378 protein-coding genes, 1 other RNA gene, 3 pseudogenes and 1 CRISPR repeat array (1 of these 383 only partly in view) are annotated in these 411856 nt (G+C 71.1%); of the genes and pseudogenes, 152 read left to right on the top strand and 230 right to left on the bottom strand.

Annotated features, from left to right (window positions below; translation table 11 throughout):
- On the top strand, nucleotides 1-350 hold a 350-nt coding region (locus ACH34R_RS07045), incomplete at its 5' end, for a transposase (protein ID WP_397560448.1).
- Nucleotides 351-462: 112 nt separating this feature from the next.
- On the opposite strand, the gene ACH34R_RS07040 is transcribed toward ACH34R_RS07045, so the two are convergent.
- Together ACH34R_RS07040 and ACH34R_RS07035 are read right to left on the bottom strand one after the other, a co-directional pair.
- Nucleotides 463-1083 (bottom strand): class I SAM-dependent methyltransferase, encoded by a 621-nt coding sequence (locus tag ACH34R_RS07040; protein WP_397560447.1) that lies wholly within the window; start codon nucleotides 1081-1083, stop codon nucleotides 463-465.
- Between the two features lie 255 nt (nucleotides 1084-1338).
- Nucleotides 1339-1827: a glycine-rich domain-containing protein gene (locus ACH34R_RS07035; RefSeq protein ID WP_397560446.1), complete on the bottom strand. Its 489-nt coding sequence runs from the start codon at nucleotides 1825-1827 to the stop codon at nucleotides 1339-1341.
- A 136-nt stretch (nucleotides 1828-1963) separates the two neighbouring features.
- On the opposite strand from ACH34R_RS07035, the gene ACH34R_RS07030 reads away from it, so the two are divergent.
- The gene (locus tag ACH34R_RS07030; protein WP_397560445.1) at nucleotides 1964-3310 is read left to right on the top strand and encodes a hypothetical protein; all 1347 of its coding nucleotides are present in this window, start codon (nucleotides 1964-1966) and stop codon (nucleotides 3308-3310) included.
- Between the two features lie 84 nt (nucleotides 3311-3394).
- Here the strand turns inward: ACH34R_RS07030 and ACH34R_RS07025 are convergent, their stop codons facing one another.
- The 3 genes from ACH34R_RS07025 to ACH34R_RS07015 form a co-directional block, all read right to left on the bottom strand.
- A complete protein-coding gene (locus ACH34R_RS07025) occupies nucleotides 3395-4396 on the bottom strand; it encodes a hypothetical protein (protein ID WP_397560444.1) in 1002 nt (333 codons plus the stop codon).
- Nucleotides 4396-5559, bottom strand: a complete 1164-nt coding sequence (locus tag ACH34R_RS07020) for a hypothetical protein (protein WP_397560443.1) — start codon at nucleotides 5557-5559, stop codon at nucleotides 4396-4398. Before ACH34R_RS07020 ends, ACH34R_RS07025 begins: the two co-directional genes overlap by 1 nt.
- Before the next feature lie 423 nt (nucleotides 5560-5982).
- Nucleotides 5983-6345, bottom strand: a complete 363-nt coding sequence (locus ACH34R_RS07015) for a hypothetical protein (RefSeq protein ID WP_397560442.1) — start codon at nucleotides 6343-6345, stop codon at nucleotides 5983-5985.
- Nucleotides 6346-6483: 138 nt separating this feature from the next.
- Here ACH34R_RS07015 and ACH34R_RS07010 point away from each other — a divergent pair, with 138 nt between their 5' ends.
- The gene (locus tag ACH34R_RS07010; RefSeq protein WP_397560441.1) at nucleotides 6484-6813 is read left to right on the top strand and encodes a hypothetical protein; all 330 of its coding nucleotides are present in this window, start codon (nucleotides 6484-6486) and stop codon (nucleotides 6811-6813) included.
- A gap of 24 nt (nucleotides 6814-6837) precedes the next feature.
- Here the strand turns inward: ACH34R_RS07010 and ACH34R_RS07005 are convergent, their stop codons facing one another.
- Together ACH34R_RS07005 and ssrA are read right to left on the bottom strand one after the other, a co-directional pair.
- A complete protein-coding gene (locus ACH34R_RS07005; RefSeq protein WP_397560440.1) occupies nucleotides 6838-7806 on the bottom strand; it encodes a tyrosine-type recombinase/integrase in 969 nt (322 codons plus the stop codon).
- A gap of 93 nt (nucleotides 7807-7899) precedes the next feature.
- Nucleotides 7900-8289, bottom strand: a transfer-messenger RNA (tmRNA) gene (gene ssrA / locus ACH34R_RS07000).
- A 110-nt stretch (nucleotides 8290-8399) separates the two neighbouring features.
- Here ssrA and ACH34R_RS06995 point away from each other — a divergent pair.
- Nucleotides 8400-8915, top strand: coding sequence for an NUDIX hydrolase (locus ACH34R_RS06995; protein WP_397560439.1), 516 nt, complete (start codon nucleotides 8400-8402; stop codon nucleotides 8913-8915).
- 237 nt (nucleotides 8916-9152) lie between these two features.
- On the opposite strand, the gene ACH34R_RS06990 is transcribed toward ACH34R_RS06995, so the two are convergent.
- Genes ACH34R_RS06990 through ftsE form a run of 4 tightly spaced genes read right to left on the bottom strand, consistent with a single transcriptional unit; the run spans nucleotide 9153 to nucleotide 13159 of the window.
- Nucleotides 9153-11030 (bottom strand): penicillin-binding transpeptidase domain-containing protein, encoded by a 1878-nt coding sequence (locus tag ACH34R_RS06990; RefSeq protein WP_397560438.1) that lies wholly within the window; start codon nucleotides 11028-11030, stop codon nucleotides 9153-9155.
- Nucleotides 11031-11032: 2 nt separating this feature from the next.
- Nucleotides 11033-11500, bottom strand: coding sequence for an SsrA-binding protein SmpB (gene smpB / locus ACH34R_RS06985; protein WP_111167032.1), 468 nt, complete (start codon nucleotides 11498-11500; stop codon nucleotides 11033-11035).
- 23 nt (nucleotides 11501-11523) lie between these two features.
- Nucleotides 11524-12429 carry a permease-like cell division protein FtsX gene (ftsX, locus tag ACH34R_RS06980; protein ID WP_397560437.1) on the bottom strand — a complete coding sequence of 302 codons (906 nt, stop codon included), beginning with the start codon at nucleotides 12427-12429 and terminating at the stop codon, nucleotides 11524-11526.
- Nucleotides 12430-12469: 40 nt separating this feature from the next.
- The gene (gene ftsE / locus ACH34R_RS06975) at nucleotides 12470-13159 is read right to left on the bottom strand and encodes a cell division ATP-binding protein FtsE (protein WP_111167030.1); all 690 of its coding nucleotides are present in this window, start codon (nucleotides 13157-13159) and stop codon (nucleotides 12470-12472) included.
- 223 nt (nucleotides 13160-13382) lie between these two features.
- Here ftsE and ACH34R_RS06970 point away from each other — a divergent pair, with 223 nt between their 5' ends.
- The gene (locus ACH34R_RS06970; protein WP_111167029.1) at nucleotides 13383-13574 is read left to right on the top strand and encodes a hypothetical protein; all 192 of its coding nucleotides are present in this window, start codon (nucleotides 13383-13385) and stop codon (nucleotides 13572-13574) included.
- 25 nt (nucleotides 13575-13599) lie between these two features.
- Here the strand turns inward: ACH34R_RS06970 and prfB are convergent, their stop codons facing one another.
- Nucleotides 13600-14718 (bottom strand): peptide chain release factor 2, encoded by a 1119-nt coding sequence (gene prfB / locus ACH34R_RS06965; RefSeq protein ID WP_397560436.1) that lies wholly within the window; start codon nucleotides 14716-14718, stop codon nucleotides 13600-13602.
- Nucleotides 14719-14807: 89 nt separating this feature from the next.
- Here prfB and ACH34R_RS06960 point away from each other — a divergent pair, with 89 nt between their 5' ends.
- Nucleotides 14808-15887 (top strand): hypothetical protein, encoded by a 1080-nt coding sequence (locus ACH34R_RS06960; RefSeq protein WP_397560435.1) that lies wholly within the window; start codon nucleotides 14808-14810, stop codon nucleotides 15885-15887.
- 9 nt (nucleotides 15888-15896) lie between these two features.
- Here ACH34R_RS06960 and ACH34R_RS06955 read toward each other — a convergent pair whose 3' ends face one another.
- From ACH34R_RS06955 to ACH34R_RS06915, 9 genes are all read right to left on the bottom strand, one after another.
- Nucleotides 15897-20777, bottom strand: coding sequence for an NAD-glutamate dehydrogenase (locus tag ACH34R_RS06955; protein ID WP_397560434.1), 4881 nt, complete (start codon nucleotides 20775-20777; stop codon nucleotides 15897-15899).
- Nucleotides 20778-20821: 44 nt separating this feature from the next.
- Complete coding sequence (locus ACH34R_RS06950; RefSeq protein ID WP_397560433.1) at nucleotides 20822-21637, bottom strand: tryptophan 2,3-dioxygenase; 816 nt, start codon at nucleotides 21635-21637, stop codon at nucleotides 20822-20824.
- Between the two features lie 91 nt (nucleotides 21638-21728).
- Nucleotides 21729-21986 (bottom strand): hypothetical protein, encoded by a 258-nt coding sequence (locus ACH34R_RS06945; protein ID WP_111167024.1) that lies wholly within the window; start codon nucleotides 21984-21986, stop codon nucleotides 21729-21731.
- A complete protein-coding gene (locus ACH34R_RS06940) occupies nucleotides 21980-22447 on the bottom strand; it encodes a hypothetical protein (protein WP_397560432.1) in 468 nt (155 codons plus the stop codon). The genes ACH34R_RS06945 and ACH34R_RS06940 overlap by 7 nt, the downstream gene beginning before the upstream one ends.
- Before the next feature lie 108 nt (nucleotides 22448-22555).
- Nucleotides 22556-23188: a hypothetical protein gene (locus tag ACH34R_RS06935; protein WP_397560431.1), complete on the bottom strand. Its 633-nt coding sequence runs from the start codon at nucleotides 23186-23188 to the stop codon at nucleotides 22556-22558.
- A 6-nt stretch (nucleotides 23189-23194) separates the two neighbouring features.
- A complete protein-coding gene (locus tag ACH34R_RS06930; RefSeq protein WP_146607359.1) occupies nucleotides 23195-23422 on the bottom strand; it encodes a hypothetical protein in 228 nt (75 codons plus the stop codon).
- Between the two features lie 45 nt (nucleotides 23423-23467).
- Nucleotides 23468-25402, bottom strand: a complete 1935-nt coding sequence (locus ACH34R_RS06925; RefSeq protein ID WP_397560430.1) for an acetoacetate--CoA ligase — start codon at nucleotides 25400-25402, stop codon at nucleotides 23468-23470.
- A 50-nt stretch (nucleotides 25403-25452) separates the two neighbouring features.
- The gene (locus ACH34R_RS06920; protein WP_397560429.1) at nucleotides 25453-26325 is read right to left on the bottom strand and encodes a serine hydrolase; all 873 of its coding nucleotides are present in this window, start codon (nucleotides 26323-26325) and stop codon (nucleotides 25453-25455) included.
- The gene (locus ACH34R_RS06915) at nucleotides 26322-27245 is read right to left on the bottom strand and encodes a LysR family transcriptional regulator (protein WP_397560428.1); all 924 of its coding nucleotides are present in this window, start codon (nucleotides 27243-27245) and stop codon (nucleotides 26322-26324) included. Before ACH34R_RS06915 ends, ACH34R_RS06920 begins: the two co-directional genes overlap by 4 nt.
- Nucleotides 27246-27354: 109 nt before the next feature.
- Between ACH34R_RS06915 and ACH34R_RS06910 the strand changes: the two genes are divergently transcribed.
- Nucleotides 27355-28905 carry a penicillin-binding transpeptidase domain-containing protein gene (locus ACH34R_RS06910; protein WP_397560427.1) on the top strand — a complete coding sequence of 517 codons (1551 nt, stop codon included), beginning with the start codon at nucleotides 27355-27357 and terminating at the stop codon, nucleotides 28903-28905.
- Between the two features lie 77 nt (nucleotides 28906-28982).
- On the opposite strand, the gene ACH34R_RS06905 is transcribed toward ACH34R_RS06910, so the two are convergent.
- From ACH34R_RS06905 to ACH34R_RS06855, 11 genes are all read right to left on the bottom strand, one after another.
- Nucleotides 28983-29738 carry an HAD family hydrolase gene (locus ACH34R_RS06905; RefSeq protein ID WP_397560426.1) on the bottom strand — a complete coding sequence of 252 codons (756 nt, stop codon included), beginning with the start codon at nucleotides 29736-29738 and terminating at the stop codon, nucleotides 28983-28985.
- Nucleotides 29739-29831: 93 nt separating this feature from the next.
- Nucleotides 29832-30482, bottom strand: coding sequence for an HAD family hydrolase (locus ACH34R_RS06900; RefSeq protein ID WP_397560425.1), 651 nt, complete (start codon nucleotides 30480-30482; stop codon nucleotides 29832-29834).
- A 12-nt stretch (nucleotides 30483-30494) separates the two neighbouring features.
- A complete protein-coding gene (locus ACH34R_RS06895; RefSeq protein ID WP_111167015.1) occupies nucleotides 30495-31001 on the bottom strand; it encodes a DUF6912 family protein in 507 nt (168 codons plus the stop codon).
- Between the two features lie 148 nt (nucleotides 31002-31149).
- Nucleotides 31150-31806 carry an HAD family hydrolase gene (locus ACH34R_RS06890; RefSeq protein ID WP_397560424.1) on the bottom strand — a complete coding sequence of 219 codons (657 nt, stop codon included), beginning with the start codon at nucleotides 31804-31806 and terminating at the stop codon, nucleotides 31150-31152.
- 72 nt (nucleotides 31807-31878) lie between these two features.
- Nucleotides 31879-33213: a glycoside hydrolase family 3 protein gene (locus ACH34R_RS06885; protein ID WP_397560423.1), complete on the bottom strand. Its 1335-nt coding sequence runs from the start codon at nucleotides 33211-33213 to the stop codon at nucleotides 31879-31881.
- 29 nt (nucleotides 33214-33242) lie between these two features.
- Nucleotides 33243-34934 (bottom strand): phosphoenolpyruvate--protein phosphotransferase, encoded by a 1692-nt coding sequence (gene ptsP, locus ACH34R_RS06880; protein ID WP_397560422.1) that lies wholly within the window; start codon nucleotides 34932-34934, stop codon nucleotides 33243-33245.
- A gap of 5 nt (nucleotides 34935-34939) precedes the next feature.
- Nucleotides 34940-35197, bottom strand: a complete 258-nt coding sequence (locus ACH34R_RS06875) for an HPr family phosphocarrier protein (RefSeq protein WP_111171518.1) — start codon at nucleotides 35195-35197, stop codon at nucleotides 34940-34942.
- A 33-nt stretch (nucleotides 35198-35230) separates the two neighbouring features.
- Entirely contained in the window at nucleotides 35231-35875 is a 645-nt protein-coding gene (locus tag ACH34R_RS06870; protein WP_111171515.1) for an HAD family phosphatase, read from the bottom strand.
- 118 nt (nucleotides 35876-35993) lie between these two features.
- Nucleotides 35994-36443, bottom strand: a complete 450-nt coding sequence (locus ACH34R_RS06865) for a PTS glucose transporter subunit IIA (protein WP_397560421.1) — start codon at nucleotides 36441-36443, stop codon at nucleotides 35994-35996.
- 36 nt (nucleotides 36444-36479) lie between these two features.
- Nucleotides 36480-36728, bottom strand: a complete 249-nt coding sequence (locus tag ACH34R_RS06860; protein ID WP_111171517.1) for a glucose PTS transporter subunit EIIB — start codon at nucleotides 36726-36728, stop codon at nucleotides 36480-36482.
- 76 nt (nucleotides 36729-36804) lie between these two features.
- Nucleotides 36805-37839 (bottom strand): SIS domain-containing protein, encoded by a 1035-nt coding sequence (locus ACH34R_RS06855; RefSeq protein ID WP_397560420.1) that lies wholly within the window; start codon nucleotides 37837-37839, stop codon nucleotides 36805-36807.
- 146 nt (nucleotides 37840-37985) lie between these two features.
- Between ACH34R_RS06855 and ACH34R_RS06850 the strand changes: the two genes are divergently transcribed.
- The 3 genes from ACH34R_RS06850 to ACH34R_RS06840 all read left to right on the top strand — a co-directional run bounded on the left by ACH34R_RS06850 (nucleotide 37986) and on the right by ACH34R_RS06840 (nucleotide 40505).
- Nucleotides 37986-38726, top strand: a complete 741-nt coding sequence (locus tag ACH34R_RS06850) for a GntR family transcriptional regulator (protein WP_111171512.1) — start codon at nucleotides 37986-37988, stop codon at nucleotides 38724-38726.
- Nucleotides 38727-38762: 36 nt separating this feature from the next.
- Nucleotides 38763-40145, top strand: a complete 1383-nt coding sequence (locus ACH34R_RS06845) for a PTS transporter subunit EIIC (protein ID WP_397560419.1) — start codon at nucleotides 38763-38765, stop codon at nucleotides 40143-40145.
- Nucleotides 40146-40238: 93 nt separating this feature from the next.
- Complete coding sequence (locus ACH34R_RS06840; protein ID WP_397560418.1) at nucleotides 40239-40505, top strand: hypothetical protein; 267 nt, start codon at nucleotides 40239-40241, stop codon at nucleotides 40503-40505.
- A 14-nt stretch (nucleotides 40506-40519) separates the two neighbouring features.
- Here the strand turns inward: ACH34R_RS06840 and ACH34R_RS06835 are convergent, their stop codons facing one another.
- Nucleotides 40520-41779 (bottom strand): MFS transporter, encoded by a 1260-nt coding sequence (locus ACH34R_RS06835; protein ID WP_397560417.1) that lies wholly within the window; start codon nucleotides 41777-41779, stop codon nucleotides 40520-40522.
- A 2-nt stretch (nucleotides 41780-41781) separates the two neighbouring features.
- Entirely contained in the window at nucleotides 41782-42411 is a 630-nt protein-coding gene (locus ACH34R_RS06830) for a TetR/AcrR family transcriptional regulator (protein WP_397560416.1), read from the bottom strand.
- 115 nt (nucleotides 42412-42526) lie between these two features.
- On the opposite strand from ACH34R_RS06830, the gene ACH34R_RS06825 reads away from it, so the two are divergent.
- Both ACH34R_RS06825 and ACH34R_RS06820 read left to right on the top strand, forming a co-directional pair.
- Nucleotides 42527-44602: an alpha-N-acetylglucosaminidase gene (locus ACH34R_RS06825; RefSeq protein ID WP_397560415.1), complete on the top strand. Its 2076-nt coding sequence runs from the start codon at nucleotides 42527-42529 to the stop codon at nucleotides 44600-44602.
- A gap of 182 nt (nucleotides 44603-44784) precedes the next feature.
- On the top strand, nucleotides 44785-46455 hold the full coding sequence (locus ACH34R_RS06820; RefSeq protein WP_397560414.1) for a DUF2079 domain-containing protein: 1671 nt from the start codon (nucleotides 44785-44787) through the stop codon (nucleotides 46453-46455).
- Here the strand turns inward: ACH34R_RS06820 and ACH34R_RS06815 are convergent.
- The 4 genes from ACH34R_RS06815 to ahcY all read right to left on the bottom strand — a co-directional run bounded on the left by ACH34R_RS06815 (nucleotide 46426) and on the right by ahcY (nucleotide 52216).
- Nucleotides 46426-47109, bottom strand: coding sequence for a hypothetical protein (locus ACH34R_RS06815; RefSeq protein WP_397560413.1), 684 nt, complete (start codon nucleotides 47107-47109; stop codon nucleotides 46426-46428). The two genes, ACH34R_RS06820 and ACH34R_RS06815, sit on opposite strands and share 30 nt — an antisense overlap.
- Before the next feature lie 55 nt (nucleotides 47110-47164).
- The gene (locus ACH34R_RS06810; protein WP_397560412.1) at nucleotides 47165-48373 is read right to left on the bottom strand and encodes a helix-turn-helix domain-containing protein; all 1209 of its coding nucleotides are present in this window, start codon (nucleotides 48371-48373) and stop codon (nucleotides 47165-47167) included.
- A gap of 1151 nt (nucleotides 48374-49524) precedes the next feature.
- Nucleotides 49525-50763 carry an adenosylhomocysteinase gene (locus ACH34R_RS06805; RefSeq protein WP_397560411.1) on the bottom strand — a complete coding sequence of 413 codons (1239 nt, stop codon included), beginning with the start codon at nucleotides 50761-50763 and terminating at the stop codon, nucleotides 49525-49527.
- Between the two features lie 22 nt (nucleotides 50764-50785).
- Nucleotides 50786-52216 (bottom strand): adenosylhomocysteinase, encoded by a 1431-nt coding sequence (gene ahcY / locus ACH34R_RS06800; protein ID WP_397560410.1) that lies wholly within the window; start codon nucleotides 52214-52216, stop codon nucleotides 50786-50788.
- A 98-nt stretch (nucleotides 52217-52314) separates the two neighbouring features.
- On the opposite strand from ahcY, the gene ACH34R_RS06795 reads away from it, so the two are divergent.
- The 3 genes from ACH34R_RS06795 to ACH34R_RS06785 are packed head-to-tail and all read left to right on the top strand — an operon-like array spanning nucleotide 52315 to nucleotide 54604.
- Nucleotides 52315-52674 carry a MerR family transcriptional regulator gene (locus tag ACH34R_RS06795; protein WP_397560409.1) on the top strand — a complete coding sequence of 120 codons (360 nt, stop codon included), beginning with the start codon at nucleotides 52315-52317 and terminating at the stop codon, nucleotides 52672-52674.
- 35 nt (nucleotides 52675-52709) lie between these two features.
- The gene (locus ACH34R_RS06790) at nucleotides 52710-53936 is read left to right on the top strand and encodes a sensor histidine kinase (RefSeq protein WP_397560408.1); all 1227 of its coding nucleotides are present in this window, start codon (nucleotides 52710-52712) and stop codon (nucleotides 53934-53936) included.
- Nucleotides 53933-54604, top strand: coding sequence for a response regulator (locus ACH34R_RS06785; RefSeq protein ID WP_397560407.1), 672 nt, complete (start codon nucleotides 53933-53935; stop codon nucleotides 54602-54604). Before ACH34R_RS06790 ends, ACH34R_RS06785 begins: the two co-directional genes overlap by 4 nt.
- A 119-nt stretch (nucleotides 54605-54723) precedes the next feature.
- On the opposite strand, the gene ACH34R_RS06780 is transcribed toward ACH34R_RS06785, so the two are convergent.
- Genes ACH34R_RS06780 through ACH34R_RS06760 form a run of 5 tightly spaced genes read right to left on the bottom strand, consistent with a single transcriptional unit; the run spans nucleotide 54724 to nucleotide 58820 of the window.
- On the bottom strand, nucleotides 54724-55680 hold the full coding sequence (locus ACH34R_RS06780; RefSeq protein ID WP_397560406.1) for a cation diffusion facilitator family transporter: 957 nt from the start codon (nucleotides 55678-55680) through the stop codon (nucleotides 54724-54726).
- A 56-nt stretch (nucleotides 55681-55736) separates the two neighbouring features.
- Nucleotides 55737-56864, bottom strand: a complete 1128-nt coding sequence (locus ACH34R_RS06775; RefSeq protein WP_397560405.1) for an SIS domain-containing protein — start codon at nucleotides 56862-56864, stop codon at nucleotides 55737-55739.
- The gene (locus tag ACH34R_RS06770; protein ID WP_199537296.1) at nucleotides 56861-57040 is read right to left on the bottom strand and encodes a Trm112 family protein; all 180 of its coding nucleotides are present in this window, start codon (nucleotides 57038-57040) and stop codon (nucleotides 56861-56863) included. Before ACH34R_RS06770 ends, ACH34R_RS06775 begins: the two co-directional genes overlap by 4 nt.
- Entirely contained in the window at nucleotides 57037-58395 is a 1359-nt protein-coding gene (locus ACH34R_RS06765; protein WP_397560404.1) for a phosphomannomutase/phosphoglucomutase, read from the bottom strand. Before ACH34R_RS06765 ends, ACH34R_RS06770 begins: the two co-directional genes overlap by 4 nt.
- A gap of 56 nt (nucleotides 58396-58451) precedes the next feature.
- Nucleotides 58452-58820, bottom strand: a complete 369-nt coding sequence (locus ACH34R_RS06760) for a DUF3499 domain-containing protein (protein ID WP_111170612.1) — start codon at nucleotides 58818-58820, stop codon at nucleotides 58452-58454.
- Nucleotides 58821-59085: 265 nt separating this feature from the next.
- Here ACH34R_RS06760 and ACH34R_RS06755 point away from each other — a divergent pair, with 265 nt between their 5' ends.
- Complete coding sequence (locus ACH34R_RS06755) at nucleotides 59086-59481, top strand: metallopeptidase family protein (RefSeq protein WP_111170613.1); 396 nt, start codon at nucleotides 59086-59088, stop codon at nucleotides 59479-59481.
- A gap of 17 nt (nucleotides 59482-59498) precedes the next feature.
- Here ACH34R_RS06755 and ACH34R_RS06750 read toward each other — a convergent pair whose 3' ends face one another.
- The 4 genes from ACH34R_RS06750 to ACH34R_RS06735 all read right to left on the bottom strand — a co-directional run bounded on the left by ACH34R_RS06750 (nucleotide 59499) and on the right by ACH34R_RS06735 (nucleotide 66485).
- Nucleotides 59499-60926, bottom strand: a complete 1428-nt coding sequence (locus ACH34R_RS06750) for a DUF5719 family protein (protein ID WP_397560403.1) — start codon at nucleotides 60924-60926, stop codon at nucleotides 59499-59501.
- Nucleotides 60923-64060: a glycosyltransferase gene (locus ACH34R_RS06745; protein ID WP_397560402.1), complete on the bottom strand. Its 3138-nt coding sequence runs from the start codon at nucleotides 64058-64060 to the stop codon at nucleotides 60923-60925. The genes ACH34R_RS06750 and ACH34R_RS06745 overlap by 4 nt, the downstream gene beginning before the upstream one ends.
- A 206-nt stretch (nucleotides 64061-64266) precedes the next feature.
- Nucleotides 64267-64524 carry a WhiB family transcriptional regulator gene (locus ACH34R_RS06740; protein ID WP_111170288.1) on the bottom strand — a complete coding sequence of 86 codons (258 nt, stop codon included), beginning with the start codon at nucleotides 64522-64524 and terminating at the stop codon, nucleotides 64267-64269.
- A gap of 317 nt (nucleotides 64525-64841) precedes the next feature.
- Nucleotides 64842-66485, bottom strand: coding sequence for a hypothetical protein (locus ACH34R_RS06735; RefSeq protein WP_397560401.1), 1644 nt, complete (start codon nucleotides 66483-66485; stop codon nucleotides 64842-64844).
- A gap of 227 nt (nucleotides 66486-66712) precedes the next feature.
- Here ACH34R_RS06735 and cofD point away from each other — a divergent pair, with 227 nt between their 5' ends.
- Nucleotides 66713-67648: a 2-phospho-L-lactate transferase gene (cofD, locus tag ACH34R_RS06730; RefSeq protein ID WP_397560400.1), complete on the top strand. Its 936-nt coding sequence runs from the start codon at nucleotides 66713-66715 to the stop codon at nucleotides 67646-67648.
- Nucleotides 67645-68922 (top strand): coenzyme F420-0:L-glutamate ligase, encoded by a 1278-nt coding sequence (locus ACH34R_RS06725; RefSeq protein WP_397560399.1) that lies wholly within the window; start codon nucleotides 67645-67647, stop codon nucleotides 68920-68922. The genes cofD and ACH34R_RS06725 overlap by 4 nt, the downstream gene beginning before the upstream one ends.
- Here the strand turns inward: ACH34R_RS06725 and ACH34R_RS06720 are convergent.
- Nucleotides 68919-71528 carry a bifunctional FO biosynthesis protein CofGH gene (locus ACH34R_RS06720; protein ID WP_397560398.1) on the bottom strand — a complete coding sequence of 870 codons (2610 nt, stop codon included), beginning with the start codon at nucleotides 71526-71528 and terminating at the stop codon, nucleotides 68919-68921. The genes ACH34R_RS06725 and ACH34R_RS06720 overlap by 4 nt on opposite strands.
- A gap of 52 nt (nucleotides 71529-71580) precedes the next feature.
- Nucleotides 71581-72483 carry a DNA-3-methyladenine glycosylase family protein gene (locus ACH34R_RS06715; protein ID WP_397560397.1) on the bottom strand — a complete coding sequence of 301 codons (903 nt, stop codon included), beginning with the start codon at nucleotides 72481-72483 and terminating at the stop codon, nucleotides 71581-71583.
- A gap of 211 nt (nucleotides 72484-72694) precedes the next feature.
- On the opposite strand from ACH34R_RS06715, the gene ACH34R_RS06710 reads away from it, so the two are divergent.
- Complete coding sequence (locus tag ACH34R_RS06710; RefSeq protein WP_397560396.1) at nucleotides 72695-73078, top strand: hypothetical protein; 384 nt, start codon at nucleotides 72695-72697, stop codon at nucleotides 73076-73078.
- A gap of 84 nt (nucleotides 73079-73162) precedes the next feature.
- Here the strand turns inward: ACH34R_RS06710 and ACH34R_RS06705 are convergent, their stop codons facing one another.
- The 3 genes from ACH34R_RS06705 to ACH34R_RS06695 all read right to left on the bottom strand — a co-directional run bounded on the left by ACH34R_RS06705 (nucleotide 73163) and on the right by ACH34R_RS06695 (nucleotide 75095).
- A complete protein-coding gene (locus tag ACH34R_RS06705; protein ID WP_397560395.1) occupies nucleotides 73163-73918 on the bottom strand; it encodes an aminoglycoside adenylyltransferase domain-containing protein in 756 nt (251 codons plus the stop codon).
- Between the two features lie 140 nt (nucleotides 73919-74058).
- Nucleotides 74059-74280 (bottom strand): DUF397 domain-containing protein, encoded by a 222-nt coding sequence (locus ACH34R_RS06700; RefSeq protein ID WP_397560394.1) that lies wholly within the window; start codon nucleotides 74278-74280, stop codon nucleotides 74059-74061.
- Complete coding sequence (locus tag ACH34R_RS06695; RefSeq protein WP_397560393.1) at nucleotides 74262-75095, bottom strand: helix-turn-helix domain-containing protein; 834 nt, start codon at nucleotides 75093-75095, stop codon at nucleotides 74262-74264. Before ACH34R_RS06695 ends, ACH34R_RS06700 begins: the two co-directional genes overlap by 19 nt.
- A 336-nt stretch (nucleotides 75096-75431) precedes the next feature.
- On the opposite strand from ACH34R_RS06695, the gene ACH34R_RS06690 reads away from it, so the two are divergent.
- From ACH34R_RS06690 to ACH34R_RS06675, 4 genes are all read left to right on the top strand, one after another.
- Nucleotides 75432-76340 (top strand): RCC1 domain-containing protein, encoded by a 909-nt coding sequence (locus ACH34R_RS06690; protein WP_397560392.1) that lies wholly within the window; start codon nucleotides 75432-75434, stop codon nucleotides 76338-76340.
- Nucleotides 76341-76877: 537 nt separating this feature from the next.
- Nucleotides 76878-78053: an alpha/beta hydrolase family protein gene (locus ACH34R_RS06685; RefSeq protein ID WP_397560391.1), complete on the top strand. Its 1176-nt coding sequence runs from the start codon at nucleotides 76878-76880 to the stop codon at nucleotides 78051-78053.
- A 232-nt stretch (nucleotides 78054-78285) separates the two neighbouring features.
- Nucleotides 78286-78849 (top strand): RNA polymerase sigma factor, encoded by a 564-nt coding sequence (locus tag ACH34R_RS06680; protein WP_397560390.1) that lies wholly within the window; start codon nucleotides 78286-78288, stop codon nucleotides 78847-78849.
- Nucleotides 78849-79793, top strand: coding sequence for a CU044_5270 family protein (locus ACH34R_RS06675; protein ID WP_397560389.1), 945 nt, complete (start codon nucleotides 78849-78851; stop codon nucleotides 79791-79793). The genes ACH34R_RS06680 and ACH34R_RS06675 overlap by 1 nt, the downstream gene beginning before the upstream one ends.
- A gap of 6 nt (nucleotides 79794-79799) precedes the next feature.
- On the opposite strand, the gene ACH34R_RS06670 is transcribed toward ACH34R_RS06675, so the two are convergent.
- The 11 genes from ACH34R_RS06670 to ACH34R_RS06620 all read right to left on the bottom strand — a co-directional run bounded on the left by ACH34R_RS06670 (nucleotide 79800) and on the right by ACH34R_RS06620 (nucleotide 91070).
- Nucleotides 79800-80912 (bottom strand): sugar phosphate nucleotidyltransferase, encoded by a 1113-nt coding sequence (locus ACH34R_RS06670; RefSeq protein WP_397560475.1) that lies wholly within the window; start codon nucleotides 80910-80912, stop codon nucleotides 79800-79802.
- A gap of 27 nt (nucleotides 80913-80939) precedes the next feature.
- Entirely contained in the window at nucleotides 80940-82061 is a 1122-nt protein-coding gene (locus ACH34R_RS06665) for a glycosyltransferase family 4 protein (RefSeq protein WP_397560388.1), read from the bottom strand.
- A 91-nt stretch (nucleotides 82062-82152) separates the two neighbouring features.
- Complete coding sequence (locus ACH34R_RS06660; RefSeq protein ID WP_397560387.1) at nucleotides 82153-83112, bottom strand: lysylphosphatidylglycerol synthase domain-containing protein; 960 nt, start codon at nucleotides 83110-83112, stop codon at nucleotides 82153-82155.
- Nucleotides 83109-83951: a methyltransferase domain-containing protein gene (locus ACH34R_RS06655; RefSeq protein WP_397560386.1), complete on the bottom strand. Its 843-nt coding sequence runs from the start codon at nucleotides 83949-83951 to the stop codon at nucleotides 83109-83111. Before ACH34R_RS06655 ends, ACH34R_RS06660 begins: the two co-directional genes overlap by 4 nt.
- A 36-nt stretch (nucleotides 83952-83987) precedes the next feature.
- On the bottom strand, nucleotides 83988-85052 hold the full coding sequence (locus ACH34R_RS06650) for a glycosyltransferase family 4 protein (RefSeq protein ID WP_397560385.1): 1065 nt from the start codon (nucleotides 85050-85052) through the stop codon (nucleotides 83988-83990).
- A gap of 15 nt (nucleotides 85053-85067) precedes the next feature.
- Nucleotides 85068-86012: a glycosyltransferase family 2 protein gene (locus ACH34R_RS06645; protein ID WP_397560384.1), complete on the bottom strand. Its 945-nt coding sequence runs from the start codon at nucleotides 86010-86012 to the stop codon at nucleotides 85068-85070.
- A gap of 63 nt (nucleotides 86013-86075) precedes the next feature.
- Nucleotides 86076-86906, bottom strand: coding sequence for a permease-like cell division protein FtsX (locus tag ACH34R_RS06640; RefSeq protein ID WP_397560383.1), 831 nt, complete (start codon nucleotides 86904-86906; stop codon nucleotides 86076-86078).
- Nucleotides 86903-87856 (bottom strand): permease-like cell division protein FtsX, encoded by a 954-nt coding sequence (locus tag ACH34R_RS06635; RefSeq protein WP_397560382.1) that lies wholly within the window; start codon nucleotides 87854-87856, stop codon nucleotides 86903-86905. Before ACH34R_RS06635 ends, ACH34R_RS06640 begins: the two co-directional genes overlap by 4 nt.
- 55 nt (nucleotides 87857-87911) lie before the next feature.
- Nucleotides 87912-88337, bottom strand: coding sequence for a PIN domain-containing protein (locus tag ACH34R_RS06630; protein ID WP_397560381.1), 426 nt, complete (start codon nucleotides 88335-88337; stop codon nucleotides 87912-87914).
- Complete coding sequence (locus ACH34R_RS06625; protein ID WP_397560380.1) at nucleotides 88334-88609, bottom strand: hypothetical protein; 276 nt, start codon at nucleotides 88607-88609, stop codon at nucleotides 88334-88336. Before ACH34R_RS06625 ends, ACH34R_RS06630 begins: the two co-directional genes overlap by 4 nt.
- 55 nt (nucleotides 88610-88664) lie before the next feature.
- Nucleotides 88665-91070, bottom strand: coding sequence for a hypothetical protein (locus ACH34R_RS06620; protein ID WP_397560379.1), 2406 nt, complete (start codon nucleotides 91068-91070; stop codon nucleotides 88665-88667).
- 72 nt (nucleotides 91071-91142) lie between these two features.
- Between ACH34R_RS06620 and ACH34R_RS06615 the strand changes: the two genes are divergently transcribed.
- The 5 genes from ACH34R_RS06615 (at nucleotide 91143) to ACH34R_RS06595 (ending at nucleotide 99060) form a co-directional block, all read left to right on the top strand.
- Nucleotides 91143-92636, top strand: coding sequence for a hypothetical protein (locus ACH34R_RS06615; protein WP_397560378.1), 1494 nt, complete (start codon nucleotides 91143-91145; stop codon nucleotides 92634-92636).
- Between the two features lie 267 nt (nucleotides 92637-92903).
- Nucleotides 92904-95030, top strand: a complete 2127-nt coding sequence (locus ACH34R_RS06610; protein WP_397560377.1) for an LCP family protein — start codon at nucleotides 92904-92906, stop codon at nucleotides 95028-95030.
- A 306-nt stretch (nucleotides 95031-95336) separates the two neighbouring features.
- Nucleotides 95337-97076 carry an acyltransferase family protein gene (locus ACH34R_RS06605; RefSeq protein ID WP_397560376.1) on the top strand — a complete coding sequence of 580 codons (1740 nt, stop codon included), beginning with the start codon at nucleotides 95337-95339 and terminating at the stop codon, nucleotides 97074-97076.
- 73 nt (nucleotides 97077-97149) lie between these two features.
- Nucleotides 97150-98280 carry a glycosyltransferase gene (locus tag ACH34R_RS06600; RefSeq protein ID WP_397560375.1) on the top strand — a complete coding sequence of 377 codons (1131 nt, stop codon included), beginning with the start codon at nucleotides 97150-97152 and terminating at the stop codon, nucleotides 98278-98280.
- A 42-nt stretch (nucleotides 98281-98322) separates the two neighbouring features.
- The gene (locus ACH34R_RS06595) at nucleotides 98323-99060 is read left to right on the top strand and encodes an acetoacetate decarboxylase family protein (RefSeq protein WP_397560374.1); all 738 of its coding nucleotides are present in this window, start codon (nucleotides 98323-98325) and stop codon (nucleotides 99058-99060) included.
- Between the two features lie 6 nt (nucleotides 99061-99066).
- Here the strand turns inward: ACH34R_RS06595 and ACH34R_RS06590 are convergent, their stop codons facing one another.
- From ACH34R_RS06590 to ACH34R_RS06565, 6 genes are all read right to left on the bottom strand, one after another.
- A complete protein-coding gene (locus ACH34R_RS06590) occupies nucleotides 99067-99942 on the bottom strand; it encodes a glycosyltransferase (RefSeq protein ID WP_397560373.1) in 876 nt (291 codons plus the stop codon).
- A gap of 220 nt (nucleotides 99943-100162) precedes the next feature.
- Complete coding sequence (locus ACH34R_RS06585; protein ID WP_397560372.1) at nucleotides 100163-100930, bottom strand: CDP-alcohol phosphatidyltransferase family protein; 768 nt, start codon at nucleotides 100928-100930, stop codon at nucleotides 100163-100165.
- Entirely contained in the window at nucleotides 100908-101948 is a 1041-nt protein-coding gene (locus ACH34R_RS06580; protein WP_397560474.1) for an iron-containing alcohol dehydrogenase family protein, read from the bottom strand. Before ACH34R_RS06580 ends, ACH34R_RS06585 begins: the two co-directional genes overlap by 23 nt.
- A gap of 5 nt (nucleotides 101949-101953) precedes the next feature.
- Nucleotides 101954-102688 (bottom strand): sugar phosphate nucleotidyltransferase, encoded by a 735-nt coding sequence (locus tag ACH34R_RS06575; RefSeq protein WP_397560371.1) that lies wholly within the window; start codon nucleotides 102686-102688, stop codon nucleotides 101954-101956.
- A 129-nt stretch (nucleotides 102689-102817) separates the two neighbouring features.
- A complete protein-coding gene (locus tag ACH34R_RS06570) occupies nucleotides 102818-103441 on the bottom strand; it encodes a DUF5941 domain-containing protein (RefSeq protein WP_397560370.1) in 624 nt (207 codons plus the stop codon).
- 22 nt (nucleotides 103442-103463) lie between these two features.
- Nucleotides 103464-104975 carry a CDP-alcohol phosphatidyltransferase family protein gene (locus ACH34R_RS06565; protein WP_397560369.1) on the bottom strand — a complete coding sequence of 504 codons (1512 nt, stop codon included), beginning with the start codon at nucleotides 104973-104975 and terminating at the stop codon, nucleotides 103464-103466.
- Between the two features lie 202 nt (nucleotides 104976-105177).
- Between ACH34R_RS06565 and ACH34R_RS06560 the strand changes: the two genes are divergently transcribed.
- Entirely contained in the window at nucleotides 105178-106416 is a 1239-nt protein-coding gene (locus tag ACH34R_RS06560) for a 2-C-methyl-D-erythritol 4-phosphate cytidylyltransferase (protein WP_397560368.1), read from the top strand.
- Nucleotide 106417: 1 nt separating this feature from the next.
- Here ACH34R_RS06560 and ACH34R_RS06555 read toward each other — a convergent pair whose 3' ends face one another.
- Nucleotides 106418-107470: a glycosyltransferase family 2 protein gene (locus tag ACH34R_RS06555; protein WP_397560367.1), complete on the bottom strand. Its 1053-nt coding sequence runs from the start codon at nucleotides 107468-107470 to the stop codon at nucleotides 106418-106420.
- Nucleotides 107471-107559: 89 nt separating this feature from the next.
- Here ACH34R_RS06555 and ACH34R_RS06550 point away from each other — a divergent pair, with 89 nt between their 5' ends.
- Nucleotides 107560-109104 carry an LCP family protein gene (locus tag ACH34R_RS06550; protein ID WP_397560366.1) on the top strand — a complete coding sequence of 515 codons (1545 nt, stop codon included), beginning with the start codon at nucleotides 107560-107562 and terminating at the stop codon, nucleotides 109102-109104.
- Between the two features lie 275 nt (nucleotides 109105-109379).
- Here ACH34R_RS06550 and ACH34R_RS06545 read toward each other — a convergent pair whose 3' ends face one another.
- Genes ACH34R_RS06545 through ACH34R_RS06530 form a run of 4 tightly spaced genes read right to left on the bottom strand, consistent with a single transcriptional unit; the run spans nucleotide 109380 to nucleotide 114704 of the window.
- Nucleotides 109380-112460, bottom strand: coding sequence for an ATP-binding protein (locus tag ACH34R_RS06545; RefSeq protein WP_397560365.1), 3081 nt, complete (start codon nucleotides 112458-112460; stop codon nucleotides 109380-109382).
- Nucleotides 112457-113104 (bottom strand): hypothetical protein, encoded by a 648-nt coding sequence (locus ACH34R_RS06540; protein ID WP_397560364.1) that lies wholly within the window; start codon nucleotides 113102-113104, stop codon nucleotides 112457-112459. The genes ACH34R_RS06545 and ACH34R_RS06540 overlap by 4 nt, the downstream gene beginning before the upstream one ends.
- A gap of 2 nt (nucleotides 113105-113106) precedes the next feature.
- Nucleotides 113107-114210: a hypothetical protein gene (locus ACH34R_RS06535; protein WP_397560363.1), complete on the bottom strand. Its 1104-nt coding sequence runs from the start codon at nucleotides 114208-114210 to the stop codon at nucleotides 113107-113109.
- Nucleotides 114207-114704 (bottom strand): DUF4365 domain-containing protein, encoded by a 498-nt coding sequence (locus tag ACH34R_RS06530; protein WP_397560362.1) that lies wholly within the window; start codon nucleotides 114702-114704, stop codon nucleotides 114207-114209. Before ACH34R_RS06530 ends, ACH34R_RS06535 begins: the two co-directional genes overlap by 4 nt.
- Nucleotides 114705-114808: 104 nt before the next feature.
- On the opposite strand from ACH34R_RS06530, the gene ACH34R_RS06525 reads away from it, so the two are divergent.
- Nucleotides 114809-115369, top strand: a complete 561-nt coding sequence (locus ACH34R_RS06525) for a DUF6461 domain-containing protein (protein WP_397560361.1) — start codon at nucleotides 114809-114811, stop codon at nucleotides 115367-115369.
- 9 nt (nucleotides 115370-115378) lie between these two features.
- Here the strand turns inward: ACH34R_RS06525 and ACH34R_RS06520 are convergent, their stop codons facing one another.
- Nucleotides 115379-116029 (bottom strand): DUF4268 domain-containing protein, encoded by a 651-nt coding sequence (locus ACH34R_RS06520; RefSeq protein WP_397560360.1) that lies wholly within the window; start codon nucleotides 116027-116029, stop codon nucleotides 115379-115381.
- A 674-nt stretch (nucleotides 116030-116703) separates the two neighbouring features.
- Complete coding sequence (locus ACH34R_RS06515) at nucleotides 116704-117804, bottom strand: hypothetical protein (protein ID WP_397560359.1); 1101 nt, start codon at nucleotides 117802-117804, stop codon at nucleotides 116704-116706.
- A 625-nt stretch (nucleotides 117805-118429) separates the two neighbouring features.
- Here ACH34R_RS06515 and ACH34R_RS06510 point away from each other — a divergent pair.
- On the top strand, nucleotides 118430-118621 hold the full coding sequence (locus ACH34R_RS06510; protein WP_397560358.1) for a hypothetical protein: 192 nt from the start codon (nucleotides 118430-118432) through the stop codon (nucleotides 118619-118621).
- A 73-nt stretch (nucleotides 118622-118694) separates the two neighbouring features.
- On the opposite strand, the gene ACH34R_RS06505 is transcribed toward ACH34R_RS06510, so the two are convergent.
- Nucleotides 118695-119858: an acyl-CoA dehydrogenase family protein gene (locus tag ACH34R_RS06505; protein WP_397560357.1), complete on the bottom strand. Its 1164-nt coding sequence runs from the start codon at nucleotides 119856-119858 to the stop codon at nucleotides 118695-118697.
- Nucleotides 119859-120016: 158 nt separating this feature from the next.
- On the opposite strand from ACH34R_RS06505, the gene ACH34R_RS06500 reads away from it, so the two are divergent.
- Nucleotides 120017-121363, top strand: coding sequence for a UDP-glucose dehydrogenase family protein (locus ACH34R_RS06500; protein ID WP_397560356.1), 1347 nt, complete (start codon nucleotides 120017-120019; stop codon nucleotides 121361-121363).
- Here ACH34R_RS06500 and purE read toward each other — a convergent pair.
- From purE to ACH34R_RS06480, 4 genes are read right to left on the bottom strand one after another with little or no spacing between them, the layout of a single operon-like run.
- Complete coding sequence (gene purE / locus ACH34R_RS06495; protein ID WP_397560473.1) at nucleotides 121339-121824, bottom strand: 5-(carboxyamino)imidazole ribonucleotide mutase; 486 nt, start codon at nucleotides 121822-121824, stop codon at nucleotides 121339-121341. The two genes, ACH34R_RS06500 and purE, sit on opposite strands and share 25 nt — an antisense overlap.
- 20 nt (nucleotides 121825-121844) lie before the next feature.
- The gene (locus ACH34R_RS06490; RefSeq protein WP_397560355.1) at nucleotides 121845-122987 is read right to left on the bottom strand and encodes a 5-(carboxyamino)imidazole ribonucleotide synthase; all 1143 of its coding nucleotides are present in this window, start codon (nucleotides 122985-122987) and stop codon (nucleotides 121845-121847) included.
- A 36-nt stretch (nucleotides 122988-123023) separates the two neighbouring features.
- On the bottom strand, nucleotides 123024-124634 hold the full coding sequence (locus ACH34R_RS06485) for a DUF6297 family protein (RefSeq protein ID WP_397560354.1): 1611 nt from the start codon (nucleotides 124632-124634) through the stop codon (nucleotides 123024-123026).
- Entirely contained in the window at nucleotides 124631-125284 is a 654-nt protein-coding gene (locus ACH34R_RS06480; protein ID WP_397560353.1) for an ATP-binding cassette domain-containing protein, read from the bottom strand. The genes ACH34R_RS06485 and ACH34R_RS06480 overlap by 4 nt, the downstream gene beginning before the upstream one ends.
- Before the next feature lie 239 nt (nucleotides 125285-125523).
- On the opposite strand from ACH34R_RS06480, the gene ACH34R_RS06475 reads away from it, so the two are divergent.
- Nucleotides 125524-125985 (top strand): GtrA family protein, encoded by a 462-nt coding sequence (locus tag ACH34R_RS06475; protein ID WP_397560352.1) that lies wholly within the window; start codon nucleotides 125524-125526, stop codon nucleotides 125983-125985.
- Between the two features lie 2 nt (nucleotides 125986-125987).
- Here ACH34R_RS06475 and ACH34R_RS06470 read toward each other — a convergent pair whose 3' ends face one another.
- The 3 genes from ACH34R_RS06470 to ACH34R_RS06460 all read right to left on the bottom strand — a co-directional run bounded on the left by ACH34R_RS06470 (nucleotide 125988) and on the right by ACH34R_RS06460 (nucleotide 129409).
- A complete protein-coding gene (locus ACH34R_RS06470) occupies nucleotides 125988-127307 on the bottom strand; it encodes an ATP-binding protein (RefSeq protein WP_397560351.1) in 1320 nt (439 codons plus the stop codon).
- 3 nt (nucleotides 127308-127310) lie between these two features.
- Nucleotides 127311-127979 (bottom strand): response regulator transcription factor, encoded by a 669-nt coding sequence (locus ACH34R_RS06465; protein ID WP_012888073.1) that lies wholly within the window; start codon nucleotides 127977-127979, stop codon nucleotides 127311-127313.
- A gap of 683 nt (nucleotides 127980-128662) precedes the next feature.
- Nucleotides 128663-129409 carry a GNAT family N-acetyltransferase gene (locus ACH34R_RS06460; RefSeq protein WP_397560350.1) on the bottom strand — a complete coding sequence of 249 codons (747 nt, stop codon included), beginning with the start codon at nucleotides 129407-129409 and terminating at the stop codon, nucleotides 128663-128665.
- An 88-nt stretch (nucleotides 129410-129497) separates the two neighbouring features.
- Here ACH34R_RS06460 and ACH34R_RS06455 point away from each other — a divergent pair, with 88 nt between their 5' ends.
- Complete coding sequence (locus tag ACH34R_RS06455) at nucleotides 129498-129932, top strand: Clp protease N-terminal domain-containing protein (RefSeq protein WP_397560349.1); 435 nt, start codon at nucleotides 129498-129500, stop codon at nucleotides 129930-129932.
- 32 nt (nucleotides 129933-129964) lie between these two features.
- Here ACH34R_RS06455 and bfr read toward each other — a convergent pair whose 3' ends face one another.
- From bfr to ACH34R_RS06425, 6 genes are all read right to left on the bottom strand, one after another.
- Complete coding sequence (bfr, locus tag ACH34R_RS06450; protein WP_397560348.1) at nucleotides 129965-130453, bottom strand: bacterioferritin; 489 nt, start codon at nucleotides 130451-130453, stop codon at nucleotides 129965-129967.
- 16 nt (nucleotides 130454-130469) lie between these two features.
- Nucleotides 130470-130649, bottom strand: coding sequence for a bacterioferritin-associated ferredoxin (locus ACH34R_RS06445; protein ID WP_111167446.1), 180 nt, complete (start codon nucleotides 130647-130649; stop codon nucleotides 130470-130472).
- A 103-nt stretch (nucleotides 130650-130752) separates the two neighbouring features.
- Nucleotides 130753-131355, bottom strand: coding sequence for an MBL fold metallo-hydrolase (locus ACH34R_RS06440; RefSeq protein ID WP_397560347.1), 603 nt, complete (start codon nucleotides 131353-131355; stop codon nucleotides 130753-130755).
- A complete protein-coding gene (locus tag ACH34R_RS06435; RefSeq protein ID WP_397560346.1) occupies nucleotides 131352-132437 on the bottom strand; it encodes an S-(hydroxymethyl)mycothiol dehydrogenase in 1086 nt (361 codons plus the stop codon). The genes ACH34R_RS06440 and ACH34R_RS06435 overlap by 4 nt, the downstream gene beginning before the upstream one ends.
- Before the next feature lie 73 nt (nucleotides 132438-132510).
- The gene (locus tag ACH34R_RS06430) at nucleotides 132511-133023 is read right to left on the bottom strand and encodes a PH domain-containing protein (protein WP_397560345.1); all 513 of its coding nucleotides are present in this window, start codon (nucleotides 133021-133023) and stop codon (nucleotides 132511-132513) included.
- A 55-nt stretch (nucleotides 133024-133078) separates the two neighbouring features.
- A complete protein-coding gene (locus tag ACH34R_RS06425) occupies nucleotides 133079-133912 on the bottom strand; it encodes a biotin--[acetyl-CoA-carboxylase] ligase (RefSeq protein WP_397560344.1) in 834 nt (277 codons plus the stop codon).
- A gap of 37 nt (nucleotides 133913-133949) precedes the next feature.
- Between ACH34R_RS06425 and ACH34R_RS06420 the strand changes: the two genes are divergently transcribed.
- Entirely contained in the window at nucleotides 133950-136166 is a 2217-nt protein-coding gene (locus ACH34R_RS06420) for an FdhF/YdeP family oxidoreductase (RefSeq protein WP_397560343.1), read from the top strand.
- Nucleotides 136163-137005, top strand: coding sequence for a formate dehydrogenase accessory sulfurtransferase FdhD (gene fdhD, locus ACH34R_RS06415; RefSeq protein WP_397560342.1), 843 nt, complete (start codon nucleotides 136163-136165; stop codon nucleotides 137003-137005). The genes ACH34R_RS06420 and fdhD overlap by 4 nt, the downstream gene beginning before the upstream one ends.
- A gap of 14 nt (nucleotides 137006-137019) precedes the next feature.
- Here the strand turns inward: fdhD and ACH34R_RS06410 are convergent, their stop codons facing one another.
- The 3 genes from ACH34R_RS06410 to ACH34R_RS06400 form a co-directional block, all read right to left on the bottom strand.
- Nucleotides 137020-139656 carry a phosphoenolpyruvate carboxylase gene (locus ACH34R_RS06410; RefSeq protein ID WP_397560341.1) on the bottom strand — a complete coding sequence of 879 codons (2637 nt, stop codon included), beginning with the start codon at nucleotides 139654-139656 and terminating at the stop codon, nucleotides 137020-137022.
- Nucleotides 139657-139725: 69 nt separating this feature from the next.
- Nucleotides 139726-141351 carry a hypothetical protein gene (locus ACH34R_RS06405; protein ID WP_397560340.1) on the bottom strand — a complete coding sequence of 542 codons (1626 nt, stop codon included), beginning with the start codon at nucleotides 141349-141351 and terminating at the stop codon, nucleotides 139726-139728.
- Nucleotides 141327-142097 (bottom strand): ABC transporter ATP-binding protein, encoded by a 771-nt coding sequence (locus ACH34R_RS06400; protein ID WP_397560339.1) that lies wholly within the window; start codon nucleotides 142095-142097, stop codon nucleotides 141327-141329. Before ACH34R_RS06400 ends, ACH34R_RS06405 begins: the two co-directional genes overlap by 25 nt.
- Nucleotides 142098-142252: 155 nt before the next feature.
- On the opposite strand from ACH34R_RS06400, the gene ACH34R_RS06395 reads away from it, so the two are divergent.
- The 6 genes from ACH34R_RS06395 to ACH34R_RS06370 all read left to right on the top strand — a co-directional run bounded on the left by ACH34R_RS06395 (nucleotide 142253) and on the right by ACH34R_RS06370 (nucleotide 144835).
- The gene (locus tag ACH34R_RS06395; RefSeq protein ID WP_397560338.1) at nucleotides 142253-142597 is read left to right on the top strand and encodes a DUF6247 family protein; all 345 of its coding nucleotides are present in this window, start codon (nucleotides 142253-142255) and stop codon (nucleotides 142595-142597) included.
- An 18-nt stretch (nucleotides 142598-142615) separates the two neighbouring features.
- Nucleotides 142616-142864 (top strand): hypothetical protein, encoded by a 249-nt coding sequence (locus tag ACH34R_RS06390; protein WP_397560337.1) that lies wholly within the window; start codon nucleotides 142616-142618, stop codon nucleotides 142862-142864.
- Between the two features lie 217 nt (nucleotides 142865-143081).
- Nucleotides 143082-143225 carry a hypothetical protein gene (locus ACH34R_RS06385; protein WP_397560336.1) on the top strand — a complete coding sequence of 48 codons (144 nt, stop codon included), beginning with the start codon at nucleotides 143082-143084 and terminating at the stop codon, nucleotides 143223-143225.
- 246 nt (nucleotides 143226-143471) lie between these two features.
- The gene (locus ACH34R_RS06380) at nucleotides 143472-143765 is read left to right on the top strand and encodes a hypothetical protein (RefSeq protein ID WP_397560335.1); all 294 of its coding nucleotides are present in this window, start codon (nucleotides 143472-143474) and stop codon (nucleotides 143763-143765) included.
- 3 nt (nucleotides 143766-143768) lie between these two features.
- Nucleotides 143769-144116 (top strand): DUF1036 domain-containing protein, encoded by a 348-nt coding sequence (locus ACH34R_RS06375; protein ID WP_397560334.1) that lies wholly within the window; start codon nucleotides 143769-143771, stop codon nucleotides 144114-144116.
- A gap of 215 nt (nucleotides 144117-144331) precedes the next feature.
- A complete protein-coding gene (locus ACH34R_RS06370; protein WP_397560333.1) occupies nucleotides 144332-144835 on the top strand; it encodes an RICIN domain-containing protein in 504 nt (167 codons plus the stop codon).
- A 112-nt stretch (nucleotides 144836-144947) separates the two neighbouring features.
- Here the strand turns inward: ACH34R_RS06370 and ACH34R_RS06365 are convergent, their stop codons facing one another.
- The 3 genes from ACH34R_RS06365 to ACH34R_RS06355 form a co-directional block, all read right to left on the bottom strand.
- On the bottom strand, nucleotides 144948-145178 hold the full coding sequence (locus ACH34R_RS06365) for a DUF397 domain-containing protein (protein WP_397560332.1): 231 nt from the start codon (nucleotides 145176-145178) through the stop codon (nucleotides 144948-144950).
- Nucleotides 145179-145283: 105 nt separating this feature from the next.
- The gene (locus tag ACH34R_RS06360; protein WP_397560331.1) at nucleotides 145284-145514 is read right to left on the bottom strand and encodes a DUF397 domain-containing protein; all 231 of its coding nucleotides are present in this window, start codon (nucleotides 145512-145514) and stop codon (nucleotides 145284-145286) included.
- Nucleotides 145496-146347 carry a Scr1 family TA system antitoxin-like transcriptional regulator gene (locus tag ACH34R_RS06355; protein WP_397560330.1) on the bottom strand — a complete coding sequence of 284 codons (852 nt, stop codon included), beginning with the start codon at nucleotides 146345-146347 and terminating at the stop codon, nucleotides 145496-145498. The genes ACH34R_RS06360 and ACH34R_RS06355 overlap by 19 nt, the downstream gene beginning before the upstream one ends.
- 224 nt (nucleotides 146348-146571) lie before the next feature.
- Here ACH34R_RS06355 and ACH34R_RS06350 point away from each other — a divergent pair, with 224 nt between their 5' ends.
- From ACH34R_RS06350 to ACH34R_RS06335, 4 genes are all read left to right on the top strand, one after another.
- On the top strand, nucleotides 146572-147051 hold the full coding sequence (locus tag ACH34R_RS06350; protein WP_397560329.1) for an ATP-binding protein: 480 nt from the start codon (nucleotides 146572-146574) through the stop codon (nucleotides 147049-147051).
- 250 nt (nucleotides 147052-147301) lie between these two features.
- Nucleotides 147302-147436, top strand: a complete 135-nt coding sequence (locus ACH34R_RS06345; RefSeq protein WP_397560328.1) for a hypothetical protein — start codon at nucleotides 147302-147304, stop codon at nucleotides 147434-147436.
- Between the two features lie 137 nt (nucleotides 147437-147573).
- Nucleotides 147574-147954 (top strand): hypothetical protein, encoded by a 381-nt coding sequence (locus ACH34R_RS06340; RefSeq protein WP_397560327.1) that lies wholly within the window; start codon nucleotides 147574-147576, stop codon nucleotides 147952-147954.
- Nucleotides 147955-148081: 127 nt separating this feature from the next.
- Nucleotides 148082-150499, top strand: a complete 2418-nt coding sequence (locus ACH34R_RS06335) for an NACHT domain-containing protein (RefSeq protein WP_397560326.1) — start codon at nucleotides 148082-148084, stop codon at nucleotides 150497-150499.
- Here ACH34R_RS06335 and ACH34R_RS06330 read toward each other — a convergent pair.
- A complete protein-coding gene (locus tag ACH34R_RS06330) occupies nucleotides 150459-151085 on the bottom strand; it encodes a TetR/AcrR family transcriptional regulator (RefSeq protein ID WP_397560325.1) in 627 nt (208 codons plus the stop codon). The two genes, ACH34R_RS06335 and ACH34R_RS06330, sit on opposite strands and share 41 nt — an antisense overlap.
- An 86-nt stretch (nucleotides 151086-151171) precedes the next feature.
- Between ACH34R_RS06330 and ACH34R_RS06325 the strand changes: the two genes are divergently transcribed.
- The 7 genes from ACH34R_RS06325 to ACH34R_RS06295 all read left to right on the top strand — a co-directional run bounded on the left by ACH34R_RS06325 (nucleotide 151172) and on the right by ACH34R_RS06295 (nucleotide 157831).
- Nucleotides 151172-152155 (top strand): SDR family NAD(P)-dependent oxidoreductase, encoded by a 984-nt coding sequence (locus ACH34R_RS06325; RefSeq protein ID WP_397560324.1) that lies wholly within the window; start codon nucleotides 151172-151174, stop codon nucleotides 152153-152155.
- 193 nt (nucleotides 152156-152348) lie between these two features.
- A complete protein-coding gene (locus ACH34R_RS06320) occupies nucleotides 152349-152771 on the top strand; it encodes a PPOX class F420-dependent oxidoreductase (RefSeq protein ID WP_397560323.1) in 423 nt (140 codons plus the stop codon).
- A 174-nt stretch (nucleotides 152772-152945) separates the two neighbouring features.
- A complete protein-coding gene (locus ACH34R_RS06315; RefSeq protein ID WP_397560322.1) occupies nucleotides 152946-154538 on the top strand; it encodes an acyl-CoA carboxylase subunit beta in 1593 nt (530 codons plus the stop codon).
- A gap of 42 nt (nucleotides 154539-154580) precedes the next feature.
- Nucleotides 154581-154787, top strand: coding sequence for an acyl-CoA carboxylase subunit epsilon (locus tag ACH34R_RS06310; RefSeq protein WP_397560321.1), 207 nt, complete (start codon nucleotides 154581-154583; stop codon nucleotides 154785-154787).
- A gap of 108 nt (nucleotides 154788-154895) precedes the next feature.
- On the top strand, nucleotides 154896-155840 hold the full coding sequence (locus ACH34R_RS06305) for an NYN domain-containing protein (protein ID WP_111169155.1): 945 nt from the start codon (nucleotides 154896-154898) through the stop codon (nucleotides 155838-155840).
- 84 nt (nucleotides 155841-155924) lie between these two features.
- On the top strand, nucleotides 155925-157334 hold the full coding sequence (locus tag ACH34R_RS06300) for a DNA-3-methyladenine glycosylase 2 family protein (RefSeq protein WP_397560320.1): 1410 nt from the start codon (nucleotides 155925-155927) through the stop codon (nucleotides 157332-157334).
- Nucleotides 157331-157831, top strand: coding sequence for a methylated-DNA--[protein]-cysteine S-methyltransferase (locus ACH34R_RS06295; protein WP_397560319.1), 501 nt, complete (start codon nucleotides 157331-157333; stop codon nucleotides 157829-157831). Before ACH34R_RS06300 ends, ACH34R_RS06295 begins: the two co-directional genes overlap by 4 nt.
- 46 nt (nucleotides 157832-157877) lie before the next feature.
- Here the strand turns inward: ACH34R_RS06295 and ACH34R_RS06290 are convergent, their stop codons facing one another.
- The 12 genes from ACH34R_RS06290 to ACH34R_RS06235 form a co-directional block, all read right to left on the bottom strand.
- The gene (locus ACH34R_RS06290; protein ID WP_397560318.1) at nucleotides 157878-158834 is read right to left on the bottom strand and encodes a hypothetical protein; all 957 of its coding nucleotides are present in this window, start codon (nucleotides 158832-158834) and stop codon (nucleotides 157878-157880) included.
- Entirely contained in the window at nucleotides 158831-159472 is a 642-nt protein-coding gene (locus ACH34R_RS06285; RefSeq protein ID WP_397560317.1) for a hypothetical protein, read from the bottom strand. The genes ACH34R_RS06290 and ACH34R_RS06285 overlap by 4 nt, the downstream gene beginning before the upstream one ends.
- A 98-nt stretch (nucleotides 159473-159570) precedes the next feature.
- Complete coding sequence (locus ACH34R_RS06280) at nucleotides 159571-162465, bottom strand: BTAD domain-containing putative transcriptional regulator (RefSeq protein ID WP_397560316.1); 2895 nt, start codon at nucleotides 162463-162465, stop codon at nucleotides 159571-159573.
- A 69-nt stretch (nucleotides 162466-162534) separates the two neighbouring features.
- Nucleotides 162535-163035 (bottom strand): flp pilus-assembly TadE/G-like family protein, encoded by a 501-nt coding sequence (locus tag ACH34R_RS06275; protein ID WP_397560315.1) that lies wholly within the window; start codon nucleotides 163033-163035, stop codon nucleotides 162535-162537.
- On the bottom strand, nucleotides 163032-163454 hold the full coding sequence (locus tag ACH34R_RS06270; protein WP_397560314.1) for a TadE/TadG family type IV pilus assembly protein: 423 nt from the start codon (nucleotides 163452-163454) through the stop codon (nucleotides 163032-163034). Before ACH34R_RS06270 ends, ACH34R_RS06275 begins: the two co-directional genes overlap by 4 nt.
- Nucleotides 163451-163894 carry a TadE family protein gene (locus tag ACH34R_RS06265; protein WP_397560313.1) on the bottom strand — a complete coding sequence of 148 codons (444 nt, stop codon included), beginning with the start codon at nucleotides 163892-163894 and terminating at the stop codon, nucleotides 163451-163453. The genes ACH34R_RS06270 and ACH34R_RS06265 overlap by 4 nt, the downstream gene beginning before the upstream one ends.
- A complete protein-coding gene (locus tag ACH34R_RS06260; protein ID WP_397560312.1) occupies nucleotides 163891-164130 on the bottom strand; it encodes a hypothetical protein in 240 nt (79 codons plus the stop codon). The genes ACH34R_RS06265 and ACH34R_RS06260 overlap by 4 nt, the downstream gene beginning before the upstream one ends.
- A gap of 3 nt (nucleotides 164131-164133) precedes the next feature.
- Complete coding sequence (locus ACH34R_RS06255) at nucleotides 164134-165060, bottom strand: type II secretion system F family protein (RefSeq protein WP_397560311.1); 927 nt, start codon at nucleotides 165058-165060, stop codon at nucleotides 164134-164136.
- Nucleotides 165053-166042: a type II secretion system F family protein gene (locus ACH34R_RS06250; RefSeq protein ID WP_397560310.1), complete on the bottom strand. Its 990-nt coding sequence runs from the start codon at nucleotides 166040-166042 to the stop codon at nucleotides 165053-165055. The genes ACH34R_RS06255 and ACH34R_RS06250 overlap by 8 nt, the downstream gene beginning before the upstream one ends.
- Nucleotides 166039-167340 carry a CpaF family protein gene (locus tag ACH34R_RS06245; protein WP_111169146.1) on the bottom strand — a complete coding sequence of 434 codons (1302 nt, stop codon included), beginning with the start codon at nucleotides 167338-167340 and terminating at the stop codon, nucleotides 166039-166041. Before ACH34R_RS06245 ends, ACH34R_RS06250 begins: the two co-directional genes overlap by 4 nt.
- Nucleotides 167341-167775: 435 nt before the next feature.
- Entirely contained in the window at nucleotides 167776-168543 is a 768-nt protein-coding gene (locus ACH34R_RS06240; RefSeq protein WP_397560309.1) for a hypothetical protein, read from the bottom strand.
- Nucleotide 168544: 1 nt separating this feature from the next.
- Nucleotides 168545-169237 carry a hypothetical protein gene (locus ACH34R_RS06235; protein ID WP_397560308.1) on the bottom strand — a complete coding sequence of 231 codons (693 nt, stop codon included), beginning with the start codon at nucleotides 169235-169237 and terminating at the stop codon, nucleotides 168545-168547.
- 385 nt (nucleotides 169238-169622) lie between these two features.
- Here ACH34R_RS06235 and ACH34R_RS06230 point away from each other — a divergent pair, with 385 nt between their 5' ends.
- Nucleotides 169623-174266, top strand: coding sequence for an FtsK/SpoIIIE domain-containing protein (locus ACH34R_RS06230; RefSeq protein ID WP_397560307.1), 4644 nt, complete (start codon nucleotides 169623-169625; stop codon nucleotides 174264-174266).
- A 65-nt stretch (nucleotides 174267-174331) separates the two neighbouring features.
- On the opposite strand, the gene ACH34R_RS06225 is transcribed toward ACH34R_RS06230, so the two are convergent.
- Nucleotides 174332-174604 carry a WXG100 family type VII secretion target gene (locus ACH34R_RS06225; RefSeq protein ID WP_111169377.1) on the bottom strand — a complete coding sequence of 91 codons (273 nt, stop codon included), beginning with the start codon at nucleotides 174602-174604 and terminating at the stop codon, nucleotides 174332-174334.
- A gap of 273 nt (nucleotides 174605-174877) precedes the next feature.
- On the opposite strand from ACH34R_RS06225, the gene ACH34R_RS06220 reads away from it, so the two are divergent.
- Both ACH34R_RS06220 and ACH34R_RS06215 read left to right on the top strand, forming a co-directional pair.
- Nucleotides 174878-176635 (top strand): acetyl/propionyl/methylcrotonyl-CoA carboxylase subunit alpha, encoded by a 1758-nt coding sequence (locus tag ACH34R_RS06220; protein ID WP_397560306.1) that lies wholly within the window; start codon nucleotides 174878-174880, stop codon nucleotides 176633-176635.
- A gap of 105 nt (nucleotides 176636-176740) precedes the next feature.
- Entirely contained in the window at nucleotides 176741-178105 is a 1365-nt protein-coding gene (locus ACH34R_RS06215; protein ID WP_397560472.1) for a hypothetical protein, read from the top strand.
- Between the two features lie 82 nt (nucleotides 178106-178187).
- Here the strand turns inward: ACH34R_RS06215 and ACH34R_RS06210 are convergent, their stop codons facing one another.
- Nucleotides 178188-179582, bottom strand: a complete 1395-nt coding sequence (locus ACH34R_RS06210) for an NAD(P)H-quinone dehydrogenase (RefSeq protein ID WP_397560305.1) — start codon at nucleotides 179580-179582, stop codon at nucleotides 178188-178190.
- A 116-nt stretch (nucleotides 179583-179698) separates the two neighbouring features.
- On the opposite strand from ACH34R_RS06210, the gene ACH34R_RS06205 reads away from it, so the two are divergent.
- From ACH34R_RS06205 to ACH34R_RS06195, 3 genes are all read left to right on the top strand, one after another.
- Complete coding sequence (locus ACH34R_RS06205) at nucleotides 179699-180151, top strand: gamma-glutamylcyclotransferase (protein WP_397560304.1); 453 nt, start codon at nucleotides 179699-179701, stop codon at nucleotides 180149-180151.
- Between the two features lie 254 nt (nucleotides 180152-180405).
- The gene (locus ACH34R_RS06200; RefSeq protein ID WP_397560303.1) at nucleotides 180406-181218 is read left to right on the top strand and encodes a purine-nucleoside phosphorylase; all 813 of its coding nucleotides are present in this window, start codon (nucleotides 180406-180408) and stop codon (nucleotides 181216-181218) included.
- Between the two features lie 39 nt (nucleotides 181219-181257).
- On the top strand, nucleotides 181258-182895 hold the full coding sequence (locus ACH34R_RS06195) for a phospho-sugar mutase (protein WP_397560302.1): 1638 nt from the start codon (nucleotides 181258-181260) through the stop codon (nucleotides 182893-182895).
- A gap of 106 nt (nucleotides 182896-183001) precedes the next feature.
- On the opposite strand, the gene ACH34R_RS06190 is transcribed toward ACH34R_RS06195, so the two are convergent.
- Nucleotides 183002-183670, bottom strand: a complete 669-nt coding sequence (locus tag ACH34R_RS06190; RefSeq protein ID WP_397560301.1) for a TetR/AcrR family transcriptional regulator — start codon at nucleotides 183668-183670, stop codon at nucleotides 183002-183004.
- A 98-nt stretch (nucleotides 183671-183768) separates the two neighbouring features.
- On the opposite strand from ACH34R_RS06190, the gene ACH34R_RS06185 reads away from it, so the two are divergent.
- Complete coding sequence (locus ACH34R_RS06185; RefSeq protein ID WP_397560300.1) at nucleotides 183769-185022, top strand: FAD-dependent oxidoreductase; 1254 nt, start codon at nucleotides 183769-183771, stop codon at nucleotides 185020-185022.
- Nucleotides 185015-185389 carry a DUF4267 domain-containing protein gene (locus ACH34R_RS06180; RefSeq protein ID WP_397560299.1) on the top strand — a complete coding sequence of 125 codons (375 nt, stop codon included), beginning with the start codon at nucleotides 185015-185017 and terminating at the stop codon, nucleotides 185387-185389. Before ACH34R_RS06185 ends, ACH34R_RS06180 begins: the two co-directional genes overlap by 8 nt.
- A gap of 65 nt (nucleotides 185390-185454) precedes the next feature.
- Here the strand turns inward: ACH34R_RS06180 and ACH34R_RS06175 are convergent, their stop codons facing one another.
- The 3 genes from ACH34R_RS06175 to ACH34R_RS06165 all read right to left on the bottom strand — a co-directional run bounded on the left by ACH34R_RS06175 (nucleotide 185455) and on the right by ACH34R_RS06165 (nucleotide 188654).
- Entirely contained in the window at nucleotides 185455-186741 is a 1287-nt protein-coding gene (locus ACH34R_RS06175; RefSeq protein ID WP_397560298.1) for an FAD-dependent oxidoreductase, read from the bottom strand.
- A gap of 183 nt (nucleotides 186742-186924) precedes the next feature.
- Nucleotides 186925-187572 carry a PH domain-containing protein gene (locus tag ACH34R_RS06170; protein WP_397560297.1) on the bottom strand — a complete coding sequence of 216 codons (648 nt, stop codon included), beginning with the start codon at nucleotides 187570-187572 and terminating at the stop codon, nucleotides 186925-186927.
- A complete protein-coding gene (locus ACH34R_RS06165) occupies nucleotides 187569-188654 on the bottom strand; it encodes an adenosine deaminase (protein ID WP_397560296.1) in 1086 nt (361 codons plus the stop codon). The genes ACH34R_RS06170 and ACH34R_RS06165 overlap by 4 nt, the downstream gene beginning before the upstream one ends.
- 158 nt (nucleotides 188655-188812) lie before the next feature.
- On the opposite strand from ACH34R_RS06165, the pseudogene ACH34R_RS06160 reads away from it, so the two are divergent.
- Nucleotides 188813-190047 (top strand): annotated as a pseudogene (locus ACH34R_RS06160) (RNA-guided endonuclease InsQ/TnpB family protein).
- 20 nt (nucleotides 190048-190067) lie between these two features.
- Here the strand turns inward: ACH34R_RS06160 and ACH34R_RS06155 are convergent.
- Both ACH34R_RS06155 and ACH34R_RS06150 read right to left on the bottom strand, forming a co-directional pair.
- Nucleotides 190068-190472 carry a hypothetical protein gene (locus ACH34R_RS06155; RefSeq protein WP_397560295.1) on the bottom strand — a complete coding sequence of 135 codons (405 nt, stop codon included), beginning with the start codon at nucleotides 190470-190472 and terminating at the stop codon, nucleotides 190068-190070.
- A 332-nt stretch (nucleotides 190473-190804) separates the two neighbouring features.
- A complete protein-coding gene (locus tag ACH34R_RS06150; RefSeq protein WP_397560294.1) occupies nucleotides 190805-192241 on the bottom strand; it encodes an MFS transporter in 1437 nt (478 codons plus the stop codon).
- Nucleotides 192242-192327: 86 nt separating this feature from the next.
- On the opposite strand from ACH34R_RS06150, the gene ACH34R_RS06145 reads away from it, so the two are divergent.
- Entirely contained in the window at nucleotides 192328-192720 is a 393-nt protein-coding gene (locus tag ACH34R_RS06145; protein ID WP_397560293.1) for a MarR family winged helix-turn-helix transcriptional regulator, read from the top strand.
- A gap of 170 nt (nucleotides 192721-192890) precedes the next feature.
- Here the strand turns inward: ACH34R_RS06145 and ACH34R_RS06140 are convergent, their stop codons facing one another.
- On the bottom strand, nucleotides 192891-193859 hold the full coding sequence (locus ACH34R_RS06140) for a zinc-binding dehydrogenase (RefSeq protein ID WP_397560292.1): 969 nt from the start codon (nucleotides 193857-193859) through the stop codon (nucleotides 192891-192893).
- Between the two features lie 117 nt (nucleotides 193860-193976).
- Between ACH34R_RS06140 and ACH34R_RS06135 the strand changes: the two genes are divergently transcribed.
- Entirely contained in the window at nucleotides 193977-194153 is a 177-nt protein-coding gene (locus ACH34R_RS06135) for a hypothetical protein (RefSeq protein WP_397560291.1), read from the top strand.
- 170 nt (nucleotides 194154-194323) lie between these two features.
- Here the strand turns inward: ACH34R_RS06135 and ACH34R_RS06130 are convergent, their stop codons facing one another.
- A complete protein-coding gene (locus ACH34R_RS06130; protein WP_397560290.1) occupies nucleotides 194324-194908 on the bottom strand; it encodes a helix-turn-helix domain-containing protein in 585 nt (194 codons plus the stop codon).
- 88 nt (nucleotides 194909-194996) lie between these two features.
- On the opposite strand from ACH34R_RS06130, the gene ACH34R_RS06125 reads away from it, so the two are divergent.
- From ACH34R_RS06125 to ACH34R_RS06115, 3 genes and pseudogenes are all read left to right on the top strand, one after another.
- Nucleotides 194997-195623: an SAM-dependent methyltransferase gene (locus ACH34R_RS06125; protein WP_397560289.1), complete on the top strand. Its 627-nt coding sequence runs from the start codon at nucleotides 194997-194999 to the stop codon at nucleotides 195621-195623.
- 114 nt (nucleotides 195624-195737) lie between these two features.
- Nucleotides 195738-196238, top strand: a complete 501-nt coding sequence (locus ACH34R_RS06120) for a DinB family protein (protein WP_397560288.1) — start codon at nucleotides 195738-195740, stop codon at nucleotides 196236-196238.
- Nucleotides 196145-196510: pseudogene (locus ACH34R_RS06115) on the top strand (recombinase family protein); the annotation flags it as partial. The gene ACH34R_RS06120 and the pseudogene ACH34R_RS06115, both read left to right, overlap by 94 nt.
- Before the next feature lie 66 nt (nucleotides 196511-196576).
- On the opposite strand, the gene ACH34R_RS06110 reads toward ACH34R_RS06115, so the two are convergent.
- From ACH34R_RS06110 to ACH34R_RS06100, 3 genes are all read right to left on the bottom strand, one after another.
- Nucleotides 196577-197449 (bottom strand): NmrA/HSCARG family protein, encoded by an 873-nt coding sequence (locus tag ACH34R_RS06110; protein WP_397560287.1) that lies wholly within the window; start codon nucleotides 197447-197449, stop codon nucleotides 196577-196579.
- Between the two features lie 237 nt (nucleotides 197450-197686).
- Nucleotides 197687-198103 carry an ATP-binding protein gene (locus tag ACH34R_RS06105; protein WP_397560286.1) on the bottom strand — a complete coding sequence of 139 codons (417 nt, stop codon included), beginning with the start codon at nucleotides 198101-198103 and terminating at the stop codon, nucleotides 197687-197689.
- Nucleotides 198100-198384: a hypothetical protein gene (locus ACH34R_RS06100; protein ID WP_397560285.1), complete on the bottom strand. Its 285-nt coding sequence runs from the start codon at nucleotides 198382-198384 to the stop codon at nucleotides 198100-198102. The genes ACH34R_RS06105 and ACH34R_RS06100 overlap by 4 nt, the downstream gene beginning before the upstream one ends.
- 193 nt (nucleotides 198385-198577) lie before the next feature.
- On the opposite strand from ACH34R_RS06100, the gene ACH34R_RS06095 reads away from it, so the two are divergent.
- Together ACH34R_RS06095 and ACH34R_RS06090 are read left to right on the top strand one after the other, a co-directional pair.
- Nucleotides 198578-199426, top strand: a complete 849-nt coding sequence (locus ACH34R_RS06095) for a helix-turn-helix transcriptional regulator (RefSeq protein WP_397560284.1) — start codon at nucleotides 198578-198580, stop codon at nucleotides 199424-199426.
- Nucleotides 199427-199440: 14 nt separating this feature from the next.
- Nucleotides 199441-199650, top strand: coding sequence for a DUF397 domain-containing protein (locus ACH34R_RS06090; RefSeq protein ID WP_397560283.1), 210 nt, complete (start codon nucleotides 199441-199443; stop codon nucleotides 199648-199650).
- Nucleotides 199651-199936: 286 nt separating this feature from the next.
- On the opposite strand, the pseudogene ACH34R_RS06085 reads toward ACH34R_RS06090, so the two are convergent.
- A pseudogene (locus ACH34R_RS06085) lies at nucleotides 199937-200065 on the bottom strand (MerR family DNA-binding transcriptional regulator); the annotation flags it as partial.
- 227 nt (nucleotides 200066-200292) lie between these two features.
- Between ACH34R_RS06085 and ACH34R_RS06080 the strand changes: the two are divergent.
- On the top strand, nucleotides 200293-201027 hold the full coding sequence (locus ACH34R_RS06080; protein ID WP_397560282.1) for a dienelactone hydrolase family protein: 735 nt from the start codon (nucleotides 200293-200295) through the stop codon (nucleotides 201025-201027).
- A 912-nt stretch (nucleotides 201028-201939) separates the two neighbouring features.
- On the opposite strand, the gene ACH34R_RS06075 is transcribed toward ACH34R_RS06080, so the two are convergent.
- The 6 genes from ACH34R_RS06075 to ACH34R_RS06050 form a co-directional block, all read right to left on the bottom strand.
- A complete protein-coding gene (locus tag ACH34R_RS06075) occupies nucleotides 201940-203289 on the bottom strand; it encodes a thymidine phosphorylase (RefSeq protein WP_397560281.1) in 1350 nt (449 codons plus the stop codon).
- A 1-nt stretch (nucleotide 203290) separates the two neighbouring features.
- A complete protein-coding gene (locus ACH34R_RS06070; RefSeq protein ID WP_397560471.1) occupies nucleotides 203291-203686 on the bottom strand; it encodes a cytidine deaminase in 396 nt (131 codons plus the stop codon).
- Nucleotides 203687-203694: 8 nt separating this feature from the next.
- On the bottom strand, nucleotides 203695-204996 hold the full coding sequence (locus tag ACH34R_RS06065) for an ABC transporter permease (protein ID WP_397560280.1): 1302 nt from the start codon (nucleotides 204994-204996) through the stop codon (nucleotides 203695-203697).
- Nucleotides 204993-206132, bottom strand: coding sequence for an ABC transporter permease (locus tag ACH34R_RS06060; protein ID WP_397560279.1), 1140 nt, complete (start codon nucleotides 206130-206132; stop codon nucleotides 204993-204995). Before ACH34R_RS06060 ends, ACH34R_RS06065 begins: the two co-directional genes overlap by 4 nt.
- On the bottom strand, nucleotides 206129-207685 hold the full coding sequence (locus ACH34R_RS06055; RefSeq protein ID WP_397560470.1) for an ABC transporter ATP-binding protein: 1557 nt from the start codon (nucleotides 207683-207685) through the stop codon (nucleotides 206129-206131). The genes ACH34R_RS06060 and ACH34R_RS06055 overlap by 4 nt, the downstream gene beginning before the upstream one ends.
- A gap of 136 nt (nucleotides 207686-207821) precedes the next feature.
- A complete protein-coding gene (locus ACH34R_RS06050; RefSeq protein ID WP_397560278.1) occupies nucleotides 207822-208892 on the bottom strand; it encodes a BMP family protein in 1071 nt (356 codons plus the stop codon).
- Between the two features lie 254 nt (nucleotides 208893-209146).
- Between ACH34R_RS06050 and ACH34R_RS06045 the strand changes: the two genes are divergently transcribed.
- Nucleotides 209147-211012, top strand: a complete 1866-nt coding sequence (locus ACH34R_RS06045; protein WP_397560277.1) for a Xaa-Pro dipeptidyl-peptidase — start codon at nucleotides 209147-209149, stop codon at nucleotides 211010-211012.
- Between the two features lie 9 nt (nucleotides 211013-211021).
- On the opposite strand, the gene ACH34R_RS06040 is transcribed toward ACH34R_RS06045, so the two are convergent.
- On the bottom strand, nucleotides 211022-212260 hold the full coding sequence (locus ACH34R_RS06040; protein WP_397560276.1) for an amidohydrolase: 1239 nt from the start codon (nucleotides 212258-212260) through the stop codon (nucleotides 211022-211024).
- Between the two features lie 442 nt (nucleotides 212261-212702).
- On the opposite strand from ACH34R_RS06040, the gene ACH34R_RS06035 reads away from it, so the two are divergent.
- Nucleotides 212703-214064, top strand: a complete 1362-nt coding sequence (locus ACH34R_RS06035; protein ID WP_397560275.1) for a peptide ligase PGM1-related protein — start codon at nucleotides 212703-212705, stop codon at nucleotides 214062-214064.
- Here ACH34R_RS06035 and ACH34R_RS06030 read toward each other — a convergent pair.
- Nucleotides 214033-214272, bottom strand: a complete 240-nt coding sequence (locus tag ACH34R_RS06030) for an SCO4848 family membrane protein (protein ID WP_233507927.1) — start codon at nucleotides 214270-214272, stop codon at nucleotides 214033-214035. The genes ACH34R_RS06035 and ACH34R_RS06030 overlap by 32 nt on opposite strands.
- A gap of 60 nt (nucleotides 214273-214332) precedes the next feature.
- On the opposite strand from ACH34R_RS06030, the gene ACH34R_RS06025 reads away from it, so the two are divergent.
- Nucleotides 214333-215553, top strand: coding sequence for a D-alanyl-D-alanine carboxypeptidase family protein (locus ACH34R_RS06025; RefSeq protein WP_397560274.1), 1221 nt, complete (start codon nucleotides 214333-214335; stop codon nucleotides 215551-215553).
- A 15-nt stretch (nucleotides 215554-215568) separates the two neighbouring features.
- On the opposite strand, the gene ACH34R_RS06020 is transcribed toward ACH34R_RS06025, so the two are convergent.
- From ACH34R_RS06020 to ACH34R_RS06010, 3 genes are all read right to left on the bottom strand, one after another.
- The gene (locus ACH34R_RS06020; RefSeq protein ID WP_397560273.1) at nucleotides 215569-216507 is read right to left on the bottom strand and encodes a YihY/virulence factor BrkB family protein; all 939 of its coding nucleotides are present in this window, start codon (nucleotides 216505-216507) and stop codon (nucleotides 215569-215571) included.
- 76 nt (nucleotides 216508-216583) lie between these two features.
- Nucleotides 216584-217588 carry a tryptophan--tRNA ligase gene (gene trpS, locus ACH34R_RS06015; RefSeq protein ID WP_397560272.1) on the bottom strand — a complete coding sequence of 335 codons (1005 nt, stop codon included), beginning with the start codon at nucleotides 217586-217588 and terminating at the stop codon, nucleotides 216584-216586.
- A gap of 14 nt (nucleotides 217589-217602) precedes the next feature.
- Nucleotides 217603-218964: a hemolysin family protein gene (locus ACH34R_RS06010; RefSeq protein ID WP_397560271.1), complete on the bottom strand. Its 1362-nt coding sequence runs from the start codon at nucleotides 218962-218964 to the stop codon at nucleotides 217603-217605.
- Between the two features lie 156 nt (nucleotides 218965-219120).
- On the opposite strand from ACH34R_RS06010, the gene galE reads away from it, so the two are divergent.
- Complete coding sequence (gene galE, locus ACH34R_RS06005; protein WP_397560270.1) at nucleotides 219121-220089, top strand: UDP-glucose 4-epimerase GalE; 969 nt, start codon at nucleotides 219121-219123, stop codon at nucleotides 220087-220089.
- Nucleotides 220090-220099: 10 nt separating this feature from the next.
- Here the strand turns inward: galE and ACH34R_RS06000 are convergent, their stop codons facing one another.
- The 6 genes from ACH34R_RS06000 to ACH34R_RS05975 all read right to left on the bottom strand — a co-directional run bounded on the left by ACH34R_RS06000 (nucleotide 220100) and on the right by ACH34R_RS05975 (nucleotide 227583).
- Nucleotides 220100-221083: a hypothetical protein gene (locus ACH34R_RS06000; RefSeq protein WP_397560269.1), complete on the bottom strand. Its 984-nt coding sequence runs from the start codon at nucleotides 221081-221083 to the stop codon at nucleotides 220100-220102.
- A 346-nt stretch (nucleotides 221084-221429) separates the two neighbouring features.
- Nucleotides 221430-222416: a malate dehydrogenase gene (locus ACH34R_RS05995; RefSeq protein ID WP_397560268.1), complete on the bottom strand. Its 987-nt coding sequence runs from the start codon at nucleotides 222414-222416 to the stop codon at nucleotides 221430-221432.
- 66 nt (nucleotides 222417-222482) lie between these two features.
- Nucleotides 222483-224615 (bottom strand): protein kinase, encoded by a 2133-nt coding sequence (locus tag ACH34R_RS05990; protein ID WP_397560267.1) that lies wholly within the window; start codon nucleotides 224613-224615, stop codon nucleotides 222483-222485.
- 184 nt (nucleotides 224616-224799) lie between these two features.
- Nucleotides 224800-226017, bottom strand: a complete 1218-nt coding sequence (locus ACH34R_RS05985) for an NADP-dependent isocitrate dehydrogenase (protein WP_397560266.1) — start codon at nucleotides 226015-226017, stop codon at nucleotides 224800-224802.
- 106 nt (nucleotides 226018-226123) lie between these two features.
- On the bottom strand, nucleotides 226124-226414 hold the full coding sequence (locus ACH34R_RS05980) for a DUF3017 domain-containing protein (protein ID WP_158558314.1): 291 nt from the start codon (nucleotides 226412-226414) through the stop codon (nucleotides 226124-226126).
- Nucleotides 226411-227583, bottom strand: a complete 1173-nt coding sequence (locus tag ACH34R_RS05975) for a citrate/2-methylcitrate synthase (protein ID WP_397560265.1) — start codon at nucleotides 227581-227583, stop codon at nucleotides 226411-226413. The genes ACH34R_RS05980 and ACH34R_RS05975 overlap by 4 nt, the downstream gene beginning before the upstream one ends.
- Nucleotides 227584-227765: 182 nt before the next feature.
- On the opposite strand from ACH34R_RS05975, the gene ACH34R_RS05970 reads away from it, so the two are divergent.
- Entirely contained in the window at nucleotides 227766-228434 is a 669-nt protein-coding gene (locus ACH34R_RS05970) for an FHA domain-containing protein (protein WP_397560264.1), read from the top strand.
- 322 nt (nucleotides 228435-228756) lie between these two features.
- Nucleotides 228757-229087: direct repeats of the CRISPR family, unit length 28 nt; unit sequence GGACCATCCCCGCGCGTGCGGGGAGCAT.
- A gap of 142 nt (nucleotides 229088-229229) precedes the next feature.
- Here the strand turns inward: ACH34R_RS05970 and ACH34R_RS05965 are convergent.
- From ACH34R_RS05965 to purN, 5 genes are all read right to left on the bottom strand, one after another.
- Complete coding sequence (locus tag ACH34R_RS05965; RefSeq protein WP_397560263.1) at nucleotides 229230-230081, bottom strand: bifunctional methylenetetrahydrofolate dehydrogenase/methenyltetrahydrofolate cyclohydrolase; 852 nt, start codon at nucleotides 230079-230081, stop codon at nucleotides 229230-229232.
- Nucleotides 230082-230103: 22 nt separating this feature from the next.
- A complete protein-coding gene (locus ACH34R_RS05960; RefSeq protein ID WP_111169236.1) occupies nucleotides 230104-230289 on the bottom strand; it encodes a hypothetical protein in 186 nt (61 codons plus the stop codon).
- A gap of 94 nt (nucleotides 230290-230383) precedes the next feature.
- A complete protein-coding gene (locus ACH34R_RS05955) occupies nucleotides 230384-231055 on the bottom strand; it encodes a Uma2 family endonuclease (protein ID WP_397560262.1) in 672 nt (223 codons plus the stop codon).
- A gap of 224 nt (nucleotides 231056-231279) precedes the next feature.
- Complete coding sequence (gene purH / locus ACH34R_RS05950) at nucleotides 231280-232830, bottom strand: bifunctional phosphoribosylaminoimidazolecarboxamide formyltransferase/IMP cyclohydrolase (RefSeq protein ID WP_397560261.1); 1551 nt, start codon at nucleotides 232828-232830, stop codon at nucleotides 231280-231282.
- 39 nt (nucleotides 232831-232869) lie between these two features.
- A complete protein-coding gene (purN, locus tag ACH34R_RS05945; RefSeq protein WP_397560260.1) occupies nucleotides 232870-233484 on the bottom strand; it encodes a phosphoribosylglycinamide formyltransferase in 615 nt (204 codons plus the stop codon).
- 97 nt (nucleotides 233485-233581) lie between these two features.
- On the opposite strand from purN, the gene ACH34R_RS05940 reads away from it, so the two are divergent.
- A complete protein-coding gene (locus tag ACH34R_RS05940; RefSeq protein WP_397560259.1) occupies nucleotides 233582-234004 on the top strand; it encodes a hypothetical protein in 423 nt (140 codons plus the stop codon).
- 21 nt (nucleotides 234005-234025) lie between these two features.
- Here the strand turns inward: ACH34R_RS05940 and ACH34R_RS05935 are convergent, their stop codons facing one another.
- The 4 genes from ACH34R_RS05935 to ACH34R_RS05920 form a co-directional block, all read right to left on the bottom strand.
- Nucleotides 234026-235669 carry a DUF6350 family protein gene (locus tag ACH34R_RS05935; protein WP_397560258.1) on the bottom strand — a complete coding sequence of 548 codons (1644 nt, stop codon included), beginning with the start codon at nucleotides 235667-235669 and terminating at the stop codon, nucleotides 234026-234028.
- A 143-nt stretch (nucleotides 235670-235812) separates the two neighbouring features.
- On the bottom strand, nucleotides 235813-236691 hold the full coding sequence (sucD, locus tag ACH34R_RS05930) for a succinate--CoA ligase subunit alpha (protein ID WP_397560257.1): 879 nt from the start codon (nucleotides 236689-236691) through the stop codon (nucleotides 235813-235815).
- Between the two features lie 2 nt (nucleotides 236692-236693).
- Nucleotides 236694-237875 (bottom strand): ADP-forming succinate--CoA ligase subunit beta, encoded by a 1182-nt coding sequence (gene sucC / locus ACH34R_RS05925; protein ID WP_397560256.1) that lies wholly within the window; start codon nucleotides 237873-237875, stop codon nucleotides 236694-236696.
- A 217-nt stretch (nucleotides 237876-238092) separates the two neighbouring features.
- Nucleotides 238093-238500: a cobalamin B12-binding domain-containing protein gene (locus ACH34R_RS05920; protein WP_397560255.1), complete on the bottom strand. Its 408-nt coding sequence runs from the start codon at nucleotides 238498-238500 to the stop codon at nucleotides 238093-238095.
- A 283-nt stretch (nucleotides 238501-238783) separates the two neighbouring features.
- Here ACH34R_RS05920 and ACH34R_RS05915 point away from each other — a divergent pair, with 283 nt between their 5' ends.
- Nucleotides 238784-239728, top strand: a complete 945-nt coding sequence (locus ACH34R_RS05915) for a hypothetical protein (RefSeq protein ID WP_397560254.1) — start codon at nucleotides 238784-238786, stop codon at nucleotides 239726-239728.
- A 193-nt stretch (nucleotides 239729-239921) separates the two neighbouring features.
- Nucleotides 239922-240836 (top strand): hypothetical protein, encoded by a 915-nt coding sequence (locus ACH34R_RS05910; RefSeq protein ID WP_397560253.1) that lies wholly within the window; start codon nucleotides 239922-239924, stop codon nucleotides 240834-240836.
- 63 nt (nucleotides 240837-240899) lie between these two features.
- Here the strand turns inward: ACH34R_RS05910 and pcrA are convergent, their stop codons facing one another.
- The gene (gene pcrA / locus ACH34R_RS05905; protein ID WP_397560469.1) at nucleotides 240900-243158 is read right to left on the bottom strand and encodes a DNA helicase PcrA; all 2259 of its coding nucleotides are present in this window, start codon (nucleotides 243156-243158) and stop codon (nucleotides 240900-240902) included.
- Between the two features lie 153 nt (nucleotides 243159-243311).
- On the opposite strand from pcrA, the gene ACH34R_RS05900 reads away from it, so the two are divergent.
- Nucleotides 243312-244031, top strand: a complete 720-nt coding sequence (locus ACH34R_RS05900) for a PIG-L deacetylase family protein (protein WP_397560252.1) — start codon at nucleotides 243312-243314, stop codon at nucleotides 244029-244031.
- On the opposite strand, the gene ACH34R_RS05895 is transcribed toward ACH34R_RS05900, so the two are convergent.
- The 6 genes from ACH34R_RS05895 to ACH34R_RS05870 all read right to left on the bottom strand — a co-directional run bounded on the left by ACH34R_RS05895 (nucleotide 243995) and on the right by ACH34R_RS05870 (nucleotide 248156).
- Entirely contained in the window at nucleotides 243995-244240 is a 246-nt protein-coding gene (locus ACH34R_RS05895) for a type II toxin-antitoxin system VapB family antitoxin (RefSeq protein ID WP_397560251.1), read from the bottom strand. The genes ACH34R_RS05900 and ACH34R_RS05895 overlap by 37 nt on opposite strands.
- A 131-nt stretch (nucleotides 244241-244371) precedes the next feature.
- The gene (locus ACH34R_RS05890; RefSeq protein ID WP_397560250.1) at nucleotides 244372-245154 is read right to left on the bottom strand and encodes a CPBP family intramembrane glutamic endopeptidase; all 783 of its coding nucleotides are present in this window, start codon (nucleotides 245152-245154) and stop codon (nucleotides 244372-244374) included.
- Between the two features lie 35 nt (nucleotides 245155-245189).
- On the bottom strand, nucleotides 245190-245453 hold the full coding sequence (locus ACH34R_RS05885) for a WhiB family transcriptional regulator (protein ID WP_397560249.1): 264 nt from the start codon (nucleotides 245451-245453) through the stop codon (nucleotides 245190-245192).
- Between the two features lie 118 nt (nucleotides 245454-245571).
- Nucleotides 245572-246270 (bottom strand): neutral zinc metallopeptidase, encoded by a 699-nt coding sequence (locus tag ACH34R_RS05880; protein WP_397560248.1) that lies wholly within the window; start codon nucleotides 246268-246270, stop codon nucleotides 245572-245574.
- A 27-nt stretch (nucleotides 246271-246297) separates the two neighbouring features.
- Nucleotides 246298-246933: a response regulator transcription factor gene (locus ACH34R_RS05875; RefSeq protein ID WP_199537286.1), complete on the bottom strand. Its 636-nt coding sequence runs from the start codon at nucleotides 246931-246933 to the stop codon at nucleotides 246298-246300.
- Nucleotides 246930-248156 carry a PspC domain-containing protein gene (locus ACH34R_RS05870; RefSeq protein WP_397560247.1) on the bottom strand — a complete coding sequence of 409 codons (1227 nt, stop codon included), beginning with the start codon at nucleotides 248154-248156 and terminating at the stop codon, nucleotides 246930-246932. The genes ACH34R_RS05875 and ACH34R_RS05870 overlap by 4 nt, the downstream gene beginning before the upstream one ends.
- 189 nt (nucleotides 248157-248345) lie before the next feature.
- Between ACH34R_RS05870 and ACH34R_RS05865 the strand changes: the two genes are divergently transcribed.
- From ACH34R_RS05865 to ACH34R_RS05830, 8 genes are all read left to right on the top strand, one after another.
- The gene (locus ACH34R_RS05865) at nucleotides 248346-250010 is read left to right on the top strand and encodes a PspC domain-containing protein (protein WP_397560246.1); all 1665 of its coding nucleotides are present in this window, start codon (nucleotides 248346-248348) and stop codon (nucleotides 250008-250010) included.
- Nucleotides 250000-250230, top strand: coding sequence for a hypothetical protein (locus ACH34R_RS05860; RefSeq protein ID WP_111170527.1), 231 nt, complete (start codon nucleotides 250000-250002; stop codon nucleotides 250228-250230). Before ACH34R_RS05865 ends, ACH34R_RS05860 begins: the two co-directional genes overlap by 11 nt.
- Nucleotides 250231-250345: 115 nt before the next feature.
- Nucleotides 250346-250852, top strand: coding sequence for a (2Fe-2S)-binding protein (locus ACH34R_RS05855; protein WP_397560245.1), 507 nt, complete (start codon nucleotides 250346-250348; stop codon nucleotides 250850-250852).
- Nucleotides 250849-253215, top strand: a complete 2367-nt coding sequence (locus ACH34R_RS05850) for a xanthine dehydrogenase family protein molybdopterin-binding subunit (RefSeq protein WP_397560244.1) — start codon at nucleotides 250849-250851, stop codon at nucleotides 253213-253215. Before ACH34R_RS05855 ends, ACH34R_RS05850 begins: the two co-directional genes overlap by 4 nt.
- On the top strand, nucleotides 253212-254075 hold the full coding sequence (locus ACH34R_RS05845; RefSeq protein ID WP_397560243.1) for an FAD binding domain-containing protein: 864 nt from the start codon (nucleotides 253212-253214) through the stop codon (nucleotides 254073-254075). Before ACH34R_RS05850 ends, ACH34R_RS05845 begins: the two co-directional genes overlap by 4 nt.
- Nucleotides 254076-254106: 31 nt before the next feature.
- Entirely contained in the window at nucleotides 254107-254769 is a 663-nt protein-coding gene (locus ACH34R_RS05840) for an SRPBCC family protein (RefSeq protein ID WP_397560242.1), read from the top strand.
- Nucleotides 254770-254871: 102 nt separating this feature from the next.
- On the top strand, nucleotides 254872-256176 hold the full coding sequence (locus ACH34R_RS05835) for a PTS transporter subunit EIIC (protein ID WP_397560241.1): 1305 nt from the start codon (nucleotides 254872-254874) through the stop codon (nucleotides 256174-256176).
- A 217-nt stretch (nucleotides 256177-256393) separates the two neighbouring features.
- Nucleotides 256394-256879, top strand: a complete 486-nt coding sequence (locus ACH34R_RS05830; RefSeq protein WP_397560240.1) for an Rv3235 family protein — start codon at nucleotides 256394-256396, stop codon at nucleotides 256877-256879.
- Nucleotides 256880-256950: 71 nt separating this feature from the next.
- Here ACH34R_RS05830 and secA read toward each other — a convergent pair whose 3' ends face one another.
- Nucleotides 256951-259764: a preprotein translocase subunit SecA gene (gene secA / locus ACH34R_RS05825; protein WP_397560239.1), complete on the bottom strand. Its 2814-nt coding sequence runs from the start codon at nucleotides 259762-259764 to the stop codon at nucleotides 256951-256953.
- A 454-nt stretch (nucleotides 259765-260218) separates the two neighbouring features.
- Here secA and ACH34R_RS05820 point away from each other — a divergent pair, with 454 nt between their 5' ends.
- Nucleotides 260219-260548: an HGxxPAAW family protein gene (locus tag ACH34R_RS05820; protein ID WP_397560238.1), complete on the top strand. Its 330-nt coding sequence runs from the start codon at nucleotides 260219-260221 to the stop codon at nucleotides 260546-260548.
- Between the two features lie 474 nt (nucleotides 260549-261022).
- The gene (locus tag ACH34R_RS05815; protein ID WP_397560237.1) at nucleotides 261023-262222 is read left to right on the top strand and encodes a winged helix-turn-helix domain-containing protein; all 1200 of its coding nucleotides are present in this window, start codon (nucleotides 261023-261025) and stop codon (nucleotides 262220-262222) included.
- Between the two features lie 85 nt (nucleotides 262223-262307).
- Here the strand turns inward: ACH34R_RS05815 and ACH34R_RS05810 are convergent, their stop codons facing one another.
- Nucleotides 262308-262919: a TetR/AcrR family transcriptional regulator gene (locus tag ACH34R_RS05810; protein ID WP_397560236.1), complete on the bottom strand. Its 612-nt coding sequence runs from the start codon at nucleotides 262917-262919 to the stop codon at nucleotides 262308-262310.
- A 96-nt stretch (nucleotides 262920-263015) separates the two neighbouring features.
- Between ACH34R_RS05810 and ACH34R_RS05805 the strand changes: the two genes are divergently transcribed.
- A complete protein-coding gene (locus ACH34R_RS05805; protein WP_397560235.1) occupies nucleotides 263016-264530 on the top strand; it encodes a carboxylesterase/lipase family protein in 1515 nt (504 codons plus the stop codon).
- A gap of 114 nt (nucleotides 264531-264644) precedes the next feature.
- Here the strand turns inward: ACH34R_RS05805 and ACH34R_RS05800 are convergent, their stop codons facing one another.
- The 6 genes from ACH34R_RS05800 to mtrA all read right to left on the bottom strand — a co-directional run bounded on the left by ACH34R_RS05800 (nucleotide 264645) and on the right by mtrA (nucleotide 272098).
- Nucleotides 264645-265301 carry a response regulator gene (locus tag ACH34R_RS05800; protein ID WP_397560468.1) on the bottom strand — a complete coding sequence of 219 codons (657 nt, stop codon included), beginning with the start codon at nucleotides 265299-265301 and terminating at the stop codon, nucleotides 264645-264647.
- Between the two features lie 249 nt (nucleotides 265302-265550).
- Nucleotides 265551-266243, bottom strand: coding sequence for a ribosome hibernation-promoting factor, HPF/YfiA family (gene hpf / locus ACH34R_RS05795; protein ID WP_397560234.1), 693 nt, complete (start codon nucleotides 266241-266243; stop codon nucleotides 265551-265553).
- A gap of 631 nt (nucleotides 266244-266874) precedes the next feature.
- On the bottom strand, nucleotides 266875-267723 hold the full coding sequence (locus ACH34R_RS05790; RefSeq protein WP_397560233.1) for a ComF family protein: 849 nt from the start codon (nucleotides 267721-267723) through the stop codon (nucleotides 266875-266877).
- Nucleotides 267724-267853: 130 nt separating this feature from the next.
- Nucleotides 267854-269641, bottom strand: a complete 1788-nt coding sequence (locus tag ACH34R_RS05785) for an LpqB family beta-propeller domain-containing protein (RefSeq protein ID WP_397560232.1) — start codon at nucleotides 269639-269641, stop codon at nucleotides 267854-267856.
- Nucleotides 269638-271371: an MtrAB system histidine kinase MtrB gene (gene mtrB, locus ACH34R_RS05780; protein WP_397560231.1), complete on the bottom strand. Its 1734-nt coding sequence runs from the start codon at nucleotides 271369-271371 to the stop codon at nucleotides 269638-269640. Before mtrB ends, ACH34R_RS05785 begins: the two co-directional genes overlap by 4 nt.
- 49 nt (nucleotides 271372-271420) lie before the next feature.
- Nucleotides 271421-272098, bottom strand: coding sequence for an MtrAB system response regulator MtrA (mtrA, locus tag ACH34R_RS05775; protein WP_030509347.1), 678 nt, complete (start codon nucleotides 272096-272098; stop codon nucleotides 271421-271423).
- Between the two features lie 461 nt (nucleotides 272099-272559).
- Between mtrA and ACH34R_RS05770 the strand changes: the two genes are divergently transcribed.
- From ACH34R_RS05770 to ACH34R_RS05750, 5 genes are read left to right on the top strand one after another with little or no spacing between them, the layout of a single operon-like run.
- Nucleotides 272560-273666: a glycerophosphoryl diester phosphodiesterase membrane domain-containing protein gene (locus tag ACH34R_RS05770; RefSeq protein WP_397560230.1), complete on the top strand. Its 1107-nt coding sequence runs from the start codon at nucleotides 272560-272562 to the stop codon at nucleotides 273664-273666.
- Nucleotides 273663-274316, top strand: coding sequence for a DUF4129 domain-containing protein (locus ACH34R_RS05765; RefSeq protein ID WP_397560229.1), 654 nt, complete (start codon nucleotides 273663-273665; stop codon nucleotides 274314-274316). The genes ACH34R_RS05770 and ACH34R_RS05765 overlap by 4 nt, the downstream gene beginning before the upstream one ends.
- Nucleotides 274313-275512, top strand: coding sequence for a DUF4350 domain-containing protein (locus tag ACH34R_RS05760; RefSeq protein ID WP_397560228.1), 1200 nt, complete (start codon nucleotides 274313-274315; stop codon nucleotides 275510-275512). The genes ACH34R_RS05765 and ACH34R_RS05760 overlap by 4 nt, the downstream gene beginning before the upstream one ends.
- Nucleotides 275509-276474 carry an AAA family ATPase gene (locus ACH34R_RS05755; RefSeq protein WP_397560227.1) on the top strand — a complete coding sequence of 322 codons (966 nt, stop codon included), beginning with the start codon at nucleotides 275509-275511 and terminating at the stop codon, nucleotides 276472-276474. Before ACH34R_RS05760 ends, ACH34R_RS05755 begins: the two co-directional genes overlap by 4 nt.
- A 25-nt stretch (nucleotides 276475-276499) precedes the next feature.
- Nucleotides 276500-277867, top strand: coding sequence for a DUF58 domain-containing protein (locus tag ACH34R_RS05750; RefSeq protein WP_397560226.1), 1368 nt, complete (start codon nucleotides 276500-276502; stop codon nucleotides 277865-277867).
- 196 nt (nucleotides 277868-278063) lie between these two features.
- Here ACH34R_RS05750 and ACH34R_RS05745 read toward each other — a convergent pair whose 3' ends face one another.
- Complete coding sequence (locus ACH34R_RS05745; RefSeq protein ID WP_397560225.1) at nucleotides 278064-279056, bottom strand: stage II sporulation protein M; 993 nt, start codon at nucleotides 279054-279056, stop codon at nucleotides 278064-278066.
- 211 nt (nucleotides 279057-279267) lie between these two features.
- On the opposite strand from ACH34R_RS05745, the gene ACH34R_RS05740 reads away from it, so the two are divergent.
- Nucleotides 279268-280398: an RDD family protein gene (locus ACH34R_RS05740; RefSeq protein WP_397560224.1), complete on the top strand. Its 1131-nt coding sequence runs from the start codon at nucleotides 279268-279270 to the stop codon at nucleotides 280396-280398.
- Between the two features lie 981 nt (nucleotides 280399-281379).
- Here the strand turns inward: ACH34R_RS05740 and ACH34R_RS05735 are convergent.
- Nucleotides 281380-282783, bottom strand: coding sequence for an LVIVD repeat-containing protein (locus tag ACH34R_RS05735; protein ID WP_397560223.1), 1404 nt, complete (start codon nucleotides 282781-282783; stop codon nucleotides 281380-281382).
- Between the two features lie 232 nt (nucleotides 282784-283015).
- On the opposite strand from ACH34R_RS05735, the gene ACH34R_RS05730 reads away from it, so the two are divergent.
- The 4 genes from ACH34R_RS05730 to ACH34R_RS05715 all read left to right on the top strand — a co-directional run bounded on the left by ACH34R_RS05730 (nucleotide 283016) and on the right by ACH34R_RS05715 (nucleotide 286024).
- A complete protein-coding gene (locus ACH34R_RS05730) occupies nucleotides 283016-283681 on the top strand; it encodes a DUF305 domain-containing protein (RefSeq protein ID WP_397560222.1) in 666 nt (221 codons plus the stop codon).
- 279 nt (nucleotides 283682-283960) lie between these two features.
- Nucleotides 283961-284743 (top strand): hypothetical protein, encoded by a 783-nt coding sequence (locus tag ACH34R_RS05725; RefSeq protein ID WP_397560221.1) that lies wholly within the window; start codon nucleotides 283961-283963, stop codon nucleotides 284741-284743.
- A gap of 222 nt (nucleotides 284744-284965) precedes the next feature.
- Nucleotides 284966-285430 carry an SRPBCC domain-containing protein gene (locus ACH34R_RS05720; protein WP_397560220.1) on the top strand — a complete coding sequence of 155 codons (465 nt, stop codon included), beginning with the start codon at nucleotides 284966-284968 and terminating at the stop codon, nucleotides 285428-285430.
- 36 nt (nucleotides 285431-285466) lie between these two features.
- Entirely contained in the window at nucleotides 285467-286024 is a 558-nt protein-coding gene (locus ACH34R_RS05715; protein ID WP_397560219.1) for a dihydrofolate reductase family protein, read from the top strand.
- Here ACH34R_RS05715 and ACH34R_RS05710 read toward each other — a convergent pair.
- Nucleotides 286000-286314: a hypothetical protein gene (locus ACH34R_RS05710; RefSeq protein ID WP_397560218.1), complete on the bottom strand. Its 315-nt coding sequence runs from the start codon at nucleotides 286312-286314 to the stop codon at nucleotides 286000-286002. The two genes, ACH34R_RS05715 and ACH34R_RS05710, sit on opposite strands and share 25 nt — an antisense overlap.
- Nucleotides 286315-286516: 202 nt before the next feature.
- A complete protein-coding gene (locus ACH34R_RS05705) occupies nucleotides 286517-286807 on the bottom strand; it encodes a hypothetical protein (RefSeq protein WP_397560217.1) in 291 nt (96 codons plus the stop codon).
- 224 nt (nucleotides 286808-287031) lie between these two features.
- On the opposite strand from ACH34R_RS05705, the gene ACH34R_RS05700 reads away from it, so the two are divergent.
- The 7 genes from ACH34R_RS05700 to ACH34R_RS05670 all read left to right on the top strand — a co-directional run bounded on the left by ACH34R_RS05700 (nucleotide 287032) and on the right by ACH34R_RS05670 (nucleotide 297809).
- Entirely contained in the window at nucleotides 287032-288240 is a 1209-nt protein-coding gene (locus ACH34R_RS05700; RefSeq protein WP_397560216.1) for a multiprotein-bridging factor 1 family protein, read from the top strand.
- A gap of 221 nt (nucleotides 288241-288461) precedes the next feature.
- The gene (locus tag ACH34R_RS05695) at nucleotides 288462-289862 is read left to right on the top strand and encodes a hypothetical protein (protein WP_397560215.1); all 1401 of its coding nucleotides are present in this window, start codon (nucleotides 288462-288464) and stop codon (nucleotides 289860-289862) included.
- Nucleotides 289863-289880: 18 nt separating this feature from the next.
- A complete protein-coding gene (locus tag ACH34R_RS05690; protein ID WP_397560214.1) occupies nucleotides 289881-290360 on the top strand; it encodes a hypothetical protein in 480 nt (159 codons plus the stop codon).
- Nucleotides 290361-291101: 741 nt separating this feature from the next.
- Nucleotides 291102-291707 (top strand): TetR/AcrR family transcriptional regulator, encoded by a 606-nt coding sequence (locus ACH34R_RS05685; protein WP_397560467.1) that lies wholly within the window; start codon nucleotides 291102-291104, stop codon nucleotides 291705-291707.
- Nucleotides 291704-292549, top strand: coding sequence for an NAD(P)H-binding protein (locus ACH34R_RS05680; protein WP_397560213.1), 846 nt, complete (start codon nucleotides 291704-291706; stop codon nucleotides 292547-292549). Before ACH34R_RS05685 ends, ACH34R_RS05680 begins: the two co-directional genes overlap by 4 nt.
- A gap of 1430 nt (nucleotides 292550-293979) precedes the next feature.
- Nucleotides 293980-296724: a CDP-glycerol glycerophosphotransferase family protein gene (locus ACH34R_RS05675; RefSeq protein WP_397560212.1), complete on the top strand. Its 2745-nt coding sequence runs from the start codon at nucleotides 293980-293982 to the stop codon at nucleotides 296722-296724.
- Nucleotides 296721-297809, top strand: coding sequence for a glycosyltransferase (locus ACH34R_RS05670; protein WP_397560211.1), 1089 nt, complete (start codon nucleotides 296721-296723; stop codon nucleotides 297807-297809). Before ACH34R_RS05675 ends, ACH34R_RS05670 begins: the two co-directional genes overlap by 4 nt.
- Before the next feature lie 58 nt (nucleotides 297810-297867).
- On the opposite strand, the gene ACH34R_RS05665 is transcribed toward ACH34R_RS05670, so the two are convergent.
- From ACH34R_RS05665 to ACH34R_RS05655, 3 genes are read right to left on the bottom strand one after another with little or no spacing between them, the layout of a single operon-like run.
- Nucleotides 297868-298929: a sulfotransferase family protein gene (locus tag ACH34R_RS05665; RefSeq protein WP_397560210.1), complete on the bottom strand. Its 1062-nt coding sequence runs from the start codon at nucleotides 298927-298929 to the stop codon at nucleotides 297868-297870.
- Nucleotides 298930-298973: 44 nt separating this feature from the next.
- Nucleotides 298974-299921 carry a CDP-alcohol phosphatidyltransferase family protein gene (locus ACH34R_RS05660; RefSeq protein ID WP_397560209.1) on the bottom strand — a complete coding sequence of 316 codons (948 nt, stop codon included), beginning with the start codon at nucleotides 299919-299921 and terminating at the stop codon, nucleotides 298974-298976.
- Between the two features lie 41 nt (nucleotides 299922-299962).
- Complete coding sequence (locus ACH34R_RS05655; protein WP_397560208.1) at nucleotides 299963-301516, bottom strand: glycosyltransferase family 2 protein; 1554 nt, start codon at nucleotides 301514-301516, stop codon at nucleotides 299963-299965.
- Nucleotides 301517-301658: 142 nt separating this feature from the next.
- Here ACH34R_RS05655 and ACH34R_RS05650 point away from each other — a divergent pair, with 142 nt between their 5' ends.
- Complete coding sequence (locus ACH34R_RS05650) at nucleotides 301659-302156, top strand: GNAT family N-acetyltransferase (protein ID WP_397560207.1); 498 nt, start codon at nucleotides 301659-301661, stop codon at nucleotides 302154-302156.
- Entirely contained in the window at nucleotides 302153-303193 is a 1041-nt protein-coding gene (pseI, locus tag ACH34R_RS05645) for a pseudaminic acid synthase (protein ID WP_397560206.1), read from the top strand. The genes ACH34R_RS05650 and pseI overlap by 4 nt, the downstream gene beginning before the upstream one ends.
- Before the next feature lie 73 nt (nucleotides 303194-303266).
- Here the strand turns inward: pseI and ACH34R_RS05640 are convergent, their stop codons facing one another.
- Nucleotides 303267-304229, bottom strand: a complete 963-nt coding sequence (locus tag ACH34R_RS05640; RefSeq protein ID WP_397560205.1) for a PseG/SpsG family protein — start codon at nucleotides 304227-304229, stop codon at nucleotides 303267-303269.
- Nucleotides 304226-304957 (bottom strand): cytidylyltransferase domain-containing protein, encoded by a 732-nt coding sequence (locus ACH34R_RS05635; RefSeq protein ID WP_397560204.1) that lies wholly within the window; start codon nucleotides 304955-304957, stop codon nucleotides 304226-304228. Before ACH34R_RS05635 ends, ACH34R_RS05640 begins: the two co-directional genes overlap by 4 nt.
- A gap of 139 nt (nucleotides 304958-305096) precedes the next feature.
- On the opposite strand from ACH34R_RS05635, the gene pseB reads away from it, so the two are divergent.
- Both pseB and ACH34R_RS05625 read left to right on the top strand, forming a co-directional pair.
- Nucleotides 305097-306080 (top strand): UDP-N-acetylglucosamine 4,6-dehydratase (inverting), encoded by a 984-nt coding sequence (gene pseB, locus ACH34R_RS05630; protein ID WP_397560203.1) that lies wholly within the window; start codon nucleotides 305097-305099, stop codon nucleotides 306078-306080.
- Entirely contained in the window at nucleotides 306080-307204 is a 1125-nt protein-coding gene (locus tag ACH34R_RS05625; RefSeq protein ID WP_397560466.1) for an aminotransferase class I/II-fold pyridoxal phosphate-dependent enzyme, read from the top strand. The genes pseB and ACH34R_RS05625 overlap by 1 nt, the downstream gene beginning before the upstream one ends.
- Here ACH34R_RS05625 and ACH34R_RS05620 read toward each other — a convergent pair.
- The 4 genes from ACH34R_RS05620 to ACH34R_RS05605 are packed head-to-tail and all read right to left on the bottom strand — an operon-like array spanning nucleotide 307196 to nucleotide 312745.
- Nucleotides 307196-308074 (bottom strand): class I SAM-dependent methyltransferase, encoded by an 879-nt coding sequence (locus ACH34R_RS05620; protein ID WP_397560202.1) that lies wholly within the window; start codon nucleotides 308072-308074, stop codon nucleotides 307196-307198. The genes ACH34R_RS05625 and ACH34R_RS05620 overlap by 9 nt on opposite strands.
- Nucleotides 308071-310011, bottom strand: coding sequence for a glycosyltransferase family 2 protein (locus ACH34R_RS05615; RefSeq protein WP_397560201.1), 1941 nt, complete (start codon nucleotides 310009-310011; stop codon nucleotides 308071-308073). Before ACH34R_RS05615 ends, ACH34R_RS05620 begins: the two co-directional genes overlap by 4 nt.
- A 14-nt stretch (nucleotides 310012-310025) precedes the next feature.
- A complete protein-coding gene (locus ACH34R_RS05610) occupies nucleotides 310026-311864 on the bottom strand; it encodes a hypothetical protein (RefSeq protein WP_397560200.1) in 1839 nt (612 codons plus the stop codon).
- Nucleotides 311861-312745 carry a hypothetical protein gene (locus ACH34R_RS05605; protein WP_397560199.1) on the bottom strand — a complete coding sequence of 295 codons (885 nt, stop codon included), beginning with the start codon at nucleotides 312743-312745 and terminating at the stop codon, nucleotides 311861-311863. The genes ACH34R_RS05610 and ACH34R_RS05605 overlap by 4 nt, the downstream gene beginning before the upstream one ends.
- A gap of 247 nt (nucleotides 312746-312992) precedes the next feature.
- Between ACH34R_RS05605 and ACH34R_RS05600 the strand changes: the two genes are divergently transcribed.
- From ACH34R_RS05600 to ACH34R_RS05580, 5 genes are read left to right on the top strand one after another with little or no spacing between them, the layout of a single operon-like run.
- Nucleotides 312993-313241, top strand: a complete 249-nt coding sequence (locus tag ACH34R_RS05600) for an acyl carrier protein (protein ID WP_397560465.1) — start codon at nucleotides 312993-312995, stop codon at nucleotides 313239-313241.
- The gene (locus ACH34R_RS05595) at nucleotides 313216-313983 is read left to right on the top strand and encodes an SDR family NAD(P)-dependent oxidoreductase (protein ID WP_397560198.1); all 768 of its coding nucleotides are present in this window, start codon (nucleotides 313216-313218) and stop codon (nucleotides 313981-313983) included. The genes ACH34R_RS05600 and ACH34R_RS05595 overlap by 26 nt, the downstream gene beginning before the upstream one ends.
- On the top strand, nucleotides 313980-315347 hold the full coding sequence (locus ACH34R_RS05590; RefSeq protein ID WP_397560196.1) for an AMP-binding protein: 1368 nt from the start codon (nucleotides 313980-313982) through the stop codon (nucleotides 315345-315347). The genes ACH34R_RS05595 and ACH34R_RS05590 overlap by 4 nt, the downstream gene beginning before the upstream one ends.
- Complete coding sequence (locus tag ACH34R_RS05585) at nucleotides 315344-316396, top strand: acyl-protein synthetase (protein WP_397560195.1); 1053 nt, start codon at nucleotides 315344-315346, stop codon at nucleotides 316394-316396. The genes ACH34R_RS05590 and ACH34R_RS05585 overlap by 4 nt, the downstream gene beginning before the upstream one ends.
- The gene (locus ACH34R_RS05580; RefSeq protein ID WP_397560194.1) at nucleotides 316393-317619 is read left to right on the top strand and encodes an acyl-CoA reductase; all 1227 of its coding nucleotides are present in this window, start codon (nucleotides 316393-316395) and stop codon (nucleotides 317617-317619) included. Before ACH34R_RS05585 ends, ACH34R_RS05580 begins: the two co-directional genes overlap by 4 nt.
- Here ACH34R_RS05580 and ACH34R_RS05575 read toward each other — a convergent pair.
- Both ACH34R_RS05575 and ACH34R_RS05570 read right to left on the bottom strand, forming a co-directional pair.
- On the bottom strand, nucleotides 317609-318874 hold the full coding sequence (locus ACH34R_RS05575) for a glycosyltransferase (RefSeq protein ID WP_397560193.1): 1266 nt from the start codon (nucleotides 318872-318874) through the stop codon (nucleotides 317609-317611). The two genes, ACH34R_RS05580 and ACH34R_RS05575, sit on opposite strands and share 11 nt — an antisense overlap.
- A 108-nt stretch (nucleotides 318875-318982) precedes the next feature.
- On the bottom strand, nucleotides 318983-321250 hold the full coding sequence (locus ACH34R_RS05570; RefSeq protein ID WP_397560192.1) for a hypothetical protein: 2268 nt from the start codon (nucleotides 321248-321250) through the stop codon (nucleotides 318983-318985).
- A 205-nt stretch (nucleotides 321251-321455) separates the two neighbouring features.
- On the opposite strand from ACH34R_RS05570, the gene ACH34R_RS05565 reads away from it, so the two are divergent.
- The gene (locus tag ACH34R_RS05565; RefSeq protein ID WP_397560191.1) at nucleotides 321456-322208 is read left to right on the top strand and encodes a polysaccharide deacetylase family protein; all 753 of its coding nucleotides are present in this window, start codon (nucleotides 321456-321458) and stop codon (nucleotides 322206-322208) included.
- Nucleotides 322209-322338: 130 nt separating this feature from the next.
- Nucleotides 322339-323148 carry a polysaccharide deacetylase family protein gene (locus tag ACH34R_RS05560; protein ID WP_397560190.1) on the top strand — a complete coding sequence of 270 codons (810 nt, stop codon included), beginning with the start codon at nucleotides 322339-322341 and terminating at the stop codon, nucleotides 323146-323148.
- 1 nt (nucleotide 323149) lies between these two features.
- On the opposite strand, the gene guaA is transcribed toward ACH34R_RS05560, so the two are convergent.
- Nucleotides 323150-324715 carry a glutamine-hydrolyzing GMP synthase gene (gene guaA / locus ACH34R_RS05555; protein WP_397560189.1) on the bottom strand — a complete coding sequence of 522 codons (1566 nt, stop codon included), beginning with the start codon at nucleotides 324713-324715 and terminating at the stop codon, nucleotides 323150-323152.
- 196 nt (nucleotides 324716-324911) lie between these two features.
- On the opposite strand from guaA, the gene ACH34R_RS05550 reads away from it, so the two are divergent.
- Complete coding sequence (locus ACH34R_RS05550; RefSeq protein WP_397560464.1) at nucleotides 324912-325652, top strand: SDR family NAD(P)-dependent oxidoreductase; 741 nt, start codon at nucleotides 324912-324914, stop codon at nucleotides 325650-325652.
- An 11-nt stretch (nucleotides 325653-325663) separates the two neighbouring features.
- Here ACH34R_RS05550 and ACH34R_RS05545 read toward each other — a convergent pair whose 3' ends face one another.
- Complete coding sequence (locus ACH34R_RS05545) at nucleotides 325664-326461, bottom strand: SAM-dependent methyltransferase (protein WP_397560188.1); 798 nt, start codon at nucleotides 326459-326461, stop codon at nucleotides 325664-325666.
- Nucleotides 326462-326691: 230 nt separating this feature from the next.
- Between ACH34R_RS05545 and ACH34R_RS05540 the strand changes: the two genes are divergently transcribed.
- The gene (locus tag ACH34R_RS05540; protein WP_397560187.1) at nucleotides 326692-327555 is read left to right on the top strand and encodes a maleylpyruvate isomerase N-terminal domain-containing protein; all 864 of its coding nucleotides are present in this window, start codon (nucleotides 326692-326694) and stop codon (nucleotides 327553-327555) included.
- 10 nt (nucleotides 327556-327565) lie between these two features.
- Here ACH34R_RS05540 and ACH34R_RS05535 read toward each other — a convergent pair whose 3' ends face one another.
- The 4 genes from ACH34R_RS05535 to ACH34R_RS05520 form a co-directional block, all read right to left on the bottom strand.
- Nucleotides 327566-327934, bottom strand: coding sequence for a VOC family protein (locus ACH34R_RS05535; RefSeq protein WP_397560185.1), 369 nt, complete (start codon nucleotides 327932-327934; stop codon nucleotides 327566-327568).
- Between the two features lie 74 nt (nucleotides 327935-328008).
- Nucleotides 328009-329562 carry a DUF885 family protein gene (locus ACH34R_RS05530; protein ID WP_397560184.1) on the bottom strand — a complete coding sequence of 518 codons (1554 nt, stop codon included), beginning with the start codon at nucleotides 329560-329562 and terminating at the stop codon, nucleotides 328009-328011.
- Nucleotides 329563-329594: 32 nt separating this feature from the next.
- A complete protein-coding gene (locus ACH34R_RS05525) occupies nucleotides 329595-330980 on the bottom strand; it encodes a pyridoxal phosphate-dependent decarboxylase family protein (RefSeq protein WP_397560183.1) in 1386 nt (461 codons plus the stop codon).
- A gap of 10 nt (nucleotides 330981-330990) precedes the next feature.
- A complete protein-coding gene (locus ACH34R_RS05520) occupies nucleotides 330991-331464 on the bottom strand; it encodes an NUDIX domain-containing protein (protein WP_397560182.1) in 474 nt (157 codons plus the stop codon).
- Between the two features lie 63 nt (nucleotides 331465-331527).
- Between ACH34R_RS05520 and ACH34R_RS05515 the strand changes: the two genes are divergently transcribed.
- The 3 genes from ACH34R_RS05515 (at nucleotide 331528) to ACH34R_RS05505 (ending at nucleotide 338103) form a co-directional block, all read left to right on the top strand.
- Nucleotides 331528-333648: a beta-propeller domain-containing protein gene (locus tag ACH34R_RS05515; RefSeq protein ID WP_397560181.1), complete on the top strand. Its 2121-nt coding sequence runs from the start codon at nucleotides 331528-331530 to the stop codon at nucleotides 333646-333648.
- Nucleotides 333649-333762: 114 nt separating this feature from the next.
- Entirely contained in the window at nucleotides 333763-336687 is a 2925-nt protein-coding gene (locus ACH34R_RS05510) for a M36 family metallopeptidase (protein WP_397560180.1), read from the top strand.
- Between the two features lie 132 nt (nucleotides 336688-336819).
- A complete protein-coding gene (locus tag ACH34R_RS05505) occupies nucleotides 336820-338103 on the top strand; it encodes a S8 family serine peptidase (RefSeq protein ID WP_397560179.1) in 1284 nt (427 codons plus the stop codon).
- Between the two features lie 4 nt (nucleotides 338104-338107).
- On the opposite strand, the gene ACH34R_RS05500 is transcribed toward ACH34R_RS05505, so the two are convergent.
- Together ACH34R_RS05500 and ACH34R_RS05495 are read right to left on the bottom strand one after the other, a co-directional pair.
- Nucleotides 338108-339847, bottom strand: coding sequence for a glycerol-3-phosphate dehydrogenase/oxidase (locus tag ACH34R_RS05500; RefSeq protein WP_397560178.1), 1740 nt, complete (start codon nucleotides 339845-339847; stop codon nucleotides 338108-338110).
- A gap of 113 nt (nucleotides 339848-339960) precedes the next feature.
- A complete protein-coding gene (locus tag ACH34R_RS05495; RefSeq protein WP_397560177.1) occupies nucleotides 339961-340743 on the bottom strand; it encodes a DeoR/GlpR family DNA-binding transcription regulator in 783 nt (260 codons plus the stop codon).
- A 129-nt stretch (nucleotides 340744-340872) separates the two neighbouring features.
- Between ACH34R_RS05495 and ACH34R_RS05490 the strand changes: the two genes are divergently transcribed.
- From ACH34R_RS05490 to ACH34R_RS05475, 4 genes are read left to right on the top strand one after another with little or no spacing between them, the layout of a single operon-like run.
- Nucleotides 340873-341769, top strand: coding sequence for an SIS domain-containing protein (locus tag ACH34R_RS05490; protein WP_397560176.1), 897 nt, complete (start codon nucleotides 340873-340875; stop codon nucleotides 341767-341769).
- Nucleotides 341766-342911: an N-acetylglucosamine-6-phosphate deacetylase gene (nagA, locus tag ACH34R_RS05485; RefSeq protein WP_397560174.1), complete on the top strand. Its 1146-nt coding sequence runs from the start codon at nucleotides 341766-341768 to the stop codon at nucleotides 342909-342911. The genes ACH34R_RS05490 and nagA overlap by 4 nt, the downstream gene beginning before the upstream one ends.
- Nucleotides 342908-343831, top strand: coding sequence for a 1-phosphofructokinase family hexose kinase (locus ACH34R_RS05480; RefSeq protein WP_397560173.1), 924 nt, complete (start codon nucleotides 342908-342910; stop codon nucleotides 343829-343831). The genes nagA and ACH34R_RS05480 overlap by 4 nt, the downstream gene beginning before the upstream one ends.
- Before the next feature lie 4 nt (nucleotides 343832-343835).
- Nucleotides 343836-344660, top strand: coding sequence for a class II fructose-bisphosphate aldolase (locus tag ACH34R_RS05475; protein WP_397560172.1), 825 nt, complete (start codon nucleotides 343836-343838; stop codon nucleotides 344658-344660).
- Nucleotides 344661-344789: 129 nt separating this feature from the next.
- On the opposite strand, the gene ACH34R_RS05470 is transcribed toward ACH34R_RS05475, so the two are convergent.
- Nucleotides 344790-345572 carry a nuclease-related domain-containing protein gene (locus tag ACH34R_RS05470; RefSeq protein ID WP_397560171.1) on the bottom strand — a complete coding sequence of 261 codons (783 nt, stop codon included), beginning with the start codon at nucleotides 345570-345572 and terminating at the stop codon, nucleotides 344790-344792.
- 456 nt (nucleotides 345573-346028) lie between these two features.
- Nucleotides 346029-346508, bottom strand: coding sequence for an ATP-binding protein (locus tag ACH34R_RS05465; protein ID WP_397560170.1), 480 nt, complete (start codon nucleotides 346506-346508; stop codon nucleotides 346029-346031).
- 158 nt (nucleotides 346509-346666) lie between these two features.
- On the opposite strand from ACH34R_RS05465, the gene ACH34R_RS05460 reads away from it, so the two are divergent.
- The 4 genes from ACH34R_RS05460 (at nucleotide 346667) to ACH34R_RS05445 (ending at nucleotide 348755) form a co-directional block, all read left to right on the top strand.
- Complete coding sequence (locus ACH34R_RS05460; protein WP_397560169.1) at nucleotides 346667-347485, top strand: Scr1 family TA system antitoxin-like transcriptional regulator; 819 nt, start codon at nucleotides 346667-346669, stop codon at nucleotides 347483-347485.
- The gene (locus tag ACH34R_RS05455; RefSeq protein WP_397560168.1) at nucleotides 347470-347682 is read left to right on the top strand and encodes a DUF397 domain-containing protein; all 213 of its coding nucleotides are present in this window, start codon (nucleotides 347470-347472) and stop codon (nucleotides 347680-347682) included. The genes ACH34R_RS05460 and ACH34R_RS05455 overlap by 16 nt, the downstream gene beginning before the upstream one ends.
- Nucleotides 347683-347698: 16 nt before the next feature.
- Entirely contained in the window at nucleotides 347699-347944 is a 246-nt protein-coding gene (locus tag ACH34R_RS05450; protein WP_397560167.1) for a DUF397 domain-containing protein, read from the top strand.
- 283 nt (nucleotides 347945-348227) lie between these two features.
- On the top strand, nucleotides 348228-348755 hold the full coding sequence (locus ACH34R_RS05445; protein ID WP_397560463.1) for a GNAT family N-acetyltransferase: 528 nt from the start codon (nucleotides 348228-348230) through the stop codon (nucleotides 348753-348755).
- Here ACH34R_RS05445 and ACH34R_RS05440 read toward each other — a convergent pair.
- Together ACH34R_RS05440 and ACH34R_RS05435 are read right to left on the bottom strand one after the other, a co-directional pair.
- The gene (locus tag ACH34R_RS05440) at nucleotides 348752-350326 is read right to left on the bottom strand and encodes an asparagine synthase (protein WP_397560166.1); all 1575 of its coding nucleotides are present in this window, start codon (nucleotides 350324-350326) and stop codon (nucleotides 348752-348754) included. The two genes, ACH34R_RS05445 and ACH34R_RS05440, sit on opposite strands and share 4 nt — an antisense overlap.
- A 93-nt stretch (nucleotides 350327-350419) precedes the next feature.
- Nucleotides 350420-350620, bottom strand: coding sequence for a hypothetical protein (locus ACH34R_RS05435; protein ID WP_113984090.1), 201 nt, complete (start codon nucleotides 350618-350620; stop codon nucleotides 350420-350422).
- Between the two features lie 174 nt (nucleotides 350621-350794).
- Here ACH34R_RS05435 and ACH34R_RS05430 point away from each other — a divergent pair, with 174 nt between their 5' ends.
- Nucleotides 350795-352021: a helix-turn-helix domain-containing protein gene (locus ACH34R_RS05430; RefSeq protein ID WP_397560165.1), complete on the top strand. Its 1227-nt coding sequence runs from the start codon at nucleotides 350795-350797 to the stop codon at nucleotides 352019-352021.
- 95 nt (nucleotides 352022-352116) lie between these two features.
- On the opposite strand, the gene ACH34R_RS05425 is transcribed toward ACH34R_RS05430, so the two are convergent.
- The 5 genes from ACH34R_RS05425 to guaB form a co-directional block, all read right to left on the bottom strand.
- Complete coding sequence (locus tag ACH34R_RS05425; protein WP_397560164.1) at nucleotides 352117-352563, bottom strand: hypothetical protein; 447 nt, start codon at nucleotides 352561-352563, stop codon at nucleotides 352117-352119.
- A gap of 310 nt (nucleotides 352564-352873) precedes the next feature.
- The gene (locus ACH34R_RS05420; RefSeq protein ID WP_397560163.1) at nucleotides 352874-353296 is read right to left on the bottom strand and encodes a hypothetical protein; all 423 of its coding nucleotides are present in this window, start codon (nucleotides 353294-353296) and stop codon (nucleotides 352874-352876) included.
- A 107-nt stretch (nucleotides 353297-353403) separates the two neighbouring features.
- Nucleotides 353404-358953: a LamG-like jellyroll fold domain-containing protein gene (locus ACH34R_RS05415; RefSeq protein ID WP_397560162.1), complete on the bottom strand. Its 5550-nt coding sequence runs from the start codon at nucleotides 358951-358953 to the stop codon at nucleotides 353404-353406.
- A 719-nt stretch (nucleotides 358954-359672) separates the two neighbouring features.
- Entirely contained in the window at nucleotides 359673-360776 is a 1104-nt protein-coding gene (locus ACH34R_RS05410; protein ID WP_397560462.1) for a GuaB3 family IMP dehydrogenase-related protein, read from the bottom strand.
- Nucleotides 360777-360811: 35 nt separating this feature from the next.
- Nucleotides 360812-362290 (bottom strand): IMP dehydrogenase, encoded by a 1479-nt coding sequence (guaB, locus tag ACH34R_RS05405; protein ID WP_397560161.1) that lies wholly within the window; start codon nucleotides 362288-362290, stop codon nucleotides 360812-360814.
- 587 nt (nucleotides 362291-362877) lie between these two features.
- Between guaB and ACH34R_RS05400 the strand changes: the two genes are divergently transcribed.
- Both ACH34R_RS05400 and ACH34R_RS05395 read left to right on the top strand, forming a co-directional pair.
- Nucleotides 362878-363900 (top strand): LuxR C-terminal-related transcriptional regulator, encoded by a 1023-nt coding sequence (locus tag ACH34R_RS05400; RefSeq protein WP_397560160.1) that lies wholly within the window; start codon nucleotides 362878-362880, stop codon nucleotides 363898-363900.
- A gap of 133 nt (nucleotides 363901-364033) precedes the next feature.
- Entirely contained in the window at nucleotides 364034-364408 is a 375-nt protein-coding gene (locus tag ACH34R_RS05395) for a DUF5319 domain-containing protein (protein WP_111165262.1), read from the top strand.
- Here ACH34R_RS05395 and ACH34R_RS05390 read toward each other — a convergent pair.
- The 9 genes from ACH34R_RS05390 to ACH34R_RS05350 all read right to left on the bottom strand — a co-directional run bounded on the left by ACH34R_RS05390 (nucleotide 364369) and on the right by ACH34R_RS05350 (nucleotide 372608).
- A complete protein-coding gene (locus ACH34R_RS05390) occupies nucleotides 364369-364578 on the bottom strand; it encodes a hypothetical protein (protein ID WP_397560159.1) in 210 nt (69 codons plus the stop codon). The genes ACH34R_RS05395 and ACH34R_RS05390 overlap by 40 nt on opposite strands.
- On the bottom strand, nucleotides 364575-365201 hold the full coding sequence (locus tag ACH34R_RS05385; protein WP_111165298.1) for a sigma-70 family RNA polymerase sigma factor: 627 nt from the start codon (nucleotides 365199-365201) through the stop codon (nucleotides 364575-364577). The genes ACH34R_RS05390 and ACH34R_RS05385 overlap by 4 nt, the downstream gene beginning before the upstream one ends.
- 370 nt (nucleotides 365202-365571) lie before the next feature.
- Nucleotides 365572-367197: a chaperonin GroEL gene (groL, locus tag ACH34R_RS05380; protein ID WP_397560158.1), complete on the bottom strand. Its 1626-nt coding sequence runs from the start codon at nucleotides 367195-367197 to the stop codon at nucleotides 365572-365574.
- Between the two features lie 117 nt (nucleotides 367198-367314).
- Nucleotides 367315-367629 (bottom strand): co-chaperone GroES, encoded by a 315-nt coding sequence (gene groES, locus ACH34R_RS05375; RefSeq protein ID WP_082776538.1) that lies wholly within the window; start codon nucleotides 367627-367629, stop codon nucleotides 367315-367317.
- Nucleotides 367630-368014: 385 nt separating this feature from the next.
- Nucleotides 368015-368266, bottom strand: a complete 252-nt coding sequence (locus tag ACH34R_RS05370) for a hypothetical protein (RefSeq protein WP_111165265.1) — start codon at nucleotides 368264-368266, stop codon at nucleotides 368015-368017.
- A gap of 547 nt (nucleotides 368267-368813) precedes the next feature.
- Nucleotides 368814-369059, bottom strand: a complete 246-nt coding sequence (locus ACH34R_RS05365) for a hypothetical protein (protein WP_397560157.1) — start codon at nucleotides 369057-369059, stop codon at nucleotides 368814-368816.
- 854 nt (nucleotides 369060-369913) lie between these two features.
- Nucleotides 369914-370171 carry a hypothetical protein gene (locus ACH34R_RS05360; protein ID WP_111165267.1) on the bottom strand — a complete coding sequence of 86 codons (258 nt, stop codon included), beginning with the start codon at nucleotides 370169-370171 and terminating at the stop codon, nucleotides 369914-369916.
- Between the two features lie 653 nt (nucleotides 370172-370824).
- A complete protein-coding gene (locus ACH34R_RS05355) occupies nucleotides 370825-371064 on the bottom strand; it encodes a hypothetical protein (RefSeq protein WP_397560155.1) in 240 nt (79 codons plus the stop codon).
- A gap of 875 nt (nucleotides 371065-371939) precedes the next feature.
- Entirely contained in the window at nucleotides 371940-372608 is a 669-nt protein-coding gene (locus ACH34R_RS05350; protein ID WP_397560153.1) for a hypothetical protein, read from the bottom strand.
- A gap of 309 nt (nucleotides 372609-372917) precedes the next feature.
- Here ACH34R_RS05350 and ACH34R_RS05345 point away from each other — a divergent pair, with 309 nt between their 5' ends.
- Together ACH34R_RS05345 and ACH34R_RS05340 are read left to right on the top strand one after the other, a co-directional pair.
- Entirely contained in the window at nucleotides 372918-374165 is a 1248-nt protein-coding gene (locus ACH34R_RS05345) for an SAM-dependent methyltransferase (RefSeq protein WP_397560152.1), read from the top strand.
- A 208-nt stretch (nucleotides 374166-374373) separates the two neighbouring features.
- Entirely contained in the window at nucleotides 374374-375822 is a 1449-nt protein-coding gene (locus tag ACH34R_RS05340; protein ID WP_397560151.1) for a hypothetical protein, read from the top strand.
- A 17-nt stretch (nucleotides 375823-375839) separates the two neighbouring features.
- On the opposite strand, the gene tsaD is transcribed toward ACH34R_RS05340, so the two are convergent.
- The 11 genes from tsaD to ACH34R_RS05285 form a co-directional block, all read right to left on the bottom strand.
- Nucleotides 375840-376871: a tRNA (adenosine(37)-N6)-threonylcarbamoyltransferase complex transferase subunit TsaD gene (tsaD, locus tag ACH34R_RS05335; protein ID WP_397560149.1), complete on the bottom strand. Its 1032-nt coding sequence runs from the start codon at nucleotides 376869-376871 to the stop codon at nucleotides 375840-375842.
- Nucleotides 376864-377328 carry a ribosomal protein S18-alanine N-acetyltransferase gene (gene rimI / locus ACH34R_RS05330; protein WP_397560148.1) on the bottom strand — a complete coding sequence of 155 codons (465 nt, stop codon included), beginning with the start codon at nucleotides 377326-377328 and terminating at the stop codon, nucleotides 376864-376866. Before rimI ends, tsaD begins: the two co-directional genes overlap by 8 nt.
- Entirely contained in the window at nucleotides 377325-377975 is a 651-nt protein-coding gene (tsaB, locus tag ACH34R_RS05325) for a tRNA (adenosine(37)-N6)-threonylcarbamoyltransferase complex dimerization subunit type 1 TsaB (protein ID WP_397560146.1), read from the bottom strand. Before tsaB ends, rimI begins: the two co-directional genes overlap by 4 nt.
- A 60-nt stretch (nucleotides 377976-378035) precedes the next feature.
- The gene (locus tag ACH34R_RS05320; RefSeq protein ID WP_397560145.1) at nucleotides 378036-378995 is read right to left on the bottom strand and encodes a hypothetical protein; all 960 of its coding nucleotides are present in this window, start codon (nucleotides 378993-378995) and stop codon (nucleotides 378036-378038) included.
- A 55-nt stretch (nucleotides 378996-379050) separates the two neighbouring features.
- The gene (locus ACH34R_RS05315; RefSeq protein WP_397560144.1) at nucleotides 379051-379602 is read right to left on the bottom strand and encodes a class F sortase; all 552 of its coding nucleotides are present in this window, start codon (nucleotides 379600-379602) and stop codon (nucleotides 379051-379053) included.
- Nucleotides 379603-379632: 30 nt separating this feature from the next.
- Nucleotides 379633-380283, bottom strand: a complete 651-nt coding sequence (locus ACH34R_RS05310; RefSeq protein ID WP_397560143.1) for a hypothetical protein — start codon at nucleotides 380281-380283, stop codon at nucleotides 379633-379635.
- Between the two features lie 712 nt (nucleotides 380284-380995).
- Nucleotides 380996-381460, bottom strand: coding sequence for a tRNA (adenosine(37)-N6)-threonylcarbamoyltransferase complex ATPase subunit type 1 TsaE (gene tsaE, locus ACH34R_RS05305; RefSeq protein WP_397560142.1), 465 nt, complete (start codon nucleotides 381458-381460; stop codon nucleotides 380996-380998).
- 5 nt (nucleotides 381461-381465) lie between these two features.
- Nucleotides 381466-382515 (bottom strand): alpha/beta fold hydrolase, encoded by a 1050-nt coding sequence (locus tag ACH34R_RS05300; protein WP_397560141.1) that lies wholly within the window; start codon nucleotides 382513-382515, stop codon nucleotides 381466-381468.
- A 790-nt stretch (nucleotides 382516-383305) separates the two neighbouring features.
- Nucleotides 383306-384424, bottom strand: coding sequence for an alanine racemase (gene alr / locus ACH34R_RS05295; RefSeq protein WP_397560140.1), 1119 nt, complete (start codon nucleotides 384422-384424; stop codon nucleotides 383306-383308).
- Between the two features lie 64 nt (nucleotides 384425-384488).
- Entirely contained in the window at nucleotides 384489-385952 is a 1464-nt protein-coding gene (locus ACH34R_RS05290) for an NAD(P)H-hydrate dehydratase (protein WP_397560139.1), read from the bottom strand.
- A gap of 15 nt (nucleotides 385953-385967) precedes the next feature.
- Complete coding sequence (locus ACH34R_RS05285) at nucleotides 385968-386318, bottom strand: holo-ACP synthase (protein ID WP_397560138.1); 351 nt, start codon at nucleotides 386316-386318, stop codon at nucleotides 385968-385970.
- Nucleotides 386319-386380: 62 nt separating this feature from the next.
- Between ACH34R_RS05285 and coaA the strand changes: the two genes are divergently transcribed.
- The 10 genes from coaA to ACH34R_RS05235 all read left to right on the top strand — a co-directional run bounded on the left by coaA (nucleotide 386381) and on the right by ACH34R_RS05235 (nucleotide 395200).
- Complete coding sequence (gene coaA / locus ACH34R_RS05280; RefSeq protein WP_397560137.1) at nucleotides 386381-387322, top strand: type I pantothenate kinase; 942 nt, start codon at nucleotides 386381-386383, stop codon at nucleotides 387320-387322.
- A gap of 55 nt (nucleotides 387323-387377) precedes the next feature.
- The gene (locus ACH34R_RS05275) at nucleotides 387378-388343 is read left to right on the top strand and encodes a DUF389 domain-containing protein (RefSeq protein ID WP_397560461.1); all 966 of its coding nucleotides are present in this window, start codon (nucleotides 387378-387380) and stop codon (nucleotides 388341-388343) included.
- 60 nt (nucleotides 388344-388403) lie between these two features.
- Nucleotides 388404-389408 (top strand): ABC transporter ATP-binding protein, encoded by a 1005-nt coding sequence (locus tag ACH34R_RS05270; protein ID WP_397560135.1) that lies wholly within the window; start codon nucleotides 388404-388406, stop codon nucleotides 389406-389408.
- Nucleotides 389405-390301: an ABC transporter permease gene (locus ACH34R_RS05265; protein WP_397560134.1), complete on the top strand. Its 897-nt coding sequence runs from the start codon at nucleotides 389405-389407 to the stop codon at nucleotides 390299-390301. Before ACH34R_RS05270 ends, ACH34R_RS05265 begins: the two co-directional genes overlap by 4 nt.
- Entirely contained in the window at nucleotides 390298-391269 is a 972-nt protein-coding gene (locus ACH34R_RS05260; RefSeq protein WP_397560133.1) for an ABC transporter ATP-binding protein, read from the top strand. Before ACH34R_RS05265 ends, ACH34R_RS05260 begins: the two co-directional genes overlap by 4 nt.
- A gap of 174 nt (nucleotides 391270-391443) precedes the next feature.
- A complete protein-coding gene (locus tag ACH34R_RS05255; RefSeq protein ID WP_397560132.1) occupies nucleotides 391444-392160 on the top strand; it encodes an ABC transporter permease subunit in 717 nt (238 codons plus the stop codon).
- A gap of 13 nt (nucleotides 392161-392173) precedes the next feature.
- The gene (locus tag ACH34R_RS05250; protein WP_397560131.1) at nucleotides 392174-392407 is read left to right on the top strand and encodes a hypothetical protein; all 234 of its coding nucleotides are present in this window, start codon (nucleotides 392174-392176) and stop codon (nucleotides 392405-392407) included.
- A gap of 187 nt (nucleotides 392408-392594) precedes the next feature.
- Entirely contained in the window at nucleotides 392595-393062 is a 468-nt protein-coding gene (locus tag ACH34R_RS05245; RefSeq protein ID WP_397560129.1) for a DUF5994 family protein, read from the top strand.
- Nucleotides 393063-393149: 87 nt separating this feature from the next.
- A complete protein-coding gene (locus ACH34R_RS05240; protein ID WP_397560127.1) occupies nucleotides 393150-393476 on the top strand; it encodes an STAS domain-containing protein in 327 nt (108 codons plus the stop codon).
- A gap of 197 nt (nucleotides 393477-393673) precedes the next feature.
- A complete protein-coding gene (locus ACH34R_RS05235; protein ID WP_397560126.1) occupies nucleotides 393674-395200 on the top strand; it encodes an alpha/beta hydrolase in 1527 nt (508 codons plus the stop codon).
- Here ACH34R_RS05235 and ACH34R_RS05230 read toward each other — a convergent pair.
- Both ACH34R_RS05230 and ACH34R_RS05225 read right to left on the bottom strand, forming a co-directional pair.
- Entirely contained in the window at nucleotides 395182-395388 is a 207-nt protein-coding gene (locus ACH34R_RS05230) for a heavy-metal-associated domain-containing protein (protein WP_397560125.1), read from the bottom strand. The two genes, ACH34R_RS05235 and ACH34R_RS05230, sit on opposite strands and share 19 nt — an antisense overlap.
- Nucleotides 395385-395819, bottom strand: coding sequence for a nuclear transport factor 2 family protein (locus ACH34R_RS05225; protein WP_397560124.1), 435 nt, complete (start codon nucleotides 395817-395819; stop codon nucleotides 395385-395387). Before ACH34R_RS05225 ends, ACH34R_RS05230 begins: the two co-directional genes overlap by 4 nt.
- A gap of 69 nt (nucleotides 395820-395888) precedes the next feature.
- Between ACH34R_RS05225 and ACH34R_RS05220 the strand changes: the two genes are divergently transcribed.
- Nucleotides 395889-396470, top strand: a complete 582-nt coding sequence (locus tag ACH34R_RS05220) for a TetR/AcrR family transcriptional regulator (RefSeq protein ID WP_397560123.1) — start codon at nucleotides 395889-395891, stop codon at nucleotides 396468-396470.
- 63 nt (nucleotides 396471-396533) lie between these two features.
- Here ACH34R_RS05220 and glmM read toward each other — a convergent pair whose 3' ends face one another.
- The 3 genes from glmM to rplM all read right to left on the bottom strand — a co-directional run bounded on the left by glmM (nucleotide 396534) and on the right by rplM (nucleotide 398938).
- On the bottom strand, nucleotides 396534-397859 hold the full coding sequence (gene glmM, locus ACH34R_RS05215; RefSeq protein ID WP_397560460.1) for a phosphoglucosamine mutase: 1326 nt from the start codon (nucleotides 397857-397859) through the stop codon (nucleotides 396534-396536).
- Nucleotides 397860-397927: 68 nt separating this feature from the next.
- Nucleotides 397928-398449, bottom strand: a complete 522-nt coding sequence (rpsI, locus tag ACH34R_RS05210; protein WP_397560122.1) for a 30S ribosomal protein S9 — start codon at nucleotides 398447-398449, stop codon at nucleotides 397928-397930.
- A 45-nt stretch (nucleotides 398450-398494) separates the two neighbouring features.
- Complete coding sequence (gene rplM / locus ACH34R_RS05205) at nucleotides 398495-398938, bottom strand: 50S ribosomal protein L13 (RefSeq protein ID WP_111165294.1); 444 nt, start codon at nucleotides 398936-398938, stop codon at nucleotides 398495-398497.
- A gap of 458 nt (nucleotides 398939-399396) precedes the next feature.
- On the opposite strand from rplM, the gene ACH34R_RS05200 reads away from it, so the two are divergent.
- Nucleotides 399397-400164, top strand: coding sequence for a CAP domain-containing protein (locus ACH34R_RS05200; protein ID WP_397560120.1), 768 nt, complete (start codon nucleotides 399397-399399; stop codon nucleotides 400162-400164).
- Between the two features lie 35 nt (nucleotides 400165-400199).
- Complete coding sequence (locus ACH34R_RS05195; RefSeq protein WP_397560118.1) at nucleotides 400200-402383, top strand: hypothetical protein; 2184 nt, start codon at nucleotides 400200-400202, stop codon at nucleotides 402381-402383.
- Between the two features lie 251 nt (nucleotides 402384-402634).
- Here ACH34R_RS05195 and ACH34R_RS05190 read toward each other — a convergent pair whose 3' ends face one another.
- Entirely contained in the window at nucleotides 402635-402958 is a 324-nt protein-coding gene (locus ACH34R_RS05190) for a hypothetical protein (RefSeq protein WP_397560117.1), read from the bottom strand.
- A 2071-nt stretch (nucleotides 402959-405029) separates the two neighbouring features.
- On the opposite strand from ACH34R_RS05190, the gene ACH34R_RS05185 reads away from it, so the two are divergent.
- The gene (locus tag ACH34R_RS05185; protein WP_397560115.1) at nucleotides 405030-405731 is read left to right on the top strand and encodes a hypothetical protein; all 702 of its coding nucleotides are present in this window, start codon (nucleotides 405030-405032) and stop codon (nucleotides 405729-405731) included.
- On the opposite strand, the gene ACH34R_RS05180 is transcribed toward ACH34R_RS05185, so the two are convergent.
- Nucleotides 405721-406233 (bottom strand): MarR family transcriptional regulator, encoded by a 513-nt coding sequence (locus tag ACH34R_RS05180; protein WP_397560114.1) that lies wholly within the window; start codon nucleotides 406231-406233, stop codon nucleotides 405721-405723. The two genes, ACH34R_RS05185 and ACH34R_RS05180, sit on opposite strands and share 11 nt — an antisense overlap.
- A 36-nt stretch (nucleotides 406234-406269) precedes the next feature.
- Between ACH34R_RS05180 and pip the strand changes: the two genes are divergently transcribed.
- Nucleotides 406270-407250 carry a prolyl aminopeptidase gene (gene pip, locus ACH34R_RS05175; RefSeq protein ID WP_397560113.1) on the top strand — a complete coding sequence of 327 codons (981 nt, stop codon included), beginning with the start codon at nucleotides 406270-406272 and terminating at the stop codon, nucleotides 407248-407250.
- Here the strand turns inward: pip and truA are convergent.
- The 7 genes from truA to rpmJ all read right to left on the bottom strand — a co-directional run.
- Entirely contained in the window at nucleotides 407247-408119 is an 873-nt protein-coding gene (gene truA, locus ACH34R_RS05170) for a tRNA pseudouridine(38-40) synthase TruA (protein WP_397560112.1), read from the bottom strand. The genes pip and truA overlap by 4 nt on opposite strands.
- Nucleotides 408120-408214: 95 nt before the next feature.
- A complete protein-coding gene (gene rplQ / locus ACH34R_RS05165; RefSeq protein WP_111166681.1) occupies nucleotides 408215-408751 on the bottom strand; it encodes a 50S ribosomal protein L17 in 537 nt (178 codons plus the stop codon).
- A gap of 146 nt (nucleotides 408752-408897) precedes the next feature.
- Complete coding sequence (locus ACH34R_RS05160; RefSeq protein ID WP_111166680.1) at nucleotides 408898-409914, bottom strand: DNA-directed RNA polymerase subunit alpha; 1017 nt, start codon at nucleotides 409912-409914, stop codon at nucleotides 408898-408900.
- Nucleotides 409915-410041: 127 nt separating this feature from the next.
- On the bottom strand, nucleotides 410042-410668 hold the full coding sequence (gene rpsD, locus ACH34R_RS05155) for a 30S ribosomal protein S4 (protein ID WP_397560111.1): 627 nt from the start codon (nucleotides 410666-410668) through the stop codon (nucleotides 410042-410044).
- Nucleotides 410669-410694: 26 nt separating this feature from the next.
- The gene (rpsK, locus tag ACH34R_RS05150) at nucleotides 410695-411099 is read right to left on the bottom strand and encodes a 30S ribosomal protein S11 (protein ID WP_012887860.1); all 405 of its coding nucleotides are present in this window, start codon (nucleotides 411097-411099) and stop codon (nucleotides 410695-410697) included.
- Nucleotides 411100-411144: 45 nt separating this feature from the next.
- Nucleotides 411145-411525, bottom strand: coding sequence for a 30S ribosomal protein S13 (gene rpsM, locus ACH34R_RS05145; protein ID WP_397560110.1), 381 nt, complete (start codon nucleotides 411523-411525; stop codon nucleotides 411145-411147).
- A 224-nt stretch (nucleotides 411526-411749) separates the two neighbouring features.
- Nucleotides 411750-411856, bottom strand: partial view of a 50S ribosomal protein L36 gene (rpmJ, locus tag ACH34R_RS05140; RefSeq protein WP_003956441.1) — the 3' portion only. Its footprint extends 7 nt past the window's final position; 107 of the gene's 114 nt are visible here — the last part of the coding sequence; its start codon lies beyond the right edge, outside the window; the stop codon is at nucleotides 411750-411752.

Below are 411856 nucleotides of genomic sequence, written 5' to 3'. Positions count from 1 at the left end.
CTGGGACAGCGAGGCGGCCCGCCACGCCCGCGTCGCCGACGCACTCACCGACCACATTTCCCGCCTCGAGCGCTGAACTGCGACCTCCTCCACCGCCTTGCCCAAAAGGCCAGGGCCGGTTAAAGGAACGGCTGAACAAGGAGATCCGCCGCCGCACCGACGTGGTCGGCATCTTCCCCGATCGGGCGGCGATCATCCGCCTCGTGGGCGCAGTGCCGGCCGAGCAGACCGATGAGTGGGTGGAAGGGCGTCGTTACATGGGTCTGGACGTGCCGGCCAAAGCCCGGCTCCGGGTGATCGACGGCGACACGCCCGCTCACGACCCGCTGCCGCGAACCCTTACCGCTTAACCTGGCGGGCAGGATCACGCGCAGGCTGTTTCATACACCACCTCCGTGGACGTGACCGCGACCTGCTCCCGGAGGCGGACATGGGGCACGGCGATGAGTGATCAAGGAGCGGTCAATTCCGCGCCGCTCTCTGGCCAGTCACGAACAGCGTCCCCACGTAGTCGGGCTCCGGCGCGGGCTCGATCCAGGCCCGCACCGCCTCAAACCCCGCGTCCTGAAGTATCCGCGCCCACACGTGCGGCTCGTACGCCCATCGGTACACCCATACCCGGCGGCCGGTGAACCCCGCCCCGTACATGCCCTGCACACCATAGCTGCCTGGTACGGCCTCGGCGTGGGAGAACACCAGCCTCCCGCCCGGCGCGAGGCGGCGCAGGACCAGCGGCAGCCACTCCGCCGGGTCAGTGAACCACAGCCCGCCGAAGATCGAGTAGATCGCGTCCCAGCGGCGGTCTGTGTCCGCGAGGTAGGGCAGCACGTGACCTTCCTCGAACTGCGCCCCGGGCAGGTGTCCCCATCGTTGCCGCGCTGAGGCGACCTGGAGCGGCGAAAGGTCCACACCGGTCGCCTCGACGCCTTTGGTGGCCAGTGCGGCAACCGCGTTGCCACGGCCGAACCCGAGTTCGAGGGCGGTGGCGGGGTCGCCGAGTAGTTCGTCGCCGGGGCCGTGCTCGGGGTACTGCGTCCATCCGAAGGCGTCTTTCAGGGCGTCCTGCGGCGGCTGTGGGCGCATGCCGGAGGCGTAGTGGTCCCAGTAGGTGACGCCATCGGTGATGAGGGGCCTATCGGGCTTGCGGGGTGTTTCGGGAGCGGTGGGGCTGTCGGGCATGGCGGGCCTTGGGGGACGCGATGGACGGGACGCGCGTCACCGTATCGGCCCGGCGGGAGTGATCGCCGGGAAAGCCGAGAAACCGGCGGGAATCCTACGCCGGCAGCCGAAGGGCCGGGCACCCGCAGGTGCCCGGCCCGGCCTGGCTGGGTGGAGGGGCTAGTGGCATTCCGTGCCCGGCGCGCACGGCGTGCATTTGGCGAAGTCCGCCTGCCACAGCGGCCAGTCCACCTCGAACCCGTTGGCGGCGATCACGTGGGCGGTCCGCTCGACCGACCCGTCATATTTGAACTCGATCTCGGGGATGTGCTCCAGGAACCGGCCGCCGAAGTGCCGGCGGCAGAACTCGCGGTAGTTGCGGGTGTCGAGGATGAAGCCGTGGACGCCCCGGTCCACGAGCGGGCCGCATCCGATCTCCAGGTGCCGGCCGTGCTTTTCCATCGCGGTGATCAGGTAGGCGATGGCCTGCCCGAACACCCGGTTGGCCATGATGGTGTCCCAGGGGTGGTCGCGGACCAGGAGGGCGATCTGCCGTTCCCACACCTCGGGCGGGACGAAGGAACGCGGGTCGCGCGGGGCCTGGTCCTGTGGGCGCTCGGCGGCGGGGACGGCCAGGGCGACGGCGGGGGCAGGGGTTGTGGTGGTCATCGATTCCTCCGATTCCGGGGGGCGGGTGCCCGCGGGGAGCGAGCATCCAATCACTTGCTGTTGTATTGACGGTGCGCCCAGCGCGGCGCACCGTCGAGGGGTCAGCGATGTGAACCGATGTGAAAGTGCGTGTGTGATGCCGCCTGCACGGACGCGTCCCATCGCCAACCGGGCCCTGGCCCAGGCCATCAAAGACGCCGGTTGGACCCACGCGACCACCGCGGCGCGGATCAACGCCGCCGCCGCCGAGCACGGCAGCCCCCTGTACTACGACCGTTCAGCGGTCGGCCACTGGCTGACCGGCACCACTCCCATGCCTGAAGCCGTCACGGCTGCCGTGACGGCGTTCCGGCGCGGCCTGGGCCGCCCTGATCTGACCGCCGCCGACTTGGGATGGCAACAGGTGAGCCAAGCCGGTGCGGGGGACAATCCCTGGGATGGCGACCCGGTCGCCCGGCTGGCCACCCTCGGGGAGGACGATGTGCTCAACCGCCGCAGCCTGCTGTCCGCAGTCGCGTTCACCACCGCCGGGCTCGTTCCGCCCGGCCGGCCCCGGCCCGCCGCCCCGCCCACCGGCGGCCGACGCGGCGGTGCCGGCGACGTGGACCGCCTGCGCGCCACCACCGCGGTCTTCGCCGATCTCGATGACCGGTACGGCGGTGGCCACGCCCGCGCGGCGGTCGCCGCCTACCTGAGCCGGGAGGTGGCGCCGCTGCTGCACGGCACCACCGGCCCCGCCCGCACGCCGCTGTTCCGCGCGGCGGGCGAGCTGACCTACCTGGCCGCCTACATGGCCATGGACGCCGGAGCACCCGATCTGGCCATCCGCTACTACATCGCCACCATCCGCCTGGCCGACGAGGTCGGCGACCGGGCGCTGCGCGCCACCGGGCTGCGCAGCATGGCCGTCCTGGCGGCCGAGTCGGGCCGCCACGCTGAGGCGATGGACTGTGCCGAGGCCGCCGCCTCCGCCCTCGGCAGCCACGGCCCGGCACGCACGCGCGCCTGGGTGACCGGCATGCGCGCCGAAGCCCACGCCGGGATCGGCGGCCGGTGGGACGCCCTGGACCTGCTCCGCCGCGCCGAAACGCTGGTGGAGCGGGCGGACTCGCCACCAGAGGCGATGTGGACCGGCGCCTACCGCCGCGAATCGCTCCAGCACCAGACCGGGCTCACCTTGACCGCCCTGGGCGATCACTCCACCGCGGCCGGGCACTACGCCGCCTCCATGGACTCGCGCCGCCCCATCGAGCAGCGCACGCGGGCCCTCATCGGGCTACGCGCCGCCCACGCCCACCTGTTGTCCGGGCAGATCGAACAGGCCGCCGCCACGGTGCTCACCCTGGGCCCGGGGCTACGGTCGATCGTCTCCGCACGGGTACAGGCCGAGCTACGCCGGGTACGGGCCGGATGGCAGCCCTACCGGGGCAATGCGCAGATCGCTGACGCCGACCGGCAGATCACCGAACACGTTCTAAGCTGATGGTGTGCATGAGGTTCCTGACCGTCCCCTTGCCCGCCGCCGCGGCGGCGGGTTGATCCGGAGTGGCAGGGCACCCAACAGGGATCAGACGGGTGTCAATTGCAGGAACGATCCGGCGAGCATGCGCATCCACCCCGAGGTGGCCCGCCACACCACGTCGTCCACGTACAGGACGCTTCCTGCGGCGTGACCTGCCGCGGTCTCCATACCGATCTGTACGTACATTTCGGCCGTGCCGGGCGGGGCTGTGCCGGTCACCTGGTGCTGGACCCAGGTTGCGGCGGGGACCGGCCGTTCGTCGCGGAGGTCGCTGATCTTTTGTCCGTCGTCGTCGTACCAGGAGATCGCCGCCGACCCTTTGGGGTGGCCGGTCGGGGCGTACAGCCACGCCGAGAGGGTCCAGTCGATGCCGGGGCCGGTGGGCCACCAGTCGTACATGATGGCCCGGTCGCCGGCGTGGGCGGTGAGTTTCCCGGACTGGTCGCCGCCGTGGGCCACGTCGGTGGATGCCGGGTCCAGGTCCGCTCCGTCGAGGGCGTAGCCGGTGTCGCCGTCCTCGAAGTCGTCGCTCTGGTTCAGGCCGGCCAGGCCGGCTTCCACGGTGATGGTGCCGGGGGCGGTGATCAGTACCAGGCCGTCGGCGGCGGCGCTTCTGTGTGGGGAGCGGATGGTATCGGCGAGGTCGTCCAGCCAGTGGTAGCCGTTGAGGCCGATGTGCCACGGGCCGTCTTCTTGTGTGCCGAACGCGGCGAAGGAGCCGAACGCGGCCGGGGGGCCGTCGAGGCGCAGGTTGGTCGAGCCGCCCAGGTTCGCGGTGATGTCCGCCGACAGGGTGAGGCGGTACAGGCCGGGCTGGGCCGGCGTGTCGAGGCCGGGGACGGGGCGCCACCATCCGGTGTCGGTGTGCAGGTGGTCTTGGGGCAGGACGGTGCGGGTGGCCGGGGAGATCCGTGTCTCGTGCCCGGCGGGGGTCTGATGACGGAGGGTGTCGTCGGGCCCGGGGTAGAGGGCGATGTGCCCGGCGGGAGGCGGGGCGGGGCTGATGGTGGGCTGGGCGAGGTGGAGCGGGGTGAGGTGGCGGGTCATCAGGCGGTCACCTTGATGCGGAGGGTGTCGGCGGCCACGGAGATGTCGGCGCGGACGGCGACCGTGTTGACGTCGATGGTCTTGGCGTCCAGGCGGACGAATTCGCCGGTGGCGAGGCCGCGGAAGACGGGGTCGTTCACGTCGAGGGTGCCCAGGTTGTGGGTGATGTTGGTCCACACACCAGCGGTGAGAGCGGGCAGGTTCCCGGTATAGGGGCTGGGGAGGCCGAGCGCGGTCCGGGCGGCGGCCGGGGTGGTGGCGCCGGTGCCGCCCTTGGCGATGGGGACGAGACCGACGGTGATGTTGTCGGGGTTGACGATGATGGAGGCGTCGGCGGCGGCCACGTCGAGGTTCGCACCGTTTTGGACCAGGCCCGCGCCGGGTCCGGCGCTGCCGCCGCCTCCGGCGAACTGGGCCCAGGTGATAGGGGTGGTGCCGGGGGTGATCGCTGCGTCGCTGCTGATCGCCCACCCCGTGTCTGCGAGGGTGGAGCCTTCGGATATGAACACGAACGTGTTCGGTGCCAGCGTGTCGGCGGTGCGGGCCCACGCCCCCGCTGCGGCGGTGTAGAGCCCGTTCTGCACCGGGTTGGTCTGCGCCTTGACCAGGACGCGGTCCCCCGTCGTCACCGTCACGCCGTCGATGGTTTGCAGGCCGGACAGGGTGATGGTCCCGGTCGTCGCGGCCCGCACGGCGGGTTTGACGGAGATGCCGGCGGCGGCTTGGACGTCGGCCAGGCGCGCGGCGTCGGCGGGGTTGGCCGGGGCGGCGAGGCCGGTGAGTCTGTACCCGGCCATGGCGACATCCCCGCCGGGGGCGGCGAGCTGGTCGAGCCGGTTTGCGCGGACCTGCGCGGTGAAGTCGCTGATGGTGGAGGCGGGCTGCTGCCCGGTGTGGTTGGTGCGGGCGAGCGGGTTCGTGGCCAGCTTGCTCAGGGCGATGTTCGCTCCCGGGGCGATCTTGGCATCGGTGATCGCCCCATCGGTGACGTCGTCCAGCGCCATCCAGGTGCCGCCCGTGGTGCGCCAGGAGGCTTTGCCGGTCGCGGGGCTGGCCCACAGCTCGAAGGGCACGGGTGCGGTGGGCTCGCTGCTGGAGGTGGGCAGCACGACCCCGACGCCTGGGATCTGGTTGTACTTGTGCTGGCTGTACCAGTTCGGCATGACGGGGCCTTTCAGGTGAGGCGGAGGGTGCCCGACATGGGCACCGCCCAGGTGACGCGCACGGTCGCGGGGTGGGGAACGACAGGTCGCCGTCGATGACGTCGCCGCCAGGGGTGAAGCAGGTGACGTTCGGCTGCCGGGTGAGGGGGTGGGTGGTCTCCCAGACGGTGGCGGGGGCGGCGAACACGATGTCGTGCTGGTAGGTGCCGCCTTCCGGGCCGGGTGGTCCCTGCTCGCCGCGTTCCCCGCGCGGGCCCGGCTCCCCGGGTTCGCCAGGTTCGCCGGGCGGACCTTGCACGCCGGGTACGGCGACGGCGATCTCCACCACGGGCCCGGCCTGCTCGACCAGAAGGTGGACGTCGCCGTCCTGCCGCATCTGGAGGTCGATGCCGCCTTCGGTTGTCACTTCGACGTCGGGCGGGGTCACCGGGTCACCTCGGGATCGACGCGCACCGTGCCCTGCAAGAGCCTGCGGGGCCTTCCGCCGGCGTCGAGGAGTTCGAGGTCCCAGACGCCGGTGCGCCACGTCCAGGCGGCGGAGTCCTCGCCGGGGATGAACAGCCGGGCGTGCCCCGCCGCCGGGTCGGTGATGGCCAGACCGCCGCCCAGGTCGTACAGCAACCCGGCATCCGCGCCGCGGTGCGGGCGGATTTGCGCGCGCAGCGAGCAGCCGGTCAGGTCTACCGGGACGGCGGGGGCGTCGGGGGCGGGTTTGTGGGTGAGCGTGAGCCGCGTCTCGTAGTCGGTGCCCTGCTCGATGATCAGGTCGAAGGGTGCTGCGGCCATGCCGGGGAGGGTGGCATCCGTCGGGGTTTACGTCCGCGCCCCTCGCCTTTGCCGGGCGTCGGTGGGTCGTGCCGTACCGGCCGCCGGTGTGGCGCCTGGAATCGGCCCGGATTTCCGTTCTGGTAAGGAGTGTTACCCATGGCCGAGTTCAATGTGCCGGACCGTGTCGTTGAGGCGGTGGTGGCGTTCCTGGACGCGGGCGCGGAACTGTCGCGGCTGTCGGCAGCACAGCCCCGGCCTACAGAGGTCGCGGCCGGTACGGCGGTGTTGACCGATGAGCAGCGCGCCCAGTGGCAAGCGGCGTTCGCCGAGGAGCGGCGACTCGGCGAGGTGGTGCGGGAGGACCCGTGGTGGGCGGAGGTCGAGCCGGGGCGGCGGATAGCCGCCGAGGTCCACGTCCGTAACCTCGCCAAGGCAGCGCAGTCGCAGCGCGACGGGCAAGCACCCAGCGCCGGTAACAGCGTGTGACCTTGGTCTCCGATGCGCCTGGGTTTATGACTTCGCCGAGTGACGGGCCGGCAACACGATCGTGCGGAACGCGTGCGGGCTCTTGCCCTCCAGGGTTTCGATGTAGAGCTTCCGGTTCTCGTCCTCACGGACCACCTGGTTCACCGTCACGGTGCCCGCCGTGAAGTCGATGTCGCAGACCCGCAGCGCGGTCAGCTCGCCCCAGCGCAGGCCGGTGGCCAGCAGCATGAGGGCAATGTCGCCGGCGGCCTGGTCCACCTCGTAGGCGCACTCGATCCACACGGCGATCTCCTTGCCGAAGACCGGCTTGTCGGCGGTGACCGTCTTGCCCTTACGTTCGGGCAGGACGACATCACGGCACGGGTTGTGCCCGATGTACCGCTTGTTCACCGCGTACTCGAAGACGGGGGCGATGACCGTGCCGTGAACGTTCATGATCGTTTTCGCCGAGTACGGCCGCTGCGTCTTCTTGCCGTACGTCTTGGACTGCATGTAGGTGACCCAGCCCTGGATCGCCTCATCGGTGAAGTCATCGACCGGCACCCGCTCCAGGGGGCCCAAAAGCAGCCCGCTGGGCAATACGACGACGGCGGGGTAGACGTGCGCGGCGAGGTCACGGCGGTACTCGGCCAGGGTCCGGCGCTCGGCGTTGATCCGCTTGCCCAGGTACTCCTCGGCCACGTCCCGGAAGACCCTCACGTCGGTGGGCTTCGGAACCACGCCCAGCACTTCGGCGAACGCCGGGTTCCTGTACGGGTCTCGGTGCCCGTTGGCCAGCAGGGCCCCACGGAACACCTTCGCGGTCTCAAGGTCGTCGAAGGCGTAGGAGCGCGGAGGGCCCGTCCGCCTGCCGCCCACTCTCCAGTGGACGTAGTAGGAGTACGTGCCGTCCTTCTTTCTTTCGGTACTCGATGCCTTCAGCGCGTCGAGGAGCCAAGAACCACAAGTCCCTTCGCCCAGGGGGCGGGTTCCGTGAAGGTAGAAGATGACCATGGCTAGCGTCCTGCTTCAGCATGCCCGTGCACCCTCGGTGCACCCTCATGCAAAAACCGCCCCCGACCCGGGCGGGTCGGAGGCGGTTCGTAGATGTGGAGGTGGCGGGAATTGAACCCGCGTCCTTCAACCCCAAAACAGGGCTTCTCCGGGCGCAGCCTGTTACAGAGTTTCTCGGCCCCGGCGATCACACAGGCGTGTCGCCGACGGGCTCAGCCACTGTAAGATTTCCCGCGCGACCCCCGTGGCCGGGGTCGGCGGTTGAGCCTCCTAGCGATGCCGGACTCGGGTCGGAGGCGATCCCGGAGCCGGCAGAGGTCACTCGCTGCTTAGGCGGCGAGGCCCAGGCTGGCCTGGGAAACCTCAGCGTGCTTCTTATTGGCACTTGTTGTTTGCGGTCACAGGATTAACGAGGTTATGTCCGCAGTCCTCGGCCCGCTTCCCACTGCTTTGCAAGATCGAAGTCGAAACCACATCACCCCCATGTGCTGTTGTCAAGCTGTCGGTGTCCGTCGGGGCCCACCGAGTGTTCTGACGATACCCTCTACAACACCCTTCATGCCAACATGATTCCCGATCGTCCAGGGGCCGCCGTGATCGAGCTTCCGCAGGACTATCCGATCGTCGAACGCGACGCCGTACGCCTGGTGGTGCGCGACTCCCTGGAGCGGGTTCTGCTGTTCCACACGCGTGAGCCGGCACACCCTGAGTTGGGGACATGGTGGGAGCTTCCCGGGGGCGGCATGGACCCTGGGGAGACGTTCGTGCAGACCGCGGTGCGGGAGCTGCGGGAGGAGACCGGGATCGCCGTGACGGCGGCGCAGGTGGGGCCGCCGACCTGGCGGCGGCGGGCGTCGTTCCGGCATCGGGACAAGCGGCACGTGCAGAACGAGGTCGTGATGCAGGTGCGGCTCGCCGTACCGGGCCCGGACGTGGACGAGGCCGAACGCCTGGACTACGAGCTGGAGGACTACTTCGGCTTCCGCTGGTGGACCGTCGCCGACGTCGTGGCGAGCCGGGAGGCGTTCTATCCCGGCAGGCTGCCCGCCCTGCTGCCCGGCTTCCTGGCCGGGGAGGAGATCGACGAGCCCTTCGAACTCTGGTCGTAAGGCAGGTCGTGAGCCGGTCGTGAGGCGCGAAGCCCCGGGAGCGCGGCACGCACGCACGCGCTCCCGGGGCCGACCGGCAGGGTCGCGCCGGTCCGGACGGCAAGGCTTCCCCCGAGATGAAGCCTTGTCCTATCACAGCGACCGAGCCCGCAACCCCCCAAGCGGTGCTCAGTCACCTAGTAAGACGCGAAGGGGGCGGTCCATGGTTGCTCCGGGTGCTTCCCTTTTTTCATAGCGTCACGCGGTACTGTGCGCGCCGTGGAAGAAGGCGCCCGCGATGGCGGCCGGATCGTTGCCCTCGGCGAGCACCGCGACGGCCACGTCGTCCTGGTAGCCGATGAACCACGACCGGCTGCCCGTGGTGAACGAGCTGATGCCGTGTACCTGCGGCCCGTTGGCGTTGGCCGTGGCCGCGGTGCCGGAGGTGACCCCGGCGCGCATGAGGCCCCTGAGCACCTCGGTGCGGGCGGGGTCGAGCTTGATCGGGTTCGGCTGGCGGACCGGCGGCGTCTCGGCGGCCGGGTCGGGGGTGGCCGGCTGCTTGACCAGGACCGGCGGGTGCCAGGTGCCGTTCTTGATCGCTCCCGCGATCAGCGCCATGGACAGCGGGCTGACCTTGATGTTCTGGCCGACGATGGCCCTGGCCCTGGCGGCGCTGCTGGTGAGCCTGGGCAGCGAGCCGGAGAAGGACTTCAGCGGCAGTTGCCAGTCGCTGCCGATGCCGAAGCTGCGGGCGCTGGCGGTCAGAGTGCCGGCGTCCACCCGGCGGCCGAGCGCGGCCAGCGCGGTGACGCAGGCGTTGGCCAGGCTGCCCTTGAAGGTGGGCGTGCTCCCGGCGGAAGCGCCGGCCTGCTGGAACCGCGCGCCGCCCACCGAGCGTTCCGGCGGGCAGGGCAGCCGCTGCTTGGCGGTGACCCCGGACTGGAGCAGCGCGTCGGCGGCCACGATGGAGAACACGCTGCCCGCGGCGAACTTCCCGCCCAGCGCGTCCTTCTCCTGGTGGAACTGCTGGGTGGCGACCGCCAGGACCTCGCCGGTGGACCCCTTGACCGCCACCAGCGCGGCCTTGTTCGCACTGGCCACGGCCACCTCGGCGGACCCCTGGAGGCGGGCGTCGATGGTGGTCTGGACCGGGGCGTTGGACCGGCCCTCCCACTTGGCCAGCTCGGAGACCTCCTTGCCGGTCTTCAGGTCAAGGGTGATCACCCGGATCGCGGTCGCGCCGGTGAGCTGGTCCTGGTACGCCTTCTGCAACCCGCTCAGGCCCACCGAGTCGCCCGCCCGCTGCGGGCCGCCGAGCTGCTGCTCGGTCTCCGGGGTGATCGCGCTCACCCGGCCGACGATCTGGGTGGGCGCGCCCGGGTCCACCGGCTGCTTCTGCGGGCGGATGGTGATGCCCTGGATGGCCGTGAGGCGCGACTGCAACTCGGCGTACTTGCGGCGGCCGAAGGTGACCAGCGGCGCCAGCTCGTTCGGCGGGGCGGAGTGGATCCGGCTGAGCAGCCGGTCCTGGGCGAAGCCGGTGACCTCCGCCAGTTCCTCGCACAGCCGCTCTGGGTCCTTCAGGTTGGCCGGGGTGACCCCGGCGACGTAGAGGACGGCGTCGCGTTGCAGCGCGTCGCCGTTGCGGTCGAGCACCGGCTGGCGGCTGTCGGAGATCGGCGGCACCGCGAACCGCTGCCCCTCCTTGAGCTGCGGGTGCAGCACGCTCGGCGACCAGCGGACCTTCCAGACGCCGTCCACCAGGTGCAGCGGCAGCTTGCCGTGGTACACCCACAGCGGGTTGTTCTCCCCCAGGTCGATCTCGGCGCGGAAACCGGCCTGCGAGGCGTCGCCGGACCGCGACACGCCGGTGAGGTGGAACCGCAGGGACGCGGCGTCGAGTTGCAGCCGTACGTCCTCAAGGGCCTTGGCCACATGCGCCGGGTCGCCGTCGGTGCGGCGCGCGGCCATCGGGTAGTCGCCGGACTGCCAGCCGACCAGGAAGTCGCGCACCGCGTCGTGCGCCGAGGGCTCCTCGAAACAGCCGGACAGCAGCGGCGCCGAGGCGGCCAGCGCGAGGGCCGCGGCGACGGTCCTCCTGAGCGGGGTCCGGAAGGGTAGGGCAGATGCCACGGTCACCGGTACCTGTGCCGCGTCTCGCGGGCCATCTCCCGCTTCGCCTGCTTCTCGGCGAGCGCGTGCCGCTTGTCCCAGTCCTTCTTGCCGCGGGCGAGCCCCAGCTCCACCTTGGCCTTCCCGTCCTTGAAGTAGAGCTCCAGCGGGACGACCGTCAGCCCGCCCTCCTTGGTCTTGCCGGCGAGCTTGTCGATCTCCTTGCGGTGCAGCAGCAGCTTGCGCGTACGGCGAGCCGCGTGGTTGGTCCATGTCCCCTGTGAGTATTCGGGGATGTGCACGTTGATCAGCCACATCTCGCCGTCCTTGACGGTGGCGTACCCCTCCGAAAGCGATGCCCGGCCGGCCCGGAGGGACTTGACCTCCGTGCCCCGCAGCACCATGCCCGCCTCGAAGGTGTCTTCGATGTGGTAGTCGTGGCGGGCGCGTTTGTTTCTGGCGATCGTCTTGCGCCCGGTCTCGTGTGGCATGCCTTCGAGCCTACCGGCCGGCCTCAGACCCGGAGGTAACGGCGGAGCGTGACGAACGAGGCCATCACACAGATGATCACGCCGATGGCCATCGTCAGCATGATCACCCAGGCGACGTCGTTCCAGCCCAGCGCGCTGCTGCCGAGGTACTGGCCGACGCTCTCGAACAGGAAGACCTTGGACATGATCAACAGGGTGGCCGCGACCACCCCGCCGACCAGACCGGCGATCATGCCCTCCATCACGAACGGGAGCTGGATGTAGAGGTTGGAGGCCCCGACCAGGCGCATGATGCCGGTCTCCCTGCGGCGGTTGTAGGCCGACAGCCGCACGGTGTTGCCGATCAGCAGGATCGCCGCGAAGACCAGGATGAACGCGACCGCGAGCGCCGACCAGCGCAGCCGTTCCAGCAGGGAGAACCAGATCTCCAGGATCTTCTTCTGGTCGACGACGTTGGAGACGCCCGGCGCGCCCTTGATCCGCTCCATGACGGCGGTGTAGCTCTCCGGGTTCTTCACCTTGACCCGGAAGGACTCCGGCATGTCCTCGACCTTGACGGCGGCGACGAGCACGCTGTCGGCGCCGTACTGCTCCTTGAAGTTCTGGTAGGCCTTGGCCGCGTCCTCGTAGTAGACCTGCTGGACCTCGGGCATGGCCTGGATCTGCTGGCGCAGCGTCTCACGCTCCTGCTCGGTGACGCCGCCGGTGTTCTTGCACGCCTCGAACGGTGAGTCCTTCGAGCAGAGGAAGGCCGAGATCTCCACCTTGTCGGCCCAGAAGTCCTTCATGTTGGAGACCTGGGCGTTGATCATCAGTCCGACGCCCAGCAGCGCCATGCCGATGGCCACCGTGACGATGACCGCGACGGTCATCGTGAGGTTGCGGCGAAGGCCGATCCACACCTCGGAGAAGATGAAATTCGCCCGCATGCTCTTCCTGTAACTCCTGGTCCGGTCTTAAGGATGCTGATCAGTACGCCTGGCCGTACACTCCGCGCGACTGGTCTCGGACGATCTTGCCGTCCTCCAGCTCTACCACGCGCTTGCGCATGGAGTCGACGATCGCCGCGTCGTGTGTGGCCATGACGACCGTGGTGCCGGTCCTGTTGATCCGGTCGAGCACCTTCATGATGCCGATGCTCGTCGCCGGGTCGATGTTGCCGGTGGGCTCGTCGGCGAGGAGGATCATGGGGCGGTTGACGAACGCGCGGGCCATCGCGACCCGCTGCTGCTCACCGCCGGACAGTTCGTCGGGCATCCGGTGGGCCTTGCCCTCCAGGCCGACCAGCTCGACGACCTCGGGAACGACCTTTCTGATGAAGCGCCGGGGCTTGCCGATCACCTCCAGGGCGAACGCGACGTTCTCGTACACGTTCTTGTTGGGGAGCAGCCGGAAGTCCTGGAAGACGCAGCCGATACGGCGGCGCAGGTGCGGGACCTTGAAGTTGGACAGGCGGGCGAGGTCCTTGCCGGCGACATGGATCGCCCCGGCGTTGGGCCGCTCCTCCTTCAGCACGAGACGGAGGAAAGTCGACTTGCCTGACCCCGAGGGCCCGACGAGGAACACGAACTCCCCCTTGTCCACGTCCACACTGATGTGGTCGAGGGCCGGGCGGTTCTGGTTCGCGTAGACCTTGGTGACGTTATCGAAATGGATCACGGGCGCATCACGGCATGTCAGTCTAGGGGTTTGGGACGGTCGCGGGGGTGGTAGTGGCCACATCCCGCCGTTCGCCGGCCGGGGGGCGTAGATCTTTACCCTTGATCGACGTTCCGGTTGGCCAGAGCACAGTCTAGGGGGAACACTGGCATGGAAGGTCCATAACGGAAACAAAACGATTGCGCGTATAGCATCGGTAGGGCAATGAGGAGGGGAGCAGACCATGAGCTGCGATCATCTGATCTGCGCGAGGTGCGCCGGGCCGGTCGCCGAAGGCCGCTGTCCGCAGTGCCGGGCGATCAGGGACGACCTGCACGGACGCGGCCCCGGCGGCATCCCGCCGGCGCTCATCGTGGCCGCGCTGATCGCCCTGCTGATCTTCTCCCTGGGGCTGCGCGAGCTGGTGCTCGGCTAGCCGTACCGAAGCGCGCGCCCGGGGCTCACTCGCCCCTGCCGGACTCCTGACGGCGCATCCAGCGGATCTCCGCCTCGATGAACGAGTCGAGGTCGCCGTCCAGGACCGAGCTCGGGTTGCCGGCCTCCACCCCGGTGCGGAGGTCCTTCACCATCTGGTAGGGGTGCAGGACGTAGCTGCGGATCTGGGTGCCCCACGAGGTGGTGGACTCGCCGCGCAGCTCGGCCATCTTCGCGGCCTCCTCCTGCCGCTTGCGCTCCAGCAGCTTGGCCGACAGCACCGCCATCGCGGTGGCCTTGTTCTGGAGCTGGGAGCGCTCGTTCTGGCAGGAGACCACGATGCCGGTGGGCAGGTGGGTGAGCCGGACCGCGGAGTCGGTCGTGTTGACGCCCTGGCCGCCGGGCCCCGACGAACGGTAGACGTCGATCCGGAGGTCTTCTTCGTTGATCTCGATGCGGTCGGTCTGCTCGACCACGGGGACCACGTCGACGCCCGCGAAGGAGGTCTGCCGCCTGCCCTGGTTGTCGAAGGGGCTGATCCGCACCAGGCGGTGGGTGCCGTGCTCGCCGCGCAGCGTGCCGTACGCGTAGGGGGCCTTGATCGCGAACGTGGCGGACTTGATGCCCGCCTCCTCCGCGTATGAGGTGTCGTAGACCTCGGTCGAGTAGCCCTTCGCCTCGGCCCATCTGGTATACATCCGCAGCAACATCTCCGCCCAGTCGGCGGCGTCGACCCCGCCCGCCTGGGAGTTGATCGTCACCAGGGCCTGGCGCGAGTCGTACTCGCCGGACAGGAGCGTGCGGACCTCCAGGGCGCTGACCTCGGTGCGCAGCGCCGCCAGCTCCCGGTCGGCCTCCTGGCGGGTGTCCGGATCGTCTTCGGACTCGGCCAGCTCGTAGAGCACGGCGACGTCGTCGAGCCGGGCGGCGAGACCTTCGACCCGGTTGTACTCGGACTGTATGTGCGAGAGCCTGCTGGTGACCTGCTGGGCCGCCTCCGGGTCGTTCCACAGGTCGGGCGCGGCAGCCTGCTCGCCGAGCTCCTCGATCTGCCTGCGCATGCCGTCGAGGTCGAGCACGTCTTTGATGCCCTTCATGGTGCCGACGAGCTCGTTGATCTCTTCTGACGGATCGATTACTGCCACGGTTGTTAAGCGTACGCGACCGTGAGCCCCTGTCAGGCAACGAGCAGGCCGTAACATGGGCAGGCGGTGGGCTAAGGGGGAGGCGATCGGTGCGAGCGAACGGGCGGCGTCGGGTGCTCGTGGCCACGCTGATGCTGCTGCCGGTCGTGCTGGCGGCGTGTTCGGCCGGCGGGAGGAAGGCCGGCGAGTCGTCCCCCGTGGCGGCGACCACCCCGGCGGCCACGCCCGGTGGCACGGCCACGGCGAGCACGGTGACCGCCCCGATGGTCAAGCAGGAGGAGGCCCGCCGGGTGGTGACGCGCCTGCTCGCCACCGACGACGTGCTGCGGGCGGGCGGCGAGCTGCGGATGGCGCTGGAGATCGTCCGCGACGGCCAGGCCGCGCTGACCACCGCGGCCTACCGGGCCAACGACATGGAGCCGCCCCGCTACGGCTGGGGCGACCCGGTCCTGTACGTGCCGCGCCTGGACCGCGCCCCGTACTGGTTCACCGCGGTGGTCGAACGGCGCGACGGCCCGGCCGGGCGGGAGCGCGGCGAGAGGCGGGCAGGCGGCTCCCGTTCGGCGGTGCTGACGTTCATGAAGGAGAACGACGAGTCGCGCTGGCAGCTCAGCTTCGCCACGCTGCTCTACCCCGGCGCCGAGCCGCCGGAGGTCGCCCTCGACGCCGAGGGCTACGCCACGGCCCTGTCCACCCGTGACGAGAGCGTGGAGATCAGCCCGCAACTGATGGCCCCGCTGCACGCCACGGTGGCCGAGGAGGGCTCTCAGGGCTTCTCCGCGGCGCTGATCGCGCCGGGCGAGCACACCACGGGCTACTCCGCGGAGATCGCCGAGCGCAAGCAGCAGGCCAGGCACGACGGGCTCAACTTCGACTCGATCTTCGGCGCGACCAAGTCGCCGGTGTTCGGGCTGCGCACCCGCGACGGCGGCGGGTTCGTCCAGTACGCGATGACCCGCACCACCACGCTGAGCGCCAAGCTGCCCAGCGCGCCGTGGATCGCGATCCCGCAGGACGCGCGCTGGGCCGCCGAACAGCCGGCGATGGCCAAGGAGATGCGGATCATCGAGACCCACCAGTACGCCGCCGAGGTGCCCGCCAAGGGCGCCCGCAAGCCGGCCGAGGTGATCGCCTTCGACGGGGCGATCACCAGGGTCTCCGGCAAGTAGGGCGCCCTCTCACGCCTCGCTGTGCGGCAGGCTGCTGGTGGCCACCAGCGTCCTGATGGCGCGCAGCGCGACCGAGAGCGTGGCGAGGTCGAAGGTGTCGCTCTCCCAGATCTCCGACAGCGTCTGCCGCGAGCGGGCCACCGCCGCGGAGTTGGCCTCCGACCAGTTGGCCAGGCGTTCCTCGGGAGACAGTCCCGGCTTGCTGTGGGTGAGCACGTCGCGGGTGAGCGAGGCGTGCGCGGCGTACAGGTCGTCGCGCAGCGCCGCCCTGGCCATGGAGTTCCAGCGGTTGTCGCGGGGCAGCGCGATCACGCGTTCGCGCAGCCTGGCCAGTTGCAGCCGCTCGGCGAGGTCGAAGTAGACCTCGGCCACCTCGCTCACCGGGCGGCCGATGAGCGAGGCCACCTCCACCAGGTCGAACGTGGAGTAGGCGGGCACCATGGCGGCGGTACGCTCGGCCAGCTCGTACGGCACGCCGCGGCTGACGAAGCCGTCCCGGCGTTCCTCGAACGCGGCGAGGTCGGGGCCGCACAGCAGCTTCGGCAGGTGGGGAATGAGGCCGTTCATCTCCTTCGCGAAGAAGTTCACCGTGGACGCCAGGTCGAGCGGCGGCCTGCGGTTGCCGAGCAGCCAGCGGGTGCCCCGCTCGGTGAGCTTGCGGGCCTCCAGCAGCATGGCGATCTGCGTGCCGGTGTCCACCTTGTCCAGCGACTCCACCGCGCGCCAGAAGGTCGGCATGTCGAAGACCTCGCGGGTCACCAGGTAGGCGCGGGCGATGTCGGAGACCGAGGCGCCGATCTCCTCGCCGAACCGGAACACGAACGTCGTGCCGCTGGAGTTGACCAGGTCGTTGACCACGCGGGTGGTGATGATCTCCCGGCGCAGCGGATGGGAGTCCATCTGGGCGCGCAGCCGCTCGCGCAGCTCGGAGGGGAAGTAGGACACCAGCCAGGACGCCAGGTAGGGATCATCGGGCAGATCGGAGGCCAGCAGCGCGGCGTCGGTGCCGAGCTTGGTGTAGGCCAGCAGCACCGAGAACTCCGGCGCGGTCAGCCCCAGCCCCGCCTGGCGGCGCTCGGCCAGCGCCTTGTCCGAGGGCAGGAACTCCAGGTTGCGGTCCACCCGGCCTTCGCGTTCCATCCTGCGCAGGTAGCGGGCGTGGATGTGCAGCATGGCCGGGGCCTGGGCGCGGGAGGCGGCCAGCACGACGTTCTGGGCGTAGTTGTCGCGCAGCACCAGGCTCGCGACCTCGTCGGTCATGTCGAGGAAGAGCTGGTTGCGCTGCTTGTCGGTCAGCTCGCCGTCGCGGACCACCCGGTCCAGCAGGATCTTGATGTTCACCTCGTGGTCGGAGGTGTCCACTCCGGCCGAGTTGTCGATGAAGTCGGTGTTGATCAGCCCGCCGTTCCTGGCGAACTCGATCCGGGCGAGCTGGGTCAGCCCCAGGTTGCCGCCCTCGCCGACGACCTTGCAGCGCAGGTCGGCGGCGTTGACCCGGAGCCCGTCGTTGGCCTTGTCGCCCACGTCGGCGTTGCTCTCGCCGCTCGCCTTGACGTAGGTGCCGATGCCGCCGTTCCACAGCAGGTCGATCGGCGCGGTCAGGATCGCGCTGATCAGCTCGTTGGGCGGCATCGCCATGACGTCGCCGGCGATGCCGAGCGCCGCGCGCACCTGCGGGGTGATCGGAATGGACTTCGCGGTACGCGGCCACACGCCGCCGCCCGTGGAGATGAGCGACTTGTCGTAGTCGTCCCAGGAGCTGCGCGGCAGCGCGAACAGGCGGGCGCGCTCGGCGTGGGACCTGGCCGCGTCGGGGTCGGGGTCCAGGAAGACGTGCCGGTGGTCGAACGCGGCCACCAGGCGGATGTGCTGGGACAGCAGCATCCCGTTGCCGAACACGTCGCCCGACATGTCGCCGATCCCGGCCACGGTGAAGTCGGTGGTCTGCACGTCCACGCCGATGGACCTGAAGTGGTACTTCACCGACTCCCACGCGCCCCGCGCGGTGATGCCCATGGCCTTGTGGTCGTAGCCGATGGACCCGCCGGAGGCGAACGCGTCGCCGAGCCAGAAGCCGTACTCCTTGGCGACCGCGTTGGCGATGTCGGAGAAGGTCGCGGTGCCCTTGTCGGCGGCGACCACCAGGTAGGTGTCCTCGCCGTCGTGCCGCACGACGTCCGGCGGCGGGGCGACCTCGTTGTTCACCAGGTTGTCGGTGAGGTCGAGCAGGCCGGAGATGAACATCCGGTAGCAGGCGATGCCCTCGGCCAGCACGTCCTCGCGGGCGCCGGAGGCGGGCGGGCGCTTGACCACGAACCCGCCCTTGGAGCCGGTGGGCACGATCACGGTGTTCTTCACCATCTGTGCCTTGACCAGGCCGAGGATCTCGGTGCGGAAGTCCTCCATCCGGTCCGACCAGCGCAGGCCGCCCCTGGCGACCTTGCCGAACCGCAGGTGGACGCCCTCCACGCGCGGCGAGTAGACGAAGATCTCGTACTTGGGCCGGGGCGGCGGCAGCACGCTGATCGCCTGCGGGTCGAACTTCAGCGCCAGGTACGGCTTGCGCAGCCCCTCCGCGTCCCGCTGGAAGTGGTTGGTCCGCAGGGTCGCCTGGATCATCTCCAGGAAGGCCCGCAGGATGCGGTCCTCGTCCAGGGAGGCCACGTCGTCCAGCGCGCCCAGGATCTCCTCGCGCAGCGCCTCGCTGACCTCCTCGCGCACCTCGGGGGCCCGCCTGGGGTCCAGCCGCGCCTCGAAGAACAGCACCAGCAGGCGGGCCAGCCGTACGTTGCCGACCAGCACCGACTGCATGTACTGGAGGCTGAACGTGGAGCCCGCCTGGCGCAGGTACTTCGCGTAGGCCCGCAGGATCATGACCTGCTCCCAGGTCAGCCCCGCCTGGAGCACCAGGGCGTTGAAGCCGTCGGCCTCCACCTCGCCCGTCCACAGCGCGGTGAACGCGTTCTGGAACAGGTCCTTGAACGCCTCCGGGGCGACCTCGGGCGAGGCGGCGCAGCGCAGCCCGAAGTCGTAGATCCAGGCGTCCCTGGTGGAGGGGTCGCCGTCCCGGTCCACCTCGTAGGGACGCTCGTCCACGACCTCCACGCCGAGCCGCGACAGCAGCGGCAGCGCGTGGGACAGTGAGATGGGCTGGTCGAGTTTGTAGACCTTCAGGCGGCGCTCGCCCTCGGCCGCGTCGTAGGGCTCGTAGAGGTTGATCTCGATGTCGTGGTCGCCCTCGGCCAGCCTTTCCAGGCGGCGCAGGTCGGCCACCGCCATCCGGGGCGGGAAGTCGGCCTTGTACGCCTCGGGGAACGCGGCCTGGTAGCGCTTGATGAGGGCCGGGGCCTCCTGCTCCGGGCACAGCTCGGTGACCGCGTCGGCCAGGTCGTCCTCCCAGGTGCGGGTGGTGGCGGCCAGCCGGGCCTCCAGTTCCTCGGCGTCCACGCCGGCCCCGGTCTCCGGCAGCGGCCTGCCCCGCTCGCCGCGGACCACCACGTGCAGCCGCGCCAGCGCCGACTCGCCGATCATCACGCTGTAGTCGATCGAGCTGCCGCCGAGCGCGGTGAGCAACAGCTCCTGCATGCGGGTGCGGACCTTGGTGGTGTAGCGGTCGCGCGGCAAGTAGATCAGGCAGGAGATGTAGCGGCCGTAGTCGTCGCGGCGCAGGAACAGCCGGACCTGCTTGCGCTCGCGCAGCCGCAGCACGCCGAGCGCCATCGGCGCCAGATCGTCAACCGAGATCTGGAACAGCTCGGCCCTGGGGAAGGTCTCCAGGGTCTCGATGAGGTCCTTGCCGTCGTGGCTGTCGGGGGCGAAGCCCGTCTCCTGGATCACCGCGGCCAGCTTGCGGCGCAGCACCGGGATGCGGGAGATCGACTCGTTGTAGGCCACGTGGGTGAACAGCCCGAGGAAGCGCCGCTCCCCCACCACCTCGCCGTCCGGCGAGAACAGCTTGACGCCCACGTAGTCGAGGTAGGCGTTCCGGTGAACGGTGGCGCGGGTGTTGGCCTTGGTGATGATGAGGATCTGCTTCTCGCGGGCCTTGGCGCGTAGTTCGGCGGGCATCGCGGCGAAGCTGTCGGAGCCCGCCTTGTCCATGCGCAGGATGCCGAGCCCGGTGCCCGGTACGGCGTGCAGGGCGTCGCCGTCGCCCTCCTGGGCCAGCCGGTACTCCCGGTACCCGAGGAAGGTGAAGTGCCCGTCGGCGAGCCAGTGCAGCAGGTCCAGGCTGTCCTCGACCTCGGCCGGCGGCAGCGGCGGTGGCGACACCGAAAGGTCTTCGGCGGTCCGCACGGCCAGCGCCCGCATCTTCGGGAAGTCCTCGACGGCGTAGCGCACGTCGGCGAGCACCCGCTGAAGGTCGGCTTCGAGCTGCTTGAGCACCGCCTGGTCGGGCTGCCGGTCGATCTCGATGTGCATCCACGACTCGGCGAGCCGCTGCCCGGTGACATCGTCGTCGCCGTGGTCGAGCAACTTGCCGGTCATGTCGCGCCGCACGTCGATCTGGGGGTGTACCACCAGATGGACGCCGATCTCCTGCCGGTCGAGCTCCATCGTCACCGAGTCGACCAGGAACGGCATGTCGTCGGTGACCACCTCCACGACCGAATGGCCCGGCTCCCAGCCGTTCTCCTCGAGCGTGGGGGTGTAGGCGCGCACCAGGGCCCGGCCCTGCGGGCGGTGCCCGGCGAGCCTGCGGTGCGCCATCGCGGGGCCGTAGACGTCCACCGGGTCGCGGTCGAGCAGATCCTCGGGCGCGACGTGCCGGTAGTAGGTGCGGAGGACGTCGACGGCCTCCGCCACGCTCACATTATCGCCACCGGCCCGATGCGCGCAGGTCTCGGCCGCGGCTTTGAGCAGATCGTCCTTGGCCTCATCGAGCGACATGTCGCTGTCTCACTCCTTTGTGAGGGTGGTCACTTCGTCAGGATTCACAGCCACGAGCGAAGTTCCCACAAGAGAGGGAAGTAGTGCAGCAGGGTCCGCCCTCTCAGGTACGGTGCCCCTGTCGAGCCGCCCGTACCGGACTTCGTGCCGATCTGGCGCTCCACCATCTGCACGTGGCGCATCCGCCAGTGCGCGGCGGTCTCGTCATGGGTCAGCAGATCCTCCGCCAGCCGCCACAGATCGTCGTGCGATCCCCGGTCACGGGCCACGGTGAGCAGAGACTCCATGATCTCGTCGTCGGAGATCGGGAGCCCTCGCCGGGAGAGCGCGGTCAGGTAAGCATCCCATAGTGTGGGCTCGGAAAGGCGCCGCCGCAGCCGGGCGACCTCCACGTCGCTCGCCCCGCGAAACCTCTCCAGGTAGGCCGCGTCCTTGGCCCCGGATAGAAACTCCAGCTCCCGGAACTGCACCGACTGAAACCCGCTCGCGGGCGCCAGCAGGGCGCGAAATTCCAGGAAGTCCTGCGGGGTCATGGTCTCCAGGACCTCGACCTGCTCCACCAGCACGCGTTCGATCGTGTGGACCCGCCTGAACTTGTGGCCGGCCAGCCACAGCTCACCCCTGGCCATGGCGTCCCTGGCCTGCTCCAGCTCGTGCAGCAGCAGTTTGAACCACAGCTCGTACACCTGGTGAACGGTGATGAACAGGAGTTCGTCGGGGGCGGAGGATTGCGGCACCTGCTGCGCGAGCAGTTCGGGCAGCCGGAGGTAGGCGCCGTACGACAGGCGCGCGCCCTCCTCACCGAAGCTACGGGGCGGTACGGCTTTCGCCGGCCCTTCCCCGTCCGGGACGGCACTCACCTGACACCCCCCATTCCGCCCGGTCGTCATTGACCGGGAGACACACCCAATGCATCGCCGTATCCGATATCACCTGAAAAGCCACCGTACGTCAACGCGGCACCCGTCCCCCGCCCGGCCGTACTCCGAGGGCGACCACGACCCGTCGTTCGGTGGCCCCGGCGCGCAACCGCACCGCGTGCGGCGTGCCGGGGTCGAGCAGCAGGTCGAACCCGTCGGGCAGCAGGTCCAGCAGGTCCTGGCCGCGGGCGCTGAACCAGCCGGTCCGGCCGGCCGCGAACCGTACCAGCGCGTCTCTGGCGGCGAACCCGACCAGCGCGGGAAGCGAGCTGAAGACCGGGATCACCATCCCGCCGTCGATGCGCCTGGCGATGAATCCGGGCGCCTCGGCGGCCTCGCAGAAGATGTCGGACCCGCAGAAGACGTCGTGCAGCCTGCGGGCGTCGAGCGTGCCGCCCGCGTAGCGCCCGGCCGCCTCGGCCAGGTCGCCGTCCCCGGTGGCCGCCGGAGACGCCGCCGTGCTTTTGGGGCCCGCGGGTCGCTCGTCCCCTCACCTCCGAACTGCTCCCGGAAGCGCACCATGATCCGCTCGGCCTCTTCCTGGGAGATCTCGATGAGGTCGCCCGCCACGTCGCCGCGCTCCCAGGCGCGGATCTTGCCGGTGGGGTGCCACTTGAGGTCGCGGTGGATGGCCTCGTCCACCGCCACGCCGTTCTGCCGGACCCGCCGCCGGGCGAGCCCCGCCGGGCCGTCCCGGTCGCCCGGGCCGAGAAGGAGCACCATCGCGTAGTACTGGACCCGCTCAGCCATCTGCCCCACTGATCCTCGTCGGAATCACGATCGCCCCACGCCCTCGCCGGCGCCGGAACCGCGTCGCACACCTCATCGTCATTGTCCCGCCTCCCTGGGCGGACGCCTTCATCCGGGGCCGCCTTCCGACGGAAGGCCGGACGGCCGGGCCCCGGGATCGGCTTCGTCGTGCCCGGCCGCGGCGGCCATCAGGGCCTCGGGCGCGAGCCGCCCGACGGCGCGGCCGGGGGCGGCGGCCCAGGTCGCCCAGTCGGGCGCGTCGTGGGCGAACCCGACGGGCTGCCGCACGCCGTAGACCAGCCCTTCGGCCGTATCCCCGGACTCGCGCCGCCAGCCGTCCGGGTCGGCCAGCCGGCGCGCCGGGGCGAACTTCCACAGCGTGCCGGCCAGGCCGGACACGCTCGCGGCGGCCTGCCCGGGGTCGTCGGGGGATCCGGTCGGCACCGGGGGGCCGGGGGCGAACACCTCGGAGTTGACGAACACCTGCTCGCCCTCGCGGAACCGCTGCGGGTCGTGCTCCACCAGGCGTTCGAGCAGCAACAGGCGGCGGTTGACATCGGTGACCTGCCGCCCCGCCCACGACCCCAGGCGGCGGACCGTCTCGGCGTGCGCGGCGGGAAGGCCCGCCGCCCGCAGCAGGCCCCACAGCTCGGCCCCCGCCGACGACAGCGAGGACTCCGCCCTGCGCAACTCCTCCATCAGCGCCCGCACCCCGGCGGGGACCATTCCCTCAAGCTCCACCGGCGGCTACTTCGGAGTCCGAGCCAGCAGGGCGCGCAGCTCATCGACCGCCCCGTCGCACGCGCCGAGCAGGGCGGCCCGCGAGGCCGCCAGTTCGTCGCCGAACCGGTCGCCCGCCGCGCCCGTCCAGACCTGCCGGGACATCAGGCCCAGCGCGCGGTCCAGATCACCGCGCACCTGGGCCGTCAGTTCCTCGGCCCGGCGCAGTGCCCGCTCCACCTGCTCGCGAGTCATGGGCACATTGCATCGCGACACGAGTGAGAGAACAAGTGCTTTGGGTCATTCGGGAATGAAGTGGGAGAGCACTTCGGGATTGGCCATGGCGTCCGGATTCGCGGCCTGCTCGACCGGGGTGCCGAGCAGGATCTTGCGTACCGGGACCTCCAGCTTCTTGCCGGACAGGGTGCGCGGGATGCCGGGGACCTGGTGGATCGCGTCGGGGACGTGGCGCGGCGAAAGCTCGGTGCGCAGCGCCGTGCGCAGCCGGGACACCAGGTCGTCGGTGAGCGCCTCGCCCGGGGCCATGGTGACGTAGAGCAGCAGGCGGCCCTCCTGGCCGAGCCGGCCGGTGTCGATGACCAGGCTGTCGGCGATCTCGGTGAAGCGCTCGACGACCCGGTAGAACTCGCTGGTGCCCATCCGCACGCCGCCCCGGTTGAGGGTGGAGTCGGAACGGCCGTAGATCACGCATCCGCCGTCGGGAAGGATCTTCAGCCAGTCGCCGTGCCGCCACACGCCCGGGTACTCGGCGAAGTAGCTGTCCCGGTAGCGCTCGCCGGACGGGTCGTTCCAGAACATCACCGGCATGGACGGCATGGGCGCGGTCAGCACGAGTTCGCCCACCTCGCCGACCACCGGGGCGCCCTCGGGGTCGAAGGACTCGATGCGGGCCCCCAGGCAGCGGCAGGGGATGACGCCCGCGCGTACCGGGAGCAGCGGGACCGCGCCGACGAAGCCGGTGCACACGTCGGTGCCACCCGCGAACGACCCGAGCGGGATGTCCGGCCTGACGTGGGTGTAGACCCAGGCGAAGCCCTCGGGCGGCAGCGGCGAGCCGGTGGAGCCGATGCCGCGCAGCCGGGAAAGGCCGGTGGGCCGCAGCTCGGCCTTGAGCGAGGCCATGATGTACGGCGCGCCGGTGCCGAAGTAGGTCACGCCCTCCTCGGCCACGATGTTCCACAGCGCGGCGGTGTCCGGCTGGGTGGCGCTGCCGTCGTACAGGACCAGGGTGGCGCCGACCAGCAGCCCGCCGGCCAGGTAGTTCCACATCATCCAGCCGGTGGTGGTGTACCAGAAGAAGACGTCGTCCTCGCCGAGGTCCTGGTGGAAGGAGAGGGTCTTGAGGTGTTCCAGCACGATCCCGCCGTGGCCGTGCACGATCGGCTTGGGCAGGCCGGTGGTGCCGCTGGAGTAGAGCACCCACAGCGGGTGGCCGAACCCGACCGGCTCATAGGCCATCGGCGCGGCCTCCGCGCGGAGGTCGGCCCACTCGGTGTCGCCGTCGGCCGCGGCCGAGCCGAGGGCGCGGATCCACACGGTGGCCCGCAGGCCGGGCAGTTTGCCCGCGATGTCGCGTACGGCCTGCGTCCGGTCGTACTCCTTGCCGTTGTAGCGGTAGCCGTCCACGACGATGAGGACCTTGGGGTCGATCTGCGCGAACCGGTCGGTCACGCTCGGCACCCCGAAGTCGGGCGAGCAGGAGGACCACACGGCCCCCAGCGACGCCGTGGCCAGCAGGGCGATCAGCGCCTCCGGGACGTTGGGCAGGTAGCCGGCGACCCGGTCGCCGGGGCCGACGCCCAGCCGTACCAGGCCCGCCCGGACGCGTGCGACCTCGTCACGGAGTTGGGCGTAGGTCAGCGTGGTCCGCGTGCCGCGCTCGTCGCGGGCGATGATCGCGAGCCGGTCCGGTGCGGTGTCCGCGCGGCGCAGCGCGTTGGCCGCGTAGTTGAGGGTCGCGCCGGGGAACCACTCGGCCTTCGGCATCGCCCCGCCGAGCACCGGCCCTTCGCCACGCTCGCCGACCACGCCGAAGTAGTCCCAGATCGACGACCAGAACCCCGCCAGGTCGTCCACCGACCACTGCCACAGCTCCTGATATCCGGCCTCGCCGCGGCCCAGCCACTCCGCATAGCGGGTGATCCGGGCATTCGTCACGACTTCGGCGGTCGGCTCCCAGAGCAGCGCGCCTTCCTCAACAGCATCCGCAACCATGGCACACATCTTGTCGCCGTGTGCGCGGAAAGTCACCACCGGCCTCCCCGTTAGCCGGCGTGAGTCCGCAGGTGGTCGATGGCCATCCGGGCGGCGGTGCCGATGACGGCGTCCGCGCGGGGCTGGTTGAGGGCGGTCGCGTGCGAGCGGGTGAAGACCGCGACGGCGTACCGGCCGCCGTCGGGATACTCGACCACGCCGGCCTCCGCGCGCAGGGTGGGCAGCGTGCCGGTCTTGCCGCTCACCGACACGTCGTCATAGGGGAAGCCCGAGGACAGCCGGTGCGGCCAGACCTGGAGGCCGAGCAGCCGGCGCACGAAGGCGCACGACTCGGCGCTCGCCGCCTCGTCCCGCCACACCATGCCGAGCAGCCGGGTCAGCTCGGCGGGGGTGCTGCGGTTGGTGCTCGCCGGGTCCAGCACCCGCAGCCCGGCGATGACGGCCGGGTCGGTGACCGGCCACTCGCCGCCGTCCGTGTCCAGCAGGGCGGCCATCTCCCGGCAGTCGTGCAGGACGCGGGTGGCGGTCAGGCCGAGGTCGTCCAGCATGGCGTTGACGGCGTCGATGCCCACCCGCGACAGCAGCACGTCGGCGGCGGTGTTGTCGCTCACCGCGATCATCAGGTAACACAGGTCGCGGAGCGAGGCGGTGACGTCGTCGAGCATCGCGGAGATGCCGGTGGGCCCGAAGACGCGGTCGGCGGCCGGTACGGCGACCCGCTCGGCGGGGTCCAGCAGCCCGGCGTCGGCCTGCCGTACGAAGGCGACCAGCAGCGGCAGCTTGAAGACCGAGGCGGTCGGCACCGCCGCGTGCGCGCCGAAACCGACCTGCGCGCCGGTGTCGATGTCGGCGGCGTGCAGCCAGCCGGTGACCCCGGCCGCGCGCAGCAGCCCGCCGGGGTCGAACGCGTCGGCGGCCGTCATGCCAGGAACCCCGTCGCCGGGCGCTGCCTGGGCCGCCGCCGGGGGGCCGCGCCCTCCTCGGTCATCCCGGCGTTCTCCTTCAGGATGCGTTCCGCGATCGTCGCGAACTCCGCCGCCGAGGGCGTCGAGTCGCGCCACGCGGTCGAGACCCGCCAGGCCAGCGGCGACCCCAGCAGCGGACGCCAGCGAACCCCCGGGACGTCCGCCCGCGGCCCGAAGGCCACCGCCGAACCGGCCAGCACCAGCCCGAGCGACATCCCGTGGTGGACGGCGGGCGGATCGAACCCGTGCCTGCGGCACTCGGCGACGGTCTCGGCGTGCAGGCCGGGTTCGCCCTCCCTGGGGAAGAGCACCAGGTCACGACCGGCGAGATCGGCCAGATGGACGGTGGACCCGGCGGTCAGCGGGTCGTCGGCGGGCAGCAGTACGCCGGGCGTCTGCACCAGCATCGCCCCGAACCGCAGGCCCTGGGCCGTGATCGGGTGCCGCACGATGCCGAAGTCGAGCAGCCCCCCGGTGAGCGCGGCCACCTGGTCGGCCGTCCACATCTCGGCGGGCGCGGGCCGCAGCCCGGGATCTCGCTCGCGCAGGCTCTCCACCAGCGCCGCGATCACCGCCGCCCCGAGGTCCGGCGGCACGCCCACCTTCAGCGCGCCGCCGATGCCGTGCCTGGCCAGCTCCATCAGCCGGTCGGCCCGGGCGACGATCTCCCTGGCCTCGCCGAGCAGCATCCGGCCGGCGTCGGTGAGCCGCACCTGCCGGGCCGAGCGGTCGAACAGCCGCACGCCGAGCTCCTCCTCCAGCCGTTTGATCCGCTGGCTGAGCGGCGGCTGGGCCATACCGAGCCGGATGGCGGCGTTGCCGAAGTGCAACTCCTCGGCCAGCACGGTGAAGTAGCGCAGGTGCCGGACAAGGTCCATGAACGGCGATGATATCCAAACAACTATGTGATCCTGATAGATAGCCGTATTGGACATGACGGCGACTCTCTGGTGTTCTCGAACGGCACACGAACATCGGGGGTCACACATGCGGAATCGGCTGCTGATCGGCGGGATCGCGGTCCTTGTCGCGGCGCTGGCGTCGGGCGGCGCGCTGTGGGCGCTGCGCACCCAGGGCTCGCCGGAGGAGACCGCCGCGGCCTACCTCGCCGCCTGGGCGCGAAAGGACTACGCGGCGATGCGGCGGCTGACCGTCGGCCCGCCGGCCGACTTCGAGCGCAGGCACACCGCCCTCGCCCGCGGCCTGGACCTCACGTCCGCGACGTTCCGGCCCGGGGAGGCCGAGGCCGGCGAGGACGCCACGAAGGTGGCCTTCCGCGCCGACCTGCGCGGCACGGTGAACTGGTCCTATGACGGGGCGCTGCGGCTCGTGGAGCACGAGCGGGCCTGGCGGGTGGCCTGGACGCCCACCGCGATTCACCCGGGCCTGGCCCCCGGCCGCACGATCAAGGCGGTCACCGTCAAGCCGGAGTTCGCCCCGATCACGGCGGCGGGCGGGGAGCGCATCGACGGACCGGACGCTCCCGGCTCGGTGCAGCAGCTCGTCGAAGGGCTGCGGGAGACCTACCGGGGGCGGCTGATCGGGTCGGCCGCGGGCAAGGTCGTGTTGCAGGAGAAGGGCAAGACGGTCCGCACCCTGGCCGAGACCGGGACGCGGGCGGGCGAGCCGCTGGCCACGACCATCGACCTCAAGGTCCACCGGGCGGGCGCGAAGGCCCTGGAGAAGGTGGGCAAGCCGGTCGCTCTGGTGGCGCTGCGGGCCTCCACCGGCGAGCTGCTGGCCGCGGTCAACAAGCCGGGCGGGTTCAACCGGGCGCTGCTCGGCAAGTATCCGCCGGGGTCCACGTTCAAGGTGGTGACCGCCTCGGCGCTGGTCGCGGACGGCATCCGGCCGGACCAGACGGTGCAGTGCCCGGCCGAGCGGAACATCGGCGGGTTCCCCTTCCACAACGCGCAGTTCCACGACTACGGGAGCCTGTCGTTCCGGGACGCCTTCGCCCACTCGTGCAACACCACGTTCGGCGAGATGAGCGTGCGGCGGCTTGCCGGCGGGCGGCTGGGCGAGGTGGCGGCCGGGTTCGGGTTCGGCGCGCCGATCACGCCGGGGGTGCCCGCCGTACGGGCGGAGTATCCCGCGCCCAGGGACGACACCGACCTGGCCTCGGCCTCGATGGGGCAGGGCCGGGTGCTGGCCAGCCCGCTGAACATGGCGGCGGTGGCCGCCGCCATCGCCGACGGCACCTGGCGTCCGCCCCGGCTGGTCGCCGCCGAGCTGGTGCCGCCCGGCGGGTCGAAGCCGCGCAAGGTGGAGCCCGAGGTGGTGAGCGCGCTGCGGTCGCTGATGCCCGCGGTGGTCAGCGAGGGCACCGCGAACAAGGTGTCCTTCCCTGCGGGCTCGGCGGGCAAGACGGGCACCGCGGAGTACGGCTCGGGCAAGGAGCCGCCGGCCCACTCGTGGTTCATCGGTTACCGCGGCGACCTGGCGTTCGCGGTGATCGTCGAGGGCGGCGGCTCCGGCCCGGCCGTCGCCGCCCCGGTCGCCGCCCGCTTTCTGTCCGCCCTCCCCGCCGACGGCTGACCCGCCCCATCGGCCACCCGGCCGGGGCCGATGACGTCGGCTGCCCGGCGGCCGGGCCGCGCTCCGCCGGGCCGCGGTCAGCCGGCCAGGCGGCCGGTGGGGTCGCCGGTGAGGCGGGCGACGGCCGCGACGACCTCTGAGGGGTTGGCGAGGTCGGGCAGCACCAGGTCGGCGCCGGCGGCGCGAAGTTCGGCGTCGGTGGACCGGCCGGAGGCCACCGCGATCATCGCGGCCCCGCCGATCCTGGCCGCCTGCACATCGCGCGTGGAGTCGCCGATCAGCACGGTGCTGGACTGGTCGAAGACGCGGCCGTACTTGGCCTTGGCCCGGCTCTGCGCGACCTGGAGCAGGGTGGCCTTGGGGTAGACCTCTTCGCCGTACCCGCCCACCTCGAAGTCGATGTGCCGGGACAGGCCGAAGGCGGCGAGCTTGTGCACCGCGTTGCCCTTGATCGTGCCGGTGAGCACGGACTGGACGACCCCGCGCAGCCTGGCCACCCCGGCCAGGGCGTCGGCGGCCCCGGGCATCATCCGGCCCTGCGTCGCCAGCCGGTCGCGGCGGGCGGCGAAGCCGGTGCCCAGCGCCTCGATGAAGCGGGGCAGGTGGTCGTCCTGGGCGTCCACGCCGTTGATCGCCAGCGTCTCGAAGATGATCTCGGAGTCCGGCCGGCCGAGCGCGGGCGCGAGCTTCACCAGCGGACGCCCGGTCACCTGCCGGAACGCCTCCGCGTAGGCGTCGCGGGCGACGATGGTGACATCGACCAGCGTCAGGTCGATGTTCCACAGAACGAGGCGGTTAATCGGGGCCTCCGGAGGGCTCGGGGGGTGTCGCACGATGCGCCGCGCGAGATCGCGGACGACCCCCCAAGAGTACGGCCGGCCCGGTGGCCCGGTCGCCCCGCCCGCCCGATCGGGTCTCGGCGAGGCTCAGGCGTGGCCGAGCGCCTCGGCGAGGGTGTCCACCACGGGCACGCCCAGCGTCTCCAGCTCGGTGCGCAGCGACATCCCGCCGGTGTAGAGCACCGCCCTGGCCCCGACGTGCTGGGCGGCGTGCGCGTCGTCGAGGCTGTCGCCGATCACCAGCACCTCCGCCGGGTCCACGTCCAGGGCCGCGAGGTGCGCGACCATGTGCTCGGCCTTGTGCCCGCCGGCCGCCGCGCGCAGCCCGTCGATCCGGCGGAAGTGCGGGTCGATGCCGAACTCGGCGACCTTGGGCACCAGCCGTTCGTGCGTCCACATCGACAGCAGCGACTGCGATCCGCCCGCCCGCTCCCACTCGGTCAGGCTGGTGCGGCAGTCGCCGGCGAGCCCGCAGTCGAGCATCAGCCGGTGGTAGTGCTCGTGGAAGGCGGTGTCGAGCAGCGCCCATTCGCCGTCGCGCAGCGACCTGCCGAGCATCCGCTCGTAAAGCAGCCAGATCGGCCGCGTGTAGACCTCGCGGAAGCCGTCGGCGGTCAGCGCGGGCAGGCCGTACGGCCGGAAGACCTCGTTGGTCGCCCCGACGACCGCCTCGATGTCATGGAAGAGTGTGCCGTTCCAATCCCACACGATGTGCGTGGCCGATTTGTCATGCTTCATAGAGCGGCCATTTTATCGGAGCAGGTCGTCGATCTCCTGGGTTGCGTACCACAGCAGCTCGTGGGCCTCGGCGCCGTCCACGGTGAACCGGGCGTCATCGTCGCCCTGGTCGGCCGCGGGCAGCGCGGCGACGGCCGCGTCCACGTCGAGCACCGCGGTCAGGTCGTCCACGTGGACCGCGGCCATGGCGGCGAGCGGCACGGGCTCGCCCAGCCGGACCCGGCCGCGGTCTTCGAGCCCGGCGCACGGCCGGACGTCGGCGTCCTCGACCTCGGCGGCGATCACCACGCGGCGGGCGGCCACGGCGATGCCGTCGGCGCGGTCGGCGGCCAGCATCCGCAGCGAGGCGCGGGCCGCCTCGGTCAGGGCGACGTACTCCAGCTCCTCGGTGTCGCCGGAGACGTACCACTCGACCAGCGACGGCGTGACCGCGAAGCCGGTGAGCGGGGCGGGGCCGAGCTCTCCGGCGGCGGCCACCCGGGCCAGCGCGGGGAGAGTGCTCGGCAGGTAGACGCGCATGGGTTCCTCGATCGTGACGGGATCACGCCGGACCCCGGTGGTTACGCAGGGCGGCGCCGAAGGGCGCCGGTCATTGCAAGAGTGTGCCAGCCCCGGCCGCGCGGTGCGCGCACAACCGCCCGAACGCGCGGCGCGGGCCCGGCCCGGCTCACCCCAGGGGCGTCCGCAGCAGGGTCTCCAGGCGGCCGATGGTCTCGACGGGGTCGCGGTGGTGGATGCCGGTGATGCCCAGCTCCCGCGCGGCCACGATGTTGGCCTCGATGTCGTCCACGAACACGCACTCCCCGGCGGCCAGGCCCACCTGCCCGAGCGCGTGCTCGAAGATGCCCGGCTCGGGCTTGCGCATGCCCACCTCGCCGGAGATCACCACGGCGTCGAACAGCAGGTCCCAGCCCTCGCGCGGGTAGTAGTCGCCCCAGGAGTTGGACAGCAGGCAGGTGCGCAGCCCCGCGGCGCGGGCGGCGGTCAGCATGGCGTACATCGGCTCGACCGGGCGGAAGCCGAGGAACATGCGGGCCAGCAGGCCGTCGGCGAGCGGCGGCACGCCGTCCAGGGTGACCAGGCGGGCGGCCAGGTCGCGTTCGAAGTCGGCGGGGTCGATCTCGCCGCGCTCCAGGGCGTGGACGATGTTGCGGGCGCGGTCCGTACCACCCGGCTCGTCCTCGTAGGCGTGCAGGATCAGCTCGCGCATCACGTCCTGGTAGTGGGAGGCGTCGATCCGGTCGGCGACGATCCATTCGCCGATGGCGTCGGGCAGGCCCGTGGTGAGCACCCCGCCCCAGTCGACCAGCACACCCTTGTACATTCCGCCTCCTGTCTCGCCGTCCCCCAAGGGTATGCAAAAGATGGCGAAAGCGGCGATTCAGCCCCCCGCGTGCTACGCGATGCGCTGGGCCACCCTGCGGTGCCCGGCCGAGCCGATGACCCGCTCGGCCTCGGCCGCGTCGGCCCGCGGCGCGCTCTCCAGGATCCCGCGCGCGGCCTTGAGCGTCAGCAGCCGGCGTACCGACTCATCCAGCCGCTCCCGCGAGATCCGCCCGGACTTCACCGCCTTGACCACGGCCGCGTGCGCCTCGGGCAGGTCGGGCGGCATCAGCAGCAGGTCGGCCCCCGCCAGCACGGCGCGGACCGCCACCTCCCCGTCGCCGTACTTCTTGCGCACCCCCGCCATGTCCAGCGCGTCGGTGGAGACCACCCCGTCGAAGCCGAGCCGTTCGCGCAGCAGCCCGGTGAGGATCTTCGGTGACAGCGTGGAGGGGTCGCCCGAGGAGTCCAGCTCGGGCATCACCACGTGCGCGCTCATCACCGCGTCCACGCCCGCCTTGATGGCGGCCTCGAACGGCGGCGCGTCCAGCTTGGCCCACTGGCTCTTGGTGTGCTTGATCACCGGAAGGCCGCTGTGGCTGTCGACGTTGGTGTCGCCGTGCCCGGGGAAGTGCTTGGCGGTCGAGGCCACCCCGGCGTCGTGGAAGCCCCGCACCGCGGCGGCGACCATGCGGGACACCTTCCGTGGGTCATCGCCGTAGGCGCGCGGGCCGATGACCGGGTTGCGCGGGTTGATGTTGACGTCGGCGACCGGGGCGAAGTCGAGGTTGATGCCGAGCGCGCGCAGCTCCGTGCCGGTGACCTCGGCGGCCTGCCTGGCCAGGCTGGTGTCACCGGTCTTTCCGATGACCGCGGCGGCGGGCAGCTTGGTGACCAGCGGGGCGAGCCGGGACACCGTGCCGTTCTCCTGGTCGGCGGCCACCAGCAGCGGGATCTGCGGCGACGCCTGCTGCATGCCGTTGGTCAGGCCGACGATCTGCGCGACGCTCTTGACGTTGCCCGCCCAGGGGAAGACGATCACGCCGCCGGGGCGGTACTTCTTGATCGCCTTGGCCGGGGTGGCCACGCCGTACCTGCTCTGGTTCTCGCCGGAGGAGGCGTCGGCCGAGGCCCCGTACAGCACCGGCATGAAGAGCTGCCCGACCTTGTCGGAAAGGCTCATCCCGGCCAGCGTGCGGTCCACCGCCGAGGCGGTGCCGGTCGGGGCGGGCTCTGATGCCGGCGGCGAGGACGTGGAGGGCGCGGGGGCGGGCGGTTCGGCCGGTGCGGACGTCCGCCCGCCCGCCGAACCGCCCGCCGTACCGCAGGCCGTACCGCAGGCCGTGGCCAGCACCCCGGCCAGCAGTACCGCACCGAACCGGCTCGTCCTACGCGTGAATCGGACCATGCCTCCAACGCTAACGCGTGCCCCGCCGATCACATGGCCAGGCTCGCGAGACCGGGGAGCTGCGTGCGGGCCGCCGCCCTGGCCTCGTCGGCCGAACCGGCCGCCCGCGCCGCCTGCGCGGCCAGGCCGCACTGGTCGGTGGTGTGCCGGGCGAGCGCCGCGCGCACGGCCGGCAGCGACGCCGCCCCCATCGACAGCGAGGTGACCCCCAGCCCCACCAGAACGCAGGCCAGCAGCGGATCGGCGGCGGCCTCGCCGCACACGCCGCACCCCTTGCCCGCCGACACCGCCGCCGTGGCCGCGATGTGGATCAGGTCCAGCAGCGCCGGCTGCCAGGGATCTTGCAACGCTCCAAGGGAGCCGAGCTGGCGGTCCGCGGCGAAGGCGTACTGGGCCAGGTCGTTGGTGCCGATGGAGAAGAAGTCCACGGCGGGGGCGAGGTCGGCGGCGCGCAGCGCGGCCGATGGCACCTCGATCATGATCCCGGCCTCCGGCAGGCCCGCCGTACGGCACGCCTTGGCGAACCAGTCGGCCTCCTCACGGGTGGCCACCATGGGCGCCATCACCGCGAGCCGGGCCGAGCCGTCGCCCGCGGCCCTGGCCAGCGCGCGAAGCTGCGTCTCCATCACCTGCCGGTGGGCGCGGAACATGCGCAGCCCGCGCTCGCCGAGCGCCGGGTTGGGCTCCTCGCCGGGCGGCGGCAGGAACGCGAGCGGCTTGTCCGCGCCCGCGTCGAGAGTGCGGACGATCACCCGGCCGCCGGGGAAGGCGTCCAGGACCTCGCGGTAGGCGGCGTACTGCTCCTCCTCGCCGGGAGCCTGCGCCCGGTCCAGGAACAGGAACTCCGTGCGGTAGAGCCCCACGCCCTCCGCCCCGGCGGCGAGCGCCGCGGGCAGGTCGGCGGGGCCGCCGATGTTGGCCAGCAGCGGCACCGGACGCCCGTCGGCGGTCATCCCGGGGCCGGTGGCCGCGGCCAGTACCGCCTGCCGGGCCTCGTCGGCCTTGCGCGCGACGTCCACCTCGTCGGCCGGCGGGTCGGCGCGCACGATGCCGGTCGCGCCGTCCACGAGCACCGGGGTGCCGGCCTTGATGCCGGTCGCGCCCGGGCAGGCCACCACGGCGGGCACGCCGAGCGCGCGGGCCAGGATCGCGGTGTGGCTGGTCGGGCCGCCCTCCTCGGTCACGAACGCGGCCACCACCTCGCGCGAGAGCAGCGCGGTGTCGGCGGGCGCGAGGTCGCGGGCGACCAGGACGAACGGCTCGCCGCCACCCTCGGGCACGCCGGGCATCGGCTGCCCGGTGAGCACGGCGATCGCCCGGTCGCGCACGTCGTCGAGATCGGCGGCGCGTTCGGCCAGGTAGCCCCCGGCCGCGGCCAGCGCGTCGCGGTAGCCGCCGAAGGCGTCGTACACCGCGCGGGCGCCCGCGGTGCCCTGGCCGATCGCGGTGTCCACGACCTCGGCCAGCGCCGGGTCGCGGGCCATCATGGCCTGCGCCGACAGCACGGCCTGGGCCTCGCCGCCCGCCGTCTCGCCGCGCGCCTCAAGGTCGGCGGCGACCTGTTCGAGCGCGTTGTGGACTCGGGTCCGTTCGGTTTCGGCGTCTCCGTCGTGCCGTGCGCCGACCGGCGGTTCGGGGACCTCCACCACCAGCAGGTGGACCGGGCCGAAGCCGATGCCGGGGCTGACGCCCGTGCCGGACAGCGCCGTCGTGCCGTCCATCGGCGTCAGGGCGCGGCGGCGATGGCGACCAGGGTGTCCAGCACCTCGTCGGCCCCCTCGCCGTCGGCCTTGATCACGATGGTCTCGCCCTGGCGCACGTCCAGGGCCAGCACCGACAGGATGCTCTTGGCGTTCACCGGCTGGCCGCCGAGCTTGCCCACGGTGACGTCAAGGTTCGCCTTGGCCGCCGTCTGCACGAACGTCGCGGCGGGCCGGGCGTGCAGCCCGACCTCCGCCATGACGGTGACCCTGCGTTCTGCCACGTTCTCCACTCCTTCGGATTGATCTTTCATTGCTCAGCCGTCCGGGCCCGCGCCGGGCGGCCAGGTGACGGCGGTGAGGTCGGTGACGATGAGGTCGGCGCCGGTCAGTTCCTCGTGGGGGTGGGTGGTCGCCACGGCCACGCAGGTCATGCCCGCCGCCTTGGCGGCGGCGACCCCGGCCGCGGAGTCCTCGAAGGCGACGCACTCGGCGGGGTGGGCGTCGAGCAGGCGGGCCCCTTGCAGGTAGCCCGAAGGGTCGGGCTTGCCGACCTCGACGTCCTCGGCGGCGACGATGGCGTGTACGTGGTCGCGTACGCCGACCTCGCGCAGCCGCTTCTCCGCCCACCAGCGCATCGCCGAGGTGACCACGGCGATCGGCGAGCCGTGCTCGGCGACCGCGCCGACCAGCTCGGCGGCCCCGGGCACCGGCACGATCTCCGGCAGTCCGGCGTGGTCCTCGTAGGAGAACAGTTCGCCGATGAGGTCATCGACGCTGCGGCCGGGGAACAGCGCGGGCATCTCGCCCAGCACGTCGCGCAGCCGCCGGCCCATGAAGGCGCGCAGCAGGGCCTTGTCGTAGGCGACCCGGTTGTTGACGAACAGCAGCTCGTAGAGGGCCAGGCTGCGCACCTCCGTGTTGATCAGGGTGCCGTCGAGGTCGAAGAGCGCGGCCTTCATACTCGCCTTCCGTGCTCGTCCTGAGTGCTCGTCCTGAGTGCTCGTCCTGTGCTCGCTGTCACGCGGGCCCTGCCCGCCGGTGCCCGTCTGAGGCCCATGTCAGGGGCTCACGCCCCTGTCAGGCCCAGTCGAACAGGGCGTCGCCCGCCTCGATCGTGCCATGGGCCAGCGGCACCACCGCGCCCGCCGGGGCGTCCAGCGCGACCACCGGGCAGACCGGCGAACGCCCGCCGGCCTCGACCGCCGCCGGATCCCACGCCACCACGGGCTCCCCCGCCCTGATCCGGGCCCCCTCGGTGGCCAGCACCGAAAAACCCGCCCCCCGGAGCTGTACGGTGTCGATGCCCAGATGCACCAGCACCCCTCTGCCGTCGTCGCCGACGATGACGAAGGCGTGCGGGTGCAACTTCATGATCTTGCCGTCGATGGGCGCGACCGAGACGAGCGGGGCACGCGGCGGGTCGATCGCCAGGCCCGGACCGACCATGCCCGCCGAGAAAACCGGGTCGGGCACGGTCGAGAGCGGGGCGGCCGAGCCCGCCACCGGAGCGCGAACGGTGGTGCTCATGCGACCCCTCGCCCTTCGTCAGCCGAGCCCGCGAGGTCACTCGATGGTGTCCTCGATGACTTCCTCGATGTCGCTGGCTATCGTGTCGGCCTCCGGCCCTACGACGACCTGGACGATCTTGCCCGCCGTCATGACACCGTGGGCCCCGGCGGCGCGCAACGCCGCCGTGTCCACCTTCGAGGCGTCCCGGACCTCCGTGCGCAGTCGAGTGATGCACGGCTCGATCTCGATGATGTTCTCCGCACCACCGAGACCGGCGATGATCGCCTCGGCGTCTGCCGCCATGGCATCCTCCTCGTTGTCCGTGACCAGGCTAAACGAAGTGACCCGGCGGAAAGCGCGCAGCACGGCCAGGGGGTCGTCAGTCGGTTTGCGTGACCTTCTTCAGACCGCGTGGCGCGTCAGGGTCGAAGCCAAGCCTGCGGGCCAGCGCCTCGGTGAGCAACTGGCCGGGGACGATCAGCCCGAGCGGGGCCACCCACTCCGGCAGGTCCGGGCCGTTCAGCGCGGCGGTGGAGGCCCGCGCCAGGCCGTCGCCGCCGCCGATGCCGTACGCCGCCGCGCCCGCGCCGGTGACCCGCTCGGCCAGGGCCACGGTGCCCGCCAGCGTCGGCCCCTCGCCGGCCGCGACCAGGATGGCCGGGGTGTCCTCGTCCACCACGGCGATCGGGCCGTGCAGCAGGTCGGCGTAGGACAGGCCCATGGCATGCAGGTAGCACGCCTCCTTGAGCTTCAGCGCGGTCTCCAGGGCGGTGGAGAACGCGAGGCCGCGCCCCGACACCACCACGCCGGGCTTGCCCGCGAGGCCCGCCACGACGGACTCCAGGTCGCCCGGGTCGTCGATCAGCTTGGCCACGGCGTCGGGCACACGGTCGAGGTCGGCGGCGTCCACGTCGGCCCCCAGGCCGAGGGCCAGCACCGCGATCGCGGCCAGTTGCGTGGTGTAGGTCTTGGTGGCCGGGACGGCCTTCTCCTCGCCGGCCTCGGTGCACAGCGCCAGGTCCGCGGCCTCGGCGAGCGGACTCTGCGGCCCGCCGTTGGTGATCGCGACGGTCTTGGCCCCGCAGTCCTTGGCCCAGGCCAGGGTCTCGACGATCTCCTCGGTGCGGCCCGACTGGGACAGCCCGACCGCGAGCACGCCGTCCAGGTCGACCTTGCGCTTGTAGGTCGTGGCGATGGAGGGCGCGGCGAGCGTGGCCAGCCGCCCGGTGCGGGCCTCGGTGAGGTACCGGCCGTACACCGCGGCGTTGTCGGAGGTGCCACGGGCGATGAAGAGGGTCTGCCGAGTGCCTTCGGCCACCCGCTCCACCGCGCCGACCATCGGGAGCAGCGCGTCGAGGGTGGCCCGCAACGCCGCCGGCTGCTCGCCGATCTCCCTGCGCATAAAGGTCGTCATCTTCCGCCCAGTCTCCTTGAGATCGGCCTGTTATGGATCCGTCGCCGGACGATGCGTTGACACCCAAATCCAGCATGTGGTCTAGTCCGGACTAGACCAGTACGAACCATAACTCATGCCACCCGCATCGATCGAGGGGAGGCTTCGTGGCGGAGATCGACCCGGACAGCCCGGTGCCGAAGTACTTCCAGCTTCGCGAAATCCTCCTGGACCTGATCGAGAGCGACGAGCTGCCCATCGGCGCGGCCATCCCCTCCGAGCGGGAGCTGTGCCAGCGGTTCGGCCTGTCCCGGATGACGGTACGGCAGGCGGTCGATCACCTCGTCTCCGAGGGCCGGTTGCACCGGGTCGCGGGCAAGGGCACCTTCGTGGCCCGCCCGAAGATCGAGATGGCGATCCGGCTCACCTCCTTCAGCGACGACATGCGCGCCCGCGGCCTGGAGCCCGGATCTCGCGACCTCGACCGGCGGATCGTGCGCGCGAGCGCCCACCTGGCCCGGGAACTGGGCATCCAGCCCGGCGACGAGGTCCACTTCATCGAGCGCCTGCGGCTGGCCGACGGCGAGCCGCTGAGCATCGACCGCTCGCACATCCCGGTCGCCCTGGCCCCCGACCTCTCCGCCCACGACCTCGCCAACCGCTCGCTCTACAGCCTGCTCGAATCCCGCTACGGCCTCATCCTGGACGGCGGCGAGCTGACCATCGACGGCGGCATCGCCGATCCCGGCGACGCCGACCTGCTGAAGCTCCCCCGGGGCGGCGCCGTGCTGCTCCTCCAGCGTCGTTCCTTCGCCGGCGGCGTCTGCGCCGAACTCGGGGTCTCGACCTACCGCGCCGACCGCTACCAGCTCCGCACCGTGCTGGAAATCCCGCAGCGGCGCAGCTGACTCTCCTCCCCAACCGACCCCCAGGAGGAACCCCCGATGAGCTCCACTTCGGACGCGGGCCTCCCCGCCTCGTCCGCGCCACAGTCGGCGCTCATGGGCGCCCTGTCCCGGATCGGCCGCTCGCTGATGCTGCCCATCGCGGCGCTGCCCGCCGCCGCGATCCTGATGCGGCTGGGCCAGGACGACCTGCTCGGCCGCACGGACAACGCGACGATGGACCGGATCGCCGTGATCATCCGCGGCGCGGGCGAATCGCTGTTCGACGCGCTGCCGCTGCTCTTCGCGGTCGGGGTCGCGGTCGGCTTCGCGCGCCGGGCGGACGGCTCGACCGCGCTGGCCGCCGTGATCGGGTACCTGGTGTTCGACCGGATCACCAAGCTGATGTTCTTCGAGTCCGACCTGCGGCCCCAGGTGTCACAGCGGGTGATGGGCGCGGACAACACCTCCGTGGACATGATCAACCTGGCCTCGGCCAACCCCACGCGCGTGCTCGGCGGCATACTGATGGGTGTGGTGACCGCGCTGCTGTGGCAGCGGTTCTACCGGACCAAGCTCCCCGCCTGGCTGGCGTTCTTCGGCGGGCGCAGGTTCGTCCCGATCCTGACCTCGCTGGCCGGGCTGGTGTTCGGGGTCGTCTTCGGCCTGATCTGGCCGCCGATCGGCGACGCGATCAGCTCCTTCGGCGACTGGCTGGCCACCAACTCGACGGTCGGGGCGGGCCTGTACGGGCTGTTCAACCGGTTCCTGATCCCGCTCGGGCTGCACCACTTCCTCAACTCGATCGTGTGGTACGTGGTCCCGGAGTGCACGGCCGGGGTCGAGGGCACCGTCGCCAACGCGGCGGGCGACCAGTACTGCTACTTCGCCGGGCACGTCGGCTCCGGGGAGTTCATGGCCGGGTTCTTCCCGGTGATGATGTTCGGCCTGCCGGCCGCCGCGCTGGCCATCTGGCGGGCCGCGCCGCCGCACCGCCGCGGGACGGTGGGCAGCATCATGATCTCCGCCGCGCTGATCTCCTTCGTGACCGGGATCACCGAGCCCATCGAGTTCGCGTTCATCTTCGTCGCGCCCGCGCTGTTCATCGCGCACGCCGTACTGACCGGCGTGTCGATGGCGCTGACCGCGGCGATGGACGGCTGGCTCGGTTTCGGCTTCTCCGCCGGGCTGATCGACGCGCTGCTCAACGCCTCCAAGTCGAACACGAACAACTTCTGGCTGATCATGGGCCTAGGGGTGATCTACGGCATCGGGTACTACTTGATCTTCAGCTTCCTGATCAGGAAGCTGAACATCATGACCCCCGGCCGCGAGCCGGACTCCGACCTTGACGCGGGCGAGACCGCCGCCCCCGGCGGCAAATCGGCGGCCCTGCCCACGTGCCCCTCCCCCCGAGGGGTCCCTCGAAGACCTTCCCCCTAAAGCGGTCCCGGACGCTCCCCCTCCCCCACCTCCATGGGCGTCCGGGACCGCACCCCCTCGCCGGTATTCGCGCGAGCTGCCAGTCTGGACGTCATGGCAGAGGAGCAGATTCCGCAGATCGGCCCGTGTTACGCGTGCGGACGCGCGTTCCGCTTCGATCCCGGGGAGGTCGTCATGTTCGCGGTCGATCCGCAGACCGGCCTGCCGCCGGGCTTCTCCGCGCTGGGCACGCGGCGCGAGCCCAGCGCGGAGGAGGTGACCAGGGCGGTCGAGAAGCCGGTCTGTCCCGACTGTGTTCAGCGGGCCGAACGCTACGCGGCCGAGACGGAGGCCCCGCCCTCGTGGCCGACCTGGCCCTGATGCCCGAGCGTGGCTCAGCGGACCGACCGGATCGGCACCACCAGTAGCGATCCGGCCAGCGCCAGCAGGCCGCCGACGGCGTACAGGGCCGGGTAGCCGCCGAGGCCGCTCACCACGAAGGCGGCGGCGAAGGGCGCGACGACCTGCGGCGCGTTGAGCGCGATGTGGAAGACGCCGAGGTCGCGCCCGGCGCCGTCGGCGGCCGGCAGTACCAGCGTGACCAGCGCCTGGTCCACCGACAGGTAGGTGCCGAAGCCGATGCCGCTGAGGACGGCCGAGGCCAGTTGCGCGTCCCAGGTCGGGGAGACCAGCGGCAGCACGGTCGCGACGGTGATCAGCAGCGAGGACAGCAGCACGAACAGCTTGCGGCGGTCCAGCCGGTCGGCCAGCGGCCCCATGATCAGCATGCCCACGACCAGGCAGCCGGTGGTGAGGGTGGTGCTGGTGGCGGTCGCGGCGGCCGGTGCGAGCCCGGCGGGCAGCCGGATGTAGTCGGTCAGCGCGTACAGGCTGAACGAGCTGGCCGTGAAGTACCCCAGGAACATCACCGCGCGGGCGGCGAAGGCCCAGGCGTAGTCGCGGGTGCGCAGGCTGGCCAGGGCTCCCGCGATCTCCGCTCTGATCGAGCCGCCGGACCGCGCGGCCGGGGCGGGCGTACCGGCGTCCGTGCTCTCCCTGGCGACCAGGGCCATCACCAGCGAACCCACCAGGAACACGGCGCCCAGCAGGCAGTAGGCCAGGAAGATCGAGCCGGACAGCGCCGCGCCGAGCCAGACTCCGATGCCGCCGCCGATCGGGATGCCGAGGCCGTTCAGGGTGGAGGCCAGCCCGAGGCGGCGCGCGGGCACCCGGTCGGCGACCACGGCGAGCACGATGTTGAGGCCGATGTTGACCGTGCCCTGGACCAGGAACCACCCGATCAGCAGCCCGGTGACCGTGGAGACCGAGCCGAGCAGCACCAGCGACGCGGCGGCGGTGATCCCACCGGCCAGGAACCACGGCGAGCGGCGTCCCCAGCGGCCCCTGGTGCGGTCCGACCAGGCGCCGACGATCGGCGGCACGCAGACGGAGGCGATCGCGCTGATCCCGGTCACCAGGCCGAACGCGCCCAGCTTGCCCGCGGGGTCGGCCGCCGCGACCTGGGTGGGCAGCAGGATCGAGACGGATGCGGTGATGGCGATGTACCCGACGGTGTTGAAGGCGAGCATCGCGCCGAGGAGCAGGGGAAGCCGGCCGGTGCGCGAAACCGCGGACCGGCTGAGCGAGGAGGTCATGCTTATTCCTTCTTGCGGGGTGGATCTGTGCGGGGCGGCAGGTCGAGACCGCCGGCCAGCTTGGTGAAGGTGCGGTCGAGGAGATCCAGGCAGGCCGGGATGTCGCCGAAAGAGCCCGCGGCCCACTCCTGCAGGGCGACGCGCATGGCGGCGAAGGCGACCGAGGCGAGCACCCGGGCCTCCAGGCCGATGCCGATCGAGGATCGGTCCGCCAGGTGGCGGGCCAGCCGTTCCTCGCGCAGCGCGAACCTGCGCATGTTCTCGCCCATGAGTGCCGGGTTGTCGTGCATCAGGGCCTGAACCCTGAACCGGCGTTGGAGTTCGGCCTCGTCGAGTTCGGGGTCGGTGAAGTAGTCGCGGGCCGCGCGGTGCAGCGCGGTGAGGGCGGACTCATGGTCCGGACGGGAGTCCAGCAGCGCCAGCCAGTCGTCCATCACCTGTTCCTCGTGGGCCAGGACGACGTCCTCCTTGGTGGCGAAGTAGCGGTTGAACGTCTTGCGCGACACCACGACCTCGTCGGCGATCTGCTGGACGGTCGTGGCGGCGAAGCCCTGCTCCTCGAACAGGCGCAGGGCCACATCGATGAGGGCGCGCCGGGTGTTGGCCTTCTTGCGCTCACGTAGTCCCGTCATGGCGGCACTGTAGGCGAAAGTGTCTCAATGGGACAAGTGTCTTGGATGTGAAGCTTTGAGCTGCTATTAGTTGTCCCGTTGGGACACTTTTGTCAGGCTTTCAGGAGGATCGACTATGAGCGCCGCCCCATGGACCGGTGCCGCGCGGGACGTCATCGGCAGACTCGCCGGGCCGCTCGCCGGCGAGCTGGACGTCCGCGCGCTCCCCAGTGACGACGGCCGTGACCGCTACGAAGTGCTGGCGGACAGCGGCCGGACCGTACTGGCCGGCACCGGGCCCGTCGCCGTGGCGAGCGCCTTCACCCGCTACCTGCGTGACGTCGCGCACGGCCAGGTCTCCCGCTGGGGCGTCCTGCTCCCCGCCGCCGCGCCGCTCCCGGCCCGGCACATCCGGGCCGCCACGCCGTACGACCACCGGGTCGCCTACAACCTGACCGTGGGCGGCTACACCACGCCCTTCTACCGGTGGCCGGAGTGGGAGCGCGAGCTGGACCTGCTGGCCGCCTCCGGGGTGAACGCCGCGCACCTGACGCTCGGCCAGGAGCTGGTCTGGCTGGAGGCGTTCCAGGAGTTCGGCTACGCCGAGCGGGAACTGCTGGAGTGGATCGTGCCGCCGTCCCACCAGGCGTGGCAGTGGCTGAACAACATCCACAGCTTCGGCGGCGGCACCACGCGCGGCCTGGCCGAACGGCGGGCCGAGCTGGCCGTGCGGGTCCTCGGCCGGATGCGTGAACTGGGCATCCGGCCCATCCTGCCCGGCTTTTCCGGCACGGTCCCGGACGGCTTCGCCGAGCGCAACCCCGGCGCGCGCACCGTCCCGCAGGGCAAGTGGTTCATGGACGTCGCCGGCCCGCAACGGCCCGACTGGCTCGACACCTCCACGCCCGCCTACGCCCGCGTCGCCGAGGCGTTCTACCGGCACCAGCGCGAACGTTTCGGCCACCACAACGCCTGGGCGGTGGACCTGCTGCACGAGGGCGGCATCCTGGGCGGCGCCTCGCTGACCGACGCCGCGACCGGCATCGAACGCGCGCTGCGCGCGGCCGACCCCGATTACCTGTGGGTCATCCAGGCGTGGACCGGCAACCCGCGCGCCGAGATGATGGCCGCCATCGACCGCTCCCGCGCGCTGGTCATCGACCTGACGGGCACGGTGTGGCGGAAGACGTCGGGCTTTTGGGGCACGCCGTGGGCGTACGGCATCCTGCCCAACTACGGGGGACGGCACGGCCTGTACGGCTCCCTGCCCGACATCGCCGCCGCCCCGGCCGGTTTCGCCGCGGAGTCTTCCGTGGCGGCCCCCGTCGGGCTGTCCAACATGGCCGAGGGGGTGGACACCAACCCCGTGGTCTGGGACCTGTTCGCCGACCTGACCTGGACCGACGAGCCCATCGACCTGGACACCTGGCTGCCCCGCTGGGTGTGGTCCCGGTACGGCCAGGTCGATCCCGACGCCCTCGCCGCCTGGCGTACGCTGCGCGAGTCGGCGTACGCGAACTGGGGCCCGCCCCTGGAGACGCAGATCGACGACATGCCCGACGTCGCCGGCGAGCTGGACGTCTACGCGGCCACCGACAGCGTGCTCGCCGCCACCCCCTCCCTCTCCCCCGACCAGGCGTCGGTCGTCGGCCCACGCCGCCTGCACTACGACCCCGCCGACGTGGAGACCGCCTGGCGGCGCCTGCTCGCCGCCGCCCCCCGCCTGCGCCACGCCGACACCTACCGCTACGACGTGGTGGACATCACCCGCCAGGTGCTCAACGACCGCGCCCGCGCCCTGGCCCCCCTACTGTCCGACCCCGCCGCCCAGCGCCGCTTCCTGCACCTGCTGGACCTCCAGGAACGCCTCCTCGCCACCCGCCCGGAGTTCCTGCTCGGCCGCTGGCTGCGCGACGCCAGAAGCTGGGGCGCCGACGAGGCCGAGTCCCGCCAACTGGAACGCGCCGCCAAACGCCTGGTCACCGTCTGGGGCGACGCCGACTCTGCCATCCTCACCGGGTACGCCAACCGCGACTGGGCGGGCCTGATGGGCGGCTACTACAAGGAACGCTGGACCGCCTTCTTCGCCAATGGCGACGCGGAGTGGAACACCCACGGCCAGGAATGGTCCGACCGCCCCGAAACCTTCCCCACCGACCCCACCGGCGACCCCATCGAAGTAGCCCTCGCCATCCTCACCGAAATCCCCTGACCCCGCTTTTGTGTTCGTAGGGCGTCCCCGCCGGCGCGCCGCTGATAATCTCCGGGCGGACATGGCCGGCCAGAACTCTGGCCGGCCTTCCCCTGCGTGAAATCAACAACTACGGACCTGAAAGCGAACCCTTGCATTTACGTGTGACAAGCGCATGCTCCCGACTGCGCCACGGCCCGGTGGTGGTCGCGATCGTCCTCGCCGGAGCGGTCATCAACTGTGTGCTGGGACTGGCCGACCTGTATGGATTCCGGTCGGGGATATACGACCTGGTGATCTTCGATCAGGGTGTTCGCGGATATGCGAACCTCACCGGGCCGCTCTCGGACGTCAAGGGCAACTGGGAGACCCCCGGCGTGCCCTTCTCCTTACTGGGCGACCATTTCTCTCCCATATTGGCACTGGTCGCGCCGCTGTACCTGCTCCATGACGGCCCCGAGACGCTGATCGTCGCGCAGGCGGTGCTGTTCGCCCTGGCGGTCGTGCCGCTCTGGACCTTCACCCGCCGGGCTCTGGGGGTGTCCGCCGCCTACTTCTTCGGCATCGCCTACGTCATATCGTGGCCGATCGCCGAGGCGGTGATATTCGACTTCCATGAGTACGCGTTCGTGCCACTGCTGACCGCACTCGTCTTCGAACGCATCCAAGCCGGCAAGGTCGCGCACGCCCTGATATCGTCGGGCGCGCTGCTGGCGGTCAAAGAGGACATCGGGATCCTCGTGGCCGGTCTGGGCGTCGGGTTCGTTCTCACGCGAGAGCATCGCAAGCCCGGGCTCGCGCTGTTATGCGGTGGTCTCTTACAGACGTACCTCGCCACCCAGGTCGTGATCCCGGCATTCGGCGGCGGCGCCGGGCGCTATTGGTACTACTCGGCTTTGGGTGACACCCTGTCAGAAGCGGTGATCCGTATTCTGAGCCATCCGGGCGATGCATTACACGTTTTGGTGACCCCCGGCACCAAAGTATGGACGGTGCTGTTACTGATCGGCCCGCTGTTATGCCTCTCCCTCTTCTCCCCGTACGTCCTCGCTTCCATCTCGGTTCTGGCGCTTCGGATGCTGGCCACCGACCAGGGCGCGGCCGGCTGGTGGGGCACCGGCTTTCACTACAATTCCGCCGTCGTCATGGCGCTCGTGTGCGCCGCCGTGGACGGCCTCGCCCGGCTTCGTCGCCGCGTCCGGCACCCGATCTTCCGATTATCCGGCCGCTACGCACCCCAAGCACTAATGGTCGCGATGATGGCGACAGTACCGTTCTTCCCGTTCGCGAACCTCTTCTCCCCCGCCTGGTACCGAACCCCGGCCCGCGCCCCGGCCGCCGAAGCAGCGATGGCCGCGATCCCGGACGGCGTCCTCGTGGAGGCCGCCAATACGCTGGGCCCGCACATTTCACCAAGAACACGCGTCGTGGCCTGGGCCGCCAAAACGGCCGCGCGGCCCCAGCGCGCCCCTTGGGTCCTCGCGGATCTCATCGCGAAACAACCGCATTTCCCATCGATCGACGCTCAGGCCACAGATGTCGCCGACCTCGTCGTGCGCGGTTACCGCAAAGTGTTCTCCTCTGACGGCTACGTCGTCCTCTGCGCCCCAGTGGCATGTGCCGATCCCGGCCCCCGTAGATCGCCCCTCCGCTCCGGGCCTCCGACCGAAACCAGCGGTAAGCCGCCATCTTGCAACCTCCGACACGGCAAATGGCCCCCGCGCCTGCGCCCAACGGCCCGCGCTCCCGCGCGGCAAGGGCCTCGCTCCGCTCGGACGCCTTCCCTAGGCCGGGCCGACGATCCCGTCGGCTCATGTCCGAAGCCTGATCACGCAACAGAGCAGCTAAGGCGCGATCGGTCTCATACCGTGTAGTTCGACCACCTGCGCGACGGCCAGCGCGTACCGGTGGTACCGGAAGTCGTCCCAGGCCACGAAGAGGTTGTGCCCGGCAGGCTCCGGCCCGCGCGCCACACCGGGGCGGTACAGATCCGCCAGCACCCCGGCCGGTCTGACCGTGGTCACGGTGTAAAGGGCGAAGTCCCGGCGCAGCATGGGGCATTCCGCCACGACCTTGGGGATGCAACTCCAGCAGGTCGGGGGTGCGTTGGTACGCCCGGTGTCCGGACCGGTGCGTTCGAACACGGTCGAGGTCAACGCCCACGGAACCAGCCCGCTCTCCGGATCTGTCGCCGGAACACCGCAGACCTGGCAGAGCAGTCTGTCCATCGATCGCCACTGCCGCCGCGTGTTGAGCTTGCGCATCTGCGCGGGACCGCGCCGGTCCGGCCGGTCCCGGAGATCACGGGTCCGGGCGCGGAGAATGCCGCCCACGCTGCCCAGCCGTCCCGCGTACGGGTCCACCCAGTCGTTGGGGCGAGGCGACAGGTAGGACAACCGCATCCGGCCCGCGTACGGTACGAACCCGATAGGGTCGGTCACCAACTCGCCTGCGTAGGCGATCGTGTACGGGACGGTCATATGGCCGCTCATCGGATGGGCGGTGCCACCCCGGCCTGGAATGCTCATGTCACCGAACGCTAGGATCCTGTGACGCTCAGTTGTTTCCTCGCGGAAACCGGCTTCAGATCAGGCCCATCCGCCAGGCCAGGCCGCGCAGGTCACTCCCACCGCTACGGCCCAGCATGTCGGCCACCAGCTCTTTGATGAGCGGATCGTTGTGCACCCGTATCGGGGAAAGCCGCTCGGCCTTTCGCAGTTCGCGGACGGCGTCGGCGTCTCGGTCGAGCATCGCGTGCGCGCGGGCCTTCTCCATGAGCAGGACCGCCCTGCGGGTGTGGGACGATAGGGCGCGCGAGTCGACCTTGTCGGCGTACTTGAGAGCCTCCCCCGGACGCCCGGCCTCCACTGCCAGCGAAGTTCGCCACACCCCCACGTTGGCCACGCCGAACATCTCGAAGGCGTCCGGCGCATCCCCCAAGGGCTCGGCGAGTCGCGCGGCCTCACCGGCCTGATCGGCGGCACCATCGTGGTCGCCCTGGATCTGCCGCGCGAGGGCGGCGCTGAGCCTGAGCATGCCGTGCACCTGGTGTGCGAAGCGATCGTCGCCTATGTGCGGCTCCACCTCGTCAGCGATCCGGGGCGTGATCATCAGCGGCCTCGGCTTGTTCGCCGAACCGCGCGCATGCGCGCGTCCGAACGCCGCGGCACCACGCCAGACGGGATCTCCCAGCAGCTCGGCCGCCTGCTGAGCGCGCTCTCCGCTGATGTAGGCCAGATTCACCTCGCCCAGGTGCCGGAACATGATCGCCGCACCGGACCCGCAGGCCAGGATCAGCAGCTTCAGCGCTTTACTTCTCGCCGGCTCGGGACTGGTCGCGGTGTGCACGTACAACTCGCCGATCAGGTCGGGCAGCAGTCGCGTCATCGTGCCGTACTCGACTCGCCGCAGGGCCGTATCCACCTCCTGGAGGACCGTCCGCAGCACCTCGACGGACCGCGCCGGAACGTCGGGCGGGTCGCCAGGCCCGGCGTCCATCAGAACGCGTTGGAGGCGCGCGAGATTGTAGTTGGGGTGGTTGGGGTGGTTGGGGCGGATCTCCGGCGCCGGTTGGCCGAGCAGGTAGTCGGCGGACACCTCCAGAGCTTCGGCGAGCGCCGCGATGTCCGTGCGCTTGTCGAGCCGCATCCTGCCGTTCTCGATCTTGCTGAGCCAGCTCTTGGACCGCCCGACGAGCCCGGCGAGCGCTTCCAGCGAAATGCCTCGGGCACGACGGGCGGTACGAATGTTCTCACCGATCCGCCGCACGCCATCATCAACAGGACTGGACATGGCCCTACCTCGGGGGAGTTCCATTCAGCACTGCCCACCGTACGCCCGGCATGTGGACTGGCAGGTGGCCCTTCCTATATCTCACGAGATTCATCTATGTGCTGATTGCGAGTTGTGCGGCCTCGTGCTGCAAAGACTCTGGCATCAAAAATCATCCATGAAGGGCCCGCCGGTTTACGAGCCGCGCGGGCCGTAACCTGCGGGGGTGGATTCCGAATACCGTAGCCCCTCCACCGTGCACGGGACAGAAGAGCGACGGCGGCTCCCACTCACGTCTACCGAGCCGCCCGCCGTACGGCAAGCCCTCCTCCCCCGCGCCCGCGCCGTAGCCCGCACCCCCTGAGGGCGCGGGTTTCGCAAGCGTCGTACCACCTTGCCGCACCCAGCACGGCCGCCGATGCCTCCCCCAAAAGCCACCGCCCAGAGGCCGACAGCCCACCCCCGCGCCTGCGCCCAACGGCCCGCGCTCCCGCGCGGCAAGGGCCTCGCTCCGCTCGGACGCCTTCCTTAGGCCAGGCTTCGCCCAGCGCTAGCGCCTCTCGCCCGACGCTTCCCCAGACTTCCTTCTGAGACACCTGCTACGACCGGACCGGGCTGTGGCGCGCGGCCCTCACGCGGCGCTGGGTCGCCAGGGATTCCTCAGTATGCGTAAGTAGAAGGCGCCCTTGTGCTGCGCCGTGCGCCACGGGGGGACTTCGGCATTGGGAATCCGCCCCACTGCGGACGCTCGACCGGACCGCCGCGTGGCGCGCGGTTTTCTCACAGGGCTGGACAACCTCCGTAGGCGTAAGTAAAAAACGCCGCTGCCCTGCCCCCGCGCGGTCGAGCGATATCGACATTCGGAATCCATCCTTCGCAGGATGTTCGTCCGGATCCGCCATATTGTGCGTGCCGCCTCACGGCCTGGACTTGCCGAGCTCTCAGCCCGACGCGCCCCGGGGCGAGGCCATAGATGGCATCGGTCTGGTGAGCGAAGCAAGTGTCTCAGGAGGAAGGTTGGGAACGTGTCCAGCGGGGGCGCTAGCGCCGGGCGAAGCCCGGCTTGGGGAAGGCGTCCGAGCGGAGCGAGGCCCTTGCCGCGCGGGAGCGCGGCTTGAGGCGACGCGCGGGAGCGCGGGCCATTGGGCGTTGGGGCGTAGGCCACTGGGGGGTTAGGAGCCGGTGCGCCAGGAGTGGAGGTAGGTTTCCTGGTCGGGGGTGAGGGTGTCGACCTCGATGCCGGCCGCCGCGAGCTTCAGCCGGGCGACCTCGGTGTCGATCTCCGGCGGCACGTCGTACACCCCCGGCACCAGCCGGACGCGTTCGCGCGCCAGCCAGGTCACCGCGAGCGCCTGGGCCGCGAAGGACATGTCCATGACCGCCGCCGGATGTCCCTCGGCGGCCGTCAGGTTGACCAGGCGGCCCTCCGCGAGCAGCAGCAGGCGGCGGCCGTCGGCCAGCACGTACTCGTCCGTGTTGGGCCGCACCCCCGGATGGACCGCCTCGGCCAGGTCCTCCAAGGCGCGTACGTCGATCTCGATGTCGAAATGCCCCGCGTTGGCGAGGATCGCGCCGTCCTTCATGGTCGCGAGGTGCTCGGCGCGGATCACGTCCCGGTTGCCGGTGACGGTGATGAACACGTCGCCGCGCTCGGCGGCCACCGCCATCGGCTGGACCTCGTACCCCTGCAAGGTCGCGTCCAGCCCCTTGACCGGGTCGATCTCGGTGACGATCACCCGCGCGCCGAGCCCCCGGGCACGTTCGGCGACGCCCCGGCCGCAGTACCCGAACCCGGCCACGACCACCGTCTTGCCCGCCAGCAGCGTGTTGGTGGCGCGCATGATCCCGTCGAGGGTGGACTGGCCGGTGCCGTACCGGTTGTCGAACATCCGCTTGGTGCGGGTGTCGTTGACCGCGACCACCGGGAAGCGCAGGGCCTCCTCGGCGGCCATCTGGCGAAGCCTGATGATGCCGGTGGTGGTCTCCTCGCAGCCGCCGGTGACCCCGGGCAGCAGTTCGAGGCGTTCGGTGTGCAGAGTGTTGACCAGGTCGCAGCCGTCGTCCAGGACGATCTCCGGGGCGATGTCCAGCGCCTGGCTGATGTGCCGGTAGTAGGTCTCGCGATCGACTCCGGCCCGCGCGTACACGGCGACGCCGTACTCCGCCAGCGCCGCCGCCACGTCGTCCTGGGTGGAGAGCGGGTTGGACGCGGCCAGGGCGATCTGCGCCCCGCCCGCCCGCAACGCCCCCATCAGCACCGCGGTCTCAGCGGTCACGTGCAGGCAGGCGGCGATCCGCATGCCGTCGAGCGGGCGCTCGGCGGCGAAGCGTTCGCCGACCGCCCGCAGTACCGGCATGGCGCGGGCGGCCCACTCGATCCGCCGCTCGCCGGCCTCCCCGGAGATCTCCACTGCGCACCGACCGCCGGATGACTCAGTAGCGGTAGTGGTCGGACTTGTAGGGGCCTTCGACGTCGACCCCGATGTACTCCGCCTGCGCCTTGGTGAGCGTGGTCAGCTTGACCCCGAGGGCGTCGAGGTGCAGCCGGGCGACCTTCTCGTCGAGGTGCTTGGGCAGGGTGTAGACGCCCAGCGGGTAGGCGTCGGTCTTGGTGAACAGCTCGATCTGGGCGATCACCTGGTTGGTGAAGGAGTTGGACATCACGAACGAGGGGTGGCCGGTGGCGCAGCCCAGGTTCATCAGGCGGCCTTCGGCCAGCACGATGACGGAGTGCCCGTCGGCGAAGATCCACTCGTCGACCTGCGGCTTGATGTTGTTGCGCTTGATGCCGGGCAGCTTGGCCAGGCCCGCCATGTCGATCTCGTTGTCGAAGTGGCCGATGTTGGACACGATGGCCTGGTGCTTCATCGCGGCCATGTGCTCGGCCGTGATGATGTTGAAGTTGCCGGTGGCGCTGACGAAGATGTCGGCCTGGCCGACGATCTCCTCCAGAGTGGTGACCTGGTAGCCGTCCATCGCGGCCTGGAGGGCGCAGATCGGGTCGATCTCGGTGATGACCACCCGCGCGCCCTGGCCGCGCAGCGCCTCGGCGCAGCCCTTGCCGACGTCGCCGTAGCCGCAGACGACCGCGACCTTGCCGCCGATCAGCACGTCGGTGGCGCGGTTCAGGCCGTCGATCACGGAGTGGCGGCAGCCGTACTTGTTGTCGAACTTCGACTTGGTCACCGAGTCGTTGACGTTGATCGCCGGGAAGAGCAGCGTGCCGTTCTTGTGCATCTCGTACAGGCGGTGCACGCCGGTGGTGGTCTCCTCGGTCACGCCCTTGATCGCCTCGGCGGTGGCGGTCCACTTGCCGGGGCTCGTCTCGATGGACCGGCGGAGAGTGTCCAGGATGATCTTCCACTCTTCGGGGTCGTCGGCGTCGGCGGTCGGGACCGCGCCCGCCTTCTCGTACTCCGCGCCCTTGTGGACGAGCAGCGTGGCGTCACCGCCGTCGTCGAGGATCATGTTGGGGCCCGCGCCGTCCGGCCAGCTCAGCGCCTGCTCGGTACACCACCAGTACTCCTCCAGCGTCTCGCCCTTCCAGGCGAACACCGGCACGCCCTTGGGGTCGTCGACGGTGCCGTCCGGCCCGACGACCGTGGCCGCGGCGGCGTGGTCCTGGGTGGAGAAGATGTTGCAGCTCACCCAGCGGACGTCGGCGCCGAGCTCGACCAGGGTCTCGATGAGCACGGCGGTCTGGATCGTCATGTGCAGCGATCCCATGATCCGCGCGCCGCGCAGCGGCTTGCTGCCCGCGTATTCACGGCGGACGGCCATGAGGCCGGGCATCTCGTGCTCGGCGAGGTGGATCTCCTTGCGCCCGAAGGCGGCAAGCGACAGGTCGGCCACCTTGAAGTCCATGTCATTCCCCTCTGGCTGATGTCGTCGTCAGCGAGTTTATGGGCCCGGTACGCCCCAGCGCACGCCGGGAGGGCCAATCCTGACATAGGATTGTCAGAATGCGGATCACGGAGGCCGCCAAGCGGCTCGGCATGTCGCCCCGGATGCTGCGCTACCGGGAGGCGCTGGGGCTGTTGCCCCCGGTCCGCGGGCACGGCGCGCACCGCCGGTTCGGGGAGGAGGAGCTGGCCGCCGTCGCGCACGCGATCGAGCTGGAGCGGCGTTTCGACGCCTCACCGGCCGAGCTGGCGTTCGCATTGCGGGTGCTCACCGAGCCGGGCGTCGCGCACGCCGTACGCGAGCTGGGCCTGCGCATCGGCCGCATCCAGGCCCCGCGCCGCGCGCTGGACTTCGAGAAGGAGAAGGCGCTGCGCCTGCTGCGCGGCCGGCCCGGGGTTGATCATCGCTCGAAAGAGTGACGACAGGCCGGGGCGGTACGGCCACAATTCCTGACATGTCGCTCACCACCAAGCTCGACAGCGCTGAGCGAACGCTGTCGGACATCGATTTCGGAAGGCTGGTCCGGTCTCCGCTGCTCGACGTGGCCATCGGCCTCACGCTGACCGTGTGGGCACTCGTTCCCACCTCCATGCCCCCGGTCTGGTACGGCGTGGAAGGCCCTTGGGGGCTGAGCATGCCGGGCATGCTGACGCTGGGCGGGCTGGTGCTCGCCACCGCACCGCAGATGGTGCGGCGGCGGTCCCGTGTTCTGGTCCTCGTCTTGACCTTCGTGGGCGCGTGCATCCTCCTGGTGGGCGAGCCGCCGCACAATCACACGCTGATGCCGATCGCACTCTCCGGGGCCCTTTCGGGCTACACGCTGTTCGGGATGCTGCCCCGCTCCCTGCGCTGGACGGGCACGATCAGCGTCATCGTGGCCGCGCTGGCGGTGTCCGCCTACGTCGGGGGCAGCACCGGCAGCATGTTCACGAGCTTCGCGGTGTCCGTCGCCGCCGTGGCGGTCCTGGCCGAGCTGCGCGGCAGCCGCAGTGAGCTCAACCTGTTCCGCGTCGACCGGCTGGACCAGGTCAGAGAACGCGCAGCCATGGCCGAGCGGGCCAGGATCGCCAGGGAGATGCACGACGTCGTGGCCCACTCCGTGTCGATGATCGCGGTACGCGCCGAGACCGCGCCCTTCACGCTCGCCGAGGAGGGCGACGAGCTGGGCGAGGCGACCAAGCGGGAATTCGCCGACATCGCCGGCAACGCCCGCGACGCGCTCGCCGAGATGCGCAGGCTGGTCGGCGTACTGCGGGCGGACATCCCGGACGCGGCGGAGACCGCGCCGCAACCCGGGCTCGCCCAACTGCCCGAGCTGATCGAGCAGCACCCCGGTGACGTGGACCTGGACGTGGTGGGCGAGGAGCGCCCGCTGCCCCAGGCGGTGGACGTCAGCGCCTTCCGCATCGTGCAGGAGGCACTGAACAACGCCCGCGTCCACGCCCCCGGCGCGCGGGTCTCGATCGAACTGGCGTACCGTCCCACCCTGCTGGCCATACGCGTCGCCGACAACGGTCCGGGAGACGCGGGTGGGGACAAGGACGGTGCGGAGGAGAGTGAGGGCGCGGGTCATGGCCTGATCGGCATGCGCGAGCGGGCGCTCGCGCTGAGCGGGTGGTTCACCGCCGGTCCCGGCCCACACGGCGGCTTCCTCGTCCAGGCCGGACTGCCAACCGAATGACCGCGCCCTCCTCCCCGATGTCCGTGCTGATCGCCGATGACCAGCCGGTGGTGCTGCGCGGCTTCGCGGCGGTGATCGCCGCCCAGCCGGACCTCACCGTCGCCGGTACCGCCGCGGACGGTGTCCAGGCCGTACACCTGGCCGAGCGGACCCGCCCCGACGTCGCCCTGCTGGACATCCGGATGCCCAGGATGAACGGCATCGAGGCGGCCCGACGGATCATCGGGGCGCACGACACCAAGGTCATCATGATCACGACCTTCGATCTCGACGACTACGTCTACGACGCGCTCTCCGCGGGGGCGAGCGGGTTCCTGCTGAAGGACGTGCGGTCGGGCGACCTGGCCGAGTCGGTGCGGATCGTGGCCAGGGGCGAGGCGCTGCTGGCCCCGAAGGTCACCCGGCGGCTGATCGCGACGTTCGCCGCGCGGCGGCCCGCCGTACCGGAGACACCGGGGCTGACGCCGCGCGAGGGTGAGGTGCTGCGGATGATCGCCAGGGGCCTGTCGAACGCCGAGATCGCCGCCGAACTGGTGGTCTCCGAGCACACGGTGAAGACGCACGTGGCCCGCCTGCTCGCCAAGCTGGGCCTGCGCGACCGCACCCAGGCGGTCATCCACGCCTACGAAACGGGCCTGGTCACCCCACACTGCGCGCCAGAGCGGTAGCGGCGAGGCCGCCCCCACCGGGCGCGCCAGAGCGGTGGCGACAGGGTCACCCCGCACCGCGTGTCAGAGCGGTGGCGACAGGGTCACCCCGCGCCGCGCGCCAGAGCGGTGGCGACGGATCACCCCGCGCCGGGCGCCGGGGCGGTGGTGGCCGGGTCGGCGCGCTCGGACTGGTAGAGGTCGGGCTCCAGGTAGATCACCCGGGCGATCGGCACGGCGGCGCGGACCCTCTGCTCGGCCGCGTCGATGCCGCGGGCGACCTCGGCGGCCGTGTCGTCGTGGTCGATCGCGATCTTGGCGGCGACCAGCAGCTCCTCCGGGCCGATGTGCAGGGTGCGCAGGTGGATGACCCGGGACACCTCGGGGCCGCCGGTGAGCGCGGCGACGATCTGGTCCTCGGTCTCCTCGCCCGCGCCCTCGCCGATCAGCAGCGACTTGGTCTCCACGGCCAGGATGACCGCGATGACCGCGAGCAGCACGCCGATCGCGATGGTGCCGACGCCGTCCCAGACGCCGTTCCCGGTGATCACGGCCATGGCCACGCCCAGCAGGGCGAGGATGAGGCCGACCAGCGCGCCGAGGTCTTCCAGCACGATCACCGGCAGCTCGGGGGCCTTGGACCTGCGGATGAACTGCACCCACGACTGCCCGTTGCGGACCTGGTTGGCCTCCCTGATCGCGGTGCGGAAGGAGAACGTCTCGGCGATGATCGCGAAGATCAGCACCCCGAACGCAACGACCGGCGTCTTCACCGGATGCGGATCACTGATCTTGTGCACGCCCTCGTAGATGGAGAACACCGCGCCGACCGTGAACAGCACCACGGCCACCACGAACGCGTAGAAGTAGCGTTCGCGGCCGTAGCCGAAGGGGTGCTTGGGGGTGCGGGCCCGCTGCGCGCGCTTGCCGCCGACCAGCAGCAGCACCTGGTTGCCGGAGTCGGCGACCGAGTGGATCGACTCGGCCAGCATCGAGGAGGACGACGTGAAGAGATAGGCCACGAACTTGGCCACGGCAATGGACAGATTGGCGATCAACGCCGCGACGATCGCCTTGGTACCGCCACTCGCGCTCACGTGTCGTCTCCACTCTCGATCAACCGGCCGGGGTACCCGGGAACAGCATCTGGATCCTATTCGGAAAGCCGCATCTCCAGCTCGCCGACCACGGGGACCGGAGACGGATCGATACCGTACCCCAAAGCCAGATAAACGCTCCCATAATCCAACAAACCGACCAGCGTTGCGATCCGCTCCAGCGGATGCCCGCCCTCGGCCTGGAGTTCGGTGACCGGAACGCCGCGGTCCCGGGCCAGCCGCAGGCACAGCTCGCGGCGGCGCGCCACGCTCGGGTGCTCGTCGGTGTCGCGCAGCACCACCAGCCGCAGCGTGCGGGCGCCCTCGTCGGCGAAGATGTCGCGGGCGGCCAGCGGGCCGTCCAGCGCGCCCGCCTGGTCGTGGCAGACGTCGGGGATCTCCCCGTGCAGGGCTGGGTAGGCCGCGTCCTGGCCGAGCCGCGCGGCCAGCCGGTGCGCGGCCACGGCGGTGAGCGGCGAGGAGCCCCAGACCATCGGAACCGTCTCGGCCAGCTCCATGGCCAGGCTCTTGCCGGGATTGATGAACGACTCGCTGGCAGGGCGACACCGGTGCGCGGTCTCCTCCAGCCGCCCGGCCACCGTCTCAAGCAACGCGTCGTCGGCGCTGGTCAGCCTGATGGCCGCGGCGGCGCAGATCAGCGGCACCAGCATCGCCCACAACCCGGCCCGCGCCGGACCGGCCGCCTCCACCGGCACGAACGGCGCGCCCGCCTGCCTGGCCACGGCCTGCAACGGCGACTCCGCGCGCCCGACCGCGAGCAGCCGGCACCCCCGGCGGACCGCCTCGCGGGCCAGCGCCAGCGTCTCCTCGGTGTCGCCGGAGAAGGACACCGCGATGACCAGGTCGGCGGTGCCCACCCAGCCGGGCAGCCGGAAGGAGCGGACGGTGACGAACGGCACGGGCGCGCCCGGCCCGCACACGGCGGACAGCAGGTCGCCCGCGAGCGCCGCGGTCCCCACCCCGGCCACCACCACGGCACGCGGCCTGCCGTCGGCGGCCAGCCCGCCGTCGATGCCCGCGCCGGCCACGGCCCTCCCGGCGATGCGCACCTGCGCCGCGGCGGAGGCGAGCACGGGCAGCATGCCGCCTGGGTCCGCCTCGACCAGATATCCCTGATCGTCGAGCCTGTCCGCGTCCCAGCGCAGGTCAGGCGGCGAGGTCACGGTTTGCGGGCCTCGTCGACGAGCAGCACGGGGATGTCATCGCGGACCGGATAGACCAGTCCGCACGCGCTGGAGGTGCAGGTCAGCTCCTCGGCCTCGGAGTCGGCCCGGAGCGGCGACCTGCACGCGGGACAGGCCAGGATCTCCAGCAACCAGTCGTCGATCTTCACAGCTATCTCCTCACGAGGGCCAGGACCTCTTCCCTGACCTCCGCCATCTTTCGCTCGTCGGCCGCCTCGGCGTTCAGCCGGAGCAGCGGCTCGGTGTTGGACGGGCGGAGGTTGAACCACCAGCCGTCGCCGGTCACGGTCAGGCCGTCCAGCTCGTCGAAAGTCACTCCCTCCCGGCCGTCGAAGGCGGACCTGACCCGCTCGACGGCCGCGCGCTGGTCGGCGACGGTGCTGTTGATCTCCCCTGACGCCACGTGGCGGGCATAGCGCGCCACCACCTGGGACAGCGGCCGGTCCTGCGCCCCCAGGGCGGCCAGCACGTGCAGCGCGGCCAGCATCCCGGAGTCGGCGTACCAGAAGTCGCGGAAGTAGTAGTGGGCCGAGTGCTCGCCGCCGAAGATCGCTCCGGTGCGGGCCATCTCGGCCTTGATGAACGAGTGACCGACCCGGGTGCGGACCGGTACGCCGCCGTGTTCACGGACGATCTCCGGCACCGCCGCCGAGGTGATCAGGTTGTGAATGATCTTGGAGCCGGGGTGTTTGGCCAGCTCACGGGCGGCGACCAGCGCGGTCACGGTGGACGGCGAGACCGACTCCCCCAACTCGTCGACCACCCAGCAGCGGTCGGCGTCGCCGTCGTAGGCCAGGCCGATGTCGGCCCCGTGCTCGACCACGGCCTTGCGCAGGTCGAGCAGGTTGGCCGGCTCGATCGGGTTGGCCTCGTGGTTGGGGAAGGAGCCGTCCAGCTCGAAGTACAGCCGGGTCAGCTTGACCGGCAGCCCGTCGAACACCGCCGGGACCGTGTGCCCGGCCATGCCGTTGCCCGCGTCGACCACCACCGAAAGCTGGCGCATCGCCGACAGGTCGACGAGCGTGCGCAGGTGGCCCGCGTAGCCGGGCAGGAGGTCCTTGACCACGACCTCGCCGGTGACCGGGCCGGGCCGCGGGCCGCCGTCGGCGATCAGCTCGGCGGCGCGGTCGCGGATCTCGGTCAGGCCGGTGTTCTCGCTGATCGGCACGGCGCCGGGGCCGCACAGCTTCATGCCGTTGTAGCGGGCGGGGTTGTGGCTGGCGGTGAACATCACCCCCGGCCTGCCGAGGCTGCCGCTGGCGTAGTAGAGCAGGTCGGTGGAGGCCAGGCCGATGTCGAGCACCCCCGCCCCGCGCGCGGTCGCGCCCCTGGCGAACGCCGCCGCCAGCGGCTCGGAGGACGCGCGCATGTCGCGCCCCACGACGATGGAAGCCGCCCCGGTCACCTCCGCGAAGGCGGCCCCCACGGCCTCCGCGATCTCCGTGTCCAGCTCGTCCGGGACCACGCCGCGAACGTCATAAGCCTTGAAGATCCTGGCGAGGTCGCCCACTCCCAGCTCCGCCCTGGTGATCGATTGTCCGTCTGACCGAGAACGCTTCGAGCCTACTAGCGGTCGCGCTGCGGTCGCGCGGATCGGAGCACCCGGAGATGACCGCGCCTGCCGACCTCGATCCCCTGGCCCACCGGCTCTCCGCTGCCGGACTTGGCCGGCTTGGCCGCCTCGCGCACCGCGTTGGCGAGCGCTTCCAGATCATCGCTGCTCGGCCGCGCCGCCTCGCTGGGCAGGCGCACGACCTCCCATCCGCGGGGGGCGGTCAGCCGCTCGGCGTGTTCGGCGCACAGGTCATAGCAGTGCGGCTCGGCGTACGTCGCCAGCGGGCCGAGCACGGCGGTCGAGTCGGCGTAAACGTACGTGAGCGTGAAGACGGCAGGCTGACTGCAGGCGGTGCGCGAACAGCGGCGGACGGGGCTCACGGAGGGACCGTATCCGGTAAGAGTCCCAGGCGCCACTATCCAGGCGGCTCTTAACGAGCGTGTCGCCACAATTCGGACAGGTGTCATGGCTTTCACCGTCTTGCGTGCTATCCGGCCCCTCCAGACGCCCAAGCCCGGGGCGAACGGGCCTGCCGATGCGGGCGGCAGCACCTAAGCTTGCGCTGTGAGCTCCGCAACAGGGGGCACGCCCGGAGGGGCGCCCCGGCCGCGCGGCCCGCGCAGGCGTGACCGCCACGGCCGTGGCATGCGCGGTCCGATCGCGCCCCCGCACGTGCCGATCGCCAGGTCCAGGAGCGAGCGCTTCGACGACTTCGTGCTCGACGCCGTGGACCGGCTCAAGCCGCGCTGGGCCAGGCAACTGGCGTCGGTGGAGTTCTCCGTGGAGGAGGTCCCCCCGGCGAGCGAGCTGGGCGACGGTCCGGGGCGGGTGGTCGGCGAGCCGATCCCGTTCGGGCGGGCCGAGCCCGCGGCGGGGTCCGGCCCGGCCGCCGTCGTGGTCTACCGCAGACCGCTGGAGGCGCGGGCGCGCGACCGTGACACGCTGGGCGCGCTGGTCCACGACGCGGTGGTAGAGCAGGTCGCCAACCTGCTCGGGCTGTCCCCCGAGACCGTCGATCCCGGCTACGACGACCGGCACTGATCACCCAAAAGAACGGGTCAGGGCAGTACGGCGACGGCGGAGTCCACCACCGGCGGCACGAGCGCCCAGGCGCGGCCCAGGGCGAGCGGCTGGACGGTGATCAGCGGGCCGTCGCCGGTGCGCTCCTCAAGCGCCCGCCCGCCGTACACCGGGCCGGAGCCGGGCAGCGGGGTGACCGTCAGCGCGTACTCCCCGCGCACCTTCGGGAGCTTGACCTGCGCGGTCCGCTGGGCCGGCACGGCCGCGTCCACGGGCGGCGGGGCCTGCCCGCGCGCCGGTACGACCTGGACGCGCACCTTGGCGGCCCCCTCCGGCGCGGTGAGCAGCAGCCGGGTGCTCCGGCCCCCGCTGCCGCCGTTCTCGGCGACCGTGCTGCCCAGGCCGATCGGCGGGCCGCCCGCGCTGAACGCCACGTCGGGGCCGCTGCCGGTACCGGTCACCACCACTCCGGCCACCACCGGGACCTCCGCGCTCAGCACGAGGGCCGCCGCCCCCGCCGCGATGCCGCTGGACACGTCGAGCGTGGCGACCGACCCGGCGGGCACCTCGACGGTCTCGCGGCCCTTGAGCGCGTAGAAGCCGTCCTCGGTGACGGCCTTGACCTGGACCACCGCGTCGGCCTCGCCGGGCGCGGCCACGTACAGTTCGCGCTTGCCGCCGCCGCCCGGAATGCCGGGCACCACGACCCTGGTCGCGGGCGGCGCGGCGGCCGGGAGCCAGTCCACGCCACCTCCCTTCCGCCCGTCGCCGAGGCGTACGTGGACCGCGGCGGCCACCCGGCCGGTGCTCGTGCGCACCTCCACGGCCATCACCAGCGGCGTGGGGGCCAGTTCCGCAAGCGAGATCGCCTGCTGCTCGCCCGGCCCCACCACGACCCCGTGGTCGCCGATCAGCGGGCCCTCCCCCGCGTAGATCCGCACCTGCGCGGCGGCCGGGGCGGAGTCGGCGTTGGTCAGGTGCAGCGTGACGTCGGCGGCGGCGGCCGGGCCGGGGCCGACGAACCACGCGCGCGAGGACGGTTCGACGCACCGCACGCCCGACAGGCCACGGTCGCCGCCCGCGGTGGCCATCGTCGTCTGCGCCGCCTCCAGCCCGGCCGCGAGCGGGCCCGCGCCGGTCACCACTACTGGTCCGGACCGGTCCGCGGCCTTCTTCCGCCACAGCGCGCCCGGCTTCCCGATCACACCGGGCTTGCCCTTCCCGCCGAGTTCGGCCACGGTGACCACCCCGCCCGGTCCGGCCTGGGCGGGGGTCACGACGCTGACCGTGGCGCGGGCGGGGCCGGGGCACACGGCGGTCACCGACTGGACGGCGACCTTGGCGCGCGGCGGCGGGCCCGGGCGGGCGGGTTCGGGGCGGGTGGCGCCCGCCACGCCGTACATGGCCAGGAGCGCGACCACGACCAGTGCCAGGAGCCCGAAGCGGTTTTCGATCAGGACCTTCATCTTCCCGCCATCTCCTTGCGCCGGGAGCGGCGCGGGCGGGCCTGGCCCGCGGCCTGGTCGCCGTAGTCGGGCACGATCTCCTCGGCGCGCCTGCCCGGCGAGGCGAGCACCAGCGCGGCCACGACCAGCACGGCCTGCGCCCACAGCCAGACGCGGTGCAGCGGGTCCTCGTGGGCGATCCGGATCGTGGCGGGCGCCTTGAGGGCCTGCCCGAGCGTGAAGCCCTGCGCCCAGCCGTCCACGGTGGCGGGCGTGACCTGCGCCCCGGTGGCCCGCCGGCCGTCCGCCACCGGCTCGGCCAGCACCAGCGTACGTCCGGCGCCGCCCGCCGGGACCGTCACCGCGAGCCCTCCCCCGGGTTGTGTGACGGCCGGGACGGGCGTCCGCCCGCCTCCCGGGCCGGTGATCCAGGCCAGGGCGGGCGGCGTGGTCAGCCGCCACACGCCGACGGTGTCGGACAGGCTCAGCCGGCCGAGCGCGGGCTGGGAGTCCAGGGCCCCGGCGACCTCCGGATCGACGCGTCCGCCCTCGGGGGCGCGGACCACGACGAACCGCACGCCGTACGTGGCCAGGACGCCCGCGTCCGTGCCGCCCCGCCCGGCCGCCAGCCCCGCCGCGGCGGTGGCCAGCCGCGCCTTGGCCGGGCCGGGCACGGGCAGGTCGGCCTCGCCGACAAGGGGCCCGCGCGAGCGCAGCACGGTGTAGGTGAGGCCGCCCGCGGCGCTGCCGCGCAGTACCAGCGTGCGTTCGCCCGGCGTGCCGCCTGCCACGGCGAGCGGCGCGACCGGCGCGTCGCCGCGCAGCGGCCCGGTCAGGCCCGTGGCCACCCAGTGGCCGGCGCAGATCAGCGGGGCGGAGCAGGCGACGGCCGCCAGCGCGTACGCCAGCGCCCGGCGAATCCCGCCCGCCGCCCGGAACTCCGCCAGCCGGTGCGCGGTGAGCGCGGCCACGACCAGCATGCCGGTGGCCGCGAACGCCAGCGGCACCCCCGGCCAGGCCGCCGCGGGCGGGCCGCCCGCCGCCGGGGCCACCGTCGCCCGGCTCACCAGGATCGCCGCCAGCACGCCGTACAGCGCCACGCCCCAGCCCACCGCGACGGCCATCCGCTGCCGCCGCATCAGCAGCGCGGCCAGCGCGGCGGCGAGCAGCCCGGCCACCGCCCACAGCGGCGGCATGCCGGGACCACCCGGGCTGAGGGTGAGCAGCGCCTCGGCGGGCAGGGCCGGATCGGTCAGTTCGGGCCGGTGCAGCCCGGCCTCCAGCAGGATCTGCCCCGGATCAGCGGCGAACCGTCCCAGCCACGGGAACAGCAGGACCAGCGGCACGCCGAGCGCGATGCCCACCGAGACCGCCACCCCGCGCCTGGCCGCGCCGAACGCGGTCGCGCCGAGCAGGCCGATGACCGCGGTCAGCGGGTAGACGAGCGGGACGAAGGCCGTGCCGATCGCCAGCAGCAGCCCGAGCCCCCAGGCGGCCCGGCGCGACCTGCGGCCCTCCCCCGCCAGCAGTACGGTCGCCAGCGACGCGTAGGCGGGCAGCAGGACCAGCACCACGGCGGTGCCCAGCCGTCCGGCCGCGACCGCCCCGGTGGCCACCGGCAGCAGCGCGTACGCCGCCGCCAGCCACACCCGCCCGCCGGTGCTCGGAATGATCGAGCGGGTCGCCAGGTAGGCCGACACCCCCGCCAGGGGCACGCAGCCGAGCAGCAACACCGACACCGCGAGCCAGATCTTGCCGAACGCGAGCGTGGCCAGGGCCGCCACCACCGCCACGTACGGCGGGGCCCACGCGTCCGTGCCCAGGCCGCCGGAATGGAAGCTCTCGGTGTAGAGCCGCCACAGGTCCGAGGCGCCCCCGCTCACCGGGACGAGCGCCCCGCCGCCGAGCCCGGACCCGCCGATCAGCCGCCACTCGGCGGCCACGGTGACCGCGAGCAGCCCGAGGAACAGCAGCACCCCGGGGTTGCCGAAGGTCCGCTGCATCAGCCCGGCGTCGGTGAGCAGCAGTTCCTCCTCGGGGGGCCGATCGTCGGCGGCGTGGTGGCGGCCGGCCGACTCCACCGGCCCGGAGCCGGACAGATAGCCCTGGACCATGTCCGCGAACCGCCGGAACACCGCCCCCGGCGGCGTCAGCAGTTGCTTGACCTGCGGGTAGTGCCGCCTGCGGCCGTAGGCGCGGGCGCGCCTGGCCTTGGCCAGCCGGATCGGGTGCCCGAGCACCCCGCCGAGCGCGCGGACCTCGTCCAGCGCGCTGCCCGGCTGTTTGGCCAGCACCAGCAGGACGGTCCGGAAGATCGAGCCGAGGACGTTGCGCGGCAGCGTCCACAGCAGCGCGCGGAACGGCACGTTGGCCAGCACCACGAACAGCGCGTTGCGCCGGTCCAGGCGGCGCGGGTGGTGGTCGCTCACGGTGATCCGCCTGCGCCTGCGGGCGGCGGCCTCGGCGTGCCAGGCGACCGCGGGGGTGACGTTGAGCACCCGGTATCCGGCGTTGCGGGCGCGCCAGCACAGGTCAAGGTCGTCACGGAACAGCGGCAGGGCGGGGTCGAGGCCGCCAAGGTCGTCCCAGACGTCGCGGCGGATCAGCATTCCGGCCGTGGAGACGGACAGCACGTCGTGGACGCCCTCGTGCTGGCCCTGGTCGTACTCCCTGGCCTCCAGGCCGGTGTCCCTGCGCCCGGTGCGGTCCACCGTGACGCCGACCTCCAGCAGCAGCTTGCGGTCCAGCCAGTCGCGCAGCTTGGGGCCGAGTACGGCGGCGCGCGGGTCCTGGGCGGCGGCCCAGAGCAGCGCCTCAAGTGCCCGGGCGTCGGGGGCGCAGTCGTCGTGCAGGAGCCAGATCCACTCCTGTACCTCGGCGCCCTGGGACGCGGGGAGGCGGTCAAGGACCTCCTCCACCGCGTCACCGAAGCCGGTGGAGCGGGGCAGCGTGAGCACGCCGCCCTCGCCGAGGCGCGCGGCGAGCAGCCGCCCGCAGCCGTCGCGGCTGCCGTTGTCGACGCCCACGACGCGGTCGGGCGGTCTGCTCTGACCGAGCACCGCGGTCAGGGTGTCATCGAGCCACCGGGCGCCGTCATGGGCGACCACGATCGCGGTGACGGTGACCAGGGTCACAGAAGTTCCGATCGCGGACATATGTCCTGTTTTGTCGGGACAAATACCGATTACGCCGATGATCGACGCCCGACAAAGATACGGCACGACCGGCTCGCGCGCGCGAGGTCCGCCGAACGCGTCTACGCCCGGACGACCCCACGATGGCCACACCCTGAAGGACGCACCCTCACGAAGAGGACATCCTCATGAAGGCGGCACTCCGATCACCGCCTCGCGCGAGGCGGTCAGCCCGCTTCGCGTTTGATGCGACGCCGCTCCCGCTCCGACAATCCACCCCAGATGCCGAACCGCTCATCATGCTCAAGTGCATATTCCAGACACTCGGCACGAACCTCACACGCGCGGCAAACCTTCTTGGCTTCCCTCGTCGAGCCGCCCTTTTCCGGAAAGAACGCCTCGGGGTCGGTCTGCGCGCACAGGGCGCGCTCCTGCCAGCCAAGATCTTCAGCGCTGAGCGCCTGTGCATCGACCAGGTCGGCCACTGCACACCTCCCTGCCGCCCGCCCGCAATGGAGCCCCCCTAGTGAACGCCCTCCGTCATACCCACCCGGTGGAGGGCGTAACTACACGTCTGTAATTACACTCATGTGCCCGGTGTGACGTCAAGCCGCATACCGGTATCCGGGGAAAGACCCGCTCTCCCCGGTTCACAGACGTGATGCTCTTCATCGCGGCGAACGCTACCCCCGTGGCAGGTTCGCGTGCCTTGTTCAGCGCACTCGCCGGTCGGAAACGTACCAGGACATGTTCTGGCCGTGACCCGGGCTCACCTTCTCTCTGTCCGCCGATTGCCGGGTCATTACGCGCGGGGTTCACCGGGGGTGTATATGGCAGTCGGATCGATCGGCTCGCCGGCCGCCTGCTGCTGGCCCGGCTGGCCGGGCTGCCCTTGCTGCGGCTGCGGGTCGCGATAGGCGTTCGGGTCGAAGCGCATGGTCGATTCCCCGGGGGCCTCCTGGCCCCAGCCCTGCTGCTGCCCGTCGTACTGCGGCGCGGCCGGCGTGCCCTGCGGGTGCCCGAGCGGGGTGCCGTACGCGCCCTCGGCCGGGTAGTTCCCCTCGGGCTGGGTGCCGGTCTGACCCGGCTGCTGGTACGCCTGGCCGCCCTGGTAGCCCTGGTTCTGATAGCCCTGGTTCTGGTAGTTGTGCGCCTGCTGGTACGCCTGGGCGAGCTGCTGGGCGCGCGGGTCGGCCGGGTTCGGCTCGTCGTAGCGGTTGTCGGCCCGCTGGCCGTACTCCTGGCCGGAGTAGGCGGCCTGGGGCTGCTGCCCGGCGTTCGGGTCGTAGCCGGAGGAGGCGTAGCCGCCGGTGTTGCCCGGGTAGCCCTCGTAGGAGGGGGTGGCGGGCTGCGCCTGGTAGCCCTCGTAGGACTGGCCCTGGTCGGCGGAGTAGTCCGGGGCGTACTGCTGGCCGTACGCGCCCTGGCCGCCCTGCGCCTGCTGGTAGCCCTGCTGGTCGCCGAAGGCGCTCTGCGGCGGCTCGGCCGGGTAGGAGGGCGCCGCGCCGGGCTGGGAGTAGGCGTCCTGGCCGTAGCCCTGCTGCTGGCCGTAGCCGGAGTACTGGTTGTAGGAGGCGTCCTGGCCGCCGTCGGGCGGCGGCAGGGCGGGCAGCGCGGAGGAGGCCGGGGCGTAGCCCTGCTGCGCGCCCGCGCCCGGGTCGGGCTGCTGGTACTGCCCGGACTGCGGCGCGGCCGGCTGGTAGGTCGGCGCGGCCTGCGGCGGCGCGGGCTCCTGCTGCGGCGGCGGCTGCGGGGCCTGGTGGGCGGGCTGCTGGGGAGCCTGCTCGTACTGCTGCCCGTAGGACTGCTGGGCGTACTGCTGCTGGGCGTAGTCCGGCTGCTGGCCGTACTCGGGCTGCTGGCCGTACATCGGCTGCTGCTGCGGCTGGTGCTGGGGTTGCTGCGGCTGCTGGGGAGCCTGCTGCTGAGCGTAGTCCGGCTGCTGGCCGTACATGGGCTGCGGCCCCCCGTACGGCGGGACCTGCCCGCCCTGCTGCCCCGGGTAGCCGGGGAAGCCCTGCGGCTGCTTGGGAGCGCGCGGCGTCGCCGGGAACGCCTGCGGGATCAGATAGAGCAGCGCGATGGCGACCATCGCGAGACCGGCCAGCCCGGTCAGCAGGTTCTCCACTATCGCGGCCCCGGAGGCGATGCCGCGGATCAGCGCGATCACGCCGAACAGCGCGGCGACGGCCAGCGCCCCGGTCGCGCTGATCGTGATGGCCTTGGCCATGGGGCTCGGCTCGCCGACCTTGGTCGTCAGCACCACCGCGCCGACCAGCAGGGCGACGTTGACGGGCGAGACCAGACCGCTCAGGTTCGCATAGGAGAGCAGCCCGAGATTCGGGGCCAGCAGGCTCAGCACACTGAGCAGGATGCTGACGGCCGCCACGGCGAACATGATCCACGCGGCCGGGTCACGGAGCCGGCTCGCCTCGATTCTGATCACAACTTGCCCCCATCAAGGTCCATATGGCACAGCGAAGTTTTGCACAAGGGCGACATTCGTGTCGGAAGACCCAGCAACCTCATCCAACCCAATAAGCGTTCCTACGGTTGCCATTCCACGAAATTTCGTGGTACTCAGCCGGGTTACGGACGCGCCGAAGCCCTGCCCCCGGCCCAGGCGGACCCCCATCGGCACTGGTGGACGGCGCGTGGTGGAAGACTGGCCGGATGCGCATAGTCTCCCTCGCCGGCGGGATCGGCGGCGCGCGCTTCCTGCGTGGTCTCAAGGCCGCGGCCCCGGAGGCGCGAATCACCGTGATCGGCAACACAGGTGATGACATCACCCTGTTCGGCCTGCGGGTCTGCCCCGACCTCGACACCGTCATGTACACCCTCGGCGGCGGCATCGACGAGGACCAGGGCTGGGGCCGGGCCAAGGAGTCGCACGCCGTCAAGGAGGAGCTGGCCGCGTACGGCGTGGAGCCGCAGTGGTTCGGGCTCGGCGACCGCGACTTCGCCACCCACATCGTCCGCACCCAGATGCTCGCCGCCGGATACCCGCTGTCGGCGGTCACCGAGGCGCTGTGCGCCCGCTGGCGGCCCGGTGTGCGCCTGCTGCCGATGAGCGACGAGCGCGCCGAGACCCACGTGGTGATCGAAGACGACCAGGGCAGGCGGGCGATCCACTTCCAGGAGTGGTGGGTGCGGCTGCGGGCGTCGGTACCGGCGCTTTCGTTCGCGCTGGTCGGCGTGGAGAAGGCCCGTCCGGCCCCCGGCGTGCTGGACGCGATCGAGGAGGCCGACCTGGTCATCCTGCCGCCGTCCAACCCGGTGGTCAGCATCGGCACCATCCTTCAGGTCCCCGGCATCCGTGAGGCGGTGTCGGCCAAGACCGTCGTCGGGGTCTCCCCCATCATCGGCGGCGCGCCGGTGCGCGGCATGGCCGACGCCTGCCTGACCGCGATCGGTGTCCGGACCAGCGCGCAGGCCGTGCTCGAACTCTACGGCGCGGGCCTGATCGACGGCTGGCTGGTCGCCGAACAGGACTCGGACGTACGGCTCGACGGCGTCCGGGTGCGGGCCCGGCCGCTGATCATGCACGACGTGGCCGCCGCCGCCGACATCGCGCGGGCGGCCGTGGCGCTGGGCGGGGAGCTGGCATGATCACCATCACCGGGGTCCCCGGCATGCCCGAGGTCCGGCCCGGCGACGACATCGCCGAACTCCTGGACCGCTGCGCGGGCGACCTGCGCGACGGCGACATCGTCGTGATCACCTCCAAGATCGTGAGCAAGGCGGAGGGCCGGGTGCTGGCCGCGCCGGACCGCGCGGCGGCCATCGCCCGCGAGACCGAGCGGGTCGTCGCCCGGCGCGGCGACACGGTGATCAGCCAGACCCGCAGCGGCCTGGTGATGGCCGCCGCCGGGGTGGACGCCTCCAACACCGAGCCGGGCACCGTGCTGCTGCTGCCCGAAGACCCCGACGCCTCCGCCCGGGCGATCCGCGCCGGGCTGCGCGCGCGCCGCGGCGTACGGCCGGGCGTGATCGTCTCCGACACCTTCGGGCGGCCCTGGCGCAAGGGCCTGACCGACGTGGCGATCGGCGCTGCCGGGGTGCGCGTCCTCGACGACCTGCGCGGCGAGACCGACTCCTTCGGCAACCCGCTGGCCGTGACCATCACCGCGATGGCCGACGAACTGGCCGCGGCGGGCGAACTGGTCAAGGGCAAGATCACCGGGGTGCCCGTGGCGGTGATCAGGGGGCTGGGTTCGCTGGTCACCGAAGACGACGGCGCGGGCGCGGCCGAGCTGATCCGTCCCGCCGACGAGGACATGTTCCGGTACGGCTCGCGCGACGTGCTCTTCGCCCGCCGTACGATCAGGGAGTTCTCCGCCGAGCCCGTGGACGGCGAGGCGGTGCGCAGGGCCGTGGCCGCCGGGATCGCCGCGCCCGCCCCGCACCACACCACGCCGTGGCGGTTCGTGCTGGTGGAGCGGGCCGAGACGCGGCTCAGGCTGGTCGACGCGATGCGCGAGGCGTGGATCGCCGACCTGCGTTCCGACGGCTTTTCCGAGCAGTCCGTGGCCAAGCGGATCAAGCGCGGCGACGTGCTGCGCGACGCGCCCTACCTGATCGTGCCGTGCCTGGTCATGGACGGCTCGCACACCTACCGCGACGACCGGCGCAACGCGGCCGAGCGGGAGATGTTCGTGGTCGCCACCGGGGCGGGCGTCCAGAACCTGCTGGTCCAGCTCGCGGTGGAAGGACTGGGCTCGGCCTGGGTGTCCTCCACGATGTTCTGCCGGCCGGTCGTACGCGAGGTGCTCGACCTGCCGCCGTCCTGGGACCCGATGGGCACGGTCGCCGTCGGCCACGCCGCCGCGCCCCCCAGGGACCGCCCGCCGAGGGACGCGGCCGACTTCATCGAGGTCCGTTAGGCGCCTTCGGCCGTGCCGATCAGCGGCAGGGTCCGCCGCACGCTCTGGCAGACCCCGTCGCTGGCCGCCGCGGCGGCGCGGCGCTCGGCGTCCGGCTCGCCGTACCCGGTCAGGCGCTGCCGCAGCGGGCGGCCGGTCGGGGCGACCATGGCGGCGATCTCGCTGATCGTCTTGTAGGAGCCGTTCTCCGAGCCGGCCATCCGGCTGATCGTCTCCTCCATCAGCGTGCCGCCCAGGTCGTTGACCCCGCCCTGGAGTACCGACCGGCACAGGTCGTCGCGCAGCTTGACCCATGAGCACTGGATGTTGCCGATCGCCCCGTGCAGCATGATCCGGGCCAGCGCGTGCACCGCGCGGTTCTCCCGCGCGGTCGGCCCGGGGCGGGCCACCCCCGCCAGGTAGATCGGCGCGCTGTGATGCACGAACGGCAGCAGCACGAACTCGCTGAACCCGCCCGTCTCCTCCTGGATCTGCCGGATCAGCCGGATGTGCCGCACCCAGTGGGCATGTGTGTCCACATGTCCGTACATCATGGTGGAGGTGGTCGGGATGCCGACCCGGTGCGCGGTGGTGATGACCTCCACCCACTCGCGGGCGGGCAGCTTGCCCTTGGTCAGCACCCAGCGCACGTCGTCGTCCAGGATCTCCGCCGCCGTGCCCGGCAGCGAGTCCACCCCGGCCTCGCGGGCGGCGTGCAGCCACTCCTCGATCGACAGGTTCGTACGCCCGGCGCCGTTGATCACCTCCATCGGCGAGAACGCGTGGACGTGGATGCCGGGCACCCGCTCCTTGACCGCCCGCGCGATGTCGAAGTACGCGGTGCCGGGCAGGTCGGGGTGGATGCCGCCCTGCATGCACACCTCGGTGGCGCCGGCGAGCCACGCCTCGTGCGCCCGGTCGGCGACCTGGTCGAGGGAGAGCGTGTAGGCGTCGGCGTCGGTACGGCGCTGGGCGAACGCGCAGAACCGGCAGCCGGTGTAGCAGACGTTGGTGAAGTTGATGTTCCGGTTGACCACGTAGGTCACGTCGTCGCCGACGGCCTCGCGGCGCAGGCCGTCGGCGATCCGGCACAGTTCGTCGAGGGCGGCGTCGTCGGCCCCCGCGCCGGATGGGTCGCCGGCCAGGCCGAGCAGCGTCAGGGCCTCGTCGTCGGTGAGCCCGGCGGGGTCGGACTCGGCGCGGCGCAGCGCCTGCCGCACGTCACCGCTCACCGCGCTCTCGCCGCGCACGGCGGCGGCGCGTTCGCGCAGCGCGTCCCAGTCGCCGTAGACGTGGTCGAAGTCGTCGCGGCGGTCGGCGGAGCGGCCTTCGGTGTCCACGGCCACATGCAGGTCGGTACGGCCTGCGGCGGCGTGCCCGCCGTCCGGCTCCTGCCAGGGGCGGCCCACCACGACGGCGTCCTCCCTGGCCAGCCCGGTCTCCGGATCGGCGAGCGCGGCCACATGCCCGGCCACCCGCGGGTCCAGCCAGGGCTCGCCCGCGAGCACGTACTCGGGGTAGACGGTCAGCCGCTCGCGCATGGTGAAACCGGCGCCCGCCGTGCGTTCGGTGAGGACGTCGATCTGCGGCCACGGGTGCTCGGGGCTGACATGGTCGGGGGTGACCGGCGAGACGCCGCCCCAGTCGTCGATGCCCGCCCTGATCATCAGCTCGTACTCGGAGCCGATCAGATTGGGCGGCGCCTGGATGCGCGCCCGCGGCCCGAGCACCAGCCGCGCCACCGCGATGGTCGCGGCCAGTTCCTCAAGATCGGCGTCCGGCATGCCGCGCATCGCGGTGTCCGGCTTGGCACGGAAGTTCTGGACGATGACCTCCTGGACACCGCCGTACTCGCGGGCCACCCGCCGGATCGCGAAGATCGACTCCGCCCGGTCGGTCACCGCCTCGCCGATCCCGATCAGGATGCCGGTCGTGAACGGCACGTTGGTCCGGCCCGCGTCCTCCAGCACCCGCAGCCGTACGGCGGGGTCCTTGTCCGGCGAACCGTAGTGCGCCTGCCCCTTCTCCTCGAACAGCCTGCGTGAGGTCGTCTCCAGCATCATGCCCATCGAGGCCGCGACCGGCTTGAGCCGCTGGAAGTCCTGCCAGGTCAGCACGCCCGGGTTGAGGTGGGGCAGCAGGCCGGTCTCCTCCAGGACCCTGATCGCCATGGCCCGGACGTAGGACAGCGTGTCGTCGTAGCCGTGCGCGTCCAGCCACTCGCGGGCCTGGTGCCAGCGGTCCTCCGGGCGGTCGCCCAGGGTGAACAGGGCCTCCTTGCAGCCCAGCGCGGCGCCCTGCCGGGCGATCTCGAGTACCTCGTCCGGGCCGAGGAACTCGCTCGGCAGTTTGTGCGGCGCGGTGGCGAACGTGCAGTAGCCGCAGCGGTCGCGGCACAGGCGGGTCAGTGGGATGAAGACGTTGCGGCTGTAGGTGATCACTCCGGGGCGGCCCGCGTGGGCGAGCCCCGCGTCGCGGACCCTTCCCGCGTGGGCCAGCAGGGTGGACAGGTGCTCCCCTCGCGCGCCGAGCAGCACCGTGGCCTCGGTGACGTCCAGGGTCTTGCCGTCACGGGCGCGGGCAAGGGCGCGTCGCATCGCGGAATCCGCGGGCGCGGGATCAGTCATACCCGGCACACTACGACCCGGCCTTCACGTGATCACTAGAGCCCCTGGGATCTCAGAACGAGCGGTAGTCGCGGGCGGACATCCGGGGACCGCGGGCGGGCGGGCGTACGCCGCTCAGCTCCACCAGCCGGGCCGCCCGGTGCCGGTGGCCGCGGAAGGGGGCGAGCAGTTCGAGCATCCCGGCGTCGTCGGTCTTCGCGCCGGTCAGCGCCCAGCCGACCAGTGAGCACAGGTGGTAGTCGCCCACCGACAGGGCATCGGGGTCGCCGTGGGCGCGCTGGCGGATCTCGGCGGAGGTCCACACGCCGACGCCGGGCAGCGCGCGCAGCAGCCGGTCGGCGTCCTGGCTGGTCGCCGCCGCCTCCAGCTTGGCGGCGTGCCGGGCGGCGTTGACGATCGTGCGGGCGCGCACGGCCTCCGCCCCGGCGCGGTGCCAGTCCCAGCTCGGGACCGTCCGCCACACCTCGGGCGGCGGGAACACCCGCATCTCCTCGGGCGCGGGGCCGGGCGCGGGCTCGCCGTACTTACGCAGCAGCCACCGCCACGCCCGGAACGCCTCCCGGCCCACGACCTTCTGTTCCAGTACGGCGGGCACCAGCGCCTCGAACACCCGGCCGCTGCGCCCGATCCGAAACCCCGGATGCCGCCGCGCGGTCTCCCTGAGCACGCCCTCGGGGGCCTCGAACCCGGTGGCGTCGTCGTGCGCGCCAAGCAGCGCGGGCAGCATCTCCAGCGCCCAACCGGCCCCGTCACCCCAGGCGGAAGCCAGTACGGCACCCTCGGCCGGCCGCACCGCGACGCGCAGCGTGACCGGACCATCGGGGGTCCGCGACGTCCGCCACACCGCCCCATCGGCCCCACGCCGCCACGCCGGATCGCCGCTCCCCCGCCGGTGCACCGCCAACGCGAGCGTCACATCCACCGGCCCCTCCGGCCGCCACACCCGCTCCTTCACCTGGCCAGTCTGCCCCTCTTTCGCCGTAACCCAGTACGGCACCGGCCCGGCCGGCCACACCGCGGCACTCCCGTGGCTTATGTGGCAAATGCGCTATTTGTCTTGATCGTAACCCGCGATCTATGTAGAGGACATGCATCTAACGCATGATCGTTACATGGCCAAGAGAAGATTGTTCTGTAAGCGAAAGTCCGTTCGGGGAAAGGTAAGCATGAAGCTCTTGTTCAAGACGATGCTGGCCGGGATCGGCGTGGCGGCGGCAACCCTGGCCATCGCGCAGCCCGCCTCCGCCGCCTCGTTCAGTTGGGGCGTCGGCGACGGCATCATCACCTACGACGACGGTGCCGACCGCATCTGCGCCCAGGCGTACAACAGCGAGGGCCAGCGCTGGGTCGAGGTCAAGCTGACCCCGGTCAACGGCGGCGGCCCCTCCTACACCTGGCGGGACAACAACAACGCCTACGGCCACCCGGGCAGCACCTGCCGGAGCCTCGCCACCGCGTACGAGGACACCCTCTACCGCGCCACGGTCCGGACCTACTGGGGCGAGCGGGGCACCACCGTGAGCCGCGGTAGCCGCAACTTCAACAGCTAACGCGTTCCCCGATTCACCGGTTTCCCCGCACACCGCCCGGCGGCGTGCGGGGAACCGCTGCGTTCCGGGCCGTGACCAGGGTCCTCATGGCATGGCCGATGCCCGGGTGAGGCGGGACATGACCTGGTCGACGAAGCGTTGGACGGCGGCCGGGTCCAGGTCGGCGGCGGGCAGGCATCGCTGACGGTCCAGGGCGGTCTGGATCAACTCCCGGTCCGGAACGGAGGTACGGCCGAGCGCCCATAGGCCGCCGTCCAGCTTGGACACGAGGACGCGGTCCACCGTGAATCGCCAGGCCCGGCAGGCGTTGAGCACGGCGTACTCCCCCAGCGCATGCTCGGTGCCCCAGCGCAGTTCGTGCGCCAGCTGGGCCAGGACCAGATCGTCGGCGACCGGCCCGAACACCTCGGACGCCGGGCGTCCAGGGCCGAAAAGGCGGCCCGCCTGGCGGCAGACGGCGAAGCCCAGTACCAGGTCCGGGTCCCCCTCGTGTCCGTGCCCGTCGACGACCTTGGAGTCGTCCGGTGCCGTGGTCACATGCAACTCGAACGCCAGGCATGCCGTGGGGTTCCGGGCCACCGGGAGAGTGACGATGCTGAGTTCCAGCCCATGCGCGGGGCATGGCAGCCGCTCATCTCTCAGCGCCTCAGCGGCGGCAGACCGCTCCGCCGCCGTCATCGATCCCTCGCTGACGACCAGGATGTCCACATCGCTGCGCCGCGCGTCGAACCCACCGAGCACCGCCGAACCATGCAGGTAGACGCCAACCAACCGGCCTCCCAGCCCCGCCGCCATCGCGGAAGCGACCTGACCGGCGTAGCGCTCCAGCATCACGTCCATGATCAGCACTATAGGTTCCCGAGGCCGACCCGTCCGAGCCGCAGCACCGAGGCTGCGGTAGCCGATCAGAACACCGACTCGGGTTTCGAGGCCGCAAGGCCTGCCCGGCCGTTATCGCGAGAGTCGACCACAGAGAGGGGTCAGTGGAATGCGCCGGCCTTGATCTCCTCCAGGAACGCTCGCCAGTCATTGCGCGAGAAGGCCAGCACCGCCCCCGCTGGATCTTTACTGTCTCTCACCCCAACGAGCCCAGGAACACCATCAGCCACTTCAACGCAGTTACCGCCGGTATTGCCACTTCGAGTGCTCTTCCTCCAGATGCTGCCGGAAAAGGTTGCCCTCATCAACTCATGCTGGTCCATTCGTCCAGAGCTTCCTTTATCAGCCTCAGTGAGTCGGCTGGCCGGTATGCATCGGTTCGTATTCTGTCATATTTCGCCAAAATCGCCGATACCGCTTCCGGGTCCGCACTGACTTCGCCCACACCGGCCGACTCCACGGACACCGTGGTCGGCCCGCCTTCGAGTTCCGCGATGACAAAACTCGACAGCAGGCCATCCGAGCACCACGTGTCGTAGGGCACGAGTTGAATCGTGATGTTACGGCGCTGGGCCAGCTCCAAAAGGTGTGTGAGCTGCTCCGCCATCACGACCGGCCCTCCGATCGGCCGCCGGAAAACCCACTCATCCAAGATCACCGATAGTGTCGGCGGATTCGGCCGGTTCAGAATCTCCTGCCGTCGCATTCGCGCCGCAGTCAATTGCTCGACCTCTTCCTCTGGAGCCAGCCGTCCCCGGAACAGTGCCTTGGCATAGTCGGCCGTTTGCAGGAGGCCAGGGATCAACAGCGGGTCCCAGGTACGCAGAACCACGGCAACGGGCTCGATCTCCTCTGCCCAGCGGGCATACCAGTGCGGTCCGCCGATCGGGCGGTGTATCCGGTCGGCCAGACGCTCGAAGAAGTGTGTGTCGGTCAGACCGAAAAGCCGGTCCATCGCCTCGGCGAAGTCGAGCTGGGGCACCCTGATCGCACGTTCTATCCCGGAGATGAGACTGCCGGAACAGCCGTAGGACCGGGCCACCCGCGTCTGCGTGAGCCCGGCCTTCTTCCTCAGACGACGAAGCTCGCGTCCGAAAATCTGCGCGGGGGTCTCCGTGACCCCGACCTGCTGCGCCATGCCCCCTCCTCCGGTTTCGCCCACTCATTGCACACAGTTATCACACGAATACACCGAGAGACCTTCTGTTCTGGAACCCGGATTCAATGACTGTCAACAAGCGTCGCCAAGCGCGTACCAACGCCGTCCACATGGACCAGGGCAACGGGCTCCAGCACGACCGCAGGCGGGGACGCGAGGCAGGCGGCGATCGGTGACCGGATGAGGCCGCCGACTCCGAGGAGGGTGGGGGACATCGGATCTTTTTGTCGGACCCGGGTGCTTGGATGGAGATCAACAACCCCGAAACAAGGGAGGAAGATGGCTATTCGCCACAGTGGCAGGCGACTACTCACGGTGACGATCGCCGTGGGGCTCGCGCTGGTCGCTACCATCGCGCAGGGTGCGGCCGGGGCGGCGGAGACGTCCGTGGCCGGGCAGGTGATCGCGTGGGGCAGTGACTACGACGGGCAGTCCTCGCCGCCGGACTCGGTCTCGTCCGGCGTGACGCAGGTGTCGGCCGGGCTGGCGCACGGGCTCGCGCTCAAGGACGGCGTGCCGATCGCGTGGGGCAACCCGGGCGATGACCGCACGTTCGTGCCGATCGACCTGCGCAGGGGCGGCGTCACGGCGATTTCGGCAGGTTACAAGCACAATCTGGCGATCAAGAATGGCAAGGTGTGGTCCTGGGGCCGGTTCACGCAGCCCGGCGGCACGCTGGCTCCGCCCGTCGAGACCCAGGCCGGCGTGGACGCGGTCTCGGCCGGATACCTGCACAGCCTGGCACTGAAGGACGGCAAGGTCATCGCGTGGGGCTTCGGCTCGCACGGGGAGACCGACGTTCCGGCCGAGGCGCTGTCCGGCGTGGACGCGATCGCCGCCGGAATGTACTTCAGCGTCGCGCTCAAGGACGGGGAGGTCATCTGCTGGGGGCCGAACCACTTCGGAGAGTGCACGATCCCCGCGGAGGCCAGGTCCGGAGTCACGGCGATCGCCGCCGGTTCGACGTTCACGCTGGCGATCAAAAACGGCAGAGTCATCGGATGGGGTAACAACAACTACCACCAGCTCGACATGCCCATCGAGGTGGACGACCACGTCGTCGCGATCGGCGCCGGCTCGCAGCACAGCCTGGCGCTGAAGGACGACGGGCAAGTGGTGGCGTGGTGGTACAACGCGCAGGGACAGAGCACCGTGCCGTCGGTGGCGACCACGGGTGTGAAGGCCATCTCGGCGGGTGGCTACTTCAACCTCGCCATCAAGTGATCCTTTAGCCGTCGAACCGTGGGGAGCCGGTACGGCCGACCGGCTCCCCACAGCCGTCCCCTCGGGGCCCTTCGGCGGCCCCCATCTGGCCGGCTCTCCACGGCAGCCCTCCCAAGGTCCCGGTAGGCCCCATCGAGCCGAGATCCGAGTTCGACCGAGCCGATCGCCCGACAGATCCACTGGTACGCGGCGCGCCGGAGAAGGAGCGGCGGAGTTCCCGGTCGTACTCGCACCGCGCCCGGACCACCACCTTCCGGGACGTCGGCGACCGTGGCAGGGTTGCAGCCCGACGCTTCGGACGAGGGGGCTCGAACTGAGCGGGTCGCGCACGTAGAGGAGGTCCGAGCAAGGCCGGTCGGCCTTCTTGGGTCGGCCCGTGTGCCCATGAGGTGGCGTCGGCCGCCGCCGCGGTCTCATGCTGCGACTTTGGAAGGACGTGTGCCACTGGAGTCGCAGGTGCGTGCCGACCTGAGTCGCAGGGGAAAGCCGCACGTTGGAACGATGTGCGGCTCCGGCCGGGTCGGAAGCATGGACGTCATGACAATGAAGATCAGCCCGGTGGGCGGCGCGGCCGTGGGCCTGCTCGCCCTGCTCGCCGTCCTGCCGCCCGCGTCGTCAGCGGCGGCCTCCGCCCCGGCCGCCGCGCCCGCGACGAGCGTCGCCTCGACCTCCACGACGGCCCCCACTACCCCCCTGGCGCTGCCGCGGCCGAGCGGGGCTCAGCCGGTGGGCGCTGTCACGTTCCACCTTGTGGACCGGAGCCGTCCCGACCCGTGGGTGCCGGCGGAGAAGGCCAGGCAGCTCATGGTCTCCGTGTGGTACCCGGCGAAGAAGGGCGGCGGTGGGCGCGCCGCCCCGTACATGACCGGCCCGGAGGCGCAGGCGTTCCTGGAGGGCAGGAAGATCACCGACGTGCCCAAGGAGATGCTCAGCGAGGCCAGGACGCACGCGGTGGCCGGTGCCCGCCCGGCCGGGCGCAAGGGCACGCTGCCGCTGGTCGTGCTCTCCCCCGGCTTCACCCTCTCCCGCGCGTCGCTCACCAGCCTGGCCGAGGAACTGTCCAGCCACGGCTACGTGGTGGCCGGCATCGATCACGTTCACGAGTCGCACGGCACGAGCCTGCCCGGCGGGCGGCTGGCCGGCTGCGTGGCCTGCGTGGAGCAGGAGGCGGACATACGGAAGTTCGGGGACAAGGCGGTAAGGGGGCGGCAGGCCGACGTGTCGTTCGTGCTCGACCGGCTGCTCGGGCGGCGGCCCGTGTGGAAGGGGGCGCGGCTGATCGACCGCTCGCGCATCGGCATGGCCGGGCATTCGCTCGGCGGCGCAGGCGCGTCCTGGACGATGCTGCGGGACAAGCGGGTGCGGGCCGGGATCAACATGGACGGCGCCTTCCATGTGCCCGTGCCGGAGGCGGGGCTGAAGCGGCCGTTCATGCTGATGGGCGCGGGCGAGGTACACGAGCCCGGCGGCCGGGACACCACCTGGGCCCGCGACTACGCCCGGATGACGGGATGGAAGCGCTGGATCACGGTGGAGGGCGGCGACCACGGCTCCTTCACCGATTACCCGCTGGTCACCAAGGGGTCGCCGCGGGAGGTGGAGATCACGCGCGCATACGTGACGGCGTTCATGGACCGGCACCTGCGCGGCGCGGACCGGCCGGTGCTGGACGGGCCTTCCACGACCTTCCCCGAGGTCAAGTTCTGGAAGTGACGCCCGAGTCGAACACGCCGGGCCGAGGTCGTCGGCGGTGACGATCTCGGCCTCGCCCTCGCGGACCTGTACACGCAAGATCGCAGGCGTGCAGCCGGGCACCGGGGCGGCGTCCTTCTCGCCGAGGCGGGCGTGCGGGTCTGGTACCACCGCCGCCGAAGCCCGGCCGTGAACTCGGTGGCCGCCTGCGGGAGACATCGTGATGAACGACCGATCTCACTAAGGAGGGCCGTTGACCATTGAGACGGCCGAGCTCGACGACGCCGAGCTGATTCGGCGGTCCGAGGGTGACCCCGAGCAGTTCGCCGCGCTGTTCGACCGGTACGCGCGACAGATCCACCGGTACGCGGCGCGCCGGATCGGCACGCAGGCCGCCGATGACATCGTGGCCGAGACCTTCCTCACCGCCTTCCGCAGGCGCGGTACCTATGACCGTTCCGTGCCGATGGCCCGTCCCTGGCTGTACGGCATCGCCACCACGCTCGTCGCCCGGCACCGCCGGCAGGAGGAGCGGATGCTGCGGGCGTTCGCCCGCACCGGCGTCGATCCGCTGCCCGAGGCCGAGGCCGACGCGGTGCTGGACCGGGTGGCCGCGCTGGACAGGGAACGCGAGCTGGCGGGGGCGCTCGCGGCGCTCTCTCGCGGCGACCGGGACGTGCTGTTGCTGGTCGCCTGGGAGGACTTCAGCTACGAGGAGGTCGCGCAGGCGCTGGGGATCCCGCTCGGAACCGTGCGGTCGCGCCTGCATCGGGCCAGGAAGAAGGCCAGGGCAACGCTGGGGGAAGAGGAGCTGTGATGAGCACGATCAAGGAATTCCGCGGCGGCACCCCGCCGATGACCGAGCGGGCCGAGATCGCGGCCAGGCAGCGGCTGCTGGCCGCGGCGCGGGGCGAGGTCCCCGAGCCGGTCCGGCCCCGGCGGCGGTCGCACGGCGTACGGCTCGGGCTGCGGCTGGCGATCGCGGGCGCCCTGGCCGTCGCCATCGGGGCGGGTGCGATGCTGGCCCGCGACCAGTCGGGCATGTCTCCGGTGGCGAGCGTCAGAGACCTGGGCGAACGGGCCGCCCAGGCCGCCTACGACGACAAAGGGATGACGCCGAACCCTGGCCAGTGGCTCTACATCAAGGAGCTCCAGGCTCCCTCCAACGAAAAATTCGGTGTGGAGCCGTCCAAGCGGACCACCTGGGAGCAGTGGACCAGCGTGGACGGCGAGCAGGTGGCCTGGTACCACACCGGTGGCAAGCTGCTGATCCAGGGCAACCACCCCGGCCTCGGCGACAACGACCTGGCCGAGCCGCCGGTGACGCCGGAGGGCGTGCTCGGCAGGATCCGGGCCGTCCTGGAGAAGGAGAAGCTCTCCTCGGACGACCCCCTGCCCTCCCTGGACGAACGGCTCTTCCAGGCCGTCTACCAGCTCATGGGCACCCAGGCGCTGTCCCCAGAGGTGCGGGCGGCGCTGTTCCGCGCGCTGCCCACCATCCCCGGGGTCACCTATACCCAGGAGGTCCAGGACGCCGACGGCAGGAAGGGCGTGGCGTTCAGCTACACCGGCGACTGGACACGATATGACCTCATCCTCGACCCGGTGGACTTCCGGTTCCTCGGCACCTACGGCGTGACCGTCAAGGACCACACCATGGAGTACACCAACGAGCCGCCCCTCTTCGTCAAGGCGGGCACGCCGCTCACCCTGACGGCCCGGCTGGAGGCCAAGGTGGTGGACCGTCCCGGTCAGCGCTAGCCGCGGCTAGACGTCGCTGGAGAACCGGACCGCGCACGCGGGCAGGTGCACCCCCGGCCACAGCCGGGCGCCTGCCCGCAGTTCGTTGCCCGGACCGACCACGGCCTCGTCGCCCACCACGGAGTCGCGCACCACCGCGCCGGACTCGATCCGCGCGCCCGCGCCCACCACCGAGTCGGACACCACCGCGCCCGCGCCGATCACCGCCCCCGCGCCGATGACGCTGCCGCTCACCTGCGCCCCGGACTCCACGACCGCCCCTTCGCCGACCACCGTGCCGCCACCGACCTTGGCGCCGGCCGGGATCAGCGCGCCCGGCAGGGCCAGCACCTCCCCGGGCGGGCCGGGCAGCGCGGGCGAGGGCAGCCTGCCGAGGACCAGGTCACGGGAGCCCTGCACGAACGCGGCGGGCGTGCCGACGTCGAGCCAGTAGGTCCGGTCGGCGTAACCGAGGACCTGCTGGCCCGCCTCGATCAGCCCGGGGAAGGTCTCCCGCTCCACCGAGACGACCTCCCCCGCCGGGATGGTGTCGATCACCGAGCGGGTGAACACGTAACAGCCGGCGTTGATCCGGTTGGTCACCGGGTTGGGGGTCTTCTCCAGAAATGCAGTGACCCGCCCTGATTCGTCGGTCGGCACGCAGCCGAACCTGGACGGGTCGTCCACCTCGGTGAGGTGCAGGGTCACCGCCGCGCCCGCGGTCACGTGCCGCTCCACCTGCGCGCCGATGTCGTGGCCGGACAGGATGTCGCCGTTGAGGATCAGCACGGGCGCGCCGGGCGGGCAGGTCAGCGCCTCGGCGGCGTTGCGGATCGCGCCGCCGGTGCCGAGCGGGGTGTCCTCGGTCATGTACGCCAGCTCCAGCCCGAAGGCGGAGCCGTCGCCGAACGCCTCGGCGAACATCGAGGCCCGGTAGGAGGTGGCGAAGACGATCCTGCGCACGCCGTACGCGCGGGCCCGGGCGAGCTGGTGCGCCAGGAAGGGGACACCGGCCGTGGGCAGCAACGGCTTGGGCACTCCCAAAGTCAGCGGCCGCAGCCGGGTGCCCCTGCCACCGACGAGCAGAATGGCTTCGAGATCACCGCGACCTTCCAGGTCAGCGCGGCGGGGGGAGGAAATCTCCGTCACCCCCGCGAGCGTAGTGCACTATTCGACCGCGCGCTGATAACACGTGAGATGTGCTTCGGCCGAAGCCTCCCAGGTGAACTCCCTGGCCCGGTCGAGGCCCGCCGACGCCAGCCGTTCGCGCCGCAGCGGCGAGCCGAGCAGGTCGGAAAGGGCCTGGGCGATGCTGTCGATGTCGGGCTCGGTGTAGGCGACGGCGTCGCCGCCGACCTCGGGCAGCGACGTGCGGTGGGTGGTCAGCACGGGCGCGCCGCAGGCCATCGCCTCAAGGACGGGCAGCCCGAACCCCTCGCCCCGGGACGGGAACGCCACCGCGAGCGCGCCGCCGAGGAACCCCGGCAGGTCGGCGAACGGCAGGTAACCCGGCCGGACCACGCGGACCGTCGCCGACACCTCGGCGACCGCCGCCTCGACGCCCTCGTCACGGATGCCCCCGGCGATCGCCAGCGCCGGCGGCTCGGCGAACCCGCCGACCGCGCGCGCGAAGCCGCGGATCAGGTTGGGGACGTTCTTGCGCGGTTCGAGCGGGCCCAGGAACGCCACATACGGCTGGCCGTGCAGGCCGAGCCGGTCGGCGACCCGCTTGATCTCCTGCTCGGCGGGCCGGTAGAAGATGCCGTGATCGACCCCGTGGTAGGCCACGTCGATCCGGGTCGGGTCGGCGGACAGCACCCGGACCAGCTCGTCTCTGGTGGCCTTGGAGGGCACCACCACGCGGGTCGCGTGGCGCACCGAGCTGCGCGTGGCCGAGCGGAAGAACGCGGCCTTGACCGCGCCGTGCTGCTCGGGGTCGGTGAACCAGGTGACGTCGTGGACGGTCACCACGGTCGGCATGCCCGACCGTAGCGGGATCGAGTAGTAGGGCGCGTGGATCACCTGCGCGCCGACCTGCTGGGCGAGCACCGGCACACTGGTCTGCTCCCAGTTGAGCCGGGCGGCCCGGTTGGTGATGGACGGCGGCCCTGAAAGCACGCGCGCGGACGGCGCGAGCCGCTGGTAGCGCTCGGCGTCGGCGCGCTGGCAGGCCACCGCGAAATCGGCGCCGGCATGGTCGAGGGCGGCGACGAGCCCATCGACGTACCTGCTCAGAGCACCGCGATCGGCCGGAACCGCTGCCGCGTCGAGGAGCACTCGAAGGGACAAGACTGATCGCTCCCCTCCATGGTCACGCGGGACCGTGCGTCCCCCTCTCCAGACAACTCTATTGCCAGCCTCCCCGAAAACGTGCGGTAAATCACAGGGCATTTCGGGGCGCCTTGTCACTCTGTGGCCCGGCCTCAGGTACGGCCGCCGACCGCGCCGCCAGCGCGGCCGTGCCCGCGCACAGCAGATCGCCCGCCACCAGCACGATCCGGGAGGTCAGGGCCACCGCGATGGCGGGCCCCTGGGGGAGTACCGGGGACAGCACGGCCACCATCGCCAGCTCGCGCACTCCGGCCCCGGCGGGCACCACGAACGTCATGATGCCGAGACACCATGACAGCGCGAACGCGCCCGTCGCGAACACCACCAGACGCGCCCCCGACACGCCGGTCGCGCCCGACTGGCCGAGGATCACGGCGAGGTGCAGGCCGTACGCGGCCCAGCCGGCCAGCGACCAGCCGAGCGCGCCGAGCATGCCGCGCCGGGTGAGCGCGCGTTCCAGCGGCTCGCGGCGCAGCAGCCGCAGCCCGAGGCCGATGACCGCGTTGATCACCCGCGGTTCCAGCAGTACGGCCAGCACCGGGACGAGCAGCAGCGCCCAGGCGTAGGGGCCGATCGCCGCGGGCCCGGCGGTGAGCAGGGTCACGGCGGCGACCAGCAGGCCGCCGGCCATCTGGATCGGCATGGTCAGGAAGAACGCGGCGGCGCTGCGCGAGCGCGGGACGCCGAGGTCGCGGCCCATCTCCATCTGCGCGAGCACCGGCCACAACGAGCCGGGGATGTACTTGCCGAGCTGGCCGACGAAGAAGACCTTGGCCGCCTGGCGTACCGGGAGCGGCGAACCCAGGTCGGCCAGCAGCGCCCGCCAGGTCAGCATCCCGCCGCCCAGCGCGGCGATCACCGCGACCACCGACAGCAGCACCGACGTCCACGACAGCCGGGAGAACCCGGTGACCACCGAGTCCCATTCGCGGGCCACCGCCCACGTGCCGAAGCCCAGCGCGACGGCCAGGAAGCCGATCCGCACCGCGCCCTTGACGGTGATCCTCAAAGGGGACGCACCCGGTCGGGCGGCTGGGGCAGCGGCATTCCGGCCGGGCGCAGGTCGCCGATGGTCGCCACCCACAGGTAGGTCGGTACCAGCGGCAGCAACGCGCGCAGCGCCGCGCGCGGCATGCCGCCGAGCACCGCGCGCACCACCTTGCCGGCCACGCCGGGGAACAGCTCGCCGCCCGCGAACCGCTCGGGCGTGGCGAGCACCGGGAAGGTGTAGTCGTGCACCCGGAAGCCCCTGACCATCTTGCGCAGGCCCCTGCGGGTGCGGAAGCGCTCGTAGTAGCTGTCCGCGCGACCGCTCGCGCGGACGTAGCGGTCGGCGAGGGCGGGCGGCAGGTAGGACAGGAAGGGCAGCTTGTAGTGCGGCTCGATGATGCCGAGGCGGTTGCCCAGCCCGAGGTAGAGCACGCCGGTCGGCGCGAGCACCCGGCGCATCTCGGCCATGATCGCGTCAGGGTCCACGACGTGCTCGTAGATGTGGTTGAAGACCAGCACATCGATCGAGCCGTCGGGGAACGGCAGGGCGGTGCCGTCGGCGCACACGAACTCCACCCGCTCGCCGAACCGCGTGGCGGCCTTGCGCAGCCCCGGCACGTCGATGTCCAGGCCGAAGGTGCGGGCCGCCCCGGCGGCGGCCAGCTCGTCGGCGATGAACCCGGCCGAGCAGCCGACGTCGGCCACGGTCAGCCCGGCCAGCGGGGCGTCGCCGGTGCGTCCCAGGAAGTGCGCGAGCACGGCGATGATCTTGGCGGCCTTCCTGCGCCGCTTCGCCTCGTCGAGCATCGCGGCCTGGAACTCGGAGTATTCGAGCTGCGCCTGACGTTGGCTTCCCACGCCGCACAACAGTACCGGGGCCGGGTGGTCCTTGGGTCAGCCGTTGAGCAGGCGGTCGCCGTAGGCGGTCCAGAACGGCTCGGGATCGACGGACTTGACGCCCGCGCGCAGCCGTTCGGGCTCGCCGGGCTCGTAGAAGCGTTCGATCGCCGCGCGCAGCGCCGGTACCGACCCCGGTTCGACCAGCAGGCCGTCCACGCCGTCGGTGACGTTGTCGGCCAGCGCCCCGACCCGGGTGGCGATCACCGGGACGCCGTGCTCGTGGCCCAGCCAGACGTTCTGGCTGGCGGTGGCGTTGCGGTAGGGGAGCACCAGCGCGTCGGCGCGGGCGAACAGGCCCGGGACGTCGTCGGCGGCGACGTAGCCGGGCCGCAGTTCCACGCGGTCGCCGATGCCCAGTTCGCCGATCAGCGCGCGGGTGTCGTCCAGGCCGCCCCAGAACTCGCCCGCCACGGTCAGCGAGATCCCGTCGGGGAGCGCGCGCAGCAGCAGGTCCAGCCCCTTGTAGGGCCGGACGATCCCGAAGAACAGCAGCCTGCGCCGCACCTCGCCGCCCGCCGCGGCCGTCCCGGCGGCGGGCAGGTGCGGCGGCAGCGCGGCCACCACGACCGGCGCGGCGGCGAGCCCGCGGGCCAGCCCGGCCTGCTGCTCGGAGTGGACGAGCACCCGGTCGACCCGTTTGAGCAGGGCCTTCATCAGCGGCGTGTCGTACGGCTTGCGCTCGTGCGGCAGCACGTTGTGGCAGAGCGCCGCCACGCGGGTGCGGCGGCCGACGCCGGCCAGAATGCCCAGGTAGGCGGGCACCTGCACGGGGCTCAGCACGGTCAGCACCACCAGGTCGGCGCCGCGCAGCCGCCGCCCGCAGCGCACCCAGCCGTCCGGCCGCCGCCAGTCCAGCGCGCGCAGCGCGTTGGGGAACGGCGTGCCCTCGGGCGTGTCGATCGTCTGCCGCCCGGGGTAGAGGAACGACGGGTACTGTGCGCGCCAGGACTCGATCACCACGTCGTGGCCCCGGGCGGCGAGCCGGTGGGCGAGTTCGGTGGTGTGCTGGGCCCCGCCCCCCTTGTAGGGATATGTCGGGCCGACGATGGCGATCCGCATCGGCTGGTCGTTCCTCTAGTCGTTCCTGGAGCGGACGATCAGGTCGGCCAGCAGCGCCACCGAGCCGATCAGCATGCCGGACAGGAACGTCACGACCGCGTTGCTGGTCAGGTAGAAGCCGTAGTGCAGCACGTCGTAGACGCCCTTGCCGAACCCGATCATGGTCAGCCCCAGCGCGGGGGGCATCAGGACCTTCAGCGGGTTGAAGTACATGACCATCCGCAGCACCTGAAGGATGTAGCGGTAGGCGTCGGACACGAAGCCGAACTTCGACTTGCCCGCCCGCTTGCTGTACTCGATCGGCATGTAGTAGACGCCGTGCTGGTTGGACAGGAAGGCCAGCGTGATCGTGGTGACACAGGAGAAGCCGGGCGGCAGCAACCGCAGGTACGGCCTGGACACCGACTTGCGAAACGCGCGCAGGCCGGAGTTGAGGTCGGGGATCTTCTGGCCCGCCAGCCGTTCGGCCACCTTGCGGATGAACCACTTGGCCGGCACCCGCAGCAGCTTGTGCGAGCCCTCCTCGCTGGTCCGCGCGCCGACGACCTGGTCGATCGCGGCGTCCTTGTGCAGCACGTCGATCAGTTCGGGGATGCGCTCGTTGGGATAGGACATGTCGGCGTCGGTCCACACGACGATCTCGCCGCGCGCCTCCTGTGTGCCGATCCGGCGTACCGTGCCCGAGCCGCCGTTGCGGTGGAAGGCGCGCACCCGCATGTGCGGAAACCTCGGCGCGGCCTCCCTGAGCCTGTTCAGCGTCTCGTCGGTGGAGCAGTCGTCCACCGCGACCAGCTCATAGGTGTACTCGCTGTGGTCCATCGCCTTGCAGATGCGCTCGACCTCGGCCACGACGTGGTCCTGCTCGTTGTAACAGGGCAGGACGATCGTGACGTACGGCGGAGTGTCCGCCTGCTTCTCTTCCACGGTTGATCCGGTCTCCGGCGCTTCGGGCGGGCTCATGACGGGCGAGAATACCTTTCCCCACAGGGGCTCGGATGCACATCCGCCCTTTTCCGGCCCGCCCTAACGCGTGACGGCCGTCACCCGGCGCACTCCCGGGAGACGGCCCACCGCGCGCTCGACGGCCCCGGCGGCGGCCTTGTCCTCCAGTTTGACGTAGAAACCGACGGACCTGGACTCGTCGTCCCGGTGCCGGCGCGAGTAGACCATCGCGTGCTCCTCCACCTTGCGGGAATGGTCCGCGTCGCTGAAGTAGACCTCCCCGACTCCCGAGGTCTCGAAAAGCCGCTGGGCGATCCGGTCCTTCTCCTGGTCGGTGACCTCCTGGCGGCCGGCGCAGGGATCCTTGGGGTCCAGCGGCGGGGTCTTCGGGCACATCAGCACCGCGAGGTCGGCCTTGCCCAGCCAGAAGCCGGGCCGCTCGACGTACGCGGCGGCGACCCCTGGCAGGCGTTCGGCCTCCTCGACGAACGCCAGGGGGTGGACCTGCGGCCGAAGCCCACCCCGGAAGGACTCCCCCATGTCGGCCACCTCGACCGTGGCGAGGAACTCCGCGTTCGTCACCCGCTGCGCGAACTCCCGGTACTCCTCCTGCTTCGACCAGTAGCGCACCGCGGTCACCCCGGGCATGGCCCGCAGCCTGGCCTCGATGGCCCGGCGCTGCTCCCGCGTGGGCGGCGGGCACATCGGCCCGCACAGCTCGACCCGGAACTCCCCGGCGGCCGGCCACGGCCCGTCCGGCGGCGGCACCGGCACCCGCCGCGCCACCTGCACTCCCCAGGCCGCCACCCCGGCCACCAGCAGCGCGGCCAGCCCGCCCAGCACCCGGCGGCCCCACACTCGGCCGCGCCCCGGCTCGGGCCCGAACTCCACTTCCTCCGCGGTCGACGTCACACGCCCGAATATCCCCCACTTCGCGGGCCCGCGGCAAAGGAGACCCGGTCGGCCACCCGGAAGACCAGTGACACACCGGGCAGATCGGTGACGGCTCGGCGGATCGCGGGTACGGCCAGGGTGTCATCGATCTTGATCCAGAAACCGGCGGCCCCGCCATTGCCCTTCCCCGGCGGGGCGATGGCGGACTGAAAGTCATCGTCGCCATCCAGGTGCGCCCGGACCTTCCTGGAGTGCTTCTCGTCGGCGAAGTAGAGCGCGCGGATGCCGTCGATCGCGGCGAGCCGGGCCGCGACGGCGTCCCGCTCCTCGCGGGTCACGCCGCCACGGCCCTCGCACGGGTCCTTCGGCCGGTCCCCCACCGTCCGGTAGTCGTTCATCAGGTGGTCCTCCATCCGCTCCTCCGGCGGCTGGCAGAGCAGTACGGCCACGTCCGCCTTGCCCTTCCAGAACCATGTCCTGTTGACGCGGGCCATCGCGACACCCGGCAGGCGGCCGACCTCTCCCGTGAACGCCTGTGCCCGCTCACTCGTCCGAAGCCTCCCGCGGTACGACTCCTGCATGTCGTCCGCCTTCAGATAGTGGAGGGGCAGCCCGAGGAGGCCGGCGCCCTCCCGCGCCATCCTGTCGTAGGCGTCCTGCCGTGACTCGAACTCGACGGTCTCCACCTGCGGCATGGCTCGCAGCCTGGCCTCGATGGCCGCCCGCTGCTCCCGCGTCGGAGCCGGGCACTGCCCGCTGCAGAGCATCACCGTGTACTCCCCGGTCATCGGCCACGGCCCCTCCGGCGGCGGCAACGGCCCGGCCGGCCGCACCAGCAGGCGAACCCCGCCCACCACCAGCCCCAAGAGCACCACCGCGGCGACCACCCAAATGACCTTGCCCCGCCACGCCGCACCGGGCTCCCCGTCGAAGGACAACACCTCGGAATTTCCAGACTCCGACGTCATATGCCCAAATATGACGGATTCGCGGTCCTACAGGGCGGCGATCCGGAAAGTACGCTCACACCTCGATCAACGCCGGCCGGATCACCGGGTCGGCCGCATCGGTCAATGCGACGAGATCATCATGATCGGAAGTGAGGATCGCGGCCGCAGCCATGATCGCCACAACCACGACGGTCGCATCGACCACATCCACCGGGGCCGTTCGCCGCCGGGCGGCCACCCTTCCGCAGAGCACCCCGGCTTCCTTGCCGATTCGCTCGGTCATATCGGCGATCTCACAGCCGAACAACAGCCGTGCCAGCGACGCCTGCCGGGCCGAGCCACGCCACACCTGTGCGAGCACGGGCACCGGCACGATGATCCGGCGCTTCTCGTCGAGCGCCTGCCGATGCAACCGCCACATCCGCGGCCGGTTCGCCTCGGCGGCGATCAGTGCGCCCGCATCGTAAACGAGCGCCGCGCGCGGCGCGCTCGCCCTCATCCGATCAGCCGCGCGTCATCCGCTCCGCCGAACATCCGCGCGTCAGCGTCGGCGAGCACCGCCGCCGCCTGCGACAACTCCCCGGCGGCGATCACACCGTGCTCGGCCTCCCACTCGGCCACCGCCGCGAGCCCCGCTTCGATCCGCGCGGAATTCGCCGCGGCACGTGTCATCCACGCCGACACCGTCAGCCCGGCCCGTTCCGCCGCCGCCACAACGGCATCCGCGACCTCCTCGGGCAAGGACACCGACAGCTTACGCACCGCCATCATCACGAGGACGATGTTACCACCAGTGGATGCCTGTAGTAGGAAGGCGGTAGGAATCTTATCGAGGAACGGCCATCCAGACGTCGATGGACAGGGACCAGGTGGTGTCCGGGGGGGAGGTGAGGCTGCGTTCGTCCTGGCGGGCACGGAGGTGGAAGGCGTGGCGGGGGGTCGGGGCGTAGGGGGTGAGCTGGGCCTGGGCGGCGGCGAGCAGGACCGGGCGACGGCCTGCCTGGCGGATGCGGGTCATCAGGCGCTTGACGTCGGCGGCCTGGGCCACCTCCTTGTCGATGGTGGGGAGCATGCGGACACGGGCCGCAGGCACGCCGCACAGGCCACGGACGACCTGGGCGAAGCGGTCGCCGGTGACCCGCTCCACGAGCAGCACCGACGCGTCGGGGGGGATGGCCGCGCACAGACCGGCGACGGCGGCGGCCTCGCCGCGCTCGACCGGCGTGAAGGCGGTGCCGCCGGACACGAAGGCGGGCGGTACCAGGACCAGCACGACCCCTGCCGTGGCCAGGACGCGCCGCACCCGCGGGCCGTACCCCCTCCTGCGGGCCTGGGCGAGCACCCAGCGCAGGCCCCACACGCCGAGCAGCACCATGCCGGGCACGACCACGGGGACCAGGCGGCGGGAGGCGAAGGGATGGTCGGGCGTGATGGCCGGCAACAACAACGTGGTGAACGTCGTCCACCCGATGATCGCCAACGCCACCCCCCACCCCAGCCCACCGCCCCCGGCCACCCGGCCCGCGCCTCCGGCGCGACCAGCCCCAACGGCCCCATGTACCCCGGCCTCTGCCCGAGACTTCTGATCACCCGCACCGGCCCCGATGATCGCGCCATCGGCCCCGTTGACCGGGACGGCAGCCCTCGTGATCGCCTCGGCCCCGTCGGCCCTGCTGGTCCCGGTGATCGCGTCATCGGCCTCGGCGGCTCCATGCGGCCCGACTCCGGGCGCCTGATCAGGCTCATGGGCCCCGGCGATGCCGGCGTTGGGGGTCGGCACAGGGGCCTCCATGGTCCCGGCCGACCTGCCGGCTCTGGAACTAACGGACGTGGTGAGGCGTCTGGCCAGGATGGCGGCGGCGAGGGTGGCGAGGAGGACCACCGGGAGGCCGACGTACCAGGTCACCCAGGTGAGGCTGTGCTCGTAGTAGAGGCGGGTGCCGTCGGGCGGCAGGCCGTTGCCGCGTTGGATCGCCTCGATGAAATCCCTGGTCCGGCGGTCATACTCGTTGTCGGGGACGCGTCGCACGGTCTGGAACCATGGGCGGGCCGCGAGGATCAGCATGGCCGCGACGATCAGCGCCGCCACGACGTCGGGCAGGCGGGACGGCAGGCGCAGCGCGGCAAGTCGCGGGGCGAGCGCCGTGCCCAGCGCGGCCACCACCAGCACGGCCGCGCAGATCAGCAGCAACGGGACCAGCGAACCTCGCAAATAGTCGAGGTAGGGCATCGACAGCCGCCACGCGGCGGTGAAACCGGCCCCGGCCCCCAGCACCAGGCCGCCCAGCAGCCAGACGCCGAGCCCGCCCGGCCCCTCACCTCCGCGGGCCCGCCCGGCGCGCCCGAGCGCGATCAGCAGCCCGGCGAAGGCGAGAACGGGCAGGATGTCGCGCAGTCCGTCGATGCGGACCAGCGTGGCCAGCCCGAACACCACCCCGGCCAGCCCCGCCACCACCCGCCGCCCGCCCTTGGCGACCCGGGAAGGAGTGGTGGCGTCGACGAACAGGATCAGGCCGCCGAAGATCATGATCAGGGAGGGGATCTCGCTGAACGTGGTGCGGGAGGTGTAGAGGATGGGCAGGCTGATCGCGAAGGCCAGGGCGGCGAGAGGGGCCCAGCGGCCACCGATCAGGCGGGCGGCGGCCCCCGCCACGGTGAGGGCGGCGAGTGACCCCAGGACGGCCGGGGTGAGCAGCAGGCCGGTCACGCCCCCGGCCCAGTGGCCGATCGCGTAGATCAGCGACGGCCCCGCCACGAACTGCGGGACGACCGCGCCCTCGAAGTCGTAGAACCCGACGCTGTCGAAGAGCAGCGCCGGGTCACGCCCGCCGAACGCCGCGTCCTGGTAGGGGATCGGCAGCGAACCGTGCTCGGCGACCCAGGCCGCGCTCAGCGCGTAGGTGGCCGGGTCGCGCCGCACGATGAGCTGCTCGGCGTGCAGCAGCGCGTTGAACACGCCCGACCCGATCGCGACGGCGAAGACCGCCACGACGTGCCAGGCGCGCCCCTCGATCGGGGCGGACACTCGCCGCCCTCCCGCCCAACAGGCGAGGACCGCCAGCGGCACGCCCGTGAGCAGGGCGAACACGGGCGTGAAGCGGCCCAAGAGCAGCAGCGGCAGAGCCGCCGTGAGCCAGCCGGCCAGCGCGAGGGCGGGCACGGCGGAGCCCACGGCGAGCACCCGGCCCGCTCGTGGCCACCGTGCGAGGTCGAAACCGGTACCTTTCAACACTGAGCGCGAGCCTAACGGGGGATCGCCGCCGAGTCGGCGCATCCGGCCTCGCCTGTGGACAACGGAGGTGGCGTGACCCGGCCACGGCTGTGGATGACCGCGAACCGATGGTTCGCCGGCGTGCTCGCCCTTGGCGTCCTGCTGCGCGTCCTCGCCATGCTGGGCTTCCAGCCCGCCCTGTGGTTCCCCGACACCTACACCTACGTCGTCACCGCCATGCGGCCCAGCCCCGACCTGGTACGCCCGGCCGGCTACTCCTTCTTCCTGCTCCTGCTCCGGCCGTTCCACTCCTTCGGGCTGGTCGTCTTCGTCCAGCACGCGCTCGGCGTGACCATCGGCGTCCTGGTGCACACGGTCGCGCGGCGGCTGCGGGCCCCCCGCTGGGCGGCCACTCTCGCCGCCGCGCCGGTGCTCCTGGACGCCTACCAGATCGAGCTTGAGCACCTGCTGGTCTCCGACACGCTGTTCGCGTTCCTGGTGCTGTCGGCGGTGTGCCTGGGGATCTCGCGGGCGCCCCGGCGGCGTACGGCGTGCGCGATCGGGCTCTTGGTCGCCGCCGCCACGCTGACCAGGTCCGTCGGGCTGCCGCTGATCATCGTGATCGGGGCGTGGCTGCTGCTCCGCCCGGCCGACCTGGAGGCCGGGGAGGCGGGCGAGGATCGGCGGCGCGGCGCGCGGGGGCGGGCCGTACGGGCCGGGGTGATGGCGGCGGCGGCCCTGATCCCGATCTTCGTCTATGGCGGCTGGTTCTACGCGAGCCACCAGCGGGCCGGGCTGGTCGGGGCGAACGGCGTGTTCCTCTACGCCCGCACGATGTCGTTCGCGGACTGCTCGGTGATGCGCCCGCCGCCGGACTTGGCGCAGCTCTGCGACCCGCTGCCGCCGTCCATGCGCCCGCCGTCGCAGGAGTACATCTGGTCCGTCGGCTCCCCGCTCGTGCGACGGCCCGGCATCACGTTCTCGGCCGAAAACGACTCGCTGGCCGGGCGGTTCGCGCTGCTGGCGATCAGGAGCCAGCCGCTTGCGTACGTCGGATCGGTGGTGTCGGAGCTGACCCGGACGTTCGCGTGGGACCGGCCGGTCTATCCGGACGCCGAGGTGTACGCGTACTACGAGTTCCCGGAACGGCCCCCACCGCCGCCCGGCCGCTATCCCGCGCGGGTCGGGGCCGAGGCCGCCAAGGTCTATGAGGAGGGCGAGATCGGCACGCGGATCGTCGAGCCGTTCGCCGGGATGCTGCGGGCCTACCAGGACGTCGTCCACCTGCCGGGGATCGGGCTGCTGGCGGTGCTGCTGATCCCGCCGGGCGCGGTCCTGGCCAGGCTCGTACGGCGGGCCCGGCGGCTCGGCACGGTCAGGGGCGCGATCTCCGGCTTCCCGCCGCGTTCGTGGAAACGCGCGGTATGGACCCTTCCATGGACGGTCGCGTGGGTGCTACTGGTCACCCCTGCGGCGGTGGCGGAGTTCGACTACCGGTACGTGCTGCCCGCCGTACCATTGGCCACGCTGGCGGCGGTGATCTGCGTACGCCGGGAAGACACGCAGGCAGATACCCTATCGCAGTAGGTATCCCCAAACATTCCACGAAATGTCCGAATCTGAGTATGCTGAGCAACCAGATCACCACGGCGAAGCCGGAAATGGTCATGGACCGATTCGCTCGATCATGACCTCCGGCACCGGATGATTGACCTACCCTTTTTCGCGACGAGCAGGTGAACCCGGGGTGCTCGCGGCTGCGAGCCTCGCACGACCAGGGAAGGGGACCTTGAGCGAGCGAGCGATCAGGCGGCCCGTCATGTGGCCGCCGAAGGCGCCGGCGAAGGAGGCCCCGTGACCGAGCATCGGGTCGATCCTCAGGAACCGGGTGGCCGCCGCGCCGCGCGCCGCGCCGCCCGTGGCACCCCCGCGGGCGAGCCGCCGGACGACCCGGCGGGCTACCAGCGCCGCCGCCACGCGGGCCAGGCGGACCCGCCGGACCCCGACCGCACCGCTCCCCGCCGCCGCAGAGACGAACGGCCGCTCGCCTTCGACCGCCGCGCGGGCCAGGACCACGGACACGGGCGCGGGGGCCACACCCCCGCGGGCCCCGGCCGCGCCGGATACCCCGAGCAGGGGCGCGCCGGTCGTTCTGGATTCACCGACCCTGGCACCGAGCATGACGCGTACGCCGAACGGGGCCGTACCGGGGCGCCCGGCCCGCGGCGCGGCAGGTCCGCCTACGCCGATCCCGGCCCCGAGCAGACGGGCTACGAGCAGACCGGTTACGCCGAGCAGGGCGGCAGGCGCTCCCGCCGGGCCGCGCTCGCCGACCAGGCAGAACACCCCGAACGCGGCCGTGGGCGCACCGGCCACCCGGAGCAGGGGCACGACAGGTCCGCGCGAGGCGAGCCGCCGAACGACGACGACGGGGGCACCGGCCGCCGGCGCAAGGACGGCGACGGCGGCGGGGGCAAGATGCGCCTGCTGGCCTGGGGCAGCATCGCCCTGACCGGCCTGATGGTGGCCGGCACGCTCACCGGCTACACGCTCTACCGGTCGCTGTCCAACGGCATCGAGACCGAGGACTTCAACTCCAAGCTCGGCGACAAGCGCCCGCCCAACAGCACGGGCGCGCTCAACGTCCTGCTCGTCGGTTCCGACACCCGCGAAGGCGACAACCTCAAGTACGGCAAGTACATGCTCAACGCGGGCAAGCGCACCGACACCATGATCCTCATGCACATCTCCCCCGACCGGGACAAGGCCACTCTGATCAGCTTCCCGCGCGACTCGGTGGTGCAGATCCCGTCCTGCCCTGGGGGCAACGGCTCGGCGACGCTCCCGCCCAGGGTCGAGATGATCAACGCCGCCTACAACGAGGGCGGCATCACCTGCACGATCAGGACCCTCGAATCGCTGACCGGCGTCCGCATCGACCACTTCGTCGAGATCGACTTCACCGGCTTCAAGAACATCGTCGACGCCCTCGGCGGCATCCGGGTGTGCCTGAAGCAGCCGGTCAACGACCGCAAGGCGAAGCTGGAGCTGAAGGCCGGCTGGCACAACCTGAAGGGCGAGGCGGCCCTCGGCTACGTACGGCTGCGCGGCTACGGCGACGGCAGCGACATTCAGCGGATCAAGCGCCAGCAGGTCTTCCTGTCCCAGGTGGTCAAGAAGGCCACCAGCAGCGACCTGATCACCGACCCCGGCCAGTTGTGGGCCTTCATCAAGGCCGCGACGAAGTCCGTCAAGATGAACCCCGAACTGGCCAACAACCCGGACACGCTGGTCCAGATCGCGCAGAGCGCCCGGAAGCTCACGTCGAACGGCGTGCAGTTCATCACCGTGCCCTGGGGGCCGCACCCCGACGACGACAACCGCGTCATCTGGAAGCAGCCCGCCGCCGACAAACTGTTCGCCGCCATCAAGAGCGACATCGAGGTCAAGCCGGCGCCCAAGCCCACCCCCACGCCCGGCGAGAAGAGCACCGCTCCCGCCAAGCCGGTGATCAAGCCGGCGCAGATCAAGGTCCAGGTGCTGAACGGCACCACGGTGCCGGGCAGGGCCAAGGAGGTCGCCGACGCGCTGACCGCCCAGGGCTTCAAGGTCGTCGAGGTCGGCAACGCCAGGGCGGGTGGCGTGGACGTGCCCAAGACCCAGGTCCTGTACGGCAGGAAGGCCGCGAACGGCGCCGACTACGCCTCGCCGATCGCCGCCAAGCTGCTCTCCAAGGTCTCGCCGCAGGCCGGGAAGATCAAGCCGGTACAGGTGGAGCCGTACACCGCCACGGCCGCGACCCCCGGACCCGGTTCCACGGCGACCGCCTCCCCGGCCACGGGCGCGGGCGCCGGTGAGGGCGGGGCGCCGGTCGTCCAGCTCATCGTGGGCGCCGACTGGGAGGGCGTGAAGGCCCCCATCAAGATTCCGGATGACCTGAAGGGCAGCGTCGTCAACGCCAAGACCGACCCGTGCCAGTGAACCCAGCGGGTCGGCGGACCGCGTGATCGGGCGGATTCGTAACGATTCCCTGGGTTCCCGCAGGGGATTCGGCGGCAACCGCTACATATGATCAAGGAGCCCGTTAGGGTGGTCGGGTCGGTGAGGCGAGCACCGATGTCCTCGCCCAGCGCCTTGACGGCGTGCCCGACTGCTCACTGACTCCGACAGATAGCAGAGCTTTTCCCTGTGAGTGACACCCGATCCACCTTCCAGGTCCCGGGCTTGCGGAGCCACGACGCGGAGGGCGCCCGCTCCGGCGGTTCCCCTGATCAAAACGATCGTCATGTGCCACGCCACGAGGAGTCCGGCTCGGACGGAGGACCCGGGCACGATCACGAGCCGCCTTATCGGGCCCCCGAAACCGGTGCCGCCCACGGTGCGGAGACCGTACGGGAGGCCGCGGGCACACCGGCGCCGCGCCGCCCGCTGGACGGCGAACCCGCCCGCCGCAGCCCCTATCCGCCCGCCGCCGGGCCCAGCGACTGGTTCACGCCGCCCGGCGCGCCCGCGGCGGCCCCACAGCCCGCCCCGGGCCCGCCGGAGGCCCGTCAGGACGCGCCGAGCCTCAACGGCCATCACCGCCAGAACCTGACGAGCCGCCCGGACGGCTTCTCACAAGACCCGCGTCACCGGGAGGAGCCCCCCGGGCTCCGGCTCGACGACACGGCCCCGCACGGCTTCCCGCCGATCCCGGCCGCCGACGCGCACCCGCACGACTCCCCCGCGATCCCGGCGACCGGCGTCCGCCCGCACGGTTCCCCCGCCATCCCGGCCGCCGACGTCCGCCCGCACGACTTCCCCGCGATCGACCCGGCCCGCGAGCATGGCTTCCTCTCCCCCACCAGGGAGGCGGCCACCCCGCCCCACGCTGCGGTCCAGCGGCCCGACGCCCCGCGACCAGGCGACGTACCCGGCAAAGCGGCCCCTCCGGCCTCCGGAAAGCGGGCGAGCGCCCCGAAGCCCGCCCCGAAGCCCGCCGCACGCCCCGGCAAGCAGCGTGAGCCGTACCTGGACAACGTCAAGTTCCTGCTGATCACGCTGGTGGTGATGGGTCACGCACTGGTGCCCACACTGGACGCCGGGTCGGCGCGCTCGGCGTACCTGTTCATCTACACCTTCCACATGCCGCTGTTCGTGCTGATCAGCGGCTACCTCAGCCGGAACTTCTGGAACTCCAACGCCAAGACCAACAAGCTGGTCGACACCTTCCTGATCCCGTACCTGATCGTGGAGGTCGGCTACGCCGCGCTGCGTTCCGCGTTCGGCGCCAAGTGGAGCCTGACGATCATCGATCCGGCCTGGCTGAACTGGTACCTGCTGGCCCTGCTCCTGTGGCGGCTGTCCACCCCCGTGTGGCGGCGGATGAAACAGCCGCTGCTGGTCGCCGTGGCCATCTACCTGTTGTCCGGCTTCTCGGAGATATCCGGCGACTTCAGCTTCGACCGCTTCTTCGGCCTGCTCCCCTTCTTCGTGCTCGGCCTGATGGTCAAGCCCGAGCACTTCGAGCTGCTGAACCGGCCGTGGGTCAAGATCATCGCAGCGGTCACGCTCGCCTCCGCCGCCGCGGTGGCGATCATCATCGCCCCGCGCGTCAAGCTGGCCCCGATCTACTTCAAGGACAGCTACAGCGACCTCAACCTCTCCTGGTGGATGGGCCTCGGCCTGCGTGCGGCCCTGCTGGTGGCGGCGCTGGCGATGTCGTTCGCCGTGCTGGCGCTGGTGCCGCGCCGCCAGACGTGGTTCACCGATCTCGGCACCCGCACGCTGTACGCGTACCTGCTGCACGGCGTCCCGGTCATGATCGCCAAGGAGATGGGCTGGCTGAGCCTGCCCTGGCTGTACGGCCCGCTGGGGGCGATCGCGATCATGGCGTGCTGTTTCACGCTGGCGATCGTGTTGTGCCTGCCCGGGACGCGCACCCTGTTCAAGTGGATCATCGAACCCCGCCTGACCTGGCTGTATCGCCGCCCCAGCAAGCCGGCCACCGGCTCCAGGGGACAGAAGGTACAACGCGGAAAGTCCTGAAGTTAAACGGTCGTTTCACCGGCATTTACGCAACACATCCGAGCATGACGGGCTGGCGGCGCAGCATCGAAGCATGCGCGTATGCGTCGCGACCGTCGTCCACCACCCCGAGGACGCACGGATTCTGCACCGGCAGATCCGTGCGCTTCTCGATGCGGGGCACGAGGTGACCTATATCGCGCCTTTCACCCACTGCAACGTCACACCGAGGCCCGAAGTACGCGCGGTCGACGTGCCGAGGGCCGTGGGGCGCAGAAGATACCGGGCGATCAGGGCGGCAAGGCGGGCGCTGCGGCGGGCCGCCAAAGACTCCGACGTGATCGTCGTACACGACATCGAGCTGCTGTTCGCGCTGCCCAGGGGGCGGCGCCGCCCGCCGTGCGTCTGGGACGTGCACGAGGACACGGCGGGGGCGCTGGTGGCCAAGCAGTACCTGCCCGAGGTGCTGTGCCGGGTGCTGCCGCCGCTGATCCGGCGGATCGAGGCGAACGCCGAGCGCCGGATGCGCCTGATCCTCGCCGAGGACTCCTACCAGGCCAGGTTCGACCGCCTGCACCCGGTGGTCAGGAACACCACGTTCGTGCCGGAGACCGCCCCGCCGCCGCCCGGCGACGACCGGGTCGTCTACGTCGGCCACCTGTCGGCGGCCAGGGGCGCGCTGGAACTGGTCGAGCTGGCCCGCAGGCTGGCCGAGCACGGTGTCCGGATGGACCTGGTGGGCGCGGCCGACCCGGGCGTGCGCCCGGTGCTGCGCGACGCGCAGCACGAGGGCCTGCTGGACTGGTTCGGCTATGTCCCGAACCGGCACGCGCTGCGGATGGCCGAGGGGGCGCTCGCGGGGCTGTCGCTGCTGCACGACGTGCCCAACTACCGGCAGTCGCTGCCGACGAAGGTGGTCGAGTACATGGCGCGCGGCATCCCGGTGATCACGACGCCGCTGCCGCTGTCGGCCTCGCTGGTGGGCCGGATCGACTGCGGCGTGATCGTACCGTTCGGCGACGTGGACGCCATGGTGCACGCCGTACTCCGGCTGCGCGAGGACCCCGAACGGCGGGCGGCCATGGGCGCGCGCGGGTACGCCGAGGCGCTGCACCACCACAACTGGCCCGAGCACGCCGCCGAGTTCGTCGCGCTGCTGGAGGAGTGGGCGTTGGCCGCCAAGATCGCCTCCGCTCCGCCGCCCGGCAAGGCCGTCACGGTCTAGGCGGTGCGTGACGCGGGCATCGGCTGTTGGTCTACTGGAACCATGGCACACCACTTGATCCAGGGACGACTGGTCACCATGCCGGTGCGCGTCCGGGAGGCGACGGCCTGCGTGGCGACCTACCTGGTCCGCGCCGACGCCGCCCGCGCGGTGATCGCCTACTCGGGGCTGGACATCACCGAGGTGGTCCCCGGCAGGGCCGCCTGCACGCTGACGTTCGTCCAGTACACCGATTCCGACCTGGGGTCCTACGGCGAGTTCGGGGTGTCCTTCCTGGTGCGCCCGCCGGGGGCGGCCCGTGTCCGGGGCGGCGGGGCGCTGGCCGGCCTGTCCGACGTACGGCGGGTGGGCACCGGCGCGTTCGTCCACTGGCTCCCGGTGGACCAGGCGTTCACCATGGAGGCCGGGCGCGGCATCTGGGGGTTCCCCAAGGAACTTGCGGACATCGACCTGCGGCTCGACTCGCCGTACAAGCGCTGCGTGCTGCGCAGAGACGGCCGCCTGGTGCTCGACCTGCTGGTCAAACCGGGCATGCCGGTGCCGGTCAGGCGGACCGCCGCGCCCTTCGACGCCTACACCGACCTCGGCGGCGTCATTCGCCGTACCCCGTGGTCGATGTCGCCGCGCGGGGTGCGGGCCCGGCCGGGGGGCGCGCTGATCCGGCTGGGCAACCATCCGATCGCCAAGGAGCTGAGCGAGCTGGGGCTGCCCAAGCACGCGCTGATGACCGCGACCGTCGCCAGGATGTCGATGACGATCGGCGAGGCCGTGCGGGCGTGAGGGGCGCTACACGATGGGCGGGCGGCCGAGGCGGAGCATCCGCCAGGCCGTACGCCAGGCCATCGGACGGCGCTCCCCGGCCGGCTCGCGCAGCCCCTCGGAGAAGCCCTTGAACCACGCCCGCAGCGCCATCCCCGACCGCTCGCGGACCAGCGTGAGCACGACCCAGTCGAGCAGGTAGAGGGCGGCCAGCGGCCAGGGCAGGTTACGCCGGGCCAGCCAGACCCGGTTACGGGCGTTGAGCCGGTAGAAGTCGGCGTGCCGGGTGGGCGGCACCTGCGGGTGGTACATGACCGTCTCGGCGTCGTACTCGATGCGGTAGCCCTCGCCGAGCAGCCGCCAGGCCAGGTCGGTCTCCTCGTGCGCGTAGAAGAACCGCTCCGGCAGGCCGCCGACCTGGAGGAACGCCGAGCGCCTGATGGCGCACGCGCCGCCCAGGAAGGTGGTCACCGGGGAGGACCGCTCGGGGTCGCCCGCGCGCAGCCGGGGCACGTGGCGGCGCTGGCCGTTGCCGCCCTCCGGGTCCATCACCCTGAAGGAGATCACCGCGAGGTCGGGCTCGGTGGCGAAGCGCTCGCGCACGTGCGCGGCGACCTTCTGGTTGGCGTACCAGCCGTCGTCGTCGAGGAAGAGCACCACGTCGCCGGAGCTCTCCTCGACCCCGCGGTTGCGCCCCGCGGGGATGCCGGTGTTGCGCGGCAGCCGGACGTTCTTGATCGAGGAACCGGGGGGCGGCTCGGCGCGCAGCTCGGGCACGTCCGCCCCGTTGCCGACGATCACCACCTCGACGTCGCCGTCGGCCTGGCCGAGCGCGGACTCCACCGCCCGGTCAAGCTCGGCGATCCGGTTGCCCATGGTGAGGATGACGCACGAAATCTTCAATGCGTCATCGCCTTGACGCGTTGATCGGCCGTGCGCTGCATACTTCCATGATCACCGAGTCTGCCGTGTCGGGCAATTCCGTCCGAACGCTCCATTCCAGATTTACTGCGAAATAAGCGTATCGGAACCGCTAGCAAACCCCCACCGAACAGTGAGTGTCTTCCACATACGACGTACCGCGCCGCCGGTCGGTTCCCCGTCGGCGCGATCACGCTAACGATCATGCCAGCCGCCGCGAGGCCAGGATGCTGACCAGGTGCAGCACGAGCTGGAGCACCGCCACCACCGCGCAGGCCACGACCAGCACCCGGGTGGCCGCGCCGCCGCCGGCCAGCGCGTCCCAGGCCGCGGCGATCACCACCAGGATGGACAGCTCGACCGCCTGCACGATGCGGTGGAAGCGCAGCGCCGCCGCGACCTTGCGGGCCATGCCGAGCCGCCGCGAGGCGAAGTGCTCGGCCGACGCCTCGGTCGCGGCCACCAGCCCGGACCTGGCCCGGGCCACGTCCACCAGGTCGGTCTCCGCCTTGATCAGGATGGCGCCCAGCGCCGCGGCGAACCCCAGCACGGTGTACCAGTCGGGGACCGTCACGGACGCGCGAAAGCCCAGCCCGATCAGCAGCGCGGCCTCGGCGAAGTAGTGGCCCACCCGGTCGAGGTAGACGCCGGTGATCGAGGTGCGGCCGGTCCAGCGGGCCAGCTCGCCGTCCGAGCAGTCCAGCAGCAGGTAGACCTGGACCAGCACGGCCGCGCCCACCGCCGCCCAAAGGCCGGGCAGCGCGAGCACGACCCCGGCCAGCAGCCCGCACAGGATCATCAGGCCGGTCGCCTGGTTGGGCGTGATCGGCGTCTTGGCCAGCGCCCAGGTGACGTAGACCGACAGCTTGCGCATGTAGAGCAGGCCGGCCCAGTGTTCGCCGCTGCGGCGGTCCATCGTGCCGGCCGGCTGCGCGACCGCGCGGATCTCAGCGACCGACGGCCCGGACATACGCTCCCACCCGCTCCCGCACCTCGGTGTCCGACAGGCGAAGGTGCTCCAAGATCGTGTACCGGCCCGGACGCGTCGCCGGGGCGAGCACCACCGCCTCGGTGAACTGCTCTTCGGTGAGCCCGACGTCGCCCGGTGTCACGGGCAGCTCGTGCCTGCGCAGGCAGCCGACCACCTGGGCCAGCCGCTGCGTGTCGTCGCGCAGGAAGAAGCAGAAGGCGGCGCCGATACCGGCCAACTCGCCGTGATTGGAGGTCCCGGGGTAGAGCTGATCCACGGCATGAAGGATCTCATGGTCGCCGCCGCTGGCGGGACGAGATGACCCTGCGATGACCATCGACATGCCGGAGAGGATCAACGATTCGGCCAGAACAGTCAAAAAGGCGTCGGATTCGATCGAGTCGGTCCTGCCGATCACGGCCTCGGCCGCGGTACGGGACACCGAGCAGGCCAGCCCGTCGATCGGCTCGCCCCGCTCGGCCGCGGCGAGCTGCCAGTCCTCGATCGCGGACAGGTTGCTCACCACGTCGCCGATCCCGGCGCGGACCAGCGAGGGCGGGGCGTCGTGGACGAAGTCGAGATCGACCATGATCGCCAGTGGCATCGGGACGCCGAAGGAGCCCTTGCCGCCCTCGTGCGTCAGGGACGCCGTGGGCGAGCAGATGCCGTCGTGGGACAGGTTGGTGGCCACCGCGACCATCGGGATGCCGGCCAGCGACGCGGCGTACTTCGTCGCGTCGATGGTCCGGCCGCCGCCGATGCCCACGACCGCCTCGAAGGCGCCCTTGCGCAGGTCGGCCCCGAGCGAGACGGCGGCGTCGACCGAGCCGTCCGGCACCCGGAACAGCTCCGCCTCGCCCAGCGTGGACGCGATCATCGTGGCGATCTTGTCGCCCTGCCCGGCCCCGACCGCCACGGCCACCCGCCCGGAGGTCGCCACCCGGCTGTCGGTGAGCAGCGAACCCAGCTCGGCGATGGCCCCCCTGCGGACCTGCATGGTCAGCGGCGCGGGGAGCATCCTGGCTAGTATCGGCATGCGATCTCCCGGGCCTTGGCCAGGTCGTCGTGGTTGTCGACCTCGACCCAATCGACCTTGCCGATCGGTGCCACCGCGATCCGCTCGCCGCGCGCGACCATCTCGGCGTAGCCGTCTTCGTAGTAGAGCTGCGGGTCGCGCTCGAAGGTGGCGCGCAGCGCGTCGGCCAGCCGGTCGGCGGCCCCGGGGCGGATGAGCGTGGCCCCGATGTACTCACCGTACGCGGCGGCCGGGTCCATCAGCTTGGTGATCTCCCGCAGGTCGCCCTCGGGCGACAGCGTGACCTTCATCTCCTCCTCGGCGAGCGTCTTGACGTCGTCCACCGCGAGCAGAAGGTCGGTCGTGGCGGGCGCGCCGAGCAGGGTCTCCTCGACCGAGACCGGGTGGACGGTGTCACCGTTGACCAGCAGCGCCCCCTGGGCGAAGTGCTCTCGGGCGCACCACAGCGAGTAGGCGTTGTTCCACTCCTCGGCCTTGTCGTTGTGGACCAGCGTCAGCCGTACGCCGTGGCGGCGCTCCAAGTCGGCCTTGCGCTCGTGTACGGCCTGTGCGGCGTACCCGACCACCACCACGACCTCGCGCAGATCGACCGCGGCGAGGTTGCGCAACGCGATGTCCAAGATCGTGGTGTCTCCGTCGACCGGCACGAGGGCCTTGGGCAACGTGTCGGTGTACGGCCGCAGACGACGTCCGGCCCCGGCGGCCAGCACCATTCCCAGCAACGTGCAACTCCTCATCCGCGCGTCACATTCGTAGGCCCAAAGGTTAGTTGCCTTCCGGCCCTGATCGTGTAATCCCCCGTTAGCCGGGCCCTCGAATCGTGTTAACGCGCCGATGCCGGCTCTGCCGCGTCAGTCCTGTGCGCCGAGGTCGGCGGCCTCCAGCCCGGAGCGCGGGGCGGCGAGCCAGCAGGTCACGCTCTCCCACAGGAAGAGGCACCACAGGTAGAGCCCGAGCAGCACGAACAGGAGCGTCACCCGGCCGGCGAGCCCGCCGAGCGCGACCAAGAGCATCCGCCCGTCCCAGCCGAGCCCTGCCGTGGCGAGCCAGGACGGCGGATAGACGCGCTGACGCACGCGGTAGACGACATCGTAGTGGTGAAAGGCCATCGCTCCGATCAAGGCGAAGATCAGCGCGGGCGGCACGTCCCTGGCGAACCCCACCGAGGCGACGAAGACGTACTCGGTCAGCCGCAGGGTGGGCGGCACCAGCCAGTCCAGGCGGCCGTCGTGCAGGTGCGAACTGCCCGGCCCGGCCAGCAGCAGCGCGACCGCGGGGGCGAACACCGCCAGGCCGTCGGAACCGGCCACGCCGACCACCAGCAGCACCGCCGTCACGAACGCGCCGGCCAGCGCGGGCGGCAGCGGCGGCAACTGCCCGGCCACCAGCAGGCCCATCCCGCGCGACAGCGAGCCGTCGTCGCGGTAGGCGACCAGCGTGCTCGGCGGCACGGGGGTCATGTTCACGGAGATCACCGGCCCGTCCTTTCCCGCCCCGTCACGAAACCGACCTGGCGACGCGCCCGGTCACGGTGTAGAGCATGGCGAGGCCGCCCCAGCCCAGCAGGGCCAGGAAGGTCACCCGGGCGTCGAACAGGCCCGCGGTGACCGCGATCAGCGCCATCCGCTCCCCGATCGGCAGCACCACGATCTTGCGCAGCCAGCGGACGGCCCCCTGGTCGAAGCGCCGGGACAGGCGCACCAGCGGGCTGCGCCGGTCGGATGGCGGCGGGGGCTGCGGCGGCACGTCGCCGGGGTCGGCCAGCGAGCGCGGCCGTTCCGGCTGGGCACGGCCCGCCTCGGCCGCCGACGCCTTGAACGAGAAGTCGATCGTGTGGCGCAGGGTCTGCAGGGCCATGGCCGAGACCGCCAGCGCCCAGATCCCGCCGGGCAGCCCCACCGCCCCGGTGTAACCGGCGGCCAGTCCCACGTACACGAGGTACTCCTTGGCCCGGTCGGAGATCGCGTCCAGCCACGCCCCGAGCGGCGAGAACGCGCGGGTGAAACGGGCGAGCTGGCCGTCCACGCAGTCGAGCACGAAGGACAGCAGCACCAGCCCCGCGCCCGCCAGCATCGCGGGCCGCTCCCCCGCCGAGAACCACACCGCGGCCAGCGCGGCCAGCCCGAGCGACATGCCGGTCACCGCGTTCGGGGTGAGCGACAGCCGGGCGCACAGCCGCACCGGCCAGGCCGACCACGAGCTGACGAGGTGGGTGGCGACGAACCCGTCGTCGGACTTGATCGCCGCGTCCAGCCGGGCCGCGGTCTCATCGACCTCCGCCAGGCGGCGCACCGCGTCGGCCGCCTGCCCGGGGCCGGTCACCCGGTCGCAGCGCAGCGGCCCGAGCATGGCCGCGCGTACCGGGACGCCCGCCCGGACCAGGCCGACCAGGATCAGGTCGCCGACCTCGGCGCCGCTGACCGTGCCCAGCCGGCCGCCCTGTACGTGCTCGGCCAGCTCCTCGGCCACTCCCGCCAGGCCGCCGAGATCGGCCTCGCCGACCTGTAACACGCCGCGGAAGGTGCCGTTGGGCTCGACGACCCGGTGGTAGGAACTGCCCGCCGCGGCCACCCGGCCGCGCTCGACGCGCACCGGCGGGCGCAGCGGGCCGCCGTCCCCGCCGTCGGCGGCCACCAGCGCGGCGGTGTCGCGGGCGGGGTGTTCGAGCAACATGGCCAGCGCCTCCCGGTGGGCCACCAGGTCGCCGGGCAGCACGGCGACGGGCCCCGAGGACGCCCTGGCGACCTTCGCCACGCTCCTGAGATCGTCCACCAGCCCCCGGGTGCCGTCGGCGGCCCCAGGACCCACGGCGACGGCCGTGCGCGCCACCACGTGGACGTCACGGACGGGCAGGGTGTCGAGCTGCCCGGCGAGCCGGTCGAGGACCGTGCCGTCGGCCAGGGCGGATCTGGCCGCGGGGGTGGTGGCGAGCACCACGGCCGCGGCGCGCGAGGGCCGGTGGCCGCCCGACGTCTCGGCGGGCGGCGACGGCGCGGACGGTGGGATCACTGCGAGATCACTGCCAAACGGCTACTCCTTCGCTCCCTCACGCCGACGGCCGCCGCACGAACGGGAAGTGCGCACCCAGCGTAGCGGGATGTTGACCGGAGTTCACGACCGTGGCGGGCCATTCATTCCTGATCAGACGGTGGTGTGTCCATGCCGATACGCTCGGGTGAGCCGCACACCCCTCGACGTGGAGGAAGCATCCGTGACCGCTAGTGACGACCGGCGTCGCCGTACCGTGGCCGCGATCCTGGCGGGCGGTGTCGGAGCGCGGGCCGGGCTCAAGACCCCCAAGCAGTTCGCGCGGGTGGCGGGGCGGAGCATCCTGGCCCACACGCTGGCGGTCTTCGAGGGCGCGCCGGAGATCGACGAGATCGTGGTGCTGATGACGCCCGGCTACGTGCGCGAGGCCGAGGAGATCGTCGCCCTGGAGGGGTTTCGCAAGGTGCGGGCGGTGGTCGAGGGCGGTGCCAGCCGTACCGAGACGACCTGGCGGGCCCTTGAGCACATCGGCGACGGCGACGCTGACGTGCTTTTGCACGACGCGGTGCGGTTCCTGCTGGAGCCGGCGATCATCACCCGGTGCGTGGCCGCGCTGGCCCGCCACCGGGCGGTGGGGGTGGCCGTGCCCAGCTCGGACACGCTGTGGCGGGTGGACCCGGCCGGCGACGGCGAGGTGATCCGCGACATCCCCGACCGGGCGCTGTTCCGGCGGGCGCAGACGCCGCAGGGCTTCCGGCTGGAGATGATCCGCGAGGCGTACCTCAGGGCGCTGGCCGACCCGGGCTTCGCCTCCCGGCCCGCCACCGACGACTGCGGGGTGGTGCTGCGCTACCTCCCCGAGGTACCGATCCACATCGTGCCCGGCAGTGAGCGCAACATCAAGGTCACCCATCCGACCGATCTTGCCATCGCCGAGACGCTTTTCCACCTCGCCACCACGGCGATTCCGCAAAGCGCCGCGGATCTGGCCGGGCGGGCGGTGACGGTCCTCGGCGACGGGCCGGTCGCGGGCGCGCTCGCCGCCCTGGCCGCGCGGCGCGGGGCCAAGGTCGCGACGGCCCTGGACGGCCCGGCCGACCGCGTGGTGATCGTGACGCCCGGAGCGCCGGGCGCGCTGGGCGAGGCCGCCGAAGGCGATGTGACGCGGGCCGTAGAGCAGGGGGTCCTCGGGCCGGTACGGGCCGCGCGGGCGGCTCTGCCGTACCTCCGGGAGTCGCGCGGGCACCTGCTGTTCTGCGCGGGCGGGGGCGGGGGCGGCCTGGCGGCCGTGACGGAGTCCGCGCCGGCCGGGCTGGCCCGCGCGCTGGCGGGCGAGGAGGCCGCGTACGGCGTGCGGGTCAACTGCGTCATCGCTCGCACCGACGACCCCGGCAGGGTCGCCGAAGCCTGCCTCGCCGTGCTCGCCTCCGGCACGACCGGTCAGGTCACCGAGGCCCGCTGAATCAGCGTGGCTTGCTGAGCCGCGGCGGGCTGGTGATGAAGCCCCATCCCCAGGCGAGGTGCATGGTCGCGTACACCAGCGGCAGGCGGGCCAGCGCGCCCGCGGGCAGGCCGCCCCCGGTCAGCAGCGCGCCGCCCACGATGGCGGCGAGGTAGCAGGCCGGGACGAGCAACGCGGGCCAGAAGAACGGCGCGGCCACCAGCCCCGCCAGGATGGCCAGCACGGCCGCGGGCGGGGCGAGGTAGCGCAGGTTGATCGTGCCCTGGTGGGTGCGGGCCACGACCCTGCGCCAGCGCCCGTAGTGGAAGTACTGGCGGGCGAGGGCCCGCACGTTGGGCCGCGGCCGGTAGGACACCTGCATCCGGGGCTGGAACCACACCAGGCCGCCCGACTCGCGGATGCGGTGGTTCATCTCCCAGTCCTGGGCGCGCTGGAAGTGCTCGTCGTAGCCGCCCACGCGGTCCAGCGCCTCCCTGCGGAACACGCCGAGATAGACCGTGTCGGCCGGGCCGGGCTCGCCGCCGGTGTGGAAGCGCGCCCCGCCCACCCCCAGCTTGGAGGTCATCGCCCGGGCCACCGCGTGCTCGAACGGCGTCTCGCCCTCGGCCGCCATGACGCCGCCGACGTTGTCGGCCCCGGTCGCCTCCAGCGTCTCGACCGCGACCTTGAGGTAGTCGGGCGGGAGCATGGCGTGGCCGTCGACCCGCGCGATGATCCCGTTGCGGGAGGCGGCGATGGCGGCGTTGAGCGCGTTGGGGGTGCGGCCGGTGGGGTTGGCCACGACGACCACCCGGGGGTCGGCCGCGGCGAGCGCGTCGGCGACCTGCTGGGTGCGGTCGTGCGAGGGACCTATGGCCAGGACGACCTCGATCGGCCCGTCGTACGCCTGGGCGAGCACCTGCCGTACGGCCTCGCCAAGGTGGCGCTCTTCGTTCAGCACCGGCATGACGACGGAGACGGGAGGCCAGACCCGGGTCTTGGCGGGCTGCTGCGGAATCGCGTGGGCGCCGGTCGATGACGCGCTCGGCGCGGGCGAGTCTGGGAACTGCTTCATGGCGGTGGTCACGCTACTGTACGAGCGGGTGGGGTCGGCAACCTCTTCGACGACCTCATCGACCAGTCGAGTTCGGGAGGGGGTGGCGGATGCGCGACCCGGATGGTCCCGACGTGGGCGAAGACTCGGTGGTGCGCGTCGGCGGCGACGCCTACGGCGGCGTACGCCTCCCACCTTCGCGCACGCGGGGCCGCACCGCGCGCGGGGCCCGGGCGCGGCGGCGCAAGCTGCTGCTCAGCGGCGCCCTGTCGATGGTCGTGCTGGCCGGGTCGTGCGCGTCCTGGGCGCTGCCCAACTACGCGGCGGGCCGGATCGGCAAGGTCGACGCGGGCGTGGCGGGCTCGGCGGCGCGCGGCGCCCTGAACATCCTGGTCGTCGGCGTGGACAAGCGCGACAACCTCACCCGGCGGCAACAGAACCTGCTCAAGCTGGGCCGGGAGTCCGGGCAGCGCACCGACACGATGATGCTGATCCATCTGTCGGAGGACCACAGCAAGATCACCGTGGTCAGCCTGCCCCGGGACACCTGGGTGACGATCCCCGGCAAGGGCACGCACAAGATCAACTCCGCCTACCAGTTCGGCGGGGCCAAGCTCGCCGTGAAGACCGTCCAGAACGTCACCGGCCTGACCATCAACCACTATGTCGAGGTCAACGTGCTCGGGTTCATCGACGTGGTGGACGCGCTCGGCGGCGTGTCGGTCTGCACCCCCGTGCCCATCAACGACCCCAACACCGCGCTCAGCCTCCGGCCCGGCACCTACGAGCTGGACGGCATCAAGGCCCTCGCCTACGCCCGCACGCGCGCCACCGCCCGCTCCGACCTCGACCGGATCGACCGCCAGCAGCAGGTCATCTCCGCGCTGCTGAACCAGGCGCTGAGCCGGGGCACGCTGACCGACCCCACGAAGCTCTCCGCGCTGATCGAATCCGCGCTCAGCGCGCTCACCGTGGACGACGCCCTGTCCGACGACCTGCTCGGGCTCGCCACCCAGCTCAAGGACGTCTCCACCGACGACGTGACCTTCGCCCAGGTGCCGCTGGCCGACCCCGACTACAAGACCCCGAGCGGCGAGAGCGCGGTGCTGTGGGACAAACAGCGCTCCCGCGACCTGTTCCGGCGGATCGCCGCCGACGAACAGCTCACCAAGCCGTCGCCGAAGCCGAGCGTCAAGGCCTCCGTGGGGGCCACCTCCTCGGCCAAGGCCACGCCGGGCCCGCAGGCCGTCACGATCCCGCCCGAGCGCATCGCGATCCGCGTCCTCAACGGCACCGGCGTCACGGGCCGGGGCGCGACGGTCCGGGCCGACCTGCTCAAGGCGGGCTTCCGGGTGCCCGACCAGGCGGGCAACGCCGCGCGCACCGACTTCCAGAAGACCGTGATCCGGTACGGCCCGGGGCGCGCCGACTCCGCGCGCACGGTGGCCGCCGCGCTCAAGGGCGCCGAACTCCGCCGCGCCGACGAGCTGGGGGCCAGGATCGAGGTGGTCGTCGGACGCCAGTACCCGGGGGCCAAGAAGGTCACCGTGGACGAGCAGCCGCCGGTGGCTCCCACTCCCAGCACGGGCCCCACGGCCGCCCCCACGGCGTCGCCCGCCGCCAAGACCGCGACCCAGAACATCTGCAAGAAGTGACCCGCCGGCGGGCCTGGGGTCCACGGTCGGAAAAGCCGGTGACGCGGCGCGCGGCCACATGCGAAAGTGGCGCTGCACGAGTGTCCCCGCGTACGCCCCCACGGGAGCCCGCCGCCGCCATGCCCGCCGTTCCGCCGAGTGAGTCGTACGGACGGACGTTCAGTGTGTGGGTGACCTCCGGTGCGGAGCATCTGGGCACCGCGCCTGGCCGCGGCCGGCCCCGCTCGCCGTACGGCCCGCCCCGGTGGCCGCCTCCGTACTGAGCCGGCCGCCCGTCAACCCGCGGCGCGGCGCAGGATCTCCTGTTCGACCAGCGGATCGGCCGGATGGTGGCTCAGGCACTGCGGCGCGCGGATCAGCGCCTCCGGGATGCCGTCGCTCGCGGCGTAGAACTGACCGGCCTCCAGCCGCCCCACCCGGTCGGCCTTGCCGCCGCGGGCCTGCGCCAGTTCCTTGACCACGGTGATCTGCGTGGGGCTGTTCATCCTGCCGATGAACTGCGTTGTCGCGTTCCCGGCGATCTGGTTGTGCAGCCCGCGCGGGGCCTGGGTGGCGAAGACCAGGCCCAGGCCGTACTTGCGGGCCTGCGACGCCAGCGTCAGGGTGCTGGCCAGCGCCTCGGTCTTGGGCGTCGCGGGGACGAGGGCCTGTGCCTCGTCCACGACGTACAGGCCGCCCAGCGGACGGCCGCGGGCCGGGTTGCGCTTGATCCAGGAGAACAGGGCCATCTGGAGGCGGCTGACGAATCCCGGCCTGGCGTCGTCGTTCAGGCCGATGAGGCTGATGACCGAGACGCGGGCCCTCTTCCCCTCGGACGGCGTGAGCAGCCGCGCGGGGTCGGCCGCCTCGCCGGCGCCCGCGAAGAGCGGATCGGTGATCGTCGCGGCGGTGAGAAGCTGGCCCAGCTCGGCGGCGATCAGGTCGGCCCCGTGGATCTGGCTGGCCTCGAACGGCAGCTCCGACAGCATGCCGCGGAACGCGGCGAAGTCGCCGCCACCCGAACGCGCGAAGTGCTCCAGCGCCTGACGCAGTACGGCCTCGCCCTTGCGCGCCCTGGCGCTCGTGCCGCTGACGCCCGCCTTGGGGGCGAGCGTTTCGACGGCGACCGCGAGGGCGGAGTCGAGTTCGTCACGGTCGTCGAGGACGGCGGAGAAGTCGGGCAGCGGCTGGAAGCTCAGCGGACGTCCCCGGGAACGTCCCGGGGTCCAGACGACGACCTCGGTCCCGGCGAAGTACCGGGCCGCCCGCTCCTCGTCGCCGGGGCCCCATCCAGGGGGCGGGGCGGGCCAGGGGTCGCCGAGGCGGGCGAGGTCGTTGTTCGGGTCCAGGACGATCGAGGACACCCCGTGCAGCGCGCACTCCTCCACCAGGCGGCGCAGGAACACCGTCTTGCCGGAACCGGAGCCCGCGAAGACGGCGGTGTGGCGGGCCAGGACGCTCAGTTTGAGTTCCAGGGTGGCGCCGGTGTCCAGCCGCTTGCCGACCACGATGATCGGGGCGCTGGAAGGCTCGGGTCGCCGCGGTACTTCGGCGGGCGGCTCGCCTGCCACGTCGCCGAGGGTGTCGCCGAGGAGTTCGGTACCGGACGCCGGACGCCGGGCCCGCAGCCACAGGTCGAACTCCGGGTCGCGATCGGCCTCCATCAGCCGCAACGCCTCGAACACCCGCAGGTCATCACTGCGCAACGGAATCGACCGCCCGCCGGAGTCCTCCAGAAGATCTAGCTGCTTCCGGGTGGAGGGACCATCCGCCCATGCGTGGTTGCGCAGCACGATGAAACAGCGGTCGGGCGTCTTCGGCCCGATTCCGGACTCCGCTATGCCATCCTTGAGCCGCTTGAGGGCGGCGATGTGATGCTTTGCGCCGATCACCCGGAACGTCCAGTGTCGTTGTTCGTCGGTGTCGGGGTCGAGCACCTGACGCAGGCGGGCGTGGACGGGCGGCTTGTGGCCGGGCAGCGGATCGACGGAGAACCCGCGACCGGCCTCTCCCTGCTCGGTGATCCAGGCGGTGAGGCCGGCGGTGAGCAGCACGGGGGCGACCTCGTCCTCGTGCTGGGCGTCTAAGGCGTCCTCCACCTCGGCCTGGGCGCGGAGTTCCTTGAAGCGGGCGTCGAGCCTGCCGAAATCCGGCTGCGGCTCCACGTGCCCGGGTGGCGGGATGATCACGGGAGCGTCGGTGGTGAAGCGTTCCAGCGGACGTACCACGCCATCGGCCCGGCACCCGTCGATGTGCTCCCCGATCCTCTGGAGCAGCCTTCTCGGGGTGAGGCTGGTGGCCGTGGCGAACGCGCCGGGCTCGATCGGCCACACCGGATGCGGCGGGTTGTAGCCCGCATTGGCGAACGCCACCTCGAACCGCCGCTCGACCAGTTCCCTGGCGACCTCGGCGGTCGGTATCGAGTTGAGGATCAGCGACGTACGGAACCTGTCGCGCGCGGTGTCAACGGCGTGATTGCTGATTCGTTCCCACGAGTCCGGCAGGCAGGCCACCAGGCAGAGCGTGCGCCGGGTCGCGTGGCGCAACGCCATGAGCCCACCGGCGACCTCATCGACCGTTTCACCGCCCGGTTCCGTGCCGGCCCGCTGCGAGCGCGGCAGTCTCAGGATCGCGTCGATCTGATCCACCGCGATGACGCTCGGGCCGGTCAGCGCCAGGATCGCCGACAGCTCGACGGCGATGTCGTGCGGCGGCTTGACCTGCCTGCTCATCCCCCAGGCCCGGCGGTCGCCCTCCTCGGCCTCCTCCGCCGACTTCAGGTGGTCGTGGGCGACGTCAACGCCCGGACCCTTGTCGGTGGCGTAGAGGGCGAGCGCCCGGATGGTGTCCTTGTAGTGCAGGAGTTGCCGGTCCATGGCCCGAAGGCCGTTCACGAGGGCGTCCAGATCGTCCAGGGAGAGCCCTGACGGGCGCTCGGCCGCCGCGCGGATGCGGTCGCCCACTCCGGCGAGGCCGGCCAGTCCGTGCAGCGCCACCATGGCCTGGACGGGACCGTCCGCGCCGTTGGCCGGTTTGCCCAGGTCCGTCACCATCGCCCCGGTGGTCCGGCGCCAGAAATCATCTCCAACGCCGAACTCCACCAGGAAGAAGTAGCCGCCCGCCCGAGCGACCTCGCCTCTGACCCAGCCGAGCAGATGGGTCTTGCCCGCGCCGCCCGGCCCTTCGATCACCGCTCCCAGCGGGCTGGCGGTGGCGAGCCGGGACGCCTCCTCGATGCCGTCGAGGATCAGTCGCTCGGCCCTCGGGTGCATGCCGCCGACGTGGTAGGGCCGGGGGTTCCAGGCGTGCTCGGCGGTGGCCGTCCAGTCGAGGATGTGACTTATGGCGCGCAGCGCGCGCAGTTCCGGCTCACTCATCGCGCCTCGATCGCCAGCAGGTGCTTGCTCTGGCCGCCGATGAGCACGGCCGCCTCCCTGTCTTCGTCGCTCAGGGACTTCTGGTCGGCCCGGGGCACGAGATGGACTTCGGGGAGCCGCCCCATCTCGCGCAGCGTCTCATCCACCTCGTCACGGGGAACGTCCCCGAGAAGCGGCCGGATACGGGTGAGCAGCACCCAGTCCTGCGGGCGGCGCGCCAGTCGCCAGTAGGCGTCCTTGATGCTCTGGGTCAGGTCCGCCGGCGCGGCGTCCATGGCACCTTCGCCGCGGGCGGTGACGACGAACTCCGCCAGGCTGATGTCCCGGACGTCGAGGTACCCCTTGAGCACGCCGAGCACCCCGTACAGCACCCGCCCGAGCGGGCTACCGGCCCTTCCCGTGGGGGCAGTGGCGTCGAGTTCCGCCACGCATCGCGCCCACCCCTTCTCGGTGAGCGCGTGGTGGTACGTCTGCCCCTGTTTCTCGCTCTCCACCAGCCCGGCGGCGTTCATCCGCGTACGCGGAGCGCCCACGAGCGTGTTGCCCACATGGTCGCGCAGCTCGTTGTTGGACGCCGATCCGCCGAGGGTCATCAAGGCGAGGAGCAAGGCCCGCTCCAGGGGTTTGAGCTCGATGTCGTCCATGGTCAGGTGGTCTCCTCGGATCGATCGGCCGGCAGGGGGCCGAAGCCGGTGGCCACCAGTTCGCGGCGGCCGTTGACGTTGTGGAGCGTGCCTTCGGCCCGTACGAGGGTCCCGCTCCGGTGGGCGGCGACGGCCATGTCGTACGCCGCCTCGCCGGGCAGCCGCACCCAGATCAGGCGGCGCGCCTGGTCCTCCCCGGCCGCCGGCTCGCCGCGGATCTGGACCCGGAAACGGTCCCGGTCTCCGTCGTCGCCGAGCATCACGATGCGGCCGGTGACGGACGCGTTCTCACTGTGCAGGCGGTGGAACCGGTGCGCGGCCCGGCTCAGCACGGCCTTCGTACCGGGCTCGAACACCACCGTCCGCACGGGCACCTCGGACGGCGCGGCCCTGGCCCAGCGGAAGCCCGCTTCCATCCGGCCCTCGGGATCGGAACCGGCCATCCGGGCGAGCGCGGCGCAGAGGTCGGCCGACACACCGTCCCGGACAATGCCGTCGAAGACGTCCATGTCACGGGTCTCGTGTACCTGGGAGACGGCGTCGCGCAGCAGTACCATCGCGCGCTGGAGCAGGATCAGGGTACGGCGGGCCAGCGGGATGCCGTCCGCTTCGTCACGTTCCAACGGGACGCGGATCGTCAGGACGTCCGTGGACGGCACGATCGGCCCGACCCGCACCCGGGCCAGCAGCTCCCGTACCTCCCGGGGCGGCGCTCCGGCGAACACCGGCCGGCCGGGGGCCAGTACCGCGCGGGCCGCCGCGGTGAGGGCCGCCTGCGCGCTCTCGAACGCCACGGCCGCGTCCCCGAGCCCGAGCCGGCCGTCCGCCGGGAAGATCGGCGACCGGTACCACTGCACGTCGGCCATGGGCGCGCCGATGTCGGAGGCGATCTCCTCACGGGACCGGCCCTCCAGTCGTGCCAGCAGCGCCAAGATCTCCCTGACCCGCCGCGGTCCGTCGGCGAGGTCGTCCGTGCCGGGCACGAAGATCTCATGGTCGCCCTCGCGCAGCCAGACGGCCGCACCCCGCCACTCCTGCGGCTGACGGACCCAGCCGGTCACGGCGAGGTAGCTGTTGATGTCGGCGCCCGACAGGCCCGTGCTCACGCGGGCGCCCCCACGAGTTCGCGCAGCGCGCGAACCGTGAGGACATTGCCGAGCGGCAGCCGCACGGCCCGCCGCCGCTTTCCGCTCGGCTCATCGACCGGCCGCTCGCCCTCGAACCCCCGGTAATAGCAGAGCCGGCTGAGCGTCAGGCCCTCGGTCTCCACCCGCGCGTACCGATCCCGGTCGGCGGGGACCACGACCACGAACAGGTAACGCGGCACGAGAAACGGTCCGGCGACGAGCTTGTTGTACTGCAACTCGTTCAGCCCGTCGTAGTACAGATCCGGCCCTTTGCCTGAGGGCACGGACCACGACTTGACCTGCACCTCGATGGCCGGCGAGGCGATATGCCCCGCCCTGCCCGGATAACGAAAGCCGAAATCGATCCCATCATGGTCGATATCGTCCTTATAGACGATGAGCCCGGCCGCCGAGGCCAGCGCCCTGACATAGTCTTCGGCGAACTTGCCCTGATGGTTCCGCTGGTCCAGCACGCTGAGAGTATCGTCCGAACGCCCCACGGACGTTTCGGTTTCCCCACCGTTGATGCGCGATCGCGTCCTTTTCCCACCCCGGCCGGCCAGCGAAAGGCGACCACATGAGCACCGCAACACCGGCGACCTACGCATGGCTGTACGAGGAGTTCACCGATGACGTGGGGGAGACATGGCTCTGCACCACCTTTGTCCGGGATATCACCCCGCGCGAGGCACTGCGCCGCATCGATGTCGCCCCCGGCCCCCTTGGCGACTCCGAGTCAGGCGTGGCGGCGTACGCGGCCCATGGGGGGACGGTGCTGATCGACCACGGCTGGTCCGAAATCGTCTACCTCAAAGCCGACGAGCTCTCCATGGGGACCGCCGCCGCCACAGTCCGCGCGACCACCAGCGCCCACGACTTCACCTACACCGAAAACGCTCGCCTAATCACCACGTTCAGCCCATACAGCTACAAATTCCGCGAAGGCGACGACCCCGACCGTCTCCACCAGGACGTCAACGCCCTCGGCCTGGACCTCAAAACCGAGGACATCGAATACCCCGCCACCCCCCTCCCCCGCGCCCTCGCCCTGGCCGCACGCGCCACCGGCGTCCACCTCTCCCCCGCCCAGTACGCCACCGGCCCCCTGATCGGCCCCACCGACCACCTCTACCCCTGAGCCCGAACGTCACGTGCTCGTGGCGGCGCGCTGGTAGAGGGCGGAGATGCCGCCGTGGTGGGCGTCGATGGCCTTGCGCAGGCGGGACTGGGAGTCGACGAACCAGTCGAGATAGGCGTCCCAGTCTTCGGTGTCCTCGATGCTCCCGGGCCGGTAGACGGCTATCCGGCAGGCGATCTTGTCAGGTAGGGGCTCGTAGCTGAGGGGGCCGCCATAGGCGGCTTCGAGTGCTTCCCGGTCGGCTCGCAAGGTGGCGAGCACTCGATCGTTGGCCGCGGCCTCGCCGCCGAGGTACAGCTCGCTGCGCAACTTCTTCCAGGAGAAGGAGACGCCGTAGTAGATGCCTGTGACCCCGGCCGGTAAGTCGAACCAGTTCTGGGCGGGCGGCTTGCGCGCCCTGGTCCACCCGGGCCGCTGCGAACGCGCCCGCTCGATGAACCGCTCCCAGAACTGCTGGTACGCGAGATTCCGACCGGCCACTGCGGGCGGACTCGCCTGCTTGACCCGTTTACGCCAGTCATTGGGCTGTACGACGACCCGGAACAACGGCGCCGGCAGCGAATCGCCCACCCTGACCAGGCGGATCTCGATACCAAAGAACCGCGTGTTCTCGTCGGTCACGGCGTTGAGCCATTCCAGCGCGGCCCCGATGCTCGTCACGAAACTCCGTGGCCATCCAGACCACGTTCTTGGCCGCGGTCCCACCCGCATACGTGAGGAGCTGTCCGAGGTGGGTGTGATCCGTGGACGTGAGCTGGTTCTCAATGATGACCCGCTCATTGGTCTGCGCGTCCACACCGATCAGATCGAGCTGAAACCCCCCGACCCGATGCTCGGCGGCCTCCAGCACGAGATCCATCCCGAGTTCCTCACCAAGGACATCGGCACTCTCCAGCAACCAGGGCGTGAAATCCCTCGCCTCATGTCCCCACACATCCCGCAAATCCACCGAAACCAGCCGACTCAGCTCCCGCCGACCCCCACGCACCACACCCTCGTCACCACTCATGCCCGCAGAGTAACCGCCTACCGATGGACCGTTCACACGTATTCCGAAATATCCGGGGTCTCCAACTTAGAGATCCCCGGTCCAGCAGGCTGCGGGCCGGGGCGCTGGCGTTGGCTCAGCGACTGGCCCGCAACGACCATTTGGGGAAGCTAGACGATCAGAAGGCCGAGCAAGGATCAAGACCGAGGCTGACTTTCATGATCTCTCATTCGTTCTGGTTTTCCTGCGGGACAGTGACGCAACAGAGAGACGATAGGGGAAACGCGCGTCTCCGAAGCAGCGCTGCCCGCAAGGCCCGCTGCCACCACCACTCGCGCCGCCAAGATCATCTCTTTTGCTGCCGATGGCCTTGGTGCACGTCCTCAGGCCGGTAACGGAGCTGGAAGATCTGAAGTTCGTTGCCCTCCACGCGGTAGACGATGATTCCAGGAAGAGATTTACCCTCAAAAGCTCGGATGCGACCGACGCCATACTCCTCGTTCTCACAGATCCAGTCTCCGAGTCGTTCGGGAAGGTTAAAAGTGAGCCGGTAGGTATTCGGCGACGCCGAGAATTCCCACATCCATTCCTGCCCGATTGGCGACACTTCCCATTCGACCCCATCGCCTCCACGGGTTCGTACTAGCCGGATCGCATGGTCTGGATACTCCCGCGCGTAAGCGAGGAACCGCTCGACATTATCGGTAGCCATCGGGAGAACGAATGGCGCCGCCGGGAAGCCGAGCAGTAACTCGTTGTGCCGCCGTTCTTTTAATGTGCCGACAAGGTCGTCAAGGACGGCCCCTGCGGCTACAGCGAATCCCGCTGGATGTACCGTTTGATACTTCCTTTCATTAGAAAGGTCAGGCATAGTGCCGAGCTCTGCCCTTAGCCGACGCCGCATCCATATGACCGGAAACTTATTCACTCGATCGTGCTGGGCAAGCACGCGCAGGTTTTCGGCTGCCGACTCGACGCTGCGTCGCAGCCAGGCGAAGGAGGCCCCCGAAAGGTCAACAAGAGAAATCTGCTGGGCAAGCGCGAAGTCCTGCGCCGCCGCGGTGAACCCGCTCACAGAGAACAGCGCGTACACATATCGGTACCGCTTCCTCAACCTCGCTCCCGGAGCATGAACGAAGTTCTCATTTATATCGTGGATGACCCCATGCGCGTTGCGTACCACCACAAGATCACTTTTTTGCTTGGTGAACTTCGCCTCCAGAAAAAGTCGTATTGGCAGCGAAAATGCGGGCGTGAACACGAACTCGCCCAACACGTCTACTTGATGCTCGGCCCCTCTTCCTTTCACGCACAGCCCGTTGCCGTTAATTGCCAGTTCGTGGGGGTCTTGGCTCACATCAACAAGGAGTCGATAGCCGGCACCGCGAAGCATCCAAGCCAGAGCTTCTTCCAGAAGATAACCACACAGCGCGGCCTTGGTGATCATTATACGCCTCCCAAAAATGAATGGCCAGAACTAAGGTTACGCGATCTAGCATGGCAGCCAAGTGCAGAACAAGCCAGTCCAGTAAATAAGTTCGTGGCGTCCCCGAGATCTTCCACCAACCTGCCGTCTACGCGAGCATAAAGCCCCGGCGACAGCGTCTCGGCCAAAGAGCTTGCCGAGCACCTCGGCCATGCCGATACCCGGGTTCACCCTGCGCGTCTATGCCCGCATGGTGCCCGACTCACAGGGGCGCGTGCAGGGCGGCTCACAGGGGCGCGTACGGGCGGTCGGTGGTCGCGCATTCCGCTCCCAACTAGCCTTCGCCAACCATGCCGATCACGCTACGTACGGGTGTTGAGTAGCGCACACCTCTACCGATTTCCATGTAACCTAGGTCCGTTGGGCTTTGCTTCCGAGCGAAACCTCACAAATACCTTGATAGCCATACCAGGTCACTCCTTGGCGATCCAAATCGGACACTTAGCTAGAATTCGGATCGAAACACCTTGTATACCTACGCGACTCAAGTTGTGAGCGATGTTCGGACAACAACGCCTGATTAGGCGCCTCGCCGAGACGCCTACAGCGGCTCACGCCGCATCCGTCTTGTCCGAACGGATGGTTCATGTTGGTTCAGTCTGTGTGGCTGCGGGTTCTTCTCGTAGCACTGCTCGTCCTACCCCTGTTGTGCATCGTGGTCTTGTCCTTCCCGGCATGGGCCACCTGGCCCTTCCTGCCACTGGACAAGCGGCAGACGGTGCTCTCTTTCGTCGACCAGCTCGCCAAGTGGGCTAAGGCGATCAGCGGGGAGAGGTAGCGAGCCAGACACACAATGGCCCGCAGATACACCTGCGGGCCATTGTTAGTTGGGTGGGCGGCTGGGCGATCGGCTACTTGAGGAGCTGGCGGGCCATGACCATTCGCTGGATCTGGTTGGTTCCCTCGTAGATTTGGGTGATTTTGGCGTCGCGCATCATGCGTTCGACCGGGTAGTCGCGGGTGTAGCCGTAGCCGCCGAGGAGTTGGACGGCGTCGGTGGTGATTTCCATGGCGGCGTCGGAGGCGGCGCATTTGGCGGCGCTGGAGAAGAAGGTGAGGTCTTTGGGTGGGGTGCCTTGGGTGGCGGCTTCGGATTTGGCGGCGGCGGCGTAGGTGAGCTGGCGGGCGGACTCCAGCTTCATGGCCATGTCGGCGAGCATGAACTGGACGCCCTGGAAGTCGGCGATCGGCTTGCCGAACTGCTTGCGTTCCTTGACGTAGCCGAGGGCGTAGTCGAGGGCGCCCTGGGCGATGCCGAGGGCCTGGGCGGCGATGGTGATGCGGGTGTGGTCGAGGGTGGCCAGGGCGGTGCGGAAGCCGGTGCCGGGGTCGCCGATCATGCGGGAGGCCGGGATGCGGACGTCCTCAAGGATGACCTGGCGGGTCGGGGACGCCTTGATGCCGAGCTTCTTCTCCTTGGCGCCGAAGCTGACGCCCTCGTCGTCCTTTTCCACCACGAAGGCGGAGATGCCGCGGGCGCCCGCGGAGGGGTCGGTGACGGCCATGAGGGTGTAGTACTCGGACACGCCGGCGTTGGTGATCCACATCTTGGTGCCGTTGAGCACGTAGTGGTCGCCGTCGCGTACGGCGCGGGTCTTCATGGCCGCGGCGTCGGAGCCGGCCTCGGGCTCGGACAGGGCGTAGGAGAACATCGCGTCGCCGCGGGCGACCGGGGGCAGGTAGCGCTGTTTGAGCTCCTCGGAGGCCGACAGCAGCAGCGGCACGGTGCCGAGCTTGTTGACCGCGGGGATGAGCGAGGAGGAGGCGCAGGCGCGGGCGACCTCCTCGATGACGATGACCGTGGCGAGCGCGTCGGCTCCGGCGCCGCCGTACTGCTCAGGGACGTGTACGGCGTGGAAATCGGCCGCGACGAGGTCCTTGTAGACCTCCCACGGGAACTCCTCCGCCTCGTCGGCCTGCGCGGCACGCGGGGCGATCTTCTCGTCGGCGAGAGCCCGGACGGCCTGACGGAGCATGTCGTGCTCCTCAGCGGGCGCATAGAGAGGGAAGCTCATGGACAAATACTAGGACGTCCAACAAAACGCTTCCACGGCACGCCCACCGGGCATGGGTTCCCCCAAAGTGAGACGCGGTGGTTCACCCGGTGCGGAACATGGAACGCGAGGGGCCGATAGCATGCCTCGGCAACCCGACCAGGATGATTGGTCCATACATGATTGGCGCTGTCGAGAGGAGCGCAGACGTGGCGTATCGCCTCACGGTGCTTGGAACCGGCTATCTCGGCACGACGCATGCCGCGTGCATGGCCGATTTGGGCTTCGAGGTGCTCGGCCTCGACGTCGACGCCGAAAAGATCGAGCGATTGCGAGCGGGGGACCTGCCGATCCACGAGCCAGGGCTGCGTGAGGTGCTGGTCCGCAACCTCGCCAACGGGCGGCTGCGCTTCACCACGTCCTACGAGGAGGTGGCCGAGTTCGGCGACGTCCACTTCGTCTGCGTGGGGACGCCGCAGAAGCGCGGCGAGAACGCGGCGGACGTCTCCTACCTGGACGCCGTGATCGATTCGCTGGCACCGCACCTGACCCGCGAGTGCCTGGTGGTGGGCAAGTCCACGGTGCCGGTGGGCACCGCGCAGCGGCTGGCCGACAAGCTGGCACGACTGGCGCCCTCCGGCGCCAACGTCGAGCTGGCCTGGAATCCGGAGTTCCTGCGCGAGGGCTTCGCCGTCCAGGACACCCTGCGCCCCAACCGGATCGTGCTCGGCGTGGCCAGCGAGCGCGCCGAGAAGATCCTCCGGGACATCTACGCGCCGCTCGGCGAGGACGTCCCGGTCGTGGTCACCGACTACCCGACGTCGGAACTGGTCAAGAGCGCGGCCAACGCGTTCCTGGCCACCAAGATCTCCTTCATCAACGCGATGGCGGAGGTCTGCGAGTCCTCCCACGCCGACGTCAAGCAGCTCTCCCTGGCGCTGTCCTACGACGAGCGGATCGGCGGCAAGTTCCTCAACCCGGGGCTCGGCTTCGGCGGCGGCTGCCTGCCCAAGGACATCAGGGCCTTCATGGCGCGGGCCGGTGAGCTGGGGGCCGACCAGGCGCTGACGTTCCTGCGCGAGGTGGACGCGATCAACATGCGCCGCCGCGCCCGGATGGTGGACCTGGCCCGCGAGCTGGTGGGCGGGTCCTTCCACGGCTGCACGGTGGCGGTGCTCGGCGCGGCGTTCAAACCCAACTCCGACGACATCCGCGACTCGCCAGCGCTGGACGTGGCGGTGACGATCGGCCACCAGGGCGGCCGGGTGACGATCTATGACCCGGTGGCGCTGGACAACGCGCGCAAGGCGCACCCCGAGCTGACGTACGGCGACTCGGCCCTCGCGGCGGCGCGCGGGGCGCACGTGGTGCTGCTGCTGACCGAGTGGCAGGAGTTCATCGACCTGGACCCGGAGGAACTGGGTCAGGTGGTGGCGACCCGCAAGATCGTGGACGGGCGCAACGCGCTCGACGCCGAGACCTGGCGGGCCGCCGCCTGGCACTACCGGGCGCTGGGCCGCCCCTGAGTCTCCCGCAGCCGCTCGCCCTTGGCGTGGGCCTGGGCCCGAAGGTCGTCCTGGAAGGCGACCATGCGCTCGCGCAGCGCATGGTCGCCCGCCGCCAGGATGCGCACGGCCAGCAGCCCCGCGTTGCGCGCCCCGCCGACCGCCACCGTGGCCACCGGCACCCCGGCCGGCATCTGCACGATCGACAGCAGGGAGTCCATCCCGTCGAGGTACTTGAGGGGCACCGGCACGCCGATCACCGGCAGCGGCGTCACCGAGGCCAGCATGCCGGGCAGGTGCGCGGCGCCCCCCGCGCCCGCGATGATCACCGACAGGCCCCGGCCGGCCGCGCGCTCGCCGTACGCGATCATCTCGTGCGGCATGCGGTGCGCCGAGACCACGTCGGCCTCGTACGGCACGCCGAACTCCGCCAGCGCCTCCCCGGCCGCCTGCATCACCGGCCAGTCGGAATCACTGCCCATCACGATCCCGACGACCGGCGTCACGTGTAGATCCCTTCGGAGAGGTAGACCGCGGCGTGCCTGGCGCGCTCGCGTACCGAGTCGAGGTCGTCGCCGAGCGCCGTGACATGGCCGATCTTGCGCCCAGGACGTACCTCCTTGCCGTAGAAGTGCACCTTCACGCCGGGATCGTGGGCCATCACGTGCTCGTACCGGGCGAACAGGTCGGGGTCCTCGCCGCCCAGGACGTTGGCCATCACGACCACGGGCGCGGTCATGGACGGCGAGCCGAGCGGCAGGTCCAGCACGGCCCGCAGGTGCTGCTCGAACTGCGAGGTGCGGGCGCCCTCGATGGTCCAGTGGCCGCTGTTGTGCGGGCGCATCGCCAGTTCGTTGACCAGCATGCCGGTCTTGGTCTGGAACATCTCCACCGCGAGCAGCCCGCTCACGCCCAGCTCGCCGGCGATCTTCAGGCCGACCCGCTGCGCCTCGGCGGCGTGCTCGGCGTCCAGGTCAGGGGCGGGAGCCAGCACCTCGACGCAGATGCCGTCGCGCTGCACGGTCTCCACCACCGGGTAGCTGACGCCCTGCCCGTGCGGGGAGCGCGCGACCAGTACGGCCAGCTCACGCTCGAACGGCACGTACGCCTCGGCCATCAGGGCCACCCCGCCGGCCAGGACCTCGGCCGCCTCGCCGGGGTCGTCGCAGATCCACACGCCCCGGCCGTCGTATCCGCCGCGTACCGCCTTGAGCACCACCGGCCAGCCGTGCTCCTCGCCGAACTCCCTGACCTCCGCCTCCGTCCCCACCCGCCGCCACGGAGGGCAGGGCGCGCCCGCGGCGGTCAGGCGCTCACGCATGACGGCCTTGTCCTGGGCGTGGACCAGGGCCTCGGCGCCCGGCCGTACGGCGAGCCCGTCGGCGGCCAGGGCCGCGATGTGGCCGGTCGGCACGTGCTCGTGGTCGAACGTGACCACCGCGCATCCCTTGGCGAAGTCGCGCAGGTCGTCAAGGTCGCGGTAGTCGCCGACGCGGACGTCGGAGATGACGCGGGCCGCGCTCTCGCCGGGGTCACCGGCCAGCACGCGCAGATCGACGCCCAGGCCGATGGCGGCCTGCTGGGTCATCCGGGCGAGTTGCCCGGCGCCCACCACTCCGACCACCGGCATACCGGCATCAGGCATATCGTGGCTGCTCACGTCGGCCCAGCTTACCGGTGGTCACCGAACGGCCCGCCACAGCCAGGCGGCGAGCACCCCGGCCCCGGTCACGGCCTGCGCGGCGAGCATGCCCGCGAGCGCCTGCTGGACGGTGAGGGCCGTCAGGAACGGCAGGCAGCCGAGCACGGCGATGTCGATGCCGGTCAGCGCCCAGATGAGGGGGCCCAGCGGGACCGCACCGCCGGGGGTCTCCAAGATCGGCATCGAGTGGTCGACCGGCCGCCGCCCGGCCATCCGCAGCGCGCCCGCGGCGAAGGCGGGGGCGGCGAGCGGGGCGAACGGCAGCCAGCCGGGCAGCCCGAGGAACGCCAGCGCGAGCGCCAGCCAGACGCAGCTCAGCAGGGCGGGGAGCAGGCTTCTGGCGGCGCGGGCGCGGCGGGGGGCGACGCCGAGCAGGCGGGCCAGGGAGGGGTCGTCGGCGTCCCGGCGCGCGCCGGCCGTACCGGCCACGGCGGCGGCCATCGCGCCGCCGGCAAGCAGGACCGCGGTGAGGCCGCCCACGCCGGGCGCGGCCAGCGCGGGCAGCGCGGCGGAGCCGGCCAGCGCCACGGCACGCAACGGGCGGCGGGCGAACCTGCGCCAGTCGTACCAGGCCAGCACCAACGACGCGGAAGCGGCCACCGGCGCACGGAACCGGCGCGAGCCGTACCAAGCCGACGCGAGAGGCGCGGCGACGGCCGACGCCACGGCCCGCAGCGGACCGAACCCCCGCCGGTCGTACCGGGCCGCCGCCGAAGGCACGGAAGCGGTCGGCGCCGCGGCCTCGGGGCGGGCGGCCAAGGCCGGGGTCGGAGCCGGGGTCAAAAGGGTGGGCCAGGGGCGGGAGTGGAGGGGGCGGGAGCGCCAGTGGTTGTCCTCGGCGATCCAGGTGAGGGTGGAGGGGTCGAGTCCGGCGGCGCCGGCGGCCAGGTGACCGGCCCTGGTGGAGGCGGCCAGTACGGAGGCGGCGGGCAGGCGGGTCAGGGCGGCCCAGGCGCGCCGGGCGAGGAGGGCGGCGGCGACCGCGGCGGCGGCGCTGCCCGGTACCGGTACGAACACGGCGGCCAGCACCATCAGCACGGCGAGCGTGAGGACCGCCGCGGGCCAGGCGCGGTCCCAGCCGGGGTCGGCCTGCGCGAGGACGTTCAGCGCCATCCCGCCGGCCGAGGCGGACATGCCGAGCACCGCCGAGGTCAGCACGGCGACCGCGAGCCCGCCGTCCGGCCCCAGTACGGCCAGCAGCCCGAACCCGATCGCGGCCCCGGCGGCCAGCGCTACCGCCAGCAGAATCCCGGCGGACCGGCTCAGCACCGCGCGGCGGGGCAGCGGCGAGAGCACCAGCCAGGCGGCGTCGGCCGCGGACACCGCGACCGGCCCGAAGGTGCGGGCCGCGGCGAGGAAGGCGCCGAGCGCCAGCACGACCAGGGTCAGGCCGGGCACGATCCGGCCGGGGTCGGCCTGCCGGGCGACCGCGCCCAGCGCGAGAGACAGCGGGTGCGCCAGCAGTACGGCCGCCACGGCCAGCCCGAACACCGCCGCGTAGCGGTCGCTCCAGGTCCGGGGCCGCGGGTGGTCCTGCCGCCGCGCCCTGATGTAGGCCCGTACGGCGAGCACGTTCCTGCCGGTGGTCATCGGGCGACCGCCCGGCCCTCGGCCAGCCGTACCAGGCGGGCGGCGGCGGCCTCGGCGAGGCGCGGGTCATGGGTGGCCATCACCACCGTCCCGCCCGCCGCCGTGTACTCGCGCAGGATCTCCCCCAGCCGGGGCCGGAAATCGGCGTCGAGCCCGCGTTCCGGCTCGTCCAGCAGCAGCAGGCGGCTCGGCCGCAGCAGGGCCATGGCCAGCGACAACCGCTGCCGCTGGCCCGTGGACAGGTTCAGCGGGGCCACGTCGGCGCGCGCCCGCAGGTGGAAGGCCGCCAGGGCGTCGGCGGCGGTCGTGCGGGTCTCGCCGTACACGGCCTGGACCAGCCCCAGGTGCTCCTCGACGGTCAGGCCCGGGTACCAGCCGGGTTCGTCGGCCACCAGCACCACCTCGCCCCAGAAGGCGGCGTCGTCGCGGGGCGGGCCGCCGCCCAGTACGTCGATCTCGCCGGAGTCGAGCCGCTGGAGGCCGGCCAGACCGCGCAGCAGCGTGGACTTCCCCACACCGTTGTCACCCATGATCGCGACCGCCTCACCGGTCGCCGCGCTCAGATCCACGCCGTCGAGCACCAGGTTGCCGCCCAGCTCGACGCGGGCGCCGGTCACAGTGAGGGCGGATTCCCGCCGGCTTGCCGTCACCTCTCGGATGGTAGCCGGACACCCCGGCGGTCGCCCCATAACGTGCGGAGATGCGAAGATTATCCGCATTCATCGTGAAACATCAGTCAAAGCCTGATATTTCGTTCCTAGCAAAACAGTGCAACCGTGGTGCCTTCCAGCAACAGGCGTACACAGGCGACCACTCCCCCGGTAGCCTGAAGAACAGAGCCCAGCCGGCCGGTTCCCGGGCGGCGAACCGAAAGGACCGTACCGAAGCCGTGCAGCTTCTCACTCGCGTCTACCAGCGCATCGCGGCCCTGGTGCATGAGCTGGCCAAGTTCGGCACGATCGGCGCCCTCGCGTTCGTCATCGACTACGGCGGCTCCAACCTGCTGCGCTTCGGTCTCGACCTCGGACCGCTCGTCTCCAAGGCCATCCCCGCGGTCATCGCCACCACCCTGGCCTACTTCGGCAACCGCTTCTGGACCTGGCGGGACCGCCAGCAGAGCGGCCTGCGCCGCGAATATACGCTGTTCTTCGCCCTCAACGGCATCGGCCTGCTGATCGCGATGCTGGTGATCGGCTTCGTGGACTACACGCTCGGCCTGAAAGACCCGGTGAGCTACAACATCGCGCTGATCATCGGCACCGCGCTGGGCACGCTGTTCCGGTTCTGGTCCTACAAGAAGTGGGTCTTCCTGGCGCCCAGCGCCGAGCCCGAGTACACCGAGGTCCGCTGACCTCACGCGGGCCCGCTCACCGCGCGGCTGCGGCCGTCGCCGTTCTCGCCCGTCTCCGCCGTGTCCCGCAGGTCCTCCTCCTGGCCCACCGGCAGCAGGAACACCCCGAACACCGCCGGACGCGGACGCAGCAGTTCCAGCCGCCCGCCGTCGGCCGCCGCCAGGGCGCGGGCCAGGGTGAGCCCGAGCCCGGTGCCACCGCCGCCGCTCACGTGCCGCTCGAACACCCGCGAGGCCAGGTCATCGGCGATCCCCGGCCCCTGGTCGCCCACCTCGATGACGATCGACTTCTCCGTGCTGCTGGTGGAGACGATGACCGGGCCGCCGCCGTGCTCCAGGGAGTTCTCCAGCAGTGAGGCCACCACCTGGCCGAGCGCGCCCGGGGTGGCCATCGCCCGCAGGCCCCGGTCACCGTCCAGCATGAGCTTCCTGCCGGACCTGCGAAACGCCGGCTCCCACTCGGTGACCTGCTGGACCAGGATCGGGTCGATGGCGATCGGCGCTGCCTGGGAGTGCCGCTGCCTGCGGGCCGCGGTGAGCAGTTCGTTGATCACCGCGGTCAGCCGTTCGGCCTGCACGATGGCCGCCTCGCCCTCCTCGCGCACCACCTCGGGCTCGTCCGCGGCGGCGACGATCTCCTCCAGCCGCATGGTGAGGCCGGTGAGCGGGGTGCGGAGCTGGTGGGAGGCCTCGGTGGCGAACTCCCGCTCCCGGCTCAGCAGGTCGGAGATGCGCGTGGCGCTGCGGTCGAGTACCTGGGCCACCCGGTCGAGTTCCTGGATGCCGTAGCGGTGCTTGCTCGGCCGCGCGTCGCCCGAGCCCAGCCGTTCGGCGATCATGGCGAGGTCGCGCAGCGGCAGCGTGAGCCGGCGGGACTGCACGATGGCCAGCCCCACCGCGACGGCCAGTGCCGCCACCGCGAGCGCCACGATCAGCAGCAGCCGCGCCCGCACGTCCTGTTCGACCTGGCCGCGGTCGCGGCTGACCTGCACCCACACCCCGCTTTCCGAGTGGGCGTCGGCGGTCATCTTGCTGCCGGCGGGCGGTTCGTTCCCGACGATCGTGGCTCGTGGGGGGTTGCCGCCCTCGTACACCTGGATGTAGCGGTCAGGGTAGTTGCGCGCGACCTGCTCGGCGTCGATGGGCTCGTCCTGGATTCGGGCGTACTCCACCTCCCCCAGCAGCCGCCGCGCGTCGGACTGGAGCTCCTGTCCGGCCTCGTCCACGATCAACCGGCTCACCACGACGCCGAGCGGGACGCCCAGCAGGAGTACCGCGATGACCGCGACGACCAGGGTGGAGGACAGTAGTCGTCGGCGCATCGCCTACTCGCGCTCGAACCGGAACCCGACCCCCCGGACCGTCGTGATGTACCGCGGCTTGGCGGCGTCGTCACCCAGCTTGCGGCGTAGCCACGAGATGTGCATGTCGAGGGTCTTGGTGGAACCCCACCAGTTGGTGTCCCACACCTCGCGCATGATCTGCTCGCGGGTTACCACCTTGCCGGCGTCCCTGACCAGCACCCGCAGCAGGTCGAACTCCTTGGTGGTCAGATGCAGCTCCTTGTCCCCCATCCAGGCGCGGCGGGAGTCGGCGTCGATCCGCACGCCCTGCACCACCGGCGTCTCGGAGGTGCCGCGGCGCAGCAGCGCCCGCACCCGAGCCAGCAGTTCGGCGAGCCGGAACGGCTTGGTGACGTAATCATCGGCTCCGGCGTCCAGTCCGACTACCGTGTCCACCTCATCGACCCGCGCGGTGAGAATCAGCACGGGCGTGCCGTGCCCTTCCGCGCGAATCCGGCGGGCGACTTCCAGGCCGTCCATCTCCGGAAGGCCCAAATCCAAAACGATCAGGTCGATGCCCCCCGACAAAGCCCTTTCCAGGGCCTGCGGGCCGTCGGGGCTCACCTCTACCTGATAGCCCTCGCGGCGCAACGCGCGCGCGAGCGGCTCGGAGATCGAGGTGTCATCCTCGGCGAGAAGTACGCAGGTCATGAAGCGATCGTAGGACCTTAGGGGATCGTTTCCCGCATGCAGCGCACGGTTTGACTTGTCATTGACCTATCCATTGACCTGGGCAAACATTGATAAATGACGGTTTGTCATATCCCATCGGCCGCCGTTTCACGCGTCCGCCCGGCCGGCGCGGCATAGCCCTTCCCCCAAAGCCGCCCATCCAAAATTCCATCGGAATCGCTAATGCATATCAGACACCAATCCAGTGGGCGTGTCTTCGCTTATCCCCTGAATCTCCGCAACTCTGCGCCGCGCGGCGTCCAAAAGAGGCAAGCAGGGTGGATGGCCGACCACCGGTGGCGAAGCCGGGCCCGCGCGCTGCCGACGCCGTGCGGGCTCCGCCGGCCTGGACGGCCACCTGGACGGCCACAAGGTGTGCGCCTGGACGTACCCGTACGCAGGCCGTCGCCGACCGGATCGGCGGCTTCCACGGCCCGGGCTCCTGGGAGTGCCGGAACGCCCGGCGCGGGCGGCTCGGCCCGCTGGACTTCACGCGCTACCGCGCGGCGCGTGGCGCCACCGCACCCCTGGAAGGGGACGACGCCTACGGCTGGAGGTGCGACGGCGACCTGGCCGACTCCCAGGCCGCCTGCGCGGCCCCGTACCCCTGCAACGACCCCCGCTCCTGGGAGTGCTGGGGGCTGAACGCCGCGCCGTACGCCTCACCGCAGCGAGATGAACAGCGCCTCCCCGGCGCGGCGGTAGCCGACCCTGGCATAGACGCGGGCGGCCCCGTCGTCGGCGGGGGTGAGGAACGGTGTGGTGATCCCGGCGTCGGCGCCGGCGCGGGTCAGCAGCGCGGTGATCGCTCCCGCGATGCCGCGCCGCCGGTGGGAGGGCAGCACCGCGATGCCCGCCACCTCGGCCACCCCTTCGTGCGGGCCGCCGAGTTGCCCGGCCCCGACCGCGTCGCCGCTGGTCGTGTCCACGGCGGTGGCCACCAGCCCGCCGCCGGAAAGGATCCGCCGCAGCCGTGCCACGTCGTGCTCGCCGGCCTCGGGGGCCTCGAACGCCTCGTTCATCACCCGGGCGGCGGCCCAGAGACCGGGGTCGCCGGTGACCAGCGAGACGCGCACGGCGGCGTCCACCGGCGCGTCCACCACCCCGCCCGGCGGGCACACCAGCAGCGGGTAACGGCCCTCGACGGTGAACCCGGCCGCGATCAGCGCCGCTTCGACCCGCGGCGCGGCCTGCGGCACGTACTCCAGCCGCGGCACCCTGTCCCGCTCGCGGAACGCCGCCACCAGCGCCGCCACCTCGTCCGCCGTGGGAGCCACGTCGTCATCGGGGATGGCGTAGTTGAACGGCGGGGCGTCGTCATGCTCGTCGAACCGGACCGTGAACGGCCCCGCCCGCCGTGCCCGCTCCCCGGCCACCGACCTGAGGTAGGCGTGCACACCGGCGCTCACCACGTGAGATCCCCCTGTTGTAGATCATGCGTTGAACACGCCAAAGGTAACATTGGCGCGCATCGACATCTCTGACGGGAGTGTCCGCATGAGGGGAAGAGTGCTGCGCCGGTCGCTGGACCGGCTGCTCACCGACCGGGCCGGGAAGGTCCTCGCCCTGGCCGGGCAGGAGGCGGCGGCCCGCGAGCGGAGCGTCACCCCGGAAGACCTGCTGCTCGCCATCGCCCGCCTCGACCAGGGCGTGGCGGTGCTCTCGCTGGAGCGGCTGGGCATCCGCCCGCGTGACATCCGGCACTCGATCCACGCCCACGGCACGCCCGCGCAGGACGACGCCCGGACGGCGGACGTGCTGCGGCTCTCCCGGCTTTCGGCCTTCGAGTTCGGCCATCGGTACATCGGGACGGAGCACATCCTGCTGGGCATCATCCGGGAGGGACGGGGGGCCGCCGCCCGCGCGCTGGCGGGCCTCGGGGCCGGCCTGCCGGCCGCCCGCGACGCGGTCAAGGCGACGTTGCTCGCCTGATGCGCGCCCCCGTCCGTGGACGAGCCGGTGGCTCAGTCGTCCCCGGCGGAGGGCGGCTCGGCGAAGCGGGCCAGGTAGAGCTGCTCACCGAGGCTCTCGATGAGGCCCAGCTCGGTTTCGAGGTAGTCGATGTGCCGCTCCTCGTCTTCGAGGATGTCCTCGAAGATGCGCGCGGAGGTGATGTCGCCCTTCTCGCGCATCAGCGTGATGGCCGGACGCAACCGGCCCACGACGCCGACCTCCAGCTCAAGGTCGGCGCGCAGTTGCTCCGGGACGTTCTGGCCGACCTGGATCGTGCCGAGCCGCTGGTAGTTGGGCAGCCCCTCAAGGAAGAGGATGCGGTCGGTCAGCCGTTCGGCATGCCGCATCTCGTCGATGGACTCGGCTCGGGTGTAGTCGGCGAGCTTGGTATAGCCCCAGTTCTGCTGCATCTTGGCGTGCAGGAAGTACTGGTTGATGGCGGTCAGCTCTGACGTCAGTTGCTCGTTCAGCAGCTCGATGATCTGCTTGTCGCCCTGCATCGGCAGGCCCCTTGCGCTATACGGTCGGTACCAATTCCTCAGACCGTTTCAGGATCGCACAGATCCTTCGCACACAGGAGGCACAGTCACCGCCCGCGCCGGTGGTGTCGCGGATCTCGCGGGCGGACTTGGCGCCCGCCGCGATGCAGTCATGGACCTCGTTCTCCGTGACCGCACGGCAGACGCACACGTACATGGTTGGGCGACGGCCCTTTCCAGTGAGATCATTTCTTAGGTTAGGCACACCTAAGATAACTCACTTCGATAAGGCTTGCCTATGTGCTTTGGGCCACATGGTGCTAACCCGTTATCGCAGGTCCTTCCGCCGCGATCGTGGTCGTTCCGCCGTGGCCGGTACGCACGACGGTGTCACCGGGCAGGCTCAGCAGCCGCGTCCTGATCGACTCGATGATGGTGTCGTAGGAGGAGTAGGACCGGCCCGTCGCGCCGGGCCCGCCGGCGAAGAGCGTGTCGCCGGTGAAGACCGTCCCCTGCTCCGGCGCGTGCAGGCACACCGCCCCCGGCGAGTGCCCGGGGGTGTGCAGCACCTCCAGCCTGACCCCGCCGACGGTCAGCGTCTCGCCGTCGGCGAGCGGCGCGTACGGCAGGGCGTCGCCGTACTCCATCCGCCACAGCACGTCGTCGGCCGGGTGCAGCCGGACGGTCGCCCCGGTCGCCTCCACCAGCCCGCGCGCGGCGTTGATGTGGTCGTTGTGCGCGTGCGTGCACACCACGGCCTTGATCCGCCGGTCGCCGACCGCCGCCAGGATGGCGGGCGCGTCGTGGGCGGCGTCGATGACGACGACCTCCTCGCCGGAGCCGACGATCCAGACGTTGTTGTCGACCTCCCAGGTGCCGCCGTCGAGGGCGAAGACGCCGGAGGTGACCACCTTCTCGATCACAGGACCACCACCGAGCGCAGCACCTCGCCGCGGCCCATCCGGGCGAACGCCTCCTCGACCTGGTCCAGGGCGATGGTCTCGGACACGAACTTGTCGAGGTCGAGCCGCCCCTGGAGGTAGAGGTCGATCAGCATCGGGAAGTCGCGGGAGGGCAGGCAGTCGCCGTACCACGACGACTTGAGCGCGCCGCCCCGCCCGAACACGTCGAGCAGCGGCAGCTCCAGCGTCATCTCCGGGGTGGGCACGCCGACCAGCACCACGGTGCCGGCCAGGTCGCGGGCGTAGAACGCCTGCTTGTAGGTCTCCGGGCGGCCGACCGCCTCGATCACGACGTCGGCCCCATGGCCCCCGGTCAGCTCCCGGATCGCCTCCACCGGGTCGGTGGCGCGCGAGTTGACGGTGTGGGTGGCCCCGGCCTCGCGGGCCCATTCGAGCTTGCGGTCATCGACGTCCACCGCGATGATCGTGCGGGCCCCGGCCAGCGACGCGCCCATGATCGCCGCGTCGCCGACGCCGCCGCAGCCGATCACGGCCACGCTGTCCCCCCGGGTGACGCCGCCGGTGTTGATGGCCGCGCCGAGCCCGGCCATCACGCCGCAGCCGAGCAGCCCGGCCACCGCGGGGCTCGCCGCCGGGTCCACCTTCGTACACTGGCCCGCGGCCACCAGGGTCTTCTCCACGAACGCGCCGATGCCGAGGGCCGGGCTCAGCTCCGTGCCGTCGGCCAGGGTCATCTTCTGCCGCGCGTTGTGGGTGGCGAAGCAGTACCACGGACGGCCGCGCAGGCAGGCCCGGCACTCGCCGCACACCGCCCGCCAGTTGAGGATGACGTAGTCGCCGGGCGCGACCGTGGTGACGCCCTCGCCGACCGCCTCGACCGTGCCCGCCGCCTCGTGGCCGAGCAGGAAGGGGAACTCGTCGTTGATGCCGCCCTCCCGGTAGTGCAGGTCGGTGTGGCAGACGCCGCACGCCTGCACCTTGACCACCGCCTCGCCCGGCCCGGGGTCGGGCACCACCACGGTGGTGAGCGAGACCGGCTCGCCCTTGCCCCGCGCGATCACGCCCTGGACTTCGTACGACATCGTGTACCCCTCACATCTCAGCCGATACCGCTCAAATGATCACTACTACCGCGCTGTGGTCAAGGGCCCGGTCTCACTTGGCGTCCACCTCGCCGTCCGAGGCGTCCTCCACCGCCCGGAAGAGCTGCGAGCGCACCTCCTGGATGCTCGGGATGTCGCGCAGCGCGATCTGGCCGCGCTCCCCCGCCGACTCCACGGTGAGCGTGCCGCAGCCGAGCAGCCGCTCCACGAGGGACTGGTCGGAGCTGACCGTGTTGACCTTGGCCATCGGGATCTCGTCGGTGGACTTGTTGAGCACCCCGGTGCTGATCGTGAAGCGGTGGGTGGTCAGCACGTAGGCGGTGTTCTTCCACTGGAGGTACGGGACGAACGACCAGACGGTGAGCAGGATGACCGCGATCACCGCGATGGCGATCCTGGCGTGGGCGGCGTAGGCGAAGTCGGCGGGGACGAAGAACATCCCCACGCCCGAGGCGACCGCGATGATGACGAGGGCGAGGAACGGAACGACCAGCCGCTTCCAGTGCGGGTGGAAGGAGCTGATCCGCAGCTCGCCCTCGGTGAGATGGTGATCTGGCAGGCCCATGCCGGAAATCGTGGCACGTCCGGGCGGTGTCCGCCACGCGCCTCCCCAGGAGGGGTCAGCTTTCGCCCGGACGTACGTGGACGACGTCGCCCGCGCTGAGCGCGTGCTCCCGGCCGCCGGAGAAGACGATCAGGCAGCCGGTGTCGTCCAGCCCGGTGGCGGTGCCGGTCAGCGGCGCGCCGCTGGGCAGCTCGACGCGGACCTCGCCGCCGATGGTGGCCGACGCCGCCAGGTAGTCGGCGCGCAGCCCGCTGCCGCCGGGATCGCCGCCCGCGGCCTCCCAGGCGCGGTAGCGGGCCTCCAGCTCGCGCAGCACGGCGCGCAGCAGCGGGTCGCGATCGAGGCAGGCGGCCTGCTCCACGGCCAGCGACGTGGCGGTGGCCACCGGCAGCTCCGCGGCGCTCAGGCTGACGTTGAGCCCGACCCCGATGATGATCGAGGTCTCGACCCGCTCGGCCAGCACCCCGGCCAGCTTGCGCTCGCCGATCAGCAGGTCGTTGGGCCACTTCAGGCGTACGTCCACCGCCGCGAGGCGGCCGACGGCCGTGGCCGCGGCGAGGCCGGTGAGCAGCGGCAGCCAGCCCAGCCTGGGCGGCGGCACCGTGGGCCGCAGGACCACGGAGAACATCAGGGACGAGCGCGGCGGCGCGGACCAGGTACGGCCCAGCCGCCCGCGGCCCGCCGACTGCGCCTCGGCGACCAGCACCGCCCCCTCGTCGGCCTCCCGCGCCCCGGCGCGCACGGCGGCGGCCAGGTCGGCGTTGGTGGAGCCGGTCTCCTCCACGACGGTGACGCCGCTCCAGAGCCCGCCGGGCCGCACCAGCGCGCGGTTCAGGGCCTCCTGGGACAGCGGAGGACGGTCCAGATCGGTGTACGGCGATTCAGCCACCCTGTAATGATGCCCGCTTCAGGGCCAATATGGGGCTATGAAGAAACGTCTCGATCCGCGTAACTGGGCCAGCGTGAAGCCGTTCGGCGTCGGCGAGCGCAAGCCCAACAACTACCTGGAGCTGGTGAAGGCGTTCCAGTCGGTCAAGGGGAACCGGCGGTACGCATGGCGAATCTTGACCCAGGGCACCTGCGACGGGTGCGCGCTCGGCACGCGCGGGATGCGGGACTGGACGATGGACGAGATCCATCTGTGCAACATCCGGCTGCGGCTGCTCAAGCTGAACACCATGCCGGCGCTGGACGTGTCGCTGCTGAACGACGTCTCCGCGCTGTCGGGCAGGCGGAGCGCGGAGCTGCGCGACCTCGGCCGCCTGCCGTACCCGATGCTGCGGCGCACGGGCGAGCCCGGCTTCCGCCGGATCGGCTGGGACGAGGCGCTGACGCTCGCCGCGGACGGCCTGCGCGACACGCGGTTCGGGGCGTACCTGACCAGCCGGGGCGTGCCGAACGAGAACTACTTCGCGGCGCAGAAGGCGGTGCGCGCGATGGGGTCGGCGTCCATCGACAACGCGGCCAGGATCTGCCACTCCCCCTCCACGGTCGCGCTCAAGGAGACCATCGGCGCGGCGGCCACGACCTGCTCCTACACCGACTGGATCGGCTCGGACCTGATCGTGTTCATCGGCGCGAACCCGGCCAACAACCAGCCGGTGGCGATGAAGTACCTGTACCACGCCAAGCGCGCCGGGACCGAGATCGCGATGGTCAACGCCTACCGCGAGCCGGGCATGGAACGTTACTGGGTGCCGTCCAACGCCGAGTCCGCCGTGTTCGGCACCAAGATCACCGACCACTTCTACGGCGTGCACATCGGCGGTGACGCCGCCTTCCTGAACGGCGTGCTGAAGCACATGGTGGAGCACGACTGGCTGGACCAGGCGTTCATCGACGAGCACACCACGGGGTTCGAGCAGGCCCGCAAAGCGGTCGAGGAGATGTCCTGGGAGGAGCTTGAGGCGCAGTCCGGGGCGTCCCGCAAGAGCATGTTCGACCTGGCCAGGCGGCTGGGCCAGGCGCGCTCGGCGGTGCTGGTCTGGTCGATGGGCATCACCCAGCACGCGCACGGCGAGGACAACGTGCGGGCCATCGTGAACCTCGCGCTGGCCAAGGGGTTCGTCGGGCGCGACCACTGCGGGCTGATGCCGATCCGCGGGCACAGCGGCGTGCAGGGCGGGGCCGAGATGGGCGCGTACGCGACCGGGCTGCCCGGCGGGCTGCCGGTCACCCCGGACAACGCCGCCAAGTTCGCCGGGCTGTGGGGCTTCCCGGTGCCGGACGCGCCCGGCCTGACCGCCACCGACATGATCGACGCGGCGCACGCGGGCGAGCTGGACGCGCTCGTCTCCTCCGGCGGCAACTTCCTTGAGGTGCTGCCCGACCCCGCGCGCTGCCGGGAGGCGCTGGCCCGGCTGAAGCTGCGCGTCCACATCGACATCGTGCTGTCGTCGCAGATGCTCGTCCCGGCCGACGACGGCGATGTGCTGCTGCTGCCCGCGCAGACCCGCTACGAGATGGTCGGCGGGGTGACCGAGACCTCCACCGAGCGGCGGATCATCTTCTCCCCCGAGATCGAGGGGCCGCGCGTCGGCGAGGCGTGGCCCGAGTGGAAGATCTTCACCGAACTGGCCGCCCGCGTCCGGCCGGAGTACGCCGACCGGGTCACCTACACCGGCACGCCGCAGATCCGCGCCGACATCGAGCGGGCGGTGCCGTTCTACGCGGGCATCGCGGGCCTGTCGAGGTTCGGGGACAACGTGCAGTACGGCGGGCGGCATCTGTGCCCAGACGGGAAGTTCGCCACTCCCGACGAGCGCGCCAGGTTCTCCGCGGTGCCGCTGCCCGCGCTCACCCGCGCCGACGGCTCGTTCATGGTGGCCACCCGGCGCGGCAAGCAGTTCAACAGCATGGTCCACGAGCGCCGGGACGGCTTCAACGGCGCGACCAGGGAGGCCGTGCTGATGAGCCCCTACGACGCCGACCGGCTCGGGCTGCCCGACGGGGCCCCGATCGAGCTGCGCGGGCCCGGCGACCGCACCTTCCGCGGGGTGGTGCTGCGTGCTCCGCTCACCCCCGGCAACCTGCAGATCCACTGGCCGGAGGGCAATGTGCTGCTGGACGAGGCGCGACGATCTCCCGACGCCCGCATTCCCGACTACAACGCCATGGTCACCGTGGCCAGGCCGGCGCCGTGAGCGTCCGCAAGGGGCCGACCACCCGCACCCGGCTGCGCGAGGTCAGCGGCGAGCGGGTCCGTGACCGGCGGGACGACCTGGTCACCGAGGAGCCGCTGGAGATCCGCGTCCAGGCGGGCAGCGCCCGCAGGACGCTGGCGATCACCATGCGGACCCCGGGCGCGGACTTCGAGCTGGCCGCCGGGTTCCTGCACGGGGAGGGGGTGGCCGGTCCCGGGGACATCGCGGCCATCGGCTACTGCACGGACGAGGACGTGCCGGATGAGGCGCGGTACAACACGGTGACGGTACGGCTGGCGGGAGCCGAGCTGCCGGAACTGCCGTCCCTTGACCGGCATTTCATGACATCGAGCGCGTGCGGGGTGTGCGGTACGGCGTCCATCGACGCGCTGCGCTCGCGCAGCATGCCGTACCTGACGGTCCAGGACGGCCCGCGCATCGCCCCCACCGTCCTTTACGAGCTGCCCGGCAAGCTGCGGGCGGCGCAGAGCGTGTTCGGCAAGACCGGCGGCCTGCACGCCTGCGGCCTGTTCACGCCGGACGGCACGCCGCTCGCCACCCGCGAGGACGTCGGCCGGCACAACGCGCTGGACAAGCTGGTCGGCTGGGCCGTGCTCGGCGGCCGGCTCCCGCTGCGCGACCACGTACTGCTGGTCAGCGGGCGGACCAGCTACGAGATCGTGCAGAAGGCGGTGGCCGCCGGGATCTCGGTGGTGTGCGGGGTGTCCGCGCCGTCCTCCCTGGCCGTGGAGCTGGCCAGGGAGTTCGGCATCACGCTGGCGGGCTTCTTGCGCGGGGAGCGGTTCAACGTCTACGCCTGCCCCGAGCGGATCTTGTGATCTGGCCGGCGTGATCAGCCGGTGTTCTGGAGGCCCGCGGCCACGCCGTTGACCGACAGCAGCAGGAGCGTGGAGAGCTTCTCCCGCTCCTGCTCCGGCAGCGTGTCGCCACCGGCCCGCAGCGCGGCCAGCGCGCGGAGCTGGAGGTGGGACAGCGCGTCGACGTACGGGTCGCGAAGCTGCACGGCCCGCGAGAGCACCCGCCTGCTCTCCAGCAGCCGGGTGTGCCCGGTGACCATCAGCACCAGGCGGCGGGTCAGGTCGTACTCGGCGAGCACCTGGTCGGTGTAGTCGGCCCGGCCGCCGAGCGCGAGGTAGCGCTCGGCGATCGACCGGTCGGTCTTGGCCAGCGACATCTCCACGTTGTCCAGGAGCGAGGCGAACAGCGGCCACTCCCGGTAGGCGGCGCGCAGCTCCTCGATGCCGGACTCGGCCATCACGGCGTCAAGGCCGCTGCCCAGGCCGTACCAGCCGGGCAGGTTGACCCGCGTCTGCGCCCAGGCGAACACCCACGGGATGGCCCGCAGGTCGTCGAGCGAGCGCGGCGCGCCCAGCCCGCGCCGGGCCGGGCGCGAGCCCAGCCGCAGCGCGCCGATCTCCTCCAGCGGGCTGACCAGCGCGAACCACTCCGGAAAGCCCGGTGATTCGGTCAGCGCCCGGTAGGAACGCTCGGAGGCGGACGCGACCCGCTCGGCCAGCCCGCGGAACCGGTCGGCCGCCGCCGCGGTACGCTGCCCCACCGCGTCGGTGGAGGCCAGCAGCACGGCGTGGGTGACCTGCTCGGTGTGCCTGCGGGCGATGGCGGCGTGGCCGTACCGGGCGAAGATGACCTCGCCCTGCTCGGTGACCTTGAACCGGCCGCTCACCGACCCCGGGGCCTGGGCGAGCACCGCGCGGTTGGCCGGGCCGCCGCCACGGCCGAGGGCGCCGCCGCGACCGTGGAAGAGGGTCAGTCGAACGTCGTTGTCGCGGGCCCAGGCGGCCAGCGCCTCCTGCGCCTGGTACAGCCGCAGCGTGGCGGCGGCCGGGCCGAGTTCCTTGGCCGAGTCGGAGTAGCCGAGCATGACCTCAAGCCGCCGCCCGGTGGCGGCCAGCCGCTCGCGGACGGCGGGCAGCTCCAGCATCCCCGACAGCACGGCGGGCGCGTTGGCGAGGTCCGCGCCCGACTCGAGCAGCGGCACCACGTCGAGCACCGGCGCGCGCTCGCCGAGCGCGTGCCCGGCCAACTCGTAGACGGCGGCGATGTCGTCCGCGCTCCGGGTGAACGACACCACGTAGCGGGAGCAGGCCGTGACCCCGAACCGCTCCTGGATCCACGCCACGACCCGGATGGTGGCCAGCACGTCTTCGGTGCGCTCGGTGACCTCGCCCGCGGCGATCTCGGCGAGCGCGGCGGCGTGGACCTGGGAGTGCTGGCGGATCTCCAGTTCGGCCAGATGGAACCCGAACGTCTCCACCTGCCAGATCAGGTGTTGCAGCTCGCCGTACGCCTGCCGGGCCGCGCCGCCCTCGGCCAGCGACTCCTGGCACACGCGCAGGTCGGCCAGCAGGTCGGCGGGCGAACGGTAGGCGAGGTCGAGGTCGCGCCTGCGGGTCGCGGCGATCCGGGCGGCCACGAACAGCAGCCACTGGCGGTGCGGCTCGCGCGGGGAGCGGGTGGCCATCTCCGAGACGATGTCGGGGTGGGCGTCCTCGGCGTCGGAGATGGCGGCCCGCAGCCGCGCGGACGGCGGGGCCAGCTCGGCCGAGACGGTCAGGCCGCGGCCGATGCGGCCGGCGGTGTTCTCCAGCGCGATCAGCACGTGCTCGGCCTGGATCAGCACGGCCTGGCGGGTCACCGACGAGGTGACGTTGGGGTTACCGTCGCGGTCGCCGCCGATCCAGCTCCCGTAGCGGATGAACGGCCGGGCCAGCGGCGGGCGGGTGCCCGTGCCCGCGCCGAGCGCGGCGTCCAGTGAGCGGTAGACCTGCGGCACGACGCGGAACAGCGTCTCGTCGAAGGCCGCCATCGCGGTACGGACCTCATCGAGCGGGTCGAGCCGGGTGTGCCGGAGCTGGGCGGTACGCCACAGCACGTCGATCTCTTCGAGCAGCCGCCTGCGGGCCTCGGCCCGCTCCCCCGCGCCCCTGGCCGGCGCGTTGTACTCGGCGAGCTGCGCGCTGATCCGCTGGATGGTGGTGGCCACCGCCCGCCGCCGCGCCTCCGTGGGGTGCGCGGTCAGCACCGGGTGCAGCTCCAGCCCGGACACCAGCTCGGCCGCCCGCTCGGGACCGACCTCGTGTACAGCGGCGGCCAGCGACTCCGGGAGCGGCGCGTCGCCGGTGTCGCGGGTGCGCAGGGTGCGGATGCGGTAGTGCTCTTCGGCGAGGTTGGCGAGGTGGAAGTAGCAGGTGAACGCACGTGCGATCTGCACGGCCCGATCGACGGGCCAGCGCGCGACCATCGTGGCGATCTCGTCGATCGGCTTCTGCCGCCTGCGGGCGGCGATCACGCCCTTGCGCAGGCGCTCCACGTCGGCGAGCAGGCCGGGACCGCCGTGCTCGGCGATCACCTGCCCGAGCAGTTCGCCGAGCATGCGCACGTCGGCCCGGAGTTCGTCCGGCATCTCCACGACGGCGCTGTGGCGTTCGGCTGATGCGATGGCGACCATGCCTCGAAGGGTAGCGAGTCGCCGCGCGCGGCCGGAGACCGGTCTCACCAATTGGACTAGACCACTGGATCACGTCGGGCGGGAGACGGCTGAGAGAATCTCCGGGAAACGCGCGTACCCGATGTGCCCGGCCACCCGGCGGCCGGCCCAGGCGATGAGCAGGCCGTACGGCAGCGCGGCCAGGCTCGCCCACGGCAGGCCCAGCACCACGGGGACCACCACCGGCAGCGCCACCATGCTGGAGACGACCATGGCCAGCAGGGCTCCCGCGAACGCCACACCGCCCTGCCCGGGGGCGGCCCCGGTGAAGGCGTTCAGGCGTTCGGGGGCGGTGTACGGGCACAGGACACTGATGATCGCGCCCACCCCGAGCGCGACGGCGAACAGCCCCCAGGCGGTCAGCATGGCGGGCAGCGCCCAGATCGGCGTGCCGGACAGGATCGCGGTCACGATGGACACGAGGGCGATCAGCGGGCCGGCCAGCAGCGCGACCGCGAGGTGGCGTCCGGCGAGGTCGGCGCGCAGCGCCCGGCCCGAACCGTAGACGACGGCGTTCATCCACAGGGCGCGGCCGTCCAGGGCGAAGGCGTTGGCCGACTGCATGCCCATCACCAGCGCGCCCAGGCAGGCCGGGCCGACGGCGGTGGCGAGCGTGCTCGGCAGCTCGCTGTCCTGGGTCAGGGAGTAGGAGATGACGCCGCTGACCATGATCGCGGCCAGCCAGGAGATCCGGCCCCTGGGGTCCCTGCGGGCGTACTTGAGGTCCTTGGCGACCACGGCGGCCACCGGCCCGTCGGGGAGCAGCCCCGCCACGCCGCGCGACCTGCGCACCTTGCTGCCGCCCGCCTGGGTGGAGGCGTCGGTGGTGACCAGGGCCCGGCGCAGGGCGACCATCCACAGCCATCCGACCAGCCCGACCAGTACGGCGAGCGCGGCCACCTCGGCCAGCCCCGCCGCGCCGCCGTCGGCGATGGCGTGCGCGGCCATGCCCGAGGGCGTCCAGCGCATCATCGCCGCGACACTGCCGACGAGCGCCTCCGGGTCGGCGGAGAGGCCCTGGTTGAGCATCAGGTTGGGGATCTGGAGGGCCAGTACGACCAGGATCGCCGACACCGCCAGCAGGTCCCTGCCCCGCCTGCTGCGCAGCACGCCGGACAGCCCCGTGGTGATCGCCCGCGAGGTGACTAGGCACAGCGCGAACAGCACCAGCACGGCGGCGACGCCGAGCACGGCCCCCAACGCGGTCCTGGCCACGCCCGCGACCGCCCCCGCCATGACGATCAGACTGGCCAGCGGCCACGCCCCGGTGGCCGAGGCGGCGAACAGCCCGGCCGTCAGCGGGCCGCTGCGTACGGGGAACAGGGCGAGCTTCGCGGGGTCGAGCGTGTCGTCCACGCCGAACAGCAGGAGCGGTACCACGGCCCAGCTCAGGAAGATCATGGTGAACGCGATGATGCCGACGTCGCGCGCCAGGTCGGGCGAGCCGAAGCGGAGCAGCGACATCATGAAGAACCCGCCGGCGGCGACGATGACCGCGAGGGCGACGGTGAACGCGAAGCCGAGCTGCCTGGCGAGGTCGCCGCGCAGGTTGCCGGCGATGAGCCGCAGCTTGAGCCGTACGAACAGCCCTATGGTGGCGTTGGCCGACAGTCCCCTGGTGGCGCCTTGCGCTACGCCTGTGCCGCTCCCAGCCATGAAAGCCCGTCCTCCTCTCCGCCGCCGTTCCGCACCCCGACCAGGTCCAGGAACGCCTGGTTCAGCCCCCGCTCCCCGCGTACTTCGGCCAGGGGCCCCTGCGCGACGATCCGGCCCCGGTTCATCACCGAGACCCAGTCACAGAGCCGTTCCACCAGGTCCATGACGTGACTGGAGAACACGACGGTCGAGCCTGAGGCCGTGTACCGGCGCAGTACCTCGACCAGCGTGTTCGCGCTCACCGGATCGACGCCCTCGAACGGCTCGTCCAGGAACAGCACCGCCGGGTTGTGCAGCAGCGCGGCGGCCAGGCCGATCTTCTTCCGCATCCCGGTCGAGTAGTCCACGACCAGCTTGTCCGCCGCCTCGACCAGGTCCATGACCTTGAGCAGTTCCTCCGCCCGCCGGTCCACCTCGGCCTTGGGAATGCCGCGAAGCTGCCCGTTGTAGGACAGCAACTCCCGCCCCGACAACCGCTCGAACAGCCGCAACCCCTCGGGCAGCACGCCGATGTTGGCCTTGACCACCACAGGGTCCTGCCACACGTCCACACCGTCGATCTGAATGACCCCGCCGTCCGGCCGCAACAACCCAGTGATCATGCTGAGCGTCGTCGTCTTCCCGGCCCCATTGGGCCCGACCAGCCCCGTAAAACTGCCCTTGGGCACGACCAGATCGACCCCGCCGACGGCGACCTGTTCCCCGAAACGCTTGAAAAGCCCCTGCGTGCGCACCGAATCGGCCATATGCCCCACTCTGCCAGATCAATCACCCCCCATCCCCGGTAAAACAGCCCCCAGGCGGTATTCAGATCACCCGCTCAGCAGGGGCTCGCTGAAGTACCCTGGAGCCGTGCCGGGCCGCGCCATCGGTGGGCGGACCGGTACGGGGAGGGGGCGGCATGAGCGCGCAGCCGTACGACTTCCGGCCGACGGGGCTGCTGCCGGAGAAGAGCCTGCGTGCCATCCGTGCCGCCCTTACCGTGCCGCAGGATCTGGAGGCTTTCGACTCGGGTCTCCGCGTCGTGCTGGCCGAAGTACGGGTTCAACTCGACGCGGCTCGCCTGGCCGACTTCATCGACACCTGGTGGCTGATCGCGTGCGACTCGGTCAAAGACCCCCAGGGGCGCAGCGAGATGCACGAGCGGGCCGCCCACGCCACGGCCGCCGCCGCCCGCGGGGAGCCGTTGCCCAGGGGAGACAAGACCTGGGAACAACTCCTTACCGCACGCGGTGTCCAGCTCTGAGCCTCCGACCGGCCATCGATGTACTCCATCGTCCAGCCTGATCCCATCGCTCGGGAGCAGATGATCGCACTGCCGGACGACGCACTCCTTTACTTGTCGGATGCGTTCAAGCTCCTTCAACTCGCGCCGTGGAGTGGAGATGCGTTCGACCCGGCCAACCCCGAAGGCAACCTGCGGACCTTGAAGTTCGGGGGGCGCGGGCTGATGACCTATCTGGTGTTGGAGCCCCAGCGCGAGGTGTACATAACGCGCGTGCAGTGGATCTGACTCCAGGAGGGCCCTCCCGGATCGTGAACCGTTATCTGCTCGTTCATCACCGTCGCCAAGGGCGCATCCCGAGTGTGCGGTCGTTCCCAGATACGCGCGGGGCTCTGCGAGGGCGTCTCGCCGCCGAGCGAAAGCACATCGGAGACCCTGACATCGAAGTCGTCGTGCTCGGCGCCCGCTCGGACGCACGGCTGCGCCGGTGAAGACGGCGTAGGCGGTGGTGACCAGCCCAGGGTCGGTCGCGTACGTGGCCAACTGGGCCGGGGCGGCGAACGGCTGCCGGTCGAACCAGGCCCGCTGCTCCTCGGTGAACCCGGCCGAGTGCGGGGCCAGGTACCTCGGCAGCAGGCCCGCGAAGTAGACGATCGGGGCACGGACCAGCGCTCCGCCGCCGATCAGGCGCCCCGGGAACCACGCGTCGTGCCAGACCCGCGCCGAGGTCGTCCGCAGGATGTCCTTCCTCATGGGCTCAGGCCGTGGCCAGGGCACAGCCGGCCACATCGTCCGATCGCCACACTCGTACGTCTCTTTGGTTTCACGGGTCGCCGATCACGCGGCCCATCGCATTGGATCGTTTACTCCAGGCTGGGGGATTCCAGAGCTTGCCGTGAAGCGGCTGCGGGAATTTTTCCACTGGATTCATGTCTCGGCATTCAGTCGGGCCCCATACGATCCTGAGCAGGTGATCGAAATGGCGGACGGAAACCGCGAACCCGATCCGACGGCCGCGTTCAACGCGCTGGCGGCAGAGGAAACTCTAGAGGTCGCACGCACGGAGAAGCCGACGCGGGCCGACGTCGCCGCAGCGGCTGGGGTGACGGAAGAAGAGGCGAAAGCACGGTCCGGCGTGGAGGTCGATTCCCGGCCGCTCGCCCAGCAATTCCTCGACTCAAGCGAGTAAGCCATGCAACTGCACTTCCGCAACGTTTACGGCTACCCGCTTTCGGTGGCCATAATGTTCTACTCGCCTGAGACCTGTGCCGAATACGGGCAGTGGGGGACGCGGGGATGGTGGAACATCTATCCCAACGGGCAGACGCACGTCCTCAACACGAACAATCGATACGCGTACTTCTACGCGGAGGCGACGGACGGAGCGACCTGGAGCGGCCAGCCGGGCTCGCCCGTCATGTACGTCACGCAGGCGGCCTTCGACTCGTGCTACCTCATCGGAAGTACCGCCGCGCGCACGGTCCGGGTGAGACGCCTCGACCTCGGCACCGGTGCAGGCATCATCCAGCCCCTCGGCTGAACCGCCCGCCGGCCGGGCGGGCTACCACGCGGAATGCCCAACTTTTATTCGGCTGCCGGAGAAATAGCGCGCTATATAAAAGCGCCCTGCTCTTGCGGCAATTCATCCCGTTTTTGCGCAACGTTCAACCATAGGCAGTGAACGCATCTGGATCGGCGAGCGGGAGCCCATATACGCTCGCGGCGGCAAGGCGCCAGCGAGAAAGGCCGATCCAGATGGCAATGAAAATCCTCAGCAGATTATTCGCCTCCCTGATCGTCATGGTCTCCGTGGTATCCCTGACGACCGTCCCAGCGCATGCGGCGCCGGGCGGCTGGGTGCGAATCCAGCACTTCGGCCCGACTTCCAATCCGTGCTGTGACGGGCGCTACCTTCAGATATGGAAGGTGGGAGCCGGCTTCAGCTACGAATCCAGTTCACGGCGATTCCAGTTCATCAACAAGGGCAATGGCTACGAGATCGTTCAGGACGACCCCGTATGGACCTGCCTCGACGGCAACAACTCGGGCGGCGCTTACGGTCACGCCTGCAACAGCGGTAACTACCAGCGATGGGACATCATCCCGGCCGGTACGCGCTACAGCTTCGACGCCTCCAGGAATGTAGAGGTGTTCCGTCTTCGCAATCGACAGACCGGCGCATGCCTCGACGGCAACGGCAGAAGAGTCTATTCGGGCGGCTGCAACGGCGGCGACTACCAGCTCTGGGGCGGGTGGTAGGCCGTAACACGGTGACACCTGGCGAACGGTGACACCCGGGCGGTCCGACGGTCCCCGCGATCATCCACCTGGTGGACTCGCACACCGCCGACCGCCCGGCTCGCGTGGGGTATCAGGGCAGCTCGAATTCGCCGTTCTTGGCTCCTTCGAGGAAGCAGGCCCACTCGTGCGGAGTGAAGACCAGCGGGGCACGGTCGGGGTCCTTGCTGTCACGGACTGCGACCAGGCCAGGGATGTTCGTGGCGACCTCGACGCAGCCATTGGTCGCCTGGTCGGTCGACATCTTCGCCTTATGCCAAACGGCATGACTCAGGTCTCCACTGCTCAGGCTTGTATAATCCATTCTTCCATCACATCCCTAATGGCCGGGGAGGGGCAGGCCCCAGAATAGGCTTCCGGATGAATCGAGTGCCTGCGATCAACTACATCGACCTTCGGTATGAGCGCTCTAGGGTAGCTCGAATTCGCCGTTCCTGGCTCCATTGAGGAAGCAGGTCCACTCATGCGGAGTGAAGACCAGCGGGGCACGGCCAGGGTTCTTACTATCACGGACAGCCACCACGCCAGGGATGTTCGTGGCGACCTCGACGCAGCCACCGCCAGCGTGGCCCCCTGATATCTTCGCCTTACGCCAAGCGGCGCTGGTCAAGTCGACACTGCTCAGATCTGCTTGCTCCACTTTTCGATCGCATCCCTGATCATCTGCTGTGACTGCTTTTTGGGGTAAGCATGCGCCCGTACTGTGTCATGGTACTTGTGGTGCTGGGCGACAACCAGGGAGTCAGTGATCACGTGCCCGCCTGCGGTGGACTCCACCAGCACGGCATCGCCATGGTCGAGAACCTCGGCAAGCGCAAAGCTGCCCATCAGGGCAACGGCGCAATCCGTAGCCGCTGGGACTATTTGAATGGTGACGGCCGAGTGGGCGGATATCTCCAATAGAAAGCGAAGCTGCTCGACAAGCACGGCAATTCCGCCGATAGGCCGGTGCAACACTTCCTCATCGATCAGATCCCAGATGGCCGGCGGAGGATCCCTGTCCAAAAGCACCTTGCGCTGCATCCGGATGCGGATCTGCTCCTCAATCCATTCAGGGTCTCGCGGAGCAGTCGGCGACGCTGTGAGGAGCGCCCTCGCATAAGCGTCAACCTGGAGGAGCCCATACACGACCATGGGGGACCAGGTTCGTAGGACGCTTGCACGGGGCTCGATCTCGTCTGCCCACCTGACCGACCATCGCGGTGAGCGCATCTCCCGGACCATCCGCTCGTAGATCTGGACGAACACCCGCTCTTCAGTCAGCCCGAAGAACTGGTCGAGCCGCTCGGCCTGGTCTCGCTGTGGTGTCCGCTTGCAGTTCTCCAAGGCACTGATGAGGGACTGATCACAAGCGAGGGCCCTTGCCACCTGCTCCTGGGTCAGGTTTCTCAGCTTGCGGTATTTCCGCAGCTCAGCCGCAAAGGCAGCCTGCGCCGACGTACGGGGGTCGAGGTTTCGCGAGTTGGCTGCCATCCTGCCTCCCAGGACAGATCAGGTAGCTCAGGACCGGGATATGACTAATAGCAAGCCCGTTTTGTCATATCCGTCGTTCGACGTCCTTCGCTGTCAAGAGATAACCGCCCTCATGGTACGGGAGAACAGGCAATCTGATCGGGCAGCATGTGTTTTCCGGCCGACCGCAATTACATGAAGCCGGACATTGGCACAGTAGCCGACATACCACCCCTGGATCGCCCATGCCCAGCGCGACAGAATCCCCGATACTCCGACACGACGCCCTTACCCTTATCGCTCTCCCCAACTCCATTCATATCGGGCGCACGTACACGACGGCCGTTCTGCGTGGCTGGGGCCACTTAGACGATGACTTCCTCGCCGACGCGCAGCTCATCGTTTCGGAGTTGCTGACCAACGCCGTGGACGTGCTCGGCTTCACGGACCCCGGCGCGGTCATCACCGCCCGTGCCATCGTGCGCGTCTACCTGTCCGAGCTGAGCGACTGTGTCCGCATCGAAGTGTGGGACCCGCACCCCCGCATACCGCAGCCGCGCGGCATGCCGCCCGCCGATGCCCTGCGCGGCCGGGGCCTGGAGATCGTCCGGCACCTCGCCCGCGACTCCGGATACAGCGTCCTCGCCGACGGCCCCCAGGCGAGCGGAAAGACCGTCTTCGCCACCCTCCCCTTCCCCGAGGAAGGACCGCCGTCCGCCCCCTAGCTCCCCGCCAGACGGCAGCCGACGAAAGGAGATCCATGGCCCGATAGCGAAGTCACGAACCCGTGCCCCCGGCGCTCAGCAAAGAAGCCTGAGACCACTTCCCAGGCCGGGGGCACACCACCTGAATATCCACTACATACCAGAAAGCAGGCCAGTGACTCCCGACCTATACGCACTCCCCGCCGCCAATGCCACGCTTGTCCGACTGTGCGGCGGAAACAACAATGAGGACGGAGAAGGAGAAGCCTGCATGCTGATCGGCCGAATCCCCGAAACGTCCGACGCCTACCTCATCGCCGACAGCAAGAACCCGGCCGCCTCCCCCCTGCGGTTCACCGAAGCCGAACTGCGGGCCGCCGGTATCGACACCACCGCCGTGCGCTGAGCGGCCTTCCCGACGCCCCCGCTTGTGATATTTACGGCGGGGGCGTCATCAGCATAAGGAAACCGATGCCAAACGTAGATCACTTCCATGCGTACCAATGGATCGGCCAGCGCGCCGCCCTGGACAAAATTGATGGATTGCGGAGTACCCCCCTCGATCTCGGCAATCCCGAGTTCCGCAGCGCCGCCTGCCCGCCGTTCCGAATGTGTGACTACCTGCTCAAAGCCCCCACCCAGATCCAAAAGACCGCCGACACCGTGGACGAGGCGGTCACCTGGCTCGCGGAGCGCTTCGACGAACTCGCCCCCGCGTTCGCCTCCCGCGAGGCGATGGGCCCACTGGCGGACCGCGCGTACCTGCTCGCCGCCGCCGGCGGCCACCTGGCCGAGGCCGACAGCGTGTGCTGGGGCTTCTGGCTGACGGCAGAACGCTACGGCACCGTCGCCGTCGTCCACTGCCCCGATTTCCACGCCCCCGGCTACCCTTGCCCGGCAGGCAGGAAACGAAAGGGCGATTGAGAGTGGATTGACGGGCGGGGCCGGAGGTGCCTCCACCATTAGCCACAATCACGACATTTGCCGCATTCAATCCAGAAATGCGCAGCACGGTTGTCTGATCGACGGCTATTCCGACACCATACGGAGGATGGGCCGACGCTCAGCACAACGCGCCGCACTCGCCGCGCTGGCCATCGCTTCGCTGGCGGCCACAGCGATCATAGTGGCGCGCGCGGTGGAACCAGGCGCGAGGGTCACGGTGAACGACCTCGTCATCCTCACCGTGGCCATAATTCCGTGGACAGTGGCGATAATCGCCTGGGCCAGGCGACCGGCCGCCGCCCCCGCCGATGTGAATGCCGCCGCCGACGCGCTCGCCACCTTGGTAAAGGAACAATGGCAGGCCGAGGCGCGGCATCGCAGGCTCAGCGACCCCAAGCCGATTCCGGTCCCATGGGAGATGGCCAGAGATCAAGAGAGAATGAGCCGATCCCATCTGATCGGCCGGAACCTCTCCGCATTCTCCGGACGCAGCGACGACGTACCGGGACTCATCGCCTTCTTCCGCGATCTCGGTCAGCGGCGGCTGATCATCACCGGCGAACCGGGCACCGGAAAGACCACGCTGGCCATGCAGATGCTCCTCGGACTCCTGGACGCCCGCGCCGAGCACAAGCGGTCGGCCTCCGGTGAGATCGTCCCGGTGCCCGTGCTGATCCCGGTCAGCGGGTGGGACACGAAGGTCCATCGCCGCCTGCACGACTGGCTCGCCGTACGACTGGCCCAGGACTATCCGGCGCTCGCCGCCACCGAGCATGGCAACAGTGTGGCCGCCCGGCTGGCCGGCGGCGGGCACATCCTCCCCGTGCTGGACGGCCTCGACGAGATGGAGCCACCCGCCCGCGCGGAGGTGATCAGGCTGCTCAACGCCTCCCTGGGCGAGCACGACCAACTGATCCTCACCAGCCGTCGCGCGGAGCTGGCCGATGCGATCACCTCCGCCGGACGTCCGCTGAACGCGGCGGCGATCATCTCCCCGCTGACGGTGTCCCAGTCCGCCGGTGCGGACTACCTGGGCGACTGCCTGGCCGCCTCGCCCTCGCGGGCGTGGCAGCGCGTGCTGAACGCGCTCGGCGACCACATCGCCCCGCGCATGACCGCGCTGGATCTGTGGCTCATCCGTGCCGTCTACGTGGACACCGGCAAAGACCCCGCACCGCTGATCAAACTGCTGGACGGACCGCACGCCGAGCTTCGCGCCCATCTCCTGGACCAGCTCATCCCCTCACTCATCGAGACCCGGTTGCCCAGCGCCGATCCGGCGGACCATTTCCGCCCCTCCCGACGGCTGGACCCATCCGCCACCCGCCGCTATCTGACCTCTCTGGCCGCCCGCTTCCCACCGTCAGGCAACAGTGACATCGCCTGGTGGCGCCTGGCCGGCACGTCGCGCGGTTTTCCGCTGAAGGTGGGAGTGGCGACGTTCCTGTGCTGCGTACCGGTGTTCAGCGTCACCCTCGGAATCGTCGCCGCGCTGGCGCAGATCATGATGGTGGGTGGGCCGACCGTCCTGTTCTCGTTGCTGGCGGGCCTGTCAACGGGCGTACTGCTCGGCGCGCCGTTCGGCATGGCGTTCGGTGCGGCGGCGGCCATCGCGGCCATGGGCCGCCCTCCTGACCGGACATCCGTGAGCCGTGCGCGCGCCTGGGCGCGCAACATGGCGCGCGGGCTGTTCCCCGGGGCCGCCGCCGGTTGCACGGTGGGACTGTGGGCGTGGGCGGCCATGGGGCCGCCTGCCGGAATCTTGTTCGGCCTCGTCAGCGGTTTCGCCACCGGGGCGGTGGCGACGGGCTCGTGGGCCGACGAACTGCCCGGCTACGCCGGTCTGCGCCGACGCCGGCACCCGAAGGCGCGTTCGCTGCCCCGGGACCTGCTGCGCGGGATGGCGTTCGGAGCGGTGTTCGGTCCACTGTGCGGGCTGGTGTTCGGGGTGATGGGCGGGGTGGCCACCGGAGTACAGTTCACGCTCATCGGCGGGATCATGTTCGGCGGGGCGTTCGGGCCGGTGATCGGACTGATCAGATGGGCGGAGTGGCCGCTGGCCGACGAGGTCGGCACGCCGCTGTCCAGCTATCGCGCCGACCGTGACCTCACCCTGTTGCGGGCGACCGCGAGCGCCACGTTCTTCGCGCTCGCCATCGGCGCGACACTCGGCGTGCTGATGTCCCGCTCCCTCACTCCTGAACTGGCCGGGCAGGCGTTCATGGTCGGGCTTTCGATCGGATTCGGCTTCGGCTGGGTGTTCGGGCTGGTCGCCGGAAGGCATCATGCCTGGCTCGCGCTGACGTTCACCGTCGTGCCGCTGGCCCTCGTCGGGAAACTGCCCTGGCGGTTCATGGGGTTCCTGGACGACGCCCATCGGCTCGGACTGCTGCGCGCGGTCGGTCCGGTGTACCAGTTCCGTCATGCGGCGCTGCACGACCATCTCGCCAAGGCCCATGCTCCCCAGCGGGCCGAACGGCCCCTCAGCCCGGCGGTCGGCTCGTCAGGCGCCGGGAGCCCGTGACCAGGTCCATCGCCTGGCGCATCGCGTCGCGTACGGCCTCGGGCCGGTCGCCGCGCTGGAGGCTGGCCATCGTCGCCGCGCTCACCGCGCCGATCGCCGCGCCCACCAGCGCGGCGGCGGCGACCTCGTCGACTTCGGCCGGGTATGCCTGGTGCAGCGCGCGGGCCAGCTCGGTCTGCGCGGCCATGTAACGCTGGAGCAGGCGGGCCTGCAACACCGGGGCGGACCCGGCGAGGCGGGCCCGCAGGGCGGCGAGGCCGCTGCTCAGGTCGCTCTCCCAGGTGTCGGCGATCATGTGCTCCATCGCCCTGACCAGGACATCCGCCAGCCGATCTGTGCTACCGCGCTCGGCGACCGCTTGCAGCGCGAGGTCGATGCGCACGTCGGCGTTGGCGAACAGCACGTCCTCCTTGGCCGGGAAGTGGAGGAAGAAGGTGCGGGTGGACACGTCGGCGGCCTCGGCGATCTCGGCCACGGTGACCGCTTCGTACCCCTTCTCGGCGAACAGGCGGACCGCCGCCTCCACCAGCGCCTGCCGCGTGCGCTGCTTCTTCCGCTCTCGCAGCCCTGTGCTCTCCGTCGTCATTGCCACATCCTATTGCACCTGGTGCATCACTTCATGCAATGTAGTGTTACATCGAATGAAGTGAACGACCGAGCGAGGAGGGGCACATGGGAAGCCTGGACGGACGCGTCGTACTCATCACCGGCGCCGGGCGCGGCATCGGGCGCGAGGAGGCGCTGTACTGCGCCGGGGAAGGCGCGAAGGTCGTCGTCAACGACCCGGGAGTGGCCATCGACGGCACGGGCGGCGACGCGAGTGTCGCGGCGGCGGTGGTCGAGGAGATCACCGCGCGCGGCGGGCGGGCGGTCGCCAACACCGACAGCGTCTCGGACTGGGACGGCGCCCGGCGGATGGTCGAGATGGCAGTGGAGGCGTTCGGTGACCTGCACGTACTCATCAACAACGCCACCATCGAGCGCAACCGGGGGATGGCCGACCTGGGTGAGGAGGACTTCGATGTGGTGGTCGCGGTCAAGCTGAAGGGCACGTTCGCGGTCACCCGGTGGGCGGCCCGCTACTGGCGCGAGCGGTACGCGGCCGGCGAGCGGGTGGACCGGGCGGTCATCAACACCTCATCCGGGTCGGGCCTGCTCAACCCGCTGCCGGCCCAGGCGTCGTACGCGGCGGCGAACGCGGGCGTCGCGGCGATGACCACGGTGGGGGCGCTGGAGCTGGGGCGGTACGGGGTGCGGGTCAACTGCATCTCGCCTTCGATGGCGCGTACCAGGCTCACGCTGGAGGTGCCTGGGATGAGCGAGAAGCCGGCCGGGGGGTTCGACCCGCTGGACCCGGCGACCAGCGCGCCTGTAGCGGCTTACCTGGCCTCGGCGGGGTGCCCGCTGACAGGGCAGGTGCTGTCGGTCCGTGGGGGGTCGGTGGCGGTGAACCATGCGTGGTCGCGTGGGGAGCGGGTGGAGAAGGACGGGATGTGGACGGTGGAGGAGCTGGCTGAGGCGATGAAGGGGGTTTCGATGGACGACCCCTTCGACAAGCTGGCTCAGGCACTGGGCGGGGCTTTGGGGGCCACCGGGCACGCGCAGATCCAGGAGATGATCAACACTCTGCTGGATGGCGGGTCCTCGGAGGAGTGACCTGGGGCGCTCTGGTGTCGTGGGCGTGGCGGCCGGTACGGCGAGCGACCACGGCACCGGGGCGTACTTCGGCCACGGGATCCCCGCGCGTGCGGGGAGCGTGGCCGATGTCCCTTGGGAGCAGTCATTCGTCAGGACGCCGGGCGCGGTGAGGGCATAGTTTGGGCCTTTGGTCACGAGATGGGGAGAGTACATGTCATTCACCGAAGAAGAGGTCGAGTACCTGCGCTCGCAGTCACTCGGGCGACTGGCGACCGTCGGCGGTGATGGGCAGCCGGATGTCGTTCCGGTCGCTGTTGAGTACGACGGGACCTTTCTGTGGGTCGGTGGGGGTGCCACCGTCACTCGGACGCGGAAGTTCCGCAACGTCGGGACAGGGAGCGACAAAGTGGCTCTTGTCATCGATGACATGGTTTCCGTAGACCCGCTCATCGCCCGTGGGATACGGATCTACGGCCTCGCTGAGCAACCGTTCGAGCGAGTCGGCATGGTCGGCCCCGGCACCTATATCCGCATTACACCCACGGTGTCATGGAGTTGGAATCTCTCCGGCGAACCCGCTGGGGACGACTGGTACGACATGCGGAAGGCCGTTCATTCCCCTCCTCAGCAGTAGAGCGGGGCCCCTGTGAGTTGCCGGGGGCGCGAGCGCCGGGCGAAGCCCGGCCCTAGGAAGATCGTCCGAGCGCAGCGAGGCCGGTTTTGCGCGAAGCGCCAGGCAGTACGGCGGCAAGGCCGGAACGGGCGGCCCGGCGTAGGGCGGGTGGCGGGAGTGGTTACCCTGGCGGGCATGAGTGCTGAGCCGGTATTCAAGGATGTCGACATCCACACGACGGCGGGGAAAATCGCCGACCTGGAGCGCCGGATGTACGAGGCCGCGCATGCGGGCTCGGCACGGGCCGTGGAGAAGCAGCACGCCAAGGGCAAGATGACCGCCCGTGAGCGGGTCATGGCGTTCCTCGACGAGGGCAGCTTCGTGGAGTTCGACGAGTTCGCCAGGCACCGGTCCTCGGCGTTCGGGCTGGACCGCGAGCGCCCCTACGGCGACGGCGTGGTCACCGGGCACGGCACGGTGGACGGCCGGCCGGTCGCGGTGTTCTCGCAGGACTTCACGGTGTTCGGCGGCTCGCTCGGCGAGGTGTTCGGCGAGAAGATCGTCAAGGTGATGGACCACGCGCTCAAGACCGGCTGCCCCGTGGTCGGGATCAACGACTCGGGCGGCGCGCGGATTCAGGAGGGCGTCGTCAGTCTCGGCCTCTACGCGGAGATCTTCAAGCGGAACGTGCACGCCTCCGGCGTGATCCCGCAGATCTCGCTGATCATGGGCCCGTGCGCGGGCGGCGCGGTGTACTCCCCCGCCCTGACCGACTTTGTCCTGATGGTCCGGGAAAAGTCGCATATGTTCATCACCGGCCCGGACGTGATCAAGACCGTCACCGGCGAAGAGGTCACCTTCGAGGAACTGGGCGGCGCGCACACCCACAACTCCCGCTCCGGCGTGGCGCACTTCGAGGCGGCCGACGAGGAGGAGTGCCTGGAGTTCGCCCGCGCCCTGCTCTCCTACCTCCCCGGCAACAACCTCGACGAGGGCCCCTCCTACGACGTCACCCCCGTCCTTGAGGTCACCGGCGAGGACCGCGAGCTGGACGCGCTCATCCCCGACTCCGCGAACCAGCCCTACGACATGCAGGAAGTCATCGCCCACGTGCTCGACGACGGCGAGTTCCTGGAGGTCCACGCCCAGTTCGCGCCCAACATCGTGGTCGGCTTCGGCCGCGTGGAGGGCCGGTCCGTCGGGGTCGTGGCCAATCAGCCGATGAGCCTGGCCGGGACGCTGGACATCGGCGCATCGGAAAAAGCCGCGCGATTTGTCCGTACCTGCGATGCGTTCAATATCCCTGTTCTTACATTTGTTGATGTTCCCGGATTCCTTCCCGGAACCGATCAAGAATGGAACGGAATCATCCGCCGCGGGGCCAAGCTCCTCTACGCCTACGCCGAGGCGACCGTCCCGCTGGTCACGGTGATCACCCGCAAGGCGTACGGCGGGGCGTACGACGTCATGGGCTCCAAGCACCTCGGCGCGGACATCAACCTCGCCTGGCCCACCGCCCAGATCGCGGTGATGGGCGCGCAGGGCGCGGTCAACATCCTCTACCGGCGCGAACTCGCCACCGCAGAAGACCCCGACGCCGCCCGCGCCAGGTTCACCACCGAGTACGAGGACACGCTGGCCAACCCCTACCTGGCCGCCGAGCGCGGCTACGTGGACGCGGTGATCCGCCCCTCCGACACCCGCGTCCAGGTGACCCGGGCGCTGCGCGCGCTGCGCAACAAGCGCGCCACCCTGCCGCCCAAGAAGCACGGCAACATCCCTCTTTAGCGAACGACTTATCTGGGCAGGAGACCTGAGGGAGGACGGAACATGCCAGATGCCGACATGAACATCGTTCGTGGTGACGCCACAGCGGAGGAGGTGGTCGCCGTCGTCCTGGCGCTCAGCCGGCGGGCGACACCCCCGAAGGCACCGTCCGCGAGAAAGACCGACCCTTGGAGGGATCCGACCCATAGGATGCGAAAGCCACTGGCCCATGGGCTCGGCGCTTGGCGAAGCTGTTCTCTGCCGTTTTAGACCGGAGGATCCCCACGATGGGGTGTCAACTTCCTCAAGTGTTGGGACTATCTAGAAATGGGCGAATATAGTCAGCCGATCATCTAGTCCCGAGGCCTGGAGGACGACATGGCCATCCCGGACCTCTTGCCACATGCCGTGGTCGCCAAGTACGCGGTCCTCGTAGACGTCGGCTACCTCTATGCCGCCGCGGGCGAGGTCATCCTCGGGGCCAAGGAACGCAAGGAATACCGTGTCGCCGCCGATGAACTGATCCAGGCGCTGCAGAAGCACGCCGAAGATCGCATCTCCGGCGAACTACTGCGGATCTACTGGTACGACGCGGCCCGCGACCGCGTCCCCACCGTTGACCAGCGGGTCATCGCCCAGCTTCCCTGGGTCAAGGTGCGGCTGGGCAACCTCAACGCGCGCGGCCAGCAGAAGGGCGTGGACGCCCAGATCAGGAGCGACCTGGAGGCGCTGGCCCGGCACCACGCGGTCAGCGACACGATACTGCTGGCGGGCGATGAGGACATGGTCCCGGCGGTGGAGGCCGCCCAGGCGTACGGGGTGCGCGTCCACCTGTGGGGCGTGGAGCCCCCGTACGGCACCAACCAGGCCGAACGCCTGGTGTGGGAGTCCGACACGGTGGAGGTCATCAACGCCGACTTCCTGCGGCCCTACTTCAGCCGTGCCCCGCAGGCCGCGGTGCCCGCCGCCCCGGCCACGCCGTCCCCGGCCCAGGTGTTCGCGGGACGCGCGCCGCTGGCCGCCAAACCGCCGGCCAAACAGGGACAGGTGGCCAAACTCGGCCCGAACCGCCCGCACGTCGAGGAGGTCGGCGAGCACGTCGCGCAGAAGTGGATCCTCACCCGTGGCCGCGACAACATCCGTGACCTGCTGCCCGGCCCCATCCTGCCCACGGTCATCGACACCGAGCTGCTGATCGAGGCGGAAAAGGAGCTGGGCCACTCGCTGCGGCCCTACCCCGAGGCCCGGGTGTGGCTGCGCGACGGGTTCTGGGCCCGGGTCTACCGCGAGTTCGATCTCGGCGTGGGCGTCTCGAGCAAGTGACGGCGGGCACGTCTCCGCAGGTCGGGGCGTACAGGTCCGAAACCCGCCAGTCATGGCCTCTGGCATGCGGATAACGTGGAAGCCATGTTGCTGAAGGCGGATATCACCGGCCTGGACTTCGACGCCTGCTACCGCGCCGCGTCGGCCAGGGACGTGCGGTTCGACGGCCGCTTCTACACGGCGGTCAGCACGACGCGCATCTACTGCCGGCCGATCTGCCCGGCCCGGACCCCCGCCCGGCGTAATGTCAGATTTTACCGGCATGCCGCCGCGGCGGAGGCGGCCGGGTTCCGGCCGTGCAAGCGGTGCCGGCCCGAGCTGAGCCCGGGCGATCCCGGGTGGAACGTCCGTGGCGACCTGGTGGGCCGGGCGCTGCGGCTGATCGACGAGGGCGTCGTGGACGACTTCGGGATCAGCGGTCTGGCCGCGCGGCTGCACATCACCGAGCGCCACCTGCACCGGCTGTTCACCACGGAGCTGGGCGCGGGGCCGCTCGCGGTGGCCCGTACCAAGCGGCTGCTGCTGGCCAAGCAACTGCTCACCGAGACCGCGCTGCCGGTCACCGACGTGGCGTTCGCGGCCGGGTTCGGCAGCGTGCGGCAGTTCAACGCCACGATGAAGGAGACGTACGGCTTCGCGCCGAGCGAGCTGCGCGCCACGGCGGGCGGACCCCGGCCAGAGACCACAGAGACAAAGGTCCCGCTGAGCCTGCGGCTGCATCACCGGCGTCCCTACGACCCGGTGAGCCTGCTCGGCTTCCTGGCGATGCGGGCGATCCCCGGCGTGGAGCAGGTGGACGACGCCTCCTACACCCGCACCGTGCCCGGCGGCTCGATCACGGTGACCGTCGCGGACGGCCATCTCAGGCTGACCGCGTCGGTCTCCGACACCCGGCACCTCGCGCGCATCGTGGCCCGCTGCCGGCGGCTGTTCGACCTGGACGCCGACCCGGAGGCGGTCGGCGAGGCGCTGTCGGAGACGGCGCTGCACCCGCTGGTCACGGCCCGGCCAGGGCTGCGGGTACCGGGCGCGTGGGACGGCTTCGAGGTGGCCGTACGGGCGGTCGTCGGGCAGCAGATCTCCGTCGCGGGCGCGCGGACGCTGCTCGGCCGCATCGCCGGGCGCGCCGGGAGCGACGGCCTGTTCCCGACAGCGGAACAGCTCGCCGCGGCCGACCTCACCGGGCTCGGCCTGACCGGCCGCAGAATGACCACGCTGCGGGTCCTCGGCGAGCGGGTGGCGTCCGGGGAGATCGACCTGGACGGCGCGCAGGAGCCGGGCGAGGCCGTGGCGGCACTGCTGGAGATCCCCGGCATCGGCCCGTGGACCACCAGCTACATCGCCATGCGCGCGCTGCGCGACCCGGACGCCTGGCCCGGCGGCGACCTTGGCCTGCGCAAGGCCATGGCCTGCCTGAACATTCCGGAAGAACACATCGAGCGGTGGCGGCCCTGGCGGGCCTACGCCGCGATGCACCTGTGGAGTTCCTCATGATCCGAGCACAGATCCTGCCCACGCCCCCCGGTCCGCTGTCCCTGCTGGTCCGTGACGGCGTACTGGTGGCGGCGGGGTTCACCGCGGACCCCAAGGAGATGTTCAACCGCCTCGCGCCCGAGCTGCGCGAGGAGGGCATGGAGGTCGTGGACGACCTCGGCGCGCCCGCCCAGGCGGTGCGCGACTACCTGGCCGGCGACCTCGGCGCGCTGGACGCGATCCCGGTCAGCCAGCCGGGCAGCGACCGGAGGCAGCGGCTGCTGGAGGCGCTGCGGGCGGTACCGGCGGGGGTCACGGTCACCTACGGCGAGCTGGCCGAACGCGCCGGGATGCCGCGTACGGCGGCCAGGGCCGCGGGCGGCGCGTGCGCGCAGAACCTGATCGCGCCGTTCGTGCCCTGCCACCGGGTACTGCCCGCGGGGGGCGGCTTCGGCGGCTACTACTACGGCACGCCGGTCAAGGAGTGGCTGATCGCCCACGAGGCCGGGAGGGCCTGACCGGACCGGCCCCGGCGTCCACGGAGGGACGCCGGGGCCGATCGCGTCAGGAGCCGGAATCGGACTCGCGCACGGTGGTCTGCACCTCGCCCACCGGCACGGAACGAGTGGCCGACACCTGGATGTCCTCGTAGTTGAACTGGGGGTCGGAGGTGACACCCCAGACGGTCGTCGCGGTCAGCTCGTACGCACCGCCCGGCTGCCCGTCCGACGCCTGGTGGTAGATGATCCCGCACTTCAGCGGGTTCCCCTTCGCATAGACCAGCTCGAAGTTCGTTCCGCAGCCCTTCTTGGGGACCGTCACGGCATCGGAGGTGCCGGGCTTGAGCGTCAGGTTCTCCAACTCGGCGGTGACGGTCGCGCTCGCCACCTCGGGCAGGGTCGCCGTGACCGACCGGGTGGTGGCACCCATCCCTGTCAGCCACACGTACGTACTCAGGTTGACGTAGCTCTTGACGGTAGGACTCGTCCTGATCTTGAACTCCGGCACCGTGAGCGCGGCCCGCGCGATGTCGCGAAGCTCCTCCCGGGTGATCCCGCCCGGAGGCGTCTCCCCCGGCGGCACGAACACGAACGGCTCCAGCGCCGTCCAGCAGGCCATCCCGTTGGGGTCCTTGTTGTTGTAGGCGGGACGCCACCAGCGCCCCTTCTTGCCCACCTGGTCGGAGAACTGCTTGATGTACTTCTTGAAGTCGTCCTCGCTCGCGTTCGGTTGCAACTTGAAGAAGTAGGGCCGCACCTCCTCCTGCTCCTTCAGCATCTGGTCGGCGTCCGGCCCCGGTTCGTACCAGCACGGCCGCTTCAGCCGGAAGCCGTCGCCGCGCTTGCCGCCGATCCCGTTGCCGCTCAGGATGATCCGCGAGTGCGTCAGTTCGATCCCGACGGTCCGGCCGTCCTGGTACTTCTGGCCCTTGGGGTCATCGGCGGCGGCGGTACCGGCCGCGGTGAGCGCGAGCGCGCCCACGCCGAGCAGCACGAGCAGACGAGGCGTCACAGGCGTCATCGTCGGCATCCCTTCGCGCGTTCGTTCGTCAGTTCGGCGTAGCGGAAGAGCTTGATCCGCCAGTTCCCGTCGTCGCCCTGGCGCACGCCGGCCGACTGGAGGTAAACGGACTCGTCGTCGGAGCCGGGCTCGGCGGGCAGATCCTGCCCGGTACGGGCGTCCACGTACCGGACCTGCGTCTCGTCCACGCAGACGTCCACCTGGGCGGCGCGGTCCTGCTCGCTGCTGACCTTGAGCCCGAACAGGCGGGCGGTGCCGCGTACCGACCGCTTCTTGTCAAGGTAGTCCTTGACCCACTCGAAGGAGGTCTTGCCGGCCTCCAGCTCCATGAGGGTCATGTAGTGCTCGTCGCGGCCCCGGGTCACGACCCCTTTGAACATCCCGACGTAGGCGTCGCGGAAGGTCTCCAGCATCTCGGTGTGCTCGGCCGTGATGCCGCCCGGCCACTCCACGATGACCTTGAGCCCGGAGTCGACGGCCAGCGTCTCGGTGCGCGGGGCCGCGCCCGACGTGGTCGCGGACGCTCCAGCGGCCGGGCCGCCCTCGCCACCGCCCGGAGTGAAGGGCCGATCCGCGCCGGAGGCCGCGCATCCGGCGGTGAGCACCGCGGCGATCGCCGGCGCGATCAGCCCTCGCATGCCGATCACAGTAAGACGGCGCGGCACATCCGGGCCAGCGCTATATCCGGATTGGTATGACCCCGGCCCTCGCCGCACGTCGACCCCTTCCTCAGATGTCATGCCGACGGCACCGACTGGATCCGCCAGGCCGGATACAGCTCGTCGATCAGGGCCTCGGTCTCGGGGGCCATGCCGCCGCCGTACGGGTGGGAGGCGGCCCGGCGGTGCAGGGCGTCCACCACCGCGCGCAGCCGGGCCGTGTCGCCGGTCGCGTGCGTGGCCCGCAGCAGGTCGCGCCACAGGCCCTCGTCGTCGGCGGCCAGCAGCAGCCCGGCACGGACCGCGGCGACCGCTTCGGCGGCCTCGCCGCGGGCGAGCCGTACCTCGCACAGCCGGTGCGCGGCGTCGGCGACCTCGGCGGTCACGTCGTACTCCAGGTCGTCGTCGGCCAGCCAGGCGTACCGGCCGCGCGGGCGCGGGCTCAGCAGCGGCCCGCGGACCAGCCCGAGCGCCCGGTCCAGGAGCGCGGCCCGCCCGGCCGCGTCGCCGTGCGAGCGCCGGACCAGCTCCCGGAACAGCGTCCAGTCGGTGCGGACCTCCGGCCCGAGCCGCAACCGGCCCGCCCGGTCGGTGAACAGGTGGGGACGGCCCTCGGAGTCGGTGCCCAGCCAGTTGACGACCCGCTCGATCGTCGCGTCGCGCACGGCCGTCTGCACCCCGCGCGGCCACAGGACCCCGCCGAGCACCACCGGATGCACCCCGCCCGGGTGGGTGGACAGGTAGACGATCAGCTCGGCGGCGAGCGCCATCCTGCCCTCCTCCAGCGGCTCGGCGGCGGAGATCTCGATCGGGCCGAGGATGCGCACCTCCACGGCGGGCGGCCGGGACTCGATCGGGGCCTCCCGCTCGGCGGACAGCGGCTCGCCGTCGAACCGTTCCGCCGTGCCGAACAGCTCGACCAGCGCGGCGTACTGGCGGCGGGGCAGCAGTTGCGCGTTCACCTCGAAGCCGAGGGCGTCCACCTTGGCCCGGCCCTCCTCGGTGATGTCCCACGTCCAGGTGGCGTGTTCGACGTCGCCCGCGACCACGTAGCCGGCCGCCGTGCGGGTGCCCTCCCTGGCCAGCAGGGCCAGCCTGCGGGCCTCCTCGGGGCTCGGCGCGATGGCCGACAGCAGGTAGTGCGGCGGCCAGGCGGGGTCGGCGGCACGGCCGTTGACCCGGCCGGTCAGTACCTCGCCCTCGCGTACCTGGTCGCGGACGCGCGCCTCCAGCTCGGGCAGCACCTCGGCCAGGCTGCCCGCGCAGGTGATCCGCTCGGGGGCGATGGCGGCCAGGTCGTCGCCGAACCCGACGAGCGTCACGTGCATCCGGTCCGACCAGCGGTTGGTGCCCAGCTCGACGGCCAGCGCGGCGAGCGCGGCCGTGGTGTTCGCGCCGGTGATGTTGATCAGGCCGTGCGCGGCCTCCAGGTCGACCAGCACGCGCCCGGACTCGTCGGTGCCCAGCGACACCAGCCCCGGGTACGGGGCGGCGGCGTCGGCCACCGAGTGCTCGTCGAGCATCCGCCCCTCGTGCGCGGCCAGCCGCCACACCCGGCCGCCGTCGTGCGCGGTCCACGGCGCGGGCGGTTCCTCCTGCGGCGGGTGGATCCACAGGTCCAGGCTGGTCGCCGACAGGTGGGCGGCGTAGATGGTGGGCGGCGTACGGCCGCGCAGCGCGAGCGCCCGGCCCAGCACCCGCAGGCCGATGTCGAGCATCCGCGTCCCGGGCGCGTCGGCCCCGAGCCGCAGCGCCACCTCGGCCTGCGCGGCGTCATCGCGGGGGCGGGCGATCCGCCGCCCGAAGGCCCTGCGCCACAACTGGGCCCTGCGCCGCCTGCCGAGCAGCACCAGCAGCCCGGCCGCGGCCAGCGACATCCCGGCCAGGTAGTGGCCCACGTCGAGGTGCAGGCCCTGCTCGGCGGCGTCGCGCTCGGCCCGGGCGCGGTCCTCTTCGGCGAGCTGGGCCCACCGGTCGTCGGCGGCCTGCCGCTCTTCGGGGGGCGGCTCCTGGGCGGCCTCCGCACGCTCGGCCGGGGGCGTCTCGGCCTTCTCCTCCGGAAGGGCCTTCTGCGGCTCCTTGTGCTTTTCGGGGGTCTCGGTCTCGCCGCGCGGGGTGACGGCCTGGGCGTCGCCCGCGCCCTTGCCCGCGTCGTAGCGGGTGCTGCCGTCCAGTTCGGCGGGGCGGCCCCGGTGGTCGTCGAGGGTCTCGGTGCGGGGCTGGCCGGCGGGCACGATGTGGACGTTGACCGCGTCGTCGGGCATGTCCAGGACCCAGCCGGGGCGGATCAGGTCGGCCATGTGCAGGCGTGTGCCGTCCGGCTGTTCCTTGTGCTGGTTCAGCTTGAAGATCTCCGGGTACCTGCGGCCCTCGCCCAGGCACTTCTCGGCGATCTCCCACAGGCTCTCGTGGTGGCGGCCGTGCGGCGGCTGCACCACGTAGACCTTCTTGGCCTTTCGCACCTCGTGCAGGACCTGCCGCTGCTCGGCGGCGGCAGCGGCGGCCGACTGCTGGTGGGTGACCGCCGCGACGGTGGTCACGTTCGGCTTGATGGGCGGCGGGGCCTGGGCGCGGACCAGCGGGATGACCGCGGCCGACGCGGTGAACAGCACCAGCGCCGCGGAGACCAGCCGGTTGGCGACCGCCTGCGTGCCGCCGGAGAGCGGCACCCTGGCCGGCATGCCGATCCGCCGGATGCCCGCGTAGACCTCGACGGCCACGCAGATCAGCAGGCGGAACCAGACGATCCACAAGATGAGGTTCAGGATGGGGATCAGCGTGCTCGGCCCGACCTGGCTGGTGATCAGGTCGATGTCGAGCAGCGCCGGGCCGATCGGCGGGCCCGTGAGGCGCAGCAGCGCGTACGGTACGCCGCCGACCAGCGCGACCAGCACCAGCAGTGCGCCGAGTCCGATGATCACGTCTCCGAACGTGCGCCTGGTGGCGATGCGCTGCGGCTGTCGCGTCGGCATGCCCCTCCTTCCTATGTGCCGGGAGTCTGTGTCTTCGGGTGTTGCGGGGGCTCTCGCCCAGGGTCCTCCTCAACGGTCCGGTAGGCCAGAGACCGGCATCTCTGTCGGTATCTCGCTGGGCTCGGTGGGCACCGGTACCGTGCCCTCGCCCGTCTCGGGGCCCGCGGTGGCGGAGCCTTCCATCTCCATCCCGGGAAAACCGATCGCCGACAGGAAGAACGCCTCCCAGCGGACGCTCACCCCGACCGTCACGGTGGTCAGGTCGCCGGCCAGTTCGCAGCGGGTGCGCCGCATGGCGTCGTCCTCGTGCGCCGTCACGATCTCGTCGGCCTCGGCGCACACCGCGCCCTCGTCGTCCAGCAGCCTGGCCTGGCCGGTCGTGCGCAGGTGGTCGTCGTCGATGACGTCGGCGCCGGCCCTGGCCGCCTGCTCGGCCACGTCGTTGGCGCGCAGCCGGGCGTTGATCGCGGCGCCGCCGTCCACGAGCATCCCGGCCAGCAGGAAGACCACGACGGAGAACACCACCACGAAGATCGACATCGAGCCCCGATCGCGCTCGACCCGCTTCACTCGAACCTCCGGTAGCGCTCCAGAGGGACCACGGCGACGCCCGTCATGGTCTTGGCCGCGCCGAACCCGAGGAACGACAGGTCCAGTTCACAGGTCACCTCGGCCCTGACCTCACCCGGCGGGGGCGCCTGGCCCTCACCCTGGCCCTCGTCCCGCCGGATCTCCAGGTCGGCGGCCGGGCCGGAGCACTGGCCTTCCAGCGCGGCGGTCACGGCCTCGGTGGCGGCGGTCTGCGCCGCCGCGTCGTCGCGCTGTACCGACGCGGCCCGCGCGGCGTCCCTGGCCGCGCCGTTGACCTCGCCCTGGGCCTCCACGAGCCGTCCCGCCCCGGCCAGGAACAGCAGGAACAGCAACAGGACCGGGGCCAGCAGCACGGCCTCGGCCGACATGGACCCCCGCTCGCGCCCCGGGCGGCTCATTCCTCGCAGCCCTCCGAACCGTCGTCGGGCCGGAAGCACTCCACCGGCCCGCCGAACCTGGCGGTGACCGTGAACGTCAGCTCCGGCAGCAGCGGGACCACCTGCACGGCGGTACCGGTCACCTGCACGCCGCGCTGGTCGCCCTCCTCCCAGGGCTCCACCTGGCGGTTCTTCAGCAGCTCGGGCCCGACCGTGTCCACGACCTCCTCGGCGCGCTGCCTGGCCCTGCCGTCCCAGTCGGTGGAGTCCCAGCCGGCGGAGCGGGCGATCCGCGCCCCCTCGCGGGCCGCGGCGTCGGCGATCTGCCGCCCGTGCGCCCACAGCGTCACCTGCACCACGAGCAGGATCAGCGCCAGCACGACCGGCATGATCAGGGCCAGCTCGATCACGGTCGCCCCGCGCTCGCGGCCCCGCGCCCGCTCCGGGGAGGCCGGGATCACGGCTGAACACCACCGTCCCCGCCGTCCCCGCCGCCGAACTTGTCCTGGATCTCGGACTGTTTCTCCTCGACGAGGGTCCTGATGAGGGTGGCCAGGCCGAGGGCGACACCCGCGATGATCGCGGTGATGATCACCCATTCGACGGCGGAGGCCCCTTTGGTGGGAGCGGTACGCGCGCGGTGGATCCGCACGCTGAGCATGGCGACCAGGTAGATGACCCACGGGTGATTGAGCATCGGCTAAGACCCCAACATCTTCATCGCTGCCGGATAACTGAGGAAGATCACGAAGCCCGCGCACAGCAGCAACTGGGCCACGAGCATGGACTGCGAGCGCTCCCCCGCCCGGCCCTCGATCTCGGCGAGCTCGCGCCGCCGGAGGGTCGCCGCGCGGGCGGTCAGTGAGGCGCGGACCTTCGCGCCGTCGTCGGCGACCAGGCCGAGCGCGGCCGACAGGTCACGGAGTTCGTCCACATCGATCTCGTCGCCGAGCTGGCCGAGGGCCTGCCAGGGGGTGATGCCGACGATCCGCGCGTTGGACAGGGCCTCGCGGATGCGGGACATCGCCCAGTTGGACTCGTCCGGGCCGCCGCCGACGGAGACCGACATCAGCAGGGCCTCGGGGACGCCCCGGCCGCCCGCCAGGTTCATCGACACCAGGTCCAGGAACGCGCCGACGACGTGCCGGAAGTCGCGCCGCCGGGTCGCCGCGTCCCGGCGGATCTGCAGGTCCGGCAGCATGAAGAAGACCACCGCGAAGAGCAGCGCCGACCACAGCGGGACGGTCGGCGAGGTCCCCCAGCCCATCACCGTCAGCCAGCCCCACAGGAGGGGAAAGGCCAGCAGCCCGGACACCGCGAGCAACATCTTGGTGGCCAGGAAACCCTCGAAGGACCGGCCGACCAGCGCGAGGTCGGCCTTGATGGAGCGGGCCTCCCAGCCGCGCGCGGCGTAGAAGCGGGCCATCCGCACGCCGAGGGTGCGGCGGAAGGCGCTGACCTCCTCGTCGGGCAGCACGAGCTGCATCCGCGGCGAGTCGCCGTCCTGCCTGGCCGCGTCCAGTGCGAGCAGCCTGGCCACCAGGCCGGGCCTGGCCGGGAACAGCGCCCGCAGCAGCAGGAACAGTCCGAGTCCGAGCACCGCGCCCGCTATGAGCGTCTCAGTCATCGCCGCCTCCTCTGCGCACGCCGCCCGTGGAGGCGGCGAGCTGCCCGTTGGCACCGGCCTGCCCGCCGGGGCCGCTCTGGCCGCTCTGACCGCCACCCGGTGAGGTCGCGGCGGAGCCGGGCAGGCCCGCCCGCAGCAGCCTGCTCGGCTTGTCGAACCTGGCCAGCCGCCGCATCCAGGCGAACCCCGCGCCGAACAGCCCGGCCACCACCACGAGCACCGCCTGGCCGAGCGCGTCGTCGTACTCGGCCACGTAGGTCGGGTTCCACACCACCAGGAGGGCGGCGAAGCCGACCGCCGTGCCCACGACGATCTGCACGCTGCGCCGGGTGGCCCGGCGCTCGGACTCCACCCGGCGGCGCATGTCCAGCTCCTCGCGGGCCGACACGGCGAGCGCGCCGAGCACGTCGCGCAGGCCGGGGCCGCGCAGCCGGGAGTTCAGGATGAGCGCGGCGATCACCAGGTCGGCGGAGGGGTCGTTCAGCTCGTCGGCGAACAGCCGCAGCGCGGCGGGCAGCGCCATCCGGGTGTGCAGGCGGTCCACCATGGCCCGCAGGTGCGGGCGCAGGGTCGGGGCGGCGGCCCTGATCGAGGCCGGGATGGCCTGCTCCAGGCCGGAGGCCCCGGCGATGGTGTCGCGCAGCGATTCGGTCCAGGCGGCCAGGCCCTCCAGGCGGCGCATCGCGGCGCGCTCCTCGCCCGCGCCGCCGGACAGGCCGTGCCAGGCCAGTACCAGCAGCACCGCGCCGCCGGCCATCACCGGCCAGCCGGTGACCACCAGGACCGCCGCGCCGCTGATCGCGGCGATAGCGGTGCGGGTGGACAGGACGCGCAGCAGTTCCTTGCGCCGGGCGCGCTTGTCCGGCGTCGGCGGGCGGGGGCGCATGCCGTAGATGGACAGGCCGAGCAGGAACAGGCCGCCGCCGATGGCCGCGCCCGCCAGCAGGACGAGCGGGTCGAGCAGACCGGACGACGGTGTCATCCCCACCCTCCAGGCACGTATCCGTGCGGGACCAGCTCGTCCAGGCAGGACAGCGGGGCGTGCGGGACGGCCAGGCCGTCGGGCGAAGGGCGGAACACCTCCGAGGACAGCACGCGCCCGTCGCAGCCGGTCACCTCGCGCACGCTGGAGACGTAGCGGCGCAGCCGGCCGCCCTGGGCGTAGTCGTTGCGCTTTTCGATGAAGACGACGAAGTCGATGGCGCCGGCGATGAGCATGTGGGTGGCCTCGATCGGCAGCCGCTCGGTGGCCTGGAGGGCGTAGGTGGCGATGCGGTTGAAGACCTCCATGCTGGAGTTGGCGTGGATGGTGGACAGCGAACCGTCGTTGCCCTGGGTCATCGCGTTGAGCATGGTGACGATCTCGTCGCCGAGGACCTCGCCGACGATCACCCGGCTGGGGTTCATCCGCAGGCTCCTGCGGACCAGCTCGGCCATGCTGATCTCGCCCTGGCCCTCGGAGTTGGGCAGCCGCTGCTCGAAGGCGACCACGTTGGGGTGCAGCTCGGGGAACTGGTCCAGGCCCAGCTCCAGCGCGCGCTCGACGGTGATCAGGCGTTCGTGTACGGGGATCTCGTTGGCCAGGGCGCGCAGCAGGGTGGTCTTGCCGGCGTTGGTGGACCCGGCGATCATGATGTTCTTGCGCGCGGCGACGGCGGCGGCCAGGAACCTGCCGACCTCGGGGGTGAGCGTGCCGTTGCCCGCCAGGTCGCTGAGGAAGACCTTGCCCAGGCGGGCGCGGCGGATGGACACGGCGGGGCGTACCGTGACGTCCATCACGGCCGAGAGCCGCGAGCCGTCCGGCAGGCGCAGGTCGAGCTGGGGGTTGGCGGTGTCGAAGGGGCGGCTGGACAGGCCGCTGTAGGCGGCGAGGATCTGGATCAGCTCGATCAGCTCCTCGTCGGACTCGGCGACCGGCTCCTGCATCTCCTCCCGGCCGTCGGCGTACCCGACGAAGACCCGGTCGCAGCCGTTGATGTCGATGTTCTCGACGTCGAGGTCGTCGAGCAGCGGCTGGAGGCGGCCGACGCCGAACAGCGCGGCGTGGATGCCGGCGGCCAGCGCCTCCTCCTCCTCGGCGGTCGGCGGCACCCGGCCGACGCCGATCTCGCCCCTGGCGTACTCCTCCAGGACCTGCGCGATCAACGCCCTGGCGAACTGCCGCTCGTCCTCCCCGCTCATCGGCGGCAACCCGGACGCCTGATCCAGCCGCCGCTGATGCGCCAGCCGATCCCCGACCTCCTGCCGGAACCGCTTCACCAAGCTGTGATCAATGCTCATTTGCCCTCGCTTCGCTCGGGCGGGCCTGGGCGCCTTGAAGGTCGCGTCTTCCCCTCCTCGCTCCCTCGCTCGTCCCTCACTCGATCGCTCGTCAGTCCAGACACGACCGCGCCCAGGCCGTGCGTGGTTGCGGTGAGCGCATCCCAGGACAAGCTCATGGCGCTCGCTCCGCTCGCGCGGGGCCCGGGCGCCCTCAAGGCCGCGCCTTCCCCTCCTCGCTCCCTCGCTCGTCCCTCACTCGATCGCTCGTCGGTCCAGACACGACCGCGCCCGGTCCCCTGCGTAGTTGCGGCGAGCGCATCCCAGAACAAACTGAAGGCGCTCGCGCAGGGCCCGGGCGCCCCCAAGGCCGCGCCCGGTCCCGTGCGTGGTTGCGGTGGGTGCGCTCCTGGAGAGAACGCCTCGCTCGCGGCACCCCCTCCACTGCTTTGGGGGTCAGTGTTGTGGCTCATGGAGGGCGCTCCGGGGGGCGGTGTGGGTGGTGAGGCGGGAGGCCAGTTCGCGGGCGGTGCGGATGAGGAGGGAGCGGTCCAGACGGCCGCCCCATTGGCCGCGGAGGAGTTCGGCGCCCTTGGGGTCGTGGGCGAGGCCGCCGACGAAGGCGACCTCGCGGCCGGTGGCGGTGACGATGCGGCGGACCTCGTCGATGGAGGAGCGGTACTGGCGGGGGTCGGCGATCACGACCACGCCGAGCTGGGGGCCCTTGGGGAGTACGGCCAGGCGTTCGCGCAGGTGGGCGACGTGGTCGAGGCTGGCCCTGGCGAACAGCACGGCCAGCTCCGCCTCGGTGATCAGCTCGTTGATCTCGGGGTGCGCGCCCAGCCGGCCGCAGTCGGCGAGCACGTCGGCCCCCGGGACGGACGCGAACGTACGGCCGAGCGGGCCCCACAGCCAGGTGAGCCCCGCCGCCTGCTCGCCGTGGGTGAGGCCGGTCAGTACGTCGAGACCGCCGACGATCTTCTGGGAGTGCTCCTGGACCTGCTGGACGGTCAGCCCCCTGCGGGCGGTGGCCCCCAGCGAGAGCAGTCCCCTGGCCGGGTTGAGCACTCCGCCGTCGGCGGCCGGGAGCCGGTAGGCGAGGTCGCCGCCCGCCGGGTCGCACTCGGCGAGCAGCACCGAACGGGGCCAGACCGCGCCCAGCGCCGTGGCGGCCGTGGTGACGCCGGGCGCCCCCTTGTCGGCGGCGAGCACGATGAGCGCCATGTCAGTGGGCTCCCGGCAGCTCGGCCACGGCGATCTCGCCGATGGTCGCGTACCCGGCCACGGTCGGAGACAGCTCGCTGTTCACGATCACCGTGATCTGCCCGCTCGACCCGCTCCTGCCCGCGGCGCCGACGCTGTCGACCAGCGCGCTCTGCGCGAGCACCTCGGGCTCGGCGTCGCCCGCCCGCCCCGGCACGTGGATGACCTGGACCCGGTCTCCGGCCTTGATCCCCGAGGGGATCTGCCCGGATTTCAGGGACAGGCCGACCCTGGCCTTGCCGGGGCCGAGTTCCTGGCTGGCGGTGACGACCATCTGCTCGGTGAGCAGGGTGCCGGGCAGCAGGGTGACCTTGGCGAAGGTCTTGGCGACCTGCTGGCGGTGCACCCAGGCGACGTAGCCGATGCCGGTGTTGGCGATCTGTACCTCTTCCATGGCGGTCACCGGGATCGCCTGCCCGGCGCCGACCTGCTGGGAGATCCGGATGGCCGAGACCCGGTCGCCGCTGCGCATCACCAGCAGCGTGGTGGCGAGGGCCCCGCCCAGGATGAGCAGGACGGCCACGGCGGCGAGGGCGGGGCGGCGCTCGCGCGGCGGGACGGGGAGCTTGCGGGAGGCGGGGCCGGAAAGGGTGCCCTGAGCACCCGCGGCGACCGTGGTACGGCTGTCGCGGGCGGGCGTCTCACTGATCCTCATGGGTCGGGGGCTCCCAGGAGTCGGTGGATCCGCCCACGCACTGGAGCGAGGGCTGCGATCACGATATCGGCCGGACGTGAACAACGGAATTCACGCCATTATGTGCGTCGCGACGATGACCGTAGGAGGTTATACGCAGACCCATGCTCGTTTCATCAAGCTGACCATGTCAACACCGGAGGAGCAAGACCCGTTCGTTAAGACGCTGGATTCGGGAGGCATTAGCTGGTAATGCGGATGGAATTAAACTTCAGTAACAGACGCACCATAAATCCCACTAGTCGGGCTCGGCACGCACACGAACCAGGCGATTGGCACGAACCCCATCGCAACGGAGCCTCCGCCTGGTTACGTTGAAACGCGGAGCACACCAAGGAGTCCCGATATGCGGATCATGCTCACTCTGGTGGGCGAGCACGGTGGTCGTGACGTCGTCATCGAGGGCGACGAGGGCACGACGGTCGCCGCGGTGGCGGAGGCCCTCGGCGGCGCGACCGGCGAGCGGCTGGCCAAGGTGGTCCGCCTGTCGCGGGCGCGCGCGCCGTACGGGATGGACCGGCGGTCCCTCGTCCCGGCGCAACGGACGCCCGAAACCACCGACGGCGTGCCGCGGCTCTGGCGCGGCGGACGGCCGCTGGACCTCGGGGCCGCGGCCATCCGGGTGCTGCGCAACGGCGACCTGGTCACGCTCGACGCGCGGCTCGCCGGGGCCACGGTCACCGAGGAGCCCGGCGGGATCGTCGAGCTGCGGGTGGTGGGCGGGCCGGCGGCGGGCTCGGTACACCGGCTGGGGCTCGGCAGTCACGTGATCGGCTCGGCGGCGGCGTGCGCGGTCGCCGTGCCCGACCCGGCGCTGCCGCGGGAGGCCGCGCGGCTGCGGATCACCACCGAGGGCGTCATGGTCGAGCCGCCCGTCATCACCGCCGCCCCGCCCGAGCCCAGGCGGCACAGACGGCGCAGGAAGCGCGGGCGCAAGGGCATCGCCCCGGAGATGCCCCTGCCCGGCCCTGAGATCGCCGTGGCGCAGCCGACACCGGTGCTCGAAGGCAGGTACCTCACCGAGGCCACCCCGTGGCCCTGGGGCGCTCTGATGGTCTGCGGCAGCTCGGCGTTCACCCTGACCGAGATCGAGCCGCCCGACGCCCACCTCGACTCGCGCGCCGACGGCGGCTTCGCCTACAACCGGCCGCCCCGGCTGGCGCGGCCCGACCGGATGCGCCGGCTGGAGGTGCCCGCCGAGCCCAAGCGGAGCGACGGGGTCCGGTTGCAGCTCCTGGCCGCCATGCTGCCCGCCGTACTGGGGCTGGGCCTCGCCTACTTCCTGCAGATCTGGTACTTCCTGCTGTTCGCCCTGATGACCCCGATGATCATGATCGGCCAGTGGTGGAGCGACAAGCGCCACGGGCGCAAGCAGTACCGGCAGGCCCTCAAGGAGTACAAGCAGCGGATCGCCGCCTTCGAGGAGAACCTGGAGACCGCCAGGGCCGCCGACGAGGTCGCCCGCAGGGCGCTCGCGCCCGACCCCGCCGAGGTGCTGCTGACCGCGACCGGCCCGCGGCGGCGGCTGTGGGAGCGCCGCATCCACGACTCCGACGCGCTGCGGTTGCGCGTCGGGCTCGCCGACCTGCCCGCCGACCTGGAGATGGTGCCCGAGCGCGGCGCGCCCGCCGACGCCGTACTGCCCGGTCCGCCGGTCTCCCGCGCGGTGCCGGTCGCGCTGGCCATGCGCCGCCTGGGCGTGGCCGGCATCACCGGACCGCGCGCGCAGGCGGCGGGCCTGGCCAGGTGGCTGGTCGGGCAGGCCGCCGCGCTGCACAGTCCGAGGGACCTCGCGGTGGTGGTGCTGTCGGCGCACGGCGACGGCAACGACCACTGGAGCTGGGCCCGCTGGCTGCCGCACTGCGCCCCGCACGGCGGGGAGGACTGCGTGGCGCTGATCGGCGCCGACCCCGAGGCCGCCGCCCGGCGGGTCGCCGAACTGGCCGCGCTGATCGACGAACGGCTCGGCGAGGAGGCAGCCTCCCCCGGCTTCGGCAAGGTCCCGACCGGCTGGGACGACCTGGGCTGGGGCGGCGAGCGCAAGTCGTCCGCCTGGGGGGCCACCGAGGAGCCCGCCTTCTCCTCCTACGACGAGCGCCCCTACGACGTTCTGGTCGTGCTCGATGGGGCGCAGGTGCTGCGCGCACTGCCCGGCATGCCACAGGTCCTGCGGCAGGGCCCCCGGGCGGGCGTCTACACCCTGGCCCTGGACGAGGACCGGCGGCTGCTCCCCGAGGAGTGCGCCACGGTCGCCGACTGCGACGCCGGCGGGCGGGTCCGTCTGCTCGGCGGCGGCCTCGACGCGCTCGGCGACATCCTGGCCGACCAGGTACCGGCCTCCTGGTGCGACCGGCTGGCCCGCGCGCTGGCCCCGATCCGCGACGTCAGCAGGGACGAGTCCGCGTCCGCGCTGCCCGACTCGGTCCGGCTGCTGGACCTGCTGAGCATGCCGGTCCCATCGGTGAAGGCCATCAGCGAACGCTGGAAGGGCGCGACCACCCGCGCGCAGCTCGGCATCGGCCCGGACGGCCCCTTCGCCGTGGACCTGCGCCGCGACGGCCCGCACGCCCTGGTCGCGGGCACCACCGGCGCGGGCAAGTCCGAGCTGCTGCAAACGCTGATCTGCTCGCTGGCGGTGGCCAACCGGCCGGACGAGATGACGTTCGTGCTGATCGACTACAAGGGCGGCGCGGCGTTCAAGGAGTGCGTACGGCTGCCGCACACCGTCGGCATGGTCACCGACCTGGACGGGCATCTCACCAAACGGGCCCTGGCCTCGCTGGCCGCCGAGATCCGGCGCAGGGAGCGCCTGCTGCTCGACGCCGGGGCCAAGGACATCGAGGACTACCAGGCCGAGCAGGGTTCGCGCCCGGCGCTGCCCCGGCTGGTGCTGATCATCGACGAGTTCGCCGCGATGGTGACCGAGCTGCCCGACTTCGTGACCGGGCTGGTGGACATCGCCAGGCGCGGCCGTTCGCTGGGCATCCACCTGATCCTGGCCACCCAGCGGCCCGCGGGCGTGGTCACCGCCGACATCCAGGCCAACACCTCGCTGCGGATCGCGCTGCGGGTCACCGAGGGCGTCGAGTCCACCGACGTCATCGACCGGCCGGACGCGGCGCACATCTCCAAGTCCACGCCGGGCCGGTGCTACATCAAGTCCGGGGTCGGCGCGGCCACCGCCGTGCAGGCGGCCAGGATCGGCGGGCGCGCGGGCGGGCAGGGCGGCGGGAGCCGGGTCAGGGTGGCCGAACTCGGCTGGCGCGCGCTCGGCCATGCGCTGCCCGCCGAGGCGGCCGAACAGCAGGAGACCAGCGCCGCGAGCGACCTGTCCGCGCTCACCCAGGCCCTGATCGACACCGCGCGGGCGCTGAACGTCCCCGAGCAGCCCACACCATGGCTGGACCCTCTTCCCGAGCGCGTCACCGTCACCGAACTGGGGTACGGCTCCGTGCCTCCCGAGGGCAAGGAGGTGCCGCCGCTGGTGTTCGGGGTGACGGACGAGCCATGGGCGCAGGGCCGCCGCGAGCTGGCGCTGGACCTGGTGAACGGCGGGCACCTGCTGCTCGCCGGGGCTGCCCGCAGCGGCCGTACCACGGCCCTGCGGACCATCGCCGGGGCGCTGGCCGGCGCCGCCTCGCCCGCCGACGTCCACCTGCACGCGATCGACTGCGGCTCCGGCGCGCTGCTCCCGCTGGTCGGCCTGCCGCACTGCGGCGCGGTCGTCACCCGCGACCAGTTGGACCGCGTCGAGCGCCTGCTGACCCGGCTGCGCGCCGAGGTGGGCCGCAGGCAGCAGCTCCTGGCCGCCGCCGGGTACGCCTCGCTCGCCGAGATGCGCGCCGCCGAACCCTCCGGCGCGGGCCCGGACGGCGAACGCCCCCCGTGGCTGCTGCTGATGCTCGATCGCTGGGAGGGGTTCGTGGCCGCGTTCGAGGGCTACGACTACGGGCGGCTGATCGACACGATCCTCCAGATCTTCCGTGAGGGGCCCGCGGTCGGCGTGCGGGCGGTGGTGACCGCCGACAGGTCCGGCCTGCTCGGCCAGGTCTCCACGGTCTTCGACGAGCGGCTGGTGCTGCGCCTGGCCGACCCCGCCGACTACGGCCTGGCCGGGCTGCCGCTGCGCGACCTGCCCTCGTCCATGCCGCCCGGCCGGGTGCTGGCGATGAGCGACCACGGGCTCGTGGAGAGCCAGATCGCGCTGCTGGCCGCCGAACCGTCCGGGCCCGCCCAGGTCGCCGCCCTCCAGGCGCTGGCCCGCGAGCCGGTCTCGGCCTCGCCGCGCCCCGGGTGGGAGCGGCCGATGCGGGTCGATCCGCTGCCGATGCGGATCACCGCCACTCAGGCAATGGAACTCGCCCCCGCCTTCGAGCCGCCGTCGCCGCTTTGGGCGCTGCTCGGCGTGGGCGGCGACGCGCTCACGCCGCTCGGCGTCGATCTGGTCGGGCAGGGGCCGGGAGCGGTGATCGCGGGGCCGTCGCGGTCGGGGCGTTCGGCCGCGCTGCTGACCGCCGCCCGTTCGCTGCTGGCGGCCGGTACTCCGGTCGCGGTGGTCGCGCCGCGCAGGAGCCCGCTGCGCGACCTGTCCGGGCAGCAGGGGGTGCTGGCCGTACTGGGCGCGGACGGCGACCTGCGGGCCGCGCTGACCGGGCACGACCGGTACGTGGTGCTGGTGGACGACGCCGAGCTGATCTCGCCGGACTCCGTGCTCGGCGGGACGCTGGAAGAGGTGCTGCGGTCCGGCCGCGACGCCGAGCACGGCCTGATCATCGCCGGTCCCACCGGCGACCTGACCACCGCCTACCGGGGATTCGTCGCCGAGGCCCGCAAGCCGCGCACCGGACTGCTGCTCTCGGTGCAGAGCCCGGCCGACGGCGACCTGTTCACCGTACGTCTGCCGCGCGGCGCGGTGGGCGGCCCGCCGGGGCGCGGGCTCCTGGTCACCCTGGGCACCGTCACGCCCGTCCAGGCGGCGCTGCCCGAGTGAAGGGGCCGGAAAATACGCGCGGGCGCATCCCTGCCGAATGCGCCCGCGCGTTTTTCAGCCTGCTGTCATTGGGTGGCGGACTCGATGTTGCCCCGGTAGGTGTTGATGACCCGCGACGCTTCCTGAAGCTCCTCGGCCATCCGCTGGAAGGCGGCACGGTAGTTCTGCCAGGAGTCACGGAAACGCTCGGCTCCCGGTCCGGTCCACGCGGTGCCGACCTTCGCGGCCTCGCGGTCCAGCGCGGCGGTGGTCGCACGCACCTGATCGGCCTGTTGCGTGAACTGAGTGGCCATCTGCTGCATTTCTGCGGGATTGCCACCGAGCAAGCTCTGGCTCATGCCAGTCTCCTTCTGGTTGACGTCACAAGGTCGCCAAGCGCCATCACGTTAGACGCCAGATTACGGCGAGAGAGCCGTTATGCCGAGTGGCTATCGAGAACTGGCACGAATCAAAGCGCAGATCCGTGCGGGAGACCCGGGCCTCGATCACCGGGCGCAATCGCGCGGGGTCCCGCAATGCGACGGGCCGAAGACGCCTAAACTCCGTGGGAAGGCCGAGTGCTCCGGTCCCCCGGGAGCGATGGGCGGCCGTGTGAGGAAGGAACGACGTCTGTGCACAAGGTCCTGATCGCCAACCGTGGTGAGATCGCCGTCCGGATCGCGCGGGCGTGCCGCGACGCGGAATTGGCCGGCGTTGCCGTCTACGCCGACGAAGACCTCGACGCCCTGCACGTCACCATGGCCGACGAAGCCTACGGGCTCGGCGGCTCCACCCCGGCCGACACCTACCTGAACATCGGCAAGCTGCTGGAGATCGCCAAGCGGAGCGGCGCCGACGCCGTCCACCCCGGCTACGGGTTCCTGGCCGAGAACGCCGACTTCGCCCAGGCCGTCATCGACGCCGGGCTCACCTGGATCGGCCCGCCGCCGGCCGCGATCACCGCGCTCGGCGACAAGGTCTCGGCCCGGCACATCGCCCAGCGCGCGGGCGCGCCGCTGGTCGCCGGCACCCCCGACCCGGTCGAAGGCGCGGCCGAGGTCGCCGCCTTCGCCGAGGAGCACGGCCTGCCCATCGCGATCAAGGCCGCCTTCGGCGGCGGCGGGCGCGGGCTGAAGGTCGCCCGGACCATGGAGGAGATCCCCGCCCTGTTCGACAGCGCGGTCCGCGAGGCGGTCACCGCCTTCGGCCGCGGCGAGTGCTTCGTCGAGCGCTACCTGGACCGCCCCCGGCATGTGGAGACCCAGTGCCTGGCCGACGCCCACGGCAACGTCGTGGTGGTCTCCACCCGCGACTGCTCCCTCCAGCGCCGCCACCAGAAGCTGGTGGAGGAGGCCCCCGCGCCCTTCCTCACCACCGAGCAGCGCGACCTGCTCTACCGCGCGTCCAAGGCGATCCTGCGCGAGGCCGGCTACGTCGGGGCGGGCACCTGTGAGTTCCTCATCGGCGCCGACGGCACGGTGTCCTTCCTTGAGGTCAACACCCGGCTCCAGGTCGAGCACCCGGTGAGCGAAGAGGTCACCGGCATCGACCTGGTGCGGGAGATGTTCCGGATCGCGTCCGGCGAGCCGCTGGGCTACGACGACCCGCCGCTGCGCGGCCACTCCATCGAGTTCCGGATCAACGCCGAAGACCCCGGCCGCGGCTTCCTGCCCGCCCCCGGCACGATCACCGCGATGCGGCTCCCCTCGGGGCCGGGCGTGCGGCTCGACGCCGGTTACACCGCCGGGCAGACCGTGCCGCAGGCGTTCGACTCGCTGATCGCCAAGCTGATCGTCACCGGGGCCGACCGGCGGCAGGCCCTCGCGCGGGCCCGGCGGGCGCTGGCGGAGTACGAGATCGAGGGCATGCCCACCGTGCTGCCCTTCCACCGCGCGGTCGTGGCGGACCCGGCGTTCACCGGCGAGCCGTTCACCGTCCACACCGGCTGGATCGAGACCGGGTTCGACAACACCATCCCGCCCTACGCCGTCCCGGCGGCGGCTCCGGAGGAGACGGGCGCGGAGCGGGAGCGGATCACGGTCGAGGTCGGCGGCAAGCGCCTGGAGGTGGTGCTTCCCGCGGGGTTCGCCGCCAACGGTACGGCGGCCGGCCGCGCATCGGCGGCCCCGCCGCGCAGGCGCGCCGCCGCCGCCAAGAAGGCCGCGGCCGGCGGCGACTCCCTGGTCAGCCCGATGCAGGGCACCATCGTCAAGGTGGTCGCCGACGATGGCGACACGGTACGCACCGGCGACGTCATCGTGGTGCTCGAAGCGATGAAGATGGAACAACCGCTCACCGCGCACAAGGACGGCACCGTCTCCGGGCTCAGCGCCGCCGTCGGCCAGACGGTCAACTCCGGCGCGGTCATCTGCGACATCAAGGAGTCCTAGCGCCTGTGGCCCCTGGGAAAGAGATACGGTCGAGTTGAGGGGACGAGGGAACTCCGCCGACCGCCCGTTCGTCCTTCCGGGCGAAGGAGGCTTGCTGCCGTGAAAATGACCCAACCGGCCCGCCGCGCGGGCACAGCGCTCGCCGCGCTGCTTGCGGGGCTCTTCGCCCTGCTCGCGATGGCGCCCGCCGCGAGTGCGGCGGCGCCGCCCGACGCGGCCACCGTTATCGCGTCCTGGCAGAAGACCAGGGACAAGCTTTATGTGATGAGCGGTGCGTCGCTCACCTCCGCCCAGCAGTCCGACGTGCGCGACGTGCTCGCCGGCTCCAAGCACCCGGTCTACCTGGCCGCGTTCCCCGACGGCACGCTGCCCAACGACCAGGTCAAGTCCTACATGACCACGCTCGGCCAGGCCCTGGAGGCCGAGGGCAAGGGCAGCAGCTCGCTCGCCGTGATCGACGGGCAGAACCTGTTCGCCACCTCCGACGTGGTGAACCAGCGGACCATGGGCCGGATCGCCGACCTGTCCGCCCAGAACAACACGGGCGACGTCGTCAACGTGGTGAAGGACTTCGTCAACCGCACCAACGCCGCCGTGAAGGGCGACAAGAACGGCGCGCTCGGCTCGGGCAGCAAGGCGGGCACGAGCGGCGGTGTCAGCTCCGGCGTGACCATCGCCCTGCTGGTGCTGCTCCTGGTGGGCGGCGGCGGCCTGTTCCTCTACTCGCGCAAGAAGCGGCAGCAGCGCGAGGCGCGCGAGGCCGCCGAGCTGGCCTCGGTCAAGCAGACCGTGGAGGAAGACGTCACCAAGTTCGGTGAGGAGATCACCGCGCTCGACGCCGACGTCAAGATGCTCGGCGAGGGCGGCGGCCACCTGACCGAGTGGCAGCAGGCGCTCGACTCCTACGAGAAGGCCAAGGTCGAGCTGGGCGCGGTCAGGCGGCCCGACGACGTGCGCGGCGTGACCTCCACGCTCCAGGACGGCCGCTACGCGCTGGCCGTGGTGAAGGCGCAGGTCAACCAGCAGCCGATCCCCGAGCGGCGGGCGCCGTGCTTCTTCAACCCGCAGCACGGCCCGTCCGTCCGCGACGTGCGCTGGGCCCCGCCCAGCGGCGCGGTCCGCGACGTGCCCGCCTGCGCGGCCGACGCCGAGGCCGTGGAGCGCGGCTTCGACCCGCAGATGCGCGAGGTCGTGGTCAACGGCCAGCGGCGGCCCTACTACGACGCGGGCCCGGCCTACCAGCCCTACGCCTACGGCTACTACGGCGGCTTCGGCGACGTGATGAGCATCATGCTCGTCGGCACGCTGATGGGCAGCATGATGGGCGGCTGGGGCATGGGCGGCTACGGCACGGGTTATGAGCAGGGCATGACCGACGCCGGTGGCGGCATGGGCGGCGGAGACTTCGGCGGTGGAGACGCCGGCGGCTTCGGTGACTTCGGCGGCGGAGACTTCGGCGGAGACTGGTAGTCGTCCCCGGCCTGTGACGCGAAGACCCCGGTGGCCTTTGGGCCGCCGGGGTCTTCCCGTTTTGTCAGTGGGTCTGATCGGGTCAGATGCCGCTGTTGGTCATCGGCTGCATCAGGCGGCGGGCCGCCTCGGTCACCGAGCCGGAAAGCGACGGGTAGACCGCGAACGTGTGGGCGAGCTGATCGACCGTCAGCCGCTGCTGCACCGCCTCCGACACGGCCAGGATCTGCTCGGAGGCGCCCGGCGCGACGATGACGCCGCCCAGCACGATGCCGGTGTTGGGGCGGCAGAACAGCTTCACGAAGCCGTCGTTGAAGCCCTGCATCTTGGCCCGCGCGTTGGTGGCCAGCGGGAGCTTCACCACGTTGGCGTCGATCTCGCCGGACTCGATCTGACGCTGCGTCACCCCGACCGTGGCGATCTCCGGGTCGGTGAAGATGTTGGCCGCCACCGTGGCCATCCGCAGCGGCTGGACGGCCTCGCCCAGCGCGTGCCACACCGCGATCCGGCCCTGCATGGCCGCCACGGAGGCGAGCATCAGCACGCCGGTGCAGTCGCCCGCCGCGTAGACGCCGGGAGCGGAGGTGCGGGAGACCTTGTCCACCTGGATGAAACCGCCGGCGTCGAGGGTGACCCCGGCCTCCTGAAGGCCGAGCCCCCGGGTGTTGGGGATCATGCCGACGGTCATCAGGCAGTGCGAGCCCTCGGCGGTGCGGCCGTCTTCGAGGGTGACGACCACGCCGTCGGCGGTGCGCTTGACACCGGCCGCGCGGGAACGGCCCATGACGTTCATTCCGCGCCTGCGGTAGACCTCCTCCAGCACCTCGGCGCCGTCGGGGTCTTCGTTGGGCATCATCCGGTCGCGGCTGGAGACCAGCGTGACCTCTGAACCGAGCGAACGATAGGCGCCGGCGAACTCCGCGCCGGTCACCCCCGAGCCCACCACGATCAGGTGCTCGGGCAACTCGGGCAGGTCGTAGATCTGCCGCCAGTCGAGAATGCGCTCGCCGTCCGGGCGGGCGGTGGGCAGCACCCGGGGCGTCGCGCCGGTCGCGACGATCACCACGTCGGCCTCGATCGTGCGATCACCGGCCCGGACCACCTGCGGATCGACCAGCCGCCCCTGCGCGGCGATCACCTCCACGCCCTCGGCCGCCATGCGCGCCGCGATGTCGGCGGACTGCGCCTGCGCCAGCTCCTTGACCCGTTTGTTGACCAGCGGCATATCGACCTGCACGCCGCCCACCTCGCCGTCGCCGCCGCCGGTGAAGTGGACCCCGAGCGAGGCGGCGTCGAGCAGCGCCTGCTTGCGCACAGAAGTGGCGATCAGGGTCTTGGACGGCACGCAGTCGGTGAGCACGCAGTGCCCGCCGATGCCGTCCTTCTCCACCACCGTGACCTCCGCGCCCAATTGCGCGGCGACCAGGGCCGCCTCGTAACCGCCGGGGCCGCCGCCTATGATCACGATCCTCGTCACGTACACCATTGTCCCGTATCCCAGGAGTGCGCATCGATGCGGGCACGAAGGCACGAACCACCGGACCCCCGCCGCATGAGCCGCAGGCGTGCGATCTTGGATTACTCTTGGGTGCCGTGCCTGTTTACGCGGCCTACGGCAGCAACATGGACCCGGCGCAGATGGCTCAGCGGGCTCCTCACTCCCCGATGCGGGGGACGGGCTGGCTGCAGGGCTGGCGTCTGACCTTCGGCGGGGCGGACGTCGCCTGGGAGGGCGCGCTCGCCACCATCGTCGAAGACCCCTACGAGCATGTCTTCGTCGTCCTTTACGACGTCCCCGAATGGGACGAGCAGACCCTCGACCACTGGGAGGGCGCCTCCCTCGGCCTGTACCGGCGGGTACGGCTGCGGGTGCAGACGCTGGAGGGCGAGGTGGTGGCGTGGTTCCACGTGCTGGACGACTACGAGGGCGGCCTGCCCGCCGCCCGCTACCTCGGCATCATCTCCGACGCCGCGGAGAAGGCGGGCGCCCCCGACGACTACGTCAAAGACCTGCGCGGCCGTCCCTGCACCTCGCTGGGGAGCTGACCGCCGGACGGCCGGCCCGAAAGCACGGGTCCCCGCACCCCGCGGGAAGGCCGATCGCCGGACGGCCGGCTCCGGAGCACAAGGTCCCCGCAGCTCGCCGGGAAGCCGATCGCCGGGCAGCCGGCCCGAAAGCACGGGCCCCCGCACCCCGCGGGAAGGCCGATCGCCGGGCGGCCGGCTCCGGAGCACAAGGTCCCCGCACCTCGCGGGGAAGCCGATCGCCGGGTGGCCCGGCGGCCGGTAGCCTCGGTCCTGTGACCCACGATGACCACACCCCCGGTGCGCTCGCGGAGCGGGCCGCGCGCGCCCTGACCTCGCAGACCGGATCGGACGCCTTCGACACGGCCCTGGTGATGGGCTCGGGCTGGGCCCCGGCCGCCGACGCGCTCGGCGGCGCGCTCGCCGAGATCCCGGTGGGCGACCTGCCGGGGTTCGCGCCGCCCACCGTGGCGGGCCACGCGGGCACCGTACGCGCCGTGGTCACCGGCTCGGGCCGCAGGGTCCTGGTCTTCCTGGGCCGCACCCACCTGTACGAGGGCCACGGCGTCGATGCGGTGGCGCACGGGGTGCGCACCGCGCTGGCGGCCGGAGTCCGCACGGTGGTGCTCACCAACGCGGCGGGCGGCCTGCGCCCGGAGCTCCAGCGCGTCGGCGACCCCGTGCTGATCAGCGACCACATCAACCTCACCGGCGCAAACCCGCTCACCGGCCCGGCGTTCATCGACCTGACCGAGGTCTACAGCAGGCGGCTGCGCGACCTGGCGCGCGAGGCCGATCCCTCCCTGACCGAAGGCGTGTACGTCGGGCTGCGCGGCCCGTCGTACGAGACGCCCGCCGAGATCCGGATGTGCCGGACCATCGGCGGCGACATGGTCGGCATGTCCACCGTGCTGGAGGCCATCGCGGCCCGCGAGGGCGGCGCCGAGGTGCTGGGCGTCTCGCTGGTCACCAACCCCGGCGCCGGGCTGGTCGACGAACCGCTCGACCACCAGGAGGTGCTGGCGGTGGGCCGGGCGACGGCGGGGCGGATGGGGCTGCTGCTGGCCAAGGTGATCGACAACCTCTAGCGCTCTACAGCGCTCTTTCGCGGCTCGGGAGGGGTGCGCGTGCGCGATCTGGTACGGCGGGCGAAGGACTGGCTGGCCCAGGACCCCGACCCCGAGACCCGGGCCGAGCTGGAAGGACTGCTGGCGAGCGGTGACCAGGCCGCCCTCGCCGGGCGGTTCGCCGCCAAGCTGGAGTTCGGCACCGCCGGGCTGCGCGGCGAGCTGGGCGCGGGCCCCAACCGGATGAACCGCGTCACCGTCATGCGGGCCGCCGCCGGCCTGGCCGCTGTGCTGCGCCCAGGCGGAAAGGTGGTCATCGGGTACGACGCCCGGCACAAGTCCGACGTCTTCGCCCGGGACACCGCCGCCGTGCTGGCCGGGGCCGGGCTGCGCGCCCTGCTGCTGCCCGGGCCGCTGCCGACGCCGGTGCTCGCTTTCGCGGTGCGCCACCTGGGCGCGGTCGCGGGGGTGACCGTGACGGCGAGCCACAACCCGCCGCGCGACAACGGGTACAAGGTGTACTGGGGGGACGGGCGGCAGATCGTGCCGCCCGTCGACGCGCGGATCTCGGCCGCCATCGACGCCGTGGGGCGGGTGGACCGGCTGCCGCTGGGCGAGTGGGAGGTGCTCGGCCCGGAGATCGCCGACGCCTACCTGTCGGCGGTGACCGCACTGCCGCTGGGCGATCCGAAGGTGCGCGACCTGACCGTCGTCTACACGCCGCTGCACGGGGTGGGCGGCGGCACGCTGGGCGAGGCGTTCGAGCGGGCCGGGTTCGCCCCGCCGTACGTCGTGGCGGCGCAGCGCGACCCCGACCCGGACTTTCCCACGGTCGCCTTCCCCAATCCGGAGGAACCGGGCGCGATGGACATGGCGCTGGAGCTGGCCGGGCGGGTCGGCGCGGACCTGGTGATCGCCAACGACCCCGACGCCGACCGGTGCGCGGTCGGCGTGCCGCTGCGCGGCGGCGGCCATCGCATGCTGACCGGCGACGAGCTGGGCGGGCTGCTGGCCGAGCACGTACTGGGGGCCACGTCGGGCGGCTCGCGCCGGGTGGCGACCACGATCGTGTCCTCCTCTCTGCTCGGCAAGATCGCGGCGGCGCACGGGGTGGCGTTCGCGGAGACGCTGACCGGTTTCAAGTGGATCATGCGGGCGGGGCCGGGGCTGGTCTTCGGATACGAGGAGGCCCTCGGGTACAGCGTCGGGTCGGACGCGGGGCCGCCGGTGCGCGACAAGGACGGCATCGGGGCCGCGCTCACCGTCGCCGCGCTGGCCGCCGCCGCCCGGCACGCCGGGCGCACCCTGCTCGACCTGCTGGACGACCAGGCCAGGAAGTACGGCCTGCACGCCACGGGCGCGCTGTCCTTCCGCGTCGAGGATCTCTCCCTGATCACCGCGGCGATGGACCGGCTGCGGGCCGACCCGCCCACCGCCCTCGGCGGCCGGGCCGTCGAGGGCGTCGACGACCTCGCCGCCGGGACGAGCGCGCTACCGCCGACGGACGCGCTGCGCTTCCGGCTGGCCGGGGACGCCCGCGCGGTCGTACGGCCGAGCGGCACCGAGCCCAAGCTGAAGTGCTACCTGGAGGTCGTCACCCCGGTCGGACCCGACGGCGACGTCGACACGGCCCGAGCCCGCGCGGCCCGCGACATCACCGCCATCGGCGACACCTTGACCGCCGCCCTCGCCCGCTGAGCCCATCCGCCCCGCAAAGGCTCCCCTGCCGGAGTCCCGCCGAGCCTGGAACCCCGGTGGTTCCGCCGCCGGCCGGTCAACGCCGCACCGAAGGCCAAGGCCGTACTCACGGACCAGGGACGCGCGTGTCCGCCTGTGCGGCCGGGCCCCGGTTCGCCGTCGTCAGGCCGGCCGTGATGAGGTCCGCGTCGAGGGGGGCGCCCGGCAGCGGGGTGGCGCCGCCGGGGCGCAGGCCGTTGAGGAGGGTGGCCAGCAGCCGAGCGCGTACCGCGTCGTCCAGGTCGCCTGACACCGACGGCAGAGGGCGGGTGAGCACGGTGAGGAACATGACGAGGTCGGCGGCGCTTACGTCGGAGCGCAGCGCCCCCTCGGCTCTGGCGGCCTCGACCAGGGCGTGCAACGCCGCCAGGAGGTGGGCGCGCGCCCGGCGGAACTCGGCGGTCTGCTCAACGTGCGCGCCCAGGATGGGCAGCATGGCGACGATACGGTGTTCGACCACCCGCTGGGCGAACGCGGCGAGCGCCTGGCCGGCCGACGGTTCGGCGGCCAAGACCTCGGCGGCGAGGGCCGCCACCCGCGCCATGTTGTCCACCACCACGGCTCCGATCAGGTCGGCGCGGTCCGGGAAGTGGCGGTACAAGGTGGCGTTGCCAACTCCCGCGCCCGTGGCGATCTGGTCGAGCGGCGCGTCCGCCCCCTGATCGAGGAAGGCCAGGTGTGCGGCGCGCAGGATCCGTTCGCGGTTGCGGCGAGCGTCGGCGCGCAGCTCTCTCATCGGTCACTCCAGACGTAAGCGAGGACACATTCCCCGGTTATGGTACCGTGCGAGTAAACCGGGGACTTTCTCCCCGCTTTCGCCCGTTGGAGGGTCAGATGGGATCTATCGCGAAGACCGCAGTGGGGTGCGTCGTCGCCGGCGGCGGCCCGGCGGGCATGGTGCTCGGCCTGTTGCTGGCCAGATCCGGCGTGGAGGTGGCGGTGCTGGAGAAGTACCCCGACTTCCTGCGCGACTTCCGCGGCGACACGGTGCACGCGTCCACCCTCGACCTGCTGGACCGGCTCGGCCTCGGCGACCGCTTCGCCGCCCTGCCGCAGCAGCGTGAGCAACGGCTCACCATGCAATTCGACGACGGCGTCATCATCGAGGACTTCAGCCGCCTGCCGGGCCGCCATCAGCACATCGCGCTGGTGCCGCAATGGGACTTCCTCAACCTGCTCGCCGAGGCCGCCGCCGGGTCGCCGCACTTCCACCTCGCCCAGCACGCCGAGGTCACCGGCCTGCTCCGGCAGGGCGGGCGGGTGTGCGGGGTGCGCTACGCCGACAAGGACACCGGCCGGACGGGTGAGCTGACCGCGCCGCTGGTGGTGGCGGCCGACGGCCGGCACTCCACCGTGCGGGACCTGCTCGGGCTGCGGCCCCGCTCCTCCGCCACGCCGCACGATTGCCTGTACGTCCGCATCCCCCGCCTGCCCGGCGACCCCGATGGCACGTTCCTCCGCTTTTCGGCCACCGGCGGCCTCATCATGATCAACCGTGCGGACTACTGGCAGGCCGCCCTGCTCATCGGTAAGGACACGGCGCAGGCCGCGCGGGCCGACGACGGGGCATGGACCCGCCGCACCGTCGCCCGGCTCGCCCCGTTCACCAGCGAGCGCATGGCCGCCATCGGTGCGGCGGACATCGCCGTCCTGCAGATCCGCATCGACCGGCTCGCCCGTTGGTGGGCACCAGGAGTACTGCTCATCGGCGACGCCGCGCACGCCATGTCCCCCATCGCGGGCGTGGGCGTCAACCTGGCCGTCCAGGACGCCGTCGCCACGGCCCGCATCCTGCTGCCCGCCCTGCGGCGCGGCCGGGTGAACGACAAGGACCTGGCCCTCGTGCAGCGCCGCCGCCAATGGCCGACCGTGCTCACCCAGGCGGCACAGCGCATGGCGCAGAAGCGTTTCGTGGCCGCCTCCATCACCGGTGGCGACTCAGGGGCCGCCCCGCCACTACGCCTGCCCCAGCCGCTCCGGACCCTGCGGCACTGGCCGGGGTTTCCGCACCTGTTCGGCCGGGTCGTGGGGCTGGGCGTCCGGCCCGAGCACCTGACCGGTCCGCTGGAGCCGCTGACTCATGGGTGAGCGAATCTTCATCGCGGTCACCGTCGTCTCGACCCTGGTGACCCTCATGGTCTCCGCCATCTTGATCGTCGACCCGGCCTTCGCGCTGCCCGCCGGTTCTGCCGTGAGCCCGGCGGTGGAGACATTCGCCCGGGCGTGCTCCATCAGGTCGCTGGCGGTGGGGGGCGCACTGCTGGTCCTGCTGGCCCGCCGCTCTGCTGCGGGGCTGATCGTCCTGCTGTGGGTGACCGGCCTCTTCCAAACGGGCGACGCGCTGGTGCACGCGCTGAACGGCCATCCCGCGACCTTCTCGGCCGCAGTCCTGGCGCTGGTGGCGTTCGGCTCGGCGCGCTGGCTCACCCGCTCGCGCAGGTCACAGAGCCGCTGACGAGCCCCATGGCCCGCCGCCTGCGCAATGTGGTCAGGGCGGCGGGCGGTCCATCCTGGGTCGGGTCAGTCCGCCGGGGCGTGGGCGGCCGGGGTCGGTTCCGGGCGGGCGGGGGCGGGTTGGGGGGGTCGGCGGGCGTAGGCGGGGGCGTGTTCGGGGCGCAGGCCGATGCCGATGAGGTAGGCGGGTACGAAGGACGCCTTCGGGAAGCGTCGCATCAGCCGCACGATCGGCTCGGGCGGGCCGGAGCGCTCCCCCTTGACGATCGGGTAGATCACCATGCGGTGCAGGATGCGCTGCAAGGTCTGGACCGCGATGGTCGGCAGCAGCCGCCGCGTACGGACCCGGGCCAGCAGGGCCGGTGGCACCCCGCCGCCCCGGCGCAGTGGCCCGGCCAGCAGCGTGGCGGCGGCCACCGCGTCCTGGACGGCCAGGTTGATGCCGACCCCGCCGATCGGCGACATGGCGTGCGCCGCGTCGCCGATGCACAGCAGCCCCGGGCGGTGCCAGTGGCGCAGCCGGTTGAGCCGGACGTCCAGGTGCTTGACGTCGTCCATCGACTCGATCTCGTGCACCCGGTCGTCGAGCCAGGGCATGGCCTCGACCAGTTCGGCGCGGAAGCGTTCGATGCCGCGCGCCCTGATCTGCCGGTCGATGCCCTTCTTGGCGATGTAGGCCATCTGCAGGTGGGTCTCGCGCGGGATGACGATGATGAACCGGCCCTTGTCGGTCACGGGTGTCAGCGCCCCGGCGCGGTCCTGCGGGCTGCGGGACAGCCGCAGCCACCAGGCGTCCAGCGGGACCGGGAACTCCTTGGGCGTCAGCCTGGCCTGCTCGCGAGCGATCGACCACCGGCCGTCGCAGGCCACGGTCAGGTCGGCGCGGATCTCCCCGGTGCGGCCGTCCTTGGTCCGGTACCGGACACCGGCCACCCGCCCGGACTCCCGGATCAGCTCGGTCACCTCCGTGTTCATCCGGAGGCTGAAGCCGGGCTCCTCCTTGGCGGCGTCGGCCAGCAGGGACAGGAAGTCCCACTGCGGGACCATCGCGATGTAGGGGTGGCGCGTCTTGAGCCGGCTCAGGTCGCCGACGGTCAGCAGGTCGTCCCGGCCGATGGGGAAGCCGATCCGGCTCAACCGGCTCTGCGGCAGTGCGGCGAACCGCTCGCCGAGGCCGAGTTCGTCGAGCAGTTGCAGGGTCGAGGGGTGCACCGTGTCGCCTCTGAAGTCGCGCAGGAAGTCGCCGTGCTTCTCCAGCACGGTCACCTCGACGCCCGCTCGGGCGAGCAGCAGGCCCAGTACCATCCCGGCCGGGCCGCCACCGATGATTGCGCAGGTCACGTGCTCGGACATGACCACCATCCGATTTCATCGACTGTTGAATAATTCGACTATCCGCCTTGGCACCCCTGCCCGTCAAGGTGGCGCTGGTCACATTCGGGCACGACGAGAACAGCGCGCCGGTCCGGGCGCGCTGTCGGGGTTATCAGACGGTCAGGCGGTCAGGCGATCAGGCGGTCAGGACGATCAGGGCGGTCAGGACGCGACGACCGCCACGACCACGAGCACGGCGGCGGCCAGGCAGACCGCCCCGGCCAGTGCCGACCAGGTGGTGCGGATGGGCTGCGCCTCCGTAGCCGGAGACGGGTCGGCGTGCGCGGCCTTGAGCCTGGCCTTCTCCGCGCGTTCGGTGAGCTGGTCGGCGACGTAGTCGGCGTGCGTACGGCCCGCCATCGCGTCCACCGCCGACTGCTCCGCGCTGGTCGGCTTGGGCGTGATCGGCATCCCGCGCGAGCCCCGCGAGGAGGTGGGCCGGCCCGGCTCGGACCGGCGCAGCGCCGAGACCCGCTCACGGGCCGAGGACTGCGGCGTCCAGCAGCGGACGGTCTGCCCGTCGGCGTCGATCTGGATGGCGTGCGACACCTTGACCCCCGCGACGGACGCCCAGGGCACGAAGGTGTCCCGGAACGGGTTGCGGACCAGTACGCCGTCCTCGGTGAGCACGGTGGCCGGGCGCAGCGAGGTCACCACGATCATGGCGGTCAGCACGCCGAGCACCGCGGCGGCGACGAGCGACGGCGCCCCGTTGAACCGGGCCACCAGATCGACGGCCATGACGGCGGCGAACACCACCCACACCCAGCCGAGCACCTGGGCCAGCCGGGACCGGTAGACCTGCTTCACTGTGCCTCTCCCGCCCACTTGAGCTTGGCGAACCCGGGTTTGATCTGCCCGTTGATGAGCGCCAGCCGTTCATCGAAGGGGATGAAGGCCGACTTCATCGCGTTGACCGCGAACCATTGCAGATCATCCCAGTCGTACCCGAACGTCTCCACCAGCTTGACGAACTCCTGCGACGGCATGGTGTCGCTCATCAGCCGGTTGTCGGTGTTGACCGTGACCCGGAAGTGCAGCCTGCGCAACAGCCCGATCGGATGCTCGGCGAGCGACTTGGCGGCCCCGGTCTGGATGTTGGAGGTCGGGCACATCTCCAGCGGGATGCGCTTGTCACGGACGTAGGCGGCGAGCCTGCCGAGCTTCGGCTCCCCGTCCGGCGACACCTCGATGTCGTCGATGATCCGCACCCCGTGGCCGAGCCGGTCGGCGCCGCACCACTGGATCGCCTGCCAGATCGAGGGCAGCCCGAACGCCTCCCCCGCGTGGATGGTGAAGTGCGCGTTCTCCCGCTGTAGGTACTCGAAGGCGTCCAGGTGGCGGGTGGGCGGGTAACCGGCCTCCGCCCCCGCGATGTCGAACCCGACGACGCCCACGTCGCGGTAGCGGACGGCCAGCTCGGCGATCTCCCGCGACCTGGCCTGCGTGCGCATCGCGGTGAGCAGCGACCTGACCTTGATCGGCCGCCCGGCCGAGCCCTGCTCGAAGCCCTCGATCACCGCCTGGACGACCTCGTCGAGCGTCAGCCCGGCGGTGGTGTGCAGTTCGGGCGCGTAGCGGACCTCGGCGTAGACGACCCCGTCATCGGCGAGGTCTTCGGCGCACTCGGCGGCCACCCTGATCAGCGCCTCGCGGGACTGCATCACGCCCACCGTGTGGGAGAAGGTCTCCAGGTAGCGCTCCAGCGAGCCCGAGGCGCTGGCCTCGGCGAACCACGACCGCAGGTTGCCGGGGTCGGTCGTGGGCAGCCCGGCGTAGCCAGAGTCGCGGGCCAGGTCGACGATGGACTCGGGGCGCAGGCCGCCGTCGAGGTGATCGTGCAAGAGGACCTTCGGGGCCTTGCGGATCGCGGCCGGGCTGGGCTGGTTCATCAAAGACCTCCGAGGAGACCCCCGCCTTCAGGCGGGGAAGGAATCGAACCCCTGCGGAGCCGGACAGGGACAGGCGAGCGGCCGCCAGACCGACGGCCGTACCGAAAACCCGCACAATCCTCAGGCGACCTCGCGATACGATGTGAGGCGTGGCTCAGATGGTGAAGCGGGCCTACAAATATCGCTTCTACCCGACCCCCGACCAAGCAGGAGAGCTCACCCGCACCTTCGGCTGCGTCCGTCTGGTCTACAACAAGGCGCTGGAAGCACGCACCCGCGCCTATGTGCTGGAAGGCCGCCGCGTCTCCTACGTGGAGTCCTCGGCCATGTTGACTGCCTGGAAGCGCGGCGGGGACTACGACTTCCTGTGCGAGGTGTCGGCGGTTCCGTTGCAGCAGGCGTTGCGGCACCTTCAGGCGGGGTTCGCGAACTTCGTCGCCAAACGGGCCGGATACCCCACCTTCAAGTCCCGCAAGAAGGCCCGCGCGAGCGCAGAGTACACCCGGTCGGCGTTCCGCTGGCGCGACGGGGCGTTGACGCTGGCGAAGATGGACACGCCGCTGAACATCGTGTGGTCGCGTCCCCTGCCGGAGGGGGCCGAGCCGTCCACAGTCACCGTGAGCCGGGACTCGGCCGGGCGCTGGTTCGTGTCCCTGCTGGTGGAGGAGAAGATCGCGCCTCTGCCACCCGTGGAAGCCGCGGTGGGCGTGGATGCGGGCATCACCGCGCTGGTGACACTGTCCACCGGGGAGAAGATCGTCAACCCGCGGCATGAGCGCCGGGACCGGCGCAGGCTGGCCAGGGCGCAGCGGGCGCTGGCACGCAAGGAGAAAGGTAGTGGCAATCGGGCCAAGGCCCGGCTGCGGGTGGCGCGGGTGTACGCCCGGATCGCCGACCGGCGAAGGGATCACCTGCACAAGGTCACCACACGGCTCGTTCGCGAGAACCAAGTGATCGCCGTGGAAGACCTGACCGTCCGTAACATGGTCAAGAACCGCTCGCTGGCGCGTGCGGTTTCGGATGCGTCCTGGCGGGAGCTGCGGAGCATGCTGGAGTACAAGGCGGCCTGGTACGGGCGGGAACTGGTGGCGGTGGACCGCTGGTTCCCCTCCTCCAGGCTGTGCTCGGCGTGCGGAACGTTGAAAGAGAAGCTGCCATTGCACGTCCGGGATTGGGTGTGCGTCTGTGGCGCGGTCCAGGACCGGGATGTGAACGCCGCGAAGAACGTGCTCGCCGCAGGGCTTGCGGAGAGGTGAAACGCCTGTGGAGCTGGTGTAAGACCTCAACGAGAGTCCTCTCGGGCGGGCGGCCGGCGGCGAAGCAGGAAATCTCACAGGTGACCGTGGGAGTCCCCCTCGTTTACGAGGGAGAGGATGTCAATTCGCCATCTTAGGGGGCCGTGCCGTGTCCGGGTCAGTGCGCCACGTCCACGACCAGCCGGGCCGGCTGTTTCTGCTCGAACACGCGGAACCCCGCCCGGTGGTCGAGCACGATCCCCACCCCGACCACGCCCTCGAAGTCGCCGGTCCTGACGACGTCGGTGACGTTGGCGAGCCCCGCGCGGAACACCGGGCCGCCCGTCCAGGTCAGGTCGCCGGCATCGGTGTGGGCGTTCGCCGGGCGCAGGCTGACCTGGAGATACGCGCCGCCCTTGACCGGGATCGGGTCGCCGCTGCCGTCCTGGACCAGGGATTCGGCCCACCGCACGGAGTAGCCGGGCACCGCGCCGGAAAGGTCGATGACCACCCGGTCGAAGCCGGGGTGCCCGGCGTACCGGACCCGCCTGACCAGCGCCGGGTCCATGCTCTGGCGGTCCACCTGGACCTCCCGGGTGGACGTCGGCGGGCCTGGGCCGGGCGTTTTCGAGGTCACCGGCACGGTGGACTGGGTGGTTTGAGGGGCTTCAGGGGACTTTGTGGGCTTTGGTGGGGTTTCGGACTGGGTGGGCACCACGGATGCGGAGGGCGAGGAGGAACCCTCGGCGTCCCCGCCCTGACCGCAGGCCGTGAGCAGCATGAGCGCGACGAAGGGGATTGCGACTCGCGTGCCGTCCATAAGGCAGCCTCCTACGGTTCAGATACCCGCCTTCGGCCGCCATGGCACGGCTCCCGCGTTCCCTCTTCGGGGAGCGCGGGAGCCGGCTGTCCCCCTCAGACGGTTTCGAGTACCTTCGCGTCGCCCTCCTCCTCCGAGACGACGGCCGGGCGTCGGGAACGCAGCCCGGTGACCGCGATGAGCAGGCCGACCACCGCCAGCACGGCCGACACCACGATCGCCGCGCGGATGCCGGGGATGGACACGCCCGTCCCGCTGGACGTCATGACCGCGGTGACCACGGCCAGCACGATCGCCCCGCCGACCTGGCCGGAGGTGTTGAGCAGCCCGGAGGCCAGGCCCTGCTCGTCGTCCACCACGCCGTTGGTGGCCTGGATGTTCAGCGACGGGAACGACAGCCCGAACGCGATGCCGAGCAGCGTCATCCCGGGCAGGATCATGCCGCCCAGGCTGGGCGACGCGTCCACGCCGAGGAAGATCGCGTAACCCCCGGCCAGCGCGACCGCGCCGATCGCGATCAGCCGCTGGGTGCCGAACCGGTCGGCGAGGTCGCCCATCTTGGTGGAGGTGACCGCCACGATCAGGCCGGCGGGCAGGAAGGCCAGCGCGGTCTCCAGGGCCGACCAGTGGAGCAGGTTCTGGAAGTACTGCATGGCGACGAACTGGAATCCGACGTAGGAGCCGAAGAGGATCACCAACCCCAGGTTGGCCCGGACGAGCGGCGCGGAGCGCAGGATGCCCAGCCGCACCAGGGGGTGCTTGATCCGGCGCTCCACCAGCACGAACGCGGCCAGCAGCAGGACCGCGGCCCCCAGGGTCGCGATGGTACGCGGCGCGGCCCAGCCCACCTCCGGGGCCTCGACGACGCCGAAGACCAGCAGCAACATGGAGATCGAGATCAGGCCGGCGCCGAGCAGGTCGTAGCCGCCGGTGGCGCGCTCCTCGCCTGAGTGGCGGGGCAGCAGCTTCAGCCCGGCGATCAGCGCGATGATCGCGACGGGGACCGGCATCAGGAAGGTCCACCGCCAGCCCAGCTCGGTCAGCAGGCCGGAAAGCACGAGTCCGAGCGAGAAACCGCTGGCGCCGCAGGCGGTGAAGATGCTGAGGGCCCGGTTGCGGGCGGGCCCTTCGTGGAAGGTCGTGGTGATGATGGACAGTGCGGCCGGAGCGGTGAACGCCGCGCTGATGCCCTTGACGAACCGGGCGACGATCAGCAGGGCGCCGTCGTCCACGATGCCCCCGAGCAGCGAGGCGACGGCGAACACGGCCAGGGCCACGAGGAACACCCTGCGGCGCCCGAGCAGGTCGGCGGTCCGGCCCCCGAGCAGCAGCAGACCGCCGTACCCCAGCACGTAACCACTGACCACCCATTGCAGGGACGAAGTGGACATGCCCAGGTCGGCCTGGATCGAGGGCAGAGCAACTCCGACCATCGAGACATCAAGGGCGTCAAGGAAGATGACACCGCAGAGCACCGCGAGCGCGCCCCAAAGACGCGGATCCCAGCGCTCGCCAGTTGACGAGGGATGCATGCGGTCGAGATTACATGCAACCGCATCTAATGCAACAGCATTTAATGAGAGTGCATCTTATGTTCGCGCCTGGTACACTCCGGCGTGTGAGCGAGGAAGCGATCGTCGCCGCGTGGCGGCAGTTGCTCGCGCAGCACGCCAGCACCTGGTGCGCACTGGAGCGCGAGCTAGGCGAGAAGCACGGCCTCGGGCCGAGCGAGTTCGAGGTCCTGGACCGCATGGTAGAGAGCGGCCACGACAAATTCCGGGTGCAGGAGCTGGCCGACGCGGTCCATCTCAGCCAGAGCGCGCTGTCCCGGCTCATCGCCAGACTCGAACGCGGCGGCCTGGTCGGCCGCAACATCTGCGAGGCCGACCGGCGCGGCATCTTCGTCTGCATCACACCGGAGGGCCGCGCACGCCATGCCGCCGCCCTGCCGACCCACCGGGCGGTCCTGGCGGCCACACTGACCCCGAGCGCCCCCGCACTGGTCGAATGACCGGCGACGACCTACCGGCCGCCCGTTAGAACGGTGGTCGAGAACGGTGGTCATCCGCGGCACGGTCAGGGCGGTAGGCCGCGCCGAGCCGTCAGACGAGTCCGGCCGGCCCGGCAGGCGAACGATACGCGTCTCCGGCGCGTTCGAGCCGATAGCCCCCGCCGAGGCCGTCAGACCATGAGCAGCGACTTACCGAGCGTGGCCCGCTCGGCGAGTGAACGGTGGGCGTCGGCGGCGCGTTCCAGGGGGTACGTCGCTCCGATCACCGGCGTGATCCGGCCTTCCGCGGCCAGTGCCAGAGCCCGTGCGAGGGTGTCGCGGACCACGTCCGGCGGCGGGGGCCCGTCCATCAGTGCGTTGATCGCGCGGATCCGACGCTGTTCCGCGGCCTGCTGGTCGATCTGGGCGAATCCGCCGTTGGACGTCCCGTACGTGACGAACCTGCCGCCCTTGGCCACCGTGCCGAACGCCACTCCCCCGAGTTCGCCGCCCGCGCCGTCGAAGGCCAGATCGACGCCCTCGCCGCCGGCCGCCTCGCGTACGCGTGCGTCCCATCCCTCCTCGGAGTAGTCCACCGCGACCTCCGCGCCCAGCTCACGGGCCAGCCGCAGCTTGCGCTCACCGCGCGCCGCCGCGATCACCCGGGCCCCGGCGTCGCGGGCGAGCTGCACCAGCAACGACCCCGCGCCTCCCGTCGCGGCGGTCACCAGCACCTGCTCGCCCTTGGCGATCTCGCCCTTGCCGGCGAGCATGAGCGCCGTGGCGCCGTCGTGCAGTACGGCGGCGGCCTGCGGGAACGCCAGGCCGTCCGGCACCTCCACCACCTCCTCGACGGAGGCGGTCATCCGCTCGGCGTAGCCGCTCTGCCCCCTGGCCACGACGCGCTTGCCGACCCAGCCCGGGTCCACCCCCTCGCCCACCGCGACCACCTGCCCCGCACCGCCGCCGCCCGGGATGTACGGGGGATGCCTCGGGAACATCTCCCCGCCCCAGCCCTGCCGCAGCAGCGTGTCGAGGTAGATGACATCGGCCACGGCCAGCTCCACCACGACCTCCCCCGGCCCTGCCACCGGCTCCGGCACCTCCACCGGCACCAGCACCTCCGGCCCCCCGAACTCCCGCGCCTGAACCGCCCGCATCTCGATCACCCTTCCGCCTGAAATCTGGTCACTCGGCCAGCCTGCTACCTCAAGTTTGCTTGAGGTCAACTGTCCCCCGGCGCCTCTGACGATGGAAGTGGTGCGGAAAAGCGGGCCGTGAGCGAACTAAAGAGCAAAAACGCGACGGCGGCGCCGGCCATGAAATACATTCTTCTTACAGAGCGCATCGGCACCACGTTTCCACGGAATGGCACGTCAGCCGGGCGTATTCAGGGGTGGCCGACCGTCTCCAAAATGGCCCTGGTCACAGCCCTGGCGCCGCTCGACGCCTGATCCGATAACGTGGCAGCGCCGCTGGCCGGGACCGCCTCCAAAACGGTCCCGGCCGCAGCTCTGGCACCGCACAGCGGCATTCTGATTTACCGCGGATATCGTCGGCGGAAACGCGGAACCGCACGGGAGAGTACGCGTTCCGCACCAGAACAACACGAGAACCGGCCGGCTCAGGACCGGCGCGGCCCCGCGTGCACATGCGCGCGTGCCCCTTGCGGCCCGAACAGGATGAGCAGCTCGACCACGCCGCCGTCCGCGCTGCCCAGCCAGTGCGGCAAGGACGTGTCGAACTCCGCCGCCTCACCCGCCGGCAGCGTCAGGTCCCGCTCGCCGAGCACCAGCCGCAGGCGGCCGTTGAGCACGTACAGCCACTCGAAGCCCTCATGGGTCTGCGGGGTCGGTTCGAGGGGTTCCGGCCGGGCAGGGATGATCATCTTGAACGCCTGCACACCACCCGGCCGCCTGGACAGCGGAATGAAGATCATCCCGAACCGCCGGATCGGCTTCAGGTGAATCCTGGGGTCGCCGATGCGTGGAGCGCCGACGAGGTCGTCCAGCGGGACGTCGTAGGTACGGGCCAGCGGCAACAGCAACTCCAGGGTCGCCCGCCGCTGCCCGCTCTCCAGCCGGGACAGCGTGCTCTCCGACACCCCGGTCGTCGCCGCGAGGGCGGCGAGGGTGATGCCCCGGTCGCGGCGCAGCGCACGCAGCCGCGGGCCAACCGCGTCGAGTACGTCCTCCGTCTCGCCCTCCACCAGGCCATCTTGCCAGAACGGCAAGAATTCATGCCATATCTGGCGCGGGGCGGTGAAACTGGGCGCATCCCCGAGTGAAGGAGAGCTGATGAGCAGCACCGATGCGGTCACGTTCTGGGACGGCGTCTACGCGGCCCGCCCCGTCGCCACCGACCCGCGGCCCAACGTCCGTCTCACCGAAACGGTCGCGGACCTGCCGCCCGGCGACGCGCTGGACCTCGGCTGCGGCAACGGCGGCGACGCGCTGTGGCTCGCCCGCCAGGGGTGGCGGGTCACCGCCACCGACATCTCGGCCATGGCGGTCGAACGGCTCGCCGCCCTTGCCCGCGCACACGGCCTGGGCGACCGGATCGCCGCCGAGCGGCACGACCTGCGCGACTCTTTCCCACAGGGCGAGTTCGACCTGATCAGCGCCCAGTACCTGCACACCCCTTTCGACCTGGACAGAGCCGCCGTGCTGCGCACGGCCGCGCACGCGCTGCGCCCAGATGGACTGCTGCTGGTCGTGGACCACGGCTCGACCGCGCCATGGTCGTGGAACCAGGACCCGGACATCCGGTACCCGGCCCCGCAGGAGGTCGCCGCCGAAATCGACCTGGACCCGGGGGCATGGACGATCGAACGGGCCGACACGCCCCACCGGATCGCGACCGGACCGGACGGACGCACCGCCGAGGTCATCGACCACATCCTCCTCATCCGCCACACCCCCTGACCGACCTGCACTCCCCGTTGCAGCCCGTACCAACTCAACGCGCCCGCCCCGACCCGCTTCGCCCGCGGCCCGAGCCCCGAGCCCCGAGCCCCGAGCCCCGAGAAGGAGAGCATCATGTCCGCAACCTCCCGGCCCAAGCGTCGCCGCGACACCCCGCCGCCCCGGACCGGCAACAGCGAGATCGAGACCCTGCGCGGCTTCCTGGACTACCTCCGCACCTCGATCGCCGCAAAGGTCGAGGACGCCCCCGAACCGCAGGTCCGCACGGCCGCGGTGCCGTCGGGCACGAACCTGCTCGGCCTCCTCGCCCACCTGACCTTCGTCGAACGCTCGATCTTCCTCGGAGACAAGGTCACCAACTGGCAGGCGACGTTCCAGGTCGCCCCGGCGGACAGCGTGGCCGACGTCGTCAGCCGCTACCGGGAGGCGGTCGAGCGCGCGAACGACGTACTCGACGGATGCGCCGACCCCGCCGCTCCCCTCCCCCGGCCCCGCCCGGACGCCCCCGCGCCCAGCGTCCGCTGGGCGCTCACCCACATGATCGAGGAGACCGGCCGCCACGCCGGCCACGCCGACATCCTCCGCGAACTGATCGACGGCACCACCGGCCGCTGAACCCGCCACGGCGCAGACGCCTCACGGGTGTCGGCCCCCGCTCGGGCCGCGTCACCAGCCGCAAAGTAGCGCCTGAAGGTCACCCCTGGCTGGACCGGCTGTCGCGCTTCAGTCCTGCACTTGGGGCGGACCTGCGCGAACGCAAGCTGGGACTCCATGTGATCCAGCAGGGCATCGACACCGACACGATGGAGGGTCGCGCGAGGTTCGGCATGCTGTCGGTCCTGGCCGAGCCGCAGAGCGAGCTGATCGTGGCCAACACGATGGACGGCCTGGCCTCCGCCCTGTTCGACGAGGGCGAACTTGAACGGGCCGCCGCCGGTCCGGTGCAGGCTGATCTAGCCCGCGAGGATTTTGTCCCAGTCCACCGTCTTGGCCCAGTCGGCGTAGCTGTGCCAGCGCACGGCGGGGTACCGGGCGTGCAGAGTCTCGATGTCAAGGAAATCGGTGTTGTTCTCGAAGCTCTCGAACATCGTGGCCACCTCCTCGCCGGCCCACTGCCGCACCATGTCCAGCGGGAGCTGCTGGTAGGGGATCTCCCGGCCGAGCACCTCGCTCAGAATCCGGGCCGCCTCCTGTCCGGTGACGCGATCGGAGGCGATGTCGATCCGCTCGCCGACGAGTTCGCCGGGGTTCTCGACAGCGTGTACGGCCATGCCGGCGATGTCCAGGACGCTCACCTGGTCGAGCGGCTTGCCAGGCGTCAGCGGATTGGCGAGCATGCCATCACCGAGCCGGCTGAAGCCGAGGTTGAGCACGTTCTCCATGAAGTACACCGGGCCGAGCACCGTCGCGCGCACCGGCCGCTCGCGCAGGTACGCCTCGATGAGCTGCTTGCTGTCGGCGTGGTCGACGTTGGTGGCCACCAGCCGGTCACCGCCCCGCACAGAGGAGTACACCAGGTGGGCGTCAAGGCGAGCGGCGGTATCGACGAGCAGGCGTCCCTGCGCGACCTCCTCATCTTTGCCACCCTCGCCGAACGGCACCGACAGGCCGAAAACCGCGTCCGCGCCTGTGCATGCCCGCTGAAGCGCATCGGGATCGGCGAGGTCGCCGATGGCGAGTCGCGCTCCCTGAGTCAACAGCGCCTTCGCGGCCGGCGACTCCCCCGAGCGTACGTACGCCACCACCTCGTGACCGCGTTTCAGAAGCAGATCGGCGACCGCGCCGCCCTGCTTGCCGGTGGCGCCTATGACGACGACTTTGGTCATGACAACATCTCCATGGTCGGGAGGAAATCGAATCCAGAACATGCGGGCGCGTTCCGACCGGCCCATCCGGCCACACCGCCCGCCGTCAGCGATTCTTGATCCTCAACCACAGTTGAGGTCAAGCGCCGGGCAGCCTGAACGAGGCTCGGAGTGCGTAAGCCACCAGAACCGCCGCCCCGGCCGTCCGTCTCGTCGCCGGGCTCGGCACAGGGCGGTACCTTCCGCCGTCGTCGCCCGTCAATGCCCCCGCTGCCCGTAGTCCATCGGCAGCAGCGCCCACACACACCGCCCGGCGGCGAGCGCGTTACTGCCCCAGGCCGTTGACAACTCCGCCACCAGGCGCAGTCCCCGCCCCGACAGCGCATCGGAGGTCTCCTCCATGATCCGGGGAACCAACGGCCCCCCTTCGTCTATGACGTCGATCCGGACCTGATCTCCCGCCATGCCGAGGAGCGCGATGGTCACCCGGCCGCCTGATGTGCCCGAGTACGTGTGCCGTACGGCGTTGGCGGTCAGCTCGCTCACCGCCAGCACGGCGTCATCGGTGCGCTTCCACCCCTCCGCCTCCAGAATGAGCAAGGCCCACTGCCGGGCCACCGCCACGGCCCGCGTGGTCCCGGGTACGACCAGGATGCCCAGGGCTCCGAGTGTCACCGGGCCACCTCGCAGATGCGCTCGGCGGCACGCGCCGTCTCCGTGGCCGTGGTGCCGTGGACGGTCGCGCCTTGGACTCTTCCCCAACTGAAGTACCAGCGGCCCGCCGCGTCGTGCCAGCTCTCGACCCTGATGAAGCCGCGCGCACCGACGACGCGCAGGATGGGCGTGTCCTGCGGCGGCAGGTCGATGGAGACGGGCATGTCGCGTGCTTCCAGTTCCCATGCCAGGTCCAGCAACCGGACCACACGCTCTCGCCGGTAGGTCGTCAACGACGTCATGTGCGACCGCTCCCTTACGTTTCGGGACATCGGCAGCGGCCGATAGCTCCAATAAGCGCTAAGTGCTCGATCAACTGCGGAGCGCAACCGTTGCCAGGTAGCCTGGTGCGTGAACATATGATGCATCTACTGTCGATGCTTACGCAACCGTTGTGTGTTCATCACTCTCCGAAACCTTCGCTAGGGTGAGCGCATGGCCAAACGGCAGTTGGTTCCCACGGTTCGCCTGCGGAGACTCGCTTTAGAGCTGCGTCAGCTCCGCGAGCAGGCCGGGATGTCACGCGAGCAGGTTGCAGACGCAACCGGGATGAATCGGGCGACTCTCTACCGAATCGAAGTAGCGCAGGCGAAGCCGCAAGGGCGCACGTTCCAGGCGCTGCTGGAGGTGTACCGGGTACCCGAGGCTCGTCGCAAAGAGCTGACCGCCATCCTCAAGTCCGCCCATCAGCAAGGCTGGCTCCAGAACACCGACGACCTTCCGAGCCAGTACGCGGCCTTGATCGGATTCGAGGCCGAGGCTATGCGGATGCTCAACTACGAATCACTTTTCGTCCCCGGGCTCCTCCAAACCGAGAACTATGCCCGCGCCGCGATCGCCGGTAGCGCGCCGGACATGAGCGCAGAAGATGTCGAGAGCAGGGTGATCGCCCGCATGGAGCGGCAGGCCCGCCGGGAGCCCCCGCAGACCCTCAAAGTAGTTCTCGACGAGGCTGTACTCCGCCGTGAGGTAGGCGGGCCGACCATCATGCGTGAGCAGTTGCGACGCCTGCTCGATGACAGCGAGCGCCCGGATATGACGGTCCAGGTGATTCCGTTCTCCGTTGGTGCCCATCCGGGGATGACCGGCTCGTTCGTCATCCTCCAGTTCGCCGACGAGGATCACGAGATCGTCTATCTCGAAGCCAGCACGACCGACCTGTTCCTGGAGTCGAAGGGGGATGTGTACCGTTATAGGCGGCAATTCGACCGCCTATGCGAACAGGCCGCGACACCCGAGGCGACTCGCGACCTCATCGCGAGTGAACTGAGCGGCCTGAAGTGAGAGGAGCCGTGGCAATGCCGATCGAAACAGACCTGGGCCGCGCTCACTGGCGGATCAGCTCCTACAGCGGACCAGATGGCAACTGTGTCGCCGTCGCCTTCCTGAACGGGCGCGTGGCGATCCGGGACAGCAAGAACCCCGACGGTGGCACCCTGATCTTCACCACCGCCGAATGGCGGACCTTCCTGGGAAATCTGCGTTCGGGAGGCCCTGAACCCCGCTAGATTTCCTCGCCGGCCGCAGTTCTATACGCGCCGCCGGTGATCGGTGCCACTTCGCCGCCGTCACATTTGCCTCTGACGTTGGCGTCAGGTTTTAACCTGACGTTCGCGAAATTTCGCGGGTCGCACAGGCTCTGATGCTTTGCGCAGGTCTTGTCCTGGCGCTGCTCACCACCGGCGGCGGGTCCGCATCCGCTGCCGCTGTCACGCCTCCCACTGGCGAGTTCGCCCCGCTCGACCGGCTGGGCCTCCGGTTGTCCGTGCCCCGCGCCGAGCTGGCCGCCGCCGTGACTGCCGACTCGGAGTAGTGCCGCTGCCCGGACCCACTCCGGTCCGCCTCCAGAAGCCCCTGCTCCTCGTAGTACCGCAGGGCCCGCACGCTGACGCCCGCCCGCGCCGCCAGGTCACCGATGCGCACCATGTCCTCCACTCCCGAATCTTGACTCTTACGTGAATGTCAGAGCTCCAGCATATTCAGCCGATGCGTTACCTTGATCCGGTGGGCTAGGCTGTGCGCCGATGACTACCGGGACGGCGTTGCGCCACACACGGATTGGTTACCCGGTGCTCTCCTGAGCGCCACGCGGGCTCCGCCTCCGTCGTGTTGATCACAAGCTCGACGCATCAACCACGACAGGAGAGGCCATGCCCACCAAGACTCTGCGGATTCCCACCGGCGACGGCCAGGCCGATGCTTTCGCCGCCTTCCCCGATGGCCGCGGCCGGCACCCAGGGGTGCTGATGTACGCGGACGCCTTCGGCATCCGGCCCGTACTGCGCGAGATGGCCCACGAACTGGCCGGGCACGGGTACTACGTACTCGTCCCCAACTACTTCTTCCGGCACGGCCCGACACCGGTCATCGAACTTCCCGAGCACATCGGAGAAGACGTCCGGCCCGAGATCATCGCCCGCCTGATGCCCTTGATCAAGGCGCACACCACCGAACACATCCTGCGCGACGCCGACGCCTACCTCAGCTTCCTCACCACCCAGCCCGAGGTCAGCACCGGCCCGGTCGCGGTGACCGGCTACTGCTTCGGCGGCCTCCTGGCGATGCACACCGCCGTGGCCCACCCCACCCAGGTGGCGGCCATCGCCGCATTCCACGCCCCCGTCGGCGCCGTCGGCCCCGACAACCTCGCCAAACTCACCGCCCAGGCCCACCTCGGCCACGCCGAATCCGACATCACGCCTGAAGCTCTCCGCGAACTCAACCAGACATTGGACACCGCAGGCGTCGACTACACCTCCGAGATCTACCCCGGCACCGTCCACGGCTTCACCATGTCCGACACTGACGCCTTCGACCCGTCCGGGCTACAGCACCACTGGGACCGCCTACTCCCCCTCCTTGCCCACACCCTGACCAACAACTGAGCCTCCGGGCCCGGGAGCCCAGACGAACACGATCTACTCGCCCGCACGAGTGAGGCCCGAGATCGCAACCGCACAGATCAGCACGCTGCGCAATCAATGCCTCATCTGCCGCAGACTCCCAGGAGACAGGACACTGGCCACATCACGGCGGAATCGCCCATACCAGCGGCGACCTGACGCCCGCGAAACCCAGCACCAAGGCGCGGCCCGGCACGACGTGGCGGCGAAGGCACTGCACGCCGTACACCGGGCGAAGCCCACCCCTTCCCCTTGTCAGTGAGGTCGAATTCACCCGCCGGAGGCGGGTGTCGCTGCCCGAAGGGCGGTAGAGGTGGGTAAAGGCGAGAGAGGGCGTGCCGTACGACGGGCGAAGCCCGACCCTAAAAAACAGGCCGCCCCAACGAGGCCGAATTCACCCGTCGAAGACGGGGCACTGGGCAGCGCGATGATTGCGAGAGGGGCGATTCAGCCGGTGCTTGAACGGCGATCGACCCAAAGAGCCTGCGAAACACCGGACACTAGGCCGCAACCAGGCACAGCGGGCGGCGAAGTTACCGTATACCGTACACCGGGCAAAGCCCGGCCCCCAAAAGACCAGACCGAGCGCCAGCGAGGGCGAATTCGCCCGCCGGAGGCGGGGTAGCGCCCGAAGGGCGGGGATGGGTAACGGCGGAAAAGGCACAGATGGCGCGATGTCCTTGGGGCAACGCGATTTAGCCGGTGCTGGAACGGCGATCAGCCACCGGGCTCGCGAAATGCCGGACACCGGGCCGCGAGCAAGCACGGCGGGCGGCGAGAGCGGGCATGCCGTACGCCGGGCGAAGCCCGGCCCCTAAAAAGCAGGCCGAGCGCCGGCGAGGACCATTTCACCCGCCGAAGGCGGGGACTGCCCGCAGCGGTCCGGGGGCCTGGTCAGTCCATGGTGATGCGGTCGATGATCAAGGGGAGGAGGTCGGGGGCCGTGGTAGGGCCGATTTGGTAGGCGTTGTGTAGGGCCTCGGTCGCGCGGGGGAAGCGGGAGGGGTCGTCGGCGTGGAGGGTCATCAGCGGAGAGCCGGCGTGGACGGTGTCGCCTGGCTTGGCGTGCAGGACGATCCCCGCGCCGTGCGACACCGGGTCTTCCCGGCGTTCCCGGCCCGCGCCGAGCCGCCAGGCGGCCAGCCCCACCGCGTACGCGTCGAGGCGGGACAGAACCCCCGAGGCCGGGGCGGTGATGGTGTGGGTCTCGGCGGCGGTGGGCAGCGGGGCGTCCGGGTCGCCGCCCTGGGCGGCGATCATGCGCCGCCATGCATCCATGGCCGAGCCGTCCTTCAGCGCGTCCGCCGGGTCCTTGCTCCAGCGGCCCACCGAATCCCCCACCGGATCCTTGCCCCGGCGTCCCGCCAGGACCTCCGCCGTACCGCCGGACACGCCCGACGCCGACAGCATTTCGCGGGCCAGGCGTACGGTCAGTTCCACCACGTCGGCCGGCCCGCCGCCCGACAGGACCTCGATGGCCTCGGCGACCTCCAGGGCGTTGCCCACCGCGTGCCCCAGCGGCCGGTCCATGGCCGTGAGCAGGGCCACCGTGCGCACGCCCGCGTCCGCGCCCAGTTCGACCATCGTGCGGGCGAGTTCGGTGGCGCGTTCAGGGGTCTTCATGAACGCCCCCGAGCCCACCTTCACGTCCAGTACCAGCGCCCCGGTGCCCTCGGCGATCTTCTTGGACATGATGGACGACGCGATCAGCGGGATCGACTCGACGGTGCCGGTCACGTCGCGCAGCGCGTAGAGGCGATGGTCGGCGGGGGCCAGGCCGCTGCCCGCCGCGCATACCACCGCGCCCGCCTCCCGCAGGACGCCCAGCATCTCCGCCCCCGACAGCGACGCCCGCCACCCCGGGATCGACTCCAGTTTGTCCAGGGTGCCGCCGGTGTGGCCGAGCCCGCGCCCGGAAAGCTGCGGTACGTACGCCCCGCACGCGGCGACCAGCGGCGCGAGCGGCAGGGTGATCTTGTCGCCCACCCCGCCCGTGGAGTGCTTGTCGGTGGTGGGCCGGTCGAGCGCGGACCAGTCCATCCGTTCCCCGGACTCGATCATCGCGCGCGTCCAGTCGGCGATCTCCCGCCGACCCATGCCGTTCAGCAGGATGGCCATGGCCAGCGCCGACATCTGCTCCTCTGCGACCGCGCCCCGCGTGTAGGCGTCGATCACCCAGTCGATCTGCGCGGTGGAGAGTTCGCCGCCGTCCCGTTTGGTGGTGATGATCTCGATGGCGTCCATGTCAGGCCCCCCGGTTCAGGTCGCCGGGGCCGAAGGGGGACGGCAGCAGCTCCGCCATCGGCTTCGGCCCGGCGGCGGTGTCCACCAGCAGGTCGCCGCCCCCGTGCTCGTAGAGCAACTGGCGGCAGCGCCCGCACGGCATCAGCAGCTCACCATGGCCGTCCACGCAGGTGAACGCGACGAGCCGGCCACCGCCCGTGGCGTGCAGGGCGGATACCAGCCCGCACTCGGCGCACAGGGTGAGGCCGTAGGAGGCGTTCTCGACGTTGCAGCCGGTCACGATCCTGCCGTCGGCGACCAGGCCGGCCGCGCCCACGGGGAACGTGGAGTACGGCGCGTACGCCCGCCCCATCGCCTCGACGGCCGCCTCCCGCAAAGCCGCCCAATCCACCACCACGGCCAACGTCAGCGTTCCTCTCCCCTGCGGTAACGCAGGCCGTCCGCCTTGGGCATCCGCAGCCGCTGCGCGGCCACTGAGAGCACCAGCAGCGTCAGTACGTGCGGCGTGATGAACACGAACTCGTTGGGCAGCGTATCCACGGTCAGCCAGAGCCAGAAGAAGATCGCCGCGCCGAGCGCGCTCACCGCCACGACCGTATACGAACGCGAGCCCCCGGACGGCACCTGCGCCGTGAGGTCGCGCCGGACGCGCAGCGCCGCGTAGCAGAGCAGCAGCAGCGCGCCGAACAGGAACAGCCCGGTGACCGACTGCGAGCTGCGCAGTTGCAGGCCGTCGGCGTAGCCGAACAGTGAGGCGCCGCCGGCCAGCATCCCGGGCCGCCAGTTGCCGAAGATCATCGCGGCCAGGCCGATGAAGCCGCGCCCGTTCGTCTGGCCCTCGACGTACTTGGTGGTGACGAAGACGAGGAACACCCCGCCCAGCCCGGCCAGCGCCCCGGAGATGATCACCGCGATGTACTTGGTCCGGTACACCCGCACCCCGAGCGAGTCGGCCGCGTGCGGGTTCTCGCCGCAGGCGCGCAGCCGCAGCCCGAACGGCGTGTGCCAGAGCACCAGGTAGGAGATCGGGACCAGCGCCACGGCCAGGATGATCAGTACGCCCACGTCCCGGGTGAGGCCGCCGAGCACGCCCGCGAGGTCGGACAGCACGAACCAGTGCTTGTCCTCCAGGCTTTTCAGCCAGTCGGGGCCGTCCGACAGCAGCGGCAGGCTGAAGTCGGGAGTCTGCCCGCGCATGGTGGGCGAGGTCGTGCTGCCGCCGCCGAGTTCGGCCGCCGCGCTGTCGTCACGGTAGAGGACCTCGGACAGGAAGCGGGTGACGCCCGGCCCCAGCACGTTGATCGCCACGCCGCTGACGATGTGGTCCACGCCGAAGGTCACCGTGGCCACGGCGTGGACCAGGCCGCCGATCGCGCCGCCCAGAAGGCCCGCGGCCAGGGCGGCGACCGGGCCGTAGAGGTAGCCGGCGTAGCCGGCGCACCAGGTGCCGAGCACCATCATGCCCTCAAGGCCGATGTTGACCACGCCGGCGCGTTCGGCCCACAGCCCGCCGAGCCCGGCCAGGCCGATCGGCACGGCGTAACCGAGAGCGGCGGCGAAGGTGCCGGAGGAGGTCAGGTCGTTGTCGCCGGTCAGCACCCTGACCAGGGAGAGCAGCACGATCAGCAGGGCGATGCCGAGCAGCGTCAGGTGATAGCGGCGCACCCGGCGAGCGCCCACGCTCGCCACGGAGGCGGTGGCGGTCATGCCGCGGCCCCCGCGGGCACCTCGCCGAGCCGGCCGGCGGCTCTGCGTTCCTCCCAGCGCAGCACGATCCGCCGGGTGACCTCGTTGACGATGACGACCATCAGCACGATCGTTCCCTGGATGATCTCGACGACGGCGGGCGGGATCCCGTCGAACTGGAGCGGCGTGCCCGCCCGGTCCAAGAACCCGAACAGCAGGGCGGCCAGCGCGATGCCGACCGGCTTGTTGCGGCCGAGGAGCGCCACCGCGATGCCGAGGAATCCGAGCCCGGCGGTGAAGCTGGTGCCGTAGTTGTGGTTGCGGCCCATGATCTCCGGCAGGCCGATGAGCCCGGCGACCATGCCGGACAGCACCATGGCCGAGATCACCATGCGCCGGGGATCGACGCCGGCGGCCACCGCGGCGTCGCTGTTCAGGCCGCTGGCCTTGACCTCGAAGCCGAACCTGGTGCGTTCGAGCAGCAGCCAGATCACCAGGCCGGCCAGCAGCGCGACCCCGATGAAGCCGTAGAGCCCGGCGCCGCGCGGGGCGGGCAGGCCGAACATGGTGATCAGGAAGTTCGCGTCGGGGAAGCGGCCGGATGGCGGCAGTTCCGGTGTCGCGGTGGCGAGCCGGCCCGCTTCGCGCCGGCCGCTGAACGGCCCGCGGACCAGGTAGGCGGCGAGGCCGATGGCGACGAAGTTGAGCATGATCGTGGAGATCACCTCGTTGACCCCGCGATACACCTTGAGCAGCGCGGGGACGAGCGCGTAGAGGCCGCCGGCCGCCATCGCGACCACGATGATCAGGGTGAGGTGGATCGGCGCGGGCAGCAGTACCTGGCCGCCGACGAAGGCCGACACCAGGGCGGCCATCCGGTACTGGCCCTCGACGCCGATGTTGAAGAGGTTCATCCGGAAGCCGACGGCCACCGCCAGCCCGGCGATGAACAGCGCCACCGACCGGTTGATCCAGAAGGTGAAGCCGTCCACCTGGTCGATCGGCCGCACGCCGAAGTCGAACATGGCCGCGATGGCGGCGAAGGGGTCGGCCCCGGCCACGCGGATCGCGATGCTGGAGACGGCGAAGGCGACCAGTACGGCCACCACCACGCCTGCCGCGGTGATCAGCGTCCGCCGCAGTGCCGCCCCGATCACGACGCCCCCGCCTCGTCAGGCTCGTCGGCGGCGCCGGTCATGTACGAGCCGAGCCGTTCGGGGGTGAGGTCGCCGGGGTCGAGCCGGGCGACCAGGCGGCCCCGCAGGATGACGTGCAAGGTGTCGGACAGGCCGATCAGCTCCTCCAGGTCGGCCGAGATCAGCAGTACGGCGAGCCCGGCCGCGCGCGCGTCGCGCAGGTGGTCCCAGATGACGGCCTGCGCCCCGATGTCGACCCCACGGGTGGGATGGGCGGCGATGAGCAGTTTGGGCTCCCCGCTCATCTCCCGCCCGACGATGAGTTTCTGCTGGTTGCCCCCGGACAGGGCCACGGCGAGGGTGTCCACGCCGGGCGCGCGCACGTCGTACTTCTCCGCGATCCGCGCCGTGTCCTCCCGGGCCGCCTTGCGGTCGATCCAGATGCCCTTGCGGGCCGGCCGCACGGTCTGGTGGCCGAGCACGCGGTTCTCCCACAGCGACGCCTCCAGCAGCAGCCCCTGGCGGTGGCGGTCCTCGGGGATGTAGCCGATGCCGGCCTCCCTGCGCCGCCGGGTCGGCCAGCCGCCAATGTCGACGCCGTCGAGTGTGATGGCGCCGGTGGCGTGCCGGATGCCCATGATGGCCTCGATCAGTTCGGACTGGCCGTTGCCCTCCACTCCGGCCAGGCCGACGATCTCGCCCCGGTGGATCTCGAAGGAGACGTCGTCCAGGAGGCGGCGGCGGTCCGGCTGGTCGAGGGTCAGCCCGGAGACCTTCAGCAACACCGTGTCGGTGACCGTGGACTCGCGGGTCTCGGGGGTGGGCAACTCGCTGCCGATCATCAGTTCGGCGAGCCGCCCGGCCGTGACCTCACCGGGCGAGACGCTGGCCACGGTGGTGCCGCGGCGGATCACCGTGATCGCGTCGGCGACCCGCAGCACCTCGTCCAGCTTGTGCGAGATGAAGATCACGGTGAGCCCTTCGGCCACCAGTTCGCGCAGGTTGCCGAACAGCTCCTCGACCTCCTGCGGCACCAGCACCGCCGTGGGCTCATCGAGGATGAGGATGCGCGCGCCCCGATAGAGGACCTTGAGGATCTCCACCCGCTGGCGGTCGCCGACGCCGAGGTCTTCCACCAGGCGGTCGGGATCGACGCGCAGCCCGTGGACGCCGGACAGTTCGGTGATCCGGGCGCGGGCGGCCTTGCGGTCCAGCCGGCCGGCCTTGACCGGCTCCGCGCCGAGGATGATGTTCTCCAGCACGGTGAAGTTGTCGGCGAGCATGAAATGCTGGTGGACCATGCCGATGCCGGCCGCGATGGCGTCGGCCGGGGTGCGGAAGTCGGCGACCTCGCCGTTGATCCGGATGCTGCCCTTGTCGGGGCGCTGCATGCCGTAAAGGATCTTCATCAGGGTGGACTTGCCCGCGCCGTTCTCGCCCACGATGGCGTGGACGGTGCCGGGCGCCACCGTCACCTCGACGTCGTGGTTGGCCACGACGCCGGGAAAGCGCTTGGTGATGCCCGCGAGTTCGACCGCGGGGGGCCGCGTCGGGGCCAGGGTGTCGGTCACGATGCCATCTCCAGGGCAGGTGCGAACGCTCCCCAGGGGGCGGGGTAGCGCGAGGCCCGGGGAGCGGAGCACACCGGCCCGCGCCCCGGGCCCTCGGTCGCCTTCCCGCTCGGAATACCCGATTCCGGCGGGAACGATCTCACGGCTTGTCCGGAACCTTGATCTCGCCGCTGATGATCTTCTTCTTCGCCTCGTCCACCTTGTCCTGCACGTCGGAGATGTGGTCGCCCGTGGTGGCGAGGCCGACGCCCTCCAGCTTGAGGTCGTAGGAGATGGTCTGGCCGCCCTTGGCGCCGCCCTGGGCCGACTTGACGAACTCGAAGACGCCGTTGTCCACCCGCTTGATCATCGAGGTCATGATGATCTTCTGGAGGGCGGCGTCCTTGACGGTCTGGGCCTGGTCGGAGTCGACGCCGATGGCCCACTTGCCCGCGCCGGCCGCCGCGGCGGCCTGGAAGACGCCGAGCCCGGAGTCGCCCGCGGCGTGGTAGACGATGTCCGCGCCATCCTCGAACATCTTCTCGGCGGCGGTTTTGCCCTTGTCAGGGGCCTTGAATCCCTTGAAGTCGCCGTCCGGGGTGAGATACTTACTGTCGATCTTGATGTCCGGCTTGGTGTCCTTCGCGCCCTTGATGAAGCCCGCCTCGAACTTCCGGATCAGGTCGCTTTCCACGCCGCCGACGAAGCCGAGGTGCCCGCTCTTGGATTTCAGCGCCGCGGCCACGCCCGCGAGATAGGAGCCCTCGTGCTCGGCGAAGGTCAGCCCGGTGACGTTGGGGCCGCTGGAGGGGGCGTCCACGATCGCGAACTGCACGTCGGGGTATTCCTTGGCGACGGTCTCCACGTCGCCGGCGTAGGCGAAGCCGACCCCGATGATCGGGTTGAAGCCGGCACCCGCGAGCTGGCGGAGGAGTTCGCCGCGGTTGGAGCCGTCGCCCACCGGGCTGAGGTCCTTGACCTCGGCCTTCAGCTCGTCCTTGGCGCGCATGAGACCCGCGTACGCGGAGTCGTTAAAGGACTTGTCCCCCCGGCCGCCGATGTCGAACGCGAGCCCGACCTTGAGATCGGACGTCGCGGCCCCCGAGCCGGACGCGCCGGTGTTCGCGGCACCGCCACCGCCCCCGCCACCGCCGCCACAGGCGGAAATGGCGAGAAGCAGGGCACCGGCCAGCGCACCCAGGGCCGGCTTGCCGAATCTGATGCGGAGCAAGGTCGTTCCTCCAAATTCCCCGCCGTCCGTTCGTCGCGCGTGCGACGCCGCGCACGGCGACCCTGCCCGGACCATAGTTGCTCACACGCACAGGTAATAGCGGTGAACAGCAACGAAACCGCTCCGTTATCGACCTCAGGCGCGACTGTGACCAGACCGCTCGGCGGGGATCTTGCCAGCGCCCTGATCATGCAGGACATTCCACACGTAAGCCTCGCGACACACTCGCGACGACCTCATCCAGAGGAGCACCCATGCGTGGCTGGAAGGCACTGACCGTACCGCTGGCCCTGTTACTCCTGGGGGCCGCGCCGCCCCCCGCGCACGCCGGCACCCCGGCGATCAAGGTCGAGAACGGGGCGACCCAACCGGTCTTCTCCCGCGCCGACGCCATCACCCAGACCGTCTACGTCGAGGTCGCCGGCGTGGACAGCGACGCCGACGGCCGGGCGGACCGGGTCGCCGTGGACATCATGCGGCCCAAGGAGACCGAGCAGGGGCTGAAGGTGCCCGTCATCATGGAGGCGAGCCCCTACTACGCCCCGCTCAACAACATCCCCAACCACAATGTGGACATCGACGAGGAGAACCAGGACGCCGCCGGGCTGATCGCGCGCAACCGGGCCGACCTGCTCGACAGCATCGGCGCGACGCGGGCCGTGGCGTTCGACGGTTACTACGACAACTACTTCGTCCCGCGCGGGTACGCCATCGCCCTGGTGGAGAACGTCGGCAGCGGCCGGGCCACCGGCTGCCCGACCACCGGCGACCGCAACGAGACGCTCGGCCCCAAGGCCGCGATCGACTGGCTGAACGGCCGGGCCCGCGGCTTCGACGCGGACGGCGAGCCGGTGCGTGCCACCTGGTCCACGGGAGCCGTCGGCATGATCGGCGTCTCCTACAACGGCACGCTGCCCAACGCGGTCGCCTCGACCGGCGTGCCCGGCCTGAAGACGATCGTGCCGATCGCCGCGATCTCCTCCTGGTACGACTACTACCGCGCCAACGGCGGCGTGCTGGCCCCCGGCGGCTTCCAGGGCGAGGACGCCGACGTCCTGGCCAGGACGGTACTGACCAGAGCGGACGGCCAGCAGGCGTGCGGGGCGCTGATGGACCGCATCGAGGCCGACCAGGATCGGGTCACCGGCGACTACAGCCGCTTCTGGGACGCCCGCAACTACCTCAACGACGTGCGCAAGGTCCGGGCCAGCGTGTTCCTGGTCCACGGGCTGAACGACTGGAACGTCAAGACCAAGCACGCCGCCCAGTGGTGGGACGCGCTGGCCGAGCGCGGTGTGCCGCGCAAGATCTGGCTGACCCAGGGCGCGCACACCAACCCGTTCAGCTTCCGCACCGAGGAGTGGCTGCGCCAGTTGCACTCCTGGTTCGACCACTGGCTGCACGGGGTCCGGAACGGGATCATGCGGGAGCCGCAGGCCGACGTGGAGTACGCGGCGGGGCAGTGGGGACGGCACGCGTCCTGGCCGCTGCCGGGCACCCGCCCGGTGACGATCCCGCTCAAGCCGGCGCGGGCCGCCGAGTCGTTCGTGGACCAGAAGACCCGCACCGCCGAGCAGCTCGCCGCCGATCCGGACGCGGCCGACCCCAACCGGCTGGCCTACGCGACCCCGGTACTGCGCAGGGACGTGCGGCTGTCCGGGACGCCGACGATCAAGGTCAGGGCGGCGCTGGACGGCGGGCGCTCGCCGTACCTGACGGCGCTGCTGGTGGACTACGGCACCGACGTGCGGGCCACCGGCGCACTGCGCACGACGGGGCAGCAGTACTGCTACGGCGAGAGCGTGCCCGGCGACATCGGGTGCCTGATCACCCGTGAGCACGTCACGGTGGAGGCCCCCTTCAAGATCGTCAGCCGGGGCTGGCTCGACGTGCGCAACCGCCACCGCCCCGACCGCACCGATCCGGTACGGCCGGGCAGGGCGCACGACTTCCGGTGGGACTTCCAGGCCCAGGACCACATCTTCAAGGCCGGTCACCGGATCGGCGTGGTGCTGTTGTCCACCGACCGCGACTACACCCTGCGCTATCCGGCGGGGACGCGGGTCACGGTGTGGCCGGGCAAGAGCACCGTCACGCTGCCGGTGACCGGGAGGTTCTGAGCACCGGGATCAGGCCCGGACGGCCTCGGCGACCTGCGGTCCGCCGCCGGGAAGGCCGCCCTCCCACAGCGCGGTGAGGGCGGTCGCGGCCATGAACCGCACGCCGAGGCCGATGCAGCTCTCGTCCACGTCGAAGGTGCCCTGGTGGATGTCCCGGCGGACGGCGGTGCCCGGCTCGCGCACACCGAGCCGGGCGTACGCGCCGGGGGCCGACTCCAGGTACCAGCCGAAGTCTTCGCCGCCGAGGCTCTGCTCGGTCGGGACCACGGAGCCCCGGCCGAGCGCCTGCTCGGCCGCCTCGCGCAGCAGCTTCACGCTGTCCTCGTCGTTGACCACCGGGGGGACGCCGCGGATGTAGTCCAGCTCGGTCTCGATGCCGTACAGGCCCGCCACCGGCTCCAGCAGCGCCTTGATCAGGTCGGGCGCGGTGTGCCAGGCGGCCTCGTCCAGGCAGCGCACGGTGCCCTCGGCGACGCCGTCGTCGGGGATCGCGTTGGCCACCGACCCGGCCGCGACCCGCCCCCAGACCAGGCTGAGCGAGGAGCGCGGATCGACCCGCCGGGACAGCGCGGCGGGCAGCTCGGTGAGGATCTTGGCCAGGCCGAACACCAGGTCGGCGGTGAGGTGCGGGCGGGCGGTGTGGCCGCCGGGGCCCTTGACCCTGATCTTCACCTTGTCGCAGGCCGAGGTGATCGCGCCGGCCCGCAGGCCGACGTGCCCGACGTCGACCCTGGGGTCGCAGTGCAGGCCGAAGATCCGGCCGACGCCGGTCAGGCCGCCCGCGGCCAGCACCTCCAGCGCGCCGCCGGGCAGCTCCTCGGCGGGCTGGAAGATCATCCGGACCCGCCCGGGCAGCAGCCCCGCCGCCGCCTGCCCGGCCAGGAACAGCGCGGTGCCCAGCAGGATCGTGGTGTGCACGTCGTGCCCGCACGCGTGGCACACCCCGGCCACGGTGGAGCGGTACGGGACGTCCTTCTCGTCGGCGAGCGCCAGGGCGTCGATGTCGGCGCGCAGCGCGACGGTCGGCCCGTCGCCGTCGCCGACCTCGCAGATCAGCCCGGTCCCCTTGGGGAGCACGGCGGGCACCAGCCCGGCCTCGCTCAGCCGGGCCGCTATGCGCTCGGTGGTGCGGTATTCGGCGAACGCCAACTCCGGGTGCATGTGCAGGTCGCGCCGGAAGTCGATGAGCCCTGGCTCAGCCTGGGCGAGGAACGCGTCGAGTTCCCCTCGCAGATCCCGTCCCCGCATCGGTCACCGTCCTATTTCCACACGGCGTCGTCGGGAAGGACGCCGCGATACATATCGATTTCCAGTGGTTCGCCGGTTTCGATCACCCGGCCGCCGCCCCGTGAACCTGCCCCCCCGGCCGTCCAGAAAACGAATGCCGACGTGCGCGCAGGTGATGACTCGACTGTATCCCCCCACGGTGGCTCTCCGTGAGGATCCCCACCGAACCACCCGAACGAACCACGTCCCATAGCCCTCCCCCACTACTCCGGCACCCGTTCCGCACCGTCCTAAACTCCCGCCGACCTCCTGATTACGGTCACCTTCTGGTGCGGTTGATCGCACCTCGTCGGCTCATGGCACATGGAGAAATGCGTGCTTAACTCCGCTTGTGATGGCGAATATCCCTTTCGCGGAGAAGCATGCGCGGCTCAGCATCTTCCGGCCCTGCGAAGGGACCTTGGTGGTCGTGCCCTCCCTGTCCCTCCCCCAGGACGAGCTACGCGGCATCACCGGGATCACCTCCTACGAGGAACGCCTGCTCTTCCTGCTGCTGACCCTCCGGCGGCCCGGGGTCCGCGTGGTGTACCTGTCCTCCCGGCCGGTGGACGAGGAGATCGTCGAGTACTACCTGGGGTTCCTGGATGACCCGGCGGGAGCCCGCGCCCGGCTGCACATGATCAGTACGGGCGAGCCCGGCGCGCAGCCGCTGACCAGGTCCATCGTCCGCAGGAGCGACCTGCTCGGGCGGCTGCGCGAGATCGTCGGGCCCGGCGCCGACGCCTGGCTGGTGCCGTTCGTGGTGAGCGAGCACGAGGAGCGGCTGGCCGACATGCTGGGCCTGCCCGTGTACGGGCCGCCCGCGAAGCTGGCCCACCTCGGCTCCAAGAGCGGCGGGCGGGCGATCGGCGCGCAGGCCGGGGTGCCGATGCCGCGCGGCGCGGGCGACCTGTACTCGCTGCCGGACGCCGAGCGGGCCGCCCGCGCGCTCCGGGCGGGCGACCGGCTGATCGTCAAGCTCAACGACAGTTACTCCGGGCTCGGCAACGCCGTGGTGGCCGGCACGCCCGGCACGGCCCTCACCGAGTCGCCGACCGTCTTCTCCGCCGCCGGGGAGACCTGGGAGAGCTTCGCCCGCAAGATCTCCGAGCGGGGCGCGGTGATCGAGGAGTTCATCGAGCACCGGCCGATGTACCACCCCAGCGCGCTGGCCCAGATCACCCCGGACGGCCGTTTCGACGTGGTGGCCACCCACGACCAGGTGTTCGGCGGCGCGAACTCCGACGTCTACCAGGGCTGCACCTTCCCGGCCCGCGACCTCTACCGGCGGCAGGTCGGCGAGTGCGCCCGCCGCGTCGCGCGGGTGCTGGCCGAGCGCGGCGTGGTGGGCCTGCTCGGGATGGACTTCTTCGCGCTGAAGACCGACGGCGGGTACGGCGCGCTGCTGTGCGAGATCAACCTGAGGTTCGGCGGCACCACGCACCCCTTCGGCGCGGCGCTGCTCACCACCGGGGCCTCCTACGACCCCGGGACCGGGACGCTGGTGGCCGGAGGGCGGCCGAAGTACTACGTGGCGACGGACAACTGCTCCTCGCCCCGGTTGCGGGGCCGCTCCGCGGGCGAGGTGGTCGCGATGCTGGAGCGGGCCGGGCTGGGGTTCGACCGGGCCGGCCGTACCGGGAACGTGCTGCACCTGCTCGGCGCGGTACCCGAGCACGGCAAGCTCGGCTTCACCAGCATCGGCGACTCCCGGGAGCGGGCCGAGGAGCTGTTCCGGGCCACCATCGGGCTGCTCACCGGCGGCGCAGCGCCCGCCAGCCGATGACGCCCAGCGCCAGCGCGATGAGGATGTTGACGCCGATCAGGATGCCGTGGACCACATAGAACGCGGTGGCGTGGCCGTCCGCGAGGTTGAAGCCAAGGTTGATCCACTCAAAGATCATGAAAGCGGCAACCACCAGGAGAAATGCGGCGATCCTTCGTGACATTTGCATGTGCTCAGTATCAAGCGTGGCGTACACCAGGTAGTCCACCGGACGCACTGGGAAGTGATGTCACATGCAATTCCGCGCAGAAGATACGCTGGGCTCAATATGCGGACAGATCACCTGAAATCAGCCGCCGCACTGCTGGTCACGGCGATCCTGGCCACGACCGTCCAGAGCGGCGTGGCCACGGCGACCACCGCTTACCAGGGACCGGGTCCGCAGGCCGTACCCGCGACCGCCGAGCCCGAGCCGGAGGCCGGTGCGGCCGGGGCCGCCCAGCCGGTCGGCGGGCGACTACTCGGCGGGCGCGGCACCGTGCTGCCCGAGTCGCTGCCGCCCGGCCTCGCGCCCCCGCCCAAGAGCAAGGCCAGCGCCTACGTGGTCGCCGACGCGACCACCGGGCAGGTCCTCGCCGCCAAGGACCCGCACGGGCACTACCGCCCGGCGAGCACGCTGAAGACCCTCACCGCGCTCACGCTGATCCCCAAGCTGGACAAGGACACCAGGATCAAGCCCAGCCGCAACGCCTGCAACCAGGAGGGCAGCGCGGTCGGCCTGCACGTCAAGGGCAGCTACCGGGTCGAGGACCTGTTCCTGGCGCTGATGATGTCCTCGGGCAACGACGCGGCGATGGCGCTCGCCGAGGCCAACGGGAGCCTCGGCGAGACCATGGCCGAGATGAACTCCGTGGCCCGCCGCCTCCAGGCGCGCGACACCGTGGCCAAGACGCCGAGCGGGCTGGACCAGCCCGGCCAGCGCAGCTCCGCCTACGACCTGGCGCTGATCGCCCGCGCCGGACTGGCCAACGCCGACTTCCGCAGGTACGTGAGCACGCGGACCGCCGACTTCCCCGCCCCCAAGGGCAAGCACTACCAGATCTCCAACCACAACCGGCTGCTCGGCAAGTACCGGGGCATGATCGGAATCAAGAACGGCTGGACCACCAAGGCCCAGGGCAGCTTCGTCGGGGCCGCCCGGCGCGGCGCGCACACGATCATCGTCGTGGTCATGCGGCACGAGGGGTCGTTCTGGGAGGAGGTGGGCGAACTGCTGGACTGGGGGTTCGCCGCGCGCGGCAAGGTGACCCCGGTCGGGGAGCTGGTCGCGCCGCTGCCCGAGGTGGTGCCCACCAAGCCGGTGGACGCGCGGGCCGGGGCCCCGGGGCCGCAGACGCCCGCCGCCGCGCCCGTGGCCGCCCCCAAGGGACGCCAGGACACGACCATGCTGGTGGTGATCGGGGTGGGCCTGATCGGCGGGCTGGCCTGGGTGCTGTACGGGCTGGAGCGCCGCGCCAGAGGACGTCGCCGGGCCCGCCGTTCAGGCTGAGCGAGGGCCCGCCGTTCAGGCCGAGGAGGTATGGCGGGCGGTGGTGTTAGAGGGCACGGGGGTCGGTTCGGGCGGCGGGCCCATCTGGGCCGTCGCGGTCCAGGCCGCCGCGTACAGGACGATCCGGGCGGAAAGGTTGATCCACACCAGCAGCCCGACGACGACCGCGAACGTGCCGTAGACCGGGTTGCGCAGCGTGCTCGCCAGCACCAGCGTGGCGACCTGCTTGAGCAGCCCGAACGCGACCGCGCCGAGCAGCGAGCCGCGCAGCAGCACCCCGAGCGGCTGGGACGCCTCGGCCAGCCAGCCGAGCACCACCAGGAAGACCAGCATGTCGGCGGCCACGCTCACCACCACGCCGGCCACCCACACCCCGGCCTGCCCGGCCGGCGCATCGGCCAGACCCGTCCAGTCCGCCACCGTCGCGGTGGCCCCGGTGGCCGCGCCGCCGACGCCCACCGAGATCAGCAGCGTCGCCCCGACCAGCGCGAGCGCCACCAGGTCGCGCAGCTTGGCCAGGAAGAAGTTGAGCGGGGGCCGGGTGGTCAGCCAGACCTCGCGCAGCGCCTCGCGCAGCGCGTCCACCGCGCCGAGCCCGGAGTAGAGCAGGCCCAGCAGGCCGATGATCCCCGCGCCGACCCGGGCCTGGCTGACGTCCTGGAGGCTGAGCTGCCCGGCCAGGCCGGGCAACTGCTCCTCGATGGCCCGCTGGAGCGCGTGCTGGGCGTTCGGGCTGACCGTCACGACGTACCCGAGCAGCGCGTACCCCAGCGCGATGAGCGGGAAGAAGGACAGGAAGGCGAAGTAGGTCACCGCGCCCGCCAGCCGGTCGGCCGAGGTGACCTGGTAGCGCTGCACGGTGCGGATCAGGTGGTCGAGCCACGCCCACCTGACCCTGAAGCGCCGCAGCGCCCCGCTCCCCCGCTCCCGCGCCGCCGCCACGCGCGCCGACACACGCTCTACCGGACCGCCCATGACCGGGCCCTACCCACCCCGCACGAGGTCAGGCGCGAGGTCGGTGACAAGAGCGTCAGGCGCGGGGCAGGAACCCGATGCGGTCGCGGACCGTGGCCATGGTGCCCCGGGCCACCGCGCCCGCGCGCTCGGCCCCGATGGCCAGCAGCCGGTCCAGCTCGGCCTCGTTGGCCAGCAGCTTCTCGGTGCGCTCGCGGATCGGCGTGAACGCCTCCACCACGGCCTCCGCCACGTCCTTCTTGAAGGTGCCGTAGCCCTGCCCGGCGTAGCGGGCCTCCAGCTCGGGGATGGGCGTGCCGGTCAGCGCCGACTGGATGCGCAGCAGGTTGGTGACGCCCGGCTTGCCGTCGTCGTCGGCCAGCACCTCGGTGCCGGTGTCGGTCACCGCCCGCATGACCTTCTTGCGCAGCGTGCCCGGAGCCTCCAGCACGTCGAGGATGCCCTGCGGGCTGGAGGAGGACTTGGACATCTTCGCCGTCGGGTCCTGGAGGTCGGCGATCTTCTCGACCTCCTTGAGGATGTGCGGCTGGGGCAGCGTGAACGTCTCGCCGAACCGGTGGTTGAACCGCTGGCCGAGGTCGCGGGTCAGCTCCAGGTGCTGCTTCTGGTCGGCCCCCACCGGAACGCGGTCGGCCTGGTAGAGCAGGATGTCGGCGGCCTGGAGGATCGGGTAGGTGAACAGCCCGACACTGGCCGCGCTCTCGCCCTGTTTGGCCGACTTGTCCTTGAACTGGGTCATCCGCCCGGCCTCGCCCATGCCGGTCAGGCAGTTGAGCACCCAGGCCAGCTCGGCGTGCTCGGGAACGTGGCTCTGCACGAACACCGTGCAGCGCTCCGGGTCGAGCCCGGCGGCCAGCAACTGGGCGGCGGCCACGCGCGAGCGGCGGCGCAGCTCGGCCGGGTCGTGCGGAACGGTGATCGCGTGCAGGTCCACGACGCAGTAGAACGCGTCATAGGTCTCCTGCATGGTCACCCATTGACGGACCGCACCCAGGTAGTTGCCCAGGTGGAAGGAGTCTGCCGTGGGCTGGATGCCGGAGAGTACGCGAGGACGTGCCATAGCCCTCGATTGTGTCAGTTCTCCGTGCCTTCCTGCGACTCGACAGGCCCCGCCTCCCCCTCCTGCGCGGGCGGCGGCGGCTCGGGGCCGGCCATCGGGCGGCGGGTGATGCGGACCCTCGCCACCCGCCTGCCGTCCATCTCGGTGACGGAGAGCTGGAACCCCAGGAAGTCGACCACGTCGCCGTGCTCGGGCACGTGCCCGAGCGCCGCCATCATGAACCCGCCCAGCGTCTCGTAGGGCCCGCGCGGCAGCCGGATGCCGGTCTCCTCGGCGACGTCGTCCAGGTTGGCCAGGCCATCCATCTCGATCTCCCCGGCGGGCAGCCGCACGGCCTGGTCGTCCTCGACGTCGTACTCGTCCCTGATGTCGCCGATCAGCTCCTCGACCAGGTCTTCGAGGGTGACGATGCCGGCCGTGCCGCCGTACTCGTCCACGACCATGGCCAGGTGGTGCCCCTCGTCGCGCATCTCCGACAGCGTGGGCAGCACCCGCTTGGTGGCCGGGACCATCTTGACCGGCCGGATCGCCACCAGCTCGCTGATCGGCTCGGTACGGCCGGTCAGCACCGGGTCGAGCAGGTCCCTGACGTGGACGAACCCCAGCACGTCGTCATAGGACTCGCGAAAGACCGGAAAGCGGGAGTGCGGCATCGTGGCGGCCAGCACGGCGGCCTCGGCCAGCGTGGTGTCCGCCGACATGAACTCCACCTCGGTGCGCGGCCGCATCACCTCGCGAAGCTGCCGCTTGCCCGCCGCGAAGACCTCCACGATGAGCCGCCGCTCGTCCTGGGGCAGCTCCTGGTGCCCGGCCACGATGTCGCGCAGTTCCTCGGTGCTCATCGCCTCCCGGTCGGTCTCGGGGTTGCCGCCGAGCAGCCGGACCACCAGGTCCGTGGACTTCGACAGCAGCCAGATCACCGGCCGGGACAGCACCGCCAGCCGGTCCAGCACCGGGGCCACCAGCAGCGACAGGCCCTCGGCGCGTTGCAGCGCGAGCCTCTTGGGGGCCAGTTCGCCGAGCACCAGGGAAACGTAGGAGATGGCCAGCGTGACCAGGACGAGCGCGAGCGGCGGGGCGATCCCGCCGGGCACCCCCCAGCCGGCGACCACCGGCACCAGTTCCGAGGCCAGCGTGTCGGCCCCGAACGCGGCCGAGAGCATGGTGGCCACGGTCACGCCGATCTGCACGGCGGACAGGAACCGGTTGGGGTCGTTGGCCAGCCTGGCGACCCTCGCGCCGCGCCGGCCCTTCTCACTGATCTTGCTGATCTGGCTCTCCCGCAGGGAGACGAGCGCGATCTCCGCACCGGCGAAGAAGCCGCCGATGAGGATGAAGACCAGCACCAACGCGATGTTGGCGACGACATTGTTCACGCGGGCATCCGGTTCCGCACGGGCCGATAGTGGCAGTGAGGTGTCAGCGTACCCGGATGCTTCGAGCCAGGCCGAGAACGAAAGCGCGTATGCTGGGCACACCAGCCGTACAAAATCAAACAGATTCCACCACAATCCGACATACGGGAGCGCGTAGTGAAGCTGCTGGTCACCGGCGGAGCGGGATATATCGGAAGCGTCGTCGCCGCCCAGCTCTTGGAGGCGGGCCACGAAGTGGTCGTGCTCGACGACCTGTCCACCGGCCACGCCGACGCCGTGCCCGCGGGGGCCGGGTTCGTCGAGGGGTCGATCACCGAGGCGGGGGCGGTGCTGCGCGAGGCGGGCTTCGACGGCGTGGTCCACTTCGCGGCCAAGTCACTGGTCGGCGAGTCGGTGGAAAACCCCGGGCTGTACTGGGAGTCCAACCTCGGCGGCACGCTCGCCCTGCTTGAGGCCATGCGGGTCGCGGGCGTCCGGCGCATCGTGTTCTCCTCAACCGCCGCGACGTACGGCGAGCCGGAGCGCACCCCGATGCGCGAGACCGACCCCACCCGCCCGACCAGCCCCTACGGCGCCACCAAGCTGGCCGTGGACACCACCCTCACGGTCTACGCGCGCCTGCACGGCCTCGGTGCGACCAGCCTGCGCTACTTCAACGTCGCGGGCGCCTACACCGCCCCGGACGGCCGCGTCTACCGCGAGCGCCACTCCCCCGAAACGCATCTCATCCCCAACGTCCTGGCCGTCGCCCTCGGCAGGCGCGACTCCCTCAGCCTGTTCGGGGACGACTACCCGACGCCGGACGGCACGTGCATCCGCGACTACATCCACATCGCCGACCTGGCCCATGCCCACCTGCTCGCGCTGGACGCCTGCCAGGAAGGCCGGCACGCCATCTACAACCTGGGCAGCGGCACCGGTTTTTCCAACCTGGAGGTCATCACCGCCTGCCGCGAGGTCACCGGCCATCCCATCCCGGTGACGCCGGCCCCGCGCCGCCCTGGCGACCCGGCCGTGCTCGTCGCCTCCGCGGAGCGCATCCAGGACGAACTCGGCTGGAAGCCCGACCGCCCCGACCTGCACACGATGGTCTCCGACGCCTGGTCCGCGCTGACCTCGGCCTGAACGGGCCCGCTCAGGTGAGCGGGACGCGCAGTCGGGCCTTGCCGTTGTCCGGCCTGCGGTCGCCGAGCACGGCGGAGTAGACCATCGCGGCGGCGGTCATCGGCCTGGCGTGCCGGGCGTTCGCGGCGGGCGCGAAGACCATGAGCACCCGCGTGCCGCCGCCCACCGGCACGGTGTGCAGCCGGCAGCCCACGTATCCGGCGTGCGCCCCGCACCTGGCCCCTTCGGAGGCGACCAGCCGGGCTCCGCGCACCCGGACGAAAAGCTGCCCGTCCCGCACGGCCTGCGGCCCGTGGTTCATCACCACCGCGCGTACCCTGGCCCCGGGCACCCGCCGCCCCGGCGTGGCGACCGGCGCACGGCGCGATCCGCGGGCGTACGACCGCGCGGGGCCGCCGCCCAGCCTGGTCAGGCGCACCGCGAGGTCGGCGCCCTCGCCGACCCGGTTGACCGCCTCGGCGGTGTTGTCGGCGGCGTCGCCGTCCACGGCCTGCGACCTGATGGTGGCCACCGCGCGCAGCGCGCCCCTGGCGTCCGCCGGGACCTGCCCGACCACGCTGAGCGTGCCGTGCCCGCCCTTCAGCACGTCGGCCCCCGAGGAGCAGACGATCTCACTCGCCCGGCCCGCCGTGCCGGGCTTGCACTCGGCGACGTCCACGCTGAGCACTTTGACCCCTTCCGGCAGCCGGACCCGCAGCTCCGGGCGTACGGCGGGGCCGGGGCCCGCGTTGCCGACGTCGATCCGGTAGCCCAGCGGGCGGCCCGGCTGGGCGACCTTCGGGTAGGAGGTCATCCGCACGGAAAGATCCGCCCCGGCGGGCTGCGGTGCGGCGGCGGGCGGCTCGGCGGGCGGTGGGGTGGCGGCCGGCGTCGCGGCCGGCTCGGCGGGAGGCCAGGGTTCGGCCCAGGTCTCCCCCGGCACCGGGTCGTACGGGACGCTCGCCGCCCCCGCGCCCGTCCCCATCCAGGCGCCCGCGCCTATCACCCCAGCCACAACGCCCGCCGCGAGACGCCGCATGAAACCCCACCCCCGGTAATCTCCCAGCGATCATTCTGGGGCCCCCGCCACCTCGGCTCCCGCCGACACGCCGGGTGTCATCCCTATCACCGTGCGTCTCTGGGACCGGGCGGCCTGGGCGCGCTTCCGCGGGCGGTCGATAATATGCGGTAATCGCGAGCTAATTCACCGCTCACCTGCGCCGTACACCATTTGATGGTAATTACCGGCGATAAAGTACGGCTGTAAAGGGCAGGCGGCGGCGACGTTTTTCCACAAGGCTCGGCGGCGCGGTGCGGAGCAGATCGGATCGACGCCCCGCACCGCACACACGCACAGGGATCTACAGCAGGCCGAGCCGGGAGACGGCCTCGCGCTCGTCGGCCAGCTCGGCGACGGAGGCGTCGATGCGCTCGCGGGAGAAGGGGTCGATGTCCAGGCCCTGGACGATCTCCCAGGCCCCGCCGTTGGAGACCACCGGGAAGGACGAGATGAGGCCCTCGGGCACGCCGTAGGAGCCGTCGGAGGGCACCGCGGCGGAGGCCCAGTCGCCCTGGGGGGTGCCGTTGATCCAGTCGTACACGTGGTCGATGGCCGCGTTGGCGGCGGAGGCGGCGCTGGAGGCGCCCCTGGCCTCGATGATGGCCGCGCCCCGCTTGGCCACGGTCGGGATGAAGGTGTCCCGCAGCCAGGCGTCGTCCACCTGCTCGGCGGCGACCTTGCCGCCGACCTCGGCGTGGTACAGGTCGGGGTACTGGGTGGCGGAGTGGTTGCCCCAGATGGTCATCTTCTTGATGTCGGCGACCGGGACCTGGAGCTTGCCGGCGAGCTGCGACAGCGCGCGGTTGTGGTCGAGCCTGGTCATCGCGGTGAACCGGGCGGCGGGCACGTCGGGCGCGTGCGCCTGGGCGATCAGCGCGTTGGTGTTGGCCGGGTTGCCGACGACCAGCACCCGCACGTCGTCGGCGGCGTGGTCGTTGATCGCCTTGCCCTGCGGGCCGAAGATGCCGCCGTTGGCCTCCAGCAGGTCACCGCGCTCCATGCCCTTGGTACGCGGGCGGGCGCCGACCAGCAGCCCGACGTTGGCGCCCTCGAAGGCGACGTTGGGGTCGTCGCTGATGTCGATCCCGGCGAGCAGCGGGAACGCGCAGTCGTCGAGCTCCATCGCAGTGCCTTCCGCCGCCTTCACCGCCTGCGGGATCTCCAGGAGGCTCAGCCGTACCGGGACGCCCTGGCCCAGCAACTGGCCCGATGCGATGCGGAACAGCAGCGCGTAGCCGATCTGGCCGGCCGCGCCTGTGACGGTGACTTTGACGGGAGTCTGCGGCATTGCCTTCCCCCAACTCGCGGGTCGATATGGTGACGCTCGGATGTTACCGGTCCCTCACCCGGCCCTTCATCGGCAGGGTTGCATCCTGGGGACCTCGGCCTCCGGAGCGAACTCCACGTTGCCGAAATGCCGGGTCAGCAGGCTTTTGACCGTTCCTTTTCGGTAGAGGGCGGTGATGGCCCGCTGGACGGCCTGGCAGCCGCGCACGTCGCCCGCGCGCAGCGCGACGCCGTACCGCTCGGTGGACAGCTTGAGGCCGACGACCTTGTACCGGAGCTTCTCGCGGTTGGCGAAGCCGGCGAGCAGCAGGTCATCGCCGGGCACGGCATCGACGCGACCGGTCCTCAATCGGTCCATGCACTGAGAGTAGTCGGCGACGGGCACCAGATCGACGTGGTCGACCACGCGCAGGACCGTCTTGACCGCGAACGCGGCCCCCGGCTGGCACAGCCGTTTGCCCTCCAGGTCCTTCACGGTGCTGATGGACGACCCGTCCTTGACCAGCACGTCGATATGGGCGAGGTAGTACGGTCCGGCGAAGGTGACCTCGTCCACCTTGTTGATCGAGTAGGTCGAGACCACCATGTCCACGTCCCCCCCGGCGAGCAGCGCGGGGCGCTGGGCCCGGTCGGTCGCCTTGAAGGTGAGACGCTGCGGCGACACGCCGAGGGCGCGGGCGATCTCGCGGGCCAGGTCCACCTCGAAGCCCGCCCAGGCGGGTTCGCCGCCTTTGCCGGAGTTCAGGGCGATGCCGGGCAGCCCGTCGCGCACGCCGACGGTGAACGGTTCCGTCCCCTCCGCCCGGTCCAGCACCGAATCGGGGGCGGCGCCGGGCTTCTGGACGCCGGTCGACTCGCCGCTCCGGGCTGACGAGCCGAAGAACGACGGCAGCAGGCCCATCCACGCCAGGAGTCCGAGCCCGGCGATGGCCAGCACGACGAGCGTGACCACCGTGGTCTTGACGGGGAAGCGCCGGTTCTGCACGGGGCGGGTCCGGCCGTCGTGGACGGCGGGCGGCACGGGGATGGGGGTGGGGATGGAGGATCCGATGAGCGGGGGCGCGGGCAGCGGCCCACCGGGGCCGGGGGGCGGCACGGGCGTGTGCTGGGACCACGGCGGCGCGGGGTGCCCGGCCGGGTGGCCAGGGTACGGCGTGGCGGCATTCCCGCTGGTCCCCACGGGGCCGCTGGGATAGGCGGCGGGGCGGTCGAAGGGCGGCTGGGAGTGGCCGGAAGGGGGTGGGTTCGTGTCGGTACGGCGGGGCGGGGCGCCGGGGAGGCGGGCCTGGCGGGTGGTCTCCGGGTCGGCCGCCCCGCGGGGGTCGCCGCCGGTGCCGGGGGCCGCCCGCTGTACGCCCTGGTTCAGCACCGCGGGCGACGCGCCGCCGCTCTCCGGACGCCCCAGCAGGCGCAGCAGGAGCTGGTCGGCCGTCGGCCGGTTGCGCGGGGACTTGTCCAGCGCCGAGCGCACCACGCCGCGCAGCGGCTCGTCCATGACCCCGAGGTCCACCTCGTGGTTGAGCACCCGGTTCAGCACGACCGCGATCGAACTGCCCTCGAAGACCGTGACCCCGGTGGCCGCGAACGCGATCGTCGCCCCCCAGGCGAACACGTCCGTGTAGGGGCCGACGTCGTCGCCGGAGATCTGCTCGGGGGCCATGTAGGCCGGGGTGCCGATGGCCTTGCTGGTGATCGTGCCGGTGGAGTCGATGATCCGGGCGATGCCGAAGTCCACCACCCGGGGGCCGTCGGCGGCCAGCAGCACGTTGTCCGGCTTGAAGTCGCGGTGGACGATCGCCGCGTGGTGGATCGCGGTCAGCGCGGTCGCGGTGCCGACCGCCAGCCGTTCCAGGGCGGAGCCGCGCATCGGGCCCTCGGTGTCGATCCGTTCGCGCAGCGAGCGGCCCTCGATGTACTCGCTGGCGATGTACGGCACGTCGCCCTCAAGATCGGCCTCCAGGACGCGTGCCGTGCAGAACGAGGCGACCCGCTGGGCCGCGCGCAGCTCGCGGGCGAACCGGGACCGGGCGCTGGTGTCGCCGCTGAACCTGACGTGCAGCAACTTGATCGCCGCCTGCTCGCCGTCCTCGGCGACGCCCAGGTAGACGACCCCCTGCCCACCCTCGCCGACCCTGCCGACCAGCCGGAACGACCCCAGTCTGCTCGGGTCCCCCGTGATGAGCGGCTCGATCTGCGGCATTTATATGTCCCCAAGGAGGTTTCGCAAAGTCTCGACCAGGGAAACTTTACGGGTCCTGTGGCACTGGGAACTGTCAGGTCGAAACGAGTTACCCGCCCGTTACCTCATGTCATGTGCACGGCAAGGCCGGAAAAAGCACGAAAGGGCCGCCGTGCCGGCGGCCCTCGGTGCGTTCGGCGGGGTTTCAGACCGCCATCTTCTTCTTCAGGTTCTCGTCCAGCGCGGCCAGGAAGTCCTGGGTGGTCAGCCACTGGGCGTCACCGCCGACGAGCAGCGCGAGGTCCTTGGTCATCTGACCGCCCTCGACGGTCTCGACACAGACCTGCTCCAGCTTCTCGGCGAACTCGCTCACCGCGGGCGTGTTGTCCAGCTTGCCGCGGTGGGCCAGGCCACGGGTCCACGCGAAGATCGAGGCGATCGGGTTGGTGGAAGTGGGCTTGCCCTGCTGGTGCTGGCGGTAGTGCCGGGTGACGGTGCCGTGCGCGGCCTCGGCCTCGACGGTGTTGCCGTCGGGGGTCATCAGCACGGAGGTCATCAGGCCGAGCGAGCCGAAGCCCTGGGCCACCGTGTCGGACTGCACGTCGCCGTCGTAGTTCTTGCACGCCCAGACGTACCCGCCCTCCCACTTGAGCGCGGCGGCCACCATGTCGTCGATCAGCCGGTGCTCGTAGGTGATCCCGGCGGCCTCGAAGTCGGCCTTGAACTCGGACTCGAACACCTCGGCGAAGATGTCCTTGAACCGGCCGTCGTACGCCTTGAGGATCGTGTTCTTGGTGGACAGGTAGACCGGGTAACCACGGTCCAGGCCGTACCGCATGGACGCGCGGGCGAAGTCGCGGATCGACTGGTCCAGGTTGTACATCGCCATCGCGACGCCGCCGCCGGGGAAGTCGTACACGTCCAGCTCGATCGGCTCCGAGCCGTCCTTGGGCGTGTAGGTGAGGGTCAGCGTGCCCTCACCCGGGATCTTGATGTCGGTGGCGCGGTACTGGTCGCCGAAGGCGTGACGGCCGACGACGATCGGCTTGGTCCAGCCGGGGACGAGCCTCGGCACGTTGGACATGATGATCGGCTCACGGAAGATCACGCCGCCGAGGATGTTGCGGATCGTCCCGTTCGGGGACTTCCACATCTTCTTCAGGCCGAACTCCTCGACCCGGGCCTCGTCGGGAGTGATCGTGGCGCACTTCACGCCGACCCCGTACTGCTTGATCGCGTTGGCGGCGTCGATGGTGACCTGGTCATCGGTCGCGTCGCGGTGCTCGATGCCGAGGTCGTAGTATTTGAGATCGACGTCGAGGTAGGGAAGGATCAACTGGTCCTTGATGAACTGCCAGATGATCCGCGTCATCTCGTCGCCGTCAAGCTCGACGACGGGTCCCGCTACCTTGATCTTGGGCATGCCTGTGGTTCCCCTTCTGAACTAACACTGGCCAGTACGGTCCCTTATGAGGCTCACTGGCCGTTGAGGCTATCGGACGGTCACGAAGGTGCCGCCGGTCGGCCGGTCATCCGACGATCCACTCCCTGGGCACAAGGAGCATCAGACCGCCGAAGACCAGCAATAGGCCGAGCAGTCCGAGGGTCACGACGTCGGTCGCCTTGGCGCGTACGGCGAGCCGGCTCGCCCGCGCCTCGGGGAGCACGCCGCGAAACAGTGCCCCGATCAGGAAGAACACGCCGATCAAGGGCACCGCTACCTCGGTGGGAGCACCGAACAGGGCAGCGGCCAAGCCGAAGAGCGTACCCGTCAGTACGACGGCGTACGCTCCCCAGCCGGTCCGCTGCAGTCCGGTCACCTCGCGTCGATCGGTTCCCACTTCTGGTCCCGCTCGCCGATGTACTCGCTGTCCGGACGGATCAGCCGGTTGTCGGCGTGCTGTTCGATCACGTGTGCGGTCCATCCCGACATGCGGCTCACCGAGAACACCGGCGTGAACAGGTCGGTGGGTATCCCAAGATAGTGGTAGACCGTGGCCGCGTAGAAGTCGACGTTCGGGAAGAGTCCCTTCTCCTCCAGGACGACCTGCTCCATCTCCCGGGACATCCGGAAGTAGGTGTCGTCGCCGTGGGCCTCGGCCAGCTCCTGCGACATCTTGCGCAGGTGGGTGGCCCGGGGGTCCTCGGTCTTGTAGACGCGGTGACCGAAGCCCATGATCTTCTCGTGCGCGGCCAGCATGTCCTTGACGGTCTGTGCGACATTGCCGGGCTCGATGCTCTGGAGGGTCCGCATGACCTGCTCGTTGGCCCCGCCGTGCAGCGGGCCCTTGAGCGTGCCGATGGCGGCGACGATGGCCGAGTGCATGTCGGACAGCGTCGCGGCGCACACCCGGGCGGCGAACGTCGAGGCGTTCATCGTGTGATCGGCGTGCAGCACCAGGCAGGCGTCGAAGATCTCGACCGCTCGCGGGTCGGGCGTGGACCCGGTGATCTGGAGCAGGAAGTTGGCCGCGATGCTCAACTGGGGATCGGGGTCGGGGACGCTCTTGCCGGTGCGGGCGGCGTGGTAGCGGGCGACCAGGATCGGCTGCTGGGCGGTGAGGCGGGCGGCCTTGCGCAGGTTGGCGTCGACGGAGTTTGCGGACTTGTCAGGGTCTTCCGCTCCGGCCAGCGACACCAGCGTGCGCAGCGCCTCCATCGGTTCCATCTTCTCGGCGATCTCGGGGATGTTCGCCTCGACCAGCGCCCCCAGCGCTCGACCCTCTACCAGGCCGGCGCCGTACGCGGCGAGCTGTTGCCGGTTGGGAAGGGCGCCGCACTGGAGCAGGTGCGCGGTCTCTTCGAAGGTCGTACGGCCGGCGAGGTCGTGGATGTCGTAGCCGCGATAGAACAGCCGGCCTTCCCGGCCGTCGATGTCGCTCAGCGCTGTTGACGCGGCGACGACATCAGCGAGACCTTTGGTGGGTTTGTCCGCTGTCGCCCGCGAGGCTCCGCCTCCGGCGGCCCCCTCGGGGGAAGTTGCGTTCATTGTGTGTTTCCTCCGCGTATCGTCGCCCGAAGTCTACCCGTGAGCTGGCAAAACCTCGGTTGGGGGTCAACGCTAAATTCGAGCCGGATTCTCCTTACGGCAAAGGCGATTCCCCATCCCCTCGTTTGGGTAAGCCGGAGCTATAGCAGAAGATACGGCGGGCTACCTGGGGAGGAACTGCCGTGGAGGGGCCGTTCATACGCATCGAGGACACAGGCGAGGTGGTCCCGTTGCGCCCCGAGATCACCACGGTCGGCCGAGGCCGTGGTGTCGACGTCCGGCTGACGGACCCGAGCGTGTCACGCCTGCACGCCGAGTTCGTCCGGCGCGGACCTTATCTCTATGTGGTCGATCTCGGCCTGTCCCGCAACGGCACGCGGGTCAACGGCAGGCCGATCGCCAGGAGGGTGCTCGACGACGGCGACGTCGTCTCCTTCGGCGCGGCCCGGGCGAGGATCGGTGGCATCCCAAGGGAGGACTTCACACCCGAGGTGGAACTACGCCGGGCCGCCGCGCCCGAGCTGACCAGGCGCGAGGTCGACGTGCTCACGTCGCTCTGCCGTCCGGCCCTGTCGGACGAGGCGTTCGTCGCCCCCGCGACCGCCCGCGAGATCGCCGACGATCTCGTGGTCACCGAGGCGGCGGTGAAACAGCACCTGCTCCGGCTGTACCAGAAGTTCCGCATCCCGGAGGGCACCAACCGGCGTACCCGGCTGGCCAACGAGGTCGTCGCGCTCGGCCTGGTCCGCCCCACCCCGGTGGTCCCACCGCAACGCGCCCCCGCCCCACAACCCGAAGGCGGCAACCACACCACCACCGCCCCCACCGCCGCCGGCCGCCGGGCCTCCTGAGCGGCCCCCACAGGAACGTGCCAAACCGCCCCGCCCAAACCGGCGGGGCGGCGGCACGCCACCAGGGACGACGGGCCACATCGGCAGCTCTGCTCGGCGCCCCACGGATCGGACGAAGGCCGCCTACGGCGGTCTGGGTGGCCTGCCGGTGCAGGCCGCCGCCCCGGGCACGGGGTAATCGGTACCGCAGGCAGGCCGACCACCACCGCCGGGCCTGGCTTCTGAGGGCATGCAGACCCCCCGGGCACTGGGAGCATCCCGACGTGCAAGCGGGCGATCTTCTTCTCGCCGGACCACCCCGCGCGTGCAGGGAGCACCCGGCATGCCATCCCCGCGTGTCGGGGAGCATACGAACCTGATCCAGGGCATCCGCCAGACCGGAGGACCACCCCGCGCGTGCGCGGAGCATTTCTCCGCCGCCTCGCGCTCCTTCTCGGCGCGCGGACCATCCCCGCGCGTGCGGGGAGCATTGTGCGTCGTGTAGGTGGTCGCACAGGCAGGGGGGACCATCCCCGCGCGTGCGGGGAGCATCACCCAGCACGGCAAGAGTTCGGGCGTGCGGGAGGACCATCCCCGCGCGTGCGGGGAGCATTTGAACGTCGCCAGGGCCATGTACGCACCACTCGGACCATCCCCGCGCGTGCGGGGAGCATACTTGTTGACCTGCTGGTTCTCACGGCGCAGGCGACAACTTCATTCAGTTCGAAATCGGAGGTCTCGGCGATTGTGAGGGTGCGTGAGTCCGGGGCGGCAGCCTTATGCCTGTGAGGGTAGGCACTCCACTGGCCGCCGGGGTCAGGGGGACTGGCGTTCGGCGGCCTCGACGACGTTGGTGAGGAGCATGGCGCGGGTCATGGGGCCGACGCCGCCTGGGTTGGGGGCCATGAAGCCGGCGACCTCGGCGACGTTGTGGGCGACGTCGCCGGCGATCTTGCCGTCTACTCGGGACACACCCACGTCGAGTACGGCGGCGCCCGGCTTGACCATGTCGGCGGTGATCAGGCCCGGTACTCCGGCCGCCGCTATCACGATGTCGGCGCGGCGGACGTGGGCGGCGAGGTCCTGGGTGCCGGTGTGACAGAGGGTGACCGTGGCATTTTCGCTGCGGCGGGTGAGCAGCAGCCCGAGCGAGCGGCCGACCGTGATGCCGCGCCCGACCACGACGGCCTCCGCGCCCTTGGTCGGTACCCCGAACTCCTGGAGCAGCGCGACGATCCCCCGCGGCGTGCACGGCAGCGGCGCGTCCACCATGTGGACCAGGCGGCCGAGGTTGACCGGGTGCAGCCCGTCGGCGTCCTTCGCCGGATCGATCCGCTCGATGAGCGGCATCGTGTCCAGGTGCCTGGGCAACGGAAGCTGGACCAGGTAGCCGGTGCACTCCGGCATCGCGTTCAGCTCGTCGATGACGGCCTCGACGTCGGCCTGGGTGGCGTCTTCGGGCAGGTCCCTGCGGATGGAGGCGATGCCCACCTCGTTGCAGTCGCGGTGCTTGCCCGCCACGTAGATCTGGCTGCCCGGGTCGTCGCCCACCAGCACCGTGCCGAGGCCGGGGGTGATGCCCCGCTCTTTCAGCGCGGCCACCCGAACCGTCAGGTCGGCCTTGATCTTCGCCGCGGTTGCCTTGCCGTCCAGTCGTTGCGCGCTCATGGCAGTAATCCTATGGGTGCCGTCAGCGGCTTCCCTCGCGGGCGGCGGCCTCGCGCCGCTCGATGATCCGCCTGGTGAACGGAATCCGCTCCATGGCCAGCCCACCCAGGTAGGCCGCGAAGAACGCGAGGATGATCAGGCCGTACGGGGTGGTACTGAAACCGTTCAGCACGACGAAGGCGTGCATGACAGGGTCGATCCAGGCCATGGGCAAACTCCGGGGCAAGTACGTCTAAGGGGATGCTCCAGATTAACCGCCCGAGCGGCCCACTTTGTCCCGAATCAACCAACTCCGCCCTTAGTTATGCCTCCGCACGGCGGATGAAGATCGACGTGTCGAGATCAAGGTCTACGGGCGCGGGCAGGTGTACCGTGACGCCGAGATCGACGGTGATCGACTCCTCGTACCGCCCGTCCACCGGCCTGCTGTACACGATCACCGACGCGGGCCGCCCGATCGGATCGACCAGCAGCATGATGGGGATACCGGCCCGCGCGGCGGTGGCGGGCTTCTCGATCCGATCGACCTGGGTCGTGCCCGGCGAAACGATCTCACCGACCAGCAGGACGCCCGCCGAGTGTAGATCATCTCCCCAGGTCCTGCAGCCCTGGGGCGCGATGACGAGGTCGGGCACATAGGTGTCACGCCGGGGAAAGAAGCAGACGTCGACCGTGCCGCCGAACACGATCCAATCGCGCTCCTTGGCCACGGAGTGCGTCGCGACGACGAAAGCGGTCATCCCGAGGGCGTGGCCGACCCCTCCCGCGGGGCTCATCGTGATCCGCCCGTCGATCGCCGCGACGCTCCAGCCGGGAATGCGCGGAAGCCAACGGTAAACGTCTCGCGCGGTCCGCAGCCTCGTCGGCTGGGCGACGGGCTCGATGTCGGATTCGTCGAAGCCGACCGGACCTACGCCCACGTCGGCCGACACGGCGGGCTCCACGGCCCGGTCCACCGTGAAGCGCTCGGACATCTCATCACCGCCTTCGCGACCGCCGTGATCGCCGCGCGTCGCCGTGCGCTTCCTGGAAGGTGTGGCGGTAGTCGCCATGGGTCGATCACCCTTCGCTCCTGGGGGGACGAGGCATCATCAGAATGACACACTTAGTATCGCCCATGTCACCCTCAGTGGCAGCGAATTGAGGGAATCTGTGTTCGAGTCGGGGCGGGCCCAACGCAGGGGCCCGCCCCGAGGTGTCAGTGGAAGAAGTGGCGGGTGCCCGTGAAGTACAGCGAGATCCCGGCGTTCTGGGCCGCCTCGATGACCTCGGCGTCGCGGATGGAGCCGCCCGGCTCGACCACCGCGCGCACGCCCGCGTCGGCGAGGACCATGAGGCCGTCAGGGAAGGGGAAGTAGGCGTCGGAGGCGGCGACCGAGCCGGTGGCGCGCTCGCCCGCGCGGGTGACCGCGAGGCGGGCGGAGTCGACCCGGTTGACCTGCCCCATGCCGACCCCGACCGTGGCGCGGTCGGCGGCGAGCAGGATGGCGTTCGACTTCACCGAACGGCAGGCCCGCCAGGCGAAGGCCAGGTCGGCGAACACCTCGGCGGAGACCGCCGGGCCCGCCTTCAGCTCCCACGACGACGGCGTGTCGCCGGGGGCGTCGAGGCGGTCCACGCCCTGCACCAGCAGCCCGCCGTCGATCCTGCGGAACTCGCTGGAGTCGGCCGGTCCCGACGGGCAGCGCAGCAGGCGGATGTTCTTCTTGCCGCGCAGCACGGCCAGGGCCTGCTCGTCGAACGCGGTGGCCACCACGACCTCGGTGAAGATCTCCGCGATCTGCTCCGCCAGCTCGGCCGTGACCGCCCCGTTGACCGCGATCACCCCGCCGTAGGCGGACACCGGGTCGCAGGCGTGGGCCTTGCGGTGGGCCTCGGCGACGTCCGCGCCGACCGCGATGCCGCACGGGTTGGCGTGCTTGATGATCGCCACGCACGGGTCGGCGAAGTCCCAGGCGGCCCGCCAGGCGGCGTCGGCGTCGACGTAGTTGTTGTAGGACATCTCCTTGCCGTGCAGTTGCTCGGCCCCGGCCAGCCCGCCGGTCTGCGCGGTGCCGGTGTAGAGGGCGGCCCGCTGGTGCGGGTTCTCGCCGTACCGCAGCACCGACGCCCGCTGCCAGGTCGCGCCCATGAAGCCGGGCCACTCGTCGTCGGCCACGTCCTCGCGGGTGGCGAACCAGGAGGCCACGGCGACGTCGTAGGCGGCGGTGTGGGCGTAGGCGCCCGCGGCGAGCCGGCGGCGGGCCGCCTCGGTGAAGCCGCCCTCGGCGACCGCGGCCAGCACGTCGCCATAGGAGGCGGGGTCCACGACGACGGCGACCGTGGAGTGGTTCTTCGCGGCGGCGCGGATCATGGCGGGGCCGCCGATGTCGATCTGCTCGACGCACTCGGCGTCGGACGCCCCGGAGGCGACCGTCTCACTGAACGGGTACAGGTTGACCACGACCAGCTCGAACGGCTCGATCTCCAGCTCGGCGAGCTGGGTCACGTGCCCGGGGTTGCGCATGTCGGCCAGCAGGCCCGCGTGGACCCTCGGGTGCAGGGTCTTCACCCTGCCGTCCAGGCACTCGGGGAATCCGGTCAGCGACTCCACGGGGGTCACCCGCACGCCGTACGACGCGATCCGCGCCGCCGTGCCCCCGGTCGAAACGATCTCGACGCCTGCCGCGTCGAGGCCGCGGGCCAGCTCCTCAAGCCCGGATTTGTCGTACACGGCGATCAACGCGCGCCTGACGGCGATGCGGGTCACTTCTCATCCTTCCTGGCGGAACTACTCAAAGCCCGGCGGTCACCCGCCAAGGCGAACTCTCCGGCCCGAAACGGACCAGCCCTCGCGGGCCATCCGCCCGATCGTCTCGACCAGCAGCACCCGCTCCACGGCCTTGATCCGCTCGTGCAGCAGGTGCTCGTCGTCTCCGTCGTACACGGGGACGGTCTCCTGGGCGATGATCGGGCCGGTGTCCACGCCCGCGTCGGCGAACATGACCGTACAGCCGGTCACCCGCACGCCGTACGCCAGGGCGTCGCGTACGCCGTGCGCGCCGGGAAAGGCCGGCAGCAGCGCCGGATGCGTGTTGACCACCGGGAACGCCTCGATGGTGGGCGCACCCAGGATCTTCATGAAGCCGGCGCACACCACCAGATCCGGCTTCCAGGCGGCGATGCGCCGGGCCAGCGCGATGTCCCACCCGGCGCGGTCGGGGTGGTCGGCCAGCCGTTCCACGAAGGTCGGCACGCCGGCCCGCTCGGCCCTGGCCAGCCCCTCGATGCCGGTGCGGTCGGCCCCCACGGCGACGATCTCGGCCCCGTAGCCGGCCTCTCGGGAGGCGTCCAGAAGGGCTTGCAGGTTGGTCCCTGAACCGGAGACGAGCACCACGAGCCGGAGGACGGCCTGGTCGGACACGGAGGGGCTCCATTCGGGCAGAGGTCACCGGGACGGCGGGGTCCCGCGCGCCGCAGCCAGGGTACCCTCCGAGGAGAGCAAGGCAGAGGAGGCCCAGGTGACGACACCCGTCCAGACCCCCATCGGGCAGCAGACCCCGGAGGCGGCGGGCCGCCGGGCGGTATGGCTGGCGCTGGCGGCGGTGGCGATGACCCTGCTGTTGCCGCTCGCGGGTGTCGTGCTGTGCATGATCGCCCTGGTGGCCGGCATCCGCGCGGTGGGCGCGCTGCGCCGGGCGGCCAAGCCGTTCGCCCTGGTCGTGACGGCCGTCGTCGTCTCGACGCTGTCGCTGCTGTGGTCGCTGCTCGCGATCGCCGGCCAGATCTACTTCAGCCAGGAGCTGGCCGCCTACACCGAGTGCAAGATCGGCGCGGGCACGGTGGCGTCCATGGAGGAGTGCGTGAACCTCCTGGAGCGCGGGCTGGAGCAGAAGATGCCCTTCCTGAAGCCGGGCGACCTGCAGTTCCCGTTCGCGCCCTGAGCAGGCGGTTCGAGCCGGGGCTCAGTCGCGGTCCCAGGCGTACGGATCGACGTAGATGACGTGGCCCCCACGGTCGTCGCTCTCATCGACGATGTCCTTGCGGGGCGTGCCCGGCCGCCCTGCCGCCGAGTCGGCGCCCGCCTCGGCGGAGGCGTGCTCGTCCATCCAGTCGTCCCTGACGGCGGGGATCTCCTGGGTGTCGTCCTCGGCGGCGTCCAGCCAGTGTCCGGGCAGCCGGTGGACGGCGTCCTGGCGTGGTTCGGCCAGGCCCACCCGGCCGGCCACCTTGGCCAGCGCCGCGCCCGCCTTGCGTACCGGGGCCGCCGCCGTACCGAGCCTGGCCAGCGCCCCGGCGTGACCGCGGGAGGCGCGGAACACCAGCCACCAGTTGGACACCCCCGCCGCGGCCCCTGCGGCCACGCCGACCTCCAGGGTGACCGACAGCATGACCTCCCACGCGGACGGGCCGACGGCGGCCAGCCGGCCGTAGCCGAGCGGCCCGCCGGACAGCGCGGCCAGCAGCCCCGCCACCGCGCCAGTGGTCAGCCCGCACAAGAACCCCCACAGCGGCGCGACCTCGTAGGAGGGCGACGGCGCGACCCGGACCAGGACCAGCCCGGCCACCGCGCCCGCCGCGAACGGCAGCGCGGGCAGGGCCATCAGCCACGGCGAGGCGGGCCCGGCGTCCGGCAGCGCGGCGAAGATCGGCAGGGTCGGCACCTCGCCGAGCTGTACGCCGGTCGGCGCCACCAGGGTGCCACTGCCGATCGCGAACCCGGGCCCGGCGATGTAGGCCAGCCCCCAGATGACGCAGTTGAGCAGGTAGAGGACCTGGATCAGGATCAGCAGCGCGCCGCCGACGACCCCGGGCGACAGCGCGTCCGTCAGCTCGCGCACCTCGCCGAAGTTGATCACGACGGCACCGAGGACCAGCACGAACCCGGCGGCCAGCATGATCGCCAGCGCGGTCGCGGTGCCCTGCGTGAGGGCCCTGGCCCGCTCGGGCAGCAGCCGCAGCATGATCCGCCAGGGCCCGATGGTCCTGGCGGTGGCCAGGCAGCCCGCGGCGAAGGCCAGCAGCAGGTGGCTGACCAGCACTTCGGCGAGGTGCGGCTGGGTGAGGTCGTTGCGCGCGATGAGCGCGATCACCCCGGCCAGCAGCGCGTACGGCGCGGCGAGCGAGACGCCCGCCTGGGCCACCAGGACGAGCTGGGCGCGGCGGCGGGCGCTCGCGAGGTCCTTGGAGCTGCCCTTGGGCAGCCGGGCGGGCATCCGCACCCGCAGGTCGGCGTCCCTGGCCATCCACAGGGCGGCGCGGTAGAGCAGGTAGGCGGGCAGTACGACCAGGCCGAGCGGCAGCAGCCCGATCCGGCCGCTGGGAATGGAGAAGCCCGCGTGGTGGGCGGCGAGCCAGAGCTGCGCCGCCGTACGGAAGACCCCCGGCAGCCCGGGGCCGAACGCGCCGCGCGGGGCGGCGATCCAGCCGATCAGGGTGAGCGTGGTGAGCACGGCGAGGCCGACGCCCAGGGTGCAGGCGGCGGCGATCATGCCGGAGACGGGCAGCGGACGGCGCGTGTCGTCATCGTCGCCCGTGACGCCGGAGCGGGGGATTTTCCCGAGAACGGTCCGGGGGGCGGTCCGTAGCTGGTCGAAGAGGGCCGTCACAGTAGTCGATGTTCTCAGCCTGGACGGCTCGCGCGGCGTTGCCCGGCCCGCGTGTCGCCCGGTTGGGGGCCCATTTCGGGAGACTTCCCCAGGAACGACCGAAGGTGCCGGGTTCGGCACCCGGCACCTTCGGTTCGCGCGTGCTACGCGCGCGAGCGCATGATCTCGCGCATCAGCGCGGCGGTCTCGCTGGGCGTCTTGCCCACCCGTACACCGACCTTCTCCAGCGCTTCCTTCTTGGCTTGCGCGGTGCCCGAAGAGCCGGACACGATCGCGCCGGCGTGGCCCATCGTCTTGCCCTCGGGCGCGGTGAACCCGGCCACGTACGCGACCACCGGCTTGGTCACCGACCGCTCGATGAACGCCGCGGCCCGCTCCTCGGCGTCTCCGCCGATCTCACCGATCATCACGATCGCCTCGGTCTGCGGGTCGGCCTCGAAGGCGGCCAGGGCGTCGATGTGCGTGGTGCCGATCACCGGGTCGCCGCCGATCCCGACCGCCGTGGAGAAGCCCACGTCGGCCAGCTCGTACATGAGCTGGTAGGTCAGGGTCCCGGACTTTGACACCAGCCCGACCGGGCCGGGGCGGGTGATGTCGGCGGGGATGATGCCCGCGTTGGAGGCGCCGGGCGAGGCGATGCCCGGGCAGTTGGGGCCGATGATCCGGGTCGCGTTGCCCTTGGCGACGGCGTACGCCCAGGCTTCGGTGGAGTCGTGTACCGGCACGCCCTCGGTGATCACCACGCACAGCGGCACCGCGGCGTCGATCGCCTCCTTGACCGCGCCCTTGGTGAACGCCGGGGGCACGAACACGACGGACACGTCGGCGCCGGTCTTGTCCATCGCCTCGGCCACCGAGCCGAAGACCGGCAGCCCCTCGTGTACCGTGCCGGCCTTGCGGGCGTTGACGCCGCCGACGACGTTGGCGCCGGAGGCCAGCATCCGCCGGGTGTGCTTGGTGCCCTCGGACCCGGTCATGCCCTGCACGATGATCCGCGACCGCTCGGTCAGCCAGATCGCCATCTTCAGCTCACCCCTACCGCGGCCAGCTCGGCCGCCCGCCGTGCCGCATCGTCCATGGTGTCCACCAGTTCGACCCCGGCCAGGTTCGCGTCGGCCAGGATCTGCCGCCCGAGCGCGGCGTTGTTGCCGTCCAGGCGTACCACCAGCGGCCGCGACACCGCCTCGCCCCGCTCCTCCAGCAGCCGGAACGCCGCGACGACGCCGTTGGCCACCGCGTCGCAGGCGGTGATGCCGCCGAACACGTTCACGAAGATCGAGCGCACCGACGGGTCGGACAGGATGATCTCCAGGCCGGCCGCCATCACCTCGGCGGACGCGCCGCCGCCGATGTCCAGGAAGTTGGCCGGGCGCTGCCCGCCGAACGGCTCCCCGGCGTAGGCCACCACGTCGAGGGTGGACATCACCAGGCCGGCGCCGTTGCCGATGATCCCGACGCTGCCGTCCAGCTTGACGTAGTTGAGGTCGCGGGCCTTGGCCGCGGCCTCCAGCGGGTCCTCGGCGCTCTTGTCGGCGAGGGCCTCGTGGTCGGGCTGGCGGAAGACGGCGTTGTCGTCGAGGGTCACCTTCCCGTCGAGGGCCTTCACCTGGCCGTCGGCGGCCAGGATCATGGGGTTGACCTCGACGAGGGTGGCGTCTTCGTCCACGAAGGCGCACCAGAGCTTCTCGATCAGCTCGGCCGCGCCCTCCAGCGCGCGCACGGGCAGCCCACCGGCCTGGGCGATCTCCCTGGCCTTGGCGCGGTCCACGCCCGTCAGCGGGGAGATGGAGACCTTGGCCACCTTCTCCGGAGCGGTGTGCGCGACCTCTTCGATGTCCATGCCGCCGGAGGCGGAGCAGATGGCCAGGAAGTCACGGTTGGCGCGGTCGAGGAGGAAGGAGAAGTAGTACTCCTCGGCGATCGCGCTGGCCTCCTCGACGAGGACCTTGTGGACCGTGTGGCCCTTGATGTCCATGCCAAGGATCTCGGTGGCCTTCTTGGCCGCGTCGGCGGCGTCGCCGGCCAGCTTCACTCCGCCGGCCTTGCCGCGGCCCCCGGTCTTCACCTGGGCTTTCACGACGACCCGGCCGGTCAACTGCTCCGCCGCGCCGCGCGCCTCCTCGGGGGTGTGCGCGACGATGCCGCGCGGCACCGGGATGCCGTAGGCCGCGAAGAGGTCCTTCGCCTGATGTTCGAACAGGTCCACGAGGGTCCGTCCTTGCTTTTCCGGCTTCTTTGCTACTTGTGGTCTTCGGGTGCGCGGGAAGGCATGCGGGGCCCGGATCGGGCCGCTACAAGATCCGCCGACTGCCCGGCGTTTTCGCCAGTGAAGCCTAGCCCCCCGAAAGACCCGCGCAGGTCACGGGGTCGGTTTTAGCCCCGTCAGACAACCCCACAGAAGCGGCAAAGCATCACAAACCCCACTAAACGCGTGCAGGGATCGCGTCACGGACCCACTCCACGATCTCCTGGGTGGTCGCGCCGGGGGTGAAGACCTTGGCCACGCCCAGGCGGTCCAGCTCGGGAATGTCCTCGTCCGGGATGATGCCGCCGCCGAAGACCTTGATGTCGGCGGCGTCCTGTTCGCGGAGAAGTTCGAGGACGCGCGCGAAAAGCGTCATGTGCGCGCCGGACAGGATGGACAGCCCGATCGCCTGGGCGTCCTCCTGGATCGCGCCGTGCACGATCTGCTCGGGGGTCTGATGCAGGCCCATGTAGACGACCTCCATGCCCGCGTCGCGCAGGGCCCGCGCCACGATCTTGACGCCCCGGTCATGACCGTCGAGCCCGGGCTTGGCGATCACGACACGGATCCGTTCGGTGGGTTCCATCCAGACCTCCCAGAGGGCGTTGCCGTCTCCCGCAGCGTAACCGCACCCCCGGCGAGCCGCCTACCACACCCCACCCTCGCATGAGTGTGAAACGCGGTACTTCTGCACAAGAAACGCACAAGATTTACGGAAAGCGATGTCTCCGATACCCGATGCCGCTATTCATCGTCATTAACTTCTACATTTCCAGGATTCGTGACATTTCCGTGATCACGGCCTGCCAGTATGTTCCGGCACCGTCTCGCGATTCCAGCGAGACGACTTACTGGAGGATCGAATCCCTATGAGGCGACTCATCGCCATCGCGGCCGCAGCGCTCGTCGCGCCCGCTCTGGCCATGGCGACCCCCGCGAGCGCGCAGGCGGCAACGGCCCCCGCCACGCCGGGCGACGCCTTGAAGAAGCAGTTCAGGAACAACCACGGTGTTTCCTACACCGAGTCTTCCCAGACCACTCTTGACGGGAAGCGGCTCGTCGGCACCAAGGTCAAGGCGACCTTTCAGTTCGGCGGCTCGGGGATCGTGGCGTCCGATGCCACGTTCCGTCAGATCTGGGACAAGAAAATGCTCGACGTCTTCAAGAAGGACGCCGAGCACGATTACAGCGGTGAGCAGGAGATCGACTTCGTCAAGCTGTTCACCTCGCCGTACCGGGTGATCGCGCTGCCGAAGGCGTCCTACCTCTCCCACCCCGCCATCACCGAGCACCTGCCCCAGGGCAAGTCGTGGGTCCCGGTGAAGGGCAAGGACGCGATCAAGCCGACCGAGCTGAGCTCGCAGGCGATCAACGTCTTCGAGCCCAAGACGCTCACCACGATCACGGCGAGCGCCAAGGCCAAGGGCAACGGCGGCAAGGTGGACGGGGCGAGCACCACCGTCTACCGCGGCACGATCACCGTCGGCGAGCTGTACAAGCTCTCGCCGTCGTACCGTGGGCAGTCCGTGAACAGGCCCAAGGGCAAGGACGCCAAGGTCAAGATCGACTGGAAGCTGTGGCTGGACGCCAAGAACCTCCCGCGGCGGGTGACCACCTCCGTGGAGCAGGAGTTCATGAAGGCGGAGTACCGAGCCGTCACCGACAGCCGGTACTCCTCCTGGGGCGCCAAGGTGACGATCAAGGCCCCGCCGGCCGACCAGGTCGCCAGCCCCGAGGACCTCGACTTCGGCGGCGAGAACCCGATCGACCTGATCCCGGACGGCACGCTGGGCAGTCTCGTCGGCCGGAAGTGACCCACGACCGGTAGGTGAGCCGTTCCACGACGGCCCCGCGCTCCTGCGAGCGCGGGGCCGTTTCGTCGTGTCCGGCTTCTGGCATCCCTGCCTTTTACCGAAATTAGTTCGTACACGAACTTTATTCGTCGGAACCCGGCGCTCCCGGTCGATACCGTGACCGAACCGAGATCTTGAAGTTCGGGGGAATCAGATGAACGTGCGCTGGAAGGCCGCCCTGGCCGTAGCCACGATAAGCACCGCCACCGCGGCGGCGATGACGAGTGCCGCGGGCCCGGCGACGGCGAAGGACACGGTGACGCCGGTCGATCACATCCTGCCCGGCTGGGCCGTCGATCCCACGGCCCCGGTGGCCGCGCTGCGCCGGCAGCTCGCCGAGCGCCGCGGGGTCCGCGTCGCCGAGGTCACCACCAGCGCGGTCAACGGGGAGCCGGTGGCGCGGGTGCGCACCGACACCACCGTGGACTTCGAGGAGTCCGGGCCGGTCGCGACGAGGGTGTCCATCACCGCGAACACCTCCGGTGCGAGCGTGCGCATGGAACCGGAGACGGCCTGGCCGCTCATCACCGATGACGCCTACTACCCGGGCTACACCGGCAACCCGGGCAACCCTGGCTACACGGCCTACCCGGGTCCGGGCGCCCCGCGACTGGCCGCCGCGACCCCCACCTCCGCGGGGCCGGTCCACCTGCTGGAGCCCGACACGCTGCGGGCCGTACTGCTCAGCGCCTACACCGGCAGGCAGCCGTCAGAGGTCCTCGACGGCACGCCCACCACGGTGATGTCCGGCACGATCAGCATGGGCGAGCTGGCCCGCGTCTCCCCGGGATTCCGCAGCACCCACGCCAGGTACGACCCGGACACGGCGGTGAGCTGGCGGCTCTGGCTCGGCCAGGACGAACTGCCCCGGCGGCTCACCACCACCTGGACCAGGCTCGACAACTCGCGCTCCAGGACCACGACGATCAACGACTCGCGGTTCACCGAGTGGGGCAGGCGCGCCGAGCGGCCCACGACCGAGACGCGCCGGGCCACGGCGATCGACCTCGGCTCCGTGGGCGTCAAGCTCCAGGGACTGCCGGACTTTCTGTCCGGTCTCTTCCGCTGATCGCACCGCGCACCCCGGACCGGGCCCACTGCGGCCCGGTCCGGGGTGCGCGTTTCGCGTGGATCAGAGTTTTTCCATCGGGGCGTAGGCCGCCATGAGGGTCTTTTCGCCCGAGGCCCCGAAGTCCACCTTGACCTTGGCCTTCTCCGCCATGCCGTCCACCGAGACCACCGTGCCCAGCCCGAACTTGTCGTGGGTGACCCGGTCGCCGGGCGCGTAACTGGCCACCGGCCGGCCACCGGTGTCGCGGGAGCGGGCCGCGGGCTCGCGCCGGGTGGTCGCCGCGGACCAGGCGGACTTCTCCGGGTCGGTGCGCCAGTCGATCAGGTCGCGCGGCACCTCGGCCAGGAACCGCGAGGCCGGGTTGAACGAGGGCGCGCCCCACGAACTGCGCACCGCCGCCCTGGTGACGTAGAGCCGCTGCTGGGCGCGGGTGATGCCGACGTAGGCCAGGCGGCGCTCCTCCTCCAGCTCCTTGGGCTCGCCGAGCGAGCGGGAGTGCGGGAACACGCCGTCTTCCAGGCCGGTCAGGAACACCACCGGGAACTCCAGCCCCTTGGCCGTGTGCAGGGTCATCAGCGTCACCACCCCGCCCGAGGTGGACTCGGGGGCCCGCTCACCCGGCGGCACGACGCCCGCGCCGCCACCGGGGATCTGGTCGGCGTCGGCCACCAGCGAGACCTGCTCAAGGAACTGGACCAGCGTGCCCTCCGGGTCGGCCTCCTCGAACTCGGCGGCCACCGCGATCAGCTCGTCCAGGTTTTCCAGGCGGCTTTCGTCTTGCGGGTCTTCGGAGTTTTCCAGCTCGGCCCGGTAGCCGGTGCTGACCAGCACGTCTTCGGCCAGCGCGGCGGGCGGCACGCCCTCGGCCTTCTCCTGGAGCTCGGTCAGCAGCGCGGTGAACTCCTTGATCGCGTTGAGCGATCGGGTGGCCAGGCCGGGGGCCTCCTCGGCCCGTAGCAGCCCCTCCCAGAACGAGATCCGCTCTCTGGTGGCGAACGCCTCCACCATCGCCTCGGCCCGGTCGCCGATGCCGCGCTTGGGCACGTTGATGATCCGCCGCAGCGACACCACGTCGCCGGGGTTGGCCAGCACCCGCAGGTAGGCCAGCAGGTCGCGGACCTCCTTGCGCTCGTAGAAGCGCACCCCGCCGACCACCTTGTACGGCAGGCCGGTGCGGATGAAGATCTCCTCGAAGACCCGGGAGGCCGCGTTGGTGCGGTAGAAGACCGCCACCTGACCGGGCGCGACGCCTTCGTCGTCGGCCAGCTTGTCGACCTCCTGGGCGACGAACATGGCCTCGTCGTGCTCGTTGTCGGCGACATAACCGACGATCTTGGGCCCGGCGCCCTGGTCGGACCAGAGGTTCTTCGGCTTGCGGCTCTCGTTGCGGGAGATGACGGCGTTGGCGGCGCTCAGGATGTTCTGGGTGGAACGGTAGTTCTGTTCCAGCATGATCGTCCGGGCGTCGGGGTAGTCGCGCTCGAACTCCATGATGTTGCGGATGGTCGCGCCGCGGAACGCGTAGATCGACTGGTCGGCGTCGCCGACCACGCACAGCTCGGACCGGTCGTCGCCCTCGCGGACCACCTCACCGTCGGCGGTCTTCACCGCCGTGTGCCCGACCAGCTCCCTGACCAGCGTGTACTGGGCGTGGTTGGTGTCCTGGTACTCGTCGACCATGACGTGCCGGAACCGCCGCCGGTAGTGCTCGGCGACCTCGGGGAACGCCTGGAACAGGTTGACCGTGAGCATGATCAGGTCGTCGAAGTCCATCGCGCCGGCCTCGGTGAGCCGCCGCTGGTAGGCGCGGTACGCCTCGGCGAGGGTCTTCTCCAGGTGCGAGCCGGCCCGGTCGGCGGCCGACTCGTAGTCGATCAGCTCGTTCTTCAGGTTGCTGACCTGGGCGGAGAACGACCGGGGCGGGTAGCGCTTGGGATCGAGGTCCATCTCCCGGCAGACCATCGCCATCAGGCGCTGGGAGTCGGCCTGGTCGTAGATGGAAAAGCCGCTGGGAAAGCCGAGCCGCTTGGCCTCGCGGCGCAGGATGCGGACGCACGCGCTGTGGAAGGTCATCACCCACATCGCGGCCGAACGCGGGCCGACCAGCTTGTCGACCCGCTCCTTCATCTCGCGCGCGGCCTTGTTGGTGAAGGTGATCGCGAGGATCTCCGGCGGCCGGACGTCGCGCTCGGCCAGCAGATAGGCGATGCGGTGCGTGAGCACCCTGGTCTTCCCCGAGCCGGCGCCGGCCACGATGAGCAGCGGGCCGCCGTGGTGGATGACGGCCTCCCGCTGCTGCGGGTTGAGGCCGTCGAGCAACGAATGATCAGCAGAGACTCGGGTGGACACCCCCCTAGGTTATGACCGGGCACCGACAAGTACGGCCATGAAGCCCGGAATAGCGCCCACTTTCGCGGCGTTGCGCGGGGAAGAGGATCAACGGGGGAACCCGAGACCACGGGAGGCCGCTCAGTGCTGCGCGACGATGAGATCACCAAGGTGCTCACCGTGATGGCCCACCCCGACGACATCGACTTCTCCGCGGCCGGCACGATCGCCACGCTGGTGGACCGCGGGGTCGAGGTGATCTACTGCCTGACCACCGACGGCGACGCGGGCGGCTTCGACCGGGAGCTGGACAACGGCGGCATGGGGGCGCTTCGCCGGGCCGAGCAGACCGCCGCGGCCAAGGCCGTCGGGGTGACCGACCTGCGGTTCCTCGGCTACTCGGACGGCACGGTCGAGGCCGGCCTGGGCCTGCGCCGCGACATCGCCCGGGTGATCCGCCAGGTGCGGCCCGACCTCGTCATCACCCACAGCCCCGAGCGCAACTACGCCGTCATCGCGCCCAGCCACCCCGACCACCGGGCGGTCGGCTCGGCCGCCCTCGACGCGGTCTACCCCGACGCGCGCAATCCCTACGCCTTCCCCGAACTGCTGTCCGAAGAGGGGCTCGCCGCCTGGACGGTCCGCGAGGTGTGGCTGGTCGGGGGTCCGGCCCCCGACCACTTCGTGGACATCACCGCCACGATCGACCGCAAGCTCGCCGCCCTCCAGGCGCACGCGAGCCAGGTCTCCCACCTGGAGACCTTCGCCGACTTCGTACGGCAGCGGTTCGCCGAGACGGCCGAGCGCGCGGGGCTGGGCCCCGATGCCTACGCCGAGGCGTTCCAGCGGGTCTCGACCGACTGACGGCCGGCGCACGGCGTGCCCGGCTCGGCCGGGTGGCGCCTCCCGTCGATCGGGCGGCGGCGTACGTCGACCGGCTGGCCGGCGCGTTCGGCCACGAGCCGCAGCGCCGCCTCCACGGTCTCCTTCATGGTCTGTGTGCCGAGCTGGCGCTGCGCCGACTCCAGCAGTTCCTTGTCCACGTCGATGACGGTACGCACGTTGACCCCCACCTCCCGACCCTCCCCCTGCCACCCCCCGGCCTCCACGCGGAGAAGGTAACGACAACGCGGGCGGTCCGGGGGCGGCCCGCGCCCGGCGTCAACCCGGATGGCAAGAATCCCCCATGCCGGAGTGGGGAACCTCAACCACGGGGGTGAGAATCGTTATCGGGCAGGTTGGCGGCCAACCTGGCGAAGGCGTAGCCGAGCGAATTGGTGGCGGTGTGGAACAGCGAGGGGGCCAGCAGGCCGTTCCTGCGGCGCAGCTCGCAGTAGACCACCCCGGCGGCGGCGGTGGCGACCACGCTGCCGACCACCACGCGGGCGGTGTCCAGGTGCTTCTTCCACGGCCGCGGCGGCGGGGCCTCCTCGGGATTGCGGATCTCCTCGACGATCTCCTCGATCGTCTCCTCGATGCCCTCGCCGGAGGCCAGGCGGCCCAGCGCCGGGTTGGCCTCGGCCATGTCGATCGCGGGCAGGATGTGCCACAGCCCGAACAGTGCGGAGGACACGGCGGTGGCGGTGGCGGCCCCGTGGCTGCGGGCGAGCGTGCCGTACACGACACCGCGGAACCCGACCTCCTCCAGCAGCACCGTGCCCACCGGCACCTGGAGCAGGGCCTCCTCCAGCGCCCGCGCCCTGGTCAGGCCGAGCGCCCGGTCATCGCGGAAGAACCTGCGCGTCGCGGGCAGCGCCACCCCCGCCGTGTACGCCGCGACGACACCGGCCGCCAGCGCGCCGCCCACGACGGCTCCCCGCCTGCCGCGGTGGAACCCCAGATCCTCCCAGCTCGCGCCGGACCTCCTGGCCATCGCGACGAGCAGGGCGGTGGCCGCGGCCGAGGTGAGCGGCCCCAGGCGGGGCGCGATCCGGTTGTTCAGCACGTTGGCGGCCACCAGCACGGCGACCTGCTTTGGCAATGTCACACGTGGCACGCTACGGCACAAACACCCCTAACAGCTCAACTGGCCGCGGGTCGCCGCCAGTTCGCCGGGAAGCGCGACCGGCGCCGCTCCTGCGGCGTCATCCCGCCCCAGATGCCCTCGCGCTCACCCGCGCGCAGCGCGTAGGCGCGGCACTCGGCCATCACCGGGCAGCGACCGCACACCGCCTTGGCCCGCGTCTCCTGGTCCAGGGACGGCGCGGGCGGGAAGAACAGCTCAGGGTCGCTCGACCGGCATGCCCCGCGCCGCGCCCAGCCGATCTCCCCGGAAGCCTCCCGCATAACGCCTCCCCGACGTCGCCAGCGTCACGCCTCGACCCTAGGCCCGCGCCCCGCCGGGTCACATCCCCCGAAAGGCGGAGCCGGATGTCAGCGTCCGGATGTACGCCGGGGGCTCCGGTCAGCAGGAATCGACGCCCTGGTTGTAGCCGCCGGCGAACGCCTGCTGGCGCTGCCCCGCGGTGCCGTGCGCGTCGGGCCGCCACCAGGCGTCGGACGGATCGCCCGCCGAGGCCAGGTTGATCAGCAGTTCCTCCTCGTCGCCCTCCTCCGCGTTGAGCGCGCCCGCCGAGACCAGCGTGCCGAGCGCGCCGCCCGCGTAGCAGTCGGCCTGCAACTCGCGCTCGACGTTGAGGCGGAAATCGCTCATCGTCTGGGCCTGAACGGCGTGGCCGATCTCGTGCAGGATGATCAGGTAGATCGAGGCGTCGCCGAGGCGGTCGTTCATCTCCCGCATCCACCGCTCGTCGAAGGCCACGAAATGGCCCTCGGGGCAGTAGAAGGCGTTGTTGGGCAGCGCGGGCTCCCCCGCGCACGCCGGGCCCTTCGGCGGCCGGTAGGCGATGAAGTCGCGCAGCGGCTCGTAGCGCAGGCCGTCGGCCTCGAACCGCCGCCGCCAGAAGTCCTCGCCGAGGCTTCTGGCCAGCTCGACATCGCTCTCGAAGGTCTCCCCGCCCGGCTCACTCGCGGCCGGGGTGGCGCTCGCCGAGCGCTCGGGCGACCCTTCGGCCGCCGGGTCGCGATCCGGCCCGCCGCCGCATCCCGCCGTCAGTACGGCCAGCGCCAGCGCCGCCAGTGCCGGGAGGAGTCTGCTCAGCACGGCCCCATCGTGACCCATCGAGGCCCGTCAGACCAGACGGCGTGCGGTGGCCCAGCGGGAGAGTTCGTGCCGGTTGGAGAGCTGGAGCTTGCGCAGCACCGACGACACGTGCGTCTCGACCGTCTTGACCGAGATGAACAGCTCCTTGGCGATCTCCTTGTAGGCGTAGCCGCGCGCGATCAGCCGCAGCACCTCGCGCTCGCGCTGGGTCAGCGAGTCGAGCTCCGGGTCGATCGAGGGGGCCTCGCTGGAGGCGAACGCATCCAGTACGAAACCCGCCAGCCGGGGCGAGAAGACCGCGTCGCCCTCGGCCACGCGCTTGATGGCGTCGGTCAGCTCCCGGCCGCTGATCGTCTTGGTGACGTAGCCGCGCGCGCCGCCCCTGATGACCCCGATGACGTCTTCGGCCGCGTCGGAGACCGACAGGGCCAGGAAGCGCACGGAGGAGCCGGAGCCGAGGACCCGGCGCAGCACCTCTTGCCCGCCGCCGCCCGGCATGTGGACGTCCAGCAGCACGACGTCGGGCTCCAGCTCGGCGATCCTGGCCACCGCGGTGTCGACGTCCTCGGCCTCTCCGACGACCTCGATGCCGTCGCCCAGCTCCGCCCGTACCCCCGACCGGAACAGCCGGTGGTCGTCCACGATCAGGACCCTGGTGCTCACGAGTTCTCCACCTTCATGGTCAGCATGACTTCTGTGCCTTCCCCGGGCGCGGTGCGTATGCGCGCGGACCCGCCGTTGCGCTCCATCCGGCCGATGATCGACTGCCGGATGCCCATCCGGTCGTCGGGCACCGTGTCCAGGTCGAAGCCCTTGCCCCGGTCGCGCACGAAGATCGTCACCTCTTCCGGCTCCACCTCGGCGTACACGGACACCACCGCCGATTCAGAGTATTTCGCCGCGTTGACCATAGCCTGCCGGGCGGCGTGGACCATGGCCGAGAATCGGGAGTCGAGGTCGCGGTCGCCGACGCAGACGATCTCGATCGGCACGCCGTGCGCGTCCTCCTCCTCGGCCGCGACCCGGCGGACGGCGGCGGCCAGCGTGGCGTCGGCGTCCTGTTTGGGCTGGTAGAGCCAGTTGCGCAGCTCGCGCTCCTGGGAGCGGGCCAGGCGCTGGACCTCGCGGGAGTCGTGCGCGTTGCGCTGGATCAGGGTCAGTGTGTGCAGCACCGAGTCGTGGACGTGCGCGGCGAACTCGGCGCGCTCCTCCTGCCTGATCCGCTCGCGGCGTTCGAGCTGGAGCTCCTTCCACAGGCCGGCCAGCCAGGGCGCGGCGATCACCGCGAGCCCGCCGACCACCACGGCGGTGAACAGCAGGCCGGGCCGCATCTCGGCGAACTCGCCCTGGACGTACAGGAACCCGCTGGCCCCGATCACCACCAGGGCCATGCCGATGAGGCTTCTGATGTGGTTGTGGCGCACGCCCTTGACCGCGCCGCTCATCCAGCGCCTGCGCCGGTCGGGGTCGGCCTGCTGCCACAGGATCAGCGCGCCGATGCCGACCACGGCGATCGGCCAGGTGGCGATCCCGCCCCCGGACGCGCCGGTGAGCCAGCCGAAGGCCATCAGGGCCATGCCGATCGCGGTGAAGGCGGCGATCTGGCTCCAGTCGCGCTGGGGCGGCACGCCCTCGTACGGCCGGCGCGGCGTGAACAGCCACAGCGCGGCGTAGGCCACGATGCCGATGCCGTTGACCACCGTGAGCAGCACGAAGGCCAGCCGGATGACCACGGGATCCAGGTTGAGCTGCTGTGCGATGCCCTTGGCCACGCCCGCGACGAGCTGCCCGTCCACCGGACGCGTCATCCGGTGCTCGGGGGCCTCCGGCGGGGGAGGCGGCGGCGCCACGGGCGGCGCGTCGCGGAGAGTTTTTCGGTCAGCCATATGTCAGCATCGTCACACGTCGCGCGGTATCGCGCATCAGGCATCGCCCTGAGGCCGCCCCTGACCTCCATTGTGCTGCGTGCCGGGGATCGCGGCCACCTGGGCGTCTCGCGCGGCACCTGAGCCTCGGGGATGAGTCAGGGGTGTCCCGGATAGTGACGCGCCACACCGAACCACCACGATGGAGGCATGAGCGATACCGGGAATGACGCGCGCGAGCCTGCTTCGGACGAGGCCCGTGAGCAGCGGCATGCCCCGGACCAGGACACCCCGGCCGCCGGGCGGTCCCAGCAGCACGAGCGGCACGAGCAGCACGACACGCGATCCGGGCAGGGCAAGCCGGATTCCCCGGGCTCCTCGAAGCCCTCGGACTCCTCGGATTCCTCGGATGACGACGGGTTCTGGAACGGTGTAGCGCGCAGCCAGGAGGGCCGCATCCTCACGGGGGTGTGCGCGGGCCTGGGCCGCCGCTCGGGCATCGACCCGGTGCTGTTCAGGGTGGCGGTGACCGCGCTGGTGATCGCCTCCGGCATCGGGATCATGCTCTACATCGCGGCCTTCCTGCTGATGCGGGCCCCGGACGGCGGGCCCGGATACGTCGAGCAGTGGACCAACCGCATCTTCGACGCCGAGACGGTGATGGCGCTGCTCACCGGCGTGTTCGCGGTGGGCCTGATGGTCAACCTGGCCGCCGACGGGATCGGCCCCGGCACGCTCGTGGTGGGCACCCTGTTCGCGCTCGCGCTGCTGGCCGCGCACGCCGGGGGGATCGACATCCTGGCGCTGCTGCGCTCGGTGCCGGAGCGGGTGGCCGGCCGCCGGGGCGTACGGCGCGCGTCGGCGTACGCCCGCCCCCCGGTGTACGGCCCGCCGGTCCCCTACACCGAGCCCTCCCGCCCGCAGACCTCCTACCTGTGGTCGGCCGCTTCGCCCACGGCCCCGCCGCGGCAGGCGCCCACGCCGCCGTACGGGCCGCCGCCCCAGCCGCCGCGTGCGCCCGAACCGCAGGACGTACGGGACAGGTCCATGCCCCCGCACCCGTCGGCGGGCGCGCCCTTCGCCCCGCACGGGCCCTACGCCCCGCAGCCGTACCAGCCGTTCTACCAGCCACTGGACCCACGGCGGCGGGGCGAGTACCCGGGCGGCCCAGGTGGCACGGCCTACCCGCCGGTCCCCGGCCAGGCCCCGCAGGGGCCGCCACGGCCGCCGGAACGCCCCCGGAAGGCGCGCAAGCCGCGCCGCCCGCGGACCTTCCTCGGCACCATCACCGTCTTCGTGTCCGTACTCGTTGGGGGGATCATCATGGCGGGCCACTCGGGCCCCGGGGAGTACGTCGGCATGCACGTGGTCGGCGGCGCGATGCTGATCACGGTCGGCGTGGGGCTGCTGGTGGCCACCTGGTTCGGCCGTGGGGCCGCGCTGGTCGCGGCCGGCACGGTCATGGCGCTGGCCGTGGCCATCGCCGGGTCCGGCCCGGACATGCCCAGCTCGTTCGGCGCGCGCCAGTGGCGGCCCACGGATCTGACGGCCGCCGGGCGGGTCTATCAGGTCGATGTCGGCGAGGGCAGGCTCGACCTGCGCCAGCTCACGTTCCCGGCGGGTTCGCGCACATTCTTCACGCTGGAGGTGTCGGTCGGCGAGCTCCAGGTGATCCTGCCGCCCGACGTACGCGTCGAGGTGAAGGCGAGAGCCAGGCTGGGCGACATCAAGATCGATCATTCCCTGAAGGGCGGGTCCAACGTGCGGTTCGAGAAGACGCTGGAGCCGGAGATCAAGCCGGAGGGCGTGCCCGCGACGGTGTACCTGGAGATCAAGGCGGGTCTCGGCGACGTGGAGGTGCGCCGTGGGGCCTGAGACCCGTCCCGACGCCCTGGGCGACCAGGAGCCGCGCCCGCGCCGCACCCACCGCACCGACTGGATGGCGCTGCTGAGCGGCCTGCTCTTCCTGATGCTCGGCATCGGGTTCGTCTCCGGGAGGCTGACCGACCCGTTCGTGGCCGTCCCGCTGCTGGTGGCCGGACTGGGCCTGGCCGGGTTCGTCAGCGTGATCGCCCGGGTGATCCGCCGCAGGTAGGCCCCGCGGCCGTGGCCGGGATTTTGCCATGAGCACGGCGAGGGGAGCTTGACCGGCGGGAGCAGGGGCGTACGTTCGCAGATGTCGGCTCGTCATCGGCGCGCTGGGAGGACGTATGGCCCGAATCACCGTCAATGTGGACGGAATCCGCTTCGAGGAAGAGGTCGAGCCACGGCTCCTCCTCGTCCATCTCCTGAGAGACCGCCTCGGTAAGACCGGCACCCCCATCGGGTGCGACACCTCCAACTGCGGGGCCTGCACGGTACTGCTCGACGGCAAGAGCGCCAAGAGCTGCGCGGTGCTCGCCGTACAGGCCGACGGCTGCGACATCGCCACCGTGGAGGGCCTGGCCGCCGGGGGCCGCCGGCATCCGGTGCAGACCGCGTTCCACGAGGAACACGCGCTCCAGTGCGGCTACTGCACGCCTGGCATGATCATGGCGGCCATCGACCTGCTGCGCACCGACCCCGATCCTTCCGAGGAGGCGATCCGGGAGGGCCTTGAGGGCAATCTGTGCAGGTGCACGGGCTACCAGAACATCGTCAGGGCGGTACGGCGAGCGGCGTCCACCGACGGGTCCGTCAACGGCGAGCAGGCCGCCGCGCGGGAGGTGCCGGCATGACCGCCGCGGCCGAGAAGGCCCCGCCGGACGGCACGCGCGAGGAGGTCGGCAGGGCCAGGCGGCGCAAGGAGGACGCGCGGCTGGTCACCGGGCGCACCCAGTGGACCGACAACATCCAGCTCCCCGGCACGCTGCACGTGGCGTTCCTGCGCAGCCCGCTGGCGCACGCCCGCATCCAGCAGGTGAACACCGCGCCGGCCCGCGGCCTGCCCGGCGTGGTCGCCGTCTACAGCGGCGCCGACTTCGCCGCCGAGCAGGGCAGCCTGCCGTGCGCCTGGCCGGTCAGCGACGATCTGGTGGTGCCCGACCACCCGCCGATGGCGGTGAACGAGGTCCGGTACGTCGGGGAGGCGGTGGCGTGCGTGGTGGCCACCGACCGGTACAAGGCCGCCGACGCCCTCGCCGCGATCGAGGTCGACTACGAGCCGCTGCCCGCCGTGCTCGACATGAACGAAGCGCTCGCCGACGGGGCCGACCAGGTCCACGAAGCCGGGAACAAGGCGTTCACCTGGACTTTCGCCGGAGGCGACATCGACGCGGCGTTCCGCGACGCCCCGGTGGTCATCGACCGGACCTACGTGCAGCAGCGCCTCATCCCGAGCGCCATGGAGCCCCGCGCGGTCGTGGCCACCACCGACGGCGACACCTGCACCCTCTACTCCGCCACCCAGATCCCGCACATCCTGCGGGTGATGCTGGCGCTGACCACGGGCATCCCCGAGCACCGGCTGCGGGTGATCGCCCCCGACGTCGGCGGCGGCTTCGGCTCCAAGCTCCAGGTGACCGCCGAGGAAGTCCTGCTCCTGCTGATGACCCGCAGGCTCGGCCGGCCGGTCAAGTGGACCGAATCCCGCTCCGAGGGCAACCTCACCGTCCACCACGGCCGCGACCAGATCCAGCACGTGAAGCTGGCCGCCGATCGCGACGGCCGCGTCCGCGGCCTTTCCGTCGATCTGCTCGCCGACATGGGCGCGTACCTGATGCTGGTCACGCCGGGCGTCCCGCTGCTCGGGGCGTTCATGTACAACGGCATCTACAAGATGGACGCCTACGACTTCCGCTGCACGGGCGTGTTCACCACCAAGATGCCCACCGACGCCTACCGGGGCGCGGGCAGGCCGGAGGCCACGTACGCCATCGAGCGGGTGATGGACGAATTGGCCGCCGAGCTGGGCGTCGACCCGATCGAGTTGCGCAGGCGCAACTGGATCGCCCACGAGGAGTTCCCCTACACCACGATCGCCGGGCTGACCTACGACTCCGGCCACTACGAGGCCGCCACCGACCGCGCGACCGCCCTGTTCGGCTACGCGGACCTGCGCGCCGAACAGGCCCGCCGCCGCCAGAGCCGCGACCCCGTGCAGCTCGGCATCGGCGTCTCGACCTACACCGAGATGTGCGGGCTGGCCCCCAGCCGCGTCCTGGGCAGCCTCAGGTACGGCGCCGGTGGTTGGGAGCACGCCGAGGTCCGCATGCTGCCCACGGGCAAGGTGGAGGTCGTCACGGGGTCCTCAGCGCACGGACAGGGGCACGAGACGGCGTGGAGCCAGATCGTGGCCGACTCGCTGGGCGTGCCGTTCGAGGATGTGTCGGTACTCCACGGCGACACCGCCGTCGCGCCCAAGGGCATGGACACCTACGGGTCGCGGTCGCTGACCATCGGCGGCATGGCCGTGCTGCGGGCCTGCGAGAAGGTCAAGGACAAGGCCCGGCACATCGCCGCCCACCTGCTGGAGGCGTCGGCCGAGGACGTGGAGTACACCGGCGGCTCGGTACGCGTACGGGGCACCGGCGCGGGCCGGACCATCCAGGAGATCGCGCTGGCCGTGTTCACCGCCCACGACCTGCCGGACGGCGTCGAACCGCGGCTCGACGCCCAGGCCACCTTCGACCCGGAGAACTTCTCCTTCCCGCACGGCACCCACCTGTGCGCGGTGGAGGTGGACACCGAGACCGGGATGAGCCGGATCCGGTCGTACGTGGCCGTGGACGACGTGGGCAAGGTGGTCAATCCGCTGATCGTCGAAGGTCAGGTGCACGGCGGGCTGGCCCAGGGCATCGGCCAGGCGCTGTTCGAGGAGGCCGTCTACGACGCGGACGGCAACCTGCTGACCACGACGCTGGCCGACTACCTGGTGCCGTCGGCGGCCGACCTGCCCGGCTTCATCACCGACCGGACCGAGACCCCGGCGGTGAGCAACCCGCTCGGCGTCAAGGGCGTCGGCGAGGCCGGGACCATCGCCAGCACGCCCGCCGTGGTCAACGCGATCGTGGACGCGCTGCGCCCGTACGGCGTCAACGACGTGCGGATGCCCTGCTCGCCGGAACGCGTCTGGCGTGCGCTGAACGGAGGTGCCTCGTGATCCCGCCCGCTTTCGACTACGTGCGCCCTACGTCGCTCGCGCAGGCGTGCCGGGCGCTGGCCGAGGCCGGCGAGGACGCCAAGGTCCTTTCCGGCGGGCAGTCGCTGATCCCGCTGCTGCGGCTGCGGCTGTCCTACCCGACCGTGCTCGTGGACATCGGCAGGCTGCCCGAGTCACGGGCGATCCGCGACGAGGACGACCACGTGTTCATCGGCGCGACGGCCACGCTCGACGAGGTCGTGCGCTCGGCGGTGGTCAACGCCGAGGTCCCGCTGGTGGCGCTGGCCGCGCGTACGGTCGCCGACCCCGCCGTCCGCCACCGCGGCACCTTCGGCGGGTCACTCGCGCACGCCGACCCGGCGGGCGACCTGCCGGCCGTGGCCCTGGCCCTGGACTGCGAGTTCGTGATCGCCTCGGCGCGCGGCGAGCGGACCGTACCGGCCGCCGGGTTCTTCCAGGACTACCTGGAGACCGCGCTCGCGCCCGACGAGATCCTGGTGGGCGTCAAGGTGCCCAAGCTGGGGCCCGGGTGGGGCTTCCACTACGAGAAGTTCCACCGGACCGCCCAGGCGTGGGCGATCGTGGGCGTGGCCGCCGCGGTACGCCGGGCCGACGGCGGCGTGGCGGCGGCGCGGGTCGCCCTGACCAACATGGGCGCGACGCCGCTGCGGGCCACGGCGGTGGAGGCGGCGCTGCGCGGCGTACCGGCCGACGCCGATGCCGTGGCGAGCGCCAGCGCCGAGGCCGACGCGGGCACCTCTCCCCCGGCCGACCTGCACGCCCGGCCCGACTACCGCAGGCACCTGGCCAGGGTCCTGACCCGGCGGGCGGTGCTGGCCGCGGCACGCGCCCGGCCGTAGTGTCGGAAGGGAGAGAGCGAGGAGCGGGTCGATGGCGATGCGGTTCGAGCACGAGTTCACGGTTCCGGTGCCGGTCGAGCGGGCCTGGGAGACGCTTCTCGACGTACGGCGGGCGGCCACCTGCCTGCCGGGCGCGTCCCTGGAGGCGGTGGAGGGCGACGAGCTGGCCGGGCGGATGCGGGTGAAGGTCGGGCCCATCACGGTGACGTACAAGGGCACGGCGGTGCTCGCGGAGGTCGACAAGGACTCCCGCACGGTCACCGTCCGCGCGTCCGGCAAGGAGGCCCAGGGCTCCGGCACGGCGAGCGCCACGGTGGTCGCCCGGCTGACCCCCGGCGACGGCGCCACGACGGTCGCGGTGGAGTCCAGCTTCAACGTCACGGGGCGTCCGGCGCAGTTCGGGCGCGGGGTGATGAACGACGTCGGGGCCAAGCTCATCGACCGGTTCGCGGGCAACCTCGCCGCCCTGCTGGCCGAGGCGGAACCTGAGCCCGCGGAACCACCCCGGCCCGCCGACTCCCGCCCCGCCGGCACGGCCCGCACCTCCCGCACCCCCGAGGAGGAGGAACTCGACCTCCTGGAAATCGCCGGCACCCCCCTGCTCAAACGCGCCGCCCCGATCGCCGCCGCCCTCCTCGCCCTGGCCCTGGCCATCTGGCTGGCCCGCCGAATCACCCACCGCCACCACACCTGACCCCACCAAGCGCAACGGGGACGTGGGGGTGGTGCGGGAACGGGGGCGTAGAACGGGTAGGTAGCGAGCATCCCCCGCAGTGACCTGTGTACGGGGGTGGCGATGGGCCAGGCGGTCGCGGAGCGCGGGGGTTCGGGCTGGCCGGGCGTGTTCGGGGTGTTGCAGCGGATCGGCCGGTCGCTGATGCTGCCGATCGCGGTGCTGCCCGCGGCCGGGCTGCTGCTCCGGTTCGGGCAGGACGACCTGCTGGGCCGGACCGGCAACGCGGTGCTCGACCGGGTGGCGGCGATCTTCGCGGCGGCCGGCGGGGCGCTGTTCGACAACCTGCCGGTGCTGTTCGCGATCGGCGTGGCGATCGGTTTCGCCCGCCGCGCCGACGGATCGACCGCGCTCGCCGCCCTGGTCGGCTACCTGGTCTTCGACCGGGTGACCAAGGTGATGTTCTTCTCCGCCGCGCCCACCAGCGCGGTCTACCGCAAGGTCGTGGTCGACGCGCTCGGTCCCGCCGGGCGGCCGGAGGCCCGGGTCGATCTCGGGGTGCAGAACCCGACCGGGGTCCTCGGCGGAATCCTCATCGGGATCATCGCCGCGCTGCTCTGGCAGCGCTACCACCGGATCAAGCTGCCCTCCTGGCTGGCGTTCTTCGGCGGGCGGCGGTTCGTGCCGATCGTGACCGCCGTGGCGGCACTGCTGCTCGGCGTGCTCTTCGGCCTGCTGTGGCCGCCCATCGGCGAAGGGCTGACGCGAGCGGGCGACTGGCTCGCCGAGCACGGTACCGAGGGCACCGGGATCTACGGTCTCGCCAACCGGCTGCTCATCCCGCTCGGCATGCACCACTTCCTGAACACGATCGTGTGGTTCACGATCCCGGAGTGCACGGCGGGCATCGAGGGCGCGACGCGTACCGCCGCGGGCGACCTGAACTGCTATTTCGCCGGTCAGGAGGGTGCCGGGATCTTCATGACCGGGTTCTTCCCGATCATGATGTTCGGGCTGCCGGCGGCGGCGCTGGCGATGTGGCGGGCCGCTCCGCCCGGCCGCCGGGCCGCGGTCGGCGGGATCATGGCGGGCGCGGGCCTCACGTCCTTCGTCACCGGGATCACCGAGCCGATCGAGTTCGCGTTCGTCTTCGTCGCGCCGGTGCTGTTCGTGGTCCACGCGCTGCTGCTCGGGTCCTCGATGGCGCTGATGTCGGCCCTGGACGCCCGGCTCGGGTTCAATTTCTCGGCGGGCGCGATCGACATGCTGCTCAACGCCACCAAGTCCAACACCCGCAATCTGGGCGTGATTCTGGTCGCCGGGCTGGTGTACTTCGTGCTCTATTACGCGCTGTTCAGCGTGCTCATCAGAAAGCTGAACATCCCCACTCCGGGCCGGGAGCCGGCATCAGTTCCGGATGACCGATAAGGCGAACCAGGCGTACCGAAACAGCGACCAGCCTGGTTGACCACCGATCCAACTTCGCTGCACTTTTACCGCAAAAGGCGGGCACAAGGGGCCGTGGGATGGAATATCCGGTGGCCGAGGTATCTGGAGCTCCGACCAGAAACTCTTCTCGTGCGCAGCAGCCGCCGGCGTTTCCCTCCCCGTCATCGCGCAGATTCAGAGTCCTGCGGAGTCCGTTATGCAGCGCCTTTTTCATGCCCCCTTCCTGCCGACGTTCAGTCCCTCGCCGGTGGCCGATCCGCCGTACGACGCCACGGCGAGCAAGCCGTCCCCTGCTCCGGTTCCTGAACCGGTCCGGACGCCTGAGCCGATGGAGGTGCCGATGCGCGACTCCTACGTCAGCCCGGTGCCCGCCGATCCCGACGAGCAGCGCATCCGGGCGCTGGGGCTGGCGTTCGCCGAGGTACTGGCCGGGCAGCGGCCACCGCAGACGGTCGCCCAGCACGTCACCGACCGGGCGTACGGCGAGCTGGTCCGCGCCGGAAAGATCATCGAGGCCGACGGCCCGGTCCGCGTGTCGGCCCCGCACATCTCCCGCACCAACGCCTCGGTACTGGAGATGTGCCTGCTCGTCCACTGCGGCAGCCGCTCCCGCGTCCTGGCCATGCGCCTGGAACGCCGCGGCGCCCACTGGCGCTGCACCGAGTTCGAGACCACCCGCTGACGCCTGAGAACGCCGAGATCCCGGCACCCTTGAAGCAGGGGGCCGGGATCTCTCCGCGCCGAGGCGGCGGGTCAGACGGTGGCGTTGTCGGCGTGCTTGGGGTCGCCGTGGCAGCGCTTGTACTTCTTGCCCGAACCGCACGGGCAGGGCGCGTTGCGGTTGACGTCGCCGTAGGCGGCGCGCTCCTCCGGCGTGGCGCTGACCCGGGTGTGCTCCACCTCGCCGGTCTCGCCCGGCGCGGTGTACTCAAGCTGGGCCGGCCGGTCCGGGCCGCGCAGCCCGCGGGCGATGATCGAACGGGTCTCGCTGATCGCGGCGTCCTCCTCCGCGTCCTGCTCCTCCTCGACGATCGGGTTGGTCTGGACCTCGACCTCAAGGTTGAACAGGTAGCCGACCGACTCCTCCTTGATGCCGTCGAGCATCGCGGCGAACATGTCGAAGCCCTCGCGCTGGTACTCCACCAGCGGGTCGCGCTGGGCCATCGCGCGCAGGCCGATGCCCTCCTGGAGGTAGTCCATCTCGTAGAGGTGCTCGCGCCACTTGCGGTCGAGCACGGAAAGGACGACCCGGCGCTCCAGCTCGCGCATGGCCTCCGAGCCCAGCTCGTCCTCGCGCCGCTGGTAGGCGGCCAGCGCGTCTTCCTTGATCTGCTTGCTGAGGTCGTCGGCGGTCAGCTCCTCGCGGCTGCCCGCGGCCTCCACCAGGGAGTCGATGGTCACCGACACCGGGTACAGCTCGCCGAACGCCTTCCAGAGCTTGTCGAGATCCCATTCCTCGGAGAAGCCCTCGCCGGTGGCGGCCGTGACGTAGTCGTCGATGACGTCGGCGACGAAGCCGTGGATCTGATCGCGAAGGTCGGCGCCCTCCAGGACCCGGCGGCGCTCGGCGTAGATCACCTTGCGCTGGCGGTTCATGACCTCGTCGTACTTGAGGACGTTCTTGCGGGTCTCGAAGTTCTGTTGCTCGACCTGGTTCTGGGCCGAGGCGATGGCCTTGGAGACCATGCCGGACTCGATCGGCACGTCGTCCGGGATGTTGAGCCGGGTCATGATCGTCTCGACCCTGGCCGCGTTGAACAGGCGCATCAGGTCATCGCCCAGCGACAGGTAGAACCGGGACTCGCCGGGGTCGCCCTGCCGGCCGGAACGGCCGCGCAACTGGTTGTCGATGCGCCGGGACTCGTGCCGCTCGGTGCCGAGGACGTACAGGCCGCCGAGCGAGGTGACCTCGTCGTGCTCGGCGCGCACGGCCTCCTTGGCCTTCTCCAGCTCCTCCGGCCACGCCTTGTCGTACTCTTCCCGGCTCTCCACCGGGTCCAAGCCGCGGTCGCGCAACGCCTGCTCGGCGCGGAACTCGGGGTTGCCGCCGAGCATGATGTCGGTGCCACGGCCGGCCATGTTGGTCGCCACGGTGACGGCGCTCTTGCGCCCCGCCTCGGCGATGATCGTGGCTTCCCTGGCGTGGTTCTTCGCGTTCAGCACCTCGTGCGGTACGCCCTGGCGGCGCAGCGCCTTCGACAGCCGCTCGGACTTCTCCACCGACGTGGTGCCGACCAGGACCGGCTGGCCCCTGGAGTAGCGCTCCTTGATGTCGTCCACCACGGCGTCGAACTTGGCGTCCTCGGTCTTGTAGACCACGTCGGCCTGGTCCTTGCGGACCATCGGCTTGTTGGTCGGGATCGTGACGACGCCCAGCTTGTAGGTCTGGTGGAACTCGTTGGCCTCGGTCGCCGCGGTACCGGTCATGCCGGCCAGCTTGTTGTAGAGGCGGAAGTAGTTCTGGAGCGTGACGGTGGCGAGGGTCTGGTTCTCGTCCTTGATCCGGACGCCTTCCTTGGCCTCGATGGCCTGGTGCATGCCCTCGTTGTAGCGGCGGCCGTGCAGGACGCGGCCGGTGAACTCGTCGACGATCAGGACCTCGCCCTCGACGACGATGTAGTCCTTGTCGCGCTTGTAGAGCTCCTTGGCCTTGAGCGCGTTGTTGAGGAAGCCGACCAGGTGGGTGTGCTCGGGCTTGTAGAGGTTGTCGATGCCGAGCCAGTCCTCGACCTTCTCCACACCGGACTCGAAGATGCCGACCGTGCGCTTCTTCTCGTCGACGACGTAGTCGCCGGTCTGCTCCTGGCCGTCCTTGCCCTCGGTGCCGCGGCGCAGCCGCGGGGCGATCTTGGCGAACTCCTGGTACCACTTGCCGGACTGCTCGCCGGGGCCGGAGATGATCAGCGGCGTCCGGGCCTCGTCGATCAGGATGGAGTCGACCTCGTCGACGATCGCGAAGTGATGGCCGCGCTGGACGCACTCCTCCAGCGACCAGGCCATGTTGTCGCGCAGGTAGTCGAAGCCGAACTCGTTGTTGGTGCCGTAGGTGATGTCGGCGTTGTACTGCTTGCGGCGCTCGTCGGGGGGCATGTTCGCCAGGATCACGCCGACTTCGAGGCCGAGGAAGCGGTGTACCCGGCCCATGGTGTCGGCGTCGCGCTTGGCCAGATAGTCGTTGACGGTGACGACGTGCACGCCATCGCCGGTCAGCGCGTTGAGGTAGGCGGGCAGCGTACAGGTCAGGGTCTTGCCCTCACCGGTGCGCATCTCCGCGATGTTGCCCAGGTGCAGCGCGCCACCGCCCATCAACTGGACGTCGAAGTGCCGCTGGCTGAGCACTCTCCGGGCGGCCTCACGGACCGTGGCGAACGCCTCGGGCAGCAGGTCGTCGAGCGACTCACCGTCGGCGTATCGCTGCTTGTACTCGTCGGTCAGCGCGCGAAGCTCGGCGTCCGACAGGTTTCTGAAGTCGTCCTCGATCGAGTTGACCTGGTCGGCGAGCCGCTTCAGCTTGCGCAGGATCTTGCCTTCGCCAGCGCGAAGGATCTTGTCGAGAATAGCAGCCACTTTGTGTAAAGCTCCTCGCAGGTCTACCCCGGCCGGGCTGACGAGTCATACTTCCCCGTTGCCATCGTAGGCGCTTCGGCCCCCTGACACAGCCAACGGCGAAAACGCCCCGTGGGCCCGGAAAGTTCCGCCGCACGGCATACCAGGTGAATGCGCACGTAAACGCGGTGACCCGAACCGGCGCGGACCGCCCCATGCGTATGGGCCGCGCCCTCGGGTATGCCGAAGTGGACCGCGCTTCGCCACGGGGTCGCGCGGCGGGCGCTTTCCGAGCGAAGGCATTTTCCGCGCGCATCGTCGGGCTCATCGTGCCGGCTTCAATGTGTCGGCCATCGTGTCGCTCACGGTGTCCTCGTGGCGAGGATACGGCATGCGGTACGGCGGACGGCGCACCGCCGCGCCATGCGCCGCCCGCCGTACCGGCCCGGGGGACAGTGCGAGGAAAGGGGAACTCATGGCAGACACCGGATACCACGGACCCGAGACCCACGAACCCGAGACCCGCGGCACCGAGGGAAGCGTCACCGAGGCCCTGGAACACGGGAGTCACGCGGGCCGCGCCTCGTCGTGGGCGGCCGTGTCGGTGATGCTGCTCGGCTTCCTGACCGGGGGCATCGCGCTGTGCCTCGGCCCGAACTGGCTCTTCTTCTGGATCGGCGCGGGCCTCGTCGCCCTGGGCGGCATCCTGGCCCTGGCCTTCGACATCTTCTCCGACGTGATCGTCGACGCCCCCCGCGTCATCTCCGCCGCCGAACACCACTCCCCCTTCGAACGCGGCCAGTAGCCCCGAGGGGCGCTGCCGGGCGGCGAACGATCGAGGCCCCGGAGAAACGACGCCGGAAACCGGCACAGGCCGCCGCAAGGCCATCGACGATCGGCCCGCTACCGGGCGGTGTCCCGCCGAACACTGCCCGCACCACAACCGATCCGCCCACCGAATCCCGCCCCCGGCCGGGCCGCCCCGCTGGAGGATCACGCTCGACACCGGCATGGCCCGCCTACCCCAAGGCCATCAACGATCGGCCCGCTACCGGGCGGTGTCCCGCCGAACACTGCCCGCACCACAACCGATCCGCCCACTGAATCCCGCCCCCGGCCGGGCCGCCCCGCTGGAGGATCACGCTCGACACCGGCATGGCCCGCCTACCCCAAGGCCATCAACGATCGGCCCGTCACCTGGCCTGTCCCTGGGGGCCGAAGGGTCGTGCTCGACACCGGTGTAGTGGTTTTGTCGGTGGCAGACGCTAGCATCGCCCGCATGCTGACCTCCCTGACCCCCGATGAGGCACGCCGGGTCATTCTCCGCGCGCAGGGGCTGCTCGGAGCCGGGGCGCGACGTGGTGGAGTGCCCGCCGTGCTGCGCAGGCTCGGCGCCGTCCAGCTCGACACGATCTCGGTGCTGGCCCGCTCGCACGAGTTGATCGCCTATGCCCGGCTCGGCCCGGTCGCCCGGGAGAAGGTGGAGGCGGCCTACTGGGGTGGTGACGCGTTCGAGTACTGGTGCCACGCGGCGTGCATCCTGCCCCTCGGCCAGTGGCCGCTCTACGCGTTCCGCCGCCGGGCCTTCCGGGAGCGCGAGTTCCGCTGGCACAAGGTGCCGTCCGGCGTGGACAAGGTCCTCGACCAGGTCCGCGCCGACGGCCCGCTGACCACCACCGACCTCGGCGGCGCGAAGAACGGCGGCCCGTGGTGGGACTGGTCGGACGTCAAGATCGCGGTGGAGTGGCTGCTCGACATCGGCGAGGTCGTGTGCACCCGGCGCGTGGGCTGGCGCAGGGTCTACGACATCGCCGAGCGCGCGGTGCCCGCCCCGCTGCTCGCCACCGAGCTGACCGACGAGGAGTGCGTCGCGCGCCTGGCCGGTACGGCGGGCGCGGCCCTCGGCATCGCGACCCGCGCCGACCTGGTCGACTTCCTGCGCCTGAAGGGCTCGCACGCGGCCATCCTGGACGAGGCGCTACGGAGCGGCGCCACCGGCCTGGTCCCGGTCCACGTCGCCGGCTGGCCCGCCACCCGCGCCCGCCGCACAAGCGGCGCCGCCCAAGGCCCGGCGGGAGCGTCCAACGCCTGGGCCGATCCCACCGCCCTTGCGTCCGAGCCGCGCGGGCACCACCGCACCACACTGCTGTCGCCCTTCGACTCCCTGGTCTGGGACCGCGCCCGCACCGAGCGGGTCTTCGGCTTCAACCACCGCCTGGAGGCGTACGTCCCGAAGGACAAGCGGGTCCACGGCTACTTCACGATGCCGGTCCTGGCCGGAGGCCGTCTCATCGGCCGCGTCGACCCGGCCCGCGAAGGCTCGACGCTGGTCGCCCGCCACGTCTCCTTCGAGCCCGGCGCCACAGGCCGATCACACATCGAGGCCATGACGGACGCCCTGCACTCGGCGGCCGAATGGGTCGGCTGCACCGACGTCCACATCGAGCGCATCACCCCATCCACCCTCCGGCTCCCCTGAGCCCAGGCCCAGGCCGGGGAACGCGTCGTGCTCGACGGGCAGGAACCCCCAGGTGGATGCCTGTGGCCAGTCGCACGAGCGCAGGTCACGCGCTCCGATCCGTCCCGGTGAACAGCCGGTCCAGATGCAGATCGATCGCGGTGAGCGCGTCCCGGGGCGTGATCACGTCCAGTTCGATCAGGGGGGTGAGGCCGGTGAGGGCAAGGAGCAGGTTGGTCTCGGTCGCCGGGTCGCGGTCAGGGGCGATGTGCCCGTCGGCGACCGCCTGGCGGACCAACTGCTCGATGAGGGCCCGCCCTTGGACGAGGCCACGGCGCGCCTGCTCGTGGACGGCCTCGTCGTGCAGCGCTTCCAGGACGTAGGCGGCGCTCATCCGGCTGGTCGCGCGGGCGTCGGCATGCAGGGGGAGCATTTCCGCGAGCGTCAGTCGCAGCACGTCACGGGGGTGCGGACGGTCACCGAGCTTCTCCAGGCCCTGCTCGACGCGCAGCGAGGTCCGCTCGGACGCGAAGTCCATGGCGAAGGAGAGCATGGCGGCCCGGGAGGCGAAATAGTGCTGCAACTGCCCGAGGGAGATGCCCGCCTCCTGCGCCACCACGCGCATCGTCAGATGCGCGACGCCGCGCTGCTCCACCACCCGCCACAGCGCGCGGGCGATCGCTTCGCGGCGTCCGCGATGATCCACCTGTTTCGGCATCGCCGGTCTCTCCCTCGTACCCCGGAGCCGTTTCCATACAGTTGACATAATACAGTTGACTTATAAACCTGGGCTCACTTGGAGGAAGGGAGCGTCATGCCTGAACGGCCAAAGGTACGGACCACGGAAGGTGTGGTGCAGGGAAGCCGGCGGCAGGGGCACGCGGTGTTCCGCGGCATCCCCTATGCCAGGCCCCCGGTGGGAGCGCTCCGCTTCGCCGCGCCCGCGCCGCCGCACCGCTGGGAGGGGACGAGGCAGGCGGTCGAGTTCGGCCCCGTGGTGCCGCTGTCCCTGCCGATCGACATGCCCCCGCAGGGCACCGACTGGCTGACGCTCAACGTCGGCACTCCGGATCCCGGCGCGGCGGGACTGCCGGTGCTGGTGTGGATCCCCGTGGGCGGCTACCTCTCGGCGGCGTCGAGCGACCCGATGTTCGACCCGGCGGCGCTGGCCGAGGCGGGACTCGTCGTGGTGACCATCAACTGCCGCGTGGGCGCGGAGGGTTTCGCGTTCCTCGACGACGCGCCGCCCAACCGCGGATTCCTCGACCAGATCGCGGCGCTGGAGTGGGTGCAGCGCAACATCGCCGCCTTCGGAGGCGACCCCGGCCGGGTCACCGTGGCCGGGGTGTCTGCCGGGGCAGGGTCGGTCGCCGCCCTGCTGACGATGAAGCCGGCGCGCGGCCTGTTCCGGCGGGCCATCGCCCATTCGGTGCCGGGGCTGCACAGCACCCCCGCGCTGGCACGGCAGGTCACCGCCGCGTTCGCGGACCGGCTCGGCGCGGCGGCCCCCACCGCCGAGGCCCTGCGCGACATCGACCCCTGGCACCTGGCCGCCGAACTCACCTCCTTCAACGCCGGCCTCCACGCGCACCGGGAGAGCTGGGGACGCCTCACGGAGACCGGCACCGCGCTGTGCCCCGTCGTCGACGGCGAGGTGCTCCCGGAAACGCCCTGGACCGCGCTGACCGGCGCGCGCGCGAGCGGGACGGAGCTGCTCGTCGGCCACACCCGGGACGAATTCCGGTACTTCAGCGTCATGAGCGGACGGTACGGCACCTTCACCGAGCAGGACGCCCACGCAGCCCTGGAACTGCTCGCCCCGCAGCCGGACGGCGCGCGGGCCTACCGTGCCGCGTTTCCGCAGGCCGGCCCGGAGGAGCTGGTGGAGACGGTGTACTCCGACGCCCTCTTTCGCATGCCGTCACTGAAGCTGGCCGAGGCGAACGCCGCAGCCGGCGGCACCTCGTACCTGTTCGAACTGCGCTGGGTCGCCCCGGTCCTCGGCGGCATCCTGGGCGCCTGCCACAGCCTCGACGTGCCCTTGGCCTTCGGCACGCTGGACAGCCCCGTCGGCACCCAGCTCATCGGCGAGGAGCCCTCTCCCGAGGCCGTCGCGCTCTCCCGCGAACTCCAGGAGGCGTGGGTCCGCTTCGTCACGACCGGCGACGCGGGCTGGTCCGCCCACCGGCCCGGCGGGCACCTCACCCGCGTCCTGGACGCCGAGTCGCAGACTCTGCACTACCCCGAACAGGCATCCCGCCGGATCTGGGCAGGCCACTACCCCGCCCCTTTCGATCTCGGGAAAGTCACGCCGCTCCGCAGGACGTGATCGCCGTTCTCCCCTGAGGGGGTACACCTGCCGCCGGCGGCGGGGCGGACGATGGCGCGTCCGCCCCGGTCTGGGTCTTCCCTGGGGTACCGGTGAGTTCCCGTGGGGAAGTCGTCAGGTGATCTCTAACATGCGCTCTCTGACGGCGTACACCACCGCCTCCATCCTGGAGTGAAGCTGGAGTTTGTCCAGGATGTTGCGGACGTGGTTCTTCACCGTGTTCTCTGAGATGAACAACTGCTTGGCGATCTCCCGGTTGTTCATGCCCTTGGCCACCAGCCGGAGCACCTCCATCTCCCGGTCGGTGAGCCTCGGCACCGGGAGCTGCGGCGGGCGTTCGGCCTCCTTGCGGCTCATGCTCGCGAACTCGCTGATCAGTTTCGCGGCCATGGCCGGGTTGATCAATGACTGCCCTTCGTGCACGCCGCGTACCGCGTCGGGCACCTCGTCGAGCTGGACGTCCTTGAGCAGGTATCCGGTCGCGCCCGCCTTGATGGCCTCGAAGAGGTCTTCCTCCTCGTCGCTCACCGTCAGCATGATGATGCGCGTGCTCGGCACCGACTCCTTGATGCCCCTTGTCGCCTCGATGCCGCTGAGTTTCGGCATCCGGACGTCCATCAGCGCGACGTCGGGCAGGAGGCGGTCGGCGAGCTCGACCGCCTCCTGCCCGTCGCTCGCTTCTCCGACCACCTCGATGTCCGCCTCGGCGGAAAGGGCCAGCTCCAGGCTGCGGCGGATCAGCGCGTGATCGTCGACGATCAGCACGCGGATCGGCTCGTCGCCGCCGCCACGCCGGCCCGTCTCACCGGACCCGCTGTCAGGCCCTGCCTCAGGCCCTGTCACAGGACATCCTTCACCGGCCTCGCGCACTCGGCGTCCCTCTTCTGGCGCGGGACGCCGCACCTCCTGGCTCGCTCGCTCACAACTCCTCCTCGCCGTGGGGTTTAGAGCCTCTGATCCGCCATGATTACACGGGTTCCGGTCATCGGGATGGTCGAAAGGATCTTCATTGCGCCGCTGTCACGCCTCCACGAGCCGGAGTACGCCGTAGTCGTATCCGCGGCGGCGGTAGACGACGCTCGGGTGGCCGCTCTCCTTGTCGCGGAAGAGGTAGAAGTCGTGCCCGACCAGCTCCATCTCCAGGAGCGCCTGGTCGATGGTGATCGGATCGGCGCGATGGAACTTCTCCCTGACCACCAGCGGTCCGTCACCATCCATCTCGATCGGCACGATGGGCTCCTCATAGCCGTCGGCTCTGGTCGTGGACGTGTTCGCCGCCGGTTCGGGCTCGGGTCGCGCGGCCGTCGCCTCCGGCGCAGCCGGTACGGCCTGCGCCAGGTCGGGCGCGCCCTGATAGGCGGGGGCGGCGGAGGTGATCTCCGCGATGGACGGGGGGACGCGGTTGCCGTGATGGACCTTTCGCCGGTCGGCGATCCGCCGCAACCTGTTCTCCAGCTTGTCGAGCGCCAGGTCGAGGGCCGCGAACCGGTCGTCGGCCGACGCCTCGGCGCGCACCGCAGGGCCGCGCGAATGGATCGTGAGCTCCACCCGCTCCCGTTGGTCGCTGAGACGCGGATTGCGCTCTTTCGACACCTCTACATCGACTCGGATGAGCTTGCTGTCCAAACGCTCCATCTTGGCCAGCTTGACGGTCGCATGGTCGCGGAAACGGTCACTCACTCCGGTGTGCCGTCCCTTGACGATGACGTCCATGCAACAGCCCCCCTTCGTCTCTCGACAGCGAACCCGGGCGAACGCCGGGCGGTCTTTCGGCGGACACGCAGATGACTCCTCCTTCACCTCGCAATGGAGTCGTCACAGTCGCTTCATTGCCTGGCAGCGCGTCTGTTAACCGGAATTTTGGTCGGCACCCGTCCGGCCGACCTGGTCTTCGTCCCCACATCCGCCTGCTGAGGGTCTCGCAGCTCCATGCCACTACTGCCCTTCTCCTCTGACGGGGGGCATCGGACCCCCCGGGAGGGCAGGACTTACCTCTAAGCCGCACCGTGATCGATCGACAAAAAGTCGTCTTACGTGGACCGTTTCGCCTGCGGCTGGCATCGGCTAGCGGAGCCGGGAGCCCCGGCTCTGCGCAACCACGGACCCGAACGGGTGCCATGTTCCGAACGCTATCCGGAACCTGCCCGAATGTCAGCCGCGGGATCTACCGGTTGATCACATTGCGTGAGCTTCGGAGGGTGGGGCACGCTGGGAGAGGCCCACGTTCGTGGGCGGGCCCGGCGACGTGAAGCCCGCTCGCATCCCTTGAGCAGCGCAGGTGACGGGACCAGGGTAGGAAGATGTAGCGGAAAGGTTAGTGGCGTAATATGTGACGCTTCTCACGCTATGTGACCTTGGAATTTCGGTCTCTTGGGCGTGTCGGCTTGGTGTCGTCACCTGGGGCTCCTGTGGTCCGAGTGGCTTGTGGACGGGCCGAAATCCCGGCCCGGGGTAAGGGGTGCCTTCGCGGGGTGGCGGCGAGGGTCACCGCGAGCGGGACGCGCAGGCCGGCGGCCCGGAGGGTGAGCGCGGCCTCGGCCAGCGTGGCGCCGGTGGTCACCACGTCGTCGAGGAGCACGGCGACCCCGGAGGGCGGCCAGACCCGGGGCACGCCGCCGCCGCGCGCCCGCCGTAAGCGGAAGGCGCCCGACAGGTTGGCGGCCCGCAGGGACGCGCTCAGCCCTGCCTGGTCGGCCACCCGGCCGCGGTGCTCGACCAGCGGGGACAGGACGGCCGGGCGGCCCGAACGGGCCAGGGCGCGGACGGTGAGCGCGGCCAGCCGGCCCACCGGGTCGTGGCCGCGCCGCCCGCGAGCCGCCCGCAGGCTTGGCACCGGGACGACGCCCACCACCGGCGGGTCGGGCCCGAGCACCGTGTCAACGGCCACGCCGAGCACCTGCGCCGCGACGGCGGCCAGCGGCCGGGCGAGCGCCGTCCGGCCGCGCTCCTTGTACGCGATGACCGCCCGCCGCACCGGCCCGGCGTAATCGGCCGCCGACCAGCACTCCGGCAGCCCGGCCGGCACCGGCGCCGGCATCCGCCGCCGCACCTCCCCGCACACCGCCACCGCACACCGCCCGCACAACACGCCTCCGGCCCACACCACCCCGATGCCATCGACGCCTGCCGCGCCCGCGCCTACGGCCCACGGCCCCCGGGAATCCGGGGCCCGGGGCGCGATGGGTGAGGACACCGCGGTGGTCGTAGGGGTGGCACAGCCGGCGCATAGGGAGGGCAACAGGAGTTCGAGAGTTTTTCTGAGCATGGGGCTACGATGGCAGCCGCCACCGACAGTTTTCGCTCGGCGACTCTCGGTGAGGGCGTCAGCCGAGGGGCAGAGCCGGCGAGGTGGCCGGGTTCTTCAGGAGGGGCACCCAGGCGCCCTTGCTGTCCCAGTAGAGGACCTCGCTCTTGCCCTCCTCGGGGTCCAGCACGCCCGCGATGATGCGGTCCTCGAAGGCGGTGATGGAGTCGATCCGCGCGTCGGCCTTGAAGGGCTCGCTGGTGCCGTCGGTGACCGACACCGCGATGATCTCCTGCCCCGACTTGCTGCTGGTCAGCACGAGCAGCGTGGTCGCGTCCCGCCAGGCGATGTCCACGATCTTCTGGCCGTCCGCGGCGGTGGCGAGCGTCTGGAGGTTGACGATCTGGGTGCCGCTGGCCTGGACCATGATGATGCCGACCTTGACGTGGACGCCCGCCTGGTCCTCGACCACGGCGGCGACGCGCACGCCGTCCCTGGCCACCCGCAGGTTCTGGACGCCGACGGTCTCCAGGCCCGCCGCCGCCACGCGGACCTGCTGGGTGCCGTCGTGCCGGTACACGCGGGAGGAGCGCTCGCCGACGCGGTCCACGGTCCAGACCGTGTCGTAGCGGTCCCATGACGGGGCGGTGAGGTCTTCTCCGGTGATCCAGCGCCGCCACTGGCCGCCCTGCGCCAGCGGGGCCACCTCGATCGCGTCGCCGTCGGCGTTGAGCGCGGCGACCGTACGGCCCTGGGCGGCGACGGCCGGGTCGATGTGCGCTTCCCCGGGCTGGCCCGCCTGGCCGGCCACGGGCGTGAGCTTGCCCTCGGCCCCCACGGTGTGCAGCGCGCCGTTCGCCATGACGTAGGTGTCACGGACTCCCCCGGTCAGCCACGGGTCGAAGTGCCCATAGCGGTCGTATCCCACGCGCAGCGGCGTACCGGAACTCGCGTAATAGGGGTCGCCGTTGACCCGGATCTCGACCTCCCAGCGCTCGGTGAGCTGGTTCAGCGTCCAGCCGATCTGCGCCGCCATGGCGTCCACGTCATCGCCGCCGCCCGAGGAGATCGCGTTGGCCGCCGCCTCGTTGAGATCGACGATGACCTTGTCGTCCTCGGTCCACACGCCGCGCAGCCGGGTGCCTGCGGGCAGCGCGTTGCGCACCGCCTCGCGCAGCGTCGCGGACGGCCCCTTCAGCAGCCGCCTGACGATGCTCTCCGCGAAGTCGATCTTAGGGTCCAGCGGTATGCGCACCTCGTCGACCACCAGGCCCCGCTTGGTGCTGTCCAGGTAGTAGAGCTTGACCTTGCGGTAGCTGCGGCGGATGTCGGCCTCGGTGAGCAGCAGCCCGTGCGGCACTTCGCCGATCCGCCACCCCGTGGGCTCCTTGACCAGCTTGAACTCCTGGATCGGCCCGCCCTGCGGCTCCAGCTCGGCGCTGTACTTGCCCTCGTCGTTGATCGCGCCCACCCGCGTGCCCTGGAGGGTCACCCGGGCCTCCCTGGCGTTGTCGGGGAGCTGGCCGGGCGGCTTGATCACGCCCTTGTCGTAGACGGTCACGCGGACGTTGGGCCGCCAGGTCCGCGCGGCGTCGCCGGTGAGGTACCGCCTGGCCACGCTCCAGCCGGGATCGTCCACCGCGGCCATCGCCGCCAGGAATCCCTCCAGCACCTGGGCCGGTCCCCACTCCGGGCGCGGCGGGATGGCGATCATCCGCACGTACGGCTTGCGCAGCGGGTCGCCCTGCACGCCCTCCTCGAACTCCGCCGGGCTGCCCGTCGGGATCGTCGCGCAGCCCGCCCCCGCCGCCACGGCCGCGAACGCGACACACCCCGCGAGGAGCCTCCTGCGCCATCCTCCCGTCACGACACTCCCCCGTCCAGAACACGATCACCGGGACCGGCGGTGAGCGCCGGGGTGACGTGGCCGCGCCAGGTGCGCCGCATCTCGATCTCGGGCGGCACCAGCGACAACGGCGAGCCCTTCAGCTCGCTGCCGGCCGCCCGGGGCAGCGACAGCCGGAACTGCGACCCCTCCCCCGGCGAGCCCCACGCCTGGAGCCACCCGCCGTGCAGCATCGCGTCCTCGCGGGAGATGGCGAGCCCGAGCCCGGTGCCGCCGATGGTCCGCGCCCGCGAGGGGTCGGCCCGCCAGAACCGGTCGAACACCATGTTCTCCTCCCCCGGCCGCAGCCCGACGCCGTGGTCGCGGACGGCCACCGCCACCGCGTCGCGGTCGGCCCCCACGGTGACCACGATCTCCTTGCCCTCGCCGTGCTCGATGGCGTTGAACAGCAGGTTGCGCAGGATGCGCTCGACCCGGCGGCTGTCGATCTCGGCCATGCACGGCTCGCTGGGCAGCCGCAGGTCGAACCGGGTGCCCTGCTTCTCCCCCAGCGCCTCGGAGTCGGCCACGGCACGCAGTACGACGTTACGCACGTCGACCGAGTCGATGTCGAGGGTGGCCGCACCCGCGTCGTACCTGCTGATCTCCAGCAGGTCGGCGAGCATCGACTCGAAGCGTTCGAGCTGGGCCTGCATCAGCTCGGCGGCCCGCGCGGCGGAGGCGTCGAACCCCTCGCGGGCCTCGTAGAGCAGGTCGGCCGCCATCCGCACGGTGGTGAGCGGGGTGCGCAGCTCGTGCGAGACGTCGGAGACGAACTGCCGCTGGACCTGCGACAGCTCCTCCAACTGGTGGATCTTGAGCGCCAGGTTGGCGGCCATCTCGTTGAACGAGGCGGCCAGGCGGGCGAGGTCGTCCTCGCCGCGGACCTGGAGGCGTTCTTCCAGGCGTCCGGCGGCCAGCCGCTCGGCGGCCTGGCGGGCCAGGCGTACGGGGGTGACGACCTGGCGGGTGACCAGGGAGGCGATGGCGGCGAGCAGGAGTACGAGGGCGATGCCGACCACGACGAGCGCCTGCCGTACCGACGACAGCAGCTCGGCCTCCTCCGTCAGCGGGAAGAAGTGGAAGATCTCATAGCCGTTGTCGACCCGGACGCCGATCACCAGTCCGGGCTGGGGCTCCGGGTCGCCGATGTGGTACAGCGAGGACGTGAGCTGCGGGATCGGCTCGTTGGGCTCGGCATCGCGCAGGTCGTGTTCGAGCTTGGCGGGGATGCTGCGCGGATCGATCTCGTTCGTCGCGCGGTAGGCGCCCGGTATGGTCAGATTTCTGATGATCACCGTGTACCGGCTGGACTCGCCGGCGCGGTTGGCCAGCGCGAGGGCCGCCCGGTCGATGGGGAGATCGGCGGCGCTCTGCTGCGGGTCTCCGGACCCGCCCGCGCCCTGCTCGTCGGGGTCCGCGGTCTGCTCGTTGAGCTGGCCGACGATCGCGGTGCGGTCGGCGAGGGCGTCCTTGCCCGCCGCGGCGACCCGGCCCTGCACCACCGTGGTGGTGAACTGCTGCATCAGGAAGAACCCGAGGACGGCCACCACCGTGACCGAGATGACCAGGGTGCTGGTGACCACCCGGAGTTGCAGCGACCGCTGCTGGGCACGACGGACCCGCCCTGCGAGGCGACGCGCCCTCCTGCGCACGCCGCGCAGGATCTGCATCAGTGTCCTGCGTTTGGGCTTACCTTTCCGCGGGGGCATCTCGGATCCGTCGTCGGGGGAACGTTGCAAGCGGACGGCGAAGCGGCCGTCAGGCCGGTCCGGCCTTGTATCCCACCCCGCGCACCGTCACCACGATCTCAGGGTGCTCGGGGTCTTTCTCGATTTTCGCGCGCAGCCGCTGGACGTGCACGTTGACCAGCCGGGTGTCGGCGGCGTGCCGGTAGCCCCAGACCTGTTCGAGCAGCACCTCGCGGGTGAACACCTGGCGCGGCTTGCGGGCCAGCGCGACCAGCAGGTCGAACTCCAGGGGCGTGAGGTTGATGGTCTCCTCGCCCCGCTTCACGGAGTGCCCGGCCACGTCGATCGTGATGTCACCGATCTGGAGGATCTCCGGCGTCGGCTCGTCGGTACGGCGGAGCCTGGCCCGCACCCGCGCGACCAGTTCCTTGGGCTTGAACGGCTTGACAATGTAGTCGTCGGCCCCGGATTCCAGCCCGAGCACGACGTCGATGGTGTCGCTCTTGGCGGTGAGCATCACTATCGGGACACCGGACTCGGCGCGGATCCGCCTGCACACGTCGATGCCGTCGGCCCCGGGCAGCATCAGATCGAGCAGGACCAGATCGGGCCGGGTATCACGGAAGGCGTCAAGTGCCTTGTCCCCGTCGGAGACGAAAGAAGGCTCGAACCCCTCTCCGCGCAACACGATGCCGAGCATCTCGGCAAGAGCGGCGTCGTCGTCGACGACCAGCACGCGTCCTTTCATGGCCCCTCATTTGTTCTACGCAGTTTGGGAGTATTCGGGCTAACCCCGGCGATCCGTCGAAGGGTACCCCTGTCCAGCGGCCCAGCGGTACAGGGTCGGAAGCCATAGCCACCGGAAGCCGAATTTTAGGCGCATGCGACGTGAACGTGCCTGGATTCCGTCCCCGAGCGGCCTCGAACCCGCCCAGTGGGACCTGGACGGCCCTTGCCACACCCAGTCTGCGTTAAGAAACCGCCTTTCGGCCATCCTTCGTGCGCGATCACTCCACGATCATCACATGACGTGGGTCACCGTGCCAGGATTGGGATATGTCTGACGGTCACGGTAACCCGCCCGAGCCGCCACCCAACTGGTCGGCGGATCAGCCCGCCCCTTACCGCGGGCCAGGCGCGACGCCCTGGACCGTCCCTGGCGCTCCACAACCACCTCCACCCCCGCCCCCGCCCGGCGCGGGCCCCGGCATGCCGGGCCCGCCTCCCGGTCACGGCGCTCCGCCGTACCCTCCGGGCCCCCACGGCTACCAGCAGCCCTACGCGCCCCGGCCAGGGATCATCCCGCTGCGCCCGCTCGGCCTCGGCGAGATCCTGGACGGCACGATCAAGCTGGTCCGTTCCAACCCCAAGGCGGTGCTGGGCCTGTCGGCGATCGCCGCCGCGCTCGGCAGCATCCCGGCGGCCATCGGCCAGGCGTACTTCGCCCGCGGCCTCGAAGCGGCGCTGAACGCGGGCACGGCGGCGCCCACGGACGGCATCCTCGGCCAGTACGGCGCGACCCTGCTCTCCACGCTCATCTCGTTCATCGTGACCGCCGTGCTCACCGGCATCCTGACGCGCATCCTCGGCCGCGCGGTCTTCGGCGGGAAGATCACGGCGGGTGAGGCGTGGCGGTCGGTCCGCCCGCGGGTGCCCGCGCTGTTCGGCATGATCATTCTTTCCGGCCTGATCATGCTCGCGCCACTCGCCCTTCTCGTGCCACTACTGATGGGGATGGCCGCGGGGATCGGCGACTACGGGACGTTCATGCTGGCCACGCTGGTCTTCATCCTGCTGTTCATCGTGTGGGCGCTCTTCATCTACGCGCGTCTCGCGTTCGCCGCACCGGCGGTCGTGCTCGAACGGCGCGGCCCGATCGACTCCATGCGGCGCTCGTGGCGGCTGGTCAGCGGCGGGTTCTGGCGAGTGCTCGGCATCCTGCTGCTCACGTACCTCATCGTGCTGATCATCAGCTATGTCCTGAACATCCCCTTTGCCATCATCGGCACCATCGTCGGCGCCACCGGCGCTGGGACGACCGGATCGATCGCCCTCGCCGCCCTGCTCTTCGCCATCGGCGGCACGGTCGCCGCGATGATCTCCTATCCGATCCAGGCGGGCGTCGCCGGACTCCTGTACGCCGACCGGCGGATGCGCACCGAGGCGTTCGACCTGGTGCTCCAGACGGCGGCCATCGAACAGCAGCGGCAGGGCCAGGTGCCCGGTTCGGCGGACGACCTGTGGGTCCCCGGCTACGGACAGGACGGGCACGGGAACGGGCCCGCGGGCGGGCCGCATCCCTACGGCCGGCCGTGAGCCCCGTCGACATCGCCCGTGAGGAGGCCGCCGAGCGCGCGGCGCGCGAGCTGGTCTCCGGCGAATACCAGCGCGAGCCGTTCATCGACATGATCGTGCGGCACGTCCGGCAGTTCCTCGGCGACCTGGCCGACTCGCTGGGCGGCGACGGCGACACCGTCCCGCTGTCGGCGATCGGCCTGGCCCTGGTGCTGGCCGCGCTGGTCGGGCTGCTGGTCTGGAGTTCCAGGCGGGCGACGCGGGCACGGGCCGCCGCGGCCCCGGAGGGCATCTTCGGCGAGCGGGTGCTGACCGCGGCCGAGCACCGCGCGGCGGCCGAACGGCACGCGGCCGACGGTCGCTACGCCGAGGCCGTACGCGAGCGCCTGCGGGCCATCGCCAGGGACCTTGAGGAACGGGTGGTGCTCGACCCACGGCCCGGCCGTACGGCGGCCGAGCTGGCGGAGGAGGCCGGGCGCGCGCTGCCCGGCTTCGCCGCCGGCCTGCGCGCCGCCGCCCGCACCTTCGACGACGTGACCTACGGGCAGCTCCCCGGCACCCCTGAGGGCTACGCCGGCCTGCGCGACCTCGACGAACGCATCAGGAAGGCCCGCCCCGCGCGGGCCGCGGCGATGGCCCCGGCCGCAGGCTCACCGGAGCCGCCCCGGTGACCGGCACGCCCACCACGTCCCCGGCCAGCCCGCCGGCACCGGAGTCCACCCACCTGGCTCCAGGCGCCCGCGTTCTGTGGCGACGCTGGCGCGGCGTGCTGATCGTGGCGCTGCTGATCACCATGACCGCCTCGATCGCGCTGCTGATCTCGGGAGGGGCCCGCCAGGGCAGCGAACTCGACCCCGGCGACACCACCCTGACCGGCGCCAAGGGGCTGGCCGAGCTGCTGCGCGAGGCGGGTGTCGAGGTGGTACGGGTCTCCAACGCGACCGCCGCCGCGGCCGTCGCCGGCGACGACTCCCTGCTCCTGGTACCGCACACGGTCAGGCTGCCCCCCGAGCAGTTCGAGATGCTGGCGGCGCTGCCGTCCGACCGGCTGCTGGTCGCCCCCGCCACCGCCACCCGGGCCGCGCTGGCCCCGGGCGTGAAGTGGACCGCCGAGGCACGGACCCGCTCCCGCGAACCACACTGCGCACTGCCCGCCGCGACCAGGGCGGGCACCGCCCACACCGGCGGCTTCGCGATGACCGCGCCCTCCGGCGCGACCGGCTGCTATCCCGCCGCCGACGGGCCCACGCTCGTCTCCTACACCTCCGGCGAACGCACGATCACGGTCGTCGGCGACGGCGGGTTCATGACCAACCTGCGGCTCGGCGAGGACGGCAACGCCGCGCTCGCGATGAACCTGGCCGGATCGCGCGGCACCCTCATCTGGATGGTCCCGCCCGACGACCCCGGCGAACTGGGCGCGCTCGTGTGGCCGGGCAGCAAGACCCTCTACGAGCTGGTGCCCGCAGGGGTCTACTGGGCCCTGCTGCAACTGGTCATCGCGGTCGCGCTGGTGGCGGCCTGGCGGGCGCGCAGGATCGGCCCCGTGGTCGTCGAGCGGCTGCCCGTGGCCGTACGGGCAGCCGAGACCGTGGAGGGCCGTGGGCGCCTCTACAGGGCCCGCAGGGCGCGTGACAGGGCGTCCACCGCGCTGCGCGCGGGCACGCTGCACCGGCTGGTCCCCCGGCTCGGGCTCACCGCCGACGCGGGCCCCGAGGTCATCGTGGCCACGCTGGCCGGGCGGACGGGGCAGGATTCCCATCAGGTGAGAAGCGCCCTGTTCGGGCCGCCGCCCGCCGACGACGGGGGGCTCGTCGCACTCGCCGCATACCTGGACACCCTGGAGAGGCAGGTTCGAGATTCGTGAGCACACCAGACACCGCCGCGGAAGGCGCGCTGGCGGCGCTCGCCGCGCTGCGCGCGGAGGTGGCCAAGGCCGTGGTCGGCCAGGACGCGGTGGTCACCGGCCTGGTCATCGCGCTGCTCTGCCGGGGGCACGTGCTCCTCGAAGGCGTGCCGGGGGTGGCCAAGACGCTGCTGGTACGCGCGCTGTCGGCGGCGCTGTCGCTCGACTTCAAGCGCGTGCAGTTCACCCCCGACCTGATGCCGGGCGACGTCACGGGCTCGCTGATCTACGACGCGCGCACGGCCGCCTTCGAGTTCCGCCGGGGGCCGGTGTTCACCAACCTGCTGCTCGCCGACGAGATCAACCGCACCCCGCCGAAGACGCAGGCCGCCCTGCTTGAGGCGATGGAGGAACGGCAGGTCAGCGTGGACGGCCAGGGGCTGGCGCTGCCCGACCCCTTCGTGGTGTGCGCGACCCAGAACCCGGTGGAGTACGAGGGCACCTACCAGCTTCCCGAAGCCCAGCTCGACCGGTTCCTGCTCAAGCTGACCGTGCCGCTGCCGCCCCGCGACCAGGAGATCGCGGTGCTGGAGCGCCACGCGCGGGGCTTCGATCCGCGTGACCTGAGCGACGTCAAGCAGGTCGCGTCGGCCGCGGACCTGGCGGCCGGACGCGCGGCGGTGTCCCAGGTGCACGTCGCGCCGGAAATCCTCGCCTATGTGGTGGACCTGGCCCGGGCCACCCGCCAGTCCCCCTCGCTCCAGCTCGGCGTCTCACCGCGCGGCGCGACCGCTCTGCTCTCGGCCGCGCGTGCCTGGGCCTGGCTGTCCGGCCGCGCGTACGTCACGCCCGACGACGTCAAGGCGCTGGCCCGGCCCACGCTGCGGCACCGCGTCCAGCTCCGCCCGGAGGCCGAACTGGAGGGCGCCACGGCCGACGGCCTGCTCGACGGCATCCTCGCCTCGGTCCCCGTACCGCGATGAGCACTCCGCCCGAAGGGGGCACGCCGTGGCGCTGACCGGGCGGGCCGGGCTGCTCGCCGTACTGCTGGCGGTGGTCGTCCTGGTCGCGCCCCGCCCCGCGCTCGCCCTGGCCGGGGGGCTCTTGCTGCTGGCCGGGCTCGTGCTCGCCGATCTGGCGCTGGCCGGGGCGGTACGCCCGCTGCGGTTCCGCCGCGAGGGCGACCATCTGGTACGGCTGGGCCAGACCGCCCGCGTGGACCTCATCGTGGACAACCCGGGCCGCAGGCGGGTACGCGGCGTGCTGCGCGACGCCTGGCCGCCGTCGGCCGGGGCCACGCCCAGGCACCTGCCGCTGGACGTCCCCGGCGGCGAATCCCGGCGGCTCACGCTGACCCTGTCGCCGACCCGGCGTGGTGACCGGGAGGCGGTGAAGGTCACCGTACGCGCGCTCGGGCCCCTGGGGGTCGCCGCCCGGCAGGGGTCGCACCTGGTCCCGTGGACGGTCCGGGTGCTGCCGCCGTTCCTCAGCCGCAAGCACCTGCCCGCGCGGCTGGCCCGGCTGCGCGAGCTGGAGGGCGTCCACCCCGCGCTGGTGCGCGGGCAGGGCACCGAGTTCGACTCGCTGCGCGAGTACGTCGTGGGCGACGACGTGCGCTCGATCGACTGGCGGGCCACCGCGCGCCGGCATGACGTCGTGGTCCGCACCTGGCGGCCGGAACGCGACCGCAGGGTGCTGATCGTGCTCGACACCGGCCGCACCTCCGCGGGGCGCGTGGGCGCCGCTCCCGTCCCGCTGGCCGGCGCGGTCGCGCGTACCGGTGAGGCCGTCCAGGGGGATCTCGTCCCGCCGGGGTGGCCGCGGCTGGACTGGTCCATGGACGCCGCCCTGCTGCTGGCCGCGCTCGCCGCCCGCGCGGGCGACCGGGTCGACTTCCTGGCCTACGACCGCGCGGTGCGGGCGTGGGTGTCCGGTGCCGGGCGTACCGAACTACTGTCCGCGCTGGTCAACGTGATGGCCCCGATCGAGGCCGAGCTGGTGGAGGCCGACGCGGCGGGCATGGTCGCGGCGGTGCTGGCCCGCGCCAAGCGCCGCTGCCTGGTCGTGGTGCTGACCGACCTCAACTCCGCGTCGCTGGAAGAGGGCCTGCTACCGGTACTGCCCCGGCTCTCCTCCCGCCACCTGGTCCTCCTCGCCGCCGTCTCCGACCCGCGGGTGGCGGCCATGGCGGCGAGCCGCGGTACGGCCGAGCAGGTCTACGACGCCGCCGCGGCCGAACACCTGACCGGCGACCGCCGCGCCATCACCGCCCGCCTCCGCCACCACGGCGTCGAGGTCGTCGACGCACCCCCCGACGAAATAGCCCCCACCCTCGCCGACGCCTACCTGACCCTCAAGGCCACCGGCCGCCTCTGACCCACCCCCGGGCCCCGCTTGAGTACTTCTAAGTGATGCACCCACCGCGACCACGCACGGCCCGGGCGCGGTCGTGTCCGCAGCGACGAGCGATGGAGTGAGGAACGAACGACTGAGCGAGGAGTGGAGGACGCGACCTTCAAGAGCGCCCGGGCCCGCGCGAGCGAAGCGAGCGCCATAAGCGCAGCGAGCGCGATCAGCTCGCAGGTGCGAAGTCAGGGGCGCGTTCGATGTCGCCTGTCTCCTGGCGGCGGAGGGCGCGCCTGCCGTACACGAACACGTACGCGAGGAAGGCCGCCTCCGCGACCACGCCCACGGCCACCCGGGCCCAGGTGGGCAGGCCGGACGGGGTCACCAGGGCCTCGATGAGCCCCGACACCAGCAGCACCGCGATCAGCCCGAGCGCCACGCTCATCACCGCGCGCCCCTGCTCGGCCAGCGCCTCCCCCCGTCTGCGCGGACCGGGGTCGACGGCGGTCCAGCCGAGCCGCATCCCGGCCCCGGCGGCCAGGAACACCGCGGTCAGCTCCAGCAGGCCGTGCGGGGTGATCAGGCCGAAGAAGATGTCCAGCTTGCCGTGCGCCCCCATCAGGCCCCCCGAGACGCCGAGGTTGGCCGCAGTCTGCCAGAGCACCCACGGAATGGGCAGCCCCAAGAAGATCGAAAACGCGATGACCTGCATGGACACCCACGCGTTGTTGATCCAGACCTGTCCGGCGAAGGACGCCGCCGGGTTTTCCGAGTAGTAGTCGGCGAACTCGTGCTCGACCAGCCGTTCGATCATCTCGGGCGGCCCGAGGGCCGCTCGTACCTCCGGGTCGCCCGCCACCCAGAACCCCAGTACGGCCGACACCGCGCAGAACCCGAACGCGGTGGCCAGCCACCACCACCGGGCCCGGTAGGCGACCACAGGAAAGGTCACCGTGACGAACCGGGCCAGCTCCCGCCACGCGGGTGTGTGCGCCCCGGTGACGGCGGACCGCGCCCTGGCGACCAGGCTGGACAGCCTGCCGACCAGAACGGCGTCGGTGGAGCCTGACCGCACGATCGACAGATGGGTGGCGACCCGCTGGTAGAGGTCCACCAGCTCGTCCACCTCGGCCCCGGTGAGGGACCCTTTGCGGCGGATCAGGTGCTCCAGCCGATCCCATGTCCCGCGGTGCGCCATGACGAACGCGTCGATGTCCACGGACCGAGCCTATTCCCGCCAGGGTCGCCCGCAGGCGCGAAAGCGCTCGGAGACCCGCATACCGAACTCACCTCCACACGCTCGTGGGGACGCAGAGATCGGCCCTGTCGTTTCGGTTGTCCACAGGGGGCCGGGGCGCGGGGCGGTGGGTTTTCCACAGGGCGGGCGCATTGCCCGGTCGGGGGGCGGGCGGGTCGGTAGGCTTCTTGGCGTGTCCGATGTCGTGACCGGCGAGGCCGTGGTCGTCGAAGTGCGGTTCGCCCAGCTTCCCAGCCGAGCGGTGGCGCTGTTCATCGACGTGCTCGTGCAGGGCGTGCTGCTCTACGCGGTGTTCGCCATGGTCGGCAACGTCGGCCTGCGCGCCGACCCCGCCCTGTTCGCGGCGCTGTCCATCCTGTTCAGCGCGCTGGTGATGGTCGGCTATCCGGTCATCTTCGAGACGCTGTCACGGGGGCGAAGCCTCGGCAAGCTCGCCATGGGCCTGCGGGTGGTGAGCGACGACGGCGGCCCCGAGCGCTTCCGGCAGGCGTTCTTCCGCGCCTTGGCGGCGGTGCCCGAGATCTGGTTGCTCGCCGGCGCACCCGCGCTGATCACGTCGCTGATCTCTGGGCGGGGCAAACGCCTCGGCGACATCTTCGCGGGCACGGTCGTCATCTCCGAGCGCGGGCCGCGCGACCGCTCGCTGCCCGCCGCGATGCCGCCCCAGCTCGCCGCGTGGGCCGCCGGGCTGGAGCTTTCCGCCCTCCCTGGCGAGGTGGCGAGCACCGCCCGGCAGTACCTCGCCCGCTGCCACCAGCTCGCCCCGCAGATCCAGCACGAGATGGGGGTGCGCATCGCCGCCCAGGTGGCCTCCTTCGTCTCGCCGCCCCCACCCGCCCAGGTCCCGCCGCACGCTTATCTCTCCGCGGTCCTCGCCGAGCGCCACCGCCGTGAGGGCATGCGCCTGGCCCGGCAACGGTCCCAGCAGGCCCCGGCCTCCGCATACCCGGCAGGGCCGTCCACCGGCCCCGCCCCCGCCCCGCCGCCCGCGTACGGTTCCCAGCCCACGCACGGGGCGCCGGCCTTCGCGCCGCCCGCGTATGGGACCTCGCCCTCCGGCGCACCCGCGCATGACAGGCCGTCCTTCGCGCCGCCCGCCTACGGCGCGCCGAGCGCCGACGACGCCCGGTTTGCGGGGCCTGCCGCGTACGGCGGACCGCCGTCCGCGCCATCCGCCCCGGCCTTCGCGCCGCCGAGTCCGGCGGCTCCGTCGTCCGGCGGGCATGGTGGGCCGGTGGCCGGAAACGGCCACGTCAGCGGCGATCCTGAGCCAACTCCGGGAGGATTCGTCCCTCCCGCGTGAGATTAGTGCCACATTCCGGCATAGAGCCCACAATCACGGGCACGTGTAGTCAAAGCGGGCGATGGGGCATTGCTCGCACTAGGGGGAGTGGGGACCGCCCGCGTATGAGGGAGAGGCTACGCGGGCGGTCCCCGTTTTTGTATCCGGTGTCCCCCTTGATCCGGTCCACGGCTCCGAGGTGACTGGCCGGACGGAGCCGCCGCCCGGGGAGATGCCGCCTATGACGAAACCGTGTTTACGGCCATCTGTCGAGATGACAGCGGCGGAGGTTACGGAACCGTTGGGTGCGCGCGATCGCAGGGTGATGCCGATCGCATGGCGATCCGTCACCGAATCACCACATATCAGGTCCGGCCACCCCCGAATCCCCCCTCCGGCCCATGCCCATGCGACGCCGGAGCCGAGGCCCGATCCGCTGTGGTGCCTCAGCCTGGCGAGCAAGGCGGCACGGCCCCTGACCGCTGTCTATGCAGAGGTCAGTACCTCGAACGTGGACCTACGACACCGGCGTCAAGTGGGGCGTCCACAGGATGCGGCGTCGGCCGCCACGGCGCCCTCGGGCCGGTCAAGTGTCACGGCGGATCGGTCGAACTCCGCCACAGCACTCATTCAAGTAAGGCCACAAGTGCAGGTGCCGTCGAGAGCGGGGCCGGGCCGCCGACCCTCGAAGGGACCTGCCACCAGATGGACGGCCTCGAACCCACGGTCGGACACCAGAAAGGGACACCAGAAAGAACGAGGCCCGACCAACGATCTTGGGAACGGGCCCCGCACTGTGGGCGTGCGCGACCGCCGCCCCCCCGGAACCGGATGCCGGTAAAGGCCGAGCGCCGATCATCAATCCAGGGAATGGGACCGCCGTGGTGTGGGCGGGCTCGGAACCCAGGGTCGGATGCCGGTGGAGAGGCGAGGGCTGATGGCCGATCCTGGGAGCGGGCTGCGGGAAGGGGCGGGCTCGGTCCCAGGATCGGGGTGAGGGGGTCAGTCCCAGGGCCAGCCGTGGCCGCGGTCGGGGTAGGACTGCTGGGTTTGGACGTTCAGGGTGCGCATCCTGACGCCGTTCGCCTGGTTGGTGCGCTTGTCATTGATCTTCAGGATGTCGAAGCCCTTGTTGAACTCGCTCCCGTAGATGTACCCGTTGTAGTAGTACGCCGACCAGTACCCCGCGCTGAACGGTACGGAGAACGGGCCGCGTTCAAAGTAGGCGATCTCCTGGGGGCGGGCCGAGTCGGTGAAGTCCCAGACCGAGATGCCGCCCTGGTACCACGCCTGCACCATGATGTCCTTGCCCTTGACCGGGATCAGGGAGCCGTTGTGCGCGACGCAGTTCTCGGTGTCGGCCTGGTGGCGCGGGATCTTGAAGTAGCTCTTGAAGACCAGCCGGCCGCGGTGGATCTCGTAGATCGCGTCCGCGCCGCGGGTCGGTCCGGTGGCCTCGTTGCAGGTGGCGCCGCCGCCTCCGCCGAGTTCGTCGGTGAACACGACCTTGTTGCCGCGGTTGTTGAAGGTCGCCGAGTGCCAGAAGGCGAAGTTCGGGTCGGTGGTCCTGGCCGTGACCCGCGGGTTCTCCGGGTCGGAGATGTCGAACAGCACGCCGTCGCCCATGCAGGCGCCCGCCGCGATGCCCTTCTCCGGGTAGGCGGTGATGTCGTGGCAGCCCGTGGTCGGGAGCAGCAGGCCGGGCTGCGTCTCGTTGCCGCCGTCGGGGAAGACGACGGGTGTGCTCACGATGGCCGCTTCAGTGGGCTTGTTCAGCGGAACCTTGACGATCGTGAGCTTGTCGTGCGGCGGCTGGCAGTTCGGGTACTCGGCCGCCGGCAGGTAGGAGGAGATGTAGATGTAGACGGCCTTGCGCCGCCGGTCGGGGACGAGCGTGTGCGTGTGCGATCCGCAGTCGGTCTCGACGGACTTGATGTACCTCGGGTTGGCCTTGTCACTGATGTCGAAGATCCGGACGCCCTCCCACGACGAGGCGATCGTCGGGCTCTGGGAGGTGCTGTTGCACGAATCGTCGCTCCTGGAGGCGTCCACCGACCCGAACAGCAGGTTGCCGTAGACGGACACGTCCATCTGTGAGCCCGGGCACACGACCGAGCTGACCGCGGCGGGCCTTCTGGGGTTGCGGATGTCGTAGATCGAGAACCCACCGTAGTTGCCGACATAGGCGTAGTCGCCGCTGAAGGCGATGTCGGTGTTGATGGTGTTCGTGATCGGCGTCGGCTTGGGGATGTTGGCGACGTGAGCCACGTTGGGGCTCATCACGATCTCTTCAGGCCCTGGGATCTCCAGGGCTTGTGCGGGCAACGCCGGCAGCACGAGTGCCGCCGCCGCGCCTATCGCGGCGACCGCCTTAGCTGCCAAACCGGCCCTTATGAGGGTGAACACGAAGGACCTCCTTGCTCCCACACACACCGTGTATGTGCACAGAAATACGCCGAGTCTTCCGCAGATTGCGTGGGACAGCTAGGAGGCAACGTGTCAAGAAATGTACTTGTCTGCCACCTTTACGAGATGCGATGTATGGGGTTATGGTGCATGCTCGGCATGTCATGCGCGGCAATTCGGTCGTACACGTTAAGTCACAATTAACGGCCCGGCGATGGATTGAGGAGGTGACGTGCGTCCCACGTCCTCCCCCTTCGCCGTACTCACCGCACTCGCCCTGTCAACCGCACTGACCAGCGGATGCGCCGCCACGCCCACGACCACCCGGCCCCCGTACACCGCCGCCGCGACCGCCCCGGTGATCGCCCCCGGCGAGCCGGGTGAGGCCGCCAGGACGCTCGCCCCGCACGAGGCGGCGACCGCAGTCCCGGCGCCCACGGCGAACGCGGCCGATGTCCGGTTCGTCCGGGACATGGTGATCCACCACCGGCAGGCCATCGACCTGAGCCTGCTCGCGCCCGCGAGGGCGTCGTCAGCCGCGCTTAAGCGCCTGGCCGCCCGGATCGAGGACGTCCAGGGCCCCGAGATCGCCATGATGGCCGGCTGGCTGCGCGAGCAGGGCCAGCAGGTGCCCGGCCATCACGCCGCACACCAGGGCATGCCGGGCATGGCCACCCCCGCACAGGTGGAACAGTTACGGACGGCCTCGGGCACGGCCTTCGACCGGCTGTACATCAGCCTCATGACCGCCCACCACCAGGGCGCGATCACGATGGCCGCCAAGGTCATCGCGGCGGGTTCGCACCCCAAGGTACGCGAGATCGCCGAGGACATCTCCGTCACCCAGACCGCCGAGCTGCACCGAATGGCCCGCCTGGCACCACCTGCCCGCGACTGAGCCGGGCCGCCGGCCTGGCGGACCCCGCGCCGGCCTTCGACGGGAAAGCGGTCACTTTCATATCCCACTTTCTGATTAGTGGTTGTCGATTGTGCGAGCTATGTCGTGGCCCCTTTGCTAAATGCCCCTTGGTGGACACATCGAGCTAGTGACGTAGGTGAGCCCGCAGCAGATGCTGGAACGTGCCATTCCAGACGTAAGCCGCCATGACCAGGCGTCTTGGCGCGTGTCATGCGGTCATCAGATCATCGGATTCGCCATTTCCATGCAGAGAAGGCAATGGCCGGGATCGAGAACCGGCGTCTCACGGAAGATCCGTCCACCGATTATCCGCCGTCGCCTGAGCCCCGGGAGACCTGGCCGTTGCCCGGCGGGGTGGCGTGGGTCTATCCGGCACCCCGGCACAGGGTGCTGACCCGGCCCGTCGTACCGGCCGACGGGTTCTCGCCGGGGCATCGTCGGGTACGACGAGCGCAGCGCGGCCATCCAGGACAACGCTTCAGCATGGGCGCCCTGGTCACCGGTTACGCGCTGACGAAGATGGAGTACGACCGGCTCCTGCGCGGCGAGGTGGGCACGTACGTGTCGTTCGGCAGCCCGCACCGCGGCGCGTGGATCCCGATCTCGCTGCAAGCGCTGGCGCATGTGGCCGAGTCGATCGCGCCTAAGCTGCGCGAGCAGGTCAACAGCCCCGCCGCCCGTCAACTCCTGGCGCTGCACACCGAGACGTTCGTCTCAGACCCCGCCCAGGACCCGCTTCGCGAGCAATTCCTGAACGAGCTGAGCGGGTACGGTGACTGGCCGCGGCAACCCGTCAAGCTCGGCATCGCCAACGGCGCGGGCAACGGCGTCGGCAACGGGATCCCGCCCGGCGCGCTCACGCTGAGCAGCGAGACGGCGAACCTGAGGCTGCGCCTGTACGCGCAGGACAACACCGATGACTTCGTGGTCGCCGCACTGCGGTTCCTGACCCAGACCCTTGAGAAGAAGACCAGCGGACTCCCCCGCGCGGACTCGGCTCCCGGCGGCACGCCGGCCTCCTTCGGCACCGCGGCCGAGTAGGAGGATCCCCGCCTGCCCGCTGACGCAAGGCGGGGCGCGACTTCCAAGGCGCGAACGGCCCGGCTTCCCGGTCCTTCGCGCCTTGTCCTTTTCACCGGGGCAAGGGCCGGGCGCACCGGACCTTAAGGACTTCTAAGCGGAACCGTAAGCGGCTCCCGGCAATGTACGGAGTGGCCGGAGGGGATCCGGCGAGCCACCGGAAATCCGGGAGGGACGACCACGATGCACAGTGCCGAGCAGGAGATAGTCCGTGATCTCGCGGCCGGCCCGGACCAGGTCTACGCCGCCTGGACCCGGCCGGAGCGCTTCGCGCGCTGGTTCGGTCCGCGCATCTTCGCGACGCCGGCCGAACGGGTCGTGCTGGACGTCCGGCCCGGAGGCACATGGCAGGCCACGATGCTCGGAGAGGACGGCTTCGAGATCACGATCGGGGGCGTCTACCGTGAGGTGGCAGGGCCGTACCGGCTGGTGTTCACCACGGGCGACCCGGACGATCCCGGCGACGGGCCGGCGTCCGTGGTCACGCTCACGCTGGAGGAACACGCGGGCGGCACGAGAATGCGCGTCCACCTCGCCGCCGTCGGCAACGGCGGCCGGGAACGCGCGGAACAGACGCGGGAAGGCTGGCTCGAACTGATCGACCGGCTCGCCGAACACGTGCGGGCCTCGGCCTCCCGCGTTTCCTGACGTACCACAAACCGAATTCTTGGAAGGGACCGAATCATGGGCAAGATCATCAACGCCACGTACATGACCCTCGATGGCGACATCACCAACATGCAGGACTGGCACTTCGACTACTTCGGCGAGGACGCCGGGCGGTCGGCGCAGGAGCAGATGCAGGGCACCGACGCCCTGATCATGGGGCGCGAGACGTACGAGGGCTTCGCGCCGGCCTGGTCGGAGCGCGCGGGGGCGGATGAGTTCTCAGACCGGATGAACTCGATCGCGAAGTACGTCGTCTCCAACACGCTGAAGGACCCGAGCTGGAACAACTCGCACGTCATCTCCGGTGACGTGGTCGCGCAGATCCGGGAGCTGAAGGAGAAGACGGAGGGGAACATCCTGCAGTACGGCTTCGGCCCGGTGACCCGCCTGATGCTGGAAAACGGCCTGCTGGACGAGGTGCGCATCTGGCTGCACCCGGTGCTGTCCGGCAAGGCCAAGCCGAGCGAGCTGCTCTACCGCGACGCGGTGCAGCGCAAGTTCACGCTGACGGGCACCGACGTCCACAGCACCGGCGTGATCATCCTCACCTACGCCCCGGTCCCCGCCGAGTAGCCCTTGGGCGGTGGCCTGTGCCCGGGGATTCGTCGGCACAGGCCGCCCCGCCGGCCGTCAGGCCGCGCCCCCCTGGCCAGGATGCCGAGCTGTACCGTCAACGCGGCCACCAGCTCATACGGCCCCGGCCGGGCGAACTCGGACAACACCCCCGCCGCCTTCTGCTCCGGGCTCGGCGGGACGTGCTTGCTCGCCCACCACCATCCGTTCTGCACGACGATCCGCCACCCGGGGTAGGTGCTCTCGATCGCGGCCAGGTGGGCGCGCTCCCACGGGCTCAGTTGGTCCATTGCACCGCCTTTCGTGAAGGGCGCGGGCGGGCGGACCCGGGGTGGGGCCTCGGTACGCCCGCCCGCGCCGGGCGCGGTACGGCCCCGGGGGTGATGGGAAGGAGGGGCCGCCGCGCGGTCTGCGTCGTCTATGCGGCGGGCCACCGACGGCCCGCCGTACGGTACGACGACGCCCGCACCCTCACCACGCCGCCGTACCCGCTCAAAGGACGATCTCCCAGGCGTCCCCCGCCACCGAGACCGTCACGCCGTCGCCCCGGTACGCGGTGACCAGCGTGGTCCCGTACCGGTAGTCATAGATCGCCCCGCGCGTCGCGGGAGCCAGGCACGCGTACCGGACCCGCCCCCGCCCTGCCGGATAGGTGTCCAGCTTGGCCAGCATGTACTTCTCGGCGGCGGCCTCGTCCTTGGTGACACCGCCCGCACCACGGTCGCCGGCGTCCACCTCCCAGACCACGAGCAGCCCGTCGTCCCTGGCGGTGTCTCCAGGCATGCCCCCTATGGGCACTGTGGGTTTATCATCGCCCACGGGTCGCAGACCTCCTCTGCGATCAAGGCCCCGGCCGGTGGTGAGGTCACCGCGCCAGGGCCGCTCTGCGTTTCGGGTTGGTCACCCTCAGTGAATCGGTGGCGGCGAACAGTGGGCGAGAGGAAGGATGGGAGCACAAGGGGAGAGCCTGCGGCCCCAACCGTCCCCGGCGAGAGGTACATCGCGATATGTCCGCAGATTCCGCACCCAACGAATTCGGCGCTCGCCTGCGCGAACTGCGGGAGGCTCCCCCGTACTGGTCCCGCTCCGACCTCGCCCGGCGTATCCGCGAGACCGCACATCCCGACGACGAGATCCCCCACGTCGCAAGCCTGGTCGCCTCGATCAAGCAGTGGGAGAGCGGACAACATGTGCCCGGCCGCAAGTACCGCCCGCTGCTCGCCCGCGCCCTCGGCAGCAGCGAGGCAGGGCTATGGAACAACGACGCCGCTGCCGCCTCACCCCTTCTGCCTTCACTCCCCCCGGAAAACGTGGCCGGAGGGGATTATGTGGCGGCATTACGCGAATCCTGCCAAGCACTCGTGACCTTGGACAACACGGTCGGGGGCACTGCACTCGTGCCTGTGGCGGTACGCCTCGTCAGCCGCGCACACGCCTATCTGGCCTCCGGTCGGCACCTGCCGCAGGTCGAACACGACCTGGAAGCGGCCGTGGGCGAGGCCGGAGAGATCGCCGCGTGGCTCGCCTATGACGCCGACCAACAGGAACTGTCCCGCCGATTGATCAACGAGGCGCTGACCGTGTCCCGCCTGGCGGGCGACAGAGCCGGTGAACTCCTCGGACTCTCGCACCTGGCCATGCAGAGCATCTATCTGCGCCGCTCGCGCGAGGCGCTGAAGATCGCTGACCGGGTGCTGGGGGGACAGCGCCTGTCCGGTCGTACGACAGCGCTGTTCCGCATCCGGCAGGCCCGGGCCCTGGCACAGCTAGGCGACCTGCCGGCGGCGCGTGACGCACTGCGCCACGCCGAGGCCCTCATCTATGCAGGTACCGACGCCAAGGACCCGGCGTGGACCTGGTGGATCGACCCGCACGAGCTGATGTGGCATCGCGCGATGTGCCACGCGGACACCGGCCAGTGGGAGCACGCCGTCGAAGCCGCCGCCACGACGGTGGAGACGTGCCGACCCGGCGGAGCCCGCTGCGCCTTCAACGACCATGCCCACTTCCTCGCCGCCCTCGTCCACGCCCACGCGTGGCAGGAGGCCGAACCAGTCGTCGCCAAGTTGATCGACCAGGCGTCCGAGGTCGGATCGGCCCGTACCGAGAACCTGCTCCGCCACCTCACCGACCGGATCACCGTCACCAAGGGCCCTTCCTCCACGCTCACCGACAGCGCGGAACACCTACGGCAGACACTGTCGGCCACCGCCTGACCTCACTGTGCCTCCTAGACAAAACGACACGCGCGAAAAGACCAGGTACGGGGCGCAGCCGAGTACGTCGGGCGGCGACGGAAGTGCATTACCACCTTGCGCCATAGGACAGCCACATGAAGTGAAGCGGTGGCAGAAAGCAGCAGGCCAGGGGCAGGATTGAGCAGAGAAGGGCGGCCTTGACAGCGTCCGCCATCCCCCGGTGAGAGGTTCGTCGGAACATGTCCGCCGATGAGACTTTTGGCATCCGCCTCCGCAAGTTGCGCGAAGCACCCCCGTACTGGTCCCGCTCCGACCTCGCCCGACGTATCCGCGACGCCGCGCATCCCGACGACGACATCCCTCACGTGCCGAGCCTCGTCAGCTCGATCAAGCAGTGGGAGAGCGAGATCCATATGCCAGGGCGCAAGTACCGTCCACTACTGGCCCGCGCGCTCGGCGTATCCGAGGGCGAGCTGTTCGGCGACTCGCCTCCAATGGCCCTGGAAACATCGATGCCAGAAGCGTCCGGCCTCCCGTGGGTATGGGAGCCTGGCGCTGTTTCCCGGGCCATCCACGAGGCGACCATGCATGATCTGACGCTCGACCGCCGACAGGCCACCAAGGCGCTGACCGTCGTAGTCGGTCTTCCCCTCATCGATCCGGTACAGCGCCGGCTCACCGCCTTTTCCCCTGTCCTCCCTCATCACGCCGCACGGAGCCGCATCGGGATGGATGAGATCGCTCGGCTTGAGACGGCCGCCGAACACTTCCGAACATGGGACCACAGCAGCGGTGGCGGCCTGGCGCGGAAAGCCGTAATAGGCCAGCTCAACGACGTGGCCGACCTGATCAAAGACATCCACCCGCACCAGATCACACGACGGTTGTACGGTGTCATGGCGCGGCTGGCGAAGACCGCCGCGAACATGTCCTGGGACTCCGGCATGCAGCAAATGGCACAGCGCTACTACGTGCTCGCGCTCCAAGCTGGACGCGTGGCCGACGACCGGGGCTTCGGTGCTGGCGTATTGGCATCAATGGCCCGACAGCTCTTGTATCTGAAGAAGCCGGGCGACGCACTGGAATTGGTCCGGCTCGCCCTGGATGGCACGCGCGCATCCGGAGCCGAACGTGTTCGGGCCATGCTGCATACGCGTGAAGCCTGGGCATATGCCGGCCTCGGCCGGATCGAGGCATTCCGCCGCGCCACCGCCGCCGCAGAAGATGCCTATGCTGCCAGCGGCGGGGACGACCCTGACTGGCATACCTCCTTCGATGAGGCGGAACTCGCCGGTGTGACCGGTGGTCGGTACCTCGACCTGGCCCTGGCCAATCCACATTTCGCGCCCGAGGCGGTGAGCCACATCAAACGTGCGATCGAGTTGCGCGCCCAGCGCTTCCGGCGCAGTTTCGCCCTCGACTACGCAGGGCTGGCGCACGCGTACGTCATCAACGGTGAACTGGACGCCGCTGTGATCATGGCGGAAACGGCAATCAGCGCGTCCGGACAGGTCGCCTCCGGGCGGGTCCACGCGCAGCTCCAGGATCTCACCCAAGTGCTCGCCGACCAGAAAGCCCCTGGTGTGGCAGAACTACGTACACGGCTTCAGGCGACCCTCACGAGTAAGGCGCCCCGTTAGGACCAAGGGAGCACGAATATGCGCATCGGTGTCACCGGCCATATGAACATCACCCCGGACACGAGCCGCCTCGTGTACGAGGCAATTCTCGCCCACCTGCACGACCGGGCTGGAACGCCGTTGGCCGGGGTGTCGTGCATCGCGAGAGGCGCCGACTCGGTGTTCGCCGAAGCGGTGCTCGCTGCCGGGGGCGAACTGGAGGTGGTGTTGCCCTCTCGCGACTATCGGGAGGCGAAGGTGAAGCCCGACCACGCGGAACAATTCGACGCACTTATCGCGCGAGCTGGCCGCGTCCGGGTGATGGACTTCGACCAGGCCAGCCGGGACGCATATGTGGTCGCCAACGAGACGGTACTGGGCAGCGTGGACGAACTGATCGCGGTGTGGGACGGACGCGAGGATTATGGCAAGGGAGGCACCGCCGACGTGGTCGCCGTCGCACGCCGTCGTGGCCTGCCGGTCACGGTGATCTGGCCACGCGGAGCAGCGAGGGCATAGCCGCCTTTTACAGCGAGCGTTTTGCGGATGCCGTCTGCTTAAGACTCGCTGAGCGATGGACCGGCTATGCAGGCCATGACGTTTTCGAGTCTCGGAGTGGAAGCCAAAGGCCGGTTTCTGGATCTCACCATCAGCACGTAAACATCGGGCTTGCTGTACTGGGACCGAGACCAGGACTTACGGCACATGACGAGCCCCGGCGTCGGGCGGAGCCCGACACAGGAAAAGCGTCCGAGCGACAGCGAGGGCCACGCCTTCAGGCACGCGGGAGCGCGCGTCGGTCAAGGGGCGGGCATTGGGGTCGGGGTGAGGGCGGCGCGGATGGCGCCCGCCGAGCGGCGTCAATGGCGGAGGTCTTAGGGGATCGGGAGTTCGGCCAGGTCGAGGCGGAACTTCGGGCCTGGGTGGACGCCCGTGCCTGGACGACCGGTGAAGGGCCAAGGCGCTGTTCGACGCGGGGGTCGGATGGCTGCGGGGAGCGGCAATGAGAGATCACGATTGCGGGCCGCTTCCAGCGCCTCCCAGGGTCCGCGCCTCCGCGGCCGACCCCGCCGGTCGACCTCGCGGGCCTGACCTCCCGCGGTTTCTCCCGGTCTCCGCCTTGGCCGGCTTGACCGAGCTGCGGTCTGTGCCAACGCCTCCGTCATTCCATGAGTGACGGAGGCCCCCGGGCGGTGGGCTCGCTGATACACGCCCCACAATCGGTACCACCATACCGGATTGTGATACGGTTCAGCGGTGATGACGGAGGAGCGCAAGGTCAGGCGTGCCGGTGGGCGAAGGCGTCAGGATGTGCTGAAGCACGTGGTCGAGGTGTTGATCGAGCGCGGGTTTCACCAGACGCGGTTCAAAGACGTGGCCGCGGCGAGTGGTGTGGCGGTCAGCACGCTGCAGGTGTACTTCGGCTCGCGGGAAGACATGCTGGTCGAAGCGCTGCGCACGTCCACCGAGGCTGAGGTGGCCGCGATGCGGGTGCAGGCCGGGGAGCGCGATGATCCCTGGGATCGGCTGGTCGGTCTTGTCGATCGCGGCTTTGCAACGCCGGTGCCGGTGTGGCGCATGCTGATGGAGTTCTGGAGCGCGGCGGCCCGCGACGAGGAACTGCGCGGGCACAGCCACCGGTTGCAGGCCCTCTACCGCGCTCCGTTCGTGTCCGCGCTGGGCGAGGGAATTCGCGCAGGGGCGTTTCGTACCCGGTTTGACGTTGAGGTGCTCGTCGACCTGATTGTCACCACGTTGGATGGTTTGCTGTACCCCCGTGTTCTGGGTCAGCCGCGGCCGTCTGATGACGGTCTGCGTGAGCTGCTGCTGGAGCAGTTGGCAACGACGTTGGAGGTAGAACGATGAGTGTCCTGGTAACCGGAGCGACCGGGAAGGTGGGGCGCCGGGTGGTGGAGCGGCTGGAGCGCCGGGGGATACAGGTGCGGGCCGCATCCAGAAGCAGTGCGACGCCGCTGGACTGGTGGCACCCGGCGGGATGGGCCGACGCGCTTGAGAACGTTGATCGGGCGTTCGTGGTCGTGCCCGGCGGAGACGACGGCCACCGGTCCGTGCGCGGCCTCGGCCATCAGGTGATCAAATTCCTGGACGTTGCCGAGGCGGCCGATGTCGGCGCAGTGGTGTTGATGACGGCGATGGGCATGGAATACGCGCCGGCGGAAGTAGAGCAGCGTGCCGTGGAACTCCACCTGCAATCTGGCGGAATGCACTGGACGATCCTCCGTCCGAACTGGTTCCACCAGAACCTGACTGAAGGAATCCTGGCTGATCTGGCCGCCGCCAACAACGGCGTGCTGGCCACACCGACCGGCGAGGCGGCAGTCGGTTTCATCGACGCCGCCGACATCGCCGAGGTCGCGGCCGAAGTCATCGCCGGCGCGGCCACCGATGAGCACCACGGGCGCGAGTACACGCTGACCGGACCGAAAGCACACACCTTCGCCGAGGTCGCCGCGCTGTCGGCGGCCACGGGTGGGCCGCTGACCGGCTACCACCCGGCATCCGACGAAGACTTCCGCGAGCGCACGGCCGGACTCGGCTGGGCCGAGGAATACATCGACACGCTCAGCGGCCTTTTCAGCATCATCGCGTCCGGCGCCGCGGCCCGGGTCACCGGCGACGTCCTCGATATCCTGCAGCGCTGCCCATCGGACATCGAAGAATTCTTCAACACCATTAACAGACAGTGAATCTTTTTCAACCTCAAGCTCCCTGGTCAGGGGTGGTAAGCGAGACGCCGTAGCCGTATGACCAGGCGTCCTGCCGGGGCACCAGCCCCGGCCTGAGCCCGATGGAGACGCCTTTGACCTGGTCCAAGCGACCGGTTGAAAAAGGCCCCAGTGACGCGGCAGTCGGCGGAATCCGCGGCCACGCCACCAGGTCGCCGCCGCACTCCGTCATTCTTCATAACTGGCGGACCTCGGGCCGCCCCCAACGAGGACTCGCGAGAGATCAGCGCGTCCTTTTCGGCGGGGTGCCGACAAGCAGCGGCCTCGATCTGGCTCTCAGCCAAGGTCATCCGGCCGAAGGATGCGCCGAGATCGGAGAAATCAACCCTGAGCTGCTTGGAAGCCGCCCGCAGAAGACCAGCGCCCGTGCTCATTGGTCATCCTCCTCAAGGCATGAGCGGGTTGCTCGGTAAGACAGGCGAGGCCAGGCGGCCGTTTCGAGGGCGCGGCCCGCAGACCCGGGCGGGTCGTCGTCGAAGGCGGCCACATCATCGACGGGGGTGTTCGCGGCGGTGGCGTTGAGTTCGCCTGTCCAGGAAGGAGTCGCCCATGGCCCGGACCGTCGGCGAGGCGAGCAGCGGGCAACGGGCAACGGACTTGCCGTACGGGAACCAACACTGGGACCTACGGCACATGATCAGCCCTGGCGTCGGGCGAAGCCGACACAAGGAAGATCGTCCGAGCGACGGCGAGGGCCACGCTCTTGGGCGTGCGGAAGCGCGGGTCCGCCGAAGGCGGGACATCGGGTAAGGCCGACGGGGGCGGTGGAGCCGACCGCCGAACGATGAGCAAGGACGCGCGCTTGGGAAACCTGGACACCAGGGCGCAAGGGCGGGCAGGGGCTTGCCGTACAGGAACCAGTACCGGGACTTACGGCACATGGTCGGCCCCGGCGTCGGGCGAAGCCCGACACAGAAAAGATCGTCCGAGCGGCAGCGAGGGCCACGCCTTTAGGGCCCTTAGCCGCGCGGGAGCACCGGCCCGCCGAGGGCGGGGGTCGGGGTACCGCGGGCGCGGGGTTCTGGAGGTGATGTGGGAACGGTGGGCGAGGACACGCACCCGGGGAAGCCGGGCACCAGAGCGGAAGGTGGGCACAGGGGCGGCGGGCAGGGGGCCTGCCGTACAGGAAACAGCACCGGAGCAAACGGCACGTGATCAGCCCCGGCGTCGGGCGAAGCCCGACACAGAAAAGATCGTCCGAGCGGAGCGAGGGCCTTGGGCCTGTAAGCCCGGACCACGGAGATCATCGGGGCGACAGCGAGGGCCACGCCTTTGGGCTTGTCGGCCCAGCGGATCTGGGCGGGGAAGTATCGGTCAAAGATACGGTCATGCGTGGCGTTGATCGGACAATCCCCCACTTACAGTCACAATAGGGACTTAAGGGGGGTCGCATGCCCGACTGCACTGTGGTCGTCATCACGTACAACGATGCGGGGCGGTTGCCAAGGGCAGTGCGTTCCGTGCTGGACCAGACGTTGCACGGCCTCGAAGTGATCATCGTGGACGACGCCAGCACCGACGACACCCCCCAGGTCGCCGCCGAGCTGTGCGCCCAGGACCCGCGCGTCCGTTTCATCCGCCGCCCCCGCAACAGCGGCGGCTGCGGCGCCCCCCGGAACACCGGAATGGCCCTCGCCACCTCCCCCTACATCATGTTCCTGGACAGCGACGACACCCTCCCCCGGCACACCTGCAAAAGCCTGATCACCGAGATCGAGCGCACCGAGGCCGACTTCGTGACCGGCCAGATCCAGCGCGTCTACGAGTGGAAGCGCAAGCCGCAGCGGTACTTCCCCGACCTCTACCGCCGCCGCGTCGTCGATGGCATCCGCCGCGACCCGGAGATGTTCCTCGACACGTTCGCGACCAACAAGCTCTACCGCACGAGCTTCCTCAAGGAGCATGACCTGCGCTTCGAGGAGCGCATCCATTTCGAGGACCACATCTTCACCGCCCGCCTGTTCTGCGTGACCCGCCGGTTCGCCGTGGTGCCGTGGATCGTGTACGACTGGCGGCGCGCCCCCGACCGCCCCGGCACCGAGAAGTCGATCTCGCAGCGGCTCAGGCAGATGGACAACGTACGCCAGCGGATCCGCGCCGCCTGGGCCTGTGACGTGATCCTGCGGGCCAACGGCTTCACCGACCTGATCCCGGAACGCCAGCGCCGTTTCCTGCGCCAGGACATCCGCGTCTACCTCAACCCGCTGCCCTCCCGCGACCGGGTGTGGGTGAAGGAGTTCGCGTCCGTGGTCCGGCCGTACCTGAGCGAGATCAAGCCCGACGTCTACGCGACCGTCGATCCGCTGACCCGGGTGTGCTGCCGCCTGATCGTCACCGACCGGATCGAGGAGCTGGAGGTCGCGGCCCGCTCGCTGGGCGGGCCCCGGGCCGCGCCCCGCCACGCCGTACAGAACGACGGCCGCACGTACTGGGGCACGACCCCCGACCCCGCGCTCGACATCACCTGCATGCGGATGGCCGAGCTGCCGTTCACCGCGAGCCGCCTGCGCCACGAGGTCACCGAACTCACCGCCAACGGCACCCGCGTCTCCCTGGCGATCAGAACCTACGACCCCTTCGGCGTACTCGACGCCACCCCAGGCTGGCGCGCCGACCTGCGGCTGCGCTCCGGCGCCGTACGCCTGACCCCGGTCGCCCAGGACGACGGCGGCTACCTCTCCGAGGTCACCATCGACCTGGCCAGAACCATGAACAAACCCCTCATAGGCCACGACGGCACCCACGACCCACGGATCGCGATCACCCGCCCGGACGGCCGCAAGACCACCGACGCGCTGCTCGTCGATCCCACCGCGCCGCCGATCCGGGTCCGCGTCCCCGGTCACACGGTCACGCTGCGCCCGGAGGGGCACGCCGCCGTGCTGCGCGTGCGCTGGCGGCGCGAGGGCCTGCGCAAACAGGTACCGAGGCTCGCCCGGGTCGCCCGGCGGGCGATCCGCAGGGCCGGTGACCCCCGCCTGAAGCTGCGCGTCTACAAGGGCCTGATCCACGTCGTGCCGCGCCGCGCCGACCTGGCGATCTTCGAGGCGGACGTCGGCAAGGGCTACACCGGCAACCCCCGCTACATCTACGAGGAGATCCGCAGGCGCAGGCTGCCGATCACGGCGGTGTGGTCGGTGGCGCGGCGGCGGTCCGGCTTCCCCAAGGACGCCACCCTCGTGCGCCGGATGAGCTGGCGCTACGTCTGGACCCTGGCCCGCGCCGCCTACTGGGTGGACAGCCACGGCTTCCCGCTGGACTACCCCAAGCCGCGCGGCACCCGCTACCTGCAGACCTGGCACGGCCAGGGGATCAAGACGATCGGCTACAACGCCCCCGACCTGCGCGGCGACTTCGACGGCCCGCGCGCGCAGTGGGCGGCGGCGGTGGCCCGGTGGGACGCGCTGGTGTCGCCGGGGGCGGAGTTCGAGCGCACGTTCCTGCCGTCCAACCGATACGCGGGGCCGGTGCTGCGGTACGGCTCGCCGCGCTGCGACGTGCTCGCGCACGGCGACCCGGACGCCGCCCGGCGGGTACGCGACCGCCTGGAGATACCGGACGACCGGCGCATCCTGCTCTACGCGCCGACCTATCGCGACCATGCCCGGTACTCGGGCGCGAGCGTCCGGGCCGACCTGGCCGAGCTGGCCGAGGCGCTGGCCGCCGAATGGGTGCTGGTGCTGCGCACGCACCCGGTGGAGCGGTTCGTGGTGCCCCGGCACGTCCGGCACTTCGTACGGCCGGGGGGCTCCTACCCGGAGGTCAACGATCTGATGCTGGCCTCCGACGCGCTCATCACCGACTATTCCTCGCTGATGTGCGACTACGCCGTGACCGGCAAGCCGATGATCTTCATGATCGACGACTGGGCGGAGTACCGGGCGGCGGGGCGCGGCTCGCCCTACGACCTGCCCGCCATCGCGCCCGGTCCGTGCGTGACCACCACGGAGGAGCTGGTGGCGGCGGTGCGGGACCTGGATCGGCTGGCGGCGGGGTTCGCCGCGAAGTACGCGGCGTTCCGCGAGACGTGGTGCGCGGACGAGCGCGGCGAGGCGGCGGCGCGGGTCGTGGACGCCTTTTTCGGAGCGCGCCGCGCGGCCAGGCCGGGCAGGGTCAGGGCGCCGGTGGCGCGGTGAGCGCGCTGGTGTTCGCCTGCCTGGACGCCGACACGCTCGGCGGCATCCAGCGGGTCACGCACACGGTGGCGCAGGGGCTGGCCGGGCGCGGGCACGAGGTGCACGTGATCGGCCTGCACCGGGCGCGCCGGCCGTTCAGGTACGTCGAGCGGCCCCGCTACCGGCGGCACGTGATCCACCGGACGGCGGCCGGGCCGGTGGGGCGGGCCGCGCGCCGCCTGGCCGACCGGCGGCTGCGGGCGCTGTTCCAGCGGATCGGGCCGGGGCATGTCGTGATGACCTCACCGGCCGTGGTGAGCAGGCTGCTGTCCCTGCTGCCGCCCGACTTGTCGGGCATCGGGCACTATCACGGCTCGTTCGAGCACGCCAGGGGCACCTGGCACCTCGGTTCGGTGCGGCGCGACTGGTGGCGGCTGGAGCAGGCGGTCTTCCTCAGCGAGGACGACGCGGGGCTGTTCGCCGAGCACGCCATGCTGCCCAACACCTGGACGCTCGCCAACCCGCTGCCGGGCTGGCCGGGACGTACGGCGGAGCTGTCCGCGCGGCGGGTGCTCGGCGTGGGGCGGCTGGCGGGGGTCAAGCGGTTCGACCGGCTGATCTCGGCGTTCGCGGCGGCCTGCGAGCGGGTGCCCGAGCCGTGGGAGCTGCACCTGATCGGGGAGGGCGAGGAACTGCCCCGGCTGCGCGAGCACGCGCGGGCGGCCGGGGTGGCCGGGCGGGTGGTGTTCCGGGGGCGGGTGTCCTCCCGGGAGTTGGCCGTGGAGTACCTGAACGGTTCGGTGCTCGGGCTGGCCAGTGAGCACGAGGGGGCTCCGCTGACGGTGGCGGAGGCGGCGGCGTTCGGGGTGCCGGCGGTGGCGTTCGACGTGTCGGGCGGGATGCGGTCGCTGGTGGCGTCCGGCCGTACGGGGGTGCTGGTGCCGCCGGGGGACGTGGCGGCGTTCGCCGCCGCGCTGGCGGACCTGATGGGGTCGGCGGGCGAGCGGCGGCGGCTGGGTGCCGCCGCCCGCGCCCACGCGGAGTCCTTCCGGCTGGACCAGGTGCTCGACGGGTGGGAGGCGCTGCTCGCGCATCTCGCCCGTTGACGCAAAGCCCGTGCCGGCCCCCGGCGTTCCCCCAAAATCGCGCCGGGGACAAGGACGTCTACTTGGCGGCCAGCTCCGGCGAGCCGGTGCGCTGCCTGGGCAGTCCGGCCAGGGCGAGCTGCCCGCTGGTGAGCTGCGCGCCGATCGGGTTCGGCTCACGCATCCGGACGAACCGGTCGAAGGTCTTCTTCTTCATCCGGGACAGCTTGCGCCGCGCGGCCACCCGCTCGTAGGCGGCGAGCCGTCCCATCGACGCCTTCTCCGCCCCGGACAGCTCATACCCGTAGGCGGTGAGGCGGTCGGCCAGCACCGTCTCGCACAGCGAGATCTCCCACGGCTCCAGCCGGTGCCGCCAGCTTCCCGAACGCGAGGTGGTGACCTCGCCGTGGGTGCGCGAGTGCCACGTCTTGCGCTCCGGCACCGCCACGTCGGCGATCAGGTGCGGCCGGCACATCGCGGGGTCGAAATCCTCGCCGACGAACTCGCACACGCCCGCAAGCTCGGTCGCCGGGTCCTCGATGAGGTGTTCGTACTGCAGCTCGTAGTAACTGCCCGCGGGCATCCGGTGCGCGCCGTGCCGGGCGAAGTCGATCGCCTCGGCCCAGCCGGACATCGCGCTGTAGACGTTGCCCTTGTACCAGGGCATCTCCTTCAGCGAGGCCACGCAGTCGCGGCCGTCCCTGATCAGGTGGACGAACTGCGCGTCGGGGAAGAGGCGCAGCAGCACCTCGATGTTCTGGAAGTAGGACGGCCGCTTGTCGCCCCACCGGGGCTTGCCGAACCGGCCGGCGTAGGCGCGCAGCACGATGCCGAGCGCGGAGCCGAGCGTGCCGGGGCCGTCCACGATCTGCCTGGTCACCTCCTCGCCGTCGAGCCCGAGCTCGTAGAAGCGGGTCTGGCGGCGGCTGACGACCCAGTGGGCGAGCTTGCGCCGCTGGTCGGGGTCGCGCAGGTCGCCGAAGGTGAGCCTGCGGTGGTAGGCGGCCATCATGAACCGCGTCTCCGGCGGGATCGCGATGTTGGCGTGCGAGTGCATCATGAGCTGGAGCATCGTGGTGCCCGAGCGCGGGCAGCCGATGATGAAGATCGGCCGGTCCGGCCGGGCGGGCTGTGGCTGCATCGAAGTGAATCCCCCGTGTGAAGAACTGTGGAACCTGGTTCGGTTCAGCCGAGCGGCGTGCCGACCCGGCGTTGTTCGCGGGCCGCCCGCCGTTCGGCCTTCTCGGCCTTGACGGCCAGGCGGCGCATCGTCCGTTTGAAGTCGCGGGTGGACATCCAGAGCTTGTAGACCAGGGCGCTCTCGAAGAGCATCAGCAGGCCCCCGGCCACCGCCACCGCGTACGGCACCGCCCCCGGCCCGAGCAGCGGCCCCACGACGAACACCGCCATCTGGTACTCGATCCCGCTGAACAGGTGGGTGCGGATCCGGCGGGCGAGGAGCATGTCCCTGGCCCGGAGGTACCAGGGGAACCGGGACCGGAAGCCGGACTGCAGCCCCTCCTTGGCCCGTTGCCGCAGTTCGACGCCGTACTCCTCGTGCTCTTCCGGCTCCTCCCCCGGCTTTTCCGCCGGCCTCTCCGCCGAGGTGGACTCCCCGGCGGCGGCCATGGCCGCGACCAGGCGCTCCCGCATCGCCCTGCGGACCTTGGCCATGTGCGGCCCGTTGAGGTACCGGAACAGGTCGAAGGCGATGATCACCGCCGCCAGGTAGGCGGCCTCGATCCTGCCGGTCTGCCGGTAGAGGCCGTACGACAGCGCGAACGAGCACATCACCAGGCGGACCTGGTCCAGGCTGAAGTCCAGCCAGAGCCCGAACGTCGTGCCGTTGCCCTTCAGCCGGGCCAGCTTGCCGTCCACGCAGTCGGCGATGAACCCCAGGTGGAAGAACAGCGCGCCGAGGGCCAGGGACCCCCAGTCCCCCGCGCTGAAGCAGAGCGCGGCGCAGACGCCGAGCACGAACGCCAGCCCGGTCACCTGGTTCGGCGTGATCGACGTACGGCCCGCCGCCCAGCGCACCAGACGGCAGGCGATCGGGTCCACCAACAACACGGTCCACCAGGCGTCGCGTGCCTTGCATGCGGCACGCACATCCGCGAGCGAGTACGTCGTCATGACAGACAGCATGATGAGATCGGGCGTTGCGTCACTGGAGCCTAGCCACCTCGGGAAACTGTCCTGGCCGAGTCTTTACCGGCCTCTTGGGCAGCACCCCCCGCTTCACGGCGGACTCTCCGGATACGGCACGGACCCGCCGGACGGCTCTCCTCCACCGCCAAGGGCGCGTCGGGGTCGCCGTCCCTGGCCATCAGGCGGACCTTGCGGACCCGCCCGCGCCGCCGCAGGCCGCCGGGCACGACGACCTCGACGTGCAGCCGCCAAGGGCCCTCGCCGTCGGCCAGCGCGGCCGGGTTCACCTCGGCGGAGAACCGCCCGCCGGGTTCGGTGGCGTAGTCGATCGGGATCTGGGCCCTGGTGCCGATCTCCACCAGCCACAGCCGCAGGTCGGTGCGGGAGTTCTCGACGGGGGTGATGTAGGCGAACCCGTCCAGGCGCAGCCGGCCGTCGCGATATTCGGCGCGTTCGACGCGTGCCCGCAGCGCGATCTCGTCGGTCACGTCGAAGACGTCGGGCGGCAGTTTGCGGGTGCGGTCGCCGAAGTAGGGGTAGGCGGCGTACCAGCGGTAGCTCCTGCGGCCCCGGCGCACGACGTGGGCCTGGGCGGTGCGGCCCTCGTGGCGGGCCCGGCGTACCTCGGCGAGTTCGTCCACCATGCGCTGGCGCAGCAGGTGCAGCTCCAGCCGCCGTACGGCGGGCAGCTCCCGCACCGCCTCCTCGCGCAGGCCGCCGGCGAACGGCGCGGCCAGGTCCAGCAGCCGGGCCCGCGCGTCGGGGTCCTCGGCGGCGGTGACGGCGGCGGCGACGATGCCGAGGTCCCAGGTGGCGATCATGCCGTCCAGCGCGGGGCGCAGGCCGGGCGCGTGCTCGTCCAGGAACTCCTGGACGGCGTGCAGCGCGGCGACGCGCTGGGCGACATTGGCCGGCTCCGAGCGGCGCTGGGTGATCGAACCGCCGCCCTCCTCGCGCTCCCGCCACAGGTAGACGATGTCGGGCAGCAGGTCCACCCGGGAGGCGTGGACGTGCGCCGCGATGGCCACGGGCGCGTCCTCGTACAGCCCGGCGGGGAACGCCAGGCCGTGCTCGGTCCAGAACGAGCGGCGGTAGACCTTGTTCCAGACGGTACGGTCCCGCATCAAGCTCTGATATCTGGTGATGTGGGTGCGCTGCCGGATACGCCGGAACAATCGGGCGTGCAACGGTGAGGGCGCCTCGCCCTCCGAGGTGATCCGCCGCACGCCGCCGCAGGCGATGTCCGATCCGGTGGCCTCCAGGCTGTCCACCAGCGCCCGGTAGGCGTCGGGGGGCACGACGTCGTCGGCGTCGGCGAAGGCGAGGTACCTGCCGGTGGCCAGGCCGATGCCGAGATTCCGCGCCGGGCCCGGCCCCTGGTTGGCGCAGCGGACGAGCGTGAACCGGGAATCCCTGGCCGCGTATCCCTTGGCGATCGCGTCGCATCCGTCGAGCGAGCCGTCGTCCACCATGACGACCTCGATGGAGGTCAGGCTCTGGGCCGCCAGGGACGCCAGGCACTCCTCAAGATAGTCCGCCACGTCGTGGAACGGCACGATGACACTGAGCAATGGTTCCATGGCTGCCACGATGCCGTCCGCTGCCGATGGTCGCCGCGCTCACTACCGGGCGCTGACCTCTCCTTTGCGCAAGCCTTTGCCGGTCGTCACCGGCCGTTCTCGCTACTCTCTGTCATAGATCTGTTGCGAAAGGTGAGCGATCATGCTGAGAGCGGCCGAGGAGCGCGACCTGGAGACCGTGCGCCGGTGGCGCAACCACCCGCTGGTGCGGGAGGCCAGCTTCACCACCCACGAGATCCTGCCCGCCGAGCACGCCCGCTGGTGGGCCGGGGTGCGCGACGACCCGGCCCGCCGGGTGCTGATCTACGGCGACGACCCGCCGAGGGGGGTGGTGACCTTCAGCGGGCTGGGCGGGTTCGACCGTTCGGCGAGCTGGGGGTTCTACCTGGACCTCGCGGGCCTGGAGCAGGACGGCGGCCTGCTGCGCGCGTGGGTGGGGATCGAGCGGGCGGCCCTCGGCCACGCCTTCGGCGCGCTCGGCCTGCTCACCCTGCGCGGCGAGGTGCTGGCCGCCAACACGGCGGTACGCGAGCTGCACCGGAGGTTCGGCTTCACCGAGACCTCCGTCTACCACCGCGAGATCGGCGGCGTGTCCCGCGAGGTCGTCGCGATCCGCCTGGACCGGGAGGACGCGCGATGAAGATAGCCGGCCGGCCGATCGACGCCGAGCACCCGCCGTTCGTGGTGGCGGAGATGTCCGGCAACCACAACGGCGACCTGGACCGCGCCCTGGCCATCGTGGACGCGGTGGCCGAGGCGGGGGCGCACGCCGTGAAGCTCCAGACCTACCGCCCCGACACCATCACCGTCGACTGCGACCTGCCCGCCTTCCGCATCGGCGAGGGACACGAGCTGTGGGGCGGGCAGACCCTCTACCGGCTCTATGAGGGCGCGCACACGCCGTGGGAGTGGCACGAGCCGATCTTCCGGCGGGCCAGGGAGCGCGGGCTGATCGCGTTCTCCTCGCCGTTCGACGCCACGGCGGTGGCACTACTGGAGTCGCTGGACACGGCGGCCTACAAGATCGCCTCATCGGAGATCGTCGATCTGCCGCTGATCGAGCGGTGCGCGGCCACCGGCCGGCCGCTGATCATCTCGACCGGCATGGCGAGCGCGGGCGAGATCGACGCGGCGGTGACGGCGGCGCGCGGAGCGGGCTGCGCCGAGCCCGCCGTACTCGGCTGCACGGCGTCCTACCCGGCCCCGCCCGAGCACAGCGACCTGCGCGCGCTGCCCCTGCTGCGCGACCTGACCGGGGCGGTGGTCGGGCTGTCGGACCACACGCCGGGCATCGGCGCGGCGGTGGCGGCGGTGGCGCTCGGGGCGTGCCTGATCGAAAAGCACGTCACGCTGTCGCGGTCCGACGGCGGGGTGGACGCGGCGTTCTCGCTGGAGCCGGGCGAGCTGGCCGCGCTGGTGGCCGAGAGCGAGCGGGCCTGGCAGGCGCTCGGCCGGGCGCGCATCGGGCCGCGGCCCAGCGAGCGGGAGGGGCTGCGCTTCCGGCGTTCGCTGTACGTGGTGGCCGACGTGAGCGCGGGCGAGCCGGTCACCGACCGCAACGTGCGGTCCATCCGCCCGGCGGGCGGGCTGCCCCCGCACGCGATCCCGCTGGTGATCGGCCGCACGTTCACCCGCGACGCCCCCGCGGGCACCCCGCTCACCTGGGACCTCGTGTGATGGCTCGCGGATGCGGGCGAGGCCGTCAGACGGCCGCGCCGACCCCCCTTGACCTGGGACCTCGTGTGAGCGGTCAGCGGATGCGGGCGAGGGCGTCGGCGACGCGTTCGCGGCCGAGGCCGTCCACGACGCGACGGCCGCGCCTGGCGTACCGGGCGCGCCTGGCGGGCTCGGCCAGCAGCTCGCGCAGCGCGGGCACCGCCGAGGACGGGTCGTTGCCCGCGCCGAGGCCCGCGGCCAGGCCGCGTTTGGTGACCCCGTGGTAGCCGAGCAACTGGTTGTCGCGCACCCAGGTCAGCGCGGTGGGCACGCCCAGGTAGAGCAGCTCCCACACGGTCGTGCCGGCCGCGGTGATGACCAGGTCGGCCTGCGCCATCAGCCGGGGCAGCTCGTCGGTCGGCGGCAGCACCGAGATCGGCAGGCCGGGCGGCGGCACGACCGTCTCCGGGGCGATCACCGTGGCCGAGAACGGCACGCCGGTCGCGGCCAGCGCGTCCAGCCAGCCCATCGTCACGCCGGTGGCGTCGGTGCCGCCGAAGAAGCACAGCACGTGCGGGATGCCCCCGGCGGGCACCGACCGGTGCCTGCGCACCTCATCGCGCAGCAGCACGTAACGGGTGCCGGCCAGCACGGGCAGCCCGGCGTGCCGGTCTTCGGCGCCGAGGTTCTGGTCGAGGTAGAGGTCGGCGGACTGCCCCCGGGTGTCGCCGTCGATGATCGCCAGGACCGGGATGCCCGCCCGGCGCAGTGCCATCCCGGTCTCCGGGGCGAGGTCGTAGGAGTCGAGCACGACCGCGTCGAGATCGAGGCACGCGGCCTGCGAGCCCAGGGCCTCCGCGCCCGGCCTGGCCGGGAGCAGCGGCAGGCCGCGGCGTTCGAGCTGGGCCGCGGCCCAGGGCAGGCCGCCCACATCGCCGAGGAACAGCACTTCGGTGCCGCGGGCCGAGAGCTCCTCGGCCAGCGCAACGCAGCGCACCAGGTGCCCGACGCCGACCCCGGGGCCGGCGTCGCAGCGCACGCCCACCCGCCCGTTCACGCCTCCTGCAACGCCTTCTGCCGCACGTGGGCGTTGATCCGGGCGATCTCCGGCCGGTCGCGCAGCCAGCGCACCAGCGCGCCGACCGGCGTCGGGGCGTCGCCGGTGTGCCCGGCGACCGCCTCGATGAGCCGCCAGTCGTCCTCGGTGTCGAGGGTGACCCGCAGGTCGGCGGCCGGCGGCGGGTAGCTCAGGCCGAGCACCTTGAAGCGCTCGGCGTGGGTGTAGACGTAGGAGGTGACATGCGCGCGGTGGTGACCTTCGGCGAGTTCGTCGGCCGCCTCGAACGCGGCGCGCCCGACGATCTCCACGTCGGTGCCGCGCGGCAGCGTGCCGCACAGGCCGGTGCCGAGGTAGTCGAGCCCGGGCACCGCCCGGTAGACGCGCGCGGCGTCGGCGATCAGGCCCGGGTCGAGCAGCGGGCAGTCGGCGGTGAACCTCATCACCGCCCCGGCCGGCCGCCGTTCGCGCAACACGCCCGCGAACCTGCCGAGCACGTCATCGACGGGCCCGCGGTGGCAGGGCGCGCCGAGCCGCGCGCACTCCGCCACCACGGCGTCGTCGGCGGGCTCGGTCGTGGTGGCCACCACGAGGTCGTCGAGGACGCCCGACGAGCGCGCCGCCCTGACCACCCAGCCGAGCACCGACCGCCCGGAAAGCTCCCGCAGGACCTTGCCGGGGAGCCGGGTGGACCCCATACGAGCTTGGACGATCCCGATAATACGCACCGTTGCCCCATTCCCCCGTGTGACAGTGAGTGCCTATCCGGTCGCGCTATGCTACCGGCTCGACCGGACCAGAGCATCCGGCTGTCCGCAAAACAGGGGCTTCAAAAACACGGGCTTCAGAACACGGGGGAAGCAAGACGTGAGCGTTCTGACGGGATCATCGATCCTGATCACAGGGGGGACAGGCTCGTTCGGCAAGGAGTTCATCCGCTACGCCCTCGCCCGCCTCGCGCCCCGCCGCCTGGTGGTCTTCTCCAGGGACGAGCTGAAACAGTACGAGGCCCGTCAGCGGTTCGGCGACGACGAGCGGCTGCGCTGGTTCATCGGCGACGTGCGCGACCGGGATCGGCTGCTGCGCGCCATGCACGGCATCGACCACGTGGTCCACGCCGCCGCGCTCAAGCAGGTCGACACGGCCGAGTACAACCCGTTCGAGTACGTCCGCACCAACGTGGGCGGCTCCCAGAACGTCGTGGAGGCCGCGATCGACGCGGGGGTGCGCAAGGTCGTGGCGCTGTCCACCGACAAGGCGTCCAGCCCGATCAACCTCTACGGCGCGACCAAGCTGGTCGCCGACAAGCTGTTCGTCTCGGCCAACCACTACGCCGCCGGGCACCCCACGCGGTTCGCCGTGGTCCGCTACGGCAACGTGGTGGGCAGCCGGGGTTCGGTCGTGCCGTTCTTCCAGCGGCTGGCCAGGGAGGGCGGCAGCATCCCGCTCACCGACAAGCGGATGACCCGGTTCTGGATCACCCTGCCGCAGGCGGTGCGGTTCGTCGTGGAGTCCTTCGACATGATGCAGGGCGGCGAGCTGTACGTGCCCCGCATCCCCAGCATGCGGCTCACCGACCTGGCCGAGGCGCTGGCACCGGACAGCCCGACCTACGAGATCGGCATCCGGCCGGGCGAGAAGCTGCACGAGGAGATGATCGCCCCCGACGACGGCCGCCGCACGCTGCGCCTGGCCGACCGCTACGTGGTGCTGCCGACCATCGCGACCTGGGGATACGTGCCGCCGCAGGCGGGCGAGACGCTGCCGGAGGGCTTCTCCTACCGCTCCGACGGCAACGACCAGTGGCTGACGGTCGCCCAGTTGCGCGAGATGGTCGCGGCGGGGTCGTGATGCTCCCCTACGGCAGGCAGTCCATCGACGGCGACGACGTACGGGCCGTCTGTGAGGTGCTGAGCGGCGACTGGCTGACCACCGGGCCGCAGGTGGCCGCGTTCGAGGCCGAGCTGGCCCGGTGGGCCGGCGGGGTGCCGTGCGTGAGCGTCACCTCCGGTACGGCGGCGCTGCACACCGCCTACGTCGCGGCCGGGATCGGGCCGGGCGATGAGGTGGTGACCTCGCCACTGACGTTCGTGGCCACGGCCTCCACCGCGACCCTGCTCGGGGCCCAGGTGGTGTTCGCCGACGTCGAACCGGACACCGCGAACCTCGACCCGGCCGCCGCGCACGCCGCGACGACCGCCCGGACCAAGGTCGTCACCGCGGTCGACTACGCCGGCCACCCGGCCGACTACGACGCCCTGCGCAAGGTCACCGACGCGGCGGGGGCGCTGCTGGTGGCCGACGCGGCGCACGCGATCGGCTCGCGCTACCGCGACCGCCCGGTGGGGTCGCTGGCCGACCTCACCACGTTCTCGTTCTTCCCGACCAAGACGGTGACCACGGCCGAGGGCGGCGCGGTGGCCGCGACCGACCCGCGCAGGCTGGAGGCCGCCGCCCGGTTCCGCAACCACGGGCTGGTGCGTGACCGGGAGCTGCTGCGCCACCCCGACGAGGGCGGCTGGCACCAGGAGGTCGTGACGTTCGGGCTCAACTACCGGCTGCCCGACGTGCTGTGCGCGCTCGGCGTGAACCAGCTTCGCCGACTGCCGGCCTTCCGGGCGCGCCGCGCCGCGCTGGTGGCCCGGTACGACGCCGTGCTCGGCGGGCTGGACGGGCTGGCGACCCCGGCGCGCCGGGCGTACGCCGACCCGGCCTGGCACCTCTACCCGGTGCGGGTGCGCGGCGGGCGCAGGCGCGAGGTGTACGACCGGATGCGCGCGGCGGGCATCGGCGTGCAGGTCAACTACATCCCGGCCTACTGGCACCCGGTCTACGAAGACCTCGGCTACCGGCGCGGGATGTGCCCGCACGCCGAGGCGTACTACGCCGAGCAGCTCTCGCTGCCGCTGTATCCCGGCCTGACCGACGCCGACCAGGACCGCGTGCTGGCGGAGCTGCTGGCGATCCTAACGTGACCTGCGCCGCCGCAGCCTGCGGCGCAGCGGCTTGGGCAGCATCCGCAGCAGCCGGCGGTGCAGCGGCCGGCGGCGCTTGCGCCGCACCTTGCCGGTGTTCCAGCGCGGGGCCACCGGCCCGGGGTCGGCGGGCTCGGCGGGCAGCGGGAGGGTCTGCTCCCGCTCCTCCTCCTCGGCGGGCTCGGGCACCTGCTCGGGCTCGGGCCTGCGGTCCAGGTGGACCACGGTACGCCCGGCCACCTGCTCGGCGTGCGAGGCCCACTCGTCGGCACGGCCGCCCAGCCACCGGGTCAGCTCCTCCTGCACCGCCCCGGCGTCCCCCCAGGTGCCGTAGAACTTCTGCGGGGTCAGGCAGATCGGCCGCAGACCGTGGGCGGTGACCGCCTCCCAGACGGCGGCGGCGATGCCCGGCGCGCCCTCGAAGCGGTAGTCGTCCACCGCCACGATGCCCTCGGGCAGCAGCAGTTTGCGGGCCGCGGCGAGATCGTCGCGGACGTCCTCGTACGCGCGGGAGGCGGCCAGGTGGGCGAACCTGCACGAGTCGGGCTCGACGTGGTCCAGGATGACGGCGGCCGGTCCCTGCACGATCTCCGGCAGCCGCTGGTGGAAGGCCAGGTAGTTGGCCTCGAACCCGCCGCGCAGCGCCTCCGGCTCGAACGGGTCGCACACCACGAACCGCTCCTCCTCGCGGCGGTGGCGGCCGATCAGGATGGCGCTGCGGCCCTGGCCCGCGCCCAGCTCCAGCAGGTGGCCGGGGGTGAAGAAGCGGCCCTGGTAGCCGAGCAGCCAGTCGAAGACGCGCATGTCGGTCTCGGTGAGCCGGCCGGGTACGTTTTCCAGCGTCCAGGGCGCCGCGGGCAGTGCGGTCATCGCTGATCGATCCTTTCTCTGAGAACAAGGTTGCAGTTGCCGGACCGCGTCACCACGAACCGGCGGCGGTCGGCCTCCCCCTCGACGTGCTCGGCGGAGTCGAAGGCGAGCGGCACGGTCCGGGCGTCGCGGTGGCGCAGCGCGAACCGCCAGGCCGGGCCCGCGCCGATGCCGGTCAGCGGGATATCGGCGGTGAACCGGCACATCCCGGCCCGCACCCGGCCCACCTCGGCGGGGAAGGCGACCTCCTTGCCGCCCGTGGCGTCGTCCTGGGGCAGCAGGGCGACCTCGGCGCGCGGCGGAACGTCCGCGCGGACCCAGCCGGAGATCGTCAGCCCGGCCCTGCCGGGGACGCAGCGGGTCACCGCCGCCCCGGCGCAGCGGACGCGCAGCCGCAGGCGGCGGTGGTTGCCGACGCACGGGATGATCCACAGACCCGCGCCGAGCCGCAGCGGGCCCTTGCCGAAGACCGGGTCGGAGGCGGGGGCGGTGAGCCCGGCGGACAGGGTCAGGCCGTGGCCCGCAAGCTCGGCGCGGATCTGCCAGGCGCCCTCGGCCTTGGGGCCGTCGGCGAGCGGCAGGGCGCGGCCGACGTCCAGGTCGAAGCCGATCCCCTCGGCGTCGGCGGTGATGCCCGCGGCCTCGGCGTACTCCCGCGCGCCGGGCGCGAGCCGCCACTGCCCGAGCGGTACGGCCCGCCCGTCGCGCCCGCCCTGGCGCAGCGCCAGCTTCAGCCTGGCCCCCGCCAGGTCGTCGAGCGCCGCGCCGGGGAGCCAGATCCGGCCGTGGGCGCGCAGCCCGCCCGCCTGGAAGGACAGCCGTTCCACGCTGCCGCGCAGCCGAAGTTCGCCGGTGACGTCGTGGGTGTCGGCGGGCAGCCGGCGGTCGCCGCGCAGCGGGTAGTCGGCGTACCAGCGGCGGCGGGTCACCCCGCCCGGCCGTACCCGGACCTCTGTGGCCGCCTCCCGCTCCGCGAAGGCGAGCGCCGAGCGAAGCTCGGGGATCATCCTGCGGTGCAGCAGCCGCAGCCGCAGCCGGGTCAGCGCGGGCACGGCCCGCCAGGTGGTCTCGTCCACGCCGTCCAGGTAGCCGCAGGCCAGGTCGAGCAGCCGGTCCAGGTCGGGCCCGGTGAGCAGGGCGGCGGCCTCGGCGGCGACCAGCAGGTCGATCTCCATGGACTCGGCGTCCAGCGGCGGCTTCAGCTCCGGGGCGTGCTCGGCGAGGAACGCGGCGGTCTCGGCGACCGACAGCAGCCGGTCGCGGACGTTGTCCGGCTCCAGGCGGCGCTGGGTGATCGAGCCGCCGCCGTCCTCGCGTTCGCGCCAGTGGTAGACGGGCTCGGCGTGTACGTCCACCCGGCCGGCGAGCACGTGCGCGGGGATCATCACCGGCTGGTCCTCGTACATCCTGGCCGGGAACGACAGCCCGCGGGCGTCCCAGAACGCGCGGCGGAAGACCTTGTTCCAGGCCATCCGGTCACGGACCAGGCCGGGGTGCTCGGTGATGTGCGTGCGCGGCAGGGTCCGGGCGAACGCCTCGCGATGCGCCCAGGACTGCGTCAGCCGGCCGTCCTTGAGCCGCCGCACGTTGCCGCAGGCCAGGTCGGAGCCGGTGCGTTCCAGTGAGCCGACGAGCAGGTCGTAGGCGCCGGGCGGCACCACGTCGTCGCTGTCGGCGAAGGCCAGGTAGCGGCCGGTGGCGTCGGCCGCCCCCGTGTCGCGGGCCGGGCCGAGACCGGCGTTGGGCCGGGTCAGCACCCGAAACCGCGGGTCGCGGGCCGCCCAGGCGGCGGCCACCCCGGCGCTGCCGTCGGCGGAGCCGTCGTCCACGCAGATCACCTCCAGGTCGGTGAGGGTCTGCGCGGCGATCGAGGCCAGGCAGGCGTCGATGTACTTCTCGACGTTGTAGAACGGGACGACGACGGACAAGAGCGGCACGTCGATACTCCTCCTCAGCCTCGCCTCACCAGGCGGGCACCGGTTCGCAGCGGCCAGGTGACGCCTCGGACGGCGCGATGCGCGAAGGTCTTGCGCAGGGCGGCCACCTTCTTCCTGGTCCTGCGCAGCTTGCGGCGCATCCGGCGCAGTTCGCGCTCGCGGCCGGTCAGCTTGACCTCCAGCCGGTCGATCCTGGCCTGCGCGGCGGTCAGCGTCTCGCGCATCCGCTCGCGGGCGGCCAGCACCTCCCGGTAGGTCTCGGGCGGGCCGGCGACCGGGCCGGCGGCGCCGAGTGTGCGGGCGATGTCGGCGTCCAGCGCCCTGGCCTCGGCCAGGTCGTCGGCATCGTACGGCAGGGCGCACAGCGCGAGCAGGGTGCCGGTGAGCCGTTCGGCGTCGAGGTCCCAGGGCCAGGGGTGGTGGTGGCCGCCGGACAGCAGCCCGTCGGCGAACCGCCACACCAGCCGGGTCAACGCCACCGGGACCGGCACCGGACCGGCCAGCGACCAGCTCGGGTCGATCCGGTGGACGCGGTCGCCGTCCCAGGTCAGGTCGTCGGTGGTGACGAAGGCCAGGTCACCGGGGAGCATGCCGCGCTCGGCGCGCGCGGCCAGCTCTCCGGTCACGGCGCGCAGCGTCCGGCGTACCTGCTTGACGTCGTCAAAGGCACAGGCCGCGCGCAGTACCTCGGTCAGCGGGCTCCCCGGCGGCAACGGCCCGTCCAGCGCGGCGGGATCACGCCGCACCCGCTCCAGCCCGACCGCCGCATCCGCCGGCAACCCCCGCCGCCACCAGATGCCGAGGTCCGGGTCATGGGTCAGCTCGCAGACCCTGATCCACGGCTCCTCGCAGACCGTGTCCTCCACCAGCACGGCGGGCGCGGGCTCAAGGCCCCCGGTGGGTCCGGGGGTTTCGGGGGGGCGGTGGGCGAAGGTGATCCAGAGGGGGGCGAGGCGGGCGGCCAGGCCGTGCCGGAACGCCTTGGCCACCAGGCGCGCGGGGTCGGCGATCGGGCGGCCGTCGCGGGCCGGGCGGGCGCAGGCGGTGATCAGGGCCTCGGGCGGCGCGACGCCGCCGGTCAGCAGCTCGGCCGGGAGCAGAACGCGCGGATCGGCGGCCGTGGGGAAGGCCGCGTAGCCGGCCCCGGCGGCGAGCCCCTGCGCGGCCAGCTCATCGGCCGTGGCGGCCAGGCTCACCGGGGCGGTCGGGTCGGACCCGGGCGGGAACCAGTCGCCGTCGCCCCGGGCGTACGGGGCGGCCTCGACGAACGCGTCGATCCCGAGGTCGTTGCGGTCGGCCAGGACCAGCGTGCCACCGGGCGCGACCAGCCGGGCGACGTCGGCGAGCGTGTCGCGCCAGGTCTGGGCGGGCACGTCGGCGGGGTGGACCCGGCCGAGCCCGTCGAGGGCGCAGACCATGTCGAACGGCGGCAGGTCGGGCAGCTTGTCCAGCCGCCCGCAGTAGACCGTGAACCCCGGCCGCCCGGCGTGGGCCCGCCCGAGGCGGCAGGCGTCGGGGTAGGAGCGGAGCACCACGGCCACCGTGCCCGCACGACCGGCCACCCACGAGACGAAGTCCGCCGGATGCGGGCCGATCAACAGCACGCTCCCGTCCCCGGGGGCCAGCCGGCGGATCAGCTCCCGCACGGCATGCCCCCGCCGCACCCGAACCGCCCCATCCCCCGGATGCCCCGGACGGTATCGGCCCAGGGGATCCGGACGTTCCTCCTGCCCCAAGCGCTCCGAACCGTCGCGGTGCCCCGGGTGGTTTGGGTGGGTGTCGGACCAGAGGAGCATTTCGCCGCCGATCAGGCGGACGTTGGGCGGGGTGTCGTGGTCCAGGTGGGCGGTCATGCGCATCTCTCCCGTTCGACGACCAGCAGGCCGCGGTGGTGGGTGACGCGGCGGCCGGTGTCCCAGCCGAACAGGGCGCGTAGTTCTTCCGGGCCGGTGATGTGGGCGAAGCCGAGTTCGTGGTCGGCGATGTCGCGGGCGGTGCGGGCGTCGACCGAGAAGCCGTGCAGTTCCGGCCACTGCCGCAGGCGGCGGGACGTGCCGCCGTACTCGGGGCGCTCCTCCGCGAGGGTCATCGGGTCGCCGTAGACGGCGACCTCGCAGCCGACGGACGCGCCGTAGAAGATGGCGCTGGTGAGCCGGTTGGAGGCGACACGCCGGTGGCGGCGGAGTTCGGTGAGCTGGCGGCGGAGAAAGTCGCGGCCTTTGGCCTCCCACCGGGAACCCCGCTCCCCATGACAGATAACCCGGAAGCCCGCCTTTTCGTACCATTTCCGGATTTCAGGGTTGCGGTATTCGAGCCAGTACAGGCACACCGTCACCGGCCCCGTCTCGACGCTTCTGATCTCGTCCACCAGCCGGGCGTGGTCGCCGTGCACGGCGTGCTTCTCCCAGCCGTGGAACGGGTACCAGATCGTGCCCTCGCGCACCGGTGTCCGGCCCAGATCAGGCTCCATCGTCAGCAGGTACGCCCACGGCGAGCCGATCACGTAGTGCCCGCGCCGCCCCATCGACCAGCCGCGCCGGGCCAGCGCCTGCGACCACACGAACCGCGGGTATCCCGGCGTGCACCAGCGGTCGTTCGGCGGGAACCCGTGCAGGTAGTTCCAGCCGTGCTGCACGAAGCCCCGGATGCGCGGTACATGGTGCTGCCCCCGGCTGATCCCACAGTATTTCGCGAATATCCGTGAATGCCCGTACCAATGATTGGACTCGTCCATCACTCCCCCAAGCGCGTGAACGGCGCTGCCACGCCGCCACGACCATGGCAGCCCGCCACTCGCGGCGCGGCGCCCTATACGCTTCCATTACCTTGAGGAGAAACGCACAGTAACCACCTTGTTGCGCATAGCAACACTAACCCAACCTCCGCCGCGGAGCCCGCATCCGCAACGCGGCCGTTCCGCGTCGCCGAATTGGCTACACTCCGTAGGCACATGAACGCGTAGAGGAATCGGGGTGAACGTCATGGATCCGATGGAGCGGCTGCGCGGCGTCTTCACGCGCACGCTCGGCCTGCCCGAGGGCGCAGAGGTCGACGGGCTGGAGTACCGCTCGATCCCCCAGTGGGACTCGCTGGCCCACATGTCCCTGGTGGCGGCGATGGAGGACGAGTTCGACATCATGATCGACACGGACGACGTGCTCGACATGAGCTCGTTCGCCAAGGCGACCGCGCTGCTGGTCAAGCATGGTGTCCCCGTCCCGGCCCGCTGACCCCGCGCCGGGGCGGGTCGTACTGGTCACCGGCTCCTCGCGCGGCATCGGCCGGGCGGTGGCCCGCGCGCTCGCCCTGGCCGGGCACACCGTCGTCGTGCACGGCCGCACGCAGGAGCCGGCCGAGGCGGCGGCGGCCGAGCTGGCCGCCCAGACCGGTGCCAAGCTCGACACGGTGCACGGCGACGTGGCCGACGCCGCCGCAGTGGAGCAGATCATGCGCGAGGTCCACCGGCGGCACCGGCGGCTGGACGGGCTGGTGGTCAACGCCGGGGTCCACGAGGCCGCGTTGCTCGGCATGCTGGGAGCCGCCGCCGTGGAGCGGTTGTTCCAGGTCAACGCCATGGGCGCGGCCCACACCCTCCAGGCGGCGGCCAAGCTGCTGCGCCGCGGGGTGGAGCCCGCGGCGGTGCTGCTGTCATCGGTGCTGGGCGTGCGGGGCGCGGCGGGCCAGGCGGTCTATTCGGCGACCAAGGCCGCCGTGGTCGGGCTGACCCTGGCCGCCGCCAAGGAGCTGGGGCCGATCGGCGTGCGCGTCAACGCGGTCGCGCCCGGCTACATCGCCACCGACATGCTGGCCGGCCTGGACGACGCGGGCCGCGCGGAGGTCGCCCAGGCCACCGCGCTGCGCCGGCTCGGCACCCCCGAAGACGTGGCCGCCGCCGTGGCGTTCCTGCTGTCGCCCGCCGCGTCGTTCGTCACCGGCCAGGTGCTCGGCGTGGACGGCGGGGTGGTCGTGTGATCCACCGGCCCTGGATCCCGCATCCCGACGCGCGGCTGATCGACGCGGCGAGCGGGACCGAGCTGGCCGGGCGGGTGCTCTGGGACCGCATTGAGCAGGAGGCGGCGGAGCTGTCCACGCTGCCGGGCGGCGTGCTGTTCAGCCCCGCGCCGCCGAGCGTGCCCGCCGTGCTGCGCTACCTGGCCGCGCTCGCGTCCGAGCGCCCGGTCGCGCTGCTGGACCCGGCGATCCGCGCCGACGTACTGCTCGGCCTCATCGACCGATACGTCCCGGCCGTGGTCGCCGACCCGCCCGCCGGGCTGCTCGTCCCCGCCGGATACCGGGCCACGGGCGACCACTGGACCCGCGCCGACGCGCCCGAGCCGCACCCCGACCTCGCGGTGCTGCTCACCACCTCCGGGTCCACCGGCAGCCCCAAGCTGGTCCGCCTGGCCAAGGACGCCGTGCTGGCCAACGCCGGGTCCGTGGCCCGCGCGCTCGGCCTGACCGGCGCCGACCTGTGGCCCACCACGCTGCCGCTGCACTACACCTACGGCCTGACCACCCTCAACTCCCACCTTGCGGCCGGGGCGGGCGTCCTACTCACCGGCGAGGGCCTGCTCGACCGGGGCTTTTGGGCCGCGGCCGACGCCTTCGGGGCCACGTCGCTGGCCGCCGTGCCCTACCAGTTCGAGATGCTGCGCAGGCTGCGCTTCGACCCGGCCGCGCACCCCGCGCTGCGGATGATCACCCAGTCCGGCGCGCGGCTGCGCGCCGACCTGGTCGCCGACTTCGCCGCGCGGATGGCCCGCGGCGGCGGCCACCTGGTCAAGATGTACGGCATGACCGAGGCCCCGCGCATCGCGGTGCTGCCGCCCGAGCACCTGGCCGCCCGCCCCGGCTCGGTCGGCCGGGCGGTGCCCGGCGGCGCGCTGTCCATCGACGCCGCGCCCGGCGGGGAGGGCGAGGTCGTCTATCGCGGGGCCAACGTGATGATGGGCTACGCCGAGAGCGCCGCCGACCTGGCCCGCGGCGACGATATGGGCGGCGTGCTGCGCACCGGCGACCTCGGCCGCCTGGACGACGGCTTCCTCTACCTCACCGGCCGGCGGCGGCGCATCGGCAAGGTGTTCGGCGTGCGGGTCGGCCTGGACGACATCGAGGAGCTTTTGCGCGGCCACGGGCCGGTGGCGGCGGTGGCGGGCGATGACCGGGTGGTGGTGTTCGCCGAGGCGGCCACCGCGGCGGGCGGGCGGGAACTGGCGCTCACACTGGCGGGGCGTACCGGGGTGCACTGGAGCGGGTTCGACGTGCGGGGCGTGCCGCGGCTGCCGCTGCTGGCTTCCGGCAAGATCGACTATCGGGCGCTGGAGGCGGAGTTGTGACGGTTTTCACGCTGCCGCAGGCGGTCAAGGAGGCCAGGCTGGTGCCGGAGCTGGCTGCGCTGACCGAGCGGCACCGGGCGGCCTGCCCGCCCTACCGGCGGGTGCTGGCGGCGCTGGAATGCGCGCCGCCGTACGACTCGGTGGCGGCGCTGCCGTGGCTGCCGGTGCGGCTGTTCGCCACGCACGAGCTGAGGAGCGTGCCGGAGGAGGCGGTGTTCCGGGTGCTGACCTCAAGCGGCACCACGGGCGGGCCGCCGAGCCGGGTGTTCCTGGACCGCGCCGCCGCCGCCGCGCAGGCGCGGGCCCTGGCCGCGACGCTGCGCGCGGTGCTCGGCGAGCGGCGGATGCCGATGCTGGTGATCGACTCACGGGCGGTGACGCGGGCGGCGGCGCTGAGCGCCCGCGGCGCGGGCGTCCTCGGCATGATGAACTTCGGCAGGGACCACACCTTCGCCCTCGACGACGACGGCGCGCCCGACCTCGACGCCGTCCGCGGCTTCCTGTCCCGGCACGCGGGCACGCCCTACCTGATCTTCGGGTTCACCTTCATGACCTGGCGGTACCTCTACCGGCCGGCCCGCGAGCACGGGCTCGACCTGTCCGGCGGGGTGCTGATCCACTCCGGCGGCTGGAAGAAGATGGCCGCCGAGGCCGTGGACAACGCGGTCTACCGGGAACGGTTCGCCGCCGACACCGGCCTGACCCGCGTGCACGACTTCTACGGAATGGTCGAGCAGATCGGCACGATCTTCCTGGAGGGCCCCGACGGCGGCGGCCTGTACTGCCCCGGCTTCGCCGACGTGGTGATCCGCGACCCGGTGACCTGGCAGGAGGTCCCGCCGGGCACGCCCGGCCTGATCGAGGTGGTCAGCACGCTGCCCACGTCCTATCCCGGGCACGCGGTGCTGACCGAGGACATGGGCGTGGTCCACGGCGTGGACGACGGCGTGTGGCCAGGCAAGCGGTTCTCGGTCCTCGGCCGGCTGCCCCGCGCCGAGGCGCGCGGGTGCAGCGACACCTTCCGCGCGGCCGGTGAGGAGGCCGCGTGAGCGTGCGCCGCCTGTTCCCGCCCGGCCCCGACGCCGCAGCCGGTGAACTGGTCGCCGAGCTGACCGCCGAGCCGCCGGGCGGGCCGCTGGTGGTGGGCGACGAGCGGATCAGGGCGTTCCTGGAGTCCGTCTCGCGCCGCCTGGTCGCCCCGGCGCTGGCCCGCCGCCATCCCGAGCTGACCGCGCTCGGCTACTTCCTGCGCCGCTCGGCCGTCACCCGCACGCTGGAGGCGCTGCGGCCGGACGACCCGGCGCGGCTGCGGGTCCCGCGCGGGCTGGTCTTCCACATCCCGCCCGCCAACGTGGACACGCTGTTCGTCTACTCCTGGGCGCTGGCCGCGCTGGCCGGCAACCACAACGTGGTACGGCTGTCGCCCCGGGCGGGCGGCCCGGCGCTGACCATGATCGAAGTGCTGCTCGACGCGCTCGCCGACGCCCACCCGGCGGTGGCCCACTCCCAGCGGGTGATCGGCTACGACCGTTCGGCGGAGGTGACGGGGCTGCTGTCTGCGGCCTGTGACCTGCGGGTGATCTGGGGCGGCGATGCCTCGGTACGCGAGATCCGGCGGCACCCGCTGGCCCCGCACGCCCGCGATGTGACCTTCCCGGACCGCTCGTCGTTCGCGGTGATCCGCACCGCCTGGTGGCAGGACGCGCCGCCGGGCGCGCGCGAGCGGGCCGCCGAGGGCTTCGCCAACGACGCCTACTGGTTCGGGCAGGCCGCCTGCGCCTCGCCGCGCACGATCTTCTGGATCGGCCCCGGCGACCACGCCGGTCCCGCCCGCGACCTGGGCGAACGCCTGGCGATGCTGGCCCGCGACCGCTGGCCGGTGGACCCGGCGATGGCGGTGCGCAAACGCGTCGCCGCCTACGGCCTGGCCGCCGACGGCGTGGCCGCCAGGCTGTCCTTCCACGGCAACGAGGTGACCGCCGTCGAGTTGCGCGATCCCGCCGCGCTCCCCCGCCACTGGCTGGGCGCCGGGGTGTTCGCGCACGCCAGGCTCGACTCCCTGGACGGGCTGCTGCCGGTGGTGCGCCGGGCCGACCAGACGATGACCCACCTCGGCTTCGACGCGGCCGAGTTGCGCGCGCTGGCCGGGAAGCTGGCCGGGCGGGGCGTGGACCGCATGGTGCCGGTGGGTGCGGCGCTGCGCTTCGACGGCGTGTGGGACGGCATGGACCTCCCGGCCGAGTTCACCCGGCTGGTGACGGTCACCCTGTGAGCGCGGCGGGCCGGTCCCGGAAGACCCAGCGGTCGAGTACGGCGAAGCGCACGATGGTCATCGCCACGTAGGCGAGCAGCAGGGCGGCGACCTCCAGGGCCCGCCCGTGCCCCGGCAGGGCGTGCACGGCCGTCACCACCACCGTGGTGGTGAACAGGTAGTTGACCACGAACAGCAGCCCCGCGCGGGAGTGGACGCGGGCCCGCGCGCCGCCGCGCCTGCCGAACGTCCAGCGCCGGTTGGCCTCGGTGTTGGCCGCCGCGGTCACGGCGAGCGCGGCCAGGTTGGCCCACTCCGGTGACCACGCCGTGCGCAGCGCCGCGTACAGCGAGGTGTGCGCGATCGTGGACACGAAGCCGATCAGCGCGAACGACACCAGCTTGGCCAGCAGCGGGTTGGTCGCCGGGGCGACCACCGCGTCGGGGTGGACGGGCGCGAGTTCGCGGCGCGGCGGAAGGTCCACCCTGCCGTGGCCGGCCGACATGCGCCGGGCGACGCGGACCATGCCGCGGATGTCCTGCCAGGCCGTGCCGACCACGTTGACCCGCGAGTCCACGTCCTCGAACCAGTCCACCGGCGTCTCGTGGACGCGCAGCCCGTTGTGCTCGGCGAGCAGCAGGAGTTCGGTGTCGAAGAACCAGGCGTCGTCCTGGACGCGCTGGAGCAGCGGGCGCACCACGTCGGCGCGTACCGCCTTGAAGCCGCACTGCGCGTCGCGGAACCCCGCGCCGAAGCTGAGCCGCAGCGCCAGGTTGTAGCAGCGTGAGATCAGTTCCCGCCGGGCGGTGCGGCGCACCCGCGAGGACCTGGCCAGCCGGGAGCCGATGCCGATCTCGGAGTGCCCGCTGACCAGCGGGGCCACCATCGGCAGCAGGGCGTCCAGGTGGGTGGACAGATCGACGTCCATGTAGGCGACGATCTCGGCGGGGCTGCGGCTCCAGGCGTGCCGCAGGGCCGCGCCGCGCCCGCGTACCTCGATCCTGGTCGCGTGGACGTCGGGCAGCCGGGCGGCGAGGTCGCGGGCGATGTCCCAGGTGGCGTCGGTGCTGCCGTTGTCGGCGATGGTGATCCGCCAGGTCAGCGGGAACGAGTCGCGCAGGAAGGCGTGCAGCGTCTCGACGCAGCCGGGCAGCGCGCGTTCCTCGTTCAGCACCGGGATCACGATGTCCACCGTGGGTGGTTTGACCGGTTCGTCGGTACTGGGCACGCCCGGTAGGCGTGTGGCGACGGCGTCCTCGACGGCGTTCTCCCCCACCGGGCACCTCCGGGTGTCGTCCCTGACGGTTTCCCGGTCAGTCTCGGCGGCGGTCACGGGCGGGCCGCCCGGCGCCGCGCCGGGGGCGGTGCACTGATGACGCGGCCTTTACACGATCAGGGAGAAGATGTCGGGGTTCGCCGCCCAAGGGGTGATCTGGTAGACCGCGCAGTCGCCCGCGCGGAAGCGCAGCGCGGTGTACCGGCCGACGTCGTCGCTGAGCAGAGGGTCACGTTCGTCCACCAGCAGCCAGCGCACGCCGTGGCCGGTGAGCAGGCGGCGCACCGCCTCCCTGGACGGCTGCCGGAAAACCGCGTCGTTGGCCGCGAGCCTGGCCTGGTCCCAGAAGATGAAGGTGGTGTAGCGGTCGGCCTGATAGTCGACCACCCGGCCGAGGTTGGTCGGGGTGTAGCCCCAGCCTTCGACGAGCATCCGGCGCTCGCTGTAGGCCGAGGCCCAGAAGTGCCGGTTGTCGCAGTGACGCACCCGCACGCCCCGGCAGTGGACGTTGGTGGCGACGACCTCGTGCGGGCCGGTGTTGGCCCGCAGCCAGCGGGCCGCCTCCATCCCGCCGCGCGGCACCTCGGGCACCTCGGGGATCGCGTGCGGCCCGCCGGAGTAGGCGTGCAACTGCCCGGTGACCTGCGGTCCGGCACACAGTCCGGCGAGCACCAGCAGCACCGCCGCCACGCCGCCGGTGGAGCACAGCACGGCCAGCGCGGTCAGCGCGGCGGCCCCGGCCAGGATCGCGACCGGCGCGAGGGCGCTGTCCAGGGTCAGCGCGGGGCCGGCGGCGCTCCTGGTCTCCACGGCGAGGGCCGCGCCGCCGGTCAGGCAGACGGCGATCAGCGCCGGCCGTACCAGGGCGGGGACGCGCGCGAGCGCCGCGCGCAGTCCGGCCGCCGCGAGCACAGCCAGGTACGGCCAGCCGCCGCGCAGGAAGTAGAGCTGGCTCACGCCCGGGTGCCCGAACAGCAGGGCCGCGCCCGCCGAGGCCAGGCCGATCCCCAGGCAGATGAGCGCCATCGGGTTCTTCCAGTGCCCGCGGCGCAGCAGCAGCACCCCGGCGGCGGCGAAGGCGACGGCCCAGCCCGCGCCGAGCGCGACGCTGACCGCCACGGTGAGCCGGGCGGGGTCGTCGCCGGGGGCCGGGTGGGTGGACACGAGCCAGGCGGCGAGCGCGCCCGGCCGTACGCTCATCCCCTGCGACGCGCCGCCGAACACGACGAACTGCGCGAAGGCCAGCACGGCGGCGGTCATCGCGAGCAGCGCGAGCACCACGCGGTCTCTGCGGAACACCAGCAGCAGCGCCAGCCCGGCACCGAGCAGCGGCACGAACGTGGCCTTGGCCCCGGAGACGGCCGTCAGCAGCACCAGCACGAGCAGCAGCCGCGCGGGCGTGGCCCGGCGCAGTACCCCGGCCACGGCCAGGGTGAGCGCGGCGAACAGCGCCGCGCCGAAGGTCTGGGTGGGGCTGAGCCAGGTCAGCGTGCCGGCGAGCGCGCCACTCGGCAGCGGGCTGTCCCGCCAGCCGAACAGGTCGGGCGTGCCCGCCAGGTACGCCAGCGCGACCGCCGCCGCGCCCGCCCACCAGGAGCCGGCGACCCGCCGCCCGAGCGCCGCGACCAGGATCGTGAACGCGGCGGCCATCGGCAGCACGGCCAGCCGGTAGAGCACGGTCTGGGCCTCGATGCCGGTGGCCCAGCTCGTCGCGGCCAGGTCGGCGTACAGGAACCAGTGGTACGCCAGCGGCTCACCCGCCACCTCGGGGACCGTCGGCGGCATGTGGTGGCGTAGCTCGCCGACCAGCGACAGGTGGAACGGCATGTCCACGTAGGGGGCGGCGTTGCCCGGCCAGGTCAGGCCGTGGGCGCGGTAGAAGGCGGGCGCGGCGAACACCACCAGCGCCGCGACCAGCCCGGCGAGGGTCCAGGCGGCGGGAACGGGCAGCCGCTCGGCCTGGGGGCGCGGGCGGTAGTGGCGGCGCAGCGCGGGCACGGCGGCGAACACCACAATGGTGATCACGGGCCAGGCCAGGAACCAGCGGGGGCCGCCCGCCGCGCGGGCAGCGGCGTAGGCCCCGATCTCCAACGCGTAGCCGACAGCGGCCCCGGCGGCCAGCTCGACCGGCAGGGGGCAGCGCCGGGGGCCGCAGGCCCGCCAGATAAGGGTTCCGGGTAGCACGATGCCGAGAACGAGGTAGCCGAAATAGCGTGCTATATCGGGGCCGGGGGTGTCGTGCGCGAGCAGCGTGGCCACCGCCGCGGCCAATACCGCCACCCCGGGCAGCAGCCGTGGTCCGGGGATGCCGCGCGGGGGGCGCCCGGCCGTCCTGTGGCCTGCGGCCTGCTCGATCGCGGTGGTGGCGACGGTCATGGGTGCTCGCAATCCGGCTCGGTGGCGGGAGCCTGGATGCGTAAATGTAGCGAACGGATTACAGGTAATGGCGTTCTGTAATCGTGACCCACCGATAGCGGATTGGAATATGCGGGTACCGGGCCCTCGGCGAAAGATCTGGCGTTAGGTATGGTTTGCGCAGCGCTATAGGCTTTTCTTTAGATAAGTGAGAGGAAAAACACATATGTCTGGATGGGTGCGGGTGGGGGTGGCGGCGGTGGCGATGAGCGCGTTAGTCCCCCTGGGGCCCCCGGCCGAGGCGTCGGCCGCCGCCGGTGCCGCCAAGCCGGCGCAGCAGGCCAAGCCGATCAAGCAGGCCAAGCCGGTGAACTGCTCCCGCGCCAAGTGCATCGCCCTGACCTTCGACGACGGGCCGGGCCCCCACACCGCGCGACTGCTCGACACGCTCAAGAAGAACGGCGTCAGAGTGACGTTCTTCCTGGTCGGCGAGCAGGTCGAGCGGCGCCCCTCGGTGGTGCGGCGGATGGCCCGCGAAGGGCACGAGATCGCCAACCACACCTACTCCCACCCTCGGCTGACCGAACTCGGCGTGGACGAGATCGTGTCGGAGATCAAGCGGGGGAAGGCCGCCATCCGGAAGGTGACCAAGCGGCAGCCGGAGATGCTGCGCCCGCCGTACGGGCTGACCGACGAGCGCGTTGAGGCGCTGGCGGGCGCCCAGGGGCAGGCGGTGATGCTGTGGTCGTCCAGTTCACGGGACTGGGAACTGCGGCGTTCGGACCTGATCGTCAAGCGGGCGCTGAAGCTCGCCCGCCGGGACGGGATCATGTTGCTGCACGACATCGTGCCCGGGACGGTCCGGGCGATGCCCAAGCTGCTGAAGGAACTCCGCAAGCGCGGCTACACCGTCGTCACGGTGAGTGAGGCCCGCCGTGGCAAGCTGCCCGGACCTGGGGAAAGATGGCCCGCGCGCTGACTTGACGTCACCTGGGGTGTCAACTCGGAGCAGATCTTCAGCTTGTTCCCGGTGCAGAGGTGACAGAAGGGGCGCTACGGTAGTGCGCTGCCCGAGTTAGTCAATCTCGTATCAAAGCGAGGAGCACCCGATGGCTCGCCATCAACGCGCCCGGCTCCCCCTCGCCGTGGCGCTCGCCGGGGCTCTGGCCGGCATGGGCGCGGCAGCACCCGCCGCCCATGCCGAGGCCCCGAAGAAACCCTCGAAGAAGGAAAGCAAGGTGGACTGCGCCAAGGTCAAGTGCCTCGCACTGACTTTTGACGACGGTCCAGGAAAGTACGCCGGCAAACTGCTCGACACGCTCAAGAAATACGACGCGAAGGCGACGTTCTTTCTTGAGGGGCAGTATGCGAAGTCCCGGCCCGAGTTCGTCAAGCGCATGGCCAAGGAAGGCCATGACCTGGGGAACCACAGCTACAAACACCCGAAGTTCCGGGAGATCACCGATCAGGAGATCAGCGAGGAACTGACCACCACGCAGGAGGCGGTGAAGAAGGCGGCCGGCAGGTCGCCCACGATGATCCGCCCGCCGTACGGGGAGTTCGACGAACGAACCGTGCGGATCGCCGCGCAGATGGGCCTGCCGCTCGTCCTGTGGAACGGCGGCTCGCGTGACTGGGCCACGAAGAACGAAACGGCCATCTACAAAGAAGTGCTGCGCAGTGCCAAGCGCGACGGCGTCATCCTGATGCACGACTGGGTGCAGCAGACCGTCACGGTGATGCCCAAGCTGCTCAAGGAACTGAAGCGGCAGGGCTATCACCTGGTGGCGGTCACGTCGTTGCTGCGGGACGGGCGCAAGCTCGAACCCGGCGAGGTCTACCCCGACCCGAAGGTGAAGCAGGAGGACCTGGAGTCCCCGCCGGAGGACATGCAGTCGCCGGAAGACGAGGAGTTGTAGGTCACTCCCACTCGATGGTGCCCGGCGGCTTGCTGGTCACGTCGATCACGACCCGGTTGACCTCGCGTACCTCGTTGGTGATCCGGGTCGAGATGCGCGACAGCACGTCGTAGGGCACCCTCGCCCAGTCGGCGGTCATGGCGTCTTCAGAGGTGACGGGCCGGAGCACGATGGGATGACCGTAGGTCCGCCCGTCACCTTGGACGCCGACCGAGCGGACGTCGGCGAGCAGCACCACCGGACACTGCCAGATCTCCCGGTCCAGGCCGGCGCGGGACAGCTCCTCGCGAGCGATCGCGTCGGCCTCGCGCAGGATGTCGAGCCGGTCGCCGGTGACCGCGCCGATGATCCGGATGCCGAGCCCCGGCCCGGGGAACGGCTGCCGCCACACCATGGCCGCGGGCAGCCCCAGCTCCTCACCGGCCCGGCGCACCTCGTCCTTGAACAGCGTGCGCAGCGGCTCGACCAAGTCGAACCGCAGGTCGTCCGGCAGGCCGCCGACGTTGTGGTGGGACTTGATGTTGGCGGTGCCGGTGCCCCCGCCGGACTCCACCACGTCGGGGTAGAGCGTGCCCTGCACCAGGAAGTCGACCGGCCCGTCCTTCATGATCGCGCGCTGCTCGTCCTCGAAGACCCGGATGAACTCCCGGCCGATGATCTTGCGCTTCTCCTCCGGCTCGGTGACCCCGGAGAGCGCGTCGAGGAACCGGTCGGCCGCGTCCACGACACGCAGGTTGACCCCGGTGGCGGCCACGAAGTCGCGCTCGACCTGCTCGGCCTCGCCCTTGCGCAGCAGCCCGTGATCGACGAACACGCAGGTCAGCCGGTCACCGATGGCCCGCTGCACGATCGCGGCGGCCACCGCGGAGTCGACCCCGCCGGACAGCGCGCAGATCGCCCTGCCCTCGGGGCCGATCTGGGCCCGGACCGCCGCCACCGCGTCTTCGACGATGTTGAGCATGGTCCAGTTGGGGCGGCATCCGGCGGCGTCCAGGAAGTGCTTGAGCACCGCCTGGCCGTGCTCGGAGTGCAGCACCTCGGGGTGGAACTGCACGCCGTACAGGCCCTTGGCGGGGTCTTCGAAGGCGGCGACGGGCGTCTCGGCGGTGGAGGCGGTGACCGCGAACCCGCGCGGCGCTGCGACGACGGAGTCGCCGTGTGACATCCACACCTTCAGCGCGGACGGCAGCCCGGCCAGCAGCACCCCTTCGCGCGCCACGGCCAGCTCCGTGCCGCCGTACTCGCCCACCCCGGTGTGCGCGACCTCGCCGCCCAGCGCCTGCGCCATCGCCTGGAACCCGTAGCAGATGCCGAACGTGGGCACCCCGGTCTCGAACAACCCGCCGGGCACGGCGGGCGCGCCTTCGGCGTAGACCGACGAGGGGCCTCCGGACAGGATGATCGCCTTGGGCTTACGGGCCAGCATCTCCGCCACCGGCATCGAGGACGGCACGATCTCGGAGTAGACGTGGCACTCGCGCACCCGCCTGGCGATGAGCTGCGCGTACTGCGCCCCGAAGTCGACGACGAGGACGGTGTCGAACTCAGACAACGAAAAGACCTCCAAAGGGCACCCGCGGTAACTCGAAGTCTATCGACCCCGGCCACGCGACCGGCCCTGCTCCCCGCCCCTCACGGGACCGTTCCCCGCACGGCGGTCCGATGGTGCGTGTTAGAACTTCCGCCACCACGGGGTACACAACTGTCCATTCCCCGTAAATCCCGACGAACCCCCACTAACCGAGGAGACAGCGTTGAGCGGAGTGATCGTCACGGGAGGCGCGTCAGGTATCGGGCGGGCCTGTGCGCTGGCAATCGCCGAAGGCGGGCGGCCGGTCGCGGTCTGGGACGCGGACGAGGCCGGGGCGCGGGGAACCGCCAAGGAGGCCGCGATGCTGACCCCGCTGCCGACCTTCGGGCTCGCGGTGGACGTGACCGACACCGCCTCGCTCAGGCCCGCCATCGCCGCGAGCAGGGAGGTCATCGGGCCGATCGGCGGGCTGGTACACGCCGCCGCGGCACTCGGGCCCGCCGCCATCGCGGAGGTCACCGACGAACGCTGGGACGCGGTGCTCAACGTCAACCTGCGCGCCCAGCTCATGCTGACCAGGGCGCTGCTGGGCGACCTCGGCGACGCGCCCGGCGCGGCCGTGGTGGGCATCGGCGCGATCGAGGGCATCGTGGGCCTGGCGGGCGCGCCCGCCTACTGCGCGGCCAAGGCCGGCCTCCTCGGACTGACCCGCTCGATGGCCGCCGAACTGGCCCCCGCGGGCATCAGGGTCAACGCGGTGTGTCCCGGCTACATCGACACTCCCGAACTGGCCGAGGCCCTGGACGGCGACCGCGCCGCGGTGTCGATGTTCGCCTGCAAGTCGCCGCTGGCCCGGCTGGGCCGGCCGGAGGAGGTCGCCCACGCCGTGCGGTTCCTGCTGAGCGAGGAGGCGTCCTTCATCACCGGAACGCACCTCACCGTGGACGGCGGGGCCACCTCCACCGACCTGTGAGACGGACGTGGTCAGACCACCTTGCCGACGCCCGCCGCTATCCGCAGGCTGGTCGCGGGGATCTGCTCGTCCGGCGACCAGTCCTGGACGTCCGCCACTCCCGGGCCGAGCAGCTCGAAGCCCGCGAAGAAGCGGCCGATCTCGGCGCGCGTGCGAAAGCGCATCGGTGAGGGCGAGTTAACCGATATCTCCTCCAGTTCGGCCTGGGCCTTGGGATCACTCCCGTCGCTGCAGAACTGCGAGATCATGACGTGGCTGCCGGGGACCATCCGCTTGCGGAACCGCGCCACCAGGGCCGCCGGGTCCTCCGCGTCGGTCACCAGGTGGAACAGCGCGGCGAAGAGCACCAGCATCGGCTTGTCATAGTCGATTAACGATCGGACACGTGGATTGTCCATGATTCCCTCAGGATCACGGACATCGGCCTGGAGAGAGATCACCGAGGGCTCGGTGGCGAGCAGTGCGTTGTTGTGCACGAAGACGATCGGGTCGTAGTCCACATAGGCCACCCGCGCTCGCGGGTTGATTTCCTTGGCCGTCTCATGGACGTTCGGTTCGGTGGGAATGCCGGTCCCGATATCCAGGAACTGGTCGATGCCCTGTTCTGCGCACATCCGTACGATTCTTAACAGAAGTCGGCGCTGGGCCCGGCCTAGCAGGGGAAGGTCGGGTGCGGCCCGCATGACCTTCCGCGCCGCGGCCCGATCCACGGCATAGTTGTCCTTACCTCCGAGGACGAAGTTGTAGGCCCTCGCGTGACTCATCTGGTTCATGTTGATAGCGGGTGGAACGCGCTCAGAGTCGCTCACTGTGGTGCCCCCTCGCAGTCGCGGCGAATACATTCCCCGCCGGATCCTATATGATGTGAGATAGGTTGGACCTCCCGATTTAACGTGATTTTTCGTTCATTCGTGGTCGGGACCCCGGAGAATAATCTTCGGTTACCCCACTCGGGTGAGCGCCTTGCGCATTCCCGGCCCGTGGAGTGCGCATGGTAGATAATCTTCATCCGAGATCTGGACACGAGCGAACCTCAGATATGGACCCCTCCCGGCTACGTTCCGCCCTGCTCGCCGCCGTACGCGGCGGCCCGGGGCGCAGACCCGCGCACCGCGTGCCCGCCTACGCGGCGCCGTACGCGAGCCGGGTCGCGGCGCTCGACGTGCTGCTCACCGCGCTCCCGGCGTCCGGGTGGACCGCCGTGGTGGTCCACGGATGGACACCGGCCGGTGTGGCGGGCCACCTCATGGCCGTGGACGGCCTGCTGGCCGCGGCGCTCGGCGCGCCGGTCATCGGCCCCTCCGCGGCCGGTGACGACCCCGAGGCCCGGACCGACCAGGTCCTCGACGCGCTGCGCGACCGGCCCGGGGCGGAGGCCGCCGCCCGCTGGCGGGAGCAGGCCGCGGCCCTGTGCCACCACCTGGACACCGCGGGCTCGATCCCCGGCGAGGAGGAGCGGATCACCGCGGCGGCGGTGACGATGCGGCTGCGCGACCATCTGGCCATGCGGGCCTACGAGACGTGGATGCACTCCGAGGACATCTGCTCCGGTGCGGCCGGCGGGCTGCGGCTGCCGCTGCCGGTGCCCGACCATGTGCACACTTTGTCGCAGTTCGGCTGCCGCATGCTGCGCACGTCCATGATGATCGCGGCGGGCGGCGCCCCGGACGAGCGGGCCGCGCGGATCACGCTCACCGGCCCCGGTGGCGGCACCCGGGTGGTGCGGTTCGGCCGCGAGCGGGTGGAGCCCGCCGCGGAGATCGAGATGGACGTGATCGACTTCTGTTTCCTGCTCGGCGACCGGCTCGGCCCGGACGAGGTCCGGACGACCGTGACCGGCGATCCCGCGCTGGCCCGCGACGTGCTCACCGCCGCTCCCCTGGTGACCCGGCTGCGCCGCTGAGCGGGCCCGCTCAGCCGTGGGCGGTGTCGATCACGCAGAAGCGGTTGCCCTCGGGGTCGGCCAGCACCACGAAGTCGGCGTCGTCGGGGTAGAGGTCCCAGGCGACCCGCTCGGCGCCCAGCGCGATCAGCCGCTCCACCTCGGCGGCCTGCTCGGCCGCGTCGCCCGCGTAGAGGTCGAGGTGGACGCGCGGGTGCTCCTGCACGGGTGTCTCGCTGAGGCCGAGCGCCAGCCCGAAGCCCCGCCCGTCCGGCGGCACCAGGACGGCCCAGTCGTCGTCCATCTCCTCGCGCAGCACGTAGCCGAGCGCCCTGGACCAGAACTCCACCGCCCTGGGCACGTCTTCGACGCCGAGGACCACCGTACCGATGCGCAGCATGCCCCGAGTCTCGCAGAACCGGCCGACGGTTCCGGGCCGGCGAGGCCCCCGTTCGGGCGGGCCTCGCCGCGACCTCAGGCGGTCAGCGCGTTGCCCAGCAGGCCGAGCGGCGGCGCGCCGAGGTCGAGCATGGCCTTGTGGAACCGCTGGATCGTGAACGCGTTCCCCCACTGGGCCTTGGCCTGCTCGCGCAGGTCGAGGATGGCCAGCTTGCCCAGCGTGTAGCGGCCGTAGGTCGGGTCGTAGGCGGCCCGGGAGGCTTCGGACAGCGCCGCGGGGCCGGCCAGGTGGGTGTCGGCGGCGAACCTGCGCGCGCCCTCCTCGACGGTCATCGCGTCGGTGTGGACGCCGATCGCGCAGGCCAGCCGGGTGACCCTGACCAGCGACTCCAGCCACACGCCGATCTCGAAGCGCGGGTCGTCGGCCTCGAAGCCCTCCTCGACGCACAGTTCCTCGGCGTAGTGCGCCCAGCCTTCGATGAACGCGGCCGACTGGAGGGTCCGCCGGACCGGCGTGGGCGCGTTGCGCAGCGCGCGGCCGTGCGAGAAGTGCCCGGGGGCGACCTCGTGGACGGTGATGCCCGGCAGGGTGGTGTCGCTGAAGACCTCCAGCCAGTCGGCGATGTCCTGGGCGGGCCAGGAGGGGTCGGGCGGGGTGATGTGGTACCACGACGGGCTCTCCGGCTCGCCCGGCGCGGCCCAGCTCATCATGGCCATGGCCCAGCGGCGGGACTCGGGGGCCAGGCCGACCGCGCACTCGCCGTCCAGGTACGGCACCAGCGCGCGCTCGCGGGTGAACTCGATCGACTTCTCCGTCCAGCGCCTGGCCGCCTCGACCACCCCGTCGCCGTCGGGGTGCTGCTTGACCAGTTCCCGGCACACGTCGAGCGGCGCGCGGTCCGCCGCGCCGTACCGGGCGCAGGCGTCGGTCAGGCGCTCCATCAACCGGTCCCGCTCGGCGTCGGCCCGCGCGGCGAGCCGTCCGGTGTCCACTTCCATCCCGTCGTCCGCGCCCATCAGCGCGGCCAGCCCGTCCGCGCCGAGCGCGGCGTCGGGGTCGCCGTCGGCGGCCATCGCCTCGACGTGCGCGACCAGCCGGGCGTGCGCCTTGATCGCGGTCTCGTCATCGACCCCGGCGGCGAGCCCGCGCACCGCCCCGAGCAGCGCCTTGGCCACCGGGGCGCTGAGCAGGTCGAGGGAGGCGATGGACGCCTCGACCGCCTCCGGCCACAGCGCCAGGTGCGCCCGCCTGGCCGCCTCCCGTTCGGCGGCCGGCGCGTACTCGCGGTCGTAGCAGGCCAGGTCCAGGTTGCCCAAGTGGTCCATCAGGTTGCGGCGGTGCAACTGGAGCCGGTCGAACCGCACCCGCCTGGACTCCTCGAAGACCTGGAGGTGGGCCGCGTCGTGGGGGTCGGCGGGCAGCGGGCCGCGGCCGAGCGCGGCCACCCCGGCGCGCACTCCCTCAGGGGAGAGGTCCTGGATCCTCCCGTCGTACTCGTGCCGGCCGGCGGACTCCCGCACGTCCGCCATCGCCAGATCGCAGACGGCGCGCAGCCGGCCGTCCACGTCGTCAACGTTGCCCGAGTTGCCGGGATCACCGGAATTGCGGGTGTTGTCGAGTTCGCTCATGCCCAGACGTTAGCGTTCATGGACCACAGTGGTCACGACCCTGCACGGGCCACAGCGTCCAGCAGGGCGGAAAGAGTCTTGTCCCCGGTCGCCGGGGCCATCACGGCGGCCCGCAGGTAGCGGATGCCGGCGATCTCCGCGGAGGACAGGTAGAAATCGCCCTGCGCCATCAGGCGGGCGCGGATCGCCGCCTGGTCGGTGTCCGGCCCGCCGTACCGGAAGCAGACGATGTTGCTCTGCGGCTCATAGGGGCAGGTGAAGCCGGGCCGGGCGGCGGCCAGCTCCCACAGGCGGCGGGCCGTCGCGTACCGGGCGGCCACATGCTCGCCGAGGCCGCGCTCGCCGTACCACGCCAGGTTCAGGAACACCTTCAGGCCCAGCTCGGCCTTGCTGCACTCGACGGTCCTGCCCATCGTGTCGAACTCCCGCTCGCCGTAGAACAGGTAACTGGCCTCCTGCCGGAAGGCCCGGTCCAGGTCTTCGGCCCGGCGTACCAGGACGGCGGCGGCGAGGCTCGACGTGCCGAGCATCTTGTGCGCGTCCCAGGTGATCGAGTCGGCCGTCTCGATGCCGTCGAGCAGGTGCCGGTGGCGTTCGCTGAGCAGCGCGGAGGCCCCGTGCGCGCCGTCCACGTGGTACCAGATCCCGTGCTCGCGGCAGAACGCGCCGATCGCGCGCAGATCGTCGTACAGCCCGGTGCCTGTGGCGCAGGCCCCGGCGACCAGCGCCATCGGGCGGCGGCCGGCCCGGCGTACGCGGTCCAGCGCGGCCGGCAGGCGCTCGGGCAGGACGCGGCCGAGCGGATCGGTCGCGAGCTCGAACACGGCGTCCTCGCCGAGGCCGAGGATGGCCGCGGACCTGGCCAGCGAGTAGTGCGCGGACGCCGGGACGAGCAGCGCGAGTTCGCCGGCGGGCGTCCCGGCCCGCCAGGCGTCCGGCGCGGCGGCGGCCCTGGCCGCGAGCAGCGCGGTGAGGCCGGCCAGCGAACCGCCGTGGGTGAGCACCCCGCCGCCCTGCCCGGCCAGGCCGGTCTTCTCCAGCATCCAGCGGATCACCGTGAACTCGACGGTGGCGGCCGACGCGCCCATCTCGTAGAGCGCCATCGGGTTGTTGGCCGCGCCGTGCACGAAGTCGGCGAGCGCGGCCGGGAAGAACGGCGCGGCGATCTGGTGGGCCAGGTGCGCGGGATGGTGGACGCGGGTGCCCGCGGCGAGATAGCCGGCCAGGAACCCGCGGTAGGTCTCCGCCGTCATCCCGCCCTCGCGGATCCAGCGGTCCAGCCCGAGGCGGGCCGCCAGCTCGCCCGGCGGCCGGTTGGTGAGCACCGGGGGCAGCCCGGCCTGGCTCTCCTCGACGTAGGCGGCGAGGGAGTCCACGGTGTCGTGGGCCGCCCCGGCGAACTCTTCGATGTTCCACACGGCCGGATGGCTACCGATTCGTCCTACGCCACCACGCGTACATGTCGGGCAGCGCGACTCCCGTCCAGGGGGCCAGGCGCAGCCCGTCCAGCTCGGACTCGGCCAGGAACCTGGCGTCGGTGATCTCCTCAAGGTCGGGGGTGAGGGTGCCGCCGGTCACCCGGCAGCCGTACGCGGTGATCACATACGACACCTGGTCACCGTTGGAGTAGCGGTTGCGGAACAGCGGGCCGCCGTATACGTCGATCAGGTCCACGATCTCGATGTCGAGGCCGGTCTCCTCGCGCAGCTCGCGGACCACCGCCTCGCGCGGATGCTCGTCGGGCTCGATGATGCCGCCGGGCGGGGCCCACACCCCGCCGTCATGGCAGGCGAACAACAGGCGGCCCGCGTCGTCGAACACGCAGGCGGTCACGGAGGGAAGCACGATCAGCGCGTCGCCCACACGGGCGCGCAGCGCGGCCAGAAACTCAGGAATGGGCACGAGGCTCAAGCCTACGGCCGAAGTGTCCTGAACCGGGCACGGGCTCCCATCCGTGCTATGGGCATGAAGGCTTCCATCCGTACGGCCGGCGTCACGCTCGCCGCCCTGCTCGCGACGGCCTGCGCGGCCTGCACGGCGTCCGCCCCGCAGGAACCGCAGGCGGGTTCGTCCGCGAAACCGGCGCGGCTCGGCGAGATCCGCCTGGTCGCCTACCAGAGCTGTGACGACATGCTCGCCGAGCTGCGCGAGAAGACCGCGGCCAACATCGGCCCGTGGGGGTTCGGCGGCGTCCACCTGCTCGAGCGCGCTCTCCCTGACACCGCCAAGTCCGAGGCGCGCGCCGATTCCCTATCGGCGAATCAGGAAGCCGACCACTCCACCACCAACGTCCACGAGGCCGGGGCCGACGAGCCCGATCTGGTCAAGACCGACGGCAAGCGGATCGTCACGGTCTCCGGCGGGGTGCTGCGGGTGACCGACGCGGCGACCAAGAAGGTCACCGGCTCGCTGCGGCTGGTGCCCAAGGAGCACGGCTACGCCCCCGCCGACCTGCTCATGTACGGCGACCGCGCGCTCGTGCAGCTCCCCATGACCGGCCTGGCCGCCAATGCGACCGACGACGCCAGGGTGCGGCCCGACTGGCGGCCGGGGACGACGTACACGCTGGTGGACCTCTCCGGCCCGCAGCCGAAGAAGGCCGGGTCGATCGTCGCCGACGGCGACCACGTGGACACCCGGATGGTCGGTTCGGCCGTACGGATCGTGGTGAGCAGCAAGCCGGACATCCGGCTGCCCCTCGACGACACCGCGGGCGGCACCCCGCCGAGCGAGCGGGAGCTGACCGAGCGCAACCGCGCGGCCGTGCGCGCGGCCCCCATCGAGGCGTGGCAGCCGCGCTACGAGATCATCGGGGCGGACGGCTCGCGGCACGCCGAGCGGGTCGGCTGCGAGCGGATCAGCCACCCGAAGGAGTACACGGGCACCTCGATGCTCACCGTGCACACCCTGGACCTGGCGGCGGGCGACGGTACCCTCTCCGGCGACCGGCCGGTGAGCGTGGCCGCCGACGGCAACACCGTGTACGGCACGGCGAGCAGCCTGTACGTGACGAGCGACCCGCAGGCGTGGCTGCCGATGCCGATCGAGGAGCCGCCCGCCGTACCGGACACGCTCACTCCCCAGGCCCCCGCCACCCCCACCGAAGCTCCGACCATCGTCGATCCCACCGCGGCCGAGCCGACCGCCGTCAAGCCCACCGCGGGCGTCCCGGTGGCCCCGAAGGCCGAGCCGACCGTGTCCGAACCCTCTGTTTCCTGGCAGAAGCCGCGGATGATCCCCCCGGAGCGGACCGAGATCCACCGGTTCGACATCAGCGGCGGGGGCGAGCCCCGGTACGTCGCCTCCGGCGAGGTGCCCGGCCGGCTGCTGAACCAGTACTCGCTGTCGGAGCACGAGGGCCATCTGCGGGTGGCCACGACCACCAGCTCGCCCCGGCAGAGCGAGAGCGCCGTCCACGTCCTGGACGCGAACACGCTCACCGAGACCGGCCAGGTGGGCGGGCTCGGCAAGGGCGAACGGATCTATGCGGTGCGGTTCATCGGCCCGGTCGGCTACGTGGTCACCTTCCGGCAGGTCGATCCGCTTTACACGCTCGACCTGCGCGACCCGGCCGCGCCCAAGGTCACCGGCGAGCTGAAGATCACCGGATACTCGGCCTACCTGCACCCGGCGGGCGAGGGACGGCTGATCGGCGTCGGCCAGGAGGCCACCGAGCAGGGCAGGCGGGTCGGCGCGCAGATCTCGCTGTTCGACGTGAGCGACCCGGCCGCGCCGCGCCGGCTGGCCCAGTTGATCAGGAAGAAGTCCGACACCGAGGCCGAATGGGACCCGCACGCCTTCCTGTACTGGCCGAAGACCGGGCTCGCGGTGCTGCCCCTGGTCTCCGAGCGCTCCGACGGCGCCAGCGACGCGCTGGTGCTGAACATTTCGCGGGAGAGCGTCCGCGAGACCGGAAAGGTCGCGCACCCGCGCGGGAAGGCTGAAGCGAAGGCTTTCGCCCCGGTTGACCGAAGCATCCGGCGGGCGCTGGTGATCGGTGACACATTGTGGACACTCTCCGCCGCCGGCCTGGCCGCCCACAACGCCGCGCCCCTCACTGACCAGGCATGGATTCCGTTCCAGTGAACAGTCAACCCATCGCTACACCGAGATCCCCCTCTTTACAAGGGGTTGTAATGAGTCATTGACGGTGTTACCACTTGCGCAGGCCAACGGCGCTCGTTTCGCGCAGGAGGATTCGTGTCAACAACCGTCGCCAAACCCTGGTTACGCGCGGGCTTGCTGGTCGCCACCGGCGTGGCCCTGGCCCTCTCCACCGCCGGGGTCGCGCTCAGCGAGCCGGGCACGCACAGCCCCAAGGTCTTCGACTTCCAGGGTGAGGAGCACGGCAAGCCCGACGTCGACAACCGGCGCGGCTTCGTCGCCCCGCCCGCCACGCTCGACCGGGCCGGCACCACCGTCAGGTGGAACTCTCTCGGCACCCCGGCGGTCGTCACCGGACGCAAGCCGCTCGCCGAGGGGCTGGGCGCCGACCCGGAGCAGGCGGCCCGCGCGTACCTGAAGGCGAACGAGGGCATGTTCGGCCTGCCCGCGGCGGCGGTGGACGCGTTGGAGAAGGTGGCGGTCAACCCGATCGGCAAGGGCCATGCCGTACTGCTGCGCCAGCGGTTCGGCGGCCTGCCCGCCGGGGTGGACGGCATGGTCGCGGTCGGCGTCTTCGACGGCTCGGTCGTACACGTGACCTCGACGCTGTCGCGGGAGACCGGCGCGCCGCCCGCGGCCAGGATCACCGCACGGCAGGCGGAGGAGATCGCCGCCCGCGACGGTGACGTGAACCTCGCGACCGCGGCCGTCCGCAAGGTCACCGAGGTCGCGGTGCCCGCGCCGGACGGCATCCACAGCGCCTTCCAGGTGACGCTGGCCGGCGCGGGCTCGGACGGCGGGCTGAGCGGCGTCACGACCCATGTGGACGGCGTCACCGGCGCGGTCCTGGTCAGGGAGAACCAGGTGGACCACGCCTGGGAGTCCGCCGAACCGGGCGATCCGCGCTGGGAGGTCTTCCCGGCCAACCCGCCCGCCGACTACTCCTCCGCCGACACCCGCAAGACCTGGTGCTTCAAGCCCGGCCGCGGCTGCGACTTCGCCCCCGGCGGCGACCCGGCCACCGGCAAGGCGTGGGACGTCGATCACACCACCGACGCCCCGGCGAACACCAGCCTGGGCAACGCGGCCCGCACCTTCGAGCACCACACCGGCGACGGCGGCCCCACCGTCGGCACCCGGCCCAACGTCCTGACGCCGAGCCGCGACTACCGCTACCCCTGGAAGAACGCCTGGCACACCGCCAAGTGCGACCCCGCCGTCCTGGACAAGGAGGGCGGTGCCGACCTCGATGCGGCCATCGCCAACCTGCACGCCATGCACAACCGCATGCACGACTGGTCCTACCGGCTCGGCTTCACCGAGACCGCGTGGAACATGCAGAGCGACAACGGCACGCGCGGCGGGCTCGGCGGCGATCCCGAGACGGGCAACGCCCAGGCGGGCGCGCGGGTGCCGAACGTGCGCGACAACGCCAACCAGTACACCGGGCCCGACGGCACGCCGCCGATCACCAACATGTTCCTGTGGCAGCCGATCGCGGGCGCGTTCTACGCCCCCTGCGTGGACGGCGACTTCGACATGTCGGTGATCGGGCACGAGTACACGCACGCGATCTCCGGCCGCATGGTCGGCGGGCCGAACGCCGGGTGGAACGGCCCGCAGGCGAGCGCGATGAACGAGAGCACGTCCGACCTGTTCTCCATGGAGTACCTGTTCGAGTACGGCTTCCGCCCGGCGGGCGACACGCCGTACGTGACGGGCGGCTATGTCACCGGCGACCGCAAGGCGGGCATCCGCAACTTCGACATGTCCCGCTCCCCGCTCAACTACAGCGACCTCGGTTACGACCTGGTCGGCACGCAGTCGCACGCGGACGGCGAGATCTGGTCGGCCACGCAGTTCGACGTACGGCAGGCGTTCATCCGCCGCTACGGCGACGGCACCCCGGCCGTGCAGCGCTTGTGCGCGGACGGCAAACTGCCGATCGACAAGTGCCCGGGCAACCGGCGCTGGGTGCAGCTCGCGTTCGACGCGCTGCTGCTGATGGCCAGCGGCGCGGTCGACTACGTGGACCACAGGGACGCGATGCTGGCCGCCGACACCATCCGCTTCGGCGGCAAGAACCACGACATCATGTGGAACGCCTTCGCGGAGCACGGCCTCGGCAAGGACGCCGCCAGCGACGGCCCGGGCGACGCGCAGGCCACGCCGAGCTTCGCCGCCCCGGACGCCGGCAACGCCACCGTCACGCTCGCCCCCAGGGGCGACGCGACCGGCACCCCGGTACGCCTGTACGTCGGCGACTTCGAGGCCAGGGCCATGCCGATCGCCGACACCGACCCGGCGACCCCGCTGGGCGACACCTTCCAGATCGTGCCCGGCACCTACTCCTTCGTGGCGGCCGGTCCGGGGCTCGGGCACGCCCGCGTGACCGCCCGCTTCCGGCCCGGCCAGGACCGCAGGCTGGGCGTCGAACTGCACCGCAACCTGGCCGCCGCCGCGCTCGGCGCGACCGCCTCCGGCGACGGCGTCAACCACGACCGGCTGATCGACGGCACCGAGGCGACGAACTGGGCCTCGCTGACCGGCGAGGTACGCGGCAAGTCGGTGATCGTGGACCTGGCGGGCACCGAGCCGGCCAGGGTCCGCCGGGTCCAGGTCAGCGCCATGCTCCGGCCGCTGATCGGCGACGAGGCCGACCCCTTCACCCAGAACCGGTTCAGCGCGCTGCGCTCGTTCGAGGTACTGGCCTGCGACGCGGCGACCGGCAGGAACTGCGCCGACCCCGCCGCGTACACCGCCGTCTACAAGAGCCGGGCGGACGCCTTCTCCACCCGCCTGCCCCGGCCGCGCGGCAACGACCTGCTGATCAAGTCGTTCGGCATCCGCCCCACCACCGCGACGCACCTGCTGCTGCGAGTGGGCACCACCCAGTGCACCGGCAACCCCCTCTACCTGGGCGAACAGGACGCCGACCCCGCCAACGCCACCGACTGCGCCACCACCAGCGCCACCCGCGACCACGTAAGGGCCGCCGAGTTCCAAGCATTCACTCGTTGATAGTGCTTTGACGCTCGTTGCGCTCACCTGAGCGCAACGAGCGCCATGAACACAACAGAATCCCCCAAAGACTGCGTCGGCGGTGCGAGGCGGTACATCACCTTTGCTGCCCCAAAGGTGAGCGTGATCCCTATGTGTGATCTTCCAAGGGGCCATCGCCGCCTCACCGTCCTCGCCGCCCTGGCACTCGGGCTGTCCGTACTCGCGCCCGCCGCCGCGAGCGCCCGTACCGATCCCGCCGAGGAGACCGACCGCTACATCGTGCTGCTCAAGCCCACCGTGACCAGCACGCAGGCGGTCGCCGGCGAGCATGTCAAGACGCACAGCGGCCGGCTGGTCGGCGTCTACACGCACGCCTTCACCGGGTACACCGCGACCTTCACCGCCCGGGCCGCCGAGGAGCTGAAACGCTCGCCGGACGTGCTCAGCGTCGAGCGCGACGCCACCGTGGTGGCGTTCGAGCAGACCGTGCCGACCGGCATCCGCAGGGTCCTGGCCACGCAGAACCCCAACCTGGACATCGACGGCGTGGACGACCGCAGGGCCGATGTGGACATCGCCATCGTGGACAGCGGCATCGACGCCCAGCACCCCGACCTCAACGTGGTCTCCAGCACCGACTGCACCAGCGGCGTGTGCGTGGACAACACCGGCACCGACGGCAACGGCCACGGCACCCATGTGGCCGGCATCGCGGGCGCCATCGACAACGACTCCGGAGTGGTCGGGGTCGCGCCCGGCGCGCGCCTGCACTCGGTGCGGGTGCTGGACGACGAGGGCGCGGGCTCGCTGTCCGCGATGGCCGCCGGCATGGACTGGGTGGCCAGGAACTCCGCCACGATCGAGATCGCCAACCTCAGCCTCGGCTGCGAAGCCTGCGCGAGCAACGCGATCACCACCGCCATCGCCAACTCGGTGAACCGGGGCGTGGTCGTCACGGCCGCGGCCGGCAACGGCGGCACCGACGCCGCCACGTTCTTCCCGGCCAACCACGCCGACGTGATCACCGTCTCGGCGCTGAACGACCTCGACGGCCTGCCCGGCGGGCAGGGCGGGAACCAGCCGTCGTGCCGTCCCGAGCCCGACCAGGACGACACGCTCGCCGAGACCTCCAACTACGGCCGGACCATCGAGGTCGCCGCGCCCGGCGTGTGCATCGAGTCCACCTGGCCGGGCGGCCGGTACGCGGTGCTCACCGGCACGTCGATGGCGACTCCGCACGTCACGGGCGCGGCCGGGGTGCTCGCCGCGGGCGCGCGCAAGCCCACGGATCGGGCCGGGGTGCTGGCCATACGGCAGCGCCTGATCAGCACGGGCAACGCCAACTGGACCGACGACTCACCGGACGGCGTCAGGGAACCGCTGCTCGACGTACACGACGCCACGCAGTACCCGGCCAGGGACCCGCGTCGCTGAGCCGTCAGGGCGGTGGCACGGGCGTGTCCACCGGGACGATCTCGGGCGCTCCCAGGCGGATGGCGTCGGCCTCGTGGTCGGTGTCCTCCTCCTGGGAGGCCCGCTCGGCTTCCACCCTTTTGGTGTAGTAGGAAACCTCGCGGTCGATCTGGTCGTCGTCCCAGCCCAGCGGCCCGGCGACCAGTTCGGCCGCCTCCCGGGCCACCGCCAGCCCGCGGTGGAAGGTCTCGATCGAGATGTGCGTACGGCGGGCCAGCACGTCGTCCAGGTGGCGCGCCCCCTCGTGGGTGGCCGCGTAGACGATCTCGGCGCGCAGGTAGTCGTCGGCCCCGGCGAGCGGCCCGGCCAGCGACGGATCTTCCTCGATCAGCGCCAGCACCTCCTCGATCAGCGTGCCGTACCGCTGGAGCAGGTGCTCGATCCGCGCCACGTGCAGGCCGGCCGACTTGGCCAGCCGGTGCCGGGAGTTCCACAGCGCCTGGTGGCCCTCGGCCCCGGCGAGCGGCACCCGGTCGGTGCAGGACGGCGGAACGCGCTGGTCCAGGCCGTGCGCCACGGCGTCCACCGCATCGCGGGCCATCACCCGGTAGGTGGTGTACTTGCCGCCCGCGATCATGACGAGCCCCGGTACCGGGTGGGCCACCACGTGCTCGCGCGAGAGCTTGGAGGTCTCGTCGCTCTCCCCCGCCAGCAGCGGGCGCAGCCCGGCGTACACGCCCTCCACGTCGTCGCGGGTCAGCGGCACCGCGAGCACCGCGTTGACGTGGTCGAGCACGTAGTCGATGTCGGACCGGGACGCCGCCGGGTGCGCCTTGTCCAGCGACCATTCGGTGTCGGTGGTCCCGATGATCCAGTGCCGCCCCCAGGGGATCACGAACAGCACCGACTTCTCGGTGCGCAGGATGATCCCGGTGTGGGAGTGGATGCGGTCGCGCGGCACCACCAGGTGAATGCCCTTGGAGGCCCGTACGTGGATCTGGCCGCGCCCGCCCACCAGGCCCTGGATGTCGTCGGTCCACACGCCGGTGGCGTTGACCACCTGCCGGGCGTGGACGTCGATCTCCGCGCCGCCCTCCAGATCGCGTACCCGCACCCCGGTGACCCGCTCGCCCTCCCGCAGGAAGCCGACGACCTGGGCGCGGGAGGCGACGTGCGCGCCGTAGGAGGCGGCGGTGCGCAGCATGGTCGTGACATATCGGGCGTCGTCCACCTGCGCGTCCCAGTACTGGACCGCACCGGTGAACGCGGCCCGGCGCAGCGCGGGGGCCAGCCGCAGCGCCCGCTGCCTGGACAGATGGCGGTGGCCGGGCACGCCCCTGGTGAAGCCGAAGGAGAACCCGAGGCTGTCGTAGAGGGCCAGCCCCGCGCCGACGTACGGCCGCTCCCAGGCGAAGTGGGTGAGCGGCAGCAGGAACGGCACCGGCCGCACCAAGTGCGGCGCGACCCGCTGCATGAGCAGCGCCCGCTCCTGCAACGCCTCCCTGACCAGGTCGAAGTTGAGCTGTTCCAGGTAGCGCAGGCCGCCGTGAATGAGCTTGGACGAACGCGAGGAGGTGCCGGAGGCGAAATCGCGCGCCTCCAGCAGGCCGACGTCCAGCCCCCGGGTCGCGGCGTCCAGGGCGACCCCCGCCCCGACCACGCCGCCGCCGACCACCACCAGGTCCAGCTCCCGCGCCGCCATCTCGGCGAGGGCGGCCGACCGCTCGGCCGGGCCGAGCCTCGTCGTGCCCATGCGCGCCTTCATCCGGCTCCCCCCTGCGTGACGATTCGTCACGCCCTTTCTACCCGTTCGCCCATCGCGTAGCTACGCGCGGGTAGCCACCCCTCCCACGGGGGATAAGACGTGGAGTGCGGCGGTCAGGCCCGGATCACCTCGACCCCGGCGTCGGCGAAGTCGCCGGCCGCCTCCTCCGTCATGTTCTTGTCGGTGACCAGCGCGTCCACCTCGTCGATCGGGCAGATCCTGGCGAAGGCCCGCGCCCCCACCTTGGAGGAGTCGGCCACCACGACCACCTTGGCCGCCCGGCTCATCAGCAGGTGGTTGACGCTCGCCTCGCCCTCGTGGTGCGCGCCCGCCCCGCCCTCGACGCCGATCGCGTTGACCCCGATGAACGCGATGTCCAGGGTGACCTGTTCGAGCACGCCCCCGGCCAGCGGGCCGATCAGCTCATAGGACTGCGGACGGGCGACGCCGCCGGTCAGCACGATCTTGATGTGCGGGCGGAGGGTCAGCTCGTTGGCGATGTTCAGGGCGTTGGTCACGATGGTGACCGGCGGGCCGGTCTCCGCGTTGAGGTCGGCCCGCGTGGCGAGCACCCGGGCCAGCTCGGAGGTCGTCGTCCCGCCGTTCATGCCGACGATCGCGCCCGGGCCGACCAGTTCGGCGGCCTTCTCCGCGATGCGGTGCTTCTCCCCCGCGTGCCTGGCGGTCTTGTAGCGCAGCGGGAGGTCGTAACTGACACTCTGCGCGACCGCGCCCCCCCGGGTGCGCATCAGCATCTGCTGCTGGGCGAGCTGGTCGAAGTCGCGGCGGATGGTGGCGGTCGAAACGCTCAGCGAGGCCGCCGCCTCCTCCACGCTCAAGCGCCCCTCCTGCGCGAGGAGCTCAAGGATCGCGTTCCAGCGTTCGTAGCGTGCCACCGAAGACCTCCTTCACAGCTCTGATCGTCAAGCCTGGCACATGGCCCGTCTGGTCATCCCTTGATGCAAAATATTGCTCATTCCTGTTATAAAAGGAACAGAAAACGACTTATTCGGAGAGGGCTGCTCATGAGCACGCACACCGAGGCGGAGATCGCCTCCCAGCCCGAGTGCTGGCGTCGCGCGGTGGCCATGGTCTCCGCCGAGGCTCCGGGATCGGCCCTGCCCGGCCCCGGTGAGCGGGTGGCCGTGGTGGGGTGCGGCACCTCGTGGTACATCGCCCAGGCGTACGCGGCGCTGCGTGAACGGGCGGGCCACGGGGAGACCGACGCCTTCGCCGCCTCCGAGGTCCCGACCGGCCGCCGCTACGATCGCGTGCTCGCGCTGACCAGGTCGGGCACCACGACCGAGGTCCTGTCCCTGCTGCGGGCGGTGCGCGCGGACGGCGGCACGGCGACCACCGTGATCACCGCCGACCCCACCAGCCCGGTGGTGGAGCTGGCCGACCGCGCCATCGTGCTCGACTTCGCCGACGAGTCCTCCGTCGTGCAGACCCGCTTCGCCACCGCCCAGCTCGCGCTGCTGCGCACCCACCTCGGCGAAGATCTCTCCGCCGCGATCCGCGACGCGGAGCAGGCCCTGCGCGAGCCGCTGCCCGACGCCGCCGTACGGGCCGAGCAGGTCACCTTCCTCGGGCGCGGCTGGACCTGCGGGCTCGCCTCGGAGGCCGCGCTGAAGATGCGCGAGGCGTCCCGGTCGTGGACCGAGGCGTACCCGGCGATGGAGTACCGGCACGGGCCGATCAGCATCGCCGGGCCCGGACGGGTCACCTGGATGCTCGGCGAGGCCCCCGGCGGCCTGGCGACCGAGGTCGAGCGGGCCGGCGGCACCTTCCTGGCCTCGGCCGCCGATCCGCTCGCCGAGCTGGTGCGCGTCCACCGGGTGGCGGTCGCCCGCGCCCACGCGCACGGACTGGACCCCGACCACCCCCTGCACCTCACACGATCTGTGATCCTTTCTCCATGAGCATCACACTCGCCGACGCCCGCCTCGTGACCCCGGGCGGGGTCCACCCCGGCTGGCTCACCATCGAAGACGGCCGCATCACCTACGTCGGGCAGGGCCAGGCCCCCACAGGCAACGGCCACGGCCTCGGCGGCCGGTTCGTCGTGCCCGGCTTCATCGACATCCACAACCACGGCGGCGCGGGCGCGTCGTTCCCCCAGGGCGACCAGGAGGGGGCGGCGCGCGCCACCGCGTTCCACGCCGGGCACGGTACGACGACCACGCTGGCCAGCCTGGTCACCGGCTCGCTCGCGGACCTGAGCGCGGCGACCTCCGCGCTGGCCGACCTGTGCGAGGACGGGCTGCTGGCCGGCATCCACTTCGAGGGCCCCTACATCGCGGCGGCGCGGTGCGGCGCGCACGACCCGGGCAAGCTGCGCGCGCCTGACCGGGGCGAGTTCGCCGAGCTGGTCAAGGCCGGGCGCGGACATGTCCGGATGCTCACGATCGCCCCCGAACTTCCCGGCGCGCTCGACGTCATCCGCGACGCCGTGGACGCCGGGGTCATCGCGGCCCTCGGGCACAGCGACGCGACCTACGAGCAGGCGCAGGCCGGGATCGAGGCGGGCGGCACGGTCGCCACCCACCTCTACAACGCGATGCCCTCGCTGCACCACCGCTCCCCCGGGCCGATCGCCGCGCTGCTCCAGGACGAGCGGGTCACCGTCGAACTGATCAACGACGGGGTTCATGTGCATCCGGCGATGCTCAAGCTGGCGTTCCAGGTGGCGGGTGCGGGCCGTACCGCACTGATCACCGACGCCATGGCGGCCACCGGGGTGGGCGACGGCGAGTACGTGCTGGGCAGCATGCGGGTCCGGGTCTCAGACGGCGCGGCCAGGCTCGTGGAGGGCGGCACCATCGCGGGCAGCACGCTCACCATGGACGTCGCCTTCCGGCGCGCGGTGCAACTGGCCGGGCTGTCCCTGGTGGAGGCCGCGCAGGTCGCCTCGCTCACCCCCGCCAAGGTGCTGGGCATCGACGACCGCGCCGGGTCCATCGCGGCGGGCAAGGACGCCGACCTCGTCGTACTGTCGGACGACCTGCGGGTGGAGGCGGTCATGAAGCGCGGGGCGTGGATCGCGGAGCCGCCCGCCCCATGACCGTGCTCACGGTTACGTTGAACGCCGCCCTCGATGTCACCTACGAGGTCGATGGCGTGGACTGGGACGGGGTCAACCGCGTCCGCGCCGTCCACCGCCGGGCCGGGGGCAAGGGCGTCAACGTGGCCAGAGTCCTCGCCGCGCTCGGTCACCCCGTCCTGGCCACCGGCCTCACGGGCGGGACGACGGGCGCGGCGATCCGGGCCGACCTCGACGCGGCGGGGGTGCCGCACTCCTTCACGCCGGTCTCGGGCCACTCCCGCACCACCCTCGCGGTCTGCTCGGACACCGGGACGACGGCCATGTTCAACGAGCCGGGGCCGGTAGTGTCCGCTGCCGAGATCGGGGCTTTTCTCCGGGATTTCGACCGGCTTCTCGCGGGGGCGTCGGTGGTCGTCATCTCGGGGAGTCTGCCGCCGGGGGTACCGGCGGCGTTCTACGCGACGCTGGCGTGGCGCGCGGGCGAGCACGGTGTCGCGGCCATCATCGACGCCGACGGCCACCCCCTCCGCCACGCCCCCTCCGGCCGCCCCGCCATCCTCAAACCCAACGCCGCCGAACTGGCCCGCGCCCTTCTCGGAGCCGATACCGACGCGGTCGCCGGGGCGCGGGCGCTACGGGCGGCGGGGGCCGGGGCCGTGGTGGTGTCGCTCGGGGCGGGCGGGCTGGTGGCGGTCACGGCGGACGGTACGTGGCGGGTGCGCATGCCGTACCCGGTGGCGGGCAACCCGACCGGCGCGGGTGACGCCGTGGTCGCCGGGCTCGCCCAGGGCCTGGTCACCGGCACCCCTTGGCCCGACCGCCTCCGTACCGCCGCCGCGCTGGGAGCCGCCGCCGTGGCCGCCCCGGTCGCCGGCGACTTCGACGTCACCCTCTTTCAGAGCATTCGCCATCGCATAGACGTCCAGGAAGAGGAGTGACACCTTGCCTTTGGTCAGCACCGGGGACATCGTCCGCGCGAGCGTGGGCGGAGTCGGGGCGTTCAACGTGATCCAGCTTGAGCACGCCGAGGCCATTGTGGCCGGTGCCGAGCAGGCCGGGGCCGGGGTCGTCCTCCAGATCAGCGAGAACTGCGTCCGCTACCACGGCGCGCTCGCCCCCATCGCGCTCGCCTCGCTGGCCGTGGCGCGGGCCGCCGCCGTACCCGTCGCCGTACACCTGGACCACGCCACCGACCGCGCGCTGGTCGAGGAGGCCGTCGGGCTCGGTGTCGGGTCGGTGATGTACGACGCGAGCGCGCTGCCCGACGCGGAGAACGTGCTTCTCACCGCCGAGGTGACCGCGTGGTGCCACGAGCGCGGCGTGTGGGTGGAGGCCGAGCTGGGCGAGGTCGGCGGCAAGGACGGCGTACACGCGCCCGGCGCGCGCACCCGCCCGGACGATGCCGTCCGCTACGTCGCCGACACCGGCGTGGACGCACTGGCCGTGGCCGTGGGTACGTCGCACGCGATGACCACCAGGGACGCCACGCTGGACCTGGCTTTGATCGCGGACCTGCACGCGGCCGTTCCCGTGCCCCTCGTCCTGCACGGCTCCTCCGGCGTCCCCGAGGAGACCCTGCGCGCCGCCGTCCGGCACGGCATGCAGAAGATCAACATCGCCACCCACCTCAACAAGGCGTTCACCACCGCCCTGCGCGACCGCCTGACCGCCGACCCGAACCTCGTGGACCCCCGCAAATACCTCGCCACAGCCCGCGACGCGGTATCCCGCGAGGTCGCCCACCTGCTGGCGGTTCTGACCCTTTGACCTCCTCCCCGGCCTTCGTCGGCGTTCATAGAGCCGGCGGCCGATCACACCGGGGCGCGCGAGTGACGATACGGCTTTGCGGCAAGGACGGCGTCTGCGGCGACCCACTCGACCCGTGGCCGACCAGCGTCACCGGCTGCGGGGATGCTCGGTTTCGGTGTACGCGGGGAACAGGTCGGCCGCCGCCGCCTCCAGCCGTGCGACATCGGCAGGAGAGTGCCGCGCCGGGCGGCGTAAGACCCAGCCCGCGACCATCGACGCGCGCAACATCCGTACACCGTCCACGCTCAGGCCGCGCAGCGGCACATGCGGGCCGTGGACCGCCAGCACCGGCGTGACCTCCACCGGCGTGTGCAGCCGGCCGCTGAGCGCGGCGGCCACCGAGCGGGTCTCGTACCGTACCGACTTGACCTCATCGGACCCCCAGCGACGGCCGACGTTGACATATCGGCCGCGACGGGTGATGCGCCGGTCGCGGGACCACGCCTTGCTGTCGATCACATAGACGCCGGACGGGCCGATGGCCAGATGGTCGAGGTTGGCGCGGCCGGTCGGCAGCGCACGGTCGTGCAGCACCAGGTATCCAGCGGCCTCCAGACGGCGGAGCCGGCGTGCGGTCCGCCGCTCACCCTGCGCACCGCGACGCCAGGTACGGACCGCCTCATGCCTGCGCCACTGATACACCGTGTCGGCCGCTCCGGCGACGACCGCGAACAGCAGGCCGCCCTCGAAGCCGATCACGATCCAGCCCGCGACACCGGCGACGGCCATCACGACGCCGCGGATCACCAGCCGCCGGGGGCGGCCCGCGGCGAGTTCGGCGCGGTAGCGGGCGTACGCGGACGCGCCGGCACCAGACGACCGAGGACGCGGCGATGGAGCCGCCGGGGGGACAGGGGACGCCGAAGCCATCGGAAGGACCTCCAAGCGGGCAGATACCGGGGGAACGCACGTGCGGAGGAGCTACACAGAGCGTACGTGCGGTCACCGACAAAAGGGGGCGAATCCATAGAAGCCAGCGGCCCGGGCAAGGCGCTCAGGATGTTGTCGGCGTGCTCACCGGATCACCGCCGCACTGGAGGCCGAAGTGCCCGACGTCGCGCTGATCCGGCCGGCGCGGTGGCCGACGGCGGACGGTACCAACCGCCCGGCAAGCGGGCCGCTCACGCGACGCGCATGACGGGGAGACCCAGCGGCTTCAGGAGTGGCGGGACTTCGCCGAGACCGCCGACGAACTGCGCCAGTGGGCGGCAGCGACGACACCCCACGAGGGATACGACTGGGTCTACGTACTCAACGGAAGGCCCCGGCTAAGCCGCGGAGTTCGAGACGCGCACCCCGCACCGGTTCGGGGCGACCAGCGCGGTACTAGGGAAGGGGCATGAGCGCATAGACCACCTTTGTCCAAGGCGGGGGCGCGTCCTTTGGGAAGCGGTATCCCCAGCTCGCCGCCAGGGCATCGACGAGGGCGAGGCCCCTGCCGCTGAGGGAATCGAAGGCGACCTCTCCGCGTGGCTCGGGGGCGTGCGGGTGGGCGTCCCATACCTCGATGACCAGGGCGTCGATGTCGGCAGGCACTTCCAGGACGAGGCGGATCAGGGACTCCCCGGCGAGCAGGGCGCTCAGCTTCGGCTGCTTTTCCGAAAGGCCGGCGGCTTCGATGGCGTTGGTGACCAGTTCGCTCACCACTAACCGGGCGTTGTCCACGAACTCCTCGTCCACGAGTCCCCATCCGCGAATAGTCGCCGCCGAATATGCGCGCGCGAGGTACGCGGAATTGGGGAGCGCGACGAGGGTAAGTGAATCGCGGCGACTCGCGATGGTTGCACTAATTTGGATAGCCGTCATTTGACGTCACCCTTGCGTAGTGGCGGAGAATCGTGTCTCATACATTGCCGTAGCAACGACTCGGCCGATCCGAATATCGTCCGACACAGAACGTCAGGTGGCTCCAACTGGTGTGCCCAGATGTGAGCTTCTTGCGTCCGGCCCCCGAGGAGCCTCCCATGGCCAAAGAAAAGCATATCTCCCCAAAGGATCAATTCCGGCAAGAGCTACGGAAGTGCCGAACCGCCAAGCAGTGGACGCATCGGGCACTGGCCAGCCGCCTCAACTGCGGCCACAGCCTCGTGGGGGCCATCGAGCGAGGTACCAGGAATCCGCAGCTCAGGTTCGCAGAGAAGTGCGATGAGGCTTTTGGGTTGGATGAGCGCTTCGTCAAGCTTTGGAAGCGGATGAACAACGCCTTCACCGGGCCTCAGTGGTACGCCCACTGGGCCGACGAGATCGAGCCGAACGCACACACCTTGCGGTCCTGGGACCTGCTCCTGATTCCAGGATTGCTCCAGACCGAGGAGTACGCGCGCGCCCTGTTCACCCTCGGTATCGTCGAGGAGGAAGAGGTCGAAGACCAGGTGCAAGCGAGACTGGGGCGACAAGCCATCCTGGGGCAGGCCAAACCGCCCACCCTGTGGGTACTGATCGACGAGTGGGCGCTACAGCGGCGTGTTGGCACCCCGGAAGTGATGGCAAGGCAGCTCGACCACCTACTAGCGCTTTCGGAGCGCTCCAAGCTGCACATCCATGTAGTGCCATCAGACGCCGATACCACATCAGGGCTGGCCGGGAGTTTCGTGATCGCGGAGTCTGTTGACTATCCAGCCACGGTTTCCATCGGCTCGGCGGGGCAGGCGGAGGTAACATCCGATCCTGATCTGGTGGCTCTCATTTTGCGTAGATATGACAAGCTTAGGGCAGATGCACTTCGCACCGGTCAATCACGGCAAGTGATCAAGGAGTGGCGGGACAAATGGAGCAGCAGGTGAGCCTCGACGCAGCAGCCTGGAGAAAGAGCACTCGATCCTCCGATAGCGGAGATGCTTGTGTGGAGGTGGCTACTAACCTCCCCGGCCTCGTCGCCATGCGAGACAGCAAAGACCCCACCGGCCCCACCCTCACCTTCACCCCCGCCGAGTGGACCACCTTCCTCAACGAGATCAGCAACGGTGGCCACGACCTCTAGCCAGTGGGGTGAGCAAATGGAACCGCAGGTGGGGCTCGACGGAGCGATCTGGCGGAAAAGCACCCGCTCGACCGACAACGGAGGCAACTGCGTGGAGGTGGCCACCAACCTCCCCGGCCTCATCGCCGTACGCGACAGCAAGGACCCCACCGGCCCCACCCTCACCTTCACCCCCGCCGAGTGGACCGCGTTCCTCCACCGGGTCAACGACGGCGTGGGGCCTACGGCGATGCGGCCCAGAACTGAACCTTCAACAGAGTGAAGCTGACCAGGTCCGGCGTGAATTCTTCATGCCTGAGGAATTTACGGTAGACCCTGGGCATTCCAGTCGCCGTCCGGCGGCCGAGGGGGACCTCACCTGCCCGACATCCGAGATCCAGCCGTTGCCCACCACCTCAAGAAGGCCGTCATAGAAAAGGCGTCGGCCATCTCGCGGTACCCGTTGTCGTTCGGCTGCGTGGCAGGGCAGGCGCTACTGTATCTGTCCGACGGGCCGGACTGGAAGCCGTGTAGGAAGCCGGCGAGCTATCGTGACGAGGGTGTTCATGATGCGTCTGGCTTCGGCCAACGACAGCGCCCAGATCGCTGACCTGGTACGCGCCCGCTGCGACTGGTTGGAAGAGCGGGGCCTGCCGAGCTGGCGTGACGCGGTCGATGCCCTAGCCGCTGAGTGCGACAATCCCGACAACGATGTGTGGGTGCTGGAGACCGCGCAGGGCCGCGTCATCGGGCGCACCGTGGTGCAAGACCAAGGCCCCCCCTGGGGTTGGACTGACGCCGAGCGCGCGGAATCCGCCCTGTATCTGTCGGGCTCCATCACCCACCCGGCGCAGCGTGACCAGCGACCGGGCACGCTGATGGCTTCGTGGACAGTCGACCGGGCGGCCCAGCTCGGTGTCCCGTGGGTTCGGCGGCATTGTCATTTTTCTGGGGTGGCCCGCTACAACCTCACCCAGGGCTTCACATTGGTGCGCGAGGAACAGCGCACCAACGCGAGGCTGTACGTGATGGCCCGCCGGGCGGAGCGGCTCGACCTGTCGGCCTGGTTCCGGCAGCCACATTCGCAGTCCTAGCCGAGGAACGCCCTGGTCGCCTGGTCCAGGGTGATGACCTCGACCAGCTTGGAATGGCGGTGCTCGGTGTAGACACCGCCGGTTTCCAGCTCCGTGACGACCGCCTTGAGCCCGTCAGGGTTCAACAGCCCGGCGTCGATCAGTGGTGACCCGTCACTCAGGATGCGCCGCAGCAGCGACAGGCCGTAGTCGAGCATGGACTCCTCGACCAGTTCGGCGAAGCTCTCGCGCAGGACCGGGTTACACGCGTCGTGGCTGAGTCCGAAGGTGGCCAGGTGCTTGCGTTGGAGCTGCTTGAGCTCACGCCAGTAGAACGGGAGCTGGTCGCCGAGCTCGACCATCGCCTGGTGGGTGAATGGGTGCAGGGGCCACAGCCCGGCCCGCAGCAGGGGCGGCGCGACGGTCTCGGCCGCCATCAGGGTGATCCCGCCCGCCATCGCCGGCGGGGCGATGCCGTCGTCGCCGTACTCGATCGCGGCCTGGGCCCGCGGTCCCAGCCAGGGAAGGTCGAAGTTCTGCGCCTTGTCGGCGGCGGCCTTCGCCGACTCGGCAGAGCCGACCGCGACCATCTCGTCGCCGCCCAGCCCGGTGACCAACGTGTGCGCGCCGAGGTCGGCGATCATCCTGTTCAACTCGGTGAAGTGCTCAAAGAACGGTTCGTCGTACGGGCTGACCAGCTCGCCGCGGACTCTAGGGCAGTTCGGCCCGAACATCGGCCGCCCGGCGGTATCCAGGCAGGCGTCATGCGGCCCGAACGGGACGCGGTGGCGGATCTCGTTGCGGCGCCGGATCTGCTGCTCCCGGCCTGGTCCTATGACGATCAGCGTGGCCGTGTCGACCTGCCCAGGCCAGCGCCGGGCGACCCGGGTGCCGATTGAGCCGGAGTCCAGCCCGCCGGTCAGATGGCACAATGTCGCATCCGGCTGCAACGGCCGGGCATCCAGCGCCGCGTCGATCGCCGCAGTGAAGGCGGCCAGCACATCGGCGCCCTCGGCCAGGTCACGGTGCTCGGCATGCACGACCGGCTCTGGGTAGGTGATGACCAGGTCGCCGCCGAAGCTGGCGGTGGCCCGTTCGGTGAGCCGCCAGATCCCCGTGAAAGGGGTGTCGATACTGTAACGGGGGCGGTAGATCAGCAGCCGGGTGGCCTCCTTCGCGTTGATGCCCCTGGCGAACGGCCGCAGCTCGGTGATGTCCCACGACCCGCGCAGAATCCCGTCGTGGTGGGCCAGGTACAGCGGCGTGGCCCGCACCGCGCCGGCGGTGACGCGGACCGGCCGGTGCCGGGTCACCTCGATCAGTACGTGGTCGACCGGCCAGCGGCGGGCCTGGGCAACGAGCTCGTCGAACTGCGCCACGGTCACCACGACGGGCTCCGGCGGCACCGGTGCCCGGCCGGGCACCCGCTCCCGCACGATGATCACGGTCCGGTCGCCGTCAGTGGCGGCGAGATGCTCGATCATCGGATGCGCGTACGGCGTTACCCGGCCGGCACCGTCGTCGGTCACGTAGGAGGTTCCCTCCCACTGCCAGGCTGGTGCGGCAGCGGGGTCGATCTGAAGGATCAGCACAGCCGTCTCTCCTTCGTCAGGGCCAGGGGAGGACCCGGCCGCCCCAGATAGGCGAAGCGGCCGGGCTGTGGAGCGCAGCGGAGGCGGCGTCGATCACGTAGCCGTCGTGTCGTAGGTCCTGGCCCCGTCCGACGAACCCGACGCCTTCTTGTATTCGTTGCGGATCTCCGGCCGCTGCACGACGTAGGTGGGCTTGCCGGTGAACAACTGGCCGGTGGCCGGCACCTGCGAGTCGGGCGCCCGGAACATCTCCTCCAGGTCACTGGTGCCGAGGTCGAGGTCGGTGATGGTCATCGGCTCCTCCTTCGGAGCAGTGGATGTTGGCTCCAGGAAAGACCGAGATCCGGCCCCGAGGTTGCACTGAACTTGCACACCGCGCCGATCCGCGACCGACGCTTCTGGGCGAGGTGAGAAGATGCCGCCTACGCTGAAACCAACCGCCCCGCCCCCCGCCGGGAGGATCCATCGATGGCCAGCGACACCACCGGTCACCTCGCCACCCCTGATCAGCCTGGCACCGCTGTCGCCGGCGCGAACATCGCGGTGCTGCGGAAAGCCGCCGGGCTCACCCAGGACCAGCTCGCACAGCGCGCCAACGTCTCCAAGAGCCTGCTGTCCAAGGTGGAGGTCGGGGACCGGCCCGCCTCCCACGCTCTGGTCACCGCCGTCGCCCGCGCCCTGCGCGTCCCGATCGAACGCATCCACGGCCAGCCGTACGACGCCGCCACCACCCATGCCCCGATCGATGAACTACGCCCCGCGCTACGCGCCTACGACCTGCCGCCCGGAGAGCAAGACGCCGTCCGCCCGCTGGCCGCCCTTCGCGCCGAGATCTCGGCCATCTCCGAGCTGCGTAGCCGCGGCCTCTACACCCGCCTCGGCGCGCTCCTGCCCGGCCTGCTGCGTGAGCTGACCTCCGCCGTGCTCAGCACCACCGGTCGCAACCGCCGTACCGCGTCTGGGCTGCTGGTTTCCGGCTACTACGCCGCCCACGGCCTGGCGTACCGGCTCGGCCACGGCGACCTGTCGGAGTCCATCGAGCACAAGCTCGCCTGGGCCGCCGCCCAGTCCGAAGACCCCCTCGCCGTGGGCCTGGCCGACTGGACGCGCGTCAACTCCTTCCAGGCGGCGGGCGACTACGACCACGGCCTGCACCTGCTGGATCGCGCCCGGGTCGCCCTGGATCCCCATCTGCAAGCCGACCCGGCCGCGATCGTGCTGGCCGGTAGCATGCACCTTCGAGCGATCACGCTGGCCTCCCGGGCCGGTGAGGCCGCCGCCGTCGAGGAGCACCTGCGCGCCGCTCAGCGCCTGGCCGCCGACCTCGGCACCGACGACCAGCAGCATTATCACCTGACCTTCGGCCCGGCCAACATCCACATCCATGCGGTCGCCGCCCATGTCGAGCTGGGCCACGTCGACCAGGCCATCGCGCTTGGCAAGTCCTATGTCCCGTCGGCCTCAGTGCCACCGACACGAGCCGGGCACCATTACATCGACCTGGCCCGCGCTCATCTGATGGCCGGCGACCGGCCCGCTGTCCTGCACGCGCTGCGGCGGTCCCGGCAGATCGCGCCCGAGCAGACCCGCTATCACCCCATGGTCCGAGAGACCGCTCGTGTGCTGATCAGCCTGCATCGCCGCTCCAACCCCGATCTCAGCCACCTGGCCTCCTGGCTGGGCTTGACCGTCTGACCCTGGACAGGGGCTCGGGTCAGGTGTCGATGCGGACCCGCCAGATGCTGCAAGACCCAGCCTCACCTTCAGTCCTACCGAGTGGACCGCCTTTCTTATGGCGATGCGGTCCAGAACTGTATCTTCAGCAGAGTGAAGCTGACTATGTGTGTCGTGAATTCTTCATGCCCGAGGGATTTACGGTAGATCCTGGCATTCCAGTCGCCGTCCGGCCGGCCGAGGTCGAATTCCTCGCCGTAGGACGTCCCGCCCGAGGCTCCGCTGATCGCGGTCACTCGCCCCGTCGTGAAGCGTACGCTTCCGGTCCAGGTCCTGTCCCAGGAGGCGAGGAGCGGGGGCGCGTCGTCCCAGAGTTCGTACTTGATCAGGCACCTCTCGCTCCGGCGCTCGTTGATCACGATCCCGTTCTGGCCGGCCGTGATCCACTCCACCGGATCGGCGTCGATGTCGTAGAGAGCCCACGTCTCCTCGGCGTCTGAGACACCGTGCAGATACTTCGATATCTCGTTCGGGTCGAGAAATTCGGCGATAATACCGGCCATGGCTGAGGATATTCCAATACGTCACAGGCGGGAGTGCGGCTTGGCCACTGGAGATCGCCCCAGTATTCTCGGTGCCGTCTATCCAGGCGACCGAGAAGTCGTGCGGAGGGTTGACACGTGCCACCCCTTGCAGGGTCGAGGCGAATGGAAACTCATCGCAATCCGGATCATCCAGATCCGACAGGTCGAGTTCCTTTTGGGATACGCCGTTACACCCTGGCAACTTGTTCCAGCTACCGCCTGGGATGTTCTTGGGCTGCTCGTCGCCGACCCCGGCTCCTTCAGGCTCTCGGCCGCCGCGCTCGGCCTCTCACGGCCAGAACTGCAAGGTGATCAACGTCCGCTGGACGACCTCCGGCGGGAACGCCCCGTGGCCGAGCCGCTCGCGGTGGACGCGGACGTTCCACCGTCGGCCGGGCCGACCGAGATCGAATCTTCTGCTGGTCAGATCGCTGCCGGCGATGTCCTCGGGCTGGATGATCCCGGACTCCAGAGAGACGGTCCCCTGCCAGGTCGATGCCCCGGGCGGGTGCGCCGGCGGCTCGCCGTCCCACAACTCGTACTTGACGAGGCACCCCTGTTCCATCGGCTCGTCGATGACGATCCAGTTGTCCCTGGCCGCGGCCCATCCTCCCGGCTCGATGGCGTACTCGTCAGGGGATTCCTCGGCATCGGCGTCCACCACGCCGGCGAGGCCATGGATCGGGTCGTCGTCCAGTAATTCACTGATCAATGCGGCCATGCTGCCTGCCTCCGCGGTTCCAGGGTGGTGGCGCTGTCGGGATGGGGTCACCGTGCGGGCACGGCGACCCCATCCCACCTCATCGGACGGTTACGGTGCTACGGGAGCTCGATGTAGAAGCCGTCCTTGTTGATGATCCGGTTGTTCCAGTACCAGGCTTTCAGCACGTTGCCGTGCTGCTTGTTCACGGTCGCGTTGATCCTGGCGACGGAGAAGTTGTGGACAGGATTCGCCCGTGCCGCTCCTTGATAGGTCGACTCGAAGGGGAACTCGTCGCAGCTCTTCTTGTTCTGATCCTCGACCGGGACCTCGTTCTTGCAGACAGTGGCCGTCACCGTGTAGTTAGCCTCCCTCGTGGCCTTGAACGCCGCCCGGGTCAGCCTTGACGCGATGCTCTTGCCGGGAATGTTCTTGCGTTCGTTCTCGGTGTCGGGGAATGTCTTCCCGCCGGCCAGGGGGTAGGTATCGTCCGGAAGGTAGAAGGCCCTAGAGACGTGGAAGTAGATGTCGTTGAAGCGGACTCCCCGCGGGTTGACGTCGTCCAGCCGCATGACCATCTTCGCGACGGCGTTCAGGTGCACGCAGCCGCCGCCGTTCTTGTTGTGCCAGCCGATGTTCGGCGAGGCGTCGCAGCGGACGAAGGAGGGCAGGCCGACCGTGCCGCTGAACTCCCGTGGTCCCCTGTCGAAGGGGCTCTCACCGCGCGCGTGGCTGTTGACCGTGCACCTGCCCAGCTTGTGGTAACCCTCCCTGCCCCGGTCGGCGTAGGTCTCCGTCATGTGCCAGCCGGGTTGCTGCGCCGACGCCGTGGCCCATTGGGCGACGGTGTGCATGCCGAGCATGCCGGATTCCGACCTGCGGTCGCAGATGGTCGGGTTCTGGCCGGCCGGTACCGTGCTCAGCACCTCCGAGTCGAACGCCACCCTCTTGGGCTGGTAGCCCCAGCTCTTGTCGGGCAGCAGCGAGATCCTCTTGTCCACCTGCAAGATCCGCTGGGAGACACGGGTACCGGTGTGCATCATCTGGAAGCCGTGCAACTGTCCCCTGAGCACCGCCGAGGAACTGCCCGGCGCCCCCTCCCAGACGTTCACCACGAACCTGGTCAGGCGGCAGTGCGAGAAACGGTTGAGGGTGTAGACGCCGCCGGAGTTCGCGCGCCCGGCCTCCCGGTAACAGTCCTGGGGGGTCGCCCACTTCGGTTGCTCCGCCCCGGTGGGCAGGGTGGTCTTGAGGTCATCGGGGGTGGTCGGCGGGTCGGCGGTGGCGGCGCGCGCCGTGACCTTGGGGTTCGGGCCGACCATGATGGTCTGCCAGCCGGTCCAGTCGCCGGTGACGCCGCCGGTGGTGACCCGGGCCCGCCAGCGCACCTCTGAGCCCGCCCGCAGCCGGTCCTTGGGCACCCGCAGTGTGGCCTGCGCGTCTCCGGGTCCGGCGGTGGCCTGGCCGGACCAGATCGGCCGCCGGTCCGCGCCCGGCTTGTCCACCTTGCCGGTCTTGGCGCCGGTTTTGGCAGCAGGGGCACGGGCGACTTCGACGTCCACCTTCGCCTCGCCGCTCCGCCCGGCTGGCAGCCAGGTGGTCAGGCGGGGGGTGAGGGTGGAGGTGACGGCGACGCCGTCCGTGGTGCGGGCGTCGTCCACGGTCAGCCTGGCGATCTCGGGTGCCGCGTTCGTGGTGGTGTTCATGCGCTGTTGCGGCGCGGGCGCGGCGGCGCCGACCGGCTTGTTCATGTCGGCCTGGATCTGGGCCGCGGTCTGGGCCCGGTTGTAGACGCGCACCTCGTCGATCAGGCCGCTGAAGTACTCGTCTTCCCAGATACCGTTGCCGCCCAGGCGCAGGTCACCGGCGTCGTCGACGAGTTCGCCGGTGATCGGGTAGGAGTCGGCCTCCACGCCGTTGACGTACAGGTAGGCGATGCTGCCGTCGTAGGTGAGGGCCAGGTGGCTCCACTGGTTCAGCGGCAGCGGGTCCTCGCCCCGCACCCCGCGGGGCGCGTCGGCGAGTTCCACCGAGCCCATGGGCAGGGAACCGCCGGAGTCGGAGTAGAGGGTGTAGGAACCGTCCGTGATGTTCTCCTTCATCAGCACGGTGCGGTAGCCGCCCGAGGCGGTGGGCCGCACCCAGGCCGACACCGTCAGCGTGTCGGTCATGCGCAGTGACGGGGCGTGCGGGACGGTGACCCAGCTGGTGGAGCCGTTGAAGGACAGGGCCTTGCCGTGCCTGCCGGCCGCCGCCCAGGTGGTGTCGGTGGCCGTGCCGATGTTGTTCTTGCCGGAGGAGTCGCCGACGATGGTGCCCGCGCCCTCTTCCATGCCATAGGCGGCCACCAGGCCCGGATTGGCCGGTGGGTCCGTGACGGTGGCCGCGACCTCGTTCGATGACGGGCTGTGGTTACCGGCCGCGTCGAAGGCCCGGACCCGGTAGTGGTAGGTCCCGGCGGCGAGGCCCGCCTCGGTGAACGTGGTGGCCGTCGCCGAGCCGACGGCGTTCGCGGCCGACGGGGTGAACTGCGGCGTCGTGGAGCGGTGGATCGCGTAGCCGGTCACGCCCACGTTGTCCGTCGAGGCCGTCCAGGTGAGCTGCGCGGTGCCGGCGCCGCCTGTCGCGGTGAGCGAGCCGGGCGCGCTCGGCGCCTGGGTGTCCTGTACCGGCGGCTGGCCGACGGGGGTGTTCATGTCGGTCTGGATCTCGGTCGCGGTCTGGGCGCGGTCGTAGACGCGTACCTCGTCGATCAGGCCGGCGAAGAACTCGCCCCAGGCGGCGTTGCCGCCGATCCGCAGCGGGCTGCCGTCGTCGTACAGGCTGCCGGACAGCGCGGTCTGGCCGACCTGCGCGCCGTTGACGAACAGCCGCAGCGCGGAGCCGTCGTAGGTGAGCGCCACGTGGCTCCAGGTGCTGACCGGCAGCGGAGAGGCCCCGTTGACGGTCGTGGGGGTCTCCGGGTCGGTCTGCACCCAGCCGGAGGGGACCGTGCTGTTGGAGGCGTACAGGGTGTAGGAGAGCGCCTCCTCGCTCAGTTCCTTGCCCAGGATGGGGCTCCAGGAGGACACCGTGGCCGGGTTGACCCAGGCCGAGAGCGTCATCCCGGTCGTCAGCCGTAGCGAGGCGGCGTCCTGCACGGTGACCCAGCTTGAGGAGCCGTTGAACGACAGCGCTTTGCCGTACTTGCCGTTCACCCAGGCGGTGCTGCTGCCGGTGCCGGTGTTGTTCTTCCCGGAGGCGTCGGCCACGCTCGTGCCCGAGCCCTCGTTCATGCCGTACGCGGCCACCAGCCCCGGGATCGGCTGCGGCGCGTCCGCGGCCGTGGTGAACGACCAGATGTGCGGCGCGGCCATGACGTTGCCCGAGGTGTCCTTGGCCCCGCTCACCTCGGCCGTGTACACGGTGGTGCCGGCCAGCCGCTGCTGCGGGGTGAAGGTCAGCACCTTGCCCTCGGCGTCCATCGCGGACGTGCCGGCGACCGCGACGCCCTGGGCGTTCTTGACGGTGATCTGCGCGCCCGACACCTTCTCGCCGAAGGTCGCCCGCACCGGCGCGTCGACCGGCACTCCGGTGGCGTTCGCGGCCGGGCTCGTCCCCGACACGACCGGCGGGGCGGTGTCCGGCGCGGCGGTGGTGAAGGACCACGTCCGGGGGGTCATCACGTTCTCCGCGATGTCCTTGGCGCCGCTCACCTCGACGGTGTAGGCCGTGTCGCCGGCCAGCGCCGCGTCCGGGGTGAAGGTCAGCACCTTGTGGGAGGCGTCCAGGACGGCGTTCCCCGCGACCTGCGCCCCTTGCGGGTTCTTGACGGTGACGGCGGCGTCAGTGACGTACTCGCTGAAGACGGCCACGACCGACGTCGCGGTGGGGACCCCGACCTGGCCGCTCGCCGGGCTGGTCTCCGTCACCGTGGGAGGCGTTGTGTCGTCCTCGGGGCGTGGGTTGATGTCGGGCTCGGGCTCTTCCGGCGGCGCCTCGGGATCCGTGTCGATCCCCTCGATCAGTTCCTCGTCGGTGAGCCCTTCCGGATAGTAGGCCTCGGTCAGGGAGGTCTGCGCCGAGCTGTTGCTGGCCACGGCGTTGGCCAGCGCCTCGTCGTCGGTCATGACGCGCGACGGAGGAAGCTCGTCGTAGTGGACGTTGCCCGCCGCCACCCATGCCTGGTCGTCGGCGTACGACGCCGCGGGCGGCTCCTGGTCGCCCGGGTACGTGCGGAGCACGATCTGGTGCTCCTTGACGCTCGGGATGTACTCGATCATGAGGGCGGGCGGGTGGCGGTAGCCGGGATAGGGCTGGCCGCCGCCGAACTGGCTGGAGTAGTACTGACGCCAGTTGATCGCCGCGGTCTCGCTGGCGGTCCGCAGCACCATGCCGTGGTTGGGCACGCCCTGCTCGATCCAGGCGCGGGCCATGCCGGTGACCCGGTAGAAGAGTTCGTCGTCCTTGGCGCACCAGGTGGCGGGATCGGCGTCGTAGTTGTAACCGGCCCGGTTCAGCCCTTCGGTGCCGGTGGCCGAGGGCTGGTTGGTCCAGTCCAGGCTGTCGGCCGTCCCGTCCAGAGTCCACGGGCCGGTGACCCGCGCGGCCACGATGCCCGCGCCCAGCGGGTCGCCGCACAACTGGCCGTTGGGCCCGCCGGACTTGTAGTTCCACATCCTCAGGTCGGCCTGGACGACGGTGGCGCCCTTCAGCACGGGGTCCGTGGTGTCGAACTTCATGTAGACGCGGGCGATGTCCGCGCTGGTCGAGGTGGTGCCCGCGCGCAGGTAGCCGGCCGCGGCGTTGTTGTTGTAGGGGTCGTTCTTACTGACCCAGGCGTCCTCGGGGGCGCCGCCGCCGAACCATTCGGAGGCGGCGGCGATGGTCACCGGGTACGCCACCGCCGGGTCGGCCAGGAACTTCGCGTCCGGGGAGAACACCAGCTCCGAGGTCTTGCCGGAGGTCTCCACCCGGGCCTTGACGGGGGAGGTCCTGCCCTCGCCGGGGGCGGCCTCCACCTTGGCGTCCGTCGCGGTCAGCACGATCGGCGCGGCCTTGGCCCTGCCCTTGGCGTCCTTGAGCTGCGGCAGTCCTTGGGGCGTCTTACCGAATTCGGTGCCCTCGGGCAGGGTGAGCGGCAGCCGTACGGTGACCGGGCCGACCGGCTTGCGCCGGAAGACCACCTGGGAGACGAAACCGTCGGCCTGGGCCTGCACCACCAGGTCGGCCCCGGGGGCGATGGCGTCGGGGTAAGTGACGGCGTTGCCGGAGGTCTTCGGCTCGGGCAGCGCGCGGGTCACGCCCAGGCCGGTACCGCCGTGCTCGCCGGTCGTGAACACCAGGTGCTTGGCGCCTTTTCCGCCGAAGGTCAGCGGGGTCTTGACGCGGGCGGGCTGGAGCTTGCCGTCGCGGGTGATGATGCGGGTGTCGATGGGTTCCCAGGCGCCGCTGGCCTTGTTCTTGAGCTGGATGGGGCGGGTGTACAGCTCGGCTTTGAGCTTCTTGCCGTCGGGGTCGGCCCAGACCTTCATGGTCTCGGTGAACTGGGCGGGTACTTCGACGGGTTTGCCGGTCTTGGCGGCTTTGTCCCAGGCGCTTTTGAGCGCGGGGTCGTGCGTGGCGCCTGCTGGTGTGGAGGTCGACGCGGGGGGCGGTTTGGCTGCCTGGGCGATGGCGGGCGCGCTCATCAGGGAGAGCGGCAGCGTCAGAGCCGTGATCAGGGCAGCGGGGCGGCGCGTCCGGCCAGGTGAGCGGGACGCTAATCGGCGCTTGTTCATGCACAGCCTTTCGAACAGATGTATGAAAGCGGACCGATCATCACATAAGGAAGGCATAAAAGTAAAGATCGTTTCGAGTAACGGGAACGGGATCCTCCGTCATTACGTGAAGTGATCCACCTGCGGCTCAGCGCGTGATCGAAGGCGAGCAGAGCCATCGTGACCAGGGAGTTCGTCGCATGCGAGGGCGACGGCACGATGCCGGCCGAGCCGGGCGACACCCCGCTCCACAGCGTGGTGTAACCGGTCGAGCACCGGGCCGAAGGCGGGTGGTCCCTGGGCTACCTCGCTCGAAATGGTGGCCTTGGTACCGCACCGGGCCCGGGCCTCGGTCGCCCGCATTCAAGGCATGGCACCTGACACCGCCGGCTCGCGGCGGCGAACGGCGGGTCAGGCGGTCCTACCACACCCGGGAGTACCACTCATCAGTGCGTGGCCGGGGACCTTGCCGTGCCGTCGCACACGGTGAGCGCCCAGGGCGATGGCCTTCGCCCCTGGTCACAGGCCATGCGCCTTGGCGGCCGGCCGCCGCGTGAGCGGCCGGTCCATCGCCACGGTCAGTACCGGGCGGCTTGGCGTCCGGATGAGAAATCCGGCCACACCCGTCGGCGTGTGGCCGGAGTGGCCGCTCAGCGGGGGGCGACGACGACCTCTACCCGCTGGAACTCCTTGATGTCGGAGAAACCGGCGGTGGCCATGGTGCGGCGCAGCGCGCCCATCAGATTCATCGAGCCGTCGGCCACCGTGGAGGGGCCGTGCAGGATCTGCTCCAGGGTGCCGACCGTGCCGAAGGTGACCCGCCTGCCGCGTGGCAGGTCGGGGTGGTGGGCCTCCGAACCCCAGTGGTGGCCCCGGCCGGGGGCCTCGGCGGCCCGGGCGAGCGGGGAACCGACCATGACGGCGTCGGCCCCGCACGCGATGGCCTTGGCGATGTCACCCGAGGTGCCCATGCCGCCGTCGGCGATGACATGAACGTACCGGCCGCCCGACTCGTCCATGTAGTCGCGGCGGGCGGCGGCCACGTCGGAGATGGCGGTGGCCATCGGCACGGCCACGCCGAGCACCGTGCGGGTGGTGTGGCCCGCGCCGCCGCCGAAGCCGACGAGCACGCCGGCCGCGCCGGTGCGCATCAGGTGCAGCGCCGCCGTGTAGGTCGCGCAGCCGCCGACGATCACCGGTACGTCCAGCTCGTAGATGAACTGCTTCAGGTTGAGCGGCTCGGCCTGCCCAGAGACGTGCTCGGCCGACACGGTGGTGCCACGGATGACGAAGATGTCGACCCCGGCGTCGATCACCGCCTTGTGGTGCTGGGCGGTGCGCTGCGGCGACAGCCGGCCCGCGGCGATCACGCCCGCGGCGCGGATCTCCTCGACGCGCCGCCCGATCAGCTCATCGCTGATCGGCGCGGAGTAGATCTCCTGGAGCCGCCGCGTCGCCGCCTCGCCCTCCATCTCGGCGACCTCGGCGAGCAGCGGCTCGGGGTCGTCGAAGCGGGTCCACAGCCCTTCGAGGTCGAGTACGGCGAGCCCGCCCAGCCGCCCCACCTCGATCGCGATCTTGGGGGACACGACGCTGTCCATCGGGCTCACCACGACGGGCAGCTCGAACCGGTAGGCGTCGATCTGCCAGGCGATCGAGACCTCTTCGGGGTCGCGGGTGCGGCGGGACGGCACGATGCCGATCTCGTCGAGCGCGTAGCCACGCCGCGCGCTTTTGCCCCTGCCGATCTCCACCTGAGTCATGCTGTGCTTCTTCCTGGCCGGAACTGCTAGCGGCCGTGGTAGTTGGGCGCCTCGACCGTCATCTGGATGTCGTGCGGGTGGCTCTCGGTCAGGCCGGCCGCGGTGATGGGCATGAGCTGGCCCCGCTCGTGCATCTCGGGGACCGTGCGGCACCCGGTGTACCACATCGCCTGGCGCAGCCCGCCGATCAACTGGTGGGCGACCGCCGAGACCGGGCCGCGGTAGGGCACCTGGCCCTCGATGCCCTCGGGGATCAGCAGGCTCTCGTTGGCGACGTCGCTCTGGGAGTAGCGGTCCTTGCTGTAGGAGCCGCCGCGCTCGCGGTTGCGCATCGCGCCCAGCGAGCCCATCCCGCGGTAGGACTTGTACTGCTTGCCGTTGATGAAGATCAGCTCGCCCGGCGACTCCTCGCACCCGGCGAGCAGGCTGCCCAGCATGACCGTGTCGGCCCCGGCCGCGAGGGCCTTGGCGATGTCGCCGGAGTATTGCAGGCCGCCGTCGCCGATCACCGGCACCCCTGCGGGGCGGCAGGCCAGCGACGCCTCGTAGATCGCGGTGACCTGCGGCGCGCCGACGCCCGCGACCACGCGGGTGGTGCAGATCGAGCCCGGCCCGACGCCGACCTTGACCGCGTCGGCCCCCGCGTCGATCAGCGCCTGGGCGCCCGCCCTGGTGGCGATGTTGCCGGCGATCACATCGGCCGCGCCGTTCTTCTTGACCTTGGCGACCATCTCGTACATGCCCTGGGAGTGGCCGTGCGCGATGTCCACCACGATCACGTCGGCCCCGGCCTCCAGCAGCGCCATCGCGCGCTTCTCGGCGTCGCCCGCGACGCCCACCGCGCCGCCGACCACCAGCCGGCCGTTCACGTCTTTCGTGGCCAGGGGGTACTGCTCGCTCTTGGTGAAGTCCTTCACCGTGATCAGGCCGCGCAGCCGGCCGCCCGCGTCGACCAGCGGCAGCTTCTCCACCTTGTGCGAGCGCAGCAGCTTGAACGCCTCGTCGCGGGACACGCCGACCGGGGCGGTCACCAGCGGCATCGGGGTCATCACATCGCGGACCAGGCGGCTCTGGTCGGTCTCGAAGCGCATGTCGCGGTTGGTGACGATGCCGACCAGCACGCCCTTGTCATCGGTGACCGGGACACCGGAGATGCGGTAGTGGGCGCACAGCCGCTCGACGTCGGCCAGGGTGTCATCGGGCGAGCAGGTGACCGGGTTGGTGACCATCCCGGCCTCGGACCGCTTGACCAGGTCGATCTGCTGGGCCTGCTCCTCGATGGACAGGTTGCGGTGCAGGATGCCGATGCCGCCCTGGCGGGCCATCGCCACCGCCATGCGGGCCTCGGTGACGGTGTCCATCGCGGCGGAGATCAGCGGGATGCGCAGGTTCAGTGACCTGGTCAGCCGCGTGGTGGTGTCGGCGTCGCCGGGCTGCAGGTCGGAATACGCCGGGACGAGCAGGACGTCGTCGTACGTGAGCCCGGTCTCGGTGAACTTGGCCATGCTGGTAACCCCTCTGCCGTGGCGCGCCCATGATGTTGGACCCCGGCCGTGGCGAAGCCCTTGTGGAGCGGTACCAGATCAGTTTAGTGGGCGCATGGAGCGTTGACATGCGGGGCCAGCACGTTGACATGCGGGGCCAGCACCCCGAGGGCGGCGCGTGGGCCCGAGGTCGGACGACGATCCCCACGTACCGCCGTCCGGCCACGGGCCCACGAGTCGTGACACCCACCGACATGGCACGGGGCCGGGCGACGACCGGGCCCCGGTCCGTGCTCGGGGCACGTGGCCGGAGACGAGAAGACGGGAGATCGGAAAGGTCGGTGTCCCCCCCGATCCCCCGCCACCGGCACCGACCGGCGGAAAGCGCCTGCCACCGGATCCCCCTCCGTCTCCGGTCAGCGGGCCGCCTCCGACGGGCGATGCCGACGCTGTGTCAAGCCTGCGTCACCCCGCGTCATTGCGCAACGAAAGAACGTGCAACTGCACAAAGTTGCAACCAGGTTGCACGGACTCCGTCCAAGCCCAGGACCACCGTGCCGTGACCGGGTTATCCTCACGGCACATCGCGTCCCCCAGGAGCCCCGCCGATGCGCAACGACTCCCGCACGCTACCCGACCCGCTCGGCGGCCTCGGCCTCACCCCGGCCCAGGCCGTGCTCTACACCACGATCCTCCGGCTGCACCGCGCCTCGCCCGCCGAGCTGGCCGCGGCGACGGAACACCCGCAGGAGCGGCTGGGCGAGCAGCTCGCCGCCCTGGTACGGCTGGGCGTGGTCGACCAGCGTTCGGGCGAGTACTTCGCCAGGCACCCGGCGGCGGCGCTCGGCCGGCTGGTCGCCGAGCGGCTGGACCGGCTGGCGGCCGAGAGCAGGCAGATCGACTCGGCGCTGAGTTCGATCAGAGAGCTGATGCGCGACTACGACGCGGGGCACGACCTGCGCAGCGGCCCGTTCCCCGTGGAGGCGGTCAGCGGCGCGGACGAGTTGTTCGAGAGCGTGGTGGGCATGGCGGTGGACGCGCCCCCGCTCGACGTCTGCGCGGCGATTCCGGACCATCGCACGATGGTCGACTTCGCCAGGAGATATGCCGACACATGGGTCGATGCGCAGCGGCGCGGGCTCATGTCGCTGCGCATGATCGTCCCGGTGGAGTCGCTGAGCGTCCCCGGCCTGGCCGGCAAGCTCCAGGAGCTGACCGCGGGCGGCGGCAGCGCGCGCACCCTCGACCGCGTGCCGAGCTGGTTCTTCACCGCCGGACACGACACCGCGGGGCTGCCCGCCCTGTGGGGCGGCAACCCGCCCGACCACGGCTACAAGTGCTACTTCGTGCGGACCTCGGTGATGGTCGGGGTGCTGCGCTCGCTGTTCGAGGAGCTGTGGGCGCGGGCCGAGCCGCTGCCCTGGGCCGGTTCGGCCGACGGCGTGGTGCAGGTGCTGCGGCTGGCGGCGCAGGGGATGTGCGATGAGCTGATCGCCCGGAATCTGGGGGTTTCGGTACGCACGGTACGGGCACGCTTCGCCGACGCGATGACCGAACTCGGCGCGCAGTCCCGCTTTCACGCGGGCGTGCGGGCCGCGCGGCGAGGATGGCTGAAGGAGGCGGACCGGTGAGGCGCGCGGCGACCCGCACACCGAGCGCGAACAGCGACGGCAAACAGTGCTTCATCAGGCGCGTCACACACCGAGCAAGACGGGGAGCCAGACTATAGGCTCTTTCCCCATAGTCGTTGACAAGGTGGGATGCGTGGAAGATCTCCCCCGCGACCCGTTCGCGGACGATCCTGAAGACCCGGCCGGAGCCTTCAGCGGGCTCACGGAGAGCGAACCGCTGACGCCCGCCGAGCGCGACGAGGCGATCACCGACCTCGCCGACGTGGAGGTGTTCCGCTCGCTGCTGGAGCCGCAGGGCGTGCTGGGCCTGGTGCTCGACTGCCCGGAATGCGGTGAACAGCACTACTTCGACTGGGACCTGCTCCGCGGCAACCTGCGCCAGATGATCGACAACGGCCGCCCGCAGGTACACGAGCCCGCCTTCCAGCCCAACCCGACCGACTACGTGAGCTGGGAGTACGCCAGGGGCTACGTGGACGGCGTGATCGACACCGAGGAGCGGCGCTGATCGACATCGTCGATCAGCGCCTGTAGCAGGCGGACCGCCGGGTCACCCGAGTCGGCGGGCGCCTCCCGGCGGGACAGCTCGTGGCAGATCATGTCGTCGGCGACGACGCCCGACTCCTCGCCGCCGGGCCGCAGCGAGCGAGCCTGACAGTAGGGGTCGAGCGCGCTCAAGCGATCGACTCCAGCTCGGCCATCGCGCGCAGTCGCGCCAGCGCCCGGTGCTGGGCGACCCGAACCGCACCTGGTGACATGCCGAGTACATTACCGGTCTCTTCGGCGGACAGTCCGGAGACCACGCGCAGAATGATCAGCTCGCGCTGGTTGTCCGGCAGCCGCGACAGCAGCCGCCGCGCGTGCTCGGCCTCGATGTAGCGGACCACGGTCTCCTCGGGCCCTGGGCCGTCGTCAGGCCCGTCGGGCAGGTCCTGTGTCGGTACGGCCGAGCGCACCGAACTCCGCAGCGCGTCGGCCACCTTGTGCGAGGCGATGCCGAAGACGAAGGACGCGAACGGCCGTCCCATGTCGCGGTAGCGCGGCAGCGCGGACAGCACCGCAATGCACACTTCCTGAGCGACGTCATCGGCAATGTGATACTGCCCCGCTACTCGGCCCAGTCGTGCACGGCAATAACGCACCACCATCGGGCGCAACCGCCCGAGCAATGTTTCGATCGCACTGCGATCCCCCTGAACGGCCAGGCTCGTCAGTTCCCTGAGGTCGGACTCATCCGATCTCGTCGCAAGCCTTACCCCACCTATGGCGTCGGCGACGCTTCCCTCGGTCACGTTAGGCATGATGCCCGTACTGATCGGGCCTGTCGTCATGGCGAACGGCTACGGATTGGTCACATTGACGGGATGCTGACCCCCCGTAATCGAATGACGACAGTGCGGATTAATTGCCATGAAATATTTCCGGGGATTAGCCAATATGCGGCCTATTGGGGCGATCCTTGGACGACGCTTTAAGCCCGGCGTAGGTTTACCGCGAAACAGATTTCTATCCGACACACTTGCGTCCACTGATCACATGTCCGCGGAATGGCGCCGCCACACGGGCAGCAGGGGCGACGGCCCGCGGGCGTACGGCCCGCCGGCACGCGAACGGCCCGCGCCCCCGTGAGAGGGGCACGGGCCGTACGTGAGAGCCCTTACGCCGGGGCGGTCAGTGCCCGTGGCCGTGGCCGTGACCGTGGCCGCCGCCTGCGCCCTCGGTCTCCTCCTCGGGCTTGTCCACGACGAGCGCCTCGGTCGTCAGCAGCATGCCGGCGATCGACGCGGCGTTCTGGACGGCCGAGCGGGTCACCTTGACGGGGTCGTTGACGCCCTGAGCGATCAGGTCGCCGTACTCGCCCGTGGCCGCGTTGAACCCGTGACCCGCCGCAAGCTCGGTGACCTTGGAGGTCACCACGTAGCCTTCGAGGCCGGCGTTCTCGGCGATCCAGCGGGCCGGCTCGACGAGGGCCCGGCGGACGATGGCCACGCCCGTGGCCTCGTCACCGGTCAGGCCGAGGTCACCGAGGTCCTTGCCGACGTGGATCAGGGCCGAGCCACCGCCGGAGACGATGCCCTCCTCGATCGCGGCGCGGGTCGCGGAGATCGCGTCCTCCAGGCGGTGCTTCTTCTCCTTCAGCTCCACCTCGGTGGCCGCGCCCACCCGGAGCACGCACACGCCGCCGGCCAGCTTCGCGAGGCGCTCCTGGAGCTTCTCGCGGTCCCAGTCGGAGTCGCTCTGCTCGATGGCGAGCTTGATCTCGCGGATCCGGTCCTCGATCGCGGACGCCTCACCGGCACCGTCCACGATGGTGGCGGTGTCCTTGGTGACCACGATCCGGCGGGCCGTGCCGAGCACGTCCAGCCCGACGTGCTCCAGCTTCAGGCCGACCTCCTCGGACACCACCTGACCGCCGGTCAGGATGGCCATGTCCTGGAGCATCGCCTTGCGGCGGTCGCCGAAGCCGGGGGCCTTGACCGCGACCGAGGTGAAGGTGCCGCGGATCTTGTTGGTCACCAGTACGGCAAGGGCCTCGCCCTCGACGTCCTCGGCCACCACGAACAGCGCCCGCTTGCTCTGGGCGACCTTCTCCAGCAGCGGCAGGAAGTCGGCCACCGAGGCGATCTTGCCCTGGGTCAGCAGGATGTAGGCGTCCTCAAGGACGGCCTCCATCCGGTCCTGGTCGGTGACCATGTAGTGCGACAGGTAGCCCTTGTCGAACTGGAGACCTTCGGTGAACTCCAGCTCCAGGCCCATCGCGTTGGACTCTTCGACGGTGATCACACCGTCCTTGCCCACCTTGTCGAACGCCTCCGCGATCAGGTCGCCGATCTTGGCGTCCTGGGCGGAGATGGTCGCGACGTCGGCGATCTCCTTCTTGTCGACCACCGGGCGGGCCGACTCCAGCAGCTTCTCGCTGACCGCCTTGGCGGCCTTGTCGATGCCGCGCTTGAGCGACATCGGCTGGGCGCCCGCGGCGACGTTGCGCAGACCCTCGCGGACCATCGCCTGGGCCAGCACGGTGGCGGTGGTCGTGCCGTCACCGGCGACGTCGTTGGTCTTCGTCGCGACTTCCTTGGCGAGCTGGGCGCCGAGGTTCTCGTACGGCGCATCGAGCTCGACCTCGCGAGCGATGGTGACGCCGTCGTTGGTGATGGTCGGCGCACCGAACTTCTTGTCGATGACCACGTTGCGGCCACGCGGGCCGAGGGTCACCTTGACGGCGTCGGCGAGGGCGTTCACGCCACGCTCAAGAGCGCGGCGCGCGTCCTCCTCGAAAGCCAGGATCTTCGGCATGACAGTCCTCTCTAACGAGCCAGGGAGGCTCGGGGGCACAGCGGACGACGCATCAGAGCCCCGGGCTCAGGTGCGCCCGGGGCTCGGATACGTCATGTGAGTAAGCCCCGTGGGCGCTTACTTCTCGATGATGGCGAGCACGTCGCGCGCCGAGAGCACCAGGTACTCCTCGCCGCCGTACTTCACCTCGGTGCCGCCGTACTTGCTGTAGAGGACGACGTCGCCCTCCTTGACGTCGAGCGGAATCCGCTTCTCGCCGTCCTCATCCCAGTTGCCGGGGCCCACCGCGAGGACCTTGCCCTCCTGCGGCTTCTCCTTGGCGGTGTCCGGGATGACCAGGCCAGAGGCGGTGGTCTGCTCGGCTTCAAGCGGCTGAACCACGATGCGGTCGCCGAGCGGCTTAACGGGAACCTTGGTGGCGGTCGTCACGATCGGACCTCCCCTTCAGATTTCGATTATCTAGAAGAGGCGACCAGCGGGGCCTGCCGTCGCGGGTGTCAGACCTGCCTCGTCGCATGTTGGCACTCTCAAGGGGAGAGTGCCAACACGAAACAGTATGCAAGGGCGCGCGAGTCGTCAACACGAACCGCCCGCAGGTCAGGCCATATCCTGTCCGCCCAGAGAGGAACGCGTGTCGCTACGGGCGGCAGAGCAGGCAGGGGTCCACACTACGCCCACACACTTGATCATGGATCCCGGCCTGGGCTTCGGGGCCCGCCCGGTCGCGCGAGGGGCCGGACACACGAGGGAGCCGGCGCCTCGCGGCGCCGGCTCCTTCAGTGGGCGATCAAATCCCCCGTTGATCACGGATACCAGATTAGTTGTTGTTCTGGTAGGCCCGGATGCTGCAGTCGACAGGCTTGCGCGTGGCGATGGTAACCGGGGTGAGAGGAATCACCGGGATAATGATGTCGCCGATGGCCTGGTTGCCACAGACGACGATGTTGTCCGACTGCCGAGCAACATTGCCGCCGTCGTCGGGCCCGATGGTCGCGTGGGCCGGAGCGGCGAGCCCCACTCCTGCAAAAGCCGCGAGCACCGCACCACCAAATGCGAGCTTCTTGAGCATCTAAATCTCCCGATCGATCTCGGATGAGGATCCAGCTCGTACCACCTGAAGGCCGAGCCGATAGCAAGTAGACCCACCCGAGGCCCGAACAGCAAGCCAATTGCACCATAACCGCCGTAAAGAAAAGGCAAATCACCATCCCGGGCAGGTGAATTCATGCGAGCATTCGTGAGCCGCATTGGGGGAATTCTCACGGTTAAGGCTTCTGACGGTTTTCGGGTAGGCGAATTGGAGATTTCCTACCTCAGGGGCTTATAGGAAGACTGTCCGGATCTTCCCGCTACCCGGCGCGTACCCTGCGTGACCGAGACGCCTGCCGGGAGCACTGCGGAGCGGGGGGATCTCGGCCGTACATGCGATCGGGGGAGACTCCGGATGGGAGGGTCCCATCGGTGTCTCCCCCGTGGCCTTCGCACGAGCTGGAGCGTGAAGGTTCAGCGCGCACCCGTGGTCGAAGGCGTACGCCGGCGCGGGAAACGATCGGCCAAGGCCCTGGCCCGAGGTCCGCGCCGGCGTCCGGTCACCCCTTGTGAACGACTCAAGCGGCTCAGTTCTGGTAAACGCGAACGCTGCAGTCCACCGGCTTCTTGTTCGCGACACTGACCGGACCGAGGTTGAGCAGCGTGACGATGATGTCGCCGATCGCGCTGTTGCCGCACACGATCACGTTGCCGGACTGCTGGGCGGTATTGGTCTCGTCCCCCGGCCAAGGTGTGGCCGCCACCGCCGGCGCGGCGAGCCCCGAGGCGGCGAAAGCCGCCAGCATCCCGCCGATTGCGAGCTTCTTGAGCATCTGAATTCTCCTGATCGATCTTGCATGAGTTCCGGCGCTCGCCACCCGAGCACAGGACCGATTGCCAGTAGACCCGTGCCGGTCACGAACAGCAAGCCAATAGCACCGTTATTGCCGTAAAGAAACGGCAATCAACCGGATTTCCGCTTAGCGGACTTCAACCATCTGCTGCCCATATTCCAATAAATCGGACATCACGCATACAAGGGGCGCACTACTACAAGATTCGCAACCCATAAAAAAGGGGCACCGCAGCTTCAGCAGCGGTGCCCGCACAGCCGGAACATCTCCCTGAACGGTCCGTTGACTTCCTCCGCACGGATGAATCCGGAGGATTCCAGCCCTCGCGAGCCGGATCTTCCCTCTTCACCGGCGACAGCCTCACAGGCATCACATCCCGCCGGCCCGGCGGCTCGGTTCTCGCCGCCAGGCGGGGCCGCTACGCGGCGGGGTCTCCAGCGAAGGAGTTCCGATGAACGACCCTGAACGGCCCCGGCAACTCGGCGACCCGGCGGTGGCCGTCCATGCGCCGAGGACGATCCGCCGGATTCGCCGGATCGGCTCACCGGATCGGCTCACCGGTCGCCGTGAGTTCCCTGGTCAGAGGTGGCGTGCGAGGTATCGCACCCGATCGGGCAAAGGCACCGAGGGCGGCCCTCCGGCCGTCCTCGCCCCTCGTCGCCGGCACGGCCGATGAATGGAGATCGACGGTGGTTCACGGGCCGTCGTCTCCCGCCGTACCTCGGACGACGGCCTCCAGGTAGAGACGGCGGGCTGGAGGCCCTCGTCACGAAGTCTCCCTAGCGGCCTCTGCTTCCGCCACCCATCAGGAAGGGGAACTCAGTGCCTGCGGCTCAGTTGCCGGTGTTCTGGGTGACCCGGATGCCGCAGTCGACCGGCTTGCGGTCGGCGAGAGTCACCGGCGTCAGGTTGAGCAGGTTGACGAACACGTCGCCGATGGCGCTGTTGCCACAGGTGATCGTGTTGCCGTTCTGCTGCGAGGCGTTGATCTCGCCCCCGGGCCACGGCGTGGCCGCGTGGGCCGGTGCGGCGAGCCCCATGCCGGCGAATGCGGCGATCATGGTCCCACCGAGTGCGAGCTTCTTGAGCATTTAAATCTCCCGATCGATCTCGGAACGAGAATTCAGCTCGTACCACTGACGGCCGAGCCGCTAGCCAGTAAAACGGCACGCGACACGAACGGCAAGCCAATCACCACTCCGGCGACCACAAAAAGAACCCCAACGGAGGCCATGCGCCGTTCCAACGATCTGGGCCCGGTGAACGCGGACCCCAATGCGCACTGAGCGATTGCTTGACCTACCCGCATGGACGACAAACCCCGACACCAGAGCCGGTTAGGCGCAGATCTGGCGGAACAAAAAAGGAAGCGGGTGTCACGGCTTTCACCGCGACACCCGCAAGCCCAACTTTATCCTCGCGAAGCCGATGCATCCCCAATAATGGATTTCGTAGCATCAGAGGCGTATACCCTCGAAGGTCCGCCGATCACGCCGGCGCGTGCGGACCTTACGATCCTCATCGCGTCGAAAGTGAACGAACAGACCAGGAATGGCGATAAGCGGACCCGCCGCCGCCCGGCCCCCTCTCGCTCCCCCGGCCCTGGCCGGCCGCTCCCGCAGGTGAGCGGCCGGCCAAAGGTGCCCGACCGGCCAGAAGTGCACGGCGGCGAAGGTTCCACCGCAGCGCCCCGTGAACGAATCGATGCTCCGGCACCCGCCCGTCGAGGCTCGCCGGGGGCACCTTAGTTCTGGTGCACCCGGAAGCTGCAGTCCGTCGACTCGTTGTTGGAGTTGGTGGTCGGAGCCAGCGGGATGATCGGGATGAAGATGTCCCCGATGGTGCGGTTGCCGCAGACGTTAACATTTCCGCTCTGCTCCGCAGCGTTGCTGTCCCACCCATCACCGGCATGCGCCGGCGAGGAAAGTCCCAGGGCGGCGAAACCCGCGACAACGGCACTGCCGACGATGAACTTCTTGAGCATGTCAATCTCCCGTTCGATCTGGTCTGATAGCCCGGCCTCCCTCCTTGGATGCCGAGCCACTAATTAGTAGACCTGAGACATTGTGCTAATAGCAAGCGAATAGCGGTAAAGAAAGCCCAACTCTTACCGGTACACCCTTTAGTATGATAAATGCGACATACTGGGCGGGCGTATCCCTCCAAATTGGACTCCATCCCACCAAACCTCTCAGTAGCAATATTTCCCTCCGGTTCAATGTCGAGAGCCGGTCGATCGCGAGCCGTCACGGCAAGCGCGATGGTCGTGTCCCGCAGCGTGCTGGAATTGCGACGACCAAGCCCGCCCCAGCGGGCAGGTACCGGACCGGCCCGGCGGCCGGAGCAACCACCACCGCCCCGTACACCGAACCCGTGAGAACGCGGCTGAGGGCCGCCCGGCCGTACATGGTCAGAGGCAGCGGCGCTTCGTGCTCGCAGGCTCTGCGGCGCACGCGACGGACCGGCGTTCGCGTGTGAACCGTCGGGCGGCTTCGGCAGCGGGCCATCACCTGGCCAGGTCCGGCGCGCACGCCAGGCGGACCTGCCTCGGGTACCTCGGCCAGCGGAGGGGCCGGACATCAGGCTCGGGGTGACGTCGCAGATCCGGTTCGGGCGGAGTGGTCCTCAGAACCGCATCGCACTGCGGGGAAAGGCGCTCACGCTAGGGGCGACCTGCCAGGCCGGGCGCTGTCTCAATACAGGCCACATTGCTGCGGGTGCCTCGGCAGGAGTGCGAAAGAACCGCGCAGTCCCGCCCGGGGGCACGGCAAAAGGGGCCGGCATGACCGCTGCCGGCCCCTGTGGGGTGAACGACACCCGGCCCCGCTCGTCGCGGGACCGGGTGCGCGTGTCGTCGTGTCAGCCCTGGCTCAGGACGGCGCTGTTGCGCTCCGACTCCTCGAAGACCCAGCCCTCAAGCTCAAGCCCGGACTTCTTGTGCCCGGGCTTCTTGTACTCCGGCTTCTTGTGCTCCGGCTTCTTGTAGTCGGACTTCTTCTCTTCCGGCTTCTTGTACTCAGGCTTCTCCGACTCGTGCTTCTTGTCCTCGGCCTTGTCAACCTCGACGTACGTGTTCTTCTCGTACTTCTTGTCTTCCTCGTAGTTCACGTCCGTCGAGTCGTCCTTGTTGAACGAGTCCTTGGCCGTCGCCTCCTTGTTGTAGGAGCCCTTGGCGGAGTCGTCCTTGTTGAAGGACTTCTCGACTTCGAGCTCACGGTCGTGAGAGTCCTTCGACTTCTTGTTCTTGAAGTCCTTGTTGAAAGAGTCATCGGTGTAGACGTACCGGTCGCAGTCGCTGCGGCTCTGCTTCTTGTCCTCGGTGTTGTAGATGCCGTCGAACGACGTGCCCACCCAGTGACCGACGTTCCTCTTGTCGGCATCACACAGGTAGACGTAGTACACCGTGTTGACGGTTTCGTGCTTCTTCTCAGCAGGCTTCGTCGGCTCGGTGCCGGCGTTCGCCTGGGCGGCGAAGGTCATGGCCAGACCTGCGGCCAGCAGGCCCGCGGTTGTCATCTTCCTGATCATCGCTTTGCGACTCCGTACTTCGTGCTCGCCAGGCAAAAGTTGGACGGTCTCGAATCGAACTCACCAACTCGCCACTCGAATCTTCCGTCGTCTTGAATACCGCTGATCCCAGAAAGACAAACAACACCATCTCTTTTCCTGGCATCACCCACTTGCGCCACGTTTGCCCGGCAACGGCACTCCTGTTGGGTGCCGGGTAAATCGCAACTATGCAAGATCTATCACTTATGACCCAAATATGGCCTTTTATCCCCCCATATGCACCGCTCGCCGACCGTCCGGACGGCTCCCTGCGATAGCGTCGGGAACATGAACCTTGACGCATTTCTTGAGCTCCTGACGAGCCGCGGGCAGGCCGCCCTGGCCATGGCGGCGGAGCTGGTGTCAAGGGACGATCCGGTCGCGGCGGCCACCACGCTGCGCCGCGACCACCCGGCGGACCTGGCCGCGGCGGCCCTCACCCAGGCGCGGCTGCGCGCTCGCGCGCAGGCCAAGTTCGGGCCGGACGCCGAGCGCATGTACTTCACGCCGGACGGCCTGGAGCAGGCCACCCGCCCCGAGGTCGCCGCCCACCGCGCCCATCGGATCGCCGCGGGCGCGGGGCGCGTGTCGGTGGCGGATCTGTGCTGCGGCATCGGGGGCGACGCGATCGAGCTGGCCCGGGCCGGGCTCGGCGTGGAGGCGGTGGACCGCGACCCGCTCACCGCCGCCGTCGCGCGGGCCAACGTCGACGCGCTCGGCCTTTCGGCCCTCGTCCAGGTCGGTACGGCCGAGGCCGCGTCCGTCGATCCCCGCGGCCACGACGTCGTGTTCCTGGACCCGGCCCGGCGTACCTCGGCCAGGCGGGTGTTCGACCCGATGTCCTACTCCCCTCCCCTGCCCGACGCGCTGGCCATGGCGGCGGCGGCCCGCGGGGCGTGCCTGAAGGTGGCCCCGGGCCTGCCGTACACGTTCGTGCCGGACGGGGCGGAGGCCGAGTGGGTCTCCCACCGCGGCGAGGTCAAGGAGGCGGCCATCTGGCTCGGTGACCTCGCCGGGCCGGAGGCGGCGGCACCCGAAGGCTCGGAACGGCCGTTCCTGCGGAGGGCGACGATGCTCCCGTCCGGCATGACCCTGGCGGCCGGGCCGGGCTCGTCCGAGCAGGCTGCACAGATCGGGCCGCCCGGCCGTTTCCTGTACGAACCGGACGGCGCCGCGATCCGCGCGCACCTGGTCGCCGACATCGCCGCCTCGGTCGGCGGGCGGCTGCTGGACCCGCGGATCGCGTACATCACCGGCGATGCGGACGTGGCCACGCCATGGGCCGCGCGCTACGAGGTCGCCGAGGTGATGCCGTTCTCCCTCAAGCGGCTGCGGGCGGCGCTGCGCGAGCGGCAGGTCGGCACCGTGACGCTGAAGAAGCGCGGCTCGGCCGTGGACATCGAACGACTGCGGCGGGATCTCCGGCTTTCCGGGGAGAATTCCCTCACCGTGGTACTTACCCGAATTGCCGAAAAGCCGTTCGCCCTCCTCTGCACCGCCGCCGCCCCGGCGAAACACGCTGCTTCCCTGATTTAGGGACAATTCCTCGACAATCACCAAGTTTTTGATTACCGGCATCCGATCCCGCCAGGACGGGCTACAGTTTTGGAGCCTCGGAGGGACCCGCCGTCAGCGACGCGGTGAGGTCGTCCACACCGGGCGGGCCCACGCGGCCCCCCGGGCTCCGAGCCTCGACCATCCCACCGCTGTGCGGCCGACCGTCGGCGAGCGAAGGAGCCATTCGGTGGACCACTCCGGCAACACCCTGTTGCAGGCAGGCAGTCAGACCGCCATCTCCGAGCGCATGCGCGAACTCCTCGCGCGCGCTGCCCAGGACCACGTCTACGAGCAGCGCACGCAGGGCGCGGTGCTCGACGAGATCCGGCAGCGGCTGGAGGGCATGGAGTGGCTGCTGCGCGAGGTACGCGAGCGTGAGCTGGGCGGCCTCAGCGGCAGCCTCGACGCCGTGTCCGGGCGCCTGGACGAGATCACCGCCCGGCCGCCCTCCTGGGCCGAGGGGCTGGCGCAGCACATCGAGGCCGTGCGCGACCATGTGGACGTGGTCGGCGTCCACGTCGAAGCGGTCGGTGAGCAGGTCAAGCCCATCGCCGAACTGCCCAGCGTGTGGGCCGACATCGGCGCGGTGGGCGAGAACGTGGAGCAGGCCCTGTCCCGCCTCGCGGTGCTGCTGGAGGGCACCCAGGCGGTGTCCCAGCGGGTGAGCGACTTCGCCGCCCGCCTCGGTCAGTTGCAGAGCAGCATGGAGGCGGCGGCGGGCCGGTTCGGCCGGCTGGACAAGGCGGTGGCCGACCTCGCCCAGCGCGGGCAGGACGACACCACCGCCCTCACCGCGCGCGTCGAGACGGCCATCGAGCGGATCGGCGGCCTGATCGACGTCTCCGAGGCCCGGATGATCGAGCGGGTGGAGGGGCTGTCGGAACGCCTCGGCGCGGTACGGTCGGGCCTGGACGACCGCCTGGACGCGGTACGGTCCGGCCTCGGCGAGCGCATCGACGCGCTGGAGGGGCGGGTCGGCGAGATCGTCGGCGGCGGTGCGGCGAGGGTCGGCGAGCGCATCGACGCGGCCGGCTCCAAGGTCGCGGAACACATCGACGCGGCCGAGTCGAGGCTGGGCGAGCGCATCGACGCGGTCGGCCCGGCGGCCGGCGAGCAGGCGGGCAGGCGCATCGAGTCGCTGGGCGAGCGGATCGGGCAGGCCGACGCCCGGGTCGCGGCGGCGGCCGAGGTACTGACCGGGCTCGACGGCAGGCTCACCGCGCTCGGTGGCCGCCTCGACGGGTTCGACACCCGGCTCACCGAGCTGGTCAGCGGGGCCGAGGAGGCCAAGGAGCAGATCGAGGCGGTGGACGACCACGTGGAGGCGGTCAACCAGCGCGTCGGGCAGCTCCCGGCCACGCTGGGCATCGGCGAACGCGTCGGCGAGAAGGTCGGTGAACTCCTCGACGCGCAGAGCGAGGACCACGCCAGGCGCTTCGACGCCCTGGCCAAGGCCGCCGCCGCGCTCACCGAGCTGATCGACGCGCACCCCGACCGCGACCAGCTCACCGAGGCGGTGAGCGAGGTCGTCCAGCCGGCCCACGCCGACCTCACCCGCCGGCTCAGCGCGCTTGAGGAGACCATGCTGGCCCTGGCCGAGGCGCTGCTGCGCCCGGCCAGGACCACCAAGGACTGACCGGAGGGGCCGGCCGCTCAGACGTGGACGGTGGTGATCGGGAGCGACGAGTCGGCCGGGATGGTGAGGGCGGAGGGAGCGGCGCCGCCGCTCACCAGGTCGGCGCCGAGCGCGGCGACCATCGCGCCGTTGTCGGTGCACAGGCCCGGACGCGGCACGCGCAGCCGGATGCCCGCGGCCTGGCAGCGTTCCCTGGCCAGCGTGCGCAGCCGCGAGTTGGCCGCCACGCCGCCGCCGATGAGCAGGTCGCGTACGTCGTACCGGCGGCAGGCGGCGATGGCCTTGCGGGTCAGCACATCGACGACCGCCTCCTGGAACGACGCCGCCACGTCGGGCACGTGGATCGACTCGCCGGCCGCCCGCCGGGCCTCCACCCAGCGCGCCACGGCCGTCTTCAGCCCGGAGAAGGAGAAGTCCAGCGTGCCGTCGTCGTACTTGCCGCGCGGGAAGGCGACGGCCGTGCCCGAGCCGTCGCGGGCCTCGCGGTCGATGTGCGGGCCGCCCGGGAACGGCAGCCCGAGCACCCTGGCGACCTTGTCGAACGCCTCGCCCGCCGCGTCGTCCACGGTCGAGCCGAGCGAGATCACATCGCGCGCCACGTCGGGGACGAGCAGCAGCGAGGAGTGCCCGCCCGACACCAGCAGGGCCACGCACGGCTTGGGCAGCGGCCCGTGTTCGAGCTGGTCCACCGCGACGTGCGCGGCCAGGTGGTTCACGCCGTACAGCGGGACGCCGAGCCCGAGGGAGTACGCCTTCGCCGCGGCGACCCCGACCAGGAGCGCCCCGGCGAGCCCGGGGCCGGCCGTCACCGCGATGGCGTCTATGTCGCCGAAGCCCACCCCGGCCTCGGCCAGGGCCCGCTCCACGGCGGGCGTCATGGCCTCCAGGTGGGCCCTGGAGGCGACCTCGGGCACCACCCCGCCGAACCTGGCGTGCTGCTCCACGCTGGAGGCGATGGTGTTGGCCAGCAGTGTGTGGCCCCGGACGATGCCCACGCCGGTCTCGTCGCAGGAGGTCTCGATGCCCAGCACGAGCGGTTGGTCAGCCATGCAGCTTCCTCATCATCGTGATCGCGTCGGTGCCGTCGTCGTAGTAGCCGCGGCGTACGCCCATCTCCGTGAAACCGAACCGCTCGTAGACGCCTCTGGCCTGCGGGTTGTCGGCGCGTACCTCAAGGAAGACGGCGACGGCGCCGCGCCGTACCGCCTCGGCCAGCAGCTCGCGCAGCATGGCCCCGCCGACGCCGGTGCCCTGGTGCGCGGCCGTGACGGCGATGGTCTGTACGTCGGCCTGGTCGCCCGCGGCGGCGAGCCCGGCATATCCCACTATTTCGCCGCCCACCAGCGCCACCACGTAGTGGCGGGTCCGCGGCTGGTCGGCCAGCTCGCCGCGGAGCATGCCCTCGCTCCACGCGTCGGCGGGGAACGTCGCGCGCTCGATCTCAAGTACGGCGGGCAGGTCGTCCATGGTCATGGGGCGCAGCGCCACGGAGGGCTCGCCGGTCATGCCGTCACCCGCTTCGGCGCGCCGGGCTCCTGCGCGTCGGGGCGGCGCAGGTAGATCGGCAGCGGCGGGTCCAGCTCCGCGCCCGCGGCGATGCGGGCCGCGGCGATCTCCGCCAGCGCGCCCGCCGACGGGTGCTCGGGCGCGCTCCGCACCCGGTGGGGGCCGATGACCTCGGCGTACATCAGGCCGCCCGCGCCGATGACCGGCAGCTCGGCGGGCAGGTCGTGCGGCCTGTCCACGAACGGCCCGGCCTCGCGCGTGCCGTCGGCGGCGTAGCGGGCCCAGAAGACCTCCTTGCGCCGCGCGTCGGTGGCGGCGATGAAGGGCCGGGACATGTCCGCGGCGTGGGCCAGGGCGTCGAGCGTGCACACGCCGTACGCGGGGACCTGCGCGGCGGCGGCGAGTGCCTGGGCGGTCGCCAGGCCGACCCGCAGCCCCGTGTAGGGACCGGGACCGGTGCCCGCGACGATGGCGGTCAGCTCGCGCGGCGTCGCACCGGCCTCGCGCAGCACCGCCTGTACGGCGGGAATCAGCAGCTCACCGTGTCGCCGGGCATCGATGGTGGTGGACTCCGCGAGCACCCGGGCACCGTCGTATATCGCGGCGGTGACCGCGGGGGTCGCCGTGTCAAAGGCCAGGACCAGCACGAACGTCTAGCCTATCGGCTCTCGGCCGTACCCACGCCCGCCGGCGGCCGGGCGGGTGGGTCAGTCCGGCCAGCCGGTGCGGGCGCGCAGCCAGTCGAGCGCCACGATGCCCTGGGCGCGCTGGAAGGCCCGCACGGTGGGCAGACCGGGCGGATCGGGCCGGCGGCTCATCCTCAGCATGAACCCGGCGAGCGCCGCCACCACCGCGGTCACCGCGCCGGGATCGGCGGCGCGGCCGAGCGGGTGTCCCGCAAGGACCTCCTGCGGCGGCGGCCCGCCCTGCATCCGCACGCTCGGCAACATCTGCACCAGGTCGAACCACGCCGCCCCCCGGCTCGCCCACGCCCAGTCCACGATCACCACCCGGTCAGCGGTGAGCAACACGTTGTCGGCGCGGATGTCGACGTGTACCAGCGTCTCGCCCGCCACCCCCAGCGGCCAGTCCGCCTCGATGGCGGCCAGCGTGTCGAGGTGGCGCACCGCCCACGGGTGCAGGCCGGTGACGTCTTCGCCGCCGGCGAGCCTGCGCCAGCCGGTGAAGGCCCGCGCCAGGCGGTCCGCCAGGGCGGGAAGGGCCGGTGGGGCCGGCACCCGCGCCAGCTCGCCCAGCGCGCCGAGCACCCGGGCCAGCTCGTCGGGCCGCCAGGGCATGGCGGGCTGCCGTCCGTCCACGTCGTCGAAGACGAGCGCCACCCAGCCGTCGGTGTCGAAGGCGGCGCGCAGCGGCGGCGCGGGGGCCGTGGCGGGCAGCGCGGCGGAGATCTTGGCCTCTTCGAGGTACATCTCCCGGGAGTGGGGGTTGACGTCGGACCCGACCGCCTTGACGAAAGCCCGCCGCCCGTCGGCGAGCCGCAGCCGGGCCGCCGCGGCGGGCGAGAACCCCCCGATCTGCGTGACGGCCTCGACGACGCGCTCGCCCAGGTGCGCCTCCACGGCCGCGCGCACGGCCGGGGGCACCTCGTGCCAGGGCAGCCGGACACCGGCCGCCGGCGGCGCGGCGATCTCGTCCTGGTCGCTCATCCCCCCATGCTTACGCATCGGCCCGGCGTCCGGCGAGCTGTTTTGTCCACCCGGATCATGCCCGCTTGACCAGCGAGGCGTACACGATGACGTTGTCGCGGTACTCGTGCTTGGTCCAGTCGAACGAGCCGCCGCAGGTGACCAGGCGCAGGCCGTCCTCCACGTAGACCCGGCGGGCGGGGAAGCGGTTCTTGTCCACCTGTTCCACCGACTCGACCCGGTACTTCGCCACCTTGCCGTCGCTGCGCTCGACCCGGATCTCCTGGCCCTTGCGAAGCTGCCTGAGCCGGTAGAACACGGCGGGCGCGGTCTTGGTGTCCACGTGTCCGATGATGACCGACGCGCCCTTGTCACCGGGGACCGCGCTGTGCCGGAACCATCCCGCCGTGTCCGGTTTTTCATAGGGCGGCAGTTCGACCTCGCCGTCGCCGGACATGCCGAGCTTCATCAGCGGCGCCTCCAGTTTCAGCGCCGGGATGTCGATCGCCCGGGGCACCACGGCGGCCTGGGCCGGCCGTTCCTCCTGCCCGCCGCGGTTGATCGCGACCAGTACCGCGCCGGTCACCACGCCCGCCAGGACGATGCGGCCCCACCGTGTTTCCGCCATGCCAGGTGCTTTTGCTGCTCGCCGGGTCGCCTACGAACGGCGACGTCGTACGACGGCCACGCCGACGCCGCCCGCCAGCGCCCCGCCGAGGAGTAGCGCGGTCAGGCCGGGCGACAGGCCCTCGTCGTTCTGGGCGGCCCCGGCCGCGGTGCCGCCACCGCCCGCCTTCGGGGCCTTGGTGGGCACGACGGTGGGCTCGTCCTTGTCGGCGGTGACCCGCAGTCGTCCTCTGCCGGTGTCGTTGGTGCCCTCGCACTTGACGTCGACGTTGTAGCGGCCGGGGTCGGCGCCGCTACGCACCTGGGCCTCACCACGGACCCACGGTACGGGAGCGGGCTGTCCCTCGGCGGTCGCGGTGGGCGTGGGCGGCGGCACGGGGTCGAGGGTGACGGCACGGACGAACGCGTCGGAGGTGGCGCTGCCACTGTGCTCGGGGCCGCCGTTCGGCACGGGGCAGTTGGCCAGGATCCACACGCTGGACTCTTGGCCCTCGATCACGCTGTCGGGGTTGAGCCGGACCGTGATGTTCTGGCGGCCGGGGCCGCTCGGCGCGGGAGTGGCGCCCGAGTCGGTCGGCGTCGGCGCGGGCGTGGGCGCACCGGTACCGGCCTCCGCGCTGCACCCCACCACACCGATCAATGCGAGGGCCCCCACGGCCGTGACACGCCTGATTCTCGACACCGCTGCCACCGCGTGCTCCACTTCGCCGTCGACTGTTGATCGCCCAATGGACCTGATACCCCGAAATATCAGCCCAACCCGCCCCGGGCGATCTTCAAGACCGATGATCTATATCAACCGGGACTGACGTCAAGCGTGCCAAAAACCCGCCCCACATGGTGGGAGAAAACGTAAGAGCTACCTAGCGGATACGCCCACCGCCCCCCACAGAACGACAAACCACCCACCCAATGAGACCGCCCCACACACCGCCCGGCCGAACACCGGCCCCACACCGACGCCCAACACCCGCAACCGCCCCCAGACCACCAGGAGTTCGCCCCACCCCAGACGGGCCGAAGATGCAGTAGCGGGGTGCCGTCGCCAGGCCCCTCGGACGCCTCGAATCCGGACGGAGCCGGACTCCGTCCGGCCACCATGGACCAGCGACACGGAGACCACGGAGACGGACCACGCCGATTCGGACAGGGCCGGGGTCCAGCGGACACCGCCGCCGTGGAGGGGACCACATGGATACATACCGGCCGAAGCCTCAGCCGGCGGTCATAGAGCAGCCATGACACAGAACCCCGGATTCGGGACAGAACCGGGGAACTCAGCCGATCACCGCAGACCAGCGAAAGCCGACGCCATGGCCCTGACAGCCCGAATTCGGACAGAGCCGATACCTCAGCCGGCCACGGCGGGCCGGATTCGGGCAGGTGGGAAGGCTTCAGGCGGTCAGCGTGGACCAGCGGGGGCCGATGCCGTGCAGGTGGACGATGCGGGTCTCGTCGCCGCCGCCCTCTTCCGGGCGTTCGATGGAGACCTCCAGGCGCTCGTCGGTGAGCCCGTCGACCAGTCCCTCGCCCCACTCCACGACCGTCACCGACTCCTCCAGGGAGGCGTCGAGGTCGAGGTCGTCGACCTCCAGCCGGCCGCCGAGGCGGTAGGCGTCGGCGTGTACCAGGGGCGGTCCGTCGCGCAGCGACGGGTGTACGCGTGCGATCACGAACGTCGGCGAGGTGATCGGCCCGCGTACCTTCAGACCGTCGGCCAGCCCCTGGACCAGGGTCGTCTTCCCCGCGCCGAGCGGCCCGGACAGCACCACGAGATCACCGGCCGACAACAGCTCGGCCAGCTCCGCTCCCAGCGCCCGCATGTCGTCGGCGGTCGCCGCAACCCGGCGCTCCTCCATCGCGGTCATCCTTCCCCGGCGGCCTGCTTCAGCAGGTCGCGCAGCGCGTCGTTGACCACGCCCGGGCGCTCCAGTTGCACCAGGTGCGAGGTCTCCGGCACCTGGGTGAACCGGGCGTGCGGGAGCGCCGCCGCGATGGCGCCCGCGTGCTCGGGCGGGGTCAGCCAGTCCTTCTCGCCCACCAGGATCGCGGTGGGGACGTCTCCGAGCACGCCGAGCGCGCTCAGCTTGTCGTGCGACATCAGCGCCGGATAGAACTCGGCGATGACCTCCGTCGGCGTGGATCTGATCATCGATTCCACGAAGTCGACGACGGTCGGGCTCGCGTTCGCCGAATCGCCGAAACCGAACAGCCGCAACCCCAAGAATGCCACGTCGCTGCCCGCCTGCCGGCCACGGTCGACCCACGCCCCGCGGCGGCCGATCGCCGACACGGCGGCCGGTGCGACCTTGTGCACCGCCTTGGACACCAGCGCGGGCAGCCCCAGCGTCAGCTCCGCGAGTTTGCCCGCCGAAGTGGAGATCAGCGCCACGCCGCGCACCCGGTCGCGGAACAGGTCCGGACGGCGGTCGGCCAGCGCCATGATGGTCATGCCGCCCATGGAGTGACCGACCAGCACGCAAGGGCCTGGCACCAGGGCCTCGATCACCTCGGCGAGGTCTTCGCCGAGACGGTCGATCGTGGAGTCGTCGGCGGGGCTGCGCTGCGAGCGCCCGTGGCAGCGCTGGTCCCACAGCACCACGCGGTGGGTGCCGCTCAGGTCGCGCCGCTGGTAGTGCCAGGAGTCGAGGTTGAGCGTGTACCCATGGCAAAGGACCACGGTCATCGGCGCGTCCTCCACGCCGTCGACCTCACAGTGCAGGGTGACGCCGTCGGAGGTGACCACGGTCGCGGGACGGCCGCGCAGCTCGCCGAACGGCTCGCCGGCCTCCGGGTCGGGGCGCAACCGGATGCGGCCCACGGCATAGCGCTTGGCCAGCGCCACCGCCGCCACCCCGGCGGACGCGACACCGACGACCGCGCCTGCGATACCGGCCCTCCGCCGCCTACTCATCCCGGCCTCCTCGCGGTGTCCGAGTCCCTGGCGTGGGAGAACACCAGGTATACGACATCCCGGGGCATTCTGCCCTGACCATCCACGAAACCCAACGGCACCCCCGCCCCAACCCCTCGTACGCCCATTATTTCCCGCCCGACCACTACTCCGCCCCATTACTTTCACCCCGGGACCAGGGAACGACGCACCCCCTGAGCGCCGCGCACCCGTCACCAGCCCGGGCGCGACCTTCAAAAGCGCCCGGGCCCGCGCGAGCGAAGCGAGCGCCATCCAACGGGGTGCACGGGCCGTAACCATGCACGGCCCGGGCGCGGTCGTGTCCGGAGCGACGAGGGAGGGAGTGAGGAACGAACGACTGAGCGAGGAGCGGAGGGCGCGACCTTCAAAAGCGCCCGGGCCCGCGCGAGCGAAGCGAGCGCCGGGAGCGGGGTGCACGGGCCGCAACCACGCACGGCCCGGGCGCGGTCGTGTCTGGAGTGAGGAGTCGAAGGAGCGAGGAACGAGCGGATGAGCGACGAGGGGAAGACGCGACCTTGAAGGCGCCCGGGCCCGCGCGAGCGAAGCGAGCGCCATCCAACACAGAACGAGCGCCATAGGTACTGCGAAGTAGTGCACGGGCCGTAACCATGCACGGCCCGGGCGCGGTCGTGTCCGGAGCGACGAGGGAGGGAGTGAGGAACGAACGACTGAGCGAGGAGAGGAGGACGCGACCTTCAAAAGCGCCCGGGCCTGCGCGAGCGAAGCGAGCGCCATGAGCACAGCCCCGCGCGAGCGAAGCGAGTGCAATTTATACGTAGATGCGGGGGACTCGGGTGCCTACTCCGGTGACGATTTCGTAGGAGATGGTGCCGAGGCGGTCGGCCCATTCCTGGGCTGTGGGCTCGCCGTACTCGCCCGGCCCGAAAATGATCACTTCGTCGCCCAGGGACAGGGCGTCGTCGCCTACGTCGATCATGAACTGGTCCATGCAGACCCGCCCCGCCACCGTGCGCCGCCGTCCCCCCGCGAACACGTCGCACCGGTTCGTCGCCCGGCGCTGGATGCCGTCGGCGTAGCCGAGGGGGATCATGGCGAGGGTGGTCTCCCGGTCGGTGACGTACTCGTGCCCGTAGGAGACCCCCGACCCCGGCGGCACGCGCTTGACCAGGGACACGGTCGATACCAGCGTCATCGCCGGCCGGAGTTCGCAGTCGCCGAGTTCGGGGACGGACGGCAGGCCGTAGATGGCGCTGCCCAGCCGTACCATGTCGAACCGGGCGCGCGAGAGGGTGAGGGTCGCCGCGGAGTTGGACAGGTGCCTGATCACGTGCGACCCGGCCACGCCCGCCTTCTCGGCCATGGCCATGGCCTCGTCGAACCTGTGCGTCTGCGCGTCGATGGACGGGTGCCCGGGGGTGTCCGCGCAGGCCAGGTGTGACCAGATGCCGGTGACCTCGACCAGGCCCTCCGTCTGTGCCGCCGCCGCGCGGTCGAGGAGTTTCTCCCACTCGGTCGCGGTCGCGCCGCCCCGCGAGGTGCCGGTGTCGATCTTGAGGTGGACCCGTGCCGTACGGCCCCGGCGGCGGGCAGCCTCCATCAGGTCGTCCAGCAGCCAGAGGGCGCCCACGGACACCTCGATGTCCTCGGCGATGGCCTCTTCCAGCCGATCTCCCGGCGTGATGATCCAGGCCAGGATCGGCGCGCCGATGCCGGCCTGCCGCAGGGTCAGTGCCTCACCGATGAAAGCGGTGCCCAGCCGACCTGCCCCCGCGGTGAGAGCCGCGTGCGCGCATGGCACCAGCCCGTGCCCGTAGGCGTCGGCCTTCACCACCGCCATCAGCTCCGCGCCTGCGGCGCGCTCGCGCATGACCTCGACGTTGTGCCTGATGGCCGCGAGGTCCACGCGCGCTACTGTCGGGAAATCCATCTTACAAGAATGACAGGTGACGGACTCTGCTCATCGGTAGGACTCTCACTCCCCAGGGCACGCATCAGGTCAAGGACCGCGCCACCTGCGGCAACGCGTCGGCCACGTCGGACGCGGCCAGCGGAGCACCGTCGGCGGCCACCCGTGCCGCCGCGCCGTGCAGGTAGGCCGCGCATGAGGCGGCATCGTAACAGTCCAGTCCGGCGGCCAGCAGCGTACCGAGGATGCCGGAGAGCACGTCGCCGGTGCCCGCGGAGGCCAGCCACGGGGTGCCGGTGAGGTTGATCCTGGGCGGTCTGCCGGACTCGGCGACGATCGTGGTCGAGCCCTTGAGCAGCACGGTCACCCCGAGCGTCCGTGCGGCCTCGCGGGCGTGGTGCAGGCGGGCGGCCTCGATGTCCTGCCTGGGTACGCCGGTCAGCCGGGACAGTTCGCCCGCGTGCGGGGTGATCACCGTGGGCGCGTCCCTGCGCAGCAGGGACGGCTCGGCTGCGGCGAGGGTCAGCGCGTCGGCGTCCATCGCCACCGGCAGGTCGCCCGCCAGCACGGACTCGGCCACCGCGAGCGCGTCGTCGTCGGTACCGAGGCCCGGCCCCAGCACCCACGCCTGCACGCGGCCCACCCGATCGACGCCTTCGCCGGGCGCCAGCCTGGTGATCACCGCCTCCGGCCAGCGGTCCCTGACCGCGGAGGCCGGTTCGTCCTGCCCGGCGTAGCGGACCATCCCCGCGCCGGACCTGATCGCGCCCGCCACCGTCATGACCGCGGCCCCGGTGAACCTGCTGCCGCCCGCGACGATCCCGACGACCCCTCTGCGGTATTTGTCGGACTCCCGCCCGGGCCTGGGCAGCAGCCCGGCCACGTCGAGATCGGTCAGCGCCACCACGTCGGCGTCGGGGAGGTAGGGCCCGAGCCCGATGTCCACGAGTTCCACGACCCCTGACTGCCCAGCGCCGGGGTCGATGAACAGACCGGTTTTGCACGCGCCGAACGTCACCGTGAGGTCGGCGCGCACGGCGGTGCCGTCCACCTGTCCGGTGCTCGCGTCCACGCCGCTCGGTACGTCCACCGCGACGACGATCCCGGGCGTGTCGTTCACGATCTCGGCCAGCGCCGCGTACGGCTCGCGCAACGGGCCCGTCCCCCCGATGCCGACCAGGCCGTCGATGATCAGGTCGGCCCGGCCGGCCGCCCGGCGTACCGCGTCGGACTCGGAGCCGCCGAGCACTCGGCCGCCCGCCGCGCGCAGGGCGGCCAGCCCGCCCTGGTGGGTACGTGAGCCGGCGAGCAGGGCGTCCACCCGCGCGCCGCGCCCGGCCAGGGTCGCCGCCGCGTAGAGGGCGTCGCCTCCGTTGTCGCCGCTGCCCACGAGGACGAGCACCCGCGAGCCGTACACGCGGGGCAGCATGCCCGCGCAGGCGGCGGCGAGGCCGGCGGCGGCCCGGCGCATCAGTGCGCCCTCGGGCAGGCGGGCCATCAGCGCCCGCTCGGCGGTGCGAATCTGGTCACTGGTGTACGCGATGCGCATGCTGCCGAAGTTATCTCAGCCTTCGGCGATCACATACGCGATGGCGACACCTCCGTCGTGGGTCAGCGACAGATGCCAGCGCCGCACGCCCATCGCCTCGGCGGTCTCGGCCACCCGGCCCGACACCCGCAGCAGCGGCCTGCCGTGCTCGCCGGTGTGCACCTCGGCGTCGAGGTGACGCAGGCCGGGCGGCGCACCGAGGGCCTTGGCCACCGCCTCCTTGGCCGCGAACCTGGCGGCCAGCGAGTGTACGGCCAGCCCCCGCTCCACCTCGGTGAACAGGCGTGCGGCCAGCGCGGGCGCGCGTTCCAAGGTGGCGGCGAAGCGCGTGACGTCGACCACGTCCACACCGATTCCCACGATCACCGGCCCAGCCTAGACCGCGGGCCACCGAGTGGCCGCCGTCGCGCGCTGAGTAGGCTTCCGGCATGGTCACCGAGGCAACCGCGGTCGAGACGTCCGCGTACGTCGAGCTGGGCCGTGAGCAGTGGCGGGATCTGCGCAAGAACACCCCGCTCACGCTCACCGAGGCCGAACTCGAAGACCTGCGCGGCGTGGACGACCCCATCGACCTGGCCGAGGTCACCGACATCTACCTGCCGCTCACCCGGCTGCTCAACCTGCACTTCACCGGCGCGCGCAAGCGGGGGGCCGCGGTCAGCGCGTTCCTCGGTGAGAAGGACGCGCCGCCCCCCTACATCCTGGGCATCGCCGGCAGCGTGGCCGTCGGCAAGTCGACCACCGCCAGGTTGCTGCACACGCTGCTGGCCCGCTGGCCCGAGCACTCCAGCGTCGAGCTGATCACCACCGACAGCTTCCTGTATCCCAACGCGGTCCTGGAAGAGCGCGGGATCATGCACCGCAAGGGCTTTCCGGAAAGCTACGACCGGCGGGCGCTGGTCCGGTTCGTGTCGGCGGTGAAGGCGGGCGCGGCCGAGGTCACCGCCCCCGTCTACAGCCATCTGGAGTACGACATCGTGCCGGGCGCGACGCAGAGCGTGCGGCGGCCGGACATCCTCGTCGTCGAGGGGCTCAACGTACTCCAGCCGGCCCCGCCGACCGCGCTGGCCGTGTGCGACTTCTTCGACTTCTCGATCTATGTGGACGCCCGGGTGGAAGACGTCCGGGAGTGGTACGTGGACCGGTTCCACAAGCTGCGCCGTACCGCGTTCGCCGACCCGAAGTCCTATTTCCGGCACCTGGCCGACCTGTCGGAGACCGAGGCGACGGCGTTCGCGCGCGACGTGTGGCGGGAGGTCAACGAGCGCAACCTGGTGGAGAACATCGCGCCGACCAGGGCCAGGGCGGCGCTCGTGCTGCACAAGGGCCGCGACCACGCCGTGCAGCGCGTACTGCTGCGCCGCGCGTAAGACCCGCTCCGGGCTCGCCGCGAGCCCTCTTACTAGGGTGGGCCACGTGCTGCACATGCGCGTCATAAGTCCCACCACGCACACGGCCGCGGCCGTCGAGTATCTGAGCGACGCCCCCGGCGTGGTCGATCTGGTCGTACTTCCGGGCGTGGCCACCCGGCCGCAGGGCGACCTACTGCTGTTCGACGTGGCCCGCGAGGCGGCCAACGACGTGCTCGGCCGGTTGAAGGAGATGCGCCTGCACGAGGTGGGCTCGATCAGCGCCGACAGCGCGGGCCTGATCCTTTCCGAGGCCGCCGACCGGGCCGAGGCCGAGGCCCCCGGCGACCCCGACGACGCCGTGGTGTGGGAGGAACTCAGCCAGCGGGTCGCCGACGACAGCCGGATGACCTGGGCCTATTTCGCGTTCTTCGCCATCGCCACGCAGATCGCGGCCATCGCGGTGGTGGTCGACTCGCCGATCGTGCTGGTCGGCGCGATGGTGCTGGGGCCGGAGTTCGGGCCGATCTCGGCGATGTGCTTCGGCCTGCTGCGCCGCGACGGCCCCCTGATCGGCCGGGCGGCCAGGAGCGTGGCGGCCGGGTTCCTGGTGGGCATCGCGGTGACGTTCGTGTGCGCGCTGGTCTCGCTCGGGATCGGCTGGATCGGCCCCACGACGCTGGATGCCCACGCCGAGGTCGAGTTCATCGTCAATCCGGACCGCTGGTCGTTCATCGTGGCGCTGCTGGCCGGCGCGGCGGGCGTACTGTCCATCACGGCCGCCAAATCGACCGCGCTGATCGGGGTCTTCATCTCGGTCACCACCGTGCCCGCGGCCGGCTACGCCGCCCTGGCCCTGGCACTCGGCCGCTGGGGCGACCTCGGCTCCTCGGTCGGCCAGGTCGCGATCAACGTGCTCGGCATGACCATCTCGGGCACGGCGACGCTGTACCTGCAGCGGCTGCTGTGGTCGCGCCTCGGCGGCCCCTATCCCGGTCAGCTACGGAAAACGCTGAAGCACACGACCCTGACCCGGGGCTAAGGGTCAGATCGTACATTCGGACGAGGGCACGGCCGGATATGCGGCGATAGAGTCCGCCACATGACGATCCTCGCGACCGAAGGGTTGACCAAACGCTTCCCCCGGGTGACCGCGCTCGACACGCTCAGCGTCACGGTCACGCCGGGGGTCACAGGTCTGGTGGGGGCCAACGGCGCGGGCAAGTCGACGCTCATCAAGATCTTGCTGGGCCTTCTCGAACCGACCGCCGGCACGGCCCAGGTGCTCGGCCTCGACGTGGCCACCAAGGGCGCCGAGATCCGGCGCGCGGTCGGTTACATGCCCGAGCACGACTGCCTGCCCCCCGATCTGTCGGCCACCGAATTCGTGGTCCACATGGCTCAGATGTCCGGGCTGCCGCGTACGGCGGCCCGCGAACGCGCCGCCGACACGCTGCGCCACGTCGGCCTGTACGAAGAGCGTTACCGCCCGGTGGGCGGCTACTCCACCGGCATGAAGCAACGGGTCAAGCTCGCCCAGGCGCTGGTCCACGACCCGCGCGTGGTGTTCCTCGACGAGCCGACCAACGGCCTGGACCCACAGGGCCGTGACGACATGCTCCGGCTGATCCGGCGGATCGGCGCGGAGTTCGGGATCAGCGTGCTGGTCACCTCGCACCTGCTGGGCGAGCTGGAGCGCGTCTGCGACCACGTGATCGTGATCGACGGCGGGAAGCTGCTGCGCTCCTCGGCGATCGGCGAGTTCACCGGCGTGACCCAGACCGTGACGGTCGAGGTCGAGGAGGACTCACGGCCGCTCGCCGCCCGGCTCGGCGAGCTGGGCGAGACCGTCAGCGGCGCGGGCCGCCTGCTCATGGTCAAGGTACGCGGCCCGGAGACCTACGACGCCGTACGCGACGCGGTGTGCGACCTGGACATGTCGCTGATCCGGCTGGAGCAGGGCCGCAGGCGGATCGAGGACGTCTTCCGCGGCTCGGCCGCGGAGATCGACGAGACCGACGAGACCGGCGAGACCGGCCGGACCAGCCATACGGGCCCGACCCACGAGACGACTTCCGCCGCATCCTCCGGGGGCGTGACAGTATGACGGCCATATCGCCCCCTGAGCCCGCGGGCGTCATTCACGACATCGGCTACCGGCACTACGACGGCGCGCGGCTGGGCCGCGGCCACGCCAGGGTCGCGCTGACCCGGCACAGCCTGCGCGGGGCCTTCGGCCTGGGCCGCTCGTTCCGCGCGAAGGTCATGCCGTTCGTGCTGCTGGTCATCATGGTGCTGCCGGCCATCGTGTCCATCGCGGGGATGGCGCTGGCCCAGCAGCGTGGGCCAGTGATCGACTACCCCAACTTCTCCGCGACCATGTCGGTCGTGCTGGCCATCTTCCTGGCCACCCAGTCGCCCATACTGGTCGCCCCCGACCTGCGCTTCCGCGTCCTGCCGCTGTACTTCTCCCGGCCGGTGACGGTCGGCGACTACGTCGTGGCCAAGGTCGCCGCGATGTCGCTGGCGCTGCTGATCCTGCAGTGGCTGCCGCTGACCGTGACGTTCGTCGGCGAGTTGCTGGTCAACCCGCCCGGCGACCCCGGTACCGGCCGCTACCTGGCGAGCATGGTCCTCTCGGTCGTCTACTCGGTGATGCTGGCCTGCCTGGGCCTCGCCATCGCCTCGCTCACCCCGCGCCGCGGGCTCGGCGTGGCCGCGGTCATCGCGTTCTACCTGTTCACCACCGCGGTCTCCCAGGTGCTCACGGAGATCCTGGGCTCGATGAGCCAGGACGACTCTGCGGGCTGGGCGCTGCTGATCAACCCGTTCTACCTGGTGGACGCCGTGCAGGTGTGGCTGACCGGGGCCTCGGCCGCGATGGGCAACTCCTACCCCGGCGGAGCCTCCGGGCCGGTCGCGGCCCTCGGCATCGTCGCGCTGACCGCGCTGGGCGGCGCCGTACTGATCCTGCGCTACCGGAAGGCGGCATCCGCGTGACCACCACCACAACGGAGGGCGTGACCGCGCCACCCGCCACCACCGCACCCGCCCGCATCGAGCTTCGCCAGGTGTCGCGCTGGTACGGCAACGTCGTCGCGGTCAACGACGTCACGATGACGATCGGCCCCGGCGTCACCGGCCTGCTCGGCCCGAACGGCGCGGGCAAGTCCACGCTGCTGCACATGATGGCCGGGTTCCTGGCCCCCTCCAACGGCAGCGTGACCCTGGACGAGCGGCCCATCTGGCGCAACCACGACGTGTACCGCTCGATCGGGCTGGTCCCCGAGCGGGAGGCCGTGTACGGGTTCCTCACCGGCTGGCAGTTCGTGCTGTCCAGCGCCAAGCTGCACCGCCTGCCCGACCCGGCGGAGGCGGCGCGCCGCGCCCTGACCACGGTCGAGATGCTGGACGCCGCCGAGCGCCGGATCGAGACCTACTCCAAGGGCATGCGCCAGCGGGTCAAGGTCGCCGCGGCGATGGTCCACGATCCGCGCGTACTGCTGCTGGACGAGCCGTTCAACGGCATGGACCCGCGCCAGCGCCTGCACCTGATGGACCTGGTCAGGCAGATGGGCGCGGCGGGCAAGACCATCCTGTTCAGCTCGCACATCCTGGAGGAGGTCGAGCGGGTCGCCCAGCAGATCGAGGTCCTGGTCGCCGGCCGGCACGCCGCCTCCGGCGACTTCCGCGAGATCCGCCGCAGGATGACCGACCGGCCGCACCTGTTCACCATCCGCTCCAGCGACGACCGCGCCCTCGCCGCGGCCCTCATCGCCGACCCCTCCTCCGGCGCGGTCTCCCTCACCGAGAACGGCCTCCAGGCCCAGGCGGTCGATTTCGCCCGTTTCACACGCCTCCTCCCCCGCGTCGCCAAGAGCGCCGGCATCCACGTCTGGCAGGTCGCCCCCGCCGACGAGGACCTGGAGAGCGTGTTCTCCTACCTCATCACCAGGAGCGCCACATGAACGCGCCCACCGGCCACCCGCGCCCCCGCCACCCGAACGGAGTGAGGCCATGAGCCCCCGCGAGGGCGCGCCGGTGCTCTGCACCGAGAAGCGAAGGAGTGAGGAACGAGCGGATGAGCGACGAGGGAAGGGCACCGGTTACCAGCGCCCTCGCCGGCCGAACGGAGTGAGGCCATGAGTACGGTCGCGGGGATCAGTTATCGGATGGTCATCGGGCGGCGGCGGATCTGGCTGATGGTCCTGCTGCCCGCCGGGCTCATCGCGCTGGCCGTACTGCTTCGCATGCTGGGCAGCGCCGACGAGCGGTCCGCGCTGATGCTCATGCAGATCTTCGGCGTGGGCACCATGCTGCCGCTGCTCGGGCTGATCGCCGGCACCGGCGTGATCGCGCCCGAGATCGACGACGGCACCATCGTCCACCTGTTGTCCAAACCGATCTCCCGCCCGGCGATCGCGATCACCAAGTTCGGGGTGGCCGCCTCGCTGCTGGCGCTGTTCGGCGCGCTGCCCGCCTTCGCCGCCGCCTACCTGCTGGTCGGCATGGAATCAGGGATCGCGTTCGGGTTCGCGGTCGGCGCGTTCGCGGGCGGCGTCGCCTACGCGGCGCTGTTCCTGCTGCTCGGCGTGATCACCAAGCACGCGGTGGCGATCGGCATCGCGTACGCGCTGATCTGGGAGTCCGTCGTCGGCGGATTCGTCCCCGGGGCCCGCAACTTCTCCATCCAGCAGTGGGCCCAGTCGGTCGCCTTCCAGTTCAACACCTCGGGCTTCTTCACCAAGCCCAGCGTCGGCATCGGCTTCGCCCTCATCGCCATCGCCATCGTCACCGTCGGCGCGGTCTTCTGGGCCGGCCAGCGCCTGCGGTCCTTCACCCTCGCCGGCGAGGAGTGACATCCGCGCGCGTGTGCGCCCCGTACGGTACGACGGGGCGCACACGCGCGACGCGGCCAGGACCGAACGCGGCGGTACCTACGGGCCGGACGACGACCCGCCGCCACTCGACCCCGCCGACATCGCGCTCCCCATCCGCATCCGGCACCAGGGCACCGAACTCACCCTCGGCACCGCCTTCGACATCACCCTGGCCGACGTCGCCGTGGGAGGCGTTCTTCCCCGGCCGACGAGGCCGACGAACTGACGAATTGACGAACTGACGGCCAAGGGATTGCCGAATGCGGCTTCGGGTATCGGCCTGGCTCGGGAAGCGGCGAGGTAGACTGTGTCTACCGAGGACTTCTCGTGCGTTGGCATTCAGGTCGGCGTCGCCCGCGGCGATAGATACCCCAGCGGGCCCCGCAAGGCCCGGTCAGGCCAGGCAAACCATGATGCCGACACCTCTGTCGCGGCGCAGGCCGCTGACCGTGATCGCCCGCGCGACTCCCACGATCGACTCCGCCGTCCGGCTCAGCCTCAATCCGGCACGCGGCCGGCGGGCAGGCGTTGACGGGGCGTGGTGGCCCCGCTCGTGCGACGCCGACGCCGAACTGCCCGCCCTCATCGCCGCCGTCGATCAGCGACTGGACCACACCACCGTCAGCGTCCGTGTGCATCCCGACGCATGGGACCACATCCCGCGTCTCATCCCGGCCCGGGGGCGTCACATCCAGGTCGGCCCGCTCGTTCGCGATGACCCACGGGTGGTCCGCCTGACATCGGCGGACGGCGAGTCGATCACCCTGCTGGTCGTCGAGCCGGACACCGCGGCACGTCCCGCCGCCGATGAGCGCCGGACCGGCCGACCGGCCGTGCCGAACTGCCCGGTGCCGCTCGCCGGCCCGACAGAGCGATCCTGACGTCGCCTGCGCGACCGGCCTGACTCCTGCCGACCGCACGGCGGACACCCCGGCGGCTTTCTCACACTTCTCCGATCGGAGAAACCCATGACTGTAATCGACAGTATTCCGCTCAGCGCGCCGGGGGCGTCTTTGCCCACCACCGTTCGTCTGTACGGCGAGATCGACATCTTCACCAGCGCGGCGCTTCGCCGGCGACTGCTGGACGAGCTGAAACAGAGCACGAGCCTGCTGATCCTCGACCTGTCCGCGATGACATTCTGCGACGCCAGCGGGCTGGCCGTCCTGGTCGGCATCCAGCAGCGCGCCGGCGCGCAGGGCATCACGCTGGTGCTGACCGCACCGCGCCCGTACATGTCCCGGCTCCTGTACATCACCGGCCTGGACCGCAGGCTGCCGGTGGTGGCGTGGTAATCAAAGCGGGCCCTCGACTCGGCTATATTCGCGCATAAAACGCGGAATTCCCTGATAACGGTGCCGGGTCTTGTTCAGCGCCCGTAGAGGCGCTTTCGTAATCTCAAATAGTCATTCCGGCCTATGGTCACGGAAAACCAGGTGATCGACAATCTGGGCGTCCAGGTAATGGACGTGCGCTGGCGATTGGAGATCACATGCGTAAAGCCGGCCCATTATTCGCCGCGGCCATGGCCGCCCTCGTCGGCCTGACCGCGTTCGCCCCCGCGCGGGCGGCCGAACCGGACGCCGCCACGATCGAGTGGGCCGCGTGCGCGTGGCCCCGCGAGAAGTACGAGTGCGGCACGCTCACCGTGCCCGTGGACTGGAACAATCCGGCCGGGCCGACCGTCGATCTGTTCCTGTCCCGGCAGCGGGCCACCGATCCCGCGGCCCGGATCGGCTCGCTACTGGTCAATCCCGGCGGACCCGGCCTGTCCGGGGCGACGTTCGCCACCTTCGACTTCTTCAGCCCGGAGGTCCGCCGCCGGTTCGACATCGTGGGCTTCGACGTCCGCGGCACCGCCGCGAGCAACCGGGTGCTGTGCTCGCCCGATCTCATCGCGCAGTATCCGGACACCTTCATCGAGAACCAGGCCGAACTCGACCACTGGCAGGACTTCAGCAGCCGGGCGCGCGCCGACTGCAAATCCCGGACCGGGCCGGTGTTCGAGCACCTGGACAGCGTTTCCGTGGCCCATGACATGGACGCGCTCAGGGCCGCGCTCGGCGAGGAGAAGGTGACCTTCTACGGGATCTCCTACGGCACGGTGATCGGCCAGGCGTACGCCGAGCGGTTCCCCCGTCGCGTGCGCGCCCTCGTCCTGGACAGCGTCGTGGACCACAGCATCGATGAGGGCCGCGCGTTCCGCGACACGGCTGCGTTCGCCCAGGACGCCTTCGACGCCTTCGTCAAGTGGTGCGCGGGCGAGACCCGGTGCGCGCTGCACGGCAAGGACGTGCGCGCGATCTGGACGCGGCTGATGGACCGGGCCGAACGCGGCGAGCTGGGCACGCACACCAAGCGGAGCGTGGCCCGCATCATCTCCAGCGGTTCGTACGCGCCCGCGTGGTGGTCGGTCGCCGATCAGATCGCCCGCCTCGACGCGAGCGCCCCGCAGGCGCAGCAGGCACGGCCAGAGGCACAGGCACAGGCGCAGGCGCAGGCGGATGGCATCCACCTTGCCTGGCAGCTCAACTGCGCGGACTTCGACACGTCGATCCGCGACTACCGGCAGTACGCCAGGTACGTGCGGCGCGCCAAGGCGGTCGCGCCCGACGTGGAGCTGAACCCGTCCCACCTGACGCTCAACACCTGGTGCCTGAGCGAGCCGAAGCCCATCCCGAACCCGCAGCACCGCCTGCGCGTACGCGGCGCGCCGCCGATCCTGGTCGTCAACTCCCGGCACGACCCCGCCACTGGTCTCGCCTGGGCGGTCAGCGTCGCCCGCCAGCTCGGCAGGACCGGCCGGCTGCTCACCTACGAGGGCGTGGGACACAGCGTCTACGACCGCAGCGACTGCACGATCAGCACCATCGACCGCTACCTGATCACGCTGAAGCCGCCCGCCTACCGGGCGAGCTGCCCCGCCGTACCGCTGGAACCACCCGCGCAGGCCCGCCGGTCGCACGACTTCCTCCTGCGAGACCTCACCGACCGGCCGGCCTACGAGACCAGTTCGTAGCCGGCCTCCTCGACCGCGGCGCGGACCTCGCCGACGTCCAGGGCACGGTCACTGGTGACGGTGACCGTGCCGCCGTCGACGTCCACCGTCACCGCGTCCACGCCGGGGACGCGTTCGATCTCCTCGCCGACGAACCGCGCGCAGTGCCCGCAGACCATGCCGCGCACCCGGTAGGTGTGCTGTGTCACGCCTGCGCCTCCTCCTGGCCGGTGAGCATGCGAGTGAGCATGTTGGCCTCGCGCATCCGCCCGTCCGGGGCGAACCGCCCGAAGAAGCACACCTCGATGGCGAGATCCCGCTTGGGGTTTCGCACGTGCAACGTGTATCGGGCGGCGAGCGTGTCGCCCTCCCCCAGCGCCTCGTGTACCTCCATGCGGACCGCCGGGCGGTTCTTGCGCACCGGGCGGGTGTGCGCGACGAGCTTGTCGCGGTCCATCCGGTGCCCGTCGGCGACCTGGACGATGTCCGGCGTGTGGTAACGGTCGATGATCAACCCCGCGTCCTCTTCGGTGTTGATCAGGTCGTCGTTCAGCGCCCGGTAGAACCCGGTGATGAACTCCTTGGGGTCGGTCCCGTTGAGCGAGGTGCCGTTGAGCAGGCTGTCTTTGAACACGGTCATCCCATCACCTACTATCTCTTACAGCCTGTAAGATATACACCCGACGAAAACTTTGGCAAGGTGTAAGAGTTGTCTCGCTACCAGGCCCGCAACCGCCGTGCCGACGCCCTGCGCAGCAGGTCGGCCATCCTCGACGCGGCGCTACGGCTGCTGCGCACCGATCCCGACGCCAGCGTCGAGGCCATCGCCATCGCCGCCGACGTGACCCGCCAGACCGTCTACGCGCACTTCCGCTCGCGCGAGCAGTTGCTGGCCGCCGTCATCGAGCAGGTCACCGACGAGACCGCCGCCGCGATGGACGCCGCCGCCCCCGACACGGGCCCGGCCACCGAGGCGCTGCTACGGGTGCTCGACGCCGCCGCCCGTACGGCGGAGCGCTACCCGGGGCTGGTCCAGGCGATCGTCACGACGCCCGTGAGCCCGCACACCGACCGCAAGGCCCACGCGCCGATCAGCGAGCGCCTGATCCGGGTGATCGAGCGGGGGAGGGCGACCGGGGAGTTCGATGACCGCCTGCCGGCGGAGTGGCTGGCCATGGTGACCATCAAACTGGCCCACGCGGCGAGCGAGCAGGTCACCGCGGGGCGCATGCCACCCGAGGAGGCCGCGCAGGCACTGCGGACCACGCTCCTGCGCGCCCTCACCCCATGACGGCCGGAGAACACGACACCCCGGCTGCGGAACAGAGCCGGGGTGAGCGTGCGACGAAGAAGTTCAGGAGCAGGTGGCGCGGACCGTTTCCGCCAGCCGGCCCGCGATCTCCTGGGCCATGGCCTCGGAGGACGCCTCCACCATGACGCGGATCATGGGTTCGGTGCCGCTGGGCCGGATCAGCACGCGGCCGGTCTCGCCGAGTTCGTCCTCCGCGCGGCCGATCGCCGCCGCGAGTTCGGCCGAGACCGCGGCCTTGGCCTTGTCCACGCCCTTCACATTGATCAGGACCTGCGGCAGCCGGGTCATCACCGAGGCCAGCTCGGCCAGCGAACGGCCCTGCCTGGCCACCTCCGCGAGCAGGTGCAGCGACGTCAGCAGCCCGTCGCCGGTGGTGGCGTGGTCCAGCAGCAGGACGTGTCCGGACTGCTCGCCCCCCAGGTTGTAGCCGCCGGCCTTCATCGCCTCAAGGACGTACCGGTCGCCGACGGCCGTCTCGATGACGTTGAGACCGGCCCCCCGCATGGCGATCTTGAAGCCCAGGTTGGACATGACCGTGGCCACCACGGTGTCCTTGACCAGCTCTTTTTTGGCGTGCATGGCGAGCGCGAGAATGGCCATGATCTGGTCGCCGTCCACGATCTCGCCCTCGTGGGTGACCGCCAGGCAGCGGTCGGCGTCGCCGTCGTAGGCGACCCCGAGGTCGGCGCCGCGCGACACCACGACCTGCTGGAGCCGGTCGAGGTGCGTCGAGCCGTACCCGGCGTTGATGTTCAGGCCGTCCGGGCGGGCGCCGATGGCCTCCACCGTCGCGCCCGCGCGCACCAGGGCCTCGGGGGCGACGGTGTGGGCGGCGCCGTTGGCGCAGTCCACGACCACGTTGATGCCCTCAAGGCGGACGGGCAGCGTGGTCAGCAGGTGCGCGATGTACCGGTCGGCCTCGCCGTACGCCTCGTGGACCCGGCCCACACCGGACCCGGCCGGGCGCTCCCACCGCTCGCCCAGCCGTTCCTCGATCTCGTTCTCCACGGTGTCGGGCAGCTTGTAGCCGCCCTTGGCGAGGAACTTGATCCCGTTGTCGGGCGCCGGGTTGTGCGATGCGGAGAGCATCACCCCGAGGTCGGCGCCGAGTGCCGCCGTGAGGTAGGCGACCGCGGGCGTCGGCAGTACGCCGAGCCGCAGCACGTCCACCCCCGAGGAGGCGAGCCCGGCGACCACCGCGGCCTCAAGGAACTCCCCCGAGGCCCGCGGATCCCTGCCCACGACCGCCACCGGGCGGCCACGCCCGGCGGCGCTGCCGGCCGCGCCGACGCCCGCCATGTCGCCCGCGCCAACGGTGAACGCTCCCGCGTCACCGAGCACGTGCGCCGCCGCCACCGACAGCTCCATGGCGAGCTCGGCCGTGAGGTCGCGTCCCGCGACCCCACGGACCCCGTCGGTGCCGAAAAGCCGCGCCGTCAACGCTTGCTGTACTGCGGAGCCTTACGGGCCTTCTTCAGGCCGTACTTCTTGCGCTCCTTGACCCTCGCGTCGCGGGTCAGGAAGCCGGCCTTCTTCAGCGGCGGGCGGTTGGTCTCGACGTCGAGCACGGAGAGCGCACGGGCCAGGCCCATGCGCAGCGCGCCGGCCTGGCCGGTCACGCCGCCGCCGTCGATCCGCGCGACGATGTCGAACTGCTCCTCGGCCCCCAGCGTGACGAACGGCTCGTTCACGATCTGCTGGTGGACCTTGTTCGGGAAGTAGGTGTCGAGGGTGCGACCATTGATCTTCCACTTGCCCGTGCCGGGCACGATGCGGACCCGCGCGACGGCCTCCTTGCGGCGGCCGGTGCCGTAGGAGTTGCCCGTCGTGATGGGCTTGCGGACGGGCGCGTCGCCGGCAGGGGCGGACTCGCTGGTGTATTCGGTCGGGAAGTCCTCGCCGGAGAGTTCTTCCAGCTCGCCTTCGACGGGCGTCTCGACACCGGTGGGCTCGGCCACGGTTCTCCTCTTACTTTCTCGGCGCTACTGGTGGGATGCTCTGGGCTACTGAGAGATCTGGGTGATCTCGAACGGGACCGGCTGCTGCGCCTGGTGCGGGTGCTCCCCACCGGCGTAGACCTTCAGCTTCTTGACCATCCTCCGGCCGAGGGCGTTCTTCGGGAGCATTCCCTTGACGGCCTTCTCCACGGCGCGGTCGGGGCGCTTTTCCATCAGCTCGCCATAGCTGACGGAACGCAGACCGCCGGGGTAGCCCGAGTGGCGGTACGCCTTCTTCTGCAGAAGCTTGTCACCGGTCAGCGCGATCTTGTCGGCGTTGACGACGATGACGAAGTCGCCGGTGTCGACATGCGGGGCGAAGATCGGCTTGTGCTTACCGCGAAGCAGCGTCGCCACCTGACTGGCGAGCCTGCCCAGCACGACGTCGGTCGCGTCGATCACGAACCACTGGCGCTGAACTTCGGCGGGCTTGGTTGAGTACGTGCGCACGGTCGTATGGCCTTCTTTGCTCGCGTCTTCGGCGCTGCCTTCGGGATGGCAGCCTGTGGTGGGAAGGTGCGGGCACACGGCGACCCGGACCTTCCGTCTCCGCACACGGGAGAAGACGCCGGACGCGCCGCTGTTCAGTCGCCAAGGACTGACTCGCACACAACGAACAAGCAGAATACCGCCACTTGGCGGCAAGGGTCAAAACAGCCGCGCCGGACGACCCTGCGCGAAGATCCTTCGGGGCTCCTACAGGGCTCCTACGGGGCTCCTACGGGACTTGGATGGGGCTCGGGTGGGGCTCGGGTGGGGCTTCACGGCGAAGAGCGCCGATGCGCGCAGGGGGACGGAAGGAGAACGGTTGGGTTTCGTTCCCGCGATTCCCTTTTTCCCCAAGACTCAACATCTCTATCGTTGGGGGCGGAATGCGGCAGCCCCCTCACGTTCGGTCACCCCAGGCGATGCTCCGGCGCCGGAGTCACCTGGGGATCGTGGCGTGCCTGGTGTCGGTACTCATCACCGGCATCGTGATCGGACGCGTCTCACGCGGCCCGGAGGAGCCGGAGCCGGTGTTCCTGAACAACGTCGAACCGGCGACGCCCACGGTATTGGCCCAGCCGCGCGCCGGCCGCAGCCGCGCGCCGCTCGGTGCCGTCACGCGCCCCACGCCCTCCGCGCCGCACGCCAAGCACACACAGGCCGCGCGTCCCCGCTCGACCAGCGACGCCACCGGCGAGTACATGCCAGGGCCGCAGGACGCCGTGGGCGCGCAGGCGACCGTCAGCGCCGATGTCGGCGGGCAGCTCAGCGAGCAGCCGCGGCTCGTCCCGAGTTCGCCGTACGGCTCGATGCGCGCGATGGAGAGCCAGGCGGTACGACTGACCAACCGGGCCCGGCGCAAGCACGGCTGCCGGCCGTTGCGTCTGGACCAGCGGCTGGCGCGGTCCGCGCGGCAGCACTCCGCCGAGATGGCGGAAAGCGGACAATTCACCCATAACTCTCCGGACGGCTCGTCGCCGTGGAAGCGGATGGAACGGGCGGGCTACAAGGACGGCGGCGCGGAGAACATCGGCCGTGGGTACCTCAGCGCGAAGGAGGCCGTGCAGGGCTGGATGAACAGCCGAAGCCACCGCGCGAACATCCTCAACTGCAGGATGGTGGCCATCGGAGTGGGGGTCGCGGAGGGGCCTGGCGGGCTGTGGTGGACACAGGACTTCGGATATTCATGACCATCTCGGTGCCCGTTCACAGTTAATCTCGGCGCATGGGTAACCCCGGGGAACCATCACGTCGCCAGCCGTATGAGCAGTCGGGCTCTTCGCCACCGGCCAATGAGAACTGGTTCGCGGCCTCGCCGCACAACCAGCAGCCCGCCGAGCCGCCGCACGACTCCCAGCGCGCGCCCGGCACCGGCCCGGAGACCGGCCCTGACCATCCCGATCACCCGGATTACGGGCTGAACCCGGGGTTCGAGCGGGCGCTCGACCCGGACTTCGATCCCTTGGACCTCAGCCGGCCGCTGGGCGCGCCGAGGCCGATGGGGGCGGCCCCTTCCGGGGGGAGCGTGCCGGGGGGCGACCCGTTGGGGCTGGGGACGAGCGAGGTCTTCGGGCGCGGGCGTCCCGAGGGGCCGGGCTCGGGTCCTGGTTCCGGCTCTGGTCCTGCCAGCTCTGGTCCGGCGGACCCTTTGGGGCTCGGTCCGATCCTCGGTGGAGGACCGGGGCCGCTGGACTCCGACAACGGACCCAACACCGATCCCGGGGCCAGCACGAACCCCGACATCAGGACCGGCCCGGGCTCCGGGCTCGGCGAGCCGTTCGGGCTCGGCGAATCCTTCCGGAGCGGGCCGGAGACGGGCGGCGGGACCGGCGAGCCGTTCGGGCGCGGCCAGATGCCGGGGGCCGGTGACGGCGGTCCGGCGACGGGGCCGGGCGGCGCGGGAGGACGTCCCGGGGTCACCGGCGAGCCTTTCGGCGGGCCCGGCCCGTTCACGCCGGGACCGGCGGCGAACGACCCGCTCTTCGGCGAACTTCCCGGCACCTCCGCCACCCCCGCTCCGGGGTCGCCGTTCGGGGCCACGCCGGAGTCCGGCACAGGGCCGGGCATGGGGCCGGAGTTCGGGTCCAAGGAACTCGGTGACAAATCAGCCCCGAACAGGTCTGAGGCCGCATTCGGCGGCAAACCCGGGCCTGACAGACCCGGCCCGGCGTTCGGTAGCGGACCGGATTCGGACGGGCCCGGTCCGGCGTTCGGTGGCAGGCCGGATTCGGACGGACCCGGTCCGGCGTTCGGTGGCAGACCGGATTCGGACGGGCCCGGTCCGGCGTTCGGTGGCAGGCCGGATTCGGACGGGCCCGGGGCCGCGTTCGGCGGCAAACCCGGGCCTGACAGACCCGGCCCGGCGTTCGGTGGCAAGCCCGACCCTGACGGCCTCGATTCGGTGTTCGGCGGCAAGCCGGACTCTGACGAGCTCGGGGGTGTGTTCGGTTCGGGCTCGGGGGCCGATCAGGGGCCCGATTCCGGTCACGCTCCCCGTGGCGGTCGCAGGCGGCGGGGCGCGCGGAGCGGTGGCGACGGTACGCCGCCCGGCGGCGATCCCGCCTCCTCGTCCGAAGCGCCGACGGCCGGCTCCGGCGGCGCGAGTTCGTCCGGTACGGGCGCGGGTGATCCCAAGCAGGAGTTCGAGCCCCCTCGCCCCCGGCGCGAGATGTGGAGCCCCTACGACGAGGGCCCCCGCTCACGCCGTCCCGTCTACATCGCCATAGCCGGACTGCTCGTCCTGGTGGCGGGGGGTGTCGGCCTGGCGATGCTCGCCTCCGCCGACGCCGATCCGGACCCGGCGGCGAGCCCCCTGCCCACCGCCGCCGCGACCAACCCGCTCGTCCAGAACCGCCCCGCCGGAAAGGACGGCTTCGCCTCCTCCCGGACCACCGACAAGCACCCGCTGACGCTCAAGGAGGTGTTCCCCGACGCCAAGGTCGGCTCCTACGTGCGTACCGCGCGCAGGCTCGACAAGAAGTGCAAGGACGCCGCCACCGGCGACAAGCTCGTCAAGGCGCTCGACGACGCGGACTGCAACCAGATACTGAGGGCCACGTACCGCGACAAGTCCGGCAAGATCATCGGTACGGTGGGCGTCGCCAACCTGAAGACCGCCAAGCAGGCGAGCAAGGTCGTGGACGCGGCGGCGGGCGGCGCGCTGGAGGACTACGTCAAGCCGCTGCCCGGCAAGGACGAGGCCACCAAGACCCTCGGCACCGGCCAGGCCAACGCGGGGGCGTGGCGGCACGGGCACTACGCGGTGCTGCTGTGGTTCCAGTTCAAGGACGGGCACGAGCCGAGCAAGGCCGAGCGCAAGAAGCTGACCGGCGCGGCGATGGCCATCGCCGACAAGACCGTCTACCCCGCCCTGGACTCCCGAGCCCTGACGGGCCGGAAACCGGAGTGACCTCGTCCTAAAATGCACCATTTGTGGGCAATTGCCAGGAAAGGTGTGCCGGATCCGTCCATACCGGCGTGACGGTCCCGGACTCTCGCTACGCTTCGGCGTATGCGTGGCCAGGATTCAGTGTCCGAGCACGACCGTGACAACGGCGGCTCGGCCGCTTCGGCGACCCCGCCACCGAGCTTCGGCCAGCCGACGCACCACCAGTCTCCGGAGCCGGGAACGGCGGCGCCACAGGTGCCGCCGCGAGCCCCCTACTCCGACGGGGACAACCCCTGGCCCCAGCCGTCCGCTCCCTTGCCCTCCAGCCCGGCCGGCGGCCCAACGCCGCCCAGGGCGGCGGACCGGCCCGGCGCTCCCGCGCCCGGCGGGCGCTCGACGCCGGGGGGCGAGCAGCCGGGGGCCCCCGGCCCGCCGCCCTGGGCCGGCGGCGGCTCCTCGCCCGACCAGGGCAGGCCGGCGGCATGGCGGGGCGCGGCGGAGCCCTGGGAGGTGTCCGGCGAGAGTTCCGCGTACGACTGGCACGCCGGCCTCCCCGCGGCCCCAGGCCAGCCCTCCCGCCCCGCCCCCACCGGCATGACCCCACCCCCCGCCCCGGGCCCGGTCCACGGATTCGCCCCGCTCAGAGGACGGGAGCCCGACGACACCTCCGGCCTCCCCGGCGGCACGCCCCCTCCCGGTGGTGCCGGCTTTCCTGGCGGTACGGGCCTTCCCGGCAGAACGACTTCTTCCGGCGAACCGAACCCTCCCGGCGGTACGGGCTTTCCTGGCAGTACGCCCCTTCCTGGCGGAACGGCTCCTCTGGGCGGTGCGGGCCTCCCTGGCGCGACACCTACCGGCCTTCCTGGCGGTTCAAGCCTTGCCGACGGAATGGCTTCTTCCGGCGGACCGAACCTTCCGGGTGGTACGGGCTTTCCTGGCAGTACGCCCCTTCCTGGCGGAACGGCTCCCCCCGGCGGGCCTCCTGTCCCCGGTGGAACGGCTCCCCTTGGCGGTGCGAGCCTTCCTGGCGGAACGGCTTCTTCCGGCGGACCGGACCTTCCGGGCGGTACGGGTTCCCCTGGCAGTACGCCCCTTCCTGGCGGAACGGCTCCCCCCGGCGGAGCTCGTGTCCCCGGTGGAACGGCTCCCCTTGGCGGTGCGGGCCTTCCTGGCGGAACGGCTCCCCCCGGCGGGCCGGGGCTTCCCGGTGAATCCGGCCATTCCGGCGGGACGGCGGGGGCGGCTTCTCGGGATGCGGGCGAACTGCCCGCGCCCTGGCCCGGTGCATCGGGGGGAGACGGTGGGCGGGGTCCTGGTGGCCCTGGGGAGCCGTCGTGGCAGCCGCCGGCCGGTTACACGGCGGCGGCGGCCGGGATGCCGGTGTGGCAGGGCACACCCGAGGCGTCGGGTTCCGTCCCTTGGCCCGCGGCCACGGGCGAGCCGGTCGAACTACCGCCGTGGGCGTCGGAGCCGGACGAGTCCCCCGAGGCGTCCCCGTGGAACGCCACCCGGGCCACCCAGCCCCGCCATGGGGCTCCGAGCACGGCGGGCCCCGGTCGGCCGCGCCGGGAGGAGCCACAGGACGCGCCCTGGGACCCGCCCGCGGGCCAACCGGGGTCCGGCGAGGCGACCGTGACACGGCAGGTACACCGCCGCGACGACGGACCCCAGCGGCCCGGCGCGGGAGACCCCGTGCAAGGCGTCCCGCTGCCACCGTTTCCCGGTCCCGGGGACTCCGGTGACAGGACGGCACCGCCGTACGTCCAGCCGATCACCGGCGACGCAGGCGAAGGGACGGCACGCCCCAACATCCCGCCGTTCACCGGCCCAGGCGACGCCGGTGACGGAGAGGGTGGCAGCAGCGGGCCGCCGGTGATCCAAGGGCATGTTGAGCCGCCCGGCAATCCGCCGCCGATGTTCGGGGCCTCCGGAGGCATTTCCAGCAACGCCAGCGTCGCTCCGGCCCCGGGCGACCTGCCCCCTCCCCCCTGGGCCTCCGCGCCGGGGGGACCGCCGCCTGCCGTACGGCATGCGTCCGTCTCGACCGACGGCCCGACCCCACCCGACGGCTTCCGTCCGCGACGAGGAGCCCCGGCCGGGCCCATGGGAGACGGCCCGCATCCGTTCGGAGAACCGCCGGCCCCGCCCGGCGTTCCCCTGGAGGAACGCACCATGCGCTTCTCCGGCGAGGACCCCGCATCATCCGGCGCACATCGTCCGGCCCCGGCCGGCGGCCCTGAGTCACAGCCGTTCCCCGCCGGACCCCGGCCGATCGGCGAGGACCCCACACCATCCGGTGGCCCCTGGCCCCCCGGCGCGCACCGGCCGCTGCCGGGCGGGCCGGTACCGGCCGGCGGCCCCGGGAGCGGTACCGAGTCACAGCCGTTCCCCGCCGGACCTCGGCCCATCGGCGAGGACCCCACACCATCGGGCGGACACCGTCCGGTGCCGGGCGGGGACGGTCCCATGGCTCCCGACGCGTTCCGGCAGTCCGGTCCGGTGCCGGGTGGTCCCTCGTTCCGTGGCCCTGGTGAGGGGCGGCCGGCGCTCGGGCCCGGGGAGGCCGGACCGCAGTCGCTGTTCACCCCTGGCGGTCAGCGGGCCGCTCCCCCCGGTGCCCCGGTACCGCCCCCGACCGGCCCTACCGCCGGAGCCCCCAAGCGGAACATGACGCTGATCATCGTCGGAGCCGTGGTCGCGCTCGCGGTGGTCGTCGGGGTCGGGTTCTTCCTCCTCCGGTCGCCGTCCGGCACCCCCGCCGCCGAAGGCGACGTACTGGCCACGAACCAGCCCACCGGCGAGCCCTCCCCCACCGAGCCGGCCGGCGAGGCGGGCGGCAACTCGGTGCTGAACGCCGAGGCGACCGACCCGCAGAAACTGTCGCTGGCCGAGGCGTTCCCGGAGACGAAGGCCGAGTTCAACGGCGTCACCTACACCCGCGTCAAAACCGATATGACCGACAAGTGCGCCAAGGCGGCCATCGGAAAGTTCGCCGAAGCGCTGGACGGCAACAAGTGCAGCCGGGTCGTCCGCGCCACCTACGTTGACGGCAAGAAGCGCCACGCCATCACCACCGGCATCGCCGTGTTCCCCACCAGGGAGGACGCCCTCGCCGCCGACAAGGCGAAGAACCTCGGCACCAACGTGTGGTTCCGCGCGCTGCCCGGCGGGTCCGGTTCGGGCGCGGAGCGGGTGCACATCGCGGGCGGGTACGCGTCCGGGCTGGTGTGGGGCCGCTACATCGTCTTCAGTTACGCCACCAACGCCGACGGCCACACCCCGACCGCCAAGGAGAAGGCGCTCGGCGAGGTGAGCGGGGCGTTCCGCGACAACACGGCCCTGGTCCTGGAGCGCCGCATCACGGGCTGACGATCTTCCCGCCACCCCCTGGGCGACCGTCGTCCAGCCGTTCGCGGAGGGGACGGCGGTGCAGTGCCCGCACGGCGGCGACCAGGACGTCGCCGAGCGGCATGGGGAGTTCGGTGTCGAGTTCGCGCATGGCGGCGGCGGTGGCGGCCCAGTCCGCCTCGATGAACGGCAGCAGCCCCTTCGCCCGAGCCGTCAGGCTCGCGACCCTGGTCCGGGCGTCGGTTCCGGGTTCGAGGGCGAGCAGGCCGGAGCGCGTCATCAGGCGCACCGTCTGGCTGGCCGCCGAGTGGGTCACTCCGACGCTGCGCGCCAGATCCCGGATCGGCATCGGGCCCTCGGCCGCCAGGGCCCTGATGATCGGGGAGTAACGCGGCCGGTAGTCGTCGAGGCCCGCGCTGCCGTACCGGTCGGCCAGGTCGCCGTCGAGGAGTTCCAGCAGGTGGCGCAGGAGGGTCCCGACGGCCTCCCGATCAGGTACGGGCACGGGGTCGGTCATGCTCATGGCATCAATCTAACAGTGCTGTTATAAATTGGCGCCATGGTCGATCTCTATCCCGCCGACACCGAGCCGCACGAAAGCGGCATGCTCGACGTCGGCGACGGCAACCACATCTACTGGGAGATCTGCGGCAACCCGGACGGCAAGCCCGCCGTCGCCCTGCACGGCGGTCCCGGTTCCGGATGCACGCCGGGCTGGCGACGCTACTTCGATCCGGCCGTCTATCGCCTGGTGCTGTTCGACCAGCGCGGCTGCGGCCGGAGCACTCCGCTCGTGAGCGACCCATCGGTGAGCCTTGAGCACAACACCACCCATCACCTGCTGGCCGACATCGAGGCCCTGCGGCGGCATCTGGGCATCGCCGAGTGGCTGGTGTTCGGCGGTTCGTGGGGGGCGACGCTGGGGCTCGCGTACGCGGAGAGGCACCCTGAGCGGGTCTCGGAGCTGGTCCTGTTCAGCGTCACGAACACCTCGCGCCGCGAGGTCGAGTGGATCACTCGCGACATGGGCCGGATCTTCCCCGAGGAGTGGGCCCGGTTCCGCGACGCCGTACCGCCCGAAGATCGGGACGGCAACCTGGCCGCGGCGTACGCGAAGCTGCTCGGCGACCCCGACCCGGCGGTCCGCGAGAAGGCCGCGCGGGACTGGTGCGCCTGGGAGGACACCCACGTCGCCACGACCAGGGACTACCGGCCCGACCCCAGATACCAGGACCCGGAGTTCCGGATGGTCTTCGCCCGCCTGGTGACCCACTACTGGGCGAACGCGGCGTGGCTGGAGGAGGGCGTCCTGGTCCGGGAGGCGGGCAGGCTGGCGGGCACGCCCGGCGTACTGGTCCACGGACGGATGGACGTGAGCGGCCCGCCCGACATCGCCTGGCAGGTCGCGCGGCGCTGGCCCGACGCGAAGCTCATGCTGATCGACGAGGCGGGCCATGGCACGGGCCACTCCGGCATGGCCGAGGCCCTGCTCGACGCCATCGACGGCTACGGCCGATCCCTTCCGGGAACCACCGCCTAGACCGGGAGGGTACGCACGCGGCGGGTCGCCTCGGCCCGTCGCGCCAGCTCTCCCGGTGGCGGGTAGCGGACCTCCTCCAGGCACAGCCCGTGCGCGGGCGCGACCGTCACCGCCGAGTCCCGTACCGCGCGTCGCAGCACCTCCCCCGGCCAGGCCACCTCCCGCCGGCCGTCCCCGACCCACAGCAGCGCGCCGACCAGGGCCCGGACCATGGAGTGACAGAACGCGTCGGCCACCACCGTGGCCACCAGCGCGCCGCCCTCCCCCGGCTCGCGCGCCCAGTCCAGCCGGCGCAGTTCGCGGATCGTGGTCGCGCCCTCGCGCCGCTTGCAGAACGCGGCGAAGTCGTGCTCGCCCAGCAGCCGCGCCGCCGCCTCGTTGAGCCGGACGACGTCCAGCGGGCGCGAGTGCCACAGCACGTCGTGCCTGCGCAGCGGGTCCACGCCGGCCGGGTCGTCGCTCACCCGGTAGGCGTAGCGGCGCCACAGCGCGGAGAAACGGGCGTCGAAGCCCTCAGGAGCCACGCTGAGGCCCCGAACCCGCACATCGGGCACCAGTACGCCATTGACCCGCTTGAGCAGCCCAGGAAGCCGCTCAGCCACTTCCCGGGGCTCTGCGTCCCGCGAGAGGGCGGCGATGGCCGCCTCAGACAGATCGACGTGCGCGACCTGCCCGCGCGCGTGCACCCCGGCGTCGGTACGCCCGGCGACCGTCAGCACCGGCGGCTCCTCGCGCATCCGCAGGACCGTGGCGAACGCCGCTTCGATCTCCCCCTGGACGGTACGGCGGGCGGGCTGCGCGGCCCATCCGGAAAAGCCGGTGCCGTCGTAGGCGATGTCCAGGCGCAGCCGTACGACGTCCTCGACCATGACCCTCCTCCGCTACATGTGGAAAAGCGACGGGCCCGCCCCCGTCGGTCGATCCGGGGTGCGGGCCCGCGTTGCGCTCTGGGAGACCTGGTGGGTCAGGACTCGTCCTTCTTGGACTCGTCCTTCGCCGCCTCGGCCGCCTCGCCCTGCTCGGCGGGGGCCGCGTCCTGCGGCTCGGCCTGCGCCTCGTCGGTGGGCTCGGCGTCCTTGGGCTCGGCGTCCTTCGGCTCGGCCGGGGCCGCGTCGGCGGCACGCGAGACGCGCACCGGGTTCATCGGCTCGGTCACCAGCTCGATCACGGCCATCGGGGCGTTGTCGCCCTTACGCGGGCCGATCTTGGTGATCCGCGTGTAGCCGCCGGGACGCTCCGCGAACGTGGGAGCGATCTCGGTGAACAAGTGGTGCACGACACCCTTGTCCCTGACGACGGTCAGCACCTGGCGACGGTTGTGGATGTCGCCCTTCTTGGCCTTGGTGATCAGGCGCTCCGCCAGCGGGCGCAGGCGCTTGGCCTTCGCCTCGGTGGTGCGGATGCGGCCGTGCCGGAACAGGTCCGTGGCCAGGTTGGCCAGGATCAGCCGCTCGTGGGCCGGGCTGCCGCCGAGACGGGCGCCCTTCGTGGGCTTGGGCATTGTGGTGGTCTCCTCATGAGTGAACCCGTCCCGGCCGTGTGAGGTACCGGGATCGGGCCGGCGGGCGCGCCGCCGTACAGGCGGTCGCGCCCCCGATGATCTGACTCGGCACCGCCGGAAGAGCGGTGCCGCCGCCTAGGCCGGGATCAGTACTGCTCGGTCTCGACGTAGCGGCTGTCCTCGTCGTCGCTGTAGTCGCCGGCCACCGCGCTCGGGTCGAACCCGGGCGGGGAGTCCTTCAGCGCGAGCGACATCTCGTGCAGCTTCTGCTTGACCTCTTCGATGGACTTGGCCCCGAAGTTGCGGATGTCGAGCAGGTCCTGCTCGCTGCGCGCGACCAGCTCGCCCACGGTGTGGATGCCCTCGCGCTTGAGGCAGTTGTAGGAGCGGACCGTGAGGTTGAGCTCCTCGATGGGCAGCGCCAGGTCGGCGGCGAGCGCCGCGTCGGTCGGCGACGGGCCGATGTCGATGCCCTCGGCCTCGACGTTCAGCTCGCGGGCCAGGCCGAACAGCTCGACCAGCGTCTTGCCTGCCGACGCCACGGCGTCGCGCGGCTTCATGCTGGGCTTGGTCTCGACGTCGAGGATCAGCCGGTCGAAGTCGGTGCGCTGCTCGACACGGGTCGCCTCGACCTTGTAGATGACCTTGAGGACCGGGGAGTAGATGGAGTCGATCGGAATCCGGCCGATCTCCTGGCCCGGCTGCTTGTTCTGGGCGGCGGAGACGTAGCCGCGACCGCGCTCGACGGTCAGCTCCATCTCCAGCTTGGCCTTGCCGTTCAGGGTGGCGATGCGCAGCTCCGGGTTGTGCACCTCGACACCGGCCGGCGGCGCGATGTCGGCGGCGGTGACCTCACCGGGGCCCTGCTTGCGGAGGTACATCACCACGGGCTCGTCGTGCTCGGAGGACACGACCAGTTCCTTGAGGTTGAGGATGATGTCGGTGACATCCTCCTTGACCCCCGGCACGGTCGAGAACTCGTGCAGCACGCCCTCGATGCGGATGCTCGTCACGGCCGCCCCCGGGATGGAGGACAGCAGCGTGCGGCGCAGCGCGTTGCCGATGGTGTAGCCGAATCCCGGCTCCAACGGCTCGATGACGAACTTGGAGCGGGTCTCCTCTAGAGATTCCTCTAGCAGAGTGGGTCGCTGGGCGATCAGCATTCTTTGGGTCTCCCCTTTTGTCCACGGCGCCCGCTATATGACGCCGCCGGTCTTTCAAGCCTACGCCGTACGGCCCGCATTGCGACGCGGAAGCCGTACGGCGAGGCGGTGAGCGCTGCCCGAAGGGTTACTTCGAGTAGTACTCGACGATGAGCTGCTCCTGGACCTGCGTGTCGATCTGCTGCCGGACCGGGAGCTGGTGGATGAGGATGCGCAGCGAGTCGGGGACCACGCCCAGCCAGGCCGGGATGGTCCGGTCGCCGGCGGTGGCGCGGGCCACCTCGTAGGGCAGCAGGTTGCGGGCCTTCTCGCGCACCTCGATGATGTCGTGCTCGCGCACACGGTACGACGGGATGTCCACCTTGCGGCCGTTGACCAGGATGTGGCCGTGCCGCACCTGCTGACGGGCCGCGTCGCGGGACTCGGCGAAGCCGGCACGGTAGACCACGTTGTCGAGCCTGCTCTCCAGGATCTGGAGCAGGACCTCGCCGGTCTTGCCATCCTTCTTGTTGGCTTCGTCGTAGTAGTTGTGGAACTGCTTCTCCAGCACGCCGTAGATGCGGCGCATCTTCTGCTTCTCACGAAGCTGAAGCTGGTACTCCGACTCCTTGGGGCGGCCACGACCGTGCTCGCCCGGCGGGTAGGGCCGGATCTCGATGGGGCACTTGGCGGACTCGCACTTCTTGCCCTTGAGGAAGAGCTTCGTCTTCTCGCGGCGGCAGAGCTTGCAGTCCGCTCCGGTGTAACGGGCCATTGTCGTTGATCTCCTGTGGCGGTGGCTCAGACGCGGCGGCGCTTGGGCGGACGGCAGCCGTTGTGCGGCACGGGGGTGACGTCCTGGATCGAACCCACTTCCAGACCGGTGGCCTGGAGGGAACGGATCGCGGTCTCACGGCCGGAGCCGGGACCCTTGACGAAGACGTCGACCTTGCGCATGCCGTGCTCCATGGCGCGGCGAGCGGCGTTCTCCGCGGCCATCTGCGCGGCGAACGGGGTGGACTTGCGAGAGCCCTTGAACCCGACGTGGCCGGCGCTGGCCCAGGAGATCACGTTCCCGGACGGGTCGGTGATCGAGACGATCGTGTTGTTGAACGTGCTCTTGATGTGGGCGTGCCCGTGAGCGACGTTCTTCTTCTCCTTGCGGCGTACCTTCTTGGGCGCGCCCTGACGGCTCTTCGGAGGCATTGGTCGCCTTCAACTCCTGTGAGGTGCTCGGTCCTGCTGCGCGGACTACTTCTTGCCCGGCTTCTTCTTGCCGGCCACGGTCTTCTTCTTGCCCTTGCGGGTGCGTGCGTTGGTCTGCGTGCGCTGACCGTGCACAGGAAGCCCGCGGCGGTGCCGGATGCCCTGGTAGCAGCCGATCTCGATCTTGCGGCGAATGTCGGCCTGCACCTCGCGGCGGAGGTCACCTTCGATCTTGAAGTTGGCCTCGATGTAGTCGCGCAGCGGAAGCAGCTCGTCGTCGGTGAGCTGGTGCACGCGCAGGTCGCCGCTGACGCCGGTGGCCTTGAGGGTCTCCAGCGCGCGGGTACGGCCGATGCCGTAAATGTAGGTGAGTGCGACCTCAATCCGCTTGTCGCGGGGGAGGTCGACGCCAACCAGGCGAGCCATGGTCGGGCATCTCCTTGTCGTTCTGGCGGAGGTCTTGCGCCGCACCACCCCTCCCCATGCCCGGGGTGAGGGCCCCGGCCTCCGACCGGGGGTCTCCCGCGTGGTACGGCCCGCGGCCTGTCCGGCCGCCACCGCCTGCGCGAGTGTGAGACGCTGCGTTGAGTTGTCGGCTCCTCATGCGTCGAGCCCGCTACTGGAGCGGACTCGGAGAAGCCTTTTCGCGACTAGCCCTGGCGCTGCTTGTGGCGCAGGTTGTCGCAGATCACCATGACGCGACCGTGCCGGCGGATCACCTTGCACTTGTCGCAGATCTTCTTGACGCTCGGCTTGA

The organism is Spongiactinospora sp. 9N601 (assembly GCF_044326295.1).
Classification (GTDB): domain Bacteria; phylum Actinomycetota; class Actinomycetes; order Streptosporangiales; family Streptosporangiaceae; genus Spongiactinospora; species Spongiactinospora gelatinilytica.
The sequence above is the reverse complement of the archived record's forward strand: the minus strand, read 5'-3'. Positions and strand labels throughout refer to the sequence as shown.

What these genes read in the sequence shown, in the direction of transcription:
- ACH34R_RS05195 (WP_397560118.1), top strand. Translation starts at nt 400,200, where the DNA reads ATGGGTAACCCCGGGGAACCATCACGTCGCCAGCCGTATGAGCAGTCG.
- ACH34R_RS05560 (WP_397560190.1), top strand. Translation starts at nt 322,339, where the DNA reads ATGGCTCGCCATCAACGCGCCCGGCTCCCCCTCGCCGTGGCGCTCGCC.
- ACH34R_RS06250 (WP_397560310.1), bottom strand. Translation starts at nt 166,042, where the DNA reads ATGACACCGTCGTCCGGTCTGCTCGACCCGCTCGTCCTGCTGGCGGGC.
- ACH34R_RS06370 (WP_397560333.1), top strand. Translation starts at nt 144,332, where the DNA reads ATGGCAATGAAAATCCTCAGCAGATTATTCGCCTCCCTGATCGTCATG.
- ACH34R_RS05820 (WP_397560238.1), top strand. Translation starts at nt 260,219, where the DNA reads ATGGCAGACACCGGATACCACGGACCCGAGACCCACGAACCCGAGACC.
- ACH34R_RS06065 (WP_397560280.1), bottom strand. Translation starts at nt 204,996, where the DNA reads ATGACCGCCACCGCCTCCGTGGCGAGCGTGGGCGCTCGCCGGGTGCGC.
- ACH34R_RS06505 (WP_397560357.1), bottom strand. Translation starts at nt 119,858, where the DNA reads ATGAGCTTCCCTCTCTATGCGCCCGCTGAGGAGCACGACATGCTCCGT.
- ACH34R_RS06375 (WP_397560334.1), top strand. Translation starts at nt 143,769, where the DNA reads ATGCAACTGCACTTCCGCAACGTTTACGGCTACCCGCTTTCGGTGGCC.
- ACH34R_RS05705 (WP_397560217.1), bottom strand. Translation starts at nt 286,807, where the DNA reads ATGCCTGGAGACACCGCCAGGGACGACGGGCTGCTCGTGGTCTGGGAG.
- ACH34R_RS06095 (WP_397560284.1), top strand. Translation starts at nt 198,578, where the DNA reads ATGGCCAAACGGCAGTTGGTTCCCACGGTTCGCCTGCGGAGACTCGCT.
- ACH34R_RS06625 (WP_397560380.1), bottom strand. Translation starts at nt 88,609, where the DNA reads ATGATGGCGGTGCGTAAGCTGTCGGTGTCCTTGCCCGAGGAGGTCGCG.
- ACH34R_RS07015 (WP_397560442.1), bottom strand. Translation starts at nt 6,345, where the DNA reads ATGGCCGCAGCACCCTTCGACCTGATCATCGAGCAGGGCACCGACTAC.
- ACH34R_RS05320 (WP_397560145.1), bottom strand. Translation starts at nt 378,995, where the DNA reads ATGAGCGACCAGGACGAGATCGCCGCGCCGCCGGCGGCCGGTGTCCGG.
- ACH34R_RS05620 (WP_397560202.1), bottom strand. Translation starts at nt 308,074, where the DNA reads ATGACCGCACTGCCCGCGGCGCCCTGGACGCTGGAAAACGTACCCGGC.
- ACH34R_RS06470 (WP_397560351.1), bottom strand. Translation starts at nt 127,307, where the DNA reads ATGCGCCGACGACTACTGTCCTCCACCCTGGTCGTCGCGGTCATCGCG.
- ACH34R_RS05600 (WP_397560465.1), top strand. Translation starts at nt 312,993, where the DNA reads ATGGATCCGATGGAGCGGCTGCGCGGCGTCTTCACGCGCACGCTCGGC.
- ACH34R_RS05430 (WP_397560165.1), top strand. Translation starts at nt 350,795, where the DNA reads ATGGCCAGCGACACCACCGGTCACCTCGCCACCCCTGATCAGCCTGGC.
- ACH34R_RS05570 (WP_397560192.1), bottom strand. Translation starts at nt 321,250, where the DNA reads ATGACCGTCGCCACCACCGCGATCGAGCAGGCCGCAGGCCACAGGACG.
- ACH34R_RS05595 (WP_397560198.1), top strand. Translation starts at nt 313,216, where the DNA reads ATGGTGTCCCCGTCCCGGCCCGCTGACCCCGCGCCGGGGCGGGTCGTA.
- ACH34R_RS06455 (WP_397560349.1), top strand. Translation starts at nt 129,498, where the DNA reads ATGAGGGGAAGAGTGCTGCGCCGGTCGCTGGACCGGCTGCTCACCGAC.
- ACH34R_RS06180 (WP_397560299.1), top strand. Translation starts at nt 185,015, where the DNA reads ATGGGTGAGCGAATCTTCATCGCGGTCACCGTCGTCTCGACCCTGGTG.
- ACH34R_RS06120 (WP_397560288.1), top strand. Translation starts at nt 195,738, where the DNA reads ATGTCCGCAACCTCCCGGCCCAAGCGTCGCCGCGACACCCCGCCGCCC.
- ACH34R_RS06870 (WP_111171515.1), bottom strand. Translation starts at nt 35,875, where the DNA reads ATGAAGGCCGCGCTCTTCGACCTCGACGGCACCCTGATCAACACGGAG.
- ACH34R_RS05290 (WP_397560139.1), bottom strand. Translation starts at nt 385,952, where the DNA reads ATGCGCATCGCGTACACCAGTGACCAGATTCGCACCGCCGAGCGGGCG.
- ACH34R_RS06510 (WP_397560358.1), top strand. Translation starts at nt 118,430, where the DNA reads ATGTTGGTTCAGTCTGTGTGGCTGCGGGTTCTTCTCGTAGCACTGCTC.
- ACH34R_RS06685 (WP_397560391.1), top strand. Translation starts at nt 76,878, where the DNA reads ATGACAATGAAGATCAGCCCGGTGGGCGGCGCGGCCGTGGGCCTGCTC.
- ACH34R_RS06490 (WP_397560355.1), bottom strand. Translation starts at nt 122,987, where the DNA reads ATGCCTGATGCCGGTATGCCGGTGGTCGGAGTGGTGGGCGCCGGGCAA.
- ACH34R_RS06045 (WP_397560277.1), top strand. Translation starts at nt 209,147, where the DNA reads ATGCGTGGCTGGAAGGCACTGACCGTACCGCTGGCCCTGTTACTCCTG.
- ACH34R_RS05505 (WP_397560179.1), top strand. Translation starts at nt 336,820, where the DNA reads ATGTGTGATCTTCCAAGGGGCCATCGCCGCCTCACCGTCCTCGCCGCC.
- ACH34R_RS06310 (WP_397560321.1), top strand. Translation starts at nt 154,581, where the DNA reads ATGCCAGATGCCGACATGAACATCGTTCGTGGTGACGCCACAGCGGAG.
- ACH34R_RS06410 (WP_397560341.1), bottom strand. Translation starts at nt 139,656, where the DNA reads ATGGTCGCCATCGCATCAGCCGAACGCCACAGCGCCGTCGTGGAGATG.
- ACH34R_RS06390 (WP_397560337.1), top strand. Translation starts at nt 142,616, where the DNA reads ATGTACTCCATCGTCCAGCCTGATCCCATCGCTCGGGAGCAGATGATC.
- ACH34R_RS06900 (WP_397560425.1), bottom strand. Translation starts at nt 30,482, where the DNA reads ATGAAGCATGACAAATCGGCCACGCACATCGTGTGGGATTGGAACGGC.
- ACH34R_RS05350 (WP_397560153.1), bottom strand. Translation starts at nt 372,608, where the DNA reads ATGATCAGGAAGATGACAACCGCGGGCCTGCTGGCCGCAGGTCTGGCC.
- ACH34R_RS05865 (WP_397560246.1), top strand. Translation starts at nt 248,346, where the DNA reads ATGAGCGATACCGGGAATGACGCGCGCGAGCCTGCTTCGGACGAGGCC.
- ACH34R_RS06755 (WP_111170613.1), top strand. Translation starts at nt 59,086, where the DNA reads ATGCGCGGTCCGATCGCGCCCCCGCACGTGCCGATCGCCAGGTCCAGG.
- ACH34R_RS06700 (WP_397560394.1), bottom strand. Translation starts at nt 74,280, where the DNA reads ATGGACCAGCATGAGTTGATGAGGGCAACCTTTTCCGGCAGCATCTGG.
- ACH34R_RS05810 (WP_397560236.1), bottom strand. Translation starts at nt 262,919, where the DNA reads ATGCCGAAACAGGTGGATCATCGCGGACGCCGCGAAGCGATCGCCCGC.
- ACH34R_RS06835 (WP_397560417.1), bottom strand. Translation starts at nt 41,779, where the DNA reads ATGACCTCCTCGCTCAGCCGGTCCGCGGTTTCGCGCACCGGCCGGCTT.
- ACH34R_RS06845 (WP_397560419.1), top strand. Translation starts at nt 38,763, where the DNA reads ATGAGCTCCACTTCGGACGCGGGCCTCCCCGCCTCGTCCGCGCCACAG.
- ACH34R_RS06435 (WP_397560346.1), bottom strand. Translation starts at nt 132,437, where the DNA reads ATGTCGTACGAAGTCCAGGGCGTGATCGCGCGGGGCAAGGGCGAGCCG.
- ACH34R_RS06790 (WP_397560408.1), top strand. Translation starts at nt 52,710, where the DNA reads ATGTCGCTCACCACCAAGCTCGACAGCGCTGAGCGAACGCTGTCGGAC.
- ACH34R_RS06140 (WP_397560292.1), bottom strand. Translation starts at nt 193,859, where the DNA reads ATGCGGGCGGTTCAGGCGCGGGAGTTCGGGGGGCCGGAGGTGCTGGTG.
- ACH34R_RS05995 (WP_397560268.1), bottom strand. Translation starts at nt 222,416, where the DNA reads ATGCCGCAGACTCCCGTCAAAGTCACCGTCACAGGCGCGGCCGGCCAG.
- ACH34R_RS06040 (WP_397560276.1), bottom strand. Translation starts at nt 212,260, where the DNA reads ATGCGGGGACGGGATCTGCGAGGGGAACTCGACGCGTTCCTCGCCCAG.
- ACH34R_RS06325 (WP_397560324.1), top strand. Translation starts at nt 151,172, where the DNA reads ATGGGAAGCCTGGACGGACGCGTCGTACTCATCACCGGCGCCGGGCGC.
- ACH34R_RS06215 (WP_397560472.1), top strand. Translation starts at nt 176,741, where the DNA reads ATGACCCAACCGGCCCGCCGCGCGGGCACAGCGCTCGCCGCGCTGCTT.
- ACH34R_RS06185 (WP_397560300.1), top strand. Translation starts at nt 183,769, where the DNA reads ATGGGATCTATCGCGAAGACCGCAGTGGGGTGCGTCGTCGCCGGCGGC.
- ACH34R_RS05490 (WP_397560176.1), top strand. Translation starts at nt 340,873, where the DNA reads ATGAGCACGCACACCGAGGCGGAGATCGCCTCCCAGCCCGAGTGCTGG.
- ACH34R_RS06635 (WP_397560382.1), bottom strand. Translation starts at nt 87,856, where the DNA reads ATGACGTCGGAGTCTGGAAATTCCGAGGTGTTGTCCTTCGACGGGGAG.
- ACH34R_RS05465 (WP_397560170.1), bottom strand. Translation starts at nt 346,508, where the DNA reads ATGACGGCTATCCAAATTAGTGCAACCATCGCGAGTCGCCGCGATTCA.
- ACH34R_RS06225 (WP_111169377.1), bottom strand. Translation starts at nt 174,604, where the DNA reads ATGAGCCAGAGCTTGCTCGGTGGCAATCCCGCAGAAATGCAGCAGATG.
- ACH34R_RS06395 (WP_397560338.1), top strand. Translation starts at nt 142,253, where the DNA reads ATGAGCGCGCAGCCGTACGACTTCCGGCCGACGGGGCTGCTGCCGGAG.
- rimI (WP_397560148.1), bottom strand. Translation starts at nt 377,328, where the DNA reads ATGACCGGCGAGCCCTCCGTGGCGCTGCGCCCCATGACCATGGACGAC.
- ACH34R_RS06025 (WP_397560274.1), top strand. Translation starts at nt 214,333, where the DNA reads ATGCGGACAGATCACCTGAAATCAGCCGCCGCACTGCTGGTCACGGCG.
- coaA (WP_397560137.1), top strand. Translation starts at nt 386,381, where the DNA reads ATGGTCACCGAGGCAACCGCGGTCGAGACGTCCGCGTACGTCGAGCTG.
- mtrB (WP_397560231.1), bottom strand. Translation starts at nt 271,371, where the DNA reads ATGCCCCCGCGGAAAGGTAAGCCCAAACGCAGGACACTGATGCAGATC.
- ACH34R_RS06525 (WP_397560361.1), top strand. Translation starts at nt 114,809, where the DNA reads ATGAGCACCGCAACACCGGCGACCTACGCATGGCTGTACGAGGAGTTC.
- ACH34R_RS06315 (WP_397560322.1), top strand. Translation starts at nt 152,946, where the DNA reads ATGAGTGCTGAGCCGGTATTCAAGGATGTCGACATCCACACGACGGCG.
- ACH34R_RS06350 (WP_397560329.1), top strand. Translation starts at nt 146,572, where the DNA reads ATGCCCAGCGCGACAGAATCCCCGATACTCCGACACGACGCCCTTACC.
- ACH34R_RS05300 (WP_397560141.1), bottom strand. Translation starts at nt 382,515, where the DNA reads ATGAGTAGGCGGCGGAGGGCCGGTATCGCAGGCGCGGTCGTCGGTGTC.
- ACH34R_RS06810 (WP_397560412.1), bottom strand. Translation starts at nt 48,373, where the DNA reads ATGTCCAGTCCTGTTGATGATGGCGTGCGGCGGATCGGTGAGAACATT.
- ACH34R_RS07005 (WP_397560440.1), bottom strand. Translation starts at nt 7,806, where the DNA reads ATGGTCATCTTCTACCTTCACGGAACCCGCCCCCTGGGCGAAGGGACT.
- ACH34R_RS06090 (WP_397560283.1), top strand. Translation starts at nt 199,441, where the DNA reads ATGCCGATCGAAACAGACCTGGGCCGCGCTCACTGGCGGATCAGCTCC.
- ACH34R_RS05885 (WP_397560249.1), bottom strand. Translation starts at nt 245,453, where the DNA reads ATGCGGGAGGCTTCCGGGGAGATCGGCTGGGCGCGGCGCGGGGCATGC.
- ACH34R_RS06420 (WP_397560343.1), top strand. Translation starts at nt 133,950, where the DNA reads ATGAAGAAACGTCTCGATCCGCGTAACTGGGCCAGCGTGAAGCCGTTC.
- ACH34R_RS05855 (WP_397560245.1), top strand. Translation starts at nt 250,346, where the DNA reads ATGGCCCGAATCACCGTCAATGTGGACGGAATCCGCTTCGAGGAAGAG.
- ACH34R_RS06400 (WP_397560339.1), bottom strand. Translation starts at nt 142,097, where the DNA reads ATGGCCGATTCGGTGCGCACGCAGGGGCTTTTCAAGCGTTTCGGGGAA.
- ACH34R_RS06675 (WP_397560389.1), top strand. Translation starts at nt 78,849, where the DNA reads ATGAGCACGATCAAGGAATTCCGCGGCGGCACCCCGCCGATGACCGAG.
- ACH34R_RS05265 (WP_397560134.1), top strand. Translation starts at nt 389,405, where the DNA reads ATGACGGCCATATCGCCCCCTGAGCCCGCGGGCGTCATTCACGACATC.
- ACH34R_RS05695 (WP_397560215.1), top strand. Translation starts at nt 288,462, where the DNA reads ATGTCCGCCGATGAGACTTTTGGCATCCGCCTCCGCAAGTTGCGCGAA.
- ACH34R_RS05240 (WP_397560127.1), top strand. Translation starts at nt 393,150, where the DNA reads ATGACTGTAATCGACAGTATTCCGCTCAGCGCGCCGGGGGCGTCTTTG.
- ACH34R_RS05840 (WP_397560242.1), top strand. Translation starts at nt 254,107, where the DNA reads ATGGCGATGCGGTTCGAGCACGAGTTCACGGTTCCGGTGCCGGTCGAG.
- ACH34R_RS05675 (WP_397560212.1), top strand. Translation starts at nt 293,980, where the DNA reads ATGCCCGACTGCACTGTGGTCGTCATCACGTACAACGATGCGGGGCGG.
- ACH34R_RS05500 (WP_397560178.1), bottom strand. Translation starts at nt 339,847, where the DNA reads ATGAAGGCGCGCATGGGCACGACGAGGCTCGGCCCGGCCGAGCGGTCG.
- ACH34R_RS05180 (WP_397560114.1), bottom strand. Translation starts at nt 406,233, where the DNA reads ATGAGCATGACCGACCCCGTGCCCGTACCTGATCGGGAGGCCGTCGGG.
- ACH34R_RS05605 (WP_397560199.1), bottom strand. Translation starts at nt 312,745, where the DNA reads ATGGACGAGTCCAATCATTGGTACGGGCATTCACGGATATTCGCGAAA.
- ACH34R_RS06175 (WP_397560298.1), bottom strand. Translation starts at nt 186,741, where the DNA reads ATGTCCGAGCACGTGACCTGCGCAATCATCGGTGGCGGCCCGGCCGGG.
- ACH34R_RS06695 (WP_397560393.1), bottom strand. Translation starts at nt 75,095, where the DNA reads ATGGCGCAGCAGGTCGGGGTCACGGAGACCCCCGCGCAGATTTTCGGA.
- ACH34R_RS06645 (WP_397560384.1), bottom strand. Translation starts at nt 86,012, where the DNA reads ATGAGCCCGCCCGAAGCGCCGGAGACCGGATCAACCGTGGAAGAGAAG.
- ACH34R_RS05975 (WP_397560265.1), bottom strand. Translation starts at nt 227,583, where the DNA reads ATGAACGCAACTTCCCCCGAGGGGGCCGCCGGAGGCGGAGCCTCGCGG.
- rpsM (WP_397560110.1), bottom strand. Translation starts at nt 411,525, where the DNA reads ATGGCTCGCCTGGTTGGCGTCGACCTCCCCCGCGACAAGCGGATTGAG.
- ACH34R_RS05920 (WP_397560255.1), bottom strand. Translation starts at nt 238,500, where the DNA reads ATGGAACCCACCGAACGGATCCGTGTCGTGATCGCCAAGCCCGGGCTC.
- ACH34R_RS05275 (WP_397560461.1), top strand. Translation starts at nt 387,378, where the DNA reads ATGCGCGTCATAAGTCCCACCACGCACACGGCCGCGGCCGTCGAGTAT.
- ptsP (WP_397560422.1), bottom strand. Translation starts at nt 34,934, where the DNA reads ATGGACGGCACGACGGCGCTGTCCGGCACGGGCGTCAGCCCCGGCATC.
- ACH34R_RS05965 (WP_397560263.1), bottom strand. Translation starts at nt 230,081, where the DNA reads ATGAGCGCGCAACGACTGGACGGCAAGGCAACCGCGGCGAAGATCAAG.
- ACH34R_RS06075 (WP_397560281.1), bottom strand. Translation starts at nt 203,289, where the DNA reads ATGGACGCCATCGAGATCATCACCACCAAACGGGACGGCGGCGAACTC.
- cofD (WP_397560400.1), top strand. Translation starts at nt 66,713, where the DNA reads ATGCGCATAGTCTCCCTCGCCGGCGGGATCGGCGGCGCGCGCTTCCTG.
- ACH34R_RS05400 (WP_397560160.1), top strand. Translation starts at nt 362,878, where the DNA reads ATGCGCAACGACTCCCGCACGCTACCCGACCCGCTCGGCGGCCTCGGC.
- ACH34R_RS06920 (WP_397560429.1), bottom strand. Translation starts at nt 26,325, where the DNA reads ATGACGGCCGCCGACGCGTTCGACCCCGGCGGGCTGCTGCGCGCGGCC.
- rpsK (WP_012887860.1), bottom strand. Translation starts at nt 411,099, where the DNA reads ATGCCTCCGAAGAGCCGTCAGGGCGCGCCCAAGAAGGTACGCCGCAAG.
- ACH34R_RS07020 (WP_397560443.1), bottom strand. Translation starts at nt 5,559, where the DNA reads ATGCCGAACTGGTACAGCCAGCACAAGTACAACCAGATCCCAGGCGTC.
- ACH34R_RS05200 (WP_397560120.1), top strand. Translation starts at nt 399,397, where the DNA reads ATGCTCCGGCGCCGGAGTCACCTGGGGATCGTGGCGTGCCTGGTGTCG.
- ACH34R_RS06890 (WP_397560424.1), bottom strand. Translation starts at nt 31,806, where the DNA reads ATGTACAAGGGTGTGCTGGTCGACTGGGGCGGGGTGCTCACCACGGGC.
- ACH34R_RS06860 (WP_111171517.1), bottom strand. Translation starts at nt 36,728, where the DNA reads ATGGCGGCAGACGCCGAGGCGATCATCGCCGGTCTCGGTGGTGCGGAG.
- ACH34R_RS06855 (WP_397560420.1), bottom strand. Translation starts at nt 37,839, where the DNA reads ATGACGACCTTTATGCGCAGGGAGATCGGCGAGCAGCCGGCGGCGTTG.
- ACH34R_RS06515 (WP_397560359.1), bottom strand. Translation starts at nt 117,804, where the DNA reads ATGATCACCAAGGCCGCGCTGTGTGGTTATCTTCTGGAAGAAGCTCTG.
- ACH34R_RS06245 (WP_111169146.1), bottom strand. Translation starts at nt 167,340, where the DNA reads ATGAGCATTGATCACAGCTTGGTGAAGCGGTTCCGGCAGGAGGTCGGG.
- tsaE (WP_397560142.1), bottom strand. Translation starts at nt 381,460, where the DNA reads ATGGAGGAGCGCCGGGTTGCGGCGACCGCCGACGACATGCGGGCGCTG.
- ACH34R_RS05255 (WP_397560132.1), top strand. Translation starts at nt 391,444, where the DNA reads ATGAGTACGGTCGCGGGGATCAGTTATCGGATGGTCATCGGGCGGCGG.
- ACH34R_RS06930 (WP_146607359.1), bottom strand. Translation starts at nt 23,422, where the DNA reads ATGACTCGCGAGCAGGTGGAGCGGGCACTGCGCCGGGCCGAGGAACTG.
- ACH34R_RS06925 (WP_397560430.1), bottom strand. Translation starts at nt 25,402, where the DNA reads ATGGTTGCGGATGCTGTTGAGGAAGGCGCGCTGCTCTGGGAGCCGACC.
- ftsX (WP_397560437.1), bottom strand. Translation starts at nt 12,429, where the DNA reads ATGCGGGCGAATTTCATCTTCTCCGAGGTGTGGATCGGCCTTCGCCGC.
- pip (WP_397560113.1), top strand. Translation starts at nt 406,270, where the DNA reads ATGGTCGATCTCTATCCCGCCGACACCGAGCCGCACGAAAGCGGCATG.
- hpf (WP_397560234.1), bottom strand. Translation starts at nt 266,243, where the DNA reads ATGGACGTCATCGTCAAGGGACGGCACACCGGAGTGAGTGACCGTTTC.
- ACH34R_RS06785 (WP_397560407.1), top strand. Translation starts at nt 53,933, where the DNA reads ATGACCGCGCCCTCCTCCCCGATGTCCGTGCTGATCGCCGATGACCAG.
- ACH34R_RS05315 (WP_397560144.1), bottom strand. Translation starts at nt 379,602, where the DNA reads ATGGCGGAAACACGGTGGGGCCGCATCGTCCTGGCGGGCGTGGTGACC.
- ACH34R_RS05435 (WP_113984090.1), bottom strand. Translation starts at nt 350,620, where the DNA reads ATGACCATCACCGACCTCGACCTCGGCACCAGTGACCTGGAGGAGATG.
- ACH34R_RS05700 (WP_397560216.1), top strand. Translation starts at nt 287,032, where the DNA reads ATGTCCGCAGATTCCGCACCCAACGAATTCGGCGCTCGCCTGCGCGAA.
- ACH34R_RS06705 (WP_397560395.1), bottom strand. Translation starts at nt 73,918, where the DNA reads ATGGACGTGATGCTGGAGCGCTACGCCGGTCAGGTCGCTTCCGCGATG.
- ACH34R_RS05455 (WP_397560168.1), top strand. Translation starts at nt 347,470, where the DNA reads ATGGAGCAGCAGGTGAGCCTCGACGCAGCAGCCTGGAGAAAGAGCACT.
- ACH34R_RS06550 (WP_397560366.1), top strand. Translation starts at nt 107,560, where the DNA reads ATGCGCGACCCGGATGGTCCCGACGTGGGCGAAGACTCGGTGGTGCGC.
- pseI (WP_397560206.1), top strand. Translation starts at nt 302,153, where the DNA reads ATGAAGATAGCCGGCCGGCCGATCGACGCCGAGCACCCGCCGTTCGTG.
- ACH34R_RS05365 (WP_397560157.1), bottom strand. Translation starts at nt 369,059, where the DNA reads ATGCTCAAGAAGCTCGCAATCGGCGGGATGCTGGCGGCTTTCGCCGCC.
- ACH34R_RS06290 (WP_397560318.1), bottom strand. Translation starts at nt 158,834, where the DNA reads ATGACGCCTGTGACGCCTCGTCTGCTCGTGCTGCTCGGCGTGGGCGCG.
- ACH34R_RS06335 (WP_397560326.1), top strand. Translation starts at nt 148,082, where the DNA reads ATGGGCCGACGCTCAGCACAACGCGCCGCACTCGCCGCGCTGGCCATC.
- ACH34R_RS05450 (WP_397560167.1), top strand. Translation starts at nt 347,699, where the DNA reads ATGGAACCGCAGGTGGGGCTCGACGGAGCGATCTGGCGGAAAAGCACC.
- ACH34R_RS05225 (WP_397560124.1), bottom strand. Translation starts at nt 395,819, where the DNA reads ATGACCGTGTTCAAAGACAGCCTGCTCAACGGCACCTCGCTCAACGGG.
- ACH34R_RS05370 (WP_111165265.1), bottom strand. Translation starts at nt 368,266, where the DNA reads ATGCTCAAGAAGCTCGCATTTGGTGGTGCGGTGCTCGCGGCTTTTGCA.
- ACH34R_RS06345 (WP_397560328.1), top strand. Translation starts at nt 147,302, where the DNA reads ATGCTGATCGGCCGAATCCCCGAAACGTCCGACGCCTACCTCATCGCC.
- ACH34R_RS06750 (WP_397560403.1), bottom strand. Translation starts at nt 60,926, where the DNA reads ATGAAGGTCCTGATCGAAAACCGCTTCGGGCTCCTGGCACTGGTCGTG.
- ACH34R_RS07010 (WP_397560441.1), top strand. Translation starts at nt 6,484, where the DNA reads ATGGCCGAGTTCAATGTGCCGGACCGTGTCGTTGAGGCGGTGGTGGCG.
- ACH34R_RS06895 (WP_111167015.1), bottom strand. Translation starts at nt 31,001, where the DNA reads ATGCGCGTCTACCTGCCGAGCACTCTCCCCGCGCTGGCCCGGGTGGCC.
- ACH34R_RS05915 (WP_397560254.1), top strand. Translation starts at nt 238,784, where the DNA reads ATGAGGCGACTCATCGCCATCGCGGCCGCAGCGCTCGTCGCGCCCGCT.
- ACH34R_RS06365 (WP_397560332.1), bottom strand. Translation starts at nt 145,178, where the DNA reads ATGGATTATACAAGCCTGAGCAGTGGAGACCTGAGTCATGCCGTTTGG.
- ACH34R_RS06795 (WP_397560409.1), top strand. Translation starts at nt 52,315, where the DNA reads ATGCGGATCACGGAGGCCGCCAAGCGGCTCGGCATGTCGCCCCGGATG.
- ACH34R_RS06100 (WP_397560285.1), bottom strand. Translation starts at nt 198,384, where the DNA reads ATGACGTCGTTGACGACCTACCGGCGAGAGCGTGTGGTCCGGTTGCTG.
- ACH34R_RS05535 (WP_397560185.1), bottom strand. Translation starts at nt 327,934, where the DNA reads ATGCTGCGCATCGGTACGGTGGTCCTCGGCGTCGAAGACGTGCCCAGG.
- ACH34R_RS05725 (WP_397560221.1), top strand. Translation starts at nt 283,961, where the DNA reads ATGGCCGGGATCGAGAACCGGCGTCTCACGGAAGATCCGTCCACCGAT.
- ACH34R_RS05985 (WP_397560266.1), bottom strand. Translation starts at nt 226,017, where the DNA reads ATGCCCAAGATCAAGGTAGCGGGACCCGTCGTCGAGCTTGACGGCGAC.
- ACH34R_RS05655 (WP_397560208.1), bottom strand. Translation starts at nt 301,516, where the DNA reads ATGGAACCATTGCTCAGTGTCATCGTGCCGTTCCACGACGTGGCGGAC.
- ACH34R_RS06295 (WP_397560319.1), top strand. Translation starts at nt 157,331, where the DNA reads ATGATCCGAGCACAGATCCTGCCCACGCCCCCCGGTCCGCTGTCCCTG.
- ACH34R_RS05715 (WP_397560219.1), top strand. Translation starts at nt 285,467, where the DNA reads ATGGGCAAGATCATCAACGCCACGTACATGACCCTCGATGGCGACATC.
- ACH34R_RS05690 (WP_397560214.1), top strand. Translation starts at nt 289,881, where the DNA reads ATGCGCATCGGTGTCACCGGCCATATGAACATCACCCCGGACACGAGC.
- ACH34R_RS06240 (WP_397560309.1), bottom strand. Translation starts at nt 168,543, where the DNA reads ATGGCGCTCATCGTGCTCGCCGCCGACAAGGGGGCGCCCGGCGTCACC.
- ACH34R_RS05835 (WP_397560241.1), top strand. Translation starts at nt 254,872, where the DNA reads ATGGGCCAGGCGGTCGCGGAGCGCGGGGGTTCGGGCTGGCCGGGCGTG.
- ACH34R_RS06110 (WP_397560287.1), bottom strand. Translation starts at nt 197,449, where the DNA reads ATGACCAAAGTCGTCGTCATAGGCGCCACCGGCAAGCAGGGCGGCGCG.
- ACH34R_RS05235 (WP_397560126.1), top strand. Translation starts at nt 393,674, where the DNA reads ATGCGTAAAGCCGGCCCATTATTCGCCGCGGCCATGGCCGCCCTCGTC.
- ACH34R_RS05625 (WP_397560466.1), top strand. Translation starts at nt 306,080, where the DNA reads ATGCTCCCCTACGGCAGGCAGTCCATCGACGGCGACGACGTACGGGCC.
- ACH34R_RS05870 (WP_397560247.1), bottom strand. Translation starts at nt 248,156, where the DNA reads ATGGCTGACCGAAAAACTCTCCGCGACGCGCCGCCCGTGGCGCCGCCG.
- ACH34R_RS06165 (WP_397560296.1), bottom strand. Translation starts at nt 188,654, where the DNA reads ATGAACCAGCCCAGCCCGGCCGCGATCCGCAAGGCCCCGAAGGTCCTC.
- ACH34R_RS05185 (WP_397560115.1), top strand. Translation starts at nt 405,030, where the DNA reads ATGACGCTGATCATCGTCGGAGCCGTGGTCGCGCTCGCGGTGGTCGTC.
- ACH34R_RS05665 (WP_397560210.1), bottom strand. Translation starts at nt 298,929, where the DNA reads ATGCAGCCACAGCCCGCCCGGCCGGACCGGCCGATCTTCATCATCGGC.
- ACH34R_RS05685 (WP_397560467.1), top strand. Translation starts at nt 291,102, where the DNA reads ATGACGGAGGAGCGCAAGGTCAGGCGTGCCGGTGGGCGAAGGCGTCAG.
- ACH34R_RS05540 (WP_397560187.1), top strand. Translation starts at nt 326,692, where the DNA reads ATGGACCCCTCCCGGCTACGTTCCGCCCTGCTCGCCGCCGTACGCGGC.
- ACH34R_RS05660 (WP_397560209.1), bottom strand. Translation starts at nt 299,921, where the DNA reads ATGACGACGTACTCGCTCGCGGATGTGCGTGCCGCATGCAAGGCACGC.
- ACH34R_RS05245 (WP_397560129.1), top strand. Translation starts at nt 392,595, where the DNA reads ATGCCGACACCTCTGTCGCGGCGCAGGCCGCTGACCGTGATCGCCCGC.
- ahcY (WP_397560410.1), bottom strand. Translation starts at nt 52,216, where the DNA reads ATGGACTTCAAGGTGGCCGACCTGTCGCTTGCCGCCTTCGGGCGCAAG.
- ACH34R_RS06710 (WP_397560396.1), top strand. Translation starts at nt 72,695, where the DNA reads ATGAAGCTCTTGTTCAAGACGATGCTGGCCGGGATCGGCGTGGCGGCG.
- ACH34R_RS06235 (WP_397560308.1), bottom strand. Translation starts at nt 169,237, where the DNA reads ATGAGGATCAGTGAGACGCCCGCCCGCGACAGCCGTACCACGGTCGCC.
- ACH34R_RS06940 (WP_397560432.1), bottom strand. Translation starts at nt 22,447, where the DNA reads ATGGCTGAGCGGGTCCAGTACTACGCGATGGTGCTCCTTCTCGGCCCG.
- ACH34R_RS07025 (WP_397560444.1), bottom strand. Translation starts at nt 4,396, where the DNA reads ATGACCCGCCACCTCACCCCGCTCCACCTCGCCCAGCCCACCATCAGC.
- ACH34R_RS06885 (WP_397560423.1), bottom strand. Translation starts at nt 33,213, where the DNA reads ATGGTCCGATTCACGCGTAGGACGAGCCGGTTCGGTGCGGTACTGCTG.
- ACH34R_RS06580 (WP_397560474.1), bottom strand. Translation starts at nt 101,948, where the DNA reads ATGCTCCCCGCGCCGCTGACCATGCAGGTCCGCAGGGGGGCCATCGCC.
- ACH34R_RS06355 (WP_397560330.1), bottom strand. Translation starts at nt 146,347, where the DNA reads ATGGCAGCCAACTCGCGAAACCTCGACCCCCGTACGTCGGCGCAGGCT.
- ACH34R_RS05425 (WP_397560164.1), bottom strand. Translation starts at nt 352,563, where the DNA reads ATGGCCGGTATTATCGCCGAATTTCTCGACCCGAACGAGATATCGAAG.
- ACH34R_RS06955 (WP_397560434.1), bottom strand. Translation starts at nt 20,777, where the DNA reads ATGTCGCTCGATGAGGCCAAGGACGATCTGCTCAAAGCCGCGGCCGAG.
- ACH34R_RS05565 (WP_397560191.1), top strand. Translation starts at nt 321,456, where the DNA reads ATGTCTGGATGGGTGCGGGTGGGGGTGGCGGCGGTGGCGATGAGCGCG.
- ACH34R_RS06915 (WP_397560428.1), bottom strand. Translation starts at nt 27,245, where the DNA reads ATGGACCTTGTCCGGCACCTGCGCTACTTCACCGTGCTGGCCGAGGAG.
- ACH34R_RS06485 (WP_397560354.1), bottom strand. Translation starts at nt 124,634, where the DNA reads ATGACCACCGGCAGGAACGTGCTCGCCGTACGGGCCTACATCAGGGCG.
- ACH34R_RS06585 (WP_397560372.1), bottom strand. Translation starts at nt 100,930, where the DNA reads ATGTCCGGGCCGTCGGTCGCTGAGATCCGCGCGGTCGCGCAGCCGGCC.
- ACH34R_RS06305 (WP_111169155.1), top strand. Translation starts at nt 154,896, where the DNA reads ATGGCCATCCCGGACCTCTTGCCACATGCCGTGGTCGCCAAGTACGCG.
- ACH34R_RS06540 (WP_397560364.1), bottom strand. Translation starts at nt 113,104, where the DNA reads ATGGACGACATCGAGCTCAAACCCCTGGAGCGGGCCTTGCTCCTCGCC.
- ACH34R_RS06430 (WP_397560345.1), bottom strand. Translation starts at nt 133,023, where the DNA reads ATGGGCCTGCCAGATCACCATCTCACCGAGGGCGAGCTGCGGATCAGC.
- ACH34R_RS06745 (WP_397560402.1), bottom strand. Translation starts at nt 64,060, where the DNA reads ATGTCCGCGATCGGAACTTCTGTGACCCTGGTCACCGTCACCGCGATC.
- smpB (WP_111167032.1), bottom strand. Translation starts at nt 11,500, where the DNA reads ATGCCACACGAGACCGGGCGCAAGACGATCGCCAGAAACAAACGCGCC.
- ACH34R_RS06125 (WP_397560289.1), top strand. Translation starts at nt 194,997, where the DNA reads ATGAGCAGCACCGATGCGGTCACGTTCTGGGACGGCGTCTACGCGGCC.
- ACH34R_RS06280 (WP_397560316.1), bottom strand. Translation starts at nt 162,465, where the DNA reads ATGCCGACGCGACAGCCGCAGCGCATCGCCACCAGGCGCACGTTCGGA.
- ACH34R_RS05770 (WP_397560230.1), top strand. Translation starts at nt 272,560, where the DNA reads ATGCCGGGCCCGCCTCCCGGTCACGGCGCTCCGCCGTACCCTCCGGGC.
- ACH34R_RS06545 (WP_397560365.1), bottom strand. Translation starts at nt 112,460, where the DNA reads ATGAGTGAGCCGGAACTGCGCGCGCTGCGCGCCATAAGTCACATCCTC.
- tsaD (WP_397560149.1), bottom strand. Translation starts at nt 376,871, where the DNA reads ATGGCTGACCAACCGCTCGTGCTGGGCATCGAGACCTCCTGCGACGAG.
- mtrA (WP_030509347.1), bottom strand. Translation starts at nt 272,098, where the DNA reads ATGAAAGGACGCGTGCTGGTCGTCGACGACGACGCCGCTCTTGCCGAG.
- ACH34R_RS05805 (WP_397560235.1), top strand. Translation starts at nt 263,016, where the DNA reads ATGCCTGAACGGCCAAAGGTACGGACCACGGAAGGTGTGGTGCAGGGA.
- nagA (WP_397560174.1), top strand. Translation starts at nt 341,766, where the DNA reads ATGAGCATCACACTCGCCGACGCCCGCCTCGTGACCCCGGGCGGGGTC.
- ACH34R_RS06910 (WP_397560427.1), top strand. Translation starts at nt 27,355, where the DNA reads ATGCGGAATCGGCTGCTGATCGGCGGGATCGCGGTCCTTGTCGCGGCG.
- ACH34R_RS06840 (WP_397560418.1), top strand. Translation starts at nt 40,239, where the DNA reads ATGGCAGAGGAGCAGATTCCGCAGATCGGCCCGTGTTACGCGTGCGGA.
- ACH34R_RS06650 (WP_397560385.1), bottom strand. Translation starts at nt 85,052, where the DNA reads ATGCGGATCGCCATCGTCGGCCCGACATATCCCTACAAGGGGGGCGGG.
- ACH34R_RS05415 (WP_397560162.1), bottom strand. Translation starts at nt 358,953, where the DNA reads ATGAGCGCGCCCGCCATCGCCCAGGCAGCCAAACCGCCCCCCGCGTCG.
- ACH34R_RS05955 (WP_397560262.1), bottom strand. Translation starts at nt 231,055, where the DNA reads ATGTCCGAGCGCTTCACGGTGGACCGGGCCGTGGAGCCCGCCGTGTCG.
- guaB (WP_397560161.1), bottom strand. Translation starts at nt 362,290, where the DNA reads ATGGCCAAGTTCACCGAGACCGGGCTCACGTACGACGACGTCCTGCTC.
- ACH34R_RS05345 (WP_397560152.1), top strand. Translation starts at nt 372,918, where the DNA reads ATGAACCTTGACGCATTTCTTGAGCTCCTGACGAGCCGCGGGCAGGCC.
- ACH34R_RS05480 (WP_397560173.1), top strand. Translation starts at nt 342,908, where the DNA reads ATGACCGTGCTCACGGTTACGTTGAACGCCGCCCTCGATGTCACCTAC.
- ACH34R_RS06080 (WP_397560282.1), top strand. Translation starts at nt 200,293, where the DNA reads ATGCCCACCAAGACTCTGCGGATTCCCACCGGCGACGGCCAGGCCGAT.
- ACH34R_RS05720 (WP_397560220.1), top strand. Translation starts at nt 284,966, where the DNA reads ATGCACAGTGCCGAGCAGGAGATAGTCCGTGATCTCGCGGCCGGCCCG.
- ACH34R_RS05530 (WP_397560184.1), bottom strand. Translation starts at nt 329,562, where the DNA reads ATGAGCGAACTCGACAACACCCGCAATTCCGGTGATCCCGGCAACTCG.
- ACH34R_RS05830 (WP_397560240.1), top strand. Translation starts at nt 256,394, where the DNA reads ATGCAGCGCCTTTTTCATGCCCCCTTCCTGCCGACGTTCAGTCCCTCG.
- ACH34R_RS05190 (WP_397560117.1), bottom strand. Translation starts at nt 402,958, where the DNA reads ATGCCGGTGGGGGCGGGGCGGGAGGGCTGGCCTGGGGCCGCGGGGAGG.
- ACH34R_RS05650 (WP_397560207.1), top strand. Translation starts at nt 301,659, where the DNA reads ATGCTGAGAGCGGCCGAGGAGCGCGACCTGGAGACCGTGCGCCGGTGG.
- ACH34R_RS06600 (WP_397560375.1), top strand. Translation starts at nt 97,150, where the DNA reads ATGCGCGTATGCGTCGCGACCGTCGTCCACCACCCCGAGGACGCACGG.
- ACH34R_RS06300 (WP_397560320.1), top strand. Translation starts at nt 155,925, where the DNA reads ATGTTGCTGAAGGCGGATATCACCGGCCTGGACTTCGACGCCTGCTAC.
- alr (WP_397560140.1), bottom strand. Translation starts at nt 384,424, where the DNA reads ATGGATTTCCCGACAGTAGCGCGCGTGGACCTCGCGGCCATCAGGCAC.
- ACH34R_RS06825 (WP_397560415.1), top strand. Translation starts at nt 42,527, where the DNA reads ATGAGCGCCGCCCCATGGACCGGTGCCGCGCGGGACGTCATCGGCAGA.
- rplQ (WP_111166681.1), bottom strand. Translation starts at nt 408,751, where the DNA reads ATGCCCAAGCCCACGAAGGGCGCCCGTCTCGGCGGCAGCCCGGCCCAC.
- ACH34R_RS05515 (WP_397560181.1), top strand. Translation starts at nt 331,528, where the DNA reads ATGAAGGCTTCCATCCGTACGGCCGGCGTCACGCTCGCCGCCCTGCTC.
- bfr (WP_397560348.1), bottom strand. Translation starts at nt 130,453, where the DNA reads ATGCAGGGCGACAAGCAGATCATCGAGCTGCTGAACGAGCAACTGACG.
- ACH34R_RS05460 (WP_397560169.1), top strand. Translation starts at nt 346,667, where the DNA reads ATGGCCAAAGAAAAGCATATCTCCCCAAAGGATCAATTCCGGCAAGAG.
- ACH34R_RS05815 (WP_397560237.1), top strand. Translation starts at nt 261,023, where the DNA reads ATGCTGACCTCCCTGACCCCCGATGAGGCACGCCGGGTCATTCTCCGC.
- ACH34R_RS06555 (WP_397560367.1), bottom strand. Translation starts at nt 107,470, where the DNA reads ATGAAGCAGTTCCCAGACTCGCCCGCGCCGAGCGCGTCATCGACCGGC.
- ACH34R_RS06970 (WP_111167029.1), top strand. Translation starts at nt 13,383, where the DNA reads ATGAGCTGCGATCATCTGATCTGCGCGAGGTGCGCCGGGCCGGTCGCC.
- ACH34R_RS05710 (WP_397560218.1), bottom strand. Translation starts at nt 286,314, where the DNA reads ATGGACCAACTGAGCCCGTGGGAGCGCGCCCACCTGGCCGCGATCGAG.
- ACH34R_RS06405 (WP_397560340.1), bottom strand. Translation starts at nt 141,351, where the DNA reads ATGGCTGGGAGCGGCACAGGCGTAGCGCAAGGCGCCACCAGGGGACTG.
- ACH34R_RS06815 (WP_397560413.1), bottom strand. Translation starts at nt 47,109, where the DNA reads ATGAGCATTCCAGGCCGGGGTGGCACCGCCCATCCGATGAGCGGCCAT.
- ACH34R_RS05960 (WP_111169236.1), bottom strand. Translation starts at nt 230,289, where the DNA reads ATGGCCTGGATCGACCCTGTCATGCACGCCTTCGTCGTGCTGAACGGT.
- ACH34R_RS06725 (WP_397560399.1), top strand. Translation starts at nt 67,645, where the DNA reads ATGATCACCATCACCGGGGTCCCCGGCATGCCCGAGGTCCGGCCCGGC.
- ACH34R_RS06150 (WP_397560294.1), bottom strand. Translation starts at nt 192,241, where the DNA reads ATGCATCCCTCGTCAACTGGCGAGCGCTGGGATCCGCGTCTTTGGGGC.
- ACH34R_RS05445 (WP_397560463.1), top strand. Translation starts at nt 348,228, where the DNA reads ATGATGCGTCTGGCTTCGGCCAACGACAGCGCCCAGATCGCTGACCTG.
- ACH34R_RS05270 (WP_397560135.1), top strand. Translation starts at nt 388,404, where the DNA reads ATGACGATCCTCGCGACCGAAGGGTTGACCAAACGCTTCCCCCGGGTG.
- ACH34R_RS06720 (WP_397560398.1), bottom strand. Translation starts at nt 71,528, where the DNA reads ATGACTGATCCCGCGCCCGCGGATTCCGCGATGCGACGCGCCCTTGCC.
- rpsD (WP_397560111.1), bottom strand. Translation starts at nt 410,668, where the DNA reads ATGGCCCGTTACACCGGAGCGGACTGCAAGCTCTGCCGCCGCGAGAAG.
- ACH34R_RS06465 (WP_012888073.1), bottom strand. Translation starts at nt 127,979, where the DNA reads ATGACCTGCGTACTTCTCGCCGAGGATGACACCTCGATCTCCGAGCCG.
- ACH34R_RS06330 (WP_397560325.1), bottom strand. Translation starts at nt 151,085, where the DNA reads ATGACGACGGAGAGCACAGGGCTGCGAGAGCGGAAGAAGCAGCGCACG.
- ACH34R_RS05910 (WP_397560253.1), top strand. Translation starts at nt 239,922, where the DNA reads ATGAACGTGCGCTGGAAGGCCGCCCTGGCCGTAGCCACGATAAGCACC.
- purE (WP_397560473.1), bottom strand. Translation starts at nt 121,824, where the DNA reads ATGGGCAGTGATTCCGACTGGCCGGTGATGCAGGCGGCCGGGGAGGCG.
- truA (WP_397560112.1), bottom strand. Translation starts at nt 408,119, where the DNA reads ATGGTCGAGGACGTCGTACGGCTGCGCCTGGACATCGCCTACGACGGC.
- ACH34R_RS06255 (WP_397560311.1), bottom strand. Translation starts at nt 165,060, where the DNA reads ATGACTGAGACGCTCATAGCGGGCGCGGTGCTCGGACTCGGACTGTTC.
- ACH34R_RS06595 (WP_397560374.1), top strand. Translation starts at nt 98,323, where the DNA reads ATGGCACACCACTTGATCCAGGGACGACTGGTCACCATGCCGGTGCGC.
- ACH34R_RS05610 (WP_397560200.1), bottom strand. Translation starts at nt 311,864, where the DNA reads ATGACCGCCCACCTGGACCACGACACCCCGCCCAACGTCCGCCTGATC.
- ACH34R_RS06320 (WP_397560323.1), top strand. Translation starts at nt 152,349, where the DNA reads ATGTCATTCACCGAAGAAGAGGTCGAGTACCTGCGCTCGCAGTCACTC.
- ACH34R_RS07030 (WP_397560445.1), top strand. Translation starts at nt 1,964, where the DNA reads ATGCCGCCTGCACGGACGCGTCCCATCGCCAACCGGGCCCTGGCCCAG.
- ACH34R_RS06270 (WP_397560314.1), bottom strand. Translation starts at nt 163,454, where the DNA reads ATGAGCCGCCCGGGGCGCGAGCGGGGGTCCATGTCGGCCGAGGCCGTG.
- ACH34R_RS06865 (WP_397560421.1), bottom strand. Translation starts at nt 36,443, where the DNA reads ATGAGCACCACCGTTCGCGCTCCGGTGGCGGGCTCGGCCGCCCCGCTC.
- ACH34R_RS07035 (WP_397560446.1), bottom strand. Translation starts at nt 1,827, where the DNA reads ATGACCACCACAACCCCTGCCCCCGCCGTCGCCCTGGCCGTCCCCGCC.
- sucD (WP_397560257.1), bottom strand. Translation starts at nt 236,691, where the DNA reads ATGGCGATCTGGCTGACCGAGCGGTCGCGGATCATCGTGCAGGGCATG.
- trpS (WP_397560272.1), bottom strand. Translation starts at nt 217,588, where the DNA reads ATGGCACGTCCTCGCGTACTCTCCGGCATCCAGCCCACGGCAGACTCC.
- ACH34R_RS05360 (WP_111165267.1), bottom strand. Translation starts at nt 370,171, where the DNA reads ATGCTCAAGAAGCTCGCACTCGGTGGGACCATGATCGCCGCATTCGCC.
- groL (WP_397560158.1), bottom strand. Translation starts at nt 367,197, where the DNA reads ATGCCGAAGATCCTGGCTTTCGAGGAGGACGCGCGCCGCGCTCTTGAG.
- ACH34R_RS05385 (WP_111165298.1), bottom strand. Translation starts at nt 365,201, where the DNA reads ATGCCTAACGTGACCGAGGGAAGCGTCGCCGACGCCATAGGTGGGGTA.
- ACH34R_RS06230 (WP_397560307.1), top strand. Translation starts at nt 169,623, where the DNA reads ATGCGGATCATGCTCACTCTGGTGGGCGAGCACGGTGGTCGTGACGTC.
- ACH34R_RS07040 (WP_397560447.1), bottom strand. Translation starts at nt 1,083, where the DNA reads ATGCGCCCACAGCCGCCGCAGGACGCCCTGAAAGACGCCTTCGGATGG.
- ACH34R_RS06445 (WP_111167446.1), bottom strand. Translation starts at nt 130,649, where the DNA reads ATGTACGTGTGCGTCTGCCGTGCGGTCACGGAGAACGAGGTCCATGAC.
- ACH34R_RS06945 (WP_111167024.1), bottom strand. Translation starts at nt 21,986, where the DNA reads ATGGTGATCCCGGTCTTCAGCTCGCTTCCCGCGCTGGTCGGGTTCGCC.
- ACH34R_RS05160 (WP_111166680.1), bottom strand. Translation starts at nt 409,914, where the DNA reads ATGCTGATCGCCCAGCGACCCACTCTGCTAGAGGAATCTCTAGAGGAG.
- ACH34R_RS06500 (WP_397560356.1), top strand. Translation starts at nt 120,017, where the DNA reads ATGATTGGCGCTGTCGAGAGGAGCGCAGACGTGGCGTATCGCCTCACG.
- ACH34R_RS05990 (WP_397560267.1), bottom strand. Translation starts at nt 224,615, where the DNA reads ATGCCGCAGATCGAGCCGCTCATCACGGGGGACCCGAGCAGACTGGGG.
- ACH34R_RS06260 (WP_397560312.1), bottom strand. Translation starts at nt 164,130, where the DNA reads ATGCTCAATCACCCGTGGGTCATCTACCTGGTCGCCATGCTCAGCGTG.
- ACH34R_RS05470 (WP_397560171.1), bottom strand. Translation starts at nt 345,572, where the DNA reads ATGGCTTCGGCGTCCCCTGTCCCCCCGGCGGCTCCATCGCCGCGTCCT.
- glmM (WP_397560460.1), bottom strand. Translation starts at nt 397,859, where the DNA reads ATGGAGCTGTCGGTGGCGGCGGCGCACGTGCTCGGTGACGCGGGAGCG.
- ACH34R_RS05680 (WP_397560213.1), top strand. Translation starts at nt 291,704, where the DNA reads ATGAGTGTCCTGGTAACCGGAGCGACCGGGAAGGTGGGGCGCCGGGTG.
- ACH34R_RS05355 (WP_397560155.1), bottom strand. Translation starts at nt 371,064, where the DNA reads ATGCTCAAGAAGTTCATCGTCGGCAGTGCCGTTGTCGCGGGTTTCGCC.
- ACH34R_RS06630 (WP_397560381.1), bottom strand. Translation starts at nt 88,337, where the DNA reads ATGAGGGCGAGCGCGCCGCGCGCGGCGCTCGTTTACGATGCGGGCGCA.
- ACH34R_RS06830 (WP_397560416.1), bottom strand. Translation starts at nt 42,411, where the DNA reads ATGACGGGACTACGTGAGCGCAAGAAGGCCAACACCCGGCGCGCCCTC.
- ACH34R_RS06285 (WP_397560317.1), bottom strand. Translation starts at nt 159,472, where the DNA reads ATGCGAGGGCTGATCGCGCCGGCGATCGCCGCGGTGCTCACCGCCGGA.
- ACH34R_RS06190 (WP_397560301.1), bottom strand. Translation starts at nt 183,670, where the DNA reads ATGAGAGAGCTGCGCGCCGACGCTCGCCGCAACCGCGAACGGATCCTG.
- ACH34R_RS05850 (WP_397560244.1), top strand. Translation starts at nt 250,849, where the DNA reads ATGACCGCCGCGGCCGAGAAGGCCCCGCCGGACGGCACGCGCGAGGAG.